The organism is Pseudacidovorax sp. RU35E (assembly GCF_900156165.1).
In the GTDB taxonomy this organism is placed as follows: domain Bacteria; phylum Pseudomonadota; class Gammaproteobacteria; order Burkholderiales; family Burkholderiaceae_C; genus Xenophilus.
The window spans coordinates 1-451,074 of the sequence record NZ_FTMY01000003.1 but is presented as its reverse complement, the minus strand read 5'-3'; the positions used below and the strand labels follow the sequence as shown (position 1 = coordinate 451,074).

Sequence of the window (451,074 nt, the reverse complement as noted above, 5' to 3'; positions counted from 1 at the left end):
TGAGCGAGGCGCCGTTCTGGATCTCCATGCCCGCCATCGGGAACCGCCAGGCGAGCGTGCCATCGCCCTCCTCCGTCCATTGGATGACGTCGATGAACTGTTTCTTGATGAAATCCATCAGTGCCATGCGGTGCTCCGTGCGTGCGTGGTGAGAAGCCGCAAATGGTGCCACACGGCGCCGCGAGCGCTTCCGGCGGATGCACTGGCCAAGCAGCCTATGGTGCAAAAGGCCGGTGTAAGGCCGAGCCTACAATCGGCGCCCTTTTCCAGTGAGCCAGGCAGCGGCGGCGCTTCGACAGCCCGCCGTTTGCGTCGAGGAGCAGCGTCCCCATGTCCGAGTCCAAACCCCTGAGCGCCGAAGACAAACGCGCGGAACTTCGCCGCGCCGCACTCGAATACCACGAGTTCCCGGTGCCGGGCAAGCTGGCGATCAGTGCCACCAAGCAGATGACGAACCAGCGCGACCTGTCGCTGGCCTACTCGCCCGGCGTGGCTGCGCCCTGCGAAGAGATCGTCAAGGACCCGGCTGCCGCCTTCCGCTACACCTCGCGCGGCAACCTGGTGGCTGTGATCTCCAACGGCACCGCAGTCCTGGGTCTGGGCGACATCGGCCCGCTGGCCTCCAAGCCGGTGATGGAGGGCAAGGCCGTCCTGTTCAAGAAGTTCGCCGGCGTCGACGTGTTCGACATCGAGATCGACGAGAAGGACCCGGCCAAGCTGGTCGAGGTGATCGCCGCGCTGGAGCCCACCTTCGGCGCCATCAACCTCGAGGACATCAAGGCCCCCGACTGCTTCTATGTCGAGCGCGAGCTGCGCAAGCGCATGAAGATCCCGGTCTTCCACGACGACCAGCACGGCACCGCCATCACCGTGGCCGCGGCCATGCTCAACGGCCTGAAGGTCGCGGGCAAGGACATCGGCCAGGTCAAGCTGGTGGCCTCGGGCGCCGGCGCCGCCGCCCTCGCCTGCCTGAACCTGCTGCTCAAGGTGGGCCTCAAGCGCGAGAACGTGTTCGTCACCGACCTGGCCGGCGTGGTCTACGCAGGCCGCACCGAGCTGATGGACGAGGACAAGGCCCAGTTCGCGCAGAAGACCGACGCCCGTACGCTGGGCGAGGTGATGGAAGGCGCCGACGTCTTCCTGGGCCTGTCGGCCGGCAACGTGCTCAAGCCCGAGATGGTCGCCAGGATGGCGGCCCGGCCGGTGATCTTCGCGCTGGCCAATCCCAACCCCGAGATCCTGCCGGAGCTGGCCCATTCGGTGCGCGGCGACATCATCATGGCCACGGGCCGCACCGACTACCCGAACCAGGTCAACAACGTCCTGTGCTTCCCCTACATCTTCCGCGGGGCCCTGGACTGCGGCGCGACCACCATCACCGACGAGATGGAGATCGCCGCGGTGCACGCCATCGCCGACCTGGCGCAGGCGGAGCAGAGCGAGCGCGTGGCGGCTGCCTACGTAGGTGAAAAGCTGAGCTTCGGGCCCGAATACCTGATCCCCAAGCCCTTCGACCCGCGCCTCATGATGAAGATCGCGCCGGCCGTGGCCAAGGCGGCGGAAGAGAGCGGCGTGGCCGCCCGCCCCATCAAGGACCTGGACGCCTACCGCGACAAGCTGCAGAGCTTCGTCTATGCCTCCGGCACGACGATGAAGCCCATCTTCGACGCCGCAAAACGGGCCGCCAAGAAGCGCGTGGCCTACGCCGAGGGTGAGGAAGAACGCGTGCTGCGTGCCGCCCAGATCGTGGTGGACGAAGGCATCGCACGCCCGACGCTGATCGGCCGCCCGGCGATCATGGCCCAGCGCATCGAGAAGTTCGGCCTGCGCCTTCAGGAAGGCCGCGACTACGACGTCGTCAACGTCGAATGGGACGAACGCTACCGCGATTTCTGGCAGACCTACCACCGCATGACCGAGCGCAAGGGCGTGACGGTGCAGGTGGCCAAGATCGAGATGCGCCGTCGCCTGGCCCTCATCGGCGCCATGCTGCTGCACAAGGGCCATGTGGACGGCATGATCTGCGGCACCTGGGGCACCACCCACGCCCACCTGCCCTACATCGACAACGTGATCGGCAAGCGCAGCGGTGCCTCCATCTATGCCGGCATGAATGCGCTGCTGCTGCCCGAGCGGCAGGTGTTCCTGGTGGACACCCACGTCAACTACGACCCCACCGCCGAAGAGCTGGCCGAGATCACCATCATGGCCGCCGAGGAGATGATGCGCTTCGGCCTCAAGCCCAAGGCGGCCCTGCTGTCCCACTCCAACTTCGGCACCAGTGCCCACCCCAGCGCACTCAAGATGCGCCAGACCCTGGCCCTGCTGCGCGAGCAGGCGCCCTGGCTCGAAGTCGACGGCGAGATGCACGGCGACGTGGCCCTCGACGGCCGCCAGCGCATGAGCGTGATGCCGCACAGCGCCCTGGCCGGCGACGCCAACCTGCTGGTGTTTCCCAACATCGACGCCGCCAACATTTCCTACAACCTGCTCAAGACGGCGGCTGGCGGCAACATCGCCATTGGCCCGGTGCTGCTGGGCGCTGCCAAGCCGGTGCACATCCTCACCGCCAGCGCTACCGTGCGCCGGATCGTCAACATGACGGCCTTGACGGTCGCCGACGCCAACGCCAACCGTTGAGCCGGTGGCGCAGGCGCGTCCTGATGCGCCTGCGCCGCACCATGCCGGTGCCGCTCCTGCGGGGTGTCCATTAATTGGCAGGCTGCGCCGTATCCCATTGCCCAATCCTTGGGCATTCGCTTGCTATTTAGGCAGCTCTGGGGCACACTGGCGGGCTTGAATTTACGGGTTAACCCGTAATTCGCAGTCCCGTTCTTTAGCCTTCCGGTGCCTCATGGCGGTTTTCGCCTCGATTTCTTCCCCGGTTTCCAAGTTCACGCGCATCGGCGTTCTTGCGGCAGCCTTGTGGGGAGGACTGACGGGAATCCCCACCGCTTCCGCCCGGGAGACGACGGAGCGGGGCACTTCGATTGCACTGGCGGAACTGCCTCCCCAGGGCCAGCAAACCTACCGAACCATCCTGCAAGGCGGCCCCTTCCCTCACGAGAAGGATGGCACCGTCTTCGGCAACCGCGAGCGACTCCTGCCGCGTGAACCTCGCGGCTATTACCGCGAGTACACGGTCAGGACACCGGGGGCGAGCAACCGCGGTGCCCGTCGGATCGTGTGCGGAGGCCAGCAGCCCAGCCGACCCGATGGTTGTTGGTACACGGCCGACCACTACGCCAGTTTCAGAAAGATCGTGCCCTGATACGCACGGCATGGAGTGACGCACCAACGCGTCCGGAACAAGTCTTGACCATCATGGAAAGAACAGCGGAGATGAATCAGCAGCCTCTCAAGGGCGTGCGGCCGAACATCGTGCAGTCGATTCGCGCCTTTCGCGTGGCCGATCTGCAGCAGGCGGCGCAAGAAGCGGGCCACCACTTCCTCTATGCCAACCTGGCCGTGGCCCAAAGCAAGCAGGACGTGCTCGACCTGATTGCGCAGCAGTTCACCTTCCCGGCGCACTTCGGCAAGAACTTCGACGCCCTCTACGACTGCATGACCGACCCGCTGTACAAGTCGGGCCCGCAGCCGGGCTTCGTCGTGGTGCTGGAGCAGATCCCTGCACATGCCAAGTTCGACAAGGAAGCGCGCGAGCAACTGCTCGACATCTTCCGGGACGCTGCCGACTACTGGGGCGACCGGAAAGTGCCCTTCCGATGCTTCTATTCTTTTCTGTAGCCCGTTCTGCACAAGCCGGCCAAGCAGAACGGGCCAGCGAGGCCCCGTTGACCACCACCGCCCCCGTCGATGGCATCGACCTGAGCGGCGAAGAGAAGATGCCCACCGACAAGCTGGTGGACGTCTCTCCCCAGGCGCTGCGCATGAGCAGCCCCTTCAACAGCAGCTACTGGCTGTCCGCCGCCTGAACCGGGCGGCCCAGTGCCAACGAACGAAGCCCGCCGAATGGCGGGCTTTTGCTTGGGCGCTGCGCACGCATTGAGTGCGCCGCCGGGCGCTGGCGCGCCGGCCTTTTTCAGGGCGACGAGGGCAGCGCCTGCGTGAGCGTCACGTACTCGTCCACCGGCACCTCCTCGGCCCGCCGCTGCACGTCGAAGTGGCCGGCGAAGCGTTGCTCTTCGAGCCAGCGGCCCAGTGTGTGGCGCAGCAGCTTGCGGCGCTGGCTGAAGGCCAGCTGCACGACGCGTTCGAGCACGGCCGGGTCCAGCGCCGCCGGCGCCTCGCGCGGCACCATCCGCACCACGGCACTGTCCACCCGAGGGGGCGGATCGAAGCTTTCCGGCGGTACGAAGAGCACGTTCTCCATGGCGTAGCGCCACTGGAGCATCACCGACAGCCGGCCATAGTCCGAGGTGGCCGGCTCCGCCACCATGCGGTCGATGACTTCCTTCTGCAGCATGAAATGCTGGTCGACGATCCGGTCGGCAAAGCGCAGCAGATGGAAGAGGATGGGCGTCGAGATGTTGTAGGGCAGGTTGCCCACCACCCGCAACCGCTGGCCAGCCGTGTCGGCCAGCGCGCCGAAATCCACCCTCAGCACGTCCGCCTCGACCACCGAGAGCTGGGGATGGCTCCGCAGACGCGCCGCCAGGTCGCGGTCGAGTTCGACCACCGTGAGCCGGCCCAGGCGCTCGACCAGCGGCTGCGTCAGCGCCGCCAGTCCCGGGCCGATCTCGACCATGGCATCGCCAGGCCGCGGCGCGATCTCGCGGACGATGCCATCGATGATGGCGTCGTCGGTCAGGAAGTGCTGGCCGAATCGTTTTCGGGGAGCGTGGGGCTTCATGCAGGCAGAGGAACGACGTGACGTGGCGCGCAATCAGGAGGCGGGCGGCTCCCGCATTTCCACGTAGGCGCGCTGCCGCACCTCCTGCGCCCAGGCCTCGTAGGCGTCTTCCATCTTGCGGTCGCGCAGCATGTTGCGCGCGGCCTCGCGCAGTTCGGCGGGATTGAGCTTGGCCTCGCGCCGGCCTTCGACCTGGATCAGATGGATGCCGAAACGCGTGACGACGGGGTCACTGATCTGGCCGGGCTGCAGTCGGCTCATCGCCTCCTCGAACTCCGGGACGAACAGCCCCGGCGTGGACCAGCCCAGCTCGCCGCCCTCGCGGGCACTCACCGTGTCCTGCGAGTTCTCGCGGGCCAGCGCGGCGAAGTCGGCCGTACCGGCCTGGATGCGCCGCTTGAAATCGGCCATCAGCGCGACGATCTGCTCAGGCGTCCGCCGTGCGTCGGGGCGCATGAGGATGTGGCGCACCTGCGTCTGCGTGACCGTCGCGTCCGGCGAGGCGGCGTTCTGCTTGGCGATCACCTTCAGCACGTGGAAGCCCGCGCCCGAGCGCACCGGACCGACGATGCCGCCGACCGGCGTCGCCTGCGTCGCCTCGACGAACAGCGGCGGGTAACGGTCAGCCGCGCGCAGCCCCAGCACGCCGCCGGTGCCCTTGGCATCCGGTGCGTCGGAGAGCTGGGTGGCCAGCTGGGAGAAGTCCTCGCCCGCGCGGGCACGGCGGGCGATGTCCTCGGCGCGCTTCTGCGCATCGGCCACCTGCGCAGCCGTGGCCTTTTCCGGCACCGTGATCAGCACCTGGGAAAGGTTGATGTCGGGCGCTGCGCTGCTCGCCGCCGCGCGCTGCTCGCGCAGGAACTGGTCGATCTCGTCGTCGCTGACCTTCACGCGGCCTTCCAGTTCGCGCTCGCGCAGGCGGGTGAGCAGCAGCTGGTCGCGCAGGTTGTTGCGGAATTCGTCGCGCGAGATGCCCGCCTCGGTCACGCGGCGGCGCAGTTCGCTCAGGCTGACCTGGTTCTGCCGCGCCACCACCTCCTCGGCCTGATCGATGGCCATGGCGTCGACGCGCACGCCCTGCTCCTTGGCCAGCTGCAGCTGTGCACGCTCCGAGATGATCTGGTCCAGCACCTGCCGGTTGATCTGCTCGCGCGGAATGCGCTGCGCCTCGGGCCCCGCTTCGCGCAGGATGCGCTCGACGCGCTTCTGAACCTGGGTGTTGGTGATCGGCTCGGAATTGACCAGCGCGACGATGTATTCGGCGGCCCGCTGGCCCTGAGGCTGGGCCGTGGCGGCCACGGGCGGCGGCAGCGTGGAGGCGGCAGGGCCTTCACGCATGATGTCGGTGATGCCTCGGCGCGGCGCGGCCGCACTGCTGCTGCGTCCACCCTGGGTGGCCGAAGCGCCCTGCCGGGCGGCAGCGCCACCCTGCTGGGCCTGCGCCGCTGGCGTGGCGGCCAGCAGGACCGCGCACGACAGGGCGAAGACGGAAAGCTGGAATTTCATGGCGTTGGCCTCCTGGATCAAGCGCCACGCCCGCAGAGGCGGGCGGGCTGGAGAAAGCCCCCGTCGCCGTATCGGCGGGCGGGGTCCTGCTCACTCATAGTTGGTGAAACGGCTCGGCGCCAGCGTGGGCTCGCGCAACGAGCGATAGCGCGGCACATTGGTTTGAAGCGTGCGCATGGGGCTGGTTCCGAGACTGGTGAAGCCCATGAACTCGATCTGGAACATGATGCGCTTGGTGGCCGTGGCCACACCGGTGCTGACCTTCTCCAGCACCACGCGCCCGATGTAGCAGCAGCCGTCGTACTCCAGGCCCATCACCGCATCGGTCACCACCTTGTCGCGCAGGCTGTAGTTGACGCGGCCCACCGCATACCAGCGACCGCCACCCAGGCCGCCGCCGGCCTTGGGCGTGCCCTTGTCACCCCACAGGTCGTTCAGCGGCCATTGCCAGCCCAGGTCGACGGATTCGTAGCCCGAGTTGTTGACCGAGATGCGGTCGTCCTGGTAACGGTAGGAGGCACTGAGCGTGCGGTACGGCCCGGGCGTGTAGCGCGCGGTGATCACCCGGCGCTCGGACTTGTCGATCTGCGGGTTGTACTGGACCGCGCCCTCGAGGCTCCACTGCGGGTTGATGTTGATCTGCGCGCCGGTCACCACGTCGGACGCCCGGTCGGTGGAGGCCGTGCCGCCGGGCAGCGTCACCAGCTGATCCTCCAGCCGCCGCCGCTGTGCGATGCCGAAGCGGGCCCGCTCGAAGCCGCTGTCCGGATCGATCAGGCGGGAGGTCACGCCCAGCGTGATGGCCTTGGTGGCCGAGATGCGATCGTTGCCGGTGAACTCGTTTTCGGTGAAGAGCGAAGCCAGGCTCAGGTCGCTCTTGGCCGTGTCGTAGACCGGCAGCGCGCTCTGGTTGCGGTAGGGCGTGTTCACGAAGAAGGCACGCGGCTCCAGCGTTTGCGTGTAGGCCTTGCCGAAGAGACTGGTCTCGCGCTCGAAGGTCATGCCCGTGTCGAGGCTGAAGGTCGGCACCGTGCGGTTGGCCGACGTCGCACCGGTGGACAGCGGACCGTCGAAGCTGTAGCTGGTGCCGGACAGCGTCAGCTTGGGTGTGACGTAGTAGCCCGGCCGCACGAAGGGCCGCGACAACTGAACCTGCGAGAACAGCCGGTCGGCGTTGGGCTGGCCCTGCTGGATCGAATTGGCGCTGAAGCGCGTCAGCTCATTGTTGAAGCTGAAGTCGAAACCGTTCCAGTCGTACAGCGCGTAGTTGGCCGTGAGCTGGGGCAGGCGGTCGTAGGCCGGCGTGATCGGCGCCGCGGTGTAGGCGAGCGTCTGCCACTTCTGGGCGAACAATCGACCACTCCAGTCGCCCTTGCTCCAGTTGACCGACCCGTCGGCCGAGAGCTGGCGCGAGGTCAGCGAGGGCGTGCGGGTGAAGTCGCGCCAGTAGTCGTCGTCGCTGACACGGTCCACCGACACATTGGCCCCGAGCGTGTCCATGCCCAGGGTGCCGGCATTGAAATTCTGCCGGTGGCGCAGCCACAGGCCCCAGCGGTCGCGGTTGCGCAGCTGGTCGCCGGGCATCAGGTCGAAGCGCGCCTCGCCGCTGTAATCCTTCTCGAGGTACCGGAATTCGTTGGCGACGTTGATGCCGCGCTTGCTCATCACCGTGGGCGTGAAGGTGGCGTCGCGGTTGGGGGCGATGTTCCAGTAGTAGGGCAGCGTCAGCTCGAGGCCGTTGACGCTGTCCATGCCCACCACCGGCGGCAGGATGCCGCTCTTGCGCTGGTCGTCGAGCGGGAAGCTCACACTGGGCAGGGCCGGAGAGCTCATGCCCATGAAGTGCAGCTGCACGTTCTCGGCGACGCCCACGCCCGCAGCGCTGTCGGTGCGCAGGTTCTCGGCACTCAGGAACCAGGCCGGTTTCCAGCCTGGCTGGTCGTCCTCGCGGCGGCAGGTGGTGTAGGTGGCACGGCGGGCGATGGTCCGGTCGGAATCGACGAAATCGACGCGGTCCGCGGTGCCATGGGCACCGTTGGTCAGCAGCTGGTAACGCACGCTGTCGAAGAAGCCCTCGAAGGTCTCCAGCTTGAGCTGCAGGCGTGGCCCCTCGTAGATGTTGCCCGCCTGGTTGATGCGCACATCGCCTTCGGCAGTGGCCAGGTCCTGGGGCTGGTCGTAGTTGAGGCGGTCGGCACGGATGACCGTGTCACCGCGGCGCAGCGAGGCATTGCCTTCGACCGCGGTCTCGAGGTCGGGACGACCGGAGATGCGGTCGCCCTGCACGATGCTCGGGCGCAGTCCGCGCTCGGTCGGGGGGATGTTCTCGGTCAGCTGCGGGGTGCGGCGCAGCACCAGCGGCGGCTCGTCGGGCAGGGCCGAGGCGGACTGCGCCCAGGCACCCTGGACGCCCGCGAGCGCCAGCGTCAGCAGCGCGAGGGGCAGCGGCGGCAGGCGTCGGTGCCCGGGGGCGCGGCTCTGATCTGGCATGGATGCGTGTGGCAAGCGTCTCGGCGCGGGAGGCGGCCGGTCCGACGGCCGGCTCGCGCCCATTTGGGAGAGGGCGGATTTGTAGAATGTCGATTATCCATGACCGCTTCAGCGCCCCCTTCCGGCCCGGCTTCCATCGCCTGGGCCGACGCATCCAGGGGCCGGGTGTTCGAGGCCTGGCTGAACCGCATTGCGCCAGCCCACGCCCTGCAACCCGCGACCCTGCGCCCCGCCTCCGCCGACGCCAGCTTCCGCCGCTATTTCCGCATCGACGGCGCGACGCCCGGCCTCTCCCGCATCGTGATGGATGCCCCCCCCGCCCAGGAGGATGCCCGTCCCTTCGTGCAGGTCGCCGCGCTGATGCGAGAGGCCGGCCTGCGTGTGCCGCAGATCCTCGACTGGGACGAGGCGAACGGTTTCCTCCTGCTGGACGACCTCGGCACGCACACCCTGCTCGACGTGATCGACCGCGAAGACCCGCTGGCCAACCTGCCGCGCTATCAGCAGGCGGTCGACGCGCTGGTGCGCTGGCAACTGGCCTCCCGTCCCGGCGTGCTGCCGGCATACGACGACGCCCTGCTGCGCCGTGAACTCGCCCTTTTTCCCGACTGGTATCTGGGCCGTCACCGAGGCGTGACGCTCGACGACGCGCAGGCGGCCACGCTGCAGCAGGCCTATGACCTGATCGTGCGCACCAACCTGGGCTCGCCTGCGGTCTACGTGCACCGGGACTTCATGCCGCGCAACCTGATGGTCTGCGACGACCCCGACGTGCTGGGCGTGCTCGATTTCCAGGACGCGGTGTACGGGCCCATCACCTACGACATCGCCAGCCTGATGCGCGACGCGTTCCTGAGCTGGGACGAGGACTTCGTGATCGACGTGACGGTGCGCTACTGGCAGGCCGCGCGCAAGGCCGGACTGCCGGTGGCCGATGATTTCGGCGAGTTCTACCGCGCGGTGGAATGGATGGGTCTGCAGCGCCACCTCAAGGTGGCGGGCATCTTCGCCCGCCTCACCCTGCGCGATGGCAAGCCGAAGTATCTGGCCGACGCGACGCGCTTCCTCGGCTACATCCGTGCCACTGCCAGCCGCTATCGCGAGCTGACACCGCTGCTGCGTCTGATCGACCGGATCGAGGGCACGGAAGCGCCCACGGGCTTCATGTACGGACGGCCCTGAGCGCTGACGGAAACCTGCTCGGCCTGCCTGAGAGAGAAAGAAGGTTCGGCGCCCGGCGGCCATGAAGAGGCTGCCGGCGCGTTTCGCTCAGGCGGGTCCAGGCTCGTGCACCGAGCGGTCCGCATGGATCAGATCGAGCGAATAGCGCTGGCCTGCGAGATAGTCTTCCACGCACTGCAGCAACAGCGGGCTGCGATGGCGGTCCACGCTGGCGCGCAGCTCGTCGGGCGTCATCCACAGCGTGCGCACGATGCCCTCGTCCAGTGCACGGGTCGGATCGAAGGCACCCACCTCACCAGCAAAGGCGAAGCGCAGGTAGGTGATGTCGGTGTCGCCTTCGTCGCCAGGCGCGTGGCGCTCGAACCGGGCCATGTAGATGCCCACGACGGCCGTGGGCGTGAAGGCATGGGCGGTTTCTTCCAGCGCTTCGCGGGCACAGCCTTCGGCGGGCGTCTCGCCGGCTTCGAGGTGGCCGGCCGGCGTGTTCAGGCGCAGTCCGCGGTCGGTGTGCTCCTCCACGAGGAGGAAGCGGCCATCCTTCTCGATGACCGCGGCCACGGTCACATTGGGTCTCCAGCGCATGAAGCGATCTCCGGACAGGTCGCACGTCGGCGGAAGCAAGGCCTTGCGGCCGATGACGCTTCGCACGCCGGCAGGGCGGGCACCACGCATGCAAAGTGCGCGGCGGAAAAAGTCGCGCACTTTAGCGCGGCTCGCATGGATGCGCTGCCCGGCCGACCGAGGCCCGCTTGCCGGCTCCGTCATGCCCTCGGGCGATCACCCGGCCAGGATCACTCCGGCATGCGCAGCGGCGACGACAACTCGGACGGATCCACGGGCTCGAGACGGTAGCCCATGCCGTAGATCGCCGTCAGCATGAAGCCGTGCTCGGGACGCAGGGCCAGCTTGCTGCGGACACGGGAGACGTGGGTGTCCAGCGACCGGGAGCCATCTTCGCGGGCACTGCCCCAGATGGTGGCCCGCAGATAGTCCCGGCTCAGAAGCCGACCCTGGTTCTGGAACAGCAACAGGGCCAGCGCGTATTCGCGGTTCTTGAGTTCGACAGGCTGGCCATCGATCAGCAGTTGACGCGCTGCGGGCAGGAACCGGTAACGGCCATATTCCTGCGGCTGATCGCCTCCGATCGAGAAGCGCGCCCGGCGCATCAGGGCCTCGGCACGCGCGCGGAGTTCGGCGACACGCAGGGGCTTGCTGAGGAAGCCGTCGGCGCCCGCACCGAGCGCCTCGACGAGGTCGGCCTCGTCGCAGCGGTGCGTCAGCACGATGACGGGCACGGAGGCGCCGAAGCTCTCCCGCACCAGCCGCAGCAGGCTGTCGACGTCGACATGGGGCAAGTCCCAGTCGAGGAGCAGCAGATCGAACTGCTTGGCGCGCAATCCGGGCTGCAGGTCGGCGCTGCGGTCGAAGCAATGGCACTCGTGTCCTGCCTCGGCAAGCGCTGCGCTGATCAGCGCCTGTTGATCCAGTTCGTCGTCCAGCACCGCGATGCGCATTCGGTTCCCCCCTTCGCCCTGTAACGGCAGATCATCCATCGTGTCTTCTCCCGGGCGGCGGGGCATGCTAGTCATCGAAAGCTCGGCAAACCAAGGAAGTTCCGCACGGAAATCGTCACTTGCCATTGGCGCCGCGGGTTCCCCCGCGCACACAGCTGTCGTCCAGGTGCGCCGGATCACGGCCCGTTGCTGTAAGCTTTGGTGAAGTTGGGGCGGTGCTGCCGCTGTGGTGACGAGGAGATTCCAAGATGTTGATCGGAGTGCCCGCCGAGTGCGTGGCCGGTGAATCGCGCGTGGCCGTCACGCCCGAGACCGCCAAGAAGCTGGTGGCCCAAGGCCATCAGGTGCTCATCCAGTCGGGGGCCGGCCTTGCGGCCAGCGTGCCCGATGCGGCCTATGAGGCAGCGGGCGCCCGCATCGGCGATGCCGCCGGCGCCTTCGGTGCCGAGCTGGTCCTGAAGGTGCGCGCCCCCACCGAGCCCGAATGCGCGGCCATGAAGCCGGGCACGACGCTGGTCGGCATGCTCAATCCCCATGATGCGGATGGCCTGCACAGACTGGCGTCCGCGGGGCTCACCGCCTTTGCCCTGGAGGCCGCCCCGCGCACCACACGGGCGCAGAGCATGGACGTGCTCTCCAGCCAGGCCAACATCGCCGGCTACAAGGCCGTGATGATGGCGGCCAACGCCTACCAACGCTTCTTCCCCATGCTGATGACGGCCGCCGGCACCGTGAAGGCGGCAAGAGTGGTCGTGCTGGGCGTGGGCGTCGCCGGGCTGCAGGCCATCGCCACGGCCAAGCGCCTGGGCGCGGTGATCGAGGCCAGCGACGTGCGCCCCAGCGTCAAGGAGCAGGTCGAATCGCTGGGCGCCAAGTTCATCGAGGTGCCCTACGAGACGCAGGAAGAGCGCGAAGCCGCCGAAGGCGTGGGCGGCTATGCGCGGCCGATGCCCGCGAGCTGGCTCACCCGCCAGCAGGCCGAGGTGGCCAAGCGGGTGGCGCAGGCCGACGTGGTCATCTCCACCGCGTTGATTCCCGGCAGGCCCGCACCCACGCTGATCACCGAGGCCATGGTGCAGGCCATGAAGCCCGGCGCCGTCATCGTCGACCTCGCCGCCGGGCGCGGCCCCGATGCGAACGGCGGCAGGACCGGCGGCAACTGCCCGTTGACCGAGGCTGACCGCACGGTGGTGCGCCATGGCGTGACGCTCATCGGCGAGACCAACCTGCCCGCCCTGGTGGCCGCCGATGCGTCGGCGCTCTATGCCCGCAACGTGCTGGACTTCCTCAAGCTGATCTTGCCGAAGGAGGGCGGTCTCAGGATCGACCTCGAAGACGACATCGTCGCCGCCTGCCGCGTCGCGCAGGACGGCCAAGTCACCCGCAAGGCTTGAGAAGAAGGAACGCGCACCATGGACATCGTCAATCCAACCCTCATCAACCTCACCATCTTCGTGCTGGCCATCTATGTCGGGTACCACGTGGTGTGGACCGTCACGCCCGCGCTGCACACGCCCCTGATGGCCGTGACCAACGCCATCTCGGCCATCGTCATCGTCGGCGCCATGCTGGCGGCGGCGCTCACCACCACGCCGCTGGGCAAGGTGATGGGCGTGGCGGCCGTGGCGCTGGCCGCGGTCAACGTCTTCGGCGGCTTCCTGGTCACGCGCCGGATGCTGGAGATGTTCAAGAAGAAGGAGCGCAAGGCCCCTTCCACCTCCGCCAACGCCGAGGGGAAGTGACACCATGTCGATGAACCTCGTCACGCTGCTCTACCTGGTGGCCAGCGTCTGCTTCATCCAGGCGCTCAAGGGCCTGTCGCACCCGACCACCTCGATCCGCGGCAACGTCTTCGGCATGGTCGGCATGGCCATCGCCGTGCTGACCACGGCGGCGCTGATCGTGCGCCTGGCCGGCTCGCCGCTGGGGCTCGGCTGGGTGCTGGTTGGCCTGGTGATCGGCGGCGGCGCCGGCGCCTTCATGGCCCAGCGGGTCGAGATGACCAAGATGCCCGAGCTGGTCGCCTTCATGCACAGCATGATCGGCCTGGCGGCGGTGTTCATCGCGGTGGCGGCGGTCGTGGAGCCCTGGGCCTTCGGCATCGTGCCCCCGCCGGTTTCCGCCCGGGCGACCTACACCACCGCCGCGGGCACCGTGTTCGTCGACGGCTTCGCGCGCGCACCGATTCCCTTCGGCAACCGGCTGGAGCTGTTCCTGGGCGCGGCCATCGGCGCCATCACTTTCAGCGGCTCGGTGATCGCCTTCGGCAAGCTGTCGGGCAAGTACAAGTTCCGCCTGTTCCAGGGGGCGCCGGTGCAGTTCAAGGGCCAGCATGCGCTCAACCTGGTGCTGGGCCTGGCGACCATCGGCCTCGGCCTGGTGTACATGGCCACCGAGAGCTGGAGTGCCTTCCTGCTGATGCTGGCGCTGGCCTTCGTGATGGGCGTGCTGATCATCATCCCCATCGGCGGCGCCGACATGCCGGTGGTGGTGTCCATGCTCAACAGCTATTCGGGCTGGGCGGCGGCGGGCATCGGCTTCTCGCTCAACAACAGCATGCTCATCATCGCGGGCTCGCTGGTCGGCAGTTCGGGCGCCATCCTGAGCTACATCATGTGCAAGGCGATGAACCGTTCCTTCTTCAGCGTGATCCTGGGCGGTTTCGGCGGCGAGGCCGCGACGGCCACGGCCGGCAGCGCGGTGCAGCGCCCCGTCAAGAGCGGCAGCGCGGACGATGCCGCCTTCGTGCTGGGCAATGCCGAGACGGTGATCATCGTGCCGGGCTACGGCCTGGCCGTGGCGCGCGCCCAGCATGCCGTCAAGGAGCTCGCGCAGAAGCTGACCGACAAGGGCATCACCGTCAAGTACGCCATCCATCCGGTGGCCGGCCGCATGCCCGGCCACATGAACGTGCTGCTGGCCGAGGCCGAGGTGCCGTACGACCAGGTCTTCGAGATGGAGGACATCAACAGCGAGTTCGGCCAGGCCGACGTGGCGATCATCCTGGGCGCCAACGACGTGGTGAACCCGGCCGCGCATACCAAGGGCAGTCCGATCTACGGCATGCCGATCCTGGAGGCCTACAAGGCCAAGACCGTGATCGTGAACAAGCGCTCGATGGCGGCGGGCTACGCGGGCCTGGACAACGAGCTCTTCTACATGGACAAGACCATGATGGTCTTCGGCGACGCCAAGAAGGTGGTCGAGGACATGATGAAGGCGGTCGAATAAGGCCGCCTTCGCCCCGCGCCGCGGCCCGCGCGCCGCCGGCGCTTTGCTACGATTTCAAGAGCCCCGGCCGCCGCCGCAGCAGCGGCCGCTTTTCATTCCGGACCTGGAGACATCGCACATGACCGACCGCCCCTGGCTGAGCAGCTACCCGCCGGGCGTGCCCGCCGACATCGACCCCGCGCAGTACGCCTCGCTGGTGGCGCTGATGGACGAGAGCTTCAGCCGCTACGCAGACCGCCCGGCCTACAGCTTCATGGGCAAGCTGGTGAGCTACGGCGACGTGGACCGTGGCAGCCAGTCCTTCGCCGGCTACCTGCAGGGACTGGGGCTGACCAAGGGCGACCGCGTCGCGGTGATGATGCCCAACTGCCCGCAGTACCCCATCGCCGTGGCGGCCATCCTGCGCGCGGGCCTGATCCTGGTGAACGTGAATCCGCTGTACACGGCGCGCGAACTGGAGCACCAGCTCAAGGACAGTGGCGCCAAGGCCATCGTGATCATGGAGAACTTCGCGAATACGCTGCAAAAGTGCATCGCGAATTCGATGGTCAAGCATGTGGTGCTGGCCTCCATGGGCGATCGGCTGGGCCTGCTCAAGGGCGCCATCGTCAACTACGTGGTGCGCAACGTGAAGAAGCTGGTGCCGGCCTTCAGCCTGCCGGGCGCCGTGCGCTTCAACGACGCGCTGTCGCAGGGTCGCCGCCGCGGCCTGCAGGCGCCGGCCATCGGCGGCGACGACGTGGCGGTGCTGCAGTACACCGGCGGCACCACCGGCGTGAGCAAGGGCGCGGTGCTCCTGCACCGCAACGTGATCGCCAACGTGCTGCAGTCCGAGGCCTGGAACAGCCCGGTGATGCAGCGCGTGCCGCAGGGCGAGCAGCCCACCACCGTGTGCGCGCTGCCGCTTTATCACATCTTCGCCTTCACCGTCGGCATGATGCTGTCGATGCGCACGGGCGGCCTGCTGATCCTCATCCCCAATCCGCGCGACCTGGCAGCCACGCTCAAGGATCTCTCCAAGCACCGCATCCACAGCTTCCCGGCAGTCAACACGCTCTTCAACGGCCTGGCCAACCATCCGGACTTCAACACCGTCGACTGGAGCCATCTCAAGATCTCGGTGGGTGGCGGCATGGCAGTGCAAAGTGCCGTCGCCAAGCTGTGGCTGGACAAGACCGGCTGCCCGATCTGCGAGGGCTACGGCCTGTCCGAGACCTCGCCCTCGGCCACCTGCAACCCGACCACCAGCCAGGAATACAGCGGCACCATCGGCGTGCCGCTGCCCAGCACCGACATCACGCTGCTGGACGACGCCGGCCAGCCGGTGCCGCTGGGCCAGGTGGGCGAGATCGCGCTGCGCGGCCCGCAGGTGATGGCCGGCTACTGGCAGCGCCCGGACGAGACGGCCAAGGTCATGACCGCGGACGGCTGGTTCAAGACCGGCGACCTGGGCGTGATGGACGAGCGCGGCTACACCAAGATCGTGGACCGCAAGAAGGACATGGTGCTGGTCAGCGGCTTCAACGTGTACCCCAACGAGGTCGAGGACGTGGTGGCCACGCTGCCCGGCGTGCTCGAGTGCGCGGTGGTCGGCGTGCCCGACGACAAGACCGGCGAGGCCGTCAAGCTGGTGATCGTCAAGAAGGATCCGGCGCTCACCGAGGAGCAGGTGCGCAGCTTCTGCCACGACAACCTGACCGGCTACAAGCGACCCAAGATCATCGAGTTCCGCACCGACCTGCCCAAGACGCCCGTGGGCAAGATCCTGCGGCGCGAACTGCGCGACGCGCGCAAGTAGGCCGACACCCTGAAAAGGGCGGCGCGGCGCCGGACTGGCGCCGGTGCTGCCCGGCCGCCCGTCGGCCGGTGCTGCGAGCAGGCTCGCTGCCAAACGGGTACAAGGGCGGCGGTACGTGCAAGACCATTTCCTCCACGGAGATCCCCATGCTGGACAAAGTGCATTCCGCCGCCTCGACCCCCTCTGCTGGCCGCTTCGGCAGCGGCCAGGCCGTGCGCCGACTGGAAGATGAAGCCCTGCTCGCAGGCCGCGGCCGTTACACCGACGACATCCGCCTGCAGGACTGCGCCGCGCTGGCCTTCCAGCGCTCGCCGCATCCGCACGCGCGCATCCGCAGCATCGATGCCGACGCTGCGCGTGCACTGCCCGGTGTGCTGGCCGTCTACACCGGCGCGGACCTGGTCGCCCAGGGCGTCCAGCCCATCCCCGGCGTGGCCGGCTTCGTGCGCGCCGACGGCTCGCCCGGCGTGACCGCGGCGCGGCTGCCGCTGGCGCACGAGGTGGTGCGCTTCGTCGGAGAGGCGGTGGTGGCCGTGGTCGCCACTTCGCTCCAGGCCGCCAAGGACGCGGCCGAGGCCGTGTGGGTCGACTACGAAGACCTGCCGGCCATTCCCACCCTCGACGCGGCGCTGGCCGAGGGCGCGCCGGCCCTGTGTGAGGCGGCCCCCGACAACATCAGCGCCGAGATGCGCCACGGCGATGCCGAGGCCACGGCCCGCGCCTTCGCCCAGGCCGCGCACGTCGTCGAACTCACCGTCGACAACCAGCGCGTCGCCGCCGTCACGCTGGAGCCGCGCGCCGTGCTGGCCGAGATGGACGCCCAGGACGGCCGGCTCAGCCTGCAGATGAGCACCCAGATGCCCACCGGCGTGCGCGGCACGCTGGCGACGGTGCTCGGCCTGCCGGCCGAGCAGATCCGCGTGCGCGTCAGCGACGTGGGCGGCGGCTTCGGCATGAAGACCGGCCTCTACCCCGAGGACGCCGTGGTGGCCTTCGCCGCCAAGGCCCTGGGCCGCAGCGTCAAGTGGACCGGCGAGCGCTCCGAGGAATTCCTCACCACCACCCACGGCCGCGACGTGCGCGCCCGCGCCGCCATGGCGCTGGACGCCAATGGCCGCGTGCTGGGCCTGCGCGTGCACAGCGATGCCAACGTGGGCGCCTACCCGACGGGCACCGGCGTGGCCATCCAGCTGCTGATCGGCCCCTGGGTGCAGACGAGCGTCTACGACATCCCGGTCATCGACTTCCACTTCCGCGCGGTGATGACCAACCAGTCGCCCACGGGTGCCTACCGCGGTGCCGGCCGCCCGGAGGCCATCTTCCTGATCGAGCGGCTGATGGATGAGGCCGCGCGGCAGACGGGCATCGACCGCGTGGCCCTGCGCCGGCGCAACTTCATCCGCCCGGAGCAGATGCCCTACACCAACCCGATGCGGCAGACCTACGACACCGGCGCCTTCGAGCACATGATGGACCGGGGCCTGGCCTTCGCCGACTGGGACGGCTTCGACGCCCGCGCCGCAGAATCGGCCGCGCGCGGCCTGTGGCGCGGGCTGGGGATTGCCACCTTCCTCGAATGGACGGGCGGCAACGTCTTCGAGGAACGCGTGACGGTCGACGTGCAGGCCGACGGCGTGATCGAGGTCTATTCGGCCGTCAACGCCATGGGCCAGGGCATCGCGACCACGCTGGCGCAACTGGTGGTGGACGCCTTCGGTGTCCCCATCGAGCAGGTGCGCGTGGTGCTGGGCGACACCGACCGCGGCAATGGCTTCGGCAGCGCCGGTTCGCGCTCGCTGTTCACCGGCGGTTCGGCCATGCGCACCGGCGCCGACCGCACGCTGTCGCGCGGTCGCGAGCTGGCGGCCGAGGCGCTGGAGGCCGCGGCCGCCGACATCGACTACGGCCAGGGCCGCTTCACCGTGCGCGGCACCGACCTGGGCATCGGCCTGTTCGAACTGGCCGGGCGGCAGGCGGAGGGCCGGATCTTCGTGGACTCCACCAGCAAGGTGGACGGTCCCACCTGGCCGAACGGCTGCCATGTCTGCGAGGTCGAAGTCGATCCGCAGACCGGCGACGTGGAAGTGGTCGCCTATGCCTCGGTCAACGACGTCGGCCGCGTGGTCAACCCGATGATCGTGCGCGGCCAGCTCGACGGCGGCGCGGTGCAGGGCATCGGCCAGGCGCTGCTGGAGCAGGTGGTCTACGACGGGGCCACCGGCCAGCTGGTGACGGGCAGCCTGATGGACTACGCCCTGCCGGTGGCGGGCACGGCGCCGCACTTCCGCACCGAGATGGACGAATCGGTGCCCTGCAAGAACAACCCGCTTGGCGTGAAGGGGGTGGGCGAGCTGGGCACCATCGGCGCTACGCCGGCGGTGGTCAATGCGGTGGCCGACGCCCTGGCGCGCAACGGACGTGGCTCGCTGGCAGCACGGCTGCAGATGCCGCTGACGCCGGTGCGGGTCTGGTCGCTGCTGCAGCAGGCGGACTGAGCCCGGTGAGAAAATCGCGTCCATGAACGCGATCTCCACCCTCGAACTGATGAACACGCTGGGCGCCCAGGCGCGCGCGGCGTCGGCGCAGATGGCCAAAGCCAGCGCCGCAGCCAAGGCGCACGCGCTGCGCAGCCTGGCCGAACGGCTGCGGGCGAGCGTGGAGCCATTGGCCGAGCACAACGCCCGCGACCTGGAGCGCGCCCGCGCCGCCGGTCTGGCCGAGCCGATGGTGGACCGCCTCAAGCTCACGCCCAAGGTCATCGCCACCTGCGCCGAAGGCTGCGAGCAGCTGGCGGCCATGCCCGACGCGATCGGCGAGATCATCGGCATGAAGCAGCAGCCCAGCGGCATCCGCGTGGGCCAGATGCGGGTGCCCATCGGGGTGTTCGGCATGATCTACGAGAGCCGGCCCAACGTGACCATCGAGGCCGCCAGCCTGGCCATCAAGAGCGGCAATGCCGCCATCCTGCGCGGCGGCTCCGAGGCCATCGATTCCAACAAGGCGCTCGCCGCCCTGGTGCGCGCCGCCCTGCTGGACGCCGGCCTGCCCGAGGACGCCGTGCAGCTGGTGCCCACCACCGACCGCGAGGCCGTCGGCCGCCTGGTGGCCATGCCCGAGTACGTGGACGTGATCATTCCCCGCGGCGGCAAGGGCCTGATCGAGCGCATCAGCCGCGAGGCGAAGGTGCCGGTCATCAAGCACCTGGATGGCAACTGCCACACCTTCGTCGATGCCAGCGCCGATCTCGACATGGCCGTCACCCTGGTCGACAACGCCAAGACGCAGAAGTACAGCCCCTGCAACGCCACCGAAGGCCTGCTGGTCGCCCGCGCCATCGCACCGGCCTTCCTGCCGCGCATCGGCGCCGTGTTCGCCGCCAAGGGCGTGGAGATGCGCTGCGACGCCGAGGCGGCTGCCCTGCTGGCCGGCCAACCCCGCGTGGTGGCCGCCACCGAACAGGACTGGTCCGAGGAATACCTGGCACCGATCATCAGCATCAAGCTGGTGGACGGCGTCGACGAAGCCATCGACCACATCAACCGCTATTCCAGCCACCACACCGACGCCATCGTCACCAACGACCACAGCCATGCGCAGCGTTTCCTGCGCGAAGTCGATTCGGCGAGCGTGATGGTGAATGCGAGCACACGCTTCGCGGATGGTTTCGAGTACGGACTGGGCGCCGAAATCGGCATCAGCACCGACAAGTTCCATGCCCGCGGCCCGGTCGGCATCGAGGGACTGACCTCGCTCAAGTACATCGTTCTGGGCCAGGGCGAGATCCGCCAGTAGCCTGGCTGCGTACCAGAAAGCGGCCGCCGCGCTGTCATGGGGCGGCCAGGCCGGCTGCCTACAATCGCCGGTCCGCCTCTGGCCGCAAACCCGCATAACAAGGCAGCCGCATGGTTCCGCATCTCGTCACCGCCCTGACCGGCCCGATCAACGAACTCGAGCAGCGCATCCTCGACAGCATGCCCGCCATCGAGCGCTGGTTCCGGCTCGAGTGGATGGAGCACACCCCGCCGTTCTACACCGCGGTCGACGTGCGCAACGCCGGCTTCAAGCTGGCGCCGGTGGACGCCAATTTCTTCCCTGGGGGCTGGAACTACCTGACCACCGAGATGCTGCCGCTGGCGGTGCAGGCCGCCCAGGCCGCGATCGAGAAGATCTGCCCCGAAGCGCGCAACCTGCTGGTCATCCCGGAGAACCGCGGCCGCAACACCTCGTACATGGCCAACGTGGCCCAGCTGGTGCGCATCTTCCAGATGGCCGGGCTGAACGTGCGCGTCGGCTCCATCGATCCGGCCATCAAGTCGCCCAAGAAGGTGGAATTGCCCGACGGCAGCACCGTCTGCCTGGAGCCGGTGGTGCGCAGCAAGCGCCGCCTCGGCCTGAAGAACTTCGACCCCTGCACCATCCTGCTCAACACCGACCTGGCCGCCGGCACGCCCGGCATCCTGGAAGACCTGCACGAGCAGTACCTGCTGCCGCCGCTGCATGCCGGTTGGTCGGTGCGCCGCAAGAGCAACCACTTCCACAGCTACGAGGAAGTCTCCAAGCGCTTCGGCAAGCTGCTGGGCATCGACCCTTGGCTGATCCAGTCGATCTACGGCCGCGCGGAGGGCGTGGACCTGGCCCGCGGCAGGGGGGTCGAGGGCCTGACGGCGGCGGTCGACCAGGTGCTGACCAAGGTGCGCCGCAAGTACAAGGAATACGGCATCAACGAGAAGCCCTTCGTCATCGTCAAAAGCGAGAACGGCGCCAGCACGCTGCCGATCTCGACCATCCGCGACGTCAAGGAACTCGAAGCGCTGACCAAGAAGCCCCGCCAGAAGGCCATGGCCGGCGCCACCACCGACGACGCGGGCCCGACCGACGTGGTCGTGCAGGAAGGCGTGCTCACACGCGAGCGGGTGCACGACGGCATGGCCGAGCCGGTGGTCTACATGATGGACCGCTACGTGGTGGGCGGCTTCTACCGCGTCCACCCCGACCGCGGCCCGGACGAGAGCCTGGCCCTGCCGGGCGCGAGCTTCGTGCCGCTGGCCTTCTCGCAGAGCGGCCACCTGCCCCAGCCGGGCGCCAAGCCGGGCGCCAGCGCGCCCAACCGCTTCTACATGTACGGCGTGATCGGCCGCCTGGCCATGGTGGCCGCCTCCTACGAACTCGAGGCCACCAACCCCGAGGCCGAGGTCTACGAGTGAGCTGACGCCGCCTGGCCGCAGCCCGCGCGGGCTTGCGGCGGCACGGCCGGCGCGCACAATCCACACTTCCACAGCAACGGAAAACCGAGGGCGGAGCTTGGCTCCCCGGCGCCGAAGAGCCGCCGGTGGGGCGAGGTGCGGCCCACCCGTTTCCTCGCCACTTCGTGTCTGCCTCCAAGTCCTCCATGCCGGCCCTCGTGCTCGGCGCCATCGGCATCGTCTATGGCGACATCGGCACCAGCGTGCTGTACGCCATCAAGGAAATCTTCGGCCACGGCCACGTGCCATTCACCATCGAGAACGTGTACGGCATGCTCTCGATGATCTTCTGGACGATGACGATCATCGTTTCGCTGAAGTACGTGGTGCTGGTGCTGCGGGCCGACAACGAGGGCGAAGGCGGCCTGGTGGCCATGCTGGCCCTGGCCTCGCGGGCGGTGGCCGACAAGCCGCGCCTGCGCAACGGCATGCTGGCGCTGGGCATCTTCGGCACCGCCCTGTTCTACGGCGACGGCGTGATCACGCCGGCCATCTCCGTGCTGTCGGCGGTCGAGGGCCTGGAGGTGGTGTCGCCCCACTTCACCGGCTATGTCATCCCGATCACGCTGGTGGTGCTGTTCTGCCTGTTCGTGGTGCAAAAGCGCGGCACCGCCGGCATCGGCCGTTTCTTCGGCCCCATCACCCTCACATGGTTCGGCGTGCTGGCGCTGCTGGGCGTGGCGCAGATCCTGACGCACCCTGAGATCCTCAAGGCCGTGAGCCCGCACTACATGCTGCGATTCATCTGGGACAACCCCGGCACCAGCTTCATCATCCTGGGCGCCACGGTGCTGTGCGTGACCGGCGCCGAGGCGCTGTACGCCGACATGGGCCACTTCGGCAAGGGGCCGATCCGCATCGCTTGGTTCTCGGTCGTGATGCCGGCCCTGGTACTGAACTACTTCGGCCAGGGCGCATTGCTGCTGGGCAACCCGGCGGCCGTGAAGAACCCCTTCTTCCTGATGGCGCCCGACTGGGCCGTGGTGCCCGTCGTGCTGCTGGCGACGGCTGCCACGGTGATCGCCTCGCAGGCCATGCTCACCGGCGCCTTCAGCGTCACGCGGCAGGTGATCCAGCTGGGCTACCTGCCGCGGCTGCGGATCGAGCACACGAGCGCGCGCTCCGCGGGACAGATCTACATCCCCTTCATCAACTGGTCGCTGTTCGTGGCCATCGTGCTGGCGGTGGTGATGTTCCGCAGCTCCAGCAACCTGGCGGCGGCCTACGGCATCGCCGTGACCACCGACATGCTGATCACGACGATGCTCACCTTCTTCGTGATCCGCTATGCCTGGAAGCTGCCGCTGCTGCTGTGCATCGGCGCGACGGCCATCTTCTTCGTCATCGACTTCGCTTTCTTCGCCTCCAACCTGCTCAAGCTGCCGCAAGGCGGCTGGTTCACGGTCATGATCGGCATCGGCGTGTTCACGCTGATGATCACCTGGAAGCGCGGACGCAGCCTCATGGCCGATGCCCAGCGCGCCGATGCCATCGACCTGCGCAGCTTCCTTGAGGCGGTGTTCGTCAGCCCGCCGGCGCGGGTGGAGGGCACGGCGGTGTTCCTGACGTCCGAGGCGGGCGTGGTGCCGACCGCGCTGCTGCACAACCTCAAGCACAACAAGGTGCTGCACGAGCAGAACCTGTTCGTCACGGTGCGCAACCATGAGGTGCCCTGGATCCCGATGGAGCGGCGGGTGGAGATGGAGCCTCTGGGCCATCACTGCTGGCAGATCACCATCCACTACGGCTTCAAGAACGACATCGACCTCCCCCGCGCGCTGGAGCAGGCCAGGCTGCGCGGCTGCCAGCTGGAGCGCATGACCACCAGCTACTTCATCTCGCGCGATACGGTGATCCCGACGCTCGGCAGCGGCATGGCGCCATGGCGCGAAAAGCTCTTCGCGCAGATGCACCACAACGCCAGCGGCGTGGCCGACTTCATGAGCCTGCCCAACAACGCGGTGGTGGAGCTGGGCTCCAAGATCGAGATCTGACGGCACCCGTACGCAGGCGCGCACCTTCTGGATTTCTGGCCACGGGTTACTCCCAATGCACTACCGCGGTGCAAGACCTAAAGTCTCGCCACTCGCAGCAGGCCTCGTCCTGCTGATGCGCGAGGGTCTGAGGAGACAAATCCAGAAAAATCAAAATTCATGAGATTCCAAGGGCCTCCGTTCCAACGCGAAGCCAAACACTTTTCAAAGCGCCGCTCAGTCGGCGCTTTTTTTTTGTGCAGGTTTTTCACCGGTGGCTTTCGACGGATCCGGTCTTCGCTCAGGAAGATCGCCTGTTCAATGCTCTCGAAATAATAGCGTTCAACGCTGCGACAATGCCGCAAGATATGGAATGGGCATGGATGGCACTGGCCTCGCTGACAGCGGGATTCATGGACGCGATCGTCGGCGGCGGCGGACTGGTGCTGGTGCCAGCGCTGTTTGCGGCCTTCCCCGACACGGCCGGCGCGACGCTGCTGGGCACCAACAAGAGCGCCTCGGTCTGGGGCACGGCCGCGTCGGCCGCCCAATATGTGCGCCGCGTGCACCTGCCCTGGCGATCGCTGGCGGTGGCGGCCGCCCTGGCCTTCGGCGGCTCGCTCGCCGGGGCCTGGGTGGTGACCTGGGTGCCGACGGATGCCCTGCGAAAGGCCCTGCCAGTCATTCTCGGGGCGCTGCTGCTCTACACGCTGGCCCGCAAGGACCTGGGCCTCACGCACCGTCCCCGCTTCACCGGCAAGGCCGAACTGGCCGCCACCGGCGCCGTGGGCCTGCTGCTGGGCTTCTACGACGGCTTCTTCGGCCCGGGCACCGGCAGCTTCCTGATCTTCCTGTTCGTGCGCTGGCTGGGGCATGACTTCCTGCATGCGTCTGCCAGCGCCAAGGTCATCAACATCATGACCAACCTGGGCGCACTGCTGCTCTTCGGCCTGAAAGGCCACGTGATCTGGACGCTCGGCCTGGCGATGGCAGTGGCCAACATCGGGGGCAGCCTGATCGGCACCCGTCTGGCCCTGCGTCATGGGGCCGGCTTCGTGCGCGGCGCCTTCATCGTGGTGGTCAGCGCATTGATCTGCAAGACGGCCTACGACGCCTTCCTGCGCTGAGCGCCGGTTGCAGCGCGCTGCCGTTCAGGGCGCCGCGGCGGCGGACGCAGCCGACGATGGCAGTGCCACCTCCGTGGCCGGCAGCGGCTGGCCGATGGGAGCGGCCGCCTTGCCGGCCCGCACCGCCGCCAGATCCTGCTCGTTGGGGTACTGGCCGAGCAGCCAGTAGTCGAACACCCGGCGCACGATGGGCGCGGCGGCAGCGGCGCCGAAGCCGGCGTTCTCCACGATCACGGCCAGCGCGATGCGTGGGTTCTCGGCCGGGGCGAAGGCGGCGAACAGCGAGTGGTCCCGCTGGTGCTCCTCCAGCGCCTTGGCGTTGTACTTGACGTTCTGGCCCAGGCTCACCGCCTGGGCTGTCCCGGTCTTGCCGGCCGAGGTGTAGGGCGCCCCGGCAAAGATGCGTGTGCCCGTGCCGGCCTTGTTCACCGCCACCAGGCCGGCCCGCACGATGTCGACGTTCCTGGCCTTGTAGCCGAGGTTCTCGCCCGGTGGCTGGGGCAGCTCCTGCACCTGGCCGGTCACCGTGTTCTTGATGGCCTTGACCACATGCGGCCGGAACTTGGTGCCGCCATTGGCCAGCGTCGCCTCGGCCAGCGCCAGTTGCAGCATGGTGAAGTTGTTGTAGCCCTGGCCGATGCCCAGCGACACCGTCTCGCCGGAATACCAACGCCGCGCCTCCGGCCGCTTGTTGACGCTGCGCTTCCACTCGGTGCTGGGCAGCACGCCGCGCACCTCGCCGGGCAGGTCGACGCCGGTGATCTGGCCGAAGCCCAGCGGCTTCATGAAGTCGTGGATGGTGTCCACGCCCATGTCCACGGCCAACGAGTAGAAGTAGGTGTTGCTGGAGAACTGGATGGCCCGCACCATGTCCACGCCCCCCAGCCCGCCCTCGTGGCTGCGGAAGGTATGGCCGCCGTAGGTATAGAAGCCCGGGTCGTTCACCACCAGGGTCGGCGAGCGTTTGCCGAGCTCCAGCGCCCCCAGCGCCATGAATGGCTTGTAGGTCGAGCCCGGCGGGTAGGTGCCGCGCAGTGCGCGGTTGAGCAGCGGCTTGTCGATCGACTCGTTGAGCGCGGCCCAGCTCTCGCTGTCGATGCCCTCGACGAAGAGGTTGGGATTGAAGGTCGGCTTGCTGACGAAGGCCAGGATCTCGCCGTTGCGCGGGTCGAGCGCCACCAGCGCGCCCCGGCGGTCGCCGAACATGTCCTCCACCAGCTTCTGCAGCTTGATGTCGAGCGACAACATCACGGTGTTGCCGGGGGTGGCCGGATGGCTGGCCAGCCGGCGCACCGCGCGACCGCCGGCCGAGGTCTCCATCTGCTCGACGCCCGTCTGCCCGTGCAGCACCTTCTCGTAGCTCTGCTCGATGCCCAGCTTGCCGATGTAGTCGGTGCCCTTGTAGTTGGCCTGGTCCTCCTCGGGCCAGTCCTCCATGGCGGCCTTCTCGCGCTGGTTGATGCGGCCGATGTAGCCCAGCACATGGCTGGCCAGGTCGCCCATGGGGTAGTTGCGGAACAGGCGCGCCTTGATCTCCACGCCCGGGAACCGGTAGCGCTGGGCGGCGAAGCGGGCGACCTCCTCGTCGGTGAGGCGGGTGCGGATGGGAATGGAATCGAAGCTGCGGGAGTCCTCGCGCAGGCGCTTGAAGCGACGACGGTCGCGCGGCTGGATCTCGACGATCTGCGCCAGTGCGTCGATGGTCTGCTCCAGGTCGCCCGCCTTCGAGGGCGTGATCTCCAGCGTATAGGCCGAATAGTTGGAGGCCAGGATCACGCCGTTGCGGTCGAGGATCAGCCCACGGTTGGGCACCACCGGCACCACGGCCGTGCGGTTGCTTTCGGCGCGCTCCGCCAGCTCCTCGTGGCGCGTGACCTGCAGGTGGAACAGGCGCAGGCCCAGCAATACGAAAGCCGTCAGCACCACCAGCCCGATCACCAGCACCCGGCGCTTGAAGCGCGCGAGGTCGGCGGCGACGTTGCGGATCTCTGTCATGGCTGTGGCGGGACGGGCGGGCGCACGAAGCTTAGGGCGGCGGCGAGTGCATGCATAGCAAGACCTGCGCTCACAGAGGGCGGTTCTCGTCCTGCTCTGGCGGCCGGCGCTGCGGGATCAGCAGCAGCCAGGTGATCACCGGCCACAGCAGCGACTCGATGGCCGCACCCAGCAGCGTGATCCAGCCCGGGAAGATGCCGCCGCCGACCAGCCGGATGCCCAGTTCGATCAGCCGCGACAGTGCGAACAGCGGCACCAGTTGCAGCGCCTGGGCCGAGAGCCGATACCACAGCAGCCGCCGGTGGATGGTGATGGCAAAGAAGCTCAGCGTGGCATAGGACAGCGCGTGCTGGCCCAGCAGCGAGGACTCGTGCACGTCCATGGCGAGGCCGAAGACGAAGGCGGCGCCGAGCCCGATGCGCGCAGGCTGATGCACGCCCCAGAAGACCAGCACCACCGCCAGCAGATCGGGCATCCAGGGCAGACGCCCCAGCGGCATCATGTTGAGCAGCAGCGCGAGCAACAGGCTGCCCCAGATGAAGACCGGCTTCACGGGCAGCAGCAACTGTTCCTGGCCAGGGCGCATGATCATCGGGCCGCCCCTGTCTGTTCGGTGGACGCAGGGCGCCGGTTGATGGGCTGCGCAGCCGCGCCCGGCGCAGTTGACGGCGCGGGTGCCGCGCCGCGCGTCGTGGACGCCGCCGGCGCGGACGTCTTGGGGCTGGCGGCGCCAGGACGCACGGCCGGCGCCGGCAGGACCGCCGCCGCCGGATCGGCCTTGCGGTTCGAACGCTCGGCCTTGCGGCCATCGGTGGCCGCGCCCGCAGACGCCGGTGCGGGCCGCGAAGTCGGCGGCGCCTCGCCCACAGGGGTGAGCACCATCACATAGCGGGCGGCGCCCACGCGGGCCAGGGGCACGCAATGGATCCGGGCGAAGGCCGAATCGGCGCGCCGGTCGATGCGATCCACCCGCGCCACCGGCAACCCGGCGGGATAGACGCCATCGACGCCGCTGGTGGACAGCAGGTCGCCCTCGCGCACGTCGGCGTTGGCGGCAGTGAAGCGCAGCTCCATGCCGGCGCTGTGCGGGCCGGCGTCGCCGAAGGCCACGCTGCGCGCGCCGGTGCGGGTGTTCTGCACGGGGATGGACAGGTCGCGGTCGATCACCAGCGTCACCTCGCTCGAAAAGGCCATCACCCGTGTCACCTGCCCCAGCACGCCCTGCTCGTCGATCACCGGCGAGCCGGCGGCGATGCCGTGCACCTGCCCCTGGTCGATCACCACCTTGCGCGTGTACGGATCGGCTGCGTCATACAGCACCTCGGCGGCGCGGCCCGGCGTCGGCGCGTTCTGCCGCAACTCCAGCAGGTTGCGCAGCCGCGCGTTCTCCCGCGCGAGGGCATCGGCCTGGCTGGCGCGCTCGGACTGCAGCACCAGTCGGCGCCGCGCCTCGGCCTCGTTGCGCTGGGCGGTGGCCAGGTCCTCGAACTGCCGGTTGGTGGCCGACACCCACTGCACCGGCTTGAGCACCGCCCATTGCAGCGGAAACAGCAGCGTGCCCAGCGCTGTGCGCACCGGTGCCACCACGTCGAAGCGCGCGTCGGCCACCATCAGGAAGACGGCCAGCGCGCTGCAGAAGACGAAGCGCGACAACGCCGACGGCCCCTGGTTGAACAGGGGCGGGGCGGAGCGGTCGAGCGTGCCGAGCGGCATGGGGTCGGACCTGGCGGGAAGAGGCGGCGTCTATATGGCAAAAAGGCCGGCCCGTGGAACGGGGCCGGCCTGCGGACAGCGGCGGCGGCTTACTCGCTGGTGAAGATGCTGCCCAGGCGGTCCATCCGCTCCAGGGCGATGCCGCAGCCGCGCACCACGCAGGTCAGCGGGTCTTCGGCCACCAGCACGGGCAGGCCGGTCTCTTCGGCCAGCAGCCGGTCCAGGTCGCGCAGCAGCGCGCCGCCGCCGGTCAGCATCATGCCGCGCTCGGCAATGTCGGCGCCCAGTTCGGGCGGCGTCTGCTCCAGCGCGTTCTTGACGGCCGAGACGATGTTGTTGAGCGGATCGGTCAGCGCTTCCAGCACCTCGTTGGAGCTGATGGTGAAGCTGCGCGGCACGCCTTCGGAGAGGTTGCGGCCCTTGACCTCCATCTCCTTGACCTCGGAGCCGGGGAAGGCGGAGCCGATGGTCTTCTTGATGACCTCGGCCGTCGGCTCGCCGATCAGCATGCCGTAGTTGCGGCGGATGTAGTTGATGATGGCCTCGTCGAAGCGGTCGCCGCCCACGCGGACGGAGCCTTTGTAGACCATGCCGCCCAGCGAGATCACGCCCACTTCGGTGGTGCCGCCGCCGATGTCGACCACCATGGAGCCCGAGGCCTCGGACACCGGCAGGCCGGCGCCGATGGCCGCCGCCATGGGTTCCTCGATCAGGTAGACCGAGGTGGCGCCAGCGGCCTCGGCCGCGTCCTTGATGGCGCGGCGCTCGACCTGGGTGGAGCCGCAGGGCACGCAGATGATGATGCGCGGGCTGGGCGTGAGCAGCGTGCGCGGGTGCACCATCTTGATGAACTGCTTGATCATCTGCTCGGTGATCACGAAGTCGGCGATCACGCCGTCCTTCATCGGGCGGATGGCCTCGATGTTGCCGGGCACCTTGCCCAGCATGGCCTTGGCTTCGGCGCCCACGGCCTGGATGACCTTCTTGCCGTGCGGACCGCCCTCATGGCGGATGGCGACCACCGACGGCTCGTCCAGCACGATGCCCTTGTTGCGGGCGAAGATCAGGGTGTTGGCGGTGCCGAGGTCGATCGCGAGGTCGGTCGAGAAGTACCGACGGAATGCTCCAAACATGGGCGATGTCCTTGCGAGGGGGCACGGCGGGCGCTTCGGACCGGCGTCGCCCCTGAGGTGAAGAGAGAAAGGGAGAAGTTGGGTGGCTTTGCCGCTCGCCGTGGCGGCCGTGCCGGCACGTTGGCGGCAGTTGCGGCAAAGGCGGGATAATACCCGATTCCCCCTGGCGCTTTCCCTACTTGCAGGCCCTTCTGCACGCAAACGGGGCGCCTGCTCTCTGGGTTTTTCCGATGTCTCTCTCCACCACCGACACCGCGCGCATCGCGTCGCTGGCGCGGCTGGCGCTGGCGCCCGACGAAAGCGAGCGCCTGCGCGGCCAGATCAACGGTTTCTTCGACCTCGTCGAGCGCATGCGCGCCGTGGACACCACCGGCGTCGAGCCGCTGTCCCACCCCGTCTCCGCTATCGAGGACATCGTCCTTCGCCTGCGCGAGGACGCGGCCACCGAGCCCAACCAGCGCGAGGCCAACCAGAAGAGCGCCCCCGCCGTCGAGAACGGCCTGTTCCTCGTGCCGAAGGTGATCGAATGAGCGCGCCCGACCTGCACCGCCGCGGCGTGGCCGACCTGGCCCGCGCCCTGGCCGCCCGCGAAGTCTCGGCCGTGGAGACCGCGCAGCACTTCCTGGGCCGCATGGCCGCCCGCCAGGACCTCGGCGCCTTCGTCGCCGTCGACGCGGACACCACCCTGGCCCAGGCCCGCGCCGCCGACGCCGCCATCGCGGCCGGCAGCGCCGGCCCGCTGGCCGGCGTGCCCATCGCCCACAAGGACATCTTCGTGACCACCGGCTGGCCCAGCACCGCCGGCTCGCGCATGCTGGCCGGCTACCAGTCGCCCTTCGACGCCACCGTGGTGCGCAAGCTGGGCGAGGCCGGCATGGTCACGCTGGGCAAGCTCAGCTGCGACGAATTCGCCATGGGCTCGTCCAACCAGAACGTGGCCGTGCCCGCCGTCGGCGCCGACCAGCCCGTGCCCGTGCGCAACCCCTGGGACACGGCGCGCGTGCCCGGCGGCTCCTCCGGCGGCAGCGCCGTGGCCGTGGCCGCGGGCCTCGCGCCCGCCGCCACCGGCACCGACACCGGCGGCTCGATCCGCCAGCCGGCCAGCTTCTGCGGCATCACCGGCATCAAGCCCACCTACGGCCGCGCCAGCCGCTACGGCATGATCGCCTTCGCCTCCAGCCTGGACCAGGCCGGTCCCATGGCCCGCTCGGCCGAGGACTGCGCCCTGCTGCTGTCGGCCATGTGCGGGCCCGACCCCGACCGCGACTCCACCTCGCTGGACCGCCCCGCCGAGGACTTCTCGCAGGGCCTGGCCGGCTCGCTCGACGGCCTGCGCATCGGCGTGCCGAAGGAGTTCCTGGGCGACGGCGTGGCCCCCGGCGTGCGCGCCGCCATCGACGCCGCGCTGGCCGAGTACGAAAAGCTCGGTGCCAAGCGCGTCGAAGTGAGCCTGCCGCGCACCGAGCTGGCCATTCCCGTGTACTACATCATTGCCGCGGCCGAGGCCAGCTCCAACCTGAGCCGCTTCGACGGCGTGAAGTTCGGCCACCGCGCCAGCCAGTACAAGGACCTGGCCGAGATGTACATGAAGACCCGCGCCGAAGGCTTCGGCGACGAGGTCAAGCGCCGCATCATGATCGGCACCTACGTGCTCTCGCACGGCTACTACGACGCCTACTACCTGCAGGCGCAGAAGGTGCGCCGCATGATCGCGGACGACTTCCAGGCCGCCTTGCGCGACTGCGACGTCATCGCCGGCCCCGCCGCGCCCACCGTGGCCTGGGCCATCGGCGCGCACAGCGACGACCCCGTGGCCGACTACCTGGCCGACGTCTTCACGCTGCCCGGCTCGCTGGCCGGCCTGCCGGGCCTCTCGCTGCCCTGTGGCTTCGACGGCGGCATGCCCGTGGGCCTGCAGCTGATCGGCAACTACTTCGCCGAAGGCCGGCTGCTGAACGCCGCCCACCGCTTCCAGCAGGCCACCGACTGGCACCAACGCACGCCCACCGGCTTCTGAGATGAGCACCGAGACCAACACCTTCGCCGCCGCCCAGGAGGGCCGCCCCACCGGCCCGCTGGTGCAGGGCTATGAAGTCGTCATCGGCTTCGAGACGCATGCCCAGCTCTCCACCCAGAGCAAGATCTTCAGCCGCGCACCCACGGCCTTCGGCGCCGAGCCCAACACGCAGGCCTGCGCCGTGGACCTGGCCCTGCCCGGCACGCTGCCGGTGATGAACCGCGGCGCCGTCGAGCGCGCCATCCGCCTGGGCCTGGCCCTGGGCAGCACCATCGCGCCGCGCAGCATCTTCGCGCGCAAGAACTACTTCTACCCCGACCTGCCCAAGGGCTACCAGATCAGCCAGTACGAGATTCCCGTCGTGCAGGGGGGCTCGGTCAGCTTCTATCTGGACGGCGAACTCAAGACGGTGCGCCTGGTGCGCGCCCACCTCGAGGAAGACGCCGGCAAGTCGCTGCACGAGGACTTCATCGGCCAGTCGGGCATCGACCTGAACCGCGCCGGCACGCCGCTGCTGGAGATCGTGACCGAGCCGGACATCCGCTCCAGCGCCGAGGCCGTGGCCTATGCGCGCGAGCTGCACAAGATCGTCACCTGGATCGGCATCTGCGACGGCAACATGCAGGAAGGCTCCTTCCGCTGCGACGCCAACGTGTCGGTGCGCCGGCCGGGCCAGCCGCTGGGCACGCGCCGCGAGATCAAGAACCTCAACAGCTTCCGCTTCATGCAGCAGGCGATCGACTTCGAGATCCGCTGGCAGATCGAGCAGATCGAGGACGGTCACGCCATCCAGCAGGCCACCGTGCTGTTCGACCCCGACACGGGCGAGACGCGTGCCATGCGCACCAAGGAAGACGCGGCCGACTACCGCTACTTCCCCGACCCGGACCTGCCGCCGCTGGTGATCGGGCGCGACTGGGTCGATGCCGTGAAGGCGCAGATGCCCGAGCTGCCGCGCGCGATGGCCGAGCGCTATGTGCGCGACTTCGGCCTGACCGACTACGACGCGACCCAGCTCACGCAGAGCCCGGCGCACGCGGCCTACTTCGACGCCGCCGTGGCCGCGGGCGCCACGCCCAAGCTGGCCAGCAACTGGCTGTCGGGCGAGATCGCCAAGCGCCTGAACACGCAGGAGACGGCCATCGACGCCGCGCCGGTCAAGCCCGCCCAGCTGGCGCAGCTGATCGGCCGCATCGGCGACGGCACCATCTCCAACAACGCCGCCCGCCAGGTCTTCGACGCACTCTGGAGCGGCGAAGGCGAATCGGTCGACGCCGTCATCGAGGCCAAGGGCCTCAAGCAGATGAACGACACCGGCGCGCTGGAGAAGATCGTCGACGACGTGCTCGCGAAGAACGAGAAGAACATCGCCGAATACCGCGCCGGCAAGGAGAAGGCCTTCAACGCCCTGGTCGGCCAGGTGATGAAGGAGAGCAAGGGCAAGGCCAACCCGGCCCAGGTCAACGCGCTGTTGAAGGCGCGGCTGGGCGGCTGAGGCCCCAGAGCCGGTCCAGGCGCTGGCGCTCCTCGTCGAAGCGGGCGTCGATGCGCCGCTTCTCTTCTTCCTGCTCGCGCAGCAGGCGCTCCTGCAGCGACGTGGCATTGCCGTTGTCGCTGATCTGCGCCTTCAGCGCGGCCGGGGCCGCAGCCGGGTTCTTGCGGTAGAACTCCATGTCCTCGTCCAGCTTGCGGCGGGCCTGGGCCAGTTCGGCCAGGCGCTTGCGGGCGGTGCCGATCTCGGACTCGGCCTGGGCCAGGGCCTCGGCCCGGCGCCGGTCGTGCGTGGCCGCATCGGGATAACGCGCCAGCAGGGCGAGGTCGCGCCGGCGTTCGTCGCGCCGCTGGGCCTCGGCCCGCGCTTCGGCCTGGCGCTGCTGCTCGCGCTCGGCCTGCTGCTGCGGCGACAGCGCCGGCTCGATCCGGCGGCGCAGCGCACCATTGGGCGAAAGCTCCAGCTGCACCCGGTCGGCGCACTCGGCGATGTAGCGGTCGGAGGTCAGGTGCCGACCCCGCGCATCGGTGCAGGTGTAGATGCTGCCCTGGGTCGTGCCGCTGCCCGGCTGCTGCGCCTGGGCGCCGACCGGCGCGCACAGTGCCGCGGCGACGAGGGCCGGCATCGCGCACAGCGATGCCCGGGCACGGAAATTCGGAGCCTGGAGGGTGGCGGCGCAGCGGGCCTCAGGCACCGTAACGCTCGCGGTAGGCCTGCACGCTGGCACGGTGGGCGCGCAGATCGGCGCCGGCGCGCTGGTCGAGGTAGGCCAGCAGATCCTCGAGCGTGGCGATCGCCACCACGGCCATGCCGAGCTGGTTGCGCACGTACTGCACGGCACTGTGGGGCACGTCCTGGCCGTTCTCGGTGGCCATCTCCTGACGGTCCAGCGCGATGGCCACGGCATGCGGCGTCGCACCGGCAGCGCGGATGGTGGCGATGGACTCGCGCACCGCGGTGCCGGCGGACATGACGTCGTCCACGATCAGCACGCGGCCGGCCAGCGGCGCGCCGACCAGCGAGCCGCCCTCGCCGTGGTCCTTGGCTTCCTTGCGGTTGTAGGCGAAGGGCACGTTGCGCCCCCGCCGTGCCAGCTCGGCCGCGACCGTGGCCCCCAGCGGGATGCCCTTGTAGGCGGGACCGAAGATCATGTCGAACTCCAGGCCGGAGTCGATCAGGCGCGCTGCATAGAATTCCGCGAGCCGCGCGATGCGGGTGCCGTCGTTGAACAGGCCCGCGTTGAAGAAGTAGGGGCTGAGGCGCCCGGCCTTGGTCTTGAACTCGCCGAAGCGCAGCACGCCAGCCTCGATCGCAAACGCCACGAAGTCCTGCGCCAGGCGCCCGTCCTGTTGCTGCTGGTGCTGCTGCTTGCCGTCCACTGCCATCCGGATTCCTCGAAACGTGTTCAAACTCACCAGCCTCAACCTCAACGGCCTGCGTTCCGCCTCGACAAAAGGGGTCGCTGACTGGGTGGCCGAAGCGGCGCCGGATTGTATTTGCATGCAGGAGATCCGCGTCCAGGCGAGCGATGTGCAGGGCCGCTTCGAGCAGATGGCCGGCCTGCAGGGCCACTTCCACTTCGCCGAGAAGAAGGGCTATGCCGGCACCGCCATCTACACGCGGCACGCGCCCACCGACATCGTGATCGGCTGGGGCAATACCGAGTTCGACGCCGAAGGCCGCTACCTGGAGCTGCGCTTCGACACGCCCGGGCGCAAGCTGTCGATCATCAGCTGCTACTTCCCGAGCGGCAGCTCCGGCGAGGAGCGGCAGGCGGCCAAGTTCCGCTTCCTCGAAGGCTTCATGCCCTACCTGGTCGAACTCAAGCGCACGCGTGAGTTCATCCTCTGCGGCGACATCAACATCGCCCACCGGGAAGCCGACCTGAAGAACTGGAAGGGCAACCTCAAGAACAGCGGCTTCCTGCCCGAGGAGCGCGCCTGGATGACCCGCCTGCTCGATGCCGGGGCCGAAGGCGCGGGCCTGGTGGACGTGTACCGCCACCTGCAGCCCGACACCACCGACGCCTGCTACACCTGGTGGAGCAACCGCGGCCAGGCCTATGCCAAGAACGTGGGCTGGCGGCTGGACTACCACCTGGCCACGCCGGCCATGGCCCAGCTCGCGCGCAGCGAGCACATCTTCAAGACCATCAAGTTCAGCGACCACGCGCCGATCACCATCGACTACGACTTCACGCTGTAGTACCGGCAAGCTGCAACGCATCCGCCCGCGCCCGCGCCCCCTTGGAGAACCTCCCATGCGACTGGAACTGACGAGCCGCCATGCCATGCAGGAGGCCCTGTTCAGCGGCCTCGACAACGAGCCGCTGACCTTCCTGACCTCCTCCACCGGGCTGATCCAGCTGATCGACCGCGCCAGCCACGAGGACAGCACCCTCGACGACGTGGTGCAGCTGGTGAGCCGGGAGCCGCTGGTCTCGGCCAAGATGGTGGCGCTGGCCAACAGCGCCGCCTATGGCCGGCCGGGCCGCACCGTCACCAGCGCGCATGAGGCGCTCAACCTGCTGGGGATGAAGATGCTGCGGGCAGTGGCCTCGTCGCTGGTCACCGCACAGCTGGCCGACCGGGCGGCGGGCGTCAACGTGCCGATGGTGGACCGGCTGTGGGCGCACAGCACCGAGGTGGCGGCGCTGGCGGCGGTGCTGGCGCGGCGCTTCACCCCCGTGAGCCCCGACACCGCGCTCTTCGCCGGCATGCTGCATGACATCGCCGGCTTCTATGTGCTGGCCAAGGCGCGCACACAGGTGCAGGCCATCGGCATCGACCTGGCCGCGCATCCGTGGACGGGCGCCGAGGCGGCGCCGCAACGCAACGACGCCGTGCTCGCCGTCGGCACCCGCCGCCTGCTGGCCGCGCTTCGCGTACCGATTGAGCTGTCGCAGGCCATGGAGACCCTCTGGCGCGGCTACGTGGTGGCGCCGCCCGAGACGCTGGGCGACGTGCTGCAACTGGCCAACCTGATGGCGCAGACGCAGTCGCCCTTCGAGGAGTTCTCCCGCGACCCGGCGGTCTGCGGCATCGACCTGGACGAGATCCTGGAGCGCGGCGAGGCCGCCCAGGTGGTGCGCGAGGCGCACGCCCAGGTGCAGGCGATGCAGCAGGCGCTGAGCCGTCCGCGCTGAGGCGACCTTCAGGCCAGGCTGAACACCACGTCCTGCGCGCCTTCCCACAGCACGCGCCGGCCCAGCTCGGGCAGGTGCTCGCGGCCTTCGACGATGGTGAGGAAGTGGTTGCCGGCCAGCGTGCCCATGCGGCTGGCGAAGCTGCAGGCGCCATAGGCCAGGATGATCTCCGTCTCGCTGTAGCCGCCCGGGTAGAACAGCACGTCGCCGCGCGACGGGTGGCTGGTGTGGTTCTCGAAGCCCACCGGCGTGCCCTCGTTGGTCAGGCGGAACTCGCCCAACGGCACCCAGCAGCCTTCGCCGCTCCAGCGCACATGGATGAGCTTCTGCCGATAGGGCAGCAGCTGCAGGAAGGCGGCCACGGTCTGCGGCGCGTCGGGATGGGTCTCGGCGACGAAGTCGAAGCCGGCGGCCTGCATGCGGATACGGGTCATGAAAGAAGGATTCTGGAAAAAGGAGAAGGGTCAGCAGCAGCCGCCCAGGAAGCGGCCGTCGCGGCAGAAGGGCGCCATGTCCTCGGCGAAGGCCTTGACGGTGCGACGCCAGCCGGCCTGGGCAGTATCCGTTGCCAGGGCCGCCCGCATGCGCGTCCGCAGCTCGACCTGCAGGGCGACCTCGTCCACGCCCTGCACGCGGCCGGCCTCGACCACGGCGCGGCCACCGGCGATGACGGTGTGCACGTGCCGGCCGCTGCCGCGGGCGAGCAGCAGGTCCAGCGGATCGACGTCGTCGAACAGGGCGTCGTCGTCCAGCGCGTCCCAGTCGAGCAGCACGATATCCGCCCGCTCGCCCGGTGCGATGCGCCCGCGCGAGGCGAAGCGCCAGAGCTGGGCCGGCGTCATGGTGGTGTCGTAGCCCCAGCCGCGGTGCAGCGCATAGGCCAGGCGTGCCTCGCGCAGGGCGTCGTCGTCCTCATCGAAGGCCATGCCGTCCAGGCCCATGGCGACGCGGCAGCCGCTCGCCAGCATCTGCGCCATCGGGGCGATGCCCGATTGGAGGCCCAGGTTGGAACTGGTGTTGACCGCGATGGTCGCGCCACGTTCGGCGATCAGGGCCAGCTCCTCCGGCCGCGCCCAGGTGCAGTGCGCCAGCGTGAGCCGCGGGCCGAGCAGGCCGATGTCGTCCAGGAAGCGCACGATGCCGCCCGGATGCGCGGCATCGGCCCAGGCACGCTGGTACTGCGTCTCCAGCAGGTGCATGTGCACGCGGCGGCCGGTGTCGGCCGAGGCCTGCGCGATGGCTTCGAGCAGCGGCGTGCTGCACCACTGCACGCCGGTGGGGCCGTACTGCAGATCCGCATGGGCGCCGAGCCCTTCGTCGGCGAAGCGCTGCGCGACTTCTTCCACCAGCGCAAGCTGCTGCGCGGGCGGCACCGACGGCGCCGACAGCCGGCGGGCGATGTCGTCGCGGATGGCCGGGCGCAGCGCGGCCAGCACCGCCCCGTCATCCGCGTAGCCCAGCCCGTGGCGGTCGCGCATGGCGACGGCAAAGCCGATGCGCACGCCCACGTCGCGCGCGGCCCGGCCCACGGCCGCTGCCTCGTCGACATAGGGCAGGCCGCCCTGCACACGGGTGTAGTGCACCATCAGGTCCACCACGCCGTTGCGCAGCGAGCGGGCGAAGGAGGTCGCGGCGCACAGGTATGGGTCCATGCCCGGCACCACGCCCAGGAAGGGCAGCCAGCCTTCGAGCGGCTGGCCGAAGGCGCCCAGCGTGGCACTGCGCACGGTGCGCGCATGGTCGTGCGCATTGGCCAGCGCCGGCAGGGCCAGCCGGCGGCGGCCGGGCACCGGGGCAGGCAGGGCCTCGATGGCGGACACGACACCGCCATCGAGCCGGATGCGCCTGTCCCGCTGCGCGGAGGCCGCACCGGGCTCGGCCAGCAGCCAGGCGCAGTCGAGGACGGTGGCGGTGTCGCTCATCGCTTGGCCACCGTGCGCTCGGCCAGCGGCGGCAGGAAGCGGCGGTCGAAGACCTCGGCGGCCGTGGGCACGCGCGGCAGGTCGAAGGCCTCCTTGAGCTGCAGGAAGCCGCGGGCGAAGCGGGCATCGCTCACGTCGCCCAGGCCCTGCGTGGTCACCTCGGGCATGAGCATGACGGTCTTGAGCGTGTAGAGCAGCCGGCGCTTCTCCAGCTCCTTGTTGAGCAGCGGCTCGCGCTTGACCAGCGCGGCGATGGCGGCGTCGGGGTCGGCGATGGTGTCGCGCACCGCGTGGTTGATCGCCCGCACCAGACCGGCCACGGCCTCGGGCCGCTCGCGCAGCAGCTGCTGAGACACCATCACGCCGTTGCCGTAGAGCTCGACGCCGTAGTCGCCGTAGTGGAACCAGCGGATGTCCTTGTCCGGGTCGATGCCCTGCGCCACCAGGTTCATGTAGCTGGTGACCGAGAACACGGCCGCGGCATCCACATGGCCCTTGAGCAGCAGCTGCTCCTGCAGGTTGGGCGCGACGTTGGTCCAGGTGACCTTGGCGGCGTCGATGCCGGTGCGCGCCGCGATCACCGGGAACATGCGGGCCGCGGCCCCGCCCGCGGGCGTGCCGACGGTACGTCCCTGCAGGTCCTTGGGCGTGCGGATCGGTCCGTCGGCCTTGGCGATCAGCGCGAAGGGCGCGCGGTTGTAGAGCATGTAGACCATCACCGGCGCCTGGCCGGGCTTGGCGGCGGCGTTCTGCACGATGGCGTTCACGTCGCCGAAGCCGGCCTGGTAGGCGCCGGCCATGATCTTGGTGACGGTGGCGGCCGAACCATCGCCCTGGTCGATGGTGACGGCCAGCTTCTCGCGGGCGAAGTAGCCCCGGTCCTGCGCGAGGTAGTACCAGGCGTGCACGCCCTGCAGCTTCCAGTCGAGGACGAACTTGATCGGGGTCTCGGCCTGCGCGGCGGCCGGCGCGGGCACCAGCGTGGCGCCCAGGGCCATCAGCAGGGACAGGGCCGACAGCGCCAGGCCAGCGGCGCGACGGGGGAGGAAGCGGGACATGGAAGCTCCTTGGAAGTCGAAAGAAGAAGGGCTTTGGCGAGCGGGTGCCCCGGCTTCGACAGGCTCAGCCTGAACGATGTGGGGTTCACCGACCCGCATCTCAGGCGCCCGTGGCCGCCAGGTCGGTCTTGCGCTGCGACCAGCCGGTCACGCGCCGCTCCACCAGCGCCGACAGCGCATAGAGCACCACGCCCATGGCCGCCAGCAGGAAGAGGCCGGCGAACACCATCGGCACGTCGAAGTTGCCGCTGGCGATCATCATCACGGTGCCGATGCCGCGGTTGGAGGCCACGGTCTCCGACAGCACCGTGCCCACGAAGGACAGCGTGATGGCGATCTTGAGCGAGGCGAACAGGTAGGGCATGGCGCGCGGCAGGCCCACGTTCCAGAGGATGTCGCGCTTGCGCGCGCCCAGCACGCGCAGCACGTCCTCCAATTCAGGCTCGGTGCTCGCCAGGCCCGTGGCCACGTTGACCACCACCGGGAAGATGCTGATGACCATCGAGGTCAGCACCGCCGGCACGGTGCCGGCGCCGAACCACACGACGAACAGCGGCACCACCGCCACCTTCGGAATGCTGGAGAAGCCCACCAGCAGCGGATAGGTGACGTCGTAGGCCAGCCGCGACGAGCCGATGCCCACGCCGATGACGATGCCCGCCGCCACGCCCAGCGCGAAGCCCAGCAGCGTGGTGTAGAGCGTCTGCACCGTGTGCGGCCACAGGAGCGGCATGCGCTCGATCAGCACGCGGGCGATCTGGCTGGGCCGCGGCAGCACCAGGTCCGAGATGCCGGTGGCCAGACAGATGAGCTCCCACGCCACGAAGAAGCCGACCAGCGCCAGGCCGGAGAGCAGGCGCTGGCGCGCCAGGGGCGACAGGCCGGTCTTCATGCCACCACCTCCTGCAGCGCGGGCACCGCCACGGGCGCGGGCGTCGCGTCGCCCTCGCAGCGCGCCTCGGCGATGCGCATGCGCAGCTGCTGCACCAGCGCGCCGAAGGCGGGGTCGTAGCTGGACTGCAGCGTGCGCGGCCGGGCGAAGTCCACGTCGCGCGTCTCCAGGATGCGGCCGGGCCGCGCGCTCATCACGCAGATGCGGTTGGCCAGGTAGGCCGACTCGCGCAGGTCGTGCGTCACCAGCAGCACGGTGGGCCGCTGGGTCATCCACAGCGTCTGCATGATGTCCCACAGCTCCTCGCGGGTGAACTGGTCGAGGGCGCCGAAAGGCTCGTCCAGCAGCAGCAGCTCGGGTTGGTGCACCAGCGCGCGGCACAGCGAGGCGCGCTGCAGCATGCCGCCCGACAGCTGCCAGGGCCGCTTGTCGCCGAAGCCGCGCAGGCCCACCTGGGCCAGCAGCGCGTCGGCGCGCTCGGCGTACTCGCCGCGTTTCTTGCGGGCGTAATCCTGGCGGAAGGGCTCGACGATCTTCAGCGGGATCATCACGTTCTCGCGGATCGTGAGCCAGGGCAGCATGGTCGGGTTCTGGAAGGCCAGGCCGATGCGCAGCGCCGGCCGCCCGGCCGCCACGGGCCGGGCACCCGCCGGCCCCACTTCGCGCCCGCCGGCGATGACGGCGCCCGAGGTGGGACGCAGCAGGCCGGCCAGCAGCTTGAGGATGGTGGACTTGCCGCAGCCGCTGGGGCCGACCAGCGCGACGAAGTCGCCACGGTCGATGCCCAGCGTGGTGTGGTCCAGGGCGATGGTGCCGCCGCCGTAGCGCAGCATCACGTCGGAGAGTTGGATGAAGCTCTGGCTCATGGAGGTTCCCGCGAAAGAGGTGTCAGCCCACGCGCACCAGCGCCGCCACCGGGCCGCCGCCGGGCGGGCCCTGGTGCTCGGCACCGCCCGAGACGTACAGCGCCGTGCGGCCGGCCACCGAGGCCAGCACCGCGCCGACGGCGGCACGGGCGTGACGGGTGGAGTGGATGTCCGAGTCGTTCAGCATGGTGTGGCGCAGGCCGCGCACCCGGCCGTCGGGGCTGGCCTCGGCCTTGGCGAGCAGGTTGACCAGCTGCTGCGCGATGAGCGCCGCATCGGCCTCCGGGTCCAGCCCGAAGTGCTCGCGCAGCAGCGTGCGCAGGCCGGCAGTGTCGACGGCGTCGCGCATCAGCGCATGGCCGATGCGCAGCGGCGAGGCACTGCCCGTGGCCTCGCCCAGCACGATGACCACGTTGCCCTCCAGCTCGATGCCGGCCGACACCGAGGCGCGCGCCGAATGCAGCGACGTGTCGTGCAGCACGGCGGCATCGGTCGCGCGGGCCGGGTCGATCTCGCCCAGCGCCACGCCCACGCCCAGCGCCGAGGCGGCGCGCGAGTAGCCCATCGACTCGTAGGTGTCGCGGGTCACCGTGTCCAACCCGCGGCCGAGCGCGTCGTCCACCTTGGCCGAAGTGAGCAGCGGGCACTTCACCTGCACGAAGTGCACGTCGGCCGCGCTGTCGATGCCGGCGTCGCGCATGGCGGCCTGCACCGCCTCGGCCGTGGCGGCGATCTGCGCCTGGCGGCCCATCTCCTCCGGCGCGAAGTCGCGCGTGTGGGCGATGCCGACCACCAGCCGCTTCTCGCCCTCCACCACTTCATGCGGCAATGCCGCGCGGCGGGTGAAGACGGTGAAGTGCGGCGACAGCACGCCCTCGGTGCCACCGGACATCACCAGCGCCACCTGCGCATGCACCGCCTGCGGCGTGCAGCCGCGGTGGGGCGCCAGGTAGTGGCACCAGGCCATGGCGGCGAAGTCGCGCGTGTGGTCGTTGACGCAGCCGTTGCCCTCGGTCTTGCCCATCACCGCGACGATGTCGCGCGGTTCGAGCACGCCGGCCTCGACGAGGGCCTGCACGCCACTCAGGTCGCCGGGCCCGCGGCAGGGCACCACATGGGCGTCCACATGCTGGGGGACGCGGGCGCTCATTCGGCGCTCCAGTCCACCTCGCCCACCGGCACCGCGGTGGACGGCACGCCGGGCGGCGTCTGCAGGATGGCGCGGCTGTAGTGCTCGGTGTTGCGCGGCCGGGGCGTGGGCATCTTCTGCACCGCCTTGACCGAACGGCCCCAGCCCACGGCGTCTTCCACCAGCCGGCCTTCGCGCATGACGAAGCGCCCACGCAGCAGCGTATGCAGCGGATAGCCCTGCACCGGCCGGCCGTTCCAGGGCGAGATGCGGCTGATGCTCTGCAGCCGGTTCTGCGACAGCACGCCCTGGCGCGCCATGTCGACGATGGCGATGTCCGCATGGGCGCCGGACGCGATCACGCCCTTGGTGCCATACAGGCCCCAGGCCCTGGCCGGCGCGACGGCGCTCCAGCGCACGTAGTCCATCAGCGAGGCGCGGCCACGGTTGACCTCGGTGAGCATCAGCGGCATCTGCGTCTCCACGCCCGGGAAGCCGCAGTCGCAGTCCCAGATGCTCTCGCGCGTCTTCTCCTCGGGCGCGTGCGGCGCATGGTCGGTGGCGATCATGTCCAGCGTGCCGTCCATCAGCGCGTCCCACAGCGGCTGGTTGTGGCGCGGCTCGCGGATGGGCGGGTTCAGCCGCATCACGCCGCCCAGCTTGCGCATGTGCTCGGTGTTGAGCAGCAGGTACTGCGGGCAGGTCTCGGCCGTCACGTCCACGCCTCGGCGCTTGGCCTCGCGCAGCAGGAAGAGCGAATCCGCCGCGCTGTGGTGCGCGATGTGCACCCGCGCGCCGGTCCATTCGGCCAGCGTGAGCACGCGGCCGATGGCCTCGATCTCCGCCACGGCGGGCCGCGCAGCAAGGTGCGCCAGCGCGTCGATGCGGCCGGCGTCCTGCATCTTCTTCTGGCGGCGGAAGAGGATGGACGAGTTCTCGGCATGCACCACGGTGCGGATGCCCAGCGGCGCCAGCGTCTCGAAGCCCTCCAGCAACGCACCGTCCGTGGGCGCGGGCAGGTTGCCGAAGGTGTTGCCCACGAAGGCCTTGAAGCTGGTGACGCCGGCCTCCAGCAGCTCCTCCAGCCGCTCGATGGTGTCGTCGCCCAGCAGGCCGTGGATGCCGAAGTCGCAGTACGAGGCCTCGGCCGCCTTCTGCTTGAGGCGCAGCGCCTCCACCGTGCCGGTGGCCGGCGAGGTGTTGGGCATGTCGAAGACGGTGGTCACGCCGCCCAGCGCCGCGGCGGCCGAGCCGGTGCGCCAGGTCTCCTTGTGCGGATAGCCGGGGTCGCGGAAGTGCACATGGCTGTCGATGGCGCCGGGCAGCAGGAACAGGCCATCGGCGCGCAGTTCCTCGCGCGCGGGCGGCATGGTGTCGTCGTGGCCCACGGCCACGATCTGCTCGCCGGCGATGGCCACGCTGGCCGGCACGATGGCGTCGGGCGAGACCACGCTCGCGCCGCGGATGACGAGGTCGACTTCGGGTCGCATGGTGTTCGCTCCCGTGCTCACAGCGCGGCCCAGCCGCCGTCGACCGGCAGGTCGGCGCCGGTGATCTGCCGCGACACCTCGCTGGCCATGAACAGGCAGGCGTTGGCGATGTCGGTGTCGGTGGAGACGCGCCGCAGTGCGTAGTCGGCCGCATGGCGCTGCATGGCTTCTTCCAGCGTGATGCCCAGGCGCTGGGCCATGTTGGCGCACACCTTCTCGCGGAAGCGCGGCCCGTCGACCATGCCCGGTGCGACGTTGTTGACGTTGATGTTGTGCGGTCCGGCCTCCAGCGCGAAGCTCTTGGTGATGCCGCGCAGGCCCCACTTGGACGCCGAGTACGCCATGCGCCCGGCGCGCCCCCGCAGACCGAAGGTGCCGCCCACGTTGACGATCTTGCCGCTGCGCTGCTCCACCATCGCGGGCATCACGGCGCGGATGGTGTTGAAGCAGCCGGTCATGTTCAGGCGCACGATCTCGTCGAACTCTTCCGTCGTGGTCTCCCAGCCGGTCTTGCCGATGGGGCCGGAGCCGCCGGCCACGTTGACCAGGATGTCGATGCGGCCGAAGGCGGCGAGCGCCGCCGTGGCCAGCGCCTCGGTCTGGCTGGAGACGGTGAGGTCGCAGGCCACGACCTGGGCTGGCACGCCCAGCGCGCGGGCCTCGGCGGCCACGGGTTCGATGGCGGCGGTGTCGCGGCCGGCCAGCACCAGCTTGGCGCCTTCGCGGGCAAAGGCCAGGGTGATGGCGGCGCCCATGCCCTTGGCCGGGCCGGTGATGATGGCGACCTTGTCGCGCAGTTGCAGATCCATGGCGGTCTCTTCTTTCTTCAGGGGGCTTGTCGGAGTGGTCAGGGCGCGACGGTGCTGGAGGGGCGCTCGGCGCGCGCCGGCAGGAAACGGCGGTCGAAGACCTCGCCCACCTCGGGCTGGCGCGGCAGCTGGTTGGCCTCGGCCACGATGCCGATGGCCTTCTTCAGCCGCGCGTCGTCCACGTCGCCCAGGCCGATGCGGGCGATCTCGGGATGGCTCATGTCGTTCTTGAGCGTGGCCAGGAGCTTCTCCTTCTCGACGTCGCGCTTGAGCAGCGGCTCGCGCTTCATCACCGCGTCGATGCCGGCGTCGGGGTTGGCCAGCACGTCCTTGATGGCGCGGTTGAGGGCCTTCACGAAGCCGGTCACGGCCTGGGGCTTGTCCTGCACGAAGCTGCGCGAGAAGAAGACGGTGTTGGCATAGAGGTCCATGCCGTGGTCGCCGTAGCGGATGAAGCGCAGGTCCTTGGCCGGGTCCAGCCCCATGCCGCGGGCGCTGAAGCTCACGGTGGTGACATAGCCGAAGGCGCCGTCGATCTGGCCGCGCACCAGCATCTGCTCGCGCAGGTTGGGCGCCATGTTCGAGATCGTGACCTTGGCGGGGTCGATCTTGGCGAGCTTGGCGAAGGCCGGGAAGAGCTTGAGCGCGCCGTCGTTGGCGGGGCCGCCGAGGGTCTTGCCTTCGAGGTCCTTCGGCGTCTTGATGGGACTGTCGCTGCGCACCACCACGGCGAAGGGGGGCGTGTTGTAGAGCATGTACACGCCCACCGGCGCATCGGCCGGCCGCTTGGAGGCCAGGTCGATCAGCGCGTTCATGTCGCCGAAGCCGGCCTGGTAGGTGCCCGCCGCGACCTTGGGGATCGAGGCGGCCGAGCCCTCGCCCTGGTCGATGGTGACGTCCAGGCCTTCCTGCTTGAAATAGCCACGGTCCTGCGCCAGGAAGAACCAGGCCTGCGGGCCTTCGTACTTCCAGTTGAGCACCAGCTTGATGGGCGTCTGCGCAGCGGCCGGCAGCGCGGCCAGCGCCAGGGCGGCGGCGCCGAGCAGAGGCCGCAGTCGGCGGGCGAACAGGGAGAGGGTCGAGGTCATGGCGAAGGCTCCTCAGTCGGGTTGGGAAGGAAGGTCGGAAAGATCGGCGAGCGCCGCGCCCAGGTCGGCGGCGCGGGCGGTGAAGCCGTGCAGCAGGCGCACGAGGTAGAGCACGCCATCGGTCACGTAGCCGGGCGACGAGGTGCTGCAGGCGTCCTCCAGCAGCACGCAGTCGTAGCCCAGGAAGGCCGCGTCCTGCAGCGTCGAGAACACGCAGCGGTCGGTGTTGATGCCGGCGAACAGCAGCGTGGTGATGCCGGCGTTGCGCAGCACGCTGTCGAGTTCGCTGTCCCAGAAGCCCGAGAGCCGGTGCTTGTGCACCAGGATGTCGCCGGGCTCGGCCGCGAGTTCGTCGATCAGCGCCGCACCCCAGCTGCCCTGCACCAGCGACGGGCCGTGGTCGACGGGCGAGCGCTCGCCGTAGCCCACACCCTCGGCCGTGCGCTTGCCCTTGAACTGCACCGTGGGGCCGAGGTTGCGCCGGTCGGCACGGATGCCCCAGTTGCACCAGACGAGCGGGCTGCCCCCGCGGCGCCAGGCGGGCAGCAGCGCCTGCAGCACCGGGATGGGCCGGCGCGCGGCCTGCACGTCCAGACCCTTCTGGCCGAACCAGCCTTCGGGGTGGCAGAAGTCGTTCTGCATGTCGACCACCACCAGGGCGGTGCGGGCCAGGTCGATCACCAGCGATTCGGGCTGTGCCGGCAGCGCCAGCGGCCGCGGCGCCGGCGGCGTGCGGACCAGGCTCAGGCGCCCGTCCTGCAACTGCCAGCGGTTGGCGGCCGCGGGGCCGAAGCCGGGGGTGTCGCCGGGGGCCGTGTCCAACTTGGTGCCGGAAGTGCGTTCATCGCTGTGCATGCGTCAGGGGCACGCATCGCCCGTGCCACTGGCGCTCACTTTCCGGCGCTTTATCGCGGTAGCGCCGTTGCCGTTGCGGCAACGGTCCGCCGGCGCTTCAGAGATTGGCCGGCAGCGGCTGCTTGAGCCAGCGCGTGGCCATGGCGGCGAGCCGGCCGTTGGTCTTGAGTTCGGTGATGGCGGCGTTGATCCGCTCGAGCAACCGCTGCTCGCCCTTGGTGACGGCGGCGCACACGGGCGAGTTCATCAGCAGGAACTTCTGCTCGGGCTTGCGCGGGGGGTTCTTCTCCATGATGGCCGCGGCCACGATGTTGCCGACGGACATGAGGTCGCTCTGTCCGCTCAGGAAGGAGCTGATGGTGTTGCTGTGGTCCTCATAGCGCTGGATCGCGGCCTCCGGCGGCGCCATCTTGGTGAGCAGCTGGTCCTCCAGCGTGCCGCGCGTCACCGCGATCTTCTTGCCGGCCAGGTCGGCCACGCCCGTGGCGGTCTGGTCGACCGGGCCGAACACGCCGATGTAGTAAGGCGCGTACAGCTGCGTGAAGTCCACCACTTTGGCGCGCTCTTCGTTGCGGCCGATGTTGAGCAGCAGATCCGCCTTGCGCGTGGCCATGGTCGGGATCTTGGACTGGGCCGTCACCCGCACCAGCTCGGCTTTCACGCCCAGTGCGGCCGCCATCAGGTTGGCGAATTCCACGTCGTAGCCCTGCGGGCTCATGTTGGCATCGACCGAGCCGAAAGGCGGGTAGTCGAGCGTGATGGCGACGCGCAGCACGCCGGCCTTCTGCACGTCGTCGAGCGTGTCGGCCAGCGCGGCCGGCATCGTGAGCAAGGAGCCGCCGGCCGCCACGGCCAGGGCGAGGAGGGAGCGTCGGAACATGGTGGAGGTCCTCAGTGGGTTTCGAGCAGGAAGGCGTGCAGCGCGGCGTCGAATGCCGCAGGCGTCTCGACCATCGGCGTGTGCCCGCTGTCGGGCATGCGGGCCAGGCGGCTGTTCGGAATGCCGGCCAGCAGCGTGTTCGCGTGATCGATGGTGCGGCCCGCGTCGTGGGCGCCGAACACCACCAGCGTTGGCGCGGTGATCTTCGGCAGCAGCGGCCGGCAGTCGGTGTAGAGCAGGCTCTGCTGCACGTCGATCATGGCTGCCAGCGGCGCCGTCTGCGCGCGCTCTACATAGCCCTCGAAGAAGCCCTCGGGCAGTTCGCGGAACCAGTGCGCACTGATCTCGCGCAGGTTGGCATGGCCGTTGTCGCGCAGGTCCTGCAGCAGCACACGGCCCAGCGTGTGGTTGGTCATGAAGGCGCCGGTGCACACCAGCACCACGCCACCGTAGCGCCCGGGGTCGTTCGAGGCGGCGATCTGGCTCACCACGCCGCCCATCGAATGGCCACCGATCACCGGCTTCTCGAGGCCCAGCGCATCCACGAAGCCACGCACGCGGCGGGCCAGCGACTGCACGCTGTACCCGTCGGGTGGCGCGGCCGAGCGCAGGAAGTTGTCGATGGCATAGCCGCGCCAGCCGGGCGGGAGCGCCTTCAGGGTGCGCTCCCACAGTTCAGAGGAGCTGCCGAAGCCGCCGTGCATGAAGACGATGGCGCGCTCGCCGCTGCCGGCCTCGGCGTAGTGGACGGGCACCCCGTCGACGGAGATGGTGGGCATGTTCGTTGCGTAAGGTGTTGCGATGGCGGGTCAGCGTAGGTCGGCCCGACCGGCGTCACAACGTGCAATTTCGCGAACTGACTCATTAACGAGACGGCAGCAGCCATGACCACCACGCACCACTACGCCCACATCGGCGAGCGCCTGCGCAGCCGGCGCCAGGATGCGCGTTTGAGCACCGAGCAGGTGGCGCGCGCGGCGGGCATCTCCCGCGCGCTGCTCTACCGCTACGAGTCGGGCGAGGTGGTCAAGCTCGAGGTGCTGGAAAGGCTGGCCCGGCTGTACGAAACCTCCACCGGGGCCCTGCTCGGCCTGGGCAACGAGTACATCACCCACGGCATGCTGTTCTTCGATCGCCAGCAGCGGCTGGAGGCCGAGGCCACGCAGATGACCGTGGTGTTCGGGCCGCAGGCCTACATGCTGAGCTCGGACGCCTACGACGCCGCGCTGGCCGAGCGCCTGGTCGATCAGCGCGACGACCAGACCGCCCTGAGCCCGGCCGAGGCCGAACGGCTGATGCACCTGCTGGCCAAGCGCAAGGCCGCCTTCACACGCAACCGGCCGGCGCTCGTCAACATCGTGCCGGTGAGCGACATCGAGCGTTACCTGACGCACGGGCTCGGCGGCCACCCGCGCCTGCCCGCGGCCGAGCGCACCGCCCGGCGGCTCGCCGCGCGGCGCGAAATGGAGCGCCTGGCCGGCCTCATTGCCTCGCCGCCGATGGGCATCCAGGTCGTGCTGACCACCCAGCCGCTGCCGACCAGCGGCTTCCAGCTGGTCCAGTTGCCGCACGGGCGCCGCGTACTCGTGACCAGCCCCTTCCGGATCGTTGAGCCGACCAACCTGCACTACGGCGTAGCCATGATCAGCGAGGACGAGGAAGCGTTGCGCCTGCACGAGACACTCGCCGCGCGCCTGTGGGATTCGGCCCTGAAGGGCGCAGCCGCCAGCGCAGAACTGGCGCGCCTGCTGCATGCCCATGCAGACACCACAATGGGCGCATGAACCACCTGCGCCTGCTGCGCTACGTCGATGAAGTGGCGCGCATCGGATCCATCCGCCAGGCAGCCGAGCGCCTGCATGTGGCGCCCTCGGCGGTCAACCGCCGCATCCAGGACATCGAGGAGGAGCTGGGCACGCCGCTCTTCGAACGGCTGCCGCGGGGCATGCGGCTCACGGCCGCGGGCGAGCTGTTCGTGCGCTATGTCCGCGACCGGGGCGCGGAGCTGGAGCGCGTGCGCTCCGAGATCGAGGAGTTGCAGGGCCTGCGCCGCGGCCGGGTGCGGCTGGTGGCCAGCCAGGCGCTGGCGCCCCGCTTCCTGCCCGCGGCCATCGCCGCCTTCCGCGAGACGCATCCGCTGGTGGCCTTCGACGCGCGCATCGGCGACCATGTGCACGCGGCCGAGGCCCTGCGCAGCCTGGACACCGACCTGGCCCTGGTGTTCAACCTGCCCGCCGAATCGGACATCCAGCGCCTGGACGTGGCCGGCCAGCGGCTGATGGCCATGATGCATGCCGAGCATCCGCTGGCCGGCCGCAGCGCGCTGCGCTTGCGCGATTGCGCCGACTATCCGCTGGTGCTGCCCAACCGCGACATCGGTGGGCGGCAGCTACTGGAGCGCTTTCTGTCGCGCAGCTCCATCCGCTTCCAGCCCATGGTGGAAAGCAACAGCTTCGAATTCCTGCTCGGCTGCCTGGCCGACCGGCGGTCGATCACCTTCCAGATGGCCATTGGAACCGACCTCACGACGCCCGACCTGGTGGCCCGCGCCATCGAGGACCGCGCCTTTCCGCAGGGTGAGCTGGTGCTGGGATGCCTGCGGGGGCGGCAGCTGCCGGTGATCGCCTATGCCTTCGCCGAGTTCCTGCGCGAACGGCTGGCCGCACTCGGTGCAGACGGCGGCTGAGCCGCTGCGCTCAGGCCGATCTGCGCGGCCGCAGGCACCGCGCCGTGAGCGCCGCCGCGACGGCGGCCGTGGCGGCCAGCGTGCCCAGCGACATCGACCGCGCCATGGCCGAGGCCAGTTCGCCAGTGCGGGGCACCAGCAGCTCCATGCGCCGTTTGGTCACGGCCAAGCCCAGCTCGCCCAGGCGGTCATGCAGCCGTCGTTCGGCCAGCGGCAGCAGGATGGTCTCTTCGTCCGCCACATGGTGCAGCACGTCGCGCAGCAGTTCCATGAAGGTGTCGTCGAAGGCCCCATCGTCGGCCTCCATGCCGCGCAGGCGACCGATCAGCCGCTTCATCTCGTCGTGCTCGGGCACGCTCTTCTGCATGGCCTCCTCATCGCCTGCGACAGCACGCAGCGCGGGATAGAAGATCTCCTCCTCCAGCTGCGCATGGACCTCCAGCGCCAGGCAGACCTGGTCGACCAGCCCGCGCTTCACGCGCGGGTTGTCGGTCGTGCGGTACTGGTGGAAGGTGGCGACCACGTGCGTGTGGTCGAGCCGGATCATGTTGGTGGCGTAGGGCGCCAGGCATTCGGTGGCGGTTCGCATCATGGGGCTTCCGTTCTCTGAGGAATCGTGGTCGCGGGACCGCGGACAAGGTCATGCGCGGCGGCTCAGCGCACGCGCCGGCTGCCGCGCTTGCGGCCCATCAGCCAGCACAGCAGCACGGCGCTGCCGGCCGTCCAGGCCAGCTTGCGCACCAGCCTCGGCCGGTCGTGCGTCCAGGCGGCGCCCAGGCCCATCTCGGCGACCACGTTGGGCACATGGCCGCGGCGCAGGTCGTCGATCACGCCTTCGACCATGTCGGTACGGTCGGCCAGCAGCAGGATCAGCCAGTGGCGCAGGTCGTTCTCGCTGAAACGGAAGGCAGCGCGCCGAAGCCCGCCGCTTGCGCCCTGCGGCGGCAGCGTGCTGCCGAAGATGGGCGTGATCGTGCTGTCTCGCTCGGTGGAGCACAGCACCTCCACCGTCTGGGGCTGCTGCGCGGGTTGCGTCCAGTGCACGCCCTCCAGCCGGGGCGGCGTGCGCTCCATCGGCACGGCGGGGCGGCTGCTGCGCTCGCGGTCCACGCCCCAACCGGGGATGTGGGCATGGCGCGCAGGCGTGGCCGCAGAAGAGGATGCCGAATCGTTCGTCGTGGTGTCTGCCATGGGAGTGCCTCCGTGTCCGTTCGTCAGGCGCGCGCCGAGGGCGGCAGCAGCACGACCTTGATGCAGTCGTCCAGCTTGCTGCTGAACAGGTGGTAGCCCTCGGCCACCTCCTCCAGCGGCAAGCGGTGGGTGATGATGTCGCTGGGCCGGATGCGGCCGGCCTGGATGTGCTCGATCAGCTTGGGCAGGTGGCGCTTGACCGAGGCCTGGTTCATGCGCAGCGTCAGGCCCTTGTTCACCGCGTTGCCGATGGGCAGCGCGTTGAAGGTGGGGCCGTACACGCCCACGATGGACACATGTCCGCCCTTGCGCACCGAGTTGATGGCCCAGTGCAGCACCGTGGCGGCGCCGCCCTGCAGCTTGAGCTTCACGCCCGTCAGCGTCTGCGCGAAGCTGCCGGCGGCCTCGGCGCCCACGCAGTCGATGCACACGTCGGCGCCCAGGCCGTCCGTCATCTTCTTGATGTGGATGGCCATGTCGCGCACCGACTTGAAGTCGACCGTCTCGCAATGGGCGAACTCACGGGCGAAGGCCAGGCGGTATTCGACGTGGTCCACCACGATCACCCGGCCCGCCCCCATGAACCAGGCCGAGCGGGCAGCGAACAGGCCCACCGGCCCCGCACCGAAGACCACCACCGTGTCGCCCTCGCGGATGCTGCCCATTTCCGCCGCCTGGTAGCCGGTGGGAAAGACGTCGGTCAGCAGCACCGCGTCGTCCTCGTCCAGGCCCTCCGGCAGCACCGTGGGGCCGATGTCGGCCATGGGCACCCGCACGTACTCGGCCTGCCCGCCGGCATAGCCGCCGGTGGTGTGCGAGTAGCCGAAGATGCCGCCCACGGCGGTGGCCTCGGGGTTGACGTTGTGGCAGTTGCTGAACAGCTCGCGGCTGCAGAAGAAGCAGGTGCCGCAGAAGATGTTGAAGGGCACCAGCACCCGGTCGCCGGGCTTGAGGCGCTGCACATCGGGCCCCACGCGCTCGACCACGCCGGTGAACTCGTGGCCGAAGGTGGTGCCGACGCGGGTGTCGGGCACCAGGCCGTGGTAGAGGTGCAGATCCGAGCCGCAGATGCAGCTGCGGGTGACGCGCACGATGGCATCGCCCGGATGCTCGATCTCGGGCTCGGCGCGTTCGTCGATGCGGACCCGGTAGGGGCCGCGGTAGTTCATGGCAAGCATGGGGTCGGGGTCCTTGCGTGGAGGAAGGAAAGTCGACACCCATCGTTGCCGCGCACGGCCCGGCCCTTGTAGGAAGCCGGCGAGGCGCGGGTAGGCGAGCCCACGCGGCGAGCGCGGGGCATGCGCCCGCGCGCGCGTCGCCGCTCAGTCCGTGCCGCGCGCGGCCCGTCGCACCACCTGCGGCGGCACGCCGAAGCCGCGCAGGAAGACCTCGCGCAGGTGCCGCGCATCGCGAAAGCCCGTCTCACGCGCCACCACCTCGAGCGGATGGCGGCTGCGCTCCACCATCAGCCGCGCGGCTTCCAGCCGCAGCCGCTCCACCGCCTTGGCGGGCGACTGGCCCGTCTCGGCCGCGAACACGCGGCTGAACTGGCGCGGGCTCAGGTGCGCCACCTCGGCCAGCTGCTCCACGGACAGCGGCGCGGCTAGGTGGGCGCGGGCGTATTCCAGCACCTGCTGGATGCGGTCGGAGCGCGGCGCCATCTGCAGCAGCTCGGAATGCTGCGACTGCCCGCCGGAGCGCCGCTGCGGCATCACCAGGCCGCGGGCCACGGCGCGGGCGGCGTCGGCGCCCAGGTCCTTCTCGACCAGGCCCAGCGCCAGATCGAGTTCGGCCGTCATGCCTGCCGACGTCCAGAAGGGGCCGTCGGTGATGAAGATGCGGTCGGGCTCCACCTGGATGGCCGGATGGCGCTGCTGCATGGCCTCGGCCCAGTTCCAGTGCGTGGTGGCACGGCGCTGGTCGAGCAGGCCGGCATCGGCCAGCAGGAAGGCGCCGGTGCACAGGCCCGCCACGCGCCGGGCCCGCGGTGCCGCACGGCCCAGGGCCTGCACCAGTGGCGCATCGGCCGCCATGCGCAGCGGCGCCAGCGTGCCGGCCACCAGCCAGGTGTCCACCGCGGTGCGCGAGGTCAGCGCCCGCGTGGGCACACGGGTGCCCACCGACGGGGCCACCTCGCCGCCGGCCAGCGAGTAGTTCTCGACGCCATAGACGCGCTCGCGCGCCGCCAGGTTGGCGAACTCGAACACGGCCTGGGTGGCCAGGGCCATGACCTGGAAGCGGTCGGGCAGCAGGTAGCCGATGCGGTGCATGGAAGGGCCTCGGAGGCGATGTCTGGAATCCTGTCGTTATACGTCATTTGAGACAGACGCTGCCCGTCGCATCATTCGTCCCATGCCGCCCACCGAGGCGGATTCAAGGACCCCGACCATGACCTCCATCGCTTCCGGCACCGCCCTCGTCACGGGCGCCTCCTCCGGCATCGGCGCCCTGTATGCCGACCGCCTGGCCCGCCGCGGCCACGACCTGATCCTGGTCGCCCGCGACCGCGAGCGGCTCAATGCGCTGGCGCGCGACATCAGCAGCCGCACCGGCCGCAACGTCGAGGTGCTGCCGGCCGACCTGACCGATGCGGCATCGCTGGCCACGGTGGAGGCCAAGCTGCGCGAGGACGCCAGCATCGGCCTGCTGGTCAACAACGCGGGCATCGGCACCCACACGCCGCTGCTGGCCAGCGACGTGACCGCCATGACGCGCATGGTGGCCCTGAACGTGACCGCACCGATGCGGCTGGCCTATGCGGCCGTGCCCGCCTTCGTGGCCCGCGGCGCCGGCACGGTGATCAACATCGCCTCCATCGTGGCGGTGGCGCCCGAGATCCTCAACGGCGTGTACGGCGGCACCAAGGCCTTCATGCTGGCCTTCAGCCAGTCGCTGCAGCACGAGCTGGTCGACAAGGGCGTGCGGGTGCAGGCGGTGCTGCCCGGCGCCACGGCCACCGACTTCTGGGCCGCCGGGGGCCTGCCGGTCGAGAACCTCGACGCCCGCATCGTGATGCGCGCCGAGGACATGGTCGACGCCGCCCTGGTCGGGCTGGACCGCGGCGAGACGGTCACCCTGCCCTCGCTGCATGCCGTGGAGGCCTGGGAGGCCTTCGAAGACGCCCGCCGCGCCCTGGGCCCGCAGCTGTCGCGCAACACGCCGGCACCGCGCTACCTGGCCGCCCACTGAACCGGAGACGCGCCATGCAGATGCAGCAAACCCCCTTCGGCCGCACCGGCCTGCGGCTGTCGCAGATCGCCCTGGGCACCGCCAACTTCGGCCAGCGCTGGGGCCACGGCGCCGACGCCGCCGAAAGCGCCGCCCTGCTGGACGCCTATGCCGCGGCTGGCGGCAACGTCATCGACACCGCGGACGTCTACCAGTTCGGCCAGTCCGAGGAGATCCTGGGCAGCCTGCTGGCCGGGCGGCGCGACGACTTCTTCCTGGCCACCAAGTTCAGCAACGGCGCCTCGCCCAAGGCCGGCCCGCTGGTCACCGGCAACAGCCGCCGCGCCATGGTGGCCTCGGTGGAGGCCAGCCTGCGCCGGCTGAAGACCGACCGCATCGACCTGTACTGGGTGCACCACCCCGACGGCGTCACGCCGTCGGAGGAGATCGTGCGCGGCCTGGACGACCTGGCGCGCGCGGGCAAGATCGTCTACGCCGGCCTGTCCAACTTTCCCGCCTGGCGCGTGGGTCGCGCCGTGACGCTGGCCGAGCTGACCGGTGCCGTGCCGATCGCCGCGGTGCAGTTCGAATACAGCCTGGTGCACCGCGCGCCGGAGGTCGACCTGCTGCCCGCCGCCCAGGCGCTGGGCCTGGCCGCCGTCACCTGGTCGCCGCTGGGCGGCGGCATGCTCACCGGCAAGTACCGCCAGGGCGAACGGGGACGGGCCGAGGCGCTGGGCGGCAAGGTGTTCCAGGCGGAGAACTCCGCCGAGCGCACCGCCGTGCTCGATGCCGTGCTGGACGTGGCCGCCGAGCTGCACGCCACGCCCGACCAAGTCGCCATCGCCTGGCTGTTGGGCCGGGACGTGCAGCCGCTGCTGGGGCCACGCACCCTGGCCCAGCTGCAGTCCAACCTGGGCGCGCTGCAGATCACGCTCTCGGCGGAGCAGCGCGGCCGGCTCGACGCGGCCAGCGCGCCGCGTACCGCCGCATCGGCCCCTGCGGCGGCAGCGGCGTTCACGGCGCCCGCCACACCCGTGGCCTGACCGCAGACCACACCCGCACTTCAGAAGCAAGCAAGGAGATCCCATGAAAGCCGTCATCGCCGCCTATGCGCGCTCGCCCTTCCACTTCGCCCGCAAGGGCCGCCTGGCCGAGGTGCGGCCCGACACGCTGGCCGCCGGCGTCGTGCAGGGCCTGCTGCAGCGCACCGGGCTGGACCCGGCGCTGCTGGAGGACGTGATCCTCGGCTGCGCCTATCCCGAGGCCGCGCAGGGCAACAACCTCGCGCGGATCGTCGGCCTGCTGGCCGGGCTGCCGCACGAGGTCGGCGGCATGACGGTCAACCGCTTCTGCGGCTCGTCGATGCAGGCCGTGCACATCGCCGCGGCGCAGATCGAGGCCGGCATCGGCGACGCCTACCTGTGCGTGGGCGTGGAGTCGATGACCATGGTGCCGCAGGGCGGTTTCAACTTCTCGCCCCACCCCGGCCTGCTGGCGGACACCGACGCCTACCTCTCCATGGGCGAGACGGCCGAGAACGTGGCCGAGCGCTGGACCGTGAGCCGCGCCGACCAGGAGGCGCTGGCCGTGCAGTCGCACCGCAAGGCTGCCGCCGCGCGCGAGGCCGGCCGGCTGGCCCAGGAAATCGTGCCCGTCACCTTGCCCGACGGCAGCATCGTCGACAGCGACGGCTGCATCCGCCCCGCCACCTCGGCCGAGGCGCTGGCGGCGCTCAAGCCGGCCTTCCGGCCCGATGGGGTGGTGACGGCGGGCACCTCCTCGCCGCTCACCGACGGCGCCGCGGCGGTGCTGGTCACGCGCGACGACTTCGCCGAGCGCCATGGCCTGGCCGCGCTCGCGCGCATCCGCAGCTTCGCCACCGTGGGCGTGGACCCGGCGGTGATGGGCATCGGCCCGATCCCCGCCACGCGCAAGGCCCTGGCCCGCGCCGGCCTGCAGGCGGCCGACCTGGACGTGGTGGAGATCAATGAGGCCTTCTCCTCACAGGCGCTGGCCTGCATCCGCGAACTGGGGCTGGACATGGCCACGGTCAACCTCGACGGCGGCGGCCTGGCCATCGGCCATCCGCTGGGCGCGACGGGGGCGCGCATCACCGGCAAGGCGGCGTCGCTGCTGACGCGCGAGGGCGGCCGCTATGCGCTGGCCACGCAGTGCATCGGCGGCGGGCAGGGCATCGCCACCGTGCTGGAACGCGTCTGAAGGAAGGTTCTTCGAGGCGCGCCCGCTACAACGGGCGGCCGATGGCGCGGCCAGCGGTAGCGGCGCTCAGCCGCCTTGCTGCCGCGCCAGGTAGACCTGGTGCAACGTGATCTTGCGCACCTCGGACTGGCTGGTCTCGATGTGCGCGCGCAGCATCATGGCGGCCTGATCGCCGCGGTTGGCCCGCACGGCCTTGAGGATCTTGGCGTGCTCGTCGTAGGTGGCGTCGATGCGCGGCTGCTGCGTGAAGTCCAGCCGCCGGATGATGCGGATGCGGTCGGTCACCTCGCGGTGCACGCGCGCCATCTCGGCATTGCCGGCGGCGGCCACCAGATGGCAATGGAAGTCCTCGTCCCAGCGCGCAACCTGCGCCGCATCGCTGCTGCGCTGCTCCGCGGGCACCAGCCAGATGGCGGCCAGTGCGTCGAGCTGGGCGCGGTCCACCGCGCGGCCCGATTCGCACAGGCGATGCACGGCGGTGGTCTCCAGCACCATGCGCAGGTCGTAGAGCTGCTCGAACTGCTGGAAGTCGAAGGGCAGCACGCGCCAGCCGGCGCGGAACAGCACCTCGACATAGCCTTCCTGCTGCAGCCGGATCAGCGCCTGGCGCACCGGCGTGCGCGAGACGCCCAGGCGCTCGCACAGCTCGTTCTCGGTGAAGCGGTCGCCCGGCACCAGGCGGAAGTCGGCGATGTCGCGCTTGAGCTGGTCGTAGACCTCGTCCGCGCGCGAGCGGAAAGGCAGCTCGGCCTCGGCGGGCGCGGCTTTGGGGGGACGGGCAGGAACGGCGGCGGACACCATCGGATCGTAGCGGGCAGGCTCAGGTCTGCGGCGGCGCCGACGCCAGCGCCGCGATCAGCTGCGCGCTGGTGGCCGTCCAGCCCACGATGGCGCCCTGGGCGCGGATCATCTCCACCGCCGCGGCCTTGAACTGCGGGAAGTAGCTCTCGGTGCAGTCCTCCAGCAGCACGCAGTCGTAGCCGCGGTCGTTGGCCTCGCGCATGCTGGTCTGCACGCAGACCTCGGTGGTCACGCCGCCGAAGACCAGGTGCGTGATGCCGCGCGCCTGCAGCAGCTCGTGCAGGCCGGTGGCATGGAAGGCGCCCTTGCCGGGCTTGTCGATGACCCATTCGCCCTCGATGGGCGCGAGCGCATCGATGATCTGGTTGCCCGGCTCGCCCGTCACCAGGATGCGGCCCATGGGGCCTTCGTCGCCGATGCGAAGCGTCGGGTGGCCGCGCAGCCGCTTGGCGGGTGGGCAGTCCGACAGATCGGGCAGGTGCGCCTCGCGCGTGTGCACGACCAGGCCGCCGGCCTGGCGCCAGGCGGCCAGCACGGCCTGCGTGGCGGGCACGATGGCCGCCAGCAGCGACACGTCGTTGCCCAGCGTCTCGCCGAAGCCGCCGGGCTCGATGAAGTCGCGCTGCATGTCGATCAGCACCAGGGCCGTGCGGGCCACATCGAAGTCGTAGGGGAAAGGGCGGGCGTCGTTCAGGCGCATGGCTGTTTTCTCCTTGCTCAGTGCCCGCCGCCCATGTGGGCGCCTAGGACGTGTCTGTCGGCCGAAGCGGCTGGTGTTTCGTACACGATGCGGCCCTCGCTCATCACCACGATGCGGTCCGACAGGGCCAGCAGCTCGTCCAGGTCCTCGCTGACCAGCAGCACGGCGCCGCCGCGTTCGCGCACCTGCACGATGCGGGCATGGATCTCGGCGACGGCGGCGAAGTCCAGGCCGAAGACCGGGTTGGCGGCGATCAGCACCTGGATGTCGCCCGCCAGCTCGCGGGCCAGCACGGCGCGCTGCACGTTGCCGCCCGAGAGGCTGCCGATGGGCGCGCGCTCGCCGCGGGTCTTGATGCCGTATTCGGCGATCCACTGCCGCGCCCGGGCCCGCCAGCGACTGAAGCGCAGCAGGCCGCCGGCTGCCAGCGGCGGTTGATCGAAGTCGCGCAGGGCCATGTTCTCGGCCACGCTCAGGCCGGCGACGCAGGCATTGCGCAGCGGCTCCTCGGGCAGGCTGCGCACGCGCAGGCGACGGTTGTCGCCGCGGCTGGCGCGGTAGGGCTGACCGCCCACGCGCACGCGACCGGCACTGCGCGCGCGCTGGCCCACCAGGGCCTCGACCAGCTCGCGCTGACCATTGCCGGAGACGCCCGCCACGCCCAGGATCTCGCCCGGGCGCACCTGCAGGCTGAGCGACTGCACGGCGGGCGTGCCGCGGTCGCCGGGGGCGGAAAGCGATTCCACCTCCAGCGCCGGTGCCGCACCGGCTGCGACCGGCGTGCGCGGCGTGGCGGCGCTGGCGCCCTCGCTCGCCTCGTCGGGCGTGGCGCCCGCACCCATCATGGCCTGGGCCAGGCGCGTCGGGTCGGTGTCGCGCACCGCGGCATGGTGCACGGCGCGTCCGCGGCGCAGCACCGTCACGGCGTCGGCATAGGCCATCACCTCGCGGAACTTGTGCGTGATGATGAGCACGGTGCAGTGGCCACCCTGCGCGAAGGCGCGCACATGGCCCAGCACCTCGTCGGCCTCCTGCGGCGTGAGCACCGAGGTGGGCTCGTCCAGGATCAGCAGGCGCGGCTTGAGGTACAGCTGCTTGAGCAGCTCCAGCTTCTGCTTCTCGCCCGCGGCCAGCTGCGAGGGCCGCGCGTCCAGGTCCAGGCGGAAGGGCGTGGTCGCCAGGAAGTCCTGCAGCTCGGCGCGCTTGGCCTTCCAGTCGATCAGCGTGGGCACCTGGCCACCGGCCAGCAGCAGGTTCTCGGCCACCGTCATGCCCGGTGCCAGCGTGAAGTGCTGGTAGACCATGCCGATGCCCAGTTGCCGCGCCACCACCGGGTTGGCGATGGCCTGCTCGCGGCCGTCGATGAGGATGCTGCCTTCCTCCGGCCGCTGGAAGCCGGCCACGCACTTGACCAGCGTGCTCTTGCCGGCGCCGTTCTCGCCCAGCAGCGCATGCACGCTGCCGGGCGCGACCTGCATGCTCACGTGGTCCATGGCGGTGAAGTCGCCGAAGCGCTTGGTGAGGTCCAGCGTGTCCAGCGCGAGCGCACCCTGGGCGCGCGGATGGGGCGTGACGGGCGCGATCATGACGCCAGCGCCTCGATCAGCGCGGTCGACACCGCATGCGCGCCGAACACGCCGCCCTGCATGGTGATCATCTTGAGCGCCGCCGCGTGGTTGCCGGGATCGGTGGCCGCCGTGCAGTCCGACAGCAGCAGGCATTCGAAGCCGCGGTCGTTGGCGTCGCGCATCGTCGTGTGCACGCAGACGTCGGTGGTGATGCCGGCCAGCACCAGGTTGCGGATGCCGCGGGTGCGCAGGATCATCTCCAGGTCGGTGGCGTAGAAGGAGCCCTTGCCGGGCTTGTCGATCACCACCTCGCCGGGCAGCGGCGCCAGCTCGGGAATGATCTCCCAGCCCGGTTCGCCGCGGATCAGGATGCGGCCGCAAGGCCCGTCGTCGCCAATGCCCACGCCGCCTTCGCCGATCTGGCGCGAACGCCAGCGCTTGTTGGCCGGCAGGTCCGACAGGTCGGGCCGGTGGCCTTCGCGCGTGTGGATGATGGTGTAGCCCAGCGGGCGCATCACCTCCAGCAGCCGGCGGATGGGTTCGATGGGCGCCTGCGTGAGCGAGATGTCGTAGCCCATCACGTCCACATAGCCGCCCTTGCCGCAGAAGTCGGTCTGCATGTCGATGACGATGAGCGCCGTGTTGTCGGGGCGCAGGTCGCCGTCGTAGGGCCAGCGGTAGGGTTCTGCGGCCGCGAAGCGCGTCGTGGCAGCGGGGGAAGTCGTGGCGTCCATGGTGTCAGTCCAGGGTCTTGAGCCGTTCCTTGTCGGGCACCGGCGGCGTCGGCGCCGGCACCAGCGGATGGGTGCCCGCACCGCCGTAGAAGCGCACCGGCGGCGCGAAGCCGAAGCCGCTGCCGTCGGTGACCTGCACCTTGTCGCTCCAGGGCAGCTGGTAGCGGCCGGCCGCCATGTCGTGCATGTAGGTGTAGGGGCAGTCCTGCGCGCCGCCCTTCACCGCCACGTAGCCGCGGTGGTAGAGCTGGTAGATGTTGTTCTCCACGCCCCAGCCGGTGCGCGCCTCGCGTACCAGGTCGGGACGCAGCTCGGCGGTGACGATCTCGTCGGGCCGGCCGCCGCCTTCCACCATCACGGTGCCGTCGAAGCTGCAGAACATGCCTTCGCCCATGGAGTCGAAGGTGCCGTCGCTGCCGCATAGGCACACGCTGGCGGTGTAGGCCAGGTTGCAGAAGGCGTTGGCCTGGTTGGTGATCTTCCAGGCATGGCGGATCGGCGCGGTGTAGCCGGCCGTGCGCAGGATGATCTCCGCGCCCTTGTACGCCGCCTCGCGCGCCATCTCCGGGAACATGCCGTCGTGGCAGATGATGAGCGCGAGCTTGCTGCCGTTGGGCCCGTCGCACACGGGCACGCCCAGGTTGCCCGGCTCCCAGGGCTCCACCGGCACCCAGGGATGCAGCTTGCGGTAGTACAGGCGGATGGCGCCCTGGTCGTCGATGATCAGCCCGCTGTTGTACGGGTTGCCATCGGGATTGGCCTCCATGATGGAGAAGCAGCCCCAGATGCGATGCTCGATGCAGGCGGCGCGGAAGGCCGCCACCTCGGGGCCGTCCAGGCTGCACATGATCTCGGGGTTGGTGTCCATCGAGAGCCCGTGCAGCGCGTACTCCGGGAACACCACCAGGTCCATGGTCTGCTGGTTGCGGCGGGCCTTGCCCACCAGCTCGCAGATGCGCTGCGTCTGCGCCGCAAGCTGCTCGCGCGTGGCGACCACCGGCAGCTGCAGCTGCACCAGGCCCACCACCACGCCGTTGGCCGATTTGTTCAGGCCGCCTAATCCGCTCATCGAAAACTCCTTGTGTGTGCGCCGCCGGTCACTTGGCCGACAGCTCGCCCGGACTGCCCGCCGCCACCTGCCCCGGCCGGCACGAGGCCACCAGGATGAGCAGCGTGAGCACGTAGGGCACGGTGTTGAAGAGGTGGTAGCCCCAGCCGATGCCGATGGACTGCAGCGCCGGCCCCACGGCCCCGGCACCGCCGAAGAGCAGCGCCGCGCCCACGCAGCGCAGCGGGCTCCAGCGCGCGAAGATCACCAGCGCCACGGCGATCAGGCCCTGGCCACTGGAGATGCCCTCGTTCCAGCTGCCCGGGTAGAACAGCGTGAGCGAGGCGCCGCCCAGCCCGGCGATGGCACCGCCTGCGGTGGTGGCCGCGATGCGCAGCGCCGACACCGAATAGCCCAGCGCCCGCGCCGCATCGGCCGAGTCGCCGGCCAGCCGCACCAGCAGGCCCGCGCGGGTGCGCGCAAAGCCCCACCACAGCAGTCCGGCCAGCAGCAGGCCCAGCGGCACCAGCGCATTGACCTGCAGGGCCGCGCGCACCGCCGAATTGCTGCTCCAGTCGCCCAGCGGCAGCGCGGGGATCTGCGGCGCCTGCGGCTGGATCAGCGGCTTGCCCAGGTAGAAGGCCAGGCCCGTGCCCAGCAGCATCAGCGCGATGCCGGTGGCCACATCGTTGACGCCGCGCAGCGAGCACAGCAGCCCGTGCAGCAGTGCCAGCAGCGCACCGGCGATGGCGCCTGCCCCCACGCCCAGCCAGGCCGAGCCGGTGAGGTAGGCGCCGCCGAAGGCCGCCATGGCCGACAGCACCAGCACGCCTTCCAGGCCCAGGTTGATGCGGCCCGACTTCTCGGTCAGGCACTCGCCCAGGCTCACGAAGAGGAAGGGCGTGCCCACGCGCAGCGCCCCGCCCACGATGGCGGCGACGAAGGCGGTCAGCATGTCGGCGGTCATGGCTTCGCCTCCTTCAAGGCCGGGGCACCGGCACTGCCGCGCAGGCGGCGCAGCGGCGTGAGCCAGTCGCGCCCGCGCAGCGCCTCGCTGGCCAGGATGAGCACGAAGGCGATGCCCTGCAGCACCAGCACCGAGGCATCGGGCAGGCCCAGCCGGCGCTGCAGCAGGCTGCCCGCCGCGCCGAAGCCGCCGAAGAGGATGGCCACCGGAATCACCGCCAGCGGGTTCTGCCGCGCGATGAAGGCCACCAGGATGCCCGCATAGCCGTAGCCCGCGATCAGCGAGGCATTGGCGTTGGTGTGCACCGCCGCCACCTCCACCGCGCCGGCCAGGCCCGCACAGGCGCCACCCAGCGCGCAGGCCAGCAGCACCAGCCGCGTGGCGGGCAGACCCACCAGTTGTGCGGCGCGGGGGTTGCCGCCCACCACCCGCACAGAGAAGCCGGTGGGCGTCCAGCGCAGCCACAGCGCCAGCACCACGCAGGCGACCACGCCCAGGACCAGGCCCCAGTGCACGTCGCTGCCCGCGATGCCGCCGATGCGCAGGCCCTCGGCCAGCGTGTTCGTCGAAGGCTTGTTCAGGCTGGCCGGGTCGCGCAGCGGTCCTTCGACCAGGTGCTTGAACAGCCCGATGGCCACATAGGCCAGCAGCAGGCTGCTGATGGTCTCGTTGATGCCGCGGTACTGCCGCAGCGCGCCGGCCAGCATGATCCACAGCGCACCCGCCGCCATGCCGGCCAGGCACAAGGCCGCTGTGCCGGCGATGTTCTCGGGCAGCGCCACCGCATAGGGCAGTGCCGCCGCGGCCAGGCCGCCCAGCACCAGCGCGCCTTCGCCGCCGATGATGACCAGGCCGGCGCGCGCCGGCAATGCCACGCACAGCGCGGTGAGCATCAGCGGCGCCGCGCGCTGCAGCGTGTTCTGCCACGAGAACCAGCTGCCGAAGGCGCCCTGGTAGAGCACCGCCCACACCTCGGGCGGCGAGCTGCCGGCCGCCACGGCCGCGAAGACGCCGAACAGCGCCACCGCGGCCGCGATGCTGAGCACCGGCAGCGCCAAGTCCTGGCCCATGGATCGCATGGCAGGTTTTCCTCGCAACGCGGCGGGGCGCTCAGACCGAGCCGACCACGCCGTCGACCAGGTAGTTCATCTGCTCGAGCTTGAGGTCGGTCTGCTTCTGCACCTGGCCGGCGGCGATGACTTCCTTGCCCTTGTTGTCCTTGAGCGGGCCTTTGAAGATGTCGAAGCTGCCCGCGATCATCTTGGCCTTGATGTCGTCGGCCTGCTTCTTGGCGGCGTCGGTCACCATGGGGCCGTAGGCCGAGGTCTTGACGTAGCCCTCCTTCAGGCCGCCGCGCAGGAAGTTGGGATGCGGCTTGCCGGCCTGGGCGGCTTCGAGGATCGTCTTGTAGGCCGTGAGCCAGTTCCACTCGGCACCCGTGAGGTAGGCATTGGGCGCCAGCTTGGCCTGGCTGGCGTGGTAGCCGCAGACCATCTTGCCGCGCTTGGCGGCCGTCTCCACCACCACCTTGGGGCCGTCCACGTGCATGGTGAACACGTCGCAGCCCTGGTCGGCCAGGCTGTTGGTGGCCTCGGCCTCCTTGACGGCCATGGACCAGTCGCCGGTGAAGATCACGTGGCAGGTGATGTTCGGCTTGACCGAACGCGCGCCGAGCGTGAAGGCGTTGATGTTGCGCAGCACCTGCGGAATGGGCTTGGCGGCCACGAAGGCGATCTTGCCGCTCTTGCTCATGTGGCCGGCGATCACGCCGTTGAGGAACTGGCATTCGTCGATGTAGCCGAAGAAGCTGCCCACGTTCTTGGGGTTCTTCTCGGTCCACAGGCCGCCGCAGTGCGAGAAGCGCACGTCGGGGTACTTGGGCGCCAGCGCCAGGATGTGCGGGTCGAAGTAGCCGAAGGAGGTGGGAAAGAGCAGCGAGGCGCCGTCCTGCTGGATCATGCCGGTCATGGTCTTCTGCACGGCGGCGGTCTCGGGCACGTTCTCCTCTTCGACCACCTTCACGCCGGGCAGCTTCTTGAGCTCGGCGGCGGCCTGGGCATGGGCCTGGTTGTAGCCGTAGTCGTCGCGCGGGCCGACGTAGATCACGCCCACGGTCAGCGGCTTCTGGGCCCAGGCCAGGGGGCCCAGGCTGCCGGCGGCGCCCAGGGCGGCCAGGGTCTTGAGGGATTCGCGGCGATTGAAGGCGGTCATGCGAAAAGCTCCAGCGGAAGGTTGGGTGAGAGAAGGGAGAACAAGGAAATCAGGACAGCGGGGCGACGGGCGCCTGCGTGACGCCCGCGGCCTCCAGGGCGGCGGCGGCGCGCAGGGCGATGTCTTCGCGCCAGGGCGCGGCGATCAGCTGCACGCCCACCGGCATCGGCGTCTGCGCGCCCCACACCGGCACGGCGCACACCGGCAGGCCGATGCACGAGATGGGCTGCGTGAGCGCCCCGAAGCTGGGCCGCAGCGGCTGGCGACGGCCATCCAGCTCCAGCCATTCGGTGCCGATGGGCGTGGCCGAACACGGCGTGGCGGGCGCGAGCAGCAGGTCGAAGTCCTGCATGACCGCAGCCACGGCCTCGGCATAGCGGCGGCGCACGCGCTGCGCGCGCGTGACCCAGGCCGCGGGCAGCAGCGCGCCGGCCAGGAAGCGGTCGCGCGACAGCGGCTCGAAGTCATGGGCGCGGCGGCGCAGGTCCGGCAGGTGCAGGGCCGCGCCCTCGGCATTGCTGATCAGGAAGGCAGCGGCGCGACCGGCCTCCACCAGCGGCAGTTCGACGGTGCGCGTGGCACCCAGGGCCTCGGCCACGCGGGCCACGGCGGCCTGGGCCTCGGGCAGGGCGTTGCGGGCGAACCAGCCTCCGAGCACGCCGACGCGCAGGCCGGCCGCGCCCTGCGGCAGCAGCGCGGTCACCGGCTCGGCCGCACGCTGGGCACAGCCCGGATCGCCGGGGGCGCCGTCTTCGGGACCCTGAATCGCGTCGTAGGCCAGGGCCAGGTCGCGCACCGAGCGTGCGAAAGGACCCAGGTGGTCCAGGCTGCTGACGAAGGGATAGCTCCCGGTGCGCGGCAGCCGGCCGAAGGTGGGCTTGAGGCCGTACACGCCACACAGCGAGGCCGGCACGCGGATGGAGCCGTTGGTGTCGGAACCCAGCGTGATCGGCACCTGCCCGGCCGCCACCGCGGCGCCGCTGCCCCCGGAGGAACCGCCGGCGATGCGCGACAGGTCGTGCGGATTGCGCGTGGGGCCTTCGTGCGAGTTCTCGGTGGTGAAGCCGTAGGCGTACTCGTCCATGTTGAGCGCGCCCACCAGCACGGCCCCGGCGGCTTCGAGCCGGCGCAGCAGCAGGGCGTCGGTGTTGGCCGGCGGCGCGTCGCGCTCGATCTTCGAGCCCGCCAGCGTGGGCAGGCCGGCGACGTCGAACAGGTTCTTCACCGCCACCGGCACGCCGGCCAGCGGCAGCGCGGCGCGGGCCTCGGCCGGCAGGGCGTCGAGCGCGGCAGCCCGCTGCAGGGCCCGCTCGCCCGTCACGGCGGTGAAGGCGTTGACGCGACCGTCGGTGGCGGCGATGCGGTCCAGCGCCGACTGCACCACGGCGGTGGCGCTGGCCTCGCCGGACTGCACCGCGGCGGCGATGCCGGCGGCATCGGCCTCGAACCAGGGCAGTGTGGCGCTCATGCCTGCGCTCCCGGTGCCACCGGCTCGAAGCGCAGGGCCGACTCGTCGTGCGGTGCCAGCTCCACGGCCTCGGTCAGCGCCGCCATGTCGGCGGCGAGCGCGAAGTAGCGCAGCACGCCCGGCCGGTGCTCGGGCGCAAGCGGCAGGTCCAGCGCCGCGGCGGCGGCGTCGACATAGGTCTCGATCTGTTGGGCATTCATGACAGTCTTCCCCCAGAGTTGCGCGTCGCCCTCGGATATCCGAACCAGTGCAGCGACAGAGATCGAGTGGCCGCGGAGCAGGCCATGCCAGGGCACCCACGGAACTGGCTTTGCCAGGCCGTGGGGTGCGCCCCCCTCCAAGCCGAAGGCGCAAGGGAGGGGGGAGCCGCGAAGCGGCATGGGGGGTGCTTCTTCTTCATCGGCGGACTTCGCGCTGGAAGATCTCCAGGCTCTGCTTCTTGGTCGCCACGAAGCTCGGCTGGCTCAGCGTCTCGACCGTGCGGGGGCGCGGGTCGTCGTAACGCAAGATCTCGGCCACCCGCGTCGGCCGCTTGGTGAGCAGCAGCACCTCGTCGGCCAGGTACACCGCCTCTTCCAGGTCGTGCGAGACCAGCAGCATGGTGGTGCCCGTCTGCATGAACACCTCCTGCAGCTTCTCGCGGATGAAGAGCGTCATCTCGAAGTCCAGCGCCGAGAAGGGTTCGTCCAGGAACAGCACCTCGGGCCCGGGGGCCAGGGCCCGCATGATCGATGCCGTCTGCTGCTGGCCGCCGGAGAGCTCGTAGGGAAAGCGGTTCAGGTCGAACTTGACGTCGAAGCTGGCCACCAGCTCTTCCATGCGGCGGTCCACCTCGGCCTTGCTGCGGCCTTCCAGCTTGAGCGGATAGGCGATGTTGTCGATGGTGCGCATCCACGGGAACATCGCCTCGCGGTAGTTCTGGAACACGTAGCCGATCTTGGTGTCCTTGAGCGACTTGCCGTCGAACAGGATCTCGCCGCGGTCGATGGGGATCAGCCCCGCGATCATGTTGATCAGCGTGCTCTTGCCGCAGCCGTTGGGCCCGAAGACCGAGACGATCTTGTGCTTGGGAATGTCGAGGTCGAAGTCCTCGTACAGCGGCCAGCCCGCGAAGTACTTGGTCAGGCCGCGGATGGTGATGTGCGTGCCCGCAGGCCCTGGGCGGAACTTGGGCGCAGGCACATCGGCGAAGACGGGGGCGTTGAGGACGGCGTTCATCTTCCACTCCAGTGCACGATGCGGCGCTCGATCACGAGGAAGAGCACATTGAGCGCGTAGCCGAGCGCCCCGGCCGCCAGGATGCTGGCGTACATGCTCTTGACGTTCAGCACCTGCTGCGAATTGATGATCCGGTTGCCCAGGCCGCTGTCCGCGCCGATGAACATCTCGGCCACGATGACGATGACCAGCGCCATCGACACCGCCGAGCGCAGGCCCACGAAGCTGGGCTGCAGGCTTTCCCAGACCAGCACGTCCTTGAAGATTTGCCAGCGCGTAGCGCCCATCACCTTGGCCGCCATCACCCGCTGCTTGCGGGCGTTGATGACGCCGTAGGCACTGTTGAAGACCACGATCAGCATGGCGCCGAAGGCGGCGATGGCGACCTTGTTGATGTCCGAGGTGCCGAAGATCATCAGGAACAGCGGGATCAGCGCCGACGAGGGCGTGGAGCGGAAGAAGTCGATCAAAAACTCCACGCTGCGGTAGGCCTTCTCGTTGCTGCCCAGCAGCACGCCCAGCGGCATGCCGACGGCCGCGGCGATCAGGAAGGCCTCCAGCGTGCGCCACACGGTGACGAGGAAGTCGTTCAGCAGCGGCCCGCCCGCCAGGCCCGTGATCAGCGTCTGGAAGGTGGCCAGCGGCGGTGGCAGCAGGATGGGCTTGATGAGGCCCAGCCGCACCACCAGATCCCACAGCACGAAGAGGGCGATGGGTCCGATGGCCGGCAGCAGCTTGTTCCACACCGGCGGCCGGGGCAGCACGGGGGCGGCATCGGCGGCGGGCGGCTTCCAGGCGCCGGTGGCGGCGCCCGCGGTGGAGGACGGCGCGGTCATGGCCATCAGCCCCGGTAGAGCAGCCCGTCCACGGCCACCTTCTTCTCGAAGATGCCCTTCTCGGTGAACAGGTCGAAGAACTTCTGGAAGTAGGCGATGTCGGCCGGCTTGAACTCGTCGTGCAGCATGTACGAGGCGAGCGGCACCTCGTTGGTGAGGGCACCCTCGATGGCGGTGTAGCCCTTCATGTACTGCCGCGCGTCGGCCGGGTTGTTGCGCACCAGCTCGATGCCGCGCTTGTAGGCGGCGATGTACTTCTTCGCGATGTCCGGGTTCTTCTTGATGAAGTCGGTGGTCAGGCTGGCCGAGCCGCCGTGCCAGGGCGCCATCGGGTCGCCCAGGACGTAGTGCGCCACCACGCCGGCCTCTAGCACGCGCGTGGTGCCGTTGAGCCGGCCCACGGTGCCGGTGGGCTCCAGCGTGTAGACGGCGTCGATCTGGCCGGCGGCCAGGGCCGCGACGTGCTGGCCGATGGGCAGCTCGGTCACGTTCATGGGGCCGGCGCCGGCGCGCTCCAGCATGGTCTTGGCCAGCGTCACGTTCTGGATGCCGGGGCCCGAGGCCACGCGCTTGCCCTTGAGCTCGGCCACGCTCTTGACGGGACTGTCCTTGGGCACCAGGAACTCCTCCAGCACGTACTTGGCGTTGCTGGGGTTGGTGCAGAAGATCTTGAAGAGGCCCGGCTGCGCGATCTCGCCGATGGCGAGGTTGGCGCTGCCGGTGCCGTTGGCGCTGCCGTCGGAGCGGCCGGAGAGCATGGCCTCCATCACCTGCTGGGCGCCGGCGAACTTGAGCGGCTCCACGTCCAGGCCCGCTTCCTTGAAGTAGCCCTTTTCGACCGCGGCGAAGAAGGGCAGGCCCGCGGCCACCGGCCAGTAGCCGATGCGCAGCTTGGGGCCGCCCTGCGCACGCACGATGGCGGGCGCGGCCAGCGCGCCGAGGGCGGCACCGCCGGCCTGCAGCACATGGCGGCGGGAGGGACGGAAGGACGACGATGGGCTCATGCGAAGACTCCTGCGGACGAACGAAGGGAAGGACGGAATGAGAAGGACGGTGCCGGGGCCGCAGCGGGCTCAGGCGCTGCGCGAGGCGATGTAGGCCCGCCAGCCGCCATGCGCGCTGACGTCCTCGGCGCCCTGCAGCGCATGGGCCTCGCAGATGAAGCTGTGCACCCAGCGGCCGTCGGCCAGCTCGACGCTGCCCAGGCCCAGCGGCGGCGGGATCTGCGCCAGGAAGGCGCCGACTTCGGCGCGCGGTACGTTCCACACCTCCAGTGCGATGGGCACGCCGTTGCCGGGCTCGCGCTGAAGGCCCGGCTTGGGCGGTGTGGTGCCCGGCAGCGCATACAGGCGGTAGTGCGCTGCGGTGGTGGTGGCCTCGACCAACGCGGCCCCGCGTGCGATGAGCTGGTGGTTGAGCGGCATGCCCGTGAGGTGGGCGCCGACCACGGCGATGGGCATGGCTTCGCCCTCGGCCAGCGGCGGCCAGACCGGCGGCTCGGGCGCGGGCAGCGGCCCGCCGGTGGCGCCCATCGGCAGGCCGGTGGCATGGTGGAAGCGCTGGCCCAGCTCGGCCAGGCGGAAGTCGCTGCCGCAGGGCCCGATGAAGGTCACGCCGAAGGGCAGGCCGTCGGGCCGCAGGCTGGCCGGCACCGACAGGGCCGCATAGTCCAGCAGGTTGACGAAGTTGGTGTAGTGGCCCAGTTCGCTGTTGCGCCGCACCGGCTCGGCGCGCATGGCGTCCAGCGTGCAGTGCGTGGGCGCGGTGGGCACCAGCAGCACGTCAATGCCGGCCCACATGGCGGCGGCCTGCTGCCCGAGCGCCTGCAGCTGCGTCTGGGCATCGACGAGGTCGGCCGCATCGAAGCTGCGGCCGCGCGCCAGGATGCCGCGCACGGGCTCGATCACCTCGGCTTCGTGCGCGTCGAAGAAAGGCCGCACGGCGGCATAGCGCTCGGCCACCAGCGCACTGTCGTAGAGCAGGCCGGCGGCGCGGGCCAGCGGGGCGTAGTCGACCGGCACCGGCTCGCCGCCCAGCTCACGCAGCTGCGCGATGGCCCGCTCGAAGGCGGCAGCGGCCAGCGCGTCGCCGTGGAATTCCAGCGGCTGCGGCACGCCGAAGCGAAAGCGCGCCGGCAGCGGCGTGCGCGCGAGCTCGAGTCGGCGCGAGTACGGATCGCCCGCGTCCGGCCCCATGGCGCAGGCCAGCACCCGCGCGGCCAGCGCCACGGTGGGCGCGAAGATGGAGACGCAGTCGACGCTCTGCGCCGCCGGCACCACGCCCTTGGCGCTGATGAGCCCCTTGCTGGGCTTGAGGCCCACGATGTTGTTCAGCCCCGCCGGCACGCGGCCGGAGCCGGCGGTGTCGGTGCCGAGCGAGAAGTCCACCTGCCCGGTGGCCACCGCATAGGCCGAACCCGAGCTGGAACCGCCCGACACGTAGCGCGCATCGAAGCTATTGGGCACCGCGCCGTAGGGCGAGCGGCTGCCGTTGAGCCCGCAGGCGAACTGGTCGAGGTTGGTCTTGCCCGCCACCGACGCACCGGCTGCGAGCAGGCGCTGCACCACGGTGGCGTGCGCTTCGGGCGCATAGGCGAAGGCCGGGCAGGCGGCGGTGGTGGGCAGGCCGGTGACGTCGATGTTGTCCTTGACCGCAAAGCGCAGGCCGGCCAGCGGGCCGGTGGCCGCACCGGCGATGGGCATGGCGGGGCGGCTGATCCAGGCCGCCTCGGGCCGGCCATCGGGGGCCGGCTGCGGCGCGGGCACCTGGGCGGAACCAGCAGCCGCAAAGGGGCGGGTCAGGGCGTCGGGGGAAGAGGCTTCGTGCACCATGTTCAGGCATCCATTCTTGGATACATGATGTGATGCAAGCAGCGTGCCACCCGGATCGCCCGTTGGGCGGGCGTCCGGGCACGTCGTCCACCCTTCAGGCCCGGGTCACCTCCAGCATCAGCTTGCCCATGGCCTGCCCCGATTCGAGGCGGGCATGGGCCTGCGCGGCCTCGGCGAGCGGGAAGACCTCGCTCACCCAGGGCCGAACGTGGCCGGCCGCCACGAGCGGCAGGGCCACGGCGCGCAGGCGCTCGGCGATCAGCGCCTTCTCGGCCAGCGGCAGCGGGCGCAGCAACGAGCCGGTGATGCGCAGTTCCTTGGCCAGGATGGGCCGCAGCGGCGCCACGAAGTCGGCGCCGTCGCCGGGCGACAGGTGCACCAGCCGGCCGCGTCGCGCCAGCACCTGCACGTTGCGGGCGGCGTGGGCAGCGCCGGCCATGTCCAGCACCACGTCCACACCGCGCCCGTCGGTCCAGTCCAGCGCGGCCTGCACCCAGTCCTGCGTGCGGTAGTCGAATGCCGCCGCGGCGCCCAGGGTCCGTGCCTCGGCCACCTTGGCCGCGCTGCCGCAGGTGACGGCCACGCGGTGACCCAGCGCACCCAGCAGCTGGAGGGCCAGGCTGCCGACGCCGCTGGTGCCGCCATGGATCAACACCGCCTCGCCCGGCCCCAGCGCCGCGACGCCGAAGAAGTTGTGCCAGACGGTGAACAGCGCCTCGGGCAGCGCCGCCGCCTCGCGCAGGCCCAGGCCCGCGGGCACGGCGAAGGTGAGCGCGGCGGGCGCCACCACCCGCGTGGCATAGCCGCCCCCATCGACCAGGGCGCACACCGCGTCGCCCACGCGCAGGTGGCCGGCCCGTGCACCGGCCCAGCGCACGGTGCCGCTCACCTCGAGGCCCGGCACGTCGCTGTGCGCGGGCGTGGGGCCGCGGCGGCGCTGGTTGCAGTCGTGCCGGTTGACGCCGGCCCAGGCCACGTCGATCAGCACCTCGTCGGGCGCCGGCACGGGCAGGACCAGGCCGGGCGTCCAGCGCAGCACCTCGGGGCCACCCGGCACGCTGATGACGAGGCCGTCGGCGCGCAGATCCGCCCCGGCGGGGGTCGTGGCATCCATTACCTTCAGTCCAGTTTGACGCCTGCCGCGCGGATCACCTTGCCCCACATCGCGCGGTCGGCCTGGATGAAGGCGGTGAACTCGGCGGGCGTGTTGCAGCGCAGCTCGCCGCCGTAATCGCGCCACTTCTTGGCCAGCTCGGGCGACTGGCAGACCTTGCCCATGGCGGCGCTGAGCTTCTCCAGGATCGCGGGCGCGGTGCCGGCCGGTGCCAGCAGGCCCTGCCAGGCGATGGGCGTGTAGTCGGGCAGGCCCTGCTCGGCGAAGGTGGGCACGTTGGGAAAGCTCGGATGCCGCTCGCGGCCGGTGATGGCCAGCAGCTTGAGCTTGCCCGCCTGCACGTTGGTGGCCGCCGCGGGCAGGCCGTCGAACATCAGCTGGATCTGCCCGGCCAGCAGGTCCGCGTAGGGGCTGTTGCTGTTGTAGGGCACCAGGTTCGACTTCACGCCCGCCACGCTGTTGAACCACACCGCCGACAGGTGCGAATAGCTGCCGATGCCCTGCGTGGCCACGGTGACCGAATCGGGCTTGGCCTTGAGCTGGGCGACCAGCTCGCGCGCGTCCTTGGCCGGCACCGAGGGCGTGGCGATCAACCCCGTGTTGAGCACGCCCAGCAGGCTGATGGGCGCGAAGTCGCGCTCGGCATTGAAGGGCAGCTTGCCGTAGAGGTGCGGCACGACCGACAGCGAGCTGGTGGTGCCGATGTAGAGCGAGTAGCCGTCGTTGGCGGCCTTGGCCGCCACCTCGGTGCCAATGATGTTGGAGGCGCCCGGCCGGTTCTCCACATAGAAGGACTGGCCCAGGATCTTCGTGAGCTCTGCGGCCAGCTCGCGGGCGTTGGCGTCGGGGCCGCTGCCCGCGGGGAAGGGGGCAATGATGCGCACCGGCTTGGTGGGGTAGTCGGGCTGGGCGCCCGCGCCGGTGGGCGCCAGGGCGAAGGCCGCCACGAGCGGGAGGGCGGCCGCGCTGGCGGCGAGCCTCTTGAGGATGGTCATGAATGTCTCCGTTTGCGAACGCGTGCCGATTGCACGGTGCCGGATCATACGAAGACATTGTTTATTGTCAAAATACGATAATCACAATACTATTCAGCCCATCGGATGTCCTGCCCGGCCATCCGTTCTCGCCCGGAGACAAAGTTGACCCCTCGAACACCCCTGCAGCTGCAGTTCAGCCACATCGGCCTGTACGTCACCGACCTGGCCCGCATGGCCGGCTTCTACAAGCGCGCCCTGCGCTTCACCCAGACCGACGCGGGCGACCTGGGCCCGGTGCAGCTGGTCTTCCTGAGCCGCGATCCCAGCGAGCACCACCAGCTGGTGCTGGCCACCGGCCGGCCGGCGGACATGGCCTTCAACGTGGTCAACCAGTTGTCCTTCCGCGTGCCCGACGTGGCAACGCTGCGCGCCTTCCATGACCGGCTGCTGGCCGAGGGCGCGAGCGAGATGCTGCCGGTGACGCACGGCAATGCCGTCTCGGTCTACTGCCGCGATCCGGAGGGCAACCGGCTGGAGCTGTTCATGGACACGCCCTGGTACTGCGAGCAGCCGCTGCGCGAGCCCATCGACCTCACCCAGAGCGACGAGGCCATCCTGGCGCAGGCCGAGGCCATCGCGAAGCGCTTCCCCCGATTCATGAGCCGGGCGCAATGGCAGGCCGACGTCGCCCGCCGCATGCAGGAAGACCAGCATGGCTGAGCCGGCGCCCGTCTACGACGTGGCCATCGTGGGGCTGGGCCCCACGGGCGCCACGCTGGCCAACCTGCTGGGCGCCGCCGGCCGCTCGGTGCTGGTGGTCGAAAAGGAACGCGACATCTTTCCCCTGCCGCGCGCCATCCACTACGACGGCGAGGTGCTGCGCATCTTCCAGGCGGCGGGCCTGCGCCAGCAGGTGCTGGCCATCTCCAGGCCCGGCACGCAGGGCATGCACTTCGTCAATGCGGCGGGCCAGACGCTGCTGATCCGCGGCGGCACCGCGGCGCTGGGCCCGCACGGCGGCGCCAACAACTACTACTTCCACCAGCCCGAGCTGGAGGCCGTGCTGCGCGAAGGCCTGGCGCGCTTTCCCAACGTGCATGTGCGGCTGGAGACCACCCTCACCGCCATCGACATGGACGGCGAAGGCGCCACGCTGCACGGCCGCCAGGGCCAGGACGGCGGCAGCTTCGAGGCCCGCGCCCGCTGGGTGGTGGGCTGCGACGGCGCCCGCTCGCCGGTGCGCCAGCACATGGGCAGCCCGATGGTGGACCTGGGCCTGCGCCAGCCCTGGCTGGTGTTCGACGTGGTGCTGACCGAACCGGTGGACCTGCCGCCGCACACCGTGCAGCACTGCGACCCGCGCCGGCCCATGACCTACTGCAACGTGGTGGGCCACCGCCGTCGCTGGGAGATCATGGTGCTGCCCGGCGACGACCGCGAGGCCATGGTGCAACCCGACAACCTGTGGAAGCTGGTCGCGCCGTGGGTACGGCCCGATCAGGCCCGGCTGGAGCGCGCCGCCATCTACACCTTCCATTCGGTGATCGCCGACGGCTGGCGCCAGGGCCGGCTGCTGCTGGCGGGCGATGCCTGCCACCAGACGCCGCCCTTCCTGGGCCAGGGCATGTGCGCGGGCATCCGCGATGCGTCCAACCTGGCCTGGAAGCTGGACGCGGTGCTGACCGGCCGCGCGCCGGAGGCGCTGCTGGACACCTACGAATCCGAGCGCAAGCCGCATGTGCGCGCCCTGATCGAGCTGGCCGTGCGCCTGGGCGACATCATCCAGACCACCGACCCGGCCGCGGCGGCCGAGCGCGATGCGCGCTTCGCGACCGGCGCGCCCGAAGTCTTCGAGTTGCCGCCGCAGCTGCTGGGCGCAGGCGCCTTCGACATCCTGCAGCAGGACCTGGCGGGCCGGCCCTTTCCCCAGCCGCGGCTGGCCGACGGCCGGTTGCTCGACGAGTTGCTGGGCCGCCGCAGCGCGGTGATCGGCCGGCGCGACCTGCTGGCCGCCGCGGCGCCCGGCACCGCCGAGCGCTGGGCCCGCAGCCAGGCCCTGGTCATCGACGAGCCCGACCCGCCGCTGGCGGACTGGCTGCGCAGCCACGAAGCGGGCGCCGTGATACTACGGCCCGACCGCTACATCGTCGGCGTGGCGCGCACGGGCTCCGAGCTGGACCGCATCTCCCAGTACCTCCCGGTGGCGCCATGACGACCCACACCCCGGGGCCCCACCTTGTCCGAACCTTCGCCCTCGTCCAGCCTGGAACGCATGCTGGGCGTGCTCGACCTCTTCGACGACCACCACATCACCCGCACGGCGGAGGACATCGCGAAGGCGCTGGAGGTCTCGCTGCCCACCAGCTACCGCTACGTGCGCCAGCTGCTGCAGGTGGGTTTGCTGCAGCGCGTGGAGGACTCGCACTACGCGCTGGGCCCGCGCATCATCCTGCTGGACCACTACATCCGCCGCGCCGATCCGGTGCTCAAGGTGGGCCTGCCGGTGCTGCGCGAGCTGGTCGATGCCACCGGCTTCGACTGCGTGGTGACCGAGGCCTTCGGCCAGCAGGTGCTGGACACGCACCGCGAGATGGGCGGCGCGCCCGCCACGCTGGCCTACACGCGCGGCCGGCCGCGGCCGCTGTTCCAGGGCGCGGCGCCCAAGGTGCTGCTCTCTACGCTGGGCACGGCGCCGCTCAGGAAGCTGTTCGACGCGCGCCGCGACGAGGCTATGCGCTGCGGCCTGCCGGGCGACTGGGCCGAGTTCCGGCGCCACTTCGCGGCCATCCGCAAGGCGGGCCACTATGTCTCCAAGGGCGAGCTGGAGCCCCAGCTGGCGGCCGTGGCCGCGCCCGTTCTCAAGTCGGATGGCGGCGCCTGGGCCGCCATCTCCCTCGTGTTCGATACCTCGCGCCTGGCGATCGTCGACCTTGAAAAGATGGTCCGTCTGATCACCGAGGCCGCGACGCGGATCGGAGGTCGGCTGGCCTAGCACCACCCTCCCTCCCCTTCCCAAGGAATCCCCATGAGACTCATCAGCTACCAGTACAACGGCCAGGACGGCTATGGCGCCATCGTCGGCGACCGCGTGGTCGACCTGCGCGCAGTGTTCGGCGCACAGGCGCCGGACCTCAAGGCCTTCATCGCCGCCGGGCTGGCACCTCAGGCCGCCGCGCATGTCGAGGCCGCCCGCGCCACGCTGCCGCTGTCCGAGGTGACGCTGCTGCCGGTGATCCCCAACCCCGGCAAGATCTTCTGCATCGGCCTGAACTACGGCGAGCACATCCGCGAGACCGGCAAGACCGAGACCGAGAAGCCGGTGATCTTCCTGCGCGTGGCCGACTCGCAGCTGGCCCATGGCGAGGACATCGTGCGCCCCCAGGCCTCCGAGCGGCTGGACTACGAAGGCGAGATCGCCATCGTCATCGGCAAGGGCGGGCGCCACATCAGCGAGGCGGACTCGTGGTCGCACATCGCCGGCTACAGCTGCTACAACGACGGCAGCGTGCGCGACTGGCAGGTGCACACCTCGCAGTGGGCACCGGGCAAGAACTTCTGGAAGACCGGCGCCTTCGGTCCATGGATGGTGACGGCCGACGAGATCGCGCCCGACCAGAAGATGACGCTGGTCACCCGCCTCAATGGCCAGGAGATGCAGCGCGCCACCACCGACATGATGGTGCACAGCATCCCGCGCCAGATCGCCTACATCTCCACCTTCATCCCGCTGGAGCCGGGCGACGTGATCGTCACCGGCACGCCCGGCGGCGTGGGCAACAAGCGCACCCCGCCCGTGTTCATGAAGCCGGGCGACGTGTGCGAGATCGAGGTCGACGCCATCGGCGTGCTGCGCAACGGCATCCGGGACGAGTGAGGGCGGCGCTGTCCAATCCAACACAAGATCCGCATGCTGCCCGGACGTCCTGAACCCCCCATCGCCACCCTGCTCGGCGCCCGCCTGCTCGCCCTCGACACCACGGCCGGCACGCTGGCCGCCGAGTACGAGGCGACCGCCGCCTTCCTCAACCCCGCGGGCACGGTGCAGGGCGGCATGCTCGCCGCCATGCTGGACGACCTGTGCGCCGCCGTGGTCGACGCCCGTGCGGGCGAAGGCGGCGGCGTCGTCACGCTGACGCTGAACCTGAGCTTCCTCGCGCCGGCCCGGCCCGGCCGGCTGCAGGGCCGCTCGGCCATCGTGGGCGGCGGACGCAGCATCTGCTACGTGGAGGCGGTGCTCGCGCAGGCCGGCACCGAGGTGGCGCGGGCCACGGCCTGCTGCCGCGTCATGGGCGCACGCGCGGGCTGAGACGCAGGCGGGCGGTGTGCCGCTGCCGTCGGGGCATGGCGGTCGCGACAATCGCCGGCTCCGACCCACGACCGCCTTCGCCATGCTGCGCTACCAGATCCTCCCCGTCACGCCCTTCCAGCAGAACTGCTCGCTCGTCTGGTGCGACGCGACGAACAAGGCCGCGCTGATCGACCCGGGCGGCGAGATCGACCGGCTGGTCGCCGCGGCCGAGTCGCGCGGTCTGGCGCTGGAACAGCTGTGGCTCACCCATGCGCACATCGACCATGCCGGCGGCACCGGCGAACTGGCCGAGCGCCTGGGCCTGCCCATCGTGGGGCCGCACCCCGGCGACCAGTTCTGGATCGACGGGCTGCCGCAGCAGAGCGCGATGTTCGGCTTTCCGCCCGCGCGCGCCTTCACGCCGACGCGCTGGCTGGCCGACGGCGACACGGTGACACTGGGCGAGGAGACGCTCACGGTGCGGCACTGCCCGGGCCACACGCCGGGCCATGTGGTCTTCCATTCGGCCAGCGCGCAGCGGGCCTTCGTGGGCGATGTGCTATTTGCCGGCAGCATCGGCCGCACCGACTTTCCGGGCGGCAGCCATCCGCAGCTGATCGACAGCATCGTGCAGCGGCTGTGGCCCATGGGCGACGAGACGGTGTTCATCCCCGGCCACGGGCCGGAAAGCAGCTTCGGCCGCGAGCGCCAAAGCAATCCCTACGTGCAGGGCACCTGAGGCGCGGCCTGCCGCCGTTTCCAAGGAGCTCTCTGCGTCAGGGCCTCGATCGCGCACGCGACGGCGCACGAGGCACACACCCGCAGCCACGGACTGCGCGGCCTGTCCTTCACGCCCTGAGGGCAAGACGCCCACCAGCGACGAGAGCCCCCGCCTACGTCGCACAGTCCTGGCCGCGCACGCGGCTTCCGGCCCCACGCGGTGAAGGTATGCAGCAGTCCCGCAGCCATCGCGCCGCGGCCCTGCCGCACACACCACAAGGAATCCCGCCCATGAGCCATGGCGAGCCCAACCCCATCCTCAACGCTGCCTCCAACGCCATCGCCGCCCTGCGCGCCGATGACGACCAGCTCGAACTGGCCAAGGCGCACGAGTCGCTGAACCCCAAGGCCATCGAGAAGCTGGAAGTGGCCGAAGCCCGCCAGCAGCCGACCGCCAAGGATGCCGTCATCGCCCTGCTGCAAAAGCGCGGCGAATCCACCGACCCCGAGGTGCTGGTGCCCGGCGTCACGATGACGACCATCACGGTCGATGGCGCCGTCGGTGCGCTGCCGGCCAATGTCTACACGCCCCAGGGCGGCGGTCCCTTCCCGGTCATCCTGTACTTCCACGGCGGCGGCTGGGTCATCGCCGACAAGGACGTGTATGACGCCGGTGCCCGCGGACTGGCCAAGGCGGCGAATGCCATCGTGGTGTCGGTCGACTACCGCCAGGCACCGGAGCACCGCTTTCCCGCCGCCTGGGACGACGCACTGGCCGCCTACCGCTGGCTGAGCCAGAACGCCGCCTCGCTGGGCGGCGACCCGGTGCGCGTGGCCCTGGCCGGCGAGAGTGCCGGCGGCAATCTGGCGGTGGCCACGGCCGTCGCCGTGCGCGATGCCGGCCTGCCGGCGCCGCGCCATGTGCTGTCGGTCTACCCGGTGGCGCAGACCAGCCTCAACACCGAGTCGTACCTCGAGAATGCCATCGCCAAGCCGCTGAATCGCGCGATGGTGAAGTGGTTCGTGGACCACCTCGTCAATTCGGAAGACGACCTCAAGGACACGCGCCTCTTGCTGATCGACGCCGAGCTGGCTGGCCTGCCGCCGGTGACAGTGATCAACGCGCGCCTGGACCCGCTGCGCAGCGACGGCGCCAAGCTGGAAGATGCGCTTCGCGATGCCGGCGTGCCGGTCGAACGCCGCGAGTACGAGGGCGTGGCGCATGAATTCTTCGGCGGCGCGGCCGTGCTGCAGAAGGCGCGCGATGCGATGGCCTATGCGGGTGACCGCCTGCGCACGGCGCTGGGCTGAGTCGCGCCCGCCCGCCTGCGCGGGGGCAAAGAAAAAAGCGCCTCGACATCGAGGCGCTTTTTCATGGGCGGGCGGAACGCGTAATCAGCTCAGGACCACGCTCGACAGCCGGCGGCGGTAGGTCGCCACCACCGGATCGTCCGGCGGGATCTGGCCTTCGGCCACCTTGGGCTTGGGCGGCTCGATCACGTCGAGGATGGCGATGTAGGTCTTGCGGGCCAGTTCCTCGTTCCAGCCCTTGTCGCGCATGAGGATCTCGAGCAGCTCGTCCATGGCCTCGGTCCATTGCTGCTGCGCCACCAGCGCCTGGGCGCGGGCGAAGCGGGCGTCGAAGTCGCGGCGGTTGGCGGCAATGCGCGCATCCAGCGCGGCGATGTCGGCGCCTTCGGCGGCGTCCAGCGCATCCATCCAGCGCTGCAGCGAGTCGAAGCGGCGCACCAGCGCGCGACGGTCGATCACCGGCGCGAAGGCCACCTTGGCATCGTCCGTGCGGCCCAGCTGCAGCAGCAGCTTGATGTAGTCGAAGCGGGCGTCGTCGTTGGACGGGTCGGTGGCCACGGCATGCTGCAGCTTCTCGAGCGCGCTGTCGGTGTCGCCTTCGGCCAGGGCTTCCTGCGCGGCCTCTTCCTCCTGCTGCGCGGCCAGCTCGTCGGCGCCGGGCACGTGCTTGTCGAGGAACTCGCGGATCTTGTCTGCCGGCAGCGCGCCGACGAAGCCGTCTACCGGTTGGCCGCCCGAGAACATCACGCAGAAGGGAATGCTGCGCACGCCAAACATCTGCGACAGCTGGGTGGAGATCTGCGGCACCTTGTCGGCGTCGAGCTTGGCCAGGATGAAGCGGCCGCCGTATTCGACCTCCAGCTTCTCCAGCACCGGGCCCAGCTGCTTGCAGGGGCCGCACCATTCGGCCCAGATGTCCAGCAGCACCGGCGTGGCAAGCGAGGCTTCGACCAGTTCGGTCTGGAAGTTGTCGAGGGTGATGTCGATCATGGGTGAGGCTGCGTCGTTGGGGGATGGCCGGGCGCCCGGCCGATTCAGATTCCCGTTCCAGGTGGGACCGAAACGTAAAATTGAAAGATGAGTGAAACCATCCAGGTCGGCGTGGTCATGGGCTCGAACTCCGACTGGGAGACGATGCGCCATGCGGCCGAGATTCTCCAGCAATTCGGCATTGCCCACGAAACACGCGTCGTCTCGGCGCACCGCATGCCGGACGCGCTGTTCGCCTATGCCGAAAGCGCCGCTTCGCGCGGGCTGACCGCCATCATCGCGGGGGCCGGCGGCGCCGCTCACCTGCCCGGCATGCTGGCCGCCAAGACCACGGTGCCGGTGCTGGGCGTGCCGGTGGCCAGCCGCCACCTGCAGGGCGTCGATTCGCTCTACAGCATCGTGCAGATGCCCAAGGGCATCCCGGTCGGCACCTTCGCCATCGGCACCGCGGGCGCGGCCAATGCGGCCCTGTTCGCCGTCGCCATGCTGGCGGTGAACGACCCGGCCCTGCGCCAGAAGCTGGACGACTTCCGCACCGCCCAGACCCGCGTGGCCGAGGCCATGACGCTGCCGCCGCCGGCCGAAGGCGCGCCGGCCGCCGCTGCAGCGGCGCCCGTGTTCTCGCCCCAGGGCGGAGGCGCGCTGTGAGCCCCAAGATCCTGGCCCCGAGCCGCAAGGCCCTGCCGCTGCTGCCCGGCAGCACGCTGGGCGTGATGGGCGGCGGCCAGTTGGGCCGCATGTTCGTGCACGCGGCGCAGGCCACCGGCTACTTCACCGTGGTGCTCGACCCCGATCCGGACAGCCCCGCCGGCCGCATCAGCCATCACCACCTGCATGCGGACTACCTGGACAGCGACGCGCTTGGCCGCCTGTCGCGCCTGGCCGATGCCGTCACCACCGAATTCGAGAACGTGCCGGCCCAGGCCCTGGCCACGCTGGCCGGCGACGTGCCGGTGGCGCCCGCGGCCGATGCCGTGGCCATCGCGCAGGACCGCATCCGCGAGAAGGCGCATTTCGTGCGCTGCAGTGCCGCCAGCGGCATCGGCTGCGCCCCCTACGCGGTGATCGAGAACGCCGACCACTTGGCCGCCGTCTCGGCCGACCTGCTGCCCGGCATCCTCAAGACCGCGCGCATGGGCTATGACGGCAAGGGCCAGCAGGGCGTGCAGACCCTGGCCGAACTTTCCGCCGCCTGGGAAGCCACCGGCCGCGTGCCCTGCGTGCTCGAAAAGCGCCTGCCCCTGGCGCTGGAATGCTCGGTCATCGTGGCCCGCGGCCACGACGGGCAGGCGGTGCACTTTCCGCCCCAGCGCAACCTGCACCGCGGCGGCATCCTGGCCGTGACCGAGGTGCATGACCAGGCCCTGCCGCCCGCGGTCGCCGCCCGTGCCGTCGAGGCCGCACGCGCCATCGCCGACGGCATCGGCTATGTGGGCGTGCTGTGCGTGGAGTTCTTCATGCTGGAAGACGGCAGCCTGGTCGCCAACGAGATGGCGCCGCGCCCGCACAACAGCGGCCACTACACCATGGACGCCTGCGACGTGTCGCAGTTCGACCTGCAGGTGCGCACCCTGGCCGGCCTGCCGCTGGTGGCACCGCGCCAGCACAGCCCAGCCCTCATGCTCAACCTGCTGGGCGACCTGTGGTTCGCCGAGGGCAGCGACCAGCAGCGCGACCCGGCCTGGGCCCAGGTGCTGGCCCTGCCGGGCACGCACCTGCACCTCTACGGCAAGACCGAGGCGCGACGCGGCCGCAAGATGGGGCACCTGAACATCACCGGCGCCGACATCACCGCGGTGCGCGCCACGGCTGCACAGGCCGCCACGCTGCTCGGCCTGGCCGACGGCACGGCATGCTGAGCCCGCCATGATCCTCGACGGCCAGGACAGCCACGCCATCGAACGCGCCGCGCTCGCGCTGCGGGCGGGCGAGCTGGTGGCCTTTCCCACCGAGACGGTCTACGGCCTGGGCGCCGACGCCGCCAACGACGACGCCACGCGCGGCATCTTCCGCGCCAAGGGCCGGCCCTCGGACCATCCGCTGATCGTGCACCTGCCCGACGGGCTGCGGCAGGCCGAGTCGCTGTCGCGCTTCGCGCAGCCGCTGCCGGCCTTCGGGCGCGCGCTGGCCGATGCCTTCTGGCCCGGTCCGCTGACGCTGATCGCCACCCGCCAGCCCGGCGTGGGCGCGGCCGCCGCGGGCGGGCAGGACACCATCGGCCTGCGCTGCCCCGACCACCCGGTGGCGCAGGCGCTGCTGCATGCCTGCGCCCGCCACGGCGTGCCTGGCCTGGCCGGCCCCAGCGCCAACCGCTTCGGCCGCGTGAGCCCGACCACCGCCGCCCACGTGGCCGGCGAGTTCGGCGACGAGCTGCTGATCGTGGACGGCGGCCCCTGCACCGTCGGCATCGAATCGACCATCGTCGACTGCAGCCGCGGCGCGCCGGTTTTGCTGCGCCCGGGCGTCATCACCCGCGCGCAGATCGAGCGCGTGGCCGGCGAGCGCCTGCGCAGCCAGGCCGAGCTGGCCCAGCCCGACCCGCGCGCCTCCGGCACGCTGGAGTCCCACTACGCCCCGACGGCCAAGGTGCGGCTGATGGACGGCCGCATGCTGCAGTCCGCGCTGGACGTGCTGGGCGCGCAGGCCGCGCACATCGCCGTGTGGTCGCGCACGCCGCTTAAAAGCCGCTCGCAGCGCCTGATCCTGCGCCGCATGCCCGACGACGCCACCGAGGCGGCGCGCCAACTGTTCGCGCTGCTGAGGCAGTTCGACGACGAGGGCGCCAAGCTGATCTGGATCGAGACGCCGCCGGATGGCCCGGAATGGGAAGGGGTGCGGGATCGGTTGATGCGGGCTGCGGCTTGAGCCTACGTCGGTCGCCTCAAGGCGTGCCGCGCGCCACCCACTCCACCAACGCATCGAACGCCGGCCGCGCGGCACCCGCCACCGGATCGTTGGCAATGCCGACGACCACCCATCGGCGGCCCCCGGCGCCATCCACATAGCCGGCAATCGCCGCCACGTCGCGCAGGCTGCCGGTCTTGAGGTGCGCCGACGTGGTCGCCGGACGGTTGCGCAGCGTGCCGTCCACGCCCATCACGGGCAGGGAGGCGATCAGCTCGGGCATGACCGGCGAGCGCCAGGCCACCTGCAGCATGCGCGCCAGGCCGGCGGCGGTGAGCCGGTCCTCGCGTGACAGGCCCGCGCCATTGACCATCACCGGCGCCGGTTCGCTGCCGCCGACGCGCGAGGTCCACCATTGCCGCACGGCCGCCCGCGCGGCGTCGAAGCTGCCGCGCTGGCGCTGCGTGAGGCCCAGCGTCAGGAAGAGCTGCTGGGTCATCACGTTGTTGCTGTACTTGTTGATGTCGCGCACCACCTGCGCCAGCGGCGGCGAGGCGGCCTCGAACAGCAGGCGCGCGGTCGTCGGCACGGCGCCCAGGCGCAGCTGGCCGTCGATCTGGCCGCCCATCTGCTGCCACAGGCCGCCGATGGCGCGCAGGCCGAAGCGCTGCGGGTCGGGCCAGGCCACGGGCCAGCTGCGCGCCCCGCAGGCGGCCGGCAGAGTGCCGGCGAAGCGCGGCTGGGTGGGGTCGGCAAAGTCGGCCTGCAGCGCGGTGCGCCAGTCGCCGCATTCGCCAGTGCCCAAGGGGACGCGCGCCGGAAAGCTCACGCCGGCCAGCGGCGGTTCGGCGCTGACGACGGCGAAGCGGCCACCGGCCTCGGGCGTGAAGTCCAGCGTGACCGAGCGGAAGTTGACGAGGAAGGCGTCGGGCGAGGCGTTGTAGGGGCGCAGCGGCTCACCGTCGAAGGCGGCCGGGTCACTTTCGACGCCGGCATCGAAGGCGCTGCGGTCGACCACCACGTCGCCGGCGATGCGGCGGATGCCCAGGGCCTGCACGCGGCGCAGCAGCAGCCACAGCCGCTCGACCACCATCGTCGGGTCGCCCTGCCCGCGCAGGTACAGGTTGCCCTGCAGCGTGCCGTCGACCACCGCGCCGTCGGCGTAGACCGGCGTGCTCCAGGTGTAGGCGGGGCCCAGCAGGTCGAGCGCGGCATAGGTGGTGACCAGCTTCATCACCGAGGCCGGGTTGACCGGCTCCTGTGCCCGCCACGCCAGGCGCGGCGGCTGCCGGCCCTCGGCGTCGGCCACGAAGAAGGTGACGGACTCGCGCGGGACCTTGGCGCGCGCCAGCGCGGCCTCGACGGCGGGTGGGAGCGCAGTCGAGGCCGCGACGGGGCTGCCCGCAGCGGTCGGCATCGGCTGGGCCAGCGCAGCGGGCGTGCCCGCCCATACGAAAGCGGCCAACGCGGCCGCATGCACCAGTGGGCGAACAAGCAAGGAGCGGGAAGACGGGCAGCGCATGGACATGCGCCCGGATTATCCGGAGGGGCTGGCGCCGATGACGCGCAGGGCGAACGGCTGGCCGGTGCGTCATGGACCGTGCGCGGGGCCGGCCCTTGCTCCGGCTTGCGCGCCGCCGTTCAACCGCCCTTTGCGCCGAACAGGTGCACCTGCGCGTGGTACAGCAACAGGAGGGTCTTCGCATCGGCGATGCGTCCGTCCGCCGCCATGGCCAGCGCCTCGTCGAAGGGCAGCTCCAGCACCTCGATGTCCTCGCCCTCTTCGGCCAAGCCGCCGCCGTCGCCGATGCGCATGGCGGCGTCGTAGGGCGCGACGAAAAAGTGCAGCTTCTCGGTGACCGAGCCGGGGCTCATGAAGGCCTCGAACACCTTGCGCACCTCGCCCAGGCGGTAGCCCAGTTCCTCCTCGGCCTCGGCCCGGATGCGGGCCTCGGGCGCCGCGTCGTCCAGCAGTCCAGCGGCCGCTTCGATGAGCAGGCCGTCATGGCCGTTGACAAAGGCCGGGTAGCGGAATTGCCGCACCAGCAGCACCGTGCGGCGCGCGAGGTCGTAGGCCAGCAGGACGGCGCCGTTGCCGCGGTCGTAGGTCTCGCGCTGCTGGGTCTGCCACCGGCCGTCGCGGCGCAGCCAGTCGAAACGCGTGGTCTTGAGCGTGTACCAGTTGTCGGAAAGCAGGGTGACGTCACGCACCCGGACGCGTTCGCTTGTGGAAGTCATGCGACGGATGCTAGGTGCCTGCACGTGCAATATCAAGAAAATTCGTGCATCTTCATGCATGCGCCTTTACCATCCGTCCATGCTTACCCGCCAGCGGCACCAGTTCATCCTCGACACCCTCCGCCGCGACGGCCAGCTGGTGGCCAAGGCCTTCGGCGAATCGCTCGGCCTGTCGGAAGACACCATCCGGCGCGACCTGCGCGAACTGGCAGCCCAGGGCAAGCTGCAGCGGGTGCACGGCGGCGCGCTGCCGGTGGCGGCGGCCGAGGCCGACTTCGCCGGCCGCGAGCGCCTGGCCCCGCAGGAGAAGGTGGCCATCGGCCGCGCCGCCGCAGCCATGGTGCAGCCAGGACAGGTCGTGTTCGTCGATGGCGGCACCACGGCCGTGCAACTGGCGCGGCACCTGCCGGCCACGCTGCAGGCAACGGTGGTGACGCACAGCCCGTCGGTGGCGGTGGCGCTGGTAGCGCATCCGGGCGTGGAGGTGGTGCTGATCGGCGGCCGGCTCTTCAAGCATTCGGTGGTGGCGGTGGGCGCGGCCGCCACCGAGGCCATCGCCCGTATCCATGCCGATACCTGCTTCCTGGGCGTGACCGGGGTGCAGGCCCGCGCCGGGCTGACCACCGCCGACATGGAAGAGGCCGCGATCAAGCGCGCGCTGATGGCCGCTTCTGCCGAGACGGTGGTCATGGCGTCCTCCGAAAAGCTGGGCGCCGCATCGCCCTACGTGATCGCGCCCCTGGCCGCTGCGGGCACCGTGCTGGTGGCGCCCGATGCGCCCGAGGCCGCGGTGGCCGCGCTGCAGGCCGCCGGCGCCACGGTGACGGTCGCCTGACGCCCGGCCAAGCCCCAGCGGCTGCGGCCGCAATGAGGCCCCTCGATAATCACCCGATGCCTGCTGCCGACCGACCGCTCCTGCGCCTGTCTCCCCGGGCGGTGGGTGTCGGTTCGGCCGTCATCACCGTGCTGGTGTGGACGGGCTTTATCGTCATCTCCCGCGCCACGGCCGGCCGCTCGCTGGCGCCGTTGGACATCGGCCTGGCCCGCATCCTCGGCGCCAGCGTAGTGCTCGCGCCCTGGGGCGCATGGCTGGTGGCGCAGGCCCGGCGGGCGGGCGACAAGAACGCCGGGTCGCTCTTCGGGCTGTCCCCGCTCTCGCTGCGGCTGAGCGCATTGGCCGGCTTCTTCGGCGCGGTGCTCTATGCGGCCCTTGCGTACTCCGGTTTCCTTTTTGCGCCGGCAGGCCATGCCGCGGTGCTGATGCCCGGCAGCTTGCCACTGTGGACGGCATTGCTGGCGGCAGTGGTGCTGCGCGACCGCATCACACCGCTGCGGGCCGCGGGGCTGGGCCTGATCGTCGCGGGCGACCTGATGGTGGGCGGGCGCAGCCTGCTGCAGGCCTTCGGTGCCGCCGAGGCGGGCGGCGCCAGCAACCACCTGTGGAAGGGCGACCTGCTCTTCATGTCCGCCGCCTTCTGCTGGGCGTGCTACGGCGTCATCGTGCGTCGCCATGCGCTGGACGCGGTGCGCGCCACCATCGCCATCACCATGTTCGCGCTGCTCACCTATGTGCCGCTCTACTTCATTCTGGCCTGGACGGGCGTCATTCCCAGCCGGCTGCCCACGGCGCCCTGGGGCGACATCGCCTTCCAGATGGCCTTCCAGGGCATCGGCTCGGTGGTGATCTCGGGCATCACCTTCACGAAGATGATCGGTTACTTCGGCCCGGTGCGCACCACCATGATCACGGCGCTGGTGCCGGGCCTGTCGGCGCTGTCGGCGGTGTTCTTCCTCGACGAGCCGCTGCATCCGGGCCTGCTCGCCGGGCTCGCGCTGGTGACCGTCGGCATCCTGCTGGGCGTGCAGCGCAAGACGCCGGCTGCATCGGCCGCGGTGCCGGCCTGCGCCACGACCAAGGGTTGCAATGCCTGAACTCCTCGCCTTCGATTGCAGCACCGACACGCTGTCGGTGGCCGTGCAGCACGGTGACCGCGTGGTCGCCCGCACGCAGGCCGGCGGCGCCCAGGCTTCGGCCGCGCTGATCCCGCTGATCCACGAGCTGCTGGCCGAGGCCGGCCTGACGCTCCACGGGCTGCAGGCCCTCGTCTTCGGCCGCGGCCCCGGCGCCTTCACCGGGCTGCGCACCGCCTGCGCGGTGGCGCAGGGCCTGGGCTACGGGGCGGACATTCCCGTGCTGCCCATCGACACGCTGCACGCCGTGGCCGAGGAGGCCCGTCATGCCACCGGCGCGGCCCAGGTGCTGGCGGTGCTCGATGCGCGCATGGACGAGGTCTATGCCGCTGCCTGCGACACCGCCGCCGGCCACTGCGAGGCACCGCGCCTCATGGCGCCGGAGCAGGTACAGGTGCCGCCCGGCTTCCTGCTGGCCGGCAATGCCTTCGCGGCCTATGGCGAGCGCCTGCCCGCCGACGCACCGCGCCACGCCTGCCTGCCCACCGCCACCGCCCTGCTGCGCCTGGCCCCGGCGATGCTCGCCGCCGGCCGCGCCGTGCCCGCCGCGGAGGCCCAGCCGCTGTACGTGCGCGACAAGGTCGCCCAGACCACGGCCGAGCGCGAGGCGATCAGGAAAGCCGCCGCCACCATCGGAGCGACGCCCGCATGAGCGCCCTGCCCCAATTGCCCGAGGCGCGCCTGGAGCCCATGCGCGTCACCCACCTCGACGCGCTGCTGCCCATCGAGCAGCAGGCCTACACCCATCCGTGGACGCGCGGCAATTTCATCGACTCGATGCATGCCGGCTACCACTGCATGTGCCTGGTGGGCCCCACGCCGCCCGAGGCGCCCGGCTTCGGCGCCGACGGCGCCCCGACGCGCCCGCAAGCCGACACGCTGATCGGCTACTTCGTCGCCATGAAGGGCGTGGACGAGGTGCATCTGCTCAACATCACCGTGGCGCCGGCCTTCCAACGGCAGGGCTGGGCGGCGCTGATGCTCACGGCGCTGGGCGTGTGGTCGCGCGCGCAGGGCGCGGGCTGGCTGTGGCTGGAGGTGCGGGTGAGCAATACGCGCGCCCAGCAGGTCTACGAACGCCATGGCTTTCGCCGCGTGGGCCAGCGCAAGGGCTACTACCCCGCGGGGCCCGGCCGGCGCGAGGACGCGATCGTCATGAGCCTGCGGCTGGAGGGCACGGCCCCGTGACGCCGTCCTCCGCCCCCATTCAACAGGGCGCGCCGCACGCACGCGCGTTCGCACGCCCAGGAAGTCCGAGATGAGCCTGATGCTCGATGCGCGCCAGCGCGCCATGCTGGAGGAGATGGGCGTCAAGGTCTGGTGGCCGGCGCAGACGGCGGAGGTGGCGGCACCGGTCGCTGCGGCCGAGACAGCCCAGGCCGCAGAGCCCGCGGCGCTCATCGGCGAGCCCGCGGTCGCCCGCACGGCCCGCCCGCCGATGGATCGCCCGGGCGCCGACACGTCCCACGCGGCGCCTTCGGACGACGGCCCGCCCGCGTGGATCGACGACGTGCCGCCGGAGGACATGCCGTCTTACGCCGCGGCGCCGTCGACCCCGCGCCAGGAAGCGCCGGCCTCCACCACGCCCGGTCGCCGTGCAGTGGCCGAGGCACCCTCCCCCGCCACGGCGTCCCCGGCCCCACGCACCGGCGCGCCCTCCGCACGGACAGGAACCGCCCCCGCTGCGCGCATCGAGCCGGCCCAACGCCTGTACCTGCCAGCCGGCGCCGGCGGCGACGCGCCCGCACCCGGCGGCTGGCTGGTGCTGGTCGACATGCCGCCCGGCCCCGACGGCCGCCATGGCGCCGCCTTCGCCGGCGACGCCGGCCGCCTGCTCGACCAGATGCTGCGCGCCCTGCGCCTGCACGCCGGCCCCGCGCCGGTGCACCTGCAGCGCGTGCACCGGCCGGCGCCCGGCGTGCCCGAGGGCGAGGACGACGAAGCCTTCGAGGCCGGCTTCGGCCATGCCTGCCGCGAGCTCGCGCCGCGCATGGTGCTGGCGCTGGGCCCGCTGGCGGCGCAGCAGCTGCTCGGCGCCCAGCCGCTGGGCCGGCTGCGCGCCCAGGTCGGCCGCTGCGCCGATGGCCGCACCGCCGTGGTCGCCAGCTATGCGCCCGCCTACCTGCTGCGCACGCCGGCCGACAAGGCGCGCGCCTGGGCCGACCTGTGCCTGGCCGCCGCCGAGTTCGATCGGATCGCCTCCGCCCCCTGAGCGTGGGAGGGCGCCTCCTAGAATCCCGCCCCATGTCTTTCCTCGATCAGCTGCAGGCCGCGCAGCGCCAGAACCGCTCCATGCTGTGCGTGGGGCTGGACCCGGAACCCTCCCGCTTCCCCGAGGGCATGAAGGGCGACCCGCGCCGCATCTACGACTTCTGCGCCGCCATCGTCGAGGCCACGGCCGATCTGGTGATCGCCTTCAAGCCGCAGATCGCCTACTTCGCCGCCCACCGCGCCGAGGACCAGCTGGAGCGGCTGATGGCCCATATGCGGGCCGTAGCGCCGCAGGTGCCGGTCATCCTCGACGCCAAGCGCGGCGACATCGGCTCCACCGCCGAGCAGTACGCGGCCGAGGCCTTCGAGCGCTACGGCGCCGACGCGGTGACGCTGTCGCCCTTCATGGGCTTCGACTCCGTCTCGCCCTACCTGCGCTACCCGGACAAGGGCGCCTTTTTGCTGTGCCGCACCAGCAATCCGGGCGGCGACGACCTGCAGAGCCAGCGCCTGGCCGACGTGCCGGGCCAGCCGCTGCTGTACGAGCATGTGGCCTCGCTGGCGCAGGGCCCGTGGAACCTCAATGGCCAGCTCGGCCTGGTGGTGGGCGCGACCTATCCGCAGGAGATCCGCCGCGTGCGCGAGCTGGCGCCGACGGTGCCGCTGCTGATCCCCGGCGTCGGCGCCCAGGGCGGCGATGCGGTGGCCACCGTGCGCGCCGGCTGGCGCGAGGACGCGCCGATCATCGTGAATTCCTCCCGCGCCATCTGCTACGCCAGCAGCGGCCCCGACTTCGCCGCCGCCGCCCGCCGCGAGGCCGAGCGCACGCGGGACGTGCTGGAAGCAGCCAAGCAGAGCTGAGCGCCTTCAGGGGAGGCGCCCCTTCTCCCAGCACCAGGGGCTGCTCCGCGGCCACCGATGGCCGCGGAGCAGGCCATGCCAGTGCACCCGTGGAACTGGCTCTGCCAGGCCACCGGGTGCGCCCCCCTCCAAGCCGAAGGCGCAAGAGAGAGGGGAGCCGCGCAAGCGGCATGGGGGGTGTCAGCTGAAGAGGTGCGCAGCCTCGACCGGCTTGCTGAACAGCCAGCCCTGCGCCAGCGCATCGGGCGCCAGGGTGTGGAAGTAGGTGGCCTGCTGCTCTTCCTCGATGCCTTCGACCACCATGGTCAGGCCCAGCACCTCGGCCATCACCACGATCTGCGGCGCGATGGTGTCCTGGTCGCTCTGGTCGTGCAGCGCCTGCATGAAGGTGCGGTTGATCTTGATGGCGTCCACCCGCAGGCGAGACAGGTACGACAGGCTCGAATAGTCGGTGCCGAAGTCGTCGATGTAGACCTTGTGCCCCGCCTCGCGCACGCGGGCGATGGCGCGGCTCAGTTCGCGGCTGTTGGCGGTGGTGCGCTCGGTCAGTTCCAGCCCGATGCTGCAGGCCTGAAGCCGCGCCGCCTGCAGCCGCGCCGACAGGAAGGGCAGGAAGCTGCTGTCCATGAGGTCGTCGGCCGAGACATTGACCGTGACCTGGAAGTCCGGCCGCCGCCGCAGGCCGTCGCCCAGGTCCTCCAGCACGCGGCTGATCACGAAGCGCGTGACCTGGCCGATCATGCCGTTGCGCTCGGCCTCGCTGATGAAGGCATCGGGGCTCACCGGCTTGCCGGTGACGTCGGTCCAGCGCAGCAGGGCCTCGGCGCCGACGCGGCGGCGGTCGGACAGGCGCACGATGGGCTGGTAGACCAGCCGCAGCTCGCCGCTGCGCATGGCCAGCAGCAGTTGGCGGCTGAGCGAACGCGAGCGGCCCAGGAGTGCGCTGACGGCAAACCCCCCGGTCATGCCCAGCAGCACGCCGAAGGCGCCCATCTCCAGCATCACCGAAGAACTCCACAAGCTCTGCAGCGGACGCAGCGCCGCCACGATGCAGCCGGTGTAGGCCTGAAGGCAGCGCACCTCGTAGCGGCGGCCGTTGAAATTGAGCGCGCCCTCGGTGCCCGCGACACGCTCCAGGCCCTGCAGGGCCGACGTGTTGGTGTAGAGCACCCGGCTCATCTCGCCTTCCTTGGCGATCAGGGCGAAATCCAGGCGCGGATCGGCCAGTTCGATGAAGGTGCGGGCATGGATCGAGACCATCGCATCGCCCTCGCGCAGCACCATCGAGCGGCTGCCCGGCGCGCCCAGTTCGGGCACGTTGAAGGAGACGCGCCGGCCGCCTTCGCCCGTCAGGTCCGCGCGGGGCGGCGGGGCCGGGGGATCGACGCGGCCGGTGATCGAGCTGCAGACGATCTGGCCGTTGTCCAGCCGGGCCGCCGCCTTGATGAAGCGGCCGTTGAGCACCAGGGCCCGCAGGTGGGCGATCTCCTGGGGGCCGCAATCGGTCGGCGTGGCCTGGATGACGGCCAGCGCCTCGACCGCCTCGGCCGTGATCCGGCGGGCCAGGTTGACATAGCTGTCGGCCAGTTCGCCCGCCTGCTCGGCCCGGTCTCGCTGCACCGACCAGGCGCCGAAAGCCAGGCACAGCAACACGGACAGCAGCGCCCCGGCGGACATGCAGAGAACATGGCGCGTGAGGGGCTTTCTGAACATGGGCGCGGGGAAGAAAGGCGGCCGAAGGGCCGCCAGCTACAGAAAGCGCGAGTATCGCCGCGGCCGGCTGCTCCCTGTACGGCGAAGCCCTGCCGGATGGGGGTGCCGTTGCGGCAGTGCTGCAGACAATTGCGCTCAGTCGGCGCGCCGGGCCCCCAGGCGCGCCGAAACGTCGGCCGCCGCCTGGCGCAGCGTCTGCGCCAGGGCACTTTCCCAGCGCGTGTCGAAGACCGCGGAGGCGCCGATCGCGGTGAGGGCGATGACGATGCGGCTGCCCGCATCGAAGACCGGGGCGGCCATGGCGCTGATGCCGGGCAGCACCTCGCCCTCGGACCGCGACAGCCCGCGCGCACGGACCTCGCGCAACTGCGCCTCGAAGGTCGTCCAGTCCGGCAGCGGCGGCGGTGCAGGCATGCCGGCCTCGCCCGGCTGCACCCGGGCCCGCTCGGCTTCCAGCGCTGCGCGCACCACCTCTTCGTCGAGATAGGCGCCGAAGAGACGGCCCGAGGCCGTGCCGGTGAGCGAGAACACGGTGCCGTGGCGCATGGCCACATGCACGGCCGCGGGCGACTCGGCCGTGCGCACGATGGTGGCGCCCCGCTCCCCCCACACCGCCAGCGCCATCGTGTGGCCGGTGCGACGCGCAAGCGCCTCGATCACCGGCGTGGCCAGTTGCACGGGGTTGGTCTGCGCCATGGCGATCAGCCCCAGCTGAAGCGCCAGCGGGCCCAGCTGGTAATGGCCGGTGGCACCGTCCTGCTCGATCAGGCCCAGGCGGCCGAAGCTCACGACATAGGGATGGGCCTTGGCGGGCGTCATGCCGGCCTCGTGCGCCAGCGCCTTGAGCGGCATGGGTCGGCCGGTGTGCACCAGGGCCTGCAGCAGGGTGCCCCCGACCTCGATGCTCTGGATGCCGCGCTGCGCGCCGCGCTCGCCCTCTTCCGCCATGGCCCGCCTAGATTCGTTGATCTGTAAATCATTAGACATTACCAGACGCAAGACCTAAACTCACTTCAAGTTCGGCATAGTCGAACGGATTTCATTAAAACGAATTGGAGCCAACCTGCGACCGATCTCCCTTGGGATGACCCGGCCGTCGATCACCTTGCGAGGATTCCCATGACCGCCTCCGACACTTCTTCCTCCCTTCGCTACCAGAGCGGCTTCGGCAACGAGTACGCCACCGAGGCCGTGCCCGGCGCCCTGCCCCAGGGACGCAACAGTCCGCAGCGCGCCCCGCTGCACCTGTACCCGGAACTGATCTCCGGCACCGCCTTCACCGCCCCCCGGCACGAGAACCGCCGCAGCTGGCTGTACCGCCGGCAGCCCAGCGTGGTGGCCGGCCGCTATGCCGCCTGGTCGCAGCCGCTGTGGACCACCGGAGGCGACCGCGAACGCGCCCTGGCGCCGGAGCCGCTGCGCTGGCACCCGATTCCCTTCGAGGCCGGCGCGGAGGCCGACTTCGTCGAAGGCATGCGCACCCTGGCCGCCAACGGCGATGCCGATGCGCAGACCGGCGTGGCCGCCCACGTGTACCTGGCCACCAAGTCGATGGACCGCCGCGCCTTCGTCAATGCCGACGGCGAGCTGCTGGTGGTGCCGCAGCAGGGGCGTCTTCGCATCACCACCGAGCTGGGCGTGCTCGACGTGAAGCCGGGCGAGATCGCCGTGCTGCCGCGCGGCCTGGCCTTCAAGGTGGCGCTGCCCGACACCGAGGCCGGCGCCGGCCCCTCGCGCGGCTACGTGTGCGAGAACTACGGCGCGCAGTTCCGCCTGCCGGAGCTGGGGCCCATCGGCTCCAACGGTCTGGCCAATCCGCGCGACTTTCAGGCGCCCGTGGCCGCGTACGAAGACGCCGCCGGCCCTTATGAGCTGATCAAGAAATTCGGCGGCCGCTTCTGGCGCGCCCCGGCCAGCAACACGCCCTTCAACGTGGTGGCCTGGCACGGCAACCTGGCGCCGGTGAAGTACGACACGGTCAACTTCATGACCATCGGCTCGATCAGCTTCGACCATCCCGATCCGTCCATCTTCACGGTGCTCACCTCGCCCAGCGACACCCCGGGTACCGCCAATTGCGACTTCGTGATCTTCCCGCCGCGCTGGCTGGTGATGGAAGACACCTTCCGTCCGCCCTGGTACCACCGCAACCTGATGAGCGAGTTCATGGGCCTGGTGTATGGCGAATACGACGCCAAGCCGGGCGGCTTCAAGCCCGGCGGCGCCAGCCTGCACAACGCCATGGTGCCGCATGGCCCTGACGAAGAGGCTTTCGAGAAGGCCTCCAGCGCCAACCTGCAGCCGCAGAAGCTGGACAACACGCTGGCCTTCATGTTCGAGAGCCGCTACCGTTTCATCCCCACCGCCTTCGCGATGGAGACCGCGCCCCTGGACCACGACTACGCGGACTGCTGGGCGGGACTGAAGGACCAATTCCAAAAAACATGAGACCTCCCCTCTTCACCCGCCGCCGCGCACTGGCAGCCACGGCCGCCCTGGCCCTGCCGCTGCTGGCTCAGGCCGCCGACTTCCCCGCCAAGCCGATCCGCTTCATCGTGCCCTACACGGCCGGCGGCACCACCGACCTGGTGGCGCGCACCGTCGGCCAGCGCGTGGCCGAGAAGCTGGGCCAGCCGGTGGTCATCGACAACCGCGGCGGCGCAGGCGGCAACATCGGCATGGACGTGGTGGCCAAGGCCCCGGCCGACGGCTACACCATCGGCTTCGGCGCCATCTCCACCAATGCGCTGAATCCGCACATCTACAAGTCGGTGCCCTTCGATCCGCGCAAGGACTTCACCGCCATCGGCCTGCTGGGCACCTCGACCATCGTGCTCGAAGTGCCGTCCAGCTCGCCCATCAAGTCGGTGCCCGAGCTGATCGCTGCGGCCAAGAAAACGCCCGGCCTGCCCTATGCCACGGCCGGCGCCGGCACCTCGATGAACCTCGCCGGCGTGCTGTTCGCGCAGATGACGGGCACGCAGCTCACGCACGTGGCCTACAAGGGCAGCGGTCCGGCCATCACCGACCTGCTGGGCGGCACGGTGGGCGTGATGTTCGACAACCTGCCGGCCTCGCTGCCGCACATCCAGGCCGGCAAGCTGCGCGCGCTGGCGGTGGCCGGGCCGACGCGCTCGCCCTCGCTGCCCGACGTGCCGACCATCGCCGAGACGGGCCTGAAGGGCTATGCGCTGGAGCCCTGGTTCGGCGTCTACGGCCCGGCGAACCTGCCGCCGGCCATCGTCAAGACGCTCAACCAGGCCTTCGCCGAAGCCCTGGCCGAACCCGCGGTGCGCGACAAGCTGCTGCAGGCCGGCTTCACGCCGCGCGCCAGCACGGCCGAGGAACTGGCCGCGCTCAGCCAGTCCGAATACCAGCGCCTCGGCGAGGTGGCCCGCAAGGCCGGCATGACCGCCGACTGACTCTCCGCACAACCTTCTTTCGCCATGACCGTTCTCGACAAGACCCACAACCCCCACCTGCGCAGCTGGGTGGAATCCGCCAACGTGGCGGGCTGCGACTTTCCGATCCAGAACCTGCCCTTCGGCCGCTTCCGCCGTGCTGGCAGCAGCGACGCAGGCCTGCGCATCGGCGTCGCCATCGGCGACCAGGTGCTGGACCTGCGCGCCGTCGGCCTGGTGGACCACGACGACATGAACGCGCTGATGGCTGCCGCGCCCGCCGAGCGCGTGGCGCTGCGCCAGCGCCTGTCCGACGGCCTGGCCCAGGGCAGCACGCAGCAGGCCGCCTGGGCCGCCGCGCTGGTGCCGCAGTCGGCCTGCGAACTCGCGGTGCCCTGCAAGGTGGGCGACTACACAGACTTCTATACGAGCGTGCACCACGCCACCAACATCGGCCGCCAGTTCCGCCCGGACAACCCGCTGCTGCCCAACTACAAGTGGGTGCCCATCGGCTACCACGGCCGCGCCAGCTCGATCATCCCGAGCGGCACCGCCTTCAAGCGCCCGCGCGGCCAGACCAAGGCGCCCGACGCCGCCGAACCCAGCTACGGCCCCTGCAAGCGGCTGGACTACGAGCTGGAGCTCGCCTGGTTCATCGGCCAGGGCAATGCGCTGGGCGAACCGGTGGCCATCGACCAGGCCGAGGACCATCTCTTCGGCGTGGCCCTCTTCAACGACTGGTCCGCACGCGACATCCAGGCCTGGGAATACCAGCCGCTGGGCCCCTTCCTGTCGAAGAACTTCGGCTCCACCGTGTCGCCGTGGATCGTGACCATGGAGGCGCTGGCGCCCTTCCGCGCGCCCTTCACCCGGCCCGAAGGTGATCCGCAGCCGCTGCCCTATCTGGACGGCGCCGCCAACCGCGCGCACGGCCACATCGACATGCAGCTGGAGGTGCTGATCCAGACCGCGAAGATGCGCGCCGACGGCCAGGCGCCCACGCGCCTGTCCCTCGGCAAGCTCAAGGAAGCCGCCTACTGGACGCCCGCGCAGCTGGTGGCCCACCACACGGTCAACGGCTGCAACCTGCAGTCCGGCGACCTGATGGGCTCCGGCACGCTGTCGGGCCCGTCGCTCGATACCGCCGGCTCCCTGGCCGAAATGAGCGTGGGCGGCAAGCAGCCCATCACCTTGCCCAACGGCGAGCAGCGCACCTTCCTGCAGGACGGCGACACGCTGATCCTGCGCGGCTGGTGCGAGCGCGAAGGCGCGGTGCGCATCGGCCTGGGCGAGGCCAGCGGCACCGTGCTGGCTTGAGGACCTGAACCACTGGGCGGCCCGCCGCCCCCATGAAAAAGACCCTGCCCGGCCAACGCGCCGGCAGGGTCTTTTCTTTGTGCAGCGCGTGGTCGCTCAGTCCACCTTCGCGCCCGAGTCCTTCACCAGCTTGCCCCAGCGCGGAATGTCGTCGCGGATCAGCTTGGCGAAGTCGGCGGCGCTGCTGCCCTGCACGGCGGCGCCCTGGCCGGCCAGCTTCTGCTTGAGCGTGGGGTCCTGCAGCGCCTTGTTGATGTCGGCATTGAGCTTGGCCACGATGTCCTTGGACAGCCCGGCCGGGCCCAGGATGCCGAACCAGGTGATCGACTCGAAGCCCTTGTAGCCCGACTCGGCCACCGTGGGCACCTGCGGCAGCTCCGGCGCGCGCTGCAGCGAAGTGATCGCCAGCGGATGCATCTTGCCGGACTTGATGTGCGCCTGCAGCGTGGGCACCGAGGACACGTACAGCTGCACCTGGCCGCTGATCACGTCGGTGATGCCCTGGGCCGCGCCCTTGTACGGGATGTGCGTGAGCTTGATGTTTGCGGCTTTCTGGAAGGACTCCATCGCCAGGTGCGACACCGTGCCGTTGCCGGACGAGGCGAAGTTGATGCTCTCGGGCTTGGCACGCGCCGCCTTCACCAGGTCGTCCAGCGTCTTGTAGGGCGTCGCGGTGCCCGCCACGATGACCAGCGGCGAGGTCGCCACCAGGCTGATCGGCGTGAGGTCCTTGACCGGGTCGTAGGGCAACTTGGCGTAGAGCGTGGGGTTGATCGCCAGGTTGCTCGTCTGGCCCAGCACCAGCGTGTAGCCGTCGGGCGCGGCCTTGGCGGCGGCGTCCACGCCCAGGTTGCCGCCGGAGCCCGGCTTGTTGTCCACCACGAAGTTGTAGCCGTAGCTGGTGAGCTTGTTGGTCAGCTCGCGGGCAATGATGTCGGTGCCCCCACCGGCCGGGAAGGGCACGACGAGGCGGATCGGACGGGCGGGCCAGGTCTCGGCCTGGGCGAGCGAGGCAGCGGCGAAAAGGGAAGTGGCGGCGAGCGCCAGCACGGCGCGGCGGGAAGTCTTCATGGTCTGTCTGTCTCCGACTGTGATGAACGCGCGGTCGGCGTCCCGGATCGCACTCTAGGTGGGGGTTTCAATCCATACAATGTCGTTTCGTTCAGCGAATCGAGGTCCGACATGCGCAACGACGTCCCTGAGGAAAGCCCCAATGGCTCCGCGACCGAGCGCGGCGAAGGCGGCGTGATCGCCGTCACGCGCGCGCTGTCGCTCATGGAGGCCTTCGAGGTGGGCGAGTCGGCCCTGAGCCTGGCCGAGCTGAGCCGCCGCTGCGGCATGCACAAGACCACCGTGCTGCGCCTGGCGCGCACGCTGGCGCAGTCCCACTACATGGTGCAGACCGACAGCGGCCAGTGGCGGCTGGGGCCGGCGGCCGGCTGGCTTGGCGCGCGTTATCAAGCGGGCTTCGATGTCAACAACGTGGTCGAGCCGGCGCTGCACGATCTGGTCAAGCTCACGGGCGAGAGCGCGTCCTTCTATGTGCGCGAGGGCGACATCCGCTCCTGCGTGGCGCGGGTGGAGGGGCCGCAATCGGTGCGCCACAACGTGCGCATCGGCGAGCGCCTGCCGCTGGACCGCGGCGCGCCGGGCCGGGTGATCCTGGCCTTCAGTGGCGCCAAGGGCGAGCCCTACGAGGCGATCCGCACCTGCGGCTACCAGATCTCGATGGGCGAGCGCGAGGCCGAGGTGTCCAGCGTGGCGGCGCCGGTCTTCCGCAGCGGCTGGCACCTGCTGGGCTCGATGTGCATCTCGGGCCCCAGCTCGCGGCTCACGCGCGATCGGCTGGAAAAGTACGCCAGGAACGTGGTGGCGGCGGCCAACCATCTGTCGTATGCGCTGGCCGGCGGGCGCTCGCCAGCCACGCCGCCAGTGGTCTCACGCTGGCATCCATGAAAGCTCAGCGCCGCGCGAGCGGCAGGCCCGGCACGTCCATCTCGGCGGTCATCACGCGGCCGTGGGTGGAGTCGGTGACGTAGAGCGTGCGACGCTTGGGGCCACCGAAGGCCAGGTTGGTGATCGAGGCGCCGGCCGGTCCGCGCAGCACCTCGACCGGCTCGGCCCGCGTGTTGAGTACCCACACGTAGCCCAGGCCGGGGTTGGCCACCAGCACGCGGCTCTGCGCGTCGACGGCCAGGCCGTCGGGGCCGCTCGGCCCATAGGAGGTGAAGAACTGGCTCACCTTCGAGACGCTGCCATCTGGCAGCAGCGGCACGCGCCAGACGCAGTTGCCGCGGGTCACAGCCAGGTACAGCACCTTCTCGTCGGGGGACAGCGCCACGCCGTTGGGGCTGGGGATGTTGTCCAGCAGCAGGTCCAGTCGGCCCTCGGGCGAGAGGCGGTAGAGCCGGCCCGTCGGGTCGTGCAGCCCGGTCTGGCCTTGGTCGGTGAAGTAGAGATTGCCGGCGCGGTCGAAGACGAGGTCATTGACGCCCTTGAAGCGCTCGCTGTTGCGCCGCGCCAGGAAGGGCGTGACGCGGCCGCTGGCCACGTCCAGCTGCATCAGGCCGTTCTTGTAGTCGGTGATGAGCAACGTGCCGGCATCGAGGAACTTCATGCCATTGGGCTCGCCGTCGTACTCGGTGACCAGCGACCAGCGGCCCTGAATGTCGATGCGGAACACGCGGCCCCAGGGGATGTCGGTGACATAGAGCTCGCCGTGGTCGCCCAGCACCGGGCCTTCGAGGAAGGAATCGGTGGGCGTGCCGCCGCGGTTGGCGTCGGCCCAGTCGCTGCGGCGCGGGCGACGGAACTCGTCGGGCATGACGCTGAACACGGTCAGTTCGCGCACCTGGGGCGGTTGGAGAAGGAACATGGGTCTGCGCTCGTTCAGAAAGAAGGCACGGGGCCAAAGCCGTAGAGCCGCGCCGGGTTGTCGACCAGGATGCGCGCCAGCAGCGCGGCATCGCCCGCGCACCAGCGGCCCAGCAGGTCGACCAGGGCCGCATCGTCCACGCTGCCGGGCACTTCGGTGGTGTGGGGCCAGTCGCTGCCCCAAACCAGCCGGTTCGGCGCACGGCGCACCAGGGCCTGGCCCATCGCCAGCGTGTCGACATAGCCAGGGCCGCCCACCACCGAGCGCATGTAGGCGCCCGAGAGCTTGACCCAGGTGTTGCCCGCGTCCAGCAGGCTGCACAGCAGATCGAAGGCTTCGCCGCTCGGGCCCTGCACGGGATCGAGCCGCGCCATGTGGTCCACCACCAGCGGCACCGGCAGGCCGCGCAACAGCGCCGCCATGGCCAGCAGTTGCTCCGGATGCACGAAGACCTGGATATGCCAGCCCAGCGGCGCGACCTTGTCCGCCAGCGTGGCGAGCATCTGCGGCGTGGTCGTTCCCCAGGACTGCGGCGTCACGAAGTTGACGCGCAGGCCGCGCACGCCCAGGCCGTGCAGGCGCTGCAGTTCGGCGGCATCCACATCGGCATCGACCACGGCCACGCCGCGCGCAGCCTCGCCCAGTTGCGCCAGCGCGTCGAGCGTGCAGGCGTTGTCGGTGCCGTAGGTGGAAGGCGTGACGACCACCGCCCGCTGCGTGCCGATGCGCGCCTGCAGCTGCCGGTAGGCCGCCACGGGCGCATCGGGCGGCTGGCGCGTCCAGTGCTTCGACGGCGCGAAGCGCGGGTCGAAGATGTGCATGTGGCTGTCGCAGGCCCCCGCGGGCAAAGCGAAGCCCGGCCGTGCGAGCCCGGCCGAATGGGGCACGGGCTGCACGCGCGGCGCTGCGCCTGCGGCTTCGCCGGTGTCAGTGGCGGCGGCGGCCATCAGTCCAATTTGATGTCGCCCTTGCGCACCACCTCGCCCCACTTGGCGTCTTCCTTCTTCAGGAAGTCGGCGAAGGCGGCCGGCGTGGAGCCGATGGGCTGCGCGCCCAGGTCCTTCATGCGCTGCTGCACCTCTTCGTCCTTCAGCACCTCGGCCAGCGCCTGCTGCAGCTTGTCCGCGATGGCCTTGGGCGTCTTGGCGGGCAGCAGCATGCCGTTCCATTCGGAGGCCTCGTAGCCGGGCACCACGGTCTCGGCGACGGTGGGCACGTCGGGCAGGCGGGGCGAGCGCTGCGGCGAGGTGGCCGCCAGCGCGCGCAGCTTGCCGGACGACACCAGCGGATAGCTGGCCGCCACGGTGGCGAACATGAAGTCCACCTGGCCCGCCATCGTGTCGGTGATGGCCGGGCCGCCGCTCTTGTAGGGCACGTGCACCATGTCCAGCCCCAGCTTCTGGCGGAACAGCTCGGCCGCCAGGCGCTGCACGGTGCCCGCGCCGCCGGAGGCGAAGTTGATCTTGTGGGGCTGGGCCTTGGCCGCGGCCACCAGGTCGGCCACCGTCTTGTAGGGCGAGTCGGCCTTGGTGACGAGCATGTTGGGCATGGTCAGCACCAGCGACAGCGGCTGCAGCGCATCGGCCGCATAGGGCATGCGCGGGAACAGGTGCGGGTTGATGGCGTAGGGCGTGGCGTCGTAGAGCACCGTGTAGCCGTCGGGGGCAGCCTTGGCCGCATAGGCCGCGCCGATGGTGCCGCTGGCGCCGGCGCGGTTGTCCACGATCACGCTGGTGCCCAGCTTCGGGCCCAGCTTGGCCGCGATCACACGGGCCATGGCGTCGGCCGCGCCGCCGGGCGCGTAGGGCACGACGATGGTGATCGGGCGCTCGGGGTAGGCCGCGTGCGCGGCGAAGGCGGCCGTCGCCAGGCTGGCGACGAGCAGGCGGCGGGTCAGCGAGAACAGGGATGAAGAGGCCACACGCATATCTCCGGAGTCTTGGGATGGAAGAAAAAAGGGGTCAGCACGGACGGCTGCCTTCGTCGAATCAGAGGCGGCCTGCGCGGGCACCGGATCGGTGCCCGTGGCGCCTGCGCCTCGGTCGCGCCGACGCCAGGGCCCGCAGGCTCACTCGGGCTTGAGGTCGAGCTCGCGCGCGAGCTGGCCGTAGGCCTTGACCTCGCGCTCCAGCTGCGCGCCGAAGTCGGCGCCGCACACGTGCTGGCTTTCCATGCCCAGGCCGCGCAGCTTTTCCTGCGTGGCGCTCTGGCGCACGAAGTCCTGCGCCGTCTTCTGCAGCACGGCCAGCACGGCGGGCGGGGTGCCGGCCGGCGCCAGCAGGCCGTACCAGGCGTCGGCCCGGTAGCCCTTGACGCCCGCCTCGTCGAAGGTGGGCACCTGCGGCAGCAGCGGCGAGCGCTGCGGTGCGGCCACGGCCAGCGCGGTGAGCTTGCCGGCCTGCACCTGCGGCAGCACCGAGCCCAGCGTGGCGAAGGAGCTGTCCACCTGCCCGCCCACGAGGTCGGTCACCGCCTGCGCCGCGCCCTTGTAGGGGATGTGGTTCATGCGCGTGCCGGTCAGGCGCGTGAACTGCTCGCTGGCGAAATGGCCCGAGCTGCCGGCGCCCGGCGTGGCATAGGTGCGCTGGCCCGGCGCGGCCTTCACCTGCTGCAGAAAGGACGCCAGGTCCGGCGCTTTCATGGCCGGGCCCACCACCAGCACCGTGGGGCTCACGGCCAGGCTGCACACCGGCGCGAAGGAGCGCACGGCATCGAACTTGACCCGGTTGCTGTAGAGCGCCGGGATCATGGTGTGGTTGGTAGCGCCCAGCAGCAGCGTGTAGCCATCGGCCGGCGCGGCGGCCACGGCCTCGGCCGCGACGATGGTGTTGGCGCCGGGCTTGTTGTCCACCAGGAAGGGCTGGCCCAGCGTGCGGGCGGCGTAGTCGGCAAAGGCGCGCGCCACCACGTCGGTGGGCCCGCCGGCCGAGAAGCCGACCACCAGGCGCACGGGCTTGGCGGGATAGGCGGGCGCCTGGGCGTGGGCAGCGGGCACGATGGCGGCGAGGCCCAGCAGCGTGGGGGCGAGAAGGCGCGTGGCCTTGAACGAGGTCGTGGTCATGGCGTCAGGGCAGCAGGGCAAAGCGGTCGCGCTGGGCGAGCGAGCATTCGTTCATCACGGTCAGCGTGCGCTCGACCGTGGGCTCGCCCACCACGAACGGGTTGGGACCGGTGCCGCCGGCCTGGCGCAGCCTGGCCAGCTTGCCCTGCGAGCCGTCCACGCGCGAATGGTTGGACAGCATCACGTCGATGCCTTCGGCCCGCGCCACCTGGGCCATGCGTTGCGTGGACCGGCCGTAGGCCTCCATGCGCGGGATGTCGGCGCCGAAGTTGAAGCCCGTGCCGCCCCACAGCAGCACGCGGTGCTTTTGGCCCTGCCAGCTGACGTCGAACACCGGCGACAGCGTGCCCCAGGTGTGGCCGGGCGTCATGTACAGCGTGAGGCTGGTGCCGCCGAGGGTGAGCTTGTCGCCGTCCTTGACCGTGATGTCGCGCTTGGGCGGCGCACCCCACAGGGGCGTGGCGAACTCCAGGCGCGTCTCCATCATGGTCCAGTCCGTGTCGCTCATGACCACGCGGGCCCCGTACTTCCTGGCCAGGTAGGGCGCGCCGCCGTAGTGGTCGCCATGGCCGTGCGTGACGACGATGTAGCGGATGCGCCCCGGGTCCAGCCCCAGCTTGCGCATGCCGCCCTCGATCAGTGCCGCGGCCTCGGCCTGGTTGTTGAGGGCATCGATCAGGATGATGCCCTCGGGCGTGTCGACGGCCCAGGCGCTGGCCCAGTCGCCGCCCACGAAATACAGGTTGTCGAAGGCACGGCCGGGCGGCGGCGCCGGACGGTCGATGAGGGCGCGCAGGCCGCGGTCGGAATCCTCGCCCTGTACCGGGCGCGACGCGGGCACGGGCTTGCACAGCGTCAGCACCTCGCCGAGGTCGCTGCCGGCCGCCTGCGTGGCGGCGGCGACGTGGGCGGCGATGCTGGCCTCGGAAGGCCGCTGCGCCGCTGGCGGCGGGCTGGCACAGCCCCACAGGGCGGTGACGAGCGCGGCGGCGAAGAGGCCGCGCGGAAGGCGTTGGGTCATGGTCCTTGTCTCCTTGTCGATGGTCCGTCGTGGCGGATTCCTGGCGATGCCGGCCGTGCCGCCGGTCCTCGCTGGCCCGCGCTTCTCCCGCGAAGGGAGAGCGCGCTTTCACTCAGTCGCTGTGTGGACGGCGCCTCAGCCCCGTTCCAGCACCGCCAGCAGGTTCCTGGCCGCAGCCACGCCCATGTTGACGTAGGCATCGCTGGTCACGCCGCCGATGTGCGGGCTCAGCACGATGCGCTCCTGGCCCTGGAAGGGATGGCCCGCCGTCATCGGCTCGACGGCGAAGCTGTCCAGCCCGGCGCCGGACACCTGGCCCGAGCGCACGGCCTGCAGCAGTGCCGCTTCGTCGATCAGGCCGCCGCGCGCGGTGTTGACGACGATCACGCCGCGCTTGCACTGGGCCAGCGTGTCGGCATTCAGCATGCCGCGGTTCTCGTCGGTCAGCGGGCAGTGCAGCGAGACGACGTCGGACTCGCGCCAGATCGCCGGCAGGTCCACGGGCTGGATGTAGTCGGGCAGGTTCTTGGCAAACGGGTCGAAGCCGATGACCCGCATGTCCATGGCGTGGGCCATGCGCGCGAAGCGCTGGCCGATGGCGCCCAGGCCCACCAGGCCGACGGTGCGACCGCCCAGCTCCAGGCTCTTGTGCGTGGCCTTGTCCCAGTGGCCGGCGTGCATGCGCGCGTCCAGCGGCACCACCGACTTGGCACAGGCCAGCATCAGCGCCAGGGCCTGCTCGGCCACGGCGGCGGCGTTGGCGCCGGCGGCGGCCACCACCTCGATGCCGCGGGCACTGGCGGCCACCTTGTCGATGGTGTCGGTGCCGCTGCCGTGTTTGGAGATGACCTTGAGCGACGGCGCCGCATCCATCACCTTCGCGCCCACCTTGCCATAGCGCACGATGATGGCCGCGGGATCGTGGCGCTGGCACAGCGCGATCAGGTCGTCCTCGGTCGGCGTCTTGCCGGCGTAGACCACCTCCATGTTCTTCAGCAGGGCCAGGGCCTGCGGCGCGAGATCCGCACCGGTGACAAGGACGGTGCTCACAGCTCTTCGCCTTCCTTCAGCACGCCGGCCGCACGCAGGGCGGCGGGCAGCCATTTCGAGGCGGTGTCGCCGCGCGAGATGGCGTCCAGGCGGGCGGCCTCGTCGGCCACCTTTTTGTCGGCCAGGGCCAGCATGGCGGGCGCCTTCTCGCGCTCGATCACCACCACGCCGTCGGCATCGCCCACCACCAGATCGCCGGGGTTGACGCTGGCGCCGCCGGCCGAGATCGGGTGGTTGATGCGGCCGGGCACGAACTTGGTGGGGCCAGCCGGGTTGAAGCCGGCGCTGAAGACCGGGAAGTCCAGTTCCAGCAGCTCCAGCTTGTCGCGGATGGCGCCGTCGACGATCACGCCGGCCAGGCCGCGCTTCTTGCAGGCGCTGAGCATCAGCGTGCCCATGAGGGCGGCCGTCTGGTCGCCCTTGCCGTCGATCACCAGCACGTCGCCCGGCTGGGCCAGGGCGATGGCGGCATGGATCATCAGGTTGTCGCCGGGCCGCACTTCGACGGTGAAGGCCGGGCCGGCCACGGCCATGCTGTGGTGCACCGGCGCGACGCGCGCGCTCATGGTGCCGCGGCGGCCGGCCACGTCGGCCAGGATCGCAGCCTGGTAGGTGCCGGCCTTGGCGACCACTTCGGGGGAGACGCGCTCGATGTCGCGGACGATTTCGGGGAGTTGGCTCATGGCGGGGGCTCGGTTCGGAAGAAGGAAGGAAAGGGATGCGGGCGCAGTCAGTCGGCCTTGATGCCACCCTTGCGGATGACCTCGGCCCACTTGGCGGAGTCGGATTTCTGCAGCGCGCCCAGTTGGGCGGGCGTGCCGCCCACCAGCGTGATGCCCAGCTTGTCGGCCAGGGCGACCACGTCGGCGGTCTTGAGGGCGGCGTTGATGTCGCGGTTGAGGCGGTCGACGATGGGCGCCGGCGTGCCGGCCGGCGCGAACACGGCCTGCCACTGCTCGACCACGAAGTCCTTGAGGCCGGCCTCGCCCATGGTGGGCACGTCGGGCAGGGCCTTGAGGCGCGCGGCCGAGGTGACGGCCAGGGCGCGCAGCCGGCCCGACTGCACATGCGGCAGCGCCGCGGCGGCCGGGGCGAACATGAAGTTCACCTGCTCGCCCAGCGTGTCCTGCAGCGCGGGCGTGTCGCCCTTGTAGGGCACGTGGATGAAGCGCGTGCCGGTCTGCTGCGCCATCAGCTCGCCCTGCATCTGCAGGATGGTGCCGGTGCCGCCCGAGGCGAAGGCCAGCTTGCCCGGCTGCGCCTTGGCGGCGGCCAGCAGGTCGGCCACGCTGCGGTAGGGCTGGTTGGCGCCCACCACCAGGATGTGCGGGATGGTGCCGATGGTGATCACCGGCGCGAAGCCGCCGATGGGGTCGTAGGGCAGCTTGCCCATCAGGTGCGGCGCGATGGCCTGCGGGCCGATCGAGGTGCCCAGCAGCGTGTAGCCGTCGGGCGCAGCCTTGGCGACGTAGGCCGCGCCGATGGTCCCGGTGGCGCCGGCACGGTTGTCCACGATGACTTTGGTGCCCAGCGTGCCGCCGAGCTTCTGCGCCACGGCGCGGCCCAGCACGTCGGTGCTGCCGCCGGGCGGGTAGGGCACGACCCAGGTGATGACGCGGCCCGTGGGCCAGTCGCCCTGGGCCCAGCTGCTGCCGGCAGCCAGCAGGGCAGCGGCGCCGGCGATGAGGGAACGGCGGGTGAGGCAAGGCGGGATCATGTCTCGGTGTCTCCTTGCAGTTCTTGAAGCGGCCCGAAGCCGTACAGCGCGGCCGGGTTGTGGACCAGCACCTGGGCCAGGCGCTCGCCGCCGCCGGTCCAGTGCGCCAGCCGGTCGAGCTGGCGGGCGTCGTCGGGCAGCGGCTGCAGCCCGGCCGTCGCGGTGGCATGTGGCCAGTCGCTGCCCCAGACGACGCGCCCGGGGGCGGCGTCGATGAAGCTGCGGGCCAATGCGTCGAGGGCCGGGTCGTCGGTGCTGTGGGTGGGGCTGACCAGATAGCCGCCCGACAACTTGATCCAGGCCCGGCCGGCGCGCAGCAGCTGCAGCACCACGGCATGGGCGGGATGGCGGCCGACGTCGTCGGGCGAGAGGCGCGCGAAATGGTCGAAGACCACCGGCACGGGCAGGTCCGACAGCCGGTCGGCCAGCGTCGCCAGCAGGTCGGCCGGCATCAGCAGTTGCAGGTGCCAGCCCAGCGGGGCGATGCGGCGCGCGAGGGGCGTCAGCATGTCGGCATGCAGGCCCACGCCGAGCGACAGGTTGAGCCGCACGCCCCGCACGCCCTCGGCATGGAGCTGCGCCAGCTGCGCATCGGACTCACTGCCGTCGATGACGGCGACGCCGCGCGCCTGCCCGCCGAGCGCGCGCAGCGCCGCGAGCATGGGACGGTTGTCCGCCCCGTAGGTGGAGGGCGTGACGAGCACGGCGCGCTGCAGGCCGGCGCGGCGCTGCAACTGCCGGTAGTCGTCGACGGAGGCGTCGGGCGGGAGCAGCCGGGCGCCGGGCACGGCCGGGAAGCGGGCGTCGTAGACGTGGATATGGCAGTCGCAGGCGCCCGCCGGCAGCGGGGTGGCCGGCGGCTGGGTGCCCGCGCTGAAGGGGACGGCCATCGGCTGCGCGCCACCAGCCGCGGCCGGGCCCGCGAGGGGCGGCCGTTCTGCAGGCAGGGTGGGCAAGGTCGAGGGCATCCGGTCGTCTCCGAAGGCGGCGTCTTGGCACCGCGATGGGAGCGGACTCTAGAAGCGCGTTGCGCTATTCACAATGGCGGTTCGCTGGGTGCAACCCGTTGTGATGGATGAAACGCTGTGCACGGAATTCATGCGACGCGTGTCCGGCACGTCCCACAGACGCTCAGGCGCTGCGCCGTCGCCTGGCCGGTGCTTGCACCGAGCGCGCCCATACCCGGCGCGAGCTCACAGTGGCTCGACTGCCGCCGCATGCCCTGCCACGCCCCGACCGCCCAGGCGGCCAATCCCCACGGAACCCCACGGAGTACCCCATGGCCCCCAGCTCGAAGTCCCCGCCGCTGCGCGACCGCGCACCGGAAACGCCCTCCGGCGGCAGCAGCACCATCGACTCGCTGCAGTCCACCGTCCATCTGACGGTGAACGGCGGGGCGCGCAGCCTCACCCTCGACAACCGCACCACGCTGCTGGACGCGCTGCGCGAGCACCTGCACCTGTGCGGCACCAAGAAAGGCTGCGACCACGGTCAATGCGGCGCCTGCACGGCATTGGTCGACGGCCGCCGCATCAACACCTGCCTGAGCCTGGCGGTGATGCACGAAGGCAGCGAGGTCACCACCATCGAAGGCCTGGGCACGCCCGAGGCCATGCACCCCATGCAGGAGGCCTTCGTGCGGCACGACGGCTTCCAGTGTGGCTACTGCACGCCGGGCCAGATCTGCTCGGCCGTGGGCGCCCTGCGCGAACTGCGCGACGGCGTGCCCAGCCATGTGAGCGAGGACATCCAGGCCAAGCCCCTGCTCTCGCCCGACGAGATGCGCGAGCGCATGAGCGGCAACATCTGCCGCTGCGGCGCCTACAGCAACATCCAGCAAGCCATCGCCGAGGCTGCGGAGGCCACGCGATGAAAGCCTTCAGCTACGAACGCGCCGCCACGCCCGAAGCGGCCGTGGCCGCCCTGGCCCGCACGCCCGACGCCCGCTTCATCGCCGGCGGCACCAACCTGCTGGACCTGATGAAGCTGCAGGTGGAAACGCCCACGCACCTGATCGACCTCAACGGCCTGGGCCTGGACCGCATCGAGCCCACCGAGGACGGCGGCCTGCGCATCGGCGCCCTGGTGCGCAACACCGACCTGGCGGCCGATGCCCGCGTGCGGCGCGACTACGGCGTGCTCTCGCGCGCCCTGCTGGCCGGCGCCTCGGGCCAGCTGCGCAACAAGGCGACCACCGCCGGCAACCTGCTGCAACGCACCCGCTGCCCCTACTTCTACGACACCGCCCTGCCCTGCAACAAGCGCGAGCCCGGCAGCGGCTGCGGCGCGCTCCAGGGCTACAGCCGCCAGCTGGCGGTGGTGGGCGGCAGCGAGCACTGCATCGCCACCCACCCGGGCGACATGTCGGTCGCACTGCGCGTGCTGGACGCGACGGTGGAGACCGTGCAGACCGGCGGTGGCCGGCGCACCATCCCCATCGCCGACTTCCATCGCCTGCCCGGCAACACGCCCGAGCGTGACACCGAGTTGGCGCCTGCCGAGCTGATCACGGCGGTGACGCTGCCGGCCCCGGTCGGCGGCACGCACGTCTACCGCAAGGTGCGCGACCGCGCCTCCTATGCCTTCGCCCTGGTGTCGGTGGCGGCCATCGTGCAGCCCGACGGCACCGGCCGCGTTGCATTCGGCGGCGTTGCGCCCAAGCCTTGGCGCATGGAAGGGGCCGACGCAGAACTGCCGAACGGTTCGCAGGCCGTGACCGACCGGCTCTTTGCAGACGCCCATCCCCGCCCCGACAACGCCTTCAAGCTGCCCCTGGCGCAGCGCACCCTGGCGGCCACGCTGGCCGACGCGAAGGAGATGCAGCCGTGAAATTCGATCCCTCCACTACGGCCGTGCCCGGCGAGCAGCTTCGCCACGTCGGCCAGGCCACGCACCGCATCGATGGCCCGCGCAAGACCACCGGCACCGCGCCCTACGCCGGCGAATGGCATCCCGACTTCGACGCCCATGTGCGCGACGCCGCCTATGGCTGGGTACTGGGCGCGGGCATCGGCAAGGGCCGCATCGCCAGCATGGACCTGGACGACGCCCGCGCTGCCCCCGGCGTGCTGGCGATCGTCACCGCCGAGGACGCGGGCGCGCTCGACAAATCGGAGCGCAACACCGCCAAGCTCTTCGGTGGCCCGGCCATCGACCACTACCACCAGGCCATCGCCGTGGTCGTGGCCGAGACGCTGGAGCAGGCCCGCGCTGCCACCGCCTTGATCCGCGTGCGCTACGACGCCGCGCCCGGCCGCTTCGACCTGGAAGCCGAGCGCGACAACGCCGAGCTCGCTGGTGACGACGCCAAGACCGAGGTCGGCGACTTCGACGCGGCCTTTGCCGCCGCGCCCCTGCAGCTGGACGCCACCTACACCACACCCGACGAGTCGCACGCCATGATGGAGCCGCATGCCACGCTCGCCGCGTGGGAAGGCGACAGCCTCACGGTTTGGACCTCGACGCAGATGGTCGACTGGTGCCGCACCGACCTCGCCGCCACGCTGAAGATGGACAAGGCGAAGGTGCAGGTGCGCTCGCCCTTCATCGGCGGGGGCTTCGGCGGCAAGCTCTTCCTGCGTTCCGATGCGCTGCTGGCGGCGCTGGCGGCGCGCGCCGTGAAGCGCCCCGTGCGCGTGGGGCTGCACCGGCCGCTGATCGCCAACAACACTACGCACCGTCCAGCCACGATCCAGCGCATCCGCCTGGGCGCCGAAAAGGACGGGCGCCTGACCGCCATTGCGCACGAGAGCTGGTCCGGCGACCAGCCCGAAGGTCAGCCGGAGACGGCCGTCAACCAGACCCGGCTGCTCTATGCCGGCGCCAACCGCCGCACCGCCATGTACCTGGCGGAGATGGACCTGCCCGAAGGCAACTCCATGCGCGCACCGGGTGAAGCGCCCGGCATGGCGGCGTTGGAGATCGCCATGGACGAGCTGGCCGAGCGCCTGGGGCTGGACCCGGTCGAACTGCGCCTGCGCAACGACACCGACGTCGACCCCGAACATCCCGAACGCCGCTTCACCCAGCGCCGCCTGGCCAACTGCCTGCGCGACGGTGCCCGACGCTTCGGCTGGGACCAGCGCCCCGCCAAGCCCGGCATGAAGCGCGAAGGCCGCTGGGCCATCGGCGTGGGCATGGCGGCAGCCTTCCGCAACCACATGCTGATGAAGTCCGCCGCGCGCGTGCGGCTCACGCCCGATGGCGGCGTCACGGTCGAGACCGACATGACCGACATCGGCACCGGCAGCTACACCATCCTGGCCCAGACCGCGGCCGACCTGCTGGGCGTGCCGCTGGAGCGTGTGGACGTGAAGCTGGGCGACTCGGACTGGCCCGTGTCGGCCGGCTCGGGCGGCCAGTTCGGCGCCGCCAACGCCACCGGCGGCGTCTATGCCGCGTGCGTGAAGCTGCGCGACGCCATCGCCCGCAAGCTGGGGCTGGACCCGCAAGGCGCCGAATTCGCGGAGGGCGAGGTCCGCAGCGGCGGCCGCAGCATCGCCCTCGCCAATGCGGTGAAGGACGGCGAGCCGCTGACCGCCGAGGACGGTATCGAGTACGACGAGTCGTTGTCCAAGCAATGGCAGCACTCCACTTTCGGCGCACATTTCGTCGAAGTGGCCGTGCATGTGGACACGGCGGAGATCCGCGTGCGCCGCATGCTGGCCGTCTGCGCCGCCGGCCGCATCCTGAACCCGGTGACCGCACGCAGCCAGGTGATCGGTGCCATGACCATGGGCGTGGGCGCCGCGCTGATGGAGGAACTGGCGGTAGACACTCGGCTGGGCCTCTTCGTCAACCACGACCTGGCGGGCTACGAAGTGCCGGTGCATGCCGACATTCCTGAGCAAGAGGTGGTGTTCCTCGACGAGCCGGACGGCATGGCTTCGCCCCTGGCCGCCAAGGGCATCGCCGAACTGGGCCTGTGCGGCGCGGCGGCGGCCGTGGCCAATGCCGTCTACAACGCCACGGGCGTGCGGGTGCGGGACTATCCGGTCACGCTGGACAAGCTGATCGCGCAGTGGCCGGCGGCGGCCTGAACGGTTGAGCACGACGGAGGACGGCGCCCATTGCGGGCGCCGTTTTCATTCCTCCCGCCGATACCCCGCCGCATCGATCCCCAGCCGCTTCAGCTTGTCGTACAGCGTCGCCTTGGCGATGCCCAGTTCCTTGGCGGCCTGGGGCACGTCGCCCTGCAGGCGGCGCAGGGCCTCGCTGAGCAGGGTGCGCTCGATCTGCTCCATGTGCTCGGGCAGCGAGACACCGCGCTGCCCGCCGCCCAGGGCGTCGGAAAAGCTGTCACCCAGCAGGCCCAGCACGTAGCGGTCGGCCACGTTGCGCAGTTCGCGCACGTTGCCGGGCCAGGCATGGCCCAGCAGCGCCGACAGGGCCTGGGTGTCGGGCACGGGCGCAGGCTGCCCGTAGCGCTTGGCGGCCTGCAGCGTGAAATGCTCGAAGAGCAGCGGGATGTCCTCGCGCCGCTCGCGCAGCGGCGGGAGCTCGATGAAGGCGACGCCCAAGCGGTAGTACAGGTCGGCGCGAAAGCGGCCCTGCTCGCTGGCCTCGCGCAGGTCCACCTTGCTCGCCGCAATCACGCGGCAGTCCACCGCCACCTGCTGGTTGGAGCCCACGCGCTCGATGGTGCGCTCCTGCAGCGCGCGCAGCAGCTTGACCTGCACCGCCATCGGCATGCTCTCGATCTCGTCGAGGAAGAGCGTGCCGCCGTGGGCATGCTCGAACTTGCCGATGCGGCGCTTGACGGCGCCGGTGAAGGCGCCGGCCTCGTGGCCGAAGAGTTCGCTGTCGACCAGGTTCTCGGGCAGGCCGCCGCAGTTGACGGGCACGAAGTGGCCGCCGCGCCGGCCGCTGCGCTCGTGCAGGCAGCGCGCGACCAAATCCTTGCCGGTGCCGGTCTCGCCGTAGATGACCACATCGGCCGGCGTGGCGGCGAGCGTGCGCACGGTCTGGCGCACGCGCTCCATGGCCGCCGAGCGGCCGATGAGCGTGGCCTTGATGCCGCTCCAGTCGTCCAGCGCGCGGCGCAACGATTCGACTTCGAGCGCCAGCCGGCGCTGTTCGGCGGCGCGGCGCACCACGGCCACCAGCCGGTCGGAGGCATAGGGCTTCTCGATGAAGTCGTAGGCGCCGTCGCGCATGGCCTGCACCGCCATGGCGATGTCGCCGTGACCGGTGACCAGGATGACGGGCAGTTGCGGATCGGCCCGGCGCAGCTCGGCCTGCCAGCCCAGGCCACTCTGGCCGGGCAGTTGCACGTCGCACACCACCACGGCGGGCACGCCCTCGGTGATGGCGGCGCGGGCGGGCTCGACGGCGCCAAAGGCCTGGACCTCGAAGCCGGCCAGGTCCAGCGCCTGGGCCGCGCCCAGGCGCACGTCCTCGTCGTCCTCGACGAGCAGCACGCGGATGGGATGGGGGGAGGCGTTCATGGTTCGTCGCGAAGGGCGGAGGCGGGAGCGCTGGCGGGCACGTCGGGGCGGGCAGGCAGCTCGATGACGAAGGCGGCGCCAGCGCCTTCGGGCGCCTCGTCGGGCCGGGCCAGGCGCAGGCTGCCACCGAAGGCCTGGATGATATGGGCCGACATCATCAGCCCCAGGCCCAGGCCGCGGCCGGCCGGCTTGGTGGTGAAGAAGGGCTCGAACAGTCGCGCCTGCGCTTCCGGCGGGATGGGGGGGCCGCTGTTGGCGACGGTGATGCGGCATGTGCCGGCCGAATCGAGGGCAGACGCCACGGCGATCCAGCGCGTGCCGACAGGCACGTCCGCCAGGGCATCGGCCGCATTGCCGACCAGGTTGGCCAGCACCTGCACCAGGCGCGTCTCCTCGGCCATCACCGCCAGGTCGGTGGGCAGGGCCTCGGTGCCCAGGTCCACGCCCAGCTCGCGCAGGCGGGGCGCATGCAGCAGCGCGGCCTCGCGCAGGGCGCGCTCCAGCAGCACCGGCACCGGCGGCTCGGTGCGCTTGTGCGCGAAGACCTTGAGCTGTGCCGTGAGGCGGCCCAGCCGGTGCACCAACTGCGCGATGCGCGTGAGGTTGGCGCGGGCGTCATCGCTGCGGCCACGCTCCAGCAGCAGCACCGCGTTGTCCGACAGGGTGTGCAGCGCCGCCAGTGGCTGGTTGAGCTCGTGCACCATGCCGGCCGACATCTGCCCGAGCACGGCGAGCTGGCCGGCGTGGACCAGCTCGGCCTGCGTGGCCCGCAGCTCGGCGGTGCGCTCCTGCACGCGGCGTTCCAGCGAATCGTTGGCGGCCTGCAGCGCAGCGCGGCTGGCCAGCTGCTGGCGTACCAGCCGGCGGCGCTGGCGCAGCACGAGCAGACCCAGCAGCAGGGCGGCGGCGGCCAGCGCGGCCCCCGCCGCTGCCGCCGCGGCGACGGCCCGCACGGGCCCCTGGTCGCTCAGCAGCACCAGGCGCCAGCGGCCGGCATCCAGGCGGTGCACCGTGGCGGCGTAGCTGCGGCCGTCCAGGCGCACCTCGCGCACCGGGCCGGGCTCCAGCGGGCCGTCGCCGGCCATGCGCCACGACAGGGGCGTGAGCGGAGCATCGCCGTAGCGGCGCGAGGTGGCCGCCTCGGCCCGCTCGGCATCGGGCAGCGGCGCGATGGGGCGGTACTTCCAGTCCTCGCGCGAGGCCAGGATGGCGACCTGGTGCTCGTCCAGCAGCAGCATCTCGCCGGGCAGCTGGCGCCAGGCCAGCGCCGCGGGGCGCAGGTCGATCTTGACCGTGGCCACGCCGCGCACGGGGCCGCCCCGCGGCAGCGCATAGGCGAGGTAGTAGCCGGGCACGCGGCTGGTCACGCCGATGCCGTAGAAGCGCCCGCGCCCACCGGCCAGGGCTTCACGCAGGTAGGGCCGGTACGACAGGTTCTGGCCGGCGGGCGTGCCGAGCTGGCCATCGTCGCTGGCGGCCGCGGCCACCCCTCCGGGCTCCAGCACGTACAGCGTCTCGGCCCCGGCGATGGCGTTGAGCGCATGCAGGTAGTGGCTGGCCTGCGCGCGCAGCGCAGGATCGAAGGGGCTGGCCAGCAGCTGCTGCACCTGGGGCGAGGTCTCCAGCAGTGCGGGCAGGTAGTCGAAGCGGGCCAGCTCGGCCTCGATGCGGCTGACCTCCATGTCCAGCCGGTGATCCGCCGCCTCGCCCAGGCGGTCCAGGCCGATGCGCAGCGCCAGGGCATAGGCGCCCCAGGCGGCCAGCGCCACGAGCGCGAGCACGGCCAGCGCGGGGCCCAGGCGGGTGCGCCCGGCGCCGGTCGGCAGGAACGGAAAAGGGGCGCTACGCGCCCCTGGAGAGTTGAGTGCCACGGCGCGAGTATGGCCGTGGCGGGCGGCGGCCGGGGCCGCCGTGGCTTCTCAGGCCGCCTTCGTGGGGAAGCGCGCCGTGGTCGCGTCCAGCACCTGTTCCGGCGCATTGGCTTCGAGCGTGCTCTCGTTGTTCAGCACCTCGTGCATGCGGCTTTCGTCCAGGTCGCCGGTCCACTTGCCGACCACCACCGAGGCGACGGTGTTGCCGACCAGGTTCGTGAGGGCGCGGGCCTCGCTCATGAAGCGGTCGATGCCCAGGATCAGCGCCAGGCCGGCCACCGGCACGTGGCCCACGGCCGACAGCGTGGCCGCCAGCACGATGAAGCCGCTACCCGTGACGCCCGCGGCGCCCTTGGAGGTGAGCAGCAGCACCAGCAGCAGCGTGATCTGGTGCGTGATGTCCAGCTGCGTGTTGGTGGCCTGGGCGATGAACACCGCGGCCATGGTCAGGTAGATCGAGGTGCCGTCCAGGTTGAAGGAATAGCCCGTGGGCACCACCAGGCCGACGGTGGACTTGCGCACGCCCAGGTTCTCCAGCTTGGCCATGATGCGCGGCAACGCAGCCTCGGAGCTGCTGGTGCCCAGCACGATCAGCAGTTCTTCCTTGATGTACTTGACCAGCTTCCAGATGCTGAAGCCGTGCAGGCGCGCCACGACGCCCAGCACCAGGAACACGAAGACGAAGCAGGTCGCGTAGAAGGTGCCCATCAGGAAGGCCAGCTGCTTGAGCGAGCCCACGCCGTACTTGCCGATGGTGAAGGCCATGGCGCCGAAGGCACCGATGGGGGCGACTTTCATGATGTAGCCGACGATGACGAAGAGCACGTGCGAGGACTTCTCGATCATGTCGAACACCAGCGTGCCGCGGCCGCCGAAGCGGTGCAGCGCGAAGCCGAAGAGCACGGCCACCAGCAGCACCTGCAGCATCTCGCCCTTGGCGAAGGCGTCCACCACCGTGTTGGGGATGATGGCGAGCAGGAACTCGGTCGTGCTCTGCATCTTGCCGGGGCCGGTGTAGGCCGCGATGGCCTTGGTGTCGAGCGAGGCCGGATCCACGTTCATGCCCACGCCCGGCTTGACCACGTTGACGATGATCAGGCCGATGATCAGCGCCACGGTGCTCATGATCTCGAAGTACAGCAGGGCGTAGCCGCCGGTCTTGCCGACCTTCTTCATGTCCTCCATGCCCGCGATGCCGACCACCACGGTGCAGAAGATGATCGGCGCGATGATCATCTTGATGAGCTTGATGAAGCCGTCGCCCAGCGGCTTCATGTCGGTGCCGAGGGCGGGATAGAAGTGGCCCAGGAGCACGCCGATGACGATGGCGACGATGACCTGGAAATAGAGGGACCGGTAAAGCGGCTGGCGGCGGGCGGGTGTGGGGTCTTGCATGCGGGCTCCTGGGGTGTCTCCGTTGCGGAAATGGCGCCATCGATGGCGGCCGCTGATCAGCGCAAGGAGGGTGCCAACCCGGACGGGCGGCGGAAGCGATGCAAGTCGTTGTTTCTAAAAGACTTTTTTGAACTCGTCGGCGCACAACCCGGTCGCTGCCGGACTGCGGGCGGCAGGCGCGTCCGGCGCGCCGGACGCGTTGTCCCGGGAAAACCCTAGGGCGGCGGTGCGCCGCTCAGTCCGCAGCGCCGCTCAGGCTGGGTGGCGGCGCGTCGGCCACCTTGCGGGCGGCGTCCAGGTGGGCGCGGGCCCGCTCGGCCAGGGCGATCTCGCCGGGGGTCTTGGGCAGGTAGGCGTCCACGGGCAGCGGCCGGCCGTGCGAATCGACCGCGACGAAGACGATCAGGCATTCGGTGGTGCGGACCATCTTGCCGCCCTTCAGATCACCGCTGCGCACCTCGACCGAGATGTTCATGCTGGTGCTGCCGGTGTAGGCCATGCGGGCCTCGACCTCGACCAGGTCGCCGATCATGATCGGGCGGTGGAAGCGGATGCTGCCGATGAACACCGTGACGCAGTAGTTGTGCGACCAGCCCGTGGCGCAGGCATAGCCGGCCTCGTCGATCCACTTCATGACGGTGCCGCCGTGGACCTTGCCGCCGAAGTTGACGGTGCTGGGTTCGGCCAGGAAGCGCAGGACGATGGAGGACATGGCGGCAAGTCTCGCAGGTGACAGTGGAGTGGAGCCGCGGATTATCCGGGTGCCGCCCCGCCGCCGAACAGCTGCGCCAGCGTGCGCCGCAGCCAGGCGTTGCCGTCGTCGGCATGGAAGCGCGCATGCCAGTGCTGCTTGACGGCATAGGCGGGCAGCGCAAAGGGCGGCTCGATCATGCGCACGGGCTCGTGCGTGGCCAGGATCTGACCCAGCACGCGCGGCACGATCACCACCAGCTCGGTCTGCGCCACGATGCGCGCCACGCCCAGAAAGCTGGACAGCCGCACCGCCACCTTGCGCTCGATGCCCGCGCGGGCGATGGTCTTGTCCACGATGGCATGGCCCGTGCCCGACGAGGCGATGACCGCATGCGACTCCGCCGCGAAGGCCTTGCGCGTCAGCTTGCTGCCGATGCGCGGATGGTCCTGGGCCACCAGGCAGACGAAGTTCTGGCGGAACAGCGTCTGGCCATAGAAGCCGGCCTCCAGCTGCGGCATGAAGCCCACGGCCAGGTCCACCTCGCCGTCCTCCAGCCGGCGCGCGCTGGCGGCGGAGACGATCTCGGTCTCGACCTGCACGCCGGGCGCTTCGCGGCCCAGGTGGTCCAGCAGGCGCGGCAGCAGCACCACCTCGCTGATGTCGGTGAGGCAGATGCGAAAGCGCCGCTTCGCCGTGGCGGGGTCGAAGGCCTCGCGGCTGGCGCGGGCCCGCTCGATCTGCGCCAGCGCCTCGCGGAGGGCGGGCTGGATCTTCTGCGCATGCGGCGTGGGCTGCATGCCCAGGGCCGTGCGCTCGAACAGGCGGTCGTCGAAATGCGCGCGCAGCTTGTTCAGCGCCGTGCTGGCCGCCGCCTGCGCGATGCCCAGGCGCTCGGCCGCCTTGGAGACGCTGGCGGTCTGCCAGACCTCGTCGAACACCTTGAGCCATTCCAGGTCCAGCTTGGACATGCGCGCACCCCACTATCGAAAAACGCGATGCCGAGTATCGGCCACAGTGCTTGAAGCAATAGTGGGGTCTGCGAACAATCCGCGGCGTTGACAGGCATCAATGCAGAACAGCCGGAGACAGGCATGGCACCCACCGCATCCCCACGCGCAAGCACCTCTTCCTCAGCCTTGCCGGTCCTGGTGGCCGGCGGCGGCATCGGGGGCATCGCCGCCGCGCTGGCGCTGGTGCGCCGCGGCTTCGACGTGATGGTGCTGGAGCAGGCCGCGCAGCTGGGCGAGATCGGCGCCGGCATCCAGCTCGGGCCCAATGCCTTCGCGGCCTTTGACGCGCTGGGCATCGGCGAGATCGCCCGCGGCCGCGCCGTCTACACCGACGAGATGGTGATGCACGACGCGCTGGACGAGACGCTGGTGGGCCGCATCCCCACCGGCGAAGCCTTCCGCCAGCGCTTCGGCAACCCCTATGCCGTGATCCACCGCGCCGACGTGCACGGCTCGCTGCTCGAAGGCGCCCACGCCACCGGCCGCGTAGAGATCGCCACCGCCACGCAGGTGCAGCGCATCGCGCAGGACGACGAGGGCGTGACCGTGGTCAGCAGCGATGGCCGGACTTTCCGCGGCTGCGCGCTGATCGGCGCGGACGGCGTCAAGTCGGCGGTGCGGCGGCAGTACGTGGGCGACGACGCCCGCGTGTCGGGCCATGTGGTCTACCGCGCCGTGGTGGACCGCGCCGACTTTCCACCCGACCTGCAGTGGAACGCCGCCAGCATCTGGGTGGGCCCCAACTGCCACCTGGTGCACTACCCGCTGCGCGGCGGCGAGCAGTACAACGTGGTCGTCACCTTCCACAGCCGCGAGCAGGAGGAGTGGAGCGTGCGCGAGGGCAGCCGCGAAGAGGTGCAGAGCTACTTCGAGGGCATCTGCGCCCGCGCCCGCCAGCTGATCGACCTGCCGAAGGACTGGAAGCGCTGGGCCACGGCCGACCGCGAGCCCATCGGGCAGTGGGTCTTCGGCCGGGCCGCGCTGCTGGGCGACGCCGCCCATCCCACGCTGCAGTACCTGGCGCAGGGCGCCTGCATGGCCATGGAAGACGCCGTGACGCTGGGCGAGGCCCTGCGCGTGAACGACAACCAGTGGGACAGGGCCTTTGCGCTCTACCAGCGCTCCCGCGTGGCCCGCACGGCCCGCGTGGTGCTGTCGGCGCGCGAGATGGGCCGCATCTTCCACGCCAAGGGCGTGGAGCGGCTGGTGCGCAACGACCTGTGGAAAGGCCGCACGCCGGAGCGCTTCTATGACGCGATGGAGTGGCTGTACGGATGGACCGAGAAGAACTGTCTCGCGTCATGAAGCCGTGCACGCCGCACCGCCGCACGAACCCTCTCCCGCTGGCGCTGAATAACGCCCAACCGTTCGCGCTGAGCCTGTCGAAGCGCCGCCCCTACCCCTTCTCTCCTCGCCTCACCCCATGACAGACTACCTCTGGACCCCGCCCCCCGTCGCCTCCCTGCCCGTGCGCGGCGACAGCCGCCGCCTGCCGGTGAACCGCCTCTTCTTCGTCGGCCGCAACTACCACGCCCATGCGGTGGAGATGGGCCGCCCCGTCGACAAGTCGGTGGAGCAGCCCTTCTACTTCACCAAGGCGCCCTCCACGCTGGTCGAATCCGGCGCCACCGTGGCCTACCCGCCCGGCACGCAGAACTTCCACTTCGAGATGGAGCTGGTGGTGGTCATCGGCGCCGCGGGCTTCCGCGTGGCGCGCGAAGACGCCGGCCGCCTGATCTACGGCTATGCCTGCGGCCTGGACATGACCCGCCGCGACCTGCAGCTGGTGGCCCGCGACAAAGGCCGTCCCTGGGACCTGGGCAAGGACGTGGAGCAGTCCTCCGTCTGCTCCGAGGTCGTGCCCATGGCCGGCACCATCCTTACGCAGGGGGAGATCGCGCTGCAGGTCAACGGCGAGACCAAGCAGAAGTCCGACCTCGACAAGCTGATCTGGAACATCCCCGAGCTGATCGAGGACCTGTCGAAGTACTACCACCTGCAGCCCGGCGACCTGATCTACACCGGCACGCCCGAAGGCGTGGGCCCGGTCCGGTCCGGTGACCGCATTACCGGCCACGTGCAAGGCGTGGGCGAGATCGCCCTGGCCATCGGCCCCGCGGCATGATGGCGGCCGGCGCGCACTGACCGCCCTTCCCCCGGCGCAACCACTCCAGGAGACACGCATTCCATGTCTGCCGTGATCGACACCCTTCCCTCCCCCGTGCGGCTGCAGGCCGTGGCCGCCCCCGGCCAGCCCGAGCCCACGCCCGCCCTGAGCCAGCTCTACCGCGGCTTCGAGGAAGAGCTGCTGGTGCCCCTGTGGACCCAGATCGGCAGCCTGATGCCGCCGCATCCGCGCAGCAAGGCCGCGCCGCACCTGTGGCGCTGGGAGCGGCTCAAGCAGCTCGCGGCCGAGGCTGGCCAGCTGGTGCCGGTGGGCCGCGGCGGCGAGCGCCGGGCCATCGCGCTGGCCAACCCGGCCCTGGGCGGCCAGCCCTACGCCACGCCCACGCTGTGGGCCGCCATCCAGTACCTGATGCCGGGCGAACACGCGCCCGAGCACCGCCACACGCAGAACGCCTTCCGCTTCGTGGTCGAGGGCGAGGGCGTGTGGACCGTGGTCAACGGCGACGCGGTGCGCATGGCGCGCGGCGACTTCCTGCCGCAGGCGGCGTGGAACTTCCATGCCCACCACAACGCCGCCACCGAGCCCATGGCCTGGATCGATGGGCTGGACATCCCCTTCGCGTACTACACCGAGTCGCAGTTCTTCCAGCATGGCCGCGACCAGTTGAGCGAGGCCGAATGCGGCACGCCCGAGCGCTCGCGCTCCGAGCGGCTGTGGGGCCATCCGGGCCTGCGCCCGCTCTCGCAGCCGGCAGACACGCCCGCCACGCCGCTGCTGGCCTACCGCTGGGCCGACACCGACCGGGCCCTGGCCGACCAGCTGGCGCTGGAGGACGAAGGCCACCCCGGCGTGCTGAGCCCCGGCCATGCGGCCGTGCGCTTCACCCACCCAGGCACCGGCCGCGACGTGCTGCCCACCATGCGCTGCGAGATGCACCGCGTGCGCGCCGGCGGCCGCACCCGCACCTGGCGCGAGGTCGGCGGCTCGGTCTATCAGGTCTTCGAGGGAACCGGCAGCGTCACGGTGGGCGACAGGACCTGGCGCGTGCACCGCGGCGACCTCTTCGTCGTCCCCTCCTGGCAGCCCTTCTCGGCCACGTGCGACGCGCAGGCCGCCTCGCTGGACCTGTTCCGCTTCGGCGACGCACCCATCTTCGAAGCGCTGAACCAGTACCGCATGCAGTTCGACGAGTCCCCGACCTAAGTCGGCGCGCGCCACTCCCCTCTTCACGACAACGACCCCGGAGACATCCTTTGAAATTCCTGCTCCCCGCCCTGGCCGCCGGCCTGGCCACCACGTTCGCGGCGTCCGGCGCCTTCGCCCAGGCCACCGACTACCCCACCAAGCCGGTGACCATCGTCACGCCCTTTGCGGCCGGCAGCGGCCCCGACGCCGTGCTGCGCCTGGTCAGCGACAAGCTGGGCAAGCTGTGGAACCAGCGCGTGACCATCGACAACAAGCCCGGCGGCGGCGGCTTCATCGCCATCGACGCCGCCCGGCGCGCCCAGCCCGACGGCTACACGCTGATCCAGTTCGACAGCGAGCACCTGGCCGCCCTGCCGCACCTGTACAAGTCGCGCAACTTCGTGACGCTGCAGCACTTCGACCCCGTGGCTGCCCTGTTCCGCACGCCCTTCTTCGTGGCCGTGAGCAGCGAGTCGAAATGGAAGTCGATGAGCGACCTGATCGCCGAGGCCAAGGCCAAGCCGGGCCAGATCACCTATGGCTCCTGGGGCGTGGGCAGCCCGGGCCACCTGGGCGGCCAGCAGCTGGACGCGCTCACCGGCACGCAGATGAACCATGCGCCCTACCGCGAGGTGTCGCAGCTCTACGCCAACGTGGGCACGGGCGAGGTGCCCTGGGCCTTCGCCAGCATCCCGTCCAGCCAGGGCATCTACAAGGCCGGCAAGCTCAAGTACCTTGCGGTGGCCGCCAAGAAGCGCGTGCCGCAGATGCCCGACGTGCCCACCATGGCCGAGTCGGGCGGACCGGCCGAGCTGGAGGTCAACTCCTTCGTGTCGCTGCTGGCGCCCAAAGGCGTGCCGGACGCGGTCAAGAAGAAGATCAATGCCGACGTGGCCAAGGTGATCGCCGACCCCGAGATCCGCGCCCGCTTCGACACCTTCGCCTTCGAGCCGCTCAACTGGTCGCCCGAGGAGATCGCGCGCCAGGCCGAGATCAAGTCCAAGGTCTACGGCGAGCTGGTGCGGCGCGGGAACATCAGCCTGGATTGACGGGCGTCAGGGGCGGACGGGGCCAAGCCCCGATCCGTCCGCGCCGAGCTTGGCCCGTCCTGAGCCTGTCGAAGGGTCGAAGTGCCGCTGCAGCCATCGCGCAGGCGCCCTAGACTCGGCGCCTCTTCAGCTTTCCGGCACCTGACCGATCTCCATGTCGATTGCACGCAGAACCCTTCTCGCCACCGCCTGTGCCCTGCTGGCCGCTGGCGGTGCGCAGGCCCAGCAGGCCCCGGCCGCCTGGCCCACCAAGCCGATCCGCCTGGTGGTGGGCTTTCCGGGCGGCTCCACGCCCGACATCGCCGCCCGCGTGCTGGCCGAGCCGCTGGCCAAAGCCCTGGGCCAGCCGGTGGTGGTGGACAACAAGCCGGGCGCCTCCGGCAACATCGCGGCCGACACCGTGGCCAAGGCCACCGACGACCACACGCTGGGCATCGTCATCAACGGCAACCTCACGTCGTCGAAGATGCTGTATTCCAAGCTGCCGTACGACCCGGCCAAGGACTTCAGCTACCTGTCGCTGATCGCCACCGCGCCGCTGGTGCTGGTGGCCAGCAACGACATCCCCACCGGCAAGGATTTCCTGGCTGCGGCTCGCGCCTCGGGCACGAAGTGGAACTACGGTTCGGTGGGCGTGGGCTCGGTGGGCCACCTGGGCATGGAGCTGCTCAAGAACCGCGTACCGGGCATGGACGCCACGCACGTGCCCTATGCCGGCAACCCGCAGGTGGTGACCGCCATGATCGGCGGCCAGTTGCAGCTGGCCCTGGTGCCGCCGGCCATCGCGATTCCGCAGGTCAAGGCCGGCAAGCTCAAGGCCATCGGCCTGACCAGCGGCCGCAGCACCCTGGCCCCGGAATACGCCCCCCTGGCCGACATCGGCGTGCGCGACTTCAACCTGGAGGTGTGGACCGCCCTGCTCGGCCCCGCCAGCCTGTCGCCCGAGGCCAAGGCCCGCATCACGAAGGAGATCGCGGTCATCATGAAGAACCCCGAGGTGCGCCAGCAGCTGTTCGACAAGGGCTGGCAGCCGGTCGGCACCTCACCCGAAGGCATGCGCCTGCGCGTGCAGGACGAGGCGGCGATCATGACCAAGATCATCCAGGCGCGGGGGATCAAGCTGCAGTAAGAGGCCCGCCGCGACGCAGGGGCCGCGAGCGCCTCGCTCCTGCGTTCGGCCAAGTCCATTCCTAGGGAGGCGCGGCACACTAACGCCTTTTTGGCTGCCCCGCTTTCCCGACCCATGACGCCCCAGGCCCTCTCGTCCTTCATCTGGTCTGTCGCCGACCTCCTGCGTGGCGACTACAAGCAGTCCGAATACGGCCGCGTCATCCTGCCCTTCACCGTCCTGCGCCGGCTCGACTGCGTGCTGGAGGCCACCAAGCCCAAGGTGCTCGCCGAAAAGTCCCTGCGCGAAAAGATGGGCATCAACCCCGAGCCCTTCCTCAACCGCGCCGCCGGCGGCCTGGGCTTCCACAACGCCTCGGACCTGGACCTCACCCGGCTGCTGGGCGACCAGGACAACATCCGGCAGAACCTCTACAGCTACGTCAAGGCCTTCTCGCCCGAGGCCCGCGACATCTTCGAGCGCTTCGACTTCCATGCCCAGGTGGAGCGGCTGGCCAAGGCCAACCTGCTGTACCTGGTCACCGAGAAGTTCGTCGGCATCGACCTGCACCCCGACGTGGTCGACAACGCCAGCATGGGTCTGGTCTTCGAGGAGCTGATCCGCAAGTTCGCCGAAATCTCCAACGAGACCGCCGGCGAGCACTTCACGCCGCGCGAGGTCATCCGCCTGATGGTGAACCTGCTGTTCATCGAGGACGACGACGTGCTCACGCCCGGCAATGCCGTGGTGCGCACGGTGTACGACCCCACGGCCGGCACCGGCGGCATGCTCTCAGTGGCCAGCGAGCACCTACTGGGCCACAACCCCCAGGCCCGACTGACGCTGCACGGCCAGGAGCTCAACGACGAGAGCTACGCCATCTGCAAGGCCGACATGCTGATCCGCGGCCAGCCCGTGGAGAACATCGTGGCCGGCAACACGCTGAGTGACGACGGCCACGCCGGCCGCAAGTTCGACTACATGCTCTCCAACCCACCCTTCGGCGTGGAGTGGAAGAAGGTCGAGAAGGTCGTGCGGCAGGAGCACGAGCAGAAGGGCTTTGCCGGCCGCTTCGGCCCCGGCCTGCCGCGGGTGAGCGACGGCTCCATGCTCTTTCTGATGCACCTGGTGGCCAAGATGCGGCCCGCGCAGGACGGCGGCAGCCGCTTCGGCATCGTGCTCAACGGCTCGCCCCTGTTCACCGGCGGTGCCGGCAGCGGCGAGAGCGAGATCCGCCGCTACGTGCTGGAGAACGACCTGGTGGAGGCCATCGTGGGCCTGCCCACCGACATGTTCTACAACACCGGCATCTCCACCTATGTGTGGGTGCTGTCGAACAAGAAGCCACCCACGCGCAAGGGCAAGGTGCAGCTCATCGACGCCAGCGGCTTCTGGCAGAAGATGCGCAAGTCGCTGGGCAGCAAGCGCCGCGAGATGAGCGACGCGCACATCGACACCGTCACCCGCCTGTTCGGCGACTTCGCCGAGGCCGAGCAGGTGAGCGTGCTCGACGCCCGCAATCAGCCGGTGGGTGAGCCACAGCTGCTGCGCCTGGGCGAGCCCCTGCCCGAGGTGCCCGAAGGCGGGCGCCTGCGGCGCGTGCCGATTGCCCGCCTCTTCCGCAACGAGGACTTCGGCTACACCACCATCACCGTCGAGCGCCCGCTGCGCGACGAGGCCGGTGCCGTGGTGCTGGGCCAGAAGGGCAAGCAGAAGGGCAAGCCCCAGCCCGACAGCGCCCTGCGCGACACCGAGAACGTGCCGCTGGGCGAAGACATCGACGCCTATTTCCAGCGCGAGGTGCTGCCCCATGCGCCCGATGCGTGGATCGACGCCGAGAAGAGCAAGGTGGGCTACGAGATTCCCTTCAACCGCCACTTCTACGTCTTCGAGCCGCCGCGCAGCCTGCAGGCCATTGATGAGGAATTGAAGACGGTGGCGGCCAGCATCATGAAGATGTTGGGGGAGTTGGCGGAATGATGTTGCCGCAGTATCCGGAATACAAGAACAGCGGCATAGATTGGCTCGGAAAAGTGCCAATCCATTGGATGCTTGCAAAGCTCAAGCACATCGCGCGCTTTACCGGGGGAGGAACACCCAGCCGAGAGAAGCCTGAATACTGGAACGGCGCCATTCCGTGGGTCTCGCCTAAAGACATGAAGGCCGAACTCATAGAGGACGCCGAAGAACACATAACAAGAACTGGACTTGAGAACAGCACGGCAAGTCTGATCGCGCCGGGCCAAGTGCTAATAGTCGTGCGCTCAGGCATCCTAAAGCACACCATTCCCGTGGCGACCAACGCGGTCACAGTTGCGCTCAATCAGGATATGAAGGCGCTCAATTTCGATTTCGGCACCTGTGATTCCAAGTTCTTCCTGCGGTGGGTCCAAGGGTTGAATGACCGCCTTTTGCTCTCATGGTCAAAGGAAGGGGCGACGGTTGAGAGCATCGAGCATCAGTACCTCGTCGAGACGCTCGTGCCGCTTCCTCCGCGGGAAGAGCAAGTCGCCATCACTACTTTCCTTGACAACGAAACTGCCAAGATCGACGCGCTGATTGCCGAGCAGGAAAAGCTCATCACCCTGCTGGCCGAGAAGCGTCAGGCCACTATCTCCCGCGCCGTCACCCGTGGCCTCGATCCAGATACGCCGATGAAAGATTCTGAGGTGCCATGGCTGGGCGAAGTACCCGATCATTGGAATGTGGTGCGATTAGGCACGTTATTTCGTGAAGTCGATGAGCCAGGAAATGCAGATCTCCCAGTGTTGAGCGTTTCCATTCACGATGGAGTATCCAACAAAGAACTAGACGAAACTGAAATGGAGCGGAAGGTTTCAAGAAGCGAAGATCGTTCCAAATACAAGGCCGTTGCACCCGACGATTTGACCTATAACATGATGCGCGCATGGCAAGGCGGATTGGGTGCAGTTGAGGTTGCAGGGATGGTTAGCCCAGCTTATGTCGTCGCACGGCCAATAAAAAGTAATTTTTTGACTCCGCATGTCGAAATGCTACTCAGGACTTCTCAGGCAGTAACTGAGATGAAGCGATATTCGAAAGGAATAACCGATTTTCGGCTTCGCTTGTACTGGGACGAATTCAAGAAAATTTCCGTCGCTATTCCGCCGAAGAGCGAGCAAATGCAAATTTCTGATTTTCTGGTCGGCGAAGTTCGCAAGTTCAATGCTTTGAGTGAAGAAGCGGAAAGAGCAATTGCATTGCTCCAAGAACACCGTGCAGCTCTAATTTCTGCCGCCGTCACTGGCCAGATCGACGTACGCGCTGCGTAAAGCAACAAGACTCGACATAAACATGACCTCTACGCTTACCGCCAAGGAGCAGTCGCTCGCCAAGATCTTCAGTGACGACTACGTCTTTACGATCCCCGGCTACCAGCGCCCTTATGCCTGGGGCCGCGACCAAGCACAGGAACTGTTGGACGACCTGTTGGACGCGCTGGCCTCGGCGCCTGCGCAGCTCTCCGAGGCAGCACCTTATTTCCTCGGCAGCATCGTGCTGATCAAGGCCGAGGGCGTGGCAGAGGCCACCGTGGTGGACGGCCAGCAGCGACTGACGACGCTGACGCTACTGCTTTCGGCCATTCGGACCACTGTGCAGGATCCAGCGGTCCAAGCGGGCATCACCAAACGCATATACGAACATGGGGATGTGGTTTCGGCAACGCAGGCTCGCTACCGCCTGTTGCTGCGCGAGCGAGATCGCGACTTCTTTCGCCAGTACGTGCAGCACGAGAACGGCCTGCAGGCGATGGCCCAGCTCCACACCGTTCTGCCCGACGCGCAGGCGCGCCTGCGCGCCAATGCGCAGGTGTTAATGGATGGATTGGCCAAGCTGGATCAGCCCGATCTGGTGCGGCTGGTCCAATTCGTCATTACGCGCTGCTATCTGGTGACGGTCGCGACTCCTGACCTGGATTCGGCCTATCGAATCTTTGGCGTGCTCAACAGTCGTGGCCTCGACCTCAGCGCTACCGACATCCTCAAGGCCGAAGTCATCGGCGGCATTGAACCTGCGCTGCGCGACGCCTATACAAAGAAATGGGAGGACGAAGAGGAGGACCTGGGTCGTGACGAGTTCGGCGACTTGTTCAGCCATATCCGCATGGTCTATCGAAAGGCCAAGCCGAAGGGCACGCTGCTGAAGGAGTTCAAGGAGCATGTGACACCACTCGAACAACCACGCAGCTTCGTGGACGAGGTGCTGCTCCCGATGGCGCAGGCTTTCGCCGAGCTTCGCGACGCGGACTATGCCAGCACGCACCATGCCGAACGGGTGAACGAGCATTTGCGCTGGCTAAACCGATTGGAGTCCCAGGATTGGGTACCGCCCGCACTGAGCTTTTTTGTGCGGTTCCGTGAGCAACCCGAGTCGGTATTGCAGTTCTTCCGCGACCTGGAAAGGCTGGCGTATTCGATGTTGGCGCGCAAGGCTGGCGCCAACGATCGCATCGAACGCTTTTCGGCCCTCACGAGCGCTGTCGAGGCGGGTGAAGACTTGTGGGCCGCCACATCGCCGCTGCAGCTTTCACCCGAGGAACAGCACCAAACCTACGTGGCGCTGAGCGGGCCCCTGTACGAAACGCAATCGCCGCGCGCGCTTGCCCTTTTGCTGCTGCGCTTGGACCACCTGATGTCCGACGGCAGCGCCAGTTACCAGCATGAGGTGGTATCGGTAGAACACGTCATGCCGCAGCAACCGGCCCCCAATAGCCAATGGGTGGGGTGGGTGCCCGACAAGGCCGTGCACCAACTGTGGGTTCACCGGCTTGGCAACCTCGCGCTTCTTAGCCGCAAGAAAAACAGCTCGGCGAGCAATCGTGATTTCGAGTGGAAGAAGTCCGCGTATTTCACGAAGGGCGGCAGCACGGCCTTCGCCCTGACGACACAAGTGCTTCAGTTTGCGGATTGGACCGTTGCAGTTATGCAGCAGCGCCAAGATGCAATGCTGGCGAAGCTGGAGACGCATTGGCGCCTGCAAGACCGCAAGAGCAGGGCCGCCCTGGCAGAAGCACTATTCACCGAGCTTGAGGGCGCTGGAAGCGCCGTCGTCTTCGAACTGGAAAGCTCGCGCCACGGGCTTGCCGCCACGGCGCAGGAGGATGGCAAGGCATTCGTCGTATTGGCCGGCTCCCAGGCCAAGCTCGACTGGTCCGGGCAACCTCATTCCTATGAGGAACTACGAGAGAGGCTGCGTGCCTCCGGTGCATTGAGGCTGTCCGAGGATGGAAGTCACCTGGTTTTCGCGGGCGATACGCCGTTTAAGAGCCCAAGCGCCGCGTCGGCGACGGTATTGGGCCGTACGGACAACGGCCGCAATACTTGGCGACTCAAGGGCACCTCCATCACCTACGCCGCTTGGCAGGACAACCTACCTGTCAGTGAACCAGCGACAGGGCGGTCGGGGTTGTGATTCGGCCCTCATCAGCTCGCTCGCTGCGATAACCTCGACGGAATGCTCCGCGTCCCCGTCCAACCCGCACTCTTCGCTTGGGCACGCCAGCGCGCCCGGTTGGATGTGTCCACGCTGGACGCGCGCTTTCCGCAACTGGCGCGCTGGGAATCGGGCGAGGCGCAGCCCACCTTGCGCCAGCTGGAGCAGTACGCGCAGGCCACCCACGCGCCTCTTGGTTTCTTTTTCCTCCCGGCGCCCCCGCAAGAGACCCTGCCCATTCCGGACTTCCGGACGGTGGGCGCCGGCGTTCCGCGCGTCAGTGCCGACCTGCTGGATGTGATCTACGCCTGCCAGGCCCGGCAAATCTGGTACCGCGACGAAGCCATGGTCAACGGCGAAGCGCCGCTGCCTTTCGTGGGCAGCCTGAACACGGCCACGCCGCCCGCAGAGGCGGCCCGTGCCATCCGTCAGCACCTGGGCTTCAGCGTTCAGGCACGAAGCGAGTGCCCCACCTGGACTGAAGCCCTGCGCCTGTTCATCGCCCAGGCCGAGCAGGCCGGCGTGATGGTGATGGTCAGCGGCGTGGTGATGAACAACAACAACCGTCCGCTCGACCCGCAGGAGTTCCGCGGCTTTGCGTTGTCCGACGCGATTGCGCCCCTGGTGTTCATCAACGGCGCGGACAGCAAGTCGGCCCAGATGTTCACGTTAGCGCACGAGCTGGCGCATCTCTGGCTGGGGCAGACGGCCGTGTCGGATGCGCCGCTGGCCGAGACGCCACCGCATGCCGTGGAGACATGGTGCAACCAGGTGGCCGCCCAACTGCTGGTGCCGGACGAGGACTTCCGCGCGGTCCTGCTGCCCGGTGAGGCGCTGGAGACCGCACTCAAACGGTTGGCCAAGCACTTCAAGGTCAGCACCCTGGTGTTGCTGCGCCGCATGCGCGACGTGGGATGGCTGGACCGTGCCACCTTCTGGGCCGCCTATCGGGCCGAAGAGGCGCGGCTGCAGGCGTTGGCCGCCCGCAGCGCGGGCGGCGGCGACTTCTATCGCACCACCGTTGCCCGTGTCGGCCGACGTTTCGCCCAGACCCTGGTGGCCAGCACCCTGGAAGGCCGCACGCTCTACCGGGATGCCTTCCGCATGCTGGGCATCGTGAAGCCGGGCACCTTCAACGAGCTGGGGCGGACTCTGGGGTTCCCGACCTGATGGCCTACCTGCTGGACGCCAACGTGTTCATCCAGGCCAAGAACCTGCAGTACGGGTTCGACTTCTGCCCGGCGTTCTGGGACTGGCTGACGCATTCGCACGCTGCCCACAAGTTGCGCAGCATCCGCCAGGTCGGCGATGAGCTGTTGGCTGGGGCCGATGAACTGGCTGACTGGGCCGATGTGCAGGGCGACGCATTCTTTGTTCCGACCGATGCCTCGGTGCTGGCTGCGGCGCCGGCCGTCAGTGCGTGGGTCTTGCAACAGGGTTTCGAGCCGGCGGCCATCAACACCTTCCTGCAGGTCGCCGATTTCTGGCTCATCGCTGCAGCCTTGGCCGGCCATCACACCGTGGTGACGCATGAGGTTCCGTCTCCCACGCTCAAGCGCATCAAGATCCCCAACGTGTGCGTCGGCTTGGGCATCGGCTTTGCAAACCCTTATCAGATGCTGCGCCGGGAGCAGGCGCGCTTCGTTCTGGACCAAGGAGCGCCGTGAGAAAGCTACCGCACGTGGAGCCGGTTGTGGGCTCTGAGGCTCCTGCGACGCGACTCAATCATTGGGGCGGCGATCGCGCTCGACGCTGCGCCAAGTCAGCAGCGCTGCGGGAGATGCTTGTCGCAGGCGCTGCGTCGCATTCCATGACACCGGTGACCTCACGCTACTTTGAGCGGCTGCGAGCGCGCGTTAACCAAGCCATCTCGTCTGCCAGCGACAAGGCATCGCCATGAACCTGCATCAGGAGCATCACTTCGAGCGTGAGATCTGCGCGCACCTGGCTGCCCATGGCTGGTGGCATGCCGAGGGCGATGCCGCGCGCTTCGACCGGGTGCACGGGCTGTTCATGCCCGATTTGCTCGACTGGCTGGACGCCACGCAGCCTCAGGCCCTGGAGAAGTTGCGCAACACGCACGGCGCCAACCTGGGCAGCGTGCTGGCCGAGCGGGTGCGCAAGAACCTGAACGACCGCGGCACACTCGACGTGCTGCGCCGTGGCGTGGAGATGCTGGGGCTGCGCGAGCCGCTGGCACTGGCCCAGTTCAAGCCTGCACTGGCGATCAACCCCGAAACGCAGGCACGGTACGCCGCCAACCGCCTGCGGGTAGTGCAGCAGGTCGGCCATTCGCCCAACAACCCGAAGGAAGAGCTGGACCTGGCGCTCTTTCTCAACGGCATCGCGGTGGCCACGGCCGAGCTGAAGTCGGCCTTCACGCAGGATGTGCAGGACGCGGTGGACCAGTACCGCTTCGACCGAAACCCGCAGCCCGTCGGCGGTCAGGCCGAACCGCTGCTGGCCTTTCCGGGTGGGGCGCTGGTGCACTTCGCGGTGAGCCAGCGCGAGGTGATGATGAGCACCCGCCTCGCGGGCAAGGCCACCCAGTTCCTGCCCTTCAACCGCGGCAACGCGGGCGGTGCGGGCAATGCGCCCAATCCGCAGGGTTTTGCGACGGCCTACTTGTGGGAAGAGGTCTGGGCCCGCGAGAGCTGGCTCGACATCCTGCACCGCTACCTGATCGCCAAGCGCGACGACAAGAAGCGCGTGCAGTCGCTCATCTTCCCGCGCTACCACCAGCTCGATGCCACGCGCCGGCTGGTGGCCGATGTGCTCGAGCAAGGGCCCGGCCAGCGCTACCTGATCCAGCATTCGGCGGGCTCGGGCAAGACCAACTCCATTGCCTGGACGGCGCACTTCCTGGCAGACCTGCACGACGCACAGCACCGCAAGCTCTTCGACAGCGTGCTGGTGGTGAGCGACCGCAATGTGCTGGACGCGCAGCTGCAGGAGGCGATCTTCGACTTCGAGCGGACCACCGGGGTTGTGGCCAGCATCACGGGCGAGCACGGCAGCAAGAGCGCGCAGCTGAGCCAGGCCCTCAAGGACGGTAAGAAGATCATCGTCTGCACCATCCAGACTTTTCCGTTTGCGCTGGAGGAAGTGCAGCGGCTTGCCGCCACCGAGGGCAAGCGCTTTGCGGTGATCGCCGACGAGGCGCACAGCTCCCAGACGGGCGAGTCGGCATCCAAGCTCAAGCAGTTGCTCAGCGCCACGGAATGGGCCGAGCTCCAGGACGGCGGCGAGATCGACACCGAAGTGCTGCTGGCCGCGCAGATGGAGGCGCGCGCCAGTGCGGGCAAGGGACTGACCACCATCGCATTCACCGCCACGCCCAAAGGCAAGACGCTGGAGCTGTTCGGCCGGCCCGGCGCGGACGGCCTGCCCCAACCCTTCCATGTGTATTCGATGCGGCAGGCAATCGAGGAAGGCTTCATCCTCGACGTGCTGCGCAACTACACCAGCTACAAGCTCGCCTTCAAGCTGGCCCACGATGGCCAGGAGTGGGACGAGACGCAGGTGGAACGCAGCGCGGCGCTGAAGGGCATCATGCAGTGGGTGCGCCTGCATCCCTACAACATCGCCAGCAAGGTACAGGTGGTGGTGGAGCACTACCGCGAGAACGTGCAGCCGCTGCTGGCCGGCCGTGCCAAGGCCATGGTGGTGGTCGGCAGCCGCAAGGAGGCCGTGCGTTGGCAGAAGGCCATCCGCGCCTACATCGAGCGGCAGGGCTATCCACTGGGCGTGCTGGTGGCCTTTTCTGGCGAAGTGCTGGACGAAGACAGCTATCCCGAGGCGGTCGCCGAGACCAGCGCCATCCTCAATCCCGGCCTCAAGGGCCGGGACATCCGCGAGGTATTCAAGGAGCCGGAGCATCACCTGCTGCTGGTGGCCAACAAGTTCCAGACCGGCTTCGACCAGCCGCTGCTGTGCGGCATGTACGTCGACAAGATGCTCGGCGGCATCCAGGCCGTGCAGACGCTGTCGCGGCTCAATCGTGCCTACCCGGGCAAGGACACCACGTACATCCTCGACTTCGTCAACGAGCCGGCGGAGATCCTCAAGGCCTTCAAGACTTATCACGACACGGCCGAGCTGGAGAGCACCACCGACCCCCACCTCGTATACGACCTGCGCGCCAAGCTGGACGCCAGCGGCCATTACGACGAGTTCGAGGTGGAGCGCGTCGTCCAGGTCGAGCTGGGCGCGAACGGCACCCAGAAGGCGCTGGACGCCGCCATCGCCCCGGTCGCAGACCGCCTGCTGCGCCGCTACAGGCAGGCGCAGACCGACAAGCTCGTGGCAGACGAGGCGGGTGATGCCAAGACCTCCCAGGCGGCCAAGGACACGATGGACGCGCTGCAACTGTTCAAGCGCGACATGGGCACCTACCAGCGCGTCTACGCCTTCCTGGGGCAGATCTTCGACTACGGCAACACGGACATCGAAAAGCGCTTCCTGTTCTTCAGGCGCCTGCTGCCGCTGCTGGACTTCGGCCGCGAGCGTGACACGGTGGACCTGAGCAAGGTGGTGCTGACTCATCACACGCTCAAGAACAAGGGACGCCAGCCCATGGGGCTGAACGCGGACGGCAGCTACAAGCTGCTGCCGCTGGATGCGGCGGGCAGCGGCAGCGTGCAGGAGCGCCAGCAGGCCTACCTCACTGAGATCATCGAGAAGGTCAACGGCCTGTTCGAAGGCGACCTGAGCGAGGGTGACCAGCTGGTCTACGTCAATGGCGTGCTCAAAGGCAAGCTGCTGGAGAACGAGACGCTGCTGCGGCAGGCCGCCAGCAACAGCAAAGAACAGTTCGCCAGCTCGCCCGACCTGGTGCCCGCCTTGGTGGACGCCATCATCGAATCGCTGGAGGCCCATGGCGCCATGGGCACGCAGGCGCTGAATTCGCTGCGCGTGCGCGACGGCATCAAGGACGCCCTGCTGGGGCCTGGCCGGCTTTATGAATCCCTGCGGGCGCGATCCGGCGCCGCAGGTCTGAATCCCTGAGCATCGACATGAATCCAAGCAACATCCAGGAACCCGCCCGCACCCTCCCCCTCTTCGGCGAATGGGACGTCGTGGTCGTCGGTGGCGGGCCGGCGGGCATCGCGGCGGCGGTGAGTGCCGCACGCCATGGCGCACGCACGCTGCTGGTCGAACGCTACGGCTTCCTCGGCGGCATGGGCACGGCCGGCGGGGTGACCAACTTCGCGGGCCTGTATGGCCGGCGCGGCGGCGAGATGCAGCTGCTGGTGCGCGGCGTGGCCGACGAGCTGCTGGCGCGCATCGACGCACTGGGCGGGCTCAACCAGCCGCAGGACGGCATGCAGGGCCGCATCCGTGTGCGCTCGTACGACACCTCGGCCTACAAGTGCGCCGCCGACCAGCTGCTGGCCGATGCGGGCGTGGACCTGCTCTTCCATGCCTGGGCCGCCGCCGTGGTGATGGACGGTGCCCGCATCGCCGCGCTGGTGGTCGAGACCAAGTCGGGCCGGCAGGCGATCCGCGCGGCGGCCTTCGTCGATGCGAGTGGCGATGCCGACGTGGCGGCCTTTGCCGGCGTGCCCTTCGAGGTGGGCGATGGCCGTGGCAGCGGGCTCTTTCCCACCACCATGTTCCGCGTCGGCCAGGTCGAGGCCGAGCCGGCGCTGGCGGCGGTGGGCGAGTTCAAGGCCATCAACGACTGGATCGAGCGCGTCAAGGCCGCCAAGCCGGGCGAGTACCGCTTCGCGCGCGAGGGCGCGATCCTGCGGCCCAACATCGACCCGCGCGAATGGCGGGTCAACGTCACGCAGATCCGCAATGCCGAGGGCCGCGCGATGAACGGCGTGGATGCGCGCCAGTTGAGCGCAGGCGAGCTGGAGGGCCGGCGGCAGATCGCCGAGTTCCACCGCTTCCTCAAGGCCGAGATCCCGGGCTTCGCGCAGTCGGCCATCGTGGAGATCGCACCCCAGGTGGGCATCCGCGAGACCCGGCGCATCCGCGGCCTCTACGCGCTGGCGGCCGAGGACATCCTGGGCTCGGCCCAGTTCGACGACGTGATCGGCCTCAGCGCCTGGCCCATGGAGCTGCACGCGGACGGCCGCATCGAATGGGGTTTTCCGCGCGATGCCGACAATGCCTATCACCACCTGCCCTGGCGCATGCTGGTGCCGCAGGGCGTGGACAACCTGCTGGTGGCCGGCCGCTGCGCCAGCATGACGCACGAGGGCCAGTCGGCCGCCCGTGCCAGCGGCGGCTGCTTCGCAATGGGCCAGGCCGCCGGCACCGCCGCCGCACACCTGGGCGGCAGCCGCTTCGCCGATGTCGAGGTGCCCGCGCTGCAGCAGCGCCTGCGCGCGGACGGCGCGGATCTGGACGCGCCGCGCGGCTGAGCGCGCTGCCGCGCCGGGTTCAGCGGTATCCAGGTTCGGCGGCGTTGTGGATGATCCAGATCAGGTAGCCGCTGGTGAAGTCACCCATGCCGCCACCCGCGAAGATCAGCCGACCCTGGCCCTTGTAGGTCATCTCGAAGCGGTGGCGGTCACCGCCGAAGTAGAAGGGGATCCAGGCCTTGCCGGTCATGTAGGCGCCCTGGTCGGTGGGCGGGCCGATCAGGTCGGTGACCTGGCGAACGGGCATGCCGATCTGCAGCTTGGTGAACTTGCTGTTGGCGGCCGGGTTGCCGGTGATCTCGCCTTCGTAGTCGTTGATGCCCTTGACGGTGATGCCACTGCCGGACTCGACCTTGGTGGAGTCGACCACGTTGCCGTTGGCGTCCATGCCCGGCTTGCCGGCCCCGCGGGTGCCCGAACCCTTGGCAGACGAGGCGGCCAGCGGCGCGGCAGAGGCAGCGGCAGCAGCGGGTGAGGGGGCGGGCGCTGCTGCCCGGGCAGGCGCCGGCGCGGCCACCGCCACCTCGGCGCAGCGGTCCAGTTCCAGCACACGGTGCTTCGGCTTGGCCGTGACCTGCACCGAACGCACCTTGGCCGTCACCGTGCCGCCCTTGAAGCCACGCTCGGAGGTGGCACAGCGGAAGAAGATGCCGTCCCCGGCATCGACGGCATAGGCGCCGGCCGGCACGCCACGGCCGCTGGCGCGGGCGAGTTCCACCGACACCGTCTCACCCACCAGGGCCTTGCGGATCTTGGCGGCGCTGCTGTCGTCGGCCGCATCGCGGATGGCGGCGTAGTCCAGGCCGGGCAGCCTGGGCGGAGCCACGGGCGCAGGAGCCGCCACGGGCGCTGCAGCGGCAGGCGCGGGCGTCGCGGCACCCGGGGCGGCGCCAGCGGTGGCGCCGCCGGCGCTGTTGCCGCTCGAAGCGCAGCCTGCCAGCAGCGCAGAGACCGTGGCCGCCGCGATCATGGACAGGCGAAGTGTCGAAGTCATCAAGGGTTCCCTCTTTGGTGGTGATGGTGGGTCACCCGCCACGTGCGCAGTGGGTGCCGAGATGCGCGGCATTGTGCCAACCACCCATGGCTGGACGGGCCACGCGCGCGACGCCTATGCTGGCGCATGATCTCGCACGTCTTCCTGGGCACCAGCGACTTCGAGCGCGCGCTGGCCTTCTACCAGCCGCTGCTGGACGCACTGGGCCTGCAGCAGCGTTTCATCGACCGCGACCAGCCCTGGGCCGGCTGGCAGCAGCCCGGCGTGGCGCGGCCCCTGCTGCTGCTGCTGGGCCGTCCCTACGACGGCCAGCCGGCCGTGGCGGGCAACGGCGCCATGCTGGCCCTGCTGGCGGACAGCCGCCGCCAGGTGGACGAGGTGCATGCCCTGGCCCTGCATCTGGGCGGCCGCTGCGAAGGCCCGCCCGGCCTGCGGCCGCACTACCACGCGAACTACTACGGCGCCTACTTCCGCGACCTCGACGGCAACAAGCTGGGCCTGGCGTGTCACGCGCCCGAAGAGGGCGGTCCCATCCAGAGCCCCAGCACCCACTCGTCCACATAGTGCTCCTGCGCGGCGCGCTTGTAGAAGCCACGCAGCGTGCCCTCGTGCACGAAGCCCAGCGACTGGTAGAAGCGCAACGCACGCGGGTTGTCGCTTTCGGCGAGGAGCTCCACGCGCAGCGCGCCCTCGTCGCGCAGTCGCGCCAGGGCATCGTCGATCATGGCCCGGCCCACGCCGCGGCCATGATGGCGCGGGTCCACCGCCAGTGTGCCGAGCAGCGCCACATGGCGGGCCCGCCCGGGGTAGCGCACGGCACGGTAGAAGCCGGCCACCTGGCCAGAGACCTCCCACACGAAGAAGCAGCCCGAGGCGAGCAGTTCGTCGAACACCGGCCGGAAGTCCTGCAGCGGCATCGGCTCGTGGGTGAGAAAGGGCACCACCTCCGGATGCATGTAGATCGCATGGACAGCAGCAAGGTCGGCGGGTGTGGCAGGTCGGCGCATGGCGGCATTGTGGGCGGCCCGCATCCATGCATGCGCGGCCGCGGGCGACTTGGGCAGTGGACCGAGGACCGTTCGGGCTGAGCCTGTCGAAGCCGGGGCAGCGATGCGACCGGCGTCGCCCGCGTGGCTGCCTGCCGGCCCGGGCTTTGCTAACGTGAGGGGCTGCTCCGCTTCTGCCCCCCGCCATGACCGATGCCCCCACCACCGCCTGCCTCGTCGAGGACCTCGTCGCCCTCATGCGCATGGAGCCGCTGGGCGACGACCGCTTCCGCGCGCAGAGCGAGGACATCGGCACGCCCGCCGTCTTCGGCGGCCAGGTGCTGGGCCAGTCGCTGATGGCGGCCTGCCTGACGGTCGAGCCCGACCGGCCGGTGCATTCCATGCATGCCTACTTCCTGCTGCCGGGCGAGCATGCGCCCATCGACTACAGCGTGGACCGGGTGCGTGACGGCCGCAGCTTCACCACCCGGCATGTGCTGGCGCGGCAGTCGGGCCGCATCATCTTCGAGATGGCGGCCTCGTTCCAGACGCGCGACCGCGGCGTCGAGCACCAGCTGGCCATGCCCGAGGTGGCATCGCCCGATGCGCTGCCCAGCGACCGCGAACGCCGCCGCGCGCTGGGCGACCAGCTGCCCGAGCCCTTCCGCGTGAAGGGCACCGCGCCGCACGGCATCGAGTTCCGCACCGTCGAGCAGGACGACCTGCTCGCGCCCCTGCCGCGCGAAGGCGGCAGCGCCGTCTGGATGCGCGCCGTGGCGCCGCTGCCCGACGATCCCAACGTGCACCGCGCCCTGCTGGCCTATGCCTCGGACCACGGCCTGCTGCGCGCTGCGATGATTCCGCACGGGCTGAGCTTTCTCACCGGCCAGGTGCGTGCCGCCAGCCTGGACCATGCCATGTGGTTCCACCGCGACTTCCGCTTCGACGACTGGCTGCTGTACGTGATCGACTCGCCCAGCGCGGGCGGCGCGCGCGGGCTGTGCCGCGGCAGCGTGTTCGCGCGCGACGGACGGCTGGTGGCCTCCACCGCGCAGGAAGGCATGCTGCGGGTGCGCGAGCCGCGCGGCGGCTGAGTGGTCTGCAGCAGGCTCAGTGGCCTGCGCTGCGCGATGCGGATGCGCGCGCGCCTGGCGCGCACGGCGTTCAGCCCGGGCTGCGCGCCGGCAGCAGCACCGCGCCGATGGCCACCATCAGCAGGGCCATGGCCAGCCAGTCCTGCCAGTAGATCGCCTCGCCCAGCCAGAGGGCGCTGCTGAGCACGCCCAGCACCGGGATCATCATCACGCTGATGGTCGAGGCCACCGGCGGCAACCCGCGCGCCAGCACGAACCAGGCGACATGCGCGAAGCCGAAAATCACCACGGCGTTGTAGACGATGGCCCCCCAGGCCGCCGGACTGGGCGCATGCCATTCGCTGCGCTCGGCCAGGACCGAGAGCGCGCCCATCACCAAGGCGGTGAGCGTGGTCATCCAGAACGACAGCGTGAGCGTGGGCACCGGCAGCTGGGTACGCCGCAGCAGCTGCGTGCCCAGCGCCCAGGTGGCCGCGGCCACCAGCGCCAGCGCCACGAAGCCCGGGCTGCCGGCCAGGCCGGTGAACTCGTGCCACAGCAAAAAGGCCACGCCCAGCGCCGCCGCTGCCACGCCCATCCAGGCCCGTGCCGACAGCCGGGTGTTGAAGAGCCACGCACCCAGGATGGCCGAGAACACCGGCATCGTGTAGCCCAGGATGGCCGCACGCCCGCCCGACAGGTGACGCAGCGCGATGATGATGCACACATGCCAGACGAACATGTTGGTGGCCGACAGCCACAGCAGCTCGGGCCAGTGGCGGCGCGGCACACGGAAGGGCAGGCGCATCGTCAGCAGCACCGCCACCAGCACCGGCACCCCCAGCCACAGCGACATCGCGCGAAAGGCCAGCGGCGGCATGTCGCCCACCCCCACCTTCATGATGGGCCAGTTGATGCCCCAGGCGATGGTCAGCGGAATGAGCAGCGCCCATTGGCGGCGGGTGAGTGTCTCCATGGCGGGCGATTGTGTCGGCATCCAAAGCCCCTCCCCCCCCGCGGGAGAGGAGTGGGGAGAGGCAGGCGCACGCGGCTCAGGCCTGTGCCCGCCGCCGCGCCGTCCAGCGCCCGCCAAACATCACCACGCCCAAGGCCGCCACAACGCAGGCGCTGCCGGCCCACTGCCAGGCCGTCACGCCCTCGCCCAGCGTGAGCATGCCGGCCGCCAGCCCGATCACCGGCACGCCCAGACTGAAGGGCGCGACGCGGTTGGCAGGGTGGCGCTTGAGCAGGCCGGTCCACATGGCATAGGCGGCAATGGTGGCGAACCAGCCGAGGTAGGCCACGCCCAGCCAGCCGCCCAGGCTGGCGTGGCGCCACTGGTCGTGCGTGGCCGCGGGTTCGAAGAACAGCGCCATCGCCCCGAAGGGCAGGATGGGCACCAGCGACATCCACACCACGAACTGCAGCGGGTCATAACCCGGCTGCGCCGCCTGGGCCCGGCGCGCCACGATGTTGGAGGCCGCCCACATGAAGGCACCGCCCAGGTTCAGCACCAGGCCCAGCACCGTGATGCCGGCCGTGGCCGAGCCGCCCGTGAAGTTGAGGCCGAAGCACAGCAGGCCCACCGCGGCGAGCGCGAGGCCCGCGCGCAGCGGCCCGGACAGGCGCTCGCCCAGCAAGGCCACGCCCAGCAGCGTGGTGAAGAAGACCTGCGTCTGCATCAGCACCGAGGCCAGGGCCGCCGTCATGCCCACCTTCAGCGCGACGAAGAGCAGGCCGAACTGGCCCAGCTGCGCCAGGCCGGCGGGCACCAGCCAGCGCCAGGACAGGCGCGGCTTGCGCACGAAGAAGATCAGCGGCAGCACCGCGAACACGTAGCGGAAGAAGCCCAGTTGGAAGGGCGTGAAGTCGCGCAGCGAGTACTTCATCGCCACGAAGTTGAGGCCCCAGATGACCACCACGCCGAGGGCGGCGAGCAGGTCCAGGCCGGCGAAGCCGTGGGCGGGGCGGGTCATGCGGCCTCCTTTATGGCGGCGGCGGCCTGCAGGCGCTGCGCCAGCTCGTGCGCCGGCAAGCGGCCGCGCAGGCCGATGGCGACCAGGGTGTCGGCGGCTTCCGGCGTGGCGGCGGCTGGTGCCGCACGCAGCGCGCCGTGGCGGCCAGCAAACTGCAGCTCCACCAGGCCCGCATGCGCGTCGGTGCGCACCAGGCCCTTGAGGCGCAGCACGCCGGGCGGCATGGCCTTGAGCAGCGCACGCAGGGCCGGCGCGTGGAAGACCGGTGCATCGCGCAGGGCCCAGGTCTCGAAGAGCTGGGCATGGTCCACGTCGCCGTGGTCATGGTGATGGCCGTGCTCGCCCTCGCAGGCCGCGCAATGCGCATGGCCTTCGTCCGCCCGCGGCAGGCGCGGTGCCTGCAGCAGCGCGGACGGCACGCGGGCCTGCACGGTCTCGATGCGCGGCGTGGCGGGCCATTCGTCATCGAGCCATGCACGCAGGCCAGCCAGCGCGGCCGCGTCGACCAGGTCGGTCTTGTTCAGCACCAGCAGGTCCGCCGCATCCAGTTGCCGCCGCACGCTGTCGGCCAGCAGCGGGTCGGCCGCCTGCTCGCGCAGCATGGTGGCGTCGGCCAGCACCAGCACGGCGTCCAGCGCCAGGGCGGGGTCGGCGAGGCCGACTTGGGCGATGCGCCAGGGGTCGGAGACGCCGCTGGCCTCGATCACGATGGCCTCGGGCGGTCGATCGCGCTCGATCAGGCCGATGAGCGCGGTGGTCAGGTCGTCGCCGATGGCGCAGCAGACGCAGCCGTTGGTCAGTTCGATGGCGCCGGCCTCTTCGCTGGCGATGAGCGCGCGGTCGATGTTGATGGCGCCGAAGTCGTTGACCAGCACGGCGATGCGCCGGCCGCCCGACTGCGCGAGCAGGTGGTTGAGCAGCGTGGTCTTGCCCGCGCCCAGGAAGCCGCCGATGACGGTGAGGGGGATGCGCGGCCTCATGTCGGCAGCCCGCCTGCGCGTGCGAAGCGCATCGCGCCCCTCACGCCGCCGCCTCGGTCGGCACGCCGCCGATCACCGTGCCGGCCACGCGCAGGTCCTTCAATGCCTCGGGCGCGACGGCCAGCGGACTCTCGTCCAGCACGCAGAAGTCGGCCCACTTGCCCACCTCGATCGAGCCGATGCGGTCGTCCAGGCCCAGGGTGTAGGCCGCGCCCTGGGTGATGGCCCACAGCGCCTCGGGCACGCCGATGCGCTCGGCCTCGCCCAGCACGCGGCCACTCGACGTCAGCCGGTTGACCGCGCACCAGGCGGTGAACAGCGGTGCCAGCGGCGTGATGGGCGCGTCGGAATGGATGGCCAGCGGCACGCCGTGCGCCAGCGCGGTGGCGCAGGCGTCCATGCGGAAGGCGCGGTCGGGACCCATGGTCTGGGCCAGGTGCGCCTCGCCCCAGTAGTAGATGTGGTTGGCGAACAGGTTGGCGCACACGCCCAGCGTGGCCATGCGGCGGAACTGCGCCGCGTCGGCCATCTGGCAGTGCTGCAGCGTGTGGCGGTGGTCGGCGCGCGGGTGCGCGGCCAGCGCCTCTTCGATGCCGTCCAGCGCCAGCTCGGTGGCCTCGTCGCCGTTGGTGTGGATGTGCAGCTGGAAGCCCTGCGCATGGAAGTCGCGGATGGCGGCCTTGAGCTCCGCCGGCGGCAGGATCCAGATGCCGTTGGGCGCACCGTTGTGGTACCCCGGCCAGCGCACACGGGCGGTGAAGCCCTGGATGGAGCCGTCGGCCACGATCTTGACCAGGCCGTAGTGCAGCTTGTCATTGCCTTCTGCCTCGGCCTGCGCCTGCCGCTGGCGGATGCGCGCTGCGCCCTGCGCGCGGTTGAGGCTGCCGTCCAGGCACAGGTAGGCCGGCACCAGCCGCACCGGAAAGCCGGGCTCGCCGGTGACCTGCATCATGGCCGCATGGTTGGGCTCGGCCAGGTCGTTGACCAGGTCGGTGGCCGTGGTCACGCCGGCCAGCCGCGCCATCTGGCCGAACAGGCGCAGGCTCTCGGGCGAGGAGCCGGTGATGCGGAAGATGTTGCCCACCAGCCGCGTGATGGGGAACATGGCCGCGAACTCCTGCAGCTCGCCGCTGGGCTCGCCATCGGCAAAGCGGGCGATGCCCTCGATGTCGGTGTCGCGGTCGATGCCGGCCGCGGCCAGCGCGGCGCGGTTGACGTTCATCAGGTGCTGGCTGGCATGCAGGATGACCACGGGCCGCGTGGTGGAGACCTGGTCCAGGTGGTCCACCGTCATGCGCTCGGTGCCGAAGAAGAGCGGATCGAAGCCCCAGGCCAGCAGCGGCGCCTGGGGGTCGGTGAGCGCGACGTCGGCGGCGCGCAGGCGGGCGATCACCTCGTCGAAGTTGCGGCAGCCTTCCCACACGCGGCCGTCGGGCGAGGTGCGCGCATGGAAGCCGACGAAGCTGAACTTCCACAGCCCGCCCGCCATGAGGTGCGAATGGCCTTCGACCAGGCCGGGCATCAGCACCTGATCGGCATAGCGGCTGTCGAGCGTGAAGTCGCCGAAAGCCTGCATGCGCGCCAGGTCACCCACGCCCAGGATGCGGCCCTCGCGCACGGCCACGTGGGTGGCCTGCGGCTGGCGCGGGTTCATGGTGAGGATCTGGCGGGCCTGGAAGACGGTGATGGGGGACATGGTGTGGGGGTCGGTTGAAGGCGCACGGCCCGGATGCGGCGGCCGTGTCGATGGCAGGTGTTCAGGCCAGGTCGGGCCGCGTCACGCCGCATCCGGCAGCGCCAGCGGTGGCACCGGCCGGCCTGCCTGCAGCGTGACCTTGTGGCAGGCCACCCAGTGGCCGGGCTGCACCTCGCGCAGCTGCTGCGGCTGGCTGCAGGCCGGCTCGGCGACGGGGCAGCGGCCGGCGAAGCGGCAGCCCGCAGGCGGATCGAGCGGGCTGGGCGGATCGCCCACCAGCCGGATGCGCTGCGCCGCCCGCGCACGGCCGCCGCGCACCGTGGGCACGGCCGACATCAGCGCCACGCTGTAGGGATGCAGCGGCCGGGCGAAGAAGGTGCGGCGCGGCGCGCGCTCCACGATCTGGCCCAGGTACATGACGGCGATCTCGTCGCAGATGTGCTCCACCACCGCCATGTCGTGCGAGATGAACAGGTAGGTCAGCCCCAGCTCACGCTGCAGCCGCGCGAGCAGGTTGAGGATCTGCGCGCGGATGGCGATGTCCAGCGCCGACACCGGCTCGTCGCAGACCACCAGCTCCGGGTTGGTGGCCAGGGCGCGCGCGATGTTGATGCGCTGGCGCTGGCCGCCCGAGAACTGGTGCGGGAACAGGTGCTGCTGCTCGGGCCGCAGGCCGACGGCGTGGAAGAGCTCGTCCACGCGCGCCGCGCGCTCGGCGGGCGTGCCGATCTTCATCAGGTCCAGCGGCGCGCGCACCGCCTCGCCCACGCGCTGGCGCGGGTTGAGCGAGGAATACGGGTCCTGGAAAACCATCTGCAGCCGGCTGCGCGCGCGGCGCAGGTTCTCGCCATTGACCAGGCTCAGCTCGGTGGTGCCCAGGCGGATGCCGCCCTCGGTGATGGGCGCGAGCCGCATCACGGCCAGGGCGGTGGTGGTCTTGCCCGAGCCCGATTCGCCCACCACGGCCAGCGTGGTGCCGCGGCGCAGCTCGAAGCTCACCCCGTCCACCGCCCGCACCACGCGGCCACCGGCGCTGGGGAAGTGCACCTTGAGGTCGGTGACGGAGAGCAGCACCGGCGGCGGCGGCATGACGGGAGCGGGCATGTTGGGGAAGGGGATGAGTTGGCTCATGGCGGCAACGGCGCTCGGGTTCAGGCGCGCACCGCTTCGGCGGCGGGCGATGCAGTGGCCGGCATCGATGCCGCGGTCTCCGCCAGCAGCCAGCAGGCGGCGCCATGGCCGGGCGCACCCTCGGCCTGGAACATGGGCGGCACCTCGGCCGCGCAGCGCGCATGGGCCTGGGGGCAACGCTCGCGGAAGGCGCAGCCATGGCCCAGCTCCCACAGCGAAGGCACCACGCCCGAGATCTCCGCCAGCTCGGCCCGCTCGCCGGCCTGGCTGCTGCCCAGCTCGGGCAGGCAGGCGATCAGGCCCTGCGTGTACGGGTGCTGCGGCGCGCCCAGCACGTCGTCCGCGCGGCCCTGCTCGATCACGCGGCCGGCGTACATCACCATCACGCGGTCGGCCATCTCGGCCACCGCGCCCATGTCGTGCGTGATGAGCACGATGGCGGTGCCGCGCTCGCGCTGCAGCTCGCGCAGCAGGTCGAAGATCTGGGCCTGCACCGTCACGTCCAGCGCGGTGGTGGGTTCGTCGGCGATCAGGATGTCGGGCCGGCAGGCCAGGGCCATGGCGATCATCACGCGCTGGCGCATGCCGCCCGAGAGCTGGTGCGGGTATTCGTCCACGCGCCGCTCGGGCGCGGGAATGCCCACCTGGCGCAGCAGCTCGATGGCGCGGGCATGGGCGGCCTTGCGGTCCAGCTGCGCATGCAGGCGCAGCGATTCGGCGATCTGCTCGCCCACGGTGTAGACCGGGTTGAGCGAGGTCATGGGCTCCTGGAAGATCATGGAGATGCGGTTGCCGCGCACCGCGCGCAGCCGCTCGGGCGTGGCGTGCACCAGGTCCTCGCCCTGGAAGCGCACCGCCCCACCCGCCACGCGGCCCGGCGGCTGCGGTACCAGGCCCAGAATGGCCAGCGCCGTCATGCTCTTGCCGCAGCCCGATTCGCCGACCACGCACAGCGTCTCGCCCGCATGCACCTCGAAGCTCACGCCATTGAGCACCAGCGCCTTGCCGCGGCGGGTGGCGAACTCGACACGCAGGTCGTCGATCTGGAGAAGGGCTTCGGTCATGTCATCGCTCCCGCAACTTGGGGTTGAGGGCATCGTTGAGCCCATCGCCGATCAGGCTCACGGCCAGCACGGTCAGGAAGATGGCCGCACCCGGGATCGCCACCGCCCACCAGGCCGAGAGCACGTACTGGCGGCTGCTGCCGATCATCATTCCCCAGCTCATCAGGTTGGGGTCGCCCAGGCCCAGGAAGGACAGGCCGGCCTCGAACAGGATGGCGGAGCCCACGGCCAGCGTGGCCGAGACCACCAGCGGCGCGATGGCGTTGGGCAGGATCACCTTCCAGATCAGCCGTGCATTGCCGGCGCCGATGGCGCGCTCGGCCCGCACGAACTCCAGGTCGCGCACCTTCATGAACTCGGCCCGCGCCAGCCGCGCGGTGCCCGGCCAGCTCACCAGGCCGATGGACAGCACCACCGTCACCAGGCTGGGCGAGAACAGCGTGACCACCACCATGGCGAAGAGCAGCGCCGGCAGCACCTGGAAGAACTCGGTGACGCGCATCAGCAGCGCATCGACCCGGCCCCCATAGAAGCCGGCCAGCGCACCCAGCGTGACGCCGATGGTCACCGACAGCAGCGCCGCCACCGCGCCCACCAGCAGCGTGGCCCGGCCGCCGTAGAGCAGCGCGATGCCGACGTCGCGGCCGAGCTGGTCGGTGCCCAGCCACACGTCCTCGGTGCCCGGTGGGCTGAGCGGCGCGCCGCGGATCTCGAAGGGATCGGCCTGCACCAGCCACGGCCCGATCACCGCGACGAGCACGATGAGCGAGAGCAGCAGCAGCCCGGCGACCGCGGCCGGGTTGCGCATGAACATGGCCAGCGCCTCGCGCGCGGGCGAGGGCGCGGCCGGCAGCGGCATGGCGGCCGTTGCGGGCTCGCCAGGGGAGATGGGAAGGGCGGACATCGCTTACTTGCTTTTGATGCGGGGGTCGATCAGGCGGTAGCAGAGATCGGTCAGCAGGTTCATCACCAGCACCACCACGGCCGACAGCAGCAGCACGCCCAGGATGGTCGGGTAGTCGCGGCGCAGCACCGACTCGTAGGCCAGTCGGCCCAGGCCCGGCCAGTTGAAGACCGTCTCGACCAAAATGGCGCCCGCCAGCACGTTGCCGAACTGCAGGCCCAGCACCGTCACCACCGGCAGCACCGCGTTGCGCAGCGCATGCTTGTAGAGCACCACGCCCTCGGCCAGGCCCTTGGCCCTCGCCGTGCGGATGAAGTCGGCGCCCAGCACCTCCAGCATGCTGGCGCGCGCCAGCCGGCTGTACTGCGCCAGGTACACCATCGACAGCGTGAACATCGGCAGCACCAGGTGCCACAACACGTCCACCACGCCGGCGAGCCCGCGGCCGTCGCTGTCCACCGAGCGCATGTCCGACACGGGCAGGATCGGCCACACCGAGGCGAACAGGATCATCAGCATCATCCCGCTCCAGAACACCGGCGCCGCGAAGCCCACCAGCGAGAAGACGGTGATGGCCTGCGACAGCCATGCGTTGGGCTTGCGCGCGGCCAGCACGCCCAGGGCGGTGCCCAGCAGGAAGGCGCAGATCACCGAACTGAGCACCAGCAGCAGCGTCGCCGGAATGCGCTCGGCGATCAGGTCGACCACCGGCAGGTTGAAGATGTAGGACTGGCCCAGGTCGAGCCGGACCACGCGCCCGAGGTAGATGCCCAGCTGCACCGGCAGCGGCCGATCCAGGCCGTAGCTCTGGCGCAGCTCGGCCTTCAGCTCCTCGGACATGCCACCGCTCATGCCGGCGATGGTCTCCACCGGATCGCCGGGCGCGGCATGCACCAGCGCGAAGTTGAGCACCACCACGGCCAGCACCAGGCCCAGGGCCTGCAGCAGCCGTGAGGCCAGGGGCTTGAGCAGCTTCATGGCCGGCTCACTTCAGGTACACGTCGTCCATGGGCGACGCGGGACCCCAGATGGTCGTCGGCACGTTGCCCACGCGCTTGCTGGTCACCGTGTGATAGGGCGCGATGTTGACGTAGACGATGGGCACCTCGTCCGTCACGATCTTCTGGAAGGTGGCGTAGTAGGCCTTGCGCTTGACCGGGTCCATGATGCCGCCGGCCGCATTCAGCAGCTCGTCCACCTTGGGGTTGGCATAGTCCTGCGTGTTGGTCCAGACGATGGGCTTGATGTTGGTCGACAGGTAGGTGCGGTGCACGCCGATGACCGGGTCGCCCCAGTTGAAGACCGTGTCCATGGTCATGTCGAAGTCGCGGCTGGCGATGCGCTTGGCCCAGGCCGGGAAGTCGGCCGAGGCGCGCACCTCCACGCCGATGCCCACCTTCTTGAGCTGCGAGCGCAGGTACTCGGCCACGTTCTTCTGCTGCTCGTCGTTGCCGGGGATGTAGTCGATGGTGAGCTTGAAGCGCTCGCCGCCCGCACCCGGCTTGAGGCCCGCGGCGTCCAGCAGCTCGGCCGACTTCTTCAGGTCCAGCGGGTACTTGACCAGGTCGGGCACGGCGAAGGGGCTGCCCGGCACGATGGGGCCGTCGTCCACCGCGGCAAAGCCCCCCATCAGCGCCTTGGTGATGAAGTTCTTGTCGATGGCATAGGCGATGGCCTTGCGCACGTTGACATCGTTCAGCGGCTTCTTCGCGGTGTTGAAGGCCAGCCAGTTGATGGCGCCGATGCCTTCCATGCCCTTGTCGGTGATGACCAGGTTGGGGTTGGCCTTCATGCGCTTGAGGTCCACGGCGCTGGCCGCGTAGGGCAGCATCTGCAGGTCGCCACGCTCCATGCCCAGCACCAGGCTCTGGCCGTCGGGCACGATGTTCAGGATGATCTTGTCGAGGTAGGGCTTGCCCGGCAGGAAGAACTTGTCGAACTTCTCCAGCACCACGCGCTGGCCGGCCTTGAACTCCACCACCTTGAACGGCCCCGAGCCGACCACGTTCTGGCTGTTGCGCGGGTTGTTCTTGAGGTCGGTGCCGTCGCCGTAGATGTGCTTGGGCATGATGGGCGCGAGCGCCGGCGACATCGCCAGCACGATGGCCGGGTGCGGCGTGCTCATGCGGATGATGGCGGTGGTGGGGTTGGGCGTCTCCACCTTTTCCACCGGCGCGAGCATGGTCGAGAACGGATGGTTGGCCTTGATGGCCATGATGGAGAAGGCCACGTCCTCCGAGGTGATGGGCTTGCCGTCGTGGAAGACGGCGTCCTTGCGCAGGTTGAGCGTGAGCGACTTGCCGTCCTCGGCCAGCTTCCAGCTCTCGGCCAGGTAGGGCTGCGGGTTCCACTTGTCGTCGAAGCGCAGCGGGCTGGCGAAGATCTGGGTGGAGGGCACGGCGGTGGCGATGCCCGACTGCACCGCACCGTTGAGGTGCCGCGGCGCCTGCGTGGTGCCGATCACCAGCGTGCCGCCCTTCTTGATCTCCTGGGCCTGGGCCACGGTGGCGCCCAGCAGGCTGCTGCCGGCCAGCAGCGCGGCCGCGGCCAGCGACAGGGCGCGGCGGGTGAGGAACGGGGTGGTCATGGAATGCACTCCTGGATCGAACGGAAAGAGAGGGGACGCCGCGGCTCAGATCACTTCGTCGCGCAGCCAGTACCAGCGGTAGAGCAAGCTCTGGCCCAGGCGGCGGAAGGGCGCCGCCCATTCGCCCTGCGCCGGGAAGGGCAGCGCGCCCTGGTAGATGGGCAGGCCGAAGGCGGCGTCGGCCTGGCCGGCGATGCGCTGCGCCAGGCGGCGGCCCGCATGGGCCGAGAAGGAGACGCCGTTGCCGCCGTAGCCCAGCGCATAGAAGACCTGCTGCGCGGCATCGGGCTGCACGATGCGGGGCATCATGTCGTGGCTCACGTCCACCCAGCCCCACCAGGAGTGGGCGATCTCGATGTCCTTGAGCGCCGGGAACTTGCGTGCCAGGCCCTCCGTGAGCAGGCGGTAGTGCGCATCGCGGTGCGCGTCGGCGCCGGTGATGGCGCTGCGGCTGCCGATCTGCACGCGGTTGTCGGGCAGCAGGCGGTAATAGAAGCGCAGCGTGCGCGTGTCGGTGATGGCGATGCGGGTCTTGAAGCCCGTGGCCTCCAGCTCGGCCGGCGTGAGCGGGCGCGTGACGATGGAATTCGACAGCACCGGGAAGTAGCGGTTCTTCAGCCCCGGGTAGAGGCCCGGCGCCGTGTACGCGCCGGTGGCGATGCCCACCGCGCGGGCGCGCACCGTGCCGCCCGGCGTGCGCAGGTGGTGCACGCCGTTCTTCGTCTCCCAGCCGATGACGGGGCTGGCCGGGTGCACGCGGGCACCCAGTTCGCGCGCCATCTTCATGTAGCCGTGCGCCAGCTTGAGCGGATGCACCGAGATGCCTTCGGACTCGTACTGCGCGCCCTTGGCGTCCTGGTCGCCGCACCAATCGCGGCGCACTTCCTCGGCCGACAGCATGTGGGCGTCGTAGCCGAAGTGCTGGCGCATCACCTCAGTCTCGCGGCGCAGGAAGTCCATCTTCTTGTCGCGGTGCGCGACGAAGAGGTGGCCGCCCGGCTGCGCGTCGCAGTCGATCTGCGCCACCAGGTCGGCGAAGGTCTGGAAGCCGAAGCGGATCTCGGCGTCGAGCTTCTTCGCCACGTCCAGGCCCCAGCGCTCGATCCACTGCGAGCGGTAGAGGCGCCCGCTGGCGTTCTGCCCCTGGCCGCCATTGCGGCTGGTGCAGCCCCAGGCCACGCGGTTGGCTTCGAGCACCGTGGCCTTGATGCCGTGCTCCTTGGCCAGGAACAGCGCCGCGGCCAGGCCGGTGAAGCCCGAGCCGATGATGACCACGTCTGCATCCACGTCGGCGGTGATGGGGCCGTCGTCGTCCGGCGGCGTGCCTGCCGTGGCGGCCCAGTAGGTGGGCGCGTAGTCGCGGTTGTGGCCGGGGCCGGCCGAGACCAGCGGGTCGTAGGCCGGGTCGTAGGGCGCGAAGACTTCGCGCGGGGTGGTGATGGCCATGGTGGGTTCGCCTTCGCGGAAGTCAGGCCTTGGGCAGCGCGGGGCGCATCTTGCGGAAGGCGTTCTTCACCCGGATCTTTCCGTCCTGGAAGGTGAACACGTCCACGCCATCGGCCTCGACACGCGAGCCGTCGGCAGCGGTGCCGGTGAAGGTCCATTCCGAGACGCCGCGCTCGCCGGCCACGAAGTGCCGACCGTTGCGCCACTGCGCATCGGGGAAGTTCTTCCACGCCGCCTCGAAGGCCGCGGCCACGGCCTCGGTGCCGCTGTGGCGGGCGCCGCAGGCATCCGGACCGGCGGCCGTCTCGAACACGCAGTCGGCATGCATGAAGCCCATCAGCGCGGGAAGGTCGTGGCGGTTCCAGGCATCGGAAAAGGCGGCGAGCATCTCCACGGTGACGGGGGAAGAAGAGTCAGAAGTCATGGCAGGGGCAGCGGGCAGGGCGTGGCGCGAAAGATGCAATCCAGTCTAGGAAGCGCGCACGCAACGCCATAGAGCCAGAGCCGGCCCATCGGCCAAGCCACGGGGCGCCAGCGGCGCACCAACAGCGTGATCGCGCCCCGCTTGTGTGCATGCGCACGCATCCCCGGACCCACCACCCATGCCCGCCACCGACGACCCGAACCGCCCCTTGTGGGCCCGCCTCTTCCGCCTGCCGGAGCAGCCCGGCCTGCCGATCCAGGTGCGTCTGCGCGCGGTGATCGTGCAGGCCATCCTCGATGGCCGACTGGGCCCGGGCACGCCCCTGCCCTCCTCGCGCGACCTGGCGCAGGCTCTCTCGCTCAGCCGCAACACGGTCACGGCCGCGTACGAGCAGCTGGTGGAGGAAGGCTTTCTGGAGGCCCGCCCGCGGCGCGGCGTGTTCGTGGCGGCCGATGCCTCGCCGCTGCAGGCCGCGCCCGCCGAGGCCAACCCCTTCGCGCCCGAGGCGGCGATCGGCAGCACGCCGCGCCCGCCCGACTGGCGCGCCCGCGTGCTGCGCTCGCAGCGCGACCGGCCCACGCTGGCCAAGCCCGAGCGCTGGCACGACTACCCCTACCAGTTCGTGTACGGCACCTACGACCCGGAGCTCTTTCCCACCGACGACTTCCGCGAGTGCTGCCTGCGCAGCCTGGCGCGCGTGCAGCTGCCGCACTGGACGCCCGACTTCGAGCAGGTGGATGTGGACGACCTCGTCACGCAGATCCGCCAGCGCCTGTTGCCCAAGCGCGGCGTGTATGCGCTGGCCGACGAGATCCTCATCACCGTGGGCTCGCAGCATGCCTTCTACCTGCTGGCCGAGGCGCTGTTCGATGCCCGCACGCGCGTGGGCTGCGAGGAGCCGGGCCATCCGCATGCCCGCAACTCCTTCCGCGTGCGCGACCCGCAGTTCGTCAACATCGCGGTGGACGACGACGGCCTGGTGGTGGACGCCATGCCGCAGGTGGACTACGTCTTCGTCACGCCCAGCCACCAGAGCCCCACCACGCGCACGCTGAGCCTGGAGCGGCGCCAGTGGCTGCTGCGCAAGGCCGAGCTGCAGGACTTCGTCATCGTCGAGGACGACTACGAGGCCGAGAACCTCTACGCCGGCATGCCCATGCCCGCGCTCAAGAGCCTGGACACGGGCGGGCGGGTGATCTACATCGGCTCGCTCTCCAAGAGCCTGTCGCCAGCCCTGCGACTGGGCTACATCGTGGCCTCGCGCGAGCTGATCGCCGAGCTGCGGGTGCTGCGCCATGCCATGGTGCGACACCCCAGCGCCTTCCTGCAGCATGCCTATGCGCTCTTCCTCTCGCTGGGGCACCACGAGTCGCATGCGCGGCGGGTCAACCAGATCATGCAGGAGCGCCTGGCGCGGGTGGCGCAGGCGCTGCGCCAGTACCTGCCGGACTTCCGCTTCACGCCGCCGCAGGGCGGCGCCTCGGTGTGGGTGGAGGGGCCGGACTGGCTGGACTCGGCCGAGCTGGCCGACGTGGCCCGTGGCCATGGCGTGCTGATCGAGGCGGGCCGCGTGTTCTACGACCAGCCGCCCTACCCGTGCCCGCAGTTCCGGCTGCGGCTGTCGTCCATCTCGGGGGCGCAGATCGATGCGGGCGTGCGCGCGCTGGCGTTGGCGGTGCACGAGCTGGCGGCGGCGCGGGGCGTGCGGCGGGCGGCGCCGGTGCATTGAGGGCGCCACGCACGCCCGGCGCATGAGCTTGCGCGCTTTTCTTCGTTGCCGCCCAGGCAGGCCGCTTCACAGAATCGCCGGCTTTGCGCCGAAGCAGTGCGGCGCCCGCCACAGCAGGCACCAGCCGGGTGCCCGCACCGGGGCTCTGGCTCTTTCGGTCGCCGGCCTCTGGCACTTGGGCGCCAAGGGCGGGCGCCGCACCATTCACCCCACACACCCAACACCCGGAGGACCTCGCATGACCACCCCGATCCGCTTCACCCGCCGCTGCCTGGCGCTGCTCGCCCTGTCGGCCCTGGCCGCTGGCGCACAGGCCCAGGCCGCCAAGGAAGTCACCATCGCCCACCAGGACATGGTGGTGCCCTGGCGCTATGCGCAGGTCACGGGCGAGATCGAGAAGGCCACCGGCTACAAGATCAGCTTCCGCAAGTTCGCGGGCGGCGGCGACGTGATCCGCGCCATGGCCTCGGGCCAGGTGCAGATCGGCGAGGCAGGCTCGGCGCCCGTGGCCTCGGCGCTGTCGCAGGGCCTGCCGGTGGAGCTGGTGTGGATCCTCGACGACATCGCCGATGCCGAGGCCCTGGTGGCGCGCAACGGCTCGGGCGTGAGCAGCGTGGCCGACCTCAAGGGCAAGAAGATCGGCGTGCCCTTCACCTCCACCACGCACTTCCACACGCTGGTGGCGCTGGAGGCGGCCAAGGTCGATCCGTCGCAGGTCAAGATCCTCAACATGCGCCCGCCCGAGATCGCCGCCGCCTGGGAGCGCGGCGACATCGACGCCACCTTCGTATGGGACCCGGTGCTCTCCAAGGTCAAGGCCAGCGGCAAGCAGATCACCAGCAGCGGCCAGATCTCCAAACAGACCGGCAAGGCCACCTTCGACGGCATCATCGCCAACAAGCCCTGGGCGGCGGCCAACGCCGACTTCATGGTCCAGTTCCTGTCGGCCATCGCCAAGGCCGATGCGGCCTATGCGGCCAACAAGGCGCAGTGGGTGGCGGGCTCGCCGCAGGTGAAGGCCGTGGCCCAGGTCACCGGCGCCACCGAGGCCGACGTGCCCGCGGCCATGGCGCTGTACCGCTTCGTGCCGCCGGCCGAGCAGGCCTCGGCCACCTGGCTGGGCGGCGGCGCCAAGGGCGGCGCGGCCCAGTCGCTGGCGGCCACCGCGGCCTTCCTGAAGGCACAAGGCACCATCGCCCAGGTGCTGCCCGACTACAGCGTGGGCGTGAATGCCAGCTACGCGGCCAAGGCCAAGCCCTGAGCGTCGCCCCCGACTGGAGACGCACACCATGGACGGATTGCGCATCGAGAACGTGGGCGTGACCTACGCCGGCCGCGGCGGCACCGAGGTCACGGCCCTGTCGCAGGTGGACCTGGGCTTTGCCCGCGGCGAGTTCGTGGTGGCCGTCGGCGCCTCTGGCTGCGGCAAGACCACGCTGCTGTCGTGCATCGCCGGCTTCATGGCGCCCAGCGAAGGCCACATCTTCGTCAACGGGCGCCATGTGGAAGGCCCGGGCGCGGACCGCGGCGTGGTGTTCCAGAAGCATGCACTGATGCCCTGGCTCAACGTGATCGACAACGTGGCCCTGGGCCTGCGCCTGCGCGGGCTGGGCCGCGCCGAGCGGCACGAGGCGGCCATGAAGCAGATCCGCGCCGTGGGGCTGGAGCGCTACGCCACGCACCCGGTCTATCAGCTCTCCGGCGGGCAGCAGCAGCGCGTGGGCATCGCCCGGGCGCTGGCCGCCAACCCGGCCATGCTGCTGATGGACGAGCCCTTCGGCGCGCTCGATTCGCTCACGCGCGAGCAGGTGCAGGAGCTGGTGCTGCAGATCTGGGCGCGCGAGGGCAAGCTGTGTTTCTTCATCACGCACGACGTGGAAGAGGCGCTGTTCCTGGCCACCGAGCTGATCGTCATGACGCCCTCGCCCGGCCGCGTGTCGCGCCGCTACCAGCTGGACTTCGGCCGCCAGTACATCGCCGGCGGCAGCGCACGCGCCATCAAGTCGCAGCCGGAGTTCATCCGCCTGCGCGAAGAGGTGATCGACGCGATCCATGCGGGCGTGGCGGTGCATTGAGTGCAGGTCGACTTCTTCAGGAACACACCATGACGCTCGTTGCCTCATCGACCACCACGGTCGACACCTCGGCTTCCGTGCCCTCTGTCCCGGCTTCCACGGTCACTCGGCCTGCGCCGTCCGCCCCGCGCAGCCGCCCCACCCAGGGCCACCGCCGCCCCGGCGAGGGCCGCACCACCGCCATCAGCATCGCCACCGTGGCCGTGCTCTTCCTGCTCTGGTGGGCCGCCGCCGCGCTCGCCTGGCTGCCGCCGCTGGTGCTGCCCTCGCCCGCCTCGGTGTGGGACGCCTTCGTCGCCGCCGTCAAAGGCCAGGGCCAGGGCGGCAAGCCGCTGCTGGAGCACTTCCTGTGGAGCCTGAGCCGCGTGTTCGGCGCCTTCGCGCTGGCCTGCGTCACGGCCGTGCCGGTGGGCATCCTGATGGGCGTGTCGCGCACGCTGCGCGGCATCTTCGACCCCATCATCGAGTTCTACCGGCCGCTGCCGCCGCTGGCCTACCTGCCGCTGGTGATCATCTGGTTCGGCATCGAGGAGACCTCGAAGGTGGTGCTGATCTACCTGGCCTGCTTTGCGCCGCTGGCCGTGGCCGCGCGGGCCGGCGTGCGCTCGGTCGGCAGCGAGCAGATCGACGCCATCCTCTCGCTGGGCGCCAACCGCTGGCAGGTGATCCGCCATGTGGTGCTGCCTGCGGCCCTGCCCGACATCCTGACCGGCATGCGCATCGCCATCGGCTTCGGCTGGACCACGCTGGTCGCCGCCGAGATGGTGGCCGCCACCGCCGGCCTGGGGCAGCTGGTGCTCAACGCCTCCAACTTCCTGCGCACCGACGTGGTGGTGATGGGCATCCTGGTGATCGGCGTCGTGGCGCTGCTGTTCGACCTGCTGATGCGGCGCATCGAGGGATGGGCGGTGCCGTGGAAGGGGCGGATGTGAGGCGGGTTCGGCACCAGGGGCCCCCGCCCAACGTGTGAGGCGCGCGTGACGAGCAGCGGTGTGGCAGGGAAAGGAGTTGCCGACATGGCCCGGTCGCATAATCCCCGTCGAATCCTCACGCCCTCCACCATGAGACCGTCCGAAGCCCTGGCCCTCCACCGCCACACCGTCCGACGCGTGGTCGAGTCGCATCGAGCGCGCAACGCGCGGGTGTTCGGTTCGGCGCTGCATGGGCTGGACTCGACCGACAGCGATCTCGACATCCTGGTCGACCCGACATCCGAGACGACGCTCTTCGACATCAGCGCGATCCGTCTGGAGTTGCGAAGTCTGCTCGGCGTGCCGGTCGATGTCCTCACGCCCGAAGCTTTGCCGGACACCTTCCGCGACAAGGTGCTGAAGGAAGCACGCCCGATATGACGCAGCATCCGCTGCGCGTCGCCGACTACCTCGGCTACATGGCGGAGGCGTCGATCACGCGCGGCTGCGCCTGATGGAGGTCGGGCGCCTCCACCCCCCTACAACAACCGCTTCAAATACCGCCCCGTGTGGCTCGCCTCGCAGGCCGCCACATCCTCCGGCGTGCCGGCCACGACCACTTGGCCGCCGCCCGCGCCGCCTTCGGGGCCCATGTCGATGACCCAGTCGGCGGTCTTGATGACGTCGAGGTTGTGCTCGATGACGACGATGGTGTTGCCCGCGTCGCGCAGCTGGTGCAGCACCTTCAGCAGCAGCTCGATGTCGGCGAAGTGCAGGCCGGTGGTGGGCTCGTCCAGGATGTAGAGCGTGCGGCCGGTGTCGCGCTTGGACAGTTCAAGCGCCAGCTTGACGCGCTGGGCCTCGCCGCCCGAGAGCGTGGTCGCGCTCTGGCCCAGCTTGATGTAGCTCAGGCCCACGTCCAGCAGCGTGCGCAGCTTGCGCTCGATGGTGGGCACGGCCTGGAGAAACGCGTGCGCGTCCTCCACCGTCATCTCGAGGATCTGCGCGATGTTGCGGCCCTTGTACTGCACCTCCAGCGTCTCGCGGTTGTAGCGCTGGCCGTGGCAGACCTCGCAGGGCACGTACACGTCGGGCAGGAAGTGCATCTCCACCTTGACGACGCCGTCGCCCTGGCAGGCCTCGCAGCGGCCGCCCGCGACGTTGAAGCTGAAGCGGCCCGGGCCGTAGCCGCGCTCCCTGGCGGTGTTGGTCTCGGCCATCAGCTCGCGGATGGGCGTGAACAGGCCCGTGTAGGTGGCCGGGTTGCTGCGCGGCGTGCGGCCGATGGGCGACTGGTCGACGTTGATGACCTTGTCGAAGTACTCGATGCCCTCGATGGCCTCGTGCGGCGCGGGCTCGTCGTGCGAGCGGTACAGCGTGCGCGCCACGGCCGCATAGAGCGTGTCGTTGACCAGCGTGGACTTGCCCGAGCCCGACACGCCGGTCACGCAGGTGAGCAGGCCCACGGGGAAGGCGGCGCTCACGTTCTTGAGGCTGTTGCCGGTCGCGTTCAGCACCCGGATCTCCTGCAGCGCGCCCTGCGTGAGCAGGTGCTGCGCCTCGCGCTCGGCACGGCGCTCGGCGGCAGGGCTCATGGGAAAGCGCGAAGGCTTCTTCTTCGTCTCCGCCGGCGTCTGGGCGGCGGCCACCACGGGCAGGCGCGGCGTGCGGCGGGCCGGCACCTCGATGCGGCGCACGCCGCTCAGGTACTGGCCGGTGAGCGACTTCGGGTTGTCCGCCACCTGCTGGTGCGTGCCCTGTGCCATGACCTCGCCGCCATGGATGCCGGCGCCCGGGCCCATGTCGATGACGTGGTCGGCGGCGCGGATCATGTCCTCGTCGTGCTCGACCACGATCACGCTGTTGCCGATGTCGCGCAGGTGCTGCAGCGTGCCGATCAGGCGGTCGTTGTCGCGCTGGTGCAGGCCGATGCTGGGCTCGTCCAGCACGTACATCACGCCGGTCAGGCCCGAGCCGATCTGGCTGGCCAGGCGGATGCGCTGGGCCTCGCCGCCCGACAGTGTCTCGGCGCTGCGGTCCAGGCTCAGGTAGTTGAGGCCCACGTCGTTGAGGAACTTGAGCCGCAGACCGATTTCGCGCACCACCTTGTCGGCGATGTCGGCCTTGCTGCCCTGCAGTTTGAGTTGCTCGAAGTAGGCCAGGCTGTCGCGCAGCGTGAGGTGGCTCAGCGCATGGATGGAGCGCTCGGTGGGCGGCTCGGCCGACTGGTCGACCAGGAAGACGTTGCGCGCCTCCACCCGCAGGCGCGAGCCGCCGCAGTCGGGGCAGGGCTGCAGGCTGCGAAAGCGCGCCAGATCGTCGCGCACCATGGCCGAATCAGTCTCGCGGTAGCGCCGCGCCATGTTCGGGATGATCCCTTCGAAGGGATGCTTCTTCGCGACCTTCTTGCCCGCGAAGTTGCCCGACTCCATGGTGTAGCTGAACTTGATCTCCTCGCCGGCGGAGCCATGGAGCAGCACCTGCTGGACCGAGGCCGGCAGCGACTCGAAGGCCGTGTCCAGGTCGAACTTGTAGTGCTTGGCCAAGCTCTCCAGCATGCTGAAGTAGTAGCCGTTGCGGCGGTCCCAGCCCTTGATGGCGCCGCTGGCCAGGCTGAGCGACGGGAAGGCCACGACGCGGGCCGGGTCGAAGAACTCGCGGTGGCCCAGGCCGTCGCAGCTCGGGCAGGCGCCCACCGGCGAGTTGAAGGAGAAGAGGCGCGGCTCCAGCTCGGTGATCGAGTAGTGGCAGAGGGGACACGCGAACTTGGCGTTGAAGAGGTGTTCCTTCTCTTCGGTGCCCTCGCTGCCGAGCTCGAGCGCGATGGCCCGGCCCTCGGCCAGGCGCAGCGCGGCCTCGAAACTTTCGGCCAGGCGCTGCTGCATGTCGGGCCGCGCGCGCAGGCGGTCGATCACCACGTCGATGTCGTGCTTCTCGGTCTTCTTGAGCGCGGGCAGGTCGCTGTATTCGTAGACCTGGCCGTCGACGCGGAAGCGCACGTAGCCCTGGGCCTGCATCTCGGCGAAGAGCTCGAGGAACTCGCCCTTCTTTTCGCGCGCGACCGGCGCGAGGATCATCAATCTGGGTTCGTCGGGGATGGCCAGCACCGCATCCACCATCTGCGACACCGTCTGCGCCTGCAGCGGCAGGTGGTGTTCCGGGCAGTAGGGCGTGCCGGCGCGGGCGAACAGCAGGCGCAGGTAGTCGTGGATCTCGGTCACCGTGCCCACGGTGGAGCGCGGGTTGTGGCTGGTGGCCTTCTGCTCGATGCTGATGGCGGGCGACAGGCCCTCGATCAGGTCGACGTCGGGCTTGTCCATGAGCTGCAGAAACTGCCGCGCATAGGCCGACAGGCTTTCCACATAGCGGCGCTGGCCCTCGGCGTAGAGCGTGTCGAAGGCCAGGCTGGACTTGCCCGAGCCCGACAGTCCCGTGATCACCACCAGCTGGTTGCGCGGGATGTCGAGGTCGACGTTCTTGAGGTTGTGGGTGCGCGCGCCGCGGATGCTGATGCGCTGCTGGGCCAGCAGGCGGCCCAGGTAGGCGCTGTCGGCCGCAGCCGGGGCGGAGTCGTCGAAGGCGTCGTCGTGGGGGGCGGTCACAGGCGGGCGGTTCGTGCAGGGCAACCGGGCATGATAGACCGCCGGCGGCGTCAACGCTCCTTCGCGGAATGCGGCCCGGCTGGCGGCGGGGGCTCCGGGCTGGGCTCCGGCGCCGATTCGACGGCAGCGGCGGGCGGCTCGGCGGCGACGGCGGCGACCGGGGGCGGCACCGGCTCGGGCCGCACCACCGCCGCCACCATGTGCTCGGCCAGGGCCTCGTACAGCGGCCGGCTGATCATGCGCGACACCAGGCTGGCCAGCATGGCGCAGGCCATCAGGCTCAGCACCATGGCATGGCCGTCGACCATCTCCATCACGATGATGAAGGCCGTGAGCGGCGCCTGCGTCACGGCGGCCAGGAAGCCGGCCATGCCCATGGCGATGAGCGCCGGCCCCAGGCCTTGGCCAGCGGCCGAGGCCACCGCGTCGCCGATGCCGGCGCCGATGGACAGCGAGGGCGCGAAGATGCCGCCGGGCACGCCGCTCCAGGCCGTGACCCAGGTGGCGATGAACTTGAGCAGGGTGTAGACCGGCGTCAGCTCGTCATGGCCCGCGAGCATCTGCTTGACCGCCTCGGAGCCGGCGCCGAAGGTGGCACCGCCCGAAGCCAGGCCCATGGCCGCCACCAGCAGACCGCAGACCGCCGCGAAGCGCACCGGCGCCCGCGCCCGCAGCCGCGTGAGCCGCTGCGGCGCGTTGGTGAGCGAGGCGATCATCAGCCGCGAGAACACGCCGCCCGCCACGCCGCAGGCCAGGGCCACGCCCAGGCCGGGGCCGGCGATGTCCCAGCCCAGCCGCGGCACCTGGATGCGGCCGAAGTAGCTGAAGTTGCCGAAGGCCGACACGGCCACCAGGCCGGCCAGCACGATGGCGGCGATCACCACGCCGCTGGCGCGGGCCTCCAGGCGACCGACCAGCTCTTCGATGGCGAAGACCACGCCGGCCAGTGGCGCATTGAAGGCACCCGCGATGCCCGCCGCGCCCCCGGCCACCAGCAGCGCCCGCGCGTCGATGGTGGTGCGTGGCGACAGCCAGCGCCGCGCGTGCTGCATGACGCCGGCCGCCACCTGCACGGACGGGCCCTCGCGGCCCACCGACAGCCCGGCGGCGAAGCTGGCCGTGCCCAGCACGATCTTGGCGAGCGTCAGGCGCAGCGACGCGAAGCGGCTGCGCTCGGGCGGCGGCAGCTCGTCGTCGAGCGCGGCCTTGACCTGCGGAATGCCCGAGCCCGAGGCCGCCGGGAACCAGCGGCGGGTGATGGCCACGATGCCGGCCGTGGCCAGCGGCGTCCAGATCAGCACCGCCCAGGGCTGGGCGTGGTAGAGCCGCTCGAAGAGGCCGAAGGCCCATTCGGCAGCCAGCGTGAAGCCCACCACGAAGAGGCCAGCGAGCACCGCATAGCCCAGGACGATGGCCCGGTCGAGCCAGGTGCGGAAGCTGGAGAACTCGGCGCGCAGGTTCTCGAGGAAGTCGGGTTCGCGGTTCATGCAGCGGCCGATTCTGCGCCCTCGGCCCGGGCTGGCCGCTCCGGCGCAGAAGTTCACGGGCGCCGGTCGCGCGGCCTGCCCGCGGCGGCGTCCGGACAAGGCACATCGGGCACAATGGCCGGCTCGTTTTTTTCCGCAACCTTCCTCTTTTTCCACTCAGCAGGGGCAGCGAACACCATGGCATCGGTCAACAAAGTCATCCTCGTCGGCAATCTCGGCCGCGATCCCGAAACCCGCACCTTCCCCAGTGGCGACCAGGTCTGCAACGCGACGCTGGCCACCACCGACCGCTGGAAGGACAAGCAGTCCGGCGAGATGCGCGAAGCCACCGAGTGGCACCGCCTGGTGTTCAACGGCCGCCTGGCCGAGATCGCCGCGCAGTACCTGCGCAAGGGCTCGCAGATCTACGTCGAAGGCGCCATCCGCACCCGCAAGTACACCGACAAGGACGGCATCGAGAAGTACGCCACCGACATCCGCGTCGACCAGATGCAGATGCTGGGCAGCCGTCAGGGCATGGGTGCACCGGGCGGCGGCGGCGGCGGTGGTGGCGACGACGAGTACGGCATGGGCGGCGGCGGTGGGGGTGGCGGCGGCTACGGCGGCGGCAATGGGGGTGGCGGCGGCGGTGGCGGCTATGCCCCGCGCGCAGCGGCAGCCCCCCGCGCACCCGCACCCCGTCCGGCCCCGGCGCCCGCGCCCTCGCGCGCGCCCACGGGCTTCGACGACATGGACGACGACATCCCCTTCTGATCGCGCGGGGATGGCGCCAGCCGGCACAGGCTGGCGCATCGAAGCCCGCTCACGACAAGGCCCGCGGCTCCTTCACCGGAGACGCGGGCCTTGTCGCATGTCGGGGTCACCGGGATCCGGAGGCCGGGCCGCCACCGCGGCGGCGAGGTGCGCCGCTCAGGCCCAGAAGCCGTCGATGCCGCCCTCGGGCTCGAAGCGCCCCGGCCCCTTGACGAACAGCCGCAGCGGCCCGGGCATGGCGCGCTCGGGCACGTCATGCGCCGGGTCCCCCGGATAGGCCATGGCCTTGCCACCGTCGGGCAGGTCCATCACATGCGGTCGCACACAGTAGGGCCCACGCTCGCGGACGGCTGCCATGAGGTCGGCCAGGTCGCCCCGCGCACTCGCATGCGCCAGGTGCACCAGGCTCATGATCTGCGGCGGCGCCAGCGCCATGCGGCCGTCCCAATACTGCTGCAGCGCCTCGCGCGGCGACAGCCAGGCGCTGGCGACGGCCTCGTGGTCGTCGTGCTCGGCCGTCTGGCCCAGGGGCAGCGCGGCGATGAAGAACCGGGTGTCGAATCGCCGACCCTGGAAGGAGACCGAGCGCTCCGGCGTGATCCAGCGCGAGAAGGGATGCAGCGACAGCAGCTGCGGCTGCAGCCCGGCCTCGGCCATGGCGGCGTCCAGGCGCAGGCCGTCGTCGCACAGTGCATGCACCCGCGCCACCCAGGCCGCCGGCGTGGCGCCGCTCGCTCCGTGTGCGAAGAGCACGCCGCATTCCTCGAACACCTCTCGCAGGGCCGCCATGTGCAGCGCCAGCGCGACCGAGGCAGGCAGTTCCGGCTCGGCCAGGCGGAAGGGCAGTGCCTGCGGGTCGGCGTCGGGCGCGATCTCGGGGTGGGCGTCGACCAGGTCCACCTTGCCACCCGGAAAGACCCAGGCGCCACCGAGCACGGAGGAGCGGTCGTGCCGGCGCACCATGAACACCTCCAGCCCGCCCGGACCGTCCCGCAGCAGCAAGACGCTGGAAGCGGCTTCGATGGGCAGGACAGGCGGCGTGGAGGGCGGCGTCATCGGGGGTTCCTGAAACCGCTCCGTCGGCGGAGCGGCAGCAGCCATTGTGCCGGCCGGGCCTGCTTGTGGCGTCCTACAGGCGACATGCTGCACCGCAGCTAGGCTGACCGCCTCGCCTTGGAGCGCACCGGCTGGCGGTCGTCAGCCTTCCCCTGTGGGGGCGCACGCCCGGGCCATGCCGCCATCCTCTAAGGAGCCCCCACCATGTCTCTCGAAGTCCGGGAAGGCCTGCCTCATCCCCTGGGCGCCACGTTCACCGGCGACGGCGTCAACTTCGCCGTCTTTTCCGCCCATGCCACCCGCGTGGAGGTCTGCATCTACGACGAAAGCGGCCAGAACGAAACCGGCCGCGTCACCCTGCCCGAATACACCGATGAAGTCTGGCATGGCTTCGTCCCCGGCCTGCTGCCCGGTGCCCGTTACGGCCTGCGCGTGCATGGCCCCTACGAGCCCGAGAACGGCCACCGCTTCAACCACAACAAGCTGCTGCTCGATCCCTACGCCAAGGCGCACATGGGCGAGCTCAAGTGGGCGCCCGAGATCTTCGGCTACACCGTGGGCCACGAGGACGGCGACCTGAGCTTCGACGAGCGCGACAGCGCGCCCTTCGTGCCCAAGTGCGTGGTGGTGGATTCGCGCTTCGAATGGAAGCAGCCGCGCGCGCCGCGCGTGCCATGGGAGCGCACCATCGTCTACGAGACGCACGTCCGCGGCCACACCATGCGCCACCCTGCGGTACCGGAGCACCTGCGCGGCACCTTCGCCGGCCTGGCCAACGACGAGGTGATGCGCCACATGCGTGAGCTGGGCGTGACCACCGTGGAGCTGCTGCCGGTGCAGCGCTTCCTCACCCAGTCCTTCCTCGAGGAGAAGGACCTGCGCAACTACTGGGGCTACGACACCATCGGCTTCTTCGCGCTGGAGCCGCGCTACCTGAGCGAGCCGTCCATCGACGAGTTCAAGGGCATGGTCGACCTGCTGCACGGCCAGGGCCTGGAAGTGATCATGGACGTGGTCTACAACCACACGCCCGAGGGCAACGAGCTGGGCCCGACGCTGAGCTTCAAGGGCATCGACAACGCGAGCTACTACCGCCTGATGCCCGGTGGCGACGGTGGCCCCGGCGCGCGCTACTACATCAACGACACCGGCACCGGCAACACGCTCAACCTGAGCCATCCGCGCGTGCTGCAGATGGTGACGGACAGCCTGCGCTACTGGGTGACGGAAATGCGCGTCGACGGCTTCCGCTTCGACCTGGCAACCATCCTGGCGCGCGAGCCCTACGGCTTCGACGAGGGCCACGGCTTCCTCGACAGCTGCCGTCAGGACCCGGTGCTCAGCAGCGTGAAGCTGATCGCCGAGCCCTGGGACTGCGGCCCGGGGGGCTACCAGGTGGGCGGTTTTCCGCCGGGCTGGGCGGAATGGAACGACCGCTTCCGCGACACGGTGCGCGCCTTCTGGAAGGGCGACGAGGCCATGGCACCGGCCCTGGCCAGTTGCGTGACGGGAAGCGCGGATCGCTTCAACAAGCGTGGCCGCCGGCCGTGGGCAAGTGTCAATTTCCTGACGGCGCACGATGGCTTCACCCTGGCCGACTGGGCCAGCTACAACGACAAGCACAACGACGCCAACGGCGAGGGCAACCGCGACGGCCATTCGGACAACCGCAGCTGGAACTGCGGCGCCGAGGGCCCCACCGACGACGAGACCGTGCTGACGCTGCGGGCCCGCCAGCAGCGCAACATGCTGGCCACGCTGCTGCTGTCGCAGGGCACGCCGATGGTGCTGGCCGGCGACGAGTTCGGCCGCACGCAGCAAGGCAACAACAACGCCTATTGCCAGGACAACGAGATCTCCTGGTTCGACTGGGAGGGCATCGACGACCGGGGCCGCTCGCTCATCGCCTTCTTCAAGCGGCTCACGCACCTGCGCCAGACGCTGCCCGTGCTGCGGCGCAACCGCTTCCTGACGGGCGCCTTCGACGAGGAGCTGCAGGTCAAGGACGTGACCTGGCTGTCGTGCGACGGCACCGAGATGGAGTCCAGTCACTGGGAAGATTCGCGCACGCGCTGCTTCGGCATGCTGCTGGAAGGCCACGCCCGCGCGACCGCCATCGCCCGCCGAAGCCTGGACCGCAGCGTGCTGCTGGTCTTCAACGCCTGGGAAGACGCGCTGGACTTCAAGCTGCCAGAGCATGGCGAAGGCACGCAGTGGACGCTGGCGGTGGACACGGCGCATGACGTCGATCCGCAGGCACCGGTGGACCAGGTCGGGGCTGCGTTCGAGGCGGGGCAGACGTACACGGTGACAGCGCGGTCGATGATCGTGATGGTGGCTGGTGAGCCGATGAGTTCGTGAGCGGCTGACGGGCGTCGTGCCTGTAGGCAGCGGCGAAAAGGTTGCGGCGCCGTTGGGCCACGGCTTACTCGGATGGAATGACTGCTCGGGTTTCAAGTCCGGGGCGCGCGCCGGTGCCGGGCTCCGGGTGCGCGGGCTCATACGGGGTCGGTCGGCCCTTCGGGCCGACTCCGCTGCGGTGCTCGGATGGACGGGCACGCGGCATAACTCGCTACGCGCTTCGCGCTGCGCTCAGACAAACGCCGCGAGTCAGATCACGAAGCAGGCCTGTCCTTCGGCAGGCCTGCAGCCCGTCCATCCTGCGCTCCTCGCCGACCCCGAAATCGCCCGCGCACCCTGAGTCCGACACCGGCGCGTGGAGGCTGCCGTTGTGCATTCAAGGCCCCCAACGCCCGCTGGTGTTCGATCCGCGACCTCAGCGAAGGAAGCAACACGGCCAGCCGAACAAGAGCCGTCCGGGCTGACGACCGTTCGGGCTGAGCCTGTCGAAGCCAGTGCATGCACGCGGGTCTAAGCCCTTCGACGAGCTCAGGGCGAACGGGTCACCTTATTGCGCGAGGAGATAGACCGCAAGCAGCACGCAGCACGCAGCACGCATGCGGGCCGATCAACTGCAGCACAGGCCCTGGTGCCGGTGAGGGCGTGGCGGCGCGCCTGTGGGGTGCCGAGGAGCGCAGGGCGGACGGGCTGCGGGCCTGCCGAAGGACAGGCCCGCTTCGTGATCTGACTCGCGGCAGTTGTTTGAGCGCAGCGCGAAGCGCGTAGCGAGTTCTGCCGCGGCCCGGCTGTCCGAGCACCGGAGGGAAGTCGGCGGAGCCGACCGCCCCACTTGAAGCGCCGCCACGCCCTCACCGGCACCAGGGCCGGACCACCGGGCACCCGCATTCAGCACTCAGCACTCAGGACAGAGGAACCTCGCTCCGGCAAGCCGTCAGAACTTCGCCCGCAACGTCAGCATGATGTTGCGCGGATCCGCATAGTTGGCGTAGTCCAGGTTGGCCCAGTACTTCTTGTTCGTCGCGTTGTTGATGTTCAGCGTCGCGCTCAGCCGCTCGTTGAACTTCCACGTCGCCCGCAGATTCAGCACCGCCACCGGCGGATCGGTCACCGTCACCGTGCCCAGGATCGGATGCGGGATGTTGAAGCCCTCGATCTTGGTCTGCCACTGCAGCCCACCGCCCACCGACAGCGGTGCCAGCGCGCCGCTCAGCTGATAGTCCGTCGACAACTGCAGCAGATATTCGGGGAAGTTCGCGTAGATCAGGTCGCTCGCATTGCGCTCCACCTTCGTGCGCGTCAGGCCCGCACTCACGCGCCAGCGCGGCGTCACGAAGCCGGCCAGCTCGGTCTCGAAGCCGTACGAGCGCGTGCCGTCCACCGCCCGGTAGGCCGAGCTGCCATCGGGCAAGGTGCCGGCCGGTACGCTGGAATCGCGCACGCCGAAGTTGTCCTGCCTGGTCTCATAGATCGCGAAGCTGCCCGTCAGGCGTCCGTCCAGCAGGTTGCCCTTGATGCCGAGCTCGGCATTGCTGCCCGTCACCGGCGCCAGTGGGTTGTTGTTGGCGTCGCGGTAGTTCTGCGGGTTGAAGATGCGGCCATAGCTGGCGTAGATCGATGCATCGGGCGTCACGTCGTACATCAGGCCCACGAAGGGCGTGCTCTTGCGCTCCACCTTCTGCACGCCGGTGGTGCTGACGTACTGGCCCGCGGTGTTGAAGCCACTTGTCGCCCGCTCCCAGTTCGTCACACGCACGCCGGTCATCAGCGACAGCGCGTCGGTCAGCCGCCAGCGGCCCGAGGCATACAGGCCGGTCTGGTCGGTGGTCTGCTCGCTCCAGGCGCCCGTCTTGCGGTAGTAGGGCTGCGGCGCATAGCCATTCCAGGCGTAGATGTTGGGAATGTCGTAGCGCCAGCTCGACAGCGAGGTGTAGCCGTCGGTGCGCGTCACCGTGTGGTAGTCGGCAATGCCCAGCACCACGTCATGCGTGCGGCCACCGAAGTGCAGCTTGCCCGACAGGTAGGTGTCGATGGCGTTCTGCGTCTCGGTGCCGCCGCCGACGGCGCCGTACAGCGTGATCCCCGCACCCGTCAGGCGGTTGATGAAGGGCGCCGATGACGTGGTGCGGCCATAGCCATAGGTGCGCAGGCTGAAGGTCTCGCCCTCGGTGCGTGCGATGCTCGCGCGCAGGCTCCAGTCGTCGTTGAACTGGTGCTCCAGGTTGGCATACAGCGTCTCCGATTCGCGGCTCCAACGCGTCCACGACGGCGAGAAGCTGGTGGAGACCGGCAGGTCGATCTTGCCGCCGTCCGATGCAAAGCGCGGGATCGTCCCCCAGATGGGCGCCTTGGGGTCGTTCTTCTGCCGCTGGTAGCCGATGGAGGCGACCGTGTTGCTGCCCAGGTCGGCCTCGACCACGGCCAGCATCGCGTTCTTGTCTTCCGAATAGCGGTCGCGGAAGGAATCCTTCTTCTGGGGCGCGATGACGAAGCGGCTGCGCACGCTGCCGTCGGCATTGAGCGGCACGTTCAGGTCCAGCTCGGCGCGCTTGAAGTCCCACGAGCCTGCCGACAGCGACACCGAGCCGGCGAACTGCCGCTGCGGCCGCTTGCGCGTGAGGCTCACCGTGGCCGAAGGCGTGCCCACGCCAGTGAGGATGCCGTTGGCGCCGCGTACGACATCGATGCGCTCATACAGCGCGGTGTCGAACTCCTGGTTGGTGCTGTTGCTGTAGCTGGGCAGGCCGTCAATCTGGAAGTCGGTGATCTGGAAGCCGCGCGCAAAGTACAGCGGGCGCTGCGTGTCGTAGAAGCTCACGGCCACGCCGTTCACGTTGCGCAGCACCGCGTCGATGCTCGTGAGCGACTGGCGCTCGATCTGCTCGCGCGTGACGCTGGTGACGGACTGCGGCGTCTCGCGGGCCGTGAGCGGCAGGCGGGTGGTGGCGCTTTCGCGCGCGCCCTGCACGGTGATGGCGTCCAGCGACTTCTGCGGCGCGCGTTGCGTGGCGGTCGGCATGGCGGCCGGATCGGATGCGGCCTCAGCAGTCCCGGCCGCCGTCTGCGACCAGGCAGGCAGTGCGCCCAATGCCAGGACGGCCAGCGCCAGGGGACGCAGCGGGGAACGGGGAGAGGACGAGGAAAAGTGAGGGACGGCCGAGCGCGACCGGCGGAAAGCAGGCATGCAGATGCTCCTGGAGCAGGGATGAAAGGGCTGGCTGGCAGCGCTTTCCCCCACCGGGGTGCACAGCTTGCTGAGGAGAGAAACGGGCGGATTGTAAGAAGGGGTGGCGTGCCCGCCTATGCGCCACGCCGCCAAGAGCCCACGCCGGCAGGTTCAATCCGTTCGGTTCATGATCGGTTCCATGTCCGATTCGCAGCAGTTGCCCCTGTCCATCCTCGACCTGTCCCCGATCCGCGACGACGGCGATGCGGGGCAGTCCTTCCGCCATTCCCTCTCGCTCGCCCAGCATGGCGAAGCCCTGGGCTTTCGCCGCTACTGGCTGGCCGAGCATCACGGCATGCCGGGCATCGCCAGCGCGGCCACCTCCACGCTGCTGGCCTACATCGGTGCCGGCACGCGCTCGATCCGCATCGGCGCTGGAGGCGTGATGCTGCCCAACCATTCACCGCTGGTCATCGCCGAGCAGTTCGGCACGCTGGAGTCGCTCTATCCCGGCCGCATCGACCTGGGCCTGGGCCGCGCGCCGGGCTCGGACCAGCGCACTTCGCGCGCGCTGCGGCGCGACCTGGCCAGCGATGCCGACCAGTTTCCGCAGGACGTCCTGGAGCTGATGGACTTCATGAGCCCCGAGCCGCGCCAGCCGGTGTTGGCCGTGCCGGGCCGTGGACTGCAGGTGCCGGTGTGGATCCTGGGCAGCAGCACCTTCGGTGCGCAGCTGGCGGCCCACCTCGGCCTGCCGTATGCCTTCGCCTCGCATTTCGCGCCGCAGCAGCTGATGCCCGCGCTGCGCATCTACCGTGAGACCTTCAAGCCCTCGGCGCAGCTGGCCAAGCCCTATGCCATGGCCGGCTTCAACGTCTTCGCGGCGGACGATGAAGCCCAGGCCCACCTGCTCGCCAGCTCGTGGCAGCAGTCCTTCGTCAACCTGCGCAGTGGTCGGCCGGGCCGCCTGCCGCCGCCCGTGCCCGGCTACCGCGAGCGCCTCGGACCCGGGGAGAACATGCTGCTGGACAGCGTGCTGTCGTGCGCGGCCATCGGCACCCGCGAGACGGTGCGCGCCGGCCTGCAGGACTTCGTCGACCGCACCGGCGTGCAGGAAGTGATCGTCGCCAGCGGGATGTACGACCATGCGGCGCGGCTGCGCTCCTACGAGATCGCGGCCGAAGCGGCGCGCGATCTGCGCATGCCGGCCTGAGAGACAGGCCCGGCGAGGGCGGCGCCGCGCTGGGCAGCAGCCGCCGCGCGCCGATCAGAAGCGGGCCTTGACCGCGGCAACAGGACCCTGGAACTTGATGCGCAGGCCCTGCAGGCCGGGGTCGTCGCGCTTCAGGTCCACGTCGGTGACGGCGTAGGCCAGCGACACGCCCACGTTGCGCCACGGGAACCATTCCGCCCCCAGCTGCGCGTTGTAGATGCTGCCGTGCACGCCGCTGCTGCCGCCCTTGCGAATGCCCGAGGCATCGAAGAACAGGCGCATGTTGGGCGAGATGGCATGGCGCACGCCCACCTCCAGCATCGGCGCCACGGCATCGTCGCTGTCCTGGCGGCTGTAGCGACCGTTGCTGCCATAGAAGCCCAGGCCCGGCAGGTTGGCGGTCGCGGCGGCGAAGGCATTGGTCTCGAGCTTGACCTTGTAGTAGCCGATGCCGGCGCCAATGCCGAAGACCGTGTTGCCGGAGCCGAACCAGTAGCGGTAGCCAAGGCGGGCCACGTCCAGGTCGAAGTTCAGGTTCAGGCCGGCCGTGCCGGTGACGCCGAAAGGACCGGTGGTGTAGCCGGCAGTGCCGGAGTTCGAATAGTTCTGGCTGTAGCGGAAGGCTTCGAAGGAGATGCCGTGGTTGTCGCCCAGCAGGACCTCGCCGGCGATGCGCGGCAGCGCCTTGCGGTCGGCGGTCACGTCGCCGGTGTTGAAGGAGGCAAAGGAATTGCCCACCGTCGCGCTGACCTTGGGCTCGGCGTAGAAGGCGCCGACGGACAGGCTGATGCGGTCCAGTGCGGGCGAAACGGTCGACTGCAGCGCCGGGTCGGTGGCCATGGTCGTCTGCTGCTGGGCCAGGGCGGACAGCGGGAACAGCACCGTGCCGGCTGCCAGGGCGAGGGGCACGCCGACGCGGCGCGGCAGATGGGGCGAGGAAAGGGAAGACGAGAAGCGGGGCATGGTGCCGGTTCCTTCGACGGAAAGAGAGACGGGGAAAAGACGGAACGGACGCGCAACGGCGCGAAGCACAGGTGGAGGACGGCTGCCGCCCCACCCCCGCGGTGCCAGCAGGGCCGGGCGAACTGCAAGCCGTCCACCGCAGGTGAGCCTATCGGCCGCAAGGCCGCATCCAAGCGGCCTGCGTCTTTCGCGGCTGTAGGACGGCCGCTGAGTCGCCTGCCGAAACGGTCAGAGCCGCGTCAGGGTCCGCCGCACGATGGCCGCGCTGAAGGGGCTGGCCACGCGACCCACGAAGCGGCCGAAGTCCGCATGGGCGGCGTCGTCGGCCCGGTCGGAGATGGTGCGCACCGCCGCGAAGGGCACGCCCCAGTCATGGCAGACCTGGGCCACGGCCGCGCCTTCCATCTCAACCGCCAACGCGTCGGGCAGGTCGGCGCGCAGCCTGGCACTCTCCGCCGCAGTGGCGACGAAGCGGTCGCCGCTCACGATGAGGCCCCGGTGCAGCCGCGCCTTCGTCATCGCGAACTCGGCCTGCACATCTGCCGGCAGGTGTGCCGGGAGTTCGGCAAGGACGTCCTGCGCCGCAGCAGCCAGGGCGTTGGCCAATGCGGCGTCGGCCGGAAACCGGGTCATGCCCGTCAGCGGCACCTCGTGGCGCGGAAAGAGCGGCGAAGCATCCATGTCGTGCTGCAGCAGATCGCGCGCCACCACCACGTCGCCCACCGCCACGCCTTCGGCCAGTCCACCCGCCACGCCGGTGAAGAGCACGGCCCGCACGCCATGGTGCGCGAGCAGCACGGTGGCCGTCGTGGCCGCTGCGACCTTGCCGATGCGCGAGAGCACCACGACCACCGGACGGCCTTCCAGATGACCGCGCCAGAACTGGCGACCCGCCAGGGTCTCGGGTCGCGCGTCCGGCATGGCGGCAAGCAGGGCGGCCAGCTCTTCCTGCATAGCGCCGACGATGGCGAGGGGGGCGTCGGATCGAACGCTCATCGGACGGGCTCCGGCGTCGTGCGCGCAGCCTCGAACATCCCCACGCAGCCCCTCATGCGCACAGCTTGGCCGTCATCAGCCCCAGCCGCTGCAGCGCCTGCCACGGGTCGGCCGGCCAGTCGGGCTGCTTGAGGCCCTTGACGATGCCATCGGTGACATGGGCCGCGCGCAGCAGGCGCGCCAGCGTGCGCGGCGTGAGGCGCGGCAGCACGCGCTCGAAGGCGCGCTCGCGCGGGCCCCAGATGCGGTTCTCGCGCAGGGCCATGGGCAGCGGCCGACCGGCGTCCATGGCGTCGCGCACGCGCTTGAGGGCGCGGATGTCCTCGGCCAGCGTGTAGTGCACCAGCACCGCAGCCTCGCCTTCGGCCTGCAGGCCGCCGAGCATGCGGGCCACGCGCGTCGCATTGCCCGAGAGCACCGCCTCGGACAGCTTGAACACGTCGTAGCGGGCCACGTTGTTGACGGCGGCCTCGATCTGCGCCCAGCCCAGTTCGCCCGCCGGGTACAGCAGCGCCAGCTTCTGGATCTCCTGGTGGGCCGCGAGCAGGTTGCCCTCCACCCGGTCGGCGAAGAACTGCAGCGTGCGCTGGCCTTCCTCGCCGGCCTTCACGCGCTGGCCCTGACGCGCCAGGCGCTGGGCGATCCACTGCGGCAGCGCGCCGCGCTCCACCGGGTCGACCTGCAGCGTGACGCCGTGCGACTCCAGGGCGCCGAACCAGGCGCCGCCCTTGGTCATCTTGTCCAGCCGCGGCAGGAACACCAGCGTCAGCGTCCCATCGCCGGCCGATGCACTCTCGCCGATCTGCTGCAGGGCGGTGCTGCCGTCCTTGCCGGGCTTGCCCGACGGGATGCGGATCTCGATGAGCTGCCGGTCGGCGAAGAGGCTGAGCGAGCCGCCCGCGGCCAGCACGCTGCTCCAGTCGAAGTGGGCGCCGGCCACGGTGAAGCTGCTGCGCTCGGTGTAGCCGGCCGCCCGGCCGGCCGCGCGGATGGCGTCGGCCGCCTCCTGCACCAGCAGGGGCTCGTCGCCGTGCACGGTGTAGAGGGTGCGCAGGCCCTTGGCCAGGTGCGCGTCGAGCTGGGCGGCAGCCAGTTGCATCGAGACGGAAGGATCAGGAAGCGGCGGGGAGCTTGGCCGCGGCCAGGCGGCGCACCAGCTGCTGGGCCATGTCCTGCATCATGTCGCGGTACAGGAAGTTCTGCTCCGCCTCCTTGGCCAGCACGGTGTTCTCGTTGTAGCTGATGTCGCGCGACAGGGTGAGCGGCGTCTTGGGGATGAGTTCGCGACCGTCCTTCGTGCGCAGGCGGTAGCTGATCTGCAGCGTGATCGACAGGTCGCGCGCCTGACCGGTGGAGTTGGTCGAGAGGATGGCGCTGCTGCGGGCTTCGTCGCCGAGCTCGCACACGGCCTCGGCCTCGGTCACCGGGTCGGTGTTGGCCAGCACCTTCAGGTCGCCCTGGCCGCGCAGCGCTCGGCGCAGCTCGGCGGCCACGCCAGGCACGCCGGTCACGGCGATGGAACGGAAGGGAAACTGCACGGCCCCGCGCATCCGGAATCCGCAGCCGGTCAGCAAGGCTGCGAGCGGCAGTACGGCGACGCCCGCCAGCAGACCCCGGCGCGAGACGTGCTGGGCCGGGTCCGAGGGGCGTCCGGCAGGGCGCGCGCCCGCCGTCATGCCACCACCACGTTGACCAGCCGGCCCGGGACCACGATCACGCGCTTGATGGACTGGCCATTCGCGTGCTTGGTGAAGGCCTCGCTGGCCACGGCCAGGGCCTCGATCTCGGCCTTGTCGGCGCCGGCGGGCACCACCACGGCGCCGCGCAGCTTGCCGTTGATCTGCAGCATGAGCTCGACCTCGTCCTGTGCCAGCGCGCCCTCGTCCACCACGGGCCACGGCGCATCGAGCAGCACGCCCTGCGCATCCGCAAAGCCGAGCTGCTTCCACAGCTGGTGCGTCAGGTGCGGCGTGACGGGGTAGAGCACGCGCAGCAGGATGCCGAAGCCCTCGCGCAGCGCGGCCACGCCGCCTTCCTCGGCCTCGGCCTTGAAGCCTTCGAGCGCATTGAGCAGCTTCATCGCGCCGGAGACGACGGTGTTGTATTGCATGCGCTGGTAGTCGTAGTCGACCTGGCGCAGCACGGTGTGCACCTCGCGGCGCAGGGCCTTGGCGGCCTTGCCGTAGGCTGCGCCATCGGCCGTGGCAGCCGGCATCGCGGCCAGCGCCTGGCCGAAGTTCCACACCCGGCGCAGGAAGCGGAAGCTGCCTTCCACCGCCGCGTCGTTCCACTCCAGCGTGGCCTCGGGCGGGGCTGTGAACATGGTGTACAGGCGCGCGGTGTCGGCGCCGTACTTCTCGATCAGCTCCTGCGGATCGACGCCGTTGCGCTCGCTCTTGCCCATCTTGCCGACGCCGCCGTACTCGACCACCGTGCCATCGGCCGTGGTGCCGCCGGTGATGCGGCCCTGGGCGTCCAGCGTGGGCGTGACCTCGGCGGGCGGGAAGTAGTCCTTGCCGCCCTTGGCATTGCGCTTGTAGTAGATGTGGTTGAGCACCATGCCCTGCGTGAGCAGGCGGGTGAAGGGCTCGTCGATCGTCACCAGGCCCAGGTCGCGCATGACCTTGGTCCAGAAGCGCGCGTACAGCAGGTGCAGGATGGCGTGCTCGATGCCGCCGATGTACTGGTCCATGCCACTGCCGCCAGCGGCATTGCCCTGACCCCGCATCCAGTAGCGGGCGCCGTCGGCCACCATGGCCTGGTCGTTGGCCGGGTCGCAGTAGCGCATGAAGTACCACGAGCTGTCCACGAAGGTGTCCATCGTGTCCGTCTCGCGGCGGGCCGGCTTGCCGCAGCTGGGGCAGGTGCAGGCCAGGAAGTCCTCGTGCTTGTTCAGCGGGTTGCCGCTGCCGTCGGGCACGCAGTCGGTGGGCAACACCACGGGCAGGTCCTGCTCGGGCACGGGCACCGGGCCGCAGTCGGGGCAGTGGATGATGGGGATCGGCGTGCCCCAGTAGCGCTGGCGGCTGATGCCCCAGTCGCGCAGGCGCCAGGTGGTCTTCTTGGCGCCCAGGCCCTTGTCTTCCAGCACGCGGGCCACGGCGTCCACCGCCTCGTGGTGGCGCATGCCGCTGAAGTTGTCGGAGTTGATCGTGACGCCGCGCTCCTTGTCGGCGTACCAGTCCTGCCACCGGTGGAAGTCGAAGTGCGGCTCGTCGTCCACCAGCACCACCTGCACGATCGGGATGCCGTACTTGTTGGCGAAGGCGAAGTCGCGCTCGTCGTGCGCCGGCACGCCCATCACGGCACCATCGCCGTAGCTCATCAGCACGTAGTTGCCGACCCAGACCGGCACCTGCTCGTCGGTGATCGGGTGCGTGACGGTCAGGCCCGTGGGCACGCCCTTCTTCTCCTGCGTGGCCAGTTCGGCCTCGGTGACGCCGCCGGCCTTGCATTCGGCGATGAAGGCGGCCACCTCCGGATCGCTCTGCGCCGCGTGCGTGGCCAGCGGATGCTCCGGCGCCACGGCGCAGAAGGTCACGCCCATGATGGTGTCGGCGCGCGTCGTGAAGACGTACATGCGGCCGTCCTGGATCGGGGCGCCATCCGCGCCGCGGATGTCGTGCGTGAAGGCGAAGCGCACGCCGCTGCTCTTGCCGATCCAGTTCTCCTGCATCAGCCGCACACGCTCGGGCCAGCCGGGCAGCTTGTGCTGCACGTGGTCGAGCAGCTCTTCGGCGTAGTCGGTGATCTTGAGGTAGTAGCCGGGGATCTCGCGCTTCTCGACCGGTGCGCCGGTGCGCCAGCCGCGGCCGTCGATCACCTGCTCGTTGGCCAGCACGGTCTGATCCACCGGGTCCCAGTTGACGACCTGGGTCTTGCGGTAGGCGATGCCCTTCTCGAGCATCTTCAGGAACAGCCACTGGTTCCACTTGTAGTAGCTGGGGTCGCAGGTGGCGACCTCGCGGCTCCAGTCGATGGCCAGGCCCATGGCCTGCAGCTGGCCCTTCATGTACGCGATGTTCTCGTACGTCCACTTGGCCGGCGGCACGCCGTTCTTGAGCGCCGCGTTCTCGGCCGGCAGGCCGAAGGCGTCCCAGCCCATGGGCATGAGCACGTTGTAGCCGCTCATGCGCAGGTAGCGCGCCAGCATGTCGTTGATGGTGTAGTTGCGCACATGGCCCATGTGCAGCTTGCCGCTGGGATACGGCAGCATGGAGCAGGCGTAGTACTTCTTCTTGCCCGCGACTTCGGTCACGCGGTAGGCATCGGCGGCGGTCCAGTCGGCCTGGGCGGCGGACTCGACTTCACTCGGTTGGTAGGTGGGATTCATGGGCTTGGCACAGGCACCCGGCGCAGGGCGGGCCGGGGATCGGCGATTATCAGGGCTCGGCGCCGGCCGCACGGGGTGGCCCGTTTCTCGCTTGCGGCGCGGATGCGCGACCACCGGGACCGGCCTGGCCTCCCGTCCCGCCGGACGGCCCAGGGTATTCGTTACATTTGGAACCCCTGCGGCGTCCTCTTCGCCTTCCCCCTTTTCCGAATGCTTTCCGACGGCGAAATCCAGTCCCTCATGCGGGCCGAGCATGGCGACCCCTTCGCCGTGCTCGGCCCGCACCGCGTGGCCGGCGCACTGCGCATTGCGGCCCTGCTGCCGGGGGCACATCAGGTCGCGGTGCTGCATGCGGCCTCCGGCGATCCGCTGGCGGTGCTGCAACGCCAGGGCGACTCGGATGTCTTCGCCGCCCTGGTGCCCGCCGCCCCGGCCGAACTGGGCTACCTGCTGCAGGTGCAGTGGGACGACGGCCACGCCTCCCGCCTGCACGATCCCTACCGCTTCGGGCCCGTGCTGTCCGACCTGGACGTGTGGCTGCTCGCCGAAGGCACGCACCTGCGGCCCTTCGAGGTGCTGGGCGCGCACCCACGTGTGCAGGCTGGCGTGCACGGAGTGGCCTTTGCCGTCTGGGCGCCGCATGCGCGCCGCGTGTCGGTGGTGGGCGACTTCAACACCTGGGACGGCCGCCGCCACCTGATGCGACGTCGCCCCGAATGCGGCGTGTGGGAGATCTTCGCGCCGCACGTGCAGCCGGGCGATGCCTACGAATTCGAGATCCTGGCCGCGGACGGGGCGCTGCTGCGCAAGGCCGACCCGTACGCCTTCGGCGCCCGCCTGCGGCCCGAGACGGCCAGCGTGGTGCGCGCGCTGCCGCCACCGGTACCACTGCCGCCCGAGCGCGCCGCCGCCAACCGGCGCGACGCGCCCATCAGCATCTACGAGGTGCACTTGGGCTCCTGGCGCCGCAAGAACGGCCATGAATGGCTCAGCTACCGTGAGCTGGCCGACACGCTGGTGCCCTATGCCGCCGGGCTGGGCTTCACCCATCTGGAGCTGCTGCCCGTCAGCGAACATCCCTTCGACGGCTCCTGGGGCTACCAGCCCATCGGCCTGTATGCGCCGACCTCGCGCTTCGGTGCGCCGGAGGACTTCCGCCATTTCGTGCAGGCCGCCCATGCCGCCGGGCTGGGCGTGATCCTGGACTGGGTGCCGGCGCACTTTCCCACCGACGCGCATGGCCTGGCGCGCTTCGACGGCACCGCCCTGTACGAGTACGAGGACCGGCGCGAGGGCTTCCACCGCGACTGGAACACGCTCATCTTCAATTACCGGCGCACCGAGGTCTGCAACTACCTGGTCGGCAATGCCCTGTACTGGCTGGAGCGCTTCGGCATCGACGGCCTGCGGGTGGACGCCGTGGCCTCCATGCTCTACCGCGACTACAGCCGCCCGCACGGCGAGTGGCTGCCCAACGAACACGGCGGCCGCGAGAACCTGGAAGCCATCGCCTTCCTGCGCCGCATGAACCAGGTGGTGGGAATCGAGCGGCCCGGCGCCGTCACCTTCGCGGAGGAGTCGACCAGCTTCCCGCGCGTCACCCAGCCACCCGAGGCGGGCGGCCTGGGCTTCCACTACAAGTGGAACATGGGCTGGATGAACGACACGCTGGCCTATGTTCACACCGATCCGCTGCACCGCCGCCACCAGCACCGGCAGATCACCTTCGGCCTGATGTACGCGCACAGCGAGAACTTCGTGCTGCCGCTCTCGCACGACGAGGTGGTGCACGGCAAGGGTCCGCTCATCGACAAGATGGCCGGCGGCGACGACTGGCAGCGCTTTGCCGGACTGCGGCTGCTGTACGGCTGGCAATGGGCCTATCCGGGCAAGAAGCTGCTGTTCATGGGCGGCGAGTTCGCCCAGACGCGCGAATGGAGCCACGACCGCGGCCTCGACTGGCAGTTGCTCGACCACGCGCCGCACCAGGGCGTGCAGCGCCTGGTGCGCGAGCTCAACCGGCTGTACCGCCACTTTCCGGCCCTGTTCGAGCAGGACTGCGAGCCGCAGGGCTTCGAATGGATGGTGCACGACGACGAGGCGCAGTCCGTCTTCGCCTTCTTGCGCCGCGCGAGCGACGGGGCCCTGCTGCTGGCCGTGGCCAACTTCACGCCCGTGGTGCGCCACGACTACCGTGTGGGCGTGCCCAGGGCCGGCGCCTGGCGCGAGGTGCTCAACACCGACAGCGAACTCTTCGGGGGCAGCGGCGTGGTCAACGGCATGGCCAACACGGTGCCCGAGCCGATGCACGGCCAGGACCAGCACCTGGCGATCAGCGTGCCTCCGCTGGCGGCGACGTGGTGGGTGGCCCATGGCTGAGCCCAAGATCGTCATCATTGCCGGCCCGAATGGAGCGGGAAAAACCACTTTCGCCCGCGCTTTCCTGCCACAGGAGGCGCAAGTGCTGCGTTTCATCAACGCGGACCTGATCGCAGCGGGGCTGTCGCCCTTCGCCCCTGAGGCCGCGGCCATTCGGGCCGGACGGCTGATGCTGGAAGAAATCGCCGGCTGTACCGAGCGCCGGGAGAGCTTCGCCTTCGAGACCACCCTTTCCGGGCTGGCATATCTGCGGCACATCCAGACTTGGCGGACGATGGGCTACCACGTCAATCTGTTCTTCCTGGCACTGCCCGACGCCGAACTCGCAGTCGCGCGCGTCGCGGAACGAGTGCGCCAGGGCGGACACCATATTCCCGATGAGGTGGTGCGCCGCCGATTCCAGGCAGGCCGTGACAATTTTGATCGGCGCTATCGTCAGGCGGTCGACGCCTGGGCGCTGTATGACAACTCGGGCGACGAGCCCACGCTGATCGACTGGGGAGAAGCACCATGAGCGCCAGACCCATTTCCCAAGCCAAGGACCGGGACCTGCCTGCCTCGCTGGCAGCCTTGCGGCGGGCTGCCGCAGCGGCGCGCGAGACCGCTGCGCGGACCGGAACTGCCGTTGTCGTGGTGCGCAACCAGAAGGTCGTGCGCCTGAGCGGCCCCGCACTAGGCCCCACCCGCGAGCACTGACCGGCCACATGCTGGCTGAAGGCCGTCCCTTTCCCCTCGGCGCCACGCTCCTGCCCGGCGGTGGTGTCAACTTCGCCCTCGTCGCACCGCGGGCCGAGGCGGTGGAGCTGTGCCTCTTCGACGCCACGGGTCGGCAGGAGCAGCAGCGCCTGGCGCTCACGCATTGCACCGACGGCGTCTGGCATGGCCTGCTGCCGGCGGCGCGCGCAGGGCTGGTCTACGGCTGGCGCGTGCATGGCCCCTGGGCGCCACACGAAGGCCATCGCTTCAACCCGGCCAAGCTGCTGCTCGACCCCTATGCCCGCGAGGTGGTCGGCCAGTACCGCGGCGAAGACCTGTTCCTGGGCCACGTCCCCGACCAGCCCGAGCAGCGCGACCCGCGCGACAACGCCGCCGTCGCGCTCAAGGCCCGGGTGACCGCCCCGCTGCCGCCGCTGGCCGTGGCGCGGCCGCGCATCGCGGCCACCGACCGCGTGCTCTACGAGCTGCATCCCAAAGGCCACACCATGCTCCATCCGGCGGTGCCGCCGGAGCACCGCGGCCGCTATGCCGGCCTGGCCGAGCCGGCGGTGCTCGACCATCTGCAGCGCCTGGGCGTGACCACGCTGAGCCTGATGCCCGTGCAGCACCGCGCCGACGAAGAGCGCCTGCAGAAGCTGGGCCTCGCCAATTACTGGGGCTACAGCCCCATCGGCTGGTTCGCGCCCGAGGCGCGCTACGCCAGCGAAGGCGGCAGTCCCTTGGCCGAGTTCCGCGCCCTTGCCGAGGCGGTGCATGCGCGCGGCATGGAGCTGGTGATCGACGTGGTGTTCAACCACAGCGCCGAGACCGACGAGCTGGGCCCCACGCTCTCGCTGCGCGGCATCGACAACGCCCTCTACTACCGTCTGCGCGCCGACGATCCGGCCTTCTACGAGAACTGGAGCGGCTGCGGCAACTGCCTGGACTTCTCCGAGCCGCGCGTGGTGCAGCTGGCCATGGACGCCCTGCGCCACTGGGTGACCGAGCTGGGCGTGGACGGCTTCCGCTTCGACCTGGGGCCCATGCTGGGCCGCGGCGTGGGCGGCGGCTTCGACGCCCGCGCGCCCTTCCTGGCCGCCTGCCTGCAGGACCCGGTGCTGTCTCAGGCGCTGCTCATCGCCGAGCCCTGGGACATCGGCCCCGGCGGCTACCAGCTGGGCGCCTTCCCGCCCGGCTGGCTGGAGTGGAACGACCGCTTCCGCGACACGCAGCGCGCCTTCTGGCTGCACCGCGCCGTGGGGCGTGGCGAGTTCGCCCACCGGCTCGCCGGCTCCAGCGGCGAGTTCCGCCACGACGGTCGGGCGCCCACGGCCAGCGTCAACTTCATCACCGCGCACGACGGCTTCAACCTGCGCGACCTGCTGAGTTACAACGAGCGCCACAACCTGGCCAACGGCGAGCAGGGTCGCGACGGCCATGCCCACAACCTGAGCCACAACCAGGGCGTGGAAGGCGACACCGACGATGCGGCCGTGCTGGCCCGCCGCCGGCGCCTCGCGCGCACCCTGATGGCGGCGCTGATGTGCGCCCAGGGCACGCCCATGCTGCTGGCCGGCGACGAGCTGGGCCACAGCCAGGGCGGCAACAACAACGCCTACTGCCAGGACAACACGACCACCTGGATCGACTGGACCCGCGCCGACGCCGCGCTGGTGGACTTCACCGCCCGTCTCACGGCGCTGCGCCGCCGGGCCGCGCCGCTGCGGCGCGGGCGCTGGTGGTCGGCCGAGCCGGCCGCGGGCGAGCCCCGCCTGCGCTGGCTGTCGCCCGAGGGCCGCGCGATGGAGCCGGCCGACTGGGAGCGTGGCCACGCCCATGCCATGGCCGTGCGCTTCGAGGGCGAGGCCCGCGACGGCGACTGGCTGCTGCTGATCAACGCCGGGGAGGCTCCGGCACCCTTCGTGCTTCCTTCCGGCGACTGGCACCTGCACCTGGCCACAGACGACGAGACATCCACTACACCGCGGCGCCTGTCGGCCCACGAGACGCTGCCGTGCGGCACGCTCTGGCTGGCCGGGCCCGCCTGACGACTGCTGCCTTTGCCTTCCAAAAGACCGACACCGACCCCACAGGAGACTCACGGGATGGACCATTCCCTCGAAACCCATCAGCTGGTGCGCCGAAGCATCGCCCTGGTCCTGGCCGGCGGCCGGGGCTCACGGCTCAAGCAACTGACCGACCGCCGCGCCAAGCCGGCCGTCTTCTTCGGCGGCAAGTTCCGCATCATCGATTTCGCGCTGTCCAACTGCATCAACTCCGGCATCCGCCGCGTGGCGGTGGTCACGCAGTACAAGTCCCATTCGCTCATGCGCCACCTGCAAAGCGGCTGGAGCTTCCTGCGCGCCGAGTTCGGCGAGATGGTCGAGGTGCTGCCCGCCCAGCAGCGCGTGAGCGAGGACCACTGGTACCGCGGCACGGCCGATGCGGTCTACCAGAACGCGGACATCATCCGCTCGCGCTCGCACCGGCACGACTACGTGGTGGTGCTGGCCGGCGACCACATCTACAAGATGGACTACTCCCTCATGCTGCGCGACCACGTGGCCAATGGCGGTGGCTGCACCGTCGGGTGCATCGAGGTGCCGCGCCAGGAAGCCACGGCCTTCGGTGTGATGGCAGTGGACGAGGCGCGACGGGTCACGGCCTTCATCGAGAAGCCCGCCGACCCGCCGCCGATGCCGGGCAAGCCCGACGTGGCGCTGGCCAGCATGGGCATCTACGTCTTCGATGCCGAGTACCTCTACCGCCTGCTCGAAGAGGATGCCGAGAACCCCGAATCCGAGCACGACTTCGGCAAGAACATCATTCCGCGGGCCGTGGCCGAGGGCCGGGCGCTGGCGCATCCTTTCGGCATGTCCTGCGTCAGCCGCACCAAGGACGTGGTGCCCTACTGGCGCGACGTGGGCACCATCGACGCCTTCTGGTCCGCCAACCTCGATCTGGCGTCCATCACCCCCGAGCTGGACATCTACGACGAGGACTGGCCGATCTGGACCTACCAGCGCCAGCTGCCGCCGGCCAAGTTCGTGCCCGACCGGGACGGCAACCCGGGGCAGGCCGTCAACATCATCGTGTCCGGCGGATGCATCGTCTCGGGCTCGGGCGTGCGCGACTCGGTGCTGTTCTCCGGCGTGCGGGTGCATTCGTTCTGCAACATCCAGGAGGCGGTGATCCTGCCCGATGTGACCATCGGCCGCGGCTGCAAGCTGCGCAAGGTGGTGATCGACCGGGCCTGCGTGCTGCCCGACGGGCTGATCGTGGGCGAGGATCCGGTGGCCGACGCCGAGCGCTTCGAGCGCACCGCCGAGGGCGTGGTGCTGATCACGCGCGAGATGCTGCGCCGCCTGGGCCTGCAGCAGCCGGCCCCCAATCTGCCCAGCCCCGCAAAGGCTGGCACGGCCTGATGCGCATCCTGCAAGTCAGCGCGGAACTCTTCCCGCTGCTCAAGACCGGTGGCCTCGCGGACGTGACGGGCGCTCTGCCGCTGGCCCTGGCCGCCGCCGGTGCCGATGCCCGCGTGCTGCTGCCCGCCTTTCCGGCCATCGCCGCCGGCGTGGCCGATGCCCGGCCGGTGGCAACCTTCCACGCGCCCTGGGGCGAGCCGGCCCTGCTGCGCTTCGGCTACATCGACGGCGGTGCCGGCCGGCTGCTGCCCACCTACCTGATCGATTCGCCGGGCCTCTACGACCGGCCTGGCAACCCGTACGAAGGCCCTGGCAAGCAGCCCTATGGCGACAACCATCGCCGCTTCGCGATGCTGGGCTGGGCCGCATCGCTGCTGGCCCAAGGGTTGGACCCGCTGTGGCGCCCCGAGCTGCTGCATGCGCACGACTGGCACGCCGGCCTGGCGCCGGCCTACCTGGCCTTCGCCCGCCAGCGCGGCCAGGGTGCGGACGTGCGCAGTGTCTTCACCATCCACAACCTGGCCTACCAGGGCCAGTTCGGCGGCTGGGCCTTTGCCGAACTGGGCCTGCCGCCCGAGGCCTTCCAGGTCGAAGGGCTGGAATACCACGGCGATGTCTCGTTCATGAAGGCGGGGCTGTACTACGCCGACCGCATCACCACCGTCAGCCCGACCTACGCCCAGGAGATCCAGACGCCCGAGCAGGGCTTCGGCCTCGACGGCCTGCTGCGTGCGCGCAGCGGTGCGCTGCACGGCATCCTCAATGCGGTCGACGAGACGGTCTGGAGCCCCGCCACCGACACCCACCTGGCGCAGCGCTTTTCCATGCCCGAGGGCCGGCGCATGGCGGGCAAGACCCGGTGCAAGGCGGCGCTGCAGCACGAGCTGGGCCTGGCGGTGGACGAGCGTGCACCGCTGTTCATCGTCGTCAGCCGACTGACCGAGCAGAAGGGCCTGCACCTGGTGCTGGGCGGCATCGACGCCCTGCTCGAACAGGGCGGCCAGCTGGCCGTGCTGGGCAGCGGCGATGCCTGGATGGAGCAGGCCTTCCGCGACCATGCCGCCGCGCAGCCCAAGCGCATCGCCGCCCGCATCGGCTACGACGAACCGCTGGCCCACCGCCTGTTCGGCGGCGCCGATGTGGTGATGGTGCCCTCGCGCTTCGAGCCCTGCGGCCTGACGCAGATGTACGGCCTGCGCTACGGCGCGCTGCCGCTGGTGCACCGCGTGGGCGGCCTGGCAGACACGGTGGTGGACTGTGCGCTCGAGAACATGGCCGAGGGCACGGCCACGGGCTTCGTCTTCGAACGCTTCGAGGGCGACGCCTTCGCCCGCGCCCTGCGCCGCGCCTTCGCCCTGTATGCGCGACCCGCCGACTGGCGCCGCGTGCGCGCCACCGCAATGCGTCGCCCGGCCGACTGGGGCACCGCCGCTGAGCACTATCTGACGGTCTACCAGGAGGCCCTGGCCCATTAAATGCTGGGGAACCTTCGGCGCCAGGCCCCTTCCATTCCACGAGAACCTCCAAGAACGCCATGACTCCCGCCGACTTCGAATACGACCACCCCGATCGTGACGTTGCCGCCTTCAAGCGCTCCGTGGCGACCAAGCTCATGTACGCCGTCGGCAAGGACCCGGTGGCCGCCAGCCAGGACGACTGGCTTGCCGCCACCGCCCTGGCTGTGCGCGACCAGCTGGTCGAGCGCTGGATGGCCACCACCCGCGCCAGCTATGCGCAGGACGTCAAGCGCGTGTACTACCTGTCGATGGAATTCCTCATCGGCCGCACCTTCACCAACGCGCTGCTGGCGGTCGACCTGTTCGATACCGTCAAGGCCGCGCTGGCCGACTTCGACATCGACGTCAGCGCCCTGGCCGAGCGCGAACCCGATGCGGCCCTGGGCAACGGTGGCCTGGGCCGGCTGGCGGCCTGCTTCCTGGATTCGATGGCCACGCTGGGCGTGCCCGGCATGGGCTACGGCATCCGCTACGAATACGGCATGTTCCGCCAGCGCATCATCGACGGCCAGCAGGTGGAGACGCCCGACTACTGGCTCACGCGCGGCAACCCGTGGGAATTCCAGCGCCCCGAGGTCAAGTACCGGGTGCGCTTCGGCGGCCATGTGGAAGGCCGCCAGGCCTACGGCGCCGCCAAGTGGGTCGGCACCCACGACGTGCTGGCCATCGCCTACGACACCATCATCCCGGGCTACGGCACGCAGGCCACCAACACGCTGCGCCTGTGGTCCGCCCGCGCGACCGAAGAGATCGACCTCTCGGCCTTCAACCGCGGCAACTACTTCGAGGCGGTGGAGACCAAGAACCACTCCGAGAACGTGTCGCGCGTGCTCTACCCGGACGACTCCACGCTCTCGGGCAAGGAGCTGCGCCTGCACCAGGAATACTTCTTCTGCAGCGCCAGCGTGCAGGATCTGGTGCGCCGCTACCTGCGCACGCACACCGGCTTCGACCAACTGCACGAGAAGGTCAGCATCCACCTGAACGACACGCACCCGGTGCTGGCCGTGCCCGAGCTGATGCGCCTGCTGGTGGACGAGTACAACGTCGGCTGGGACGAAGCCTGGGCCCAGACGCAGAAGGTGTTCAGCTACACCAACCACACGCTGATGCACGAAGCGCTGGAGACCTGGCCGGTGGAGATGCTCGGCCGCGTGCTGCCGCGCCACCTGCAGATCATCTTCGACATCAACGCCCGTTTCCTGGGCGAGGTGGCCGCCGAGGTGGGCCAGGACACCGACCTGATGCGCCGCCTGTCGCTGGTGGACGAATCGGGCGAACGCCGCGTGCGCATGGCCTACCTGGCGGTGCTGGCCAGCCATTCGGTCAACGGCGTGTCGGCCCTGCATTCGGAGCTGATGAAGCAGTCGATCTTCGCGGACTTCGCGCGGCTCTTCCCCGATCGCTTCAACAACAAGACCAACGGCGTCACGCCGCGGCGCTGGCTGGCGCAGGCCAACCCGCCGCTGGCCGCGCTGCTGGACAAGCGCATCGGCCGCGGCTGGCGGCGAGACCTGTCGCAGCTGGAGGCGCTCAAGCCCATGGCCGAGCAGCCCACCTTCGTGCGCGCCTTCCGCCATGCCAAGCGCGAGAACAAGCTGCGCCTGGCCAACTGGATCGAGCAGCACATGGGCGTGGTGGTGGACACCGACGCCATGTTCGACGTGCAGGTCAAGCGCATCCACGAATACAAGCGCCAGCTGCTGAACGTGCTGCACGTCATCACGCGCTACCACCGCATCCTGGACGATCCGCATGGCCATCACGTGCCGCGCGTCGTGATCTTCGCGGGCAAGGCGGCCTCGGCCTACTTCACGGCCAAGCAGGTGATCCGGCTCATCAACGACGTGGCCGCGGTGGTCAACGCCGACGAGCGCGTGGGCAAGCTGCTGAAGGTGGTGTTCCTGCCCAACTACTCGGTGAGCCTGGCCGAGATCATCATGCCGGCGGCCGACCTGTCGGAGCAGATCTCCACCGCCGGCACCGAGGCCTCGGGCACCGGCAACATGAAGTTCGGCATCAACGGCGCACTGACCATCGGCACCCTGGACGGCGCCAACGTGGAGATGAAGGAGAACGTCGGCGACGACAACATCTTCATCTTCGGCAACACCACGCCGCAGGTGGCCGAGATCCGTGCCAAGGGCTACCGGCCACGCGAGTTCTACGAAGGCGATGCCGAGCTCAAGCGCACGCTGGACGCGATCCAGTCGGGCGCCTTCTCGCCCGGCGAGCCGGGCCGCTACCAGGGCCTGTTCGACACGCTGGTGAACTGGGGCGACCACTACCTGCTGCTGGCCGACTACGCGGCCTATGTGGCCAAGCAGGCCGAGGTGGACGCGCTCTACCGCGACGCCGACGCCTGGGCGCGCAAGGCCATCCTCAACGTGGCGGGCATGGGCGCGTTCTCGTCGGACCGCACCATCGCCGAGTACGCGCACGACATCTGGCGCACCAAGCCGGTGGTGCTGGGCAAGGCGGGCTGAGGACGGGCGCCGCGCCCGCGTTCAGCGGGGCGCAATGGCGGGCATCGGACTCGCCCCCGGCTCGGCCACGAAGCCGATGCGCTGGATGCCCGCCTCGCGCGCGGCGTCCATCAGCGTGACGATCTCGCCATAGGGGCGGCTGCGGTCGGCGCGCAGCTGCAGTTCGATGTCCGGCACGCCCGCGGCGGCCGTGCGCAGGCGCTGTGCCAGGGCCTGGGTGTCGGCCACGGGCTGGTCGTCGACGAACAGGCGGCCCTGCGCATCCAGTGCCACGCTGATGGTGCGCGGCTGCTCCACGGGCGCGGCGGCACCGGCGGCGGGCAGGTCGAGCCGGATCGAACTCGCCATCAGCGGCGCCGTCACGATGAAGATCACCAGCAGCACCAGCATCACGTCCACCAGCGGCGTGACGTTGATGTCGGCCATCGGCCGCGCGGGAGGGCCGGTGCGCGGGCTCAGGCGGTCGGTGCTGCGGCCGAAGGCCATGGTGCGGGGTCGTGCGGACTGATTGGAAAGGGGCGCGTCGGCTGCAGCAAGTGGCGGCAGGATGGCGCTCAGGCCGTCACGGGCATCGGCCGCGCGGGCGGTAGCGGCGCCGTCGCCGGCTCGGGCGCGAACACGGCCAGCAGGTCGTGCGCGAAGCCTTCGAGCTCGGCCTCCATGTGGCCGATGATGCGACCGAAGACGTTGTAGGCCGCCACGGCGGGCAGGGCCACGGCCAGGCCGAAGGCGGTCATGATCAGCGCCTCACCCACCGGGCCGGCCACCTTGTCGATGGTGAAGCCGCCCGCCTGGCCCGCGATGCTGACCAGCGCGCCATGGATGCCCCACACGGTGCCCAGCAGGCCGACGAAGGGAGCGGTGGCACCGATGGTGGCCAGCAGGATCTGCCCCGCCTGCAGCTGGCGCAGCACGGCCTGCAGCGCATCGCGCAATGCGCGGGTGAGCGGCGCCTGCGGCTGGCCCAGGGCCTGGAGCGTGTCGGGCAGGGTGCGTGCGGGCACCGACTGCACCGCCTGCGCCAGCGGCAGCACATGGCGGCGCGGGTCGAGTCCGGCCAAGCGAGCCACACCCTCGCCCACGTCCGGCGCCTGCCAGAAGAGCGCCACCGCGCGGGCCAGCCGGCCGGCCCCGCCGCGCAGCGTCCAGGCCTTCCACAGCAGCGTGACCCAGCTGGCCACCGACATCAGCAGCAGCAGCAGCGCGACGCCGCGGCCGACGGCGTCGGCCTGGTCCAGCAGCGAAAGAGCGCCCATCGTCTGCTCGCGCGGTCGCGGTGAGGGAATTGCGTGCTCAGCGCAGACCGAGCACGTCGAACATGTCGAAGAGGCCGTTCTTCTTGCCGGCCAGGAAGCGCACGGCGCGCAGGCTGCCCTGCGCATAGCCGGCTCGGCTGCTGGACTTGTGCGAGATCTCGATGCGCTCGCCGGTGCCGGCAAACAGCACCGTGTGGTCGCCCACGATGTCGCCGCCGCGGATGGTGGCGAAGCCAATGGTGGAGGGGTCGCGCTCGCCGGTCACGCCTTCGCGGCCGTAGACGGCGCATTCGTTCAGGTCGCGGCCCAGCGCGTCGGCGATCACCTCGCCCATCTTGAGCGCAGTGCCCGACGGCGCGTCCACCTTGTGGCGGTGGTGGGCCTCGATGACCTCGATGTCGTAGCCAGTGGACAGCGCCTTGGCCGCCATCTCCAGCAGCTTGAAGGTGACGTTGACGCCGACGCTCATGTTGGGCGCCATGACGATCGCAATGTCCTTGGCGATCTCGGCGATCTCGGCCTTCTGCGCGTCGCTGAAGCCGGTGGTGCCGATCACGGCCTGCACGCCCAGCTCGCGGCAGACGGCGAGGTGGGCCATGGTGCCCTCGGGCCGGGTGAAGTCGATCAGCACCTGCGCACCGGCGAGGCCGGCCCGCAGGTCGGCCGTCACGGCCACGCCCGAGGCGAAGCCCAGGAAGGCACCCGCATCGCCGCCCAGCGTGGGGCTGCCCTCGCGGTCGAGGGCACCGGCCAGTTGGCAGTCGTCCGCGCCGCGCACCGCCTCGATCAGCATGTGGCCCATGCGGCCGGAGGCACCCGCGACGGCGATGCGGTGCGCGGCGGAAGACGAAGAGGAGGCGGCGGGAGCGGCGGTCATGCGCGTTCGCTTTCGGTGCAAAGAGGCGTCAACGAGAAAGGCCGCCGGGCCGGCCGCGTTGCGACGGCGGCGACCGGCGGCCTGAGGAGAAGGCTCAGCGGGTTTCGAGCGGCGGGTAGCTCGGCGGCAGCGGCTGGGTGCTGCGCGGCAGGTCCTGCGTGGGCGACGCGGACACGGCCGGTTTGAATTTCTTGAGGTCGTCTTCCGAGGCCTGCAGCTCGGGCACCTTGCCGCTGCGCTTGCGGGTGTCGAGCGTGGCGACGAATTCCTCTTCGGAGGGCATGGTGTCGCCCTGGAAACGCGCCAGCGTGTCGCCGTTGAAGAACACCGTCAGGCGGCGCTGCTGGGGCTCGACGCCCTGGCGACGGATGGTGAAGACGTAGTCCCAGCGGTCGGCGTGAAAGACATCGGCGAGCAGCGGCGTGCCGAGGATCTCGCGCACCTGCTGGCGCGACATGCCGGTCTTGAGGGCGTCCACCTGCTCCTTGGAGACGAAGTTGCCCTGCACCACTTCGACCTTGTAGGGCGTGATCGCCGTGAGAGCGCCGCGCATGCGCTCGCTGGTGCTGCTGCAGCCGGCGATGCCGACGCCGACCAGCAGGACGGCCGCCAGACGAAAGCCGCTCGGGCGGAGAAGTTGTCCAGGCATGGGGAAAAAGCGTGGCGATATGATCCGACGATTGTAGCGGCCGGCCTCTGCCAGGGCGGCTCCGACCCACAGGCGGCGCGGGCATGCCAACCGCGGCGCCAACGCCGGAATCCACCATGGGCAACATCGAAGAACTCAAGAGCACCGGCCTCAAAGCCACCCTTCCCCGTCTGAAGATCCTGGAGATCTTCCAGACCGGCGGTCAGCGCCACATGACGGCCGAAGACGTGTTCCGCGTGCTGCTGAACGAGCGCTCGGACATCGGTCTGGCCACCGTGTACCGCGTGCTGACCCAGTTCGAGCAGGCCGGCATCCTGGAGCGCAGCCACTTCGAAAGCGGCAAGGCGGTCTACGAACTCAACGAGGGCACGCATCACGATCACCTGGTGTGTACCGTCTGCGGCAAGGTCGAGGAGTTCTATGACGCCGAGATCGAGCGCCGCCAGCAGATGATCGCCAAGGACAAGGGCTGGGAGCTGCAGGACCACGCCATGTCGCTCTATGGCGTGTGCAACGACTGCAGGAATCGGTAGGCCTCAGTCGGCGCCGCTTTCCATCGCCTTGTGGTGGCGCGCCACGAAATCGGCATAGGTGTCGATGCCCCGCAGTTGCAGGATGGAGTTGCGCACCGCGGCCTCGACCAGCACGGCGATGTTGCGGCCAGCGACCACCTGGATGACCACCTTGCGGATCGGCACGCCCAGCACATCTTGCGTGAGGGGCTCGGCCGGCATGCGTTCGTAGTCGCGCTCGAAGGAGTCGCGTCGCACCAAGTGCACGATGAGCTTCAGGCGCATCTTCCGGCGCACGGCCGTCTCGCCGAAGATGGCCTTGATGTCCAGCAGGCCGATGCCGCGCACCTCCAGCAGGTTCTGCAGCAGGTCGGGGCAGCGGCCTTCGATGGTGGCCTGATTGATGCGGAACAGGTCCACCGCGTCGTCCGCCACCAAGCCGTTGCCGCGCGAGATCAGTTCCAGGCCCAGCTCGCTTTTGCCCAGGCCCGACTCACCGGTGATCATCACGCCCATGCCCAGGATGTCCATGAACACGCCGTGCATCGAGGTGCGCTCGGCAAAGTGCTTGGACAGGTAGGCACGCAGCACGTCGATGACGAAGGCCGAGGATTCGCGCGTGGAGAACAGCGGCAGCTGTGCCCGCTCGCAGATGGACAGCAGTTCGTCCGGCGCGGCCTGGCCATCGGCCAGCACCAGCATGGGCGGCTCCAGCGTGACGATGCGGGCCACGCGCCGGGCGCAGTCCTCGGGCGTGCCGCGCGTGAGGTAGGCCACCTCACGCGCGCCCATGATCTGCACGCGGTAGGGATGGATGTAGTTCAGGTAGCCGACCAGGTCGGCGGCCGAACGGGCATTGCTGATGACCTCTGGGTCGAACTGCCGCTCCGAGGCGCCGAGTCCCGCCAGCCACTCCCAGCGCAGGGAGGCGCGGAAATCCTCGAACATCGCATCGGCACTGATGACGGTGGGCTTCATGCAGCCATTGTCCACACCGGCGAGCGCCCGTCAGTGCACCCGCGCGACGCCAGGAAGCAGCAGGAAGACCGGCGAAGCGCGGGGCCTGCGCCCTCAGACCACCTGGGCCGAGCGCCAGCCCGCGATCAGGGCATGCAGCTCGCCGGCGTCTGCGCTGCTCTTGATCTTCTCGCGCAGGGGCGCGTCGCTCAGCATCTCGGCGATCTCGGAGAGGATCTCCAGGTGCTTCTGCGTGGCCGTCTCGGGCACCAGCAGGAAGATGAGCAGCGCGACGGGCTGCTCGTCGGGCGCGTCGAAGCCGATGGGATGGGCCAGCTGGAAGACCGCCGCCATGGGCGATTTCAGGCCCTTGATGCGCCCGTGCGGGATGGCGACGCCGTGGCCCAGACCGGTGGAACCGAGTCGCTCACGGGCGAACAGGCTGTCGGTGATGAGCGCGCGACCGAGGCCGTGCAGGTTCTCGAACAGCAGGCCCGCTTCCTCGAAAGCACGCTTCTTGCTGGTGGCGTCGACGCTCACGAGCACTTGAGCGGACGGCAGGATGGATGCGAGTCGGTTCATGGTGGGGGGCGGATCGGGGCGCGATTATGCACCCGGGCTAACCCTTGTACCAGACATGGAAAAGCCGCCCGGAGGCGGCTTTTCAAGAGGATTTGCCCCGAGCCGAGGCCCGATGGTGTTGCAGGCGGTGTCGCCTGCGGGACTTCACATCAGGCGCTTGGGCGAGGGATGTCCATGGTCCTGGAGGCGGTCCTTGTGACGGACGACCTGGCGGTCGAGCTTGTCCATGAGTTCGTCCACCGCCGCATACAGGTCGGCATGGCTGGACTCGGCGAACATGTCGTTGCCCTTCACGTGGATGCTGCATTCGGCGCGTTGCCGGCGTTCCTTTTCCTTCTGCTTCTCCACGGTAAGGATCACCTTGACGTCCACCACGCGGTCGAAGTGCCGCGTGATGCGGTCGAGCTTGGTGGTGACGTAGCTGCGCAGCGAAGGCGTGACGTCGAGGTGATGGCCGCTGATCGTCAAATTCATGAAAAAACCTCCTGGAATTGACGGTTGGGGAAATGGCCGGTTCTTCGAGAGGAAGGCGCCGGCCGGCGGAACTCAATCGGGTGCGCGAGGCAATGCGGGATGTCGGCGGGGACGGTGTGCGGGGGTGGGAAGAAGGCGTGTCAGTGCGTTGAATTCACTATGCGCGTGGCTTCATCGAATTGCAATGGAGGAATGCTTGAGGCTCGTCAGGAGATGTTCGCGACGCTTCATCTTCGATAGCGCGCCGACCTGCTTTCAGGCGCCCGAGCGCCAAGCTGCACGCAGGCGTTGGCGCAGGTCCAAGACCTCTGGCGGGACAGGGGCATGGGGCACGACCGGCGGCGGTGGCGGCCACGTCACGCGGTCGAAATGGCGCAGATCCTCATCGGGGATGAAGCGGGTGCGGCCGGCATACAGATGCCGGTCGCCGAAGCGCGACTGCTGCGTGACATGGAAGCGCTGCGGCACCAGCAGGTGCAGGTGCTCGCGGGCGCGCGTCATGGCCACGTAGAGCAGGCGGCGCTCCTCCTCCAGCTCGTGCGCGCCCTGCGCCACGTCGGCGGGCATGCAGCCGTCGACCACGTTGAGCACATGCACCGAATTCCATTCCTGGCCCTTGGCGGAATGGATGGTCGAGAGGATGAGGTAGTCCTCGTCGAGCAGCGGCGGGCCGGGCCGGTCGCTGGTGGCGTCGGGCGGATCGAGGGTCAGCTCGGTCAGGAAGCGCTCGCGCGAGGCATAGCCGCGCGCCAGCTCGGCCAGTTGCTGCAGGTCGCCCAGGCGCAAGGGCGCAGCCTCATAGAGCCGCTCCAGGTGCGGCGCGTACCAGTCGATGGCAACGGCCAGTTCCTGCGGCCAGCCGTCGCCACCGGCCTTGAGCGCCTGCCAGGCGCGGGCGAAGTCCTGCCAGGCCTCGCGCACCATCGGCGGCGGCACGAAGGCGGCCAGCGCGGCGGCCGGGTCGGCGGCGGACTGCATGGCGTCCATCAGCCGGCCGGCGGTGGCGGGGCCGATGCCGGGAATGAGCTGCACCGTGCGAAAACCCGCCAGCCTGCTGCGCGGGTTGTGGACGAAGCGCATCAGCGCGAGCAGGTCCTTGACGTGCGCCGCCTCCAGGAATTTGAGGCCACCGAACTTCACGAAGGGGATGTTGCGGCGCACCAGTTCCAGCTCCAGCGCCGCGCTGTGGCTGGCCGTGCGGAACAGCACCGCCTGCCGCTTGAGCGCCAGGCCGCCTTCGCGGTGGGCCAGCACGCGATCGGCCACCCAGGTGGCCTGGTGGGCCTCGTCGGGCACCAGCACCAGCTGCGGCCGACCGGCGCTGGGGCGGTCGGTCCACAGGCGCTTGGCATGACGCTCCTGCGCATGGTCCATGACGGCATTGGCGGCGTCGAGGATGGGCGGCGTGCTGCGGTAGTTGCGCTCCAGCATGAGTACGCGCGCCGGCGGATCGAAGGCCGCCGGAAAGTCCAGAATGTTGCGCACCGTCGCGCCGCGAAAGCCGTAGATGGCCTGGGCGTCGTCGCCCACCGCCGTGACGCCTCGGCCGTCGGGCTTGAGGCGGCGCAGGATCTCGTCCTGCAGGCGGTTGGTGTCCTGGTATTCGTCGACCAGCACATGCTCGAAGCGGGCGCTCACCTCTGCGGCAAGGCCCGGCTCTTCCATCATCGTGGCCCAGGCGAGCAGCAGGTCGTCGAAGTCCAGCGCGTTCTGCTGGGCCTTGGCGTCGACGTAATCGGCGAACAGCGCGGGCAGCTGTTCCTGCCATTCGGCGCACCAGGGAAAGGACTGGCGCAGCACCTCCGCCAGCGGCAGCCGGGTGTTGACCACGCGCGAGTAGATGGCGAGGCAGGTGCCCTTGAGCGGAAAGCGCCGGGCCGTCTGCGACAGCCCGCGCGCATGGCGCACCCAGCCCATCAGGTCCTCGGCGTCGCCGCGATCATGGACGGTGAAGTCAGGGTCCAGCCCGAGCTGGGCGGCGTGGTCCCGCAGCAGCCGGGCGCCGACGCCGTGGAAGGTGCCGGCCCAGGGCAGCGCCGGCAGGCTGCCTTCTGCGAGGCCGAGCACGCGGGCGGCGACCAGACCGGCGCGGCGGGTCAGTTCCTGCGCGGCGCGGCGCGAGAAGGTCAGCAGCAGGATGCGCTGCGGGTCGGCGCCCGCCGCCAGCAGGTGGGCGACGCGGTGGGCCAGCGTGCTGGTCTTGCCGGCGCCCGCCCCCGCGATGACCAGCAGCGGCCCGCCCGGCACCGCGCGCTCGCCGACGCCGTGCAATACAGCCGCCCGCTGGTCGTCGTTGAGCCCGGCGAGGGCCGCTTCCAGGCGCCCGGCCACGGTGTCGGCCGCAACCGTCGACGCTTCGTTCACAAGGGTGGACATGAAGCCACAAATGTACTGGATGTCCATCCAGATCACCCCGGTGGATGCCCTGCTGCGGTGCATAATCGCGCCCGCTGCTTTACCGGAGTACCGACCTTGGACACCTCCCCGTCTCGGCAGCTTTCAGCTCCCTTCTGACCTTCGCGTCGCGCGTGCCGGCCGGTGCGCGGGTGGCGGGCTGAAAGCGCCAACCACCCCCTTCCTGTCGCCCATCGTCCCGCAACGCCTTCGCTTTCAGGGGAGCACGCCATGCTCAACATCTTCACGCTCGCCAACGGCCGCCTCGTCCAGGAGGAAATCGAGTCGCTGGAGGAGCTGTCCCGCTTCCAGCCCATCTGGGTCGACCTGGAGTCGCCCAGCCCGGACGAGAAGCGCTGGGTCAAGCAGTACTACGGCCTGTCGATTCCCGAGGACGTGACCGACGAGGACATCGAGGAATCGGCCCGCTTCTACGAGGAGGACAACGGCGACCTGCATGTGCGCAGCGACTTCTTGATCGCCGACGCCGACGAGCCGCGCAGCGTGCGCGTGGCCTTCATCCTCAACCAGCACAACGCCGAACTGAAGAGCCGCGGCGTGCTGTTCTCGATCCATGACGAGGACGTGCCGGTGTTCCGCCTGCTGCGCATGCGCGCGCGCCGGGCGCCGGGGCTGATCGAGGACGCGAAGGAAGTGCTGCTCAAGCTCTTCGACGCCGACGCCGAATACTCCGCCGACACGCTCGAAGGCATCTACGACGAGCTGGAAGCCGCCGGCAACCTGGTGCTCAAGGGCAACGTGAGCGACGAGATCGCCGGCGAGGTGCTGGGCCTGATCGCCCGCCAGGAAGACCTGAACGGCCGCATCCGCCGCAACGTGATGGACACCCGCCGCGCGGTGAGCTTCATGATGCGCAGCCGCATGCTCAATGCCGACCAGTTCGAGGAGGCGCGGCAGATCCTGCGCGACATCGAATCGCTGGACAGCCACACCGCCTTCCTGTTCGACAAGATCAACTTCCTGATGGACGCCACGGTCGGCTTCATCAACATCAACCAGAACAAGATCATCAAGATCTTCTCGGTGGCCAGCGTGGCGCTGCTGCCGCCGACGCTGATCGCCAGCATCTACGGCATGAACTTCAAGTTCATGCCGGAGCTGGAGTGGAGCCTGGGCTATCCGTACGTGCTGGCGCTGATGGTGGCGAGCGCCGTTGGCCCGATGCTCTATTTCCGCAAAAGAGGCTGGTTGAAGTAGGCCCGCTCAGGCGGCTTCTCGATAGAAGCGCGCGCCCTGCACGCCGCGCGGAGCGACGGGGCCGACGGCCGCGCCGATCGCGGCGATGTGGTCGGGGGTGGTGCCGCAGCAGCCGCCGACGATGTTGACCAGGCCTTCGGCCGCGAACTCGTGCACCAGGCGCGAGGTGACGTCGGGCGTCTCGTCGAAGCCCGTCTCGCTCATCGGGTTGGGCAGGCCGGCGTTCGGGTAGCAGCTGATGAAGGTGTCGGTCGCCACGCGGTTGAGCTCCTGCACATAGGGCCGCATCAGCGCGGCGCCCAGGGCGCAGTTCAGGCCGACGGCCAGCGGGCGCGCATGGCGCACGCTGTGCCAGAAGGCGGTGACCGTCTGGCCGCTCAGGATGCGGCCCGAGGCGTCGGTGACGGTGCCACTGATGATGATCGGCAGGCATTCGCCGCTGGCCTCGAAGTACTCGTCGATGGCGAAGAGCGCGGCCTTGGCGTTGAGGGTGTCGAAGATGGTCTCGACCAGCAGCACGTCCGAGCCCGCCTCCACCAGCGCGGCGGTCTGCTCGTAGTAGGCGGCGCGCAGCGTCTCGAAATCGATGTTGCGCGCGCCGGGGTCGTTCACGTCGGGGCTGATGCTGGCGGTGCGCGGCGTCGGGCCCAGGGCGCCGGCCACGAAACGCGGCTTGTCGGGCGTGCTGAACTTGTCGCAGGCCTCGCGCGCCAGGCGGGCGCTGGCCAGGTTCATCTCGCGCGCCAGCGCGGCCATGTCGTAGTCCTCCTGCGCGATGGTGGTGGCGCCGAAGGTGTTGGTCTCGATCAGGTCGGCCCCGGCCGCGAGGTAGCCCTCGTGGATGTCGCGGATCACGTCGGGGCGGGTGATGGACAGCAGCTCGTTGTTGCCCTTCACGTCCTTGTGGAAGTCCTGGAAGCGATCGCCCACGGCCCCGGGGCCGGTGTAGCCCTCGCCGCGGTACTGCGCCTCGCTGAGCTTGAAGCGCTGGATCATGGTGCCCATGGCCCCGTCGAGGATGGCAATGCGCTGGGCCAGGATGGCGGGCAGCTGCTGGGCGCGGGTGTAGGTGGGCAGATTCATGGGGGCGCGATTGTAAAAACCCGCGCCTGCCCTGGCCGCTAACATGGCCTGCCGCTGCCCTCCATGACCGAGTCCTTCGCCCCGCCCCCCCTGCAGCCCGGCCTCATGGTCCTGCACGGCAACCGGCCGGAGGACCTTCGGCAACTGCTCGTGGCCTGGCTGGCGCGGCATCCGCTGGCGCCGCTGGAGGACGAGGTGGTGCTGGTGCAGAGCAACGGCATCGCCCAATGGCTCAAGCTGGCGCTGGCGGCCGATCCGGCGCGCGGCGGCCTGGGCATCACGGCGGCCTTCGACGTGCAGCTGCCGGCGCAATTCCTCTGGCGGGCCTACCGCGCGGTGCTGGGCGCGGACACGGTGCCCGAGCGCTCGCCGCTGGACGAGGCACCGCTCGCCTGGCGGCTGATGCGCCTGCTGCCTGCGCTCACCGCCCGCGCGGCCCAGGCCGACCCGCGCTTCGCGCCGCTGGCGCGCTTCCTGGCCCACGATCCCGAATCCCGCAAGTGCCACCAGCTGGCGCTGCGGCTGGCCGATCTGTTCGACCAGTACCAGGTCTACCGCGCCGACTGGCTGCAGGACTGGGCCGCGGGCCGCGACCAGCTGCAGACGCTGCGCGGCGGCACCCGCCCCCTGCCCGAGGACCAGCAGTGGCAGGCCCGCCTGTGGCGCGCCCTGCTCGATGACCTGGGCGCGGGCGCACAGGCCGACGCCGCGCACGGCCTGGCCGGCAGCCGCGCCGGCGTGCACCAGCGCTTCATCGAATCACTGGCCTCGCATGACGGCCCGCCGCCTGCGGGCCTGCCGCGGCGGGTGATCGTCTTCGGCATCTCCGCCCTGCCCGCGCAGACGCTGCAGGCCCTGGCCGCCCTGGCGCGGCACGCGCAGGTGATGCTCTTCGTGCACAACCCCTGCCGCCACCACTGGACCGACATCGTGGCCGACCAGGACCTGCTGCGCGGCGCCTACCGCCGCCAGGCGCGCCGCCCCGGCATGCCCGCGGTGCTGGACGAGGCCGCGCGGCATCAGCATGCCCATCCGCTGCTGGCCGCCTGGGGCAAGCAGGGCCGCGACTACCTGCACCTGATCGACGGCTTCGACGAGCCCGACCGCTACCGCGGCGCCTGGGCCGGCATCGGCAGCGGCCGCATCGACCTCTTCAGCGACGACGCGCCGCCCGGCCACAGCCTGCTGCGCCAGCTGCAGGACGACATCCTGGAGTTGCGCCCGCTGGCCGAGACCCGCGCCCGCTGGCCCGCCGTCGACCCGGCGCGAGACACCTCCCTGCGCTTCCACACCGCCCATTCGCCCCAGCGCGAGGTGGAGGTGCTGCACGACCAGCTGCTGGCCCGCTTCGACGCCGATCCCACGCTGCAGCCGCGCGACGTGATCGTGATGCTGCCCGACGTGGATGCCTACGCCCCGCACATCGAGGCCGTCTTCGGCCGGCTGACGCGCAGCGACCCGCGGCACATTCCCTTCACCGTCGCCGACCAGGGCCAGCGTGGGCGCGAGCCGCTGCTGGTGGCCCTCGAAGCGCTGCTGGCCCTGCCCGACAGCCGCTTCGCCGCCAGCGACGTGCTGGACCTGCTCGAAGTGCAGGCCGTGCGCGAGCGCTTTGGCCTGTCCGAAGACGCCCTGCCCGTGCTCAAGCGCTGGATCGAAGGCGCCGGCGTGCGCTGGGGCCTGGATGCCGACCAGCGCGCGCAGCAGGGTCTGGGCGCTGCGGGCGAGGCCAACAGCTGGCGCTTCGGCCTCGCGCGCATGCTGCTGGGCTATGCCGCCGGCGACGGCGAGGCCTTCGACGGGATCGCGCCCTTCGACGAGGTGGGCGGGCTGGACGCCGCCGCCCTCGGCCCGCTCGCCGCGCTGCTGCGTGCCATGGAAGACACGCTGAAAGCGCTGGCCGAGGACGCCACCCCGACCGTCTGGGCCGAGCGCCTGCGCGCCCTGCTGCAGCGCTTCTTCGCGCCCGCCACGCCGCGCGAGCAGGTGCGCGTTCAGGAGCTGCTGCAGGGCCTGGACCGCTGGCTGGACGACTGCGCCGCCGCCGGCTTCGACCAGGACCTGCCGCTGTCCGTGGTGCGCGAGACCTGGCTCGGCCAGCTGGGCGGCGGCGGGCTGGCGCAGCGCTTCCTGTCGGGCGGCGTCAGCTTCTGCACGCTGATGCCGATGCGCGCCATTCCCTTCCGCGTGGTCTGCCTGCTGGGCATGAACGACGGCGACTTCCCGCGCCCGGTGATGCGCGCCGACTTCGACCTGATGCGCGACGACTGGCGCCCCGGCGACCGCTCGCGCCGCGACGACGACCGCTACCTGCTGCTGGAGGCGCTGCTGTCCGCGCGCGAGCAGCTCTACCTGAGCTGGGTGGGCCGCGACGTGCGCGACCACAGCGCCCGCGCGCCCAGCGTGCTGGTGGGCCAACTGCGCGACCACCTGGCCGCCGGATGGCGCCTGCAGGGCCGCGAGGACGACCGCGACGCGCTGCTGGCCGCGCTGACCACCGAGCATCCGCTGCAGCCCTTCAGCCCGCGCTACTTCGCGCCCCACGCGCCGCGCGCGCCGGCCGTGGACGGCCTCTACACCTATGGCCGCGAATGGCAGGCGGCTCATTCCGCGCAACCGCCCGACCGCGACGATCAGGCCCTCCCGCCTTGGCAGCCCGAGGAGCCCATCGCCCTGCGCCCGCTGGAGGACTTCCTGGCCCAGCCCATCGAGGCCTTCTTCGCCCAGCGCCTGCATGTGCGCTTCGGCCTCGGCGCCGACGGCGGCGAGGACGCGCTGGACGACGAGCTCTTCGCCCTGGGGGGCCTGGAGAACTGGGCGCTGGAGCAGCAGCTGCGCCAGGCCCTGCAGCCCTGGTGCGACGAACAGCCCAGCCCCGCCGCCGCCCGGGCGGCACTGGGCCAGACGCTCACGCAGCAGATCGACCGGCTCGCCAACGAAGGCCGGCTGCCGCTGCAGGCCTTCGGCACGCTGGCCGGCCAGGGCCTGCGGCAACGCGTGGCCCGCACCTTCGAGCACTACCTCAAGGTCTGCGAGGCCTGGCCCGAGCTGGAAGCGGAGCCGGTGCTGCTGCACTGGCGGCATGCGACCAGCGGCGTGGTGATCGAGGATGCCTTGCCGCCGCGGCGGCTGGCGGCTGGCGGTGATGCAGGTGCAGGTGGCGGCCCGGCCTCCGGTTCTGCCACCGCCGAGGCCGCCCGCCTCGTGCTGGCCCAGGGCCGGCTGCACAAGGGCAAGGAACTCTCCTGGCACCACGTCGTGCGCCACTGGCCGGCCCACCTGACGCTCAACTGGGCGGCCGGCCCCACGCGCACCGTGCTGGTCAGTGAATCGGGCACGCTGGTGCTGCCGGCCCTGACCCGGGCCGATGCCGACGAGGCGCTGGGTCAGCTCGTCGAGGCCTGGCTCGCCGGCCTGCGCCAGCCGCTGCCGCTGGCCTGCCGCACCGGCTTTGCCGCGCTGGCCGAAGGCGTCGCCGGCCCTGCCGCGCGCCTGGCCTACGACGGCGGCATGCAGCGTCAGGGCGAGGGCGAACGTCCCGCCCTGGCACGGGCCTATCCCGACTTCGCCGCCCTGGACAGCGCCCGCACCGACGACGGCCGCGGCCTGTTCGCCTGGGCCCAGGCGGTCTACGGCCCGCTGTGGCGCCAGGTGCCCACCGCCCGCCGCAGAGGCACGAACGAGGCCGAGCCGTGAGCGCCACCCTCCTCCCCGTCCAGCCGCTGGACCCGCTGCGCTTTCCGCTGCACGGCCTGCGCCTCATCGAGGCCAGCGCCGGCACCGGCAAGACCTACACCATCGCCCTGCTCTACTTGCGCCTGGTGCTGGGCCATGGCGGGCACGGCAGCGCCTTCGCCCGACCGCTCACGCCGCCCGAGATCCTGGTCGTGACCTTCACCGAGGCCGCCACGCAGGAACTGCGCGAGCGCATCCGCGCCCGGCTGGACGAGGCCGCCCGCGTCTTCGCCGGCGAGGCCGAGGCACCGGCCGGCGACGCGCTGGCCGCCCTGCTCGCGGACTACGCGCCCGAGGCCCGTCCCGGCTGCGCCCACCGCCTGCGCGTGGCCGCGCAGTGGATGGACGAATCGGCCATCGCCACCATCCACGGCTGGGCCTGGCGCATGCTGCGCGAGCACGCCATGGGCAGCGGCAGCCTGTTCGCCCAGACGCTGCAGACCGACCTGCAGGCGCTGCAGCAGCAGGTGCTGCACGACCACTGGCGGCGCCACTACTACCCGCTGGACGCCGCCGCATCGCGCGCGCTGCTGGGCTGCTTCGCCGACCCCGAGGCCCTGTGGCAGGCCGTGCGCCCGCTGCTCGTGCAAGGCGATGCGCAGCTTCGGCTGCAGGGCAGCGCCTTCGACGGCGAAGCCGATGCGCTGGACGCCCTGCGCCAGCTGGGCCGCAGCATGGCCGAGGCCGACGCCCTGCAGGAGCAGGCCCGCACCGCCTGGCGGGCTGACCGCGCCACGCTGGAGCGCCTGTGGCACGACGCCCGCCCGCACCTCAACGGCAACAGCTACCGCGGCAAGGACGACGACGCCACCTTCGACGGCTGGCTGCAGGCCCTGGCCGACTGGAGCGCCGGCGCCGACGCGCCCGACAACATCGCCCGCTTCGGCCGCGAAGGCGCCAAGCTCAAGAAGGGCCAGGCCCTGCCCGAGCATCCCGCGCTGGACGCCGTCAACGCCTGGCAGCAGGCGCAGGTCGCGGCCCAGCCCGCCGGCCTGCGCGCGCACCTGGCCGTGCATGCCGCCCGCGCCCTGCGCGAGGCCCTGGCGGCCGAGAAGCTGCGCCGTGCCGAGCTGGGCTTCGACGACCTGCTGCTGCAGCTGGACCGCGCCCTGGCCGGCCCGGGCGGCGCGGCGCTGGCGGCGCGCATCCGCACCCGCTTTCCGCTGGCGCTGATCGACGAGTTCCAGGACACGGACCCGGTGCAGTACCGCATCTTCCGGCGCATCTATGGCGAAGCGGGGGATGGCGGCCTGATCCTCATCGGCGACCCCAAGCAGGCCATCTACGCCTTCCGCGGCGCCGACATCCGCACCTACCTGCGCGCGCGGCGCGACACGGCCACGCAGGCCGATGCGGCCGGTGGCGCCATCTACGCGCTGGACACCAACTTTCGCTCCACCGCCGCCGTGGTGCAGGCCGTCAACCGCGTCTTCGAACAGGCCAGCCGGCATCCGCGCGGCGCCTTCCGCTTCGCGCGGGAAGACGGCGACCCGGTGCCCTTCGTGCCCGTGCGCGCCCGCGGCCGGAGCGAGGCGCTGTGGCTCGAAGGCGCGCCCGCCCCGGCCCTCACCCTCTGGTCGCAGGAACCCGAGCCCGACGCCGGCCGCGACAGCGTCGGCACCGCCGACTACCGCGCGCAGATGGCCGAGGTCTTCGCCAGCGCCGCCGTGCGCTGGCTGGCCGACACCGGCGAGGGCCGCAGCGGCTTCCGTCAGCCCGACGGCCGCTGGCAGCCGCTGCGGCCGGCCGACATCGCCGTGCTGGTGCGCAGCGGCACCGAGGCCGCCGCCATCCGCGGCGCGCTGGCCGCCCGCGGGCTGCGCAGCGTCTATCTGTCGGATCGCGAATCGGTCTTCGCCACGCCCGAGGCGCAGGACATGCTGCGCTGGCTGCGCGCCGCCGCCGAGCCCGGCGACGACCGGCTGCTGCGCACCGGCTTGGCCAGCCGCAGCCTGGGCCTGCCGCTGGCCGAACTGGCCCGGCTGGAAGAGGACGAACTCGCCTGGGAAGAAACCGCCCTGCGCTGGCAGTCCTTCAACGCCTGCTGGCTGCGGCACGGCGTGCTGCCGATGGTGCATGCGCTGCTGCATGCCTACGACCTGCCCGCGCGCTGGCTGGCGGCGCCAGCCGACGCATCGGGCCCCATGACCCTCGGCGGCGAACGCCGGCTCACCAACGTGCTGCACCTGGCCGAATGGCTGCAGCGCCGCGCCGTCGACCTGGACGGACCGCATGCGCTGATCCGCGCCCTCGCCCAACGCCTGGCCGAGCCCGGCGGCGAGGAAGAGATCCTGCGGCTGGAGAGCGACGCCGCCCTGCTCAAGGTCGTGACCATCCACAAGTCCAAGGGCCTGGAATACCCGCTGGTGCTGCTGCCCTTCATCGCCGCCTGGCGCGAGGAGAAGGCCTCGGCCACCAAATCCATCGGCTTCCACGACGCCGAGGCCGACGCCCGTGTGATCGAGCTGGACGGCAGGCACGAGGAGGCCGCCGCCCTGGCCGACGAGGAGCGGCTGGCCGAGGACATGCGGCTGCTCTACGTGGCCCTCACGCGCGCCCGGCATGCGCTGTGGCTGGGCGTGGCGCCCCTGTCGGCCGGCAGCGGCAAGAAGGTGGCGCTGGACCGCGGCGCGCTGGGGCAGGTGCTGGGCGCTGGCGCGGCCATCGACAGCCTGGCGGGCTACCGGGCGGCGCTGCAGGCGCTGGCGGGCGACGACGACGCGGCGCGCGCCGCGACGACGGCAGCCGGATCGTCCTCCGCGTCGGGGGCCGGTGGCGCATCAGGGGCAGTCCGGACAGCCACGCCATCCGACGCATACGCCGCGGCTGGCGCGTCTGTCGCATCCACCCCGCCCACCCTCGTCGTCGAACCTGCGCCCTCCCCCGACACCCGCGTCTGGCACCCGCCCGCGCCGCCGCCGCCCGGCACCGCCCGCACGCCGCTGCGCCACGGCCATGCGCCGTGGTGGATCGCCAGCTACTCCGCCCTCGTGCAGCAACTGGGCGGCAGCGGCGGCGCGCTGACGCAGGACGCCCCGGCGCCCGCCGCGGAGCCCGAGGACGCCCGCCAGGACCAGGCGCTGGAAGAAGCCATCGCCCCCGCCGACGTCGCACCGGACGAGCGCCCCGCCACCGCCCCGCGGGGCGGTAGCTGGCACGCCTTCCCGCAGGGCGCCGAAGCCGGTAGCTTCCTGCACGGCCTGCTCGACTGGTGCGCGCAGCAGGGCTTCGCCCGCGTGCTCGACACCCCCGAGGCCCTGCGCGATCTGGTCGCCCGCCGCTGCACCGTGCGCGGCTGGGAGGCCTGGATCGAGCCGCTGTGCGACTGGCTGCCGCGCTGGCTGCGCACGCCCTGGCCGCTGCCCGATGCCGCCCCCGCCACGCTGGCCGGCCTGGTGCAACCGAAGTCCGAGATGGAGTTCTGGATGCCGGTGCACCGCGCCGACGCACGCAGCATCGACGAAGCCGTCAAGGACCACATCCTGCCCGGCCAGCCCCGCCCGCCGCTGCCGCCCACGCAACTGGCCGGCATGCTCAAGGGCTTCATGGACCTGGTCTTCGAGCACGACGGCCGCTGGTGGGTGGCCGACTACAAGTCCAACTGGCTGGGCCCGGACGACGCGGCCTACGGCGATGCGGCGATCCAGGCCTCGCTGCTGGCCCACCGCTACGACGTGCAGGCCGCGCTCTACGCCCTGGCCCTGCACCGCCTGCTGCGCAGCCGCCTGCCCGGCTACGACCCCGACACGCACCTGGGCGGCGCCCTCACCGTCTACCTGCGCGGAGCCGATGCGCCCGGCCACGGCCTCTGGGCCGTGCGGCCGCCGCGCGAACTGGTCGAGCAGCTCGACGCCCTGCTGCGCGGCCCCGAGGAAGGCGACGCCGAATGACCCGCCGCACCGACGGCGCGCAGACCGCGCCCCTGCCCCCCACCGCCGACCTCTTCGACGCCGCGCCCGCCGAAGCCGCCGCCGACCAGCGGCGCGACGCCATGCTGGCCGACCTGGACCGCTGGGTGCAGCAGGGCTGGCTGCGCGAGCTGGACCGCAGCTTCGCCCTCTTCTGCCGCGATCACGATCCCGAAGCCGGCGCCGAGCTGCTGCTGGCCGCCGCCCTGGCCAGCCACCAACTGGGCCGCGGCCATGTCTGCCTGGACCTGCAGGCCACGCTGGCCGATGGGCGCCACAGCCTCTCGCTGCCGCCCGACACCGCCAGCGCCGCCGCGGTGGGCGACGGCCCGCAGCGCTGGCTGCAGCCGCTGCGCCTGGCCGCCTGGCGTGAGTCGTTGGCCACCAGCCGCCTGTGCGGCCGCGGCGACCCGGCCGAAGGCGCCACGCCGCTGGTGCTGCAGGGCCCGCGCCTCTACCTGCGGCGCTACTGGCAGTACGAGCAGCAGGTGCGCGCCCGCATCGAGGCCCGCCTGACGCCCGCGCCGGTGGCGCCGGCCGACCACATCCGCCCGGTGCTCGACCGGCTCTTCGGCAGCGGCGACGGCACGCCCGACTGGCAGAAGATGGCCTGCGCCCTCGCCCTGCGCCAGCGCTTCGCCGTCGTCACCGGTGGCCCCGGCACGGGCAAGACGACCACCGTGGTGCGGCTGCTGGCGCTGCTGCAGTCGATGGTGATGCAGGGCAGCGGCGCGCCCGGCCGGCCGCTGCGCATCCAACTGGCCGCACCCACCGGCAAGGCCGCCGCGCGGCTCACCGAGTCCATCCGCGGCGCCCTGGACGCGCTGCCCTGGCACCAACTGCCCGGCGGCGCCGACCTGCGCAGCCACGTGCCGGCCGAGGCCCGCACCCTTCACCGCCTGTTGGGCAGCCGCCCCGACACCCGCCACCTGCGACACCACGCGGGCCATCCGCTGCCGCTGGACGTGCTGGTGGTCGACGAGGCCTCCATGGTCGACCTGGAGATGATGGACGCCCTGCTCGACGCCCTGCCCCCGCAGGCCCGGCTGGTGCTGCTGGGCGACAAGGACCAGCTCGCCTCCGTCGAGGCCGGCGCCGTGCTCGGCGAGCTGTGCAGCCGCGCCGAGGCCGGCCACTATGCCCCCGCCACCACCGATTGGCTGCAGGCCGCCGCCGGGCAGACACCGCCCGCCGATCTGCAGGACCCGCGCGGCCAGCCGCTGGACCAGGCCATCGCCATGCTGCGCGTGAGCCGGCGCTTCGATGCCGGCAGCGGCATCGGCCGGCTGGCGACCGCCGTCAATGCGGGCCGGGCGGCCGAGGCGCTGGCGCTGTTCGACGACGGCCCCGCCGACCTGCGCCGCTGCCGCCTCGGCGCTGCGCCGGGCCATCTGGCGCAGGACGCCGCCCTGCGCGACCTGCTGCTGGCCGACGACCGCATCGACCACACCTCAGCGGCGGGCGTGCAGTCCGACGGCCGCCAGCCTGTCGGTCCGGCCCACTGGCTGCGCCGGATCCACGAGGAGCGCCCCGACTCCGACGCGCCCCGCGCCGAGTGGGACGCCTGGGCGGCGCAGCTGCTGCAGGCCAGCGGTCGCTTCCAGCTGCTGTGCGCGCTGCGCGAAGGCCCCTGGGGCGTGGCGGGCCTCAATGCCGCCATCGCCGACCTGCTGCACGCCGAAGGCTGGATCGCCGCCACCCAGGGCTGGTACGCCGGCCGGCCGGTGCTGGTCACCCGCAACGACCCGGCGCTGGGCCTGATGAACGGCGACGTGGGCCTGACGCTGCAGCTGCCGGCCCGCTTCGACGATGCGAGCGGCCGGCCGGTGCCCGAGGCCGGCACCGCGCTGCGCGTGGCCTTCGCCGCCGCCGACGGCTCCGGCGGCGTGCGCTGGACCCTGCCCGCGCGCCTGCAGGCCGTGGAAACCGTCTTCGCCATGACGGTGCACAAGTCGCAGGGCTCGGAGTTCGAGCACACCGCCCTGCTGCTGCCGCCCACCGCCAGCCCGGTGCTCACGCGCGAGCTGGTCTACACCGGCATCACCCGTGCCCGGCGCTGGTTCACGCTGGTGGCGCCGGCCGGGCGTGGGCAGCGGGTGCTGGAGGCCGCGATCGGCCGACGCGTGCTGCGGGCCAGCGGCCTGATGGCGCGCGACTAGCGCCCCCACGCGCTCCCCTATACATGGGAGCCCGACGCGCCTCGTCGCCGCCACACTCCCCAGGCGCCGGCCATCCGCTCCGGCGGGAGGACTCCGATGACCATCACGCTCGCGTTCACGTCCTGCGCCGAAGCCTCGCAGCGGCCCGAGCAGCCCATCTGGGACCGCATCGCTGCCGCGCATCCCGATCATCTGGTGCTGCTCGGCGACACGGTCTACTATGACAACTGGGATGGCGCGAACATGGGCTGGCTGCAGGACATGTCTGCCCATGACTTCGCCGTCCATGCCCATGCACGCTGGCAGAGGCAGCTCGACGTCCCGGGTTTCAGGGCGCTCGTCGGCCAGGTCAGGACGCATGCCATCTGGGACGACCATGACTTCCTGTGGAACAACGCCTGCGGCGCCCAGGCCCAGGCTGCGAAGGTCTATGCAGGACACCTCGGTTTCAGCCGGTGCCTGTTCCAGGCCTTCCGCGCCGAGCTCGCCAGACCCGGCGGTCCGGGGAACATGCCGCCGCTCAACACCTTCGACCAGACGAAGCCGCCCGAGATCGGTCTGGGCGATGCGGTCGACCTCGGAGAAGGCGTGCAGCTTCACCTCACCGATGGCCGCGGCTTCAAGACCACGGGCGGGCACAAGGCCCTGCTCGGCGCCACCCAGCTGAACCTGCTGCGCGAGCGCATGACGCGCGGCGGCGCCCTGCACCTGATCGCGAGCGGGGTGGTCTTCGAGTCCGATGCGCTGTGGAAGCAGTCCCACGACAAGGGCGAAACATGGGCCGACTGTCCGTCGGAACACGACGCCCTGCTCGACACCGCCGCGCGGTGCAAGGCATTGATGCTCAGCGGCGACATCCACCGCAACCGGCTGGCGCGCTACGGCGCCACGGGAAAGTGGCTGTACGAGGCCACCGCGTCCGGGGCCGCCCTGGTGGACTTCATGATGCCGGAGGCCCAGGGCACGCGCGATCATTGGGGGTTGCTGCGCATCGGTGCCGACCGCATCGAGATCGAGCTGCGCCACTCGCAAGGCATCACGCACAGAGCCATGATCGACCGAACCACCTGGGATTGGAAAGTTGGCCCCTCCCTCTGAAACCTTCCCCGCCCGCGTCGCCCTGGTCGAGGACGACGCCGGCATGCGCCAGCGCATCGCCCAGGCGGTGCAGGGCGATGCCGACCTGTCGCTGGCCTTCGAGGCCGCCACGGCCCAGCAGATCCTGGACTGGCTGCCGGGCCATGCCGTCGACGTGCTGCTGGTGGACCTGGGCCTGCCCGACCGCTCGGGCCTGGAGGTGATCCGTGCCGCCCGCCAGCTGCAGCCCGACTGCGCGGTGATGGTCATCACCATCTTCGGCGACGAGGCCAACATGGTGAAGGCCTTCGAGGCCGGCGCCAGCGGTTACCTGCTCAAGGACGGGACCGAGCGCGACCTGGGCCTGCACATCCGCTCGCTGCGCGCAGGCGGCTCGCCCATGTCGCCCATCATTGCGCGGCAGCTGCTGCGGCGCTGGCAGCAGTCGGGCGTCGGCGCAGCGGCGCCCGCCGAACCCATCGCCCCCACGCCCGCCGCCGGCACGCCGCACGCGGCCGAGCGTCTGTCTCCGCGCGAATTCGAGGTGCTCGACCTCGTCTCCCGCGGCTTCACCTATGCCGAGACGGCCACGCGCATCGGCGTGTCGGTGAGCACGGTGCAGACCCATGTGCGCAACATCTACAGCAAGCTGGACGTGCACAACAAGTCCGAGGCCGTCTACGAAGCACGCAACCTTGGCCTGCTGCGCTGACCCCTCCTGCGGCACCGGCGCCGGTGCCGCGCACAGGCGGAGCATGCGGCTTGCCTCGCCGACGCCTGCGCCGGGGCGCCGACCCTGGCGGCGTCGGCTGACGATGGGGCTGTGCGGACTCGCCCTGCCAATCCTCCTTGCGGGCCTGGCCGCCGCGCAGCCTGCGGCCCCGGTTCAGACGCTGCGCACGGCCGAGGCCGTGGTGCGCGTGGCGGGCGAGCCGCCGCTGGCGGCCGCCCGCGTCGCCCTGCCCTTCCGCTGGGCCGACCAGGCGCCGCGTCAGGCCGGCGGCGCGACCCTCACGCTCGAACTGCCCCCGCTGCCCGCGGGCGGCGATGACCGTCTGCACGGCCTGCTCTTCGAGGCCCTGGGCAACCAGGCGGCCGTCTATGTGGGCGATCGGCTGGTGGCCCGCTGGGGCCAGCTGGGCGATCCGACCTTCGACGCCGGCCGCGGACCGCGGCTCGTGCGGCTGCCCGCCGATCTCGTCGAAGGCGCAGCCGCGCCCCTGCCGCTTCGCATCGAGCTGAGCTTCCAGCCCCAGCGCGGCGGCGGCGTCTCGGTCGTGCGCTGGGCGCCGCTGGCGCAGCTGGAGGCGCTGGAGGCACGGGAACGGCTGTGGCGCAACACGCTGTCGCTGGTCTATGCCGCGGGCCTGCTGCTGATGGGCGGACTGGCTGCCGGCCTGTGGTGGTACCAGCGCGATCCGCTCTACGGCTGCTTCAGCCTGGCCGCCTTGGCCGGCACCCTGCGCAACCTGGACCAGAGCGGGCTGCAGATGCCGCTGCCCTGGCCCTGGTGGGGCGCGGTGGTGGCCATGAGCTACGCGGTCCACATCGCCCTGCTCGCCCGCTTCGTGACGCTGGCGCTGCACCAGCCCTCGCGCGCGGTGTTGCGCCTGCTGAGCGGCATCCTCTGGACCGCGGTGGGCCTGGCGGGCCTGGCCTTCGCACTGCGGCTGCCGGCGCTGTGGACGGGTGCCCTGGCGCTGCTGTGCGGCGGTGGCATCGCCGCCGTCCCGGGCGTGCTGGGCGACGCGGTGAAAGGCCGTCATCCCACGGCCCATGCGCTGCTCGTGGCGGGCCTGCTGGCCATCGCCGCCGGGCTGCACGACCTGCTGCGGGTGCGCATCGGCCTGGGCGGCGCCAGCTGGGTACCGCTCACGCCCCATGCCATGTTCGGCTTCGTGCTGATCCTGGCCGGCATGGTGGTCGCGCGCTACAGCCGCTCGGTGCATGAATACCGCGACCTGGCCCGCTCGCTCGATGCGCGCGTGGCCGAGCGCGAGCGTCAGCTCACCGCGGCCATGGACGCCCTGCAGACCCAGCGCGAGCAGCAGGCCGTGCTGCTGGAACGCCAGCGCCTGATGCGCGAGATCCACGACGGCGTGGGCTCGCAGCTCGTGGGCCTGCTCAATCTGGTGGGGCGTCCCGGCGCCGACCCGGCGGTCATGGAGGCACAGGTCAAGCTCGCGCTGGACGAGCTGCGCGTCGCGGTCGATTCGCTGCAGCCGCTGGAAGGCGACCTCACGGTGGTGCTCGCCACGCTGCGCTACCGGCTGCAGCCGCGCCTGGAGGCCGCCGGCCTGACGCTGGAATGGGAGGTGGACAGCCTGCCGCCGCGTGCCGACGTCACGCCCCAGACGGCGATGCAGATCCAGCGCATCCTGCTGGAAGGCTTCACCAACGTGCTGCGCCATGCGCAGGCGCGTCGCATCCGCCTCGAAGCGCACTGGCATGCCGGACCACCCGAGCGCATGGAGATCGTGCTGGCCGACGACGGCCGCGGCTTCGCGGCGGACGGGCAGCCCGCAGGCGGCCAGGGCCTGCCGAGCATGCGCAGCCGCGCCGCCGCCATCGGCGCCACGCTCACCGTGGCCTCGGCGCCGGGAGAGGGCGCCGCGCTGCGACTGGATTGGCCGGTGCGGCGCTGAGGTTGAGGTCGGGCAACGCTCCTTCCATCCGGCGGGAGCCCGAGCAGCCCGACAGGCGTGCGGCGATCCCCTGAACATGCGCATATGGCACGATGCGCGACTGCTCCGGCCACGCCGTGCCGGGGCGTTCAGGACGCGCCATGCAGATCGAATCCATCGCCATCAAGAACTACCGGCTGTTCCGGGACGCCAAGCTGACCCACATTCCCCGTCTTTGCGTGCTGGTGGGCGCCAACGGAACAGGCAAATCCACACTGTTCGATGTGCTCTCCTTCCTCAAGGACGCGCTGTCGATGAACGTCGGCAAGGCCATCGCCAAGCGCGGCGGCTACCGCGAAGTCGCGAGCCGCGGCTTTGCGCACGAGGCCATCGAGATCACCCTGCAGTTCCGCATGGAGATCACCGGCAAGGAGCGCCTGGTGACCTACCTGCTGCGCATGGCGCCCGGCGCGGAGGGCCGGCCCTTCGTGGAGCGCGAGGTCCTGCGCTACAAGCGGGGCGCCTACGGCGCACCGTTCCGCTTCCTGGATTTTTCTTCCGGTCGCGGTTACGCCATCACCAACGAAGAGGATTTCTCCAAGGCGGACGAGGACCTCACCCGGGAGGAACAGGAACTGGATTCCCCGGACATCCTCGCCATCAAGGGCCTGGGCCAGTTCGAGCGCTTCAAGGCCGCCAGCGCCTTCCGGCTGATGATCGAGAACTGGCACATCTCGGATTTCCACGTGTCCGAAGCGCGGCCGAGCCAGGAAGAGGGCTTCGCCGAGCATCTTTCGACCCGGGGCGACAACCTGCCTCTGGTGGCCAACTACCTCTACGAGCACCACCCCGATCGCTTCGCCCATGTGCTGGAGGCGATGCGCCGCAGAGTGCCGGGCATCTCGGTGGTGGAGCCGCGGCAGACCGAAGACGGACGGCTCGTCCTGCGCTTTCAGGACGGCAGCTTCAAGGACCCGTTCATCGCGCGGCACGTGTCTGACGGCACGATCAAGATGTTCGCGTACCTGGTGCTTCTGAACGACCCCAAGCCCTATCCGATGCTGGCCGTGGAAGAGCCCGAAAACCAGCTCTATCCCGAGCTGCTGCCCGAGCTTGCGGAGGAATTCCGTAGCTATGCGGAGCGGGGCGGCCAGGTCTTCATCTCCACCCATTCGCCGGATTTCCTCAATGCCTTGTCGCTGGACGAGATCTACTGCCTGCGCAAGCAGGACGGCTTCACCCGCGTGTCGCGGGCCGGCGACTCGGAGAACCTGCGCGCGCTGTTCGAGGCCGGGGACTTGCCCGGCTACCTGTGGAAGCAGGGACTTTTCGAAGGCCTCAACCGGGACGTGCGCTGATGGCGGGCCGGCTGGTGTTCCTGCTGGAGGAGCCCTCGATGCGGGTATTGCTGGAAGGCTGGCTGCCTCGGCTGTTCCCCGGCTGGGTGAGTGATGAGCATTTCCTGTGTGTGCCGCACGAGGGGAAGTCGGATCTGGACCGCAGCATTGCGCGCAAGCTCGCGGCGTGGCGCCACCCCGGGGACCGCTTCGTCATCGTCCGAGACAACGACAACGCGGACTGCATCGACCTGAAGGCACGGCTGCGCCGACTGTGCGAGGACGCGGGACGTCCAGACAGCCTCGTCCGGCTGGTCTGCCAGGAACTGGAGAGCTGGTATCTCGGCGACCTCGCCGCGCTGGCGGTGGCCTTCGATACGCCGCGGATCGATTCGCCCGCCAACCGCAAGCGCTTCAATGCGCCGGACAGCTGGCAGAAGCCTTCGGTCGAGGTCAAGCGCCTGATCCCGGCTTTCCAGAAGATCGGTGGCGCCCGCGCGATGGCCGCCCATCTGGAGGTGCAGCGCAATCGCTCGCCCAGCCTGCGCGCCTTCGTGGCAGGCGTCCGGCGCCTGAATGCCGAAGCCGCCGGCTGACCCGGCCGGCCCATCGGACGTCAGCCGAACACCTTCCCCGGATTCATCAACCCCAGCGGATCCAGCGCGGCCTTGATGGCGCGCATGGCGGCCAGCTCGTCGGGCGTGCGGCTGGCGCCCAGGTAGGGCTTCTTGTGCAGACCGATGCCGTGCTCGGCCGAGACGCTGCCGGCGAAGCGGCCGACCATGCCGTAGACCAGCTGCTCGGCGGCCTCGGCATCGCGGCCGATGCTGACGCCATCGATGGACACGTGCAGGTTGCTGTCGCCGATGTGGCCGAAGAACACGCTGAGGTGGCCGGACCAGCGGGCTTCCAGCGCGGCGCGGCACTCCTGCACGAATCGGCCGATCTGCGCCATGGGCAGGCTGACGTCGAAGTTGACGGGCGGATGCATGTTGGCCGGCAGCTCGGCGGTGGCTTCGCGGATCTTCCACAGCGCGCCGGCCTGGGCCTGCGACTGGGCCAGCACCGCATCGAGCACCAGGCCGGCTTCCATGGCCTCGGCCAGCGCCTCTTCCACTTCGGCCTGCAGCGCGGCCTCGCTGCTGCCGTCCATGTCGACCAGGGCCAAGAGCGGGTGCGCAGTGTCGAAGGGCTCGCGCAGGTGCTGCCAGGCCATGGAGGCGGCCACGAAGTCGCGCCACATCAGCTCGAAGGCGGCGACGCCGCCGGCGAAGCGGGACTGCAGCCGGCCGAGCAGGGCGAGGGCGGCGTCGTAGTCGGGCAGGGCGGCCAGCAGCGTGGCGCGGGCGCGGGGCGCCGGGTGCAGGCGTAAGAGGGCGCGGGTGACCACGCCCAGCGTGCCCTCGGCGCCGACGAAGAACTGCTTGAGGTCGTAGCCGGTGTTGTTCTTCTGCATGGGCCGCAGCATGGGCAGCACACGTCCGTCGGGCAGTACGGCCTCCAGGCCCAGCAGCTGCTCGCGCATCATGCCGAACTGCAGCACGCCGTTGCCGCCGGCATTGGTGGCCAGGGCGCCGCCCACCTGGGCAGAGCCGCGGGCGCCGAAGTCCACGCCGAAGCGCAGGCCGGCGCCGGCCGCGGCCTCCTGCACGGCCTGGATCGTGACGCCGGCCTGGGCGGTGAGGGTGCGGGTGGCGGCATCGACCGACTCGATGGCGTTCATGCGCTCCAGCGACAGCGCGACCGCGCCTTCGATGGGCATGGCCGCGCCGGCCAGGCCGGAAAGGCCGCCCTGGGGCACCACCGGCACGCGGTACTCGGTGCACAGCCGCAGCGCGGCCGACACGGCCTCGGTGCTGCGCGGTCGCAGCAGGGCCAGCGGGCGCACCGGCGGCAGGCCGCTCCAGTCGGCCAGATGGCGCTCGGGCACGGCCTCGGCGGGCGTGACGGCGTCGGCACCGAGAGCCTCGGCCAGGGCGGCCAGGAAGGCCGGCTGCGCAGCGGTACCCGCGCTCACGGCTGCTGCCCGTCGGCGAAGGCCAGCACGGCCTCCAGCATGCGGCGCACGGTGGGCTGCACGCGTGCGGCCACGTCGGGAAGGTAGTCGAAGGGAAGCTGTTCCTGCATGTAGCTGCTCTGGGTCATTTCGAGCTGCACCGCATGCACGCCCCGTGCCGGCTGGCCGTGGTGGCGGGTGATGTAGCCACCTGTGAAACGGCCGTTGAGCACGCTGGTGTGCGCCGTGTCGGCGCGGGCGATGGCCAGCAACTGTTCGGCCAGTTGCGGGTCGCAGGCGGCGCCCTTGGCCGTGCCCAGGTTGAGGTCGGTCAGGGTGCCCTCGAAGAAGCGCGGCAGCACGGAACGGATGGAATGCGCGTCCCACAGCATGGCGATGCCGTGGGCGGCGCGGATGCGTTCGAGTTCCTGGGCCAGCCTGGCGTGGTAGGGCACCCAGATCGCCTCGCGGCGGGCGGCGATCTCGGCCTCGGTGGGCAGGTCGGCCGGGTCGGCGTACAGCGGCGTGTCGTCGAAGGTGTCGACGGGGCACAGGCCCGTGACGCTCTGGCCCGGATACAGGCTGGCGCCGTCCGGCGGGCGGTTGAGGTCGATGACGTAGCGCGAGTGCGTGGCCACCAGCACCGAGGCGCCCAGTGCGTCGGCGAAGTCGTAGAGCCGTTCCAGGTGCCAGTCGGTGTCGGGCACCTGACGGGCCTCGTCGGTCAGGCGCGCGGCGAGGGCGGGCGGCACGTGGGTGCCGACGTGCGGCATGGAGATCAGCAGCGGCCGTGTGCCCTGGCGGAAGCGGAAGGGGGGTTCGGTGGTGGTGAAGGCGGTCATGGCAGAAGCGAGTGTGAAGGCGGCCGCGCGCCCGCGCTGGCGCGGGGGCACGGCACCGAAAAGGAAAGGGGTTCGGGCGCGCTCATGGGCCGAGCTCCGGTGCGGCAGAGCCGGCGCTCAGGCCCCGCCGGCCAGCAGTTCTCGCCGGGCCTGGACGAAGGCCCGCTGGGCCTCGGCGCGCAGGGGGTGGCGGCCGGCATCGACCGTCTTGCGGCCGGCCACGTACGCCTGCGCAAGCGGACGCTGGCGGCCGGCGGCGAAGACATGGGCCGACAGCATCTGCGGTGCCTCCAGCCCGGCCAGGACCGGATGGGCCGCGTCGAGCACGAGCATGTCCGCCTGCTGGCCCACGGCCAGTCCACCGAGCGCGCGGCCCGACGCCTGCGCGCCGCCGCCCACGGCCGACAGCCATAGGGCGGTGGCCACCTCGGGCTGCGCCGCGGTGGCGGCCACGTTGCGCTGGCGGCGGCTCAGGCGCTGGCCGTACTCCAGCATCAGCAGCTCCTCGGCCGCATCGACGCAGGCGTGGCTGTCGGAGCCGACGCCCCAGGCGCCGCCGTCAACGGTCCACCGCGGCAGGTCGAACAGGCCATCGCCCAGGTTGGCCTCGGTGGTGGGGCACAGGCCCGCCACGGCACCGGTGGCGGCGGCGCGGCGGTATTCGTCGGCGTCCATGTGGGTGGCATGCACCAGGCACCAGCGGGCATCGACCGGCGCATGGTCCAGCAGCCAGGCGACGGGGCGCTGGCCGCTCCAAGCCAGGCAGTCGTCCACCTCCTTGGTCTGCTCGGCGATGTGGATGTGGATCGGCGCCGTCGCGTCCTGCGCGGCCAGGCCGGCCAGCGCGTCGCGCAGCGCCTCGGGCGGCACGGCGCGCAGCGAATGCGGCGCCAGGCCCAGGCGCGCGCCCTGGGCCTCGCACGCCGGACGCAGGGTTTCGAGCAGGCGCAGCATCGACGCGGTGCTGCGGATGAAGCGGCGCTGGCCTTCGGCCGGCGCGGCGCCGCCGAAGCCGCTGGTCTGGTAGAGCACCGGCAGCAGCGTCAGGCCGATGCCGGCGCGCTGGGCGGCGCGCAGCAGGGCGCGGGCCAGCTCGGCATCGTCGGCGTAGGGATGGCCGTCGGTGTCGTGGTGCACGTAGTGGAACTCGCACACCGCCGTGTAGCCGGCCTCCAGCATGTCGACGTAGAGGCCGAAGGCGATGGCCTCTAGTTGCGCGGGGCTCAGCCGCAAGGCGAAGCGGTACATGAGGCTGCGCCAGCTCCAGAAGCTGTCCTGCGCTTCGGCGCGGTATTCGGTCAGGCCCGCCATGCCGCGCTGGAAGGCATGCGAATGCAGGTTGGGCATGCCGGGCAGCAGCGGGCCTTCGGCACGCGGCATGCCGGGCTCTGGCGTGGCACCGGGCTGCACGGCGGTGAGGCGGCCGGCGGCGTCCCAGGCGAGGCGCACGTCGCGCGCCCAGCCGCCGGGCAGCAGGGCGTGGTCGGCGAAAAGGCTCCCGGCGCTCACAGCGCGCCCTCCGCGATCCGGCCCTGGCGGATCACGCAGCGCACGGGACGCTGGCCGAACCAGTAGGCCAGCTCGGCGGCTTCCTGCACGTTCCACAGCACGAAGTCGGCGGCGCGGCCCACGGCCAGTTCGCCGTGCGTGGCCGCAAGGCCCAGGGCCCGCGCGGCATGGGTGGTGACGCCCGCCAGCGCCTCGGGCACCGTCAGGCGGAACAGCGTGCAGGCCATGTTCATCATCAGGAGCAGGCTCAGGCAGGGCGAGGTGCCCGGGTTGTGGTCGGTGGAGACGGCCATCGGCACGCCGGCCGCACGCAGGCCGGCGATGGGCGGCGGCTGCGTGTCGCGCAGCGTGTAGTAGGCGCCGGGCAGCAGCACGGCCACGGTGCCGGCCTGGGCCACGGCGGCGATGCCGGCGGGCGACAGGTGCTCGATGTGGTCGCACGAGAGCGCGCCGTAGCGCGCCGCCAGGGCCGCGCCGCCCATGTCGCTGAGCTGCTCGGCGTGCAGCTTGACCGGCAGGCCCAGCGCCTGCGCGGACTGGAACACGCGCTCGGTCTCTTCGAGCGAGAAGGCGATGCGCTCGCAGAACACGTCCACCGCATCCACCAGGCCCTCGACATGCAGGGCGGGCAGCATCTCGCGGCAGACGAGGTCGATGTAGTCGCTGCTCCGACCCGCGTACTCGGGCGGCAGCGCGTGGGCGCCGAGGAAGGTGGTGCGCACCGTCACGCCATGGGCGGCGGCCAGGCGGCGCGCCACGCGCAACTGCTTGCGCTCGTGCTCGAGCGCCAGGCCGTAGCCGGACTTGATCTCGATGGCACACACGCCCTCGGCCAGCAGCGGCGCGAGGCGGGCGCTGGCGGATGCGAAAAGGTCGTCCTCGCTGGCCTCGCGCGTGGCCCGCACGGTGGAGACGATGCCGCCGCCGGCGCGCGCCACCTCTTCGTAGCTGGCCCCGGCCAGGCGCATGGCGAATTCGTTGGCGCGCTGGCCGCCGTAGACCAGGTGCGTGTGGCAGTCGATGAGGCCGGGCGTGACGAGCGCGCCACCGCCGTCATGGCAGGGCAGGGCGTCCGCGCCGGGCGGCAGCGCATCGGGCGCGCCCAGCCAGGCGATGCGACCGTCGGTCACGGTCAACGCCAGCGGCTGGCCGTCGCTGCCGCGCAGGCCGGTCCACAGGCCGTCGGCGCTGGGGCGTTGGGAGAAGGGCAGGGCGAGGGTCATGCGGACGCTCCGGCGAGAGGGGCTCGATGCTGGCGTGCGGGCCGGGACAGAAGGGACGCCGGCGATCAGGCCGGCAGCAGGCGGATGGCGATCAGCCGCGGCTCGCCGCCCTCCGCGTCGGGCACCGCCTCCGCGGGGCCCGCGGCATCGGCCCACCACAGGCCCTGGCCGGCCGCGAGGGGCGCCGCCGCGCCGGTGCGCCAGGTGCCGGCGACGGCCAGCAGCAGCCCGTGCGGCGCGCCGGTCAGGCGCACGGCGCCCGCGTGCACCGTCAGCGTGGCCTGCCAGCGGCCGCGCCGCGTCATCAGGTTGAAGTCGGTGGAGGTGCCGCCCAGCCGGCTGCACGCGATGGCCGCCTCGCCAGGAAAGGCGAAGGGCTGCAGCGGCACGTCCAGCCGGTGGTCGAGCCCCTCGCCGGTGAGGTGCAGGCCGTCACCAGCCAGCAGCAGGATGCAGCGGTCGATGCCGGCAAAGATGGAGAAGGGGCCGTCCGCATCCACGGTGGCCGCCGAGCAGCGCCAGCCGAAATCCTCCAGCCCGGCGCCCGGCGGCCAGCAGGCGATCTCGCGGGTGTGGCCGCCGCCGTTCTTCCAGGGCATGGCCGGCAGCTGGTCGAGGGTGAAGGTGTGCAGGTTCGTCATGGCGATGTCTCCGTGGGCGGCTGTCGCTTCAATGCACCAGGCCACCCTGGCGCAGGCGGCGCTCGAAGTGGCGCAGCACCAGCGTCACCATCCCGGTGAGGGCGAAGTACACGACCGCAATGGCCAAGTACACCTCCAGCGAGCGGTAGGACACGCTGATGATCTTCTGGCCCTCGTGCATCACGTCGTGGATGGTCAGCAGCGAGACGAGGGCCGAGTTCTTGATCAGCGCGATGAACTCGTTGCCCAGCGGCGGGATCATGCGCACCACCGCCTGCGGCAGGATGATGTCGCGCATGGCCTGGCCCGGCGTCATGCCCAGCGACTGGGCGGCCATGGTCTGGCCGCGGTCGATGGACTGGATGGCACCGCGCACGATCTCCGACACATAGGCGCCGCTGTACACGCCCAGTCCCAGCACGCCGCACAAGAAGGCCGGCAGCAGCAGCCCGAAATGCGGCAGCCCGAAGAACAGGATGAACAGCTGCACGAGCAGCGGCGTGCCGCGGATCACCGCCACGTAGGCGGTGCACACGCCATACAGCCAGCGACGCTGCGGCCGCAGCCGGCCGATGCCCACCGCCAGGCCCAGCACGCAGCCCAGCAGCAGCGCGCAGGCGGTGATCTCCACCGTCACCAGCGTGCCGCGCAGCAGGTCGGGCCAGCCGGCCCAGACCGGCGAGAAATCCAGATCCATCGTCGCGTCCTGTGGTCAGCCGCGCGTCACTTCGACGCGGGGAACCACTTCTGCACGATGGCCGCGTAAGTGCCGTCGGCCTTCATGCGCGCGAGCGCATCGTTCACGGCCTTGGTCAGCTCGGGCGTGTCCTTGCGGATGGCCATGCCGTATTCCTCGGTGGTCAGCTGCTCGGGCAGCACCTTCAGGCCGGGGCGGGTGCGCACGTACTGGTAGGCGGCGGGCTTGCCGGTGACGGCGGCGTCGGTGCGGCCCACTTCCACCAGGTTGAACATCTCCTGGTTCTTCTCGACTTCCAGCAGCTGGGCCTGCGGGTACTTTTCCTTGAGGAAGCTCACCGACTTGGTGCCCACCTGCACGCTCACCTTGCGGCCGGCCAGGTCGGCGGGCGACTTGACGGTGGTGTTGTCCGCCTTGGTCATCACCACCAGGCCGCCGGCGTAATAGGGCACGGTGAAGTCGACCACCTTGCGGCGCTCGTCGGTGATGTAAATGGCCGAGACGGCCATGTCGGCGCGGCGCGAGACCAGGGCCGGGATCAGGCCCTTGAAGTCGATGTCGATCCACTCGACGGGCCGGCCCAGCTGCTTGCCGATGGCCTCGACCATCTCGGTGTCGAAGCCGGTGCGCTTGCCGTTCTCGATGTACTCCATGGGCGGGAAGGTGGCATCGGTGGCCACGCGCAGCGGCTCGGCGGCATGGGCGGCGGTGCCGGCCAGGGCGAAGGTGCCGACGAGGGCGAGCAGCAGGCGGCGGGGCAGAAGGCGGGACATCATGGGATCACTCCGGGAACGTTGGAAGGAAGAAGAAGAACAACGGAAGGCGCGAGAAGGAAGGGAAGCGGGCTGGCTGGCGGTGCCGTCCTGCTCAATGCAGCAGCAGCCGGCGCGAGATGCGGGCCGCGGCCACCACGGTCATCTGCACGAGCGCGGCCTCCTGGTGCTGCGCACGCAGGATCGGGGCCATCAGCGTGAGCACGCCGGCCGCCTGGTGCGAGGCGCCCATCAGCGGCACGCTGCAGCCCCAGACGCCGTCATCCACCTCGCTGGCGCTCAGCGCATGGCCGGCCTGGCGGATGGCGGCCAGCTCGGCTTCGGCGGCGGCACGCTCGGCGGTGCCGGCGCCGTACTGCGCATCGAGCACCGCAGCCCGCGCGGCCGGCGGCAGGTGGGCCAGCAGGCACTTGGCCGAGGCGCCCGCGCGCAGCGGCACGCTGCGGCCCTTCTCGAAGGAGCAGCGCAGCGACTGGTGGCTCTCGACCATGTCGAGGCAGATGGCCTGGTCGTTGACGGCGACGATCAGGCCCACGCTCTCGTGGGACTGGCGGGCCAGCTCTTCCATGGTGGGGCGAGCCTGGCGCATGAGCTCAGACGCCAGGTCGAAGCCCAGCGCCATCTGCAGGCTGAGCGGCCCCGGGGCATAGCTGCCCTCGCGCTCGATCACGAAGCCCCAGCGGCGCAGCCGCGCCAACTGGCGATAGAGGGTGCTGCGTGTCAGGCCGGTGTGGGCCATCAGCTCCGCGGCAGTGAGCGGCCGGCCCTGCCGCGCCAGCACGGCCAGCACCTGCAACACGCGGTCGGCGGCAGGGACGGCGGCAGCAGCAGCAGCAACGGGGGGCGCAGGCGAGGCCATGCGTCCAGTATCAAAAAAAGCCATCGCGATGTGCACCACCCGATCCCATGCGGTGGGACTGGGCAGCGGTTTTTGTGGCGCCGTCTTCCCCCGCGCCGGAGCGCGCGAGTCGCTCAGCGCACCATCGGCAGGTTGAGGCCGAACTTCTTCGCGGTGGCCACGGCCAGTTCATAGCCGGCGTCCGCATGGCGCATGACGCCCGAGGCGCAGTCGTTGACCAGCACGCGCGCCAGGCGGCGTTCGGCGGCCTCGGTGCCGTCGCAGACGATCACCATGCCGCTGTGCTGCGAATAGCCCATGCCCACGCCGCCGCCATGGTGCAGGCTGACCCAGGTGGCGCCGCCCGCGGTGTTGAGCAGCGCATTGAGCAGCGGCCAGTCGCTCACCGCATCGGTGCCGTCCTTCATGCCCTCCGTCTCGCGGTTGGGGCTGGCGACCGAGCCGGTGTCCAGGTGGTCGCGGCCGATGACGATGGGGGCCTTGAGCTCGCCCTTCTTCACCATCTCGTTGAAGGCCAGGCCGGCCACGTGGCGCTCGCCCAGGCCCAGCCAGCAGATGCGCGCCGGAAGGCCCTGGAAGGCGATGCGCTCGCGCGCCATGTCCAGCCAGCGGTGGGTGTGGGTGTTCTGCGGGAACAGCTCCTTGATCTTGGCGTCGGTCTTGTAGATGTCCTCCGGGTCGCCCGAGAGCGCCACCCAGCGGAAGGGGCCCTTGCCCTCGCAGAACAGCGGCCGGATGTAGGCGGGCACGAAGCCGGGGAAGTCGAAGGCGTTCTTCACGCCCTGGTCGAAGGCCACCTGGCGGATGTTGTTGCCGTAGTCCACCGTCGGGATGCCCATGGCCTGGAAGTCCAGCATGGCCTGCACGTGCACGGCGCAGCCTTCGGCGGCGGCCTGCTGGAGCTGGGCATGCTGCGCCGGGTCCGCCGAGGCGGCACGCCACTGCGGCACGCTCCAGCCCACGGGCAGGTAGCCGTTGATGAGGTCGTGGGCCGAGGTCTGGTCGGTGACCAGGTCGGGCTTGGGACCGCCGGCCCTGGCGCGGCGCACCAGCTCGGGCAGCACCTCGGCCGCATTGCCGAGCAGGGCGATGGAGACGGCCTCCTTCTTCGCCGTGTGGTGGGCGATGAGGGCCAGCGCGTCGTCGATGTCCTTGGCCTGCTTGTCCACGTAGCGGGTGCGCAGGCGGAAGTCGATGCTGCTCTGCTGGCATTCGACCGTGAGCGAGCAGGCGCCCGCCAGCGTGGCCGCCAGCGGTTGCGCGCCACCCATGCCGCCCAGGCCCGCCGTCAGGATCCATCGACCCGACCACTCAGCCCCTCGGCCGCCTCCGGCGTCCGATCCCCCAAGGGGATGCGGCCCGCCTTGGGGCGGCCCGGCGTCGGGCCGGTCATTGCCATAGTGCTGCCGCCCCGCTTCGACGAAGGTCTCGAAGGTGCCCTGCACGATGCCCTGGCTGCCGATGTAGATCCAGCTGCCGGCGGTCATCTGGCCGTACATGAAGAGGCCCTTGCGGTCCAGCTCATGGAAGTGCTCCCAGTTGCCCCACTTGGGCACGAGGTTGGAGTTGGCGATGAGCACCCGAGGCGCGTCCGCATGGGTCTTGAACACGCCCACCGGCTTGCCGGACTGCACCAGCAGCGTCTCGTCCTCGCCCAGCTTCTTCAGCGACTCGAGGATGGCGTCGAAGCATTCCCAGTTGCGCGCCGCGCGGCCGATGCCGCCATAGACCACCAGGGCCTGCGGGTTCTCGGCCACCTCGGGGTCGAGGTTGTTCTGCAGCATGCGGAAGGGGGCCTCGATCAGCCAGTTCTTGCACGACAGCGCGGTGCCGCGCGGGGCGCGCACGACGCGGCTGGGGTCCACGCGCGGGTCGGCGAGGGCGGCGGCGGTGCGAGCGATGAAGTTCTCGGGGGCGTTCATGGCGGTGCTCCTTGAAAGGTCGGGGTGTCGGTCGGTCGGTCGTTCGGTTCAGGCGCCGTGGCTGGGCAGCAGCGTCAGCAGCGGAGCGGGCAGTTCGGCGGCCAGCGCCCACTGGCGCATGGCCTCGATGTCGGGCGCCAGGTAGCGGTCGCGCTCGACGAAGGCGACCTGGCGGCGGATGCGGGCGATCTCGGCTTCGATGGCTGGCGAGCTGCGCGGCGTGGTCTCGGTGCGCTTCAGCTCAATGCCTTGCGCGGCAGCCATCGCTTCGATGCCGATGACGACCGCCGTGTTGTTGACCATCTCGCCCAGCCGGCGCGCCGCGAAGGTCGCCATGGACACATGGTCCTCCTGGTTGGCCGAGGTGGGCAGGCTGTCCACACTGGCGGGATGGGCGAGCGACTTGTTCTCCGAGGCCAGGGCCGCGGCCGTGACCTGCGCGATCATGAAGCCGGAGTTGAGGCCACCGTCGCGCACCAGGAAGGGCGGCAGGCCCGACAGGCCCGTGTCCAGCAGCAGCGCGATGCGGCGCTCGGCGATGGCGCCGACCTCGGCGACGGCCAGCGCGAGGATGTCGGCGGCGAAGGCCACCGGCTCGGCGTGGAAGTTGCCGCCGGAGATGACCTCGCCGGTGTCGCAGAAGACCAGCGGGTTGTCCGACGCGGCATTGGCCTCGGTCACCAGCACGCGGGCGGCATGCGTCAGGTTGTCCAGGCAGGCGCCCATCACCTGCGGGATGCAGCGGATGGAATACGGGTCCTGCACGCGGCCGCAGTCGGCATGGCTGGGGATGATGTCGCTGCCTTCGAGCAACGTGCGCACGGCGGCGGCGACGGCCATCTGCCCCGGCTGGCCGCGCGCGGCATGGATGCGGGCGTCGAAGGGCTTGATGGAGCCCTGGATGGCCTCCAGCGACAGCGCGCCCGACATCAGCGCCGAGGCGAACACGTTCTCCGCGCCGAAGAGGCCGGCGAGCGCCAGCGCCGTGGAAACCTGCGTGCCATTGAGCAGCGCCAGGCCTTCCTTGGGGCCGAGCACGAAGGGCTCGATGCCGATGCTGCGCATGGCTTCCGCACCGCCGACCACGCGGCCGTCCGCCAGGCGCGCCTGGCCTTCGCCGATGAGCACGCAGGCCAGGTGCGCCAGCGGCGCCAGGTCGCCCGAGGCGCCCACCGAGCCCTTGGCCGGGATCAGCGGCGTGACGCCGGCATTGAACAGCGCCAGCAGCGCATCGACCAGCGCCGGCCGCACGCCCGAATGCCCGCGCGCCAGGCTCACCGCCTTGGTAGCGATCACCAGCCGCACCACCTCGGCCGCCAGCGGCTCGCCCGTGCCCACGCTGTGCGACAGCACCAGATTGCGCTGCAGTTCGGCCAGGTGGCCGTGGTCGATCCTGGTGCTGGCCAGCTTGCCGAAGCCGGTGTTGATGCCGTAGACCACGTCGTCGTGGTCCACGATGCGCTGCACGGCGGCCTGCGCGGCCTGCATGCCCGCACGCACGCTGTCGTCCAGCGAGAGGGTGAGGCCGCCCTGGTGGATGCGGCGCAGGCTGGCCAGGTCGACCTGGCCGGGATGGAGGGTCAGCAGGGTGGTCATGGCAGGTTGTCTATACAGGTTGTGGCGTGCGAAAGCGCAGGGGTGGGCGAAGGGCGCTCAGCCCCAGCCGGGGTTGCCGTCGGCGCGGAAGCGGCTGCCCAACCGGTAGCGCGAGGCCGGGTGCAGGCAGCGCACCAGCGTGATGGGCGTGCCGCGCGACCAGGTGCGGCGGGTGAGCAGCAGGCAGGGCTCGCCCACGTCCATGGCTAGGCGCGCGGCCTGCTCGGGCGTGGGCAGCACGGCATCGACCAGGTGCTCGATCTGGTCGAAGGGCACGTGGCGCACCAGGTATTCGCTGGGCGGCATGAGCGAGAAGTCCTGGTCGAGGAAAGCCGGCACCATGCGCGGGCTGACCCAGCGGTCCTCCAGCTGCACGGGGGTGCCGTTCTCCAGGTGCAGGCAGAGGCAATGGAAGAGCGATTCGCCCAGGCGCACGTCCAGCCAGGCGGCGATGTCCGCGGGCGCGGCGATGCGCTCGGCCGCCAGCAGCTCGAAGCCATAGTCGTGGCCGCGGCCGCGGATCTCGCTGGCGATGTTGGCGATCTGCAGCAGGGTGGACTGCGGCTTGGTCTCGGCGACGAAGCTGCCCACGCCGGCCACACGCTTGACGCGGCCTTCGTCCACCAGCTCGCGCAGGGCGCGGTTGGCGGTCATGCGCGAGATGCCGAACTGCGCGACCAGCTCGTGTTCCGACGGCAGCCGGTGGCCGGCGGGCCATTCGCCGCTCTGGATGCGGCGGACGATGTGTTCCTTGACCTGCTCGTAGAGGGCCAGGGACGGGTTGCTCGGTGGGGCGCTGACGGGGCGGCGGTCACGCGGTGCCTTGGCGGCGGTCGTCGTCATGCGCGGCCTCCGTCGTGATGCGGCTTGCGGGTGCCGGCCGCGATCAGCGCGTGCATGGCTTGTCGCTCGATGTTCTTGGTCGTTTTCGTGCCGCCGCGTTGGAAAGGACGGTGCGCCAGAGCGGCCAGCAGCCCGTGGGCGGCGGTGCTTCGGTGGCGCGGTCGGCGCTGCGCGCCGACGCCCCTGCGATGCTCGCGAAACCGGCCCGCGGCATAACTCGCGACGTTCACTGCGTTCACTCTGCTCGGACAAATGCCGCGAGTCAGATCACGAAGCAGGCCTGTCCTTCGGCAGGCCTGCGGCCGGCTTCGCTGCGCTTCTCGGCGCGCCACAGGCGCACCACCGCCCACGGGCTGCCGGCCACTCTGGATTGGGCCGTGCGGTTGCGCCCTCCGACTCAGCGGCAGTGGGCTGTTTCTCCCTCTCCCTCTGGGAGAGGGCTGGGGTGAGGGCCTGCGGCGTTGGTGACGGTCGAGCGTCAATGAGGCGCTGGGCGGCCCCTCACCCAACCTCTCCCCAGAGGGGAGAGGAGCGAAAACCGGGGCCAAAGCCCGGGCCTCGATCGCGGTCCGGGCGCGCGGCGCCCCTGATCCGATACCGGCGCAACGTCCCCAGCGCGCGGGTCCGGGGCCGGCTGCCGCGGGCGATTTGCGGGGTGGCGAGAAGCGCAGGCCGGGGCGAGGCACGCCTGCCGAAGGACAGGCGTGCTTCGTGAACTGACTCGTCGCAGTTGTTTGAGCGGAGCGCGCCAGCGCGTAGCGAGTTCTGCGACGCGAGCCCCGGCCGAGCATCGCAGCGGAGTCGGCGCAGCCGACCACCCCGCCATGAGCCCGCGGCAGCCGGCCCCGGCCCCGCGCGCCGCCCCCGACCCCAACGAGAGCGCCACCCCGGACCTCACCCTGAACGCGCACCCCAGACATCGCTCAATGCTCCGCCGCCGCCATCGACTCCGCCCGGATCTCTTCCGTCAACCGTGCCTTGAGTTCCATGAACTCCGGCGTCGTCTTGAGCGTGTAGTGGCGCGGATGCGGCAGGTCCACCGCGATCTCGGTCTTGATGCGGCCGGGCCGGGCGCTGAACACCGCCACCCGGTTGGCCATGAAGATCGCCTCGTCGATGTCGTGCGTGACGAACAGCACCGTCTTGCGCTCGGCCTCCCAGATGCCCAGCAGCAACTCCTGCATCAGCACCCGCGTCTGGTTGTCCAGCGCGCCGAAGGGCTCGTCCATCAGCAGCATCTTGGGGTCGTTGGCCAATGCGCGCGCGATCGCCGTGCGCTGCTGCATGCCACCCGACAGCTGCTTGGGATAGTGCCGCTCGAAGCCCCGCAATCCCACCTTGGCGATGAAGTAGGCCGCGCGCTCCTTCTGCTCGGCCTCGGACATGCCGCGCTCGCGCAGGCCGAAGCGGATGTTCTGCTCGATGTCCAGCCACGGAAAGAGCGTGTAGCTCTGGAACACCATGCCCCGGTCCGCCCCCGGCCCGGTCACCAGCCGGCCGTCCAGCAGCACCTGGCCGCCGGTCGGGAAGTCCAGCCCCGCCACGATGCGCAGCAGCGTCGACTTGCCGCAGCCTGAGGGCCCGAGGATGGTGACGAAGTCGTTTTCGCGCACGTCGAAGTCCACCGGCAGCAGCGCCTGCGTGGACTGCCCCCGCGCCCCGGTGAAGGTGCGCGAGACGCCGCGGATGGCCAGCTGCACGCCGGCTTCTTGCACGTTGCCGCTCATAGCGAGGCCCAGGCAAAGAGCCGACGGTTGACGGCCTTGAACAGGAAGTCCGACACCAGCCCGATCAGGCCGATGACGATGATGCCGAAGATGATCTGCCCGGTGTTCAGCAGCGCCTGGCTGTCGGTGATCATGTGGCCGATGCCCGAGGACGAGCCGATGAGCTCGGCCACGATCACGTAGGTCCAGGCCCAGCCCAGCACCAGGCGCAGCGTCTCGGCGATGCCCGGCGCCGCGCCCGGAATCAGCACCCGCCGCACGATGCCGCCGCCGTCGGCGCCCAGCGTGTAGGCGGCCTCGACCAGGTCCTTGCGGGCGCCGCCCACCGTCACCGCCACCATCAGGATGATCTGGAACACCGAGCCGATGAAGATCACCAGCAGCTTCTGCGCCTCGCCGATGCCGGCCCACAGGATCAAGAGGGGAATGAAGGCCGAGGCCGGCAGGTAGCGGCAGAAGGAGACGAAGGGCTCCAGGAAGGCTTCCACCGGCTTGTAGGCGCCCATCAGGATGCCCAGCGGCACCGCGATGACGGCCGCCAGCAGGAAGCCGCCGAACACCCGCCACACCGTCATGCCGATGTCGCCGATGAAGCCGTATTCGGTGAACAGCAGCACCGCCTCCTTCACCATCGTGACCGGGCTGGCCAGGAAGGTGGGCGACACGTAGCCGCCCAGCGTGAAGAAGGCCCACACCGCCACGAAGAGCACGAAGAAGGCCACGCCCAGCAGCCAGCGCGTGCGCGGGCCGACGGGCTCGAGCGGGGTCATGACGGAACGGCGGGGCACGGACACAGACTCAGGCAAGGGCATTTACTTGATGAAGGACGCGTCGTAGGTGGCCTTCAAGTCTTCGGGCGCCTTGCGGATCACACCGGCCTCCAGCAGGATCGGCACCGACTCCTTCATGAACTGCTCCAGCTCGCCGGAGAAGAACTTCTGGTTGGCGGCCTTGTCCTGCCAGCGCAGGTACTTGGACGAATTGGCGAAGGCCTCGCCGGTCTGCTTGACCGCAGAACCCATGATCTCGTTGGCCTTGGCCGGCTCGGCCTTGATCATCTCCAGCGCCTCGAAGTACGACGCGGTGAGCGCCTGCGCCGCCTTGGCGTTGGCCTTGAGCCAGGTGGGCGCGCAGCCCACGGTGTCCATCACCATCGGGTAGTCCAGCGTGGTCGCGAGGATCTTGCCGGACTGAGGCGCGTTGCGCACCGTCGACAGGTACGGCTCGTAGGTCATGGCGGCGTCGTTCTGGCCGGCCACGAAGGCCTGGGCGGCGGCCTGCGGCGCCAGCGTCACGGTCTTCACGTCCTTGAGCGTCATGCCGTTCTTGCTGAGCATCCAGGCCAGGCCGAAGTAGGGCGCAGTGCCAGGCGCATCGACGCCGATGGTCTTGCCCTTGAGGTCGGCGAAGGACTTGACGTCGCCCCGCACGGCGATGCCGTCGGCGCCGTAGGACTTGTCCATCTGGAAGATCTGCACGATGGGCACGCCGTTGGCATTCCAGGCCACATGCGTCTCCACCGTGGTGGCGGCGCACTGGATGGCGCCCGAGGCCAGGGCCAGGTGGCGGTCCTTCTGCGGGATCATCTTGATCTCCACGTCCAGACCGTTCTTCTTGAAGATGCCGGCCTTGTCGGCCAGCGTGAGCGGGGCGAAGCCCGTCCAGCCGGACATGCCGAGCGCGATCTTCGTCTCCTGCGCGGCGGCAGTGCCTGCAGCGCAGGCGAGGGCGGCGGCCGCGGCCACCAGCGATGCGATCTTGAAGACGGTCTTGGCCATGCGGCCCTCCTGTGGTGTGAATGGCGGAACAACAACGGACATCGGTGCAGGCAACCTCGCCAGCGGGGGAGCGCGGCGCAGTCTGAGCCTGGCCGCCACACCTGTATATACAGGACAACCCGCAGCGAAGTTTCATTGAGAGAGCGAACGTGCTGGGGTCAAGTCCCGCTTCGGTGCATCGGCCGGAGCCATGCACCAAAATGCTGTCTATACAGGCAGTGGCGAGCGCAGTGCCCACCCGATTGCAGAAGGCGTGCCAGCTTCCGCGGGCTTGGGGCCGGCACACCGGCTCCCGGGTGTCGGCCTGAGACAATGCCGCCCTGGCGCGCGGGAGGCGCGCCGCACGCGCCTTTCGGCGGCGCGTCGCAGCCATCCACTTGTCCGCCCGCCTGCCCTGCCGCTACCGACCGCACCGACCGACCGTGTCTTCTCCCCACTCCCTCGACTCCGGCAGCATCGCGCCCCTGGCCATCCTGCGCGAGGTCTTCGGCTACGAGGCCTTCCGCGGCCCGCAGGCGGCCATCGTCGACCAGGTCACGGCCGGCGGCGACGCGCTGGTGCTCATGCCCACCGGCGGCGGCAAGTCGCTGTGCTACCAGATCCCGGCCATCGCCCGCGCGCGCGCCGGCCAGGGCGTGAGCATCGTGGTCTCGCCGCTCATCGCGCTGATGCACGACCAGGTCGGCGCCCTGCACGAGGCCGGCGTGAGCGCCGCCTTCCTCAATTCCACGCTGGACTGGCAGGAGGCGCTGGACGTCGAGCGTCGCACCGCACGCGCCGAGCTCACGCTGCTCTACGCCGCGCCCGAGCGCGTCAACACGCCGCGCTTCCTGGAGCTGCTGGACGGCCTGGCCGCGCGCGGCAAGCTGGCCCTGTTCGCCATCGACGAGGCGCACTGCGTGAGCCAGTGGGGCCACGACTTCCGCCCCGAATACCGGGCGCTGGCCGTGCTGCACGAACGCTACCCGGCCGTGCCGCGCATCGCGCTCACCGCCACCGCCGATGCGCTCACGCGCGCCGACATCGTCGAGCGGCTGCAGCTGCAGGACGCACGCCAGTTCGTCAGCAGCTTCGACCGCCCCAACATCCGCTACGCCATCGTCGAGAAGAAGGACGCCAGCACGCAGCTGCTGCGCTTCATCGAGCGCGAGCACGAGGGCGAGGCCGGCGTCGTCTACTGCCAGTCGCGCAAGCGTGTGGAAGAGGTGGCGCAGATGCTGGCCGATGCCGGCGTCAACGCGCTGCCCTACCACGCCGGCCTGGACGCCGCCGTGCGCCAGCGCCACCAGGACCGCTTCCTGCGCGAGGAGGGCATCGTGATGGTGGCCACCATCGCCTTCGGCATGGGCATCGACAAGCCCGACGTGCGCTTCGTGGCCCACCTGGACCTGCCCAAGAACATCGAGGGCTACTACCAGGAGACCGGCCGCGGCGGCCGCGACGGCCTGCCCGCCGATGCCTGGATGGCCTACGGCCTGCAGGACGTGGTCAACCAGCGCCGCATGATCGACGAGAGCCCGGCGGCCGAGGAATTCAAGCAGGTGATGCGCGGCAAGCTCGACGCGCTGCTGGCCCTGGCCGAGGCCACCGACTGCCGCCGCGTGCGGCTGCTGGCGTACTTCGACGAAACCTACGGCATGCCGCCCGATGCGCCCGAGGGCGAGGAGCGCGTGCCCCTCATGCACTGCGGCAGCTGCGACAACTGCCTGTCGCCGCCCGCCGTGTGGGACGGCACGGACGCCGCGCGCAAGCTGCTGTCCACCATCTACCGCGTGCAGCAGCAAAGCGGCATCGGCTTCGGTGCCGGCCACATCATGGACATCCTGCGCGGCAAGACCACCGACAAGGTCAAGCAGTTCTTCCATGAACGGATCAGCACCTTCGGGATCGGCGCCGAGTACAGCGAGACGCAGCTGCGCGGCGTGCTGCGCCAGCTGATCGCCATCGGTGCGGTGGAGGTGGATGCCGAGAAGTTCAACACCCTGCGCCTGACCGACGGCTCGCGCGCGGTGCTGCGCGGCGAGGTGCCGGTGCGGCTGCGCGAATCGGTGTCGCAGCCGGCCCCGCGCCGCAGCCGCCGCGAGCGCACGGGCGGCAGCGCCAGCGCGGCGGCACCGGCGGCGGCAGCGGCGCTGGACACCGGCGGCCAGGCCCGCTTTGCGGCCCTCAAGGCCTGGCGCGCGGAAGTGGCCAAGGCCCACAACCTGCCGGCCTACGTCATCTTCCACGACGCGACGCTGGCCGCCATCGCCGAGCGCGCGCCCGGCTCGCTGGAAGACCTGGAAGGCGTCAGCGGCCTGGGCGCGAAGAAGCTGGAGGCCTACGGCGAAGAGGTCGTGCGCGTCATCGCCGGGGTGCGCTGAGGCACCCGCGCTGGTTCAAGGCGCGGATCCGAGGTCCTGCGGCAGAACGATCCGGTTGTCCAGCCAGGGTGCGCGCGACCCCAGCACCGCCTGGTTGGGCGAGCGCCCGGTGCCGCTGCCACCGGCGACGGATCCCGCACTCGCCGCGAAGGCCGTGACAGGCGTGGGGCAGACACCGTTCTGGCGCAGGCTCAGGGCCGCGGCCAGCCGCGCCTCGGCTGGATCGCCCAACGCATGACTGAAGTCGTCGGCCACGCTGCAGGTGGGCGCGAGGCCATCCGCATAGTCGCCCTCGCCCTTCGCGTTGACGCCCTGGAACTGGATGGAGAAGTAGGTGGTGCCGCAGTTGTCCTGCGGGTAGAAGCCATAGGGCTTGCCGCAGGTCGTGCCGCCCACGAGCGCCACATTGACACCGATGCCGCGCAGTCCATTGACCACGGACTCGCTGGCCGAGCAGGTGTCGCCACCGGCCAGCACCAGCACGCGCGGCAGGTTCAGACGCGGCAGCGGACTGCCGGCGCGCGACCCATATTGGGCCGTGGAATAGAAGGGCACGCGACTGGCGGAGGCGGAGGTGCCGAAAGGGTTCTTGCGGTTGTAGACGAGGCGCTCGAAGGTCTGGCCCGTCGTACTGTTGGTGGGCGCGATCATGCTGCCGAGCTCTGCCGCGATGCCCAGCAGGCCGCCGCCGTTGTAGCGCATGTCCAGCACCAGGTCGGCCACGGCGGCATCGCGCAGATTGGTGATGGCGTCCATCAGCTGGGCTTCCGCCGCGATGCTGTGCTGATTGAACTGCAGGTAGCCGACGTTGCCGCTGGCCGTGGGGATGGTCTTCACATTCATCACGGCGCGGCTGGCGATGGCGGTGGCCGTGAGCGTGAGGGTGAAGTCGCTGCCGTCGAGGCGACGCAGGCCCAGCTGGTGCACCTCGCCGGATTTCTGCGGCGCCAGGCCGGCATTGAGGCCGTCGACATTGCTGCCGTTCGTCACATCGATGCCGTCGACCGTGCGCACGCTCATGCCGCGGGTCACGCCGGCGGCGGAGGCCGGCGAGTTGGGCTCCACATAGGCGACACGTACATCGCGCGGCGGCACGCTGGAGAGATACGCCAGTCGGAGGCCGTAGCCGATCTCCTGGCCATTGTTGGACAGGCCCAGATAGGCCGCGGTGTCATAGGTGAAGTGGAAGCGGTCCTTGGGCTTGCCGCTGCTCGTGAGTGCGGAGGTCTTGAGCACCCCGAAGTAGTCGATGGGCGTGGCATAGTCCGCCGCCGACCGGGTCGGCACCTCGTCGTACCAGAGGTAGGTGTCGTTGATCCATGAACGCACCCAACGCTTCTCGTCCAGCAGCGTGCCGGACACGTCGGCCGTGCCGCTGCGGGGGCTGGCGCAGCGGCCGGCGACGCTGGCGGTGTTGACGATGTCCGGATCGGTCGCCTGGGCGGTTGGTGCGGGTGCCGACGCGGGCGCCGGTGCAGGCGCAGGCGCAGGCGCTGCGGGCAACGGCACGAATCCACCGCCTCCGCCGCCCCCACCACCGCCGCCACAAGCGGTCAGTGCAGTCACGATTGCGCCGGCGAGCAGCGCGCCCATCCCTTTTTGCGTCATGGTGGATCCCTGTCTTTGTGAGGCCGCGCGCCCCCCGGCCCACGGCCGGACGATGCTAGCAACCCACGGACACTGAACGCCGGCCGCCCGCGCCGGATCAGTGAACAAAGCCCATGCCGCGCGCTTCGCGCACCTCGGGCTTGAGCCGGTGCTCGGCCTCCAGCTGCTGCAGGAACTCCTCGGGCGTGAAGGCGGCAGCCAGGATCTCCACCTGCCGCTTCACCGCCGCGAAGTCGCCGGGGCAGAGCTGGTCGAGCCGCGCCAGCCGCGCCGTGGCCTCGGGCGTGAGTGCCTCGGTCTGGCCGTCCAGCGCCTCGGTGACGAACATGCGTTCGCGCTGCTCGGCCGTGAGGGGCTTGAAGCGGATCTTGAAGGTGAAGCGCCGCAGCGCCGCCTGGTCGATGCGGTCGAGCAGGTTGGTGGTGCAGACGAAGACACCCTGGTAGCGCTCCATGCCCTGCAGCATCTCGTTGACCTCGGTGACCTCGTAGGTGCGCTGGGCGCCGCGCCGGTCCTGCAGGAAGGAGTCGGCCTCGTCCAGCAGCAGAACCGCCTTCTCGGCCTCGGCCTCGCGGAACATGGCGGCCATCTGCTGCTCGGTCTCGCCGACGTACTTGCTCATCAGGTCGCTGGCCTGCTTGATCATCAGCGGCCGACCCAGCGCGCGGGCGATGTGCTCGGCCAGCGCCGTCTTGCCCGTGCCGGGCGCGCCGTAGAAGCACAGCGTGCCGTGGCCGCGGGCCTTGAGCGCCTCGACGATGCGCGGGATCTCGAAACGCGTGTCGACGTTGAGCATGCCCAGATCCCAGGTCGTCACGGCCAGCCGCTCGGCAGGCGCGCCAGCGCTGCGGCCCAGGGCCTGGTCGGCATTGCGCAGTTGCCGCTCGATCAGCGCCTCGGCGTCGGCGCCGCCCTCGGCCGCCAACCCAGCGAAGCGCACCGCGGTGCGGATCTGCGCCGGCGTGAGCCCGCGCCGCTCGGCCAGCCGGCCGGCAAGGGCCTCGGACACCTCGACGCCGGCCAGCGCCTTGCGCACGATCTGCTCGCGCGCGCCGGGCGGCGGCGACTTCAGCTCCAGGTGGTAGGCGAAGCGACGGCGGAAGGCCGGGTCGATCTGCTCGATGCGGTTGGTGACCCACAGCGTGGGCACCGGGTTGGTCTCCAGGATCTGGTTGACCCAGGCCTTGCCGTTGACGCTGCCGCTGGCGGCCGGCGCCGCGATCTGCTCGGCACGGGCCATGAACTGCGCCGCCTCGGTGCTGATGGGCGGGAACACGTCCTCCACCTCGTCGAACAGCAGCGCCGACTGCGCGCTGCCCTTGAGGAAGACCTGCGCGATCTGCAGCGAGCGGTAGCGGTCGCGGCCCGAGAGCGAATTGCCGTCGCGGTCGGCGTACTCGACCTCGAACAGCTCCAGCCCCGCGGCCTGCGCCACCACCTTGGCCAGTTCGGTCTTGCCGGTGCCTGGCGGGCCGTAGAGCAACACGTTCACGCCCGGCTCCTTGCGCGCGACGGCGGCGCGCAGCAGCGTGATCAGCATGCGGGCCTCCTCGCCGACGAAGTCGAAGTCGTCCAGCGCCAGTTCGCTCTTGGTGGAGGGCCGCGTGAACACGGCCATCAGCTCACTCTGGTCGCGGTACTCGCGCATGAGCACCGGCGGCAGCTTCTCGCTGACCTTCATCAGGTCGGCCAGGTCGGTGATGTTGTGCTCGGAGATGAGGTTTTCGACCAGGCCGATGCGCTCCAGCCGCGAGCCGGCGCGCAGCGCCTCGCCCACCTCGCTGGGGCTCACGCCGGCCACCTCGGCCAGCGCGGCATAGGCCTCGGGCGCGTTGCTGACCTTGAACTCCACCAGCAGCGAGCGCAGGTCGCGCTGGTAGCGCGCCAGCGTGCCGTAGAGCAGCAGCGCGCGCTCGGCCTTGTTCAGCTGCAGCAGGCCGGCGAGGGCGTCGATGTTCTTCTCGACCAGCGTGGACTGCTTGCGCAGCGTCTGGGCCAGCCAGTCGCGGGTCGATGCCAGCACGGCCAGCAGGTCCTTGGGCTGGTCCTTGGCGTATTCGTCGAGGTGGAAGAAGAGCGTGCCTTCTTCGTAAGGGCCGCGCCAGTGGCCGTGGCGTTCGAGCAGGGCGCGGTTGTCCAGCGTCTGCACGTCCTTCCAGACCTCGTTGCCCTCGCAGCGCCGCACCAGGAAGGCCCGCAGCCGCTGCAGCACCGACGCGGGCCACACCAGGTGGCGGCCGGTGAGCGAGAGCAGGCCGTTGAGATCGCGCCGCACGTTGAAGCGCGGGCCCTGCTGCGCGGCCAGCGTCAGCACGAAGTGCGAGCACATCAGCTCCAACACCGGCGCCTCGCGCAGGCCGGGCGAGGGCAAGGCGGCCCCGCGCTGGGCGGTGCTGGCGTCGAGTCCTGAGCGGCGGGCCATGGCAGGGTTTCCTCGGAGATTGAGCGGCGACCATAGCGCAGTCCGATGCAATGCGGAAGTGCGGGGCCACCAAACCCCCGGGGGCGGCTGCGCGACTGCGCCAGCCCCGGGGCGCGGCCCCGCCCGAACGCGGACGGGCGTCGTGTGGGCGCCTGCGTGCAGGGCGGCGCCACAATGCCGGGCATGGTCTCCCTCCAAGACATCGAAGCGGCCGCCCGCCGGCTGCAGGGCCAGGTGCTGCGCACGCCCTGCGTGGAATCGCGCACCCTGTCCGACATCGTCGGCGCGCAGGTCTTCCTCAAGTTCGAGAACCTGCAGTTCACCGCCTCCTTCAAGGAGCGCGGCGCCTGCAACATCATGGCGCAGCTGGCCGCCGCCGATGTGCCGCCCAAGGGCGTGATCGCCATGTCGGCCGGCAACCATGCGCAAGGCGTGGCCTATCACGCGCAGCGGCTGGGCATTCCGGCCACCATCGTCATGCCGCGCTTCACGCCGGGCGTGAAGATCGAGCGCACCCGCGGCTTCGGCGCAAATGTGGTGCTGTTCGGCGATTCGCTGGAGGCGGCCCGCGGCCATGCCTACGAGCTGTCCGAGCGCGACGGTCTGGCCTTCGTCCATCCCTACGACGACGACGCGATCATCGCGGGCCAGGGCACGGTGGCGCTGGAGATGATGGAGGACGTGCCGGATCTGGACACGCTGGTCGTCTCGGTGGGCGGCGGTGGCCTGCTGGCCGGCATGGCGGTGGTCGGCCGTGCCCGCCGCCCCGGCCTGCAGATCGTCGGTGTGCAGACCGCGCGCTTCCCGTCCATGGTCAACGCCGTCAAGGGCACGCAGCACATCTCGGGCACCAGCACCATCGCCGAAGGCATCGCGGTGGGCACGCCCGGCGAGCGCACGCGCGAGATCATCGCGTCGATGGTGGACGACCTGGTGCTGGTGGACGAAGGCGACATCGAGCAGTGCGTGCTGATGCTGCTGGAGATCGAGAAGACGCTGGTGGAAGGTGCCGGCGCCGCCGGGCTGGCGGCGCTGGTGCGCCACCCAGAGCGGTTCCGGGGACGCAAGGTGGGGCTGGTGCTGTCGGGCGGCAACATCGATCCGCTGCTGCTGGCGGCGATCATCGAGCGCGGCATGGTGCGCGCCGGGCGGCTGGCGCGGCTCACGGTGAGCGCGCGCGACGTGCCCGGCATGCTGGCCCGCATCACGGCCACGGTGGCCGAGGCCGGCGCCAACATCGACGAGGTGCACCACCAGCGCGCCTTCACGCTGCTGGCGGCGCAGAACGTGGACATCGAGCTGGTGCTGCAGACCCGTGGCCGCGAACATCTGGCCTCGGTCATCGACGCACTGCACCACGCCGGCTTCGAGGCCGAGGAAAAGCGCTAGTCGCGGGATAGCGCAAACCCGCTGCTGGAGCGCCTCGGCAGGAGAAACCCCGAGTCCTACTCGCTTTCCTGGGAGAAGGGGTGCTTGTTAACATCCCCGGTCTTGTCCGCATAGAAAAGAGACACTTTCCCATGTCCACTCCCACGCCCGTCGAGCCCGGCCACGACGCCATCGTCGAGAAAGACGCGGTGGAAGGCATCGTTCCGCTGATGCCGATCGTGCTGCCCATCGCCGGCGGCATCCTCATGCTGCTGCTGGCGTCGATCGCGGTGTATCTGGCCTGAGGGGCCGCAGGCGCACGGGTCCGGCCTGGGTTTCCCGCCGGATTTCGCCCCGCCTTCACACGAAAAAGACCGGCCGCATGTGCCGTCATCTCCGTCGCCCGCATCGACCGCGAACCCCCTGAGCGAAGACGTTTTCTCCAACGACGTTCACGCCGCGCGCGTCGCGACGAGCGCCGTTCGAAAAGACAGTTTTCTTTTCAGGAGTTCACCATGAGTCCCAGCAATCTGCAGGCCCCCGACTACGTCAAGAATCCCAAGCTCATCGCCTGGGTGTCGGAGATGGCAGCCCTGTGCAAGCCCGAGCGCATCCACTGGTGCGACGGCAGCCAGGAAGAATACGACGCCCTGTGCAACCAGCTCGTCGAGGCCGGCACCTTCAAGCGCCTGAACCCGGCCAAGCGCCCCGACTCCTTCCTCGCCTGCTCCGATCCGAGCGACGTCGCCCGCGTCGAGGACCGCACTTTCATCTGCAGCGACAAGAAGGAAGACGCCGGCCCCACCAACAACTGGATGGCCCCGGCCGAGATGCGTGCCACGCTGCAGCCCCTGTTCGATGGCTGCATGAAGGGCCGCACCCTGTACGTGGTGCCCTTCAGCATGGGCCCGCTGGGTTCGCCCATCGCCCACATCGGCATCGAGCTGTCCGACAGCCCGTACGTCGCCGTGAACATGAAGATCATGACCCGCATGGGCCGCGACGTGTACGACGTGCTGGGCGCAGAGGGCGAGTTCGTGCCCTGCGTGCACACCGTGGGCGCGCCGCTGCAGCCGGGGCAGAAGGACGTGGCCTGGCCCTGCAACAAGACCAAGTACATCGTCCACTACCCGGCCACGCGCGAGATCTGGTCGTACGGCTCGGGCTACGGCGGCAACGCGCTGCTGGGCAAGAAGTGCTTCGCCCTGCGCATCGCCTCCAACATGGGCCGCGACGAAGGCTGGCTGGCCGAGCACATGCTCATCCTGGGCGTGACCAGCCCTGAGGGCCGCAAGTACCACGTGGCCGCCGCCTTCCCGAGCGCCTGCGGCAAGACCAACTTCTCGATGCTCGTGCCGCCGGCCGGCTTCGAGGGCTGGAAGGTCACGACCATCGGCGACGACATCGCCTGGATCAAGCCCCAGGCCGATGGCAGCCTGCGCGCCATCAACCCCGAGGCAGGCTACTTCGGCGTGGCACCGGGCACCAACTTCAAGACCAACCCCAACTGCATGGCCAGCCTCGACAAGAACGTGATCTTCACGAACGTCGCGCTGACCGACGACGGCGACGTGTGGTGGGAAGGCATGGAGGCCGACGCCCCCGGCAAAGCCATGCCCGCGCACCTGATCGACTGGCAGGGCAAGGACTGGACGCCGCAGATCGCCCGCGAGACCGGCGCCAAGGCTGCCCACCCGAACGCCCGCTTCACCGTGGCCGCCACCAATAACCCCGCGCTGGACGAGGCCTGGGACGACCCCAAGGGCGTGAAGATCGACGCCTTCATCTTCGGCGGCCGCCGCTCCACCACCGTGCCGCTGGTGACCGAGGCCCGCAACTGGACCGAGGGCGTCTACATGGCCGCCACCATGGGCAGCGAGACCACCGCCGCCGCCGCCGGCCAGCAGGGCGTGGTGCGCCGTGACCCCTTCGCCATGCTGCCCTTCATGGGCTACAACATGAGCGACTACTTCCAGCACTGGCTGGACCTGGGCCGCAAGCTGCAGGCCTCGGGCGCCAAGCTGCCGCACATCTACACCACCAACTGGTTCCGCAAGGGCGACGACGGCAAGTTCGTATGGCCCGGCTACGGCGAGAACATGCGCGTGCTCAAGTGGATGATCGACCGCATCGAAGGCCAGGGCCAGGGCGACGAGCATGTCTTCGGCGTGAGCCCGCGCTACGAGGACCTGAACTGGACCGGCTTGGACTTCAGCCGCGAGCAGTTCGACAAGGTCACCAGCATCGACAAGGCCGCTTGGCAGGCCGAGCTGAAGCTGCACAGCGAGCTGTTCGAGCAACTGGCCCATCACCTGCCGGAAGAGCTGCCGCAGACCAAGGCGGCCATCGAGCAGCGCCTCGCGGCTTGAGATAAGGCACACCCCCCATGCCGCTTCGCGGCTCCCCCCTCCCTTGCGCCTTCGGCTTGGAGGGGGGCGCACCCAGCGGCCTGGCAAAGCCAGTTCCGCGGGTGCCCTGGCATGGCCTGCTCCGCGGCCATTTGATCTTGGTGGCGTGTTCGGGCTCTCTCGCGGCTTCGGCTTGGAGATGGGCGCCCCGCCGGTCCGGCGAAGCCAGGTCCGCGAGTGCCCTGGCATGGCCTGCTCCGCGACCTTTCGATTCGGATGCCCGAGCTTGGCTGCGCCCGCTGTCCTGCAGCCAGCGCATCAGGCCCCGCGGCAGCAGACGCAAAAAAACCGCCCTAGGGCGGTTTTTTCATGGGCGCTCGCCGCCTTTAGTAGGGGCGGGCCAGGCTGCGCTCAGTAGTAGCGCGCAATGTGACTGGCCGTGGCCTGATGGACGCGCATCTTGGTCTGGGCCGGCACGGCGCTGTCGACCGCCGAAACCGATTCGGCGCGGGTGATGGCCGCCTGCAGGTCGTTCATGATGCGCGTGTCGCGGTGCGCGGCGGCCAGGAAGCGCTCGTCGGCGCGGGCAGCGGCCTGGGCACGTTGCAGGCTGTTCCAGCGCTCGACCAGGCCGATGGCCAGGTTCTGGGCGGCGCCGGCGGCGTACAGCGAGAGCGCGCCGAACACCAGCGCCCACAACACCACCCAGGCGGCCAGCAGGCTGCCGTCGGTGATCTCGGCGACGAAACGCTCGGCCACCACGAGGGCAGCCGCCAGCAACGCCGCGACCACCATCATGACGGCGCCACCACGGGTCTTGAAGCTGCGGCTGGCATCGCGGAAGTAGGCGGCAGTTGCCTCGGCGCGGCGGACGCCGGGGTGCGAGACGGGTTGGTCGACGTGGACGAAGGTGGTCATGACAATCCCCTCCTGAGGGAAGAAAAGTGGTGGGCCGGTAAGGCCGATGGACCGAATATTAGGGTTTGCACCAGTGTTCTTCCACTTTATAGTGGTGATGCTCTTCATTCACCGGAATGATGAACGTCAACTTTCGCACCCTCGACCTGAATCTGCTGCGCGTCTTCGACGAGGTGATGGCCGAGCGCAGCCTCACCCGCGCCGCCCGCAACCTCTCGCTGACCCAGCCTGCGGTCAGCAACGCCCTGCGACGCCTGCGTGAGACGCTGGGCGACGAGCTGGTGCACCGCGCCGGCAGCGGCGTCGAGCCCACGCCGCGGGCCCTCGCACTGTGGCCGGTGGTGCGCGACGCCTTGCGCCACATCCAGCACGCCATCGCGCCCACGGCCTTCGAGCCGGCGCAGGCGGACGACAGCTTCGTGCTGGCCATGGCCGATGCGACGGCCACCGAGCTGATCCCCGGCGCCGTGCGGCTGCTGGAGGCCGAGGCGCCCGGCGTGTCGCTGCGGGTGGTGCCGCTGAACACGCGCGACCCGCGCGGGCTCCTCGACAAGGAATCGGCGGACCTGGCCATCGGCCACTTTCCGGCCGTGATGGCCGACCTGACCGCCCGCACGCAGGCCGGCGAGGCGGTCCCCTTCGAATCGCACCGGCTGTACGTGGGCCGCTATGTGTGCGTGATGCGCAGCGGCCATCCGCTGGCCGCGCAGGAGCTGACGCTGGACGCCTTCTGCGCCGCGCGCCACCTGCTGGTGAGCTTTTCCGGGCGGCCCTGGGGCTTCGTCGACGAGGCGCTGGAGGCCATCGGCCGTCGCCGGCGCATCGTGCTGACCGTGAACCAGTTCTTCACGGCCGGCAAGGTGGTGGCCGATTCGGACCTGCTGACCGTGCTGCCCCGCCATTTCGTGAGCAGCACCGGCGTGAGCGACGGGCTGGTGGTGCGCGAGCTGCCGCTGACCCTGCCGCTGGTGCACGTGGATGCGCTGTGGCATCGGCGCATGCAGGCGGCGCCGGGCCACATGTGGCTGCGCGACCTGATCGTGCGGGCGGCAGGCGACGCCTTTGCCCGCACCCTGGCGGAATACGTGCTGCCGCGGGCCTGAGCGGGGCGCAGCCGCGCCAGTCGCCGATCCGGCTGGCGCCCACCCGGCGTACGCCGGGCGATGCCTCAGCGGACGACGCGCAACCAGGCGGAGGCGGCTTCGCGCAGTTCCTGTGCGTGGTGCGGATCCAAGCCGGCCATTGCGTCGGCCGACTCGAAGAGATCGGCAGCGGGGCTGGCGGGGACGGGCGCGGTGGTCGGTTGCATCCAACGGGACCAGAAAGTGAGCAGGGGAGACATGATGTTTTCGCGGCTCCACGCCGCGTGTGTGACTATGGGTAGAAGAATAGGGTTTTCCCTAGTTTTCACAACCCCATCCTCATGCATTCCGCGCATGGCGCCGGCGCGACCGCGACATGGGCGGTGAATTTCTACACTGGTGCGCATGAAGATCCAGCTGCTGTCGGACCTGCACCTCGAGACCTATCCCGAATTCGTCGCCCACCCTGCGCCCGGCGCCGAGCTGCTGGTGCTGGCCGGGGACGTGGGCTCCTACCAGCGCGGCTCGCAGCTGACCGACCCGGATTTCGGCCTGGGCCGCTTTTCCCCGAAGCGGGGCTGGCCGGTACCGGTGATCTACGTGCCCGGCAACCACGAGTACGACGGCCTGGATTTCGACGAGACCCATGGCCGTCTGCGCGAACACTGCGAGGCGCTCGGCATCGTCTGGCTGGAGCGTGAGACGCATGTGCACGCCGGCGTGCGCTTCGTCGGCACCACGCTCTGGGCCGACTTCGATGCCCTGGCCACGCCGCAGGACGACACCGTCGCCCGGATCCGCAAGCGCGGCAAGGCCATGCGCGCGGCCGATTTCTACCTGGCCAAGGCCGCCACCACGCGCGGCGGCCAGCCCTTCATGGCGGCTGAGTTGCGGGCGCAGGGGCTGGCGTGCCAAGGCTGGCTGCGGGAGACGCTGTCCCAACCCTTCGACGGTGTGACGGTAGCCATCACTCACTTCGCGCCCTCGCTGGCCAGCGCCGATCCGCGCTATGGCCTGGCGCCGGGCACGGCCGGCTTCTGCAATGCGCTGGACGAACTGCTGCCCCTGGCCGACGTCTGGCTGCACGGCCATCTGCACTGCGCCTTCGACTACGTGAAGTCGGGCTGCCGCGTCGTCGCCAATCCGCGCGGCTACGAGGAGAAGGGCGAGCAGGCCGGCTTCCTGCCGCTCGGCTGCGTGGAACTGCCGGCGCAGCCGCGGAGTCGACCATGAAGCGCCCGGCGCCTGCTGCCGGCCACCCTCATCCAAGGAAGCATCCGATGACACCACGATTCGCCCCTGGCGCCAGGCGCGCCACCTTCACCCTGGCCCTGATGCTGGGCCTCGCGGTCCTGGGCTCCGGCTGCGCGAGCAGCGGCGCGGCCAGCGGTGGCAGCACGGCCTCCACGGGCGGCAGCGGAGTGGAGGTGTTCGGCACCATCGACGCCGGCGTCAGCGGGGTGCGCAACAAGTCGGGCCGCTGAGCAGCGGGACACTCTCCGGCAGATCGAACGGGAAGCGCTCCGAGCCGCGAAGCGCGAAGGAGATCAGTCCTCGAACCTCGCCGGGCGCTTTTCCATTCCCGCGCGCACCGCTTCCACCTGCTGCGGGCTGCCGATGAGCGCCTGCTGCTCGCGGGCTTCGGCCAGCAGCAGTTCCTCCGGCGTGGCGTGGGCCGTCAGGCGCATCAGCCGCTTGGCGGCGCGGATGGCGCTGGGGCTGCTGGCGGCGATCTGCCGCGCCAGCGTGCGGGCCTCGGCCAGCGGATCGGCACTGACCCGCGTCGCCAGGCCCAGCTCGGCGGCCTCGGCGCCGTCGACCACACGGCCGGTGTAGACCAGCTCGCGCAGCCGGTCGCCGCGCACCAGCGGCGCCAGCAGCGCGCAGCCCGCCATGTCGGGCACCAGGCCCCACTTGATCTCCAGCACCGACAGGCGCGCATCGGCCGCCACCAGGCGGATGTCCGCCCCGGCCGCCAGCTGCAAACCGCCGCCATAGGCCACGCCATGAACCGCGGCGATCACCGGCACCGGCAGTTCCTGCCAGCCCCAGCAGACCTGCTGGAAGCGGTTGGCGATGCCGTGGGTGCGCGGCAGCAGGTCGGTGAAGCCGCCGGCGGGTTCGCCGCCCGCCATGCCGGCCATGCTGCCCATGTCCAGCCCGGCGCAGAAGGCGCGGCCTTCGCCGTGCAGCACCACGGCGCGCAGACCGGGCTCGACCTGCAGGCGCGCCAGGGCATCGAGCAGGGCGTCGAACATGGCCGGATCGAGCGCGTTCATCTTGTCGGGGCGGGCGAGGGTCACCTCGGCCACGCCGCCGTCCATGTCGATCCGCACGCGGGTGGGGGAAGTCATCGAAAAAAGTCTCCTGTGGAAGGCCTGGCGAGCGACTTCAGGTCGTGCGCTGTGCGCGGTCGGCCGCGTTGCGGGACGCAATGGCCTCCCGCGCCTTCGCCCAGTCCTCGTCGCCCCAGGCGGCCAGGCTGGCGAAGTTGCCGCCGGTGGCCTGATATTGCCCGCCATCGATGGCAATCGTCTGTCCCGTCAGGTACTCGGCCTGCCGGCTCATCAGGAAGACCGCCAGGTTGGCCAGTTCGGGCATGCGGCCGGTGCGCTCCATGGGGTTGCCCTCGGGCCTGTGCTCGCCGCCCTGCGGATTCAGGCGCGCACTCATGCCCTCCGTGGGAAAGAGCCCCGGCGCGATGGCGTTGCAGCGGATGCCGCGGTTGCCCCATTCCACCGCCAGCGACTGCGTCATCGCATGCACGCCCGACTTGGCCATGGCCGAGGGCACGGTGAAGGCCGAGCCGTTCCACACCCAGGTGGTGAGGATGGACAGCACGCTGCCGCGCTGCCCCGCCGCCAGCCAGCGCCGGCCGCATTCCAGCGTCATGTTGAAGCTGCCCCGCATCACGATGTTGGCCACGGCGTCGAAGGCGCGCATCGACAGGTCCTCGGTGCGGCTGACGAAGTTGCCGGCCGCGTTGTTGACCAAGCCGGTGAGCGGCCCGCCGTCGGCCCAGATGGCGTCGAGCATGGCCTCGATGGCCTCGGGCTGTCGCACGTCGCAGGCATGGCCTGCGGCCTTGCCGCCGTGCGCGGCCATCAACTCGCGCGCCGTCTCTTCCACGACGGGGCCGCGGCGGCCGCAGAGGTAGACGTCGGCGCCCAGCATGAGGAAGGCCTCGGCCATGACGCGGCCCAGGCCGGTGCCGCCGCCCGTCACGAGGATGCGTTCGCCGGCCAGCAGGCCGGGCTTGTACATGAGGTCGTCGAGGGTCATGGGTTTGAAGGCAAGGGAGCGCCGTAGCGCGGTTCGCGCCGCTCGAGGAAGGCGCGCACGCCTTCCTGGAAGTCGGGCGTCTGGGTGCACAGCACCTGGTTGCGGTCTTCGAGGGCCATGGCGGCCTCCAGGCTGGCGGCATCCACCGCATGGCCCAGCGCGTCCTTGGTGAGGGCCAGGCCCAGCGGCGTGGCGCGCAGCATGTCGGCGCACATGCCGCGGGCCTCGGCCTCGATCTCGTCCATCGGACCCACGCGGCTGACCAGGCCCAGCTGCTGGGCACGCGGGGCGTCGATGAAGCGCCCGGTCAGCATGTATTCGGCGGCCACCGAGCTGCCGACCATGCGCGGCAGGAAGTAGCTCACGCCCACGTCGCAGGCCGACAGGCCGATGCGGATGAAGGCGGCATTCATGCGGGCATCGGGCGTGGCCAGGCGGATGTCCGAGGCCAGCGCCAGCGCGAAGCCGCCGCCACTGGCCGCGCCCTGCACCAGGCTCACGATGGGCTGCGGGCAGCGCCGCATGGCGACCATGATGTCGCGGATGCCGCGTTGGCGCTGCAGCATGGTGGCGGCATCGGGCAGGCGGTCGAGGTCCAGCGCCTGCAGGTCCAGCCCGGCGCAGAAGGCCCGGCCCGCGCCGCGCAGCACCACCACGCGGGCGGTGGACTGCAGCGTCAGGCCCTGGAAGTACTGGCGCAGCGCCTGCACCAGCGTGTCGTCCAGCGCGTTCAGGCGCTCGGGGCGGTTGAGCGTGAGCCAGGCGACGCCGGCTTCCTCGCGCACCTGCAGCACATCGTCGGCGGAGGCCATGGTCACAGCGCCCGCGAGATGACTTCCTTCATGATCTCGCTGGTGCCGCCATAGATGCGCTGCACCCGCGCGTCGGCATACATGCGCGTGACCAGGTACTCGTTCATGAAGCCGTAGCCGCCGTGCAGCTGCACCAGCTCGTCGAGCACGCGGCCCTGCGCTTCCGAGCCCCACAGCTTGGCCATGGAGGCGGTGGCGGTGTCCAGTTCGCCGGCCACGATGCGTTCCACGCAGCGGTCCATGAAGGCGCGGCCCACCATGATCTGCGTGGCCACCTCGGCCAGCTTGAACTTGGTGTTCTGCATCTCGGCAATGGGCTTGCCGAAGGCCTTGCGCTCGCGCACGTAGTCCAGCGTGGCGGCATAGGCGCCCTCCATGCAGGCCACGGCACTGACGCCGATGATCAGCCGCTCGTAGGGCAGGTCACCCATCAGCTGATAGAAGCCCTGGCCTTCCTGGCCGCCGAGCAGGCCGTCGGCCGGCACCACCACGTTGTCGAAGAAGAGCTCGGAGGTGTCCTGCGCCTTCATGCCCATCTTGTCGAGCACGCGGCCCACGCGGAAGCCCTCGCGCTGCATCCCCGGCGCGTCGTCGCCCGCGGGCGACGCGTCGGTCTCCACGATCAGGATCGAGGTGCCGCGCGCGCCCTGCGTCGGATCGGTCTTGCAGACGACCAGGATCACGCCGGCCAGGAAGCCGTTGGTGATGAAGGTCTTGCTGCCGTTGAGCACGTAGCGGTCGCCCTGCCGCTCGGCCCGGGTGCGGATGCCCTGCAGGTCCGAGCCGGCCCCGGGCTCGGTCATGGCGATGGCGCCGATCAGCTCGCCGCGGGCCATGCGTGGCAGGTAGCGGCGCTTCTGCGCCTCGGTGCCGTGGTTGATGAAGTAGTGCGCCACGATGGAATGCACCGAGTTGCTCATGCCGGAAAGGCCGCGGCGCGCCATCTCCTCGTAGATCACCGCCTCGTGCCGGAAGTCGCCGCCACCGCCGCCATACTCTTCGGGGATGTCGGTACACAGCAGGCCCAGTTCGCCGGCGCGGCGCCAGAGCGCATGGCCGACGTGACCGCGCTTGCGGGCGGCCTCGTCCTGCGGCTGCATCTCGGATTCGATGAAACGCACCGCGGTGTCGCGCAGCGCCTCGAGCTCCTCGTTGCTCCAGGAGCGGGTCAGGTTCAGGGGCATGTCTGTCTCCTTGTCGGGCGCAGCCGGCCGCGCCGGGCTGCGCGATCGGTCAATTGACGTTGCGGCTGCGGCCTTCCCAGAAGGGCTTGCGCAGCTCGAACTTCTGCAGCTTGCCCGCGGCCGACAGCGGCAGCGCGGCGCGGAACTCCACCGAGCGCGGGCACTTGTAGCCGGCGATGTGCGCGCGGCAATGGGCGATGACCGCCGCCTCGTCCAGCGACTGGGCCTCGCGCAGCACCAGCACCGCATGCACCCGCTCGCCCCAGCGCTCGTCGGGCACGCCGATGACGGCGCACATCGACACCTGCGGCAACTGGGCGATGGCGTTTTCCACCTCGGCCGAATACACGTTCTCGCCGCCGCTGACGATCATGTCCTTGAGCCGGTCGACCACGAAGAGGTAGCCGTCTGCATCGAGCCGGCCCATGTCGCCGGTGTGCATCCAGCCGTCCCGCAGCGCCACGGCCGTCTCGGCCGGCTTGTTCCAGTAGCCCTGCATCACCATGGGACCGCGGGCGGTGATCTCGCCCACCTCGCCGGGCGGCAGCTCATGGCCTTCGCCGTCGACGATGCGCACCTCGGCGATGGGCACCGGCCGGCCGGCGGCGCGCAGAAGGCGCTCGCGCTGCGGGCCGGGGCGGTGCTCCTCGGGGCCGAGGGTGACGACGGTCGGCGCCAGCTCGGTCATGCCGTAGGCCTGGGCGAAGTCGGCGCCGGGCAGGGCGGCCATGGCCTGCGCCAGCAGCGTCGCGTCGATGGGCGCGGCGCCGTAGAGCATCAACCGGAGGCTGGAGAGGTCGAAGTCGGCGAAGCGCGGATGCTCGATCAGCCGCTTGATCATGGTGGGCACGAGGAAGATCTCGTTGGCCCGGTGCGCCTGCACCGCCGCCATGATGGCCACCTCGTCGAAGGCCGGCACGATGACCTGCGGCACCAGCCGCTGCGCCATCAGCAGCGACAGGCCGCAGCCCGCCACATGGAACATGGGCGAGACCACAAGCCCCACCTTGACGCCCACGCGCGGCACCCCGCTCGCGTTCGACAGGGCATTGATGTACAGGTTGTCGTGGCCCAGCATCACGCCCTTGGGCCGGCCGGTGGTGCCGCCGGTGTACATGACGGCGGCCAGGTCCCCGCCGCCGCGGCGCAGGTCGTCGCGGGGCGCCGCCTCGGCCAGCAGGGCTTCGTAGTCCAGCGCGCCCTCGGGCGGCGTGCCGCGGCCGCAGAAGATCACCGTGCGCAGGCTGCGCGACAACTGGCGCAGCTGCGGCACCAGCGGGGCGAAGGCATCGTCCACGATCAGCACGCGGGTGTCGCAATCGTCCAGCGAATAGGCGACCTCGTGCGGATTCCAGCGGATGTTGACGGGGTTGACCACGGCGCCGGCCCACCAGCAGCCGTAGAAGTACTCCAGATAGCGCACGGAGTTCAGGGCCATCATGCCCACGCGGTCGCCCGGCGCCACGCCCAGGGCCGCGAGCGCGCCGGCCAGGCGTTCGATGCGGCCGGCCAGCTCGGCCCAGCTGCGACGCTCGTCGCCGCAGATCGCCGCGGTCTCGCCCGCCTTCTCGCGCCGGCCCTTGTGGATGGATTGGGTGAGGGACATCGTCATCGCGGTCTCCTCCCGCCCATCACACCCTGGCGCCCCAGGCGGCCAGCACCTCGTCCAGGCTGGCGGCGTGCGGCGCGGCGGGCGCGGTGGGTGTGCTGCGCGAGAAGCGCGGCGCTGGCGCGGGCTGCACCACGCCATCGACCTCGGTGAAGGTGCCGCGCGCGCGGTTGTGGGCATGCTGCGGCGCCTCGTCCCAGTCCAGCACCGGGGCGAAGCAGGCGTCGGTGCCTTCGAGCAGCGCGCACCATTCGTCGCGCGTGCGGGTGCGGAACACGTCGGCCAGCCGCAGCTTGAGCAGGGGCCAGCGGGCCGGGTCCATCTGGCCATCGAAGAGCGGATCGTGGATGCCGCAGCGCTCGCGCAACTCGGCATAGAACTGCGGCTCGATGGCGCCGATGGCCACGTACTTGCCGTCGGCGCAGGCATAGGTGTCGTAGAAGTGGGCGCCGCCGTCGAGCATGTTCTCGCCACGCTGGTTGCTCCACTGGCCCTTGGCCTTGAAGCCGTACATGAAGGCCGAGAGCAGCGCCGTGCCGTCGGTCATGGCGGCGTCGATGACCTGACCGCGGCCGCTGCGGCCGGCCTCGTGCAGGGCGGCCAGCAGGCCCACGGCCAGCAGCATGCCGCCGCCGCCGAAGTCGCCCACGTAGTTGAGCGGCGGCACCGGCGCCTCGCCCGCGCGGCCGATGGCATGCAGGGCGCCGCTGATGGCGATGTAGTTGATGTCGTGGCCCGCCGCCTTGGCCAGCGGGCCGTGCTGGCCCCAGCCCGTCATGCGGCCGTAGACCAGGCGCGGGTTGCGGGCCAGGCAGTCGTCGGGGCTCAGGCCCAGGCGTTCCATCACGCCGGGGCGGAAGCCCTCCACCAGCAGGTCGGCCTTGTCGATCAGGGCCAATGCCGCCGCCTGGCCATCGGGGCCGCGCAGGTCGATGGCCACCTGGCGGCGGCTGCGGGTGGTGATGTCCTGCGGATCGGGCGGGGTGCCGGGGCGGACGATGCGCAGCACCTCCGCGCCCAGGTCGGCCAGCAGCATGGCGCAGAAGGGGCCGGGGCCCAGGCCGGCGAACTCGACCACCCGGACGCCGTGGAGCGGACCTGCCATCGCGTTGTCTCCTTGTGTGTGCATGGCGCGGGCCGGCCCTGTTGCCGGTCCCTGCCCCGATGATGGCGCAGCTGGCGCCGCACCCGGAATCGTCGGAACGGACGAAAGTGCCGCGCCTTTGCTTCAGGCCGCCGGCAGCAGCGCGGCCCAGCGTTCGCGCACTGCATCGGGCAGCGGCGCCGGCCGGTGCGTGGCGGGGTCGATGGCGACCAGGACGGCCTCGCTGTCGGCCTGCAGTAGCGCGCCGTCGAACAGCCGGCAGCGCAGCACCACCGAACTACGGCCCAGTGCCTGCACGCCAGTGCGCAGGCCCCAGGTGACCGGCACGGGCGCGGCGCGGTGCACTCGCAGGGCGATGTGAGCCACCATCACGTCGACGCCGCCCGTAAGCGGCAGCCGGCTGGGGTCGGTGCCGCCGTCGAGCCACCAGCGGGAGCGGCCATGCTCCAGGTAGCGGGCCAGCGCCACGTCGGACAGCAGCCCTTCGGCATCGACGTCGGCATACCGGGTGGCCAGCAGTTCCTCGATGGCCTGGGTGGCCGGCGCGCCGAAGGCCGCATGCGCCTGCGCAGGCAAGGCGCGCGGCTGCTCGTGCAGGCGCAGCTGCTGCACGAGCGCAGTGGGCAAGGGCACGCGCTCGCCGTCCTGCCAGGCCGCCAGCTCGGTGTGCTGCAGGCCGATGCAGCGGCCCTGCTGGAAAAGGGCGGTGGCGATGTGGGCTGCCTCGGCATCCACGCACAGCAGCGCCACGCCGACCTCCAGCGCCGCGGGATAGGCGCCTTCGGCCAGGAAGTCAGTCCAGAGCCCGGCAGGGCGCAGGCGCAGGCCATCCGGCGCCGCCTGGGGCAGCACGGCGTCGAGCCAGCGCATACGGGCCTCGATGTGCAGCCCGATCACCGCGGCATTGTTCAGGTGCCGCAGCAGGTCCAGGTCGGCATGGCGTGGCGCCAGGGCCGTGTGCCACCCATAGGCCTCGCGCGCCTGGTGCCAGGCCTGCCGGCGCATGGCTTCGTGAGGAGGGGCGGCAGCACCGCTCATGCCGTGGGCAGTCGGTAGTCGCGGTACTGCTCGCGCAGCCGCGTCTTGAGCAGCTTGCCGGTGGCCGTGTGGGGCAGCTCGGGCACCACCACCACGTCGTCGGGCAGCCACCACTTGGCGATGCGGGTGGACAGGAAGTCGAGCACCGATTCCTTGGTGGGCTGGTGGCCCGCGCGCGGCACCACCAGCAGCAGCGGACGCTCCTGCCACTTCGGATGGGCCACGCCGATGATGGCCGCCTCGGCCACGCCCGGATGGCCCATGGCCGCGTTCTCGACGTCGATGGACGAGATCCACTCGCCGCCGGACTTGATCACGTCCTTGGCCCGGTCGACCAGCTGCAGGTAGCCGTCGGTGTCGATGGTGGCGACGTCGCCGGTATTGAAGAAACCTTCCTCGTCCATGGGCGAGCCGCCCTCGCCCTTGAAATAGCCGGACGCGATCCACGGCCCACGCACGCGCAGGTGGCCGCGCGACTGGCCGTCCCAGGGCTGTACCTCGCCGGCATCGTCCACCAGCTTGAGGTCCACGCCCCAGACGCCGCGGCCCTGCTTGAGCTTGACCTTGACCAGCTCGTCCCCGCTCATGGCGTCGTGCTTGGGCAGCAGCTTGCTGATGACGCCGATGGGACTGGTCTCGGTCATGCCCCAGCCCTGCACCACCTGCGCGCCGAACTGCTGCTCGAAGCGCTCCAGCATGGCGCGCGGCACGGCGGCGCCACCGATGCCGATCATCTTGATGCCGAGCGCGCGCGGATCGATCTCGGGATGCGCATCGAGGTACTGGAAGAGCATCAGCCACACCGTGGGCACGCCCTGCGAGAAGGTGACCCGCTCGTCCTTCATCAGCGTGTAGACGCTCTCGCCGTCCATGTGCGGCCCCGGGAACACCAGCCGCGTGCCCACCATGGCCGCCGCATAGGGCGTGCCCCAGCCGTTGGCATGGAACATGGGCACGATCAGCATCACCGTCTCGCGCGAGCTGATGCCGAAGGTATCGGGCGCGAGCTCCATCAGCGTGTGCAGCATCGTCGAGCGGTGCGAATAGAGCACGCCCTTGGGGTTGCCAGTGGTGCCCGAGGTGTAGCAGAGCGAGGACGCCGTGCGCTCGTCGAAGTCGGGCCACTCGTAGTGTTCGCTCTGGGCGGCGAGCAGCTCGTCCCAGCAGCGCAGGTCGGGCAGGTCCAGCGCGGGCATGTGCTCGCGCGAGGTCATGCAGACGTAGGTCTTCACGGTCTTGAGCTTCGGCGCCAGCTTCTGCACCAGCGGCGCGAAGGTCACGTCGAAGAACAGCACGCGGTCTTCGGCATGGTTGGCGATGTACTCGATCTGCTCCGGAAAGAGCCGCGGGTTGACGGTGTGCAGCACGGCGCCCGTGCCCGAGACGCCGAAGTACAGCGCCAGGTGGCGCCAGGTGTTCCAGGCCAGCGTGGCCACGCGTTCGCCGCGCTGGATGCCCAGCGACTGCAGCGCGTTGGCGATGCGGCAGGCGGCATTGCGCACGCCCAGCCAGTCGGTGCGGTGCGTGCCGCCCTCGGGCAGGCGCGAGACGATCTCGGTGCGCGGATGGAAGCGCGCCGCATGCTCGATGAGTGACGAGATCAGCAGCGGGCGGTCCTGCATCAGGCCGAAGAGGGGTTCGGACATGGCGGTGTCTCCTGGATGCGGTGGCGGTGCGGTGGTGGCTCAGCCGCCGAGCAGCTCGCCGAAGGGCACGTAGCGCGTGCCGTCGAAGCGCACCGGCTGCATCTTCTTGATGGGAAAGAAGTCGTCGGCGCCGGTGCTGAGCGTGATGCCGGGGTAGAGCATGGGCAGCGCCATCTTCAGGCTGGCGGCCTGCTTCATGACGTTGGCGCGGGTCAGGTCGTCGCCGCAGCGGCGCAGCATCTCGGCCAGCGTCTGGGCCTGCGAATAGCCGATGACGTTGAGTGAATCGTTGGGGTCGCCTGCCGGGTAGTACTGCTTCATGAAGGCCAGGTAGTCGGCCAGCTCGCGCGTGCCCTGGTTGCTCGGGTCGGAGGGCTCGCGCAGGTAGCTGGCGGTGATGATGCCCTGCGCGTTGTCGGCACCCGCCGGTTTGATGACCGAGCTGATCGACAGCGACACGCTCACCAGGTAGTGGGCCGGCTTCCAGCCGATGTCGGCCGCCTTGCGGATGGACTGGGCGGCGAACTTGGGCGTGGTGATGTTGATGAAGGTGTCGGCGCCCGAGCCCTTGAGCGCGACCATCTGGCTGTCCACCGTCGGGTCGGTCACCTCGTAGGTCTGCTGACTCACGATGAACTGCTTGGCCTTGTCGCCGAAGCCGTCCATCACGCCCTTGAGGTAGTCCTTCCCGAAGTCGTCGTTCTGCATCAGGATGCCGACCTTGGCGTTGGGCCGCGTGGCCATGATGTGGCGCGCGAAGATCGCGCCTTCGAGCTGGTAGGTGGGCTGCCAGCCCATGGTCCACGGGAAGTTCTTCGGGTCGCCCCAGCGCGTGGCGCCGGTGGAGACGAACAGCTGCGGCACCTTGCGCTGGTTCATGTAGCGCTGCACGGCCTGATTGTGCGAGGTGCCCAGCGCGCCGAACATCAGCAGCACGCCGTCACGCTCGACCAGCTTGCGGGTCTGCTCCACGCTCTGGGCGGGGTTGTAGGCATCGTCGGCCGACAGGTAGGTGATCTTGCGGCCGTTGATGCCGCCCTCGGCGTTGAGCTTGGCGAAGTAGGCCGCATGGGCCTTGCCGATGGTGCCGTAGGCCGAGGCCGGGCCGGAGTAAGGCACGAAGTTGCCGACCTTGATCTCGGTGTCGCTGGCCCCGGTGTCGTACTTCTTCTGGGCCTGCGCGGCAGGCGCCAGGGCCAGCAGCGAGAAGGTGGCAAGCGCGGCCCCCAGGCCGCGTGCGATGGAAAGGCGCATGGTTGTCTCCTGGTTGTCGTCGGCCCGTTCTGTGTTGCGTGGGCCTTGGTGCGGGGTCGCGAGGCGATGGTAGGAATCGCCCCTGCCGATGCCCATCGTCGGTTCCGACGATTGGGCCGGCGCCTGCCGGATCAGCCGGCGCTGCGCGGCGGGAACGCCGGCTCGCGCTTCTGCACGAAGGCGCGCACGCCCTCGGCGAAGGCGGCGCCATCGATCAGCTCGCGCTGGCGCTCGGCCTCGTAGTGCAGCTGGTCGGCCAGGCTGCCGGTGGCGGCGGCGTCGAGGGCGCGGCGCGCCTCCATCGCGGCATGGGCGGGCAGGCGGGCCAGGCGGCGGGCCAGGGCGAGCGCCTCGTCCTGCAGGGCGGTATCGTCCGCGCAGCCCCACACCAGGCCCCAGTCCAGCGCCTGCTGGGCCGACAGGCGCTCGCCCAGCAGGGCCAGGCCCATGGCGCGCGCACGGCCCAGCCGGCGTTCGATGAACCAGGTGGTGCCCAGGTCGGGCACGATGCCCAGCCGGGGCAGGAAGGGCAGGAAGAAGTAGGCCGAGCGGGCCATGAGCGTGAAGTCGCCCGCCAGCGCAAGGCCGGCTCCGGCGCCCGCCGCCGCGCCGTTGACGGCGCAGACCACGGGCATGGGCAGGGCCTGCAGGTCGAGGATCAGCCGGTTGGACAGCGCATGCATGGTGTCCGCGGTGTGTGCGCCCAGCGTGCGCCCGTCGCCGGCCGGCACGCCGCCCATGGACTGCAGGTCGGCCCCCACGCAGAAGCCCTTGCCCTCACCGGTGAGCACCAGGGCGCGCACGCCGGCATCGGCCGCCAGCTCGGCCAGCCGCGCACGCAGCTGCTGCTGCAGGCCGATGCCCAGCGGGTTCAAACGCGCGGTGTTGCACAGCGTGAGCACGGCCACCTCGTCGTGGCGGTGCAGGCGGAGCACGGTGTCGGTGTCGGCGGTCATGCGGTTTCCTTGGGAGTCGGAGGTCGAGGCGAAGAGGGCTCAGTCACGGCGTGCGAGGCGGGCGCGCAGCCGGTGCAGCAGCCCCATCACCCCGCCGGGCATCACGAACATGAAGAGGATCAGCACCACGCCATACACGGCCCAGGGTGCGGACTTGGACACCTGCTCGGCCAGCCCCGGCACGAAGAGGATGAACAGCGCGCCGAACAGCGCCCCCCACAGCGTGCCGACGCCGCCCACCACGATGCCCACCAGCAGCGAGATGGACAGGAAGAAGGTGAAGGAATCCGGCGCCACGAACTGCACCGCGATGGCCGCCAGCGCGCCGCCCACGCCGGTGTAGCCGGCGGAGACGGCGAAGGCCATGGACTTGGCATGCGCGTTGTTCACGCCCATGGCCTCGGCCGCCATGCCGTGGTCGCGGATGGCCCGCAGCGCCAGGCCGCTGCCGCTGTCGATGAGGTTGCGCGCGCCCCAGAACAGCAGCACCGCGACGGCCAGCGCATAGAGATAGAACCACTGGTCGGCATCCAGCGGCAGGCCCCAGGGCGCCTCGGGCTTGGTCAGCACGATGCCGCCCACGCCGCCGGTCCACGCCTCCAGATGCTTGTACTTGAGCAGCTGCGGCATGGCCACGCCCAGCGCGAAGGTGGCCAGCGCCAGGTACAGGCCTTCGAGCTTGAGCGCCGGTCGCCCGAAGAGGTAGCCCACCCCCAGGCTCACGACGCCCGCGGCCGGTACCGCCAGCCAGTAGGGCACGCCCGCGCGGTCCATGAGGATGCCGGCCGCATAGGCGCCGATGGCGAAGAAGGCGCCATGGCCCAGCGAGATCTGGCCGTTGTAGCCGGTGAGGATGTTCAGTCCCACCAGCGCCACCGCATAGGCCAGCACCATGGTGGCCTGGAAGAGCTGGTAGCCCTGCGCGATGAAGGCCAGGGCCACGCCGGCCACGATCAACGCCAGCGCGAAAACGGACGAGGGCGAGAGCCGCCGCCTCGCGGGTGCCGCCTTCAGCGGCACGGCCTCGGAAGTGAGCACGGTGGACATGACGTTCAGACCCTCTTCACGATGCGCCGACCCATCAGGCCGGCCGGGCGCACGATGAGCACGCCCACGATCAGCACCAGCGCCACCGAGAGCTTGAGCTCGGTGCCCACCACGTAGCTGCCCATCAGGTTCTCCAGCACGCCCACCAGGAAGCCGCCGACCACCGCGCCCACCGGGTTGTCGATGCCGCCCAGCAGCGCGCCGGCAAAGGCATAGAGCAGCACGCCGGTCATCATGTGCGGATCGAGGAAGACCACCGGTGCCACCATCATCCCGGCCACCGCGCCGATGGCGCCGGCCAGGCCCCAGCCCAGCATCAGCATGCGGCCCACCGAGATGCCCACCAGCCGCGAGGAGGCCGGGTTCTGCGCCGCGGCCCGCATGGCCAGGCCCAGCGGCGTGAGGCGGAAGAAGGCGAAGAGCAGCGCCACCAGGGCCAGCGCCACGGCGATGGCGCCCACCTCGTGCGCGGACATCAGCGCGCTGGCATACCAGGCGTCCTTGGGGAAGGGGCTGGGAAACTCCTTGATCGTGTAGCCGAAGAGCCAGCCCGCCAGGCTATGGAAGACCACCAGCAGCCCGATGAAGACGACCACCTGCGCCAGGTCGGTGGCCTTGTGCATCGGCCGGATGATGGCGAACTCCACCGCTGCGCCCACCACGAAGGACAGCGCCACCGTGGCGAAGAAAGCCGCCCAATACGGCAGCCCCGCCTGCATCAGCGACCAGGCGATGAAGGTGGAGAACATCGCCATCTCGCCCTGGGCGAAATTGATGTGGTGCGTGGCCTGGTAGATCATCACCAGCGCCAGCGCGACGGTGGCGTAGATGCCGCCGGTGGCCAGGCCGGCGAAGAGCTGGTGCAGGAATGCGTCCATGGCCTTGCTAGCCTCCCAGGTAGGCGCGGCGCACCGCGTCGTTGCGGCCCACGTCCTCGCTGGTGCCGTGCAGCACGATGCGGCCCGTCTCCAGCAGGTAGGCCGTGTCGGCCAGTTCCAGCGCCAGGCGCGCGTTCTGCTCGACCAGCAGGATGGCCATGCGCTGCTCCTGGTTGATGCGCCGCATGATGGCGAAGATGTCGCGCACCACCAGCGGCGCCAGGCCGAAGGAGGGCTCGTCCAGCAACAGCAGGCGCGGCTCGCCCATCAGAGCGCGGCCGATGGCCAGCATCTGCTGCTCGCCGCCGGAGAGGGTGCCGGCCTGCTGCGCGCGCCGCTCCTTCAGCCGCGGAAAGTAGGCATAGATGCGTTCCATCGCCTCGGCCATGGCCGCGCGGCCCGGATGCCGCGGCCGGGCCTGGGCGCCCAGGCGCAGGTTCTCCTCGGCCGTGAGGTGCGCGAAGGTGCCGCGGCCGTCGGGCACATGGCCCACGCCCAGGCGGGCGATCTGCTCGGTGCTGCGGCCGTCGATTCGCTCGCCGGCCAGCCGCACCTCGCCGCGCACCGCGACCATGTGGCGACAGACGGCACGCAGCAGCGTGGTCTTGCCCGCGCCGTTGGCGCCCAGCAGCGCGGTGACGCGGCCTTCGGGCACGTCCAAGTCGATGCCGTGCAGCACGGCGGTGGGGCCGTAGGCGGCATGCACGCCGCGCAGTTCAAGCAGCGCGGGCATGGCGCACCTCCGTCTCGGCAGCACCGCCGTCGTCGCCCAGATAGGCGCGGATCACCTCGGGATGGCGGCGCACCGCCTCGGGCGTGCCCTCGGCGATCTTGCGGCCGAAGTTGAGCGCGACCACCTTGTCGCTCACCCGCATGACCAGGCCCATGTGGTGCTCCACCAGCAGCACCGTCAGGCCCAGCCGCGCACGCAGCGCGAGGATCAGGTCGCCCAGGCCCTCCAGCTCCTCGTGGTTGAGGCCGCAGGCGGGCTCGTCCAGCAGCAGCAAGCGGGGCTTCGCCGCCAGCGCGCGGGCCAGCTCCACCCGCTTCTGGCTGCCGAAGGGCAGGTCGGCCACGCGGCGGTCGGCCACGGCGCCCAGGTCGAGCAGGGTGATGAACTCCTCGGTGCGCACATCGGCTTCGGCCTCCAGCTGCCGCACGCCGGGCAGGCGCAGCGCATCGCGCAGGAAGCCCGCATGCTGGTGCGTGTGCGTGCCCACGCGCACGTTCTCGCGCACGGTCATGCTGGCGAAGAGCGCGAGGTTCTGGAAGGTGCGGCCGATGCCGAGCGCCGCCATGCGGTGGCGCGGCAGCGTGGCCAGCGAGCGGCCGGCGAATTCGATGCGCCCGGCCTGCCAGCCGTACAGCCGCGAGAGGCAGTTGAACAGCGTGCTCTTGCCTGCGCCGTTGGGCCCGATCAGGCCGCAGACCTGGCCGGCGGCCACGTCGAAGCCCACGCCGTCCAACGCCACGATGCCGCCGAAGCGCACCGACAGCCCCTCGATGCGCAGCAGGGGTTCGGCGGCGGCGGCGTGTCTGTCTCCGAAGTCCTGGGTCATGGAAGTCCTGCCCTGGTGTTGTGATGGAAGGGCCGGCGCGCGCCACTCCGCGCCCGGGCTTCGACAGGCTCAGCCTGAACGGTCCAGGGTCACCGAGCGTGCATCTCCCGTGGAGATGGCCCGGCAGCGGGTCAAAGCCGCTCGACGATGGTCACGTTCGCCATGCCGCCGCCTTCGCACATGGTCTGCAGGCCGTAGCGGCCGCCGCGGTCGTGCAGGGCATGCACGAGCGTGGTCATCAGCTTGGTGCCCGAGGCGCCCAGCGGATGGCCCAGGGCGATGGCACCGCCATTGACGTTCAGGCGCGCCGGGTCGGCGCCCGTCACCTGCAGCCAGGCCAGCGGCACGGGCGCGAAGGCCTCGTTGACCTCGAACAGGTCGATGTCGTCGATCTTCATGCCGGCCTTCTGCAGCGCGCGCTGCGTGGCGGGGATGGGCGCCTCCAGCATGATCACCGGGTCGTGGCCGATCATGGTCATGTGGTGGATGCGCGCGAGCGGCTTGACGCCCAGCGCCTTGAGGCCGCGCTCGTTGACCACCATCACGCCGGTGGCGCCATCGCAGATCTGGCTGGCGGTGGCCGCCGTGCAGCGGCCGCCCTCCTGGATCAGCTTGACGCCGGCGATGCCCTCCAGCGTGGCGTTGAAGCGGATGCCTTCGTCCACCATGTGCGGCTGGCCCTCGCCCTCGGTGCCGCCTTCGGCGCTGCGGGCCTCGATCGCCAGGATCTCCTTGGCGAAGCGACCCTCGTTCGTCGCGGCCACGGCGCGCTGGTGGCTCTGCAGCGCGTAGACGTCGAGCTGCTCCTTCGACAGGCCGTACTTCTTCGCCATCATCTCGGCGCCCATGAACTGGCTGAACTCCACGCCGGGGTAGCGCTTCTGCATGGCCGGGCTCATGTAGCCGCCCAGGCCCGCCTTCAGCGGCAGGACGTTGGGCGTGAACATGGGCACGCGCGACATGCTCTCCACACCGGCGGCGATCACCACGTCCATGCTGCCGCTCATCACGGCCTGGGCCGCGAAATGCAGCGCCTGCTGCGAGGAGCCGCACTGCCGGTCGACCGAGGTGCCCGGCACCGACTCGGGCAGCGAAGAGGCCAGCACCGCGTTGCGCGCCACGTTGGTGGCCTGCTGGCCGACCTGGCTGACGCAGCCCATGATCACGTCCTCGACCAGGGCCGGGTCGGCATCGGCGCGGCGCACCAGTTCGTCGATCACCTGTGCTGCGAGGTCCACGGGGTGCCAGCCCGAGAGTCGGCCGCCGCGTTTGCCGCCGGCGGTGCGGGTGGCGGCGACGATGAATGCTTCTGCCATGGGGTCTCCAGTCTCCAATGCGGTTCGTCGGAAGTCCGCGTGGATTCTGGGCGGCGAAGGCGGCGGCGTCGCTCGTCCGAAGCGACGAATTTCGAGGGCCGCGAACCGCGACGGCCCTTCAGACCGCCCGCGCCAGCACCCGGGCGGCGTGCTGCAGCGCCGCAGCCGGCGCAGGCCCGGCGGGCGGGGGGCCGAGCCGCAATGCATCGCGCGCCAGCAGGCGGCCCCGGCGGTGGGCCTGGGCCGGGCTGCGAATGGGCCGGGCCAGCCGACGCAACCAGGCCTGCGCGCGGCGACGGTCGGCGGGCGGCAGCGCATCCTGCGCCAATAGCTGCCCGAGAGCGAGCACCGCCTGCCCCGTGGCCAGCACGGCCAGGCCTTGGCGTGCGCCGTGCTCCGGCGCCAGGCCCGCCGCATCGGCCCAGCGGACCAGGCGCAGCACGCGATGCTGCAACCGAGCTCGCCACACCTCGGCCCGTCGCCAGGCCTGCGGCTGCGCGGCCATGGCCGCGACCTCCGCCTGCATCAGCGCCGACAGCTGCGCATAGCGGCGCCGTCCGCCCGGCGGAAAGACGAGGCGGAAGGCCGCCAGCGCCACCAGCGGTCCGGCCACCACGGCCGCGGCCTCGGCCAGCCCCGTCGGCCAGGAGAAGGCATGGACATGCATGGGCTGCAGGAGCAGCAGGCCGACGAGGTTGAAGTCGAAGCCGAAGCGCGCCGTGCGCGGATGCGCCAGCACGAAGGCGCCGGCCAGCACCAGCGGCAGGCACATCAGCAATCGCCCGACCGCGCCGTCCACCCACGGCCAGAGCAGGGCCTGCACCGCCAGCGCCGCAGCCGCGCCGAGCAACTGGCCGCAGAAGACCGAGCGCATGAGCCGCGCCGGGTCGTCGGCGGTGGAAAAGAGCGTGGTCATCACCGCCACGCCAAGCATGAGCAGCGGCGTCGCCGGCCAGCCAGTCGCCAGCCACAGCGCCCCGATCAGGCCAAGCGTGAGCACGGAGCGCAGGAAGGTCTCGCGCGCGGCGATCCAGTCGCGGTGCAGCACGACGGTCGGCTCGAAGGCGGCCTGCGGCTGGGCGCCGGATGCAGGGCCGCTGGCGGTGTCGCGTCGCGTCGGCGAAGCTGCAGCGCTTTCGATGCTCCCGGTAGCTGCGCCGAGGCGACGCAGCACGGCGCCCAGTTCGGTGTCCTGCGCGTCGGCGACCGTGGCGGCCTGAAGGAGCGAAGGGCTCACCAGCCGGCCGGCCGCGGCGGCATCGAGCGTGGCCTGCAGGGCATCGGCCAGCGCGGCGCCATCGGCGCGGGCAGGCGCCTGGGCCCCCGGCCACCACAGCAGCAGGCCGACCTGGGCGGTCAGCGCCTGGCGCAGCGCGCGCACCTCGCGGCGCGAATCGAGGCGGCCGGCCACCTGCAGCTCCAGCCCTTCTTCGAGGCGCGCCAGTTCGGCCAGCTGGGTGTCCCGCGCCGTCTGCACCGGCAGCGCCCCGGTGCGCGCCCAGGCGGCCAGTTCGCGCAGCCGCTCGAGGCAGAGCGTGCGCGTGCGCAGGTGCAGCGCATCGGCCGGCGGCCGGGCCGCGAAGCGCAGGCTCACGGCCAGCGCGACCACCACGCCCAGGCCGATGGTCAGCAGCCGGTCCAGCCCGAACGCAGCGATGTGCGTGGGATGGCTAGCGTCGAGCAGCACCACCATCGCCGCCGAGTAGCCGGCCAGCAGCGTGCCGTAGCTCGCGAAACCGCGCAGCAGCTGGCCGGCCCCGGCGCACAGCCCGGCCCACAGCGCCAGCCCCGGCACCAGCACCGCCGGCGAGCCCTGGCCCAGGGCTACCAGCGCCACGCCATAGGCGGCACCGGCGGCCGTGCCCAGCAGGCGGAACAGGCTCTTCTCGATCAGGTGGCCGCGAAGCGGCTGCGCCGCGATCCACACGGTCATGGCCGCCCATTGGGGATGGTCCAGGCCCAGCAGGCCCGCCAGCAGCAGCGCCACGCCCGAGCCCGCCGCGGTGCGCAGGGTGAAGGCGAGGCGAGCGGGCTCGAAGCCGAGGCGGCGCGCGAGGCGGTCGAAGGAAGGAGCGCCGGCGGCCGGGACTGGATGGACCGTCATGCGTCCGACTCCATCGCCGCGATGCCTTCGCCGATGCGGTCGAAGCCATCGAGCAGCGCCTGCAGCTGCGCGTCGTCCAGCCCGGCGAGCATGCGGCTTTCCACCCGGTCCAGCACCGTCTGGATGCGCCGCACCACCGCGCGCCCGTCGCGGGTGAGGAAGAGCCGCCAGGTGCGGCGGTCCTGCGGATCGTCGCGGCGCTCGATCCAGCCGGCGCGGGCATGCTGGTCCAGCAACCGAACCAGGCTGGAGCCGTCGATGCCGATGCGCTCGGCCAGCTCCCGCTGCGTGAGCCCGCCGCCCGCCTGGGCGAGGTACATCAGCGGCGGCCAGCCCGCATCGGTCAGGCCCAGGGCGGCGAGTTGCGCGTCCAGCGCCCGGCGCCAGCGGCGGGCGAGCACGACGAAGCGCATGCCGAAGCGCTGGCGGGGCAGGGCGGGGGCGTCGTCATCCATGGGGTGGATGATAGGCGAATCGTTTGAATTCCAACGATTGGGAGGGGATCGATCTGGACTCCGGCCCGGCCGCCCGCCGATGGGCGAAAGTCCCGTCGAGAAACGGGCCGCGAGGTCGGTCGTTGGACAGTGCGCCGCTCCGCTGACAGACTAGTTGCCTGACCAGTTCAACAGGAGCTTTTCGTTGCACACATGGCCCGTTCAGGACGCCAAGGCGCGGTTCAGCGAATTCCTCGACGCCTGCCTCGAGCAAGGCCCGCAGATGGTGACCCGCCGCGGCGCCGAAGCGGCCGTGCTGGTGCCGGTGCAGGAATGGCGCCGGCTGCAGTCGGCGGCACGTCCGTCACTCAAGCAGTTGCTGCTGTCGGACGTCGGCCGCACCGATCTGCTGGTGCCCGCGCGCGGCCAGGCGCGCAGGCGCAAGGTGGAGCCGCAGCGGTGACGCAGGGCTACCTGCTCGACATCAACGTCGTCTCCGAACTGCGCCGCCTGCGCCCGCACGGCGGGGTGGTCGCCTGGCTGAAGTCCCTGGACGAGGCGCAGCTGCATCTTTCGGCGGTGACGCTCGGCGAGATCCAGGCCGGCATCGAGCTGACGAAGGAGCAGGACGCGTCCAAGGCCCAGGAGATCGAGGCATGGCTGGCGCAGATCGCCAGCGCCTACAACGTCCTGCCCATGGACGCCGCGGCCTTCCGGGCCTGGGCGCGGCTGATGCACCGGAAGTCCGACACGCTCTACGAAGATGCCATGATCGCCGCCACCGCCCAGGTCCATGGCCTGACCGTGGCCACCCGCAACGTGGCGGACTTCAAGGCGCTGGCCGTCGAGGTGTTCAACCCCTTTGCGCCATCCTGAGCACTGCGGCGCCCGCTACCGCGGCGCCATCCGTATCGCCCCGTCCAGTCGCACGCACTCCCCGTTGAAGTAGCCGTTGGTGATCATCGTCTCCGCCAGGTGCGCGTACTCGGCCGGGTTGCCCAGGCGCTTCGGGAAGGGCACCGAGGCCGCCAGCGCCGCCTTGACGTTGTCGGGCGCGCCCTGCAGCAGCGGCGTGTCGAAGATGCCGGGCAGGATGGTGTTGACGCGGATGCCCTCGCCCATCAGGTCGCGGGCGATGGGCAAAGTCATGCCCACGACGCCGGCCTTGCTGGCCGAATAGCTGGCCTGGCCCATCTGGCCGTCCACCGCGGCCACCGAAGCGGTGTTGACGATGGCGCCGCGCTCGCCCGAACCGTGCTCATCCACCAGGGGTTCCAGCGTCAGCATGCCCGCCGCCGACTTGGCGATGCAGCGGAAGGTGCCCACCAGGTTGATCTGGATGATGCGGTCGAAATTGGCCAGCGGAAAGTGCTTGATCTCGCCGGTGGCCTTGTCGCGGCTGGCGGTCTTGACGGCATTGCCGGTGCCAGCGCAGTTGACCAGCACGCGCTCCTGCCCGTGCGCGGCGCGGGCCTTGGCGAAGCCGGCGTCAACCGAAGCCTCATTGGTCACGTCGACGGCGCAGAACAGGCCGCCGATCTCGCGGGCCAGGGCCTCGCCGGCCGCTTCGTTGAGGTCGAACAGCGCGACCTTGACGCCGTGCGAGGCCAGCCGCCGCGCGGTGGCGGCGCCCAGGCCGGAGGCACCGCCGGTGACGACGGCGGCGATGGTGGCATCGAGTTGCATGAAGCGCTCCTGTTCTGTGCAAAGGCGGTGGGCAAGCGGGCCGCAGTCTAGGAATCGCCCCTTCTTGCGGCCATCGTCCAAACCGACGAAAGTGGCCGGCCGCCATCGCGCGGCCCTTGTCACTCCGCGCCACGCGCGCCGCCTCGTACCATGTACGCCCCGTCGACTTCCGTGCACGTCCAGCCCGCCAAACTCAGTCCGCCCGCAGCGCCGGCGGCGCAGGTGCTGCGGCAGGCCATCGCGCGGCAGGTGCACGAGGCAGCCCGCGCGCGGCTGCTGCTGGTGCGCGCACCGGCCGGCTTCGGCAAGACCACCGCCATGCACCAGATGCGCGACCGCCTGGAGGCCGAGGGCATCGCCACCGCCTGGCTCACGCTCGACGGCGCGGACAACGACGTGCCGCGTTTCCTGCAAAGCCTGGGCGCGGCCGTGCAGGCGCTGGGCATCGAGCCCGCCCCGGGCAGCGGCCTGGGCGATCCCATCGCGGCCCTGGGTCACGACGCGCTGCCCTTCGCGCTCTTCCTCGACGACTTCGAGGTGCTGCAGTCGCCCGCCGTCATCGGCCTGGTTCGGCAGCTGCTCGACGGCCTGCCGCGCCAGGGCCAGCTCGTGATCGGCTCGCGCAGCCTGCCCGACCTGGGCCTGGGCCGGCTGCGGGCCCGCGGCCAGCTGCTGGAGATCGATGCCGCCCTGCTGCGCTTCTCGGCCGCCGAGGCGGAGGAGTTCTTCCGCCTGCGTGGCGAAGCCCTGCCGCGCGACACGCTGGAGCGCCTGCTGGCCAAGACCGAGGGCTGGGCCGGCGCGCTGTGGCTGGCCTCGCTGGCACTGCAACGGCATGGCGCCGCGGGCAGCGACTTCGTCGAGCGCTTCTCGGGCTCCGACCGCGCCGTGGCCGATTACCTGGCCGAGGACGTGCTCGCCCAGCAGAGCGAGGAGGTGCGCGACTTCCTGCTGCGCACCAGCGTGCTGCGCGTGCTCGACGCCCGGGTGTGCGCCGCCGTGGCGCCGCGCGCCGATTGCGCGGCCCTGCTGGCCCAGCTGGAGGCCGGCCATCTCTTCCTGGCGCCGCTGGCCAGCGATGCGCGCAGCTACCGCTACCACAGCCTGTTCGCCGACTTCCTGCGCGCGCAACTGGCGCGCGAGCGGCCCGGCGACGTGGCACGGCTGCACCTGGCGGCCTCGGGCTGGTACGAGGCCGAGGGCCGGCCGGTGCCCGCCATCGACCATGCCATCGAAGGCGGGGACCATCCGCATGCGCTGGCTTTGCTCGCGCGCCATGCCGAGCGCTTCCTGGAAGAAGGCCGCATGCGCCTGCTCGACCGCTGGTTTGCCGCGCTGCCGCCCGAGCAGCTGGCCGGCCAGCCGCTGCTGCAGATGGTGGCCACCTGGGCCGAATGCTTCACCCGCGGCCCCTGGCAGGCGCTGCAGCGGCTGCAGGCCAGCGGCTGCGAGACCAGCGACGACGCCGCCGTGCGCGCCCACGTCAACGGCCTGCAGCCGCTGCTGCTGGCCATGATGGACCATCCCGAGGACGCCTACCCCGTCGGCCATGCCAACCTGCGGCGGCTGCCCACCTGCCGCGCCTTCGCCGACAGCGCGCTCGCCAATGCCATGGCCTACATCGTCTCGGTGATGGGCGAGCAGCACGAAGCCCACCGCCTGCTCGACGCCGCGCGCCGCAGCCAGGCCGGCAGCATCTTCAACCGCATGTACACCGAGGCCATGGAAGGCGTGCTCGACCTGGCCGAGGGCCGTCTGCGCCAGGCGGCCGCGCGCTTTCGGGTGGCGCTTTCCGCCACGCCGCGCAGCGCCTCGTACAACCCCACGCAGGGCAATGCCTGGGCCGGTGTTCTGCATGCCGGCGTGCTGTACGAAGGCGACGACCTGGCCGGCGCCGAGCACCTGCTGAGCGTGTACCTGCCGCTGGCCCGCGACGTCGGTCTGCCCGACCACGTGATCGCGGCCTACCGCATGCGCGCGCGCATCGCCTTCCTGCAGGGCGACGTGGACAGTGCCTTCCAGCTGCTGACCGAGCTGGAATACCTGGGGCACGACCGCCAGCTGCCGCGCGTGGTGGCCAGCGCCAAGCTGGAGCATGCGCGCCTGCTGATGCTGCAGGGCAACCGCGACGCCGCCGCTGACATGCTGGAGCGCGCCGACGATGCCGCCGTGTGGGACCGCGTGCGCCGCCTCAACCTGCCGGCCCACCCGGTGGACGACATCGCCATCGGCCGCTGGCGCTGGCAGCTGCGCTTCGGCGATGCCGAGGCGGTGCGGCAGGCGCTGGCCCCCGCCATCGCCGAGGCCGACACGCTGGCGCGGCGGCACCGCGCGCTCAAGCTGCGCGTGCTGCTCGCGCTGGCCCAGGCGCGCGCGGGTGCCGCGGCGGAGGCGCAGGCGGTGCTGGCCGCGGTGCTGGCCGAGACCGCGCGCGAAGGCTTCGTGCGGCTGCTGCTGGACGAGGGACCTGCCTTGGCGCCGCTGCTGCGCACCCTGCAGGCCGACCGCGCCCGGCTGGATGAGGCCGGCCCCATCTATGCCGACCATATCGCTCGCTTGGCCGCCGCCTTCGGCGAGGCGCACGAGGACGAGTCCGTTGCGGGCGACGCCCCGCCCGCACCGCTGGCCGAGCCGCTGACCCGCAAGGAGATCCGTGTGCTGGAGCTGCTGGCCGCCGGCTATTCCAACGCCGCCATGGCCGAGAAGCTGTTTGTCTCGGACAGCACCGTGCGCACGCACCTGCGCAACATCAACCTCAAGCTCGGCGCCCGCAGCCGCACGCAGGCCGTGGCGCTGGCGCGGCAGGCGGGGGTGGTGCGGTAGGGCGCCACCGACGACGCGCTCATGGGATGCGAACGCATGGCGGGCGCGCCGCTCTGCCCTTCGACGGGCTCACGGCGAACGGAACAAGTCTTCTTGCCGGGTGCCACCATCGGCACGGCGCCGGCCGCGGTCCTTTTCGAACAGGAGTCCTGCCCATGACCGATCGCTCGTCATCCACGCAGCCAGCCATCGTGCATTACGCCGCCGACGGCCCCGTCTGCACCATCACCCTCGACCGCCCGCACAAGCGCAACGCCGTCGACGGCGCCACCGCCGAAGCGCTGCGCAAGGCCTTCGAACGCTTCGAGGCCGACGACGCGCTGCGCGTGGCGGTGCTCACCGGCGCGGGCGGCCACTTCTGCGCCGGGGCCGACCTCGCGGCCGCCACCGACCCCGAAGCGCGCAATGCGCTGGATGCCCGCGGTGAGGGTCCCGGCCCCATGGGTCCGACGCGCATGGCCCTGTCCAAGCCGCTGATCGCCGCCATCGAGGGCTATGCCGTGGCCGGCGGGCTGGAGCTGGCCCTGCTGGCCGACCTGCGCGTGGCCGCCGACGACGCGGTGATGGGCGTCTTCTGCCGCCGCTGGGGCGTGCCACTGATCGACGGCGGCACCGTGCGGCTGCCGCGCCTGATCGGCATGGGCCGGGCGATGGACCTGATCCTCAGCGGCCGGCCCGTGCCCGCCGACGAGGCGCTGGCCATGGGCCTGGTCAACCGCGTCGTGCCGCGCGGCGACGCCCTGGCCAGGGCCCAGGCCTGGGCGCACGAGCTGGCGGCCTTCCCGCAACAGTGCATGCTGGCCGATCGCCGATCGGCCTACGCGCAGTGGGACCTGCCGCTGAGCGACGCGCTGCGGCAGGAAGGTGCGAATGGCGTGCCAGCCTTCTTCGCCGAGGGCGAGGCGGGGGCGGCGCGCTTCGCGGCGGGAGCGGGGCGGCACGGGCGAGCCGACCGGGGATAACTGCGTCGATCCAACGGATTGTGAATAGATCGCCTCGGGCAATCCCCAAGGATTTAACGCACTCGGGGCAAATCTGCGGTCTTTCGATTTAACACAAAAGTGCCAACCTAGACTGACGATCCGGCGCCCGCCCCACATCCAAGAGGCGGGCCAGAGGGCATTCCAGGGGGATCGACAGATGACTGCTTCCAGCGCCATACCGAGATCGCGCGCGGCATTGCTTCGGCCGCTCGCCGGTCATCCGCCCGAGCATCGGGCAGCCCGCTGCGCCATGCGGCCAGGCGCAGCGCATCGCCCGGCGATGCCCGTGCACGACATCCCCCCGGCCGCCTGAATTCGCGGCCCAGCCGCACACCCGACGACCCCGCCGACCCGCCCGCCGGCGACGGTGTCGCACGCCTGGAGATTGCCGCGGGCCCTGCCAACCAACAGGAGGTGAGCGCCACGACCTGATCCCCGACCGCACCGAGGGCCCCGGCCCGCCGTCCTTTCAAAAAAACATCCGATCCAATGAAAAAAGTCTGTCACACACCAGGCCGCAAGCCGACCGGCATCAGCTCGCTGATGGCCGCCGTGCTGGGCCGTCACTACGTCCTCACGGCGCCGGCCCTCGTGGCCGCCGGCATGTTCGGCGCCGACCCCGCCGCAGCAGCCACCAGTTGCCTTGCTTCCAACTGCAATGTCGAGGTGCTCTATTACATCGCTGCTACGCAAGGCAGCGGCGGCTTCGTCGTCGACCAGGACTACGGCTATTCCAACAATCAATGGCTGAACGATGCAACGCTGTATCAGCCGTCGATCACCGGCACGGCGACGATCGCGAACGCATCCATGGGCTCGGCCACCATCGGCTCGGCCCGCATCACCAGCGCCACCATCACCAACCTGAACGCCTCCACAGGCGGCGTGACGGCGGGCACTGTCAGCGCCAACAGCATCACCGCGGTGAGCGCCAGCCTGGGTACGGTCACCGCCAACAGCATCAGCGCCGGCACCGTGAGCGCCAGCAGCATCACCGCCGCCAGCGCTAGCCTGGGCACGGTCACCGCCAACAGCATCAGCGCGGGCACCGTCAGTGCCACCAGCGTGACGGCGTCCACGGTGAACGCGGGCACGGTCAACGCACAGAGCGTTGCCACCACCAGCCTGTCCGCCTTCAGCGCCACGCTGGGCACGGTGACGGCCTCCAGCGTGAATGCCAGTTCCGTCAATGCAGGCACCATCACCGCCACCAACGTCACCACCAATCAGTTGCTGGCCAACAGCGCGACGATGGGCAGCGTGACGGCCATGAGCGTCAACGCGAGCACCGTCAGCGCCAACAGCGTGACGGCCACCTCGGCCAGCCTGGGTACCGTGACCGCCTCCAGCGTGAGCGCCAGCACCGTGAGCGCGTTCAGCGTCACCGCCGCCAGTGCGAGTCTGGGCACCGTGACCGCGGCGAGCATCAGTGCCGGCACGGTCAGTGCCTCCAGCCTCACGGCCACCAGCGTCTCTGCCGGCACCATCACCGCCGCCAGCATCAGCGCCAACACCGTCAGCGCGTTCAGCGTCACGGCGACCAGCGCCAGCCTGGGCACCGTCACGGCCGCGAGCATCAGTGCCGGCACCGTCAGTGCCTCCAGCCTCACGGCCACCAGCGTCTCTGCCGGCACCATCACCGCAGCGAGCGTCAGTGCCAATACGGTCAGCGCGTTCAGTGTCACGGCCACCAGCGCCAGCCTGGGCACCGTGACGGCCGCGAGCATCAGTGCCGGCACGGTCAGTGCCTCCAGCCTCACGGCCACCAGCGTCTCTGCCGGCACCATCACCGCGGCCAGCATCAGCGCCAATACGGTCAGCGCGTTCAGCGTCACGGCGACCAGCGCCAGCCTGGGCACCGTGACGGCGGCGAGCATCAGTGCCGGCACGGTCAGTGCCTCCAGCCTGACGGCCACCAGCGTCTCCGCCGGCACCATCACCGCAGCGAGCATCAGCGCCGACACCGTGAGTGCCTTCAGCGTCACGGCCACCAGCGTCTCGGCGGGCACGGTGACCGCGGCGAGCATCACCGCCGGCACGGTCAATGCCACCAGCCTGACCACCGCCACGGCCAACGTCACCAACGGTGCCACCATCGTCGGCGGCCTCAGCGTGGACACGGTGACGGCCGGCACGGTGAGCGCGACCAGCCTCACGGCCACCAGCGTCTCGGCGGGTACCGTGACGGCGGCGAGCATCACGGCGGGCACGGTCAATGCCACGCAGCTGACCACCGCCAAGGCCAACGTCACCAATGGCGCGACCATCACCGGCGGGCTGAAGGTGGACACCGTGACGGCGACCAGCGTGTCGGCCGGCACCGTGAGTGCCAGCAGCATCACGGCCGCCAGTGCGAGCCTGGGCACCGTGACGGCGGCGAGCATCACCGCGAGCACCGTCAACGCGTCGAGCGCCAGCCTCGGCACGGTCACGGCCACCAGCGTGTCCGCAGGCACGGTCACTGCCAACAGCATCTCGGCCGGCACCGTCAGCGCCAACAGCGTGACCGCGTCCACCATCCACGCCGGCACCATCACGGCCACCAGCGTGAACGCGGGCACGGTCAGCGCGACGCAGATCGTCATCGGCAACTCGACGCTCTCGAACAACGAGATGTCGGTGACCAATGTGACCACGCAGAACTTCACGACCAACAATGCCACGGTCAACAACCTGACCACCACCAACGTCAGCGTGGCGGGATCGGTCAACGCGAGCACCGTCAATGCCAGCACCGTCAACGCCAGCACGGTGAATGCCACCAGCATCAACACCAGCGTGCTGAACGCGACGGCGGCCACGGTGAATGCGCTGACGGCCACCAATTCCCTGACGGTGGCGCCTGGGGCGAACGTCGACATGGGCGGCAACCGCGTGCAGAACGTGGCGCCCGGTGTGGTGGCCACCGACGCTGTCAATCTCGGACAGTTGCAGCAGACCGAAGGCCGTCTGCAAAGGCAGATCGACCAGACCGGCGCCATGGCGGCGGCCCAGGCCAACATGGTCATGCCGACGGCTCCGGGCGAGGTGACCATGGGTGCGGGCATCGGCTACCAGGGCGGCTACGCGGCCGGGGCGCTCGGCATGGCCTACCAGGTGCAGCCCAACGTGTTCCTGCGGTCGACCCTGAGCTTCTCGGGCAGCAAGGTGAGCGTGGGCGCAGGCTTCACCTTCCGCTGGAAGCCATGACCCTGGGTTGAACCGGCGGGGCGGAGGGGCAGGCCATGTCCTGCCTCATCCGCCCCTGCCTTCCCACGACAACCATGAAGAGATCGCACCCCCCGAAGGTGGCACCGGCCCTGGAGGCCTGGGCGCGCGAGACCATTGCGCAGGCCCTCGAGCATCACCGCCAGGGTGACCTCGCACGTGCCGAGGCGATGTACCGCGAGGTGCTGGCCCGGGTCGAGAACTATCCCGACGCACTGCAGCTGCTCGGACTGATCTACAAGGCGGCCAACCGCATGCAGGAGGCGCTGCAGCTGCTCAATGCGGCCATCGCCCTGAACCCGCATCCCGTCTACTACACCAACCGTGCCGGCGTGCTGCTGGAACTGAAGGAACATGCCCTGGCCGAGCAGGACGCCATGGTCGCGATCCGCAGTGGCCAGGCCTCGGCCGACACCTACATCAACCTGCTGAGCGCGCTGCGCAGTCAGAAGAAGCGACGCAAGCTCCAGCAGATCGGCGCAGACGCCATTCGCGCCCACCCCGACAACGCCAGCGTGTGGAACAACTACGGCGCAGGCCTGCTCGACCTGGGCGAGTCGCAGGCTGCCCGCGACGCCTTCGCGCGCGCGGTCGACCTGGCGCCCGAGGGCCTGGTCTGGCGCGAGACGCTGGCCAAGATCCTCTGGAGCGAGGGCCGCACGCAAGAGGCACTGGTCCACAGCGAAGCCGCCTTCGGCCTCGGCTCCCGGTCGGCGCAGGTGCTGCGGCCCTACGGCGAGCATCTGCACGCACAGGCCCCGGAAAGCGCCATCGAGGTGCTGATGCGGCTCATGCGCGAAGGCGAGGCCGAAGCGCTGGCCGAACCGCTGTTGCAGCCCGCCTTCGTGAACATGATGTTCGCCGTTGCCGGCGCGCTGCAGGATCGCCTGCGGCTCGACGATGCCATCGCCATGCTGCACCGCCTGGCCGAACTGCGCGGCGACAGCAAGGACGTGGTCAACAACCTCGGCGTGGCCTACTTCAAGAAGTCGGACTACCGCACCGCCATCGCCCATTTCACCAAGGCGCTGGCCCTGGAGCCGGACAGCGTGATGATGCTGCGAAACCTGGGCGTGTGCCATTTCATGCTGATCGAGCTGGAAGAGGCACTGCGCTACTTCAAGGACGCCGTGGCGGCCGCGCCGGACGACTGCGTCAGCCTGCTGTACCTCTACGGGCAGAAGCTCTCGTGCGTCGACTGGAGCGATCTGGAGGCGGTGGGCCAGAAGCTGCTGCGCCTGTCGCTCGAACAGGAGCCGGAAGACCTGTCCGCGTCGCTGGCCTACCTCATGCTCATCGAGAAGGCCGAGGACATGAAGCGCATTGCCGCGCTCGTGGGCCGCTCGGTCTTCAAGGACCAGCCGATCTACGCCGACCTGCCGCCAGTGCGCAGCCGCAAAGAGGGCCGCATCCGCATCGGCTATTTCTCGTACGACTTCCGCACCCACCCGGTGTCCTACCTCACCGAGGAGATCTACGGCCTGCACGACCGCTCGCGCTTCGAGGTCCATGCCCTGTCCTACGGCCCCGACGACGGCAGTGCGTTCCGCCGCAACATCGAACGCGACGTCGATGTCTTCATCGACTTCGAGCACTGCACCTCGCGCGAGATCGTGGAGCGCGTACGCGCGCTCGAGCTCGACGTGCTGATCGACCTGACGGGCAACACCCAGGGCACGCGCAGCCGCATCCTGATCAACCGCCTCGCGCCCGTGCAGTGCCACTGGCTCGGCTACGTGTCCTCGATGGGCGAAGGCGTGTACGACTACCTGTTCGGCGATCCCTTCACCACGCCGCCCAACCTGGACGAGCACTACGCCGAGTGCGTGGCGCGCCTGCCCTTCACCATGCAGATCAGCTCCCGGTGGCAGAAGCCCAGCGACCGCGTCTTCACGCGCGCCGACTTCGGCATTCCGGAAGACGCGTTCGTCTTCGCCAACTTCGGCTCCTTCGCCAAGATCCATCCCAAGGTGTTCGACGCCTGGATGCACATCCTGAAGAACACGCCCGGCAGCGTGCTGTGGCTGGCACGTACCCATCGCACCCCGAAAGTGGCCTTCGAGCGGCTGGCAGCCGTGGTGCAACGCCATGGCATCGCGCCCAAACGGGTGATCTTCAGCGAACCGCTCGGCCGCGAAGACCACCTGCACCGCTACAGCGTCGCCGACCTGTGCCTGGACACCTATCCCCAAGGCTCGGGCACCACGGCCATCGAATGCCTGTCGATGGCCTGCCCGATGGTGTCGATGGCCGATGCCGGGGAGACCTATGCGATCCGCATGCCCGGCAGCATCCTCACCGCGGCCGGTATGGCAGAGCTCATCACCGGCAGCGTCGAGGACTACCAGGCCCTGGCGATCGCGCTGGGCCATGACCGCGCGCGCACGCGCGCCCTGCGCGAACGCCTGCAGGCCAGCAAGGCCACGCTGCCGCTCTTCGACACGCCGCGCGCCGTGCGCTACCTGGAGCAGGCGCTGCTGCACATGGCCGAACGCGCCCGCGCGGGCCTGCCGCCCGAGGACTTCAGCGTGGCGGCCTCCCTGTGACCCGACCGCGCTTCAACGATTGACACCATGACCCGACATCTCCAACTCTCCATCGTGGCGGTCACCTTTGCGGCCGCCCTGACCTGCGGCGCGCCGGCCGTCGCGCGCGAAGATGGCGCATTTCCGGTGCAGGGCGAAAGACTCGACCTTGAACCGCCGGCAGGCTGGGTATTGACCGAGCTGCGCGGAGAAGCGCAAGGCAGCTATGTGGTGCGCTACGAGCCCGATGCGACACAGCGCGCGGCCTGGAAGAACGCCTACGTCACCATCGAACGTCTGCGCTACCCCGACAAGGCGACGCTGGAATCCATCCGCGCCGCCAATGCCACCGTCGCAGGGCAGGTCGTCAGCTTCACCATGGAGCAGATGAAGCGCAACTGCAGCGCTGGCCTGACCCTTCCGCCGCGCATGACGGCCCCATTCGGCAAACGGTCCAGGTCGGTACAGGCCGCTTTCTGCAGCACGACGCCAGGCAGTGCACTGGGCGAATCACTTCTGGTGGCGGCCCTGGAGGGCGAGGAGTACGTCTATCGCGTCCATTTCGTCTGGCTACCGCAGAACGAGCAGGAGCGTGAGGAGGCAACCCGAAAGATGGATGAGCGCATGGGTTCGGCCTTCATGAACGCCGTGAGCACGGCCCGGCTGTGCGGCGGTGCGGTTCCCTGCACGACCGTGATCGCACCACCGCGCGGTGCGGCGGCCGTGGCGGCCGCCACCGACCTTTCCGGCGTGGCCCCGGCGGTGCAGGCCTGGGCCAGCGCGTGGTCGGCCAAGGATCTGCAGCGATACCTGGATTTCTACGCAGCGAGCTTCCAGCCACCCTCGGGCAGTCTGGCCGCCTGGAAGTCGCAGCGCGCCGCACGGATCGCCAAACCCGGCGCGATCAGCATCACGGTCGAGGCGCTGCAGGTGCGCGCCGACGGCGCCGACGGAGCGCAGGCCACCTTCCGGCAGACCTACCGATCGAGCGACTACGTGGACGTCACCCAGAAGACACTGCGTCTGGTGCGCGAAGGACAGGCGTGGAAGATCCGCGCCGAAGGCGCGAGCCCGGCGCGCTGATCTGGCGACCCACCTGCGTCGCCGGCACGAGCCGGGCGAGCGATCAACAGCCTGCCCCCTGGTGACGGTGGGCCGCTGCGGCCTGGGTTGCATCGCAGACGCCCCTCCTATCATCGGCCGGGTCTGCACTCTTGCCGCGCCCGCGCGCGCCCGGTTCATGCTCAACGGCCTGTGGCTGTCCTTCTTCCTCGTCGCCGCAGTGGCCGGCTTCGCGCGCTGGCTGGTGGGCGGCGACGCCACGGTGTTCGCCGCCATGGTCGAGGCGCTGTTCGCCATGGCGAAGCTGTCGGTGGAGCTCATGCTGCTGCTGTTCGGCACGCTCACGCTGTGGCTGGGCTTCCTGCGGATCGCCGAGGCGGCCGGGCTGGTGGCGCTGCTGGCACGGGCGCTGGGGCCGCTCTTTCGCCGGCTGATGCCCGAGGTGCCGGCCGGCCATCCGGCGCTGGGCCTCATCACCATGAACTTCGCGGCCAATGCGCTGGGCCTGGACAACGCGGCCACGCCCATCGGCCTCAAGGCCATGCGCGAGCTGCAGACGCTCAACCCGCGGCCCGACACGGCCAGCAACGCGCAGATCCTGTTCCTGGTGCTCAACGCGTCCTCGCTCACGCTGCTGCCGGTGACGATCTTCATGTACCGCGCACAGCAGGGCGCGGCCGATCCGACGCTGGTGTTTCTGCCCATCCTGCTGGCCACCAGCGCATCGACGCTGGTGGCGCTGCTGTCGGTGGCGCTGGTGCAGCGCCTCAAGCTCTGGGACCCCGTGGTGCTGGCCTACCTGCTGCCGGGTGCGGCGCTGCTGGCGGGCTTCATGGCGCTGCTGGCCACGCTGTCGGCGCAGGCGCTGGCGCAGCTCTCGTCGCTGATGGGCAACCTGGTGCTGTTCGGCGTCGTCATCGCTTTCCTGGTGGTCGGCGCACTCAAGCGGGTGGCGGTGTACGACCGCTTCATCGAAGGCGCCAAGGAAGGCTTCGACGTGGCCAAGGGCCTGCTGCCCTACCTGGTGGCCATGCTCTGCGCCATCGGCGTGCTGCGGGCCTCGGGCGCGCTGGACCTGCTGCTGGACGGCATCCGCTGGTGCGTGGGGCAGACCGGCTGGGACACGCGCTTCGTCGATGCGCTGCCGACCGCGCTGGTCAAGCCCTTCTCGGGCAGCGCGGCACGGGCGCTGCTGATCGAGACCATGAAGACGCACGGCGTGGACAGCTTCCCCGCCCTGGTGGCCGCCACCATCCAGGGCAGCACCGAGACCACCTTCTACGTGCTGGCGGTGTACTTTGGCGCGGTGGGCATCCAGAAGGCGCGATACGCCGTGGGCTGTGCGCTGCTGGCCGAGCTGGCGGGCGTCGTGGCGGCCATCGCCGTCTGCTACTGGTTCTTCGGCTGATGCCGTCTGGCGACCCGTCCACCGTCTGCCGCCGGCTCCCGCCCGACCCTGCCGCCGCCGCCGTCAAACCGCCTGCGGGACAATGCCGGCCGATCGCCCCCTGCCGCCAGGCCCTCTTCCGTGACCGCTCCCCTCCAGGCCCAAGCGCCCGACTTTTCCGCCGCCGAGTTCCGCGCCGCCCTGGGCATGTTCGCCACCGGCGTGACCATCATCACGGCGCGGGCGGCCGACGGGCGGCTGGTGGGCTTCACGGCCAGCTCCTTCAACTCGGTGTCGCTGGCGCCGCCCCTGGTGCTGTGGAGCCTGTCGCGCAGCGCGGGCTCGATGCCGGACCTGCGAGCCGGCTCCCACTACGCCATCAACATCCTGGCCGCCAACCAGCAGGCGCTGGCCGAGCGTTTTGCCACCCGCGGCGTGGATCGCTGGGAAGGCGTGGACTGGGCACCCGGCATCGCCGGCGCACCCGTGCTTGAAGGCTGCGTGGCCAGCTTCGAATGCTTCAACCGCAGCCGCTATGAAGAGGGCGACCACGTCATCTTCGTCGGCGAGGTGGAGCGCTGCGCCCACCAGGCGGGCGTGCCGCCGCTGCTCTACCACGGCGGTCGCTTCTACACCGAGCACCCGCTCTGAGGCACCCCGGCAGCGCTTCGCGGCTCCGCTTCAGCCGCGCCGACGCATGAAGGCCAGCAGCCGCTCGGTGCGGGGACCGTAGGGGGGATGCATCAGCCCGCCCAGCGACCAGCGCGACTGCACCAGCACGGCGCGCTCGTGGGTGAAGCGCAGAAAACCCGCCTCGCCATGCGATGCGCCCCAGCCGCTGTCGCCGACACCGCCGAAGGGCAGGCCGGGATGGGCGATGTGCACCAGCGTGTCGTTGACCGTGACGCCGCCGCTGACGGTGCCGGCCAGCAGCGCATCGCGCGCCCGGGTGTCCTCGCCGAACCAGTACAAGGCGAGCGGGCGCGGCCGGTCATTGATGAAGCGGATGGCGGTCGCCGTGTCGGCGCAGTCCAGCACCGGCAGGACGGGGCCGAAGATCTCCTCCTGCATCAGCGCCATTCCGGGCTTCGCGCCCAGCACCAGCCGAAGGGCCATCTGGCGCCCTGCCGGCGCATCCGTGCCCAGCACCCGGACCTGCGCACCCTGGGCCACGGCATCGTCCACCAGGGCCTGGAGCCGCTGCGCCTGCCGCGCATCGACCAGGGCGGTGTAGTCGGGGTTGCCCGCCACGGTCGGAAACAGGCGCTGCACCGCCGCCGCCAGGGCGTCGGCCAGTGCGCCGTGCAGCGCGGCGGGCGCCAGCACATAGTCGGGCGCGATGCAGGTCTGCCCGGCATTGAGCAGCTTGCCGTGGGCGATGCGCGAGGCCACCGCATCGGGCCGGCAGGAGGCGTCGATCACACAGGGCGACTTGCCGCCCAGCTCCAGCGTGGTCGGCGTGAGGTTGGCGGCGGCCGCTGCCGCGACATGGCGGCCCACGGCGGTGGAACCGGTGAAGAACAGATGGTCGAAGGGCAGCGCCGAGAACTCGGCCGCCAGCGCGGCATCGCCGTTCGTCACGGTGAATTCGTCGGGGGCGAATCGCCGGGCGACCGCCTCGGCGATGGCGTCGGAGCAGCGCGGCGTGCGCTCGCTGGGCTTGAGCATCACCCGATTGCCCGCTGCCAGCGCCATGCCGGCGGGTCCCAGCGACAGAAGCAGGGGATAGTTCCAGGGCGACAGCACCCCCACCACACCGACCGGTTGTCGCTGCACCCAGGCACGCGCCGGCTGCAGCGTGAGCGGCGTGCGCACCCGGCGCGGCGCGGACCATCGCGCCAGGTGACGCTGCGCGTCCGCCAGCCCCTCGCGCAGCAGCAGCAGGTCGGCGATCTCGGTGAGCGTGGCCGAGCGGACGCCGAAGTCGGCCTCCACGGCGCGCACCAGCGGCGGGCCGTCGGTGCCGAGCAGCGCGCGAAGGCGCTGCAGCCGGTCACGGCGCAACGCCAGATCGGCCGGCGGCTGGCTGCGGCTGGCCGCACGCTGGGCCTCGAACAGGCTGCGCAGGGCGAGGGATGCGGAGGTCATGGTCGCTGGCTCCAGGGACGGATGGGAATCAGGCGCCGGCGGCCGCGCCATAGGTGGCGGCAAAGCGGGACTGCAGGTACGCCTGCGTCGTGACCGGCGCATGCCGCGGTGCCTCGCCGGGCGGCACGCAGCTGGGAATGGCGCTGACCAGCGCGTCGGGGTTGGGATCGAGGAAGAAGGCGATCGAATAACGCTCGGCCGCCGGCCGCACCACGCGGTGCGGCGTGGACAGGTAGACGTCGTTGGTCCAGCGCATCAGGCAATCGCCGATGTTGCAGACGAAGGCGCCGGGCAGCGGCGGCACGTCGATCCATTCGTCGCGGGCGCGCCCCTGCACCTGCAGGCCCGAGACGCCGTCGGTGGCCAGCAGGGTGACGTTCCCGTAGTCGGTGTGTGCCCCGGCGCCCACGCCGGCGTCGGCCGCCGCGCCCGCGGGATAGTGCAGCAGGCGCAGCGTGGCCAGCGGCCGGTCGATCTTGTCGGCGAAGAAGTCCTCGGGCAGACCCAGGTCCAGCGCGAAGGCCGCATGCAGCCGCGTGGCGGCGGCGAAGACCGCATCGAAGTAGGCCTGCACCGGCGCGCGCCAGCCGGGCAGGGCGGGCCAGGCGTTGGGCGGGCGGGTGGCCTCGTCGGTCCAGATGAGGTTGAAGGCCTCCTTCTGGTCGGCGCCGCGCTTCTCGTCCAGCGCCTCCACGCCCATGCCCACGTAGCCGCGGTTGTGGCTGAGCGTGGCGTACGCCAGCGCCGCCTTGTCGGCCACCGGCTGGGCAAAGAACGCGCGGCTGGCGGCGAAGGCGGCGTCGATCACTCGGGCCGGCACGCCATGGCCGGTGATGGCGAAGAAGCCGATGTCGCGGCAGGCGGCGCCCACCTCGGCCGCCACGCGACGACGGGCGTCGGCATCAGGCGAGGCAAGGGCGGCGATGTCGATGACGGGGATGGTGGAAGCAGCGGTCATGGCGGGGCGAAGGCGTTGAGGCAAGTCGGGGCACTGGTGACGCGGCGGGCCATGCGGACAGGTTTGCGGGCCCTTCTAGCGCTGCAGGCTCAGCCGGTAGCGGAAGGTGTCGGCGCGGTAGACGGCGCTTTCCACATGCACCGGCGAGCCCGCCTGGTCATGCACCACGCGCTCCACCTCCAGCACGGGCGCGCCGGTATCCAGCTTGAGCAGACGGGCGTCCGCCGCGCGGGCGGTGCCGGCGCCGATCTCCAGGTCGGCGCGGCCGACGGCGATGCCACCCTCGTGCTCGAACACGTCGATCAGGTCGCGCTGCGAGAAGTCCACCCGCGACAGGCGCTCGCCCAGCGTGGCCAGCAACCAGGAGTTGTTGACCGACAGCGGCTCGCGCTCCAGGTAGCGCACGGTCTGCAGGTGATAGACGGTGGTGTTGCCGGGCAGGCCCAGCTTCTGCGCAACCGCCGCAGGAGCCCGCACCTCTCGCCAGGCCAGGCGCTTGTTGCTGACGGCGCGCGCCTCGGCGGCCAGCGCCTCGTTCAGGCCCTGCAGGCGGTTAAGGCTCTGCGCCGCTTTCGGGTGCGAGACGAATGCACCCTTTCCGTGCAGCTTGACGATCAGGCCCTCGGCCTGGAGTGCGCCGAGCGCCTGGCGCACGGTGATGCGGCTGACGCCATGGGCCGCCTGCAGCTCGGATTCGGAGGGCAGCTTGTCGCCCGGCTTCAGGCGGGCGTCGAGGATGGAGGCACGCAGCTCATCGCGCAGGCGGGCATGCAGCGACTGGGGAATCTCAGCCAAGGCGTGGCCCTTCCGCATGGCTGGCATGCCGCTTGCATCGCTTGTTATAACTTGTCATAACGAGTAGATTCTCGCACCGTCGAGGTGCTCTTCCATCCTTCACCACTGCCGAACGAGGAACGACCATGGCCCATCCTGCCCGCACCGCCCATTCCCTGAGCTTCACCCGCCGCACCCTGGCTGCCGCCCTGGCGTCGGGCATGGCCCTGGCCGCATTGCCCGGCGCCGCACAGGCCCAGGCCTGGCCGGCCAAACCGGTCACGCTGATCGTACCGTTCGCGGCCGGCGGCGGCGTCGATGCGACGGCCCGCCTCATCAACGCCAAGCTGGGCGAGGTGCTGGGCCAGCCCGTGGTGATCGACAACGTGGCCGGGGCCGCCGGCACCATCGGCACGCAGAAGGCCGCCCGCGCGCCGGCCGACGGCTACACGCTGCTGTTCGCCGTGGCCAGCCCGCTCAACGTGGCGCCGCTGGTGGCGCCTTCGGCCGTGCGCTACGACACCTTCAAGGACTTCGCGCCCATCGCCACCGTCGGCTTCTCGCCCTTCGTGCTGGTGGGCAAGCCGCAGCTGCCGGCGCAGACCGCGGCCGAGCTGATCGCCTATGCCAAGGCCCATCCCGGCCAGTTGAACTTCGGCACCGATGGCGTGGGCACTTCGCTGCACGTGACGGCCGAACTGATCAAGCAGCGCGCGGGCATCGACATCGTGCATGTGCCCTACAAGTCGGGCCCGCAGGTGCTGACCGACGTGGCCGGCGGCCAGCTGGACCTGGCGGTGCTGCCGCTGTCGCTGGCACTGCCCTTCATCAAGGACGGCAAGGTCAAGGGCCTGGGCGTGACCTCCGCCGCCCGTGCGCCCATCGCGCCGCAGCTGCCGGCCCTGGCCGAGACGCCGGCCCTGAAGGGCTTCGAGCTGGATTCCTGGCTGGGCATCCTGGCGCCCGCCAACGTGCCGGCGCCGGTCGCCGCCAAGCTGGCCGAGGCCGTGCAGGCCACGATGAAGGACCCCGAGGTGGTGCGCCGCCTGGGCGAGATCGCCGTGCGCCCCGTGGTGACCACAGGCCCGGCCTTCGGCGACTACCTCAAGAAGGAGCGCCAGACCATCCAGGACGTGGTCACCAAGGCCAACATCAAAGCAGAGTAAACAGAAGAGCCCATGCCGCTGATCGCCCACGCCTGGATCGTCGCGCCGCTGCTGCTGGTGGCCGGCGCGCTGATTGGCGCAACGGGCATCGGTGGCGTGCTGGTGGTGCCGCTGCTCACCACGCTGGGCGGCATTGCGGCACCGCAGGCCATCGCGGCCTCGTCGCTGGCCTTCTTTCTGCCGGCGCTGGTGGCACTGGGGCCGCTGCGGCAGCGGCCCGAACTGGCGCGGCGTTGCGTGCCCTTGCTGGCGGGTGCGCTGGGCGGGGCCGTGGTCGGCGCGCTGGTGGTGCGCTGGCTGCCGGTGCAGGTGCTGCTCGCCGGTGTGACGGCACTGGTGCTGCTGGCAGGCTGGCGCGGGCTGCGGCCTTCGGCCGGGGCCAGTGCGGCGTCGGCGCCCATGCTCGGTGCCGCGCCACTGGCAGCCCTGGGCGCCGTCGTGGGCCTCGGCTCCGCACTGACCGGCACCGGCGGCCCGGTGCTGCTGCTGCCGCTTTTGATGCTGCTGCGCCAGCCACTGGTCTTCGCGGTGGCGGCGGCGCAGGCCGTCCAGCTCCCGGTGGCCATTTCGGCCAGCACGGTGCATGCGCTGGCCGGCCGGCTCGACTGGCGTCTGGCGTTGATGTGCGGCCTGCTGCTGATGACCGGCAGCCTGGCCGGTCAGCGTGCGGCGCGGCGCCTGCCGGTCGCGCAACTGCAGCGGGCCGTGGCGGTGCTGCTGCTGGCCACCGGCGGCTGGTTTGCCGTGTTGATCCTGAAGTGAAAGCGGCCTTCGCAGGCCTTGCCGTTCCATGCTCTCTCCCGAATCCCTCCTCCAGGCCGCCGGCGACACGCCCCTGCTGATCGCTCCCGGCCAGCTGCTGCAGCCGGACGGCATGAAGCAGGGCCTGGCCGTGGCCGTGCAGCACGGCCGCTTCACGCAGGTCGGCCCCGTCGACGAGGTGCGCGCCGCGCATCCCGGCCTGCCGGTGCAGGACATGCCCGGCCATCTGCTCATGCCGGGCCTCATCGACACCCACACCCACCTCACGCAGGCCTTCGGCAAGTCGCTGGCCTTCGGCGAGCCGTCGGAGATCTTCCGCCGCATCTGGGTGCCGATGGAAGGCGTGCTGGACGAGCACGCCGCCTATCTGTCGGCCAAGCTGGCCGCGCTGGAGTCGCTGCGCGGCGGCTTCACCACCGTGGTCGATGCCGGCACGCGCTCGGAAGAGGGCCTGGGCGGCGTGGCGCGCGCCGCGCGCGAGGTGGGCATCCGGTGCGTGCTGGGCCTGATCTGCAACGACGCCGGCAACACCGAGGGCGAGGCCGGCGCGCGCCGCATCCTCGACCGCGCGGCGGGCTTCCTGGCGGCGCACGAGCACGACCCGCTGGTGCATCCGTCATTGGCCATCTCCATCCCCGAGGCCGCCACCGACCGCATGCTGCACGACGTGGCCGCGCTCAGCCGCGAGGCCGGCGTACGCTTCCAGACCCATGTGAACGAGCACCTGGCCGCCGTCGAGCGCTCGCTCGTGGCGCGCGGCCTGCGCCCGCTGGAGCTGCTGCATGCCGTGGGCGCGCTCATCGAGAGCGCGCTGCTCGCCCACGCCACGCTGCTCACGCCGCGCGAGCTGGGCCTGCTGCGGGACAGCGGCGCCGCCGTGGCCTACAACCCCGTGGCCAGCGCCTGGAAGGGCAATGCCGTGCTCGACGCCGGCCTCCTGCAGATGCTGGGCGTGCCCTTCGGCCTGGGCACGGACGGCACCCGCGCCGACGCACTGCGGCTGATGGACGCCGCTGAGATGGCGCAGCGCCTGACGCAGGGCATCGCCAAGGGCGACTCCTCCTGCGGCGGTGGCTGGACCTGGCTGGACCATGCCGCGCACGAAGGCGCGCGCGCCGCGGGCCTGGGCCACATCACCGGCCGCATCGAGGCCGGCCATGCGGCCGACTTCCTGCTGCTGGACGTGGACGTGCCCGAGTTCGTGCCCAGCTGGGACCTGGGCTGGGAGCTGGTGCGCTTTGCCAACCGCGACCAGATCGACGCCGTCTTCGTGCAGGGCGCATTGCGGCTGTGGCAGGGCTGGCCGGTGGACTGGGACGCGCGCGCGCTGATGCGCGAGGCGGCCACCATCGCCCGGCGCGACGTGGCGCGGGCGCCCATCCAGCGGGTGCATGCCACCTCGGACGCGCACCGCGCGCAGGCCCTGCACGCGCCCAGCAGCATTTAGCCCCGCGGGCTAGGATCGGCGGCTGACCCCAGAAGACCGCCGAGACAACACCGCCCGCTGCATGACCGATCGCAAAGACCACCTCGACACCCGTGCCCTCCTGATCCTCGTCGCCTGCTGTGCGTTCTGGGGCCTGCAGCAGATCCTCATCAAGACCACCGTGGTCGAAGTGCCGCCCATGTGGCAGGCCACACTGCGCATGGGCGGCGCGACGGTGCTGCTGCTTCTGTGGTGCGCGGCGCGCGGCGTGCCGCTGTTCCGGCGCGACGGCACGCTGGCGGCCGGGCTGATGGCGGGTCTGCTCTTCGCGGCCGAGTTCATCTGCATCTACCTCGGCCTGCAGCTGACCACGGCCTCGCGGCTCACGGTCTTCCTCTACACCTCGCCCTTCTTCGTGGCCCTGTTGCTGCCGCGGCTGGTGCCGGCCGAGCGCCTGCGCCGCGTGCAGTGGATCGGCCTGGCCCTGGCCTTCGCGGCGGTGGTGGTGGCCTTCAGCGAAAGCCTGGGCCATGCCCAGCCGGGGCAGCTGCGCGGCGATGCGCTGGCCCTGCTGGCCGGCCTGCTGTGGGGCCTGACCACGCTGGTGATCCGCAGCAGCCGGCTGGCCACCGCCAGTGCCGAGAAGACGCTGTTCTACCAACTGGCCGTCACCGCCGTGGTGGTGCCGGTGGCGTCGCTGGTGCGCGGCGAGACCTGGAGCCTGGGCTACTCGGCCTATGCCTGGACCTCCATCGCGGCCCAGACCTTCATCGGCGCCTTCGCCAGCTACCTGGCCTGGATGTGGCTGCTGCGGCACTACCCGGCCACGCGCCTGTCGCCCTTCACCTTCCTCACGCCGCTGTTCGCCTTGCTCTTCGGTGTGCTGCTGCTGCGTGAGCCACTGACGGCACAACTGGTGGCCGCGTTGGCGGGCGTGTCGGTGGGGCTGGTGCTGCTCAACCGGCGGGGCTGAGCCCGACCGTGCCAATTGAAGAAAATTTCTTCGATTTGCAGGAGCTGACGACCGCGCCACCACAACCCTCAGCTTCATATTGATGAACACCTCCCCCGACTTCCAGGCCGTCCTCGACGACATCGTCCACACCCTGCAGCCCGAGGCCGGGCGCGAGGGCAAGGTCGCCAGCTACATCCCCGCCCTGGCCCGCGTGGACGCCCACCGCTTCGGCATCGCGCTGCGCACCTGCGATGGCCACGAGGCCGTGGCAGGCGATGGCGATGTGCCCTTCTCGATCCAGAGCATCTCCAAGCTCTTCTCGCTCACGCTGGCCATGCGGCACATGCCCGAGGCCGAGCTGTGGGGGCGCATCGGGCGCGAGCCTTCGGGCAATCCCTTCAACTCGCTGGTGCAGCTGGAAAGCGAGCAGGGCAAGCCGCGCAATCCTTTCATCAATGCCGGCGCCATCGCCGTGGCCGACCGCATCGTCGACCTCTACGGCGCCGATGCGCGGGACACGCTGCGCGGCTTCCTGAGCCACCTGGCGGGCGAGCCAGTCGTCTTCGACGAGGAGGTCGCCGCCTCCGAGGCCGCCACCGGCCACCGCAACCTGGCGCTGGCCCATTTCATGAAGAGCTTCGGCAAGCTGGACCATCCGGTGGCCGAGGTGCTGGACCTGTACTTCCACCAATGCGCCCTGGCCCTGAGCTGCCGCCAGTTGGCCCGCGCCGCCAGCTACCTGGCCCGCGACGGCGCCCATCCTGCCAATGCCGATGAGCAGGTGGTGACCGAGCGCCAGACGCGCCGCATCAATGCGCTGATGCTCACCTGCGGCACCTACGACGCGGCGGGCGAGTTCGCCTTCCGCATCGGCCTGCCCTGCAAGAGCGGCGTGGGCGGCGGCGTCGTGGCGGTGGTGCCCGACCGGCTGACGCTGTGCGTGTGGTCGCCCGCGCTCGATGCCACGGGCAATTCGCACCTGGGCATGAAGGCGCTCGAGCTGTTCGTGGCCCGCACCGGGCTGTCCGTTTTCTGAGGATGAGAAGGAGCGAAGGATGAAGGTCGTAGTGATGGGCGCCGGCGCGGTCGGCTGCTACTACGGGGGCATGCTGGCCCGCGCGGGCCATACGGTGGTGCTGATCGGCCGGCCGACTCATGTGGAGGCGGTGCGCGCCAAGGGGCTGCGCATGCAGACCACGCGCTTCGACGAGCAGGTGCCGCTGCAAGCCGCGACCGGGCCCGAGGCCGTCGCTGGTGCCGACCTAGTGCTCTTCTGCGTCAAGTCGCCCGACACCGAGGCCGCGGGCGAACAGATGCGCCCGCATCTGCCATCTGGCGCACTGGTGCTGAGCCTGCAGAACGGCGTGGACAACGCCGAGCGCCTGCAGGCCGTGCTGCCACAGCAGACGGTGGTGCCGGCCGTGGTCTATGTCGCCACCGAGATGGAAGGGCCCGGCCACCTGCGCCACCACGGCCGGGGCGAGCTGGTGATCGGCCCGTCGGCGCGCAGCGCCGAAGTCGCGGCCCTGCTGGAAGCCGCCGGCGTGCCCACCGAGGTGTCGGCGCAGGCCATCGGCGCGCTGTGGGCCAAGCTGATCCTCAATGCCGCCTACAACGCGCTGTCGGCCATCGCACGCCAGCCCTACGGCGTGCTCTACCCGGCGCCGGGCATCCAACCGACGCTGCGCGCCATCGCCGACGAATGCCTGGCGGTGGCCCGCGCCGACGGCGTGCAGGTAGCGGGCGATCCCTATGCGGCGGTGGACGCCATCGCGGCCACCATGCCGGCGCAGTTCTCCTCCACCGCGCAGGACCTGATGCGCGGCAAGCCCACCGAGATCGACCACATCAACGGCTACGTGGTGCGCCGCGGCGATGCGCTGGGCGTGCCGGTGCCGCTCAACCGCCTGCTGCACAGCCTGGTGAAGCTGCTCGAAGCAGCACCGGCGGCACGATGAACCGCAACCTCTGGCTGCTGACGGGCCTGCAGGGGCTGTTCCTCACCAACAACGTCACCTTCATCGCCATCAACGGCCTGGTGGGACTGGCCCTGGCGCCCTACGGCTGGATGGCCACCCTGCCGGTGATGGGCTATGTGGTGGGCGGCGCGCTGTTCACCGCGCCGGTGGCCTGGGTGCAGGGGCGCTTCGGGCGCAAGGCCGGCTTCTCGCTGGGATTGGCCGTGGCGCTGGGCTCGGCCCTGCTGTGCGCCTTCGCGGCCTGGACGCGGCAGTTCTGGCTGCTGTGCGCCGCCACGCTGCTGGCCGGCTATTACTCGGCCAATGGCCAGCTCTACCGCTTCGCCTCGGCCGAGCTGTGCGCGCCGGCCATGCGCAGCAAGGCAGTGTCGTACGTGATGGCGGGTGGGCTGATCGGCGCCATCGTCGGACCCAACCTGGCTGCCCGCACGCGCGACCTGACGGCCGCGCCCTTCGTCGGCGCCTACCTGGCGCTGGCGGTCGTCGCGCTGCTGGCCATGGGCCTGCTGGCCCTGATGCGCTTTCCGCCGCCGCTGGCCGCCTCGTCGGCCTCGGCCGGCCGCAGCGTGGCGCAGCTGCTGCGGCAACCGGCCTTCCTGGTCGCGGCGATGGGCGGCGCGCTGGCCTATGGCGTGATGAACCTGCTGATGGCGGCCACGCCGCTGGCCATGCAGCAGTGCGGCCTGCCTTTCTCGGACGCGGCCTTCGTGCTGGAGTGGCATGTGATCGGCATGTTCGCGCCCGGCTTCTTCACCGGCCACCTGATCCAGCGCTTCGGCACGCTGCCGATCATGGGCACGGGCGTGCTGCTGAACATGCTGTGCGTGGCCATCGCGCTGTCGGGCGTGGAGTTGCACCACTTCACCATCGCGCTCTTCCTGCTGGGCGTGGGCTGGAACTTCCTGTTCACCGGCAGCACCACGCTCTCGCTGCAGTCGCACACGCCGCAGGAGCGCAACCGGGCGCAGGGGGCGATGAACTTCCTGCAGTTCGCCGTGCTGGCAGGCACCTCCTTCGCGTCGGGTGCGCTGGTCACCACACGCGGGTGGACCCTGCTGAACCTGGGCTCGCTGCTGCCGCTGGCGCTGATCGCGGCAGCGCTGCTGTGGCTGGGGCTGCGTCGGGTTCAACCTTCCGGCAACGCGGCGAACCAGTCGCGGTAGGGCGTGTTGCGGGCCATGCGGCGGTTGAAGTCGGGCGCGCCGTCGGTCCACCACACGGGCCCGCGCTCGCCCAGGGCGCGCTTGGCCTGGTCGACCTGTTCGCGCGCAGCCCGGCGTTCGGCTTCGGAGCAGCGGCCGCGCAGGCCGCGGCGGGCGTCCATCAGCTGCCGCACCAGGGCGTCGCGTTCCTCTTGCGGCAGGCCTGGATTGGCCTTGCGCCACAGCCGGCCGCGCACGACGAAGTAGCGGCCATCGGGCGTGGTGGGATGTCCTGCCGTGCCTGTTTCGGCGGAAGCCGTCGATGCCGTGCGGCCCAGCCGGATCGGGCCGCGCAGTTCGGCATCCGGCGACAGCGCCTGGCCACGCTGGCGGATCTCCAGCCGGCCCTGCCGGGCCATGCCGATGGCCACGGCACGCACCTGCGGCATCAGCGGCCGCCAGTTCTCGGCCGACAGCGTGCGGGCCACTTCCGACGGACACACGGTCGCCTCGGCAGCACGTTGCGCCAGCAGGTCGGCGATGGCGAGGCGGACGGTGGCGTCGGTCGGGCGCATGACGGCATCGTCACACGGGCGGGCCCACCACGGTGTCGGCGGACGCCGGGCCCAGATCCAGCGTCTTCCACGCCGCCATCACCTCGACCTGCTTGCGCAGCCAGTCCTCGGGCGCCACGCTGGTTCCCCAATGGTGCAGGCGCCCCACGCCCTCGCCCAGGTTCCAGAGATGGCGCAGCTGGATGAACAGCTGCAGGGCCGCCAGGTCCGCCTCGGTGATCACGCCGCCGGCAGCTCGGTAGCCGGCCAGGTAGTGCGCCCAGCGCTCGCGCAGCGTGTCGTCGGTTTCGCGCAGTCCCTTGCGGAACAGGTAGGACCAGGGCATCACGCCCAGGTCGTAGGCCAGGAAGCCCGGGCCGGCATCGTCGAAGTCGAAGAAGACGGCGCGCTTGCCGCCCGCGTCGTCGGCCACCACATGGTTGTTGAAGCCATGGGTGTCGCCGTGGCACAGCACCCGGGTCAGCGTGGGCTCGGCCGCGGCCAGTTCCTCCAGCAGGGCGCCGATCAGCGATTCGTAGCTGGCGAGCACGCCGGCGTCGAGGCCGGGGTAGGCCCGCAGCCAGGTCAGCGTCCGGCCGGCCATGCCGTCGCCATCGAGCGGGTAGAGGCTGGGCGGCCCGTCGTAGTCCCGCGCCGCGACATGCAGGCGGGCCAGCGCCTCGCCGGTTGCGGCGAACTCGTCCAGGGCGTCCGGCGCTGCGCCATCGACGTGGTGGAAGAGTGCCAGCGCGCGCTCGCCTTCGGGACATTGAAGGCGCACATGCGAGCCGCCCGCCGCCGTGTCGACAGAGGCGGCCACGCCCACACCGCGGCCTTGCAGATGCGCGAGCAGTGCGGTCTCGAACGCGACGTTGAACGGGCCACGCGGGCGGATGGTGTAGAGGCGCGCCACATGCCGGGCGCCGCCTGCCACGCGCAGGGCGTAGTTGTCGTTGAGCCCGCGGCGGATCAGCGCGCAGTGCTCGACGTTCAGCCCGTAGTGCTGCTGCACCCACGCCGCCACCGAGCGAGCGGCGACCGTGGTGTGGGTGGGGACGAGCTCGGGATCGCACAGGTCGGATGGGGCCATGGTTCGCTTTCTGCCGTCCATGCCGTCGCGCACCGGATGCGCGGGGGTCGGCACGGGGCGCGGAGTCTAAGGGGCGTTGGCTTCGGCGATGCCAAAGATGCCGGCCCCCATGGCACGCCCCGCGGCCTCGCGGCCTCGCCGTCAGGCCACGGCCGGCTCGGCCACCCGAGTCGCCGCCGCGGGTGCTGGCCCGACGTACACCGACTGCGGCCGGATCAGCCGCCCGCGCTGCACCTGCTCGCGCGCATGCGCCATCCAACCTCCGACGCGGCCGGCCGCGAAAACGGCGGTGAAGGCCTCGCGCGGCAGGCCCACGGCTTCGAGCAGCAGGGCGGTGTAGAACTCCACGTTGGTCTCCAGCACGCGGCCCGGCTTGCGGCCCTGCAGCGAGGCGAGGGCGGCACGCTCCACCGCCTCGGCCAGCGCGACGCGGCCGGCCTCCACGCCACCCGCCTGGGCGAGTCCACGCAGCGCCTTCTTCAACGCGTCGGCCCGCGGGTCGCGCACCCGGTAGATGCGGTGGCCGAAGCCCATCAGCCGCTCGCCACGGTCCAGCGCGGCCTCCAGCCAGTCCGCTGCCGCATCGGCACGGCCGACGGCGTCGAGCATGTCGAGCACCGGCCCCGGCGCGCCCCCATGCAGCGGGCCCTTCAACGCGCTCAGGCCCGCGAGCACGGCCGAGGCCAGGCCCGCGCCCGTGGACGCGACCACGCGTGCCGCAAAGGTGGAGGCATTGAGGCCGTGGTCCGCCACCGTGACCAGATAGGCGTCGAGCGCCGCCGCCTGCGCCGACGTCGCCGGCCGGCCCGAGACCATGCGCAGGAAGTCGGCCGCATGGGAAGCCTCGGGCTCGGGGGCCAGGGCCGGCTCGCCCGCCTTCCAGCGCAGCACCGCCGCCGTGAAGACGACGGGCGCCGCCACCAGGCGCAGGGCCGTGGGCAGGTCGTCGCCGTCGGGCACGCGGGCGAGCAGGGCGCGCATGGCTTCCAGCGGCGTCAGAGCCGACAGCATGGCGCGATCGTCCGGGCGCAGCAGGGCCGCGACGTCGGTGCGCGCACGGCCCAGCGCAAGGGCCAGTTCCGGCGCCGCAGGCACCGCCGCGAAGAAGCCCTGCCAGAGCAGCGCCAGCACCTCTTCGTAACGCCAGCGGCCCGCAATGTCGTCCAGCGCATGGCCGCGCAGCACCAGCCGGCCCGCGGCACCGTCCACCTCGGACAGCACCGTGTGGGCCGCCACCACGCCTTCGAGCCCGTTGTCGTCGTCGTCCATCATGTCGCTGCCTTTCGTGTGTCGTTGGGATGCGAGGCATTGTGGAAACCGCACAATGTTGACGTCAATCTTGATTCATTCCATCAACATGACCACTGCCGAGAAGCTGCCGCTGTGGCTGCCTGCCGCCGATGCCCTGGCCTTGCTGAAAGTGCGTCCGCAGACGCTCTATGCCAACGTGAGCCGCGGTCGCATCCGCACGCGGGCTGACACGGCCGACCCGCGGCGCAGCCTCTACCACCGCGACGATGTGCAGCGCCTGGCCGCGCGCCGCCAGGGCCGACGCAGCGACGCGGCACTGGCGGGGGAGGCCATCCAGTGGGGCGAGCCGGTACTGGCCTCGGGCCTCTCGACGGTGTTGGCCGGGCGGCTCTACTACCGCGGGCAGGACGCCTGTGCGCTGGCAGAGGAGGGCACGCTGGAGCAGGTGTCGGCGCTCCTGTGGGACGGACCAGCGCATCCCTTCGCCTCGTCGGCATCACTGGGCGCACCGGCTTCGTCCGCCGCCCCACTCGCGACCGCGATGGCGGCGCTGGCGGCGCGTGCCGCGGCCGATCCGCCCGCGCGGGGGCGGGGCCGCCCCGCGCTGCTCCAGGAAGCCGCGGGGCTCATGGGCCTGCTGGCCGATGCGCTGGCCGGCCCATCGCGCGGCGAGCGCGTGCACGAGCGCCTGGCCGCCGCCTGGCGCCGGCCGAAGGCCGCCGACCTGATCCGGCGCGCGCTGGTGCTGCTGGCCGACCACGAACTCAATGCGTCCACCTTCGCGGCGCGGGTCACGGCCTCCACCGGCGCCGCGCTGGCCGCCAGCGTGTTGAGTGGCCTCTCGGCGCTGAGCGGCCCGCTTCACGGCGGCGCGGCCCGCGCCACGCTGGGCCTGGTCCGCGCGGCCGAGCGCGAGGGCGTGGACGCGGCGATGCATGAATGGCTGTCGCTGGGTCGGCGGCTGCCGGCCTTCGGCCATCCGCTCTATCCGCAGGGCGATGTGCGATGCCAGGCGCTGCTCGCCCACATCGACCTGCCTGCGCCGTATGCCGAACTGCGGGAGGCGGGCGAGCGCCTGATGGGCGAGAAGGCCAACGTGGACTTCGCGCTGGCCGCCCTCACCACCGCGCACCGGCTGCCGACACATGCCCCGCTGGTGCTGTTCGCCCTGGCGCGAGCCGTGGGCTGGATCGCCCATGCGCTTGAGCAGCAGGCCACGGGCACGCTGATCCGGCCGCGTGCGCGATACATCGGGCCGGCGCCGGGCGCCGCCGTCGGGCATTGAACGATGCCCCGCGGCCGGCGCGGACCGACATCGCATGACTGCATGGGCGGCGCGAGCCGGCGCGCTGTCAGCCCACCTGGCCCGCCATCTCCATCAGCATGTCCACCACGCGCCGCACAGGTCCGCCTGCGGGCTCCTGCGTGCGGTGGCCGATCACCAGCTGACGCACCAGCCGCGGGCTGAGCGGCAACACCCGCACGCGCGAGCCGGCGGCCTCCTCATGGCTGGCCCGCAGCGGCAACAGCGCGGCGCCGTAGCCGGCCTCGACGAGGCCGCGCATGGCCACGTCGTAGTTGTGCTCGATGCGCGCCCGCGGCGAGAAGCCGGCGCGGCCGAACCATTCGAGCGTGAGCGTCTGCATGCGCGTGCCGGGCTCGTTCATGATGAGCGGCCGCTGCGCCAGCCATGCCGGCGTGGCGCGCTTAGGCAAGGCCGGCCAGGCCGCCGGCACCAGCGCCCGCATCTCGTGCCGGAGCCAGGGCGTGAAGCGCACGCCGGGCAGGGCGGGCTGGGGCAGGGCGACGACCGCGAGGTCCACCGAGCCGCCCACCAGGCCGGTGGCCGAGTCGGCCGAGCCCACGAACACGGGCGACAGCTCGATGCCCGGATAGCGTGCCGCCAGCGCCTCGAAGACCGGCGGCAGCAGGTCGACCACCACGCTGGTGGTGGAGACGCCGATGCGCACCCGCCCCTCCAGGCCCGCATGCCGCCGACGGGCCGCGTCCATGGCTTCGTCGGCATCGCGCAACAGGCGACGGCCACGCTCGACCAGCTCGGCCCCGGCTGGCGTGGGCTGCACATGCCGCGGCGAGCGCAGCAGCAGCGGCACGCCCAGCCGCAATTCCAGCTCGCTCACATGCAGGCTGACGGTGGGCTGGGCCAGGTGCAGGGCCTGGGCGGCGGCCGAGAAGCTGCCCAGGTCGGCGATGGCGACCAGGGTGCGCACCTGGTCGAGGTTCAATTGGCGCATCAGGTATTCTGATCGCAGCCCTCAGAACTCTCAACTTCTCCGATGCTGCGCCGCAGCGCATCATCGCGGCTCCTTCACCACTTCGTGCCAGAAACACACGCCAGGAGCCGATCATGAACACCCTCGTGCTGCAACCCGCCACCGCCCGCCCGAGCGCCGCCGTTCCCCGCCGCGCCATCGCGCCAGGTGCCGTGCCGCGCGAGGCGATGGTCGAGGCCCCGGCGGCTGCGGCACGCACCGGGCTGCTTCAGCGCCTGCGCGACGCGGCGGCCGAGCGGCGCATGCGCCGCATCCGGGCGCGCCGCCTGCGGGAAGAGGGCGCGTTGCTGATGGCCATGGGCCAGCACGAACTCAACGACCTGGGCGTGGGGCGCTGCGAACTGGCCGGGCACCTGCGCGGCCGCCGGGCGGGCTGAGAAGGTGTGAAAGAACCCGCCATGCCCGCTCGTTCTGCCAAAACACGCCCACTCCGCGTTGCAAATGCTCGCCATAGCCCGAGCTATGGCTGCGCTTTGCGCCTTGATTGGCCGCGTTTTCGCAGCCCGCTCGGCCACGCCGGATTCATTCACACCTTCTGAGTCCGCGCCTCAGGGTCGCTGCGTGGTCGCGATGAGCCGCGCATCGCGCAGCGCCGCCGTGCGGTGGTGCACGATGGCCCGGTAATCGGGCGACTGGATCATGGCGGCGAAGGCATCGCGCGTGGGGTACTCCACCAGCAGCACCTCGTCCCATTCCTCGCCGGGCGGCGCCACCAGGGCATGCCGCGCATCGGCGACCCAGCGCACTTGGCCACCGACACGCGCCAGCAGCGGCGTGACAGCCTCGCTGTAGGTCGCATAGGCCGCCCGGCCCGAACGCACCGGGGCGCCCGGTTCATCGGCGGCCTGCGCGCGAAAGGCCAGCAGGTTGAGCATGAGCACTGGCGCACCGGCGGGCACGCGCTCGAACAGCTGCTTGAAACTGTCGCGCGTGGGGTCGATGACGGCGCGTTCGGGGGGCAGGGACATGGACATACGGGTCTCCGGTCAGGACGGCGCCACGCCAGGCGTGGACGGGCCGTCGCGCATGTTGGAGGCGTCGTCTGTCCTGCGCTGTTGCGCCCGCGACAGGCGGGGCGGCGGTTGGCCACCCAGGCGCTGCGCAGTGACCTCGGAGGTCAGGCCCGTGAGCCCGCGCCCGCCCAGGCGGCCACGATGCGCGCCGCCTCGGCGATCACCGCCTCGTCGGCCGGCGCATCGGCCGCAGGCCGCGTCGTGTAGATGGCCAGGGCCAGCGGCGCCGCCCCGGGCCGCCACACGATGCCGATGTCGCTGGCCGAGCCATGGGCGCCGGTACCCGTCTTGTCGCCCACCGTCCAGGCCGCCGGCATGCCCGCGCGGATGCGCCGTGCACCCGTGGTGTTGCCACGCAGCCAGTCGGCCAGTTGCTGCCGCTCTTGCGGCGGCAGGCCCTCGCCCAGCACCAGCCGCTGCAGCAGCCGGGCCATGGCCTCGGGCGTGGTGGTGTCGCGCTCGTCGCCCGGAATGGCACTGTTAAGTGCAGGCTCGATGCGGTCGAGCCGGAAGGTGCTGTCGCCCTGGCTGCGCGCGAAGGCCGTGAGCGCCTGTGGCCCGCCGCTCTGGGCCATCAGCAGGTTGGCGGCGCCGTTGTCGCTGTACTGCACGGTGGCGGCGCAGAGTTCGGCCACCGTCATGCCCTCGCCCACGTGGCGCTCGGTCACGGGCGAATAGCTGACCAGGTCGGCCTTGGCATAGCGCACGCGGTGGGCCAGCCAGTCGGGCTGCCGGCTGCTGCGCGCCAGCATCGACGCCGCCAGCACGGCCTTGAAGCTGCTGCACATGGGAAAGCGTTCGCCGCCGCGATGGCCCAGCGTGGCGCCCGAGCCGGTGTCGAGTGCGAACACGCCGAGCCGGCCATCGAAGCGGTCGTCCAGCGCCTGCAAGGCGGCGTGCGCCTCGCGGTCGGCGCGCGCGGCGGCCGTGGCGCAGCCGGTGGTGGCCAGCACCAGCGGCGCGGCGGCAAGGGCGGACAGCAGGCGACGGCGTTGAGCGATCGGGAGAGAAGCAGCTGGGTGACGAAGCGTCATGGGAATCCTGTGGACAAGTGATGCAAGGGGGGAATGCCGCCCACAATGCGGGGCAGGCGGCCAAGGGCAAGGGCGTCGCGACGAGCCCGCATCGTAGGAAGGCCCGCTGCCGCCACCAAGCGCGGGCAGGCGCCCCGCCCGCACTGCTGTCACACCTGTCACATCGCCGTCTTCCGCATGCCCCTACCGTCCATCGACATCGAACTCAGCTCGCCCCAGTCCGTGAACGGACAGTCGGCGGCCTACCAATCGCTGTGGCTGCTGGTGCGGCTGCACCATGCGCAGCGCCTTGGCGAGGTGGTGGCGCTCGATGCCTTGCGCGGGCAGGTGACGTCCGCGCGCACGCTGCGCATGGTGGTGAGTCGCGCTTTCCGCGATTTCAAGGCCTGGGGCCTGCGCGTGGGCTGGGGCACGGACACGGCGCGCGACCCGCGCTTCCTCAATGCCGAAGGCCGAAGCCAGGGGCCTTTCTGGCTGCCCGCGACAGAGGCGCGCCGCCTGCGGCTGCGGGTCGACGGGGAGGCGGCGCGGCCGGCCGAGGTGGCGGACTTCCTGGGTCTTTCCGTATCGCCGCGGCGCGCGCGTGCCAGCGCCGCTGCGGATGCACAGGCCAGCGCGGTGCAACTGCAGGACGCCCGCTTCTGGCACCAGCTCGCCGCCGCGCAGCAGGCCATGCGGCAGGGCCGCTGGGCCGCCCCGGTGCAAGGCCGGCGCGATGCCCAGGCGCCGGCCAGCGCACTGGCGGCCATGCGGCAGGCCGCAGACCTGGCGCAGGACGATTACCAGCGCGCGCTGGTCACGCTCAACGAGGCGCTGCTCTGGCGCCGCCTGGGCGACGACGCCCAGGCCCGCAAGCGCCTGGCCGCGCTGCAACGCCAGCGACTGGCCCGCCAGGTCGCGAGCCACGACTACCTGGGCGCGATGGCCGCCATCGTCGGCGCCTGGTGCAGCTACACCGCGCGCGACCTGCCGCAGGCCCAGGCCCAGCTGGCGGCGATGACGCGCGATGCGCAGCAGGCGCCGCTGCTGCGCCACCATCCCCAGGTGCGCTTCGAATGGAGCAACCTGTGGGCACTGGCCTGCCGCTCGCGCGCCCTGGGCCTGGCCGCCACGGACGCATCCGCCGCGACGCAGCAGGCCGACGAGGCCATGGCGCACTTCGGCCGCGCGCTGGCAGCGGCCTTCGAATCGCACGCCTTCGACGCGGCCCAGCACGTGGCCGCCAACATGGGCATGGCCGTGTGGCTGTTCGACCGCGTGGGCCTGGGCGTGCAGGCGGCGGGGCAGGCCCGCGGCGTGGATGCACGCCGGCATGCGGTGCAATGGATCGCCTTCAGCGAATGGCTGTGCAGCCTGGCCGACGGGCAGGGCCGTTCGGCATGGAATGCCATCTACCTGATGCGCATCGCCCGCGGCGACTGCCAGCCGCGCCCCGGGCTGCCGCTGGCCGACTTCGCCGCTCTGCGGCCGCTCACGCCGCGGGCCCTGGCCGAGGAGAGCGCCGACCGCCTCATCCCCGGCCTGGACGGCCCCGCCACACGCGGTGGCTGGGCGGGCGTAGCCGCGCAGCATCTGGCCGACCACGATGCGGGCCAGCGCCGCTACCCCGGCCTGCAGCTGGCCGGCCTGCTGTTCGAGCAGGCCTGGTTCGCCGCCCATGGCCGCGACCTGCGCACCGCGGCCACGGCGTTGACGCGGCTGCGCACCGTGCTGCCGCAGCTCGTGCCCAGCGACCGCGCCTACTTCAGCGACGTGTGGAACGACGCCCTGCCCGCCGAGCTGCTGGCGTTGGAGCCGCCGCCGCGGCGCAGCGCCCGACGCGCGGCAATGGGATGATCGGCCGCCGCGTGCCCACGAGGGCCCACACCCCTTTCCCCCACAGGACCCGACCATGAGCCCCGCCTTCCTCTACGCCCTGCTTGTCCTCCTCCATGTCCTCGCCGGCACCTTCTGGGTGGGCGGCATGGCCACGCTGCACCTCGCCGTGCGGCCGGCCGCGGCCGCGCTGCTGGCACCGCCGCAACGGCTGCCGCTGATGGCCAACGTGCTGCGGCGCTTTCTGATCGGCGTGGACATCGCCATCGCCACGCTGTGGCTCAGCGGCTTCGCCATGCTGGGGCAGATGGGCGGCTTTGCCAACGCCCACTGGCGGGTGCATGCGATGGCCGGGCTGGCGGCGGTGATGACGCTCATCTACATCACCATCCGCGCCAGCGCCTTCCCGGCGCTGCGGCGCGCGGTGGCCGCGCACCAGTGGCCCGAGGCCGGTGCGGCGCTCAACCGGATCCGGCTGCGCGTGTCCTTCAACCTGGTGCTGGGCGTGCTGGTCTTCGCCGTCGCGCTGCTGGGCCGCGCCGGATGAGGGCGCAGCGATACACGCGCTGCGCCCGACGCGGCGGGCTCGGCCGGTGAGCGCGGCCGTCGGCGGCGCGCGCCTGTCGGGCACGCTGCGCGGCATCGTCGCCATGCTGGCCGCCTGTGCGGCCTTCAGCGTGGTGGACGCCATGCTCAAGGTACTGGGCGGCCACTTCGCGCCCGCGCAGGTGGTCGCGCTGCGGGGCTGGAGCTCGCTGCCGATGATCGCGCTGTACATCCTGTGGCGGCGCGAGGCCGGGCAGGTCTTCCACCGCGGCATGCGCTGGCAGCTGCACCTGATGCGCGGCGTGCTCAGCGTGCTGATGCTGGTGCTATTCACCTCCGGACTGCGCACGCTGGGGCTGGGCGAGGCCTACACGCTGAGCTTCGTCGCGCCGCTGCTCATCTGCCTGCTGGCGGTGCCCTTGCTGGGCGAGCGCATGCAGCCGCGCCACTGGGTGGCCATCGTGGTGGGTTTCGGGGGCGTGGTGGTCGCGTTGCGGCCGGACGGCGAGGCCTTCCTCACCACGGGCGCGCTGGCGGTGCTGGGCGCGGCCGTCTGCTATGCGCTGAGCAACGTGCTCGGCCGCCTGGCCAGCCGCACCGAGCCCAGCAGCGCCCTCGTGTTCTGGACCACCGTGAGCCTGGCCGTGGGCGGCGGCGCGCTGGCCCTGCCCGTGTGGACGCCCGTCGCCGCCGAGCACCTGCCGGCCATCGCGGCGCTGTCGGTGGCGGGCTTCCTGGCGCAACTGGCCATCTCGGAAGCCTTCCGCCACGGCCAAGCCGCTGCCGTGGCGCCCTTCGAATACAGCGCGCTGGCCTGGGGCCTGCTGCTGGACTGGCTGATCTGGCGCGCCACGCCCGATACGTGGACGCTGGCCGGCAGCGCCATCATCATCGCCAGCGGGCTGTACCTGGTACGGCGCGAGGCGCCGCGGCCGGCGGGCTGAAGCCGCCGCTGCTTACTTGGCCTCAATCCCCGAGCAGCCGACGCTGCCCGCCTTCGAACCAATCGGTCTCGAAGCCGTCTGCCAACAGAACAGCCTTGGCTGTCGTCAATCCCTGCGCGTGCAGACGTGCCAGATGCTTGGCGGCGAGGTTGCGGTCCTCGGTCAGCAGATGCGTGATCGACTCGCAGACCATCTGGCCGATCAGTTTGATGTCGTCTTTCACCGCTGCACGGTCGTCTTCGCGATCCCGCTGCAGCGAACGCATGAGCTGGCCGGCGGTCATCGCATGGTCGATGTTGAACGGCAACACCTGCAGATTGCGCAGCGGCAGATCCGTCACGGCCTGCTTGACCTGGAACTCCGACGCCACGATCGACGACAGGTACAACGGACACGCCCTCTGGAGCGCTTCGCGAAAGTAAAGCAGGGCCGTCTGGTGATGCGCCCTGGCAGGGTCCGCCAATGTGATGAGGAAGCTCGTATCCAGAAGAATGGAAATCAAGCCTTGTTCTCCCTCATGTCGTCGACCCAGCTCGATGCCGAGGGGACGTCCTTCCAGGCTTTCGCCCCCCGTTCGGTCAAGCGTGCAAGAGACGCTTCGTCCAGGGCGTTGTGATGCTCCTCGAAGCCCAGCAACCGGACGTCCCGGTATTGGCGGGTCTCGACGTTGTATTCCGCAACGATGCGCGCCATGGCCACCTTGTAGAGACGGTTGACCTTGTCGCTGCGGAAGACCTCGCGGCTGGATTCCGCGATCAGTGTGCGACCATCGGGCAGGCGGATATGGGCATTGACGGTCCGCGTTCCTCCCATCTCCACCACCTCGCCTTGCAGATAGCGCTCCACGCGCACCCATTGATCGGCATCATCGGCCCGGAAATCGGTGGCAGCCGACACCACCAAAGGCTGTGCAAGGGCTGGGGTGGAAACGGTGATCCACAGTTTGCGGTGCAAGCGCGCCATCTTCTGCCAGCGCTCGACGACCTTGCGGCGGCGCACATCGATGCCGTCCAGCAGCGCTGACGTGCTGAGCCTGCGCAGATCGGCGAACAGCCCGGCATGCGCAATAGGCTCCGTGCAGATGCCAATCGAACCATGGACCACGGAGACCGCCAATGAAGCGGTGTCGATCTCGCCCGAGTCGCCCTTCAGGAAGTCGTCGACGTCCTTGGTGAAGTTGCGCAGGACGGCCATCGGCACGCGCGCTGGCGAGATTTCGTAGCCTTCCGACTCATCGTGGAGGCTCAGGCTGACCGATTGCATGTCCATCGCGCAATTCTAGGGACGGCCTTGTTGCCATGCCCGCCTGCACCGAGGCATCTGGACTAAACGACGGATTCGGCCTTCAGTCGGGCAACCTCGTCCGCAGAAAAGCCCAGTTCCGCCAGCACCTCGTCCGTGTGCTGCCCCAGCGCCGGCGGCGCACGGCGCAGCACGGGCGGCGTGGCGGTCAGGCGCAGCGGGCTGGCCACGCCGGTGATGGCTTCGATGCCGTCGCCCGCGTCGCGCGGCAGCGTGACGGCCAGGCCGCGCGCCTGGACCTGCGCGTCGCCGAAGGCCTGGCCGATGTCGTTGATGGGGCCGCAGGGCACGGCCTTGTCTTCGAGCAGGGTCACCCACTCGGCGGTGGTGCGGGTGCGGGTCACGGCTTCCATCAACGCGATCAGCTCGGCGCGGTGCGTCACGCGCAGGGTGTTGCTGGCAAAGCGCTCGTCGGCCGCCCATTCGGCATGGCCGGCCGCCTCGCAGAAGCGGGCGAACTGGCCGTTGTTGCCGATCGCCAGCAGCATCGATCCATCCCGAGTGGCGATGTCCTGGTAGGGCGCGAGGCTGGGGTGCGTGTTGCCCTGGCGCTGCGGTGGCTTGCCGGTGTTGAGGAAGGCGGTGGCCTGGTTGGCCAGGATGGCCATGGACACGTCCAGCAGCGCCATGTCGATGTGCTGGCCTTCGCCGCTGGCCTCGCGCGCACGCAGCGCGGCCAGGATGGCGGTGGAGGCATAGCAGCCAGTGAACAGGTCGATCAGCGCCACGCCCACCCGCAGCGGGCCGCCGCCAGGCTCGGCGTCGGGCCGACCGGTGATGCTCATCATGCCGCTCATGGCCTGGATCATCAGGTCGTAGCCGGCACGCTCGGCATAGGGGCCGTCGTGGCCGAAGCCGGTGACGCTGCAGTACACCAGCCGCGGGTTGAGCGCGCGCAGACCGGCGTAGTCCAGCCCGTACTGGGCCAGACCGCCGGTCTTGAAGTTCTCGACCACCACGTCGGCCTCGGCCGCCATGCGGCGCAGGATCTGCTGGCCCTCGGCCGAGGCCATGTCCACCGTCATGCTGCGCTTGTTGCGGTTGCAGGCGGTGAAGTAGGTGGACTGCGTGGTGTCCTGGCCCTCCGCGTCCTTGAGGAAGGGCGGGCCCCAGCTGCGGGTGTCGTCGCCCACGCCGGGCCGCTCGATCTTGACCACGTCCGCCCCCAGGTCCGCGAGGATCTGGGTGCACCAGGGGCCCGCGAGCACGCGGGACAGGTCGAGGACCTTGATGCCGTCGAGCGCGGCGGTTCGAGAGGAATCGGTCATGGGCAGCGAAGGGTGCAAGGAAGGTGTTTGCCAAGGCAAGCGCAGCGATGCCCGTTCGCGGGCACCCGCGGAACCGGCTTTGCCGGGCCGCCGGGTGCGCCCCCTTCGCGCAGCAAAAGGGGGGTGGCGGAGCGCGAAGCGCGCAGCCTGGAGGTTGTCGCGATCAGCTGAAAGCTGCGATGCCGGTGATCGCGCGGCCCAGGATGAGCGCGTGCACGTCGTGCGTGCCCTCATAGGTGTTGACCACCTCCAGGTTCACCAGGTGGCGGGCCACGCCGAACTCGTCGCTGATGCCGTTGCCGCCCATCATGTCGCGCGCCAGGCGGGCGATGTCCAGCGACTTGCCGCAGTTGTTGCGCTTCATGATCGAGGTGATCTCGACGGCGGCGATGCCCTCGTCCTTCATGCGGCCCAGGCGCAGGCTGCCCTGCAGGCCCAGCGTGATCTCGGTCTGCATGTCGGCCAGCTTCTTCTGGATCAGCTGGTTGGCGGCGAGCGGCCGGCCGAACTGCTTGCGGTCCAGCACGTACTGGCGGGCGCGGTGGAAGCAGTCCTCGGCCGCGCCGATGGCGCCCCAGCTGATGCCGTAGCGGGCGCTGTTCAGGCAGGTGAAGGGGCCTTTCAGGCCCTGCACTTCGGGGAAGGCGTTCTCTTCGGGCACGAAGACGTCGTCCATGACGATCTCGCCGGTGATCGAGGCGCGCAGGCCCACCTTGCCGTGGATGGCCGGGGCCGACAGGCCCTTCATGCCCTTCTCGAGCACGAAGCCGCGGATGGGGCCGACGGCGCCGCCCTCGCTCACTTCCTTCGCCCAGACGACGAAGACGTCGGCCACCGGCGAGTTGGTGATCCACATCTTGTTGCCCTTGAGGCGGTAGCCACCGTCGGTCTTGTAGGCGCGGGTGGCCATGCTGCCGGGATCGGAGCCGTGGTCGGGCTCGGTCAGGCCGAAGCAGCCGATGAATTCACCGCTGGCCAGCTTGGGCAGGTACTTCTGCTTCTGCGCCTCGGTGCCGAATTCGTAGATCGGCACCATCACCAGCGAGGACTGCACGCTGGCCATGGAGCGGTAGCCGGAATCGACGCGCTCGACCTCACGGGCGATCAGGCCGTAGCAGACGTAGTTGAGGCCGGGGCCGCCGTACTGCTCGGGGATGGTCGGGCCCAGCAGGCCCAGCTCGCCCATCTCGCGGAAGATCGACAGGTCGGTCTTCTCGCCGCGGAACATCTCGAGCACGCGCGGCGCCAGCTTGTCCTGGCAGTAGGCGTTGGCCGCCTCGCGCACGGCGCGTTCGTCGTCGGTCAGTTGCTGGTCGAGGAGGAAGGGATCGTCCCAGTGGAAGGCGGCTTTGGTGGCCATGGTGTGCGGTCTCCGTGCGCGTGAGCGGCTGCAGGTTGCGGGGGATGCGCGGCATCGTACGCCCGGCACGCAGAGCGGCGCAAACGAGAAATCGGCACCCAGACATGCGCACCTGGCATATCTGGCGACAATGCGCCGCGGATGGTCCAAGGTGACAAGTGGCCATCAACTATGTAGCGACGGCATACCTTCACCGCTGAACTGGACCATGCGACGCAAGATCCCCTCCACCCAGGCGCTGGCCTGCTTCGAGGCCGCGGCCCGGCACGAGAGCTACACCCGCGCCGCCGAAGAGCTGGCCCTGACGCAAAGCGCCGTCTCGCGCCAGATCGGCGCGCTGGAGGCCTTCATGGGACTGGCGCTGTTCCGCCGCACCCGCCACGGCGTGCAGCTGACGGCAGCGGGCGCTGACTACGCGCGGCAGATCCGCCGCCAGCTCGACGCCATGGAGCGCGACACGCTGGACGCCATGGCCCGCCAGGGCGCCGGCGGCTCGCTGCAATTGGCGGCCGTGCCCACGCTGGCCACGCGCTGGCTGATCCCGCGGCTGCCGCTGCTGGCGAAGGCGCATCCGGACATCACCGTCCACATCGAGACGCAGACGCGGCCCTTCCTCTTCAACGACACGCCCTTCGACGCCGCGCTCTACACCGGCACGCCGCAGCAGGCCGCCACCTGGGCCGGCACACGCCACACCCTGCTGCGGCACGAGGAGGTGGTGCCCGTGTGCTGCCCCGCGCTGATGGACGGCCGCGCCGCCCTCACGCCCGCGCAGGTCGCGCGCCTGCCGCTGCTGCAGCAGAGCACCCGGCCCGACGGCTGGCGGCAGTGGTTCGAGGCGCAGGGCGTGGACAACCCGCGCGGCGGCGCCGGGCCGCGCTACGAGCTCTTCTCGATGCTGGCGGTGGCGGCAGCGCACGGGCTGGGCATCGCGCTGCTGCCGCCGCTGCTGATCGAGGCCGAACTGGCCCGCGGCGAGCTGGCCATCGCCTGTCCGCGCCCGCTGCGCGGGGAGCGCAGCCACTATCTGGTGGAGCCGGCCGTGGAGGATGCGCGGCCGGCGCTCGCGCTGTTCCGGCAATGGCTGGTGGGGCAGGCAGCGACCTGAGCCGTCAGCACCGCGGCGGTCGGCCGCCGTTTGCCCGGCCATTTGCGCCCCGTGATCCCGCGCCGGCCCCGCAGGCCGGTCGGCCGTTCAGTCACCGGCCCCGATCCGCCGGCGCAGGAAGTCGCTGAGCGCCAGGGCCGCCTCGCCCACGCCCGACTGCGGCTGCAGCAGGCCGATGGGCTCGATGGCGGCCATGTCGGGCAGTGCCAGCTCGCGCAACTCGCCGGTCGCCAGCCAGGGCCGCGCCAGGTTCAGCGGCAGCAGCGCCAGCAGCGGCTGGTGGCGCAGCAGCCAGCCCATGAGCGGCAGCGAGCGGGTGCTGACCGGGTAGATCGGCGGCGTGCGGCCGAAGCGCTCGCACAGCGCATCGAAATGCCCGCGTGCGGCCACACCGGCCGGCAGCAGCAGCCAGGGATGGGCCGCCAGCGCCGCCCAGGCCTGGTCGGCCGGCAGCCCGGCCGCAGGTGAGGCGCCGGAGACGGCGGCATCGGCCAGCAGCGGATGGTCCGCACGGCAGACCACGGCAAAGCGGTCCTCGCGCAACGCATGGAATTCCCAGCCCTGCGGCATGGCGCCCGGCCGACGGCAGACCACCAGGTCGACCTCGGCGCGGGCAATGGCCAGCAGCTGGTCCTCGCCCTCGGCTTCGGCCAGCTGCACCCGGATGGCCGGCTGCGCCCGGGCGAAGGCGGGCAGGGCGTCCACAAGCACGCCATGGATGGCGGACACCGACGCGAGCACCCGCACGAAGCCCAGGCCCTGGCGCCGCCGCGCGTCCACCGCGCCGGCCACGTCGGCCATGCCCAGCATCAGCTGGCGGGCCACCGGCAGCAGGTCGGTGCAGGCCGGCGTGGGCCGCACGCCGCGGGCATGGCGCTCGAACAGGCGCACGTCGAGCAGCCGCTCCAGGTAGGCCAGCGTCTGGGTGACGGCGGACTGGGTCATGCCGATGGCGTCGGCCGTGCGCTGCACGCTGCCCAGCTCCGCCAGCTGCAGCAGCACCTGCACATGGCGGAACTTGCCGCGGGCGAGCAGGCGGTTGAGCAGGGTGGTGGCCGGGGGCGGGGTCGTCATGCCATCGCAAAGTCTAATGACTGGGCGCCCGATTTAATTGGTCACTGATCGCTGCGGCGATGAAGATGCGGGCTCGATCCGCAGACACACGAGCGCGTCCACGCGCCATTCCAGGAGACATGACCATGCATTCCCCCGACCGCCGGCGCGCGCTTGCCGCCCTGGGCGCCCTGCTCGCCACGGCCACCACGGCGCACGCCCAGGGCAGCGCCGACTGGCCCAGCCGCCCCATCCGCATCATCGTGCCGGCCCCGGCCGGCGGCCCCTACGACCGCACCATCCGGCCGCTGGCCCAGCACATGGGCCAGACCCTGAAGCAGCCGGTGGTGATCGACAACAAGGCCAGCGCCGGCAACATCGTCGGCACGCAGATGGCGGCTTCGGCGCCACCCGATGGCTACACGCTGGTGGCCACCGGCTCGCTCAACGCCATCGCCCAGTCCATGTACGACGGCATCGGCTTCGACATCGTGCGGGACTTCGAGCACATCGGCAGCATCGGCGAGGGCGCCCAATGGCTGGTGGCGCGGCCCGACGCCGGCTTCAGGGACTTCGCCGACTTCGTGCAGCAGGCCAAGGCCGCGCCGGGCAGGTTCGACTACGCCAGCTCGGGCGCGGGCAGCACCGGCCACCTGGTGATGGAACAGCTGCAGCGGGCCACCGGCGTGAAGCTGACGCATGTGCCCTACAAGGGCGGCGCACCCGCGCTGCAGGACGTGCTGGCCGGCGTGGTGCCGCTGATCGTCATCCCCTCCAACAGCGCGCTGGCCCCGGTGCAGGCCGGCAAGCTCAAGGTGCTGGCGGTCTCCAGCGCGCAGCGCAGCCCGCTGGCCCCGCAGGTGCCCACCTTTGCCGAGCTGGGCTATCCACAGCTCACGGTCAGCGCCTGGATCGGCCTGTCGGCCCCCAAGGGCACGCCTGCGCCCGTCGTGCGGCGGCTGCATGAGGCACTCATGGCCGCCCTGGCCGATCCGGCCACCCGCAGGCAGCTCGAATTCGAGGGCATGACGGTGCTGTCCACCACGCCCGAGCAGTACACGCAGCTGGTGCGCAGCGACACCGCGCGCTGGGGCCAGCTGGTGCGCAGCCTCAACCTCAAGGCCAACTGAGGTCCTTCCTCTTCCTTCCCGTCCGACCACCATGCCCTTCGTCACTTCCCACGGCCGCGCCATCTACTACGAACGCCAGGGCGACGGCCCGGCCATGCTGTTCTGCCACGGCGCCGGCTCCAACGCCGCCACCTGGTGGCAGCAGCTGCCGGCCTTCGCCGGCCGGTACAGCTGCCTGACGATGGACATCCGCTGCTTCGGACGCTCGGCGGCGCCGCTGACGGAGTTCGATCTGGCGCTGTTCGTGGACGACGTGATCGCCATCCTCGACCGGGAGGGCATCGACCAAGTGCGGGTGGTCGGCCAGTCGCTGGGCGGCATGATCGGACTGAAGCTCGCGCTGACGCATCCCGGGCGGGTGGCGGCCTTCGCGGCCTGCGACACGTCGATGGCGGTGGACCATCCGGTGCTGCTCGACATCCTGGCCACGCGCCAGCTCTCGCAGAAGGCGGTGAGCATCGAGCAGCGCTCGCTGGGGCGCTGGTTCCTGGACCATGAACCGGAAAAGGCCGCGCTCTACGCGCAGATCAACCACTTCAACCCCAGCGCCCATTCGATTCCCGCCGCCGACTGGGGCGCGGCGCTGCAGGGACTGATGGCGCCGGGGCGGCTCATTCCGCTGACGGCGCTGGATGGGCTGGCTTGCCCGACGCTGTTCGTCGTGGGCGATCAGGACCCGATCGTGCCGGTGGCCGTGGCCCGCGAGTTCCACGAACGGGTGGCCGGCAGCGAACTGGTGGTGGTGGCCGATGCGGGGCACTCGGCCTATTTCGAACAGCCGCGGGCGTTCAACGCGGCGGTGCTGGACTTCCTGGCGCGGCGCGCGGCCTGAACTTCCAGCGCCTGCGTTCGGCCTGCGGCCTGCGGGCGGGCCGCATGCCGCTTTGGAACAGGCGCCGGCGGTGCGAGCGGCAGCGCAGACGCGCGCTCAGCCGCCGGCCGAAAGTTCGACGGCGCGCCGGTGCGCCGCCTCGGCCGCCTTCTTCACCAGCGCGCGCAGGGCCTCGCCCTCTTCGAACACAGCGATGGCCGCCGCCGTGGTGCCGTTGGGTGAGGTGACGGCGCGGCGCAAGGCCGCGAAGTCGGCATCCGGCTGGTGCTGCAGCGCGGCGGCACCCCAGGCCGTGTCGGCCGTCAGGGCACGGGCCAGCTCGGGCGCCAGGCCCAGCGCCACGCCGGCCTGCGCCAGCGCCTCACTGAACAGGTGGTAGTAGGCGGGGCCGCTGCCGCTGATGGCGGTGACCAGGTCGATCTGCGATTCCTGGTCCACCCAGTGCGCACTGCCCACGGTGGCGAACAGGGCGCCGACCTGCTCCCGCCGGGCTTCGTCCACGCCCGGCGCGGCATAGAGGCCGGTGCAGCCGGCGCGCAGCATGGCCGGCGTGTTGGGCATCACGCGGATGACCGGCGTGCCCAGGGGCAGGGCGGCTTCGAGCGTGGCGACGGTGACGCCCGCGGCCACGCTCACTACGACGGCCTGGGCCAGCCAGTCGGCCGGCAGCGCCCGCAGGGCGTCCGCCGCCATGGCCGGCTTGACGGCCACGACCACCAGGTCCACACCGCCCGCCGCATCGCCCGCCGATTGCAGCGACTGCACGCTGGCATGCCGACCGGGTACCGGCGCAGCGCCTTCGGGAAGGGGCGCGGGATCGATGGCCAGCAGGGTCTGGACGCGACCGCTGTCGCGCCAGGCCTCGCCGAGGGCGCGGCCCATGTTGCCGTAACCGAGGAACAGGACTTTCATGAGGGGTGCCATGAGAAGGAGGGAGGAAAGGGGTCGGTCGGCATTGTCGTGCGCGCCGCGCCTGCCGCGTCCTGCCGCCGGCCCTGCCGGCTGCTCGCCGAGGCCGTGCCCCCCAACGAAAAAGCCGGCACGCTTTCACGTGCCGGCTGCAGTCAGGCGCCTCCCAGGCCCCATCCCGGACCTCTTTCACAGGCGGTGCCCGCCTGAGGGGACGAAGACCAACCCGGTGTCAGGCCCGGTCCGCCTCCATCCCGTTCTGCCGGGGGATCGCCACGCGCTGCCGATCCCTCAGGAATCGGACGACGTGGCGTGGCGGCCTGATTACAGGCCGGCCTTGCGGTAGACGGACAGGCTGCCCTGGGTGTACTGGGCCGGGATCGTGCTGTTCACGAAAGCCTTGGAGTCCAGGTTCCAGGTCGGGCTGTGGGCGGCGGCGACAGCTTCGGCCTGCACGGCGGCACGGCTACGGGGAGCGGCCGGGGCCACGGCGACCTGCTGGCCGACGTATTCCAGGTTCTCTTCGGCGCGGGCGGCCTGCACGGCCTGGGCGTTCACTTCGGCGCGGCTGAAGGCCGACACGGGGGCGATGACGCCTTGGTATTCCTCGGCGCTGGCGCCGGCAACGGCGGCGAACGACAGGGCGGCGAGGGCGATGATCTTCGAGGTCTTGGTCATGATTTTTCTCCTGAGCAGAGCGTTGAACAGAGCGGGTAGGGCACCTGCCCCACCGGCTTCGGGTCTGCGTTCAATCGCTGGCCCGTGAGATGAATTGTGAACCGTTGATCTAGGGAAAACCCTGGTCATCGCCGAACGTGCTGTTCATGATCAGGAAACAATCAGGCCCATCAGTCTGTGGGATTGTTCCTACGTCGATACGGCCCGGCACAGGAGGCGGCCCCAACCGTGGCGTTCAGCGGGTGGGTGGGGAGGGCGGCTGGCTGCCCGGCCAGGGATAACGCACCTGCGCCACGCTGCGCAACAGGGCCTCGCGCTGACCACGGCCGATGCCGCGGATGCCCTCGGCCACCCACTGCACGCGCTGCGGGTCCAGGCTGCCTTCCCGCTGCCAACGCTCGGCGGCGGCGCTGGGCGCGTGCAGCATGGCCGCCAGCCACACCGCCTGCGCCGGCTCCAGCCGCGCCGCCGATCGGCCGAAGTAGAAGCGCGCCGCCGCCTCGGCGCCGCAGACCCGGCCCCAGGGCGCATGGTTCAGGTACAGCTGAAGGATGCGCGCCTTGCCCAGTTGCTGCTCCATGTCCACCGCGTAGAGCAGCTCGCGCAGCTTGCGCTGCAGGCTGCGCTCGCTGCCGGTCACCAGCACCTTGGCCAGTTGCTGGGTGAGCGTGCTGCCGCCGCGCTCGACCGCACCCTTGTGCTGGTTGCGGTCGAAGGCGGCCTGCAGTTCGATCAGGTCGAAGCCAGGATGCTGGAAGAAGCGCTGGTCCTCCGCCGCGATGACGGCGCGGGCAAGCCAGCTGTCGGCCTTGAGTTGGGCGGATGGCCCGCACTGGCTGCGTGCATTCAGCAGCGCCTCGGTGCCCAGGCCCTCCACGGTGAAGCCGCTGATGCGCGGCTGCAGGCCCAGCGCGCCCGAGGGCAGTTGCACTTGCAGGCGGCCCGACGCGGTGCCGCCGATGCGGGCGCGCTCCAGCTCGGGCATGTCGGCCGCCAGCACGGCGTACCAGCGCGCGATCGGCGCCTCGTCGAAGCTGGCGTCGATGTGCAGGTCACGCTGCGTGAGGCGGCCCTGCCAGCGGCCGTGCAGGCCCTCGGCGCCAACGCTGGCCGGCACCACATCGACCTCGCCCCGCAGCAAATCCACGTCGCGCGCCGCGGTCAGGCTCAGTTGGCTCAGTTGCAGCGGCTGCGAGCCCAGGGCGGCAAGTCCGATGCGGCAGGGGGCACAGCGCAGCGCGAGCTGGTTGCGCGTCGCGTCCCAGTGCAGGTCGATGGGGCCCTGGGCCGTCTGCAGTTGGCGGCCGTCCAGTCGCGGCGCGATCCAGGACGAGGTGGCCAGCCGCAGCACCGTCGGCACGCCCACCGGCACCGTGACGGGACCGACGCGCCAGTCCACCGCCCATTCGTCCTGGGCCGGTGCGAGCGCGATGCGCACCACCGCCACGGCCGCCACCGCTGCCGTCAGCAGCAGGGCCAGCAGGCCCCACAGCAGCAAACGCAGCCCCTTGTTCACATCGCGTCCCGTTGTCTGTCGTGTCGTTCATGGCGGCGAGACCACGGTCACCGCCGTCCAGGGTCCGGCGGCGCTCGCGCGCCAGCTGGCCCAGTACCAGGCGGAAGTGTCGGTGAAAGCGCGGCCCGCGGCATCCTCGATGCGCTCGCACACGCGCTGGGCGCTGCGCCCCGCGCGCTCAGCGTGGAAGCAGCGCCACAGCCGGCCGCGCGCATCGTGTTCGAGCCGGGCCTGGAGGATGCGGTAGCCCAGTGCGCGCCAGCAGTCCTCGGCCGGATGCAGCAAGCGTGTGGGACGCTCGACCTGCCGCATCACCAGCACCTGCCGGCCGTCGGTGAAGCGGGCGATGTGGCCGGGAAAGTGGCGGGCGAAGCGGGCCTCCACCTCGCCGAGCGCCTGCGGTCTCAACGGCGCGCCGTCCCAGGTGGCGGGCCATTCGGGCGAGGCAGCATGGGACGAAGACCGCACGACACCGTCCTGCGCCAGCGGCCAGAGGCTGGCCAGCAGGCTCGCCACCAGCACGAGCGCGAATGCCAGCTTGTGCAGCACCCGGTGCGCGAAGTGGTTGCGCCAGGGCGAAGGCGCGAAGACATCAGGCCAGCGCATGGCGATCCCCTCCAAGAGCGAGGCCATGCGGTGCCGCACGCAGCATGCGCCGCCCGATGGCACCGCACACCACGGCGAGCAGCGCCAGCCCCAGCGCCTGGTGCAGCAGCGGCCCCGGCGCATGGCCGGCGCCCTCCAGGCCCACCAACAGTGCATTGCGCAGCACATTACCGCCCAGCACCACCAGGCCCACGACGGGAAGCCGGCGCAGGAAGGCGCGATCGTCCATCCGCGTCATGAACAGCGCCACCACGCAGGCGGTGAAATAGCCCATCCACACCATCTGCACGCCGGAGCAGGGTGCATCGACGATCACCAGCCGGCCGTCGATCCACAGGCTGCTGCCGGCACGCTCGACGACGAAGAACGGCGCCAGCAGCCAGCGCGCCGCCTCGGCCGTGACCAGCCGCAGCGGATAGCCCGCATAGAACTGCAGCGAGGACAGCAGCGGCAGGGCGAGCACCGCCAAGCCCAATACCGGCAGGGCAGGCTGCCCGTTCGGCAGGAAGGCGAGCAGCACGCAGGCCAGGGCCAGCACAGCCAGCAGGCCGGTGGCCAGCGGCGGCAGCGCACCGCCGGCCCGCAGCAGCGAAGAGGCCAGCACGCCGAGCGCAGCCACGGACAGCAGCCCCAGCCGCGGCGAGGCACGCAGCGACCGCCGACCTTGCCAGGCGAACAGGCCCAGCGCAGCCAGCGCCAGCAGGCCCAGCGGATCGTCCGAGCGGTCCAGCATGCGGGCGCCCATCCAGCCCCAGGTGGGCCAGAGCACCAGGGCTGTGGCCAGCAGCCACAGCACGGGCGGCAGGCGGTCGAGACGGATCGCCGCCTCCAGGCTCCGGGGATGGCGGCCCGCCCAATCGACGAGGTTCATTGGCGTTGCTCCCTCGTTCAGGCGGTCATGCGCCGCGCGTCGTGCCGACGCAGCCGGCGGCGCAGCATGGCGAGCATGCCCAGCGCCACGGCCACGGCCCCCAGCGTCTCGGGCTCGGGCGTGGCCGGCACCGGCATGCCCAGCGCGAGTTCGCTCACGCCTTCGGGCAAGGGTTGCGGCTGGTCCACCGTCGTGCCGGCATCACCCGTGCCTCGCACCAATTGATCGACGGCGATGAAGCTGGTGTAGGCGGTGAGCAGGCTGTACTTGAGCCCCAGCGCGGTGATGGCCTCGCGCTGCTGGCCGCTGCCTTCCAGGCCCTCCTGGTCGTCCAGCGCCGCGATGCGGTCGCGGGCCCACAGGGCGCGCAGGGCCGTGGCCTGCGGGGCGAGGCTGTCCGCGTCCACCGGCAGCACCTGGCGCCACGGGCCTTCGGCGCTGCGGCCTTCGACCACCAGTTGGCCGCGCGGCGTGCCGCGCCACTTGCCGAAGAGCACCACGGGCCGCTCGCCCAGCACGTCGGGCAGCCGGGCCGGTTCCACGTCGTACACCTCCAGGCCCTCGAAGCGCGCCTTCAGGCCGGTGAGCACGGGCGACTCCACCATGCGACGGAAGCGTGCCGCCTGCTCGGGCGCCTGCCGTTCGTCGGTGATGACAAAGGGCTCGCCACGACCAGCCCGGGCCAGGCCCTCGATCAGGTGCAGGTTGACCGAGGAGCCGATGCCGAAGGCGAACAGGTTGGCCTGGTCCAGGTGCTCGCGCACCAGCGCGAAGGCCTCGCGCTCGACGGTGACATAGCCATCGGTCACCACCACGATGCTGCGCGAGACGCCCTCGGCCTTGGGCTGGGCATAGGCCTGGCGCAAGGCCGGGATCAGCTCGGTGCTGCCGCCACCCTGGATGTCGGTGAGCGTCCTGAGCGCCCGCTCGATGTTGGGCCGTGTCGCCGGCACCGGCCTGGGCGACAGCATGCGGTTGCTGCCGGCGAACAGCATCACGTTGAAGGTGTCGCTGGGCCGCAGGCCGCCGATCAGCCGCTCGAGCAGGGCGCGCGCCGTGTCCAGCGGAAAGCCGTGCATGGAGCCGGAGATGTCCACCACGAAGAGGTAGTCGCGCGGCACGATGCGCTCTGCCGCCACGGCGCGCGGCGGCTCGACCATCGCGAGGAAGAAGTTCTCCGCATCCGGGCCGCTGCCGGGGTAGAGCATCAGGCCCGACTGGATGCGCTCGCCGGCGAGGGCGAAGTCGAGCATGAAGTCGCGGTTGGCCAGCGGCCGGCCATCGTCGCGCAGGGTGAGCGCGGCATGCCGGTCGTCGCGGCCGGGCTGGATGGCCAGCGCATGGCTGGACGAGCGGATGTCCGCCAGCGGCAGCGGTGCATCGAGGCTCAGCTTGAGCGAGAAGGCCGCGGCACTGGCCGTGCCGGCGGGCAGCGTGGGCTGCGCGCTCCACTGTCCCCCGCCACCGCCGGTGCCCACGTAGCGCGGGCCCACCACGGTGGGATAGACGAACTGGTAGCGGCCCGACTGCGGCAGCAGCAGCTCGCTGTAGCGCAGTTCCACCCGCACCTCGTCGCCCGGCCGGATGTTGGCCACGTTCATCTGGAAGACGTTGGGCCGCTCGGCCTCGAGCAGCGCGGCCGTCTGGCCGGCCTGCTTCGCTTCCTGGTACTCCAGCCGCGCCTGCCGTTTCTCGCGGATCTGCGCCGTGATCAGCCGGTCGGCGATGCGCACGTTCATGCCACCGACGGCGGCGCGCGTGGAGCCGGGAAAGACATAGCGCGCCTCCAGCGTGCGCTCGCCTTCGTTGCGGTAGGTCTGCGTCACCCGCACGTCGGCGATGACGCCGGCGATGCGCACATCCACGTCGGTGCGCTTGAGGGGCAGGCGGTCGGTGCCGGGGGTGTCGCTCTGCACCACCAGATAGGGACTCGCGGTGGCATCGTTGCCACGTTCCTGTGCATGCACCGGCCGGCACACCAGCAGCGCAAAGGCGGCCAGCGCCATCAGCGCCGTGAACGCCCACAGGCTGCAGCCGCAGGCTTCGGGACTGCGCCATGGGCGCCAGCAAAAGTTCGGATTCATGGTCGGTTCCTTCCTCGGTGTGTGCGATGGGAAGGACTGTCCGCGCGGCTTCCGAAGACAGAAGGAAGGCCCGATGAAGGGCGCCGCGCCATGTGAAGCCCGTGTGAAGTCCGTGTGCAGCGGCCTTCAGCCTCCTTTCAAGATCCGCGGCGACGATGGCCCTGCCGGCGGCGTGGCACCTGCCGCACCGAGAATGCTGCCGCCGTCCGACAGCGTGGCTGCCGTGGCGGCGCGAGGCTTGCGCGCCTGCCGGCGTGCAGGCAACGCCTTGTTACGGCAGCCCTTGCGCGGGCGGGCATGCTCGCGTTCCGTCCCGCCGGCGACCTCTTCCTGTTTCCTTCCATGTCCTTCAAAGACCGTCTGTCCGATCCCCGCCTGCGCCGGGCCGCCAAGTGGACTGCCATCGGCAGTGCCACTGCGGTGGTGTGCGGCGCCGCCATCGTCGGCATTGCCGCGGCCCTGATGTCGCGCCAGCTGCCCGACGTGAGCACGCTGCAGAACTACCAGCCCAAACTGCCGCTGCGCGTTTTCACCGCCGACGGTGAGCTGATCGGCGAGTTCGGCGAGGAACGCCGCCAGCTGGTGCCGATCGACAAGATCCCCAAGGTGATGAAGGACGCTGTGCTCGCCACCGAGGACGCGCGCTTCTACCAGCACGGCGGGCTCGACACCATCGGCCTGGCGCGGGCGGTCATCTCCAACACCTTGCACGGCGGCGTGCGCCAGGGAGCGTCGACCATCACGCAGCAGGTGGCGCGCAACATGTTCCTGAGCTCGGAACGCACCTTCAGCCGCAAGCTGAAGGAGGCGTTGCTGGCCTGGCGGCTGGAGGACGAGCTGACCAAGGACCAGATCCTGGAGATCTACCTCAACCAGATCTACCTGGGTAACCGTGCCTACGGCTTTGCCGCCGCGGCCCAGACCTATTTCGGCAAGCCGCTGCAGGACATCACGGTGGCCGAAGCGGCCATGTTGGCCGGCCTGCCCAAGGCACCCAGCAGCAACAACCCCATCGCCAATCCTCGACGTGCGGTGGCGCGCCAGCAGTACGTCATCGGCCGCATGGTCGAGACCGGCTATCTGAGCCAGGCCGACGCCGAGAAGGCCCGGCAGGAGCCGCTCAAGCTGCGCGATGCCGCCGAACCCTCGGGACTGCACGCCGACTACGTGGCCGAGATGGTGCGCCAGCAGATGGTGGCCAAGTACGGCGACGACACCTACACCAAGGGTTTCAAGGTCTACACCACCGTGGCACGCGCCGACCAGAGCGCGGCGTACGAAGGCCTGCACGAGACCATCGTCGACTACGAGCAGCGCCAGCCCTACCGGGGACCGGAGGGCTTCGTCGAATTGCCTGCAGACAGCGCCGACAACGCCGACGTGGACACGGCCGTGGACGATGCGCTGGCGGACAAGCCCGACAGCGGCGGCATGATGGCTGCTGTGGTGATGGAGGCCAGTCCCCGCAAGCTGGTGGCGGTCCGCGCCAACGGCGACTCGGTGGAGATCACGGGCCGCGGCCTGCAGGCGGTGCAGCGCGGCCTGGTGGACAAGGCGGCCGAGCCGCTGCGCATCCGACGAGGCAGCATCGTGCGCATCGCCCGCACGGGGCCGCAGAACAGCTGGGAAGTGACGCAGCTGCCCGAGGTCGAAGGCGCCTTCGTCGCCGTCGATCCGCGCGACGGGGCCATCAAGGCCCTGGTGGGCGGCTTCGACTTCAACAAGAACAAGTTCAACCATGCCACGCAGGCCTGGCGCCAGCCGGGCTCCAGCTTCAAGCCCTTCATCTACTCTGCCGCGCTGGAGAAGGGCTTCACGCCCGCCACCATCGTCAACGACGCACCGTTGTCCTTCGACGCTGCCGCCACCGGCGGCGCGCCGTGGGAGCCCAAGAACTACGACAACACCTATGCCGGTCCGATCACGCTGCGCCAGGCGCTGGAGCAGTCGAAGAACGTGGTGACCATCCGCGTGCTGGACGCCATCACGCCCGCCTATGCGCAGGAATGGATCACGCATTTCGGCTTCGCAGCCGACAAGCATCCGGCCTACCTCACGATGGGCCTGGGCGCCGGCTCGGTGACACCGCTGCAGATGGCGGCGGCGTATTCGGTGTTCGCCAACGGCGGCCTGAAGGTGGAGCCGCGCCTCATCGCGCGCATCACCGACGCCCGCGACCAGGTGCTGGAGGACACGCCGCCCAAGCCCGCCGACCAGGCCGGCCGCGTCATCCCCGCACGCAATGCCTTCGTCATCGACACGCTGCTGAACAGTGTGGTGAAGAACGGCACGGCCCGCCGCGCCTACGGCACGTTGCGCCGCGACGACCTGTACGGCAAGACGGGCACCACCAACGATTCGCACGACGCCTGGTTCGCCGGCTTCCAGCCGACCCGCGTGGGCGTGGCCTGGATCGGCTACGACACGCCACGCCAGCTGGGCGTGCGCGGCGAGACCGGCGGCAGCCTCGCGCTGCCGGCCTGGACGCGCTACATGCAGGGCGCGCTCAAGGGCGTGCCGGTGGCCAAGCTGGACGTGCCCCCTGGCGTGACCAACGCCAGCGGCGAATGGATGTACGACGAATACGCCAATGGCCAGGGCGTGCAGTCGCTCGGGGTGGAAGCCGCGCTGACGCCGATCATGCCGGTGGAAGTCAACAGCGGTGCGCCGACGACCGGCCCTGCGCCCTCCTGGGGCACGCAGCCGGTGATCCCGGCCATTCCGGGCCAGCCGGCGCAGCCAGGGCAACCTGCGGCGCCTGCGCAGCCCGACGAGCGCAACCGGATCCTGAACATGTTCCGCTGAGGCGCTGCGCACCCACCCACGACCCGGCCCCGGCCGGGTTTTTTCATGGCGGCGACCGCCAGCGCTTCGCAGCGGCGCCGCTCAGTCCTGCGAGGCCGCGGGCGTGCCCTGGTGATGGCTCAATTGCCAGCCCGAGAGGCCTCTGGTCCACAGCGAGGAGCGCAGCGTGCGCAGGTCGGCACTCCCATCGGCAGGCCGCTGTACCGAGCAGTAGCTCAGCAGCGCAACGTCCGGCGTCAGGCGTTCGACGCGGAACTGTGAGGAATCGACCTGCGGCGGCGTCGACACCTGCGAGAGGTAGCGCACGACGGTCGCGCGATCGTAGGCACGGCCCGACCGCCCAACCTCGTGGAAATCGGGATGGAGGAGGGCTTCCAGCCGCTCGACGTCGCAGGGTCGTCCGGGATGGTGCAGCTCGACCTCGAGCTGCTGCAGGTGGGCGCACAGCGCCTTGTCATCTTGGGTCATGGCTGCAGGAATTCTCGGGAACGGTTGAAGGACAGACCGACACGCGGCCCCTGCACAGGGTGGCCAAGGCGCATCAACGCACCGGTCCGCTGATCAGCGGCAGTGTGAGGGTCGCCAGCGCGCCGCCGCCTTCCGCATTGCCGAGCGCGATGCTGCCGCCGTGCAGCGCCGCGATCTCGCGCACGAAGGCCAGGCCCAGGCCGGTGCTCTTCTTCTGGCTGTGCGGACGCGCGAGCGAATAGAACTTCTGGAAGACCTGCGCCTGCGCATAGGCCGGGATGCCGGGCCCCTGGTCGCGCACCGCGATCACCCCACGCCGGCCCTGCAACCGCAGGCTCAGCCGCACGGTGCCGCCCTCGGGCGAGAAGTCGATGGCGTTGTCCAGCAGGTTGCCCAGTGCCTGTCGCAGCAGCAGCGGATCGCCGTCGGCATGCACCTCGCCCAGGTCCTCGCGCAGGCCCTGCACGTCGATCACGATGCCGCGCCGGGCGGCGGCCGGCGCCACGCCCAAGGCGGCCTCGCGCAGCAGGGCGCCCAGGGCCACGGGCTGCACCTGGTCGAGCACGCGGCGCGTCTCCAGGGCCGTGAGTTCCATCATGCGGTCCACCAGCTGCTGGATGCGCTCGCTCTCGCGGCCGATGTTGGCCAGGAAGCGCTCGCGCTCCTCGGGTGGCATGCCGGCCTCCTGCAGCAGCTCGGCGGCGCCGCGGATGGCCGACAGCGGGCTCTTGATCTCGTGGGTGAAGGTCTGGACGTAGTCGGCCACGTAGTTGCGGCCGGTGAAGGCGTCGCCCATTTCCTGCACCGCCGCGCGGCCCATGGCGGCGGCACGTCGCAGCATGCGCAGCGGATGAACGCCGCGCTGCGTGCGCAGCCAGCGGATGTAGTCGGCCGTGAGGCCGAAGGGGCGCACCAGCCACACCGAGACGATCAGCGCCAGCACCAGCAATGCCGCCGCCGAGCCGGCGCCGACCCAGATCACGCGCTGGCGGGCGTCCTGCACGAACTGGCCGAAGCTCTGCACCGGCTTGCCCACGCCCACCATGCCGACGATCTCGCCGGCCCAGCGGATGGGTGCCCCCACGTAGAGCACCGTGCTGAGCGGGTCGGCTTCCATGTCGCGCGTGGCGCGGGCGCCGTAGCTGCCGGCCAGGGTACGGCTGACGTCGATCCAGCGCGAATAGTCGGCGCCCACGGAGCGGCCGGTGGAGTCGTAGATCACGCGGCCGCTGCGGTCGGTGACATAGACCCGCAGTTCCACCTTCTGCTTGTGCAGGTCGTAAATCTGGGCCGAGAACTCGCGCGCATAGAGCGCGCGGAACAGCGGCTCCAGCCGCCGGGTGTCGATGGCGCCGGCGATCACGTCCTGCTCGATGAGCGTGGCCATGAGCTGGGCGATCTCCACCTGCGCCTCCTCGGCCGACTCGCGGTAGCGCGGATCGATGTCGCCCACCACCCGCCACAGCAGCCAGGTGATGCCGACCACGTAGATCAGCAGCACGGCCAGGAAGATGCGGGTGCGCCGGCTCGGCGAACGCCTCATGGGACGAGGGGCGTGGAAGGCGGCAGGTCTTCGTGCAGCGCGTAGCCGGTGCCGCGGTGGGTGCGGATGGCCTCGACCTCGGGCGCCACGGCCCGCAGCTTGGCGCGCACGGTCTTGACGTGGGCGTCGACGGTGCGGTCCAGGCTCTCGCTGTCGCCGCCCCAGACGCGGTCGAGCAGCTCTTCGCGACTGAACACGCGGCCCGGGCGCTGCACCAGCAGGCGCAGCAGGCCGAATTCGTAGCGCGACAGCTCGAGCACGCGGCCGTAGTAGCGGATCTGCAGGCGTTCGTCGTCGACCACGAAGGGCAGGGCGCGTGCCTGCGGCGCCGTGGCCAGGTTCGTCACCGGCATCGCAGGCACTGGACCCGCCCGCTGGCTGCGCCGCAGGATGCCCCGCACCCGCGCCACCAGTTCCCGCGGCGAGAAGGGCTTGGCGATGTAGTCGTCGGCGCCCAGCTCCAGGCCCACCACGCGGTCGATCTCGTCGGTGCGGGCCGTGAGGAAGACGATGGGCACGTCCGCCGCACCCGGCAGGGCCTGCAGCCGCCGGAAGAGCTCGAAGCCGTTCATGTCGGGCAGCCCGATGTCCAGGATGGCCAGCGCCGGCGGCTCGGCGGCGAATGCCGCCAGGGCAGCGCCACCGGTGGCACACCACACCGGCGCAAAGCCGTCGCTGCGCAGCACGTACTGCACCGTGTCGGCGATGCCGGGCTCGTCCTCCGCCACCAGGATGCGCGGCCTCTCCCCGACCGATGGCGCGGTCGGGGCCGTGGCAACGGCAGGGGGTGGAGTCGGCATGGGGGCGGATCGTAGCGGCGCGGGCGCAGGGCTCCCAGTGATTTCGGAAAGACCGTGAATTGCGCTTTGACGTACGGCGCGGAAGTTGTCCTGACTTTTCTCTTTTCTTTTATTTCAACATTAGTCGTCATAGGTAAGGACGCGCCCGGCTTGTGGATAACCGCGGTTTTCCTCGGCCTGCCAAGGATTTGGCGCCAGGCGGCGGATGTGGGCAACCCTGCGTCCGTGCTGTTGCGCCAGGGCGAACAACCTTGGCCGAACCCCGCTGTCTGTGGATAAGAGGGCGCTTGTTCCACAGCCGTCCCCAGAGTTGTTCTTTGACAGGAGAAGCCCTTTCTGGCTGCCAAGCAGGAACACCAGCCAAAACTATGCACTGCCAAAAAAAAAGGCAGTCCAAAGATAGTCTTTATGGATCAACGACTTGCGTTGCCTTTACAAGGCAGTCCGACAGTTGCCCACAAAGTTGTCCAACGAATGTGGGGAAAGACGGCGGTTTCGGCCGGGTGCGAATGGCTCCGCGTCACTCGTCCGTGACCGGACGGTTGGCGGCACGCGATTGGATCGTCAAGCCGCAGCCCACCGATTTTTTTTGCGAGCGCCGCTTGTCCCGGTTTTCCTTCCTTCATATTCAATGTCTAAATAGTCGTAATAGATAAGGAAGGCCCCTGTCTGTGGAAAACCCATGAATCTCCCGCCCGGACAGGCATTTGACGGTCGTCAGCCCGTGTGGGCAGGGTTGCTTCGTCGATGTCGCGCCGATGGGGACAATGCCCGGTGTCTGTCGCGGGGTGTGGATAACTGGGGAGTTGTGCCGGATCCATCCCCAAACTTGTCCTTTGACAAGGGGTGTGCAATGTGGGATTGCGCTTTTCAGGCCATGAATATGCACTGCTGATTATTTGGGCAGATTGTTGATTGCCAAGGAAAATCAACCACTTGCGGAGCCTTTACAAGACAACGCGCGAGTTGCCCACAAAGTTATCCAGTCCCGCTGGGGAGAAGCGAGACGACACTGCGTCCGCGGCACGTTCCCGCCGGTGGAGCGGTCTTTTTCCACACAAGGACGCGCGCCACCGCGTCGCGGCATCGGACGGATGGCGTGAAGGTCAGGTCGAAAGAGGCCGCAATCGGCCCATCCAGCCGGCCGGATCGCGTGCGTGGGCACCCGGCGGTCTCAGCGCGCGTGGCTGGTGCCGGCGAGGTCTTCGAGGATGGGGCAGTCCGGCCGGTGGTCGCCCCGGCAACCATGGACCAGATGGGCGAGCGTGCCGCGCATGGCCTGCAGTTCGGCGATGCGCCGATCCAGATCGTCGAGGTGGCTGCGGGCAATGCGTTTCACATCCGCGCTCGAACGGCTGCGGTCGTGCCAGAGACCGACGAGCTGCTGGATCTCGTCGATGGAGAAACCCAGGTCGCGGGCGCGCTTGATGAAACGCAGGGAGTGGACATCGGCATCGCCGTAGAGGCGATAGCCGGCATCGGTTCGCGAGACGTCGGGCAGCAGACCCAGCGTTTCGTAATGGCGAACCATGCGGGCCGACACACCGGAGCGGGTGGCAGCCTGGCCGATGGTGAGCGGTGGAACCGTCGTCGTCGACGGCGGGGAGGAACGGGTCGCCATGGCCGTACCGGGTTCCGTCATGGAAGACGCGGGCCTCAGCCCTGGACGGTGTAGCCCGCTTCGCGGATGGCGTCCTGCAACGCCGGGGAGGTTTCGGTGCTCTGCACCTCGACGCGGCCGGCAGGCAGATCGATGCGCACCTCGGCATCGGGATCGACATCCTGGACCGCCCGGGTGACGGCGCGGACGCAGTGTTGGCAGCTCATTCCGCTGACCTGGAAGACGTGGAGGGGAGAAGTCATGGAAAAAAACCTGTAAGAAAGCCTAAAAAAAAGGGAACACCTTGGAGTGTGGACCTTGACACGATGTAAAGGTCAAGGCAACAGAATCCTTTCTGGCGCATCGCTCCTGTCTTCCATTTCTGCCGGCGTTCGAGGAAGTCTTGACCTTGCCACCATGTCAAGCCGTAGTCTTGCTTCCATGAATGCAACATCGATCGACACCGCGCCCGCCGCGGGCGCTGCGCATGTGCTGGACCTCGGTATTGGCGGCATGACCTGTGCCTCCTGTGTGTCGCGTGTGGAAAAGGCACTGCGCCAGGTACCGGGCGTACAGGAGGCCAGCGTGAACCTGGCGACGGAATCGGCCCGCGTCCGCTGGTCCGGCGACGACGGTGCCGATGCGGCGCTCCGGCTGCGGCGCGCCGTCCGGCAAGCCGGCTATGAACCGCGCAGTGCCGAGGCGACGCAGGCGGAAGCGGAGGCGGGGCCATGGGCGGGCTTCGGCCCGGTGGCCGCCGCCCTGTTACTGTCCTTTCCCCTGGTGCTGCCCATGCTCGGGATGCCCTTCGGGCTGGACTGGATGCTGCCGGCCTGGCTGCAACTGCTGCTGGCGGCGCCTGTGCAGTTCGTGCTGGGTGCGCGCTTCTACCGCGCAGGCTGGCATGCGGCACGGGCCGGGACCGGCAACATGGACCTGCTGGTCGCCCTGGGCACCAGCGCCGCCTTCGGGTTGTCGCTGTGGCTCTGGTGGCGCGCCAGCCTGCATGGCGCGCACGGCGGGGAACCCCATCTTTATTTCGAGGCCTCGTCGGTGGTGATCGCGCTGGTGCTGCTGGGCAAGTGGCTGGAGGCGCGGGCCAAGCGGCAGGCTACGTCGGCGATCCGCGCGCTGCAGCAGCTGCGGCCCGAGACGGCGCACTTGTTGCAGTCGCGCGGTCGCCGCACGGAGGAAAGCGATGTGCCGCTGGCCGAGGTGATGGTGGGCGACCGGCTGGCCGTGCGGCCCGGCGAGCGCATCCCGGCCGATTCGCGTGTGCTGGAAGGCGAGTCGGAGGTGGACGAATCCATGCTCACGGGCGAACCGCTGCCCGTGGCCAAGTCGGCCGGCAGCCGGCTGACGGGCGGCTCGGTCAATGGGGCCGGCCGGCTGGCGGTGGAGGTGCTGGCCGTCGGCACGGAAAGCGTGCTCGCCCGCATCATCCGGCTGGTAGAGGACGCGCAGGCGGCCAAGGCGCCGATCCAGCGGCTGGTGGACCGGGTGGCCGCCGTCTTCGTGCCAGTCGTGCTGGGCCTGGCGCTGCTCACGCTGCTGGGCTGGCTGTTCGTGGGCGGTGCGCCGCTCGAAACGGCGCTGATCCACGCGGTGGCCGTGCTGGTGATCGCCTGCCCCTGTGCGCTGGGCCTGGCCACGCCGGTCGCGGTGATGGCGGGCACCGGTGTGGCCGCACGCCACGGCATCCTGATCAAGGATGCGACGGCGCTAGAGCGCGCGCACCGGGTGGACACGGTGGCCTTCGACAAGACGGGCACGCTCACGCGCGGACAGCCGCAGCTCAGCCGGCTCGACGCCATCGGGACCCTGGATGAGGGCCAGGCCTTGCGCTTCGCCGCCACGCTGCAGCAGGGCAGCGAACACCCGCTGGCACGGGCGGTGATGGAGGCCGCGAAGTCGCGAGGCCTTTCGCCCGACGAGGCGCGTGAGGTTCGCGCCGTGCCGGGTCGCGGGATCCGCGCCGTGATCGACGGCGCGCCCTGGGCGCTCGCCAGCCTGCGCTGGTGCGAAGAGCTGGGTGCTGTGTTGCCCGCGGAGAAGGTCGAGGCGCTGTTGTCCACAGGTTCCTCGGTGTCCGCGCTGCTGCGCCTCGATGCGGAGGGCGAGCGGGTAAAGGCGGTCGAGGCATTGCTCGGCTTCACCGATGAGCCGAAGCCGGGTGCTTCGGAGGCGGTGGCGGCCTTGCGTGCGCGCGGGCTGCGGGTGGTGATGATTTCTGGCGACAACGCACGGGCCGCGCAGGCGCTGGCCCGGCGCGTCGGCATCGCCGCCGAGGACGTGCGGGCCCAGGTGCTGCCGGCCGACAAGGCGGCCGCCGTGGCGGCCCTGAAGGAAGGCGGCGCACGCGTGGTCGCCATGGTGGGCGACGGCGCCAACGACGCGCCAGCGCTGGCCGCGGCCGATGTGGGCCTGGCCATGGCCAACGGCACCGACGTGGCCATGGAAGCCGCGGGCATCACGCTGATGCGCGGCGACCTGGCCCTCGTGGCACAGGCCTTCGACCTGTCGGCCCGTACGGTGGCCAAGATCCGGCAGAACCTGTTCTGGGCCTTCGCCTACAACGTGGTCGGCATCCCGTTCGCGGCCTTCGGCTTGCTCAGTCCGGTGGTGGCCGGTGCGGCCATGGCAGCCTCAAGCGTCAGCGTGATGGCCAATGCCCTGCTGCTGCGCCGCTGGCAGCCGGCATCGTCGGGCCGGCTGCCGGAATGACGGAAGGGCAGCCGAGGCTGCCCTTCCGGTCCATGCCTGCCAGCGCGCACGCCGGCAGTCTCTGACGCTTCAGCTCAGTGTCGGATAGTCCGTGTAGCCCTTCTCGCCGCCGCCGTAGAAGGTCTTGGTGTCCGGCGTGTTGAGCGGGGCGTTCTCCTTCAGGCGACGCACCAGGTCCGGGTTGGCGATGTAGGGGCGGCCGAAGGCGATCAGGTCGGCGCCCTTCTTGAGCGCCTCCTCAGCCAGCTCGCGGGTGTAGCCGTTGTTGACCATCCAGGCGCCCTTGCCGCCGGCCTCGCGGTAGGCCTTCTTCAGCGCCTCGTAGTCGAAGGGCCGGCCTTCGACTTCGCGCGGGCCACCGGTGGCGCCCTCGATCACGTGCACATAGGCCAGACCCAGCGGGCCCAGCTGACGCACGACGTGGTCGAACAGCGGCTGCGGATCGCTGTCGACGATATCGTTGGCCGGCGTGACCGGCGACAGGCGGATGCCCACCTTGCCGCCGCCCACCGCGTCGACCACGGCACGGGTGCATTCCAGCAGCAGGCGTGCGCGGTTCTCGATGCTGCCGCCGTAGTCGTCGGTGCGCTTGTTGGCGCCGTCCTTGAGGAACTGGTCCAGCAGGTAGCCATTGGCGGCATGGATCTCCACGCCGTCGAAGCCGCAGGTTTCCACGGCGTTGCGGGCGGCTGCCGCGAAGGTGTGGACGATGCCGGGCAGCTCTTCCAGATCCAGCGCGCGGGGCGTGGAGGTGGGCGCGAAGCTGCCGTTGCCCTGCGCGTCGATCAGGTAGGTCTTGGTCTTGGCGGCGATGGCCGAGGGCGCGACTGGCGGCTGGCCTTCGGGCTGCAGGCTCTCATGCGAAATGCGGCCCACGTGCCAGAGCTGGGTGACGATCTTGCCGCCGGCCTCGTGGACGGCCTGCGTGACACGCTTCCATCCGTCGAGCTGCTCGGTGCCGTACAGACCTGGCACGTCGGCATAGCCCTGGCCCTGATGGCTGATGGCGGTGGCCTCGGTGATCAGCAGGCCGGCGGTGGCGCGCTGTGCGTAGTAGGTGGCGGTGATCGGCTTCGGGATGGCGTTGGGCGAGCGGTTGCGCGTCAGCGGTGCCATCACGATGCGATTGGCGAGCTGGAGGTCGCCGGCCTGGGCGGGATCGAAGAGGGAAGAACTCATGGCGCGTTGGATGTGGTGGAGTTGGAGGGTGAGAAAGCGAAGGCGGCAGCGTAGGCCACCGCCAGTGCCGGCGCCACGGCAGGGTTGTGGTTTTCGGTGTAGGCGCGCCTGCCGGATCGGCCACGGAAAAGGGCGGGCGCTGCGCCTTCGCGCCTCGCCCGCCCTTTCATCGGTCCGCGCCGGGGATTACTTGGCCAGGCCCTCGGCCTTGAGCGCTTCCTGCACGGCCGGGCGCGCGCCCACGCGCGCATGCCAGGCAAGCAGGTGCTTGTAGGCGCTCAGGTCGATGTTCATCGGCTTGGCCCAGTTGACCGTGGTGAAGAGGTAGCCGTCGGCGACGCTGAAGTGCTCGCCCATCAGGTACTCCTTGCCTTCCAGCTGGCTGTCCAGCCACTGGAAACGGGTCTTGAGCTTGTCCGCGAAGACCTTCTTGGTGTCTTCGGGCACGGCCGGGTTGAACAGCGGGCTGAAGCCTTTGTGGATCTCCGTGCCGATGAAAGTCAGCCATTCCTGCAGGCGGTAGCGCTGCAGCGTGCCGTTGGCGGGTGCCAGGTTCTTGGCGGGCACCTGGTCGGCGATGTACTGCACGATCGCCGGGCCTTCGCGCAGGCGGGTGCCGTCGTCCAGTTCGAGCATCGGCACGTAGCCCAGCGGGTTGATGCCGTAGTAGTCGGTGCCGTCCTGCAGCTTGTGCGACTTGGTGCTGGCGAGTACGGGCTCGAAGGCCAGGCCGGCTTCGCGCAAGGCGATATGCGGGGACAGCGAGCAGGCGCCGGGGGAGTAGTACAGCTTCATGGAGAGGGCTCCTTCTGTTGGAAAAGGTCTGGAAGCGGGAGGGTGGCGAGCAGTCCACTCGTGGCCTGCACGGCAGCGCGAATGTACTTGGATCGCCGCGCGAGCTTGTCCTACGGGGTCATGCGGGCGGCACTGTCCAGCTTGGTGCACAGGCCGCAACTACGCTTCAGGCACCGCGGCAGGCTCAGTCGAACACTCGCCGCACAACGAGACGACATAGGAGTTCATCATGCTCAAGTACGCAATCATCTTCGCGCTCATCGCCCTGGTCGCAGGTGCCCTGGGCTTTGGCGGCGTGGCCGCCGGCGCCGCCGGTATCGCCAAGCTGCTCTTCGGCCTCTTCCTGCTGGTGGCGGTCGTGTTCGTGGTGCTGGCCGCCCTGGGCGTCGGCGCTGCCAAGAAGGTGCTGGATTGATCGCCGTGAACACCTTCGAACTGCTTCGTGACATTGCCGCGGCCAAGGCGCTTCCGCGCCCGCCACTGGCGCCGATGGAACGGGTGCGTCAGATCATCGATGTGACGCAACGAAACTGGCAACTGCCGGTGAGTCACAGGAAACGGGCAGCGGTCCGGGTCCAGATGCAGGAGCTGGCCACGGCCTGACCACGCATCGGCCGCAAATCGGCCAGCATCATGTGAAAAAGAGCGCCCTTCGAGGCGCTCTTTTATTTGTAGCGCAAGGGCCGCAGACTTGTCCCGGATATGCGCGGTGATCGATCAATTTTCTAGAATGTACAAAACGCCGAATTTGTACATTCATGCACACCCTTCCTCTGAGTGAATTCCGCGCCAACGCGTCGGCCATGCTCGATCTGGTCGAGCGGGGCGAGCGCGTGCGCATCCTGCGGCACGGCCGACCTGTGGCCGACCTGGTGCCGGTGGGCGAGGCCTCCGAGCCGGTCGCCCGTGTCCCGCGCTGGAAGCAGCCCATCGAGCCGCTGTATCTGGTGCACCCTGACGGTCGTACAGGCGCCCAGCTCATCATCGACGAGCGCGAGCGAGGCGCTTGACCCATGCGCGTGCTGTTCGATGCTTCGGCGCTGGCCAAGCGTTACATCGCCGAACCCGGTCGGGAGCAGCTTCTTGCCCTGAGTGCCAAGGCGTCTGAAGTGGTGGTGGCTGCGCACTGCAAGGCCGAGATCGCCAGTGCCCTCAACCGGCAACGCCACGAGGGCGTGCTTGCCGACGAGGACTATCGCCGCATCATGGCGGTCATCCATGAAGACTTTGCCGAGCTCGAGTGCATGGCCATGGATCGGCGCGTCGAGGCGCTGGCCATGGCGGCCATGGAGGCGACTCGGCTCCATGCCTTCGATGCACTGCCCATCGGCACGGCGCAGGCGGCGGGCGTCGACCTCTTCGTGACGGCCGACCGGCGCCAGGCGGCCGCAGCGGCAGCCGTCGGCTTGCGCACCGAATTGATCCAGGCCTGAGCGCCTTCGACATCTTCTTTCCGAGACACCCCATCATGTACATCCATCCCGATTCCTTCGACGTGATCGTCGTCGGTGGCGGCCATGCCGGTACCGAGGCGGCGCTGGCCGCGGCCCGCATGGGCTGCCGCACGCTGCTGCTCACGCACAACATCGAAACCCTCGGCCAGATGAGCTGCAATCCGTCCATCGGCGGCATCGGCAAGGGCCATCTGGTCAAGGAAGTGGACGCCCTCGGCGGCGCCATGGCCCTCGCCACGGACGAGGCGGGCATCCAGTTCCGAATCCTCAATTCCAGCAAGGGCCCGGCCGTGCGTGCCACCCGTGCCCAGGCGGACCGCATCCTCTACAAGGCGGCCATTCGCCACCGACTGGAGAACCAGCCCAATCTCACGCTGTTCCAGCAGGCCGTGGACGACCTGCTGCTGGAGGGCGACCGGGTGGTCGGCGCCGTCACGCAGGTGGGCATCGCCTTCCGCGCGCGGGCAGTGGTGCTGACGGCTGGCACCTTCCTGGATGGCCGCATCCACGTCGGCCTGGACAATTACCAGGCCGGTCGGGCAGGGGACCCGCCCGCCGTCAGCCTGTCGGCACGGCTCAAGGAGCTCAAGCTGCCCCAGGGGCGCCTGAAGACCGGCACACCGCCGCGCATCGATGGACGCACCATCGATTTCTCCAAATGCACGGAGCAACCTGGCGACGGCATGCCGGGTGGCGGTAGCCCGTCCATGCCGGTATTTAGCTTCATGGGCCGGGCCGACATGCACCCGCAGCAGATGCCGTGCTGGATCACGCACACCAATGCGCAGACGCACGACATCATCCGCTCGGGCTTCGACCGCTCCCCCATGTTCACCGGCCGCATCGACGGGGTGGGCCCACGCTACTGCCCGAGTGTGGAAGACAAGATCAACCGCTTTGCGGACAAGGACAGCCATCAGATCTTCCTGGAGCCGGAAGGGCTGACCACGCACGAGTACTACCCCAACGGCATCTCCACCAGCCTGCCTTTCGACATCCAGCTGGCCATGGTGCGCAGCATGCCGGGCCTGGAGAACGCGCACATCCTCCGACCGGGCTATGCCATCGAGTACGACTACTTCGACCCGCGCGGTTTGAAGAGCAGTTTCGAGACGCGAGCGATCCAGGGTCTTTTTTTCGCGGGACAGATCAACGGCACCACGGGCTACGAGGAGGCCGCGGCGCAGGGCCTGTTCGCCGGCCTGAACGCCGCGCTGCTGTGCCAGGAGAAGGAAGCCTGGGTGCCGCGTCGGGACGAAGCCTACCTAGGTGTGCTGGTCGACGACCTGATCACCAAGGGCGTGACCGAGCCTTACCGCATGTTCACCAGCCGGGCCGAGTTCAGGCTCCAACTGCGTGAGGACAACGCAGACATGCGCCTGACCGAGGCCGGGCGGCAGCTTGGGCTGGTCGGCGATGCGCAATGGGACGCCTTCTGCCGAAAGCGCGATGCTGTTTCACGTGAAACAGAGCGGCTCAAATCGACCTGGGTGAATCCACGCAACCTGCCCGCCAGCGAGTCCGAGCGGGTGCTGGGCAAGGCCATCGAGCACGAATACAACCTGGGTGATCTTCTGCGCCGGCCGAACATCAGTTACGACAGCCTGTTGTCGCTGGACGGCGGCAAGTACCGTCCCTTGCAGCCGCTGGCGCCGGAGGAGGTGGAGCAGGTGGAAATTGCGGCCAAGTACGCGGGCTACATCGAAAAGCAGCATGAAGAAGTGCAGCGCGCGGCGCACTTCGAGAGCCTGCGCTTGCCCGACGACCTGGATTACATGCAGGTCCAGGCGCTGAGCATCGAGGTGCGGCAAAAGCTCAGCAAGCACCGTCCGGAGACGCTGGGGCAGGCATCGCGCATCTCCGGCATCACGCCTGCGGCGATTTCCTTGTTGATGATCCATCTGCGAAAAGGCGGCTACAAGGCCTTCCAGCAGAAGGACGCGGAACCGGTGGCCGCATGAGTGCTGTCATCCAAGCGCAGCGCGAGCAGCTGGAGGAGGGCGCCCGGTCACTGGGACTGGACCTGTCCGACGTCCAGATCAGCCAATTGATGGACTACGGCAGTGCCATCCTCAAGTGGAACAAGGTCTACAACCTCACGGCGCTGCGCGATCCGGCCTTGGTCATTACCCATCACCTGCTGGACAGTCTTGCCGCGGTTCCGGCGTTGGTGCGTCAGCAGTCACGAGCAGGGCGCCTGCTGGATGTGGGCTCAGGCGCTGGCCTGCCCGGCGTGGTGATCGCCATCTGCAGGCCCGACCTGGATGTGGATTGCCTGGACGCCGTCGCCAAGAAGATGGCCTTTGTACAGCAGATGGCGGGTGCGTTGCAGCTGCCCCGACTTCGCGGTCTCCACGCTCGCGTGGAGACACTGGAAGGGAGTTATGACGTGATCACGTCGCGCGCCTTTGCTTCGTTGGTCGATTTCGTGCAAGGTTCGGCTCAGCTTCTCGCGCCTCAGGGCGTCTGGATGGCGATGAAGGGAAAGCGCCCAGACCAAGAGGTAGAACAACTCCGCGCATCGGTTGACGTGTTTCACGTGGAACAACTTTCGGTTCCAGGCCTCGATGCTGAGCGCTGCATCGTCTGGATGCGCAAAAAAGAAGGCTGACCGGCGCACAGGCCGCTGTCGAAACGGCTGCTTATAGGCCCTGCTCGCGTAGACTCGCCGCTCCCTCACGCCCACCCATCCGCAGTTCACTCCCATGTTCGGCATTTCCGACTACGGCGCTTTCGTCGTCGCCATCCTCGTTTTCCTGGCCATTCCGGGCCCGGGGAACCTCGCGTTGGTGAGTTCGACGGCCAAAGGCGGAATGGCAGGGGGGTTGGCGGCGACCTTGGGCGTGATCCTGGGCGACCAGGTGTTGATGTGGTCCGCCGTGGCGGGCGTGGCGGCGCTGCTGGCAGCCTACCCGGCCGCCTTCCACGCAGTGCAATGGCTGGGGGCCGGCTACCTCGCCTGGATGGGATTTCGCATGCTGCGCGCCCGCCCCGGTGCCAAGCCGGTGATCGATATCCGGCCCGGTCAGTACCTCCGCCAGTCGCTGGCCATCACCTTGCTGAACCCCAAGGCCATCGTGTTCTACATGGCCTTCTTTCCGCTTTTTATCGACCCCGTCCACCACCGGGGCCTGCTGACATTCGCCGCAATGTCGCTGACGATTGCGGTGCTCACCTTCGGCTACGGGCTGGTTGCCGTTCTGCTCACCCGCCATCTCGCCGAAAAGCTGCGTGCCAACCGGCGCCTGTCGAGTCTGCTGGAAAAGACGGCAGGTGGTCTGCTGTTGGCCTTCGGCGTCAAGCTCGCATTGAGCCAATAAAGCTTCACGGTCCCGACCGTCGACATCAGGAATCCAAGCGACATGGCCCGCATCTTCTGCATCGCCAACCAGAAAGGTGGGGTGGGCAAGACCACCACCACCGTCAACCTCGCCGCCGGCCTGGCGAAGGTGGGTCAACGCGTGCTGATGATCGACCTCGATCCGCAGGGCAACGCGACCATGGGCTCGGGCATCGACAAGCGCAGCGCCGAATACACCGTCTACGACGTGCTGCTCGAGTCCGCCTCGGTGGCCGAGGCCCGCGTGTCGGTGGAGGCCTGCGGCTACGACGTGCTGCCCGCCAATCGCGAGCTGGCGGGCGCCGAGGTGGAGATGGTCGCCCTGGACCGCCGCGAGAAGCGCTTGCGCACCGCGCTGGCCGCGGTGGGCGCTGAGTACGACTTCGTGCTCATCGACTGTCCGCCCTCGCTCAGCCTGCTGACGCTCAACGGCCTGTGTGCCGCCCATGGCGTGATCGTGCCCATGCAGTGCGAGTACTTCGCGCTCGAAGGCCTGACCGATCTGGTCAACACCATCAAGCAGGTGCACGCCAACCTCAACAAGAACCTGCAGATCATCGGCCTGCTGCGGGTGATGTTCGATCCGCGCATCACGCTGCAGCAGCAGGTGAGTGATCAGCTGAAGGCGCACTTCGGCGACAAGGTGTTCGACACCGTGATCCCCCGGAACGTGCGCCTTGCCGAGGCACCCAGCTATGGGCTCCCCGGCGTGGTGTTCGACGCCGGGGCGCGCGGCAGCCAGGCTTATGTGGCGTTCGCGGAAGAGCTGGTCCGCAAGATGCCACCCGCGAGTGCCTCGTCCACAACCGGGTCTGCGGCACCGAAGACGGTGCCGGTGCTGGAGGCCGTGGCCGACGAAGCGCGAGCCGGCACGCTGTCCGGCGTCCCGGACGCCAAGTCGTCCGAGCGCGGCTGATCGCTACGTTTTTCATAGCAATGAATCCAGACTCCGCCGCGCCAATTTCCATCTTTCTGTTACCGGGTTGGCAGAACAGCGGACCCGGCCACTGGCAGACGCGCTGGGAGGCCCTGCACGGTGACCACCGCATCGAACAGCACGACTGGACGCGCCCCCTGCGTGGCGACTGGTGTGCAAGGCTGGAAGAAGCGGTCCTTGCGGCGCCCGGGCCGGTGGTGCTGGCCGCCCACAGCCTGGGCTGCATCCTGACCGCGGCCTGGGCCGCCCATTCGCGCCACACGTCCCGCGTGCAAGGCGCGCTGCTGGTGGCGCCCGGTGATGTCGAGCGCGAATCGCTACGCCACCAGATCCCCGGCTGGGCGCCCATCGCGCGCCGGGCCTTGCCCTTCCCGGCCGTGCTGGTGAGCTCCACCAACGATCCCTATTGCGACGCCGACAAGGCTCGCGACCTGGCGCGCCACTGGGGCGCCCGCTTCGTGGATGCCGGCGCCCGCGGCCACCTCAACGCCGACTCGGGCCTGGGCGACTGGCCGGAAGGCCGCGCCCTGCTGGATCCGCTCATCCGGCCCCCGCAACCCACTTCTTCCTCCTGCTGATGGCAACCAAGAAACCCAAGGGCCTCGGACGCGGCCTCGAAGCCCTGCTGGGCCCCGCTGCGGGCCGCACCACCGACGACACGGCCACGGCCGAAGCAGGCTCCGGTGCGCCCCCTCGCGACGGCAATCCCAGCACCCTGGCCCTGAACCAGATGGTGGCGGGCGTCTACCAGCCCCGCACCCGGATGGACGAGGGCGCGCTGTACGAGCTGGCCGAGAGCATCAAGGCCCAGGGCATCATGCAGCCGATCCTGGTGCGCCGGCTCGATACCGAGCAGGCGGCCGCCAAGAACGCCGAATACGAAATCATCGCCGGCGAGCGCCGCTTCCGCGCCGCGAAGATCGCCGGCCTGGACAGCGTGCCCGTGCTGGTGCGCGACGTGCCCAACGAGGCCGCCGCGGCCATGTCGCTGATCGAGAACATCCAGCGCGAGGACCTCAATCCGCTGGAAGAGGCCCAGGGCCTGCAGCGGCTGGTCAACGAGTTCGGCCTCACGCACGAGCAGGCCGCCCAGGCCGTGGGCCGCTCGCGCAGCGCCGCCAGCAATCTGCTGCGCCTGCTCAACTTGGCCGATCCGGTGCAGGGCCTGCTGATGGCCGGCGACCTGGACATGGGCCATGCACGCGCGCTCCTGGCGCTGGACCGCGCCGCACAGATCACGGCCGCCAACCAGATCGTGGCCCGCAAGCTGTCGGTGCGTGAGACCGAGGGCCTGGTCAAGAAACTCTCGGCCGAATTCAGCCTGCAGCCCCAGGCCCAGCGCGCCGCGCCCGAGAAGCCGCGCGACCTGCAGCGCGTGGAGGAGGAACTGGCCGACCTGCTCACCGCCGCCGTCGAGGTGCGCATCAAGAAGCAGAGCAAGCGCGGCGGCCAGATGCAGATGAGCGGCGAGCTGGCGATCCACTTCGGCTCGCTGGAGGCGCTCAATGGCCTGATCGATCGGCTGCGCGGCACGACCGCGACCGGCACGGGCAACTGACGCGGCCGCCCGGGCCGGAAGGCCGCCGTGACCGGTGCCGCGCCGACCTCGGCACCGGTCCGCGGTCCGTCCGATGTTCATAGGCCAGGCGCGCAGCGGCCTATGCCGCCGACTCCGACTTTCGATGGATGGCTGCGCGGCGACGCGCCCGTAAGCTGCGCCGCATCTGCCTGCCTGCGGCCCCATGGCCCAGCGAGCGTCCTTCCATCGAAGCTGCCGAGTCGACCATGCCGCACTCCCTTGTCCACCGCCGCCGTCCGCGAACCCTGCACATGGCCATTGCCGCTGCAGCCAGCCTGCTGGCCCTGGCCGGCTGCCAGACCACCGACATGCAGATGGGTAGCCAGGCCGCCAAGACCGTGGCCACCGGCGGCGCGGCGGGTGGCACCAGCGTCAACGCCAGCGGCCAGCTGGAACGCTGCGAATCGCCACTGGGCACCGTCTCCCTCATCGAGAACCAGTCGGCCGGCTGGTACACCGTGCTGACCAACCAGTACAAGCTGCCGCCCACGGCCACCCTGCTGCGGCTGATGGTCCAGCAGTCCAACTGCTTCGTGGTGGTGGAGCGCGGCGCCGCCGGCATGAATGCCATGAGCCGCGAACGCGCGCTGATGCAGTCCGGCGAGATGCGCCAGGGCAGCAACGTCGGCCGCGGCCAGATGGTGGCCTCGGACTACGGCCTGTCGCCGGAGGTCGTCTTCAACAACAACGACGCGGGCGGCATCGGCGGCACGCTGGGCGGCCTGATCGGCGGCAACCGGGGCCGCGCGCTGGCGGCCGTGGGCGGCAGCATGCAGACCAAGGAAGCCAGCACCCTGCTGACCTTGATCGACAACCGCTCGGGCGTGCAGATCGCGGCGGCCGAGGGCAGCGCCTCCAAGACGGATTTCGGCGCCATGGGCTCGCTCTTCGGCGGGCGGGCCGGTGGTGCGGTGGGGGGTTATGCCAACACGGCGCAGGGCAAGGTCATCAGCGCCGCCTTCATGGACGCCTACAACCAGATGGTGGTGTCGTTGCGCAACTACCAGGCGCAGACGGTGCGCGGCCAGGGCCTGGGCGGCGGTGGCCGGCTGGGCGTGGATGGCGGCGTCGCGCCGTCGCAGACCTCGGCGCCGCGGCCGAAGAAGTGAGCGCGCGGCCGGTGCATGCCGGCTTCCTCACCCACCCGTCCAGGCCAAGCCCGTCGAAGCCGTGGCAAGGCCGCAGCGCCGCCTTCAAAGGCTGAAGATCTTCCCCGGGTTGAGGATGTTCTTCGGATCCAGCGCCTTCTTCAGCGTGCGCATCATCGCCACCGCGCCTTCGCCGGCCTCGTCGATCAGGAAGCCCATCTTGTGCAGCCCGATGCCGTGCTCGCCGGTGCAGGTGCCGCCCATGGCGATGGCGCGCGACACCAGGTTGTGGCTCAGCTGCTCGGCGCGCAGGCGCTCGTCGGGGTCGTGTGGATCGATCAGGTAGCCGAAGTGGAAGTTGCCGTCGCCCACGTGGCCCACCAGGAAGTAGGGGATGCCGCTGGCGTCCACCTCGTCCACCGAGGCCAGCAGGCAGTCGGCCAGGCGCGAGATGGGCACGCAGGTGTCGGTGGTCACGGCGCGGCATCCGGGGCGTGACTGCACGGCCGCGAAGTAGGCGTTGTGCCGCGCCGTCCACAGCCGGGTGCGTTCTTCCGGCGTGGTGGCCCATTCGAAGTCGTTGCCGCCCATCTCGCTGGCGATGGCCTGCACCGTCTCGGCCTGCTCCTGCACGCCGGCGGGCGATCCGTGGAACTCCATCAGCAGCATCGGCTGCTCGCGCAGGCTCAGCTTGGAATGGGCATTGACCATGCGCACCGAGTTCACGTCGATCAGCTCCACCCGTGCGATCGGCACGCCCAGCTGGATGACCTGGATGGTCGTGTGCACCGCCGCCTCGATGCTCGGGAAGGAGCAGATGGCGGCCGACACCGCTTCGGGCAGCGGATAGATGCGCAGGGTGATCTCGGTGGCGATGCCCAGCGTGCCTTCGCTACCCACGATCAGCCGCGTGAGGTCGTAGCCGGCCGAGGACTTGCGCGCCCGTGTGCCGGTGCGGATGGTCTCGCCGCTGGCCGTCACCACCTCCAGCGCGAGTACGTTCTCGCGCATGGTGCCGTAGCGCACGGCATTCGTGCCGCTGGCGCGCGTGGCCGTCATGCCGCCGATGGACGCATCCGCGCCCGGGTCGATGGGAAAGAACAGCCCGCTGGAACGCAACTCCACATTGAGTTGCCGACGGGTCACGCCCGGCTGCACGGTCACCGTGAGGTCTTCGGCATTCACCGCCAGCACCTGGTTCATGCGCGACAGGTCGATGCTGATGCCGCCCTGCACGGCCAGCAGGTGGCCTTCCAACGAAGAGCCCACGCCGAAGGGGATCACGGGCACGTCCGCGTCCGATGCGAGCTTCACCGCATCGGCCACGTCGCGCGTGCTTTCGGCAAAGACGACGGCGGCAGGCGGCGGCACGTCGAAGGGCGACTCGTCGCGCCCATGCTGCTCGCGCACGGCCATCGCCGTGGAACATTGCGCGCCGAAGCGCTCGCGCAGTGCGGCCAGCAGCGAGTCGGGCACCGGGCGCGGTGCCACGGCGGGATGCAGGCGGGCGAGGTCGGCGGGGGCGTTCATGGGGTGTCTCCTTCAAGCGGCCGGGCGTATGCCGGTGCGGGTCTACCATTCTAGGAACCGCAGTCAAGGAAGGATTCCGCATGGGCAACCGCCTCACCCAGATCGCCACGCGCACCGGCGACGACGGCAGCACCGGCCTGGGCGACAACACCCGCGTCTCCAAGGGCCACCTGCGCGTGCATGCCATGGGCGACGTGGACGAGCTCAACTCCCACATCGGCCTGCTGCTGTGCGAGCCGCTGCCCGCCGAGGTGCGCGAGCTGCTGGTCGATGTGCAGCACCAGCTCTTCAACCTGGGCGGCGAGCTGGCCATGCCCGGCTACACGCTGCTCAAGGACGAGGCGCTGCTGCAGCTGGACCAGGCGCTGGAGATGCACAACGCCGCGCTGCCGCGCCTGGCCGAATTCATCCTGCCGGCCGGCACCCGGGCCGCCTCACAGGCCCATGTGTGCCGCACCGTGGCGCGCCGGGCCGAGCGGGCCATCGTCGCGCTGGGCGCGGTGGAGGTGGTCAACGACGCACCTCGGCGCTACCTCAACCGGCTCTCAGATCTGCTCTTCGTGCTGGCCCGCGTGCTCAACCGCATGGATGGCGGCGACGACGTCTACTGGAAGAGCGAGCGCATGGCGCGCGCGGCGCAGGACGCATCGGCCTCCGGCGACTGACAGCGCCGCATGCGCCTGCGCCACATCGAGGTCTTCAATGCCGTGATGCTCACCGGCAGCGTGAGCGCGGCGGCGCGGCTCATCAACGTCACGCAGCCGGCGGTCAGCCGCACGCTGCAGCATGCCGAGCTTCAGCTGGGCTTCGCGCTGTTCCGGCGTGCCAAGGGACGGCTCATTCCCACGGCCGAGGCGCAGGCGCTGTATCCGCGCATCGAGCGGCTGTTCGCGCAGCTCGACGAGGTGCAGCGCCTGGCCAGCCAGCTGCGCCATGGCGGCGAGGTGGCGGGCGAGCTGCGCATCCTGGCGGTGATGGCGCTGACCCACGAGGTGCTGCCGCGGGCGCTGGTCGCCTTCCGCGCCCGGCATCCGGCGGTGGCCATCCGCGTGGAGGCCCTGCACACGCCGCAGATCGTCTCGGCCCTGCTGCTGCGCGAGGCGGACATCGGCTTCGCCTTCAGCGCGCTGCCGCATGCCGGATTAGTCAACGAGGCGGTGGCGGACAGCCGCATGGTCTGCGTGGCCCCGCGCGGCCTGCTGCCGGCCGCGCTGGTGAAGGCCGGGCGGCTGGCGCTGCCCGATCTGGCCGACGTGCCGGTGATCGCGCTGGACGGCCGCGACCCGCTGGGCCTGGGCGTGGCCCAGGCCTGTCGCGAGGCCGGCGTGGGCCTGCAGGCAGTGGTCACCGTGCAGACCTACCACGCGGCCCTGGCCATGGCCCATCACGGCCTGGGCGCGGCGCTGGTGGACGGCTGCACGGCACTGTCGGCCGACACGGCCAAGGTCGATCGCCTGGCCCTGGTGCCGGAACTGCCGGTGCCGGTGCGCGCGTTGCGGGCCGAGCACGGTGCAGAGTCGGTTGCCATGCGCACGCTGCTCGCGTGTGTAAGACAGACGCTGACGTCGTCCGCCGACGATTTGGGATAAAAAGCGAACGGTCGTTCACATTGTTTGACTCTGCCTGGGTCCAGCGGGTGAGCGGCACGCATCCCTCATCCAAAGGACTCTTCCATGCAGAGACAACAACGACTCCTCCAGACTCTGACGCTCGCCGCCCTGGGCGGCCTGGCCGCCGCGCCGGCGCTCGCCCAGCAGGCGGGCGACTGGGTGCTGGGCGCCGGCTGGCTCCATTTCTCCCCGCGTGATTCCAGCAAGCCCCTGACCGTGACCTCGCCCGTTCCGAGCGTGGTGCCGGGCTCCGGCGCGGGTGTCAGCAGTGCCGACACCCTGGGTCTGAGCGCGGTGTACTTCGTCGACCCCAACTGGGCCGTGGAGGGCGTGTTCGGCGTGCCTCCGAAGTTCAAACTGAATGGCGAAGGCACGCTGGCCCGCGTCGGCCAACTGGGCGAGGCCCGGCAGTGGAGCCCGACCATCCTCGGCAAGTACTACTTCGGCAACGGCAACGACGCCTTCCGTCCCTTCGTGGGCGTGGGCGGCACCTACGTCTGGTACAGCGACGTGAGCCTCACGTCCGGGCTGCAGGGCGCGGTGGGTGGGCTGGCCGGGCGCCCGCCGCTCAGCACCGTGACCTCCGCCAAGCTCGACAGCTCCTTCGCGCCGGTGTTCAACGTGGGCGCGGCCTGGCAGTTCGACCGCCACTGGGGCGTGTCGCTGTCGGTGTCGTACATCCCGCTCAAGACCAAGGCGACGCTGACCACCACCACGGCGACCGGTCTGCCGCTGCTCACCAGCGAGGCACGGCTCAAGCTGAACCCGGTGGTGACCTACCTCTCGGCCACCTACCGCTTCTGAGCGGCTCAGACGGGCGCCGCCGTGGCGTCCGCGGCCAGCCGGTGCGCCACCTGGCGCGCCGTGCCGAAGGCCAGCGTGAAACCCAGCGCGCCATGGCCGACGTTGAAGAGCACGTTGGCCGGCGCGCGCCCGGCACGGCCCACCAGCGGAAGTCCGCTGGGCGTGGCCGGCCGCAGGCCGGCCCAGGGCTGGGGATCGGCGCCTTCCACTGCAGCATGCGGAAACACCGCCTGCGTGGCGGCCTGCAGCGTGGCGATGCGCGCGGGTGGAATGCGCAGGTCTTCACCCACCAGCTCGGCCATGCCTGCGACGCGCAGGCGCTGCCCGATGCGCGCGAACACCGTCTTGCGTGTCGTGTCGGTCACGCTCACCACCGGCGCTGCACCGGGCGTGTCATGCACCGGCAGCGTGATGCTGTAACCCTTGAGGGGGTAGACCGGCAGGTAGGCGCCCAGCATGCGGCCGAAGCGCGCCGCGGCGGCGCCCACGGCGACCACGAAGACATCGGCTGGGATGGCGCCCTGCTCGCGTGTGCGCACCGCCTGCAGGCGGCCGCGCGAGATATCGAAGCCCTGTGCCTCGGCCCGGACGAACTGCGCTCCGCGTGCCTGCAGCGCCTGTGCCACGGCCTGGCAGACCTTCAGGCAGTCGGCCACGCATTCGCTGGCGGTGTGGACGGCCCCGGCGAAATGACTGTGATAGCCGGCGAGGGCGGGTTCCAGCGCAACCGCCTCGTCGGGTGTCACCACGCGCTGCGCCGCACCGCCCAGCGATTGCTGCAGGGCCACCTGCCGGCGTGCCGCCTCCACCCCCGAAGCGCTGCCATAGAGCACCAGCTTGCCGGCCTCGGCATAGTCGCAGTCGGGCTGCACGTCTGCACGCATCGCCTCGAAGCCCTCCCGGCTCGCCGCGGCCAGCTGCAGCAGGGCCTGCGTGGTGCGCGCTGCACTGCGGTCGTTGCACGCGGCCATGAAGCCCAGTCCCCAGCGCCATTGCAAGGGGTCCAGCTGCGGGCGCAGCTTGAGCGGCGAATCGGCCGAGAACATCAGATACGGCAGCTGGCCCCAGATGGAAGCGTCGGCCAGCGGCGCCACGTAGGAATAGCTCAGCTGCGCGCCATTGCCGCTGCTGGTGCCGCTGCCGGGCGCGGCGCGGTCCACCACCGTCACGGTGTGGCCCTGGGCCTGCAGTTCCCAGGCGGTGGCCAGGCCGACGATGCCGGCGCCGAGGATGCAGATGCGCATGACGTGGGGTAGGGCGTGAGGGGTTTGGAGATCCGGCAGGCCAGCCTGCCAGGGTTATCCCGCACTCTACGGAGGCGGCCTTCGCCCGGCCAATGCCAAAGCCATTCACGGCCATGCCGCGACCTCATGGGCCCGAGCGGCTGCCCATAAGCTTTGGACATGGACGGCCGCGAAAAAACCATGTGCACCGCAGGCAGGGTGCGGCCACACTGGCCGGCGCCTTGCTTGGGTCTCTGCCGAGTCCGTCTTCTTCCGTCGTGCTCGCTTCCTTCACACGCATCTTCGACAGAAAGGTTTCCATGAAGCTCTCCCCCCTCATGACCGCGGCCCTGCTGGGCATCGCCGGCCTGCAGGCCGCCCAGGCCCAGGGCCAGGACACGCTGGCCAAGATCGAGAAGGACAACAAGATCACCCTGGCCTACCGCGAGTCGTCGGTGCCCTTCAGCTACCTGGAAGCACCGGGCAAGCCCATCGGCTTCGCCGTGGACCTGAGCAATGCCGTGGTGGCCGAGGTCAAGAAGCAGCTCAACAAGCCCAATCTGGAGGTGGCGCTGATGCCCGTCACCTCGGCCAATCGCATCCCGCTGCTGACCAACGGCACCATCGACCTGGAGTGCGGCTCCACCACCAACAACACCGCCCGCGGCAAGGACGTGGCCTTCGCCATCAACCACTTCTACACCGGCACCCGCGCGCTGGTGAAGAAGAGCTCCAACATCAAGGACTGGGCCGATCTCAAGGGCAAGAAGGTGGCCATCACCACCGGCACCACCAACATGCTCGTCGTGCGCAGGTACAACGAGGAAAAGAAGCTGGACTTGGACATCATCGGCACCAAGGACCATGCCGATGCGCTGCTGCTGGTCGAAGGCGACCGCGCTGCCGCCTTCCCGATGGACGACATCCTGCTCTACGGCCTGAAGGCCAACGCCAAGGACCCGGCCAGCCTGGACGTGGTGGCCGAGGCGCTGCAGGTGGAGCCCTATGCCTGCATGCTGCGCAAGGACGATCCCAAGTTCAAGGCCCTGGTGGATGGGGTCTTCACCGGCCTCATGAAGTCGGGCGAGTTCGAGAAGATGTACGCCAAGTGGTTCATGGGCCCGATCCCGCCGAAGAACCAGGCGATCGGGCTGCCGATGAGCAAGGAATTGAAAGAAAACCTCAGGGCGCTCAGCGACAAGCCGAGTACCTGACTCGCCCCCAGGCTGCGCGGCACGTAGTGCCGCTTCGCCAGCCCCCTACCGGGGGCGCACCCACCGGCCCGGCATAGCCGGTTCCGCGGGTGCACTGGCATGGCCTGCTTCGCGGCCGCTTGTGCAGTCTTGGGGTCGAGGTTGCCGGCGAGCGGATGATCCTGCGATCGGTACCTGCCAATTGAAAGAGCCTCCCACGGGAGGCTCTTTGCATGGGTCGGAGGGTGGGTCGGCTCAGCGCTTCTTGTGCGCGTCCATGCCTTGGGCCAGCAGCTGGCGGGCCTGCTCGACGTTCTCGGTGACGCGCTGGCGCACGATCTCGAAGGCTTCGGTCTGGGACTTGGCGGTCAGCTCGGCCAGCTCGCGGATGTCTTCCAGCGCCTGCTGGAAGCCGGCGCGGCCCATGCTGTCGATCTTGCCCAGCTGGCCCTTCATGTCCTGGCCGGGCATTGCCTGCAGCGTGTCGCGCCACTGCTCGATGGACTGCTTGAGCATCTCGGTCTGGCGCTGCACCACGGTCTGCAGGCCTTCGCGCGCCATCGAGCTGGCCTTGACCATCGCCTCCATGTCCTTGCGGCTGTTCTCCAGCAGCAGGGCGGCGGTGCCGGTCACGTCCATGCCCTGCATGCGCTGGGCCATCTCCTGCAGCGACCTGGTGGCCGCCTCCTGCATGCCGGCCAGTGCCGCCATCGGGTCGGGCAGGGGGCCGGCACCGCCGGTGGATGTGGACGAGGAGGTCTTGCGGGTGGCCATCGGGCGTCTCTCCAGGGTGTTGCGAAGAGCGGCCACGATAACCGCAGCCGCCGCCCGCGCAAAGCCCGGCGCCGGGCGCTCAGCGCGCCGGGGGCGTGGGTGTGACGGCGGTCGCGGGCAGGTCGGGCAGCTCGATCTTGACCTCGAGCACCTCCAGGGCGTCCTGCTTCTCCAGGTTCACCTTGATGTCCTCGGCCTTGATCGACACGTACTTGGAGATCACCGCCAGCAGCTCGCGCTGCAGCTGCGGCAGATAGTCGGGCCGGCGCGCGTTCAGACCGCGCTCGTGGGCCAGGATGATCTGCAGCCGCTCCTTGGCGACGGCCGCCGACTTCTTCTTCTCGCCCAGCAGGAAGGAGAGGAAGGACATGCCCCTTACCTCCCGAAGATGCGCTTGAAGAAGCCGGGCTTGGCCGCTTCGGTGAACCGCATGGGCCGCTCTTCGCCGAGGAAGCGCGCCACCACGTCCAGGTAGGCCTGGGCCACGTCGCTTTCCTTGTCGTGCACCGCCGGGATGCCCTGGTTGGAGGCCTGCAGCACCGACTCCGACTCCGGGATCACGCCGATCAGCGGAATGCGCAGGATGTCCTGGATGTCCTCCAGCGACAGCATCTGGCCGTCGGCCACGCGGGTGGGGTTGTAGCGGGTGATCAGCAGGTGTTCCTTGATCGGCGTGGCGCCGTCCTTGGCCCGCTTGGTCTTGGAGCTGAGCATGCCCAGGATGCGGTCGGAGTCGCGCACCGAGGACACCTCGGGGTTGGTCACCACCAGCGCCTCGTCGGCGAAGTGCATGGCCATCAGCGCGCCCGTCTCGATGCCGGCGGGCGAGTCGCAGACGATGTAGTCGAAGTCCATCGTCTTGAGCTCTTCGAGCACGCGGCCCACGCCGTCCTGCGTCAGCGCTTCCTTGTCGCGGGTCTGCGAGGCAGCCAGCACGAACAGGTTGTCGCACAGCTTGTCCTTGATCAGGGCCTGCGTCAGGTTGGCCTCGCCCTGGATCACATTGACGAAGTCGTACACCACGCGGCGCTCGCAGCCCATGATCAGGTCCAGGTTGCGCAGGCCCACGTCGAAGTCGATCACGGCCGTCTTCTTGCCCGCCAGGGCCAGGCCCGATGCGAAGCTCGCGCTGGAGGTCGTCTTGCCGACGCCGCCCTTGCCCGAGGTCACCACCACGATCTTGGTCATTTGCCTGAATCCTTCTTTGACTGTTTCGCGCCGCTTGTTGCGCTTGGGAATGGGGGGTTTTTTGCGGGGAGCCATCAGCCGGTGATGGCTTCCAGCAGAAGCTTGTCGTCCTGCAGGCGGATCTGTGCGGGCTTGCCTGCCACATCCGCGGGCAGTGCCACTTCGGAGGTGCGGTACACGCCAGCCACGGCCACCAGCTGCGCCTCGAGGCAGGTGGTGAAGATGCGCGCGCCGGTGTCGCCACGTGCGCCGGCGATGGCCTTGCCGCGCAGCGGTGCGTACACGTGCACGTTGCCGTCGGCGATCACCTCGGCGCCGAAGCTCACCAGGCCGGTGACGATCACGTCGCCACCGCGGGCGTAGACCTGCTGGCCCGAGCGCAGCGGCCGGTCGATGAGCAGCGTGCCGCCCTGCGGCACCGGCACCTCGCGCACGATCTGCGGCGCGGGGCTGGGCGGCTCGGGCGGCCGGGCGGGGGCGGGGCCGGGCAGGGCGGCGATGGCCAGGCCTGCGGCGCGCGCGGCCTGGGCATGGCGGGCATCGGCGCCGCGCACGGCCACGGGCTGGGTCTGATGCCGCGCGAGGATGGCGCGCAGCTTCTTGAAATCGATGGGGGCGGCGACCTCTTCGTCGGGCAGCTGGGAGAGGTCGATCACCACCGGTTCCTGCTCGAAGAAATCGGGCGAATCGGCCAGTTGCGCGTCGAGCGCGGCCGTGAGCACGGCCAGGTCGGCGGTCTTGAGGATCACCGCCACCAGGGGCAGCGTGGCACTCTTGAATTCGAAAACCGCGCGTGCGCGTGCGGCGGAGGCATCGGCCATCGAGGGACGGTGGAGAGAAAAAGACGGTGAATGAAAAAAGGTTTCACCAGAACGGCGAAACCTTCGAAGTCTAACGGCGCGGCACCGTCGGTCGGCACCGCGCGGGGGCCTCAATGTGACCGGGCGTTTGCACTTCGGCCCAGCAGGGCCCACAGCAGCAGCGCGCCGAAGGTGGCGGTGCCGATGCCGCCCAGCGCGAACTGGCCGAACTTGAGCGTGAAGTCGCCCGTGCCCAGGATCAGCGTGATGGCGGCCACGATCAGGTTGCGGTTGTCCGAGAAGTCCACCCGGTTGTCGACCCAGATCTTGGCGCCGGCCACGGCGATCAGGCCGAACACCACGATCGACACACCGCCCATCACCGGCAGCGGAATGGCCTGGATCAGCGCGCCGAACTTGGGGCTGAAGCCCAGCACCAGCGCGATCACGGCCGCCACCACGAACACGGCCGTGGAGTAGATGCGCGTGGCGGCCATCACGCCGATGTTCTCGGCATAGGTGGTCACGCCCGTGCCGCCTGCCGCGCCGCTGACCATGGTGGCCAGGCCGTCGCCCATGAAGGCGCGGCCGATCAGCGGGTCGAGATTGCGGCCAGTCATGGCCGTGACGGCCTTGAGGTGGCCCAGGTTCTCGGCCACCAGGATGATGGCCACAGGCGCGATCAGCAGCATGGCACTGGCCTCGAAGCGCGGCTCGGTGAAAGCCGGCATGCCCAGCCACGCGGCGGCGGCCACGCTCGACAGGTCCAGCGGCTTGCCCAGGCCCAGACCGTTGGTCAGCACGGCATAGACCACGCTGGCCAGCAATAGCCCGGCCAGGATCAGCAGGCGCTGCAGCATGCCGCGCGCGAACACCGCCACCAGCCCGACGCACAGGAAGGTCATGGCCTGCATCCAGCTGTCGAAGTTGCCGGCCGCCATGTTCTTGATCGGCACGCTCGCCAGGTTGAGGCCGATCACGGCCACCACCGCGCCGGTGACCACCGGCGGCATGAAGCGCTCGATCCAGCCGGTGCCGATGGCCTGTACCAGCAGGCCGATGCCGAAGTACACCAGCCCGCAGACGATGATGCCGCCCAGCGCCACCGGCAGGTTGGCATTGGGCCCCTGGCCGCCGTAGCCGGTGGCCGCGATCACCACGCCGATGAAGGCGAAGCTCGAGCCCAGGTAGCTGGGCACGCGCCCACCCGTGAGCAGGTAGAACATCAGCGTGCCCAGGCCGCTCATCAGGATGGCGACGTTGGGGTTGAAGCCCATCAGGATGGGCGCCAGCACCGTGGCGCCGAACATGGCGATCACGTGCTGCACGCCCATGGCGCCGGTCTGCGGCCAGGACAGGCGCTCATCGGGCGCGACGACGGTGTTGCCCGTCATCGCGACTTCGCGCCATTGGAAAAGGCTCATGGGTTTCTCCTCGGAGTGTTTGTTGTTCGTTGTTTGGCCGGGGCGCGGCGACGGCCGCTCAGCGCGGCTGCAGCACCGCCATGGTCAGGCGCGAGACGCAGGTCAGTTCGCCCTCGTCGTTGCGCAATTCGATCTGCCACACGTGGGTGCTGCGGCCCCGGTGCACCGGCCGGGCGGTGCCGGTGACCCAGCCCTTGGACGCGGCGCGCAGGTGGTTGGCGTTGACGTCCAGCCCGACCGTGCGTTCGCCTTCGGGCACCGAATAGTGCGCGCCGCAGGAGCCCAGCGTCTCGGCCAGCACCACCGACACGCCGCCATGCAGGATGCCGTAGGGCTGGATGGTGCGGGCGTCCACCGGCACGCGGCCGACGATGTAGTCGTCGCCGATCTCCACGAACTCCAGGCCGATGTGGCCGCCCACGGTGCCCACATGGCTGCGGGTGAGTTCCTCGATCGAGATGGGTTTCTGCCAGATGCGCATGCGATGTCTCCGTCGGCGTGGTCGGGTGGATGAACGAGCCGGGCACTATAGCCAGCGCACCGCGACGGTGCAGTCGCCCGTGAGCAGGCGGCCTGGGCGGGGTCCTGGATCGATGCCGGTGGCGGACGCGACGCTGTTCCTACCCGATTCGCGGCGCGGTCCCACAGTCTGCGCACGCCAACGCGCTAGGCTTGTCCGCCAGCCCGCAATGCGGGTTCTCTACACCCCATGGAACGAGGAGCCCCCATGAGCCAGGACGACAAGAACACCCCCGCCGACGCCTTCCGCTTTCCCACCGCGGACAACCCGCAGGCGGCAGAGAAGGTGGCGGCTCCCGAGAAGCGGGAGCCCGACGAGGCGGCCCTCGACGAGGGCATCGAACAGTCCTTCCCTGCCAGCGATCCGGTGTCTGTGACGGTGAGCCCGCCACCGCGCAAGCGCGAGGAGCATGCACGACGCCCGGTGAAGGGCCTGGTCGTGTCCAAGTCCTTCGCCCTGATCGCCTCGGCCGCCATCGCCGGCCTGGCCATCGCCGCCATCAGCCGGCCCGTGGTGCGGCGGCGGCTGCACTGGCGCTGAGCCTGCGTTACTTGGCCGGCGCGGGCGGGATGTTCAGCCCGCGCGCCACGGCTGGGCGCGCCACGAAGGCATCCAGCACACGCTGCACCTGCGCGAAGTCGCCGAAGCCGACCAGTTCGCGCGCCTCGTAGAAGCCCACCAGATTGCGCACCCACGGAAAGATCGCGATGTCGGCGATCGAATAGTCGCTGCCCAGCACCCAGTCCTTGTCGGTGAGATGCTTGTCCAGCACCGCGAGCAGGCGCTTGGATTCGGCGACATAGCGGTCGCGCGGGCGCTTGTCGTCGTAGTCCTTGCCGGCGAACCTGTGGAAGAAGCCGAGCTGGCCAAACATGGGCCCGATGCCACCCATCTGGAACATCAGCCACTGAAGCGCGTGATAGCGGCCTGCCGCGTCCTTGGGAATGAACTGGCCGGTCTTGTCGGCAAGGTAGACCAGGATGGCGCCAGACTCGAAGAGCGCCAGCGGCTGGCCGTCCGGCCCGTTCGGGTCCAGGATCGCCGGGATCTTGTTGTTCGGGTTGAGTGACAGGAACTCGGGCGAGGTCTGGTCGTTGGCGCCGAAGTCCACGCGGTGCACCTCGTAGGGCAGGCCGCATTCCTCCAGCATGATCGACGCCTTCACGCCATTGGGCGTGGGCAGCGAATACAGCTGCAGCCGGTCCGGGTGCGCGGCCGGCCACTTGCGGGTGATGGGGAAGGCGGAGAGGTCGGGAGTGGTCATCGCCAATAGCGGCTGCAAGGCCGTCGGACAGGTTGAGGCGGGCCAGCATGCCAGAGGCGCGCATCGTGTGCAGCGACACCGCCGTTTGCCCCACGCGAGCACATGTGGACGCGTGCCCGCAACCCGCCGCATGGCGAGGTCATTTCATGCAACTTAAGATGTTGCATGACTTCCAGCAGCCAGCTGTCCGACGTGCTCCACGTCCTGTTGCACATGGCCGAGATCGACGGTCCTTCCACCTCAGAGGCGCTTGCCGCCGCCATGGGCAGCCACCCGGTCGTGCTGCGCCGGCTCATGGGGGGCCTGCGGCAGTCAGGAATGGTGGAGTCGGCCAAGGGACATGGCGGCGGTTGGGTGCTGTGCTGCCCGCTGGCCCGCATCACGCTGCGTGACGTCCACGAAGCGCTGGGCGCGCCCGCGCTGGTATCCCTCGGTTTCCGTGAGACGCACCCCGCCTGCCTGGTGGCCCAGGTCGTCAACGACTCCCTCGGCGCGGCCGTGCAGGACGCCGAGGCCCGTCTGCTGCGCAGCCTGGACGGCGTGACCCTCGCCACCTTGTCCGAGGCCTTCCATCAACGCCGGCTTGCCCAGGGCCACGCGCCCCACCGGCTCCATGAACACCACACGCCATGACCATTGCAACGGCTTCTGTGTCCGATCGCGCTCCCCTCGACATCGACTTCGCCGTCATCGGCGGCAGCTACGCCGGCATGTCGGCGGCCTTGCAGCTGGTCCGCGCGCGCCGGCGTGTACTGGTGGTGGACGCCGGGCAGCGCCGCAACCGCTGCGTCGACGAGGCTGGCGGCACCGCCCATGGGTTCCTGGGTCAGGACCATCGGCCGCCTGGACAGATCGCGGCCGACGCCCGGGCGCAGCTGATGCGCTACCCCGGCGTGCAGTGGCTGGCCGGCACTGCCGAGGACGCACAGGTGCAGCCCGATGGACGCCTTGGCTTCCGGGTCGAGGGTCGATCCATCGTCGCGCGGCGGCTGGTGCTGGCCACCGGCGTGCGCGACACGCTGCCGCCGGTGCCGGGCTTGTCCGAGCGCTGGGGACGCAGCGTCTTCCACTGCCCTTACTGCCACGGCTATGAGATGGATGGCGGGCCGGTGGGCGTGATCGGCGCGGCGCCAACGGCTCAGCACCAGGGCTGGATGCTCCCGGACTGGGGCGACACCACGCTCTTCCTCAACGACGCCTACGCGCCCACCGACGAGGAGCGCGCCCAACTCGCGCAACGCGGCACTCGCATCGAAGCGGTCCCCATCGATCGCATCGAGGGAGAGGCCGACGTCGTGCTGCGTGACGGCCGCCGCATTGCCATGAAGGGCCTGTTCACGCAGCCTCGCACGCAGCTCGCAAGCCCGGTGGCAGCGCAGCTGGGCTGCGCCATGGCCGACGGACCCATGGGCCCGCACATCCAGGTCGATGCGGTGCAGCAGACCAGCGTGGCGAACGTCTTCGCCTGCGGTGATGCAGCCCGGGCCGCCGGAAACGTGACGCTGGCAGTGGCCGATGGTGCGATGGCCGCCATGGCGGCGCATCGCGCGTCGATGCTGGACGCCCGCGCCTGAAGCGCGTCGTCTACACGCCCAGCCGCTGTGCCAGCGCGTCGGGCTGGGCCAGCAGCTCGGCCGAGGCGCCGGCCAGCACGATGCGGCCCTTCTCCATCACCACGGCCTGGTCGGTGTGGTGCAGCACCTTGTGCCAGTCGCGGTCCACGATCAGCGTGGCGATGCCGCTGGCGCGGATCTCGGCGATCACGCGCCAGATCTCGGCCACGATCAGCGGCGCCAGGCCCTCGGTGGCCTCGTCCAGGATCATGAGGCGCGGGTTGGTCATGAGCGCCCGGCCGATGGAGAGCATCTGCTGCTCGCCGCCCGACAGCTGCTGGCCGCCGTGCGACAGCCGCTCCGACAGCCGGGGGAAGGTGGCCATCACCCGCTCGAAGGTCCAGGCGCGGCTGCCGTCGATGCCGGGACGCGCGGCCATCACCAGGTTCTCGCGCACCGACAGGTTGGGGAAGATGCCGCGGCCTTCGGGCACGTAGCCGATGCCCAGCCGCGCCATCTTCTCGGGCGCCCAGCCGGTCACGTCGCGGCCATCGGCCAGCACCTGGCCGGAGGCGGGACGCACATAGCCCATCAGGCTGCGGATCAGCGTGGTCTTGCCCATGCCGTTGCGGCCCAGCAGGCCCACGGCGCAGGCGGCGGGCACTTGCGCATCGACGCCGCGCAGGATGTGGCTGTCGCCGTAGTAGGTGTTGAGGTCGCGGATGGAGAGCATGGCGGGCTTCACTTCAATGCTCGTCGCCGAGATAGGCGGCGCGCACATCGGGATTGGTGCGGATGGCCTCGGGCGTGCCGGTGGCGATGACGGCGCCGTTGACCATCACCGTGATGCGGTCGGCCACGCGGAAGACGGCGTCCATGTCGTGCTCCACCAGCAGGATGGCGTGGCGCGTCTTGAGCCGCTGCAGCAGCGCGAGCATCCGGTCGGTCTCTTCGGCGCCCATGCCGGCCAGCGGCTCGTCCAGCAGCAGCACGCGCGGACGCGTGGCCAGGCACATGGCGACTTCGAGCTGGCGCTTGGCGCCGTGGCTCAGCGTGCCGGCGATGCGGTGCGCCTCGGCAGCCAGGCCCGCGGCCTCCAGCGCCTCGTGCGCGGCGGCATTGCTGGCCTGGCAGCGGGCCGACGATTCCCAGAAAGCCCAGGCGCGCGGCGTCGCGGCCTGCGCGGCCAGGCGGCAGTTCTCCAGCACGGTGAACTCGCCGAAGATGGTGGTGCGCTGGTAGCTGCGGCCCACGCCGCCCAGCGCGCGGCGCGGCTGGGGCAGGGCGGTGATGTCGCGGCCGTCGAGTGCGATGCGCCCGGCCGAGGCCTCGATCTCGCCCGAGAGCATGTTGATCAGCGTCGACTTGCCGGCGCCGTTGGTGCCGATCACCGCATGCACCTCGCCGACGTGCAGGTCGAGCGACACCTCGCTCACGGCCACCAGTCCGCCGAAGCGGCGCGTCAGGCCCTGCACACCGAGCAGGGCCGCGGTCGATGCGACGGCGTTCATCGTGCGCCTCCCTTGCTGGCGCCCATCGGCGACAGCCGCTCGCGCAGACCGATCAGGCCCTTGGGCAGCAGCGCCACGAAGACGATGATCACAAGCCCCAGGCTCAGCTGCCAGTGGTCGGCCAGCGGGCCCACCAGGCCGTGGGTGGACAGCACTTCCTTGAGCAGCGTGAAGGCCACGGCGCCGAGCACCGCGCCGCGCAGGTGGCCCAGACCGCCCAGGATGATCATCAGCAGCACCTCGCCGGAGTTGTGCCAGGCCATCAGCTCGGGGTTGACCACGCCGTCGCGTGCCGCCACCAGAAAGCCCGCCAGCCCGGCCAGCGCGCCCGCGATGACGAAGGCCGCCAGCTTGTAGGCATAGGTCGGAAAGCCCACCGCCCGCATGCGCTGCTCGCTCACCCGGATGCCCGCCAGCGCGGCGCCGAAGCGCGAGCGGCGGATCAGGGCCAGCAGGCCGTAGGTGCCCGCCAGCGCCGCCAGCACCACGTAGAACAGCACCAGGCGGTTCTCCATGTCCAGCGCGCCGATGGCGGGGCGGATGTAGAGGTAGATGCCGTCGCTGCCGCCGCCCACCGGCGTGTCGTGGAAGACGAAGAAGGCCATCTGCGCGAAGGCCAGCGTGACCATGATGAAGTACACGCCCTTGGTGCGCAGGCTCAGGGCGCCCACCACCAGCGCATAGAGCGCGGCGCCGCCCATGGCGAGCACCAGCAGCACCAGCAGGTTGCCGCCGTCCTTGCCCGAGGCCAGCACGGTGATGTACGCGCCGATGCCGTAGAAGGCCGCATGGCCCAGGCTCACCAGCCCGGTCATGCCCACCAGCAGTTCGAGGCTGAGCGCGAAGATGGCGAGGATCATCACCTTGACCACCAGGTCGGCCGCGTAGCCGCCCAGCAGCGGCCCGGCGACGGCCAGCAGCACCGCCACGCCCAGCGGCAGCCAGGCGCCGCGGGGCAGGCCGCCGGTGTGGGTCGGGATGGGGGAGGGCACGGGCGGGGTCATCGCGGAAGAGGTGGTCGTGTTCATGCGCGCTTGCCCATCAGCCCTTCGGGGCGCCAGATGAGGATGACGGCCATCAGCAGGTAGATGCCGATGCCGCTCAGCTCGGCGAAGAAGACCTTGCCGAAGGTATCGACGAAGCCCACCAGCAGCGAGGCCACGAGCGCCCCCGTGATGGAGCCGATGCCGCCGATCACCACCACCACGAAGCAGATGATCAGCACGCTGGCACCCATGTTGGGATAGACCGAGGACATGGGCGCCGCGATCATGCCGGCCAGCGCCGCCAGCGCCACGCCAGCCGCGAAGACGATGCGATAGAGCTTGCGGATGTCGATGCCCAGGCCGCGCACCATGTCGCGGTTGCTGGCGCCGGCGCGGATCATCATGCCCAGCCGGGTGCGGTTGACCACCGCATACATGGCCACCGCCAGCACGATGCAGGCCACGGACGCGAAAACGCGGTACCAGGGGTAGCTCATCACATCGCCCAGCGCGAAGCTGCCCGCGAGCCAGCCCGGCAGCGGCACGCCGTGCACGTCGTTGCCGACCAGGATGGAGCGCAGTTCCTCGAACACCAGAATCAGGCCGTAGGTCATCAGCACCTGCTGCAGGTGGTCGCGCTGGTAGAGGTAGCTGAAGAAGGCCCATTCGAGCGCATAGCCCAGCGCCGCCGCCAGCACCACGCCGGCCACCAGCATCAGCAGGAAGCTGTCGCCGAACACCGGCGCCAGCGAGAAGGCCATGTAGGCGCCGATCATGTAGAAGCTGCCGTGCGCCAGGTTGATGACGCCCATGATCCCGAAGATCAGCGTCAGCCCCGAGGCGAGCAGGAACAGCAGCAGCCCGTACTGCACCGAGTTCAGGCATTGGACGAGGAAGGTCGAGAGATCCAAGGTCGGCCTCGCGGGCAAAGAAAAGTGGAGAAAGCGCTGGCTACAGAGAAGGCAGGGCGCAGATCAATCAGAAGGCCGCGGAGCAGGCCAAGCCAGCAACCGCCGCGGAACCGGCTTCGCCGGGCCGCGGGCGGTGCCCCCGCGAGGGGGTTGCAGAAGCGGACGCAGTCCGCGCAGGCTGGGGGCGATCCCCTTACATCCTGCAGCCGCGGCCCGGGTCGGCCAGACCCTTGATCGCCACGTTCACCAGCTTGTTCTCCTTGCCCTCCACCTTGCGCAGATAGATGTCCTGCACCGGGTTGTGGGACTTGCCCACGGTGAAGGCGCCGCGCGGGCTGTCGATCTTCGCCTTCTCCACGGCGGCGGCGAACTCGGCCTTCTTGCTGGCGTCGCCCTTGGTGGCGGCCAGGCCCACGCCCAGCATCTGCGCGGCGTCATAACCCTGCACGGCGTACACGTCGGGCTGCAGCTTGAAGGTCTTGGCGTAGGCGGTGCGGAAGGCGTTGTCCTTGGGCGTGTTCAGGCCGTCGGCATAGTGCAGCGTGGTCAGCATGCCGGCGGCGGCATCGCCCTGGGCGTCCAGCGTGCCGTCGGTCAGGAAGCCGGGGCCGTACAGCGGAATGCTCTTGTTCAGGCCGGCGGCCGCATAGTCCTTCACCAGCTTGACGGCGCCGCCGCCGGCCATGAAGGAATACACCGCGTCAGGCTTGGCCGCGGCGATCTCGGTCAGCAGGGCCTGGAACTCCACGTTGGGGAAGGGCAGCGTCAGCTGCTTGACCACCTTGCCGCCGCCCTTCTCGAAGCCTTCCTTGAAGCCGGCAGTGGATTCGTCACCGGCCGCGTACTTCCAGGTCAGGGTGATGGCGGTCTTCTTGCCTTCCTTTGCCGCGACCACGCCCATGGCGTAGGCAGGCTGCCAGTTGCTGAAGCTGCTGCGGAAGATGTTGGGCGCGCACATGGGGCCCGTGACCGCATCGGCACCGGCGTTGGGCACGATCAGGATGGTGCCGCTTTCCTTGGCGGCCTTGGCCATGGCCATGGCCACGCCCGAGTGCACGGTGCCGATGATCACGTCGACGTTGTCGCGCTTGATCAGCTTGTTGACGTTGTCGGTGGCCTTGGCGGGGTCGGACTCGTCGTCCACCTTGAAGAACTCGATCTCGCGGCCGCCGAGCTTGCCGCCCTGCTCGTCCACATAGAGCTTGAAGCCGTTCTCGATGGCCACGCCCAGCGCGCTGTAGGTGCCGCTGAAGGGCAGCATCAGGCCGACCTTGAGCTTGCCGGTGCCTTGGGCCGACGCGGCGGCGGCCAGGCCGGCCAGGGCGAAGGCGGCGAGGGTGTTGCGGGGGAAGCGGATGGGCATGCGTCTGTCTCCTGGATTGTCGTGAAATTACTTTACAACTAAAGTAATGCGGGCGGTTTCGGTGTTTACCTGGGCGCGGCGGCGGGGGCCCCGCGCAAGGAAGGCGCGAGCATGCGGCCTGTGGCCTCGATCACCTGCTCGGGTTGATCCCTATGGGGCGAGTGGCCGCAGCCGGGAATCGGCAGCAGCTGGGTGCCCGGCACGCGTGCCGCGATGCCCTCGATCTGCGCCAGCGTGCCGTATTCGTCGTCCAGGCCCTGGATGGCGAGCACCGGGCAGCGGATGCCTTCGAGCCCGTCCTCGATGTTCCAGGCGCGGAAGGCAGGCGCGAGCCAGATGTCGTTCCAGCCGCGGAAGGCCGAGTCCACATCGTCGTGGTAGCGGGCCAGGCGGGCGCGCAGGTCGGCATGGTCGTAGGCCTGGCGGGCGAGTTCGATGTTGTGCACCGTCACGTCTTCCACGAAGAGATGCGGCGCCAGCAGCACCAGGCCGGCAACCGCCTGCGGATGGCGGGCGGCGAAGAGCAGGGCGATGGAGCCGCCGTCGCTGTGACCGAAGAGCCACACGGGCATGTCGATGCCCAGGGCTGCGAGGAGGGCGGGCAGCACCTCGTGGGCCTGGCGGTGCATGAAGTCCACGTCCAGCGGCGCGTCGGCGGGCCGTGGCGTCGAGCGGCCATAGCCGGGGCGCGAATAGACCAGGCCGCGCACGCCGAGCGCCTGGCACAGGCGGTCCGGAAAGTCCTTCCACATCGCCACCGAGCCCAGGCCTTCGTGCAGGAAGACGACCAGGGGCGCGGTCTCGGCGCCGGGCGGGGTGATGAAGCGGTGCTCGATACGCATCGCGCGGCCGCGCCAGTCGATCTCGGCGAAGGCGCTGCCGCTCACGCCTGCTGCTCCCGCTCGCGCAGCCGGAAGCGCTGGATCTTGCCCGTGGCTGTCTTGGGCAGCTCGTCGATGAACTCGATCAGCCGGGGGTACTTGTAGGGCGCGAGCCGGTCCTTCACGAAGGCCTTGAGTTCGGCATCGGTGGCGGGCTGGCCGGGCTTGAGCACCACGTAGGCCTTGGTCTTGGTCAGGCCTTCCGCATCGGCCACGCCGATGACGGCGGCCTCCAGCACGGCGGGATGCTGCACCAGCGTGGCCTCGACCTCGAAGGGCGAGACATAGATGCCGCTGACCTTGAGCATGTCGTCGCTGCGGCCGGCATAGGTGTAGTAGCCCTCGGCATCGCGCACGTACTTGTCGCCGGACTTGGTCCAGCCGCCCAGGAAGGTGTCGCGCGTCTTCTCGCGGTTGCCCCAGTACATCAGCGCGCTGCTGGGCCCGCGGATGTACAGGTCGCCGACCTCGCCGTCGGCCACGGGCCGGCCGTCCTCGCCGCGCAGCTCCACCTCGTAGCCTTCGACCGGGCGGCCGGTGCTGCCGTAGCGCACGTCGCCCGGCCGGTTGGAGAGGAAGACGTGCAGCATCTCGGTGGAGCCGATGCCGTCGATGATGTCGCAGCCGAAGTGCGCCTTGAAGCGCTGGGCGATGTCCGCCGGCAGCGCCTCGCCGGCGGAGGAGCCCATGCGCAGCGCCACCTGGTCGCGGGCAGGCAAAGCGGGCGAGGCCAGCATGCCCGCATAGCCCGTCGGCGCGCCGAAGAAGACCGTGGGCTTGTGCTCGGCCTGCGTCCAGCGCTTGAAGGTGGCCTCGGGCGTGGGCCGTTCGGCCATCAGCACCACGCTGGCACCCACCGACAGCGGGAAGGTCAGCGCGTTGCCCAGGCCGTAGGCGAAGTAGAGCTTGGCGGCCGAGAAGCACACGTCCTGCTCGGTCAGCTGCAACACCGCCTTGCCGTAGAGCTCGGCCGTCCACCACAGGTTGCCGTGGGTGTGGACCGTGCCCTTGGGCTTGCCGGTGGAGCCGGAGGAATAGAGCCAGAAGCCCGGGTCGTCGGGCGTGGTGGGCGCGGGGGCGGGCCGTGGCTCGGCGGCGGCGATGGCGTCTTCCAGTGCCTGCATGCCGCGCGGCAAGGCGGCGGTGGGCTGGGCCACGATCACCGACTGCAGCTCGTGCGTGCCTTTCTCCATCGCGCTCTGCAGCACCGGCAGCAGCGCGCCGCCCACCAGCGCGGCCTGGGCGCGGCTGTGTTCGAGCATGTAGGCATAGTCGTCGGCCGTGAGCAGGGTGTTGACGGCCACCGGCACCACGCCGGCGTACAGGCTGCCCAGGAAGCACACGGGCCAGTCCTGGGTGTCGTGCATCAACAGCAGCACGCGTTCCTCGCGCCGCACACCTGCGGCGGTGAGGGCCGCCGCCAGGCGGCGGGCGCGGTCCTCCAGCTCGCCGTAGCTCAGAACGCCGCGGTCGTCGATGTAGGCGGCCTTGGCGGCGCGGCCGCGGTTGAGGGCGAACAGGTGTTCGGCGAAGTTGAAGCGGGCGGGCAGGCTCATCGTTGTCTCCTAGTCACTCCCTGGGGGCTCTTCTGTTTGTCAGGCGCCTGTCACGGCACCAGCGCGTCCAGCACCGCAGGGCTGGCCTGCACCGCCGCACGCCGGTGGTAGAAGTCCAGCGCCCGCAGTCCGCCCAGCTCGGCGCCGCCACCGGCGCGGCCCGGGCCGCCGTGCAGCGACATGGGCATCACGTTGCCGTGGCCGGTATGGGCCTGCGCCACCTCGGGCGTCACCGCATGCACTCGGCCGTGGCTGGCGGCCAGGGCGAGGGCGGCGCGGCCGATCTCGGCCGGGTCGCTGCCGTACACCGAGGCCACCAGCGAGCCCAGCCCGCGGTCGGCCAGGGCCAGCGCATGCGGCAGGTCGCGGTAGGGCAGCAGCGTGGCGACGGGGCCGAACACTTCCACGTCGTGCACCACGTCCGCACCATCGGCATCGCGGGCGCCCAGCAGCACGGGGCCGATGCAGGCGGCAACGGCCGGATCGCAATCCACCAGCGCGGCGCGGCGGCCGTCGTGCAGCACCTCGGCCGCGGCCTCCAGCTGCTGCAGGCCCTGTTGCACCGAGGCCAACTGCTCGCGGCTGACCAGCGAACCCATGCGGACCGACTCGTTGCGCGGATTGCCCACGCTGACCTTGGCCAGTTTGGCGGAGACGGCTTCGGCCACCGGCGCATACAGCGCCTCGGGCACCAGCACGCGGCGGATGGCGGTGCATTTCTGGCCGGACTTGACCGTCATCTCGCGCACCACCTCCTTGACCAGCAGATCGAACACCGCGTCGCCGGGCGCGTCGCCGGGCAGCAGCAGGGCGCTGTTCAGGCTGTCGGCCTCGATGTTGGCGCGCACCGAATGGCGGGCCACGGCCGCATGGCCGCGGATCAGAGCCGCGGTGTCGGCCGAGCCGGTGAAGGAGACGAGGTCGAAGGGCGTCAGCGCATCCATCAGCCCGGCCGAGCTGCCGCAGACCACGGACAGCGCCCCCGGTGGCAGCACGCCGGCCTCGATCACGTCGCGCACCATGCGCTGCGTGAGCCAGGCGGTGGCCGTGGCGGGCTTGACGATCACCGGCACGCCCGAGAGCAGGGCCGGCGCCGCCTTCTCCCACAGGCCCCAGGCGGGAAAGTTGAAGGCATTGATGAACAGGGCCACGCCCTGCACCGGCACCTGCACATGCTGTGACTGGAAGACCGGCTCGCGGCCCAGCCGCACCGGCTCGCCGTCCTTCAGGGCATGGGCGTCGCCGAGCGACTCGCCCCACTTGGCGTACTGGCCGAGCGTGAAGATGCCGCCGTCGATGTCCACCGCCGAGTCGTTCTTCACCGTGCCCGAATTGGCGGTGGCGATCTCGTAGTAGGCATCGCGGTTGGCCTGCAATACCTTGACGACGGCGGCCAGCAGGCCGGCGCGCTCGCGATAGCTCAAAGCCCGCAGCGCCGCGCCGCCGGTCTGGCGCGCGAAGGCGAAGGCGGCGGGCAGGTCCAGGCCGGTGGCATCGACGCGCACGAGTGCGGTGCCCAGCACCGGGTCGAAGAGCGGCGTGCCGGCGCCGGTGCCCGCCTGCCAGCGGCCGGCGACGTGGTTCTGGAGGAGTTCGGTGGTCATCGCTCAGGCAGTCTTGGTGAATTCGATGCGGCCCTCGGGCAGCAGGTAGAGCACCAGTGCGCGGCCGTCGCTCACGGTGGGCCGGTGGGCGCTGCCCGGCGGGTAGACGCACCAGCCGGCGGGCCGGCCGTCGAAGGCGGCGCGGCTGTCGGCCAGCGGCATGATCAGGTCGATCTCGCCGTGGGGGTGGACATGGTGCGGACCGGCAATGTCCTGCATGTCGACCACATCGACGGAAAAGCGGTGCAGGGCGTCGTCGGCCTTGAACACGCGGCCGTAGCGGATGCCGCCGCCCTCGCGCTCGCAGAGCCAACCCTCGGCCACGCCCTCTTCGCAGCTGGCCTTGAGCTGGGCATAGGTGGCGCTGCCGGCGCCGTGCTCGGCATTGAGCCAGGCGTCCAGCGCGGCATCGAGCGGCCGGCCGGCGATCTGGGCCGTCAGTGCGGCCACCTGGGCATGGAAGGCTTCCTTGGACATCGTGGATCTCGCTGTCGGGTGCTTGTCTCTCTTCGGGTTGACGCCAGTGCTTGCCGACGCCATTCATGTGCAGTATCTTGCTTGCGGACGAACCATAGAAGCGCCCTCGATGCATGTCAAGCAACATAGTGCATGTTGGGTGTTATCCCTAGGTCGGGTGAAGACGGAAGGGCCGCCGATGAATCGGTCGACGCGAGGGCCGGTGGCGCCTCGCGACAATGGAGATGTGAAGGACCATGCAATGAGCGAACCCGAGAGCGCGCTGCTGCCCCCCGCGGCGGAGGCTGGCGCGCATCCGCCGGAGGCCGCCAACACCGCCACGGGCGGCGAGAACCGCCACCCCCTGCTGGCCGCCGTGGGCGAGCGCGCCCGCAGCCTGCGCGCGCGCCGCGGCCTCACGCGCAAGGCGGTGGCGCAGGCGGCCGAGGTGTCGGAGCGCCACCTGGCCAACCTGGAATACGGCATGGGCAACGTGTCGATCCTGGTGCTGCAGCAGGTGGCCGGTGCGCTGCAGTGCTCCATGGCCGAACTGCTGGGCGACGCGACCACCAGCTCGCCCGAATGGCTGCTGATCCGCGAACTGCTCGAGAACCGCAGCGAGGCCGACCTGCGGCGGGCCCGCATCGCGCTGGGCGAGCTGCTGGGCACGGCAGGCATCGACCCCGCCCGCAAGCGCCGCTTCGCGCTGGTGGGGCTGCGCGGTGCCGGCAAGTCCACGCTGGGCCAGATGCTGGCCGAGGACCTGGGCCTGCCCTTCATCGAGCTCAGCCGCGAGATCGAGAAGTTCGCCGGCTGCAGCGTGCGCGAGATCCACGACCTGTACGGCACCAACGCCTATCGTCGCTACGAGCGCCGCGCATTGGAAGAGACGGTGCAGATCTATGGCGAGGTCGTCATCGCCACGCCGGGCGGCATCGTGTCGGACCCGGCCACTTTCAACGAGCTGCTGGCCCACTGCACCACCGTGTGGCTGCAGGCGCGGCCCGAGGAGCACATGGGCCGCGTCATCGCGCAAGGCGACATGCGCCCCATGGCCGCCAGCCGCGAGGCCATGGACGACCTCAAGCGCATCCTCGACGGCCGCGCCGCCTTCTATTCCAAGGCCGACCTCACGGTCGACACCGGCGGCACCACGCTGCCGCAGGCCTTCGAGGCGCTGCGGGCCGCGGTGCAGAAGGTGATGGCGGAGCCGGCCGGCGCCTGAGCACGGCGCAGCGTTTGGCCCTCAGTTCAGGCGGCGAACACTTCCTGCAGCGTTGCCAGCGTCTTGGCGAGGGTCTTCGCGGACAGCGCGCCCATCTTGCGGACCAGGCGGACCTTGTCCACCGTGCGAAGCTGGTCCAGCAGGATCAGGCCTTCGGTGCCCGCGTGCGTCACGGGGATGCGGAAGGGCGCGGCAAAGCCCTTGGACGTCATCGGCGCCACGATCACGGTGCGCAGGTGATCGTTCAATTCGGCCGGCGAGACGATGACGCACGGCCGGGACTTCTGGATCTCGCTGCCCACTGTGGGGTCGAGGTTGACCAGCCAGATTTCTCCGCGCTTCACCAGGCCAGGTCCTCGTCGCCTTCGTTGCCGAAGTCGCCCATGACCAGCGCATCGCCGCCCTGGGCGCTTAGGCGGGCTGCGGCGTCCGCCCAGCCTTCCCGGACGCGGGGCGCGGCTTTGCGCAGCAGGATGACGCCGTTCTCGACAAGCAATTCGGCATCCGTGACGTCCTCCAGACCGGCCTGAGCCAGCACAGTCTTGGGAAGCACGAGGCCCTTGCTGTTGCCGATGGCGCGGATGGTGACGGGAATGGCGGACATGGTGATAACAATGTTATTACGCCCAACGCCGGCCTGTCCAGAACCCTTTCGCCCTTCCGTTCACGCGTCGAGCCCATTCCGTTCGCCCTGAGCGTGTTGAAGGGCGGAACGGCGCGCAGGCGACAGAGGCGCCCGATCCACGCCGCGACGCCTGCATCCCCGGGATTTCCCCAGCCCCGAAAGCCGCCCGCCATCCCCGCTGCGGCTTGACGCCCACGTCAACATGCATGATGATGCATGTCATCGACGAAGCAACATGCAAACTGCTTCCGGTTGACCCACCCAGGAGACACCCCATGAGCGAGAGCGCAGCAGCAAGCAGCACCACCGCGGCCCAGGCGCCGGTGGACTACCGCACGGAACCCGGCCAGTACAAGCACTGGAAGCTCAGCACCGACGGCGCCATCGCCCGGCTGACGCTGGACATCGCCGAGGACGGCGGCCTGCGACCCGGCTACAAGCTCAAGCTCAACAGCTACGACCTGGGCGTGGACATCGAACTGCACGACGCACTCAACCGCGTTCGCTTCGAGCACCCCGAAGTGCGCACCGTCATCGTTACCAGCGCCCGCGATCGCATCTTCTGCTCGGGCGCCAACATCTTCATGCTGGGCCTTTCCAGCCATGCCTGGAAGGTGAACTTCTGCAAGTTCACCAACGAGACGCGCAACGGCATCGAGGACTCGTCCAAGCATTCCGGCCTCAAGTTCCTGGCCGCCGTCAACGGCGCCTGCGCCGGCGGCGGCTACGAGCTGGCCCTGGCCTGCGACGAGATCATGCTGGTGGACGACCGCTCTTCCGCCGTCAGCCTGCCCGAGGTGCCGCTGCTGGGCGTGCTGCCCGGCACCGGCGGCCTGACCCGCGTGACCGACAAGCGCCATGTGCGCCACGACCTGGCCGACATCTTCTGCACCAGCGTCGAAGGCGTGCGCGGCCAGCGGGCCGTGGAATGGCGCCTGGTCGATGCCGTGGCCAAGCCCGCCCAGTTCGGCGCCGCCGTGCAGGAGCGCGCGATGAAGCTGGCCGAAGGCAGCCCCCGCCCCGTCGGCGCCCGCGGCATCGCGCTGCCGCGCCTGGAACGCGAAGAGTCGGCCGACGGCATGCGCTACTCGCATGTCGAGGTGTCGGTGGACCGCGCCAAGCGCACCGCCACGCTCACGCTCATGGCCCCGCAGTCCGCGCTGCCCGCCGACATCGCGGCCATCGAGGCGGCCGGCGCCGGCTGGTGGCCGCTGGCCCTGGCCCGCGAGCTGGACGACGCCATCCTGCACCTGCGCACCAACGAGCCGGAGATCGGCACCTGGCTGCTCAAGACCCGCGGTGATGCCGAGGCCGTGCTGGCCGCCGACCGCCAGCTGCTGGCCCACCAGGACCACTGGCTGGCCCGCGAGACGCTGGGCGCGCTGCGCCGCACCTTTGCGCGGCTGGATGTGTCCTCGCGCACCCTGTTCGCCGTGGTGGACGAGGGTTCCTGCTTTGCCGGCCTGTTCGCCGAACTGGCCTTCGCCGCCGACCGCAGCTACATGCTGGCCCTGCCCGACGCGCCCGAAAAGGCGCCCAAGCTGGTGCTGGACGAACTCAACTTCGGCCTGCTGCCGCTGGTCAATGACCAGAGCCGCCTGCAACGCCGCTTCTACGAAGAGGCCGGCCCCATGGAAGCTGCCCGTGCCGCCGCCGGCCGCCCGATCGATGCCGACGAGGCGATGACGCTGGGCCTGGTCACCGCCGCGCCCGACGACATCGACTGGGAGGACGAACTGCGCATCGCGCTGGAAGAGCGCGCCGCCATGTCGCCCGACGCCCTGACCGGCCTGGAGGCCAACCTGCGCTTCGCCAGCCAGGAGAACATGCTGACCCGCATCTTCGGACGGCTGTCGGCCTGGCAGAACTGGATCTTCCAGCGTCCGAACGCCGTCGGCGAGGCGGGTGCATTGAAGGTCTACGGCACCGGCCAAAAGGCCGGCTTCGACATGAAAAGGGTCTAACCCCCAGGCTCCGCGGACGGCGTCCGCGCCGCCCACCCCCTTGCAGGGGGCGACGCCTGCGGCCCGGCAAAGCCGGTTCCGCGGCATCCCCCGCGAAGACGGCGTTCCCCACATCCTTCTTTCTCTCAACGAGGTCGAGACATGAACAGCATCAACTACAGCGAGAAGATCCCCAACAACGTCAACCTGGCCGAGGACCGCACGCTGCAGCGCGCGCTCGAGGGCTGGCAGCCCAACTTCATCAACTGGTGGGACGACGTGGGCCCCGAGGGCTCCACCAACTTCGACGTCTACCTGCGCACGGCGGTGAGCGTCGATCCCCAGGGCTGGGCTCAGTTCGGCCACGTGAAGATGCGCGACTACCGCTGGGGCATCTTCCTGAACCCGGGCGACGCCGAGCGCAAGATCCACTTCGGCGACCACATGGGCGAGAAGGCCTGGCAGGACGTGCCCGGCGAACACCGCGCCAACCTGCGCCGCATCATCGTCACCCAGGGCGACACCGAGCCCGCGTCGGTCGAGCAGCAGCGCCACCTGGGCCTCACCGCCCCGTCGATGTACGACCTGCGCAACCTCTTCCAGATCAACGTGGAGGAAGGCCGCCATCTGTGGGCCATGGTCTACCTGCTGCACAAGCACTTCGGCCGCGACGGTCGCGAAGAGGCCGAGGCGCTGCTGGAGCGTCAGAGCGGCGACGAGAACAATCCCCGCATCCTGGGCGCGTTCAACGAGAAGACGCCGGACTGGCTGAGCTTCTTCATGTTCACCTACTTCACCGACCGCGACGGCAAGTTCCAGCTGTCGGCCCTGGCCGAGTCCGCCTTCGACCCGCTGGCGCGCACCACCAAGTTCATGCTGACCGAGGAGGCGCACCACATGTTCGTGGGCGAGTCGGGCGTGAGCCGCGTGATCCAGCGCACCTGCCAGGTGATGAACGAACTCAAGACCGACGACGCGGCCAAGATCCGCGCCGCGGGCGCCATCGACCTGGAGACCATCCAGCGCTACCTGAACTTCCACTACTCGGTGACCATCGACCTGTTCGGCGCCGACCAGTCCAGCAACGCGGCCATCTTCTACAGCTCGGGTCTCAAGGGCCGCTATGAAGAGGGCAAGCGCACCGACGACCATGTCCTCAAGAGCCAGACCTACAAGGTCCTGGAGGTCAAGGACGGCCAGTTGCTGGAGAAGGAAGTGCCGATGCTCAACGCCCTCAACGAGGTGCTGCGCGACGACTTCATCAAGGACTCGGTGGCCGGCGTGAATCGCTGGAACAAGGTGATCGAGAAGGCCGGCGTTCCTTTCCGCCTCACGGTGCCGCACAAGGCCTTCAACCGCGCCATCGGCGCCCTGGCGGGCATCCGCATGTCACCGGACGGCCGCGTGGTGAGCGAGTCCGAGTGGGAATCGAAGAAGAAGGACTGGCTGCCCACCGACGAGGACCGCGCCTTCGTCGCCTCGCTCATGGGCCGCGTGGTCGAGCCCGGCAAGTTCGCCAACTGGATCGCGCCGCCGGTCATGGGCATCAACCGCCAGCCGGTGGATTTCGAGTACGTCCGCTTCGCCTGAACCCACAATGCGCCAAGGCCGTCCCGAAGAGGGACGGCCGACGCCGGGGCCTGGATTGCTGGGCCACCCCACATCGGCTGCCAAGGCCGGCAAGGAGACACACGATGGACATGGCTGTGGACGTGGCCGTGATCAAGCAGCACCTGATCGACCCCGAGATCTGCATCCGCTGCAACACCTGCGAGGCCACCTGCCCCATCGGGGCGATCACGCACGACGACCGCAACTACGTGGTCAAGGCCGATGTGTGCAACGGCTGCATGGCCTGCATCTCGCCCTGCCCGACGGGCTCCATCGACAACTGGCGCACGATGCCGGCGGCCAAGGCCTATCCGATCGAGGAACAGCTGCTGTGGGATGAGCTGCCGGCGGAACTCACGCCCGAGCAGCTGGCGGCCGAAGGCGTGCCCGCTGATGCCGCCGAGGCCGCGCCCGCGGCTGCACCGGCGAACGCGGACGCCGTGGCCGAGCCCGGCACCGCACCTTTCCATTCCGCCAGCTACGGCGCCACCCGTCCGCCCTGGTCGGCCGCGCATCCGTACACCAACCTGCATGCGCCCAAGAGTCCCATCGCCGCCACGGTGACGGGCAACTTCAACTGCACCGAGGCCGGGTTCGACAGCGAGACGCACCACATCGTGCTGGACTTCGGCGCCATGCCTTTCCCGGTGCTGGAGGGCCAGTCCATCGGCATCGTGCCGCCGGGCACCGATGCGCTGGGCCGTGCGCACCAGCCGCGCCAGTACTCGGTGGCCAGCGCCCGCAATGGCGAGCGGCCGGGCTACAACAACCTGTCGCTCACGGTGAAGCGCGTCACGCAGGACCACCAGGGCCAGGCCGTGCGGGGCCTCTGCTCCAACTACCTGTGCGACCTCAAGGTGGGCGACACCGTGCAGGTAGTCGGCCCCTTTGGCAGCAGCTTCCTGATGCCGAACCACCCCAAGTCGCACATCGTGATGATCTGCACCGGCACCGGCAGCGCGCCCATGCGGGCCATGACCGAGTGGCGGCGCCGGCTGCGCAAGAGCGGCAAGTTCGAGGGGGGCAAGCTGATGCTCTTCTTTGGAGCCCGCACGCAGCAGGAGCTGCCGTACTTCGGCCCGCTGACCAGCCTGCCCAAGGACTTCATCGACATCAACCTGGCCTTCTCCCGCACGCCCGGCCAGCCGAAGAAGTACGTGCAGGACCTGATGCGCGACCGCGCCGCCGACCTGGCACTGCTGCTGCGCGACGAGGCCGCCCACTTCTACGTCTGCGGTCTCAAGAGCATGGAAGAGGGCGTGGTGCTGGCCCTGCGCGACGTGGCTCACGAGGCCGGCCTGGATTGGGAACAGATCGCCGGGCGGCTCAAGCAGGAAGGGCGGCTGCACCTGGAGACGTACTGAGGCGGTCGCGAGCATCCCTGTCTCGCTATGGCCCACATAGAGGGCCTTGGCTCGCCAGGGCCCCGAGGGGGCGAGACACTCGGGGCACGCCGCCTGCCGGCCCTCACACACACCCGGAGCCCCGATGACCCCGCAGCCCACGACCGCGTTCCCCTCGCCCATCGCCCTCGACGCGATGCCCAGCTTCTCCGACTACGAGGCCGATGCCGTCGGCCGCGGCTTCGACGAGGTGATGGAGCGGGTCTGGACGCCGGGCACGCACGTCCACACGCACGGCCATCCCTTCGCGGTCGAAGCGTTGATGGTGGACGGCGAGCTCACCCTCACCATCGGGGACGAGACGCGCGTGCTGCACCGTGGGGACCGCTTCACGCTCACGCACGACCAGCCGCATGAGGAGTTGTATGGCGGTGAAGGGGCGGTCTATTGGGTCGCGCGCCGGCATGCAGCGGACTGAGGGGCCAGCCCTGCGCCTCGCAGGCCGGGCCGCGTCGCACGCGGCCGTCGCACCTGCGATGACGAAGGGACCCTGGCGATGAAGTTCGCCGACTTCCACGCAGGTCAGGTCATCGAGGCCGGCCCGCATGCCGTGACCGAAGACGAGGTGCTCGGCTTTGCCCGCCAGTGGGATCCGCAGTGGTTCCATACCGATCCCGACGCGGCAGCGCAAGGCGTGTTCGGTGGGTTGATCGCCAGCGGCTGGCACACCTGCGCCATCGCCATGCGGCTGGTGGTGCAGGCGGCGCTGCACGACTCCGAATCCTTCGCCTCGCCCGGTATCGATCAGATCCGATGGTCCCAGCCTGTGCGTCCCGGCGACCAGCTGCGTCTGCGGGCCGAGGTGATCGAGGCGCGCCGCTCCGACACCAAGGCACACCTGGGCATCCTGCGCTGGCGCTGGCAGCTGTTCAACCAGCACGAGGCGCAGGTGCTGGACGCGACGGTCACGAGCCTCTTCAGGCTGCCCTGAACAACGAGCAGCCCGGCCGGGCATGCCGGCTCCGTGGACGGCTGGCGCCGCTGACCTCGATGCGCCGCCCGCGTCAGCCCACTGCCGGCAGCACCTCGCCCCGGCACTCGCCGAAGCCGATGCGGGCGTGCCCGTCGCGCTCGCACCAGCCGCGCAGGATCACCGTGTCGCCGTCCTCCAGGAAGGTCCGCGTCTCGCCGGTGGCGGGAAGGTCGATGGGCTGGGTGCCGCCGCGCGACAGCTCGACGATGGCGCCCGCCTCGCCCGGCGTGGGGCCGGAGATGGTGCCGGTGCCCAGCAGGTCGCCCGGCTGCAGGTTGCAGCCGCCCACCGTGTGCTGCGCCACCATCTGCGCCAGCGTCCAGTACTGGTGCCGAAAGCTCGTGGCCGACAGGCGGTCGCCGGCATGGCCGGCGGCGCGGTGGCGCGGGCTCTGCAGCCGCACTTCCAGCTGCACGTCCACGCCGCCGGCCTCGCGGTTGGTTGGGCTGTCCAGGTAGGCGAGCGGTTGCGGCTCGTCCGCTGCGCGGGTGAAGGGCACGCGGTACGGCGCCAGCGCCTCCATGGTCACGATCCAGGGCGAGACGCTGGTGCAGAAGTTCTTGCCCAGGAAGGGGCCCAGCGGTGCCATCTCCCAGAACTGATGGTCGCGGGCCGACCAGTCGTTGAGCAGGCACATGCCGAAGATGTGCGATTCGGCCTCGCCGATGCCGATGGGCCGGCCCTGTGCATTGCCCGGGCCCACGTAGAAGCCCATCTCCAGCTCGTAGTCCAGCCGGCGGCAGGGGCCGTACTGCGGCGCGCTGGCGCCGGGCGCCATGGCCTGGCCCATGGGCCGGTGGAAGGCCGTGCCGCTGGGCATCACGCTGGAAGCGCGACCGTGGTACGCGATGGGCAGCCAGCGGAAGTTGGGCGTGAGCGGATCGTCGGGCTTGAGTACCCGGCCCACGTTCAGCGCGTGGTGCACCGAGGTGTAGAAGTCGGTGTAGTCGCCGATGCGGCTGGGCAGGCCCATCTCGGCCTGGGCCTGGGGCAGGAGGGCGTCGCGCAGCGCGTCGGGGGCGGGGCCGGTGGCACCCTCGCGCAGGGCATCGAAGAGCGCGAGGCGCAGCGCATGCCAGGCCTCGGGTCCCATTGCCATCAGCGCATTGAGCGTGGGCTGGGAGGCCGCCTGCAAGGTGAGTCCCGCCAGTCCCGTGAAGGCGCCGCTGGCCGAGGCGGCCTGCAGGTCGATCACCTGATCGCCGATGGCCACGCCACCCCGCAGGGCCTTGTGGGTGCCGGCAGGGCGGAAGACGCCGAAGGGCATGTTCTGGATCGGGAAGTCGCAGCCCGCAGCGTTGGCGCTGGTCAGCCAGCTGCGCGCATGGGCGTCATGGGTGCGGTCGAGCGTCATCGATCCGGTTCCTCAGGCCGAGGCCATCAAGGCGTCGTCGAAGATGGCGACGGCGCGCGTCCAGCCGGCCGACGCGCCGCGGATCTTGTGCGGGAAGCAGCTGATGAAGAAGCCATCCGGCGGCAACGCTTCCAGGTTGTGCAGCTTCTCGATGTGGCAGTAGCCGATGTCGCGGCCCGCCTTGTGGCCTTCCCAGATCAGTCCGGCGTCCTTCGTCTCGCCGTACTTCTGCGCGGTGTGGACGAAGGGCGCGTCCCAGCTCCAGCCGTCGGTGCCGGTCAGGCGCACGCCGCGCTCCAGCAGGTACATGGTGGCCTCGTAGCCCATGCCGCAGCCGCTGGAGACATAGTCGTTCTGGCCGTAGCGTTCGCCGGCGCGGGTGTTGACCACCACGATCTCCAGCGGCTTGAGCGTGTGGCCGATGCGGGCCAGCTCGGCCTCGACGTCGGCGCCCGTGACCACGTAGCCGTCGGCGAAGTGGCGGAAGTCCAGCTTCACGCCGGGCTGGAAGCACCACTCCAGCGGCACGGCATCGATGGTGATGGCGGGCTTCTTCTCGCCCAGCGCCTTGTCCATGGTGGAGTGGAAGTGGTAGGGCGCATCCAGGTGCGTGCCGTTGTGGGTGGACAGCTGCACCTGCTCCACCGCCCAGCCCTCGCCGTCGGGCAGGTCGGCCTTCTGCAGGCCGGGAAAGAAGGGCACGATCTGCTCCACGGTGTTCTCGTGCGTGAAGTACTGGATCTTGGGCGCGAAGGGCGGCGGGTCGCTCACCACATCGTTCTCGAGGTAGATGGACAGGTCGACGAATTGGCGGGGCATGGCGGGTCTCCTTGGTGTGGTTCCGTGGGGTGTGAGGGTCAGGGGCGTTGCCAGCGCAGGAGTCGGTGCTCCGCGAAGGCCAGCAGCCCGTTGCTGACGAAGCCGATCAGCCCCAGCAGCACGATGCCGGCGAACAGCTCGCTGGCGCGGAAAGCGCGCGCCGCCAGCAGGATGGCCTGGCCCAGGCCGCCCTGCGAGGCGATCATCTCGCCCACCACGGCCACGATCAGCGCGACGGTGAGGGCCAGGCGCATGCCGGCCAGGATGTCGGGCATGGCATGGGGCAGGCCGATCTTGAGGATGAAGGCGGTGCGCGACAGCTGCAGGCAGCGCGTCACCTCGGCCAGCCGCGCATCGACGGTGGCCAGCCCATGCACCGTGGCCAGCAGCACCGGCCACATGGCGCCGAAGGCCACCACTACCAGCACCATGCGCGGGCTCAGCCCGAAGATGGCGATGGCCACCGGCAGCACGGCGGACGCAGGCAGCGGCCGGATGAACTCCAGCATGGGCTGCAGCCAGGCCCGGGCCGCGGCCGAGGCGCCGATGAACACGCCCAGCGCCACACCCGCGAGCGAAGCGAGCAGCCAGCCCTGCAGCATGCGGCCGACGGTGTCGAGCGTCCAGCCCGCCAGTTCGCCGTTGCCCTTGCCGCGCAGGTTGAAGCCCTCGGCCAGCGCGTCCCAGGTCGCCTGCGGCGTAGGCAGGAAGACGCGGCTGACCCAGCCCAGGTTGCTGGCCAGCCACCACAGCGCGATCAGTGCGCCAAGCACCAGGGCCGAGCCCAGCCAGCTGCTCATCTTCAGGCGCTCGTTCATGCGGCCCCCATGCGACGGCCGACGCGCTGCTGCAGCCGCAGCATGCCGGCATTGATCGCATAGCCCACCACGCCGATCCAGCCCAGCCAGGCCAGCATCAGCGCGGGGTCGAAGCTCTGCTGCGCGATCATCATGGCGTAGCCCATGCCGTTGGGATTGGCAGCGATCTCCACCGTCACGGCCACCACCAGCGCCACGGCCACGCCCAGGCGCAGCGCCACGAAGAGCCGCGGCGCGATGGCCGGCAGCACGATCTTGAAGGCCCGCTCGCGCGCCGAGAGGCCAAGCACGCGGCTCACCTCCAGCAGCCGCGGCTCCACCTGCCGCACGGCGGCCTGCACCAGCAGCATCAGCGGCCAGAAGGTGGCGAAGGCGACCACCGCCATCTCCATGCGCACGCCGAAGCCGAACATCAGCATGGCCAGCGGGATCAGCGCCACCGAGGGCACGGTGCGCAGCAGCTCGGTGGTCATGAAGCCCATGCGGGCGGCGCGGGCCGAGAGGCCCAGCGCGATGCCGCCGGCCAGGGCGAGCAGGGCGCCGACCAAGAGGCCGAGGGCCGCGGTGCCGAGGGTGAAGGCGGTGGCCTGCCAGAGCGAGCCATCCATGGCCGCGCCCCACCAGGCCTCGACGGCGGCGCTGACGGGGGCCAGCGAATCGCTGCCCAGGGCCGAGGCGCGGCGGGCGTAGAGCTCGAATGCGATCAGCAGCAGGGCGGGGATGACCCAGGGGCGCAGGCGGGCGAGGGGGTGTGGCTTGCCGGCTGGCGTTGCCGTTTGGGCAGGCGCTTCGACAGGCTCAGCGCGAACGGCTGGGGATGTGCGCGGCGCTTCGACGGGCTCAGCGCGAACGGGCTGGGGTGCGCGCATCGCTTCGGCCCGCTCAGCCATGGCCTTCCTCGATGAAGGTGAAGAGCTCGCGGCGCAGGCGCACGAACTCGGGATGCTCCCGCGTGCTCAGCTGGTCGCGCGGGCGGGGAATGGGCACGTCGATCATGCGGGCCAGGCTGGGCCGGCCCGGGCCCGGATTGGCCTGCAGGGCCACCACGCGGTCGCCGAGGTAGATGGCCTCTTCCAGGTCGTGGGTGACGAAGATCACCGTCAGGCCGTCGTCGCGCACCAGGCGCGCCAGCTCGTCCTGCAGGCCCTGGCGCGTCATGGCGTCCAGTGCGCCGAAGGGCTCGTCCATCAGCATCAGCTCGGGGCGCTGGGCCAGGCAGCGGGCGATCTGCACGCGCTGCTGCATGCCGCCCGACAGCTGCAGCGGAAACTTGTTCGCATGCGCCGCCAGGCCCACCTTGGCCAGCACCTCGGCCGCCCGGGCCGCATGCTCGGCGGTGGGCACGCGCGCGGCCTCCAGGGCCAGGCGCACATTGCCTTCTACCGTGCGCCAGGGCAGCAGGGCGCGGCCGTAGTCCTGGAACACGAAGGCGATCTCGCGCGCAGGCTGCGTGATGGGCACGCCATGACGCAACACGCGGCCCGCGGTGGGCGTGACCAGCGCGCTGGCGGTGCGCAGCAGCGTGGTCTTGCCGCAGCCGCTGGCGCCGACGATGCAGACGAACTCGCCGCGCCGCACCTCGAAGCTGGTGGGCGACAGGATCTCGCGGCCGCCCAGGCGGATGCTCACCTCGTCGAAGCGCAGCAGCGGTGCGGCCGCCGCGGGCGTGGCGTTGGAGGACGTCGCCTGCGTCGCCTCGGCGGCCATCCGGGTGGCCATGAAGTCGGGGGCTCCCATGACGTGCGCCCCGCCTCAGCGGGCGATCAGCCGCGCCACGTCGGGCGAGCCCTTGAGCATGTCCTGGTCCTTCATCAGCCCCACCCAGTAGGCCAGTTGCTTGTCGGTGACGACAGGGCCGGGCGGCGAGACCTGCACCTTGGCCAGCACGTCCGGCGGCAGCTTGATGTACTTGCCGATGGCGGCGCGCACGCGGGCATCGTTCTTCGGCTGGGCCATGAAGGCGGCGGCCTCCACCAGCGACTCGCGGAAGGCGCGCACCGCCTGCGGGTTCTTCTCGGCCCATTCGCGGCGGGCCGCATGCACGATGGTCTGGTTGCCCTCGGGCAGGAAGGTGGAGTAGTAGCTCGCCACATAGCCCGCGCCCGATTCGGTGATGCGGCTCATGAAGGGGTCGGCCGACACCACCGCGTCCACCGAGCCGCCGCGCAGCAGGTCCGCATGCTGCGGGAAGGCGGCCTCGACGAAGTTGACCTTGCGGTAGTCCACGCCCTGGTCCTTGAGCCAGGCGCGGAAGGTCACGTGCAGGAAGGCGCCCAGGCCCGGCACGCCGATCTTCTTGCCCACGCAGTCCTGCGCATTCTTGATGCCCGAGCCGGCGCGCGCCACCAGGCCGAAGCCGGTGATGCTCTTGGAGGTGAGGCCACCGCCGGCCACCAGCACCAGGTCGAGGCCGCCATCGACCGCCTGCAGGAAGACCGAGGGCGTGGGCCCGCCAATGGTGAGCGAGTCGGATTGCAGCGCCGCCGGGATCGTCGAGTTGAGCGGAATGAACTTGGGCTCCACGTCCAGCGCACGCTTGCCGAAGTAGCCCTCTTCCTTGGCCACGAAGACCGAGGCGAAGTCGGTCACGGCCGTGAAGCCGAACACGATCCTGGTGGTGCCCTGTGCGCGGGCGGGCAGCGCTGCGGCGGCCAGGGTGGCGGCGCCGAGTGCCGAGAGTGCGGTGCGTCTTTTCATCAGGCTTGTCTCCTTGGGTTTGTCTTCTTGGCGGGCGCCGCAGCCTTGCGGGCGGCGCGGGGGCGGGGCATGGCGGCGCGAAGCCCGCCGGCGATGAAGGCCACCAGCAGTGCGCTGCCGGCCGCCTCGTTGGCCTGGGCCTGGCCGCCGGACAGGCGCTCCACCCGCGTGTCCGTCAGGTGGTGCAGCAGCGCGCCGAGGGCGAACTGGTAGCCCCAGGCCACCTGCGCCCGCGTGGCATGGGGCAGGGCGCGCTGCAGGGCGTCGATGAAGGCGTTGGCCAGCGGGTCGAAGTAGTGCCGCAGCACGCGGTCGGCCTCTTCGGTGACGTGCGAGAGCTCGCGGGCCACCAGCCGCGCGTAGTACTCGCCTTCGCTGCTGGCGCGCAGGGCCAGCACCGGCGCCGTGAAGGCGTCGATGATGCGGGGCAGCGTGCGCGCGTCCGCCGGATCGATGGGCACCTCGGCCAGCGCGGCCAGCCGGCGTTCGATGGTCTGGTTCCAGTGCTCGAAGATGGCCTCGAACAGCGCGTTCTTGGGGCCGAAGTAGTAGCCCACCAGCGCCAGCGGCACGCCCGCCTCGTCGGCGATCTGGCGGATGCTCACGGCGTGGTAGCCGTGGCGGGCGAAGAGCTTCTCGGCCGCCAGAAGGATGGCCTGCCGACGGTCCAGCCGCACCTCGCTGGTGGCGGTGCGGACCGCACGGGAGGCGGCGGGGGCGGAGGCAGGCCGGGCACTCATGCCGCGCATTGAACAGTCGTACAAATTTCTTGTACACACGTACAAACCATGAGGCGACGGCGGCTTGGTCGCCGCGAGGCCGACGCGGTGGCGCCCCGGGCGTGTGGCATGACCTGGGTGCGCTGCCAGTCGCCTACCGGACGCGGCTGGGGCCAATCCGCATTGAGCGTGCTGCACCGCCACACTACGCTGCCCGGATGACCGCTCCCGCCTACGTTCCCCAGATCCGCCTCTTCCAGAACTGGCTGCGCGACCACCGCGGCCTGGTGTTCGACAGCTACGACGCGCTGTGGCAATGGTCGGTGACCGACCTGCATGGCTTCTGGCAGGCCATCTGGGACTATGCGGGCATCCAGTCGCCCACGCCGCACCGGGCGGTGCTGGCGGACCGGCGGATGCCGGGGGCCGTGTGGTTCCCGGGCGCGCAGGTCAATTACGCGTGGGAGGTGCTGCGCCATGCGGAGCCCGCGCATGCGGCCGGCATGCCGGCGATCGTGAGCGACAACGAGGCCGGCGAGGTGCGCGAGATGTCCTGGCCCGAACTGCGTCGGCAGGTCGCCTCGGTGGCGCTGTCGCTCCGCGCCCTGGGCGTACGGCGCGGCGACCGCGTGGCAGCCTACCTGCCCAACATTCCCGAGACCATGGTGGCCTTCCTGGCCTGCTCCAGCATCGGTGCGGTGTGGAGCGTGTGCGCGCCCGACATGGGCACCGCCGCCGTGGCCGACCGCTTCCGCCAGATCGAGCCCAAGGTGCTGATCGCCGTCGACGGCGTGCACTACGGTCAGAAGGCGCTGGACCGCAGCGCCGTGGTGCGCGAGCTGCGCGCGCAGCTGCCCACCGCCGAGCGCCTGCTGCTGCTGCGCACGCCGCATGCGGCCGAGGCGCTGCCGCACGACATCGACTGGGCGACCGCCAGCGGCCGCGACGACGCCGAGGTCGCCGCCTTCGCGCCCGAATGGCTGCCCTTCGACCATCCGGTGTGGATCGTCTATTCCAGCGGCACCACCGGCCTGCCCAAGCCCATCGTGCACGGCCAGGGCGGCATCCTCATGTCGATGGCGCTGTCGCAGATCCATTACGACCTGGGCAGCAGCTATGCGGCCAACAGCTTCGGCGAGCGCTTCCACTGGTTCAGTTCCACCGGCTGGGTGATGTGGAACGCGCAGCTGTCGGGCCTGGTGTCGGGCACCACCTGCGTCATCTACGACGGCCATCCGGCGCACAGCAAGGAGCAGCCCGACTGGTCGGTGCTGTGGCGCTTCGTGGCGCGCCACGGCGTGACCTTCTTCGGCGCCGGTGCGGCCTACCTCACCAACTGCATGAAGGCCGGCGTGCGCGCGGTGGATTGCGGCGACCTCTCGCGCGTGCGCATCCTCGGCAGCACCGGCTCGCCGCTGGCGGAGGAGGTTCAGCGCTGGGGCAGTGCGCAGATGCAGGAGGCGAAGCTTGCCGCCGCATCACGGGCGGCAGAGGCGGCGGCGTCGAGCGCCGCGCCGGGCCGCCCCAAGCAAGCGAGCGCCCCCTCGGGGGGCAGCGAACCACACGAAGTGGGGAGCGTGGGGGCCCCAGTTTGGTGGTGCAACATCTCGGGGGGCACGGACTTCTGCGGCGCCTTCGTCGGCGGCAACCGCGAGCTGCCCGAGGTGCCGGGCCAGATGCAGTGCCGCTTCATGGGCGCCGCCGTCCATGCCTGGAACGAGAACGGCCAAGCCGTCACCGGCGAGGTGGGCGAGCTGGTCTGCACCGAGCCCATCCCCTCGATGCCGCTGTACTTCTGGAACGACCCGGGCAACGCGCGCTACCTGTCGAGCTATTTCGACACCTACCCCGGCGTCTGGCGGCATGGCGACTGGCTCAAGGTGGGCGCCGACGGCGGCTGCGTCATCTACGGCCGCAGCGACGCCACCATCAACCGCCAGGGCCTGCGCATGGGCACCAGCGAGATCTACAACGCGGTGGAGTCGCTGCCCGAGGTGCTCGACTCCATGGTGGTCGACCTGGAATACCTGGGACGCGACAGCTACATGCCGCTCTTCGTGGTGCTGCGCCCCGGCGTGGCGCTGGACGACGCGATGCGCCGCAAGCTCAACGACGCGATCCGCGCCAGCCTGTCGCCGCGCTTCCTGCCCGACGACATCTTCCAGGTGGCCGAGATCCCGCGCACGCTTTCGGGCAAGAAGCAGGAACTGCCCATCAAGAAGCTGCTGCTGGGCCAGCCGATCGACAAGGTGGTCAACAAGGAGGCCATGGCCAACCCGGGCTGCCTGGGCTGGTACGTGGCGCTTGCCGAGCGGCGGGCGCAGGCAGCGGCCTGAGCCGGCGTCTGTGCTACGCCGGTGGCGCCCCCCGCGCCTGTCACGCCGGTGGTCGATGCGCCGGCGGGGGCACGGGACAATCGGCGTCGACATGCCTTCCCCGTCAGCCACTTCGCGCGGCCTCGTCGCGCTGACCTTCGCCTTCTCCCTCAGCCAGTTCTTCCGCAGCTGCCTTGCGGTCATCGCCCCCGAGCTGCAGCACGACCTCGCACTGTCCCCCGCCGGCTTCGGCGCGCTGTCCTCCAGCTTCTTCCTGGCCTTCGCCGTCGCGCAGGTGCCGGTGGGGGTGGCCTTCGACCGCTGGGGCGTGGGACGGCCCAGCCGCTGGCTGTTGGCCATCGGCGTGGTGTCCGCCGCCCTGCTGGTCGCGGCGCCCAACGGCGCGGTCGCCATGGTGGCGCAGGCAGGCCTGGGGCTGGCCTGTGCGCCGGTCTTCATGGGGCTGATGCACTACGCGGCCGAGCAGTTGCCGCCCGGGCGCTTCGCCGCCTTCATCAGCCGGGCCAATGCAGTGGGCATGGTCGGCTCGCTGGTGGCCACCGCGCCCCTGGGCTGGGCCGCGCATCGCATCGGCTGGCGGCCCGCCATCGCGCTCGGCGGTGTCGCGATGCTGCTGGCCTGCATCGGCGTGTGGCGCCACGTGCGCGACCAGGGGCATGCCCAGGCGCGCGAGGAGAGTCCGGCCGCCATGGTGCTGGCCAGCGCAGGGCTGCTGCAGCGCAAGGCGCTGTGGACGCTCATCCCCATGTGCATCGCGATGGCGGCGGGCACGAGCTTCCGCAATGCCTGGGGCGGCCCCTACTTCGCGCAGGTGTTCGGACTCGACGCCGACGCGCGTGGCCTGGCGCTGATGGCGGTCAGCGGCGGCGGCATCCTGGCTGCGCTGGCCATTCCGCTGGTGGTGCGGCGCAGTTCGCTGCGCACCACGGTGGCGGGCTGGACGGCGTTCTCCCTGGCAGCGGCGCTGGCGCTCACGGCCTGGCCCGCGGTGGGACTGGCGCTGGACTTGACGCTGCTGACCTTCGTGGTCACGGCCGGCATGCTGCATCCGCTGGTCATGAGCCACGGCCGGGAGCTGGTGCCGGCGGCCTTGCGCGGTCGCGGCCTGGGCGTGCTGAACACCTGCGTGTTCCTCGGCTCGGCCGGCGCGTCCTGGGCCTTCGGTCTGATCGCGGAGGCTGGCCAGCGCCGCGGCTGGCCGGTGGACGCCAGTTTTGCCGCCATCTTCGGCTGCGCGGCGGCCTTGCTGCTGGCGGGCCTGCTGCCTTACCTGTTCAGTCCCGGACTGCCGAGACCGGCCGGCGCCGGCCGGGCCTGATCCGCCTCGTGCTCACGCCGCGGACGCCAGGACCGCCGCGCGCAGCCGGTACTCCGCCTGGGCATGGGGCATCGGCTGGCCGCGCTGCAGGGACTCGACCCAGGGGCGGATCACTGGCCGGCTGCGCCAGCGCACGCCCAGGGCCGACAGCAGCGGCTTCGAAGCCCGGCCGAAGGGCAGCAGCTGCACCCGGCCGTCGGGTGCGATGAGCGCCACCATGTGCCGGGCGCCCAGCACCGGCGCAAGGCACCAGGCGGAAAGATCGGGTGCCGGATACAGGGTGACCCGGCCGACCCGCGCCCGCCCGGCGAGCCGGTAGAGCTGGCAGCGGTTCTTGCCCTCGCCGGCCCAGAAGATCGGAATGCCGGACAGGCCGTGGGCCGTGGCGTCCATGGCGCCGTCGTCGGCATGGAGCTCGTCCACCAGTGCGCGCAGCCGCGCCTGCGGGCGATCCGGCGTGACGCGGTACGCGTCCTTGCGCACCCAGCCGAGCGTGCACCAGTGCGGCAGGCTGGTGCGCGCCCAGGTGCCGACGGGCTCGCCGGAGGCGGCGAACCAGTCGCCCAGCAGATGGCGTGCGAAACGGTCGGGCAGGTGCGAGGTCTTCAGCGCCGCCGCCTGCTGCAGGGTCATGCCGTGCAGCGCCAGCACCTGCGCGGCGCGGCCGCGCGCTGGCGTGCTGTCGGGCCAGCGCACGGCATGGTCCAGCGCCTCCTTGAGCTCGCAGACGGGCTCGATCAAGGGGCGCCAGGCATCCGGGACGAAAGGTCCGGTGCGTTCGACGGTGAGCGGAGGGAGGACGACGGTCATGGCGCAGGGGTGGTAGGCGCAACCGGGCCGAGTGGTCGGGCGCCCGTATCGCGCAGTGTTCAATGGGGGCGACTTCGCCGGGGGAGCGCGGCCCGCGCAGGTGCCTGGCGCTGAGCGGATGCCGCGCATGGCGGCCCGCCCTGCGACGCGCAGGGCGGGCGCAACACAGATCGAGCAAGGACACGCCGTGCGACGTCTCCCCCCGGCTCCCTCCGGATCGACCTCGCGATTCTGCGCAGGCCGCCCTTGGATGCGACGGGCTTTCGGCCGCAATGCCGCATTCAGCGGCGGTCTTGGGCCTCCAGCGGTGCGCAGTTGCGTCGCTTCTTCAACAAGCCTGCAGACTGGTCAACAAAGAGGGGAGCGGCTGTGACGCTTGCCGGTGGCGGCACTACAGCCAGTTGCCCGTGCCCTGCGGCATCTGGATGCGGGTGGCGGGGTCGCCGCCGTCCACCAGCGTGCCGATCAGCATGCTCAGCAGCGAGATGAAGATGCTGGCGAACAGCGCGGTCCAGAAGCCCGACACGCGGAAGCCCTTCACCAGCGCCGCCACCAGCAGGATCATGAGCGCGTTGATGACCAGCAGGAAGAGGCCGAAGGTCAGCAGCGTGAGCGGCAGCGTCAGGAAGATCAGCAGCGGCTTGACGATGGCATTGGCCAGGCCCAGGAGCAGCGCCGCCACCACCAGCGCCCCCGACCCGTCGAAGCGCAGCCCGCGGAAGATGTGGCTGGCCACCCAGAGCGAAAAGGCGGTGATGGCCCAGTGGAGGAGGAAGGGCGTGAGGTTCGCGAGCATCGCACGATGATAGGCGGGCATCGGGCCCGGAACGGCCCGCGCCGCAGCGCGCGCACAGGCCGATTCAGCCTCGGCCTACAGGGGCGGCCAACGGCCGGGCCAGCATGGACGCCATTCCATCCACCGGAGAACCACCATGCCCCGTGGCGACAAGTCCACCTACACCGACAAGCAGAAGCGCCAGGCCGAGCACATCGAGGAAGGCTACGAATCGAGAGGCCTGTCCGAGAAGGAGGCCGAGCGCCGTGCCTGGGCCACCGTCAACAAGGAGACGGGCGGCGGCAAGAAGAGCGGCGCCGGCCGCGGCCATGCCGTCGACCATGCGCCTTCGCGCCAGGGCGGGCATGCGGGCGGCGCCGCGTCGGCTTCGCGTTCCGCCGCCGAACGCTCCGCCTCGGCGAAGAAGGCGGCGGCCACCCGCAGGCGCAACGCGGCAGCCAAGCACTGAGCGATGCGGTCCGCCCCGGCGCGGCGGACACACAGGCCCCGCGACGGGGGCTTGGCGGCTTGCGCAGGATCAAGGCGGCCCGCTGACGGCTTGCCTACCCTGCGGGCTTCACAACCGACTGCGTGGAGCAACGACGATGGCCGCCTTGCAATGGTCCCAAGCCCTGGTGCTGGACGCCCCCGTGATGGATCGCACCCATGAGGAGTTCGTGGCGCTGCTGGCAGAGGTCGAGGACAGCCGGGACGACCAGCTGCTCCCGGGCTGGAGCGCCTTGATCGACCACACCGACGCGCACTTCGCGCGGGAGGACCAGTGGATGCGCGCGACGGGCTTTTCCAGCGCCAATTGCCACAGCGTGCAGCACAAGGTCGTTCTGCAGGCCATGCGCGACGGGCTGGCGGCGGGACGGCGCGGCGATCTGCCGCTCGTGCGCGAGATGGCGCGTCAGCTCGGCGCGTGGTTCGTGCACCACGCACAGACCATGGATGCGGGCCTGGCCCTGCACCTGCGCAGCATGGGCTTCGACATGGAGACAGGCGACATTGGCCGGCCCCACGCCCTGCCGACGCAACCGTTGCAGGGATGCGGGTCTGCAGCGTGCTCCCCGACCGACCAGCACGCCGTCGCCACGGCGGCCTGAGCGGGCCTGCCCCTAGAAGCGCGTCGGGCTCGCCCCGACCAGCTGCCGTGTGATGGCAGCGCGCACCAGCGGCATGCGGCGGGCCGCGTCCAGCACCAGACGCCCCACGAGACGTTGCGGGCCGCCTTCGCTCGCGTAGAGCCGCGCGAGCGCGTTGGTGCCGTGATAGATCAGCGCGGTCTCGCGCCGGTGCCGCGCCTCGTAGCGGGCCAGTCGGTCTGCGCGGCCCGGGTCGGTGGCGTGCATCCGGTCGCCGAGCGCGGCCGCCAGGCTCTGCACGCCCTGCAGTCCCAGGTTGAAGCCATGGGCCGTGACCGGGTGCATGCCCACGGCGGCGTCCCCGGCCAGGGCGAAGCGGTGGCCGGCGAACCGCTCGGCATAGGTGGCCACCAGCGGATAGGCATGCCGCTCCCCGGCCAGGCGCAGCGGGCCCAGATGGTCGCCGAAGTGGCGTTGAATCTCCTTGGCGAAGTCGGCTGCAGGCGCGGCGCAGAGCCGGCGGGCCCGCGCGCCGGGCACCGTCAGCACCGCCGAGCTGAAGCGTCCCCGCAGCGGCAGCATGGCCAGCGTCTGCGCGGAGCCGAAGCATTCGTGTGCCACCTCGCCGTGATCGGCCGAATCATGGGCCACGCGGCAGACCACCATGGTGCGTCCGAAGTCATGCGAGGCGGCGCCGGTGCCGAGTTGTCGCCGCAGCTCGGAGAAGCGGCTGTCGGCCGCCACCACGAGCCGGGCCGGCAACCGCCCGCCGCCCCCGTGGACGAGGACCGCGTGGTCCACCCCGATGTCCACCCGCTGCACGCGTTGGCCGGGCAGCAGCCGCAGCCCGGGCTGAGCCGCCGCTGTCTGGAAGCAGGCGCGGCGGATCGCGTGGTTGGCCACGATGGCGCCCAGTGCCTCGGCGCCCTTGCCGGATGCATGGAAGCGCAGGGCCGTCGAGGTCGGGCCGCCCTGGGTCACGCGCGCTTCGCGGATGCGGCCGATCGCATCGTCGGGCAGGCGCTCCCAGATGCCCCATGCGCGCAACAGGCCGATGCTGGTGTGCGTCAGCGCGATCTCGCGGCCATCGTCCGCAGGCGCAGCAAGGGCCGCTTCGTCCTGGTGATCGAGCACGGCCACGGCGTGACCCCGCCGGGCCAGCGCGATGCCGAGGGCCAGGCCCGTGGGACCGGCGCCCACGATGGCGATGTCGAGCGGATCGGTAAGCGGCATGGGCGGATCGAGGTGGCGGTGGGCGCGTCCATTGTGGGCAGCCGCGCGCCGGGCCGGCTTGACGGTGCTCAAGCCTGCCCAGCCGCGTCCTCGATCAGCGCGTACACCGTCAAGGGCGCCTGCCGGCCGCGCAACAGGGCCTCGGTGGCGATGCGCCGCGCCGGCAGGCGCCCCGCCACGCCTTCCCAGGTGGTTTCCGAGATCAGGATCCGCGTGCCCAGCGCGGTGTTGAGCTCCTCGATCCGGCTTGCGACGTTGACCGCATCGCCGATGGCCGTGTAGGCCAGCCGGTCATTGGAGCCCAGCACGCCCGCGATGACCGGCCCGGTGTGGATGCCGATGCGGGTCGGCAGCGGCACACGGCCTGCGGCACGGGCGTCTGCGTTGAATGCATCGACCGCGGCCTGCAACTCCAGCGCCGCGCGGCAGGCACTCAGCTCGGCATCCGCCCGGGCGGCAGGTGCGCCCCACAGCACCATCATCCCGTCGCCGATGTACTTGTCGATCGTGCCGCCGTGGCGGGCGATCACCGCGGCCGTCAGGTTGAAGTAGTCCGTGAGTTGCGCGACCAGCACCGGCGCGGGCATGCCCTCGGCCAGACCGGTGAAGCCCGCGATGTCGGTGAACATGATCGTCACCCGCCGCAGCTGGCCGTTGGCGCCCAGGGGCAGCCCCTGGGCCATCAGCTGGCGCACCAGCTGCACCGGCACGAACTGCCGGAAGGCGCGCAGTCCGCGGGCGGAGTCGTCCAGGGCCTGCGCCAGGTGCTGGATCTCCAGCACGCGGCTCTGCGCGGGGGGCGGGCCGTCCAGCTCCAGCCGTCCGATGCGGCGGGCGAATTCGGCCAGGCGCTCGACCGGGGCCGTGACGCGGCGGGCCAGGCGCAGCGACAGCAGCAGTACCACGCCGAGCAGCCCCAGCGCCGCGGCCATCGCGCCCCCGACCGCCCGGTGCACCCCGCCGAGCACGCGCTCCTCGGGCACCCAGCTGACCAGCCGCCAGCCGGTCGCCACGATCACCGACGTCTGCACGAGGTAGCGCTCGCCGCGGTAGGTGAGCGCGAAGCTGGTGGCGCCCGCGCGGGCCAGGGGTTCGCGCAGGGCCGCGAGCACGCCGTCCGAGGGCGATTCCAGGCGGGTGATGCGGCCCGGCCGGTCGCTGCGCGCCAGCACCCGCAGGTCGGCGCTGAGCAATGCGCTGTCGCCTTCTCCGGCGCGTGCGAACTGGCGCACGAAGTCCGACAACCGGCCCAGGGTCACGTCCCCCGCCGCCACCTGGTCCGGCGCGTCGTTGTCGCGCGTGCGCAGATCGGGCCGCGCGTAGGTCACGCCCAGCTCGTGGGCCACCTGGAACTCGTAAGGGGCGGTCCACACCGGCCGTCCGGCCTGCGTGGCCTGGCGATACCAGGGGCCCGCGAGCGGGTCGTAATCGCTGGTGATGGTGCGCTGGCGTGTGGTCGCGAAGCGCTGCGCCGGCATCAGCCGCAGATCGGGCCGCACCTTGTAGTCCCAGGTCTCGGTGGTGGCGTCGTGCCCGCGCACGATGTGACGCACCGCCAGATCGGGGTAGCGCTGCACCATCAGCATGCGCGCGCGTGCGTCGGCCACGTACAGGCTGTCGAGCTCGGGCGCCTGCTGCAGCAGCACCCACAGCAGCTCGGCGGTGTCGTCGGCGCTGCTGCCGGCCGGGGCGAGATGCGGCGCCTGCACCATCGCGTCCACCGCCGTGGATGCCCGGGCCAGGAAGTCCTCGACCTTCTCCTGGACCCGCTGATGGTTGGCCCGCTGCGCGCCTTCGCCGAAGGACGCGACCAGCCGCTGCGCGCCCCAGCCGACCAGCGCGATGAGCAGCAGCGACTGCGCAAGGACCAGCGCCGAGATGAGGGTGCCCACGTCGACCCGGAAGCGACGGGAACGGGGCAGGGAGGACGCAGACGACATGCAGACGAAGCAGAGTGCCGCAGCAGGACCGTCGGCGGTCCATGATCTTGCGGGCCGCGGACCGTCGCCGCCGTGATTCGCGGGGGTGCGGGCGCGGCGATGCTGCATGTCGTGGGTCCATACCGACATAGCGTCAAGCAACGTTGCGGAGCGGGTCGGCCGTTTTGCATTTCGGCAGCCTGTCGGCGCACGCTTACCGCCCAAGGCGGTGCAGGCGCCGGCGCCTGCCCCGGAACAACTCCTACGCTCGGGCGCATGAATGATCCCCATGCCCCCCGCACCGGCCAGGCGCCCCCCACCCTCTCGCGAGAGGCCTTCCACGTGCAGTTCATGCAGGTCTTCCAGGACCCGGCCTTCCGTCCGGAGGCCGAGGCGATCGGCCGGATCGAACAGGTCGCCTGGGAGGCCTACGAGGACGGGCGCAAGGCCCCGGTGACGCGCAAGGCAGGGCCGGGCTATGCCGATCCCGACTATGACCTGTCCGTCGACTGGATCGAGGCTCGTGCGCGCATCGACGCGGCGCAGGCCGCCTGGGGCAAGGCCGAGACGCGCTCGCGCGTCTTGCTCATCAACGGTTCTCCGCGCAACGACGGCACCTGCCCGGGTGAGATGTCCAAGAGCTGGCGGCTGCTGCAGCTCGCGCGCGAGGTCCTGGAGGCGCAGGGCCTGCAGTGCGACGTGCTGGACCTGAGCCGGGTCACCTCCGACTACGACCGGCAGATCCATCCCTGCAAGGGCTGCGCATCCACCGCCATGCCGCTGTGCCACTGGCCGTGCAGCTGCTACCCCAACCATTCGCTGCGACAGACCGGCGACTGGATGAACGAGATCTACGAGCGCTGGGTGGCCGCACACGGGGTGATGATCTTCACGCCCACCCATTGGTATCAGGCCCCCACGCCGCTCAAGGCCATGATCGACCGGCTCGTCTGTGCCGACGGCGGCAATCCCGACCCCACCTCGACCCACGGCAAGAAGGCCGCGCAGGCCAAGGCGCTGGAGCTGGAGGGTTGGGACTATCCCAAGCACCTGGACGGGCGGGTCTATGGCGTGGTGGTGCACGGCGACGTGGCGGGCATCGAAAGCCTGCGCCGCAACCTGTGCGACTGGCTGGACTGGATCGGCCTCATCGATGCCGGCACCCAGGCCAAGCTCGACCGCTACATCGGCTATTACGAACCGTACGCCACCAGCCACGAGACGCTCGATGCCGACGAGGCCATGCAGGAAGAGGCGCGCAATGCGGCCCGGGCCGTGGCCAATGCCGTCGGCCTTTTGAGGGCGGGCCAGCTTTCTCGGCCGGACGCCCGGCTCGCACGGCCGCGTCCCAAGTAAGTCATTGCAACGGTCACGGGGGAGGTCGCCGGGCGATCTCCTCGATTCCTGCCCGATCGGCGGGCACCATTCACGCTTCTTTACCTGGGACAACCCGCCGCTTACCGAGTCACAACCGGGGCTTGACCTCGGCGGCGCACAGTCGACCCCACGCTGCCGATCCGGTGGCGGTCTTCGGAAAGGAAGCAACCATGAAATCCCATCGTCATTCCCTCCTCGTGGCCGGCCTGATGGCCTGCGCCGCATTCACTGCCTCTGCACAGCCCGCACCGGCCGATCCGGCGGGCGTCATGCCGCCGGCCGCGGGCGCGCAAGCCGAGCGCCACGGCAAGGCCATGGACCCCCAGCAACGCATGGAACGGATGAAGGCGCGCCATGCCAAGCGCATGGCCGATCTGAAGGCCAAGTTGCAGCTCACGGGCGCGCAGCAGTCGGCATGGGAGAGCTATGCCGGCGCCTTCACCCCGCCCGCCATGCCGCCGGGGCCCCGCCCGGATGTGGCCAAGATGACCACGCCGGAACGGCTGGACCGCATGCAGGCCCGTCAGGCCGAACACCAGGCCCGTTTCGCGAAGATCGCGGATGCGACACGCACCTTCTATTCGCAGCTGACGCCCCAGCAGCGGCAGACCTTCGACGCGGAAACCGTGCCGCGCATGCATGCACGTGGTGACCATCCGCGCGGACACGGTCCCCGCCCGGACGCTGCGCCGCGCGGTTGACGCGGGCGCAGCCCCCCAACGAAAACGCCCGGCCGATTGGCCGGGCGTTTTCCTTTGACCGTTCGGCCGCTGAAGGCCGATGGTCGCCTTACTTGGGCGTGCCGGTCATGTTCTTCGGGTTGGTCGGCACATCGGGACGCTCACCGGTGTTGCCCTTGGGGCGGCGCTGCATGTCGGCCTTGGCATCGGAGCGCACTTCCGCGCGGGTGTTCTGGTTGACCGGCGGGGTGGCGTTGGGTTGACCATTCATCATGGTGCTGGCCGTGCCGCCCGGCGTGGTGGTGTTGTCCTGCATGCGGTTGTTGGCGCGAGCCTCGGCACGCACGTTGTCCCGCTGGGCCGGCATGGTGCCGTCCGGGCGCTGCGTGGGGTTGGGCACGCCGGCCGGGGTCATGGTGCTGGCCTGGCCCTGCGTGGCGGGCACGGACGTCTGGGCGATGGCGCTGGCGCCGATGGCCATCAGGCCGGCAGCTGCGAGGGCGGACAGGGTGCGAGTGGTGCGGGTCATGAGACTCTCCTTCGAATTGGATGAAGTTGCGGGATGACGTCGCCATCCCGACGACGTGCAAGCACCGTAGCGGCGCCACAGGCTCGTCCCGTGTGGGCGATGGCTGCGCACCCCTGTAGGAGCCGCATCCGCGCAGGCCGCTGCCGAAGCGAAAGCGGCTGGCGAAAAAATGGGCGCGGGGAACCGGACGCGCTCCTACAGTCCGTATCTGCCGGGCCGCCTACAACACCGTCCGTGTCTTCACTGCCTCAATCCGACCTGTCCACGCCGCGCACGGAGCCTCTGGGTGCGCCCGCAGGCGCTCGCGCCGAGCCCCTTGCTTCGACCCCTGGCGTGCGTCGCCTCAAGGTGATGACGGTGAACACGCACAAGGGCTTCACCGCCCTCAACCGACGTTTCATCCTGCCGGAACTGAGGGAGGCGGTGCGCACCGTCGGGGCGGACGTTGTCTTCCTGCAGGAGGTCCTGGGCACGCACGAGCGCCATGCCCGCCGGGTCGACAACTGGCCGGAGGCACCGCACTATGAATTCCTTGCCGACACGATGTGGCCCCAGTTCGCCTATGGCCGGAACGCGGTCTATCCGCGGGGGCACCATGGCAATGCGCTCCTGTCCAAGTTCCCGATCGTCCACCACCGCAACCATGATGTGTCGGTGGCGGGGCCAGAGAAACGGGGACTGCTGCATTGCGTGATCCGGATGCCCGGTGTGGCGGGTGACATCCATGCCATCTGCGCCCACCTGGGGTTGGCCGAATCGCATCGCCAGCAGCAGCTGGAGTTGCTGTGCCACATCGTGCGCGACGAGGTGCCCGCCGATGCGCCGCTCGTCGTGGCGGGCGACTTCAACGACTGGCGCAGCCGCGCCAACCAGGTGCTCGAAGACGGTGCGGGCCTGAAGGAGGTCTTCATGACCGCCAACGGCAAGCCGGCCCGGACCTTTCCTGCGCGGTTCCCGCTGCTCCCGCTGGACCGCATCTATGTGCGCAATGCGAGCGTGTCCTCGCCCGTCGTGCTGCCGCGAACGCCCTGGTCCCATCTGTCGGATCACGCACCGCTGGTGGCCGAGATCCACCTGTGACCCTTCCTGGAACTCTTCTGCCCATGGAGCGACTGCGACCATGACTGCGCCCACATGGCATCCCGACAACGACGTCGAACTGCTCGAGAACGGTGAGGCCTTCTTTCCGCGGGTCTTCGAGGCCATCCGCCGCGCCGAGCGCGAGGTGGTGATCGAGACCTTCATCCTGTTCGAGGACAAGGTCGGCTTGGCGCTGCACGAAGTGCTGTGCGAGGCAGGCCGCCGCGGTGTGAGCATCGACCTGATGATCGACGGCTTCGGTTCGCCCGATCTGTCTGCACGCTTCCTTGGCGAGCTGGCGGCCGCCGGGGTGAAGGTGCGCGTCTTCGACCCCGGCGAACGCGTCTTCGGAAAACGCCTGAACGTGTTCCGACGCATGCATCGCAAGATCGTGGTGGTCGACGGCTGGCGCGCGTTCATCGGTGGCATCAACTATTCGGCAGATCATCTGGCCGACTTCGGTCCCGAGGCCAAGCAGGACTATTCGGTGGAGTTGCGAGGCCCCATCGTCGGCGAGCTGCATCGCTTCGTGTTGCGCGAGATCGCCCTGGGCGCGCGCAAGCCCCGGTGGTATCGGCGGCGCATGAAGCGTGTGCTGGCGCTGCAGCAGGCAAGCGTGAACCATGCCGCACCGCCGGCAACGGTCCGGCTGCGGGGACCGCAGGCCGCCCAGGGCATCCAGGCCCTGCTGGTCACGCGCGACAACCGCCACCACACGACCGACATCGAGCGCCACTACCTGGACGCGATCCGCAAGGCACGTCACCGCGTAGTGATCGCCAACGCCTATTTCTTTCCGGGCTATCGCTTCATCAAGGCGCTGCGGCAAGCGGCGCGGCGGGGTGTGGACGTGCGGCTCATCCTGCAAGGCGAGCCCGACATGCCCATCGTGAAGAAGGCGGCGAGCATGCTCTATCACCACCTGCTGCATGCCGGGGTTCGCATCTATGAATACTGCGAGCGGCCTCTGCACGGCAAGGTGGCCCTGGTGGACGACAGCTGGAGCACGGTGGGTTCGAGCAATCTGGATCCGCTGTCGCTCTCGCTCAATCTGGAGGCCAACGTCGTGTTGCGCGGCGAAGGCTTCAACCGTGTGCTCGCCGAGCGCCTGGAGCATCTGATGCGCCACAGCTGCAAGCAGATCGCCCCCGAGGATCTCACCGAGGAGTGGAGCGGTTGGCGGCTGGTGCGCAGCTTCTTCGTCTTTCACTTCCTGCGCTGGTATCCCTCGCTCACGAGCTGGCTGCCCCGGCATGCGCCGCAGCTCAAGCCGGCCGTGCCGCCGCCAGCGACGACGGCGGCGATGGGCGCACAGCCGGCCGACGCGGTCTGACCACCATGCCCGGCTCCGCACGCGCAGCGGCCCAGCCCGGTGCGCCGGCGCGCCCTTGGTGGCCCTGGCTCAAACGCATCGCGCTGTGGGTCTTCCTGTGCGGCGTGGCCTGGCTGATCGTCCGGCAGGCCCGCACCATCGAATGGGACGAGGTGCTCGATGCGCTGCAGGCACTGCCCCTCGCGCTGGTGGCCGCGGCGGCCGCGATGGCGGCGGCGAGCTTTGCGCTCTACACCACCTTCGACCTGCTCGGCCGACACCTCACGGGCCATCGGCTGCGCACGCCGACGGTGATGGGCGTGGCCTTCATCAGCTATGCCTTCAATCTGAACTTCGGCTCATTGGTGGGCGGTGTGGCCTTCCGCTACCGGCTCTACTCGCGGTTGGGGCTGCGCGCTTCGGACATCACACGGGTGTTGGGCTTTTCGATGCTCACCAACTGGATCGGCTACCTGCTGGTGGCGGGCGCGGCCTTTGCCCTGTCGCCGCTGGTGCTGCCGGACGAATGGCGCATCGACAGTGGGGGTCTGCGGATCCTGGGCGTCGCGCTGCTCGCGGTGGCGACGGGCTATCTGGCGATGTGCGCGCTCGCCGGCGGCCGTGCGTTGACGGTGCGGGGCCACATCTTGGAAGTGCCTTCGCTGCGCATGGGCGCGCTGCAGCTGTTGCTGTCGGCGGCCAACTGGTCGCTCATGGGCGCGATCGTGTGGCTGCTGCTGCAGGGGCGCATCGACTATCCGCAAGTGCTGGCGGTGCTGCTCGTGGCGGCAGTGGCCGGTGTGATCACCCACGTGCCAGCGGGCCTGGGCGTGCTCGAAGCCGTCTTCGTCGCACTGCTGTCGCACCAGGTGCCGCAGGGGCCGTTGCTGGGCGCGTTGCTGGCCTATCGGGCCGTCTACTACCTTCTGCCGTTGATGGTGGCGCTGGTGCTCTACGGCATCACCGAGTGGCGCGTCAGGCATCGACGCAAGACCTGAATGGGCGCGGGGCCTTGGAGCCACGGGGTTGAGCGCTGTATATTCATCCAGTGGACCTCCAGCGCAAACTCGCCATCCTCGCCGACGCGGCCAAATACGACGCTTCGTGCGCGTCTTCCGGCACCGACAAGCGCGATTCGCGCGGCGGACGGGGCATGGGTTCCACCGAAGGCATGGGCATCTGCCACAGCTATGCGCCCGATGGCCGCTGCATCTCGCTGCTGAAGATCCTGCTGACCAACTTCTGCCAGTACGACTGCCTCTACTGCATCAACCGCGTCAGCAGCAATGTGCCGCGGGCGCGCTTCTCGGTCGACGAGGTGGTCCACCTCACGCTCGACTTCTACGCCCGCAACTGCATCGAAGGGCTGTTCCTGTCCAGCGGCATCATTCGCAGCCCCGACTACACCATGGAGCAGCTGGTGGAGGTCGCGCGCCTCCTGCGCGAAGAGCACGACTTCCGGGGCTACATCCATCTCAAGACCATTCCCGACGCCGACCCCGTGCTGCTGGCCCGCGCAGGCCGCTATGCCGACCGGCTGAGCATCAATGTCGAATTGCCCACGCCGGCCGGGCTGGAGGCGCTGGCACCCGAGAAGGACGCCACGGCCATTCGCCGCTCGATGGCGCGCATGGCCGTCCACATCGGCAACGCCCGTGGCGAGGCCGGCGACGATGCCGTGGCGGCGGCCAAGGCGGTGTCTCTGCCCGTGACCGGGCCGCGGCGCGGCAAGGCTCCGCGCTTCGCGCCGGCCGGCCAGAGTACTCAGATGATCGTCGGCGCCGATGCGGCCACCGATGCCTCGATCCTGGACACCAGCGCCAACCTCTATGGCGCCTACCGGCTTCGACGCGTGTACTACTCGGCGTTCAGCCCGATTCCGGACGCCGCCAGCCGGCTGCCGCCCGCCGCTCCGCCCCTCATGCGCGAGCACCGGCTCTACCAGGCCGACTGGCTCATGCGCTTCTATGGCTTCGAGCACCACGAGATCGTGCCCTCGTCGCAGCAGGGCATGCTGGCGCTGGACGTCGACCCCAAGCTGGCATGGGCGCTGGCGCATCGGGAGCGCTTTCCCGTGGACCTCAACACGGCCCCGCGTGAATTGCTGCTGCGCGTACCCGGCCTGGGCGTGCGCGCGGTGCAACAGCTGGTGGCAGCGCGCCGCCATCGTCGGCTGCGTGCCGAGGATTTGCGCCGCCTGCGCGTACCGGTGGCGCGCGTGATGCCTTTCGTGCAGCTCGACGGCCACCGGCCGGCCCGGGCACTCGAATCGCCCGAGTTGCGTGCCCGCCTCACCCAGCGGGCAGCGCCTGCGCAAGCCAGCCTGTTCTGAACGGGGGGCATTGCACATGCCTTTGGCGGGTTGCAGTGGACGTGCGGTTTTCGAGCGCCGGTGGCCCTGTGCATACGGTGCAGGCCCCCACTGACCCGGCTACCTGAATCCGACCTGTACGCAGCGGGTCACCTGCCTACAAAACGAGCGCTTACGTCTACCTACCTTTCAATGCATGAGTCCCCGCGTCATCACCCTGGAAAGCGAGATCGATTGGCCTGGCTTCCGACGTGAGGCTCGCACGCTGCTCGCTTCATTGGTCCCGCCCGATGAAGTCGTGTGGCAGACCCCCGGTCATCCGGCGCCGGAGCTGTGGCAGGCCGAGGCACCGCCCAGCCCCGTGGCCGGCAGCGCGCCGATGCGTCGGCTTGGCGGTTCGGGCCCGTCCCGCCTGGTGGTGCCGCCGGCCTTCATCACGCTGTGCGAGAAGGTGGTGTTGCATCAGGATCCACAGCGTTTTGCACTGCTTTACCGGCTGCTGTGGCGCCTCGTTCACGAGCGTGGGCTGCGCCAGGATCCACTCGACCCCGACCGCCTGCGGGCGCGGCAGATGCTGCAGTCCGTGCGGCGCGACCTGCACAAGATGAAGGCCTTCGTGCGCTTTCGCCCGGTCGGCCAGCCCGAAGGCGAACCCCCGCTGTCGGTGGCGTGGTTCGAACCCGAACACCACATCGTCGAGGCCGTCGTGCCTTTCTTCGTGCGCCGCTTCACGCAGATGCACTGGGCCATCCTGACGCCGGAATGCTCGGTGCGCTGGATGCCCGCGCCGGCGAATTCGCCGCCTCTGGCGGGCGAAGACGCTCTGCCCGGCGAGCTGGAATTCGGCCCCGGGGCGTCCAAGGAGCAGGCACCGGCGCCCGACCAGGGCGAGGCGCTCTGGCTCACCTACTACGCCCATATCTTCAATCCGGCGCGGCTCAAGCTCTCGATGATGGCCAAGGAGATGCCGCGCAAGTACTGGGCGAATCTCCCCGAAGCCCAGCTCATCGCGCCGCTGGCCGCGCAGGCTTCGGAGCGGACGACCCGGATGGTCCAGGCGGTTCCGGCGGCCCCGCGCCGCCGCATTCCCGCAAGGGCGCCGCTGCCCCCCGTGGATTCGATGCACGACCCCGAGGCGTCGCTGGCGGCCCTCGCCAAGTCTGCGGACCGCTGTCGCGACTGTCCGCTGGGCGAGCATGCGACGCAGGTCGTCTTCGGGGAAGGCGCGCTGCAACCGCCACTCATGCTTGTCGGCGAGCAGCCGGGCGACCAGGAAGATCTGGCGGGGCAGCCCTTCGTCGGTCCGGCGGGCCGGCTGCTGGACCGGGCGCTGCAGGAGCTGGGCTGGCCGCGCGACGCGCTCTACCTCACCAATGCAGTCAAGCATTTCAAGTTCGAGCTGCGTGGCACACGCCGCATCCACAAGAGCCCAGGCCAGCGGGAAGTGCTCGCGTGTCAGCAATGGCTGGAGCGTGAAGTGGCGCTGGTGCGCCCCAAGGCATTCGTCGCACTGGGCGCCACGGCAGCGCGTGCGCTGGTGGGCCGTGCGGTCCCGGTGATGTCCGAACGCGGCCAGTGGTTGACCGGTCCGGCCGGGCTGCCGGTGCTGATCACCCTGCATCCTTCTGCCCTGCTGCGGGGCGATCCCGCCGAAAAGGATTCGGCATGGCGGGCCTGGCTCGACGATCTCGCCCTTGCCAGCCGGTACATCCGCGGCGAGGAGGAAGGTGCGCTCAGCCAGCCGCGCGCCGAAGCGTGACCAGGGTGATCTCCGAGGGTGCACCCATCCGCTTGGGTGGGCCCCAGTAGCCGGTCCCCCGGCTCACGTAGACCCACATGTCCTGCAATCGATGCAGCCCTGCGGTGAAGGGCTGCTGCAGCGGCACGAATAGATTCCAGGGAAAGAACTGCCCGCCGTGCGTGTGGCCCGACAGCTGGAGCTGGAAGCCGGCCTCGGCCGCGGCCGGCGCGCTGCGCGGTTGATGCGCGAGCAGGATGCGCGTGGCCACCATGGGCGGGGCGTCGCGCAGTGCCTCCTGCGGATCACTTTCGTGTGAGGCGTCGAAATGGCCGGCCGTGTAGTCGGTGATGCCGGCAACCAGCAGCGCGCTGTCCAGGATCTCCTCGTCGGTCTGGGCGCCATGCACGCTGCGCGTCTGCAGCACCACATGCTCGTTCAGCAGCACCTTGAGGCCCAGCCGCCGAAGTTCGGCGATCCAGGCATGGGCACCGGCGTAGTACTCGTGGTTGCCGGTCACCACGAAGGTACCGTGGCGCGCGCGCAGTCGGGCCAGGGGAGCCACATGCTCGCGCAGCTCCGGGACCGAGCCGTCCACCAGGTCGCCCGTGATGGCGATCATCTCGGCCCCGAGCCGGTTCACTTCCTCGACGATCCGCGCGATGTGCGCGGCCCTGATCGTCGGGCCCACATGCAGATCGCTCAACTGCGCGATGGTGAAGCCTTCCAGGCGAAGGGGCAGGTCGGCGATCGGCACATCCACCCGGCGCACGGGCGGCGTACGGCGGGCGAAGAAGAGGCCCACGAGCGAGTCGGCCGTGGCCAGCGCCATGACGGCCAGCGCGCTGGCCTGTTCCCAGCCGCCGCGTGGCATGGGGTGATCGGCCATCCGCGTCACCGCCCAGGCCGACAGCAGCCCGATGTCGCGCAAGACGGCAAGCACGAACACCGAGGAGAACCAGCCCATGGCGAGCAGGCCGAGCCAGGACACCGGGCGTTGCCAACGCCGGGGCAGGGGAAAGCGGCGCAGGAAGGGCAGAGGCATGGTCAGCGCCGACACCAGCAGCATCAGCGCGAACACAGGCCACGCCCCGGTGGCCTGGGCCAACGCAGGAAGCAGCCGCACAGCCAGGAAGACGTGCAGCAGCGTGGTGAGGAGGACGAGAGGAGCGAGGCGCATGGCGGACAGTCGCCATTTTGCTGCGGCGCAGCAAATTCCGCACGTGGGGAAACCCGCTGTCGGGTGCCGCGGGCGTAATAAAAAGCGCTAAAGGTAAAAAGAGGATCTGCAGATCCTCGCCGCTGGGCGAGGATTCGGCCTCTCCGGGGGGCGTCAGCGCGCTGTCTGCGGTCCCTGGGCCAAGGCCTGCGGCGGCTGGGTCGCGGCCGCGATATCGAAGTTCGATGGCCACAGGAACAACGTGCGCCCAGGCGCACCCAGCGCGACGTTGAGCGTCTGTGTGAGCGTCAATGGTCCGAGCGTCGCCTGCACGTCATAGGTGCCGGGCGCCAGCCGGGCCAGCATGTAGGGGCCGTGGGCGACGGCGTCGAGCACCTGTTCGCCGTTGTACTTGTTCACGACCCGCACCTTCACCGGTTCGTCGAACTGGCCGCGCTGGCCTCGCGAGACGGCGAACTCGAGCGTGGCACCCCAGCGCGGCGACACCATTTCCATGAAGGCGCGCTCATCGCGGCCCACGCCACCGCACATGTATTCGGTGCCCTGCGGAGCCATGAGGATGTCCGGCAGCGGCGCAGCGGCGGCGGTGCCGGCTCCCAGGACACAGGCGCCCACGGTGCAGGCGGCGGAAAGAAGACGGGAGAGCCGGAAGGACATGGACTTCTTCATCAACGGTGTTCGGGGCGAGGCGGGTGCTTCGCAGGACCTTCGGAGACCGCAACAGCGGCCGACCATTGTGCTCAGCAAGAATCGGGCGCAGTCTGAGGACTGCTCCGCTTGACATTGCGGGGGGCGTCCGGGCGACTTTGGCGCTCACGCGCGCCAGGGTGGGGCACGACGAGCGGCCCTGCACCTACAGGCGCCGCACGTCCGCAGGGCTACAAGGACGGGACTTTCACGATTTGCACAGAAGCCCGCCATGACCCAGCCCGGATTTCCCCAGACCCCCGAATCCTCCGACGCGCCCGCCGACACTGCGTCTGCCGCGGGCAGCCAGTCCTGGATGGACGCGGTGAAGGCCTTTGACGCCCGCCGCCCCGACCTGCCGGGAGAGCACCTCGTGGTGCTCGGCCTGGGCGTGGCGCTGCTGCTGTCCTCGGGCCGCAGCCGCTCCATCCTGGGGCGGCTGGTGAAGGCGGCGGCCGGCGGCGCCCTGATGGCGCGCGCCGCCAGCGGCACCGGCGGCGTGGCTCGCGTGGCCCAGTTGATTGCCAAGGTCACCTGAGCGCAGACACCAGGCTGCACGGCGCGCTCCCGAGAGCGCGGGACGCGGCAACCGCCGGGTTCCTCAGGCCTTGGTCAGCCGGTACTGCACCGGGTCGGCCGTCAGGTAGCCCACGGCACAGGCATAGCGGCCGTTGTAGTTGGCCTTGATCAGCGGATCGAGCGTCGGCTGCACGATGCTGTGGAAGGCTTCCCAGTCGCCCGCGTGCTGGAAGTTGCTCATCACGTAGGTCCAGCCGTTGATCTCGTCGACGGCATGCAGGCCCGTGGATTCGGCGCCTGCCGGCGTCGAAAGGATGCGTGAGAGCTTCCTGGTGTCGACGTTGTAGGCCCACAGGAAGTTGTTGACGTGGTTGCCGCTGTCTTCGCCGATGAAGAGCGTGCGCATCTTCTCGGAAAACTTCAGGTTGTCGGCGCTGGAGATCTTGTCCGGGTTGGTCGTGTTGCCCAGCGCATCCGGCGTGGAGAGGTCTTCGCCCGTCAGCATCACGCGCGAGCTCAGGGCTGCCCATTCGCTGTTGATGGCGTTTCCGTCCGAGTCCTTGGCGCCGGCGCCCAGCTTGTGCTCCAGGATCACGCCGCAGCTGAGCTTCTTGGGGAAGGTCACGTTGGCGCTGGCCGACCAGCCGGTGCCGGCATTGACCATCGAGTTCTGCACGTTGGTCACGCCGGAGTACGCGAGCTTGTCCTTGACGTTGACGGTCGTGCCTTCCATCTTGGTGAAGGCCATGCTGCCGCCCTTGAGCGCGGCGTAGCGGTGCGTCTCCAGGAAGGCGGCGGCCTTTTCCTTGCCGGGCTTGATCCTGATCCAGTTGGCCTTGCCGCTGTAGAAGATCCGGGTGAAGCTGGTGTCGCCCGGGTCGGTGTCCCGGACGTCCATGATGTCCGTCGGCACGAGCGCATCGGCCAGCGCCTCGATGGCCGAGCTGGTAGCCGAACCCAGTTTGATCCACGTCAGCCGGGCGGTGCTGGTGTCGGTCAGCACCTCGTCGTAGCGGGCCACGTAGAGCGTGCCCGAGGACAGGTCGCGCGCCTTGTCGGCCACGAACATGAACAGGCCGCCGTTGGTCGCGTCGTCGCCCATCAGCGCGGTCCGCTCGTCGGGCATCACCTGGATCAGCTCGTGCGAGATGCGGCCCAGGTTGTAGTGCTTCCTGCAGCTGCCGGTGCCGTCGGCATTGACGCTGATCTCGGGCAGGTGACCGTAGTGGTAGGGGTTGGCCTTGGTGGCATCGCCGAAGAGGTTCTTGCTGTAGGCCTTGAACATCGTGTTGGTCGAGATGGCGAAGGCATCGGGCTCGTACTCTTCGCTCGACAGGTGCGTGCCCCAGGGCGACAGGCTGGCCCCGCAGGTGATCCACAGGCCGTGTGCGGCCGAGGTGTCGACGTTGTGGTACTTGACCAGCGCGAGCTTGCCGGTGGCCGGGTCCTGGTCCAGCGTCAGCACCGCGATCGGCGAGGGCAGGGTGCCGTAGGTCGAGTCGCCGTTGAGGTTGCGCGTGGTGTATTCGAACTGCACCACCGCGAACACTGTGTTGCCCTTGACGCCCGCCACCTTGGCGCCGGGCACCGTCAGCAGCGAGCTGCCATCCGCACAGTCGGAGAAGAACTGCCGCTGCTGGCCGGCGAGCGAGCTGTCGATGATCGGCTGGTTGTTGATGTCGTAGTAGCCGCCTGCCACGACGGTGCCGCCCTTGCCGTCCGGCACCGCGGTGCCGGTCACGAAGAAGGGCTTGTACGCCAGGGCATAGCTGGTGCTGCTGCCATCGCTGTACGACACCTTCATCACCGCACTGGTGGTCATGGTCGCCATCTCGGCCGGCTTGGCCAACGAGGGCGCGGGCATGCTGCTGAACTCGGTGGCGACGTACTGGGCGGCGGCGGGTGCGGCCACGGGTGCGGGGGCGGGCGCAGGGGCCGGCGCGGACGCCAGGCCGGCGAAGCCGACATGGCTGCCACCGCCGCCGCAGGCGGTCAGCAGCGCGGCGCCGCCCAGGGGCAGCAGGGGCGCGGCGCCGAACAGGCGCAGGGCCTGGCGACGCGAGGGGACGGATGGGGTGTTGTCGTGGGTATTCATCGTCTGGACTCGGTGGAACGGAATGGACTCCGGCCAGCGGCGTGCCCAGCAAAGACAGGCCGCCGGCCGCGAAGCCGAGACGATGGCGTGGTCCCGTGACAGGGCCGTGAAACGGTCAGCCCTTTGGCAGCTGGTCGTGCCAGGCCGGGCGTGCCGCCGCCGTTGCGGCGGGCCTTGCCCGGGCACGCTCAGGTGCCGATGAAGCCGCCGTCGTTGCGCGTGATGACGATGGTGGCCGAGCGAGGGCGGCTTGCGCCGCCATCGGGCCAGTGGCTGCTGAACTTGGACGGATCGGTGATGTTGGCGACCGCCGTGTCCTCGCCCGGATGCTGGATGTTCACGAAGATCGCGCGGCCGTCGCCCGATTCCGCAATGCCGGTGATCTCGCATTCCTTCGGTCCGACCAGGAAGCGGCGCAGCGTGGCTGTGCCCGGGGCCTTGCCCACGATCGTGCCCTGCTGGCGCGTGCTGCCGTCGGCGGCGATGTTGGTGATCGTCTTCGCGCCGCCGTCGCCCACCTTGCCCGGCAGGGCGGCCAGCATCATGCAGTTGGTGACGTCGGTGTAGGCGCCGTCGTCCGTCTGCAGCCACAGCAGGCCGGGGCGGGCCTGGCTGAACCACAGGCCGTCCGGGCTCGAGAAGTCGTTGTCCGCGCCGAGCTGCGAGAGGTTGATGTCGGCCGAGGCCGTCGAGCGCGCGCCGAAGAGGTACACGTCCCACTTGAAGGTGGTGGAGGCCGCATCGCCGTTGGTCTCGGAGAAGCGCAGCACATGGCCGTTGGGATTGCCCAGCTGTGCGGTCTGCGCCGTGCCCTTCGGGTCGTTGTAGAAGCGCGGGTTGGCGGCATCGGTGGCGGTGATGGGACGCGAGCTGGCGTTGGTGTTGGTCAGCGTCACGTAGACCTCGCCGGTCACCGGGTTCACGGCCGTCCACTCGGGGCGGTCCATCCTGGTGGCGCCGGCGGCGTCGGCGGCCAGGCGGGCGTTGATCACCACGTCGGCGGCATCGGCGAAGGCATAGGTGGTGTTGGCGGCGGTGATGTTGTTCACGCCCAGCTTCAGCTCCAGCCAGGTGCCGGTGCCGTCGGCGGCGAACTTCGCCACATACAGGCGGCCGTCGTCCATGTACTTGTCGCCGGCGGCCAGGCCGCCGCCCACGTCGGCCGGGTCCCAGGCACGGGTGGAGACGAACTTGTAGATGTACTCGTTGCGCGAGTCGTCGCCCATGTACCAGACCAGTGGCCTGCCGGCCACGACTGGGCCGAGGCAGGCGCCTTCGTGGCCGAAGCGGCCCAGGGCGGTGCGCTTGCGCGGCGTCGAGAGCGGGTTGAAAGGGTCGATCTCCACCACCCAGCCATAGGTGTTGGGGCCGTTGCGGAAATCGTCGGCGGCACTGGCACCGGTGACCTGGGCATTCCAGCGGCCATACAGGTTGTCGCTGGTGTCGGGCGTGACGGTGGCCCACAGCTCGCGGCCGTTGCCGGCCACGCCATAGCGGTTGAGCGACACGAGCTCCTTGGCCGTGCGGGCGGCGTTGTCGGTGGCGGTGACGCGGCGGAAGTAGCCTGCCCAGTTCTCCTCGCAGGTGAGGTAGGTGCCCCAGGGAGTGGTGCCGTTGGCGCAGTTGTTGACCGTGCCGCGGGTCTTGCTGCCGTCGGTCGAGTACCTGGTCTTGACCGCGTCGGACTTGGCGGCCGGGCCCGACAGGCGCATCTCGGTCAGCGTGTGCACGCGCCGGTTGAAGCTGGAGCCGCGCTTGTAGCCCCAGGTGCTGCCGGTCTTGCCGACTTCGATCACGCTCACGCCGTGCAGATAGAACTCGCGCTGCACTTCGCCGGGCACGGTGCGGACCTGGGCGGTGCCGCTGCCGGTGGTGGTCTGGCCGGCGGGGTGCAGGAAGGCAGGCGTGATGGCCTCGTGGTTCATGACCAGCAGGCCGCGGTCGGCGGCGGTGGGCGCCCAGGCGCCAGTGGCGCCCATGCCGAAGAAGGTCATGCCGTCGTGGTGGTCGCCGGCGCGGCGGTCGTAGGTGCTCGGATCGTCGTTGCCGTCGTTGGCGTAGGCGGCCACGTCGGTGCTGATCGGGTCGCCCAGGCGGTACATCACCGTCGCGGTGTAGCCGGCGGGCAGCACCACGCGGTCTTCCAGGCTCTTGGCCACCGGGTTGAAGCTGAGGGACAGCGGGGCGGGGGCCGGCGCGGCACCAGGGGCAGGCGCAGGCGCCGGGGCGGGAGCCGGACTGGCGCCGACGGTGGGCACGAAGACGCCATTGCTGCCACCGCCGCCGCAGGCGGTGATCAGCGCCGCGCCGCCGCTGGCGACGCCGAAGCCCAGCAGGCGGCGGCGGTTCATGCGGGCGGCCACCACCTCGTCGAAGCTGGGGTTGGCGCTGGAGTTGTGGCCGACCTCGTCGGGGTCGATCGAGGGCATGCCCAGAGGCTGCGAGGTGCTCATGACGGATTCCGTGGGGTGTTGGAGAACAGCCGGCACGGTATCGGCGAGATATGACAGTTCAGCGAAAGTCAGGTTCTCGCAAGCACGTTTGGACTAGCGAATGAGCCGCGCTGCTGCGGCCAGCGCCGGGCGCGCCCAGGCTCCGCCCTTCCGATCAATACCCGGCGCCCGCCGGATCCACTCCACGTGGCCACAGGGCCCACAGGCGCAGGGGTTGCTTCATGCGCGCCGCGAAGCGGCCGGCCTCGGCGCCGGTGCCGGCGAAGAAATCGGCCCGCACGGCGCCCAGGATGGCACTGCCCGTGTCCTGCGCCACCACCAGCCGCGACATCTGCGCCACCGGCCCGCTGGTGGCCAGCCACACCGGCGTGCCGTAGGGAATGGACTCGCGATCCACCGCGATGGAGCGCCCCGCGGTGAGTGGCACGCCCTGCGCACCGCGTGGGCCGAAGGCGGCGTCCAGCTCGGTCAGTGGCTCCTCGCGGAAGAACACATAGCGCGGATTGCTCCACAGCATCTGCGCCACCCGCTGCGGGTTCTGGCGCGCCCAGTCCTTGACGTCCTCCGGCCAGCGGCCGATGGGCGACACGCCCTGGCTGGCCAGCCATTGCTGCACGCTGCGGTAGGGCTGTTCGTTGGTGCCGGCGAAGGCCAGCCGCACCGTGCGGCGGCTGCCGTCGGGCTCGGTGATCTGAAGCCTGCCCGAGCCCTGGATGTGCAGCATCAGCGCGTCCACCGGGTCGGCCAGCCAGGCGATCTCACGCCCGCGCAGCGCGGCCTGGGCCTCGGGCAGGGTGTCGATCTGCTGGCGCGTGTACCAGGGCCTGCGCGGCGCCCAGCCCGCCGGCGTCTGGTAGAGCGGCACGGCATAGGTGGAGGAGGGCGTGCGGCTGGCCTCGAAGACGGGCTCGTAGTAGCTGGTGAGCAGGCCCTGGGACTGGCCGTCGGCCGCCTCCACGCGATAGGGCTGCAGTCGCTGCATCAGGAAGGCGCGCTGCTCCTCGGGCGTGCCGATGGACAGCCGCCGCAGTTCCTGGCATAGCGGCGAGATCACGGCGTTGGGGCGCTGGCAGTTGGCCATCAGCACGATCCACGCTTCATGCATCGCATCGTCCTGCACGCCGGGCAGTTCGGACCAGTCCACCGGCACCCAGCGGCTCTTGGGGTGGGTCAGGGGCCCGGTCAGCGGCGCCAGCGGCGGCTGCGGGGGCGGCGCCGTGGGCGCGACGGTACGTGCCGGCGGCACCGGTGCCGAGGCGCAGCCCGCCAGCACCGCTACGATGGCCGCCGCTGCCAGGGCCGCCAGAGCGCGCCAGCGTCCCGTCCCGCGGGGGGATGACCTGGGGTCGGAGTGGCCATCCATCGGAAGCAGCCGCGAAACTTGTGGAGCATTGGGACGCATGTACTTGATTTTGCTGGAGGCGTTCGCCGCATTGGCGGTGCTGGTGCTGATTGTGTGGTGGACCATGTTCCACGGTCGGCGCGGGGGTGAACTGCCGCCGGACGAGGACCGTGACCGCAAGCCCTGACCCTGTCGGACGGTCGGCCAGTGGCCTGTGGGAAGCGCATGCGACCTCATGGGGGCCAAGCTGGCAAACGATTCATTTTTGATAGCAAGAACTGCTCATGGTTGAAGGCTTTTCCGGTCTTTTCTGTGGGTCTGGTTGTCGCGCCGCGCCGGGTCGTCAGCTCCCGCTTCGGCTCCCATAATGGCGCCAACCCGCCGGTGGACGGACGTTCCGGACCTTGCCGCGATGGGTGTCATTCAAGGAGAAAAAACCATGCAACGACTTTCCGGCAAGCTCGTCCTCAGTGCCGCCACCCTCGCCGTGGCCCTGACCGGCTGCGCCAACATGAGCGACACGCAGCGCACCACGGGCATGGGCGCGGGCATCGGCGCCCTCGGCGGTGCGGCCATCGGCGCGGCCACCGGCAACAGCCGCACGGCCGCGACGGGCGCCGCCCTTGGCGCCGGCGTGGGCGCGCTGGGCGGCTACCTGTGGTCGCAACGCATGGAGGCGCAGAAGCGCCAGATGGAGCAGGCCACCCAGGGCACCGGCATCGCCGTGTCCCAGACCGCCAACAACGAGTTGAAGCTCGCGATCCCGAGCGACGCCGGCTTCGACACAGGCCGCGCCAACATCCGTCCGACCCTGGCGGGCGTGCTGGACCAGTTCGCCACCGGCCTGCGCAACAACCCGAACGCCGAAGTGCGCATCATCGGCCACACCGACAACACCGGCACCGACGCCATCAACGACCCGCTGTCGGTGCAGCGTGCTGCTTCCACCCGCGACTACCTGACCTCGCGGGGCGTCCCGGCCCAGGCGATCCAGATCGACGGCCGCGGTTCGCGCGAGCCCATCGCCGCCAACACCACCGACGCAGGCCGGGCCCAGAACCGTCGCGTCGAGATCTACGTCGGCGAACGCGCACCGGGTCGCGGCTGATCGTCCCGTCGGCCCCCATGCGTGGGCCGATGGCACCTGCCCAAGCCATGGCCGGCCCTCGGGGGTCGCCCATGGCTTTGTTGCGTCTGGGCCGGGCGGCCGGTCAGGCTTCTGCGCCGCGCAGCAGGTTGGCCAGTTCCACGGCCGACTTCACCTCCATCTTGTCGAACACGCGCGCGCGGTGGACTTCCACCGTGCGCACGCTGATCGACAGCTCGTCGGCGATGAGCTTGTTGGGCAGACCGCGGACCACGCGGCGCAGCACCTCGCGCTCGCGCTCCGTCAGCTCCGACAGGTGCTGCTGGATGCGCTGGCGCTCCTGGCGTGCGTCGATGGCGGTCTGCGACAGGCGCAGCGCCTCTTCCACCCGATCCACCAGCGCGTTGTCCGAGAAAGGCTTTTCGCAGAAGTCGAAGGCGCCGCGTTTGACGGCATCGACGGCAGTGGGCACATCGGCATGGCCGGTGAGGAAGATCACGGGCATCTCGCCCAGCTGCCCGGCGCTGGCCAGGCGGTCGAACAGCGCCAGGCCGCTGGTGCCGGGCATGCGCACATCCAGCAGCAGGCAGCGAGGTTGGTTGAGGAAGGCGGTGCTTTCCTCCAGTCGGGCGGTGAGGGCGTCGGCGCTCGCGAAATGCTCGCTGGCCAGGCGGCGTGAGCGCAGCAGCCAGGCCAGGGCCTCGCGCACGCTGGCGTCGTCGTCCACGATGAAGATGAGGGCGTCGATCAGGGGTTGCATGGTCGTCAGGACGGAAGAGTGACGGTGTCGCCGCGGCCCGTGGGCAGCGTGAACCGGAAGACGGTGCCCCGCGGGCGGTTGGGTGCGTGCTCGAGCGCGCCGCCGTGCTGCTCGACCACGGTGCGGCACAGGCTCAGGCCCAGGCCCATGCCGTCGCGGCGGGTGGTGAAGAAGGGGGTGAACAGCCGCTCCTGCACGTCGGCGTCGATGCCACTGCCCTCGTCGGCGACGCTGAAGACGACCCAGCGGCGGGTTTCGCCCGAACTCCCATCGGCCAGGGTGGCGCTGAGCGTGAGCACGCGCCGCCGCAGTTCCGGCCGGTCCATCGCCTGCATGCCGTTGCGCGCCAGATTCAGCAGCACCTGCTCGACCAGCGAGCGGTCGCACAGCACCGGCGGCAACTGGGCCGGCACGTGCAGCTCGATGCGCACATCCAGCTTGCGGGCCTGCAGCTGCACCAGCGGCATCACGGCCTCGAACAGCTGCAAGGGCGTGACCATCTCGCGCGCGCGCTCCCGACGACGCACGAAGTCGTGCACGCTGCGTATCACGCGGCCCGCGCGCTCGGCCTGCTCGGCGATGCGTCGCATGGCCAGGGCGAGCTGGTGGCGGTCTTCCGCCTCCTGGCCGGGCAGCGGCGGGCTTTCGAGCAGGTTGATGGAGCCGGTTGCGTAGCTGGCGATGGCGGCCAGCGGCTGGTTGAGTTCGTGGCTCAGCAGCGAGGCCATTTCGCCCACCGTGGCCAGGCGCGCGGTGGCCTGCAGCCGCTCCTGGCTGGCGCGGGACATCTCCTCGATGCGGCGTTGCTCGCTCAGGTCGACGACGGCGCTCATCCAGCCGGTCTGCACGCGCCGGTCGTCGATCAGCGGTGTCTCGAAGATCAGCACTGGGAAGCGGCTGCCGTCCTTGCGGCGGAAGACCGACTCGTAGCCCTCGCGCGCCGTGCCGCCGCTGGCCTGGCGCATGTGCTGGCGGTTGCGGTACTCGGCCAACAGTTCCGGCGGCCAGTACGGCATCTCGTCGGCGCGGCCCAGCAGTTCCTCGGCGCTGAAGCCCACCATGTCGCAAAAGGCCGCGTTGACGTAGGTGACGCGGCCGTCCAGGTCGCGCGCACGCAGCCCGGTGAGCACCGAGTCCTCCATCGCCTTGCGGAAGGCCAGCGTGTTGGACAGGTCGTGCTCCACACGCAGGCGCCTGCGCGTGTCGCGCGCCAGCAGCACCAGCACCGACACCAGCGCGATGGACATGGCGGTGACCAGTCCGGTGAGCAGGTTGGGGAAGAGATCCGGCGCGCTGCGCCAGCCGTCCACGCGCAGCATCAGCGTGAGGCCGGGCAGCTCGAGCGCCTGCTGGGCCGTGAACACGCGGTTGCCAGCACGCCGGGCGGTGCCGATGCTGGCCAGGCGGGTGCCGTCCAGTTCCAGCAGGGAAACCTCCTGGCCGCGGGTCATGCTCGCCTCCAGCAGTTCGGAGAGCACGCCGCGCAGCGAATAGAGCGCGATCAGATAGCCGCCGTGACGCGAAGGCAGGCAGACCTCCAGCACCTCGATGCCGCCGCCGCCGGGCAGCGGCAGGTAGTGCGAGGGCGCATAGGCTCCGCCGCGCTGGCGCTCGGCCGCAGTGCAGGCCTGCACCAGCTCCGGCAGGCTGGACGGGCGCTGCTGCAGGTCCAGGGGATGTGGGCGGTAGGGTGTGTCTTCCGCCGTCTGCAGGGCCAGCGACGCATCGCGCCGCTCGATCCGCAGCCATTCGCGGTGGCTGCGCAGCAGCTGCGCCGCTTCGCTCCCGAAGCGCTGAGGATCGGCGTCGGTGGCCTGCAGGCTCTGCAGGTTCCGGGCAAGGGCCGAGCGCAACTCGGACGTGGCGTCGGCCGTGTCGCGTTCCAGCCGCTGCTGCACCTGTTCGATCTCGTGGCGGCCGGCCAGCCAGACCACGGTGATGAGCAAGCCTGTGACCAGCAGCGCCAGCAGCGCCCACAGGAACCAGCGCCGCCACATCGAGCGCAGGCGCCGCCAGCCGGCGCGCGGCAGCGTGGCCGCTTCGTCGGGCAGGTCGGTCGCGGGCAGGGTGGCGCTCATCGGAAAAGGGCTGCGCTCACAACACGCGGTGGCCGAGCGCCGGCAGCTGCTCGCGGCAGGCGCGCAGGCGGGCGATGTCCAGCTCGGCGATCACCACGCCTTCGCCCTCGTCGCGTCGCTCGGCCAGCAGCTGGCCCCAGGGTTCGGCCACCAGCGTCTGTCCCCAGGTGCGCCGGCCGTTCTCATGCCGCCCGCCCTGGGCCGGCGCGGCCACGAAGGCCAGGTTCTCGACGGCGCGGGCGCGCAGCAGCAGCTCCCAGTGGGCCTGGCCCGTGGTGTGGGTGAAGGCGGCAGGCACCAGAAGCAGCTCCGCGCCCTGCGCCGAGAGCTGGCGGTAGAGCTCGGGAAAGCGCAGGTCGTAGCAGACCGAGAGACCCACCTTCCAGCGGTGGCCGTCGCGCGAAGGCAGCTCGAACAGCCTGGGCGTGCCGCCAGGCGCGATCACGCGCGACTCGTCATAGCGCTCGCGGCCGTTGTCGAAGCAGAAGAGATGGATCTTGTCGTAGCGCGCCACGCATTCGCCCGTCGGCGCATAGGCCAGCGAGGTGTTGAACACATGCGCCTCGTCGTGCGCCTGCACGGGCAGTGTGCCGCCCACGATCCACAGGCCGAACTCGCGCGCGCAGCCGGCCAGGAATTCCTGCACCGGACCATGGCCGGGCGCCTCGCGCAGTGGCAGTTTGTCGGTGTCGCGCTGGCCCATGAGGCAGAAGTACTCGGGCAGGGTGGCCAGCTCGGCCCCCGCCTCTGCGGCCTGGGCCAGCAGCAGGCGGGCGCGCGCAAGGTTGTCCTCGCGCACGGTGCCCGAGACCATCTGGATGGCGGCGATCTTCATGGTTTGGCCTCGTTGTCGTTGACGGCGCCGACGCCACGCGGCCCGGCCGCGCGCGGCACCTTGACCACGCGCGGATCGGTCCAGGTGCCGTCGATGAGGAATTCCTGCGTCGTGGCGGCCACCAGCGGGCGGCTCAGCACCATCTGCGCCAGGAACGTGCCCAGCCCGACGGCCGGGTTGATGGCCGTGGCCACCAGCGCGGCCGTCCCGGCATTGATCTCGGGGATCACCACCACGCGCAGCTGCTGCGTCTCGTGGGCGATGTCGGCCGAACCGTCCATGAAGACGGCGGCGTTCACGCCCTTCATCTGCAGGTTGTTGGTGCTGGCGATCCCCCGGGCGATGCGTGCATCGCCACGGATCTGGTCGAAGGCGAAGCCGGCGCTGAACAGGTCGCGGAAGTCCAGCGTCAACCGGCGCGGCAGGGCCTGCAGGTTGATCACGCCCAGCAGCTTGGCGATGCCGGGTTCGGCCTTGAGGAACTGGCCGCTGGTGACATCCAGGTGCAGGTTGCCGTCCAGCGAGGCCACGTCCAGATCGAAGGGCGAGCCCTGCCAGTCGACGTTGCCGCCCAGCCGGCCCTTGCCCGAGGCAAGCACGCCGGGCATGCCGAAGCGGCCCAGCAGGGCGCCGGCGTCGTCCATGTCGAGGGTGAAGTCCAGCGTCATGCGGCGCTTGGCGCCGGCCGAGCTGGGCGGGGCCCAGCGGCCCTTGGCGTCCAGCCGGGCCTCGGGCAGCGTGAAGGCCAGCTTGTCGAGCCGCCATTCGCGGCGCCCGCCGTCGGCCGCCTGCGTGGCGGCCACGACCTCGGCGCGGCCCAGGTGGCGGCCCAGCAGCTCCAGGTCGTCCACCACCACGTCCAGCGCCGGCAGGTCCTCGGGCGGCGCAGTGTCGAGCAGCGATTCGACCTGCTCGCGCGATTCGCCCGGCGCGATGCGCAGATAGGCCAGACGCGCCTTCACCTGCGCCGGCGCCTGGTCGCGGAACTCGATGTTGCCGCTCAGCTCGCGCGCCTGCACCTTGGCCTTGTAGAGGTTGCCTTCGATGGTGCCGTCCACGGCGAGCTCGTGCAGCGTGCGGCCGGCCACCTGCAGACGGCCGGCCTGCAGCGCGACGCGGTTCGGCAGCCAGGGCGAGGCGGCCACCGCCCGGGCGGTGCCCGGTGGCGCGGGCGTGGCCGGGGCAGCCGGTGCCTTCTGCGTGGCCAGGGCGCGCCAGGCGTCCACGTCGATGTCGTCCAGGTGGATCTGCGCCAGCACGCCGGTGGCAGGCAGGGTCTTCGAGCCGGCGACAGCGGTGCCGATGCGCAGCGCGCCACGAACGACCGTCGGCTGGGGCGTGTCCAGGTCGCGCACGTACTGGGCCGACGCCACGTCGCCCAGGCGCACGTCGATGGTCTCGGTGCGGCCGCGGCGTGCTTCCTCCGCCTGGCGCAGTGACAGGCGAAGAGGACGCGTCGATTCGGGAGACTTGCCCAGGGGCGCTGGAAGATCCATGCCCAGACCCTCCAGACTGCTCTCGAACTGGAAGTCGGGCACGCCGCCCTGCAGTTGCAGGCTGGCCGTGTAGCTGCTGCCACCCTGCAGCCGGCCAGCCAGGCCGTTGAGTTCAGGCTGGCTTTCCACCGTGCGAAGGCCTTCGGCCGTGAAGCGGCCCTGGGCCTTGAGGGACAGCGGCTTGTTGCCAAAGCCGCCCTGGCCCTCGATGCGGATCGGGCCACCCGCCAGCTGGGCCTGAATGCCTGCCAGCGAGAAGCCGCTGTCGGTGAACTGCAGCGTGCCCTTGACCTGCGTGAAGGGCGGCGAATGCGGCACCAGCCGCACGTCGTTGCCGGGCAGCACCACGCTGGCCTTGACCTGCGTCTGGTCCATGTGCGCGAGCGGCATGTCCATGTCGAAACGGTAGTCGGCATTGCCGCCCGCCTCGATGCCCGCGATGAAGCTGCGGGCGTCGCCGGTGAGCGGCGCGCCCTGGCGAAGCAGGTCGGCCACCGGCCCGCGCGCCTGCAGCTGCAGCAGCAGGTGTGGCGCCTGCGCGAGGTCGGGGATCCGCGCCTCGCCCTTGACCAGCTCGATGGCCGGCGCACCTGCCATGCGTCCACGGGCGTTCAGCACCTGCATCGTCTGCCGGTCGAACACCAGTTGGCCCGACAGCCCGGTCACGCCCGGCCAGGCCGCCTGGCCCGCGGGCACATGCGGCACGTAATTGAACTGCACGTCCTGCACCTGGGCCGTGATGTGGAAGGCGTCCTGCGGCGCCATCGACGGCACATGGTGCAGGTCGCCGCGGATGCGGAACTGCACGTCGCTGGCGCGGCCCTTGACCACGGCGTCGCGCACGTAATGCCGCGTCTCGGCCGGTATGCCCAGCGGCAGGTAGCGGTGCACCCGGGTGCCGTCGGCGCGGGTGAGTTGGGCGGTGAGGTCGAGCACGCCCGGAAAGCGGCCCGGCCCGGTGGGCGCCGGATCGCCCGTGCGCCAGCGGATCTGGGCGCTGCCCTCCGCATCGGCATTGACCAGGCGCAGGTCGGGCAGCTGCACCTCGATGTCCTCGCCCTTGTGGCTCCAGCGCACGGTGGTGTCGAGCCGGTCCACCGGCACCGACGGCTCCTCGAACACGCCGGGCACGTCGACCGCGCCATTGCGGATCTGCAGCTGCGCCGTGCCGCCGTCCTGGTTCAGGTCCACCTCGGCGTCCAGGCCGCGCAGCCCCGGCGAGCCGGGATGGTGGCCGTCGGGGGTGGCATTGCGTGCGTCCGCGGCCACCGCCAGACCCTTCACGCGCAGCCGGGCCTGGTAGCGCGTGGGCGAATCGGCCGGGCCCTGCCAGCTGCCCTCGATGTGTTCGAGCAGGCCGCGTGGCGCCCGTACCGCCAGCAGGCGCCGCACCTGGCTGCCGATGGGCAGGCGGTCGGCGATGAGCGCCATCGCACCCAAGTCGAGCTGGTCCGCGCGCAGGGCGCCGCTTTCGGGGGTGCGGCCGTTGGCGGGCTGCGTGCGCAGCCAGAAATTGCCGCCGGGCCAGCGCTGTCCGTCTCCGGTGGCGAATTGCAGGTTCTGGGTGGAGAACTCGAACAGCGCGTCCGTGGCGCGCACCGACAGGCGGCCGGTCAGGTCGCGCAGCTGCAGCGGCTCGAGCTGCGCGCCGAGCACGGCGTCGATGCGCTTGAGCGCCAGATCGGCCGCACCGCCGACGGCGCGTCCCGACTCCACGTCGATCCAGGCCCGCACCGCTCCCTCCCCCTCGCGGATGCGGGCGTCGAGCTTGACGTACTGGCCCAGCCGTGTGACGTCGATGAAGGGAAGGTCGGCGTAGAGCTGGCCGGTCCAGTCGCGCCAGTCGCCGCTGCGCAGGCTCAGCAGCGGCTGCCGAAAGCGGCCGCTGATGGAAAAGCGCTGGCCCCAACCGTCGGGCGGCGTCGCGTCCAGGCGCATCGCATGGCTGCGCACGCCGTTGCGCACCACGAAGCGCACGTCGGACAGCGTGAGCATCGGCGCCGTGCGCGTCTCGTCGGTCCAGCGCACGGTGCCGTGCTCGACCACCACCTCGCGTTGGGAGAAGAGCCAGTCGGCGCCCGGGCTGTCGTCCTTGCGGTCGTCGGGGTTGAGCACCACGCCGGCGATGCGCAGCCGGCCATCGGCGCCGCGCCGCACGGCGAGTTCGGGCCGCTCGATGTAGAGCTGCTCGAAACCGCGGTGCCACAGCGAGCGCGGCGACACGCTGGCCACCACGCGCGCCAGCCGCAACGCCTCGCCGCGGCCAGGGTCTTCCAGCACGACGTCGTGCAGCTCGAAGGTCGGAAACAGGCTCCTGGAGTACGCCTGGAGCGAGCCGATGCGAACGGGTACCCCTGCGAGACGGCTGGCTTGCACCTCCAGTGCGCCGCGCCACTCGCCGATCCGCGGCACAATCCACGCGTGTAGGACGACGACGCACAGGCCGACGAGCAACCAGCCGGCCACCACCAGGGCCAGCAGCCAGCGTGCTGCGGCAGCTGCGATCCTGAGCAGACGTGGAGGAGATGGCGTCGTGACATTCATGAAGGATCGCGCTGTGTCGGAAATTATGACCGTCCGCCCCTGGCCCGGTTCCGAGCCGGCCGGCGGAGAAGGCCCATCAAACCGTCCGATTTCGGAGCATGCGTCGCATGCCGATGCGTCGGCCGCCATGCCGGCCTCGCGAGGGCTTTCGTCGGGCTCGCGTTTTGTCCAGCGGCTGCGTCGGCGCTATGCGGACGAACTCCCACTCCTGCCGCCGGGCGCGCCGCGCCGACCTTACATGGAGGCCGCGCTCGCTGCATTGCGCGCGGCCGGCCGACCTACGGGCGATGCGCTGCGCATCGTTCGCCAGCTGGTCATGGAGCGACTGATCGCCCGCGACTGCGACGAGGGCGCCCCGCTCGAGGAAGTGCTGCAGGCGGTCACCGAACTGGCCGAGTTCGCCCTCGACACCGCCGCCCGTGAGGCCTGCGCCGAACTCGACGCCGTGCACGGTGCGCCGCGCACCGCCGGCGGCCAGCGGGCGCAGCTGTGGATCGTCGGCATGGGCAAGCTGGGGGCGCGCGAGCTCAACGTCTCCAGCGACATCGACCTCATCTACCTGTACGACCAGGACGGCGACACCGCCGGCGACGCCCAGGGCCGCGGCAGCATCGCCAACCAGGATTACTTCGGCCGCGCGGTCAAGCGCATCTACCAGCTGGTGGGCGACACCACCGAGCACGGCTTCGTCTTCCGCGTCGACCTGGCGCTGCGGCCCAACGGCAACTCGGGGCCCAGCGTGGTCTCGCTCGATGCGCTGGAAGAGTACTTCCAGGTCCAGGGCCGCGAATGGGAGCGCTTCGCCTGGCTCAAGAGCCGCGTGGTCGCGCCTACGGCCGCCATCGAATCGGGCAGCGCCCAGGCCCTGCGCGGCGTGGTGCTGCCCTTCGTCTTCCGCCGCTACCTGGACTACAGCGTGTTCGACGCGCTGCGTTCGCTGCACCGCCAGATCCGGGAGCAGGCCATGCGTCGCAGCGCCGGCCGGCCCGAGCGGGCCAACGACGTCAAGCTCTCGCGCGGTGGCATCCGCGAGATCGAATTCATCGTCCAGCTGCTGCAGGTGGTGCGCGGCGGGCAGTTTCCCGAGCTGCGCACCCGGCCCACGCTGGACGCCCTGCAGCGCCTGGCGCGCGCCGGCCTCATGCCCCAGGCCACCGCCGACGAGCTGGACCGCGCCTACCGATTCCTGCGCCAGGTGGAGCACCGCATCCAGTACCTGGACGACCAGCAGACCCACATGCTGCCCGTGGCAGACGACGACCTGCGCTGGATATCCGCCACGCTGGGCTTTCCGGACTGCTGCGCCTTCCTCGAAAAGCTGGACACCTACCGCGAGTTCGTCGCGCAGGAATTCGACACCCTGCTCGGCGGCGAAAAGCGCTGCAGCGGCGGCAGCTGCCAGCGCGGCGGCGCCGGCCAGCGCGCGGCGCCACAGGACCTGGGCGAGCTGCTGGCCAGCCTGCCCGCGCCCTTCGCCGAGCGCGTGCGCCAGTGGGCCGACAACCCGCGCATCACCGCCCTGCGCGACGAGGCCCGCGCGCGGCTGCGTCAGCTGGTGATCCGCACCGGCCGCTGGCTGGAGGAGTCCGAGGCCTCGACCGCAGGCGACCGCTGCGCCCATCCGGTCGATGCCGCCCTGCGCTGGGCCGACTGGATCGAGCCCCTGCTGCGCCGCGAGAGCTATCTGGCGCTGCTGGTGGAACGCCCCGGCGTGCACGAGCGGCTGCTGCGCCTGCTGGGTGCCGCCAAGTGGCCGGCGCGCTACCTGCTGCAGCACCCCGGCGTCATCGACGAGCTCGCCAGCCCCGACATGCTGGCCGCGCGCTTCTCGGCCATCGAGTTCGACGCCGAACTGGAGGCCCGCCACCGTTCGCTCTCGCGCACCGGCGAGGCCGACGAGGAGGCGCTGATGAACCTGCTGCGTCGCGCCCACCATGCCGAGGTCTTCCGCATCCTGGCGCGCGACCTCGAAGGCCGGCTGACGGTGGAGCAGGTGGCCGACGACCTGAGTGCGCTGGCCGACACCGTGCTGGCCATCACCGCGCGCTGGTGCTGGCCGCATGTGCGCAACCGGCACGCCGAGCTGCCACGCTTCGCCGTGATCGGCTACGGCAAGCTGGGCGGCAAGGAGCTGGGCTATGGCAGCGACCTGGACATCGTCTTCGTCTATGAAGACGAGGACGAGCGGGCACCCGAGGTCTACGCCGCTTACGTGCGCAAGCTCATCAACTGGCTGACCATCAAGACGCGCGAGGGCGACCTGTTCGAGATCGACACCGCGCTTCGGCCCAACGGCAACTCCGGCCTGCTGACCATCACCTTCGACGCCTACGAGAAATACCAGCTGGGTCGCGGCAGCAACACCGCCTGGACCTGGGAACACCAGGCCATGACGCGCGCCCGTTTCGTGCTGGGCAGCGTCGAGCTGGGCGCGCGCTTCAATGGGGTGCGGCATGCGGTCATTGCCGCGCCGCGCGACCGCGCCGCCTTGCGGCAGCAGATCGTGGCGATGCGCGAGAAGGTTCGCGCCGCCCATCCTGTTCGTGCCGGCCGTTTCGACGTCAAGCACAGCGCGGGCGGCATGGTGGATGCGGAATTCGCTGTGCAGTACCTGGTGCTGGCGCATTCGGGCGAGGTGCCGGCGCTGCTGGACAACGTGGGAAACATCGCGCTGCTTCAGCGTGCGGAGGCCGCCGGCCTGTTGCCGGCGGGCGTGGGGCATGCCGCCGGCGATGCCTATCGCGAGCTGCGCCGCCTGCAGCACCGCGCGCGCCTGGACGAAGCGCCCACGCAGGTGCCGCCCGAGCTGGCAGCCCGCGAGCGCGCCGCCATGCTGTCGCTGTGGGAGGCGGTCTTTGGCTGAGGCGGACATGCGCGGCCACGCACCCGTCGGCATGCCGTTGCGGTGGGCGACCTGGACGGCGGCCTGTGCCGCCGCCGTGCTCGCCGGCTGCGCCAGTGCGCCGCGTGACGGGCCGCCGCGCAATCCGCCCGCGGGCCTGGCCCAGACGCCCGACGCCGAGCCGCGCGTCGAGCCCGTCCGCGCCGAGGGCGGCACCAGCCGGCCCTACACCGTCGCCGGGCGCAGTTACACGCCCATCACCGACGACCGGCCGCTGGTCGAGCGCGGTCTGGCCTCCTGGTACGGCCAGGGCTTCCATGCGCGCGCCACCGCCAATGGCGAGCCCTACGACATGTACGCCATGACGGCCGCCCACCGCACCATGCCGCTGCCCAGCTACGCGCGGGTGCGCAATCCGGCCAACGGTCGGGAAGTGATCGTGCGCGTCAACGACCGCGGGCCGTTTCGCGACGACCGCGTCATCGACCTGAGCTACACCGCGGCGCTGCGGCTGGACCTGCTGCGCGGCGTCGCGCCCGTGGAAGTCGAGCGATTGACCAACGAGGCGATCCGCACCGGCGCGTGGCGGCGCCCATCGGACACCCAGCTGGCGTCCGCGTCGCCCACTGCGGCGCTGCGGGCCGAGGCAGTGCCCGTGCCAACCGCGTGGGTGCAGCCGGTGGCGGCCGTCCCGTCGAACGCGTCGGCGACATCCGCATCCGCGCCGGTCTGGCGATTGGCGCAGGCTTCCATGTCCGTCGCCAGCGATGCGGCGCCTGCGTCAGCCGAGTCCCCTCCCGCCGCTGCACTGCCCGCCGAGCCGCCGCCGCGTTTCCGCAACATGGAGGTCGCGCCCCTGGCGCCGATGACGGCCGCGCCCGTGCCGGCGCCCGCGGCGGCCGCACCCGCCACGCCTGCCGGACCGGTCGCAACGCCGTCTGGTTCGGCGGCCTCCCCTGGTTTGTCGCAACCGTCCGCAGCAGGCGCAGCGACGTCTGCCTCGTCGGCCATTGCCGCTGGCGTATGGATGCAGCTCGGCGCTTTCCGCGAGCGCGAAGGGGCGCAGATGCTGCTGGCGCGCGTGGCGGCATCCCAGCCGGAGCTGGCCGGCCGTCTGCGCATCGTCGAAGAAGCGGGCGCGCACAAGGTGCAGGTCGGCCCCTATGCCACACGTGACGCGGCCCAGGCGGCTGTATTGCCCGTGCGCGGTGCATTGGGCCTGTCGCCCTTCGCGGTGGAACGGCGCTGAAGGGCCGCTCCGGCCCCTCTCGCCCAGGATGAGCCCGGCGCGGAGGCCGGGCGCGGTTCAGGCGCCCTGCGGTGCGGGACCGTCGGGCGCGAGGCGGCTCGTCAGCTCCTTGCGGTAGCGATTCAGGTCCTGCACGGTCTTGAAGCTGCGATTGAAGAGCAGCCCCAGGTTGTGCAGGATGCGCTCGCCCACCTTGCCTTCCCACACCGCGTCGAAGCGGATCTGCTGGTCGAGCCAGTGCTCCAGCCAGTCCGGATCGGGCATGCGGCTTTGCACCGTGTCGCGCGGGAACAGCGCCTTGTTCACGTGCAGGTTGGTGGGGTGCAACGCCTGGGCGGTACGGCGGGCGCTGGCCATGAGCACACCGACCTTGGCGAAGGCTGCGCGGGCTTCGTCGCCGCACTTCTCGAGCGCCCGCCGCATGTAGCGCAGGTAGGCGCCGCCGTGGCGCGCCTCGTCCTGCGAGAGCGTGGTGTAAATGTGCTTGATGACCGGCTCGCTGTGCCATTCGGCCGCGCGGCGGTACCAGTGGTTGAGGCGGATCTCGCCGCAGAAATGCAGCATCAGCGTTTCAAGCGGCGGCGCGGGGTCGAAGTCGAAGCGCACCTGATGCAGTTCTTCCTCGCTGGGCACGCAGTCGGGGCGGAAGCGCCGCAGGTATTCCATGAGCACCAGCGAATGCTTCTGCTCTTCGAAGAACCAGATGGACATGAAGGCGCTGAAATCGCTGTCGTGTCGGTTGTCGCGCAGGAACATCTCGGTGGCCGGCAATGCGGCCCATTCCGTGATGGCATTCATCTTGATGGTCTGCGCCTGCTCGTCCGAGAGGCGTGCGCCGTCGAAGTCCTGCCACGGGATGTCGGTCGCCATATCCCAGCGCACCGACTCGAGTTGCTTGAAGAGGTCTGGATACAACATGTCGAGTGGAGATCGGAGGGGGAATTGTCCCGTCGGTCCAGCCCTGCGTGGGCTATCTCCGCGTCATAGCGGGGTTACTTGTCTGCAGAAGCAGGCCCGTTTACGCAAATTTACAGGCTCCCACGGGAACCATGGAAATCGGCCTACGCTCGTAGCAAGGGCTGGTGCAGAGCATCACCAGCAGGTTTTTCGATGTTGCGAGGTCTTCCGGAATCAGATCCGGTCGAAGCATCCCGAGGCGACTCTTCTCCTCCTCCCTCCCTCCCTCCTTCGTGTCGGGATATCTCGCAACATCTTTTTAACAATGCGGCGCCGGATGCGGGTCGCTGACAGACAAGAGGCGCGACGATGGTCGCGCCTTTTTGTTTTGGGACGCAGTCCATGCCCGGCGGATGGTGAGCAGAACGAACGCTGCTTCCTGACAACTCAGCGGGGCGTGGTGTCCTTGAAGCTTGGGCGTTGCTGCAATTTGTCGCACAGCCGCGCCAGCTTCGGGTGCGCCGTTCGCCAGTCCAGATCCGGGAAGCGGAATTCGATCCAGCCCAATGCGCAGCCCACGGCGACGTCCGACAGGCTCAGATGGATACCGCTGCAGAAGGGCTTGTCGCCCAATCCCTTCGCCATGGCAGCGATGCCCGCCTCGACCTTGCCGCGCTGGCGATCCATCCAGGCCTGGCTGCGTTGGTCGTCGGCGCGCTTGGGCCAGACCGCTTCCATGCGCCAGAGCACCCCGGCGTCCATCACGCCGTCGGCCAGGGCTTCCCAGGTCTTGACCTCGGCGCGCTCGCGGCCCGAGGTCGGAATCAGCTTGCCGACGGGCGACAGAGTGTCGAGGTACTCGACGATCACGCGCGAGTCGAACATGGCGTCGCCGCCGTCCATCACCAGGCAGGGCACCTTGCCCAGGGGGTTGGAGGTGGCGATGGTGGTGTCGTCGGCCCACACGTCCTCCTGCACGAACTCGTAGTCCAGGCGCTTCTCGGCCATGACGACGCGCACCTTACGCACGTAGGGGCTGGACGTCGATCCGATGAGTTTCATGCAGGCAGGATCCTCGAAAGTGGGCCAGGGGAGACGGAGCGCGGCGGATTCTAGAGGGAGCGCCGCCGGCCCGCCGCAGGCGCCCGACGCGAAGGCGCCACCTACAATCCCGGCATGAGTTTCGCGCCCGTTTCCGCCCTTTCGCCCCTCGATGGCCGCTATGCCGGCAAGCTCGCGCCGCTTCGCCCGCTGATGAGCGAGCAGGGCTACATGCACCGCCGCGTCCAGGTCGAGGTGGCCTGGTTCATCGCCCTGTCCGATGCCGGTTTCGCCGAGTTCAAGCCGCTGACGCCGGGCGCCCGCAAGTACCTGATGGGCCTGGTCTCGCATTTCTCCGAAGCCGACGCGCTGGCCATCAAGGAGATCGAGAAGACCACCAACCACGACGTCAAGGCCGTGGAGTACTGGATCAAGTCCAAGTTCGAGGCCCGGCCCGAGCTGGAGTCCGCCGCCGAGTTCGTGCACTTCGCGTGCACCAGCGAGGACATCAACAACACCAGCCATGCTTTGCAGATCCAGGCGGCGCGCGACCAGGTGGTGCTGCCGGCGCTCGACGGCATCCTCGCCACGCTGCGCAAGATGGCCGGCGACTTCGCCGCCGTGCCCATGCTCAGCCGCACCCATGGCCAGACCGCCAGCCCGACCACCGTGGGCAAGGAAATCGCCAACGTCGCCGTGCGCCTGGCCAAGGCGCGCGAGCAGATCGCGGCGGTCAAGCTCATGGGCAAGATGAACGGCGCCGTGGGCAACTACAACGCCCACTTGGCCGCCTGGCCCGACTTCGACTGGGAGGCCTTCAGCCGCAAGGTCGTCGAGACGCCGGCGCCGCAGGGCCTGGGCCTGGTCTTCCAGCCCTTCAGCATCCAGATCGAGCCGCACGACTACATGGCCGAGCTGTTCGATGCGCTGGCGCGGGCCAACACCATCCTGGTCGACTTCTCGCGCGACGTCTGGGGCTACATCAGCCTGGGCTATTTCAAGCAGCGGCTCAAGGCGGGCGAGATCGGCTCGTCGACCATGCCGCACAAGGTCAACCCGATCGACTTTGAGAATGCCGAAGGCAACCTGGGCCTGGCCAATGCGCTGCTGCGCCACCTGTCGGAAAAGCTGCCCATCAGCCGCTGGCAGCGCGACCTGACCGACTCGACCGTGCTGCGCAACGTGGGCGTGGCCTTCGGCTATGCCGTGCTCGCCTATGCCAGCCTGGCCACCGGCCTGGGCAAGCTGGAGCTCAACGAGGCCGCCCTGGCCGAGGACTTGGACAGCAGCTGGGAAGTGCTGGCCGAGCCGATCCAGACCGTGATGCGCCGCTACGGGGTGGCGGGTGCCTACGAGAAGCTCAAGGAAGTGACCCGCGGCCAGGCCGTGACGGCCGAGGCGCTGCACGGGCTGATCCGCTCGCTCGAGATTCCCGAGGCCGAGAAGGAACGCCTGCTGGCCATGACGCCCGGCAGCTACACCGGCAAGGCGGCCGAGCTGGCCCGACGCGTGGGCGGCGGCCAGGCCTGATGGCGCTCAAGTCCACCATCTTCAAGGCCAACCTGGCCGTGGCCGACATCGACCACGGCTACTACGCCGACCACGCGCTCACCCTGGCCCGCCACCCGAGCGAGACCGACGAGCGCATGATGATCCGCCTGGCGGCCCTGGCCCTGCAGGCGCACCAGCTGCAGGCGATGTGCGGCGGCGATGGCCAGTTGGCCTTCGGCGCCGGCCTGTCCGACCCGGACGAGCCCGACGTCTGGCTGCGCGACTTCACCGGCCGCACGCGGCTGTGGATCGAGGTGGGCCAGCCGGAGGACAAGCCGGTCAGCAAGGCCTGCGGCAAGGCCGACCAGGTGGTCGTCTATGCCTTCGCGAGTTCCGCCGAAGTCTGGTGGCGCGGCATCGAGACCAAGCTGACCCGGCCGCAGAACCTGCAGGTCTGGCGCATTCCTGCGGCGGCTTCGCAGCAGCTGTCGGCGTTGGCCCAGCGCAGCATGCAGTTGCAGGCCACGGTTCAGGAAGGCGTGCTGATGCTGGGCGACGGCGAACGATCCGTCGACATCGAGCCGCAGCGCTTGAAATGAACACCCCCATGCCGCTTCGCGGCTCGCCCCTCTCTGTCGCCGTCGGCTCGGAGGGGGAACGCACCCAGAGGCCTGGCGGAGCCAGTTCCTCGAGTGCCCTGGCGTGGCCTGCGCCGAGAGCCCCTCGGCGACTGCCTACGTAGAGCTGCTGGGGGGCGGCAGGGCGCTCAAAGCCCCGGCATCGGCGCGCCGCAGTTCCAGCACTGCTCGAAACCGCCTTCCACGAACTCCCCGCAGCGGCAGTGCCACTGGCGCTGCGGTGGCCGCTGCAGGGCGCCCAGCACCCGCAAGGCGCGACCGTGATCATCGTCATGCTCGACCCAAAGCTCCGGCAGGCACTGATCCGGCGGCAGCTGCCCGGCGGCGGCGCCGAGGTATTCGCGCTGCACGCTGACCGACAAGCCCTGAGCGCGCAGCGCGTCGGCCCACAGGGTGGCCAATGCCAGATTGGGGGCCTGGGCCAGACGGCGCATGGACGTGGTGGGGCGGGAATTCGTTCAGGGCGTCGGATCACCGCCGGCCGGCGCCGTGGAATCCACGGGCGCCGACGCTGGCTCGTCTGCGGCACGCACGTCGGCCTCGCGCGCTCGCTCGGCATAGCGGTTGAAGCGCCAGGCCGTGTCCTGCATGGTGATGCGGCGCCAGGTCTGGCGCTTCTCGACCGGGCTCATCGCCGGCCAGTGCTGGACCTCGTCGAAGCTGCGGCCGCAGCCCTTGCATTCGTCGTCACCCTGGCTGGTGGAGCAGATGGCGATGCAGGGCGTGTCGGGGGTGGTCTCATACCAGGCCATCCACGCCGCCCAGGCCTTCGGCGGAAAGCCGAACTCGTCGGCCTCGTCCTCCCGGTGGAACACCATCAGCGCGTACACCTCGGCCAGCGCACGCACCTCGGGTGCCAGGCTCACGCCGTCGGGTGACGGCTTCAGGTGCCGCCAATGGTTGATGGCGGCCTCGATGTCGGTGATGTGGATGCCGGCCATGGGGCAGGAGAAAGGTGGGCGGGGACGGCCCAGGTGCCGCCGCGTCGAATTAGGGGGCGCGATCTTATCGCCATGGTCCCTGCCTTGCGCCCTGCAAGGGCGCTGTGTTCCAATCGCGCCGTTCGAAGGGGAGTAGCTCCCGGCCCGGCCCCACGCCGGCGCTGTCGGTCCTGTCGTCAGTACGAAGCGCAAGCTTCCGGCAGTTCCGGGTCCGGCATCCGCAAGGCGGCCGTTCCGAGCAAGACCTTTGATGAGCCCGTTGTGGGCTGATCAAGGCCGTCCTTCGGTTCCATGGTGCACCTCTCGGCGCACCTTCCTCGATCAGCCCGCCGCGGGCTGTCCTTCCCGGCAGGCGCCAGCCGCCTGCTCATCGGTCACAGGTATTGAGGAATCTATGGACTTTCTGACTTCTCCCGAGTTCTGGGTCGCGCTCGGGCAGATCATCATCATCGACATCCTGCTGGGTGGCGACAACGCGGTCGTGATCGCACTGGCCTGCCGCAAGCTGCCGCCCGCGCAGCGCACCAAGGGCATCATCTGGGGCACCGCCGGTGCCATCATCCTGCGGGTGGTGCTCATCGCCTTCGCGATGACGCTGCTGAACCTGCCCTTCCTGAAGCTGGTCGGCGCGATCCTGCTGGTATGGATCGGCATCAAGCTGCTGGCGCCCGATGAAGAGGGCCACGGCGAAGTCGCGAGCAGCGACCGCCTGTTCGCCGCCATCAAGACCATCATCGTGGCCGACCTGGTGATGAGCGTGGACAACGTCATCGCGATCGCCGGCGCCGCCCAGAACGCGGGCGAGCACTCGTTGCTGCTGGTGGTGCTGGGCCTCGTGATCTCGATCCCGATCATCGTCTGGGGCAGCCAGCTGGTCATCAAGCTGATGGAGCGCTATCCGCTGATCATCACCTTGGGCGGCATGCTGCTGGGCTGGATTGCCGGTGGCATGCTGGTCACCGACCCGGTGCTGGCCAACCCCGACCGCTGGCAGTGGATGTTCAAGCTGCCGCAGACCGACGTGATCAAGTACGGTGCGCAGATCGCCGGTGCGTTGCTGGTGCTGGCAATCGGCAAGGCCGTGCTGGCCCGTCGCAGCAAGCAGGTGGCTGTCCACTGATCGCGGCCGAGGCCGGCTGAACCTTTTAGGTGGGCCGGCCTCCTTCTGTCATCCCCACTTTCCCGGCCCAAGGAGCCCCTCGATGGACAAGATCATCCTGTACGTGGACGACGCGGCCTATGCCGTGGAACACCTCGACCAGCTTGCACCGGCCGCGCCGGACCGGCACTGGATCGTGGTGGCCTGCGCGCCGCGCATGACCCACCGCATCAGCAAGTGGGTGAGCCACAGCGCGCGCGAGAACTGGCGTGCCAAGTGGTTCGCCAAGGTGCAGGATGCGCTGGCGCCGCTGCTGACCCGCGAGGGCGCGCAGACCACCGCCGTGCTGGCCAAGGGGCCGCTGGTCGAGCTGACCCAGCGGCTGCATCTGGAGCACGGCGCCGCCCGTGTGGTGGATGCGCGCCGCCCCCGCATCGGCTCGACCATGGAGCCCGTGGTGCCGGCGGCGCCCGAGTCCGGCCCGCGCCGCCCGCTCGTGCCGGGTGCACGTGCACTGCCGGGCGGGCTGGCGGGCCTGGCGGCCTTCCTGCTGCTGGCGCCTGGCCTCGCCGACTGAGCTCCCGGGACACAGGCGGCCAAGCCCGGCCGTCAGGTGCACCGGCTATGCTGGCGCCATGCGATTGATCCTCAAATGGGTGCTCAGCGCTTTGGCGCTGCTGATGGTCACCTACCTTTACGGCGGGGTGCAGATCTCGGGTTTCGGCACCGCGATGATCGCCGCCGCCGTGCTCGCGCTGCTCAATGTCTTCGTGCGGCCCGTTCTCGTCGTGCTGACCCTGCCGGTCACGCTGATCACGCTCGGGCTGTTCCTCTTCATCGTCAATGCGCTGATCTTCTGGATGGCCTCGGGGTTGCTGCCGGGCTTTCATGTCGACGGCTTCTGGGCGGCGTTGTTCGGCTCGCTGCTCTATTCGATCTTCGGCGTGATCATCGAGGCCGCCATCGGCGCCAGCCGCCGCTGAAACGCTGGTGAGGCGCCGCTGAGGCGGCGCACCCCTACATCGGCTTCTCTTCCATCTGCTCGCGGGCGAGGCGTTCGATCTCGCGCGCGCGCACATCCACGATCGAGGCCTCGATGTGGTCGATGCGCCCGCCCTTGGCGGTGGTCTCCCGCACGTAGTCCTGGGCCGCGCGGAAGCGATCTCGTGCGGCCACATAGTCCAACTGGGCAACCTGCGCCTCGGCCTCGGCGCGGATGGCACGCAGGGTGTCGCCTTCCACGTCGTACAGCCCCGCGAGCAGCCGCCATACGGTTGCGTCGCGCGGATGCGTGGCCACCCAGTCGCGCAGCACCGGCGCGGCTTCTGCGGCATGGGTCCGGGTCAGCACCGCGGCCTGGCCGGCCATCAGCATCTCGCCACGGGTCTTGGCGCGCACGTCGAGCAGGGCGACGGCCGCAGGCGCATTGCCGGCGCCCATTTCGATCTCGGCCGCCAGCAGCCGCGCCAGGCGGGCCGGCTCGCCGGTCGTGCCGACCTGCGCGCGCAGCTTCTGCACCAGGGCGCGGGCTGCGGGCACATCGCGCAATTCCTTGGCCGCCATGGCGCCCGCGTAGAGCGTGCCGGCGGTGGTCGCGCTGGCCGGCGCCGTACTCGCCTGCGCGGCCTGCACCCATTGGCGCAGCAGGTCCACGCCCGGGCGGCCCAGCACCCGGGCCCGGGCCGCGACCATGGCATGTTCGGGCGTGAGGGCCACGCTCGGTGCCGGCGCGCCGTCGCGGAACTGGAAGCGGGCCTGCATCTCGGTGATGCGCTCGCTGGTCAGTGGGTGGCTGCGCAGGTAGGGATAGCTGCCGTTGTCGTTCAGCCGCGAGGCGTATTGCAGCTTCTCGAACATGACGGCGGCGCCCTGCGGCGCGAAGCCGGCCTGGCTCATCACGCCGAAGCCGATGCGGTCGGCCTCGCGCTCCATGTCGCGCGAGAAGTCCAGCTGCTTCTGCATGGCCATGGCCTGGCCGCCCACCATCATGGCCGAACCCAGGTCGCCGCCGCTGCGGCCGCTCTTGCTCATCGCCAGGCCGCCCAGCAGCATGGCCGCCAGCATCAGCGGCATCTGCCGGCTCTGCTGCGTGAGCATGCGCGAGATGTGCCGCTGCGTGACGTGGGTGAGCTCGTGGGCCAGCACCGAGGCCAGCTCGTCACGGCTGCCGACGATGGCGATGAGCCCGGTGTTCACGCCGAGGTAGCCGCCGGGCAGCGCGAAGGCATTGATGCTGCGGTCGCGGCCGATCATCAGCACCCAGGCGAAGCGCTCGTCCAGCTCGGGCGTGAGCTCGCCGCGCTGGCGGGCCGCGGCCAGCAGCGGCTGCCAGATGCCCTGGACGTAGTCGGCGAGCACCGGGTCGTCCACGAAGTCCGGATCGCGGTAGAGCTCGCGGGCGATGCGATCGCCCAGTTCGCGCTCGGTACCCGCGCTCATCTCGGCGCCATCGCCCAGGCCGGGCAGCGGGCGGGCGGGTGTCAGGGTCTGGGCATGGAGGGGCACCGCAGCGAGCTGGGCGGCCGCCAGGGCCACGGCCAGCACGGCGCGCGCACCCCGCCGCGGTCGTCCCGGCCCAGACAGCGAAGAGGTACCGCGCGCAGCGGCGGACGGCGGGGCAGGCATGTCGCGGGGGGTGGCAGAAGACGGCATCGGACGCGGCATCGGTGGCTTTTTCCGGCCCGTATGATGCGCCTCCCGCCGGATCGTTCAGCCTCATGTCCTCACCCCTCACCCATTTCGACGCTCAGGGCCAAGCCCACATGGTGGACGTGGCGGCCAAGCCGGCCACGCACCGCATCGCGATCGCCGAGGGGCGCATCCGCATGCAGGCGGCCACGCTGGCGCTGGTCGAATCGGGCACGGCCAAGAAGGGCGATGTGCTGGGCGTCGCCCGCATCGCCGGCATCCAGGCGGCCAAGAAGACCAGCGACCTGATCCCGCTGTGCCATCCGCTGGCCATCACCCGGGTGGCGGTCGAGTTCGAGACCGAGCCGGGCGATGTGCCCGCCGTGCGCTGCCGCGCGACGGTCGAGACGGTCGGCCCGACAGGCGTCGAGATGGAAGCACTCACCGCCGTCCAGGTGGCGCTGCTGACCATCTACGACATGTGCAAGGCGGCCGACCGCGGCATGGTGATCGACGGCGTGCAGGTGCTGGAGAAGCACGGCGGGAAGTCGGGCTCGTACATCGCCCCGTCGGTCTGAGCGCGCCTGCTCTCGAATCATCGAAGTCCGGCCGTGCCGGCGCATGGGCGCTTTGCGGGCGCTGGCGAGGCGCACGGCCTCACCCTTCGTCCGGCCGCTTGCGCCGCAGCGCCTCGATCACCTGCCGCGCCCCCAGCCCCAACGGCCGCTCCTTCGACCAGACCACGTCGACCCACAGGTCCAGCCGGTTGCTGAGGTTCTCGAAAGGGATCTCCACCAGTGCGCCCGCCGCCACATGCGGCTGCACGAAAGGCCGGGGCAACCAGCCCCAGCCCACGCCGGCGGTCAGCAGGCTCAGCGCCGCCAGCGCGTTGTCGGTGCGCCAGGTGTGACGGGCGAACACGGTGCGCGGATCGCGCTGCGCCGGGTCGCGGCCGGCCACCACGATCTGGCGGGTGTCGATCAGGTGCTGCTCGCGCAGGCGCCCGCCGGCGGCGACCAGCACCGGATGGTCGGGCGCCATCACGGCGACGAGCGTCTCGGTCGCCACCTCCTGGAAGCCCTCGCGGCCGTCGAGGCTGGGGCGCTCGAACACCAGCGCGAGCTGCGCCCGGCCGCTGTGCAACAGGGCCAGCGCGTCGGCCTGCGGCGCGGCCAGCACTTCCACTTCCAGCGACGGATGCGACTGGGCCAGCGCGGCCAGCGGCTGGCTCCAGGGGCCGCTCAGCAGTTCGGGCGCGATGGCGAGCGTCAGCCGCTCCTCCAGCCCCTGCGTCAGGGCCAGCGCCTGCACCTCCAGCGCCTTGAGCTGTGCGGCGAGCAGCCGGGCCTGCGGTTCCAGCGAGCGGGCGGCGGCGGTGGGGCGGGGCTCGCGGCCGCTTCGGTCGAAAAGCGGCAGGTCCAGTTCGGCCTCGAGTTGGGCGATGCCCATGCTCACCGCCGAGGGCACGCGCCGCAAGGCGCGGGCGGCCGCCGAGAAGGAACCGTGGTCGAGCACCGCAAGGAAAAGGGCGACGTCGTCGCTGTTGAGCATGCCGATCTTTCAGTAAATCTGAAAGAAGCTGACTTTATGTGTCAGCGCAGTAGAAATAAAGTGACACCGTCATCCAACGTGTTTCGAGCAGACAGAAAGAAGAAAGCCATGCAGGGCATCAAGCGCCGCGTCGTCTACATCAGCCTCTATGAAGGCATCGCCATCGTGGTGGCCAGCCTGGGGCTGGCCTGGATGTCGGGGCAGGGCGTGGGCCATTCCGGCGTGGTGGCGGTGATGGCCTCGGCCATCGCCATCGCCTGGAACCTGCTGTTCAACACCCTGTTCGAGCGCTGGGAGGCTCGCCAGGCCAAGCGCGGTCGCAGCCTGGGCCGCCGGGTGGCGCATGCCATCGGCTTCGAGGGCGGGCTGGTGATGCTGCTGGTGCCCACCATCGCCTGGTGGCTGGAGATCAGCCTGTGGGAGGCGCTGGTGATGGACCTGGCGCTGGTGGTGTTTTTCCTGGTCTACACCTTCGTCTTCAACTGGGTGTTCGACGCGGTGTTCGGGCTGCCTGCCTCGGCGGCGGCACACCCGGCCGGCGCCACCTGAGCAGCTGCGTCCCGCATGGCGGGACGGCCGGCGCCGGTGCCGGTCTTTCGGGGTTATCCCGGGTCGAGGCCTTTAAAATCCGCGCTCCCCGCGCAAGGAGCGTTGCAACGGCGGGCCCGGCACACCGTCTCTGGTGGCGCCCAGCGGCCCGGACCGTGAGGCTTGGCGGGGCCGGACGCTGGCCGCCAGGCGCCGGCTGCAACGACGCTCACCTGATCTCCGTCCCCAGGTGTGCCGTCCATGAGTTCCTCCGCCCCTTCCGTTCCCCCCATGCTGCTGTCCGGCCTGGAGCCGGTCGTCATCGCCGCGGGCACGCTCTTCGTCAACATCGGCGAGCGCACCAACGTCACGGGTTCCAAGGCCTTCGCCCGCATGATTCTGAACGGGCAGTTCGAGGAAGCGCTGGCCGTGGCCCGCCAGCAGGTGGAGAACGGCGCCCAGGTGATCGACATCAACATGGACGAGGCCATGCTGGACAGCAAGGCGGCCATGGTGCGCTTCCTGAACCTGATCGCCAGCGAGCCGGACATCGCGCGCGTGCCGATCATGGTCGACAGCTCCAAGTGGGAGGTGATCGAGGCCGGGCTGCGCTGCATCCAGGGCAAGGGCATCGTCAACTCCATCTCCATGAAGGAGGGCGTGGACAAGTTCAAGCACGAGGCGCGGCTGATCCGCCGCTACGGCGCCGCCGCCGTGGTGATGGCCTTCGACGAGCAGGGCCAGGCCGACACCTACGCCCGCAAGATCGAGATCTGCGAACGGGCCTACCGCGTGCTGGTGGATGAGGTCGGCTTTCCGCCTGAGGACATCATCTTCGACCCCAACATCTTCGCGGTGGCCACCGGCATCGAGGAGCACAACAACTACGCCGTCGACTTCATCGAGGCCACGCGCTGGATCAAGGCCAACCTGCCGGGTGCCAAGGTGTCGGGCGGCGTGTCGAACGTGAGCTTCAGCTTCCGCGGCAACGACCCGGTGCGCGAGGCGATCCACACCGTCTTCCTGTACCACGCCATCCAGGCGGGCATGGACATGGGCATCGTCAACGCCGGCATGGTGGGCGTGTACGACGACCTGGAGCCGCAACTGCGCGAGCGCGTGGAAGACGTGGTGCTCAACCGCCGCCCCGATGCCGGCGAGCGCCTGGTGGAGATCGCGGAGACGGCCCGCAGCGGCGCCAAGGACGAAAGCAAGAAGCTCGAATGGCGCGGCACGCCCGAACAGCCGAAGTCCGTGGACGAGCGCCTGGCCCATGCGCTGGTGCACGGCATCACCGACTTCATCGTCGAGGACACCGAAGAGGCCTACCAGGCCATCGTGGCCCAGCCGGGCGGCCGCCCGCTGCATGTCATCGAAGGTCCGCTGATGGACGGCATGAACATCGTGGGCGACCTGTTCGGGGCCGGCAAGATGTTCCTGCCGCAGGTGGTCAAGAGCGCCCGCGTGATGAAGCAGGCCGTGGCCCACCTCATTCCCTACATCGAGGAAGAGAAGAAGCGGGACGAGGCCGCCGGCCGCGACGTGCGCAGCAAGGGCAAGATCGTCATCGCCACCGTCAAGGGCGACGTGCACGACATCGGCAAGAACATCGTCACCGTCGTGCTCCAGTGCAACAACTTCGAGGTGGTGAACATGGGCGTGATGGTCCCGTGCCACGAGATCCTGGCAAAGGCCAAGGTCGAGGGCGCGGACATCGTGGGCCTGTCGGGCCTGATCACGCCCAGCCTCGAGGAGATGCAGTACGTCGCCGGCGAGATGCAGAAGGACGAGCACTTCCGCATGAGGAAGATCCCGCTGCTGATCGGCGGCGCCACCACCAGCCGGGTGCACACGGCCGTCAAGATCGCGCCGCACTACGAGGGCCCCGTGGTCTACGTGCCCGATGCCTCGCGCAGCGTGAGCGTGGCGCAGAGCCTACTGTCGGAGCAGGCGGCGAACTACATCGCCGAGCTCAATGCCGACTACGACAAGGTGCGCCAGCAGCATGCCAACAAGAAGCAGGTGCCGCTGTGGCCCTTGCCGAAGGCGCGCGCCAACAAGACGCCCATCGACTGGACGGGCTACCAGCCGCCCAAGCCGAAGTTCATCGGCCGGCGCATGTTCCGCAACTACGACCTGGCGGACCTGGCCAAGTACATCGACTGGGGCCCCTTCTTCCAGACCTGGGACCTGGCCGGGCCCTTCCCGCAGATCCTGAAGGACGAGATCGTCGGCACCGAGGCCCAGCGCGTCTTCAGCGACGGCAAGCGCATGCTGCAGCGGCTGATCGAGGGCCGCTGGCTCACGGCCAACGCGGTGGTGGGCTTCTGGCCGGCCAACACGGAGCGCGACGACGACATCGTGCTGTATGCCGACGAGTCGCGCCAGACGCCGCTGCTCACCTGGTACGGCCTGCGCCAGCAGACCGAGAAGCAGGCGGTGGACGGCGTGATGCGCCCCAGCCGCTGCCTGGCCGACTTCGTGGCGCCGCGCGAATCCGGCGTGGCCGACTACGTGGGCGCATTCGCCGTCACGGCGGGCATCGGCGCCGAGAAGCGCGAGAAGTACTTCCTCGACGACCTGGACGACTACTCGGCCATCATGTTCAAGGCCCTGGCCGACCGCCTGGCGGAAGCCTTTGCCGAGGCCCTGCACCACCGTGTGCGCCTGGACCTGTGGGGCTATGCCGCCGACGAGCAGCTGAGCAATGACGAGATGATCAAGGAGCAGTACCGCGGCATCCGCCCGGCGCCGGGCTACCCGGCCTGCCCCGACCACAGCGTCAAGGGCCCGATGTTCGAACTGCTGCAGTGCGCCGAGATCGGCATGGGCCTGACCGATTCGCTGGCGATGACGCCGGCGGCCAGCGTCTCGGGCTTCTACCTGAGCCATCCCGAGAGCACCTACTTCAACGTCGGCAAGATCGGCCACGACCAGTTGCAGGACCAGGCGGCGCGGCGCCGGTTGGCGGAGTCCGACCTCGAGCGCCTGCTGGCACCGAACTTATGAACTCCCCCCCAAGCCGCTTCGCGGCTCCCCCCCTCTCTGGCGCCTTCGGCTTGGAGGGGAGGCGCACCCGGCGGCCTGGCGAAGCCAGTTCCGCGGGTGCTCTGGCAAGGTCCGCCGCGCGGTGCCGCTCGCCTGAACTTCTTGATCCCCGCTGGAGACTGCCATTCTGCAGAAGCTGAGCTTCACGGCCGTGCACTTGGCTGGCCTGGCCGTGGTGCTGCTGGCGATCTGGGGCGCGGGCGACGCGCTGATGCGCCGGCTGTGGGGCGGTGCGCCACACACGCCGGGCCGCGACGACCCGTGGCTGCGCATGGCGCTGTCCGCCGCCACCGGCCTGGGCCTGGCCATCGTGGCGCTGCAGGGGCTGGGCATTGCAGGCCTGCTGCGGCCACCCGGCACGCTGGCGTTGCTGGCCATCGGATTGACGCTGGCCTTCTGGCGCCTGCCTGCCCAGTGGCGTGTGCTGCGGGCGCTTCCGTCAGGCCCGCCGATGGGCCGCGCCGAGCGCGTGGCGACCGTGGTCGCCATCGGTGCCTTTGCCATCAGCCTGTTCGAGCCGATGGCCCCGCCGCATGCCTTCGACGAGATGATGTACCACCTGCCCTATGCGCGGCAGGTGGCCGAGAGCGGGGCGCTGGGCATCCACCACTGGCTGCGCTACCCCTGGTTCCCCTACAACTACGACCTGCTCTATGCGGCGGCTTTGCCGCTGGCGGGCGACGTGTTCCCGCATCTGCTGCACGCCCTGGGTGGCTGGCTGGCGGCTGCGCTGGTCTGGCGCCTGGCCGTGACCCACACCGACCGTGTCTGCGCGGCCATCGCGCTGGCGGCCTGGCTGATGATGGGCGAGTTCTTCAACGCGCTCATCGACATGGGCGTGGCCCTGTTCGTCGTCGGGGCCTTCACCGTGCTGTGGCTGTGGTGGAGCACGCCCGTCACCCCGGCGCAACCGCGGCGGCCGGCGCGGTGGCTGGGCCTTGCGGCCTTCTACCTGGGCGTGGCGGCGGGCAGCAAGTACCAGGCGCTGACCTTCCTGCCGCTGGTGGCCGTGTGCGTGGCCTGGCGTGAGCGCCGGCCGGGGCCCTGGCTCCTGGCCCTGGGCTGCTTCCTGCTGCCCTGCATCTACTGGTTCGGCCGCAACTGGCTGCAGACGGGCGACCCCTTCAATCCCATCGGCGCCAAGGTGTTCGGCTTCACCAACTGGAACGTGGACGACTACAAGCGCCAGGTCGACGACGTGCGCGCCCATGCCGCGCTGCCCAACGTCATGCTGTGGCCGGCGCTGCTGGTGCCTTTCACCCTGGCCTTCAGGACGCGGCCCGCGGTGCGTGCTGCGGCGCTGTTCGGAGCCTGGTCGGTCCTCGTATGGCTGGCCACCTCGCGCTATCCGCGCTACATGGCGGCCTCGTTCCCGATCCTGGCCTGGCTGGGCGCCATCGGCTGGTGCCAGCTGTGGCGCTGGGCGGCCGCGTCCCTGCAGCGCCGCGGTGGCGAGCATCTCCATCGCCGGATGTCCGCGGGACTGGGAACGGCGCTGGTGGCGGTGCTGCTGGTCGCCGGCGGTGCGCGGCTGTGGAACCACCTGCGCCAGATCTCGCCCACGCCCGAGACCCGCGAGGCATATCTGGCCCGCAACGTGCCCGGCTACGCCGTGCTGAGCTGGCTGCGGGCCAACCCGCAGCCCGGCCGGCTCTACCAGGTGGGTCTGAGCGATGCCATCTACTTCGCGCCCAACCCAGTCTGGGGCGATGTGTTCGGCCGTTACCGCTACTCCGACTTCCTGCTGCTGCCGGCGCCGGAGATGGCGCGCAAGTTCGCGCAGGAGGGCTTCGGTACCATCGTGATCCAGACGGCACTCGGGCCATTCGTCGATGGCAAACCGGGCTTCGAGCGCCACTTCCAGCTGCTGTCCGAAAAGGATGGCGTGAAGGCGTACCGCATCCTGCCGGACGCGCCCTGACGGGCGCCACAGGCTGTCGCTCCCTCTCTCCCACGTCATCCACCAGCCCATGCGTATCGCCGCGGTCATCCCCTGCTACAACGAAGCCTTGGCCATCGGGCAGGTGATCGATGCCTTCCGCACGCACCTGCCGCAGGCCGAGGTGCACGTCTTCGACAACGCCTCGACCGACGACACCGCGGCCGTGGCACGCGCTGCCGGGGCGCGGGTCACCGGCGTGCGGCTGCGCGGCAAGGGCAATGTCGTGCGCCGGATGTTCGCGGACGTGGAGGCCGACATCTACGTCATGGTCGACGGCGATGCGACCTACGACCTGGCCCGCCTGCCCGAGATGATCGAGCTGCTGGTGAGTGGCAACCTGGACATGGTGGTGGGCGCACGTCAGGACGATCATCAGGACGCCCAGACCTACCGCCGGGGCCACCGCCTCGGAAACCGCATGCTCACCGGTGCCGTGGTGCAGCTCTTCGGTGGCGAGTTCAGCGACATGCTGTCGGGTCTGCGCGTGTTCTCGCGGCGCTACGTCAAGTCCTTCCCGGCCCTGTCCCAGGGCTTCGAGATCGAGACCGAGCTGACGGTGCATGCCCTCGAACTGCGCATGCCCTGGGACGAAGTGCCCGTGCGCTACCTGTCTCGACCCGAGGGTTCCGAAAGCAAGCTCTCCACCTACCGCGACGGCTGGCGCATCCTGGTCACGATCACCAAGCTCTTCGTGAGCGAGCGGCCGTTGCTGTTCTTCATGATCGTGGCCGGTGTGCTGGCCGCGGCCTCGATCGGCCTGGCCATTCCGCTTCTGGTGACCTTCATCCAGACCGGCCTGGTGCCGCGCCTGCCCACCGCCGTGCTGGCCACCGGCATGATGCTGGCAGCCATGCTGTCGGCCAGCTGCGGCGCGGTGCTGCGCACCGTGACGCTGGGGCGGCGCGAGGTCAAGCGCATCGCATACCTCGCCATTCCCGGCGCCGCGCAGCGGGCAACGCCGGCGAGCGAGCGGTGAGCGTCCGCCCGGCCGCGCCTGCGAAAGTGCTGTGGTGATTTCCGGCCCGCTGCTGCGCCGCCTGCTGAGTTTCGGCATCGCCGGCGTTATCGGCTTCGGGGTCGACGCCGGCCTGCTGTACCTGCTGGCGCCGCATGTGGGCTGGTATGCGGGCCGGGTGCTCTCCTTCTGGGGCGCGGCCACCGCCACCTGGGTGATCAACCGGCGCTTCACCTTCGCTGGTGAGGGAGCGATACGCCTGCCGCTGTGGCAGGAGTACCTGCGCTACCTCGTCGCCATGCTGGGCGGCGCCCTCTTCAACTATGCCGCGTACGTCCTCGTGCTTCACATGCTGGATGGGCCCGCGGCGCCGCTGCTCGGCGTGGCCGCCGGCAGCATCGCCGGCATGGGCGTCAACTACCTGTCGGCGCGCTACCTGGTCTTCAGACGCTGAGCCAGGCGGCGCGTCGGCTCAATGCGCGCCGGACACCACCACGGGCACTTCCGTGGCGGGCGGTGTGTTGCGGCTGCGGCCGCAGCGCACGATGCCGTCGATCATCACCATGCCCACGCCCGGCAGGTCGCCCAGCTGCACGCTTTCGAGCAGGGTGCGGCCGGGCGTGTGCTGGGCGCGGTCCAGGAAGACGAAGTCGGCCGCATAGCCCTTGTCGATCAGGCCGCAGTTGAGCTTGCGCATGCGGGCCGTGTTGCCGGTGGCGAAGCAGAAGACCAGCTCGGCCGGGATGTTGGCCAGCGACGAGAGCATGGCGATCATGCGCAGGATGCCCAGCGGCTGCACGCCCGAGCCGGCCGGGCCGTCGGTGCCCAGGATCACGCGGTGCGGGCACTTGAGTTCCAGCGCTGCACGTGCCGCCGCGATGGCCACGCGCTCGTTGCCGTTGTGCACGATCTCGATGCCGCGCGTGCTCTTCTCGCACAGCTCGCACACATGCGCCTCGGGCAGCGAAGTGTGGCCGCCGTTGATGTGGCCGATGATGTCGGCGTCGGCCTCCAGCACCACGTCCTTGTCGATCAGGCCCGAGCCCGGGATCGACGGACCGCCCGTGTGGATGGTGCTCTGGATGCCGTACTTGCGGGCCCAGGCCACCATCTCCTTGGCCTCGTAGCCGGCCTTGACGCTGCCCAGGCCGACCTCGCCCAGCAGGCCGACGCCGGCCTCGGCCAGTTCCTTGAAGTCGCTCTCGACCATGCCCTTTTCGATGACCGGCGCGCCGGCCAGCACCTTCACGCCGCCGGGGCGGAAGGCGTCGAAGGCGCGCTGCGCGGTGATGGCCAGGGCCTTCAGGCCCACGATGTCCTTGGGCCGGCCGGGGTAGTGCACCTCGCCGGCAGAGATCATGGTGGTCACGCCGCCGTTCATGCTGGACTCGATCCAGTTGAGCTGGCTCTGGCGCGGCGTCCAGTCGCCGGCCACGGGGTGCACGTGGCTGTCGATCAGGCCCGGGGCCACGCAGGTCTGGCGCGCGTCGATGACGGTGGTGGCGCCCTCGACGTCGCAGTCCTTGTAGCGGCCCACGGCGGCGATCAGGCCGTCCTGGACGACGATGGTGTCGGCCTGCAGGATGGGCTGGTCGATGTCGCCCGAGAGCAGCAGCCCTATGTTCTGGATGACGACCTTGCCCGACTTGCCGGCGGCGGCGACTTCTGCCATTTGTGCGTGTCCTTGTCGTGGGGGGAGAGAGATTCGTTCGTGTCGTCCTGCCGCACGGTGCGCAGCACCGTCTCGGTCACGAAGGCCTCCCAGTGCTGGGCGGCCTCGGGCGCATCGAGTTGCTCGCCCAGGAAGCTGGCGAGCGTGTAGCGGTTGGACATGTAGAAATAGCCTGTTGCCGCGATCAGCAGGTACACGTCGCGCGCGGCCAGGTCGGGGCGGAACAGGCCCTGGGCCACGCCGCTCTCCAGGATCGAGGCGATCACCGCCACCGCCCGCGACGAGTATTCGCGCGCCCGCAGCGACTTGGCGATGTGCCGGCCCTTGTGCAGGTTCTCGGTGTTGAGCAGGGTGACGAAGTCGGGATTGCGCCGGTAGTAGCCCAGCACGAAGCGGATCACCTCGGTCAGCGCCTCCACCGGGCGGGCCATGTCCAGCGCCATGGCGGCCTCGGCCTCGTCCATGCGCTGGTAGATGCCCTCCAGCACGGCCACGAACAGGCCTTCCTTGCTGCCGAAGTAGTAGTAGATCATCCGGTCGTACGACTTGGCCGCGCGCGAGATCTTCTCCACGCTGCCGCCCTCGTAGCCGTACTTGGCGAACACCTTGGTGGCCGCACGCAGGATGGCCTCGCGCGAGGCCTGCGCCTGCGCCTCGCGCACGCCGGTCTTGCGTTGCGGCTTGGCGGGCGTCTTGCGCGTGGCCAAGGTGTCAGGTCCTCGAAAAGATGCGGCCGAGCGCCGGGCCGCCCCAAGCCGGCCGCGCCTCCCCCGCGGGGGGTGGCGTTACACGCGCGCAGCGCGTGAAAAGCCGGGGGGCTGTCGACAACTTACGGCCGAGCGCCGGGCCGCCCCAAGCCGGCCGCGCCTCCCCCGCGGGGGGTGGCGTTACACGCGCGCAGCGCGTGAAAAGCCGGGGGGCTGTCATTTCTCTACGAAGGCGCGCTCGACCACGTAGTCGCCGGGGGTGGTCGTGTTGCCTTCGTGGAAGCCGCGCTGCTCCAGGATCAGCTTCATGTCGGCCAGCAGCATGGGGCTGCCGCACAGCATGACGCGGTCTTCCGCGGGGTTGAGCGGCGGCAGGCCCAGGTCGTCGGTGAGCTTGTTGCTGGTGATCAGGTCGGTGATGCGGCCCTGGTTGCGGAAGGGCTCGCGCGTGACGGTGGGGTAGTACAGCAATTGCTCGCTCACCATCTCGCCCAGGAACTCGTGGTGCGGCAGGTCCTGCGTGATGGTGTCGTGGTAGGCCAGCTCATTCACCTCGCGCACGCCGTGAACCAGGATGACCTTCTCGAACTTCTCGTAGGTCTCGGGGTCGCGGATCACGCTCAGGAAGGGCGCCACGCCGGTACCGGTGCCGAACAGGTACAGGCGCTTGCCGGGCAGGGTGTAGTCGATCAGCAGCGTGCCCGTGGGCTTGCGGCCCACCACGATGGTGTCACCGACCTTGATGTGCTGCAGGCGCGAGGTGAGCGGGCCGTCGGGCACCTTGATGCTCAGGAACTCGAGGTGCTCCTCGTAGTTCGCGCTCACGATGCTGTAGGCGCGTAGCAGCGGCTTGCCGTCGACCTTGAGGCCGATCATCGTGAAGTGCCCGTTGGAGAAGCGCAGGGCAGGGTCGCGCGTGGTGGTGAAGCTGAACAGGCGGTCGGTCCAGTGGTGGACGGTCAGGACGCGTTCTTCGGCGAAGGCACTCATAAGCTAATAACCAAATGAAAGGGAAGCTGGCGGGTGGCACGAGGGCATGCGCATCAGGCTTGCGGCGCCACTGGCTGGTGCTGCCCATTTTCGTTCACGACGCACCAGGAAGGGGAGCCGTGAACTCTGGAAAACACCCATGCAAGCATCGCGCCGGGCCGCTAGATTCGTTTCATGTAGCAATCACAACATGAATATGGAGCGGATGCTACACAAACGGTGCATCGCCGCCAAGCCGATTTCCGGCATGCTTGTTGCACACACAGGCCGCGTTGCACGAAAGCCCACGATGACAGAACACACCAAGACCGACGGCCTGCCCGGCATCGACGTGCCGGCCCTGCCCACCACGCCCGATGGCCTGGGCCGCGCGCCCGCGCGCAACGAGCGCATGAGCACGAGCAAGGTCGAATGCAATGCCTGCCCGGTGCTGTGTCAGATCTCCGAAGGCCGCACCGGCGCCTGCGACCGCTATGCCAACCGCGAAGGCGTGCTGGTGCGCACCGACCCGGTGGTCATGCTGCGGCGCGAGCTGGACTCGCCCGTGCCGGCCCTGGTGCCCTTCGCCCGTCCGGCGGCCGACACGGTCGAAGCGGCCGCCACCGATGCGCCGCAGGACGACTGGAACGGCGACCTGCTGCTGGCCGACCAGGTCTTCGTCACCGGCATCGGCAGCTCCACCACCTACCCGGACTACAAGCCCGCGCCCTTCATCGTGGCCTCCAAGGCCGAGGGCGTGGACATGGTCACCGTGGTCACCGAAGGCATCTTCAGCTACTGCAGCGTGAAGGTGAAGATCGACACCGACCGCTTCCTCGGCAGCGAGCAGGCCAACGTGCGCTACAAGGGCGAGGTGGTGGGCCATGTCACCACGGCCGAGTACGGCTCGCAGATGCTGTCGCTGGGCGGCGTGCACCACCTCACCGGCGGCAGCAAGAAGGAAGGCCGCATGACGCTGGAGATGATGCAGCTGCTGTGCAACAAGCAGGCGGCCGAATGCACCATCGACGGTGGCGCCAGCCTGGTGATCCAGGCCGGCCGCGCGCCCATCGTCAACGGCGTGGAAGAGCAGCGCATGCGCGTGGGTTGCGGCTCGGCAACCGTGGGCATTTTCGCCAAGCAGCTGCTCGGCCTGGCCGACGACGTGGTGGTGGTCGATGACCACATCACCGGCGTGCTGACCGAGCATCAGGCCGGCCGTTGCCTGGCCATGCCGCCCTCGGGCATCCAGATGCGCGGGCGCAAGTCCACGCCGGGGCGCTACTTCCAGGTGGCCAACCCGGGCAGCGGCTGGGGCGGCACCGACATCGCCGACCCGCTGGCCATCATCGAAGGCTGGGAGCCCGGAGTGGCCAGGCCGGGCCTCAAGCTGCTGATGACCTCCACCACCGGCGAGCAGGCCGAGTGGTACGTGCTGGACGACGACCTGCGCCCCGTGCCGCAGCCCATGCCCGAAGCCGTGCGCAAGGTGGTCGAGCGCATCGGCGAGAACTGCGAGCCTTCGCTCACCACGGTGCTCTTCCTGGGCGGTGCGGGTGGCAGCCTGCGTGCGGGCGTGACCGAGAACCCCATCCTGCTCACCCGTGCCATCAAGCGCGCGCTGGTCAACGTGACCTGCGGTGGCGCGCCGGCCTATGTGTGGCCGGGTGGTGGCATCACCGTCATGGCCGACGTGATGCGCATGCCCGACAACAGCTTCGGCACCGTGCCCACGCCGGCCATCATTGCGCCCATCGAATTCAGCATGCGGCTGCAGGACTATGCAGACCTGGGCGGCCACATGGAGCATGTGATGTCGCTGGAACAGGCGCTGCGCCGTGGCGCCTGGCAGGACGACGGCGCGCCGCTCGCCCGCCGCTTCGTCGGCCAGGCCAGTGACAACCCCTGGCCGCTGGGCCACAAGCCCATGCTGGGCTGACCGTTCTCTCTGCAGCGACGCATGCCCGCCCAACGTCACGCCCTCGATGCCGAGCGCTGGCACTGGCACCACGGTCCCATCGACCTCGTGGTCCAGGCCGAGGGCGAGCCGCGTGCCGTGGCCGCGGCGCACGAGGCAGCCTGGGCGCGCTTCGAAGGGCTGCTGGACGAGCTGGTCGCCGAGCTGCCCGCGCTGCGTCGCCCGGTGTCCGAGCATGCGAGCCTGCATGGACCCGTGGCGCGGCGCATGCAGGCCGCCTGCCTGCCCTTCCTGCCCGCCTTCATCACGCCGATGGCGGCCGTGGCCGGCTCGGTGGCGCAGGAGCTGATCGCCTTCTACCAGCGGCCCGGCATCGCACGCGCCTGGATCAACAACGGCGGCGACATCGCGCTGCATCTGGCGCCCGGCACTGTGGCGCGCGTCGGCCTCTATGCCGACCTGGCCCGCTTCGCGCCACATGACGCGCAGCGCCTGCGCACCGACGGCCAGTTCAGCGTGGCGGCAGCCGATCCGGTGCGCGGTGTCGCCACCAGCGGCTGGCGGGGCCGCAGCTTCTCGCTCGGCATCGCCGACAGCGTGACCATCCTCGCGGCCACGGCCGCGCAGGCCGATGCGGCGGCGTCCATCGTCGCCAACGCTGTCGATGCGGCCCACCCCGCCATCGAGCGCCGCCCCGCCAATGAATGCAAGGACGACAGCGACCTCGGTGCACTGCCCGTCACCGTGCAGGTGCCGCCGCTGCCCACCAGCGTGGTGCGCGACGCGGTCGACTCGGGCCTGCAACGCGCGTCGGAACTGCAGTCGCGCGGCCTCATCCATGCCGCCGTGATTGTGTGCCAAGGGCAATGGAGAGTGCTGTCGGCACGCGACGAGGCCGTGCTGGCGCCGGCCGTTGGTTCAGTATTTGCTTAACGAATTGCACACCCCTTCACCACGATGATCGACATCCGCCGCGTCTTCACCCAGGTCGAGCAGATCCACCACGAGTTCGGCCCGCGCGCCGAGCAGCCGCTGGTGCGCGGCGCCATCGCGGCCGTGCTCGCCAACCCCTTCGCCGGCCGCTACGAGCCGGACATCCTGCCCATGATGGCGCTGCTGGACCCGGTGGGCGTGGACATGGCGCGGCGCCTGCTGTCCGCCATGGACGTGCCCCGCGAGGCCATCGCCACCTACGGCAAGGGCGCCATCGTCGGCGCGGCGGGCGAGCTGGAGCATGGCGCCCTCTGGCATGTGCCGGGCGGCTACGCCATGCGCGAGCTGCTGGGCTGGAAGGGCGACCGCGCCGCCTACACCGCTGGCCAGGGCGAGGCCAAGAGCGGCCAGCCCGGCAATGCGCTGTCCATCGTGCCCTCGACCAAGAAGGTGGGCCCGCCCGGCGCCGCGCTGGATGTGCCGCTCACCAACATCAACGCCAGCTACGTGCGCGGCCAGTTCGACGCCATCGAGGTGCGCGTGCCCGGCGCGCCCGCGGCCGACGAGATCGTCTTCATCCTCGCCATGACCACCGGCTACCGCGTGCATGCCCGCGTCGGCGGCCTCAAGGCCGAGGACATCAGCCAATGGAACGGCCTGCGCTGAGGCGCGCCACAGAACGAGGAGAACCCATGCCCGCAGACATCCGCAAGCTCATCGTGCAGGTCGACGAAACCCGCAAGGAGATGGGCCAGACCATCGACCCGCCCACGCGCCGTGCCGTGGCCATCGCCGTCATCGCCAACCCTTACGCCGGTCGCTACAGCGAGAACCTGGACGAGCTCATCGCCATCGGCGAGGAACTCGGCGGCCTGCTCGGCCAGAAGGCCGTGAAGGCGCTGGGCATCGAGCCTGGCCAGGCGCAGAGCTACGGCAAGGCCGCCATCGTGGGCGAGGCCGGCGAGCTGGAGCATGCCGCCGCCATCCTTCATCCCAAGCTGGGCGCGCCGCTGCGCGTGGCGGTCGAAAAGGGCGCCGCGCTGGTGCCCTCGGCCAAGAAGCAGGGCACGCTAGGCACCGCCATCGACGTGCCCTTGGGCCACAAGGACGCGGCCTTCGTGCGCAGCCATTTCGACGCCGTCGAGGCCCGCGTGAGCGATGCCCCGCGCGCGGGCGAGATCGTGGTGGCCGTGGCCGTGACCGACAGCGGCCGTCCGCTGCCGCGCATCGGCGGCCTGCAGGTGTCCGAGATCAAGGGCGTGGACGGTCTTCGCTGAACGCGTCGCGGCTATTCTTCGCCTGCTTCATTTCCCCCGGTTTTCCATCCCTTCCGACGAGGAGTTCCCCATGCAACCCTTCCGCCTCCATTTCGGTGCCGCCGCCGCGCTGGCGCTGGCCGCCGGCGCGCTGATGCCGGCCCACGCCCAGAACGTCATCAAGATCGGCGAGGTCAACAGCTACAAGGCCCAGCCGGCCTTCCTTGAGCCCTACAAGAAGGGCATGGAACTGGCCGTGGACGAGATCAACGCCAAGGGCGGCATCAACGGCAAGAAGATCGAACTGATCACCCGCGACGACAACGCCAACCCGGGCGATGCGGTGCGCATGGCCGAGGAGCTGGTCTCGCGCGAGAAGGTGGACGTGCTGGCCGGTGCCTTCCTGTCCAACACCGGCCTGGCGCTGGCCGACTTCGCCAAGCAGAAGAAGTTCTTCTATCTGGCCGGTGAGCCGCTGACCGACAAGATGACCTGGCAGGGCGGCAACCAGTACACCTTCCGCCTGCGCCCCGGCACCTACATGCAGGCCGCCATGCTGGTGCCCGAGGCCGTCAAGCAGAAGAAGAAGCGCTGGGCGCTGGTCTACCCCAACTACGAATACGGCCAGTCGGCCGTGGCCGCCTTCAAGAACCTGCTGAAGGCCGCACAGCCCGACGTGGAGTTCGTCACCGAGCAGGCCACGCCGCTGGGCAAGGTCGACGCGGGCAGCGTGGTGCAGGCCCTGGCTGACGCCAAGCCCGATGCCATCTTCAACGTGCTGTTCGGCGCCGACCTGTCGAAGTTCGTGCGCGAGGGCAACACCCGCGGCCTGTTCAAGGACCGCACCGTGGTCAGCGTCCTGACCGGCGAGCCCGAGTACCTCGACCCGCTCAAGGACGAGGCACCCGACGGATGGATCGTCACGGGCTACCCGTACTACGGCGTCAAGTCGGCCGAGCACAAGGCCTTCCTCGACGCCTACCAGGCCAAGTTCAAGGACTACCCGCGCCTGGGCTCGGTGGTGGGCTACAGCATGATCAAGTCGGCCGCCGCCGGCATCGCCAAGGCCGGCAGCACCGATGCCGACAAGCTGGTCGCCGCCTTCAAGGGCCTGCAGGTGGACAGCCCCTTCGGCAAGATCAGCTACCGCGCCGAAGACCACCAGTCGACCATGGGCGCCTTCGTGGGCAAGACCAAGAACGACGGCGGCAAGGGCGTGATGGTGGACTACGTCTACTACGACGGCGCCGATGCCCGCTTCCAGCCGCCCGCGGCCGACGTGAAGAAGTCCCGCAGCGCCGACTGACGTCTGCTGCCCCCTGAAGAGAGCCTTGCCATGAGTTTTTCCGGCCTGATCGTCCAGCTCCTCAACGGGCTGGCGTCTGCGTCCTCGCTGTTTCTGGTGGCGGCGGGCCTGTCGCTGATCTTCGGTGTGACGCGCATCGTCAACTTCGCGCATGGCTCCTTCTTCATGGTGGGCATCTATGTGGCCTACACGCTGGCCGACAAGCTGGGCGGCGCGGGCTTCTGGGTGGCGTTGCCGCTGGCGGCCATCGCGGTCGGCGTGCTCGGCGCGGTGATCGAGGTGGTGCTGCTGCGGCGCATCTACAAGGCGCCCGAGCTCTTCCAGCTGCTGGCCACCTTCGCCCTGGTGCTGGTCATCAAGGACGCGGTGCTGTGGCTGTGGGGCCCCGACGAGCTGCTGGGCCCGCGTGCGCCGGGCCTGCGTGGCTCGGTCGAGATCCTGGGCCGGCAGTTCCCGGCCTACGACCTGTTCCTGATCGTCGTCGGCCCGGTGGTGCTGGGGCTGGTGTGGCTGCTGCTCACCCGCACGCGCTTCGGCACCCTGGTGCGCGCGGCCACGCAGGACCGCGAGATGGTCAGCGCCCTGGGCGTCAACCAGGCCTGGCTGTTCACGGCGGTGTTCGCGCTGGGCGCGCTGCTGGCCGGCCTGGGCGGTGCGCTGCAGCTGCCGCGCGAGCCCGCCACGCTGGAGATGGACCTCAACACCATCGGCGCCGCCTTCGTGGTGGTGGTGGTGGGCGGCATGGGCTCGCTGCCCGGCGCCTATGTGGCCGCACTGCTCATCGCCGAGATCAAGGCCCTGTGCATCTGGCTGGGCGTGGTCGAGATCGCGGGCATCGCCATTTCCTTTTCCAAGCTCACGCTGGTGGTCGACTTCCTGGTCATGGCCGCGGTGCTGGTCTGGCGCCCCTGGGGCCTGATGGGCCGGCCGCAGGCGCCCAGCCGCTACGTGGGCATGCAGGAAGAGCCGCTGCGCCGCGCGGGCGGCTCCTATGTGGCTGCCGTGGGCGTGCTGGCCCTGGTGCTGGCCGCCATGCCGGTGCTCACGGCCAGCTCGCCCTACACCACGGTGCTGATGATCGACCTGCTGATCGCGGCGCTGTTCGCGGCCAGCCTGCACTTCATCATGGGCCCGGCGGGCATGCATTCCTTCGGCCATGCCGCCTACTTCGGCCTGGGTGCCTACGGCGCCGCGCTGCTGGCGCGCGCCGCGGGCCTTCCGATGGAACTCACGCTGGTGCTGGCGCCGGTGGTCGCGGGGCTGGGCGCGCTGGTCTATGGCTGGTTCGCCGTGCGGTTGTCTGGCGTGTACCTGGCCATGCTCACGCTGGCCTTCGCACAGATCACCTGGGCCATCGTCTACCAGTGGGACAGCTTCACCGGCGGCAGCAACGGCCTTACGGGCGTGTGGCCGTCGGCATGGCTCAATGACAAGCGCAACTACTACTGGCTCACGCTGCTGCTGGTGGGCGGCGGCCTGTGGTGGCTGCGCCGCGTGCTGTTCTCGCCCTTCGGCTATGCGCTGCGCGCGGGCCGCGACTCGGTGCTGCGTGCCGACGCCATCGGCATCGACGTCAAGCGCATGCAATGGGCGGCCTTCGTGGTGGCCGGCGCGGTGGCGGGCCTGGCGGGTGGGCTGTTCGCGTACTCCAAGGGCAGCATCTCGCCGGAGACCCTGGCGGTGGGCCGTTCGGTCGACGGCCTGGTGATGGTGCTGCTGGGCGGCATCCAGACGCTGGCCGGCCCGGTGGTGGGTGCCTTCACCTTCACCTGGCTGCACGACATGGTGGCGCGCAACACCGACTACTGGCGCGCAATGCTGGGCGCCATCATCCTGATCCTGGTGCTGCTGTTCCCGCAGGGCATCGCGGGCTCGATCAAGCAGCTGGCCGACAAGTGGCGTGGCCGGCGCGACGACGTGGCCGCCGACGAGGCCGCCAAGGCGCCGATGCAGGCCGCGGCTGCGGCCGGGGAGGGGGCACGATGAGCCGCCTGTCGTCCTGCTTCTTCATGTTCTTCATCGGCCTGGAGGTGCTCTGATGTCCCTGCTGCATGTCCAGAACCTGGGCAAGTCCTTCGGCGGCGTGAAGGCCGTCGACGGCATCAGCTTCACGCTGGCCAAGGGCGAGCTGCTGGCGTTGATCGGCCCCAACGGCGCCGGCAAGTCCACCACCTTCAACATGGTCAACGGCCAGCTCAAGGCCGACCAGGGCTCCATCACGCTGGGTGGCACCGAGCTGGTCGGCAAGAAGCCGCGCGAGATCTGGCGCCTGGGGGTGGGCCGCACCTTTCAGATCGCCGAAACTTTTTCGTCGCTGACGGTGGTCGAGAACGTGCAGATGGCGCTGCTGTCGCACGACGCCAAGCTGTTTGCCATGTGGCGTCGGGCGTCCGACCACAAGCGCGACGAGGCGCTGGCGCTGCTCGACCAGGTGGGCATGAAGTCGCAGGCAGACCGGCCCTGCAGCGTGCTGGCCTATGGCGACGTCAAGCGGGTGGAGCTGGCCATCGCGATGGCCAACGACCCCAAGCTGCTGCTGATGGACGAGCCCACGGCCGGCATGGCGCCCAAGGAACGCAATTCGCTGATGGCGCTGACCAAGCAGCTGGTGATCGACCGCGGCATGGCGGTGCTGTTCACCGAGCACAGCATGGACGTGGTGTTCGCGTACGCCGACCGCATGATCGTGTTGGCGCGCGGGCGCCTGATCGCCGAGGGCAAGCCGCTGGAGATCCGGGACCATCCGAAGGTGCAGGAGGTCTACTTCGGCTCGGGCAAGACTTTCGAGAAGAAGGCTGCATGAATTGTTTGGTGGCTTCTGTTCGGGGCGCGCCCTGGCCGGGGCCTGGCCTGGGGCGGCTGCGAGTTCGTCGGTCGGCCCTGCAGGCCGACTCCCCTGCGATGCTCGGTCGGCCGGGCCGCGGCATAACTCGCTGCGCTGCCTGCGGCAGCTCCGCTCAAACAAACGCCGCGAGTCAGTTCACGAAGCGGGCCTGTCCTCCGGCAGGCCCGCAGCCCGGCCAACCTCCGCTTCTCGGCGACGCACACGCAGCCGCCCCAGACCAGGCCCCGACCAGGGCGGGACACGCTGCGGCCAGTTTCGGCGGTGACGCTGGCGCTCCCGCCTCCGCCCCCACCTGCGCCCCGGGCCAGAACTCAGTTCGCGCCGTTGCCTTGACAGAGCCGCGGGCACGTGTGCGCCCCATCGAGCGCAACGTATCCGCGCGGCGGGGCCGGGCTGCCAGGGGCGATTTCGGTGGTGGCGAGAAGCGCAGGGCAGGGGGCGGCGCGCGTGCGAAGACACGCGCGCTTCGTGATCTGACTCGTCGCATTTGTCTGAGCGGAGCTGCTGCAGGCAGCGCAGCGAGTTATGCGACGCGCCCCCTGACCGAGCATCGCAGCGGAGTCGATGCGCAGCATCGACCGCCACCGTCTGAGCCCCTGGCAGCCCGGCCCCGCCGCGCCGCCCCCATCGCCAGTGAAGCTGCGAGCACGCGCACCACTGCGAAAGTCATTCAGAACCGGACGCTTCCAACGTTCGCAACGACACCCAAAACAAGGCCCCACCAGTGAGCACCCCGCCCGTCCTGCTCGAAGCCAAGTCCCTCTGCGCCTGGTATGGCGCCGCCCAGATCCTCTACGACGTGGACCTGGAAGTGCGCCGTGGCGAAGTCGTCGCCCTCATGGGCCGCAACGGCGCCGGCAAGTCGACCACGCTCAAGGCCCTCATGGGCATGCTCGGCAAGCGCCGCGGCAGCATCCGCTTCCTGGGCCACGACATCTCCAAGACCGAGCCGCACCATGCCGCCCGCCTGGGCCTGGGCTTCGTGCCCGAAGACCGGCGCGTCTTCACCGACCTCACCGTCATGGAGAACCTCGAAGTCGGCCGCCAGGCCGGCCGCCAATGGGCCGACGGTGGCGCCGCGCCGCTGTGGACGCCCGAGAAGCTCTTCAAGCTCTTCCCCAATCTCGGCGAGATGCCCGACCGCCCCGGCGGCCGCATGAGCGGCGGCGAGCAGCAGATGCTCACCGTCGCTCGCACGCTCATGGGCAACCCCTACCTCGTGCTGCTCGACGAACCCTCCGAAGGCGTCGCGCCGGTCATCGTGGAGCAGATGGCGCAGATGATCCTGGAGCTCAAGGCCCAGGGCGTGTCCATCCTGCTGTCGGAGCAGAACATGCACTTCGCCGAACTCGTCTCGGACCGCGCCTACGTGCTGGAGAAAGGCCAGATCCGCTACCAGGCCACCATGGACGAGCTGGCCGCCAACGACGAGGTCCGACGGGCCTACCTGAGCGTCTGATTTCCAACCTGTCCTCGGAGGGACCGACCATGCTGCGCAACGCACCCCAACGCCGCCACTTCCTGCAGGCCGCCGCCGCCCTGGGCGCGGCCGCCATCGCACCGCCGCTGCTGGCGGCCGACGCGAAGAAGATCAGCCCCAGCGCGCAGGCCGCGCTGATCGTGGTGGACGTGCAGAACTGCTTTGTCGACGGCGGCACGCTGCCGGTCAAGGGCGGGGCCGACGTGGTGCCGGTCATCAATGCGCTGGCGCCCAAGTTCCAGAACATCATCGTCACGCAGGACTGGCACACGGCGGGCCACGCGTCCTTCGCCAGCGCCCACAACGGCACCAAGCCCTTCGACAGCGTCAAGCTCAACTACGGCAACCAGGTGCTGTGGCCTGACCACTGCGTGCAGGGCACCGACGACGCGGCCCTGCACAAGGACCTGAAGCTGCCCACCGCGCAGCTCATCATCCGCAAGGGCTACAACAAAGGCGTGGACAGCTACTCGGCCTTCCAGGAGGCCGACCGCAAGACCGTCACCGGCCTGGCGGGCTACCTCAAGGCGCGTGGCATCAAGACCGTCTACGTCACCGGCCTGGCCACCGACTTCTGCGTGGCCTGGACGGCGCTGGACGCGCGCGCCGCGGGCTTCAACGTCTACGTGATCGAGGACGCGACCCGCGCCATCGACCTCAACGGCTCGCTCGCCAAGGCCTGGCAGCAGATGCAGGCCAAGGGCGTCAAGCGCATCCAGTCGGCCGACGTCGCCTGAGAAGGTTCGAGCGACCTGCCTTGCCCGCGCTCCAGCTCACCGTCAACGGCCAGCCCTTCGCGCGCGAGGTGCCGCGTCAGGCCTCGCTGCTGCACCTGCTGCGCAACGACCTGGGCCTGAACGGCCCCAAGTACGGTTGTGGCCTGGGCCAGTGCGGCGCCTGCACGGTGCATGTGGACGGCACCGCGGCGCGGGCCTGCGTGATCCCGGCCCATGGCGTGGCGGGGCGCGCCGTCACCACCCTGGAAGGGCTGGGCCGGCGCGGCCACTTCCATCCGGTGCAGCAGGCCTTCGAAGAGGCCCAGGCCGCCCAGTGCGGCTACTGCCTCAACGGCATGGTGATGCAGGCCGCGGCATTGCTCGCGCGTGAGCCGCACGCCGACGAGGCCCGCATCCGCAGCGAGCTGTCGGGCAACCTGTGCCGCTGCGGCACGCATGTGGAGATCCTGCGTGCGGTGAGCCTGGCCGCGGCCCGGCTCGGCGCCGCGGCCCTGCCGGAGGCGCCCCGGTGACCGCCGACCCACGACGCGCCGCGCAGCCCCGCACGCGCGCCGAATTCCTCGGCGCCGAGGGCGTGCTGGTCGTCGTGCGCGACACGCCCGTGCCGCCGCCGCCGGCCAAGGGCCAACCTGCTGCGGTGCCCGGCAATCCGGCGGAAGGCGACGAGATCCTGCTCGCCGTCTGGGACGACGGCAGCGTCACCGCCCTCAACGGCCACGTGGACCTGGGCACCGGCATCCAGACCGCCCTGGCCCAGATCGTGGCCGAGGAGTTGGACGTGCCCATGGCCTGCGTCGCCATGGCGCTCGGCCACACGGCGCAGGTGCCGAACCAGGGCGCGACCATCGCCAGCGCCTCGATCCAGATCCATGCGCAACCGCTGAGGCTGGCCGCAGCGCAGGCGCGGCACTGGCTGCTGGCGCGCGCGGCCGAGCGCCTGGGTCGGCCGGTGGGCGAACTCGCCATCGACCGCGGACGCATCGTGGCGGAGGGCGGGGCGCTGCCCTTCGCCGAGCTGCTGGCCGGCCAGCGCACCGTGCTGCGGCTGGACCCGGCCACGCCGCTCAAGCGGCCCGAGGACTACCGCATCGTCGGCACGCCGCAGCCGCGCATCGATATCCCCGCCAAGCTGGCCGGTGAGCTGGCCTTCGTGCACGACATGCGCCTGCCCGGCATGCTGCACGGCCGCGTGATCCGCCCGCCCTATGCCGGCGCGGACCATGGCGACTTCATCGGCAACACGCTGGAGTCGGTGGACGAGTCGTCCATCGCCCACATCCCCGGCATCCGCGCCGTGGTCGTCATCCGCGACTTCGTCGGCGTGGTGGCCGAGCGTGAGGAGCACGCCGAACAGGCCATGCGCGAGTTGCGCGTCCGCTGGAAGGCCTGGCCCGGCATGCCCGACCTGGCCGGCGCGGGCAAGGTGGCCGAGGCCATCCGCGCCAACCCGTCCACCACGCGCACGCTGGTGGACGAGGGCGACGTCGAGGCTGCGTTGCAGGGCGATGGCACGCTGCGCCGCACCTATCTGTGGCCGTACCAGCTGCATGCGTCCATCGGGCCGTCGTGCGCGGTGGCGCAGTGGGAGCCGGACGACGACCGCGACGGTGATGGCCGTGAGCGTGGCACGGGCAATGGCGCTGACGGTGGCCAGGAGGGCGCAGGCCGCGAAGGCGGACCCGCCGTGCGCCTGCGCTGCTGGGCCGGTACCCAGAACCCGCACGTGCTGCGCGCCGACCTGGCCCGCCTGCTGGCCCTGCAGGACGTCGAAGTCGACGTCGTCCGCCTGGAGGCCGCCGGCTGCTACGGCCGCAACGGCGCCGACGACGTGGCGGCCGACGCCGCGCTGCTGGCCCGCGCCGTCGATGCGCCGGTGCGTGTGCAGCTCAGCCGCGAGCAGGAGCACCTGTGGGAGCCCAAGGGCACGGCGCAGTTGATGGAGGTGGCCGGCGCCCTGTCGCCCGAGGGCGGCATCGCGGCCTACGACTTCCAGACGAGTTACCCGAGCAACGGTGCGCCCACACTGGCCCTGCTGCTCACCCGCACGGTGGAGCCGCTGGCCCAGGCCTACGAGATGGGCGACCGCACCGCGCGCCCGCCCTATGCCTACGACCACCTGCGGGTGCAGGTGCGCGACATGGCGCCCATCGTGCGCGCCTCGTGGCTGCGCGGCGTCTCGGCCCTGCCCAACTCCTTCGCGCACGAGAGCTTCATCGACGAGCTCGCCACCGCCGCCGGTGTGGACCCGGTGCAGTTCCGCCTGCGCCACCTGCCCGACGAGCGGGCGCGCGAGCTGATCGAGGCGACGGCGCAGAAGGCCGGCTGGCGCTGGCGCACCGGCCCGCAGGAGGATGCGCATGGGGACCATCCCTCGCGGCCGCCGCAGTCGCGAGTGGGCCCGGGGGGCGACGTCCTTTTCGGGCAAGGCTTCGCATACGCCCGCTACATCCACAGCAAGTGGCCCGGCTTCGGCGCGGCCTGGGCCGCCTGGGTGGCCGATGTGGAGGTCAACCGCCGGACCGGCGAAGTGCACGTGCGCCGCGTGGTCGTCGGCCACGATGCGGGCCTGACCGTCAACCCGGCGGGCGTCGAGCACCAGGTGCACGGCAACGTCATCCAGACCACCAGCCGGGCGCTGAAGGAGGAGGTGCGCTTCGCGCCCGCCGCGAAGCCGGCCGGCAGTGCGGCTTCCCAGCTCCCGGTGAAGACGCCGCTGCCCGGCATGCCGCCGGCCGGCGTGGTCGCCACGCGCGAATGGGGCAGCTACCCGATCCTGCATTTCCGCGAGGTGCCGGTCATCGAGGTGCTGCAGATGCCGCGCCCCGGCGAATCGTCGCTGGGCGCGGGCGAGTCGGCCTCGGTGCCGGGCACGGCGGCCATCGCCAATGCCATCTTCGATGCGACGGGCGTGCGCCTGCGCGAGCCGCCCTTCACGCCCGAGAAGGTGCTGGCCGCGCTGTCTTCACTCCCTCCCCCTGTGGGGGAGGGCGGGGGTGGGGGCCAGTCCGGGGCGCCGTCGGCCGAGCAGGCGCCGCAGCCCCCATCCCCGCCTTCCCCCAGCGGGGGAAGGAGCCAAACCCTCGCCCCGCGCCGCAAGGGCTGGCCGGCCCTCATCGCCGGCCTGCTCGTCGGCGGCATCGGCACCGTGGCCGGTCTGCTCGGCTGGCGCCCGGCCATCGCGCCCGTCAACTTCAGCGCGCCGGCCTACAGCGCGCAGACCATCGAACGCGGCCGCCAGCTGGCCGCCGCCGGCGACTGCGCCGTCTGCCACACGGCCGAGGGCGGCCTGCCCAACGCGGGCGGGCGCGCCATGCACACGCCCTTCGGCACCATCCACACGACCAACCTCACGCCCGATGCCGAGACGGGCCTGGGCCGCTGGTCCTTCACCGCCTTCCAGCGCGCGATGCGCGAGGGCATCTCGCGCGATGGCCGCCACCTGTACCCGGCCTTCCCGTACACCGCCTTCGCCAAGACCAGCGACGACGACCTGCAGGCGCTCTACGCCTACTTCATGTCCCTGCCGCCGGTGAAGGCCGGCGCGCGCGAGGACGGTGGACCGGCGGCCATGCCGGCCAACGACCTGCGCTTCCCCTTCAACCTGCGCCCCCTCATGGCCGGCTGGAACGGCCTGTTCCACGACGCGACGCCCTACCAGCCCGTGGCCGGCCAGAGCGCCGAATGGAACCGCGGCGCCTATCTGGTCAATGGCCTGGGCCACTGCGCCGCGTGCCACAGTCCGCGCAACGCCTTGGGTGCAGAGAAAGCCGGCACGGACTTCCTGTCCGGCGCGCTGATCGACGGCTGGGAGGCGCCGGCCCTCACCGCCCGCTCGACCAACGCCGTGCCCTGGGACGCGGAGAGCCTCTACGCCTACCTGCGCCACGGCCATTCGCCGCGGCACGGCATCGCGGGCGGGCCGATGGCCGAGGTGGTGCACGGCCTGCAGCAGCTGCCTGATGCCGACGTGCGCGCCATGGCCACCTATCTGGCCAGCTTCAACCCGGCGCCTGCGGCCGATCCGCAGGCACTCGCCACGCAGGCGGTGCAGCGCGCCGCCGCCGGGCAGGGTGCGTTGCTGGGGGCGCCCCAGCGCATGTTCGAGTCCGCCTGCGCCGCCTGCCACCACGACGGCGACGGCCCCACGCTGCTGGGCGCCAACGTGCCGCTGGCCCTCAACAGCCAGCTCACCAGCACCCGGCCCGACAACCTGATCCGCACCATCCTCGACGGCGTGCGCACGCCGCCCACGCGGGACATCGGCTTCATGCCCGCCTTCCGCGACGCGCTGGACGATGCGCAGGTCGCCGAACTGGCCGGCTACATGCGCGCCCGCTTCGCGCCCCAGGCGCCGGCCTGGGCCGACCTGCCCGCGCAGGTCGCGCGGGTGCGGGCCGCGCCGGGGCATGGCGCGCCCACCCGGCCTTGACCGGAGGCGGCGATCAGAACGGGTAGTGCCGCTCGCCGGTCTGCACGGTCACCCAGCGCAGGTCGGTGAACTCGGCGATGCCGGCCTTGCCGCCGAATCGGCCCCAGCCGCTGCCTTTGACGCCGCCGAAGGGCATCTGCGCCTCGTCGTGCACGGTCGGGCCGTTGATGTGGCAGATGCCCGACTCGATGCGCTGCGCCACCTGCAGCGCCCGCGCCGTGTCGCGGCTGAACACCGCCGAGGACAGCCCGTAGGGGTTGTCGTTGGCGCAGGCGATGGCTTCCTCCACACCATTCACGCGCACGATGGCCTTGACCGGGCCGAAGGTTTCCTCGGCATAGATGCGCATCTCCGGTGTCACATGGTCGAGCAGGGTGGCGGGCATCAGCGTGGTCTCGGCCTTGCCGCCGCACAGCAGCGTGGCGCCCTTGGCCAGCGCATCGTCGATCAGCGCATTGCAGTGGGCCACGGTCTTCATGTCCACCACGCTGCCCAGCACCACCGGCTCGCTGCCGCGCGGATCGCCCAGCGGCAGGGCGCGGGCCTTGGCCGCGAACTTCTGCACGAAGGTGTCGGCGATGGCCTGGTCGACCACCAGGCGCTCGGTGCTCATGCAGATCTGCCCCGAGTTGGCAAAGCAGCCGAAGGCGGCGCCGTTCACGGCGGCATCCAGGTCGGCGTCGTCCAGCACCAGCAGCGGGGCCTTGCCGCCCAGCTCCAGCACCACCGGCTTGAGGTGCTGCGCGCACTGCACCGCGATCAGCGTGCCCACGCGCGTGGAGCCGGTGAAGTTGACGCGCCGCACCGCCGGGTGCGCGATCACGGCATTGACCACCGCCTCGGCATCGGCCGGCGCGTTGGTGATGTAGTTGACGACCCCGGCCGGAAAGCCGGCGTCGATGAAGGCCTGCGCGATCAGCCGGTGCGTGTGGGGGCACAGCTCTGAGCCCTTGAAGACCACCGTGTTGCCGCAGGCCAGCGGCGTGGCCAGGGCGCGCACGCCCAGGATGACCGGCGCATTCCACGGCGCGATGCCCAGCACCACGCCGGCCGGCTGGCGCAGGCCCATCGCCAGGCTGCCCGGCACGTCGGAGGGAATCACTTCGCCGGCCACCTGCGTGGTCAGTGCCGCGGCCTCGCGCAGCATGCCGGCGGCCAGGTGCACGTTGAAGCCGGCCCACATGGCCGTGGCACCGGTTTCGCGCGGCAGGGCGGCGGTGAAGTCCGGCAACCTGGCCTCGAGCGCGTCGGCGGCCTTGAGCAGCAGCGCGCGGCGTTCGTTGGGGCCGGTGCGGCTCCAGGCGGGGAAGGCGCGGGCGGCAGCCTCGGTGGCGCGCAACGCGTCGGCCGCGGTGGCCGCCGGTGCGCGCGAGGCCAGGCTGCCGTCCAGCGGATTGCGGCGCTCGAAGGTGGCACCGCCTTCGGCCGTGGCGGCTTGGCCGTCGATGAGCATGGACAGGTCGGACATGGAAGAGGATCTCCTGGAAGGTTTCTGGGATCTGGATGAATGAAAGGCGCGATGCACCGGGCGTCATCGCGGCGCAGCAGAGGGATCAGGCCGCGGTGCCCAGGTAGGCCTGGCGGAAGACATCCGAGCGGGCGAGTTCGGCCGCCGGGCCACTGGCGACCAGCCGGCCGTGCTCCAGCACATGCGCCGTGTCGGCCACGGCCAGCGCCTTGCGCACGTTCTGCTCCACCATCAGCACGGTGGTGCCGGCGTCGGCGATGCGGCGCGCGATGGCCAGCAGCTCGTCCACCATGCGTGGCGCGAGGCCCAGCGAGGGTTCGTCCAGCATCAGCAGGCGGGGCGCGCTCATCAGCGCGCGGGCCACCGCCACCATCTGCTGCTCGCCGCCGCTCATGGTGCCGGCCAGTTGCCGGGCCCGTTCGGCCAGCCGCGGGAAGTCGGCAAAAGCCTGGCGCAGGCGCTCGGCGCGCTGGGCGCGGGTGGCCAGCCAGCCGCCCAGCTCGAGGTTGTCGGCCACGCTCATCTGCGCGAAGAGCTGGCGGCCTTCGGCCACCAGCGCCATGCCGCGCCGCACGGCGACGCCGGGCTGGCGCACCGGCAGCAGGGTGTCGTCCAGCATCACGGTGCCCGTGCGCGGGATCAGGCCGGCCAATGCCTTGAGCAGTGTGGTCTTGCCGGCACCGTTGGGGCCCAGCACCACGGTCAGCCCCGGGGTCACCGAGAGGTCGATGCCGCGCAGCACGGCGAAGCCGCCGTAGCCTGCGCCCAGGCCCTGCACCTGCAGACGCGCGCCGTTCATCGGTGCGCTGGCGGCGATGTCGTTCGAAGGGGTCGGTCTTGCCGTCATGCGATCACCTCGTCGCCCAGGTAGGCCTCGAGCACCTGCGGGTCGCGCACCACCTCGGCCGGCGTGCCGTCGGCGATCTTGCGGCCCTGGTGCAGCACCAGCACCCGCTCCACATGGCGCAGCAGGATGGTCACCGCATGCTCGATCCACACCACGGTCAGGCCCAGCTCGCCGCGCAGCCGGCCGATCAGGCGGGCCATGGATTCGACCTCGGACTCGGTCAGCCCCGCCGCCACCTCGTCCAGCAGCAGCAGGCGCGGCCGGGTGGCCAGCGCCATCCCGATCTCCAGCAGGCGCTGCTGCGCGGGTGTGATGGCGGCGGCGGGCAGGTGGGCCAGGCCGGCCAGGCCGATCAGCTGCAGGATGGCCGCCGCATCGCGCAGCGCGGGCGGCGCCGGGCGATGGCGGCCGGCGAACTGCAGGCCGAAGTCCACGTTGGCCGCGACAGGCATCTGGGCGAAGACGCGCGGCGTCTGGAAGGTGCGGGCGACGCCCTCGGCGGCGAAGCGGTGCGGTCCCTGGCCGGCCAGGTCGCGCTCACCCATGCGCAGCGAACCGGAGGTGGGGGGCTGCACGCCCGAGATGGCGTTGAAGAAGGTGGTCTTGCCCGCGCCGTTGGGGCCGATGATGCCCACCAGCTCGCCGGCCATGAAGTCGGCATCGACGGCATCGACGGCCGTGAGCCCGCCGAAGCGCACGGTCAGGCCGCGGGCCTGCAGCAGCGGCTCAGCCATGGTCGGCCTCCCGCCGGAACCAGCGGCGCAGCTCTGCGCGGCCGACACTGCCCACGCCGTCGGGCACCAGCATCACGGACAGGATCAGCAGCAGCCCCAGCGCCATCATGTAGGCCTGCGGCAGCTGCAGCCGCAGCGTCTCGGCCAGCACGCTGAACACCACCGCCGCGGCCACCGGGCCCCACAGCGTGGCGGCGCCGCCGATCAGCGCGATCAGCACGGTCTGAAAGCCGATGAAGGGATTGAAGACCGTGACGGGGTCGATGTAGGTCCAGCGCACGGCCATGGCCGCACCCACGGCGCCGGCGAAGGCGGCCGTCAGGGCGAAGCCCAGCGTCTTGGTCACACGCGTGTTCACGCCCAGGGTCTGGGCGCGCTGCTCGTCGGCGCCGATGCCCGACAGCGCCAGGCCGAAGCGGCTGCGTCGCACCACGATCGCGCTGGCCACGGCCGCGACGGCCAGGCTCAGCACCGTGTAGTAGACGGTGCGCTCTTCCGGCACCACCGTGAGCACACGGCCCACCGTGCCGGTGACCTGCTTCTCGAAGTAGGTGACGGCATGGCGGATCAGCTCGGTCATGCCGAAGGTCAGCACCGCGAAGTAGGTGCCGCGCAGGTGCAGCACCGCCGCGCCGATGACCAACGCCACCGCCGCCGCCAGCGCCGCACCCACGCCGATCACCAGCGGCCAGGGCAGGCTGTCCAGCAGCACGGCACTGGCATAGGCGCCGATACCGAAGAAGGCGGAGGTGGCCAGCGACAGGTAGCGCGTGCTGCCGCAGAACAGGCTCCAGCTGCTGGCCAGCGCCACGTACATGGCACAGGCCATGGCCAGGGAGAGGGCGAATTCGCTCGCCACGGCCGGCAGCAGCGCGGCGGCCAGGGCCAGCAGGCCCAGGGTTGTCCATTGACGTGTCATCGGCGTGCGAAGAGTCCGTTGGGTCGCCACAGCAGCACGGCGATGAACACGCCATACGACAGCAGTGACTTGAGCGAGGGATTGGTGAAATGCATGCCCAGGGCCTCGATCAGGCCCAGCAGCAGCCCGCCGAGCAGCGTTCCGCCCATGCTGCCGAAGCCCCCCAGCGTGATCACGATCAGGGCCGTGACGGTGTAGGGCTCGCCCATGGCCGGCGTGAGCGTGTAGGCCATCGACAGCAGGCAGCCCGCCACGCCCGACAGGCCCAGGCCCACGCCGAACATCAGCGGATGCAGCCGGCGCGTGTCGATGCCCACCAGCTGGGCGCCGGTGGGCGACTGCATCAGCGCCCGCACGCCCTTGCCCAGCAGCGTGAAGTGCAGCACCGCCATCAGCGCCAGCGCGAACAGCAGCGCCAGCCCGAACACCAGGAGCTTGTTGGCCGCGAACTGCGCACCGCCGATCGCCACCGGGGTGGTGAGGTAGTCGTAGCCGCGCAGATCGCCGCCCCAGGCCCAGCTGGCGAAGTTCTGGACGAGGAACATCAGACCGAAGGCCACCATCAGGCCGCGCGCCTCGAACACCTCGACATTCGGCGCCTCGGCCGCGAGGCGGCGGAAGGTGAGCCGGTGGATCAGCAGACCCAGCAGCATCAGGCCCGCAAAGGCCAGCGGCAGCATCGCCAGCGGCGACCAGCCCAGCAGCGTGTGGCCCATCCATGTGGCATAGGCCCCCAGCATCAGGAACTCGCCATGGGCGATGTTCAGGATGCGCATGAGCCCGTACTGCAGGTTCAGCCCCAGGCCCACCAGCGCATAGATGCCGCCGGTGATCAGCCCGCTGGCCAGCAGCTCGAACCAGCCCGTCAACGACATGCGCGCGGCCTCACTTCCAGGCTGGCTTGGCCGCGTTCAGCCGCGCCGTGGCCACCGACTGCGGCCACACCACCTCGAACTCGCCGTTCTGCCACTGGCCCACGGTGCCGGGCGTGGCGGTGTTCTCGCTGCCGGTGAAACGGATGTCGCCGATGATCGTCTTGTGGGTAGTGCCGGCGATCCAGTCGCGCAGCGCCTTGCGGTCCAGTCCCACCTTGCCCACCGCGGACTGCAGGATCTGCAGGCCCGCCCAGCAATGGCCGCTGGCCCAGCGGTCGGGCTCCTTGCCCTCGAAGCGGCGCGTGTGGGCGTCGAAGTAGGCCTTGGCCTCGGGGCTGGTCTTGGCGTTCCAGGAGCCCATGCCCAGCACGCCCTCGGCGCCTGGCGCGGTGATCACGTTGCGGTAGAGCTGGAAGGCGGTGCCCACCGAGCAGTAGAAGAACTTGGGGTTGAAGCCCACCTCCTTGGCCTGCTTGCTCGCGAGGACCGTGTCCGGCGGGTAGGTGATGCCGATGAAGGCATCGGGGTTGAGCTCCTTGATGCCGCGCAGCACCGGCGACAGGTCCTTGACGCCCAGGGGGTAGCTCTTGCGCTCGACCACCTGGATCGAGGTCTTCTTGAGCGCGTTGTTCAGCGCGGCAAAGTTCTCCAGCCCGAACAGGTCGTCCATGTAGACGATGGCCACGGTCTTCGCGCCGCTGGCGGCCAGCATGTCGACCAGCGCGCCCATCATGCGGTCGGGCTGCTGCAGCAGCGAGAAGAAATACGACAGGTTCATGTCGATCAGCTTGCGCGACAGGGCGGTGGGCGCCAGCATCGGGTAGCCGAAGCGCTGCGCCAGTGGCGCGATGGCGAAGTTGGCATTGCTCCCCCAGGGCGGCAGGATGAGGTCGACCTTGTCGCTGCCCATGAGCTTCTGGTAGGAGCGCACGCAGGTCTCGATGTCGCTGCGGTCGTCGGAGCTGATGAGCTCCACCGGTCGCTTGACGCCCTTGACGTCCAGCCCGCCCGCGGCATTGACCTGCTCGGCCCACAGCAGGTAGTTGGGCTCCTGGCTCACCTGCGCGCCCGGCGTCCAGGGCCCGGTGCGTGACATCGCATAGCCGATGCGCACGGGGCCGGACTGGGCACGCAGGCCGGGGGCGACGGCGGCGGCGCCCAGGGCGGCGGCGCCCTGGAGCCATTGACGGCGGCTGGCCGCCGAGAGTTCTGCCATGGTGTGTCTCCTGTTCTTGCTTCGGTGCGGCGCATCGTAGGAACGGCCCGCCCGTGCTGCTGTGCGCAGCGTGCACGGTGTTGTTGCACCAGCGTGCAGGGCCGCTGGGGTTTGCCCCTAGAGCAGGTCGTGTGCGTGGGGTGGCTGCCCATAATCCGCGTCCATCCCACTCCGGAGCCCGACATGCCCTCGTCCCTGCTGCTGAGCACCGATGCCGTGGCTCCTCGCGAGCGCCTGCCGCAGTGGCGCGACTGGATCTGGCGCCACTTCGGTGGACTCGAATCCGACTTCTACGGCGACACCGGCTTCGATGGCCGCCTGTGCGCCGCGCACGCCGGCGACGTCATCCTCACCCGGCTGGAGGGTGGCCGCCACCGCGTGCTGCGCAGCCCGCAGCTGGCGCGCCGCGACGATGGCGCCTGGCTCAAGATCGTCGCGCCCTGGCAAGGCAGCGCCACGGTCCACCAGGACGGCCGCGAGGCCAGTGCGCGCGAGGGCGGCTGGATCATCTACGACACCACCGCCGGCTACGAGATCGACAACCCCGAGGCCACCGAGCACCTCATCGTGATGTGCCCCAAGGCCCAGATGGCCGAGCGCGGCGTTCATCTGCCGCCACTGATGGCCCGCCGCGTGGGGGGCGGCAGCGGCATTTCGCGCGTGGCGCTGGACACCATGCGTGCCACCTACCGCGAGCTGCCCACCATGAGCGACACGGCCGCGCGGGGCGCGGGCGAGCTCATCATGCAGCTGGTGCGCCTGTCGCTTCTGGAGCTGTCGGGCCAGGAGACGGCCGTCACCCAGAAGCTGGCACTGCGCGATCGCATCCGCGACCATGTGGCGCGCCACCTGCGCGATCCGCAGCTGTCCATCGAGCACATCGCGCGGGCGCTGAACTGCAGCAAGCGTCTGCTGCACGGCGCTTTCGCGCAGGACGATCTCACGCTGGCCAGCTACATCCAGCAGCAGCGGCTGCAGGCCTGCATCGACGAGTTGCGCCGCGGGTTGCCGGCGTCACGCTCCATCACCGATGTCGCACTGTCCTGGGGCTTCGGCAATCCGTCGCATTTCTCGCGTCTGTTCCGCGAGCACACCGGGATGAGTCCCAGCGAGTTCCGCCGTGCGCAGCAGCGTGGCTGAGCGTGCGCGGCCAGCCGCGCTCAGGGTGTGGCGCTGAGCACGCGGCGGTACTGCATCGCCTCTGCCACGTGCGGGGCCGACACGGCCTCGGCGGCCGCCAGGTCGGCGATGGTGCGGGCCACCCGCAGGGCGCGGTGCGTGGCGCGGGCGCTCCAGCCCAGGCGCGTCGCAGCCTTCTGCAGGAAGGCGAGGGCGGCAGCATCGGCCCGGGCGTGGCTGTCCAGCGCCTGGCCGGACAGGGACTGGTTCGCGCTGCCCTGGCGCGCCATCGCTGCGGCCCGTGCTCCGGCTACGCGTTCGCGCACCGCGGCGCTCGACTCGCCCGCCGGCGCGCCGAGCAACTCCCGCGGGTCGATGGCCTGCACATCCACATGCAGGTCGATGCGGTCCAGCAGCGGGCCGCTGATGCGCGCCTGGTAGCGCGCCACCTGGTCGGGCGAGCAGCGACAGGCGTGCAGGCGCGAGCCCAGGTGGCCGCAGGGGCAGGGGTTCATCGCCGCCACCAGCTGGAAGCGCGCCGGGAACTGGGCCCGCCGCGCGGCGCGCACGATGGAGATGGTGCCGGTCTCCAGCGGCTCGCGCAGCGCTTCCAGGGCCGCGCGCGGGAATTCGGGCAGTTCGTCGAGGAAGAGCACGCCATGGTGGGCCAGCGAGATCTCGCCCGGCCGGGGCGGCGAGCCCCCGCCGACCAACGCGACGGCGCTGGCCGTGTGGTGCGGACTGGCCACCACCCGCTGCATGAAACGCTGCGGGTCGAAGCGGCCCGACAGGCTGGCGATGGCGGCGCTCTCCAGCGCCTCCTGCACGTCCATCGGCGGCAGCAGGCCGGCCAGCCGCTGCGCCAGCATCGACTTGCCGGCGCCGGGCGGACCGACCATCAACAGGCTGTGGCCGCCCGCGGCGGCGATCTCCAGGGCCCGCCGGGCGGCCGCCTGGCCTTTCACGTCCGCCAGGTCGGGACTGTCGGCCGTCGCCGCTGCCCGGTCGGGCGGCGCGATGCGCACCCAGCCGGGGCCGTCCTCCACCTGGGCGAGCGTGTCGGGCGGGAGGAAGGGTCGCACCACGTCCAGCAGATGCGCGGCGCCGTAGACGGTGGCGCCGGGCACCAGTGCGGCTTCTCGCGCGCTGGCCAGCGGCAGCACCAAGACGGGGCGCAGTTCCGGGCCGCCGGCGGCCAGGGCCGTGGCCAAGGCGCCACGCACGGGGCGCAGGTCGCCTGAAAGAGACAACTCGCCCGCGAATTCATGGCCGACCAGCCGCGTGGCATCGATCTGGCCGCTCGCCGCCAGGATGCCCAGGGCGATCGGCAGATCGAAGCGGCCGGAATCCTTGGGCAGGTCCGCCGGCGCCAGATTCACCGTGATGCGGCGGTCGTGCGGGAAGGCCAGACCGGAGTTCTGGATCGCGGAGCGCACCCGTTCGCGTGCCTCCTTGACCTCCACATCGGCCAGTCCGACCAGGGTGAAGCTGGGCAAACCGTTGGCCAGATGCACCTCAACGGTGACTGGCGCCGATTCAAGCGCCACCAGCGCGCGCGTCTGCACCAAAGAAAGGCTCATTGTTCTCAAATCCCTGATTTGGTGCAAAGCACCGGTCGTGTTTCATGCATTGAACAAGAGCCGGGCGCTGCGCAGCGGCTGCCCCGTTTTTTTCCGGTCCCGGTGTGCAGCAGTTCACGCGCGTAGGACGCGGCTGTCTTTTGGCACGCTCCCTGCTTTGAAGGGAACTCCAACGAACACCACTTGCGAGGAGTTACCCGATGAAGATCCGTCCGGCCACGATCAAGGCGGCAACGATTGCCCTGAGCCTGGCAGCTGCCGCTGGCGCGGCCTCCGCACAGACGGCGCCCGCAGCACCCGCGGCTCCTGAACCGTCGCCCGTCACGGCCAACATCTCGCTGACCACCAACTACAAGTTCCGTGGCCAGGACCAGGATGCCATCGGCAACAACGGCTTCTACAAGACCAA

At 70.2% G+C, this 451,074-nt stretch carries 400 protein-coding genes and 1 pseudogene (1 of these 401 only partly in view); 183 read left to right on the top strand and 218 right to left on the bottom strand.

Features of this window, described 5'->3' with window-relative positions; genetic code table 11:
- On the bottom strand, positions 1-127 hold the 5' portion of the coding sequence (locus BXA03_RS07595) for an SPFH domain-containing protein (protein ID WP_076505663.1). The gene continues 917 nt to the left of window position 1, outside the view; 127 of the gene's 1,044 nt are visible here — the first part of the coding sequence; its start codon is at positions 125-127; its stop codon lies beyond the left edge, outside the window.
- A 203-nt stretch (positions 128-330) separates the two neighbouring features.
- Between BXA03_RS07595 and BXA03_RS07590 the strand changes: the two genes are divergently transcribed.
- From BXA03_RS07590 to BXA03_RS26845, 4 genes are all read left to right on the top strand, one after another.
- Entirely contained in the window at positions 331-2,640 is a 2,310-nt protein-coding gene (locus BXA03_RS07590) for an NADP-dependent malic enzyme (protein ID WP_076505661.1), read from the top strand.
- Between the two features lie 214 nt (positions 2,641-2,854).
- Positions 2,855-3,271 carry a guanyl-specific ribonuclease gene (locus BXA03_RS07585; protein ID WP_076505659.1) on the top strand — a complete coding sequence of 139 codons (417 nt, stop codon included), beginning with the start codon at positions 2,855-2,857 and terminating at the stop codon, positions 3,269-3,271.
- 71 nt (positions 3,272-3,342) lie between these two features.
- A complete protein-coding gene (locus BXA03_RS07580) occupies positions 3,343-3,747 on the top strand; it encodes a barstar family protein (protein ID WP_234983623.1) in 405 nt (134 codons plus the stop codon).
- Between the two features lie 47 nt (positions 3,748-3,794).
- Positions 3,795-3,935 carry a hypothetical protein gene (locus BXA03_RS26845; RefSeq protein WP_017759369.1) on the top strand — a complete coding sequence of 47 codons (141 nt, stop codon included), beginning with the start codon at positions 3,795-3,797 and terminating at the stop codon, positions 3,933-3,935.
- Between the two features lie 107 nt (positions 3,936-4,042).
- Here the strand turns inward: BXA03_RS26845 and rsmA are convergent, their stop codons facing one another.
- The 3 genes from rsmA to BXA03_RS07565 form a co-directional block, all read right to left on the bottom strand.
- A complete protein-coding gene (gene rsmA / locus BXA03_RS07575) occupies positions 4,043-4,813 on the bottom strand; it encodes a 16S rRNA (adenine(1518)-N(6)/adenine(1519)-N(6))-dimethyltransferase RsmA (protein WP_076505657.1) in 771 nt (256 codons plus the stop codon).
- 33 nt (positions 4,814-4,846) lie between these two features.
- Positions 4,847-6,319 carry a peptidylprolyl isomerase gene (locus BXA03_RS07570; RefSeq protein WP_076505655.1) on the bottom strand — a complete coding sequence of 491 codons (1,473 nt, stop codon included), beginning with the start codon at positions 6,317-6,319 and terminating at the stop codon, positions 4,847-4,849.
- A gap of 90 nt (positions 6,320-6,409) precedes the next feature.
- Complete coding sequence (locus BXA03_RS07565) at positions 6,410-8,809, bottom strand: LPS-assembly protein LptD (RefSeq protein ID WP_076505653.1); 2,400 nt, start codon at positions 8,807-8,809, stop codon at positions 6,410-6,412.
- Positions 8,810-8,908: 99 nt separating this feature from the next.
- Here BXA03_RS07565 and BXA03_RS07560 point away from each other — a divergent pair, with 99 nt between their 5' ends.
- The gene (locus BXA03_RS07560; RefSeq protein ID WP_076505651.1) at positions 8,909-9,991 is read left to right on the top strand and encodes an aminoglycoside phosphotransferase family protein; all 1,083 of its coding nucleotides are present in this window, start codon (positions 8,909-8,911) and stop codon (positions 9,989-9,991) included.
- A gap of 87 nt (positions 9,992-10,078) precedes the next feature.
- On the opposite strand, the gene BXA03_RS07555 is transcribed toward BXA03_RS07560, so the two are convergent.
- Together BXA03_RS07555 and BXA03_RS07550 are read right to left on the bottom strand one after the other, a co-directional pair.
- On the bottom strand, positions 10,079-10,573 hold the full coding sequence (locus BXA03_RS07555; RefSeq protein ID WP_076505821.1) for an NUDIX hydrolase: 495 nt from the start codon (positions 10,571-10,573) through the stop codon (positions 10,079-10,081).
- Between the two features lie 209 nt (positions 10,574-10,782).
- On the bottom strand, positions 10,783-11,544 hold the full coding sequence (locus BXA03_RS07550; protein ID WP_367269967.1) for a response regulator transcription factor: 762 nt from the start codon (positions 11,542-11,544) through the stop codon (positions 10,783-10,785).
- Between the two features lie 209 nt (positions 11,545-11,753).
- On the opposite strand from BXA03_RS07550, the gene BXA03_RS07545 reads away from it, so the two are divergent.
- The 9 genes from BXA03_RS07545 (at position 11,754) to BXA03_RS07505 (ending at position 24,877) form a co-directional block, all read left to right on the top strand.
- Positions 11,754-12,899: a Re/Si-specific NAD(P)(+) transhydrogenase subunit alpha gene (locus BXA03_RS07545; protein WP_076505647.1), complete on the top strand. Its 1,146-nt coding sequence runs from the start codon at positions 11,754-11,756 to the stop codon at positions 12,897-12,899.
- A gap of 18 nt (positions 12,900-12,917) precedes the next feature.
- On the top strand, positions 12,918-13,247 hold the full coding sequence (locus BXA03_RS07540; RefSeq protein WP_076505645.1) for an NAD(P) transhydrogenase subunit alpha part 2: 330 nt from the start codon (positions 12,918-12,920) through the stop codon (positions 13,245-13,247).
- Between the two features lie 4 nt (positions 13,248-13,251).
- Complete coding sequence (locus tag BXA03_RS07535; protein ID WP_076505641.1) at positions 13,252-14,736, top strand: NAD(P)(+) transhydrogenase (Re/Si-specific) subunit beta; 1,485 nt, start codon at positions 13,252-13,254, stop codon at positions 14,734-14,736.
- Between the two features lie 118 nt (positions 14,737-14,854).
- The gene (locus BXA03_RS07530; RefSeq protein ID WP_076505640.1) at positions 14,855-16,534 is read left to right on the top strand and encodes a long-chain-fatty-acid--CoA ligase; all 1,680 of its coding nucleotides are present in this window, start codon (positions 14,855-14,857) and stop codon (positions 16,532-16,534) included.
- A 146-nt stretch (positions 16,535-16,680) separates the two neighbouring features.
- Entirely contained in the window at positions 16,681-19,029 is a 2,349-nt protein-coding gene (locus BXA03_RS07525) for a xanthine dehydrogenase family protein molybdopterin-binding subunit (protein WP_076505638.1), read from the top strand.
- A gap of 13 nt (positions 19,030-19,042) precedes the next feature.
- A complete protein-coding gene (locus BXA03_RS07520; RefSeq protein ID WP_076505636.1) occupies positions 19,043-20,326 on the top strand; it encodes a glutamate-5-semialdehyde dehydrogenase in 1,284 nt (427 codons plus the stop codon).
- 110 nt (positions 20,327-20,436) lie between these two features.
- Positions 20,437-21,738 carry a glutamate--cysteine ligase gene (gshA, locus tag BXA03_RS07515; protein WP_076505634.1) on the top strand — a complete coding sequence of 434 codons (1,302 nt, stop codon included), beginning with the start codon at positions 20,437-20,439 and terminating at the stop codon, positions 21,736-21,738.
- A gap of 164 nt (positions 21,739-21,902) precedes the next feature.
- Positions 21,903-23,771 (top strand): potassium transporter Kup, encoded by a 1,869-nt coding sequence (locus tag BXA03_RS07510; RefSeq protein WP_076505632.1) that lies wholly within the window; start codon positions 21,903-21,905, stop codon positions 23,769-23,771.
- Between the two features lie 347 nt (positions 23,772-24,118).
- On the top strand, positions 24,119-24,877 hold the full coding sequence (locus tag BXA03_RS07505; RefSeq protein ID WP_076505630.1) for a TSUP family transporter: 759 nt from the start codon (positions 24,119-24,121) through the stop codon (positions 24,875-24,877).
- Positions 24,878-24,901: 24 nt separating this feature from the next.
- On the opposite strand, the gene mrdA is transcribed toward BXA03_RS07505, so the two are convergent.
- From mrdA to BXA03_RS07485, 4 genes are all read right to left on the bottom strand, one after another.
- The gene (mrdA, locus tag BXA03_RS07500; RefSeq protein WP_076505629.1) at positions 24,902-26,872 is read right to left on the bottom strand and encodes a penicillin-binding protein 2; all 1,971 of its coding nucleotides are present in this window, start codon (positions 26,870-26,872) and stop codon (positions 24,902-24,904) included.
- Positions 26,873-26,942: 70 nt separating this feature from the next.
- Positions 26,943-27,464 (bottom strand): rod shape-determining protein MreD, encoded by a 522-nt coding sequence (gene mreD, locus BXA03_RS07495; protein ID WP_076505627.1) that lies wholly within the window; start codon positions 27,462-27,464, stop codon positions 26,943-26,945.
- Positions 27,461-28,585 (bottom strand): rod shape-determining protein MreC, encoded by a 1,125-nt coding sequence (gene mreC / locus BXA03_RS07490; protein WP_083715934.1) that lies wholly within the window; start codon positions 28,583-28,585, stop codon positions 27,461-27,463. The genes mreD and mreC overlap by 4 nt, the downstream gene beginning before the upstream one ends.
- Positions 28,586-28,674: 89 nt before the next feature.
- Complete coding sequence (locus BXA03_RS07485) at positions 28,675-29,718, bottom strand: rod shape-determining protein (RefSeq protein WP_058642686.1); 1,044 nt, start codon at positions 29,716-29,718, stop codon at positions 28,675-28,677.
- A 230-nt stretch (positions 29,719-29,948) separates the two neighbouring features.
- On the opposite strand from BXA03_RS07485, the gene gatC reads away from it, so the two are divergent.
- The 3 genes from gatC to gatB are packed head-to-tail and all read left to right on the top strand — an operon-like array spanning position 29,949 to position 33,230.
- The gene (gene gatC, locus BXA03_RS07480) at positions 29,949-30,248 is read left to right on the top strand and encodes an Asp-tRNA(Asn)/Glu-tRNA(Gln) amidotransferase subunit GatC (protein ID WP_058642685.1); all 300 of its coding nucleotides are present in this window, start codon (positions 29,949-29,951) and stop codon (positions 30,246-30,248) included.
- Entirely contained in the window at positions 30,245-31,735 is a 1,491-nt protein-coding gene (gene gatA / locus BXA03_RS07475; protein ID WP_076505624.1) for an Asp-tRNA(Asn)/Glu-tRNA(Gln) amidotransferase subunit GatA, read from the top strand. Before gatC ends, gatA begins: the two co-directional genes overlap by 4 nt.
- Position 31,736: 1 nt before the next feature.
- Entirely contained in the window at positions 31,737-33,230 is a 1,494-nt protein-coding gene (gatB, locus tag BXA03_RS07470) for an Asp-tRNA(Asn)/Glu-tRNA(Gln) amidotransferase subunit GatB (RefSeq protein WP_076505622.1), read from the top strand.
- On the opposite strand, the gene BXA03_RS07465 is transcribed toward gatB, so the two are convergent.
- Both BXA03_RS07465 and pyrE read right to left on the bottom strand, forming a co-directional pair.
- Positions 33,196-33,852: a hypothetical protein gene (locus BXA03_RS07465; RefSeq protein WP_076505620.1), complete on the bottom strand. Its 657-nt coding sequence runs from the start codon at positions 33,850-33,852 to the stop codon at positions 33,196-33,198. The genes gatB and BXA03_RS07465 overlap by 35 nt on opposite strands.
- Before the next feature lie 61 nt (positions 33,853-33,913).
- Positions 33,914-34,612, bottom strand: a complete 699-nt coding sequence (pyrE, locus tag BXA03_RS07460) for an orotate phosphoribosyltransferase (protein WP_076505618.1) — start codon at positions 34,610-34,612, stop codon at positions 33,914-33,916.
- A 16-nt stretch (positions 34,613-34,628) separates the two neighbouring features.
- On the opposite strand from pyrE, the gene BXA03_RS07455 reads away from it, so the two are divergent.
- Together BXA03_RS07455 and BXA03_RS07450 are read left to right on the top strand one after the other, a co-directional pair.
- Positions 34,629-35,432, top strand: coding sequence for an exodeoxyribonuclease III (locus BXA03_RS07455; protein WP_076505615.1), 804 nt, complete (start codon positions 34,629-34,631; stop codon positions 35,430-35,432).
- A gap of 55 nt (positions 35,433-35,487) precedes the next feature.
- A complete protein-coding gene (locus tag BXA03_RS07450; RefSeq protein ID WP_076505613.1) occupies positions 35,488-36,372 on the top strand; it encodes an HDOD domain-containing protein in 885 nt (294 codons plus the stop codon).
- An 8-nt stretch (positions 36,373-36,380) separates the two neighbouring features.
- On the opposite strand, the gene BXA03_RS07445 is transcribed toward BXA03_RS07450, so the two are convergent.
- From BXA03_RS07445 to BXA03_RS07390, 12 genes are all read right to left on the bottom strand, one after another.
- Positions 36,381-36,806 carry a DUF3830 family protein gene (locus BXA03_RS07445; protein WP_076505611.1) on the bottom strand — a complete coding sequence of 142 codons (426 nt, stop codon included), beginning with the start codon at positions 36,804-36,806 and terminating at the stop codon, positions 36,381-36,383.
- A 30-nt stretch (positions 36,807-36,836) separates the two neighbouring features.
- Positions 36,837-38,294, bottom strand: a complete 1,458-nt coding sequence (locus BXA03_RS07440; RefSeq protein WP_083715933.1) for an amidohydrolase family protein — start codon at positions 38,292-38,294, stop codon at positions 36,837-36,839.
- A complete protein-coding gene (locus BXA03_RS07435; protein ID WP_076505608.1) occupies positions 38,291-39,352 on the bottom strand; it encodes an ABC transporter substrate-binding protein in 1,062 nt (353 codons plus the stop codon). Before BXA03_RS07435 ends, BXA03_RS07440 begins: the two co-directional genes overlap by 4 nt.
- 100 nt (positions 39,353-39,452) lie before the next feature.
- Entirely contained in the window at positions 39,453-40,244 is a 792-nt protein-coding gene (locus BXA03_RS07430) for an ABC transporter permease (RefSeq protein ID WP_076505605.1), read from the bottom strand.
- The gene (locus BXA03_RS07425; protein WP_076505602.1) at positions 40,241-41,110 is read right to left on the bottom strand and encodes an ABC transporter ATP-binding protein; all 870 of its coding nucleotides are present in this window, start codon (positions 41,108-41,110) and stop codon (positions 40,241-40,243) included. Before BXA03_RS07425 ends, BXA03_RS07430 begins: the two co-directional genes overlap by 4 nt.
- 22 nt (positions 41,111-41,132) lie before the next feature.
- Entirely contained in the window at positions 41,133-42,260 is a 1,128-nt protein-coding gene (locus tag BXA03_RS07420) for a cyanuric acid amidohydrolase (RefSeq protein WP_076505600.1), read from the bottom strand.
- The gene (locus BXA03_RS07415) at positions 42,257-43,729 is read right to left on the bottom strand and encodes a dihydroorotase (RefSeq protein WP_076505598.1); all 1,473 of its coding nucleotides are present in this window, start codon (positions 43,727-43,729) and stop codon (positions 42,257-42,259) included. The genes BXA03_RS07420 and BXA03_RS07415 overlap by 4 nt, the downstream gene beginning before the upstream one ends.
- A 17-nt stretch (positions 43,730-43,746) precedes the next feature.
- Positions 43,747-44,538 carry an SDR family NAD(P)-dependent oxidoreductase gene (locus tag BXA03_RS07410; protein ID WP_076505596.1) on the bottom strand — a complete coding sequence of 264 codons (792 nt, stop codon included), beginning with the start codon at positions 44,536-44,538 and terminating at the stop codon, positions 43,747-43,749.
- Positions 44,539-44,576: 38 nt separating this feature from the next.
- Positions 44,577-45,626 (bottom strand): ABC transporter substrate-binding protein, encoded by a 1,050-nt coding sequence (locus BXA03_RS07405; protein ID WP_076505593.1) that lies wholly within the window; start codon positions 45,624-45,626, stop codon positions 44,577-44,579.
- A gap of 12 nt (positions 45,627-45,638) precedes the next feature.
- Positions 45,639-46,481, bottom strand: coding sequence for a cysteine hydrolase family protein (locus tag BXA03_RS07400; protein ID WP_083715932.1), 843 nt, complete (start codon positions 46,479-46,481; stop codon positions 45,639-45,641).
- Positions 46,482-46,578: 97 nt separating this feature from the next.
- Complete coding sequence (locus BXA03_RS07395; RefSeq protein WP_076505590.1) at positions 46,579-47,361, bottom strand: transporter substrate-binding domain-containing protein; 783 nt, start codon at positions 47,359-47,361, stop codon at positions 46,579-46,581.
- Between the two features lie 11 nt (positions 47,362-47,372).
- Positions 47,373-48,140, bottom strand: a complete 768-nt coding sequence (locus tag BXA03_RS07390; protein ID WP_076505587.1) for an alpha/beta fold hydrolase — start codon at positions 48,138-48,140, stop codon at positions 47,373-47,375.
- A 105-nt stretch (positions 48,141-48,245) separates the two neighbouring features.
- Between BXA03_RS07390 and BXA03_RS07385 the strand changes: the two genes are divergently transcribed.
- Positions 48,246-49,145 (top strand): helix-turn-helix domain-containing protein, encoded by a 900-nt coding sequence (locus BXA03_RS07385; RefSeq protein ID WP_076505585.1) that lies wholly within the window; start codon positions 48,246-48,248, stop codon positions 49,143-49,145.
- Positions 49,142-50,047, top strand: coding sequence for a LysR family transcriptional regulator (locus tag BXA03_RS07380; RefSeq protein ID WP_076505583.1), 906 nt, complete (start codon positions 49,142-49,144; stop codon positions 50,045-50,047). Before BXA03_RS07385 ends, BXA03_RS07380 begins: the two co-directional genes overlap by 4 nt.
- Before the next feature lie 10 nt (positions 50,048-50,057).
- On the opposite strand, the gene BXA03_RS07375 is transcribed toward BXA03_RS07380, so the two are convergent.
- From BXA03_RS07375 to BXA03_RS07360, 4 genes are all read right to left on the bottom strand, one after another.
- On the bottom strand, positions 50,058-50,639 hold the full coding sequence (locus BXA03_RS07375; protein WP_369822402.1) for a hemerythrin domain-containing protein: 582 nt from the start codon (positions 50,637-50,639) through the stop codon (positions 50,058-50,060).
- A gap of 62 nt (positions 50,640-50,701) precedes the next feature.
- Positions 50,702-51,238 (bottom strand): hypothetical protein, encoded by a 537-nt coding sequence (locus tag BXA03_RS07370; protein WP_076505581.1) that lies wholly within the window; start codon positions 51,236-51,238, stop codon positions 50,702-50,704.
- 23 nt (positions 51,239-51,261) lie between these two features.
- Positions 51,262-52,416, bottom strand: a complete 1,155-nt coding sequence (locus tag BXA03_RS07365; protein ID WP_076505579.1) for a zinc-dependent alcohol dehydrogenase — start codon at positions 52,414-52,416, stop codon at positions 51,262-51,264.
- Positions 52,417-52,560: 144 nt separating this feature from the next.
- Complete coding sequence (locus BXA03_RS07360; RefSeq protein ID WP_076505577.1) at positions 52,561-53,508, bottom strand: GlxA family transcriptional regulator; 948 nt, start codon at positions 53,506-53,508, stop codon at positions 52,561-52,563.
- Positions 53,509-53,626: 118 nt separating this feature from the next.
- Here BXA03_RS07360 and BXA03_RS07355 point away from each other — a divergent pair, with 118 nt between their 5' ends.
- From BXA03_RS07355 to BXA03_RS07345, 3 genes are read left to right on the top strand one after another with little or no spacing between them, the layout of a single operon-like run.
- Entirely contained in the window at positions 53,627-54,427 is an 801-nt protein-coding gene (locus BXA03_RS07355; RefSeq protein WP_076505575.1) for an SDR family NAD(P)-dependent oxidoreductase, read from the top strand.
- Positions 54,428-54,447: 20 nt separating this feature from the next.
- On the top strand, positions 54,448-55,452 hold the full coding sequence (locus BXA03_RS07350) for an aldo/keto reductase (RefSeq protein ID WP_076505814.1): 1,005 nt from the start codon (positions 54,448-54,450) through the stop codon (positions 55,450-55,452).
- Between the two features lie 43 nt (positions 55,453-55,495).
- Positions 55,496-56,629, top strand: a complete 1,134-nt coding sequence (locus BXA03_RS07345; RefSeq protein WP_076505573.1) for a thiolase family protein — start codon at positions 55,496-55,498, stop codon at positions 56,627-56,629.
- 66 nt (positions 56,630-56,695) lie between these two features.
- Here BXA03_RS07345 and BXA03_RS07340 read toward each other — a convergent pair whose 3' ends face one another.
- The 16 genes from BXA03_RS07340 to BXA03_RS07265 all read right to left on the bottom strand — a co-directional run bounded on the left by BXA03_RS07340 (position 56,696) and on the right by BXA03_RS07265 (position 73,120).
- Positions 56,696-57,430, bottom strand: coding sequence for a GntR family transcriptional regulator (locus tag BXA03_RS07340; RefSeq protein WP_076505571.1), 735 nt, complete (start codon positions 57,428-57,430; stop codon positions 56,696-56,698).
- A 19-nt stretch (positions 57,431-57,449) separates the two neighbouring features.
- Entirely contained in the window at positions 57,450-58,130 is a 681-nt protein-coding gene (locus BXA03_RS07335; protein WP_076505569.1) for a cysteine hydrolase family protein, read from the bottom strand.
- A gap of 17 nt (positions 58,131-58,147) precedes the next feature.
- The gene (locus tag BXA03_RS07330; RefSeq protein ID WP_076505567.1) at positions 58,148-59,716 is read right to left on the bottom strand and encodes an ABC transporter ATP-binding protein; all 1,569 of its coding nucleotides are present in this window, start codon (positions 59,714-59,716) and stop codon (positions 58,148-58,150) included.
- The gene (locus BXA03_RS07325; RefSeq protein ID WP_076505565.1) at positions 59,713-60,432 is read right to left on the bottom strand and encodes a biuret amidohydrolase; all 720 of its coding nucleotides are present in this window, start codon (positions 60,430-60,432) and stop codon (positions 59,713-59,715) included. The genes BXA03_RS07330 and BXA03_RS07325 overlap by 4 nt, the downstream gene beginning before the upstream one ends.
- A gap of 4 nt (positions 60,433-60,436) precedes the next feature.
- Positions 60,437-61,501: a formamidase gene (locus tag BXA03_RS07320; RefSeq protein WP_076505563.1), complete on the bottom strand. Its 1,065-nt coding sequence runs from the start codon at positions 61,499-61,501 to the stop codon at positions 60,437-60,439.
- 28 nt (positions 61,502-61,529) lie between these two features.
- On the bottom strand, positions 61,530-62,447 hold the full coding sequence (locus BXA03_RS07315; protein WP_076505561.1) for an ABC transporter permease: 918 nt from the start codon (positions 62,445-62,447) through the stop codon (positions 61,530-61,532).
- Positions 62,444-63,526 carry an ABC transporter permease gene (locus tag BXA03_RS07310; RefSeq protein ID WP_076505559.1) on the bottom strand — a complete coding sequence of 361 codons (1,083 nt, stop codon included), beginning with the start codon at positions 63,524-63,526 and terminating at the stop codon, positions 62,444-62,446. The genes BXA03_RS07315 and BXA03_RS07310 overlap by 4 nt, the downstream gene beginning before the upstream one ends.
- A gap of 31 nt (positions 63,527-63,557) precedes the next feature.
- Positions 63,558-64,658, bottom strand: coding sequence for a BMP family ABC transporter substrate-binding protein (locus BXA03_RS07305; RefSeq protein WP_076505557.1), 1,101 nt, complete (start codon positions 64,656-64,658; stop codon positions 63,558-63,560).
- A gap of 49 nt (positions 64,659-64,707) precedes the next feature.
- Positions 64,708-66,126, bottom strand: coding sequence for an AtzE family amidohydrolase (locus BXA03_RS07300; protein ID WP_076505555.1), 1,419 nt, complete (start codon positions 66,124-66,126; stop codon positions 64,708-64,710).
- Positions 66,123-66,326 (bottom strand): AtzG-like protein, encoded by a 204-nt coding sequence (locus BXA03_RS26840; RefSeq protein WP_076505552.1) that lies wholly within the window; start codon positions 66,324-66,326, stop codon positions 66,123-66,125. Before BXA03_RS26840 ends, BXA03_RS07300 begins: the two co-directional genes overlap by 4 nt.
- Before the next feature lie 196 nt (positions 66,327-66,522).
- Complete coding sequence (locus tag BXA03_RS07290; RefSeq protein ID WP_076505550.1) at positions 66,523-67,344, bottom strand: ABC transporter ATP-binding protein; 822 nt, start codon at positions 67,342-67,344, stop codon at positions 66,523-66,525.
- Positions 67,341-68,180, bottom strand: coding sequence for an ABC transporter permease (locus BXA03_RS07285; RefSeq protein ID WP_076505813.1), 840 nt, complete (start codon positions 68,178-68,180; stop codon positions 67,341-67,343). Before BXA03_RS07285 ends, BXA03_RS07290 begins: the two co-directional genes overlap by 4 nt.
- 5 nt (positions 68,181-68,185) lie before the next feature.
- Positions 68,186-69,184: an ABC transporter substrate-binding protein gene (locus tag BXA03_RS07280; RefSeq protein ID WP_076505547.1), complete on the bottom strand. Its 999-nt coding sequence runs from the start codon at positions 69,182-69,184 to the stop codon at positions 68,186-68,188.
- Between the two features lie 69 nt (positions 69,185-69,253).
- Positions 69,254-70,882: an allophanate hydrolase gene (gene atzF, locus BXA03_RS07275; protein ID WP_076505810.1), complete on the bottom strand. Its 1,629-nt coding sequence runs from the start codon at positions 70,880-70,882 to the stop codon at positions 69,254-69,256.
- Between the two features lie 223 nt (positions 70,883-71,105).
- Positions 71,106-72,125 carry an NAD(P)H-quinone oxidoreductase gene (locus BXA03_RS07270; protein WP_076505544.1) on the bottom strand — a complete coding sequence of 340 codons (1,020 nt, stop codon included), beginning with the start codon at positions 72,123-72,125 and terminating at the stop codon, positions 71,106-71,108.
- A 5-nt stretch (positions 72,126-72,130) separates the two neighbouring features.
- Complete coding sequence (locus BXA03_RS07265; RefSeq protein ID WP_076505543.1) at positions 72,131-73,120, bottom strand: Bug family tripartite tricarboxylate transporter substrate binding protein; 990 nt, start codon at positions 73,118-73,120, stop codon at positions 72,131-72,133.
- A 144-nt stretch (positions 73,121-73,264) separates the two neighbouring features.
- Here BXA03_RS07265 and BXA03_RS07260 point away from each other — a divergent pair, with 144 nt between their 5' ends.
- The 7 genes from BXA03_RS07260 (at position 73,265) to BXA03_RS07230 (ending at position 79,421) form a co-directional block, all read left to right on the top strand.
- Positions 73,265-73,822, top strand: coding sequence for a VOC family protein (locus BXA03_RS07260; RefSeq protein ID WP_076505541.1), 558 nt, complete (start codon positions 73,265-73,267; stop codon positions 73,820-73,822).
- A complete protein-coding gene (locus BXA03_RS07255; RefSeq protein WP_076505538.1) occupies positions 73,815-75,314 on the top strand; it encodes a bifunctional 3-(3-hydroxy-phenyl)propionate/3-hydroxycinnamic acid hydroxylase MhpA in 1,500 nt (499 codons plus the stop codon). The genes BXA03_RS07260 and BXA03_RS07255 overlap by 8 nt, the downstream gene beginning before the upstream one ends.
- A 24-nt stretch (positions 75,315-75,338) precedes the next feature.
- Positions 75,339-76,094 (top strand): IclR family transcriptional regulator, encoded by a 756-nt coding sequence (locus tag BXA03_RS07250; RefSeq protein ID WP_234983622.1) that lies wholly within the window; start codon positions 75,339-75,341, stop codon positions 76,092-76,094.
- A 33-nt stretch (positions 76,095-76,127) separates the two neighbouring features.
- Positions 76,128-76,976 (top strand): fumarylacetoacetate hydrolase family protein, encoded by an 849-nt coding sequence (locus BXA03_RS07245; RefSeq protein ID WP_076505534.1) that lies wholly within the window; start codon positions 76,128-76,130, stop codon positions 76,974-76,976.
- A gap of 33 nt (positions 76,977-77,009) precedes the next feature.
- A complete protein-coding gene (locus BXA03_RS07240) occupies positions 77,010-77,408 on the top strand; it encodes a PaaI family thioesterase (RefSeq protein WP_076505532.1) in 399 nt (132 codons plus the stop codon).
- Between the two features lie 82 nt (positions 77,409-77,490).
- Positions 77,491-78,129, top strand: coding sequence for an MBL fold metallo-hydrolase (locus tag BXA03_RS07235; protein ID WP_076505808.1), 639 nt, complete (start codon positions 77,491-77,493; stop codon positions 78,127-78,129).
- Between the two features lie 272 nt (positions 78,130-78,401).
- Complete coding sequence (locus BXA03_RS07230) at positions 78,402-79,421, top strand: alpha/beta hydrolase (RefSeq protein ID WP_076505530.1); 1,020 nt, start codon at positions 78,402-78,404, stop codon at positions 79,419-79,421.
- An 84-nt stretch (positions 79,422-79,505) separates the two neighbouring features.
- On the opposite strand, the gene BXA03_RS07225 is transcribed toward BXA03_RS07230, so the two are convergent.
- Complete coding sequence (locus BXA03_RS07225) at positions 79,506-80,411, bottom strand: tetratricopeptide repeat protein (RefSeq protein WP_076505528.1); 906 nt, start codon at positions 80,409-80,411, stop codon at positions 79,506-79,508.
- A gap of 87 nt (positions 80,412-80,498) precedes the next feature.
- On the opposite strand from BXA03_RS07225, the gene purE reads away from it, so the two are divergent.
- From purE to BXA03_RS07210, 3 genes are read left to right on the top strand one after another with little or no spacing between them, the layout of a single operon-like run.
- Positions 80,499-81,059, top strand: coding sequence for a 5-(carboxyamino)imidazole ribonucleotide mutase (gene purE / locus BXA03_RS07220; RefSeq protein ID WP_076505526.1), 561 nt, complete (start codon positions 80,499-80,501; stop codon positions 81,057-81,059).
- Positions 81,056-82,270 (top strand): 5-(carboxyamino)imidazole ribonucleotide synthase, encoded by a 1,215-nt coding sequence (locus tag BXA03_RS07215; protein WP_255377173.1) that lies wholly within the window; start codon positions 81,056-81,058, stop codon positions 82,268-82,270. Before purE ends, BXA03_RS07215 begins: the two co-directional genes overlap by 4 nt.
- Positions 82,271-82,277: 7 nt before the next feature.
- The gene (locus tag BXA03_RS07210; protein WP_076505524.1) at positions 82,278-83,276 is read left to right on the top strand and encodes an L-threonylcarbamoyladenylate synthase; all 999 of its coding nucleotides are present in this window, start codon (positions 82,278-82,280) and stop codon (positions 83,274-83,276) included.
- Positions 83,277-83,292: 16 nt separating this feature from the next.
- Here BXA03_RS07210 and dacB read toward each other — a convergent pair whose 3' ends face one another.
- Both dacB and BXA03_RS07200 read right to left on the bottom strand, forming a co-directional pair.
- Positions 83,293-84,672, bottom strand: a complete 1,380-nt coding sequence (dacB, locus tag BXA03_RS07205) for a D-alanyl-D-alanine carboxypeptidase/D-alanyl-D-alanine endopeptidase (protein WP_076505803.1) — start codon at positions 84,670-84,672, stop codon at positions 83,293-83,295.
- Between the two features lie 224 nt (positions 84,673-84,896).
- A complete protein-coding gene (locus BXA03_RS07200) occupies positions 84,897-85,493 on the bottom strand; it encodes an NUDIX hydrolase (protein ID WP_076505522.1) in 597 nt (198 codons plus the stop codon).
- Between the two features lie 79 nt (positions 85,494-85,572).
- Between BXA03_RS07200 and BXA03_RS07195 the strand changes: the two genes are divergently transcribed.
- From BXA03_RS07195 to pyrF, 6 genes are all read left to right on the top strand, one after another.
- Positions 85,573-86,328: a DeoR/GlpR family DNA-binding transcription regulator gene (locus tag BXA03_RS07195; RefSeq protein ID WP_076505800.1), complete on the top strand. Its 756-nt coding sequence runs from the start codon at positions 85,573-85,575 to the stop codon at positions 86,326-86,328.
- A gap of 56 nt (positions 86,329-86,384) precedes the next feature.
- Positions 86,385-87,425 carry a DMT family transporter gene (locus BXA03_RS07190; RefSeq protein ID WP_076505520.1) on the top strand — a complete coding sequence of 347 codons (1,041 nt, stop codon included), beginning with the start codon at positions 86,385-86,387 and terminating at the stop codon, positions 87,423-87,425.
- Entirely contained in the window at positions 87,418-88,116 is a 699-nt protein-coding gene (gene tsaB, locus BXA03_RS07185) for a tRNA (adenosine(37)-N6)-threonylcarbamoyltransferase complex dimerization subunit type 1 TsaB (RefSeq protein ID WP_076505518.1), read from the top strand. Before BXA03_RS07190 ends, tsaB begins: the two co-directional genes overlap by 8 nt.
- Positions 88,113-88,652: a GNAT family N-acetyltransferase gene (locus BXA03_RS07180; protein WP_076505516.1), complete on the top strand. Its 540-nt coding sequence runs from the start codon at positions 88,113-88,115 to the stop codon at positions 88,650-88,652. Before tsaB ends, BXA03_RS07180 begins: the two co-directional genes overlap by 4 nt.
- A gap of 70 nt (positions 88,653-88,722) precedes the next feature.
- On the top strand, positions 88,723-89,676 hold the full coding sequence (locus tag BXA03_RS07175) for a uracil-DNA glycosylase family protein (RefSeq protein ID WP_076505514.1): 954 nt from the start codon (positions 88,723-88,725) through the stop codon (positions 89,674-89,676).
- A gap of 32 nt (positions 89,677-89,708) precedes the next feature.
- Positions 89,709-90,536 (top strand): orotidine-5'-phosphate decarboxylase, encoded by an 828-nt coding sequence (gene pyrF, locus BXA03_RS07170; RefSeq protein WP_076505511.1) that lies wholly within the window; start codon positions 89,709-89,711, stop codon positions 90,534-90,536.
- Between the two features lie 180 nt (positions 90,537-90,716).
- On the opposite strand, the gene BXA03_RS07165 is transcribed toward pyrF, so the two are convergent.
- The gene (locus tag BXA03_RS07165) at positions 90,717-92,249 is read right to left on the bottom strand and encodes an EAL domain-containing protein (protein WP_083715929.1); all 1,533 of its coding nucleotides are present in this window, start codon (positions 92,247-92,249) and stop codon (positions 90,717-90,719) included.
- A gap of 135 nt (positions 92,250-92,384) precedes the next feature.
- Positions 92,385-93,197 (bottom strand): IclR family transcriptional regulator, encoded by an 813-nt coding sequence (locus BXA03_RS07160; RefSeq protein WP_076505507.1) that lies wholly within the window; start codon positions 93,195-93,197, stop codon positions 92,385-92,387.
- Positions 93,198-93,368: 171 nt separating this feature from the next.
- Between BXA03_RS07160 and hmgA the strand changes: the two genes are divergently transcribed.
- Genes hmgA through fahA (BXA03_RS07145) form a run of 3 tightly spaced genes read left to right on the top strand, consistent with a single transcriptional unit; the run spans position 93,369 to position 96,967 of the window.
- On the top strand, positions 93,369-94,697 hold the full coding sequence (gene hmgA, locus BXA03_RS07155; RefSeq protein ID WP_076505505.1) for a homogentisate 1,2-dioxygenase: 1,329 nt from the start codon (positions 93,369-93,371) through the stop codon (positions 94,695-94,697).
- Positions 94,694-95,671: a Bug family tripartite tricarboxylate transporter substrate binding protein gene (locus BXA03_RS07150; protein WP_076505503.1), complete on the top strand. Its 978-nt coding sequence runs from the start codon at positions 94,694-94,696 to the stop codon at positions 95,669-95,671. Before hmgA ends, BXA03_RS07150 begins: the two co-directional genes overlap by 4 nt.
- Positions 95,672-95,695: 24 nt before the next feature.
- Positions 95,696-96,967: a fumarylacetoacetase gene (gene fahA, locus BXA03_RS07145; protein ID WP_076505501.1), complete on the top strand. Its 1,272-nt coding sequence runs from the start codon at positions 95,696-95,698 to the stop codon at positions 96,965-96,967.
- A 96-nt stretch (positions 96,968-97,063) separates the two neighbouring features.
- Here the strand turns inward: fahA (BXA03_RS07145) and BXA03_RS07140 are convergent, their stop codons facing one another.
- Positions 97,064-98,038 (bottom strand): Bug family tripartite tricarboxylate transporter substrate binding protein, encoded by a 975-nt coding sequence (locus tag BXA03_RS07140; protein ID WP_076505499.1) that lies wholly within the window; start codon positions 98,036-98,038, stop codon positions 97,064-97,066.
- Positions 98,039-98,149: 111 nt separating this feature from the next.
- Between BXA03_RS07140 and BXA03_RS07135 the strand changes: the two genes are divergently transcribed.
- A complete protein-coding gene (locus BXA03_RS07135) occupies positions 98,150-98,923 on the top strand; it encodes an IclR family transcriptional regulator (RefSeq protein ID WP_076505497.1) in 774 nt (257 codons plus the stop codon).
- A gap of 4 nt (positions 98,924-98,927) precedes the next feature.
- Here the strand turns inward: BXA03_RS07135 and BXA03_RS07130 are convergent, their stop codons facing one another.
- The 9 genes from BXA03_RS07130 to BXA03_RS07090 all read right to left on the bottom strand — a co-directional run bounded on the left by BXA03_RS07130 (position 98,928) and on the right by BXA03_RS07090 (position 107,581).
- Positions 98,928-99,842: an SMP-30/gluconolactonase/LRE family protein gene (locus BXA03_RS07130; protein WP_076505496.1), complete on the bottom strand. Its 915-nt coding sequence runs from the start codon at positions 99,840-99,842 to the stop codon at positions 98,928-98,930.
- 14 nt (positions 99,843-99,856) lie between these two features.
- Positions 99,857-100,789, bottom strand: coding sequence for an amidohydrolase family protein (locus BXA03_RS07125; protein WP_076505495.1), 933 nt, complete (start codon positions 100,787-100,789; stop codon positions 99,857-99,859).
- Complete coding sequence (locus tag BXA03_RS07120) at positions 100,789-101,739, bottom strand: tripartite tricarboxylate transporter substrate binding protein (protein ID WP_083715944.1); 951 nt, start codon at positions 101,737-101,739, stop codon at positions 100,789-100,791. The genes BXA03_RS07125 and BXA03_RS07120 overlap by 1 nt, the downstream gene beginning before the upstream one ends.
- 171 nt (positions 101,740-101,910) lie before the next feature.
- Positions 101,911-102,903 (bottom strand): Bug family tripartite tricarboxylate transporter substrate binding protein, encoded by a 993-nt coding sequence (locus BXA03_RS07115; protein ID WP_076505493.1) that lies wholly within the window; start codon positions 102,901-102,903, stop codon positions 101,911-101,913.
- A 4-nt stretch (positions 102,904-102,907) separates the two neighbouring features.
- Entirely contained in the window at positions 102,908-103,924 is a 1,017-nt protein-coding gene (locus tag BXA03_RS07110) for an MBL fold metallo-hydrolase (RefSeq protein ID WP_076505492.1), read from the bottom strand.
- Positions 103,925-104,059: 135 nt separating this feature from the next.
- A complete protein-coding gene (locus tag BXA03_RS07105) occupies positions 104,060-104,974 on the bottom strand; it encodes a hydroxyacid dehydrogenase (protein WP_076505489.1) in 915 nt (304 codons plus the stop codon).
- The gene (locus BXA03_RS07100; protein WP_076505486.1) at positions 104,971-105,657 is read right to left on the bottom strand and encodes an RraA family protein; all 687 of its coding nucleotides are present in this window, start codon (positions 105,655-105,657) and stop codon (positions 104,971-104,973) included. The genes BXA03_RS07105 and BXA03_RS07100 overlap by 4 nt, the downstream gene beginning before the upstream one ends.
- Positions 105,658-105,704: 47 nt before the next feature.
- On the bottom strand, positions 105,705-106,691 hold the full coding sequence (locus tag BXA03_RS07095) for a Bug family tripartite tricarboxylate transporter substrate binding protein (RefSeq protein ID WP_076505483.1): 987 nt from the start codon (positions 106,689-106,691) through the stop codon (positions 105,705-105,707).
- A complete protein-coding gene (locus tag BXA03_RS07090; RefSeq protein WP_076505481.1) occupies positions 106,688-107,581 on the bottom strand; it encodes an amidohydrolase family protein in 894 nt (297 codons plus the stop codon). Before BXA03_RS07090 ends, BXA03_RS07095 begins: the two co-directional genes overlap by 4 nt.
- A gap of 389 nt (positions 107,582-107,970) precedes the next feature.
- On the opposite strand from BXA03_RS07090, the gene paoA reads away from it, so the two are divergent.
- From paoA to paoC, 3 genes are read left to right on the top strand one after another with little or no spacing between them, the layout of a single operon-like run.
- Positions 107,971-108,564, top strand: coding sequence for an aldehyde dehydrogenase iron-sulfur subunit PaoA (paoA, locus tag BXA03_RS07085; RefSeq protein ID WP_083715928.1), 594 nt, complete (start codon positions 107,971-107,973; stop codon positions 108,562-108,564).
- On the top strand, positions 108,561-109,520 hold the full coding sequence (locus BXA03_RS07080) for an FAD binding domain-containing protein (protein ID WP_076505479.1): 960 nt from the start codon (positions 108,561-108,563) through the stop codon (positions 109,518-109,520). Before paoA ends, BXA03_RS07080 begins: the two co-directional genes overlap by 4 nt.
- On the top strand, positions 109,517-111,730 hold the full coding sequence (paoC, locus tag BXA03_RS07075) for an aldehyde oxidoreductase molybdenum-binding subunit PaoC (protein WP_076505477.1): 2,214 nt from the start codon (positions 109,517-109,519) through the stop codon (positions 111,728-111,730). The genes BXA03_RS07080 and paoC overlap by 4 nt, the downstream gene beginning before the upstream one ends.
- Before the next feature lie 45 nt (positions 111,731-111,775).
- Here paoC and BXA03_RS07070 read toward each other — a convergent pair whose 3' ends face one another.
- The 5 genes from BXA03_RS07070 to BXA03_RS07050 all read right to left on the bottom strand — a co-directional run bounded on the left by BXA03_RS07070 (position 111,776) and on the right by BXA03_RS07050 (position 118,065).
- Entirely contained in the window at positions 111,776-113,137 is a 1,362-nt protein-coding gene (locus BXA03_RS07070; RefSeq protein ID WP_076505475.1) for a sigma-54-dependent transcriptional regulator, read from the bottom strand.
- The gene (locus BXA03_RS07065) at positions 113,134-115,008 is read right to left on the bottom strand and encodes a sensor histidine kinase (protein ID WP_143476237.1); all 1,875 of its coding nucleotides are present in this window, start codon (positions 115,006-115,008) and stop codon (positions 113,134-113,136) included. Before BXA03_RS07065 ends, BXA03_RS07070 begins: the two co-directional genes overlap by 4 nt.
- Before the next feature lie 48 nt (positions 115,009-115,056).
- Entirely contained in the window at positions 115,057-116,403 is a 1,347-nt protein-coding gene (locus tag BXA03_RS07060) for a dicarboxylate/amino acid:cation symporter (RefSeq protein ID WP_076505471.1), read from the bottom strand.
- Between the two features lie 235 nt (positions 116,404-116,638).
- Entirely contained in the window at positions 116,639-117,115 is a 477-nt protein-coding gene (locus BXA03_RS07055; protein WP_076505469.1) for an acyl-CoA thioesterase, read from the bottom strand.
- Between the two features lie 41 nt (positions 117,116-117,156).
- Positions 117,157-118,065: a LysR family transcriptional regulator gene (locus BXA03_RS07050; RefSeq protein ID WP_076505467.1), complete on the bottom strand. Its 909-nt coding sequence runs from the start codon at positions 118,063-118,065 to the stop codon at positions 117,157-117,159.
- Positions 118,066-118,188: 123 nt separating this feature from the next.
- On the opposite strand from BXA03_RS07050, the gene BXA03_RS07045 reads away from it, so the two are divergent.
- The 12 genes from BXA03_RS07045 to BXA03_RS06990 all read left to right on the top strand — a co-directional run bounded on the left by BXA03_RS07045 (position 118,189) and on the right by BXA03_RS06990 (position 135,405).
- Positions 118,189-119,412: a 3-hydroxybenzoate 6-monooxygenase gene (locus BXA03_RS07045; protein WP_076505464.1), complete on the top strand. Its 1,224-nt coding sequence runs from the start codon at positions 118,189-118,191 to the stop codon at positions 119,410-119,412.
- A 118-nt stretch (positions 119,413-119,530) separates the two neighbouring features.
- A complete protein-coding gene (locus tag BXA03_RS07040; protein WP_076505463.1) occupies positions 119,531-120,232 on the top strand; it encodes a fumarylacetoacetate hydrolase family protein in 702 nt (233 codons plus the stop codon).
- Between the two features lie 63 nt (positions 120,233-120,295).
- Positions 120,296-121,438, top strand: coding sequence for a cupin domain-containing protein (locus tag BXA03_RS07035; RefSeq protein ID WP_076505461.1), 1,143 nt, complete (start codon positions 120,296-120,298; stop codon positions 121,436-121,438).
- A gap of 50 nt (positions 121,439-121,488) precedes the next feature.
- Positions 121,489-122,469: a Bug family tripartite tricarboxylate transporter substrate binding protein gene (locus tag BXA03_RS07030; RefSeq protein ID WP_234983621.1), complete on the top strand. Its 981-nt coding sequence runs from the start codon at positions 121,489-121,491 to the stop codon at positions 122,467-122,469.
- A 154-nt stretch (positions 122,470-122,623) separates the two neighbouring features.
- Positions 122,624-123,598, top strand: a complete 975-nt coding sequence (locus tag BXA03_RS07025; RefSeq protein ID WP_076505460.1) for a Bug family tripartite tricarboxylate transporter substrate binding protein — start codon at positions 122,624-122,626, stop codon at positions 123,596-123,598.
- A gap of 114 nt (positions 123,599-123,712) precedes the next feature.
- The gene (locus BXA03_RS07020; protein ID WP_076505458.1) at positions 123,713-125,557 is read left to right on the top strand and encodes a type I restriction-modification system subunit M; all 1,845 of its coding nucleotides are present in this window, start codon (positions 123,713-123,715) and stop codon (positions 125,555-125,557) included.
- The gene (locus tag BXA03_RS07015) at positions 125,554-126,870 is read left to right on the top strand and encodes a restriction endonuclease subunit S (RefSeq protein ID WP_076505457.1); all 1,317 of its coding nucleotides are present in this window, start codon (positions 125,554-125,556) and stop codon (positions 126,868-126,870) included. The genes BXA03_RS07020 and BXA03_RS07015 overlap by 4 nt, the downstream gene beginning before the upstream one ends.
- Positions 126,871-126,892: 22 nt before the next feature.
- Positions 126,893-129,010, top strand: coding sequence for a DUF4357 domain-containing protein (locus BXA03_RS07010; RefSeq protein WP_076505455.1), 2,118 nt, complete (start codon positions 126,893-126,895; stop codon positions 129,008-129,010).
- A gap of 42 nt (positions 129,011-129,052) precedes the next feature.
- Entirely contained in the window at positions 129,053-130,201 is a 1,149-nt protein-coding gene (locus tag BXA03_RS07005) for an ImmA/IrrE family metallo-endopeptidase (RefSeq protein WP_076505453.1), read from the top strand.
- Positions 130,201-130,698, top strand: a complete 498-nt coding sequence (locus BXA03_RS07000; protein ID WP_076505451.1) for a DUF4411 family protein — start codon at positions 130,201-130,203, stop codon at positions 130,696-130,698. The genes BXA03_RS07005 and BXA03_RS07000 overlap by 1 nt, the downstream gene beginning before the upstream one ends.
- A 229-nt stretch (positions 130,699-130,927) precedes the next feature.
- The gene (locus BXA03_RS06995; protein WP_076505449.1) at positions 130,928-134,038 is read left to right on the top strand and encodes a type I restriction endonuclease subunit R; all 3,111 of its coding nucleotides are present in this window, start codon (positions 130,928-130,930) and stop codon (positions 134,036-134,038) included.
- An 8-nt stretch (positions 134,039-134,046) separates the two neighbouring features.
- Positions 134,047-135,405 carry an FAD-dependent oxidoreductase gene (locus tag BXA03_RS06990; RefSeq protein WP_076505447.1) on the top strand — a complete coding sequence of 453 codons (1,359 nt, stop codon included), beginning with the start codon at positions 134,047-134,049 and terminating at the stop codon, positions 135,403-135,405.
- Positions 135,406-135,424: 19 nt separating this feature from the next.
- Here the strand turns inward: BXA03_RS06990 and BXA03_RS27135 are convergent, their stop codons facing one another.
- A complete protein-coding gene (locus BXA03_RS27135; RefSeq protein WP_234983620.1) occupies positions 135,425-136,399 on the bottom strand; it encodes a hypothetical protein in 975 nt (324 codons plus the stop codon).
- A 126-nt stretch (positions 136,400-136,525) separates the two neighbouring features.
- Here BXA03_RS27135 and BXA03_RS06980 point away from each other — a divergent pair, with 126 nt between their 5' ends.
- The gene (locus tag BXA03_RS06980; protein WP_076505445.1) at positions 136,526-136,963 is read left to right on the top strand and encodes a VOC family protein; all 438 of its coding nucleotides are present in this window, start codon (positions 136,526-136,528) and stop codon (positions 136,961-136,963) included.
- Here the strand turns inward: BXA03_RS06980 and BXA03_RS06975 are convergent.
- Positions 136,906-137,406 (bottom strand): GNAT family N-acetyltransferase, encoded by a 501-nt coding sequence (locus tag BXA03_RS06975; RefSeq protein WP_076505792.1) that lies wholly within the window; start codon positions 137,404-137,406, stop codon positions 136,906-136,908. The two genes, BXA03_RS06980 and BXA03_RS06975, sit on opposite strands and share 58 nt — an antisense overlap.
- 185 nt (positions 137,407-137,591) lie before the next feature.
- Here BXA03_RS06975 and BXA03_RS06970 point away from each other — a divergent pair, with 185 nt between their 5' ends.
- On the top strand, positions 137,592-138,479 hold the full coding sequence (locus BXA03_RS06970; RefSeq protein WP_076505443.1) for an acyl-CoA thioesterase: 888 nt from the start codon (positions 137,592-137,594) through the stop codon (positions 138,477-138,479).
- A gap of 70 nt (positions 138,480-138,549) precedes the next feature.
- Here BXA03_RS06970 and BXA03_RS06965 read toward each other — a convergent pair whose 3' ends face one another.
- The 11 genes from BXA03_RS06965 to BXA03_RS06915 form a co-directional block, all read right to left on the bottom strand.
- Positions 138,550-139,434, bottom strand: a complete 885-nt coding sequence (locus BXA03_RS06965) for a DMT family transporter (protein WP_076505441.1) — start codon at positions 139,432-139,434, stop codon at positions 138,550-138,552.
- Positions 139,435-139,510: 76 nt separating this feature from the next.
- Positions 139,511-140,434, bottom strand: a complete 924-nt coding sequence (locus BXA03_RS06960; RefSeq protein ID WP_076505440.1) for an EamA family transporter — start codon at positions 140,432-140,434, stop codon at positions 139,511-139,513.
- Positions 140,431-141,414 carry a CobW family GTP-binding protein gene (locus BXA03_RS06955; protein WP_076505438.1) on the bottom strand — a complete coding sequence of 328 codons (984 nt, stop codon included), beginning with the start codon at positions 141,412-141,414 and terminating at the stop codon, positions 140,431-140,433. Before BXA03_RS06955 ends, BXA03_RS06960 begins: the two co-directional genes overlap by 4 nt.
- Positions 141,415-141,454: 40 nt before the next feature.
- Positions 141,455-143,110 (bottom strand): amidohydrolase, encoded by a 1,656-nt coding sequence (locus tag BXA03_RS06950; protein ID WP_076505436.1) that lies wholly within the window; start codon positions 143,108-143,110, stop codon positions 141,455-141,457.
- An 81-nt stretch (positions 143,111-143,191) separates the two neighbouring features.
- Positions 143,192-144,241 carry an ABC transporter ATP-binding protein gene (locus tag BXA03_RS06945; RefSeq protein ID WP_234983619.1) on the bottom strand — a complete coding sequence of 350 codons (1,050 nt, stop codon included), beginning with the start codon at positions 144,239-144,241 and terminating at the stop codon, positions 143,192-143,194.
- A 20-nt stretch (positions 144,242-144,261) separates the two neighbouring features.
- Positions 144,262-145,305: an ABC transporter ATP-binding protein gene (locus BXA03_RS06940; RefSeq protein ID WP_076505434.1), complete on the bottom strand. Its 1,044-nt coding sequence runs from the start codon at positions 145,303-145,305 to the stop codon at positions 144,262-144,264.
- A gap of 1 nt (position 145,306) precedes the next feature.
- Positions 145,307-146,209 (bottom strand): ABC transporter permease, encoded by a 903-nt coding sequence (locus BXA03_RS06935; RefSeq protein WP_076505432.1) that lies wholly within the window; start codon positions 146,207-146,209, stop codon positions 145,307-145,309.
- A 3-nt stretch (positions 146,210-146,212) separates the two neighbouring features.
- On the bottom strand, positions 146,213-147,187 hold the full coding sequence (locus tag BXA03_RS06930) for an ABC transporter permease (RefSeq protein WP_076505430.1): 975 nt from the start codon (positions 147,185-147,187) through the stop codon (positions 146,213-146,215).
- 7 nt (positions 147,188-147,194) lie between these two features.
- A complete protein-coding gene (locus BXA03_RS06925) occupies positions 147,195-148,796 on the bottom strand; it encodes an ABC transporter substrate-binding protein (protein WP_200803345.1) in 1,602 nt (533 codons plus the stop codon).
- A 45-nt stretch (positions 148,797-148,841) separates the two neighbouring features.
- On the bottom strand, positions 148,842-150,242 hold the full coding sequence (locus tag BXA03_RS06920) for an NAD(P)/FAD-dependent oxidoreductase (RefSeq protein ID WP_076505426.1): 1,401 nt from the start codon (positions 150,240-150,242) through the stop codon (positions 148,842-148,844).
- Positions 150,243-150,264: 22 nt separating this feature from the next.
- Positions 150,265-150,666 (bottom strand): nuclear transport factor 2 family protein, encoded by a 402-nt coding sequence (locus BXA03_RS06915; RefSeq protein ID WP_076505423.1) that lies wholly within the window; start codon positions 150,664-150,666, stop codon positions 150,265-150,267.
- Positions 150,667-150,844: 178 nt separating this feature from the next.
- Here BXA03_RS06915 and BXA03_RS06910 point away from each other — a divergent pair, with 178 nt between their 5' ends.
- The 5 genes from BXA03_RS06910 (at position 150,845) to BXA03_RS06890 (ending at position 155,822) form a co-directional block, all read left to right on the top strand.
- A complete protein-coding gene (locus BXA03_RS06910; RefSeq protein ID WP_076505420.1) occupies positions 150,845-152,395 on the top strand; it encodes a MocR-like pyridoxine biosynthesis transcription factor PdxR in 1,551 nt (516 codons plus the stop codon).
- Between the two features lie 238 nt (positions 152,396-152,633).
- A complete protein-coding gene (tauA, locus tag BXA03_RS06905) occupies positions 152,634-153,656 on the top strand; it encodes a taurine ABC transporter substrate-binding protein (protein WP_076505418.1) in 1,023 nt (340 codons plus the stop codon).
- Positions 153,657-153,684: 28 nt separating this feature from the next.
- Positions 153,685-154,470 carry a taurine ABC transporter ATP-binding protein gene (locus tag BXA03_RS06900; protein WP_076505416.1) on the top strand — a complete coding sequence of 262 codons (786 nt, stop codon included), beginning with the start codon at positions 153,685-153,687 and terminating at the stop codon, positions 154,468-154,470.
- A gap of 29 nt (positions 154,471-154,499) precedes the next feature.
- Positions 154,500-155,402 carry an ABC transporter permease subunit gene (locus BXA03_RS06895; protein ID WP_076505414.1) on the top strand — a complete coding sequence of 301 codons (903 nt, stop codon included), beginning with the start codon at positions 154,500-154,502 and terminating at the stop codon, positions 155,400-155,402.
- 129 nt (positions 155,403-155,531) lie between these two features.
- Entirely contained in the window at positions 155,532-155,822 is a 291-nt protein-coding gene (locus BXA03_RS06890; RefSeq protein WP_076505787.1) for a nucleotidyltransferase family protein, read from the top strand.
- A gap of 98 nt (positions 155,823-155,920) precedes the next feature.
- On the opposite strand, the gene uvrA is transcribed toward BXA03_RS06890, so the two are convergent.
- Both uvrA and BXA03_RS06880 read right to left on the bottom strand, forming a co-directional pair.
- A complete protein-coding gene (uvrA, locus tag BXA03_RS06885) occupies positions 155,921-158,983 on the bottom strand; it encodes an excinuclease ABC subunit UvrA (RefSeq protein ID WP_076505412.1) in 3,063 nt (1,020 codons plus the stop codon).
- 50 nt (positions 158,984-159,033) lie between these two features.
- Positions 159,034-160,470: a chloride channel protein gene (locus BXA03_RS06880; RefSeq protein WP_076505410.1), complete on the bottom strand. Its 1,437-nt coding sequence runs from the start codon at positions 160,468-160,470 to the stop codon at positions 159,034-159,036.
- Between the two features lie 177 nt (positions 160,471-160,647).
- Here BXA03_RS06880 and ssb point away from each other — a divergent pair, with 177 nt between their 5' ends.
- A complete protein-coding gene (gene ssb / locus BXA03_RS06875) occupies positions 160,648-161,223 on the top strand; it encodes a single-stranded DNA-binding protein (protein ID WP_076505408.1) in 576 nt (191 codons plus the stop codon).
- Positions 161,224-161,379: 156 nt separating this feature from the next.
- Here the strand turns inward: ssb and BXA03_RS06870 are convergent, their stop codons facing one another.
- Positions 161,380-162,279 (bottom strand): NUDIX hydrolase, encoded by a 900-nt coding sequence (locus BXA03_RS06870; RefSeq protein ID WP_083715927.1) that lies wholly within the window; start codon positions 162,277-162,279, stop codon positions 161,380-161,382.
- 204 nt (positions 162,280-162,483) lie between these two features.
- On the opposite strand from BXA03_RS06870, the gene glgX (BXA03_RS06865) reads away from it, so the two are divergent.
- Complete coding sequence (gene glgX / locus BXA03_RS06865; protein WP_083715926.1) at positions 162,484-164,640, top strand: glycogen debranching protein GlgX; 2,157 nt, start codon at positions 162,484-162,486, stop codon at positions 164,638-164,640.
- A gap of 931 nt (positions 164,641-165,571) precedes the next feature.
- On the opposite strand, the gene BXA03_RS06860 is transcribed toward glgX (BXA03_RS06865), so the two are convergent.
- Entirely contained in the window at positions 165,572-167,656 is a 2,085-nt protein-coding gene (locus tag BXA03_RS06860; RefSeq protein WP_234983618.1) for a TonB-dependent siderophore receptor, read from the bottom strand.
- A 346-nt stretch (positions 167,657-168,002) separates the two neighbouring features.
- Here BXA03_RS06860 and BXA03_RS06855 point away from each other — a divergent pair, with 346 nt between their 5' ends.
- Entirely contained in the window at positions 168,003-169,016 is a 1,014-nt protein-coding gene (locus tag BXA03_RS06855) for an LLM class flavin-dependent oxidoreductase (RefSeq protein WP_076505782.1), read from the top strand.
- A gap of 54 nt (positions 169,017-169,070) precedes the next feature.
- Here BXA03_RS06855 and BXA03_RS06850 read toward each other — a convergent pair whose 3' ends face one another.
- The 5 genes from BXA03_RS06850 to leuS form a co-directional block, all read right to left on the bottom strand.
- Positions 169,071-169,979: a hypothetical protein gene (locus tag BXA03_RS06850; protein WP_076505404.1), complete on the bottom strand. Its 909-nt coding sequence runs from the start codon at positions 169,977-169,979 to the stop codon at positions 169,071-169,073.
- A 228-nt stretch (positions 169,980-170,207) separates the two neighbouring features.
- Positions 170,208-170,975, bottom strand: a complete 768-nt coding sequence (locus BXA03_RS06845) for a 5'-methylthioadenosine/adenosylhomocysteine nucleosidase (protein WP_076505402.1) — start codon at positions 170,973-170,975, stop codon at positions 170,208-170,210.
- Positions 170,976-171,027: 52 nt separating this feature from the next.
- Positions 171,028-172,074, bottom strand: a complete 1,047-nt coding sequence (gene holA, locus BXA03_RS06840; RefSeq protein WP_076505400.1) for a DNA polymerase III subunit delta — start codon at positions 172,072-172,074, stop codon at positions 171,028-171,030.
- Between the two features lie 13 nt (positions 172,075-172,087).
- The gene (gene lptE, locus BXA03_RS06835) at positions 172,088-172,513 is read right to left on the bottom strand and encodes an LPS-assembly lipoprotein LptE (protein WP_234983617.1); all 426 of its coding nucleotides are present in this window, start codon (positions 172,511-172,513) and stop codon (positions 172,088-172,090) included.
- A gap of 134 nt (positions 172,514-172,647) precedes the next feature.
- Entirely contained in the window at positions 172,648-175,308 is a 2,661-nt protein-coding gene (leuS, locus tag BXA03_RS06830) for a leucine--tRNA ligase (protein WP_076505396.1), read from the bottom strand.
- Between the two features lie 210 nt (positions 175,309-175,518).
- Here leuS and glgB point away from each other — a divergent pair, with 210 nt between their 5' ends.
- The 7 genes from glgB to BXA03_RS06795 are packed head-to-tail and all read left to right on the top strand — an operon-like array spanning position 175,519 to position 185,811.
- Positions 175,519-177,687 carry a 1,4-alpha-glucan branching protein GlgB gene (gene glgB / locus BXA03_RS06825; RefSeq protein ID WP_076505394.1) on the top strand — a complete coding sequence of 723 codons (2,169 nt, stop codon included), beginning with the start codon at positions 175,519-175,521 and terminating at the stop codon, positions 177,685-177,687.
- Entirely contained in the window at positions 177,680-178,201 is a 522-nt protein-coding gene (locus tag BXA03_RS06820; protein WP_076505392.1) for a zeta toxin family protein, read from the top strand. The genes glgB and BXA03_RS06820 overlap by 8 nt, the downstream gene beginning before the upstream one ends.
- A complete protein-coding gene (locus BXA03_RS06815) occupies positions 178,198-178,383 on the top strand; it encodes a hypothetical protein (RefSeq protein WP_076505390.1) in 186 nt (61 codons plus the stop codon). The genes BXA03_RS06820 and BXA03_RS06815 overlap by 4 nt, the downstream gene beginning before the upstream one ends.
- 8 nt (positions 178,384-178,391) lie before the next feature.
- On the top strand, positions 178,392-180,431 hold the full coding sequence (gene glgX, locus BXA03_RS06810) for a glycogen debranching protein GlgX (RefSeq protein WP_076505388.1): 2,040 nt from the start codon (positions 178,392-178,394) through the stop codon (positions 180,429-180,431).
- A gap of 57 nt (positions 180,432-180,488) precedes the next feature.
- Positions 180,489-181,808, top strand: coding sequence for a glucose-1-phosphate adenylyltransferase (gene glgC / locus BXA03_RS06805; protein ID WP_076505385.1), 1,320 nt, complete (start codon positions 180,489-180,491; stop codon positions 181,806-181,808).
- Positions 181,808-183,283: a glycogen synthase GlgA gene (gene glgA / locus BXA03_RS06800; RefSeq protein ID WP_076505382.1), complete on the top strand. Its 1,476-nt coding sequence runs from the start codon at positions 181,808-181,810 to the stop codon at positions 183,281-183,283. The genes glgC and glgA overlap by 1 nt, the downstream gene beginning before the upstream one ends.
- Positions 183,284-183,342: 59 nt before the next feature.
- Complete coding sequence (locus BXA03_RS06795; RefSeq protein ID WP_076505380.1) at positions 183,343-185,811, top strand: glycogen/starch/alpha-glucan phosphorylase; 2,469 nt, start codon at positions 183,343-183,345, stop codon at positions 185,809-185,811.
- Positions 185,812-185,832: 21 nt separating this feature from the next.
- Here the strand turns inward: BXA03_RS06795 and BXA03_RS06790 are convergent, their stop codons facing one another.
- The 4 genes from BXA03_RS06790 to BXA03_RS06775 all read right to left on the bottom strand — a co-directional run bounded on the left by BXA03_RS06790 (position 185,833) and on the right by BXA03_RS06775 (position 188,593).
- A complete protein-coding gene (locus BXA03_RS06790; protein ID WP_076505378.1) occupies positions 185,833-186,297 on the bottom strand; it encodes an ExbD/TolR family protein in 465 nt (154 codons plus the stop codon).
- A gap of 68 nt (positions 186,298-186,365) precedes the next feature.
- Positions 186,366-187,067, bottom strand: coding sequence for a MotA/TolQ/ExbB proton channel family protein (locus BXA03_RS06785; RefSeq protein WP_076505376.1), 702 nt, complete (start codon positions 187,065-187,067; stop codon positions 186,366-186,368).
- Between the two features lie 37 nt (positions 187,068-187,104).
- On the bottom strand, positions 187,105-187,944 hold the full coding sequence (gene dapB / locus BXA03_RS06780; RefSeq protein ID WP_076505374.1) for a 4-hydroxy-tetrahydrodipicolinate reductase: 840 nt from the start codon (positions 187,942-187,944) through the stop codon (positions 187,105-187,107).
- Between the two features lie 94 nt (positions 187,945-188,038).
- Positions 188,039-188,593, bottom strand: a complete 555-nt coding sequence (locus BXA03_RS06775) for an outer membrane protein assembly factor BamE (protein ID WP_076505372.1) — start codon at positions 188,591-188,593, stop codon at positions 188,039-188,041.
- 116 nt (positions 188,594-188,709) lie between these two features.
- Between BXA03_RS06775 and fur the strand changes: the two genes are divergently transcribed.
- Positions 188,710-189,126, top strand: coding sequence for a ferric iron uptake transcriptional regulator (gene fur, locus BXA03_RS06770; RefSeq protein WP_076505370.1), 417 nt, complete (start codon positions 188,710-188,712; stop codon positions 189,124-189,126).
- 3 nt (positions 189,127-189,129) lie between these two features.
- On the opposite strand, the gene hprK is transcribed toward fur, so the two are convergent.
- The 4 genes from hprK to BXA03_RS06750 form a co-directional block, all read right to left on the bottom strand.
- Complete coding sequence (gene hprK / locus BXA03_RS06765; RefSeq protein ID WP_076505368.1) at positions 189,130-190,083, bottom strand: HPr(Ser) kinase/phosphatase; 954 nt, start codon at positions 190,081-190,083, stop codon at positions 189,130-189,132.
- A 93-nt stretch (positions 190,084-190,176) separates the two neighbouring features.
- Positions 190,177-190,644, bottom strand: coding sequence for a PTS sugar transporter subunit IIA (locus tag BXA03_RS06760; protein WP_043119112.1), 468 nt, complete (start codon positions 190,642-190,644; stop codon positions 190,177-190,179).
- A 144-nt stretch (positions 190,645-190,788) separates the two neighbouring features.
- Complete coding sequence (hpf, locus tag BXA03_RS06755) at positions 190,789-191,118, bottom strand: ribosome hibernation-promoting factor, HPF/YfiA family (protein ID WP_017757964.1); 330 nt, start codon at positions 191,116-191,118, stop codon at positions 190,789-190,791.
- A gap of 255 nt (positions 191,119-191,373) precedes the next feature.
- Positions 191,374-193,494 carry an ATP-dependent helicase gene (locus BXA03_RS06750; RefSeq protein WP_076505780.1) on the bottom strand — a complete coding sequence of 707 codons (2,121 nt, stop codon included), beginning with the start codon at positions 193,492-193,494 and terminating at the stop codon, positions 191,374-191,376.
- Positions 193,495-193,743: 249 nt separating this feature from the next.
- Here BXA03_RS06750 and corA point away from each other — a divergent pair, with 249 nt between their 5' ends.
- On the top strand, positions 193,744-194,730 hold the full coding sequence (gene corA / locus BXA03_RS06745; RefSeq protein ID WP_076505366.1) for a magnesium/cobalt transporter CorA: 987 nt from the start codon (positions 193,744-193,746) through the stop codon (positions 194,728-194,730).
- 6 nt (positions 194,731-194,736) lie between these two features.
- Here the strand turns inward: corA and BXA03_RS06740 are convergent, their stop codons facing one another.
- Positions 194,737-195,813, bottom strand: a complete 1,077-nt coding sequence (locus BXA03_RS06740; protein WP_076505364.1) for a homocysteine S-methyltransferase family protein — start codon at positions 195,811-195,813, stop codon at positions 194,737-194,739.
- Positions 195,814-195,876: 63 nt separating this feature from the next.
- Here BXA03_RS06740 and recC point away from each other — a divergent pair, with 63 nt between their 5' ends.
- From recC to BXA03_RS06700, 8 genes are all read left to right on the top strand, one after another.
- Positions 195,877-199,509, top strand: coding sequence for an exodeoxyribonuclease V subunit gamma (recC, locus tag BXA03_RS06735; protein WP_076505353.1), 3,633 nt, complete (start codon positions 195,877-195,879; stop codon positions 199,507-199,509).
- Complete coding sequence (gene recB, locus BXA03_RS06730) at positions 199,506-203,438, top strand: exodeoxyribonuclease V subunit beta (protein ID WP_076505351.1); 3,933 nt, start codon at positions 199,506-199,508, stop codon at positions 203,436-203,438. The genes recC and recB overlap by 4 nt, the downstream gene beginning before the upstream one ends.
- On the top strand, positions 203,435-205,615 hold the full coding sequence (recD, locus tag BXA03_RS06725; RefSeq protein WP_083715923.1) for an exodeoxyribonuclease V subunit alpha: 2,181 nt from the start codon (positions 203,435-203,437) through the stop codon (positions 205,613-205,615). Before recB ends, recD begins: the two co-directional genes overlap by 4 nt.
- A 96-nt stretch (positions 205,616-205,711) precedes the next feature.
- Entirely contained in the window at positions 205,712-206,713 is a 1,002-nt protein-coding gene (locus BXA03_RS06720; protein ID WP_076505349.1) for an alkaline phosphatase D family protein, read from the top strand.
- A complete protein-coding gene (locus BXA03_RS06715; RefSeq protein ID WP_076505347.1) occupies positions 206,697-207,404 on the top strand; it encodes a response regulator transcription factor in 708 nt (235 codons plus the stop codon). Before BXA03_RS06720 ends, BXA03_RS06715 begins: the two co-directional genes overlap by 17 nt.
- Positions 207,405-207,447: 43 nt before the next feature.
- Positions 207,448-209,337, top strand: coding sequence for a sensor histidine kinase (locus BXA03_RS06710; RefSeq protein ID WP_159444709.1), 1,890 nt, complete (start codon positions 207,448-207,450; stop codon positions 209,335-209,337).
- A 140-nt stretch (positions 209,338-209,477) separates the two neighbouring features.
- The gene (locus BXA03_RS06705; protein ID WP_076505343.1) at positions 209,478-210,674 is read left to right on the top strand and encodes an AAA family ATPase; all 1,197 of its coding nucleotides are present in this window, start codon (positions 209,478-209,480) and stop codon (positions 210,672-210,674) included.
- Entirely contained in the window at positions 210,674-211,249 is a 576-nt protein-coding gene (locus BXA03_RS06700; RefSeq protein ID WP_076505341.1) for a DUF4276 family protein, read from the top strand. Before BXA03_RS06705 ends, BXA03_RS06700 begins: the two co-directional genes overlap by 1 nt.
- 20 nt (positions 211,250-211,269) lie before the next feature.
- Here the strand turns inward: BXA03_RS06700 and BXA03_RS06695 are convergent, their stop codons facing one another.
- From BXA03_RS06695 to BXA03_RS06630, 15 genes are all read right to left on the bottom strand, one after another.
- Positions 211,270-212,670 (bottom strand): FAD-binding oxidoreductase, encoded by a 1,401-nt coding sequence (locus BXA03_RS06695; protein ID WP_369822397.1) that lies wholly within the window; start codon positions 212,668-212,670, stop codon positions 211,270-211,272.
- The gene (gene hutG, locus BXA03_RS06690) at positions 212,667-213,491 is read right to left on the bottom strand and encodes an N-formylglutamate deformylase (protein ID WP_076505772.1); all 825 of its coding nucleotides are present in this window, start codon (positions 213,489-213,491) and stop codon (positions 212,667-212,669) included. The genes BXA03_RS06695 and hutG overlap by 4 nt, the downstream gene beginning before the upstream one ends.
- A gap of 117 nt (positions 213,492-213,608) precedes the next feature.
- Complete coding sequence (locus tag BXA03_RS06685; protein ID WP_076505339.1) at positions 213,609-215,000, bottom strand: formimidoylglutamate deiminase; 1,392 nt, start codon at positions 214,998-215,000, stop codon at positions 213,609-213,611.
- Positions 214,997-216,223 carry an imidazolonepropionase gene (gene hutI, locus BXA03_RS06680; RefSeq protein ID WP_076505337.1) on the bottom strand — a complete coding sequence of 409 codons (1,227 nt, stop codon included), beginning with the start codon at positions 216,221-216,223 and terminating at the stop codon, positions 214,997-214,999. The genes BXA03_RS06685 and hutI overlap by 4 nt, the downstream gene beginning before the upstream one ends.
- A gap of 65 nt (positions 216,224-216,288) precedes the next feature.
- Positions 216,289-216,864 carry a HutD/Ves family protein gene (locus BXA03_RS06675; protein ID WP_076505335.1) on the bottom strand — a complete coding sequence of 192 codons (576 nt, stop codon included), beginning with the start codon at positions 216,862-216,864 and terminating at the stop codon, positions 216,289-216,291.
- A 28-nt stretch (positions 216,865-216,892) separates the two neighbouring features.
- Positions 216,893-217,561, bottom strand: coding sequence for an amino acid ABC transporter permease (locus BXA03_RS06670; RefSeq protein WP_076505333.1), 669 nt, complete (start codon positions 217,559-217,561; stop codon positions 216,893-216,895).
- Positions 217,562-217,587: 26 nt separating this feature from the next.
- Entirely contained in the window at positions 217,588-218,334 is a 747-nt protein-coding gene (locus BXA03_RS06665; RefSeq protein WP_369822404.1) for a transporter substrate-binding domain-containing protein, read from the bottom strand.
- 94 nt (positions 218,335-218,428) lie between these two features.
- Positions 218,429-219,193 carry an IclR family transcriptional regulator gene (locus BXA03_RS06660; RefSeq protein ID WP_143476234.1) on the bottom strand — a complete coding sequence of 255 codons (765 nt, stop codon included), beginning with the start codon at positions 219,191-219,193 and terminating at the stop codon, positions 218,429-218,431.
- Positions 219,194-219,306: 113 nt separating this feature from the next.
- On the bottom strand, positions 219,307-221,115 hold the full coding sequence (gene hutU / locus BXA03_RS06655; RefSeq protein WP_076505329.1) for a urocanate hydratase: 1,809 nt from the start codon (positions 221,113-221,115) through the stop codon (positions 219,307-219,309).
- Positions 221,116-221,163: 48 nt separating this feature from the next.
- Positions 221,164-222,711, bottom strand: coding sequence for a histidine ammonia-lyase (gene hutH / locus BXA03_RS06650; RefSeq protein WP_076505326.1), 1,548 nt, complete (start codon positions 222,709-222,711; stop codon positions 221,164-221,166).
- A gap of 57 nt (positions 222,712-222,768) precedes the next feature.
- A complete protein-coding gene (gene hutC / locus BXA03_RS06645; RefSeq protein WP_083715921.1) occupies positions 222,769-223,554 on the bottom strand; it encodes a histidine utilization repressor in 786 nt (261 codons plus the stop codon).
- Entirely contained in the window at positions 223,551-223,784 is a 234-nt protein-coding gene (locus BXA03_RS26520; protein ID WP_143476233.1) for a hypothetical protein, read from the bottom strand. Before BXA03_RS26520 ends, hutC begins: the two co-directional genes overlap by 4 nt.
- Before the next feature lie 693 nt (positions 223,785-224,477).
- Positions 224,478-225,281, bottom strand: coding sequence for an ABC transporter ATP-binding protein (locus tag BXA03_RS06640; RefSeq protein ID WP_076505323.1), 804 nt, complete (start codon positions 225,279-225,281; stop codon positions 224,478-224,480).
- Positions 225,278-226,093, bottom strand: coding sequence for an ABC transporter permease (locus BXA03_RS06635; RefSeq protein WP_076505320.1), 816 nt, complete (start codon positions 226,091-226,093; stop codon positions 225,278-225,280). The genes BXA03_RS06640 and BXA03_RS06635 overlap by 4 nt, the downstream gene beginning before the upstream one ends.
- Positions 226,094-227,059, bottom strand: coding sequence for an ABC transporter substrate-binding protein (locus BXA03_RS06630; RefSeq protein ID WP_076505317.1), 966 nt, complete (start codon positions 227,057-227,059; stop codon positions 226,094-226,096).
- 422 nt (positions 227,060-227,481) lie between these two features.
- Between BXA03_RS06630 and recQ the strand changes: the two genes are divergently transcribed.
- Positions 227,482-229,422, top strand: coding sequence for a DNA helicase RecQ (gene recQ, locus BXA03_RS06625; RefSeq protein WP_200803344.1), 1,941 nt, complete (start codon positions 227,482-227,484; stop codon positions 229,420-229,422).
- 15 nt (positions 229,423-229,437) lie between these two features.
- On the opposite strand, the gene BXA03_RS06620 is transcribed toward recQ, so the two are convergent.
- Entirely contained in the window at positions 229,438-231,030 is a 1,593-nt protein-coding gene (locus tag BXA03_RS06620) for a S41 family peptidase (RefSeq protein WP_076505315.1), read from the bottom strand.
- Positions 231,031-231,127: 97 nt separating this feature from the next.
- Entirely contained in the window at positions 231,128-233,452 is a 2,325-nt protein-coding gene (locus tag BXA03_RS06615; RefSeq protein WP_076505313.1) for an ATP-binding protein, read from the bottom strand.
- A gap of 183 nt (positions 233,453-233,635) precedes the next feature.
- On the opposite strand from BXA03_RS06615, the gene BXA03_RS06610 reads away from it, so the two are divergent.
- The 3 genes from BXA03_RS06610 to BXA03_RS06605 all read left to right on the top strand — a co-directional run bounded on the left by BXA03_RS06610 (position 233,636) and on the right by BXA03_RS06605 (position 237,189).
- A complete protein-coding gene (locus BXA03_RS06610) occupies positions 233,636-234,841 on the top strand; it encodes a threonine ammonia-lyase (protein WP_200803343.1) in 1,206 nt (401 codons plus the stop codon).
- Between the two features lie 131 nt (positions 234,842-234,972).
- A complete protein-coding gene (locus BXA03_RS26990; RefSeq protein WP_200803342.1) occupies positions 234,973-235,125 on the top strand; it encodes a hypothetical protein in 153 nt (50 codons plus the stop codon).
- Between the two features lie 210 nt (positions 235,126-235,335).
- The gene (locus BXA03_RS06605; protein WP_076505311.1) at positions 235,336-237,189 is read left to right on the top strand and encodes a phosphoenolpyruvate carboxykinase (GTP); all 1,854 of its coding nucleotides are present in this window, start codon (positions 235,336-235,338) and stop codon (positions 237,187-237,189) included.
- Positions 237,190-237,579: 390 nt separating this feature from the next.
- Here BXA03_RS06605 and BXA03_RS06600 read toward each other — a convergent pair whose 3' ends face one another.
- Positions 237,580-238,086 (bottom strand): hypothetical protein, encoded by a 507-nt coding sequence (locus BXA03_RS06600; protein WP_076505309.1) that lies wholly within the window; start codon positions 238,084-238,086, stop codon positions 237,580-237,582.
- Positions 238,087-238,202: 116 nt separating this feature from the next.
- Here BXA03_RS06600 and BXA03_RS06595 point away from each other — a divergent pair, with 116 nt between their 5' ends.
- Positions 238,203-239,189, top strand: coding sequence for a LysR family transcriptional regulator (locus BXA03_RS06595; RefSeq protein ID WP_369822396.1), 987 nt, complete (start codon positions 238,203-238,205; stop codon positions 239,187-239,189).
- A 65-nt stretch (positions 239,190-239,254) separates the two neighbouring features.
- Here the strand turns inward: BXA03_RS06595 and BXA03_RS26985 are convergent, their stop codons facing one another.
- Positions 239,255-239,395 (bottom strand): hypothetical protein, encoded by a 141-nt coding sequence (locus BXA03_RS26985; RefSeq protein WP_200803352.1) that lies wholly within the window; start codon positions 239,393-239,395, stop codon positions 239,255-239,257.
- Between the two features lie 178 nt (positions 239,396-239,573).
- Here BXA03_RS26985 and BXA03_RS06590 point away from each other — a divergent pair, with 178 nt between their 5' ends.
- Together BXA03_RS06590 and BXA03_RS06585 are read left to right on the top strand one after the other, a co-directional pair.
- Positions 239,574-240,401, top strand: a complete 828-nt coding sequence (locus tag BXA03_RS06590; RefSeq protein ID WP_076505305.1) for a metallophosphoesterase — start codon at positions 239,574-239,576, stop codon at positions 240,399-240,401.
- A 47-nt stretch (positions 240,402-240,448) separates the two neighbouring features.
- Positions 240,449-240,652, top strand: coding sequence for a hypothetical protein (locus tag BXA03_RS06585; RefSeq protein ID WP_076505302.1), 204 nt, complete (start codon positions 240,449-240,451; stop codon positions 240,650-240,652).
- Between the two features lie 63 nt (positions 240,653-240,715).
- Here the strand turns inward: BXA03_RS06585 and BXA03_RS06580 are convergent, their stop codons facing one another.
- The 17 genes from BXA03_RS06580 to BXA03_RS06500 all read right to left on the bottom strand — a co-directional run bounded on the left by BXA03_RS06580 (position 240,716) and on the right by BXA03_RS06500 (position 259,413).
- Positions 240,716-241,522 (bottom strand): crotonase/enoyl-CoA hydratase family protein, encoded by an 807-nt coding sequence (locus BXA03_RS06580; RefSeq protein ID WP_076505300.1) that lies wholly within the window; start codon positions 241,520-241,522, stop codon positions 240,716-240,718.
- A 37-nt stretch (positions 241,523-241,559) separates the two neighbouring features.
- A complete protein-coding gene (locus BXA03_RS06575; protein WP_076505298.1) occupies positions 241,560-242,450 on the bottom strand; it encodes an SDR family oxidoreductase in 891 nt (296 codons plus the stop codon).
- Positions 242,447-243,262 carry an enoyl-CoA hydratase/isomerase family protein gene (locus tag BXA03_RS06570; protein ID WP_076505296.1) on the bottom strand — a complete coding sequence of 272 codons (816 nt, stop codon included), beginning with the start codon at positions 243,260-243,262 and terminating at the stop codon, positions 242,447-242,449. The genes BXA03_RS06575 and BXA03_RS06570 overlap by 4 nt, the downstream gene beginning before the upstream one ends.
- Positions 243,263-243,264: 2 nt before the next feature.
- Complete coding sequence (locus BXA03_RS06565; RefSeq protein WP_076505294.1) at positions 243,265-244,446, bottom strand: acyl-CoA dehydrogenase family protein; 1,182 nt, start codon at positions 244,444-244,446, stop codon at positions 243,265-243,267.
- A 49-nt stretch (positions 244,447-244,495) separates the two neighbouring features.
- A complete protein-coding gene (locus BXA03_RS06560; protein ID WP_076505292.1) occupies positions 244,496-246,058 on the bottom strand; it encodes an acyl-CoA synthetase in 1,563 nt (520 codons plus the stop codon).
- 19 nt (positions 246,059-246,077) lie between these two features.
- On the bottom strand, positions 246,078-247,160 hold the full coding sequence (locus tag BXA03_RS06555; protein ID WP_076505290.1) for a CaiB/BaiF CoA transferase family protein: 1,083 nt from the start codon (positions 247,158-247,160) through the stop codon (positions 246,078-246,080).
- Between the two features lie 123 nt (positions 247,161-247,283).
- Positions 247,284-248,198, bottom strand: a complete 915-nt coding sequence (locus BXA03_RS06550) for a thioesterase family protein (protein WP_143476232.1) — start codon at positions 248,196-248,198, stop codon at positions 247,284-247,286.
- Positions 248,195-249,844, bottom strand: coding sequence for a long-chain-fatty-acid--CoA ligase (locus BXA03_RS06545; protein ID WP_076505281.1), 1,650 nt, complete (start codon positions 249,842-249,844; stop codon positions 248,195-248,197). Before BXA03_RS06545 ends, BXA03_RS06550 begins: the two co-directional genes overlap by 4 nt.
- A 39-nt stretch (positions 249,845-249,883) precedes the next feature.
- On the bottom strand, positions 249,884-251,098 hold the full coding sequence (locus BXA03_RS06540; protein WP_076505278.1) for an ABC transporter substrate-binding protein: 1,215 nt from the start codon (positions 251,096-251,098) through the stop codon (positions 249,884-249,886).
- 131 nt (positions 251,099-251,229) lie between these two features.
- Positions 251,230-252,054, bottom strand: coding sequence for an enoyl-CoA hydratase-related protein (locus BXA03_RS06535; RefSeq protein ID WP_076505276.1), 825 nt, complete (start codon positions 252,052-252,054; stop codon positions 251,230-251,232).
- A gap of 39 nt (positions 252,055-252,093) precedes the next feature.
- A complete protein-coding gene (locus BXA03_RS06530; RefSeq protein ID WP_076505274.1) occupies positions 252,094-253,101 on the bottom strand; it encodes a branched-chain amino acid ABC transporter permease in 1,008 nt (335 codons plus the stop codon).
- A gap of 5 nt (positions 253,102-253,106) precedes the next feature.
- Positions 253,107-253,979, bottom strand: a complete 873-nt coding sequence (locus tag BXA03_RS06525; protein ID WP_076505272.1) for a branched-chain amino acid ABC transporter permease — start codon at positions 253,977-253,979, stop codon at positions 253,107-253,109.
- A gap of 7 nt (positions 253,980-253,986) precedes the next feature.
- On the bottom strand, positions 253,987-254,712 hold the full coding sequence (locus BXA03_RS06520; RefSeq protein ID WP_076505270.1) for an ABC transporter ATP-binding protein: 726 nt from the start codon (positions 254,710-254,712) through the stop codon (positions 253,987-253,989).
- Positions 254,696-255,538: an ABC transporter ATP-binding protein gene (locus BXA03_RS06515; protein ID WP_076505268.1), complete on the bottom strand. Its 843-nt coding sequence runs from the start codon at positions 255,536-255,538 to the stop codon at positions 254,696-254,698. Before BXA03_RS06515 ends, BXA03_RS06520 begins: the two co-directional genes overlap by 17 nt.
- 131 nt (positions 255,539-255,669) lie before the next feature.
- A complete protein-coding gene (locus tag BXA03_RS06510) occupies positions 255,670-256,854 on the bottom strand; it encodes an acetyl-CoA C-acetyltransferase (protein ID WP_076505266.1) in 1,185 nt (394 codons plus the stop codon).
- A gap of 118 nt (positions 256,855-256,972) precedes the next feature.
- Positions 256,973-258,958 carry an FUSC family protein gene (locus BXA03_RS06505; RefSeq protein WP_076505265.1) on the bottom strand — a complete coding sequence of 662 codons (1,986 nt, stop codon included), beginning with the start codon at positions 258,956-258,958 and terminating at the stop codon, positions 256,973-256,975.
- Positions 258,955-259,413 (bottom strand): MarR family winged helix-turn-helix transcriptional regulator, encoded by a 459-nt coding sequence (locus BXA03_RS06500; RefSeq protein WP_076505263.1) that lies wholly within the window; start codon positions 259,411-259,413, stop codon positions 258,955-258,957. The genes BXA03_RS06505 and BXA03_RS06500 overlap by 4 nt, the downstream gene beginning before the upstream one ends.
- Before the next feature lie 184 nt (positions 259,414-259,597).
- On the opposite strand from BXA03_RS06500, the gene BXA03_RS06495 reads away from it, so the two are divergent.
- Positions 259,598-259,855, top strand: coding sequence for a type II toxin-antitoxin system Phd/YefM family antitoxin (locus tag BXA03_RS06495; RefSeq protein ID WP_076505261.1), 258 nt, complete (start codon positions 259,598-259,600; stop codon positions 259,853-259,855).
- Positions 259,852-260,268 (top strand): type II toxin-antitoxin system VapC family toxin, encoded by a 417-nt coding sequence (locus BXA03_RS06490; RefSeq protein ID WP_076505259.1) that lies wholly within the window; start codon positions 259,852-259,854, stop codon positions 260,266-260,268. The genes BXA03_RS06495 and BXA03_RS06490 overlap by 4 nt, the downstream gene beginning before the upstream one ends.
- A 15-nt stretch (positions 260,269-260,283) precedes the next feature.
- Here the strand turns inward: BXA03_RS06490 and BXA03_RS06485 are convergent, their stop codons facing one another.
- Positions 260,284-261,078 (bottom strand): SDR family NAD(P)-dependent oxidoreductase, encoded by a 795-nt coding sequence (locus BXA03_RS06485; protein WP_076505257.1) that lies wholly within the window; start codon positions 261,076-261,078, stop codon positions 260,284-260,286.
- Positions 261,079-261,228: 150 nt separating this feature from the next.
- Here BXA03_RS06485 and BXA03_RS06480 point away from each other — a divergent pair, with 150 nt between their 5' ends.
- Together BXA03_RS06480 and BXA03_RS06475 are read left to right on the top strand one after the other, a co-directional pair.
- Positions 261,229-263,901 (top strand): winged helix-turn-helix domain-containing protein, encoded by a 2,673-nt coding sequence (locus tag BXA03_RS06480; RefSeq protein ID WP_076505255.1) that lies wholly within the window; start codon positions 261,229-261,231, stop codon positions 263,899-263,901.
- A gap of 155 nt (positions 263,902-264,056) precedes the next feature.
- The gene (locus BXA03_RS06475) at positions 264,057-264,863 is read left to right on the top strand and encodes a crotonase/enoyl-CoA hydratase family protein (RefSeq protein ID WP_076505253.1); all 807 of its coding nucleotides are present in this window, start codon (positions 264,057-264,059) and stop codon (positions 264,861-264,863) included.
- A 788-nt stretch (positions 264,864-265,651) separates the two neighbouring features.
- Here BXA03_RS06475 and BXA03_RS26515 read toward each other — a convergent pair.
- Together BXA03_RS26515 and BXA03_RS26835 are read right to left on the bottom strand one after the other, a co-directional pair.
- Complete coding sequence (locus BXA03_RS26515; protein WP_143476231.1) at positions 265,652-266,104, bottom strand: hypothetical protein; 453 nt, start codon at positions 266,102-266,104, stop codon at positions 265,652-265,654.
- Between the two features lie 6 nt (positions 266,105-266,110).
- Entirely contained in the window at positions 266,111-266,911 is an 801-nt protein-coding gene (locus BXA03_RS26835; protein WP_159444708.1) for a hypothetical protein, read from the bottom strand.
- On the opposite strand from BXA03_RS26835, the gene BXA03_RS26505 reads away from it, so the two are divergent.
- From BXA03_RS26505 to BXA03_RS06440, 5 genes are all read left to right on the top strand, one after another.
- A complete protein-coding gene (locus tag BXA03_RS26505; protein WP_159444707.1) occupies positions 266,850-268,073 on the top strand; it encodes a YadA-like family protein in 1,224 nt (407 codons plus the stop codon). The two genes, BXA03_RS26835 and BXA03_RS26505, sit on opposite strands and share 62 nt — an antisense overlap.
- A gap of 74 nt (positions 268,074-268,147) precedes the next feature.
- Positions 268,148-270,637: a tetratricopeptide repeat protein gene (locus tag BXA03_RS06455; RefSeq protein WP_159444706.1), complete on the top strand. Its 2,490-nt coding sequence runs from the start codon at positions 268,148-268,150 to the stop codon at positions 270,635-270,637.
- A gap of 27 nt (positions 270,638-270,664) precedes the next feature.
- The gene (locus tag BXA03_RS06450) at positions 270,665-271,699 is read left to right on the top strand and encodes a L,D-transpeptidase Cds6 family protein (protein ID WP_076505243.1); all 1,035 of its coding nucleotides are present in this window, start codon (positions 270,665-270,667) and stop codon (positions 271,697-271,699) included.
- Positions 271,700-271,856: 157 nt separating this feature from the next.
- The gene (locus tag BXA03_RS06445; RefSeq protein ID WP_076505241.1) at positions 271,857-273,086 is read left to right on the top strand and encodes a nucleoside recognition domain-containing protein; all 1,230 of its coding nucleotides are present in this window, start codon (positions 271,857-271,859) and stop codon (positions 273,084-273,086) included.
- Between the two features lie 120 nt (positions 273,087-273,206).
- Positions 273,207-273,716, top strand: coding sequence for a flavin reductase family protein (locus BXA03_RS06440; protein WP_076505239.1), 510 nt, complete (start codon positions 273,207-273,209; stop codon positions 273,714-273,716).
- A 30-nt stretch (positions 273,717-273,746) separates the two neighbouring features.
- Here the strand turns inward: BXA03_RS06440 and BXA03_RS06435 are convergent, their stop codons facing one another.
- The 3 genes from BXA03_RS06435 to BXA03_RS06425 all read right to left on the bottom strand — a co-directional run bounded on the left by BXA03_RS06435 (position 273,747) and on the right by BXA03_RS06425 (position 276,906).
- Positions 273,747-275,153 (bottom strand): aldehyde dehydrogenase family protein, encoded by a 1,407-nt coding sequence (locus tag BXA03_RS06435; protein WP_076505761.1) that lies wholly within the window; start codon positions 275,151-275,153, stop codon positions 273,747-273,749.
- 28 nt (positions 275,154-275,181) lie between these two features.
- Complete coding sequence (locus tag BXA03_RS06430; protein ID WP_076505237.1) at positions 275,182-276,111, bottom strand: isopenicillin N synthase family dioxygenase; 930 nt, start codon at positions 276,109-276,111, stop codon at positions 275,182-275,184.
- A 75-nt stretch (positions 276,112-276,186) separates the two neighbouring features.
- On the bottom strand, positions 276,187-276,906 hold the full coding sequence (locus tag BXA03_RS06425; RefSeq protein WP_159444705.1) for a GntR family transcriptional regulator: 720 nt from the start codon (positions 276,904-276,906) through the stop codon (positions 276,187-276,189).
- Positions 276,907-277,031: 125 nt separating this feature from the next.
- Here BXA03_RS06425 and BXA03_RS06420 point away from each other — a divergent pair, with 125 nt between their 5' ends.
- The 7 genes from BXA03_RS06420 to BXA03_RS06390 all read left to right on the top strand — a co-directional run bounded on the left by BXA03_RS06420 (position 277,032) and on the right by BXA03_RS06390 (position 284,336).
- Positions 277,032-278,051, top strand: coding sequence for a Bug family tripartite tricarboxylate transporter substrate binding protein (locus tag BXA03_RS06420; protein WP_083715916.1), 1,020 nt, complete (start codon positions 277,032-277,034; stop codon positions 278,049-278,051).
- Positions 278,052-278,063: 12 nt separating this feature from the next.
- Positions 278,064-278,813 carry a sulfite exporter TauE/SafE family protein gene (locus BXA03_RS06415; protein ID WP_076505235.1) on the top strand — a complete coding sequence of 250 codons (750 nt, stop codon included), beginning with the start codon at positions 278,064-278,066 and terminating at the stop codon, positions 278,811-278,813.
- A 28-nt stretch (positions 278,814-278,841) separates the two neighbouring features.
- Entirely contained in the window at positions 278,842-280,260 is a 1,419-nt protein-coding gene (locus tag BXA03_RS06410) for an amidohydrolase family protein (protein WP_076505233.1), read from the top strand.
- Between the two features lie 61 nt (positions 280,261-280,321).
- On the top strand, positions 280,322-281,212 hold the full coding sequence (locus BXA03_RS06405; RefSeq protein WP_076505231.1) for a DMT family transporter: 891 nt from the start codon (positions 280,322-280,324) through the stop codon (positions 281,210-281,212).
- Positions 281,213-281,294: 82 nt separating this feature from the next.
- Positions 281,295-282,230 carry a glutaminase gene (locus BXA03_RS06400; RefSeq protein ID WP_076505228.1) on the top strand — a complete coding sequence of 312 codons (936 nt, stop codon included), beginning with the start codon at positions 281,295-281,297 and terminating at the stop codon, positions 282,228-282,230.
- 19 nt (positions 282,231-282,249) lie between these two features.
- A complete protein-coding gene (locus tag BXA03_RS06395; protein WP_076505224.1) occupies positions 282,250-283,152 on the top strand; it encodes a ketopantoate reductase family protein in 903 nt (300 codons plus the stop codon).
- Positions 283,149-284,336, top strand: a complete 1,188-nt coding sequence (locus tag BXA03_RS06390) for an MFS transporter (protein ID WP_076505220.1) — start codon at positions 283,149-283,151, stop codon at positions 284,334-284,336. Before BXA03_RS06395 ends, BXA03_RS06390 begins: the two co-directional genes overlap by 4 nt.
- On the opposite strand, the gene BXA03_RS06385 is transcribed toward BXA03_RS06390, so the two are convergent.
- From BXA03_RS06385 to BXA03_RS06375, 3 genes are all read right to left on the bottom strand, one after another.
- Positions 284,300-284,890: a DUF3253 domain-containing protein gene (locus BXA03_RS06385; protein ID WP_076505216.1), complete on the bottom strand. Its 591-nt coding sequence runs from the start codon at positions 284,888-284,890 to the stop codon at positions 284,300-284,302. The genes BXA03_RS06390 and BXA03_RS06385 overlap by 37 nt on opposite strands.
- A 10-nt stretch (positions 284,891-284,900) precedes the next feature.
- Positions 284,901-285,959 carry a phosphotransferase enzyme family protein gene (locus BXA03_RS06380; RefSeq protein ID WP_076505213.1) on the bottom strand — a complete coding sequence of 353 codons (1,059 nt, stop codon included), beginning with the start codon at positions 285,957-285,959 and terminating at the stop codon, positions 284,901-284,903.
- Positions 285,960-286,100: 141 nt separating this feature from the next.
- Complete coding sequence (locus BXA03_RS06375; protein ID WP_234983616.1) at positions 286,101-287,231, bottom strand: citrate synthase/methylcitrate synthase; 1,131 nt, start codon at positions 287,229-287,231, stop codon at positions 286,101-286,103.
- An 85-nt stretch (positions 287,232-287,316) separates the two neighbouring features.
- Here BXA03_RS06375 and BXA03_RS06370 point away from each other — a divergent pair, with 85 nt between their 5' ends.
- Positions 287,317-288,495: a citrate synthase gene (locus tag BXA03_RS06370; protein WP_076505753.1), complete on the top strand. Its 1,179-nt coding sequence runs from the start codon at positions 287,317-287,319 to the stop codon at positions 288,493-288,495.
- Positions 288,496-288,562: 67 nt separating this feature from the next.
- Here BXA03_RS06370 and BXA03_RS06365 read toward each other — a convergent pair whose 3' ends face one another.
- The gene (locus tag BXA03_RS06365; RefSeq protein ID WP_076505211.1) at positions 288,563-289,465 is read right to left on the bottom strand and encodes a LysR family transcriptional regulator; all 903 of its coding nucleotides are present in this window, start codon (positions 289,463-289,465) and stop codon (positions 288,563-288,565) included.
- Between the two features lie 113 nt (positions 289,466-289,578).
- Between BXA03_RS06365 and BXA03_RS06360 the strand changes: the two genes are divergently transcribed.
- Positions 289,579-289,881, top strand: coding sequence for a hypothetical protein (locus BXA03_RS06360; RefSeq protein ID WP_076505208.1), 303 nt, complete (start codon positions 289,579-289,581; stop codon positions 289,879-289,881).
- 171 nt (positions 289,882-290,052) lie between these two features.
- On the opposite strand, the gene BXA03_RS06355 is transcribed toward BXA03_RS06360, so the two are convergent.
- Both BXA03_RS06355 and bla read right to left on the bottom strand, forming a co-directional pair.
- Positions 290,053-290,472, bottom strand: a complete 420-nt coding sequence (locus BXA03_RS06355) for a DUF1330 domain-containing protein (protein ID WP_076505751.1) — start codon at positions 290,470-290,472, stop codon at positions 290,053-290,055.
- 149 nt (positions 290,473-290,621) lie between these two features.
- Positions 290,622-291,551: a class A beta-lactamase gene (gene bla, locus BXA03_RS06350; protein ID WP_076505204.1), complete on the bottom strand. Its 930-nt coding sequence runs from the start codon at positions 291,549-291,551 to the stop codon at positions 290,622-290,624.
- 177 nt (positions 291,552-291,728) lie between these two features.
- On the opposite strand from bla, the gene BXA03_RS06345 reads away from it, so the two are divergent.
- From BXA03_RS06345 to BXA03_RS06335, 3 genes are read left to right on the top strand one after another with little or no spacing between them, the layout of a single operon-like run.
- Positions 291,729-293,387 (top strand): hypothetical protein, encoded by a 1,659-nt coding sequence (locus tag BXA03_RS06345; RefSeq protein WP_076505202.1) that lies wholly within the window; start codon positions 291,729-291,731, stop codon positions 293,385-293,387.
- A 55-nt stretch (positions 293,388-293,442) separates the two neighbouring features.
- Positions 293,443-293,913 carry a CopD family protein gene (locus BXA03_RS06340; protein WP_076505199.1) on the top strand — a complete coding sequence of 157 codons (471 nt, stop codon included), beginning with the start codon at positions 293,443-293,445 and terminating at the stop codon, positions 293,911-293,913.
- 46 nt (positions 293,914-293,959) lie between these two features.
- Positions 293,960-294,856, top strand: coding sequence for a DMT family transporter (locus BXA03_RS06335; protein ID WP_255377171.1), 897 nt, complete (start codon positions 293,960-293,962; stop codon positions 294,854-294,856).
- Positions 294,857-294,878: 22 nt separating this feature from the next.
- On the opposite strand, the gene BXA03_RS06330 is transcribed toward BXA03_RS06335, so the two are convergent.
- The 4 genes from BXA03_RS06330 to BXA03_RS06315 all read right to left on the bottom strand — a co-directional run bounded on the left by BXA03_RS06330 (position 294,879) and on the right by BXA03_RS06315 (position 298,786).
- The gene (locus BXA03_RS06330) at positions 294,879-295,358 is read right to left on the bottom strand and encodes a type II toxin-antitoxin system VapC family toxin (protein WP_076505196.1); all 480 of its coding nucleotides are present in this window, start codon (positions 295,356-295,358) and stop codon (positions 294,879-294,881) included.
- Positions 295,355-296,125, bottom strand: a complete 771-nt coding sequence (locus tag BXA03_RS06325; RefSeq protein WP_076505194.1) for a hypothetical protein — start codon at positions 296,123-296,125, stop codon at positions 295,355-295,357. The genes BXA03_RS06330 and BXA03_RS06325 overlap by 4 nt, the downstream gene beginning before the upstream one ends.
- A 56-nt stretch (positions 296,126-296,181) precedes the next feature.
- A complete protein-coding gene (locus tag BXA03_RS06320) occupies positions 296,182-297,426 on the bottom strand; it encodes a CaiB/BaiF CoA transferase family protein (RefSeq protein ID WP_076505192.1) in 1,245 nt (414 codons plus the stop codon).
- Between the two features lie 163 nt (positions 297,427-297,589).
- Positions 297,590-298,786 carry an acyl-CoA dehydrogenase gene (locus BXA03_RS06315; RefSeq protein ID WP_017758300.1) on the bottom strand — a complete coding sequence of 399 codons (1,197 nt, stop codon included), beginning with the start codon at positions 298,784-298,786 and terminating at the stop codon, positions 297,590-297,592.
- A 208-nt stretch (positions 298,787-298,994) separates the two neighbouring features.
- Here BXA03_RS06315 and BXA03_RS06310 point away from each other — a divergent pair, with 208 nt between their 5' ends.
- Complete coding sequence (locus BXA03_RS06310; RefSeq protein ID WP_076505190.1) at positions 298,995-299,894, top strand: LysR substrate-binding domain-containing protein; 900 nt, start codon at positions 298,995-298,997, stop codon at positions 299,892-299,894.
- A gap of 87 nt (positions 299,895-299,981) precedes the next feature.
- Here BXA03_RS06310 and BXA03_RS06305 read toward each other — a convergent pair whose 3' ends face one another.
- A complete protein-coding gene (locus BXA03_RS06305) occupies positions 299,982-300,968 on the bottom strand; it encodes a LysR family transcriptional regulator (RefSeq protein WP_076505188.1) in 987 nt (328 codons plus the stop codon).
- Between the two features lie 125 nt (positions 300,969-301,093).
- Between BXA03_RS06305 and BXA03_RS06300 the strand changes: the two genes are divergently transcribed.
- Positions 301,094-302,077 (top strand): Bug family tripartite tricarboxylate transporter substrate binding protein, encoded by a 984-nt coding sequence (locus tag BXA03_RS06300; protein WP_159444704.1) that lies wholly within the window; start codon positions 301,094-301,096, stop codon positions 302,075-302,077.
- A gap of 31 nt (positions 302,078-302,108) precedes the next feature.
- Positions 302,109-302,909, top strand: a complete 801-nt coding sequence (locus tag BXA03_RS06295; RefSeq protein WP_076505183.1) for an alpha/beta fold hydrolase — start codon at positions 302,109-302,111, stop codon at positions 302,907-302,909.
- 96 nt (positions 302,910-303,005) lie between these two features.
- Here BXA03_RS06295 and proC read toward each other — a convergent pair whose 3' ends face one another.
- The 6 genes from proC to BXA03_RS06265 all read right to left on the bottom strand — a co-directional run bounded on the left by proC (position 303,006) and on the right by BXA03_RS06265 (position 309,573).
- Entirely contained in the window at positions 303,006-303,821 is an 816-nt protein-coding gene (gene proC / locus BXA03_RS06290) for a pyrroline-5-carboxylate reductase (RefSeq protein WP_076505180.1), read from the bottom strand.
- Between the two features lie 321 nt (positions 303,822-304,142).
- A complete protein-coding gene (locus tag BXA03_RS06285; RefSeq protein ID WP_076505177.1) occupies positions 304,143-304,496 on the bottom strand; it encodes a hypothetical protein in 354 nt (117 codons plus the stop codon).
- Positions 304,497-304,731: 235 nt separating this feature from the next.
- Positions 304,732-306,012 carry a biosynthetic peptidoglycan transglycosylase gene (locus BXA03_RS06280; protein WP_076505174.1) on the bottom strand — a complete coding sequence of 427 codons (1,281 nt, stop codon included), beginning with the start codon at positions 306,010-306,012 and terminating at the stop codon, positions 304,732-304,734.
- 27 nt (positions 306,013-306,039) lie between these two features.
- Positions 306,040-306,618: a hypothetical protein gene (locus BXA03_RS06275; protein ID WP_076505747.1), complete on the bottom strand. Its 579-nt coding sequence runs from the start codon at positions 306,616-306,618 to the stop codon at positions 306,040-306,042.
- The gene (gene xrtQ / locus BXA03_RS06270) at positions 306,605-307,489 is read right to left on the bottom strand and encodes an exosortase Q (RefSeq protein ID WP_076505172.1); all 885 of its coding nucleotides are present in this window, start codon (positions 307,487-307,489) and stop codon (positions 306,605-306,607) included. Before xrtQ ends, BXA03_RS06275 begins: the two co-directional genes overlap by 14 nt.
- Positions 307,490-307,506: 17 nt before the next feature.
- A complete protein-coding gene (locus tag BXA03_RS06265; RefSeq protein WP_076505170.1) occupies positions 307,507-309,573 on the bottom strand; it encodes a VIT and vWA domain-containing protein in 2,067 nt (688 codons plus the stop codon).
- 342 nt (positions 309,574-309,915) lie between these two features.
- On the opposite strand from BXA03_RS06265, the gene BXA03_RS06260 reads away from it, so the two are divergent.
- On the top strand, positions 309,916-312,378 hold the full coding sequence (locus BXA03_RS06260; RefSeq protein ID WP_076505746.1) for a penicillin-binding protein 1A: 2,463 nt from the start codon (positions 309,916-309,918) through the stop codon (positions 312,376-312,378).
- A gap of 81 nt (positions 312,379-312,459) precedes the next feature.
- On the opposite strand, the gene BXA03_RS06255 is transcribed toward BXA03_RS06260, so the two are convergent.
- The 5 genes from BXA03_RS06255 to BXA03_RS06235 form a co-directional block, all read right to left on the bottom strand.
- Positions 312,460-312,846 carry a nuclear transport factor 2 family protein gene (locus tag BXA03_RS06255; RefSeq protein WP_076505168.1) on the bottom strand — a complete coding sequence of 129 codons (387 nt, stop codon included), beginning with the start codon at positions 312,844-312,846 and terminating at the stop codon, positions 312,460-312,462.
- 73 nt (positions 312,847-312,919) lie between these two features.
- Positions 312,920-314,389: a two-component system sensor histidine kinase CreC gene (gene creC / locus BXA03_RS06250; protein WP_076505166.1), complete on the bottom strand. Its 1,470-nt coding sequence runs from the start codon at positions 314,387-314,389 to the stop codon at positions 312,920-312,922.
- Positions 314,386-315,189: a two-component system response regulator CreB gene (creB, locus tag BXA03_RS06245; protein WP_076505164.1), complete on the bottom strand. Its 804-nt coding sequence runs from the start codon at positions 315,187-315,189 to the stop codon at positions 314,386-314,388. The genes creC and creB overlap by 4 nt, the downstream gene beginning before the upstream one ends.
- A gap of 1,174 nt (positions 315,190-316,363) precedes the next feature.
- The gene (gene cueR / locus BXA03_RS06240; protein WP_076505163.1) at positions 316,364-316,810 is read right to left on the bottom strand and encodes a Cu(I)-responsive transcriptional regulator; all 447 of its coding nucleotides are present in this window, start codon (positions 316,808-316,810) and stop codon (positions 316,364-316,366) included.
- 35 nt (positions 316,811-316,845) lie between these two features.
- A complete protein-coding gene (locus BXA03_RS06235; RefSeq protein WP_076505162.1) occupies positions 316,846-317,052 on the bottom strand; it encodes a heavy-metal-associated domain-containing protein in 207 nt (68 codons plus the stop codon).
- 178 nt (positions 317,053-317,230) lie between these two features.
- On the opposite strand from BXA03_RS06235, the gene BXA03_RS06230 reads away from it, so the two are divergent.
- Positions 317,231-319,513 (top strand): heavy metal translocating P-type ATPase, encoded by a 2,283-nt coding sequence (locus tag BXA03_RS06230; RefSeq protein ID WP_076505161.1) that lies wholly within the window; start codon positions 317,231-317,233, stop codon positions 319,511-319,513.
- Positions 319,514-319,582: 69 nt separating this feature from the next.
- On the opposite strand, the gene BXA03_RS06225 is transcribed toward BXA03_RS06230, so the two are convergent.
- The gene (locus BXA03_RS06225; protein WP_076505159.1) at positions 319,583-320,692 is read right to left on the bottom strand and encodes an alkene reductase; all 1,110 of its coding nucleotides are present in this window, start codon (positions 320,690-320,692) and stop codon (positions 319,583-319,585) included.
- Positions 320,693-320,878: 186 nt separating this feature from the next.
- Positions 320,879-321,487: a glutathione transferase GstA gene (gstA, locus tag BXA03_RS06220; RefSeq protein ID WP_076505157.1), complete on the bottom strand. Its 609-nt coding sequence runs from the start codon at positions 321,485-321,487 to the stop codon at positions 320,879-320,881.
- A 229-nt stretch (positions 321,488-321,716) separates the two neighbouring features.
- On the opposite strand from gstA, the gene BXA03_RS06215 reads away from it, so the two are divergent.
- The 11 genes from BXA03_RS06215 (at position 321,717) to BXA03_RS06165 (ending at position 329,906) form a co-directional block, all read left to right on the top strand.
- A complete protein-coding gene (locus BXA03_RS06215; RefSeq protein ID WP_076505155.1) occupies positions 321,717-321,902 on the top strand; it encodes a DUF1328 family protein in 186 nt (61 codons plus the stop codon).
- A 5-nt stretch (positions 321,903-321,907) separates the two neighbouring features.
- Complete coding sequence (locus tag BXA03_RS06210; protein WP_143476228.1) at positions 321,908-322,090, top strand: hypothetical protein; 183 nt, start codon at positions 321,908-321,910, stop codon at positions 322,088-322,090.
- Between the two features lie 155 nt (positions 322,091-322,245).
- Complete coding sequence (locus BXA03_RS06205; protein WP_076505151.1) at positions 322,246-322,497, top strand: type II toxin-antitoxin system Phd/YefM family antitoxin; 252 nt, start codon at positions 322,246-322,248, stop codon at positions 322,495-322,497.
- Positions 322,498-322,500: 3 nt separating this feature from the next.
- Positions 322,501-322,920: a type II toxin-antitoxin system VapC family toxin gene (locus tag BXA03_RS06200; RefSeq protein WP_076505148.1), complete on the top strand. Its 420-nt coding sequence runs from the start codon at positions 322,501-322,503 to the stop codon at positions 322,918-322,920.
- A gap of 35 nt (positions 322,921-322,955) precedes the next feature.
- Positions 322,956-324,902, top strand: a complete 1,947-nt coding sequence (mnmG, locus tag BXA03_RS06195; protein ID WP_076505146.1) for a tRNA uridine-5-carboxymethylaminomethyl(34) synthesis enzyme MnmG — start codon at positions 322,956-322,958, stop codon at positions 324,900-324,902.
- Positions 324,899-325,552, top strand: a complete 654-nt coding sequence (gene rsmG, locus BXA03_RS06190; RefSeq protein WP_076505143.1) for a 16S rRNA (guanine(527)-N(7))-methyltransferase RsmG — start codon at positions 324,899-324,901, stop codon at positions 325,550-325,552. The genes mnmG and rsmG overlap by 4 nt, the downstream gene beginning before the upstream one ends.
- Positions 325,553-325,646: 94 nt before the next feature.
- A complete protein-coding gene (locus BXA03_RS06185) occupies positions 325,647-326,261 on the top strand; it encodes a LysE family transporter (RefSeq protein ID WP_076505141.1) in 615 nt (204 codons plus the stop codon).
- Between the two features lie 42 nt (positions 326,262-326,303).
- On the top strand, positions 326,304-327,197 hold the full coding sequence (locus BXA03_RS06180; RefSeq protein ID WP_076505139.1) for a ParA family protein: 894 nt from the start codon (positions 326,304-326,306) through the stop codon (positions 327,195-327,197).
- A 20-nt stretch (positions 327,198-327,217) separates the two neighbouring features.
- Positions 327,218-327,796, top strand: a complete 579-nt coding sequence (locus tag BXA03_RS06175; RefSeq protein WP_076505137.1) for an RBBP9/YdeN family alpha/beta hydrolase — start codon at positions 327,218-327,220, stop codon at positions 327,794-327,796.
- Positions 327,796-328,776: a ParB/RepB/Spo0J family partition protein gene (locus BXA03_RS06170; RefSeq protein ID WP_076505134.1), complete on the top strand. Its 981-nt coding sequence runs from the start codon at positions 327,796-327,798 to the stop codon at positions 328,774-328,776. The genes BXA03_RS06175 and BXA03_RS06170 overlap by 1 nt, the downstream gene beginning before the upstream one ends.
- A gap of 272 nt (positions 328,777-329,048) precedes the next feature.
- Entirely contained in the window at positions 329,049-329,906 is an 858-nt protein-coding gene (locus tag BXA03_RS06165) for a CsgG/HfaB family protein (protein WP_200803349.1), read from the top strand.
- 84 nt (positions 329,907-329,990) lie between these two features.
- Here the strand turns inward: BXA03_RS06165 and BXA03_RS06160 are convergent, their stop codons facing one another.
- On the bottom strand, positions 329,991-331,415 hold the full coding sequence (locus BXA03_RS06160) for an FAD-binding oxidoreductase (RefSeq protein ID WP_076505130.1): 1,425 nt from the start codon (positions 331,413-331,415) through the stop codon (positions 329,991-329,993).
- An 80-nt stretch (positions 331,416-331,495) separates the two neighbouring features.
- On the opposite strand from BXA03_RS06160, the gene BXA03_RS06155 reads away from it, so the two are divergent.
- The 3 genes from BXA03_RS06155 (at position 331,496) to BXA03_RS06145 (ending at position 333,829) form a co-directional block, all read left to right on the top strand.
- Positions 331,496-332,080: a cob(I)yrinic acid a,c-diamide adenosyltransferase gene (locus BXA03_RS06155; protein WP_076505128.1), complete on the top strand. Its 585-nt coding sequence runs from the start codon at positions 331,496-331,498 to the stop codon at positions 332,078-332,080.
- A 9-nt stretch (positions 332,081-332,089) separates the two neighbouring features.
- Entirely contained in the window at positions 332,090-333,004 is a 915-nt protein-coding gene (locus BXA03_RS06150; RefSeq protein WP_076505126.1) for a LysR family transcriptional regulator, read from the top strand.
- An 84-nt stretch (positions 333,005-333,088) separates the two neighbouring features.
- Positions 333,089-333,829: an OmpW/AlkL family protein gene (locus BXA03_RS06145; RefSeq protein WP_076505123.1), complete on the top strand. Its 741-nt coding sequence runs from the start codon at positions 333,089-333,091 to the stop codon at positions 333,827-333,829.
- 5 nt (positions 333,830-333,834) lie between these two features.
- Here the strand turns inward: BXA03_RS06145 and BXA03_RS06140 are convergent, their stop codons facing one another.
- Complete coding sequence (locus BXA03_RS06140) at positions 333,835-335,073, bottom strand: D-amino acid dehydrogenase (protein ID WP_076505120.1); 1,239 nt, start codon at positions 335,071-335,073, stop codon at positions 333,835-333,837.
- A gap of 299 nt (positions 335,074-335,372) precedes the next feature.
- Between BXA03_RS06140 and BXA03_RS06135 the strand changes: the two genes are divergently transcribed.
- Positions 335,373-336,266, top strand: a complete 894-nt coding sequence (locus tag BXA03_RS06135; protein WP_076505117.1) for a transporter substrate-binding domain-containing protein — start codon at positions 335,373-335,375, stop codon at positions 336,264-336,266.
- A 234-nt stretch (positions 336,267-336,500) separates the two neighbouring features.
- On the opposite strand, the gene phaP is transcribed toward BXA03_RS06135, so the two are convergent.
- From phaP to BXA03_RS06105, 6 genes are all read right to left on the bottom strand, one after another.
- On the bottom strand, positions 336,501-337,019 hold the full coding sequence (phaP, locus tag BXA03_RS06130) for a TIGR01841 family phasin (protein ID WP_076505114.1): 519 nt from the start codon (positions 337,017-337,019) through the stop codon (positions 336,501-336,503).
- A 79-nt stretch (positions 337,020-337,098) separates the two neighbouring features.
- Entirely contained in the window at positions 337,099-337,389 is a 291-nt protein-coding gene (gene minE, locus BXA03_RS06125) for a cell division topological specificity factor MinE (RefSeq protein ID WP_076505112.1), read from the bottom strand.
- A gap of 5 nt (positions 337,390-337,394) precedes the next feature.
- Positions 337,395-338,207: a septum site-determining protein MinD gene (gene minD / locus BXA03_RS06120; protein WP_076505110.1), complete on the bottom strand. Its 813-nt coding sequence runs from the start codon at positions 338,205-338,207 to the stop codon at positions 337,395-337,397.
- Between the two features lie 74 nt (positions 338,208-338,281).
- Positions 338,282-339,028 carry a septum site-determining protein MinC gene (minC, locus tag BXA03_RS06115; RefSeq protein ID WP_076505108.1) on the bottom strand — a complete coding sequence of 249 codons (747 nt, stop codon included), beginning with the start codon at positions 339,026-339,028 and terminating at the stop codon, positions 338,282-338,284.
- 110 nt (positions 339,029-339,138) lie between these two features.
- Entirely contained in the window at positions 339,139-340,431 is a 1,293-nt protein-coding gene (locus BXA03_RS06110; RefSeq protein WP_076505106.1) for a solute carrier family 23 protein, read from the bottom strand.
- A gap of 58 nt (positions 340,432-340,489) precedes the next feature.
- Positions 340,490-340,912: a PaaI family thioesterase gene (locus BXA03_RS06105; protein WP_076505104.1), complete on the bottom strand. Its 423-nt coding sequence runs from the start codon at positions 340,910-340,912 to the stop codon at positions 340,490-340,492.
- A gap of 246 nt (positions 340,913-341,158) precedes the next feature.
- On the opposite strand from BXA03_RS06105, the gene BXA03_RS06100 reads away from it, so the two are divergent.
- A complete protein-coding gene (locus tag BXA03_RS06100) occupies positions 341,159-341,491 on the top strand; it encodes a hypothetical protein (protein WP_076505101.1) in 333 nt (110 codons plus the stop codon).
- A 7-nt stretch (positions 341,492-341,498) separates the two neighbouring features.
- On the opposite strand, the gene BXA03_RS06095 is transcribed toward BXA03_RS06100, so the two are convergent.
- Positions 341,499-342,215 (bottom strand): glutathione S-transferase N-terminal domain-containing protein, encoded by a 717-nt coding sequence (locus BXA03_RS06095; protein ID WP_076505099.1) that lies wholly within the window; start codon positions 342,213-342,215, stop codon positions 341,499-341,501.
- 165 nt (positions 342,216-342,380) lie between these two features.
- Between BXA03_RS06095 and BXA03_RS06090 the strand changes: the two genes are divergently transcribed.
- Together BXA03_RS06090 and BXA03_RS06085 are read left to right on the top strand one after the other, a co-directional pair.
- On the top strand, positions 342,381-342,848 hold the full coding sequence (locus BXA03_RS06090; RefSeq protein WP_076505097.1) for an Rrf2 family transcriptional regulator: 468 nt from the start codon (positions 342,381-342,383) through the stop codon (positions 342,846-342,848).
- On the top strand, positions 342,845-343,789 hold the full coding sequence (locus BXA03_RS06085) for an NAD(P)/FAD-dependent oxidoreductase (RefSeq protein WP_076505095.1): 945 nt from the start codon (positions 342,845-342,847) through the stop codon (positions 343,787-343,789). The genes BXA03_RS06090 and BXA03_RS06085 overlap by 4 nt, the downstream gene beginning before the upstream one ends.
- 10 nt (positions 343,790-343,799) lie before the next feature.
- On the opposite strand, the gene BXA03_RS06080 is transcribed toward BXA03_RS06085, so the two are convergent.
- The 9 genes from BXA03_RS06080 to BXA03_RS06040 all read right to left on the bottom strand — a co-directional run bounded on the left by BXA03_RS06080 (position 343,800) and on the right by BXA03_RS06040 (position 353,057).
- Positions 343,800-344,501: an ABC transporter ATP-binding protein gene (locus BXA03_RS06080; protein ID WP_017757727.1), complete on the bottom strand. Its 702-nt coding sequence runs from the start codon at positions 344,499-344,501 to the stop codon at positions 343,800-343,802.
- 13 nt (positions 344,502-344,514) lie between these two features.
- Complete coding sequence (locus BXA03_RS06075; protein WP_076505090.1) at positions 344,515-345,279, bottom strand: ABC transporter ATP-binding protein; 765 nt, start codon at positions 345,277-345,279, stop codon at positions 344,515-344,517.
- A complete protein-coding gene (locus BXA03_RS06070) occupies positions 345,276-346,307 on the bottom strand; it encodes a branched-chain amino acid ABC transporter permease (protein ID WP_083715912.1) in 1,032 nt (343 codons plus the stop codon). Before BXA03_RS06070 ends, BXA03_RS06075 begins: the two co-directional genes overlap by 4 nt.
- Positions 346,304-347,176, bottom strand: a complete 873-nt coding sequence (locus BXA03_RS06065) for a branched-chain amino acid ABC transporter permease (RefSeq protein WP_076505087.1) — start codon at positions 347,174-347,176, stop codon at positions 346,304-346,306. The genes BXA03_RS06070 and BXA03_RS06065 overlap by 4 nt, the downstream gene beginning before the upstream one ends.
- A gap of 193 nt (positions 347,177-347,369) precedes the next feature.
- On the bottom strand, positions 347,370-348,539 hold the full coding sequence (locus BXA03_RS06060) for an ABC transporter substrate-binding protein (RefSeq protein ID WP_076505082.1): 1,170 nt from the start codon (positions 348,537-348,539) through the stop codon (positions 347,370-347,372).
- 65 nt (positions 348,540-348,604) lie between these two features.
- The gene (locus BXA03_RS06055) at positions 348,605-349,381 is read right to left on the bottom strand and encodes an alpha/beta fold hydrolase (RefSeq protein ID WP_076505743.1); all 777 of its coding nucleotides are present in this window, start codon (positions 349,379-349,381) and stop codon (positions 348,605-348,607) included.
- A 41-nt stretch (positions 349,382-349,422) separates the two neighbouring features.
- Entirely contained in the window at positions 349,423-350,976 is a 1,554-nt protein-coding gene (locus BXA03_RS06050; protein WP_076505079.1) for a benzoate-CoA ligase family protein, read from the bottom strand.
- Between the two features lie 50 nt (positions 350,977-351,026).
- Entirely contained in the window at positions 351,027-352,580 is a 1,554-nt protein-coding gene (locus tag BXA03_RS06045) for a 3,4-dehydroadipyl-CoA semialdehyde dehydrogenase (protein ID WP_076505076.1), read from the bottom strand.
- Between the two features lie 3 nt (positions 352,581-352,583).
- Positions 352,584-353,057, bottom strand: coding sequence for a DUF4863 family protein (locus tag BXA03_RS06040; RefSeq protein WP_076505073.1), 474 nt, complete (start codon positions 353,055-353,057; stop codon positions 352,584-352,586).
- A 241-nt stretch (positions 353,058-353,298) separates the two neighbouring features.
- Between BXA03_RS06040 and BXA03_RS06035 the strand changes: the two genes are divergently transcribed.
- Positions 353,299-354,261, top strand: a complete 963-nt coding sequence (locus tag BXA03_RS06035) for a helix-turn-helix transcriptional regulator (RefSeq protein WP_076505068.1) — start codon at positions 353,299-353,301, stop codon at positions 354,259-354,261.
- A 26-nt stretch (positions 354,262-354,287) separates the two neighbouring features.
- On the opposite strand, the gene BXA03_RS06030 is transcribed toward BXA03_RS06035, so the two are convergent.
- Together BXA03_RS06030 and BXA03_RS06025 are read right to left on the bottom strand one after the other, a co-directional pair.
- The gene (locus BXA03_RS06030; protein ID WP_076505065.1) at positions 354,288-354,608 is read right to left on the bottom strand and encodes a type II toxin-antitoxin system PemK/MazF family toxin; all 321 of its coding nucleotides are present in this window, start codon (positions 354,606-354,608) and stop codon (positions 354,288-354,290) included.
- The gene (locus BXA03_RS06025) at positions 354,602-354,865 is read right to left on the bottom strand and encodes an AbrB/MazE/SpoVT family DNA-binding domain-containing protein (protein WP_076505063.1); all 264 of its coding nucleotides are present in this window, start codon (positions 354,863-354,865) and stop codon (positions 354,602-354,604) included. The genes BXA03_RS06030 and BXA03_RS06025 overlap by 7 nt, the downstream gene beginning before the upstream one ends.
- A gap of 296 nt (positions 354,866-355,161) precedes the next feature.
- Between BXA03_RS06025 and boxC the strand changes: the two genes are divergently transcribed.
- The 5 genes from boxC (at position 355,162) to BXA03_RS06000 (ending at position 360,774) form a co-directional block, all read left to right on the top strand.
- Positions 355,162-356,850, top strand: coding sequence for a 2,3-epoxybenzoyl-CoA dihydrolase (boxC, locus tag BXA03_RS06020; RefSeq protein ID WP_076505061.1), 1,689 nt, complete (start codon positions 355,162-355,164; stop codon positions 356,848-356,850).
- Between the two features lie 141 nt (positions 356,851-356,991).
- Positions 356,992-358,419 carry a benzoyl-CoA 2,3-epoxidase subunit BoxB gene (gene boxB, locus BXA03_RS06015; RefSeq protein WP_076505058.1) on the top strand — a complete coding sequence of 476 codons (1,428 nt, stop codon included), beginning with the start codon at positions 356,992-356,994 and terminating at the stop codon, positions 358,417-358,419.
- Between the two features lie 104 nt (positions 358,420-358,523).
- A complete protein-coding gene (gene boxA / locus BXA03_RS06010) occupies positions 358,524-359,804 on the top strand; it encodes a benzoyl-CoA 2,3-epoxidase subunit BoxA (RefSeq protein WP_076505057.1) in 1,281 nt (426 codons plus the stop codon).
- 124 nt (positions 359,805-359,928) lie between these two features.
- On the top strand, positions 359,929-360,261 hold the full coding sequence (locus BXA03_RS06005; protein ID WP_234983615.1) for a cupin domain-containing protein: 333 nt from the start codon (positions 359,929-359,931) through the stop codon (positions 360,259-360,261).
- Positions 360,262-360,339: 78 nt separating this feature from the next.
- Entirely contained in the window at positions 360,340-360,774 is a 435-nt protein-coding gene (locus tag BXA03_RS06000; RefSeq protein WP_076505054.1) for a MaoC family dehydratase, read from the top strand.
- Positions 360,775-360,847: 73 nt separating this feature from the next.
- Here BXA03_RS06000 and fahA (BXA03_RS05995) read toward each other — a convergent pair whose 3' ends face one another.
- From fahA (BXA03_RS05995) to BXA03_RS05965, 7 genes are read right to left on the bottom strand one after another with little or no spacing between them, the layout of a single operon-like run.
- Complete coding sequence (gene fahA / locus BXA03_RS05995) at positions 360,848-362,170, bottom strand: fumarylacetoacetase (protein WP_076505052.1); 1,323 nt, start codon at positions 362,168-362,170, stop codon at positions 360,848-360,850.
- Positions 362,171-362,182: 12 nt separating this feature from the next.
- Positions 362,183-362,989 (bottom strand): cyclase family protein, encoded by an 807-nt coding sequence (locus tag BXA03_RS05990; protein ID WP_076505050.1) that lies wholly within the window; start codon positions 362,987-362,989, stop codon positions 362,183-362,185.
- A 38-nt stretch (positions 362,990-363,027) separates the two neighbouring features.
- Positions 363,028-363,807: an ABC transporter permease gene (locus tag BXA03_RS05985; RefSeq protein WP_076505048.1), complete on the bottom strand. Its 780-nt coding sequence runs from the start codon at positions 363,805-363,807 to the stop codon at positions 363,028-363,030.
- Entirely contained in the window at positions 363,804-364,697 is an 894-nt protein-coding gene (locus tag BXA03_RS05980) for an ABC transporter permease (protein WP_234983614.1), read from the bottom strand. Before BXA03_RS05980 ends, BXA03_RS05985 begins: the two co-directional genes overlap by 4 nt.
- A complete protein-coding gene (locus BXA03_RS05975; protein WP_076505045.1) occupies positions 364,690-365,514 on the bottom strand; it encodes an ABC transporter ATP-binding protein in 825 nt (274 codons plus the stop codon). The genes BXA03_RS05980 and BXA03_RS05975 overlap by 8 nt, the downstream gene beginning before the upstream one ends.
- A gap of 45 nt (positions 365,515-365,559) precedes the next feature.
- Positions 365,560-366,507 (bottom strand): ABC transporter substrate-binding protein, encoded by a 948-nt coding sequence (locus BXA03_RS05970; RefSeq protein ID WP_076505740.1) that lies wholly within the window; start codon positions 366,505-366,507, stop codon positions 365,560-365,562.
- Entirely contained in the window at positions 366,504-367,244 is a 741-nt protein-coding gene (locus tag BXA03_RS05965) for a TetR/AcrR family transcriptional regulator (protein ID WP_076505739.1), read from the bottom strand. Before BXA03_RS05965 ends, BXA03_RS05970 begins: the two co-directional genes overlap by 4 nt.
- A 197-nt stretch (positions 367,245-367,441) precedes the next feature.
- Here BXA03_RS05965 and BXA03_RS05960 point away from each other — a divergent pair, with 197 nt between their 5' ends.
- Positions 367,442-369,559: an acetoacetate--CoA ligase gene (locus BXA03_RS05960; protein WP_076505042.1), complete on the top strand. Its 2,118-nt coding sequence runs from the start codon at positions 367,442-367,444 to the stop codon at positions 369,557-369,559.
- Positions 369,560-369,650: 91 nt separating this feature from the next.
- Positions 369,651-370,877, top strand: a complete 1,227-nt coding sequence (locus tag BXA03_RS05955) for an MFS transporter (RefSeq protein WP_234983613.1) — start codon at positions 369,651-369,653, stop codon at positions 370,875-370,877.
- 12 nt (positions 370,878-370,889) lie between these two features.
- Here the strand turns inward: BXA03_RS05955 and BXA03_RS05950 are convergent, their stop codons facing one another.
- On the bottom strand, positions 370,890-371,687 hold the full coding sequence (locus tag BXA03_RS05950) for a hypothetical protein (protein ID WP_076505036.1): 798 nt from the start codon (positions 371,685-371,687) through the stop codon (positions 370,890-370,892).
- A gap of 391 nt (positions 371,688-372,078) precedes the next feature.
- Entirely contained in the window at positions 372,079-372,483 is a 405-nt protein-coding gene (locus BXA03_RS05945; RefSeq protein ID WP_076505738.1) for a phage holin family protein, read from the bottom strand.
- Positions 372,484-372,619: 136 nt separating this feature from the next.
- Between BXA03_RS05945 and BXA03_RS05940 the strand changes: the two genes are divergently transcribed.
- The gene (locus BXA03_RS05940; RefSeq protein WP_076505033.1) at positions 372,620-372,931 is read left to right on the top strand and encodes a plasmid stabilization protein; all 312 of its coding nucleotides are present in this window, start codon (positions 372,620-372,622) and stop codon (positions 372,929-372,931) included.
- Positions 372,932-373,067: 136 nt separating this feature from the next.
- Positions 373,068-373,571: a hemerythrin domain-containing protein gene (locus tag BXA03_RS05935; RefSeq protein ID WP_076505030.1), complete on the top strand. Its 504-nt coding sequence runs from the start codon at positions 373,068-373,070 to the stop codon at positions 373,569-373,571.
- A gap of 12 nt (positions 373,572-373,583) precedes the next feature.
- On the opposite strand, the gene ubiM is transcribed toward BXA03_RS05935, so the two are convergent.
- Positions 373,584-374,783, bottom strand: a complete 1,200-nt coding sequence (ubiM, locus tag BXA03_RS05930; RefSeq protein WP_076505028.1) for a 5-demethoxyubiquinol-8 5-hydroxylase UbiM — start codon at positions 374,781-374,783, stop codon at positions 373,584-373,586.
- Positions 374,784-374,851: 68 nt separating this feature from the next.
- On the bottom strand, positions 374,852-376,675 hold the full coding sequence (locus tag BXA03_RS05925; protein ID WP_234983612.1) for an adenylate/guanylate cyclase domain-containing protein: 1,824 nt from the start codon (positions 376,673-376,675) through the stop codon (positions 374,852-374,854).
- 303 nt (positions 376,676-376,978) lie between these two features.
- Between BXA03_RS05925 and BXA03_RS05920 the strand changes: the two genes are divergently transcribed.
- The gene (locus BXA03_RS05920) at positions 376,979-378,058 is read left to right on the top strand and encodes a flavodoxin family protein (RefSeq protein ID WP_076505022.1); all 1,080 of its coding nucleotides are present in this window, start codon (positions 376,979-376,981) and stop codon (positions 378,056-378,058) included.
- A 191-nt stretch (positions 378,059-378,249) separates the two neighbouring features.
- Positions 378,250-378,780 carry a Spy/CpxP family protein refolding chaperone gene (locus tag BXA03_RS05915; RefSeq protein WP_076505019.1) on the top strand — a complete coding sequence of 177 codons (531 nt, stop codon included), beginning with the start codon at positions 378,250-378,252 and terminating at the stop codon, positions 378,778-378,780.
- Positions 378,781-378,868: 88 nt separating this feature from the next.
- On the opposite strand, the gene BXA03_RS05910 is transcribed toward BXA03_RS05915, so the two are convergent.
- On the bottom strand, positions 378,869-379,288 hold the full coding sequence (locus tag BXA03_RS05910; RefSeq protein ID WP_076505017.1) for a hypothetical protein: 420 nt from the start codon (positions 379,286-379,288) through the stop codon (positions 378,869-378,871).
- A 351-nt stretch (positions 379,289-379,639) separates the two neighbouring features.
- On the opposite strand from BXA03_RS05910, the gene BXA03_RS05905 reads away from it, so the two are divergent.
- The 5 genes from BXA03_RS05905 to BXA03_RS05885 all read left to right on the top strand — a co-directional run bounded on the left by BXA03_RS05905 (position 379,640) and on the right by BXA03_RS05885 (position 385,750).
- Positions 379,640-380,368, top strand: coding sequence for an endonuclease/exonuclease/phosphatase family protein (locus BXA03_RS05905; RefSeq protein ID WP_076505737.1), 729 nt, complete (start codon positions 379,640-379,642; stop codon positions 380,366-380,368).
- A 40-nt stretch (positions 380,369-380,408) separates the two neighbouring features.
- Positions 380,409-381,701: a cardiolipin synthase ClsB gene (gene clsB / locus BXA03_RS05900; protein WP_076505014.1), complete on the top strand. Its 1,293-nt coding sequence runs from the start codon at positions 380,409-380,411 to the stop codon at positions 381,699-381,701.
- Positions 381,702-381,706: 5 nt separating this feature from the next.
- Positions 381,707-382,678 carry a lysylphosphatidylglycerol synthase domain-containing protein gene (locus tag BXA03_RS05895; RefSeq protein ID WP_076505011.1) on the top strand — a complete coding sequence of 324 codons (972 nt, stop codon included), beginning with the start codon at positions 381,707-381,709 and terminating at the stop codon, positions 382,676-382,678.
- A 50-nt stretch (positions 382,679-382,728) separates the two neighbouring features.
- Positions 382,729-384,012, top strand: a complete 1,284-nt coding sequence (locus BXA03_RS05890) for a putative DNA modification/repair radical SAM protein (RefSeq protein ID WP_076505009.1) — start codon at positions 382,729-382,731, stop codon at positions 384,010-384,012.
- 175 nt (positions 384,013-384,187) lie between these two features.
- Positions 384,188-385,750: a UdgX family uracil-DNA binding protein gene (locus BXA03_RS05885; protein ID WP_076505007.1), complete on the top strand. Its 1,563-nt coding sequence runs from the start codon at positions 384,188-384,190 to the stop codon at positions 385,748-385,750.
- On the opposite strand, the gene BXA03_RS05880 is transcribed toward BXA03_RS05885, so the two are convergent.
- Positions 385,725-386,909: a metallophosphoesterase gene (locus BXA03_RS05880; protein ID WP_076505002.1), complete on the bottom strand. Its 1,185-nt coding sequence runs from the start codon at positions 386,907-386,909 to the stop codon at positions 385,725-385,727. The two genes, BXA03_RS05885 and BXA03_RS05880, sit on opposite strands and share 26 nt — an antisense overlap.
- A 153-nt stretch (positions 386,910-387,062) precedes the next feature.
- Complete coding sequence (locus BXA03_RS05875) at positions 387,063-387,566, bottom strand: hypothetical protein (RefSeq protein ID WP_076505734.1); 504 nt, start codon at positions 387,564-387,566, stop codon at positions 387,063-387,065.
- A gap of 262 nt (positions 387,567-387,828) precedes the next feature.
- Here BXA03_RS05875 and BXA03_RS05870 point away from each other — a divergent pair, with 262 nt between their 5' ends.
- Entirely contained in the window at positions 387,829-388,134 is a 306-nt protein-coding gene (locus BXA03_RS05870) for a hypothetical protein (protein ID WP_234983611.1), read from the top strand.
- Between the two features lie 63 nt (positions 388,135-388,197).
- Here the strand turns inward: BXA03_RS05870 and BXA03_RS05865 are convergent, their stop codons facing one another.
- The 3 genes from BXA03_RS05865 to BXA03_RS05855 all read right to left on the bottom strand — a co-directional run bounded on the left by BXA03_RS05865 (position 388,198) and on the right by BXA03_RS05855 (position 394,026).
- Positions 388,198-390,210, bottom strand: a complete 2,013-nt coding sequence (locus BXA03_RS05865) for a PhoX family protein (RefSeq protein WP_076505000.1) — start codon at positions 390,208-390,210, stop codon at positions 388,198-388,200.
- A 188-nt stretch (positions 390,211-390,398) separates the two neighbouring features.
- Positions 390,399-392,663: a PhoX family protein gene (locus BXA03_RS05860; RefSeq protein WP_076504998.1), complete on the bottom strand. Its 2,265-nt coding sequence runs from the start codon at positions 392,661-392,663 to the stop codon at positions 390,399-390,401.
- Between the two features lie 154 nt (positions 392,664-392,817).
- Positions 392,818-394,026 carry a murein transglycosylase A gene (locus tag BXA03_RS05855; protein ID WP_234983610.1) on the bottom strand — a complete coding sequence of 403 codons (1,209 nt, stop codon included), beginning with the start codon at positions 394,024-394,026 and terminating at the stop codon, positions 392,818-392,820.
- 37 nt (positions 394,027-394,063) lie between these two features.
- On the opposite strand from BXA03_RS05855, the gene BXA03_RS27425 reads away from it, so the two are divergent.
- The gene (locus BXA03_RS27425) at positions 394,064-394,192 is read left to right on the top strand and encodes a hypothetical protein (protein WP_255377167.1); all 129 of its coding nucleotides are present in this window, start codon (positions 394,064-394,066) and stop codon (positions 394,190-394,192) included.
- 252 nt (positions 394,193-394,444) lie between these two features.
- The gene (locus BXA03_RS05850; RefSeq protein ID WP_076504996.1) at positions 394,445-395,113 is read left to right on the top strand and encodes a YiaD family glycine zipper/OmpA-like lipoprotein; all 669 of its coding nucleotides are present in this window, start codon (positions 394,445-394,447) and stop codon (positions 395,111-395,113) included.
- Between the two features lie 103 nt (positions 395,114-395,216).
- Here BXA03_RS05850 and BXA03_RS05845 read toward each other — a convergent pair whose 3' ends face one another.
- The 4 genes from BXA03_RS05845 to BXA03_RS05830 are packed head-to-tail and all read right to left on the bottom strand — an operon-like array spanning position 395,217 to position 402,805.
- The gene (locus tag BXA03_RS05845) at positions 395,217-395,852 is read right to left on the bottom strand and encodes a response regulator transcription factor (protein WP_076504994.1); all 636 of its coding nucleotides are present in this window, start codon (positions 395,850-395,852) and stop codon (positions 395,217-395,219) included.
- Positions 395,853-395,857: 5 nt separating this feature from the next.
- Positions 395,858-397,930, bottom strand: coding sequence for an ATP-binding protein (locus BXA03_RS05840; RefSeq protein ID WP_083715909.1), 2,073 nt, complete (start codon positions 397,928-397,930; stop codon positions 395,858-395,860).
- Positions 397,931-397,946: 16 nt separating this feature from the next.
- Positions 397,947-398,765: a carbon-nitrogen hydrolase family protein gene (locus tag BXA03_RS05835; protein WP_076504992.1), complete on the bottom strand. Its 819-nt coding sequence runs from the start codon at positions 398,763-398,765 to the stop codon at positions 397,947-397,949.
- Positions 398,762-402,805: a YhdP family protein gene (locus BXA03_RS05830; protein ID WP_076504989.1), complete on the bottom strand. Its 4,044-nt coding sequence runs from the start codon at positions 402,803-402,805 to the stop codon at positions 398,762-398,764. The genes BXA03_RS05835 and BXA03_RS05830 overlap by 4 nt, the downstream gene beginning before the upstream one ends.
- A 127-nt stretch (positions 402,806-402,932) precedes the next feature.
- On the opposite strand from BXA03_RS05830, the gene glnE reads away from it, so the two are divergent.
- Positions 402,933-405,668 carry a bifunctional [glutamate--ammonia ligase]-adenylyl-L-tyrosine phosphorylase/[glutamate--ammonia-ligase] adenylyltransferase gene (glnE, locus tag BXA03_RS05825; protein ID WP_083715939.1) on the top strand — a complete coding sequence of 912 codons (2,736 nt, stop codon included), beginning with the start codon at positions 402,933-402,935 and terminating at the stop codon, positions 405,666-405,668.
- 7 nt (positions 405,669-405,675) lie between these two features.
- Positions 405,676-406,896, top strand: coding sequence for a septal ring lytic transglycosylase RlpA family protein (locus BXA03_RS05820; protein ID WP_143476226.1), 1,221 nt, complete (start codon positions 405,676-405,678; stop codon positions 406,894-406,896).
- 57 nt (positions 406,897-406,953) lie between these two features.
- On the opposite strand, the gene BXA03_RS05815 is transcribed toward BXA03_RS05820, so the two are convergent.
- Both BXA03_RS05815 and BXA03_RS05810 read right to left on the bottom strand, forming a co-directional pair.
- Positions 406,954-407,814: a ferritin family protein gene (locus tag BXA03_RS05815; RefSeq protein WP_076504983.1), complete on the bottom strand. Its 861-nt coding sequence runs from the start codon at positions 407,812-407,814 to the stop codon at positions 406,954-406,956.
- Between the two features lie 426 nt (positions 407,815-408,240).
- Positions 408,241-408,855 (bottom strand): glutathione S-transferase N-terminal domain-containing protein, encoded by a 615-nt coding sequence (locus BXA03_RS05810; protein WP_076504978.1) that lies wholly within the window; start codon positions 408,853-408,855, stop codon positions 408,241-408,243.
- Positions 408,856-408,969: 114 nt separating this feature from the next.
- Here BXA03_RS05810 and purB point away from each other — a divergent pair, with 114 nt between their 5' ends.
- Together purB and BXA03_RS05800 are read left to right on the top strand one after the other, a co-directional pair.
- Positions 408,970-410,364 (top strand): adenylosuccinate lyase, encoded by a 1,395-nt coding sequence (gene purB / locus BXA03_RS05805; RefSeq protein ID WP_076504976.1) that lies wholly within the window; start codon positions 408,970-408,972, stop codon positions 410,362-410,364.
- Positions 410,364-410,924, top strand: a complete 561-nt coding sequence (locus tag BXA03_RS05800; RefSeq protein ID WP_076504974.1) for a YaeQ family protein — start codon at positions 410,364-410,366, stop codon at positions 410,922-410,924. The genes purB and BXA03_RS05800 overlap by 1 nt, the downstream gene beginning before the upstream one ends.
- Positions 410,925-411,091: 167 nt before the next feature.
- On the opposite strand, the gene BXA03_RS05795 is transcribed toward BXA03_RS05800, so the two are convergent.
- Both BXA03_RS05795 and BXA03_RS05790 read right to left on the bottom strand, forming a co-directional pair.
- Positions 411,092-411,397, bottom strand: coding sequence for a hypothetical protein (locus tag BXA03_RS05795; RefSeq protein ID WP_076504972.1), 306 nt, complete (start codon positions 411,395-411,397; stop codon positions 411,092-411,094).
- Positions 411,398-411,421: 24 nt separating this feature from the next.
- On the bottom strand, positions 411,422-411,904 hold the full coding sequence (locus BXA03_RS05790; RefSeq protein ID WP_076504970.1) for a DUF3717 domain-containing protein: 483 nt from the start codon (positions 411,902-411,904) through the stop codon (positions 411,422-411,424).
- A 394-nt stretch (positions 411,905-412,298) separates the two neighbouring features.
- Between BXA03_RS05790 and BXA03_RS05785 the strand changes: the two genes are divergently transcribed.
- The 3 genes from BXA03_RS05785 (at position 412,299) to BXA03_RS05775 (ending at position 413,986) form a co-directional block, all read left to right on the top strand.
- Complete coding sequence (locus tag BXA03_RS05785) at positions 412,299-413,024, top strand: TerC family protein (RefSeq protein ID WP_076504968.1); 726 nt, start codon at positions 412,299-412,301, stop codon at positions 413,022-413,024.
- 82 nt (positions 413,025-413,106) lie between these two features.
- Positions 413,107-413,580: a hypothetical protein gene (locus tag BXA03_RS05780; RefSeq protein ID WP_076504966.1), complete on the top strand. Its 474-nt coding sequence runs from the start codon at positions 413,107-413,109 to the stop codon at positions 413,578-413,580.
- Positions 413,581-413,638: 58 nt separating this feature from the next.
- Positions 413,639-413,986, top strand: a complete 348-nt coding sequence (locus BXA03_RS05775) for a phage holin family protein (RefSeq protein ID WP_076504963.1) — start codon at positions 413,639-413,641, stop codon at positions 413,984-413,986.
- A 34-nt stretch (positions 413,987-414,020) separates the two neighbouring features.
- Here the strand turns inward: BXA03_RS05775 and BXA03_RS05770 are convergent, their stop codons facing one another.
- Positions 414,021-415,628, bottom strand: a complete 1,608-nt coding sequence (locus BXA03_RS05770; RefSeq protein WP_083715938.1) for a M48 family metalloprotease — start codon at positions 415,626-415,628, stop codon at positions 414,021-414,023.
- A 92-nt stretch (positions 415,629-415,720) separates the two neighbouring features.
- On the opposite strand from BXA03_RS05770, the gene moaC reads away from it, so the two are divergent.
- Positions 415,721-416,209: a cyclic pyranopterin monophosphate synthase MoaC gene (gene moaC, locus BXA03_RS05765; protein WP_076504961.1), complete on the top strand. Its 489-nt coding sequence runs from the start codon at positions 415,721-415,723 to the stop codon at positions 416,207-416,209.
- 79 nt (positions 416,210-416,288) lie between these two features.
- Here the strand turns inward: moaC and BXA03_RS05760 are convergent, their stop codons facing one another.
- Positions 416,289-417,182 carry a LysR family transcriptional regulator gene (locus BXA03_RS05760; RefSeq protein WP_076504958.1) on the bottom strand — a complete coding sequence of 298 codons (894 nt, stop codon included), beginning with the start codon at positions 417,180-417,182 and terminating at the stop codon, positions 416,289-416,291.
- Positions 417,183-417,290: 108 nt separating this feature from the next.
- Between BXA03_RS05760 and BXA03_RS05755 the strand changes: the two genes are divergently transcribed.
- The 5 genes from BXA03_RS05755 (at position 417,291) to BXA03_RS05735 (ending at position 424,109) form a co-directional block, all read left to right on the top strand.
- Positions 417,291-417,731: a PACE efflux transporter gene (locus BXA03_RS05755; RefSeq protein WP_076504955.1), complete on the top strand. Its 441-nt coding sequence runs from the start codon at positions 417,291-417,293 to the stop codon at positions 417,729-417,731.
- Between the two features lie 270 nt (positions 417,732-418,001).
- Positions 418,002-420,719, top strand: a complete 2,718-nt coding sequence (gene metH / locus BXA03_RS05750; protein WP_076504953.1) for a methionine synthase — start codon at positions 418,002-418,004, stop codon at positions 420,717-420,719.
- 190 nt (positions 420,720-420,909) lie between these two features.
- Positions 420,910-422,679 carry a hypothetical protein gene (locus BXA03_RS05745; protein WP_234983609.1) on the top strand — a complete coding sequence of 590 codons (1,770 nt, stop codon included), beginning with the start codon at positions 420,910-420,912 and terminating at the stop codon, positions 422,677-422,679.
- 49 nt (positions 422,680-422,728) lie between these two features.
- A complete protein-coding gene (locus BXA03_RS05740; RefSeq protein ID WP_076504949.1) occupies positions 422,729-423,676 on the top strand; it encodes a glycosyltransferase family 2 protein in 948 nt (315 codons plus the stop codon).
- Positions 423,677-423,710: 34 nt separating this feature from the next.
- On the top strand, positions 423,711-424,109 hold the full coding sequence (locus BXA03_RS05735) for a GtrA family protein (RefSeq protein WP_083715937.1): 399 nt from the start codon (positions 423,711-423,713) through the stop codon (positions 424,107-424,109).
- Positions 424,110-424,127: 18 nt separating this feature from the next.
- Here BXA03_RS05735 and BXA03_RS05730 read toward each other — a convergent pair whose 3' ends face one another.
- From BXA03_RS05730 to BXA03_RS05720, 3 genes are all read right to left on the bottom strand, one after another.
- A complete protein-coding gene (locus BXA03_RS05730; RefSeq protein WP_076504947.1) occupies positions 424,128-425,327 on the bottom strand; it encodes an amidohydrolase family protein in 1,200 nt (399 codons plus the stop codon).
- Entirely contained in the window at positions 425,273-426,034 is a 762-nt protein-coding gene (locus BXA03_RS05725; protein ID WP_076504944.1) for a TetR/AcrR family transcriptional regulator, read from the bottom strand. Before BXA03_RS05725 ends, BXA03_RS05730 begins: the two co-directional genes overlap by 55 nt.
- Before the next feature lie 216 nt (positions 426,035-426,250).
- Positions 426,251-427,024 carry a ferredoxin--NADP reductase gene (locus BXA03_RS05720; protein WP_076504941.1) on the bottom strand — a complete coding sequence of 258 codons (774 nt, stop codon included), beginning with the start codon at positions 427,022-427,024 and terminating at the stop codon, positions 426,251-426,253.
- Positions 427,025-427,313: 289 nt separating this feature from the next.
- Here BXA03_RS05720 and BXA03_RS05715 point away from each other — a divergent pair, with 289 nt between their 5' ends.
- The 11 genes from BXA03_RS05715 to BXA03_RS05665 all read left to right on the top strand — a co-directional run bounded on the left by BXA03_RS05715 (position 427,314) and on the right by BXA03_RS05665 (position 441,907).
- Entirely contained in the window at positions 427,314-428,942 is a 1,629-nt protein-coding gene (locus tag BXA03_RS05715) for a 6-hydroxynicotinate reductase (RefSeq protein WP_076504938.1), read from the top strand.
- Positions 428,943-428,963: 21 nt separating this feature from the next.
- Positions 428,964-429,854 (top strand): UPF0280 family protein, encoded by an 891-nt coding sequence (locus tag BXA03_RS05710; protein ID WP_076504936.1) that lies wholly within the window; start codon positions 428,964-428,966, stop codon positions 429,852-429,854.
- Positions 429,855-429,878: 24 nt separating this feature from the next.
- Positions 429,879-430,520 (top strand): amino acid synthesis family protein, encoded by a 642-nt coding sequence (locus tag BXA03_RS05705; protein ID WP_076504934.1) that lies wholly within the window; start codon positions 429,879-429,881, stop codon positions 430,518-430,520.
- 26 nt (positions 430,521-430,546) lie between these two features.
- Positions 430,547-431,131, top strand: coding sequence for an amino acid synthesis family protein (locus BXA03_RS05700; RefSeq protein WP_076504932.1), 585 nt, complete (start codon positions 430,547-430,549; stop codon positions 431,129-431,131).
- 70 nt (positions 431,132-431,201) lie between these two features.
- Positions 431,202-432,416, top strand: coding sequence for an ABC transporter substrate-binding protein (locus tag BXA03_RS05695; protein ID WP_076504930.1), 1,215 nt, complete (start codon positions 431,202-431,204; stop codon positions 432,414-432,416).
- A gap of 30 nt (positions 432,417-432,446) precedes the next feature.
- Positions 432,447-434,402 (top strand): ABC transporter permease, encoded by a 1,956-nt coding sequence (locus tag BXA03_RS05690; RefSeq protein WP_076504929.1) that lies wholly within the window; start codon positions 432,447-432,449, stop codon positions 434,400-434,402.
- 52 nt (positions 434,403-434,454) lie between these two features.
- Positions 434,455-435,219 carry an ABC transporter ATP-binding protein gene (locus BXA03_RS05685; protein ID WP_076504927.1) on the top strand — a complete coding sequence of 255 codons (765 nt, stop codon included), beginning with the start codon at positions 434,455-434,457 and terminating at the stop codon, positions 435,217-435,219.
- A gap of 766 nt (positions 435,220-435,985) precedes the next feature.
- Positions 435,986-436,720 carry an ABC transporter ATP-binding protein gene (locus BXA03_RS05680; RefSeq protein ID WP_076504925.1) on the top strand — a complete coding sequence of 245 codons (735 nt, stop codon included), beginning with the start codon at positions 435,986-435,988 and terminating at the stop codon, positions 436,718-436,720.
- Positions 436,721-436,749: 29 nt separating this feature from the next.
- Positions 436,750-437,478 carry a bifunctional nicotinamidase/pyrazinamidase gene (gene pncA, locus BXA03_RS05675; protein ID WP_076504923.1) on the top strand — a complete coding sequence of 243 codons (729 nt, stop codon included), beginning with the start codon at positions 436,750-436,752 and terminating at the stop codon, positions 437,476-437,478.
- A gap of 20 nt (positions 437,479-437,498) precedes the next feature.
- Positions 437,499-437,990 carry a (2Fe-2S)-binding protein gene (locus BXA03_RS05670; protein ID WP_076504921.1) on the top strand — a complete coding sequence of 164 codons (492 nt, stop codon included), beginning with the start codon at positions 437,499-437,501 and terminating at the stop codon, positions 437,988-437,990.
- The gene (locus tag BXA03_RS05665) at positions 437,987-441,907 is read left to right on the top strand and encodes a molybdopterin cofactor-binding domain-containing protein (protein WP_076504919.1); all 3,921 of its coding nucleotides are present in this window, start codon (positions 437,987-437,989) and stop codon (positions 441,905-441,907) included. Before BXA03_RS05670 ends, BXA03_RS05665 begins: the two co-directional genes overlap by 4 nt.
- 13 nt (positions 441,908-441,920) lie before the next feature.
- Here the strand turns inward: BXA03_RS05665 and BXA03_RS05660 are convergent, their stop codons facing one another.
- The 6 genes from BXA03_RS05660 to BXA03_RS05635 all read right to left on the bottom strand — a co-directional run bounded on the left by BXA03_RS05660 (position 441,921) and on the right by BXA03_RS05635 (position 447,966).
- Positions 441,921-443,375, bottom strand: a complete 1,455-nt coding sequence (locus BXA03_RS05660) for an aldehyde dehydrogenase (protein ID WP_076504917.1) — start codon at positions 443,373-443,375, stop codon at positions 441,921-441,923.
- 85 nt (positions 443,376-443,460) lie between these two features.
- Positions 443,461-444,174, bottom strand: a complete 714-nt coding sequence (locus tag BXA03_RS05655; protein ID WP_076504914.1) for an ABC transporter ATP-binding protein — start codon at positions 444,172-444,174, stop codon at positions 443,461-443,463.
- Between the two features lie 44 nt (positions 444,175-444,218).
- A complete protein-coding gene (locus tag BXA03_RS05650) occupies positions 444,219-444,956 on the bottom strand; it encodes an ABC transporter ATP-binding protein (RefSeq protein ID WP_076504912.1) in 738 nt (245 codons plus the stop codon).
- Entirely contained in the window at positions 444,949-445,875 is a 927-nt protein-coding gene (locus BXA03_RS05645) for a branched-chain amino acid ABC transporter permease (RefSeq protein WP_076504910.1), read from the bottom strand. The genes BXA03_RS05650 and BXA03_RS05645 overlap by 8 nt, the downstream gene beginning before the upstream one ends.
- Positions 445,872-446,750: a branched-chain amino acid ABC transporter permease gene (locus tag BXA03_RS05640; RefSeq protein ID WP_076504909.1), complete on the bottom strand. Its 879-nt coding sequence runs from the start codon at positions 446,748-446,750 to the stop codon at positions 445,872-445,874. The genes BXA03_RS05645 and BXA03_RS05640 overlap by 4 nt, the downstream gene beginning before the upstream one ends.
- A gap of 10 nt (positions 446,751-446,760) precedes the next feature.
- Positions 446,761-447,966 (bottom strand): amino acid ABC transporter substrate-binding protein, encoded by a 1,206-nt coding sequence (locus BXA03_RS05635; RefSeq protein ID WP_076504907.1) that lies wholly within the window; start codon positions 447,964-447,966, stop codon positions 446,761-446,763.
- Between the two features lie 183 nt (positions 447,967-448,149).
- Here BXA03_RS05635 and BXA03_RS05630 point away from each other — a divergent pair, with 183 nt between their 5' ends.
- Entirely contained in the window at positions 448,150-449,106 is a 957-nt protein-coding gene (locus BXA03_RS05630) for an AraC-like ligand-binding domain-containing protein (protein ID WP_076504905.1), read from the top strand.
- A gap of 20 nt (positions 449,107-449,126) precedes the next feature.
- Here the strand turns inward: BXA03_RS05630 and BXA03_RS05625 are convergent, their stop codons facing one another.
- Positions 449,127-450,665, bottom strand: coding sequence for a YifB family Mg chelatase-like AAA ATPase (locus BXA03_RS05625; protein ID WP_076504903.1), 1,539 nt, complete (start codon positions 450,663-450,665; stop codon positions 449,127-449,129).
- 200 nt (positions 450,666-450,865) lie between these two features.
- Between BXA03_RS05625 and BXA03_RS05620 the strand changes: the two are divergent.
- A pseudogene (locus BXA03_RS05620) lies at positions 450,866-451,074 on the top strand (hypothetical protein); the annotation flags it as partial.

What these genes read in the sequence shown, in the direction of transcription:
- BXA03_RS07590 (WP_076505661.1), top strand. Translation starts at nt 331, where the DNA reads ATGTCCGAGTCCAAACCCCTGAGCGCCGAAGACAAACGCGCGGAACTT.
- BXA03_RS07585 (WP_076505659.1), top strand. Translation starts at nt 2,855, where the DNA reads ATGGCGGTTTTCGCCTCGATTTCTTCCCCGGTTTCCAAGTTCACGCGC.
- BXA03_RS07580 (WP_234983623.1), top strand. Translation starts at nt 3,343, where the DNA reads ATGAATCAGCAGCCTCTCAAGGGCGTGCGGCCGAACATCGTGCAGTCG.
- rsmA (WP_076505657.1), bottom strand. Translation starts at nt 4,813, where the DNA reads ATGAAGCCCCACGCTCCCCGAAAACGATTCGGCCAGCACTTCCTGACC.
- BXA03_RS07570 (WP_076505655.1), bottom strand. Translation starts at nt 6,319, where the DNA reads ATGAAATTCCAGCTTTCCGTCTTCGCCCTGTCGTGCGCGGTCCTGCTG.
- BXA03_RS07565 (WP_076505653.1), bottom strand. Translation starts at nt 8,809, where the DNA reads ATGCCAGATCAGAGCCGCGCCCCCGGGCACCGACGCCTGCCGCCGCTG.
- BXA03_RS07560 (WP_076505651.1), top strand. Translation starts at nt 8,909, where the DNA reads ATGACCGCTTCAGCGCCCCCTTCCGGCCCGGCTTCCATCGCCTGGGCC.
- BXA03_RS07555 (WP_076505821.1), bottom strand. Translation starts at nt 10,573, where the DNA reads ATGCGCTGGAGACCCAATGTGACCGTGGCCGCGGTCATCGAGAAGGAT.
- BXA03_RS07550 (WP_367269967.1), bottom strand. Translation starts at nt 11,544, where the DNA reads ATGGATGATCTGCCGTTACAGGGCGAAGGGGGGAACCGAATGCGCATC.
- BXA03_RS07545 (WP_076505647.1), top strand. Translation starts at nt 11,754, where the DNA reads ATGTTGATCGGAGTGCCCGCCGAGTGCGTGGCCGGTGAATCGCGCGTG.
- BXA03_RS07540 (WP_076505645.1), top strand. Translation starts at nt 12,918, where the DNA reads ATGGACATCGTCAATCCAACCCTCATCAACCTCACCATCTTCGTGCTG.
- BXA03_RS07535 (WP_076505641.1), top strand. Translation starts at nt 13,252, where the DNA reads ATGTCGATGAACCTCGTCACGCTGCTCTACCTGGTGGCCAGCGTCTGC.
- BXA03_RS07530 (WP_076505640.1), top strand. Translation starts at nt 14,855, where the DNA reads ATGACCGACCGCCCCTGGCTGAGCAGCTACCCGCCGGGCGTGCCCGCC.
- BXA03_RS07525 (WP_076505638.1), top strand. Translation starts at nt 16,681, where the DNA reads ATGCTGGACAAAGTGCATTCCGCCGCCTCGACCCCCTCTGCTGGCCGC.
- gshA (WP_076505634.1), top strand. Translation starts at nt 20,437, where the DNA reads ATGGTTCCGCATCTCGTCACCGCCCTGACCGGCCCGATCAACGAACTC.
- BXA03_RS07505 (WP_076505630.1), top strand. Translation starts at nt 24,119, where the DNA reads ATGGAATGGGCATGGATGGCACTGGCCTCGCTGACAGCGGGATTCATG.
- mrdA (WP_076505629.1), bottom strand. Translation starts at nt 26,872, where the DNA reads ATGACAGAGATCCGCAACGTCGCCGCCGACCTCGCGCGCTTCAAGCGC.
- mreD (WP_076505627.1), bottom strand. Translation starts at nt 27,464, where the DNA reads ATGATCATGCGCCCTGGCCAGGAACAGTTGCTGCTGCCCGTGAAGCCG.
- mreC (WP_083715934.1), bottom strand. Translation starts at nt 28,585, where the DNA reads ATGCCGCTCGGCACGCTCGACCGCTCCGCCCCGCCCCTGTTCAACCAG.
- BXA03_RS07485 (WP_058642686.1), bottom strand. Translation starts at nt 29,718, where the DNA reads ATGTTTGGAGCATTCCGTCGGTACTTCTCGACCGACCTCGCGATCGAC.
- gatC (WP_058642685.1), top strand. Translation starts at nt 29,949, where the DNA reads ATGTCTCTCTCCACCACCGACACCGCGCGCATCGCGTCGCTGGCGCGG.
- gatA (WP_076505624.1), top strand. Translation starts at nt 30,245, where the DNA reads ATGAGCGCGCCCGACCTGCACCGCCGCGGCGTGGCCGACCTGGCCCGC.
- gatB (WP_076505622.1), top strand. Translation starts at nt 31,737, where the DNA reads ATGAGCACCGAGACCAACACCTTCGCCGCCGCCCAGGAGGGCCGCCCC.
- BXA03_RS07465 (WP_076505620.1), bottom strand. Translation starts at nt 33,852, where the DNA reads ATGCCGGCCCTCGTCGCCGCGGCACTGTGCGCGCCGGTCGGCGCCCAG.
- pyrE (WP_076505618.1), bottom strand. Translation starts at nt 34,612, where the DNA reads ATGGCAGTGGACGGCAAGCAGCAGCACCAGCAGCAACAGGACGGGCGC.
- BXA03_RS07450 (WP_076505613.1), top strand. Translation starts at nt 35,488, where the DNA reads ATGCGACTGGAACTGACGAGCCGCCATGCCATGCAGGAGGCCCTGTTC.
- BXA03_RS07445 (WP_076505611.1), bottom strand. Translation starts at nt 36,806, where the DNA reads ATGACCCGTATCCGCATGCAGGCCGCCGGCTTCGACTTCGTCGCCGAG.
- BXA03_RS07440 (WP_083715933.1), bottom strand. Translation starts at nt 38,294, where the DNA reads ATGAGCGACACCGCCACCGTCCTCGACTGCGCCTGGCTGCTGGCCGAG.
- BXA03_RS07435 (WP_076505608.1), bottom strand. Translation starts at nt 39,352, where the DNA reads ATGTCCCGCTTCCTCCCCCGTCGCGCCGCTGGCCTGGCGCTGTCGGCC.
- BXA03_RS07430 (WP_076505605.1), bottom strand. Translation starts at nt 40,244, where the DNA reads ATGAAGACCGGCCTGTCGCCCCTGGCGCGCCAGCGCCTGCTCTCCGGC.
- BXA03_RS07425 (WP_076505602.1), bottom strand. Translation starts at nt 41,110, where the DNA reads ATGAGCCAGAGCTTCATCCAACTCTCCGACGTGATGCTGCGCTACGGC.
- BXA03_RS07420 (WP_076505600.1), bottom strand. Translation starts at nt 42,260, where the DNA reads ATGAGCGCCCGCGTCCCCCAGCATGTGGACGCCCATGTGGTGCCCTGC.
- BXA03_RS07415 (WP_076505598.1), bottom strand. Translation starts at nt 43,729, where the DNA reads ATGCGACCCGAAGTCGACCTCGTCATCCGCGGCGCGAGCGTGGTCTCG.
- BXA03_RS07410 (WP_076505596.1), bottom strand. Translation starts at nt 44,538, where the DNA reads ATGGATCTGCAACTGCGCGACAAGGTCGCCATCATCACCGGCCCGGCC.
- BXA03_RS07405 (WP_076505593.1), bottom strand. Translation starts at nt 45,626, where the DNA reads ATGACCTCGACCCTCTCCCTGTTCGCCCGCCGACTGCGGCCTCTGCTC.
- BXA03_RS07400 (WP_083715932.1), bottom strand. Translation starts at nt 46,481, where the DNA reads ATGCACAGCGATGAACGCACTTCCGGCACCAAGTTGGACACGGCCCCC.
- BXA03_RS07395 (WP_076505590.1), bottom strand. Translation starts at nt 47,361, where the DNA reads ATGTTCCGACGCTCCCTCCTCGCCCTGGCCGTGGCGGCCGGCGGCTCC.
- BXA03_RS07390 (WP_076505587.1), bottom strand. Translation starts at nt 48,140, where the DNA reads ATGCCCACCATCTCCGTCGACGGGGTGCCCGTCCACTACGCCGAGGCC.
- BXA03_RS07385 (WP_076505585.1), top strand. Translation starts at nt 48,246, where the DNA reads ATGACCACCACGCACCACTACGCCCACATCGGCGAGCGCCTGCGCAGC.
- BXA03_RS07380 (WP_076505583.1), top strand. Translation starts at nt 49,142, where the DNA reads ATGAACCACCTGCGCCTGCTGCGCTACGTCGATGAAGTGGCGCGCATC.
- BXA03_RS07375 (WP_369822402.1), bottom strand. Translation starts at nt 50,639, where the DNA reads ATGATGCGAACCGCCACCGAATGCCTGGCGCCCTACGCCACCAACATG.
- BXA03_RS07370 (WP_076505581.1), bottom strand. Translation starts at nt 51,238, where the DNA reads ATGGCAGACACCACGACGAACGATTCGGCATCCTCTTCTGCGGCCACG.
- BXA03_RS07365 (WP_076505579.1), bottom strand. Translation starts at nt 52,416, where the DNA reads ATGCTTGCCATGAACTACCGCGGCCCCTACCGGGTCCGCATCGACGAA.
- BXA03_RS07360 (WP_076505577.1), bottom strand. Translation starts at nt 53,508, where the DNA reads ATGCACCGCATCGGCTACCTGCTGCCCGACCGCTTCCAGGTCATGGCC.
- BXA03_RS07355 (WP_076505575.1), top strand. Translation starts at nt 53,627, where the DNA reads ATGACCTCCATCGCTTCCGGCACCGCCCTCGTCACGGGCGCCTCCTCC.
- BXA03_RS07350 (WP_076505814.1), top strand. Translation starts at nt 54,448, where the DNA reads ATGCAGCAAACCCCCTTCGGCCGCACCGGCCTGCGGCTGTCGCAGATC.
- BXA03_RS07345 (WP_076505573.1), top strand. Translation starts at nt 55,496, where the DNA reads ATGAAAGCCGTCATCGCCGCCTATGCGCGCTCGCCCTTCCACTTCGCC.
- BXA03_RS07340 (WP_076505571.1), bottom strand. Translation starts at nt 57,430, where the DNA reads ATGGTGTCCGCCGCCGTTCCTGCCCGTCCCCCCAAAGCCGCGCCCGCC.
- BXA03_RS07335 (WP_076505569.1), bottom strand. Translation starts at nt 58,130, where the DNA reads ATGCGCCTGAACGACGCCCGCCCTTTCCCCTACGACTTCGATGTGGCC.
- BXA03_RS07330 (WP_076505567.1), bottom strand. Translation starts at nt 59,716, where the DNA reads ATGATCGCGCCCGTCACGCCCCATCCGCGCGCCCAGGGTGCGCTCGCG.
- BXA03_RS07325 (WP_076505565.1), bottom strand. Translation starts at nt 60,432, where the DNA reads ATGGACGCCACGACTTCCCCCGCTGCCACGACGCGCTTCGCGGCCGCA.
- BXA03_RS07320 (WP_076505563.1), bottom strand. Translation starts at nt 61,501, where the DNA reads ATGAGCGGATTAGGCGGCCTGAACAAATCGGCCAACGGCGTGGTGGTG.
- BXA03_RS07315 (WP_076505561.1), bottom strand. Translation starts at nt 62,447, where the DNA reads ATGACCGCCGACATGCTGACCGCCTTCGTCGCCGCCATCGTGGGCGGG.
- BXA03_RS07310 (WP_076505559.1), bottom strand. Translation starts at nt 63,526, where the DNA reads ATGCGATCCATGGGCCAGGACTTGGCGCTGCCGGTGCTCAGCATCGCG.
- BXA03_RS07305 (WP_076505557.1), bottom strand. Translation starts at nt 64,658, where the DNA reads ATGACCGCCTTCAATCGCCGCGAATCCCTCAAGACCCTGGCCGCCCTG.
- BXA03_RS07300 (WP_076505555.1), bottom strand. Translation starts at nt 66,126, where the DNA reads ATGAGCGCCACACTGCCCTGGTTCGAGGCCGATGCCGCCGGCATCGCC.
- BXA03_RS26840 (WP_076505552.1), bottom strand. Translation starts at nt 66,326, where the DNA reads ATGAATGCCCAACAGATCGAGACCTATGTCGACGCCGCCGCCGCGGCG.
- BXA03_RS07290 (WP_076505550.1), bottom strand. Translation starts at nt 67,344, where the DNA reads ATGAACGCCGTCCTCAACGCCCCCGTCTTCGCCGATGTGCCTGCGCCC.
- BXA03_RS07285 (WP_076505813.1), bottom strand. Translation starts at nt 68,180, where the DNA reads ATGACCGCGCCGTCCTCCACCGCGGGCGCCGCCACCGGCGCCTGGAAG.
- BXA03_RS07280 (WP_076505547.1), bottom strand. Translation starts at nt 69,184, where the DNA reads ATGAGCCCATCGTCGTCCTTCCGTCCCTCCCGCCGCCATGTGCTGCAG.
- atzF (WP_076505810.1), bottom strand. Translation starts at nt 70,882, where the DNA reads ATGCCCATCGCCGGTGCGGCCACCGGCCCGCTGGCCGGCCTGCGCTTT.
- BXA03_RS07270 (WP_076505544.1), bottom strand. Translation starts at nt 72,125, where the DNA reads ATGGATGCCACGACCCCCGCCGGGGCGGATCTGCGCGCCGACGGCCTC.
- BXA03_RS07265 (WP_076505543.1), bottom strand. Translation starts at nt 73,120, where the DNA reads ATGACCATCCTCAAGAGGCTCGCCGCCAGCGCGGCCGCCCTCCCGCTC.
- BXA03_RS07255 (WP_076505538.1), top strand. Translation starts at nt 73,815, where the DNA reads ATGGCTGAGCCGGCGCCCGTCTACGACGTGGCCATCGTGGGGCTGGGC.
- BXA03_RS07245 (WP_076505534.1), top strand. Translation starts at nt 76,128, where the DNA reads ATGAGACTCATCAGCTACCAGTACAACGGCCAGGACGGCTATGGCGCC.
- BXA03_RS07240 (WP_076505532.1), top strand. Translation starts at nt 77,010, where the DNA reads ATGCTGCCCGGACGTCCTGAACCCCCCATCGCCACCCTGCTCGGCGCC.
- BXA03_RS07235 (WP_076505808.1), top strand. Translation starts at nt 77,491, where the DNA reads ATGCTGCGCTACCAGATCCTCCCCGTCACGCCCTTCCAGCAGAACTGC.
- BXA03_RS07230 (WP_076505530.1), top strand. Translation starts at nt 78,402, where the DNA reads ATGAGCCATGGCGAGCCCAACCCCATCCTCAACGCTGCCTCCAACGCC.
- BXA03_RS07225 (WP_076505528.1), bottom strand. Translation starts at nt 80,411, where the DNA reads ATGATCGACATCACCCTCGACAACTTCCAGACCGAACTGGTCGAAGCC.
- purE (WP_076505526.1), top strand. Translation starts at nt 80,499, where the DNA reads ATGAGTGAAACCATCCAGGTCGGCGTGGTCATGGGCTCGAACTCCGAC.
- BXA03_RS07210 (WP_076505524.1), top strand. Translation starts at nt 82,278, where the DNA reads ATGATCCTCGACGGCCAGGACAGCCACGCCATCGAACGCGCCGCGCTC.
- dacB (WP_076505803.1), bottom strand. Translation starts at nt 84,672, where the DNA reads ATGCCGACCGCTGCGGGCAGCCCCGTCGCGGCCTCGACTGCGCTCCCA.
- BXA03_RS07200 (WP_076505522.1), bottom strand. Translation starts at nt 85,493, where the DNA reads ATGACTTCCACAAGCGAACGCGTCCGGGTGCGTGACGTCACCCTGCTT.
- BXA03_RS07195 (WP_076505800.1), top strand. Translation starts at nt 85,573, where the DNA reads ATGCTTACCCGCCAGCGGCACCAGTTCATCCTCGACACCCTCCGCCGC.
- BXA03_RS07190 (WP_076505520.1), top strand. Translation starts at nt 86,385, where the DNA reads ATGCCTGCTGCCGACCGACCGCTCCTGCGCCTGTCTCCCCGGGCGGTG.
- tsaB (WP_076505518.1), top strand. Translation starts at nt 87,418, where the DNA reads ATGCCTGAACTCCTCGCCTTCGATTGCAGCACCGACACGCTGTCGGTG.
- BXA03_RS07180 (WP_076505516.1), top strand. Translation starts at nt 88,113, where the DNA reads ATGAGCGCCCTGCCCCAATTGCCCGAGGCGCGCCTGGAGCCCATGCGC.
- BXA03_RS07175 (WP_076505514.1), top strand. Translation starts at nt 88,723, where the DNA reads ATGAGCCTGATGCTCGATGCGCGCCAGCGCGCCATGCTGGAGGAGATG.
- pyrF (WP_076505511.1), top strand. Translation starts at nt 89,709, where the DNA reads ATGTCTTTCCTCGATCAGCTGCAGGCCGCGCAGCGCCAGAACCGCTCC.
- BXA03_RS07165 (WP_083715929.1), bottom strand. Translation starts at nt 92,249, where the DNA reads ATGTTCAGAAAGCCCCTCACGCGCCATGTTCTCTGCATGTCCGCCGGG.
- BXA03_RS07160 (WP_076505507.1), bottom strand. Translation starts at nt 93,197, where the DNA reads ATGGCGGAAGAGGGCGAGCGCGGCGCGCAGCGCGGCATCCAGAGCATC.
- hmgA (WP_076505505.1), top strand. Translation starts at nt 93,369, where the DNA reads ATGACCGCCTCCGACACTTCTTCCTCCCTTCGCTACCAGAGCGGCTTC.
- BXA03_RS07150 (WP_076505503.1), top strand. Translation starts at nt 94,694, where the DNA reads ATGAGACCTCCCCTCTTCACCCGCCGCCGCGCACTGGCAGCCACGGCC.
- fahA (WP_076505501.1), top strand. Translation starts at nt 95,696, where the DNA reads ATGACCGTTCTCGACAAGACCCACAACCCCCACCTGCGCAGCTGGGTG.
- BXA03_RS07140 (WP_076505499.1), bottom strand. Translation starts at nt 98,038, where the DNA reads ATGAAGACTTCCCGCCGCGCCGTGCTGGCGCTCGCCGCCACTTCCCTT.
- BXA03_RS07135 (WP_076505497.1), top strand. Translation starts at nt 98,150, where the DNA reads ATGCGCAACGACGTCCCTGAGGAAAGCCCCAATGGCTCCGCGACCGAG.
- BXA03_RS07130 (WP_076505496.1), bottom strand. Translation starts at nt 99,842, where the DNA reads ATGTTCCTTCTCCAACCGCCCCAGGTGCGCGAACTGACCGTGTTCAGC.
- BXA03_RS07125 (WP_076505495.1), bottom strand. Translation starts at nt 100,789, where the DNA reads ATGGCCGCCGCCGCCACTGACACCGGCGAAGCCGCAGGCGCAGCGCCG.
- BXA03_RS07115 (WP_076505493.1), bottom strand. Translation starts at nt 102,903, where the DNA reads ATGACCACGACCTCGTTCAAGGCCACGCGCCTTCTCGCCCCCACGCTG.
- BXA03_RS07110 (WP_076505492.1), bottom strand. Translation starts at nt 103,924, where the DNA reads ATGACCCAACGCCTTCCGCGCGGCCTCTTCGCCGCCGCGCTCGTCACC.
- BXA03_RS07100 (WP_076505486.1), bottom strand. Translation starts at nt 105,657, where the DNA reads ATGAGCCAACTCCCCGAAATCGTCCGCGACATCGAGCGCGTCTCCCCC.
- BXA03_RS07095 (WP_076505483.1), bottom strand. Translation starts at nt 106,691, where the DNA reads ATGATCCCGCCTTGCCTCACCCGCCGTTCCCTCATCGCCGGCGCCGCT.
- BXA03_RS07090 (WP_076505481.1), bottom strand. Translation starts at nt 107,581, where the DNA reads ATGGCCGTCCCCTTCAGCGCGGGCACCCAGCCGCCGGCCACCCCGCTG.
- paoA (WP_083715928.1), top strand. Translation starts at nt 107,971, where the DNA reads ATGGCCCCCAGCTCGAAGTCCCCGCCGCTGCGCGACCGCGCACCGGAA.
- BXA03_RS07080 (WP_076505479.1), top strand. Translation starts at nt 108,561, where the DNA reads ATGAAAGCCTTCAGCTACGAACGCGCCGCCACGCCCGAAGCGGCCGTG.
- BXA03_RS07070 (WP_076505475.1), bottom strand. Translation starts at nt 113,137, where the DNA reads ATGAACGCCTCCCCCCATCCCATCCGCGTGCTGCTCGTCGAGGACGAC.
- BXA03_RS07060 (WP_076505471.1), bottom strand. Translation starts at nt 116,403, where the DNA reads ATGCAAGACCCCACACCCGCCCGCCGCCAGCCGCTTTACCGGTCCCTC.
- BXA03_RS07055 (WP_076505469.1), bottom strand. Translation starts at nt 117,115, where the DNA reads ATGTCCTCCATCGTCCTGCGCTTCCTGGCCGAACCCAGCACCGTCAAC.
- BXA03_RS07050 (WP_076505467.1), bottom strand. Translation starts at nt 118,065, where the DNA reads ATGTCCAAGCTGGACCTGGAATGGCTCAAGGTGTTCGACGAGGTCTGG.
- BXA03_RS07045 (WP_076505464.1), top strand. Translation starts at nt 118,189, where the DNA reads ATGGCACCCACCGCATCCCCACGCGCAAGCACCTCTTCCTCAGCCTTG.
- BXA03_RS07040 (WP_076505463.1), top strand. Translation starts at nt 119,531, where the DNA reads ATGACAGACTACCTCTGGACCCCGCCCCCCGTCGCCTCCCTGCCCGTG.
- BXA03_RS07035 (WP_076505461.1), top strand. Translation starts at nt 120,296, where the DNA reads ATGTCTGCCGTGATCGACACCCTTCCCTCCCCCGTGCGGCTGCAGGCC.
- BXA03_RS07025 (WP_076505460.1), top strand. Translation starts at nt 122,624, where the DNA reads ATGTCGATTGCACGCAGAACCCTTCTCGCCACCGCCTGTGCCCTGCTG.
- BXA03_RS07020 (WP_076505458.1), top strand. Translation starts at nt 123,713, where the DNA reads ATGACGCCCCAGGCCCTCTCGTCCTTCATCTGGTCTGTCGCCGACCTC.
- BXA03_RS07015 (WP_076505457.1), top strand. Translation starts at nt 125,554, where the DNA reads ATGATGTTGCCGCAGTATCCGGAATACAAGAACAGCGGCATAGATTGG.
- BXA03_RS07010 (WP_076505455.1), top strand. Translation starts at nt 126,893, where the DNA reads ATGACCTCTACGCTTACCGCCAAGGAGCAGTCGCTCGCCAAGATCTTC.
- BXA03_RS07005 (WP_076505453.1), top strand. Translation starts at nt 129,053, where the DNA reads ATGCTCCGCGTCCCCGTCCAACCCGCACTCTTCGCTTGGGCACGCCAG.
- BXA03_RS07000 (WP_076505451.1), top strand. Translation starts at nt 130,201, where the DNA reads ATGGCCTACCTGCTGGACGCCAACGTGTTCATCCAGGCCAAGAACCTG.
- BXA03_RS06995 (WP_076505449.1), top strand. Translation starts at nt 130,928, where the DNA reads ATGAACCTGCATCAGGAGCATCACTTCGAGCGTGAGATCTGCGCGCAC.
- BXA03_RS06990 (WP_076505447.1), top strand. Translation starts at nt 134,047, where the DNA reads ATGAATCCAAGCAACATCCAGGAACCCGCCCGCACCCTCCCCCTCTTC.
- BXA03_RS27135 (WP_234983620.1), bottom strand. Translation starts at nt 136,399, where the DNA reads ATGACTTCGACACTTCGCCTGTCCATGATCGCGGCGGCCACGGTCTCT.
- BXA03_RS06980 (WP_076505445.1), top strand. Translation starts at nt 136,526, where the DNA reads ATGATCTCGCACGTCTTCCTGGGCACCAGCGACTTCGAGCGCGCGCTG.
- BXA03_RS06975 (WP_076505792.1), bottom strand. Translation starts at nt 137,406, where the DNA reads ATGCGCCGACCTGCCACACCCGCCGACCTTGCTGCTGTCCATGCGATC.
- BXA03_RS06970 (WP_076505443.1), top strand. Translation starts at nt 137,592, where the DNA reads ATGACCGATGCCCCCACCACCGCCTGCCTCGTCGAGGACCTCGTCGCC.
- BXA03_RS06965 (WP_076505441.1), bottom strand. Translation starts at nt 139,434, where the DNA reads ATGGAGACACTCACCCGCCGCCAATGGGCGCTGCTCATTCCGCTGACC.
- BXA03_RS06960 (WP_076505440.1), bottom strand. Translation starts at nt 140,434, where the DNA reads ATGACCCGCCCCGCCCACGGCTTCGCCGGCCTGGACCTGCTCGCCGCC.
- BXA03_RS06955 (WP_076505438.1), bottom strand. Translation starts at nt 141,414, where the DNA reads ATGAGGCCGCGCATCCCCCTCACCGTCATCGGCGGCTTCCTGGGCGCG.
- BXA03_RS06950 (WP_076505436.1), bottom strand. Translation starts at nt 143,110, where the DNA reads ATGTCCCCCATCACCGTCTTCCAGGCCCGCCAGATCCTCACCATGAAC.
- BXA03_RS06945 (WP_234983619.1), bottom strand. Translation starts at nt 144,241, where the DNA reads ATGAGCCAACTCATCCCCTTCCCCAACATGCCCGCTCCCGTCATGCCG.
- BXA03_RS06940 (WP_076505434.1), bottom strand. Translation starts at nt 145,305, where the DNA reads ATGACCGAAGCCCTTCTCCAGATCGACGACCTGCGTGTCGAGTTCGCC.
- BXA03_RS06935 (WP_076505432.1), bottom strand. Translation starts at nt 146,209, where the DNA reads ATGTCCGCCCTTCCCATCTCCCCTGGCGAGCCCGCAACGGCCGCCATG.
- BXA03_RS06930 (WP_076505430.1), bottom strand. Translation starts at nt 147,187, where the DNA reads ATGAAGCTGCTCAAGCCCCTGGCCTCACGGCTGCTGCAGGCCCTGGGC.
- BXA03_RS06925 (WP_200803345.1), bottom strand. Translation starts at nt 148,796, where the DNA reads ATGACCACCCCGTTCCTCACCCGCCGCGCCCTGTCGCTGGCCGCGGCC.
- BXA03_RS06920 (WP_076505426.1), bottom strand. Translation starts at nt 150,242, where the DNA reads ATGGCCATCACCACCCCGCGCGAAGTCTTCGCGCCCTACGACCCGGCC.
- BXA03_RS06915 (WP_076505423.1), bottom strand. Translation starts at nt 150,666, where the DNA reads ATGACTTCTGACTCTTCTTCCCCCGTCACCGTGGAGATGCTCGCCGCC.
- BXA03_RS06910 (WP_076505420.1), top strand. Translation starts at nt 150,845, where the DNA reads ATGCCCGCCACCGACGACCCGAACCGCCCCTTGTGGGCCCGCCTCTTC.
- tauA (WP_076505418.1), top strand. Translation starts at nt 152,634, where the DNA reads ATGACCACCCCGATCCGCTTCACCCGCCGCTGCCTGGCGCTGCTCGCC.
- BXA03_RS06900 (WP_076505416.1), top strand. Translation starts at nt 153,685, where the DNA reads ATGGACGGATTGCGCATCGAGAACGTGGGCGTGACCTACGCCGGCCGC.
- BXA03_RS06895 (WP_076505414.1), top strand. Translation starts at nt 154,500, where the DNA reads ATGACGCTCGTTGCCTCATCGACCACCACGGTCGACACCTCGGCTTCC.
- BXA03_RS06890 (WP_076505787.1), top strand. Translation starts at nt 155,532, where the DNA reads ATGAGACCGTCCGAAGCCCTGGCCCTCCACCGCCACACCGTCCGACGC.
- BXA03_RS06880 (WP_076505410.1), bottom strand. Translation starts at nt 160,470, where the DNA reads ATGAACCGCGAACCCGACTTCCTCGAGAACCTGCGCGCCGAGTTCTCC.
- ssb (WP_076505408.1), top strand. Translation starts at nt 160,648, where the DNA reads ATGGCATCGGTCAACAAAGTCATCCTCGTCGGCAATCTCGGCCGCGAT.
- BXA03_RS06870 (WP_083715927.1), bottom strand. Translation starts at nt 162,279, where the DNA reads ATGACGCCGCCCTCCACGCCGCCTGTCCTGCCCATCGAAGCCGCTTCC.
- glgX (WP_083715926.1), top strand. Translation starts at nt 162,484, where the DNA reads ATGTCTCTCGAAGTCCGGGAAGGCCTGCCTCATCCCCTGGGCGCCACG.
- BXA03_RS06860 (WP_234983618.1), bottom strand. Translation starts at nt 167,656, where the DNA reads ATGCCGACCGCCACGCAACGCGCGCCGCAGAAGTCGCTGGACGCCATC.
- BXA03_RS06855 (WP_076505782.1), top strand. Translation starts at nt 168,003, where the DNA reads ATGTCCGATTCGCAGCAGTTGCCCCTGTCCATCCTCGACCTGTCCCCG.
- BXA03_RS06850 (WP_076505404.1), bottom strand. Translation starts at nt 169,979, where the DNA reads ATGCCCCGCTTCTCGTCTTCCCTTTCCTCGCCCCATCTGCCGCGCCGC.
- BXA03_RS06845 (WP_076505402.1), bottom strand. Translation starts at nt 170,975, where the DNA reads ATGAGCGTTCGATCCGACGCCCCCCTCGCCATCGTCGGCGCTATGCAG.
- holA (WP_076505400.1), bottom strand. Translation starts at nt 172,074, where the DNA reads ATGCAACTGGCTGCCGCCCAGCTCGACGCGCACCTGGCCAAGGGCCTG.
- leuS (WP_076505396.1), bottom strand. Translation starts at nt 175,308, where the DNA reads ATGAATCCCACCTACCAACCGAGTGAAGTCGAGTCCGCCGCCCAGGCC.
- glgB (WP_076505394.1), top strand. Translation starts at nt 175,519, where the DNA reads ATGCTTTCCGACGGCGAAATCCAGTCCCTCATGCGGGCCGAGCATGGC.
- BXA03_RS06820 (WP_076505392.1), top strand. Translation starts at nt 177,680, where the DNA reads ATGGCTGAGCCCAAGATCGTCATCATTGCCGGCCCGAATGGAGCGGGA.
- BXA03_RS06815 (WP_076505390.1), top strand. Translation starts at nt 178,198, where the DNA reads ATGAGCGCCAGACCCATTTCCCAAGCCAAGGACCGGGACCTGCCTGCC.
- glgX (WP_076505388.1), top strand. Translation starts at nt 178,392, where the DNA reads ATGCTGGCTGAAGGCCGTCCCTTTCCCCTCGGCGCCACGCTCCTGCCC.
- glgC (WP_076505385.1), top strand. Translation starts at nt 180,489, where the DNA reads ATGGACCATTCCCTCGAAACCCATCAGCTGGTGCGCCGAAGCATCGCC.
- glgA (WP_076505382.1), top strand. Translation starts at nt 181,808, where the DNA reads ATGCGCATCCTGCAAGTCAGCGCGGAACTCTTCCCGCTGCTCAAGACC.
- BXA03_RS06795 (WP_076505380.1), top strand. Translation starts at nt 183,343, where the DNA reads ATGACTCCCGCCGACTTCGAATACGACCACCCCGATCGTGACGTTGCC.
- BXA03_RS06790 (WP_076505378.1), bottom strand. Translation starts at nt 186,297, where the DNA reads ATGGCCTTCGGCCGCAGCACCGACCGCCTGAGCCCGCGCACCGGCCCT.
- BXA03_RS06785 (WP_076505376.1), bottom strand. Translation starts at nt 187,067, where the DNA reads ATGGGCGCTCTTTCGCTGCTGGACCAGGCCGACGCCGTCGGCCGCGGC.
- dapB (WP_076505374.1), bottom strand. Translation starts at nt 187,944, where the DNA reads ATGACCGCCGCTCCCGCCGCCTCCTCTTCGTCTTCCGCCGCGCACCGC.
- BXA03_RS06775 (WP_076505372.1), bottom strand. Translation starts at nt 188,593, where the DNA reads ATGCCTGGACAACTTCTCCGCCCGAGCGGCTTTCGTCTGGCGGCCGTC.
- fur (WP_076505370.1), top strand. Translation starts at nt 188,710, where the DNA reads ATGGGCAACATCGAAGAACTCAAGAGCACCGGCCTCAAAGCCACCCTT.
- hprK (WP_076505368.1), bottom strand. Translation starts at nt 190,083, where the DNA reads ATGAAGCCCACCGTCATCAGTGCCGATGCGATGTTCGAGGATTTCCGC.
- BXA03_RS06760 (WP_043119112.1), bottom strand. Translation starts at nt 190,644, where the DNA reads ATGAACCGACTCGCATCCATCCTGCCGTCCGCTCAAGTGCTCGTGAGC.
- hpf (WP_017757964.1), bottom strand. Translation starts at nt 191,118, where the DNA reads ATGAATTTGACGATCAGCGGCCATCACCTCGACGTCACGCCTTCGCTG.
- BXA03_RS06750 (WP_076505780.1), bottom strand. Translation starts at nt 193,494, where the DNA reads ATGTCCACCCTTGTGAACGAAGCGTCGACGGTTGCGGCCGACACCGTG.
- corA (WP_076505366.1), top strand. Translation starts at nt 193,744, where the DNA reads ATGCTCAACATCTTCACGCTCGCCAACGGCCGCCTCGTCCAGGAGGAA.
- BXA03_RS06740 (WP_076505364.1), bottom strand. Translation starts at nt 195,813, where the DNA reads ATGAATCTGCCCACCTACACCCGCGCCCAGCAGCTGCCCGCCATCCTG.
- recC (WP_076505353.1), top strand. Translation starts at nt 195,877, where the DNA reads ATGACCGAGTCCTTCGCCCCGCCCCCCCTGCAGCCCGGCCTCATGGTC.
- recD (WP_083715923.1), top strand. Translation starts at nt 203,435, where the DNA reads ATGACCCGCCGCACCGACGGCGCGCAGACCGCGCCCCTGCCCCCCACC.
- BXA03_RS06720 (WP_076505349.1), top strand. Translation starts at nt 205,712, where the DNA reads ATGACCATCACGCTCGCGTTCACGTCCTGCGCCGAAGCCTCGCAGCGG.
- BXA03_RS06710 (WP_159444709.1), top strand. Translation starts at nt 207,448, where the DNA reads ATGCGGCTTGCCTCGCCGACGCCTGCGCCGGGGCGCCGACCCTGGCGG.
- BXA03_RS06705 (WP_076505343.1), top strand. Translation starts at nt 209,478, where the DNA reads ATGCAGATCGAATCCATCGCCATCAAGAACTACCGGCTGTTCCGGGAC.
- BXA03_RS06700 (WP_076505341.1), top strand. Translation starts at nt 210,674, where the DNA reads ATGGCGGGCCGGCTGGTGTTCCTGCTGGAGGAGCCCTCGATGCGGGTA.
- hutG (WP_076505772.1), bottom strand. Translation starts at nt 213,491, where the DNA reads ATGACCGCCTTCACCACCACCGAACCCCCCTTCCGCTTCCGCCAGGGC.
- hutI (WP_076505337.1), bottom strand. Translation starts at nt 216,223, where the DNA reads ATGACCCTCGCCCTGCCCTTCTCCCAACGCCCCAGCGCCGACGGCCTG.
- BXA03_RS06675 (WP_076505335.1), bottom strand. Translation starts at nt 216,864, where the DNA reads ATGACGAACCTGCACACCTTCACCCTCGACCAGCTGCCGGCCATGCCC.
- BXA03_RS06670 (WP_076505333.1), bottom strand. Translation starts at nt 217,561, where the DNA reads ATGGATCTGGATTTCTCGCCGGTCTGGGCCGGCTGGCCCGACCTGCTG.
- BXA03_RS06665 (WP_369822404.1), bottom strand. Translation starts at nt 218,334, where the DNA reads ATGTCCCGCCTTCTGCCCCGCCGCCTGCTGCTCGCCCTCGTCGGCACC.
- BXA03_RS06660 (WP_143476234.1), bottom strand. Translation starts at nt 219,193, where the DNA reads ATGGCCTCGCCTGCGCCCCCCGTTGCTGCTGCTGCTGCCGCCGTCCCT.
- hutU (WP_076505329.1), bottom strand. Translation starts at nt 221,115, where the DNA reads ATGAACGCCCCCGAGAACTTCATCGCTCGCACCGCCGCCGCCCTCGCC.
- hutH (WP_076505326.1), bottom strand. Translation starts at nt 222,711, where the DNA reads ATGACCACCCTGCTGACCCTCCATCCCGGCCAGGTCGACCTGGCCAGC.
- hutC (WP_083715921.1), bottom strand. Translation starts at nt 223,554, where the DNA reads ATGACGACGACCGCCGCCAAGGCACCGCGTGACCGCCGCCCCGTCAGC.
- BXA03_RS06640 (WP_076505323.1), bottom strand. Translation starts at nt 225,281, where the DNA reads ATGAGCGGCAACGTGCAAGAAGCCGGCGTGCAGCTGGCCATCCGCGGC.
- BXA03_RS06635 (WP_076505320.1), bottom strand. Translation starts at nt 226,093, where the DNA reads ATGCCCTTGCCTGAGTCTGTGTCCGTGCCCCGCCGTTCCGTCATGACC.
- BXA03_RS06630 (WP_076505317.1), bottom strand. Translation starts at nt 227,059, where the DNA reads ATGGCCAAGACCGTCTTCAAGATCGCATCGCTGGTGGCCGCGGCCGCC.
- BXA03_RS06620 (WP_076505315.1), bottom strand. Translation starts at nt 231,030, where the DNA reads ATGACGCAAAAAGGGATGGGCGCGCTGCTCGCCGGCGCAATCGTGACT.
- BXA03_RS06615 (WP_076505313.1), bottom strand. Translation starts at nt 233,452, where the DNA reads ATGGCCCGCCGCTCAGGACTCGACGCCAGCACCGCCCAGCGCGGGGCC.
- BXA03_RS06610 (WP_200803343.1), top strand. Translation starts at nt 233,636, where the DNA reads ATGGTCTCCCTCCAAGACATCGAAGCGGCCGCCCGCCGGCTGCAGGGC.
- BXA03_RS26990 (WP_200803342.1), top strand. Translation starts at nt 234,973, where the DNA reads ATGTCCACTCCCACGCCCGTCGAGCCCGGCCACGACGCCATCGTCGAG.
- BXA03_RS06605 (WP_076505311.1), top strand. Translation starts at nt 235,336, where the DNA reads ATGAGTCCCAGCAATCTGCAGGCCCCCGACTACGTCAAGAATCCCAAG.
- BXA03_RS06600 (WP_076505309.1), bottom strand. Translation starts at nt 238,086, where the DNA reads ATGACCACCTTCGTCCACGTCGACCAACCCGTCTCGCACCCCGGCGTC.
- BXA03_RS06595 (WP_369822396.1), top strand. Translation starts at nt 238,203, where the DNA reads ATGATGAACGTCAACTTTCGCACCCTCGACCTGAATCTGCTGCGCGTC.
- BXA03_RS26985 (WP_200803352.1), bottom strand. Translation starts at nt 239,395, where the DNA reads ATGCAACCGACCACCGCGCCCGTCCCCGCCAGCCCCGCTGCCGATCTC.
- BXA03_RS06590 (WP_076505305.1), top strand. Translation starts at nt 239,574, where the DNA reads ATGAAGATCCAGCTGCTGTCGGACCTGCACCTCGAGACCTATCCCGAA.
- BXA03_RS06585 (WP_076505302.1), top strand. Translation starts at nt 240,449, where the DNA reads ATGACACCACGATTCGCCCCTGGCGCCAGGCGCGCCACCTTCACCCTG.
- BXA03_RS06580 (WP_076505300.1), bottom strand. Translation starts at nt 241,522, where the DNA reads ATGACTTCCCCCACCCGCGTGCGGATCGACATGGACGGCGGCGTGGCC.
- BXA03_RS06575 (WP_076505298.1), bottom strand. Translation starts at nt 242,450, where the DNA reads ATGACCCTCGACGACCTCATGTACAAGCCCGGCCTGCTGGCCGGCGAA.
- BXA03_RS06570 (WP_076505296.1), bottom strand. Translation starts at nt 243,262, where the DNA reads ATGGCCTCCGCCGACGATGTGCTGCAGGTGCGCGAGGAAGCCGGCGTC.
- BXA03_RS06565 (WP_076505294.1), bottom strand. Translation starts at nt 244,446, where the DNA reads ATGCCCCTGAACCTGACCCGCTCCTGGAGCAACGAGGAGCTCGAGGCG.
- BXA03_RS06560 (WP_076505292.1), bottom strand. Translation starts at nt 246,058, where the DNA reads ATGACGATGTCCCTCACCCAATCCATCCACAAGGGCCGGCGCGAGAAG.
- BXA03_RS06555 (WP_076505290.1), bottom strand. Translation starts at nt 247,160, where the DNA reads ATGGCAGGTCCGCTCCACGGCGTCCGGGTGGTCGAGTTCGCCGGCCTG.
- BXA03_RS06550 (WP_143476232.1), bottom strand. Translation starts at nt 248,198, where the DNA reads ATGAGCGGTGCTGCCGCCCCTCCTCACGAAGCCATGCGCCGGCAGGCC.
- BXA03_RS06545 (WP_076505281.1), bottom strand. Translation starts at nt 249,844, where the DNA reads ATGTCCGAACCCCTCTTCGGCCTGATGCAGGACCGCCCGCTGCTGATC.
- BXA03_RS06540 (WP_076505278.1), bottom strand. Translation starts at nt 251,098, where the DNA reads ATGCGCCTTTCCATCGCACGCGGCCTGGGGGCCGCGCTTGCCACCTTC.
- BXA03_RS06535 (WP_076505276.1), bottom strand. Translation starts at nt 252,054, where the DNA reads ATGACCGCCGACACCGACACCGTGCTCCGCCTGCACCGCCACGACGAG.
- BXA03_RS06530 (WP_076505274.1), bottom strand. Translation starts at nt 253,101, where the DNA reads ATGTCCACCGTGCTCACTTCCGAGGCCGTGCCGCTGAAGGCGGCACCC.
- BXA03_RS06525 (WP_076505272.1), bottom strand. Translation starts at nt 253,979, where the DNA reads ATGGACGCATTCCTGCACCAGCTCTTCGCCGGCCTGGCCACCGGCGGC.
- BXA03_RS06520 (WP_076505270.1), bottom strand. Translation starts at nt 254,712, where the DNA reads ATGCCCGCGCTGCTTGAACTGCGCGGCGTGCATGCCGCCTACGGCCCC.
- BXA03_RS06515 (WP_076505268.1), bottom strand. Translation starts at nt 255,538, where the DNA reads ATGACCCAGGACTTCGGAGACAGACACGCCGCCGCCGCCGAACCCCTG.
- BXA03_RS06510 (WP_076505266.1), bottom strand. Translation starts at nt 256,854, where the DNA reads ATGGCAGAAGCATTCATCGTCGCCGCCACCCGCACCGCCGGCGGCAAA.
- BXA03_RS06505 (WP_076505265.1), bottom strand. Translation starts at nt 258,958, where the DNA reads ATGACGGTCCATCCAGTCCCGGCCGCCGGCGCTCCTTCCTTCGACCGC.
- BXA03_RS06500 (WP_076505263.1), bottom strand. Translation starts at nt 259,413, where the DNA reads ATGGATGACGACGCCCCCGCCCTGCCCCGCCAGCGCTTCGGCATGCGC.
- BXA03_RS06485 (WP_076505257.1), bottom strand. Translation starts at nt 261,078, where the DNA reads ATGCAACTCGATGCCACCATCGCCGCCGTCGTCACCGGCGGTGCCTCC.
- BXA03_RS06480 (WP_076505255.1), top strand. Translation starts at nt 261,229, where the DNA reads ATGTACGCCCCGTCGACTTCCGTGCACGTCCAGCCCGCCAAACTCAGT.
- BXA03_RS06475 (WP_076505253.1), top strand. Translation starts at nt 264,057, where the DNA reads ATGACCGATCGCTCGTCATCCACGCAGCCAGCCATCGTGCATTACGCC.
- BXA03_RS26835 (WP_159444708.1), bottom strand. Translation starts at nt 266,911, where the DNA reads ATGCTCGCCGCGGTCACCGTGCCCGCCGAGACGCTGGTGGCCGTGACG.
- BXA03_RS06455 (WP_159444706.1), top strand. Translation starts at nt 268,148, where the DNA reads ATGAAGAGATCGCACCCCCCGAAGGTGGCACCGGCCCTGGAGGCCTGG.
- BXA03_RS06450 (WP_076505243.1), top strand. Translation starts at nt 270,665, where the DNA reads ATGACCCGACATCTCCAACTCTCCATCGTGGCGGTCACCTTTGCGGCC.
- BXA03_RS06445 (WP_076505241.1), top strand. Translation starts at nt 271,857, where the DNA reads ATGCTCAACGGCCTGTGGCTGTCCTTCTTCCTCGTCGCCGCAGTGGCC.
- BXA03_RS06435 (WP_076505761.1), bottom strand. Translation starts at nt 275,153, where the DNA reads ATGACCTCCGCATCCCTCGCCCTGCGCAGCCTGTTCGAGGCCCAGCGT.
- BXA03_RS06430 (WP_076505237.1), bottom strand. Translation starts at nt 276,111, where the DNA reads ATGACCGCTGCTTCCACCATCCCCGTCATCGACATCGCCGCCCTTGCC.
- BXA03_RS06420 (WP_083715916.1), top strand. Translation starts at nt 277,032, where the DNA reads ATGGCCCATCCTGCCCGCACCGCCCATTCCCTGAGCTTCACCCGCCGC.
- BXA03_RS06415 (WP_076505235.1), top strand. Translation starts at nt 278,064, where the DNA reads ATGCCGCTGATCGCCCACGCCTGGATCGTCGCGCCGCTGCTGCTGGTG.
- BXA03_RS06410 (WP_076505233.1), top strand. Translation starts at nt 278,842, where the DNA reads ATGCTCTCTCCCGAATCCCTCCTCCAGGCCGCCGGCGACACGCCCCTG.
- BXA03_RS06405 (WP_076505231.1), top strand. Translation starts at nt 280,322, where the DNA reads ATGACCGATCGCAAAGACCACCTCGACACCCGTGCCCTCCTGATCCTC.
- BXA03_RS06400 (WP_076505228.1), top strand. Translation starts at nt 281,295, where the DNA reads ATGAACACCTCCCCCGACTTCCAGGCCGTCCTCGACGACATCGTCCAC.
- BXA03_RS06395 (WP_076505224.1), top strand. Translation starts at nt 282,250, where the DNA reads ATGAAGGTCGTAGTGATGGGCGCCGGCGCGGTCGGCTGCTACTACGGG.
- BXA03_RS06390 (WP_076505220.1), top strand. Translation starts at nt 283,149, where the DNA reads ATGAACCGCAACCTCTGGCTGCTGACGGGCCTGCAGGGGCTGTTCCTC.
- BXA03_RS06385 (WP_076505216.1), bottom strand. Translation starts at nt 284,890, where the DNA reads ATGCGCCCGACCGACGCCACCGTCCGCCTCGCCATCGCCGACCTGCTG.
- BXA03_RS06380 (WP_076505213.1), bottom strand. Translation starts at nt 285,959, where the DNA reads ATGGCCCCATCCGACCTGTGCGATCCCGAGCTCGTCCCCACCCACACC.
- BXA03_RS06375 (WP_234983616.1), bottom strand. Translation starts at nt 287,231, where the DNA reads ATGATGGACGACGACGACAACGGGCTCGAAGGCGTGGTGGCGGCCCAC.
- BXA03_RS06370 (WP_076505753.1), top strand. Translation starts at nt 287,317, where the DNA reads ATGACCACTGCCGAGAAGCTGCCGCTGTGGCTGCCTGCCGCCGATGCC.
- BXA03_RS06365 (WP_076505211.1), bottom strand. Translation starts at nt 289,465, where the DNA reads ATGCGCCAATTGAACCTCGACCAGGTGCGCACCCTGGTCGCCATCGCC.
- BXA03_RS06360 (WP_076505208.1), top strand. Translation starts at nt 289,579, where the DNA reads ATGAACACCCTCGTGCTGCAACCCGCCACCGCCCGCCCGAGCGCCGCC.
- BXA03_RS06355 (WP_076505751.1), bottom strand. Translation starts at nt 290,472, where the DNA reads ATGTCCCTGCCCCCCGAACGCGCCGTCATCGACCCCACGCGCGACAGT.
- bla (WP_076505204.1), bottom strand. Translation starts at nt 291,551, where the DNA reads ATGACGCTTCGTCACCCAGCTGCTTCTCTCCCGATCGCTCAACGCCGT.
- BXA03_RS06345 (WP_076505202.1), top strand. Translation starts at nt 291,729, where the DNA reads ATGCCCCTACCGTCCATCGACATCGAACTCAGCTCGCCCCAGTCCGTG.
- BXA03_RS06340 (WP_076505199.1), top strand. Translation starts at nt 293,443, where the DNA reads ATGAGCCCCGCCTTCCTCTACGCCCTGCTTGTCCTCCTCCATGTCCTC.
- BXA03_RS06325 (WP_076505194.1), bottom strand. Translation starts at nt 296,125, where the DNA reads ATGGACATGCAATCGGTCAGCCTGAGCCTCCACGATGAGTCGGAAGGC.
- BXA03_RS06320 (WP_076505192.1), bottom strand. Translation starts at nt 297,426, where the DNA reads ATGACCGATTCCTCTCGAACCGCCGCGCTCGACGGCATCAAGGTCCTC.
- BXA03_RS06315 (WP_017758300.1), bottom strand. Translation starts at nt 298,786, where the DNA reads ATGGCCACCAAAGCCGCCTTCCACTGGGACGATCCCTTCCTCCTCGAC.
- BXA03_RS06310 (WP_076505190.1), top strand. Translation starts at nt 298,995, where the DNA reads ATGCGACGCAAGATCCCCTCCACCCAGGCGCTGGCCTGCTTCGAGGCC.
- BXA03_RS06305 (WP_076505188.1), bottom strand. Translation starts at nt 300,968, where the DNA reads ATGACGACCCCGCCCCCGGCCACCACCCTGCTCAACCGCCTGCTCGCC.
- BXA03_RS06300 (WP_159444704.1), top strand. Translation starts at nt 301,094, where the DNA reads ATGCATTCCCCCGACCGCCGGCGCGCGCTTGCCGCCCTGGGCGCCCTG.
- BXA03_RS06295 (WP_076505183.1), top strand. Translation starts at nt 302,109, where the DNA reads ATGCCCTTCGTCACTTCCCACGGCCGCGCCATCTACTACGAACGCCAG.
- proC (WP_076505180.1), bottom strand. Translation starts at nt 303,821, where the DNA reads ATGAAAGTCCTGTTCCTCGGTTACGGCAACATGGGCCGCGCCCTCGGC.
- BXA03_RS06285 (WP_076505177.1), bottom strand. Translation starts at nt 304,496, where the DNA reads ATGACCAAGACCTCGAAGATCATCGCCCTCGCCGCCCTGTCGTTCGCC.
- BXA03_RS06275 (WP_076505747.1), bottom strand. Translation starts at nt 306,618, where the DNA reads ATGCGCTGGCCTGATGTCTTCGCGCCTTCGCCCTGGCGCAACCACTTC.
- xrtQ (WP_076505172.1), bottom strand. Translation starts at nt 307,489, where the DNA reads ATGAACCTCGTCGATTGGGCGGGCCGCCATCCCCGGAGCCTGGAGGCG.
- BXA03_RS06265 (WP_076505170.1), bottom strand. Translation starts at nt 309,573, where the DNA reads ATGAATCCGAACTTTTGCTGGCGCCCATGGCGCAGTCCCGAAGCCTGC.
- BXA03_RS06260 (WP_076505746.1), top strand. Translation starts at nt 309,916, where the DNA reads ATGTCCTTCAAAGACCGTCTGTCCGATCCCCGCCTGCGCCGGGCCGCC.
- BXA03_RS06255 (WP_076505168.1), bottom strand. Translation starts at nt 312,846, where the DNA reads ATGACCCAAGATGACAAGGCGCTGTGCGCCCACCTGCAGCAGCTCGAG.
- creC (WP_076505166.1), bottom strand. Translation starts at nt 314,389, where the DNA reads ATGAGGCGTTCGCCGAGCCGGCGCACCCGCATCTTCCTGGCCGTGCTG.
- creB (WP_076505164.1), bottom strand. Translation starts at nt 315,189, where the DNA reads ATGCCGACTCCACCCCCTGCCGTTGCCACGGCCCCGACCGCGCCATCG.
- cueR (WP_076505163.1), bottom strand. Translation starts at nt 316,810, where the DNA reads ATGGCGACCCGTTCCTCCCCGCCGTCGACGACGACGGTTCCACCGCTC.
- BXA03_RS06235 (WP_076505162.1), bottom strand. Translation starts at nt 317,052, where the DNA reads ATGACTTCTCCCCTCCACGTCTTCCAGGTCAGCGGAATGAGCTGCCAA.
- BXA03_RS06230 (WP_076505161.1), top strand. Translation starts at nt 317,231, where the DNA reads ATGAATGCAACATCGATCGACACCGCGCCCGCCGCGGGCGCTGCGCAT.
- BXA03_RS06225 (WP_076505159.1), bottom strand. Translation starts at nt 320,692, where the DNA reads ATGAGTTCTTCCCTCTTCGATCCCGCCCAGGCCGGCGACCTCCAGCTC.
- gstA (WP_076505157.1), bottom strand. Translation starts at nt 321,487, where the DNA reads ATGAAGCTGTACTACTCCCCCGGCGCCTGCTCGCTGTCCCCGCATATC.
- BXA03_RS06215 (WP_076505155.1), top strand. Translation starts at nt 321,717, where the DNA reads ATGCTCAAGTACGCAATCATCTTCGCGCTCATCGCCCTGGTCGCAGGT.
- BXA03_RS06205 (WP_076505151.1), top strand. Translation starts at nt 322,246, where the DNA reads ATGCACACCCTTCCTCTGAGTGAATTCCGCGCCAACGCGTCGGCCATG.
- BXA03_RS06200 (WP_076505148.1), top strand. Translation starts at nt 322,501, where the DNA reads ATGCGCGTGCTGTTCGATGCTTCGGCGCTGGCCAAGCGTTACATCGCC.
- mnmG (WP_076505146.1), top strand. Translation starts at nt 322,956, where the DNA reads ATGTACATCCATCCCGATTCCTTCGACGTGATCGTCGTCGGTGGCGGC.
- rsmG (WP_076505143.1), top strand. Translation starts at nt 324,899, where the DNA reads ATGAGTGCTGTCATCCAAGCGCAGCGCGAGCAGCTGGAGGAGGGCGCC.
- BXA03_RS06185 (WP_076505141.1), top strand. Translation starts at nt 325,647, where the DNA reads ATGTTCGGCATTTCCGACTACGGCGCTTTCGTCGTCGCCATCCTCGTT.
- BXA03_RS06180 (WP_076505139.1), top strand. Translation starts at nt 326,304, where the DNA reads ATGGCCCGCATCTTCTGCATCGCCAACCAGAAAGGTGGGGTGGGCAAG.
- BXA03_RS06175 (WP_076505137.1), top strand. Translation starts at nt 327,218, where the DNA reads ATGAATCCAGACTCCGCCGCGCCAATTTCCATCTTTCTGTTACCGGGT.
- BXA03_RS06170 (WP_076505134.1), top strand. Translation starts at nt 327,796, where the DNA reads ATGGCAACCAAGAAACCCAAGGGCCTCGGACGCGGCCTCGAAGCCCTG.
- BXA03_RS06165 (WP_200803349.1), top strand. Translation starts at nt 329,049, where the DNA reads ATGGCCATTGCCGCTGCAGCCAGCCTGCTGGCCCTGGCCGGCTGCCAG.
- BXA03_RS06160 (WP_076505130.1), bottom strand. Translation starts at nt 331,415, where the DNA reads ATGAACGCCCCCGCCGACCTCGCCCGCCTGCATCCCGCCGTGGCACCG.
- BXA03_RS06155 (WP_076505128.1), top strand. Translation starts at nt 331,496, where the DNA reads ATGGGCAACCGCCTCACCCAGATCGCCACGCGCACCGGCGACGACGGC.
- BXA03_RS06150 (WP_076505126.1), top strand. Translation starts at nt 332,090, where the DNA reads ATGCGCCTGCGCCACATCGAGGTCTTCAATGCCGTGATGCTCACCGGC.
- BXA03_RS06145 (WP_076505123.1), top strand. Translation starts at nt 333,089, where the DNA reads ATGCAGAGACAACAACGACTCCTCCAGACTCTGACGCTCGCCGCCCTG.
- BXA03_RS06140 (WP_076505120.1), bottom strand. Translation starts at nt 335,073, where the DNA reads ATGCGCATCTGCATCCTCGGCGCCGGCATCGTCGGCCTGGCCACCGCC.
- BXA03_RS06135 (WP_076505117.1), top strand. Translation starts at nt 335,373, where the DNA reads ATGAAGCTCTCCCCCCTCATGACCGCGGCCCTGCTGGGCATCGCCGGC.
- phaP (WP_076505114.1), bottom strand. Translation starts at nt 337,019, where the DNA reads ATGGCCACCCGCAAGACCTCCTCGTCCACATCCACCGGCGGTGCCGGC.
- minE (WP_076505112.1), bottom strand. Translation starts at nt 337,389, where the DNA reads ATGTCCTTCCTCTCCTTCCTGCTGGGCGAGAAGAAGAAGTCGGCGGCC.
- minD (WP_076505110.1), bottom strand. Translation starts at nt 338,207, where the DNA reads ATGACCAAGATCGTGGTGGTGACCTCGGGCAAGGGCGGCGTCGGCAAG.
- minC (WP_076505108.1), bottom strand. Translation starts at nt 339,028, where the DNA reads ATGGCCGATGCCTCCGCCGCACGCGCACGCGCGGTTTTCGAATTCAAG.
- BXA03_RS06110 (WP_076505106.1), bottom strand. Translation starts at nt 340,431, where the DNA reads ATGAGCCTTTTCCAATGGCGCGAAGTCGCGATGACGGGCAACACCGTC.
- BXA03_RS06105 (WP_076505104.1), bottom strand. Translation starts at nt 340,912, where the DNA reads ATGCGCATCTGGCAGAAACCCATCTCGATCGAGGAACTCACCCGCAGC.
- BXA03_RS06100 (WP_076505101.1), top strand. Translation starts at nt 341,159, where the DNA reads ATGAGCCAGGACGACAAGAACACCCCCGCCGACGCCTTCCGCTTTCCC.
- BXA03_RS06095 (WP_076505099.1), bottom strand. Translation starts at nt 342,215, where the DNA reads ATGACCACTCCCGACCTCTCCGCCTTCCCCATCACCCGCAAGTGGCCG.
- BXA03_RS06090 (WP_076505097.1), top strand. Translation starts at nt 342,381, where the DNA reads ATGACTTCCAGCAGCCAGCTGTCCGACGTGCTCCACGTCCTGTTGCAC.
- BXA03_RS06085 (WP_076505095.1), top strand. Translation starts at nt 342,845, where the DNA reads ATGACCATTGCAACGGCTTCTGTGTCCGATCGCGCTCCCCTCGACATC.
- BXA03_RS06080 (WP_017757727.1), bottom strand. Translation starts at nt 344,501, where the DNA reads ATGCTCTCCATCCGCGACCTCAACACCTACTACGGCGACAGCCACATC.
- BXA03_RS06075 (WP_076505090.1), bottom strand. Translation starts at nt 345,279, where the DNA reads ATGAACGCCGTCGCATCGACCGCGGCCCTGCTCGGTGTGCAGGGCCTG.
- BXA03_RS06070 (WP_083715912.1), bottom strand. Translation starts at nt 346,307, where the DNA reads ATGAACACGACCACCTCTTCCGCGATGACCCCGCCCGTGCCCTCCCCC.
- BXA03_RS06060 (WP_076505082.1), bottom strand. Translation starts at nt 348,539, where the DNA reads ATGCCCATCCGCTTCCCCCGCAACACCCTCGCCGCCTTCGCCCTGGCC.
- BXA03_RS06055 (WP_076505743.1), bottom strand. Translation starts at nt 349,381, where the DNA reads ATGCGTATCGAGCACCGCTTCATCACCCCGCCCGGCGCCGAGACCGCG.
- BXA03_RS06050 (WP_076505079.1), bottom strand. Translation starts at nt 350,976, where the DNA reads ATGAGCCTGCCCGCCCGCTTCAACTTCGCCGAACACCTGTTCGCCCTC.
- BXA03_RS06045 (WP_076505076.1), bottom strand. Translation starts at nt 352,580, where the DNA reads ATGACCACCGAACTCCTCCAGAACCACGTCGCCGGCCGCTGGCAGGCG.
- BXA03_RS06040 (WP_076505073.1), bottom strand. Translation starts at nt 353,057, where the DNA reads ATGTCCAAGGAAGCCTTCCATGCCCAGGTGGCCGCACTGACGGCCCAG.
- BXA03_RS06035 (WP_076505068.1), top strand. Translation starts at nt 353,299, where the DNA reads ATGAGCGAACCCGAGAGCGCGCTGCTGCCCCCCGCGGCGGAGGCTGGC.
- BXA03_RS06025 (WP_076505063.1), bottom strand. Translation starts at nt 354,865, where the DNA reads ATGTCCGCCATTCCCGTCACCATCCGCGCCATCGGCAACAGCAAGGGC.
- boxC (WP_076505061.1), top strand. Translation starts at nt 355,162, where the DNA reads ATGAGCGAGAGCGCAGCAGCAAGCAGCACCACCGCGGCCCAGGCGCCG.
- boxB (WP_076505058.1), top strand. Translation starts at nt 356,992, where the DNA reads ATGAACAGCATCAACTACAGCGAGAAGATCCCCAACAACGTCAACCTG.
- boxA (WP_076505057.1), top strand. Translation starts at nt 358,524, where the DNA reads ATGGACATGGCTGTGGACGTGGCCGTGATCAAGCAGCACCTGATCGAC.
- BXA03_RS06005 (WP_234983615.1), top strand. Translation starts at nt 359,929, where the DNA reads ATGACCCCGCAGCCCACGACCGCGTTCCCCTCGCCCATCGCCCTCGAC.
- BXA03_RS06000 (WP_076505054.1), top strand. Translation starts at nt 360,340, where the DNA reads ATGAAGTTCGCCGACTTCCACGCAGGTCAGGTCATCGAGGCCGGCCCG.
- fahA (WP_076505052.1), bottom strand. Translation starts at nt 362,170, where the DNA reads ATGACGCTCGACCGCACCCATGACGCCCATGCGCGCAGCTGGCTGACC.
- BXA03_RS05990 (WP_076505050.1), bottom strand. Translation starts at nt 362,989, where the DNA reads ATGCCCCGCCAATTCGTCGACCTGTCCATCTACCTCGAGAACGATGTG.
- BXA03_RS05985 (WP_076505048.1), bottom strand. Translation starts at nt 363,807, where the DNA reads ATGAACGAGCGCCTGAAGATGAGCAGCTGGCTGGGCTCGGCCCTGGTG.
- BXA03_RS05980 (WP_234983614.1), bottom strand. Translation starts at nt 364,697, where the DNA reads ATGGCTGAGCGGGCCGAAGCGATGCGCGCACCCCAGCCCGTTCGCGCT.
- BXA03_RS05975 (WP_076505045.1), bottom strand. Translation starts at nt 365,514, where the DNA reads ATGGCCGCCGAGGCGACGCAGGCGACGTCCTCCAACGCCACGCCCGCG.
- BXA03_RS05965 (WP_076505739.1), bottom strand. Translation starts at nt 367,244, where the DNA reads ATGAGTGCCCGGCCTGCCTCCGCCCCCGCCGCCTCCCGTGCGGTCCGC.
- BXA03_RS05960 (WP_076505042.1), top strand. Translation starts at nt 367,442, where the DNA reads ATGACCGCTCCCGCCTACGTTCCCCAGATCCGCCTCTTCCAGAACTGG.
- BXA03_RS05955 (WP_234983613.1), top strand. Translation starts at nt 369,651, where the DNA reads ATGCCTTCCCCGTCAGCCACTTCGCGCGGCCTCGTCGCGCTGACCTTC.
- BXA03_RS05950 (WP_076505036.1), bottom strand. Translation starts at nt 371,687, where the DNA reads ATGACCGTCGTCCTCCCTCCGCTCACCGTCGAACGCACCGGACCTTTC.
- BXA03_RS05945 (WP_076505738.1), bottom strand. Translation starts at nt 372,483, where the DNA reads ATGCTCGCGAACCTCACGCCCTTCCTCCTCCACTGGGCCATCACCGCC.
- BXA03_RS05940 (WP_076505033.1), top strand. Translation starts at nt 372,620, where the DNA reads ATGCCCCGTGGCGACAAGTCCACCTACACCGACAAGCAGAAGCGCCAG.
- BXA03_RS05935 (WP_076505030.1), top strand. Translation starts at nt 373,068, where the DNA reads ATGGCCGCCTTGCAATGGTCCCAAGCCCTGGTGCTGGACGCCCCCGTG.
- ubiM (WP_076505028.1), bottom strand. Translation starts at nt 374,783, where the DNA reads ATGCCGCTTACCGATCCGCTCGACATCGCCATCGTGGGCGCCGGTCCC.
- BXA03_RS05920 (WP_076505022.1), top strand. Translation starts at nt 376,979, where the DNA reads ATGAATGATCCCCATGCCCCCCGCACCGGCCAGGCGCCCCCCACCCTC.
- BXA03_RS05915 (WP_076505019.1), top strand. Translation starts at nt 378,250, where the DNA reads ATGAAATCCCATCGTCATTCCCTCCTCGTGGCCGGCCTGATGGCCTGC.
- BXA03_RS05910 (WP_076505017.1), bottom strand. Translation starts at nt 379,288, where the DNA reads ATGACCCGCACCACTCGCACCCTGTCCGCCCTCGCAGCTGCCGGCCTG.
- BXA03_RS05905 (WP_076505737.1), top strand. Translation starts at nt 379,640, where the DNA reads ATGACGGTGAACACGCACAAGGGCTTCACCGCCCTCAACCGACGTTTC.
- clsB (WP_076505014.1), top strand. Translation starts at nt 380,409, where the DNA reads ATGACTGCGCCCACATGGCATCCCGACAACGACGTCGAACTGCTCGAG.
- BXA03_RS05895 (WP_076505011.1), top strand. Translation starts at nt 381,707, where the DNA reads ATGCCCGGCTCCGCACGCGCAGCGGCCCAGCCCGGTGCGCCGGCGCGC.
- BXA03_RS05885 (WP_076505007.1), top strand. Translation starts at nt 384,188, where the DNA reads ATGAGTCCCCGCGTCATCACCCTGGAAAGCGAGATCGATTGGCCTGGC.
- BXA03_RS05880 (WP_076505002.1), bottom strand. Translation starts at nt 386,909, where the DNA reads ATGCGCCTCGCTCCTCTCGTCCTCCTCACCACGCTGCTGCACGTCTTC.
- BXA03_RS05875 (WP_076505734.1), bottom strand. Translation starts at nt 387,566, where the DNA reads ATGTCCTTCCGGCTCTCCCGTCTTCTTTCCGCCGCCTGCACCGTGGGC.
- BXA03_RS05870 (WP_234983611.1), top strand. Translation starts at nt 387,829, where the DNA reads ATGACCCAGCCCGGATTTCCCCAGACCCCCGAATCCTCCGACGCGCCC.
- BXA03_RS05865 (WP_076505000.1), bottom strand. Translation starts at nt 390,210, where the DNA reads ATGAATACCCACGACAACACCCCATCCGTCCCCTCGCGTCGCCAGGCC.
- BXA03_RS05860 (WP_076504998.1), bottom strand. Translation starts at nt 392,663, where the DNA reads ATGAGCACCTCGCAGCCTCTGGGCATGCCCTCGATCGACCCCGACGAG.
- BXA03_RS05855 (WP_234983610.1), bottom strand. Translation starts at nt 394,026, where the DNA reads ATGGATGGCCACTCCGACCCCAGGTCATCCCCCCGCGGGACGGGACGC.
- BXA03_RS27425 (WP_255377167.1), top strand. Translation starts at nt 394,064, where the DNA reads ATGTACTTGATTTTGCTGGAGGCGTTCGCCGCATTGGCGGTGCTGGTG.
- BXA03_RS05850 (WP_076504996.1), top strand. Translation starts at nt 394,445, where the DNA reads ATGCAACGACTTTCCGGCAAGCTCGTCCTCAGTGCCGCCACCCTCGCC.
- BXA03_RS05845 (WP_076504994.1), bottom strand. Translation starts at nt 395,852, where the DNA reads ATGCAACCCCTGATCGACGCCCTCATCTTCATCGTGGACGACGACGCC.
- BXA03_RS05840 (WP_083715909.1), bottom strand. Translation starts at nt 397,930, where the DNA reads ATGAGCGCCACCCTGCCCGCGACCGACCTGCCCGACGAAGCGGCCACG.
- BXA03_RS05835 (WP_076504992.1), bottom strand. Translation starts at nt 398,765, where the DNA reads ATGAAGATCGCCGCCATCCAGATGGTCTCGGGCACCGTGCGCGAGGAC.
- BXA03_RS05830 (WP_076504989.1), bottom strand. Translation starts at nt 402,805, where the DNA reads ATGAATGTCACGACGCCATCTCCTCCACGTCTGCTCAGGATCGCAGCT.
- glnE (WP_083715939.1), top strand. Translation starts at nt 402,933, where the DNA reads ATGCCGGCCTCGCGAGGGCTTTCGTCGGGCTCGCGTTTTGTCCAGCGG.
- BXA03_RS05820 (WP_143476226.1), top strand. Translation starts at nt 405,676, where the DNA reads ATGCGCGGCCACGCACCCGTCGGCATGCCGTTGCGGTGGGCGACCTGG.
- BXA03_RS05815 (WP_076504983.1), bottom strand. Translation starts at nt 407,814, where the DNA reads ATGTTGTATCCAGACCTCTTCAAGCAACTCGAGTCGGTGCGCTGGGAT.
- BXA03_RS05810 (WP_076504978.1), bottom strand. Translation starts at nt 408,855, where the DNA reads ATGAAACTCATCGGATCGACGTCCAGCCCCTACGTGCGTAAGGTGCGC.
- purB (WP_076504976.1), top strand. Translation starts at nt 408,970, where the DNA reads ATGAGTTTCGCGCCCGTTTCCGCCCTTTCGCCCCTCGATGGCCGCTAT.
- BXA03_RS05800 (WP_076504974.1), top strand. Translation starts at nt 410,364, where the DNA reads ATGGCGCTCAAGTCCACCATCTTCAAGGCCAACCTGGCCGTGGCCGAC.
- BXA03_RS05795 (WP_076504972.1), bottom strand. Translation starts at nt 411,397, where the DNA reads ATGCGCCGTCTGGCCCAGGCCCCCAATCTGGCATTGGCCACCCTGTGG.
- BXA03_RS05790 (WP_076504970.1), bottom strand. Translation starts at nt 411,904, where the DNA reads ATGGCCGGCATCCACATCACCGACATCGAGGCCGCCATCAACCATTGG.
- BXA03_RS05785 (WP_076504968.1), top strand. Translation starts at nt 412,299, where the DNA reads ATGGACTTTCTGACTTCTCCCGAGTTCTGGGTCGCGCTCGGGCAGATC.
- BXA03_RS05780 (WP_076504966.1), top strand. Translation starts at nt 413,107, where the DNA reads ATGGACAAGATCATCCTGTACGTGGACGACGCGGCCTATGCCGTGGAA.
- BXA03_RS05775 (WP_076504963.1), top strand. Translation starts at nt 413,639, where the DNA reads ATGCGATTGATCCTCAAATGGGTGCTCAGCGCTTTGGCGCTGCTGATG.
- BXA03_RS05770 (WP_083715938.1), bottom strand. Translation starts at nt 415,628, where the DNA reads ATGCCTGCCCCGCCGTCCGCCGCTGCGCGCGGTACCTCTTCGCTGTCT.
- moaC (WP_076504961.1), top strand. Translation starts at nt 415,721, where the DNA reads ATGTCCTCACCCCTCACCCATTTCGACGCTCAGGGCCAAGCCCACATG.
- BXA03_RS05760 (WP_076504958.1), bottom strand. Translation starts at nt 417,182, where the DNA reads ATGCTCAACAGCGACGACGTCGCCCTTTTCCTTGCGGTGCTCGACCAC.
- BXA03_RS05755 (WP_076504955.1), top strand. Translation starts at nt 417,291, where the DNA reads ATGCAGGGCATCAAGCGCCGCGTCGTCTACATCAGCCTCTATGAAGGC.
- metH (WP_076504953.1), top strand. Translation starts at nt 418,002, where the DNA reads ATGCTGCTGTCCGGCCTGGAGCCGGTCGTCATCGCCGCGGGCACGCTC.
- BXA03_RS05740 (WP_076504949.1), top strand. Translation starts at nt 422,729, where the DNA reads ATGCGTATCGCCGCGGTCATCCCCTGCTACAACGAAGCCTTGGCCATC.
- BXA03_RS05730 (WP_076504947.1), bottom strand. Translation starts at nt 425,327, where the DNA reads ATGGCAGAAGTCGCCGCCGCCGGCAAGTCGGGCAAGGTCGTCATCCAG.
- BXA03_RS05720 (WP_076504941.1), bottom strand. Translation starts at nt 427,024, where the DNA reads ATGAGTGCCTTCGCCGAAGAACGCGTCCTGACCGTCCACCACTGGACC.
- BXA03_RS05715 (WP_076504938.1), top strand. Translation starts at nt 427,314, where the DNA reads ATGACAGAACACACCAAGACCGACGGCCTGCCCGGCATCGACGTGCCG.
- BXA03_RS05710 (WP_076504936.1), top strand. Translation starts at nt 428,964, where the DNA reads ATGCCCGCCCAACGTCACGCCCTCGATGCCGAGCGCTGGCACTGGCAC.
- BXA03_RS05705 (WP_076504934.1), top strand. Translation starts at nt 429,879, where the DNA reads ATGATCGACATCCGCCGCGTCTTCACCCAGGTCGAGCAGATCCACCAC.
- BXA03_RS05700 (WP_076504932.1), top strand. Translation starts at nt 430,547, where the DNA reads ATGCCCGCAGACATCCGCAAGCTCATCGTGCAGGTCGACGAAACCCGC.
- BXA03_RS05695 (WP_076504930.1), top strand. Translation starts at nt 431,202, where the DNA reads ATGCAACCCTTCCGCCTCCATTTCGGTGCCGCCGCCGCGCTGGCGCTG.
- BXA03_RS05690 (WP_076504929.1), top strand. Translation starts at nt 432,447, where the DNA reads ATGAGTTTTTCCGGCCTGATCGTCCAGCTCCTCAACGGGCTGGCGTCT.
- BXA03_RS05685 (WP_076504927.1), top strand. Translation starts at nt 434,455, where the DNA reads ATGTCCCTGCTGCATGTCCAGAACCTGGGCAAGTCCTTCGGCGGCGTG.
- pncA (WP_076504923.1), top strand. Translation starts at nt 436,750, where the DNA reads ATGCTGCGCAACGCACCCCAACGCCGCCACTTCCTGCAGGCCGCCGCC.
- BXA03_RS05660 (WP_076504917.1), bottom strand. Translation starts at nt 443,375, where the DNA reads ATGTCCGACCTGTCCATGCTCATCGACGGCCAAGCCGCCACGGCCGAA.
- BXA03_RS05655 (WP_076504914.1), bottom strand. Translation starts at nt 444,174, where the DNA reads ATGAACGGCGCGCGTCTGCAGGTGCAGGGCCTGGGCGCAGGCTACGGC.
- BXA03_RS05650 (WP_076504912.1), bottom strand. Translation starts at nt 444,956, where the DNA reads ATGGCTGAGCCGCTGCTGCAGGCCCGCGGCCTGACCGTGCGCTTCGGC.
- BXA03_RS05645 (WP_076504910.1), bottom strand. Translation starts at nt 445,875, where the DNA reads ATGACACGTCAATGGACAACCCTGGGCCTGCTGGCCCTGGCCGCCGCG.
- BXA03_RS05640 (WP_076504909.1), bottom strand. Translation starts at nt 446,750, where the DNA reads ATGTCGTTGACGGGCTGGTTCGAGCTGCTGGCCAGCGGGCTGATCACC.
- BXA03_RS05635 (WP_076504907.1), bottom strand. Translation starts at nt 447,966, where the DNA reads ATGGCAGAACTCTCGGCGGCCAGCCGCCGTCAATGGCTCCAGGGCGCC.
- BXA03_RS05630 (WP_076504905.1), top strand. Translation starts at nt 448,150, where the DNA reads ATGCCCTCGTCCCTGCTGCTGAGCACCGATGCCGTGGCTCCTCGCGAG.
- BXA03_RS05625 (WP_076504903.1), bottom strand. Translation starts at nt 450,665, where the DNA reads ATGAGCCTTTCTTTGGTGCAGACGCGCGCGCTGGTGGCGCTTGAATCG.